The following is a 453397-nucleotide window of genomic DNA, read 5'->3' on the forward strand; positions in this document are numbered from 1 at the left end:
GTGATGCTGATAATCTTTCTGACTATCAGTCTGACTCCACAAGCACCCACACGAATTGCTTGATTCAGTTGTTAAAGAGCGGTTGGTTAAGATCTTTCGTCTCAACCGAGGCGCGCATTCTACAGCAGCCTCATTTGCTGTCAAGTGATTATTTTCAGAAGCTTTCGAAGATTTCTTCAACAACTTCAACCACTTGCGCTTCCGATCTCTCGTTAGCGGGAGGCGAATTCTACAGCGTTACACGCTGCTGTCAACACCTCTTTTTCTCCGCTTTCGACCGAGAAGATCGAACCGTTGAAAGCACCAGAAACCGGCATTTCCAACTCTTTCCAGGCCTCGATAAACTGAAGCGACCCGCTCTCGAAACCTACTTAACTCATTGAATCTCAAGGAGTTTTCCGTTTCGACTGCGCCGGAAGTGGGGCGAATTATAGACCTCTGGAATTCGCCGTCAACCCCTTATTTCAACTTTACTCAGATTTAAGCGTAATCCGTGCAAAAGCCTTCTTGCCCGCCTGGCAAACGTGGGTTGCGCCCAGTACATATATAAAGGAACGATCAACCACCTCACCATCTACACGCACACCACCGGAAGCCAACAGATCACGAGCAGCCGCAGAGTTCTTCACCAGTCCTGCCTTATTAAGGACAGCAGCAATCGGCATATCCTCGGCAGCAGTCAGTTCGACCTCTGGGAGATCATCCGGCAACTCACCATCCTTCATACGGTTACCCGCACCACGGTGAGCATTGGCCGCAGCCTCTTCACCATGGAAGCGCGCAACAATCTCTTCGGCCAGCTTGATCTTGATATCACGCGGGTTGGCACCCGTTTCAACATCAGCACGGAAAGCATTGATCTCATCCATCGAACGGAAGCTGAGCAACTCGAAGTAGCGCCACATCAACGCATCAGGAATCGAGACCAGCTTACTGTACATGACACCCGGCGCTTCCTGGATACCAACGTAGTTGCCCAGCGACTTGGACATCTTCTTCACGCCATCCAGACCTTCAAGCAACGGCATCGTCAGGATGCACTGCGCTTCCTGGCCATAACCTCGCTGCAGCTCACGCCCCATCAGCAGGTTGAACTTCTGATCGGTGCCACCCAGCTCAACGTCAGCGCGCAAAGCAACCGAGTCATAACCCTGCACCAGCGGATAGAGGAATTCGTGAATGGCAATCGGCTGATTGGTGGTGTAGCGCTTGTCGAAGTCATCACGCTCGAGCATACGAGCAACGGTGTACTGCGAAGTCAGACGAATAAAGTCCGCCGGCCCCATCTGATCCATCCAGGTAGAGTTGAACGCGACTTCGGTTTTCGCCGGATCAAGAATCTTGAACACCTGAGTCTTGTAGGTCTCGGCGTTTTCCAGAACCTGCTCACGGGTCAATGGAGGACGAGTGGCGCTCTTGCCGCTCGGATCACCGATCATTCCGGTGAAATCACCAATAAGGAAGATCACCTGATGCCCCAACTCCTGGAACTGGCGCAGCTTATTAATAAGCACAGTGTGACCAAGGTGCAGGTCCGGCGCAGTTGGATCGAAGCCGGCCTTGATTCGCAGCGGCTGGCCACGCTTGAGCTTTTCGATCAGCTCGGACTCGACCAACAGTTCTTCCGCACCACGTTTAATCAGCGCTAGCTGCTCTTCAACCGACTTCATAACAGACCCGCAAGGCTCAGATTCAAAGGGAACCAACCATACAAGATCGCGCACCAAATACAAGTTTTGCCCGGCACACGGACACCAATCCACGGACAGGGCGTCCGCAGACTTGCTTCAGAGATGATTTGGTTATATTTTATACAGTTATTTCATCTTCATCATGTCATTCATCTTTTCCAATTCATCTTTTTCAAAGTCAAATTACTTATGACCACTGAACCGTCTAAAGCGCCACCGCTTTACCCGAAGACCCACCTGCTCGCCGCAAGTGGTATCGCCGCCCTTCTCAGCCTGGCGCTCCTGGTGTTTCCATCCAGTGATGTTGAAGCCAAAAAGACAACGCTGAGCCTTGAACTGGAAAGTCCTGCTGAACAACTGACACAAGATCAAGACGCTGCCGACGCAGCTCAAGCCACAAATGAGTCCGTAGCCTCCCCTTTCGCGCAGATCGAAAACAGCGCCGAAGAGACGCAGGAAACCGCTCAGTCTGCACCAGCGCCGACACCGGTAGCTGAAGAAAAGAAGGCCCCAAATCACAGGGAAGTGATCGTCTCCAAGGGCGATACGCTTTCTACACTGTTCGAGAAAGTCGGCCTCCCGGCCGCGGCCGTCCATGAAGTGCTGGCCAGTGATAAACAAGCCAAGCAGTTCAGTCAGCTCAAACACGGCCAGAAACTCGAATTCGAATTGAATCCACAAGGTCAGCTGACCAACCTGCACAGCAAGATCAGCGACGTTGAAACCATCACCCTGACCAAGAATGACAAGGGTTATGTGTTCAACCGCGTTACCGCCAAACCGACTGTTCGCACCGCTTATGTACACGGTGTGATCAACAGCTCGCTGTCGCAGTCCGCCGCCCGCGCAGGCCTGTCCCACAGCCTGACCATGGACATGGCCAGTGTCTTTGGCTACGACGTCGACTTCGCCCAGGATATCCGCCAGGGTGACGAGTTCGATGTGATCTATGAACAGAAAGTGGTCAACGGCAAAGCCGTTGGCAACGGTCCGATCCTGTCCGCCCGCTTCACCAACCGCGGCAAGACTTACACTGCCGTGCGTTACACCAACAAGCAGGGCAACAGCAGCTACTACACCGCAGATGGCAACAGCATGCGCAAGGCGTTCATCCGTACACCGGTGGACTTCGCCCGCATCAGCTCTAAATTTTCCATGGGCCGCAAACACCCGATCCTCAACAAGATCCGCGCCCACAAAGGCGTCGATTACGCCGCCCCACGCGGTACGCCGATCAAGGCTGCCGGCGACGGCAAAGTGCTGTTGGCCGGCCGTCGGGGCGGTTACGGCAACACCGTGATCATCCAGCACGGCAACACTTACCGCACGCTGTACGGCCATATGCAGGGCTTCGCCAAGGGCGTGAAGACCGGCGGCACCGTCAAACAGGGCCAGGTGATCGGTTACATCGGCACCACCGGCCTGTCCACCGGACCGCACCTGCACTATGAGTTCCAGGTCAACGGCGTTCACGTCGATCCATTGGGCCAGAAACTGCCGATGGCCGACCCGATCGCCAAATCCGAACGCGCTCGCTTCCTGGCGCAGAGCCAGCCACTGATGGCTCGTATGGATCAGGAAAAAGCCACCATGCTGGCTTCGAGCAAACGTTAAGCCATGGCTCTGTATATCGGCGTGATGTCCGGCACCAGTCTCGACGGGCTGGACATCGCCCTGATCGAGCAGTCCTCGGCGATCAATCTGGTCGCCACGCACTACATCCCTATGCCTGACACCCTGCGCGCCGAGCTGCTTGGCTTGTGCGCCAGCGGCCCTGACGAAATCGCCCGCTCGGCGATTGCCCAGCAGAATTGGGTGAAGCTCGCCGCGCAAGGGATCCATACCCTCCTCGAACAGCAACAGCTCAAGCCTGAAGCCATTCGCGCGATCGGCAGCCACGGCCAGACCATTCGCCATGAACCGGCGCGCGGTTTCACCGTACAGATCGGTAACCCCGCCCTGCTCACTGAACTGACCGGCATCACCGTCGTCAGCGACTTCCGTAGCCGCGATGTAGCCGCCGGTGGCCAGGGGGCCCCGCTGGTTCCGGCCTTTCATGAAGCGTTGTTCGAAGAGCGTACCGGCAACCGTGCGGTCCTGAATGTCGGCGGTTTCAGCAATCTCAGTCTGATCGAGCCGAACAAGCCTGTAGCCGGTTTCGACTGTGGGCCGGGGAATGTGCTGATGGATGCCTGGATTCATCAGCGCCGGGGCGAGAACTACGACCGCAACGGGCAATGGGCAGCCAGCGGCAAAGCTGAGCCCACCCTGCTGAAAGCCCTGCTCAGCGATCCGTTTTTCGTGACGCAAGGCCCGAAGAGCACCGGCCGCGAAGTCTTCAACCTGCCCTGGCTGGAGCAACACCTTTCGCGCCTGCCAGTGTTCCCGGCGGAGAACGTGCAAGCGACGCTGCTGGAGCTCACCGCACTGACTATTGTCGACTCACTGCAAAGCGCTCAGTCCGACACTCGGGAACTGCTGGTCTGCGGCGGTGGCGCTCACAACGCCACACTGATGAATCGACTGGCCGGGTTGCTGCCGAACGCCAAGGTCGCCAGCACGTCGACTCATGGCGTTGATCCGGACTGGGTCGAGGCCATGGCCTTCGCCTGGCTGGCTCACTGCTGTCTGGAAGGCATCGCCGCCAATCGCCCGAGCGTCACCGGCGCCAAAGGCCTGCGTGTACTCGGCGCCATCTACCCCAACTGACAAATTGCAGATAACAAAACGCCGCAGAACCGTGAGGCTCTGCGGCGTTTTATTGTGTTCGGTGAAACGCGATCAGATCGAGAACGAGGAGCCGCAACCACAAGTGGTGGTGGCATTCGGGTTCTTGATCACGAAACGCGAACCTTCCAGACCTTCCTGATAATCCACCTCGGCACCTGCCAGGTACTGGAAGCTCATCGGATCAACCACCAGACTGACGCCTTCGCGCTCGACGATGGTGTCGTCCTCGGCCACATCCTCATCGAAGGTGAAGCCGTACTGAAACCCTGAACAACCGCCGCCCGTAACGAATACGCGCAGCTTCAAGCGATCATTCCCCTCTTCATCGACCAGGCTCTTCACCTTGTGCGCGGCACCTTGAGTGAATTGCAAAGCCGTGGGGGTGAAGGATTCGACGCTCATGCTGACTATCTCCCGGCGTTACGCCGCCATAATGCGTGATGACGCGCATTATCCGCTTGTCCTAGAAAATCGGTCAACTATTGTTACGGTATATCAATAAAGCTGATCCACTCACCAGAATGCAAAAAGGCCCGTCAGACGGGCCTTTTTACCAAGCAAAATCGGTCGTTACGGCAGCATGCCAGCGTGGGACAGGCCCAGACGCTCATCCAGACCGAACAGGATGTTCATGTTCTGCACCGCCTGACCCGACGCGCCCTTGACCAGATTGTCGATCACAGAAAGCACCACCACCAGATCACCATCCTGTGGACGGTGAACCGCGATTCGGCAGACGTTGGCGCCACGCACGCTGCGGGTTTCCGGATGGCTGCCAGCCGGCATCACGTCGACGAACGGCTCATTGGCATAACGTTTCTCGAACAGCGCCTGCAGATCCACCGAGCGGTCCACCACAGTCGCGTAGAGCGTGGAGTGAATGCCACGGATCATCGGCGTCAGGTGCGGCACAAAAGTCAGACCGACATCCTTGCCCGCCGCACGACGCAGCCCCTGACGAATTTCCGGCAGATGACGGTGACCTTTCACCGCATAGGCCTTCATGCTTTCCGACGTCTCGGAGTACAGCGAGCCTACGGCAGCGCCACGACCGGCACCGCTGACACCGGATTTGCAGTCGGCGATCAGGTGCGAAGCATCGGCAATGCCCGCCTCAAGCAACGGCAGGAAACCCAGCTGCGTCGCGGTCGGATAGCAACCCGGCACCGCGATCAGGCGTGCTTTCTTGATTTGCTCACGATTGACTTCCGGCAAGCCGTAAACCGCCTCGTCCAGCAGCTCCGGCGCGCCGTGCGGCTGGCCGTACCACTTGGCCCATTCATCGGCGTCCTGCAGACGGAAATCAGCCGACAGGTCGATGACCTTGGTGCCGGCCGCCAGCAGTTCGCCAGCCAGTGCGTGGGCAACGCCGTGGGGAGTGGCGAAGAACACCACGTCGCAAGCGCCCAGGGTCTTGATGTCCGGCACGCTGAATGCCAGACCGTCGTAGTGACCGCGCAGGTTCGGGTACATGTCAGCCACGGCCAGACCGGCCTCGGATCGGGAAGTGATGACCACCACTTCTGCCTGTGGATGCTGTGCCAACAGACGCAGCAGTTCGACACCGGTGTAACCCGTGCCGCCGACGATACCGACCTTGACCATAAACCTGCCCTCAACGAACCCACTGGAAAGCCGTCGATAATAGGGGCCGCGCGCCCCTGCGACAACCGCCAAGGTGACGTGCGGACGCTCAAGCCTCTACTATCCGGCCTACCGTGAATCAGGGAATAACCAAAAATGCTCTATCTGTGGATCAAAGCGCTACATATCGTCAGCATCGTGTGCTGGTTTGCCGGGCTGTTCTATCTTCCGCGACTGTTCGTTTATCACGCGCAAAGTGAAGACACGATCAGCAAGGAACGCTTCAGCATCATGGAGCGCAAACTCTATCGCGGCATCATGGGCCCGGCGATGATCGCCGCGCTGATCTTCGGCGGCTGGCTGATCTACCTGAACCCGAGCATCTTCAGCAGCGGTGGCTGGATCCACGCCAAATTGACCCTGGTCGTGCTGTTGATCGGTTACCACCACATGTGCGGCGCGCAGGTAAAACGTTTCGCCCGTGGCGAGAACACCCGCAGCCATGTCTTTTATCGCTGGTTCAATGAAGTGCCGGTTCTGATATTGCTGGCTATCGTAATTCTGGTCGTGGTCAAGCCGTTCTAACTTCAACAAATACAACTTTCCGGGGTACTTCCGATGTCGCTGCCCGCTCTGCTCGAACAACGTCTGCGCCTGCCCGTAGTGGCGGCGCCGATGTTCCTTATCTCCAATCCTGAACTGGTGCTGGCGTGCTGTCGCAACGGCGTGGTTGGCAGCTTCCCGGCACTGAACCAACGCGAAAGCAGCGGGTTCAAGGCCTGGCTGGAGCAGATCGAAGCGGGGCTGGCGACATTGGAGAACCCGGCGCCGTACGCGGTGAACCTGATCGTCCACCACAGCAACCCGCGCCTGCAGGCTGACCTGGACATCTGCGTCGAGCACAAAGTCCCCATCGTCATCACCAGTCTCGGTGCCGTGAAGGAACTGGTAGACGCCGTGCACAGTTACGGCGGCCTGGTCTTCCATGACGTAACGACCCGTCGCCATGCCGAGAAAGCCGCCGAGGCTGGTGTCGATGGCTTGATCGCCGTCGCAGCCGGTGCCGGTGGACACGCCGGCACCTGGAGTCCGTTTTCGCTGATCGCCGAAATCCGCGAGTTCTTCGACAAGACCCTGTTGCTTGCAGGATGTTTGAACCATGGGCATGAGATTCTCGCCGCACAACTGCTCGGCGCGGATCTGGCCTACTTCGGCACGCGATTTATCGGCACCACTGAAAGTCATGCGCCTGACGCTTACAAGGAGATGCTGCTGACTGCCAAAGCCGCCGACATCATTCATACTCCTGCCGTGTCCGGTGTACCGGCCAGTTTCATGCGCCAAAGCCTGGAGGCCGCCGGTTTCGACATGGCCGCCCTGCAAGGCAAGGGCGAAGTGAATTTCGGCGACAAGCTCAAGCCGATCAACGACGAAGCCAAGGCCTGGAAAACCGTGTGGTCGGCGGGTCAGGGCGTAGGCCAGATCGACGATCTGCCAAGCGTGGATCAACTGGTGGCGCGTCTCGATGCCGAATACCGCCAGGCCCTGGAGCACGCAGCACAATTGCCGAAACGCTGGCCACGTTGAATGAAACCCGTCCAGTCGCTGTCTGACTGGCCTTAGACTCAATTTATCTCGCGACAAGGATGCCTCGGCCATGAGCGAACCCCGTTACAAGATCGTTTTCGACGGCGCGCTCCAGCCCGGCGTCGATGTCACCACGGCCAAGCTCAACCTGGCCGATCTGTTCAAAAGCGATGTTGCCGCCATCGAGCGTCTGTTCAATGGCCGCACCGTCGCGCTCAAGCGTGATCTGTCCCACAGCGATGCGCAGACTTATCTGCAAGCGCTGGGCAAGACCGGAATCGATGCCCGGATCGAAACGGAAACGCCCATCGAGCTGAATCTGTCGGATGTCCACGAGCAAAGCGCCACCGTCGCGGAGCCTGACTCGCCTTATGCTCCCCCTCGCGCCGCCGTCGGTGAAAGCCTGCCGGCATTCGCGCCTCTCAAGCCGCTCAGCGTTGAAGGCCGGATCGGCCGTTTGCGTTATCTGGCATGGTCGATGGTGTTGAGCCTGGTCGCCCTGCCAATCGTCAGCGTATTCGCGCTGATCGGCCTGGGCCTGGTGAGCGCCGACTCGACCACCGGCCTGATCATAGGCGGCCTCCTCGCCTTCTTCCTGTTTCTGGCCTTCGCGATCGTCGGCATCCTGTTCAGCATTCAGCGCTTGCACGATATCGGCTGGTCGGGATGGCTCTGGCTGCTGACCCTTGTTCCGTTCGTGGGCAGCTTCTTCCCGCTGGTGATCATGGTCGTGCCGGGCAATACCGGCGCCAATCGCTACGGTCCACCCCCTCCGCCGAACAGTACGGCAGTCAAAGTGCTGTGCTCTTTGTGGATCGTGTTTATCGGGCTGTTTTTCATGGGCGGCATGCTGGGCGGGATTACCGCCATCCAGGAAGAGTACGAAAGCAGTCTTGAAAGCAGCTATGAGAGCGGTTCGGTGACCACCGATGAAATCGAGGTCGAAGTCGAACCCGCCGCGAATTCGGCAGACGATGCAGCCGAAGCCGCCCTCGCCCCTGTAGACTCTGCGAAAGAATGAACAACGCTCCCCGCCGTGACACCTGAGTCCACGGCGCGGCGCTGTTGCGATGGAGATTTGCATGACCCGTTACGCTCTGATCACCGGCGCCTCCAGTGGCATCGGCCTGGCGATGGCCGAAGCCCTGGCGCGCCGTGGCCGCAGCCTGATTCTGGTGGCCCGCCAGCGTGATCAGCTGGAAAGCATTGCGATTGAACTGACCCAACGCTTCGGCGTGGAGGTGCTGTTCCGCGCCTGCGACCTCGGTGAGCCGCTCCGCCTGTCCGGTTTCCTGCTGGAGCTGGAAGAAGGCGATCGGCAGATCGATCTGCTGGTCAATTGCGCCGGCATCGGTACTTGCGGCCCGTTTCTGGCCCAGGACTGGATGACCGAACAGGACCTGATCGAAGTGAACATCCTCGCCCTCACCCGCCTCTGCCATGCCATCGGCAACAGCATGGCGTTGCAGGGCGGCGGGCAGATTCTCAATGTCGCGTCGGTGGCGGCCTTCAACCCCGGGCCCTGGATGAGCACCTACTACGCCAGCAAGGCGTATGTTCTGCACTTCTCGGAAGCACTGCGGGTGGAATTGAAGAAGTGTGCGGTCAAAGTGTCGGTGCTCTGCCCCGGCCCGACCCGCACCGCGTTCTTTCGCACCGCGCAACTGAACAACGACAAACTCAACGCCAGCAAATTGCTGATGAGCCCCGAGGAGGTCGCGCTGTATACCGTGCGCGCCCTGGAGAAAAACCGCGCAATCATCATTCCCGGACGCCGAAACCGCTGGTTCGCCTTTCTGCCACGGCTCGGTTCGCGCTGGCTCAATCGCACGATTATCGGCATGGTCAACAAGGCTTACTGCCCGCGCTGAAAAGTCCTACGGCAAAACACTGGGCGGCCTTATCACCCTATGAGTACACTCAGGCCAGCCCAAACAACGGAGAAAACAGCTGTGGATACTCTGTTCACCAAAATCATCAACCGGGAAATCCCGGCGAAGATCATTTACGAGGACGACCAGGTTCTGGCGTTCCACGATATCGCCCCACAGGCACCGGTGCATTTTCTGGTGATCCCGAAGAAACCGGTGCGCACCCTCAATGACCTGACCGAAGACGACAAGGCACTGGCCGGGCATATCCTGTTCACCGCCCAGCGTCTGGCGCTGGAGCTGGGCTGCGAGGAAGGCTTCCGGGTGGTGATGAACTGCAATGAAATGGGCGGGCAGACGGTCTACCACATTCACATGCACGTTCTCGGTCAACGCCAGATGAACTGGCCGCCGGGCTGATTGAACCCAGAGATCGGTGGGAGCGCCCCGCTCCCACATGACCCAGCGCAAACCTTCCCCGGCCGATTCGGTTAAACTGGCCGCCGAGATTCTTCCCGGAGGTCAGCATGACTACCCAACGTCACTACTCGCCCATTGATCGTCTTCTGCTGCAAGCCGATGCCGCGATGCGTACCTTGCTGCCCTTCAGCGGCCAGCCGTACCGTCCGTCGCCAGCGATCGTGCAGCCCGATGTGCAGATGAGCGATGAAGACACCCGCCACGTCGCCGGTCTGATGCGCATCAACCACACCGGCGAAGTCTGTGCCCAGGCGCTGTATCAGGGCCAGGCGCTGACCGCCAAGCTGCCGCAGGTGCGCGAGGCCATGGAGCATGCGGCTGAAGAAGAGATCGATCATCTGGTCTGGTGCGAACAGCGCATTCACCAGTTGGGCAGTCACACCAGCGTGCTCAACCCACTGTTCTACGGCATGTCGTTCGGGATCGGTGCAGTCGCCGGGCTGATCAGCGACAAGGTCAGCCTCGGGTTTGTCGCCGCCACCGAGCATCAAGTCTGCAAGCATCTGAACGAGCATCTGGAGCAACTGCCGGCCGAGGACGAAAAATCCCGGGCGATTCTGGAACAGATGCGCATAGATGAAGAACATCACGCGGAAAGCGCACTGGAGGCCGGCGGCTTCCGCTTCCCGGCGCCGGTGAAGTTCGGCATGAGCCTGTTGGCCAAAGTGATGACCAAGAGCACTTACCGGATCTGAAATACGCCCGTAAAAAAGGCGACTGCCGCAAAGCAGTCGCCTTTTTTTGTGCCCGGATTTCTTAGCTCGGCATATTGCGCGCGTAGAAGATTTCCAGCATTTCGTGTTTCACACGCTCGGTCACCTGAGCGCGTTGCTCGGAAGACAGATTGCTGGTTGCATCGCCGAACAGGTAGTTGTCCAGTTCGAAGTTCTTCAGCAGCATTTTGGTGTGGAACAGGTTTTCCTGGTACACGTTCACGTCGGTCATCTGGTACGCGTCGCGAGTGTCATCGGAAAGGTAGTTCTGGATCGAGTTGATCTCGTGGTCGATGAAGTGCTTGTTGCCTTCAACGTCACGGGTGAAGCCGCGCACACGGTAATCCACGGTCACGATGTCCGAATCGAACTGGTGAATGAGGAAGTTGAGCGCTTTGAGCGGTGAAATGACACCACAGGTCGACACATCGATGTCCACACGAAAGGTCGCGATACCGGCGTCCGGATGGATTTCCGGGTAGGTGTGCACCGTGATGTGGCTCTTGTCGAGGTGGGCCAGGATAATTTCAGGCAACGGACCCGGGGACTCTTCGATCTGGCTTTCGGTGGGGGTCACCGGCTCTTCCGAGATCAGAATCGTGACGCTGGCACCCTGAGGCTCATAGTTCTGACTCGCAATGTTCAGAATGTTGGCACCAATGATTTCGACAACTTCCGTGAGGATCTGCGTCAGGCGTTCGGCGTTGTACTCTTGATTGATGTACTCGACGTAAGCCTGCTGGTCTTGCGGGGTTTCCGCGTAGCAGATGTCATAGATGTTGAAGCTCAAGGTCTTTGTCAGGTTATTGAACCCGTGGAGCTTGAGTTTGCTTTTCACCGTTAAAAACTCTCTATGTATGCGGCACGGCCGCGTGATCAAGCATGCCCGTCAAGTGCGAACAACGCACCTGCGTAGGACGGTTAACACCTCTTCGCGATGGCGATTTTGGTTATCTGTTCAGGCGGATGACCCGTCGATTGACTGATCACGGCCCTGAAAAAAGTGGCGCATTATGCAGACGTCAGCGGGGGATCGCCAGAGTCTGCACTGCTTTTATGATAGTTGAATGTCGGCTCAGCCGAGTTCAACGATTTCGTAGTCGTGGGTGATCGCTACGCCAGCCGCGCCGAGCATGATCGAGGCCGAGCAATACTTCTCCGCAGACAGTTCGATGGCGCGTTTGACTTGGGCTTCTTTCAAACCCCGCCCCTTGACCACGAAGTGCATGTGGATCTTGGTGAACACTTTCGGATCTTCGGTCGCGCGTTCGGCATCCAGAAAGGCTTCGCAGCTTTCAACGGCCTGACGGGACTTCTTCAAAATGCTGACCACGTCGAAATTGCTGCAACCACCGACACCCAGCAGGAGCATTTCCATCGGGCGGACACCCAGGTTACGACCACCGGCGTCCGGCGGACCGTCCATGACCACGACATGACCGCTGCCGGATTCGCCGAGGAACATGGCTTCGCCAGCCCATTGGATGCGTGCCTTCATCGCCAAGACTCCACTGTAGAAAAAAGGGTCGCCAGCTTAGCACAGGGCCCTGCCCGGACAGCGAGCAGGTTCCTAGGACGAATGCACCTTTAACGTAGGTGATTTCTCGAAATTTCGACGAAGTGTCTGGTAAGCTGGCGCCAATTCACTGGCGCCTTCGCCAGACTGTGTAGCGACCGCCTCAGCGCCTCATATAAAAACCAAATATAACCGTGCAGTCTTTTCGGGATACAACCATGGTTGGTATTACCCCCACACCCAAAATCAAGAACCTCGACAAGCTGCTGATGCATTGCCAGCGCCGCCGTCACCCGGCCAAGAGCAACATCATCTGCGCCGGAGATCGCTCCGACACTCTGTATTTCATCATCCGCGGTTCGGTCACGATCCTGATCGAGGACGACGACGGCCGCGAAATGATCATCGCGTACCTGAATGCCGGGGACTTCTTCGGCGAGCTGGGTCTTTTCGAAGAGGCCGGCCAGGAACAGCAGCGCAGCGCCTGGGTGCGGGCCAAGGTTGAATGCGAAGTCGCGGAAATCAGCTACGCCAAGTTCCGCGAATTGTCGCAACAGGATCCGGACATTCTCTACGTACTCAGCGGACAAATCGCACAACGTCTGCGCAACACCACACGCAAGGTCGGCGACCTGGCGTTCTTCGACGTTACCGGCCGTGTCGCTCGCTGCCTGCTGGAGCTGTGCAAGCAACCGGACGCCATGACTCACCCGGACGGCATGCAGATCAAGGTGACCCGTCAGGAAATCGGCCGGATCGTCGGGTGTTCGCGAGAGATGGTCGGTCGCGTGCTCAAGGATCTTGAAGAACGCAACCTGGTCGATGTGAAAGGCAAGACCATGGTGGTCTTCGGCACTCGCTGAGTTCTCAATCTCAGCCGGCGTAGATCTGCGCCAGCATCAAACGAAAGAGTTCATCGAGACGCGCCAGTGCATGGGGCGCCGGGAATTTTTCGTGCAGAGCGATGTGGCTGGCGGCACGCACCCGCTGCTCCAGGCCACACGCCTCGTTGAATCGGTTGACCGCCGCGACCATCGACTCACGTTCGTCATCCACCAGCATCGCCCCGTGCACCAACCCCACCGGACGCTGACCACCCTGACTCTGGCGCCAGCGCTGAGCGGTGCCGACCATCTTGCGACCGTCGAGATTGACGTTGAAGCGACCGTCGCAAAACGCACCGTCGATTTCACCCAACGACGAAGTGCCGCCCAACTCATCCAGCAACTCACAAATCGGATCACACAGACGCCGGTAACCGGTTTCGATACGGTTCAGATCGCCTTCGCTGCGAGGCGGTGCATAGACCAGTGCAATATTGATGGTCGACGCCGATTGCGGAACCGGTTCGCCACCGGTTTCACGCAGCAACACCGGCCAGCCGGCAGCAGCGGAGACTTCGCAGGCGTGATCGAATCCGGGCAATCGATTCAAACGGCGCGGCATGACCAAAGCGCGGTCGCTGGGCTGCCAGAACAGCAGACCGAATTCAGCGTCGCCGGAGCAGACCGAGGCCAGCAGATCCTGTTCGGCTTGCAGGCCGGCTTCGATGGTCAGGGAAGTTGGAGTCATCAAGGTATCCACCAGACAGTTAAATCTGTAGAACTTTCAATGCCGTCATCGCGAGCAGGCTCGCTCCCACATTGGAATGAGTTTCCCTGTGGGAGCGAGCCTGCTCGCGATTGGATTCGACTCGGTATACCGAAACTCAGTCGAGGGTCGAACCGCTCACCGGAACGCCGCGTTCAGGGAAGAACAGACGCTGCAGTTCAATGCCCGGGCTTTCGGCGCGCATGAACGCTTCGCCGACCAGGAACGCATAGACATCGCTGATTTCCATCAACTCGACATCGGCACGATTGAGGATGCCGCTCTCAGTGATGACCAGGCGATCACGCGGAATGCGCGGCAGCAAGTCGAGGGTGGTTTCCAGACTCACGTCAAAGGTGTGCAGATTGCGGTTGTTGACTCCGACCAGCGGCGTGTCGAGGGTTTTCAACGCGCGTTCCAGCTCATCGCCGTCGTGCACTTCCACCAGCACATCGAGGCCGACGTCCTTGGCCACCGAAGCCAGTTCGGCCATTTTCACGTCATCCAGCGCGGAGACGATCAACAGCACACAATCGGCACCCAGGGCACGGGCTTCGACGATCTGGTACGGATCGATCATGAAATCCTTGCGGATCACCGGCAGCGAGCACGCCGCGCGGGCCTGTTGCAGGTAGGCATCGGCGCCCTGGAAATAGTCGATATCGGTCAGCACCGACAGGCAGGTCGCCCCGCCCTTCTCGTAGCTTTTGGCGATCTCGGCGGGAACGAAGTTCTCGCGGATCACGCCTTTGCTCGGCGACGCCTTCTTGATTTCGGCGATGACCGCCGGTTGTTTCTTCTTGGCCTGCGCCAGCAATGCCTGGGCAAAACCACGGGGTGCATCGGCCGCCTTGGCCAGACTTTCCAGCTCGCTCAGGCTCACACGAGCGCTACGCTCGGCGACTTCCTGAACCTTGCGGGCCAGAATGTTTTCCAGAACCGTCGGTACACTCATCCCTCATTCTCCACTTTGAATACCGCGGTAAAGGCACCCAACTCCTCGAGTTTTTCCCGAGCAAGACCGGTGTGCAGAGCGTCGTGGGCCAGTGCCACGCCCTCTTTCAGACTTGTCGCCAGGTCGGCGGCGTACAGCGCCGCACCGGCATTGAGCACGATCATTTCGGCAGCCTTCTGGCCGTTCTCGGTCTTGCGCTTGCCCAGTGCATCGCGGATCAGCGCCAGCGACGCTTCCGGGCCTTCGACCGACAGGCCATGCAGGCTCTGGCTCTTCATGCCCAGATCTTCCGGCTCGACCCAATACTCGGAGATCTGATCGTCTTTCAGCTCGGCGACAAAGGTCGGCGCCGCCAGGCTGAATTCGTCCAGACCGTCCTTCGAATGCACCACCAGCACGTGCTTGCTGCCCAGACGCTGCAAGACTTCAGCCAACGGCCGGCACAGCGCCGGGGTGAACACGCCCACCACCTGATGTTTCACACCGGCCGGATTCGTAAGCGGGCCGAGCATGTTGAACAGGGTGCGCAGACCGAGATCGCGACGCGGGCCGGCGGCGTACTTCATGGCTTTGTGGTGAGTCTGGGCAAACATAAAACCGATGCCGACGTTATCGATGCAGCGCGCCACCTGAACCGGGGTCAGGTTGAGGTAGATGCCGGCGGCTTCCAGCAGGTCGGCACTGCCGCTCTTGCCCGACACTGCACGGTTACCGTGCTTGGCCACGGTGCAGCCAGCAGCAGCGACCACAAAGGAAGACGCGGTCGACACGTTGAAAATATTCGCCCCGTCACCGCCGGTGCCGACCACATCGACCACGCCGTCGAGGGTCTTGAGTTCGACCTTGTCCGCCAGTTCGCGCATCACCGACACGGCGCCGACGATCTCGTCGATGCTCTCGCTCTTCATGCGCATGGCCATCATGAACGCGCCGATCTGCGCATCCGTGCATTGGCCGGTCATGATTTCGCGCATCACGTCGCGCATTTCATCGGTGCTGAGGTCGAGATGATCGACGATACGGCTCAGGGCTGTCTTGATATTCATGGAAAGTCCTTAGCGCGTGCCGCCGGTTTGTTTGAGGAAGTTGGCGAACAGTTCATGGCCCTGCTCGGTGAGGATCGATTCCGGGTGGAACTGTACGCCCTCGATGTTCAGGGTCTTGTGACGCAGGCCCATGATTTCGTCGACCGAACCGTCATCGTGCTGGGTCCACGCCGTCAGCTCCAGGCAATCGGGCAACGTTTCGTGTTTAACGATCAGGGAATGATAGCGGGTGACGGTCAGCGGGCGATTCAGCCCGGCAAACACACCCTTGTCCTCGTGGAATACCGGGCTAGTCTTACCGTGCATCACCTGCCGGGCGCGGACGACATCGCCGCCAAAAGCCTGGCCGATGGACTGGTGACCGAGGCAGACGCCGAGGATCGGCAGTTTGCCGGCGAAGTGCTTGATGGCTTCGATGGAGATGCCGGCTTCGGTCGGTGTGCACGGGCCCGGGGAAACCACGATCCGCTCAGGGTTGAGCGCTTCGATTTCGGCGATGGTCAGTTCGTCGTTGCGCACCACCTTGACCTCGGCACCCAGCTCGCCGAGGTATTGCACAACGTTGTAAGTAAAGGAGTCGTAGTTGTCGATCATCAGCAACATGGCGTTTCGAACCTCTTGAATTCTGACTTGAAGACAGCCTTCGGATGACTTGCCAGGCGCTGCACACGGTCGGACGCGCAGGTCGCGTCGGCACAGCGGCATTTCAAACGGGCAAGGAAGGCAAAGCGATACAGATCCGGCGGGGCCGGCAGAATAGATTCAGGCGCGCCAACGCCAGCGGGCGTGTGCCTTGATGACTTGATCCAGAAGTTTGCTGGTGATCAACACGGGGAAGGTCTCGTTCATACGTTTCGGCACAGTAACTTAGCTGGGCGGAGCGTGCAATATGGCCGGGGCCGTGGGGGATAAAACAATGGGAGGGTTGACGACCGATGGCAAATCGCCGGAAGTTTTTGGTACTGTCGTTTCGTTCACTACAACAATAAATAAACGGACTTGCTCATGATCAAACAGACGTTGTTTGTACCGCTCGCCGGATGCCTGCTCGCGATGGCCTGCACCCAGGCGAACGCCGCACCCAATCCTTATTCGAATTTCGTGGTCTTCGGCGACAGCCTTAGTGATGCGGGGACTTTCACCGACAGCGGCGGCCCGGCCGGCGCCACCGAACGCTACACCAACCGCACGGGCCCGAACTATCAGGACGGCAGCGGTGAGTTCTACTCGCTCAACGCCACCCAATTGCTCGGTGGCCGTCTCGGCTTCACCCCCGATCAAACCGCCTCCTCGTCCTCAGCGGTACGTGCCGGCCAAGGCCAGCCGGACGGTAACAACTGGGCCGTGGGCGGCTATCGTACCGACCAGATTCTCGACTCGATCACCAGCCAGTCCGCCACTGGTGAACGTACCCGCGCCGGTTATCTGCCGTCGAACGGTTTCCGCGCCGACCCGAATGCCCTGTATTACCTGACCGGGGGTGGCAACGATTTCCTCCAGGGCCGCGTCACCAGTCTTCCTCAGGCGAATGCCGCTGCCGATCGACTGGTCGACAGCGTACGCACACTGCAAGGCGCCGGCGCCCGTTACATCATGGTCTGGCTGTTGCCGGACATCGGCCTGACGCCAGCCATCAACGGTTCGCCGCTGCAAGCGTTCACTTCGCAACTCAGCGCCCAGTTCAACACCGAACTGGTCAGCCAGTTGCAGAGCGTCAATGCCAACGTCATCCCGCTGAACGTCCCGGTATTGCTCAAAGAGGCATTCGCCAATCCGGCGCAATTCGGTCTGGCCACTGACCAGAATCTGGTCGGCACCTGCTTCAGCGGCAATAGCTGCACGGAAAACGCCCGGTACGGGATCAACAGCGCCACCCCGGACCCGACCAAGCTGATCTACAACGATGCCGTTCACCCGACCGAAGCCGGGCAGCGCCTGATCGCCGATTACGCTTACTCACTGCTGGCCGCGCCATGGGAAGCGACCCTGTTGCCGCAAATGGCCCAAGGCACCTTGCGCTCGCATCAGGATGAGCTGCGCAACCAGTGGCTGGCAGATTGGGAAAACTGGCAGGCCGTTGGCCAATGGCGGGCGATTGTCGCCGGCGGCGGCCAGCATCAGGACTTCGACAGCCAGCGCAGCGGCGCCAGCGCCGACGGCAACGGTTACAACCTGAACATCGGCGGCAGCTACCGTCTCAACGACGCCTGGCGCGTGGGTGTGGCGGCCGGTTTCTACAATCAGAAACTGGAAGCTGGCGACAACGACTCGGACTACAAGCTGAACACCTACCTCGGCACCGCGTTCGCCCAGTACCAGCAGAACCGCTGGTGGGGTGACGCCGCCGTGACCGCAGGGCATCTGGATTACGACAGCCTCAAACGCAAATTCCAGCTGGGGGTCAACGAACGCGGCGAGAAAGGCGATACCGACGGCTATGTGCTGGCCTTCAGCGGACGCGTGGGTTACGACATTGCGCCAGAAGCGAGCAGCCCATGGCACCTGTCGCCATTCGTCAGTGCCGACTTTGCCAAGGTTGAAGTCGATGGCTATTCGGAAAACGGCGCCGACTCCACCGCGCTGACGTTCGATGACCAGTCGCGCATTTCCCGGCGTCTCGGCCTCGGGATCCAGGGCAAGTACCAGATCACCTCGCAGACCCAGGTGTTCGGCGAACTGGCCCATGAGCGCGAGTACAACGACGACACCCAGCATGTGACGATGAACCTCAATAGCCTGCCGAACAACCGCTACACCCTGGCCGGCTATTCCCCTCAAACCAACCTGAACCGCCTGAACCTCGGCGTGAGCCACAACCTCACCAAGGATCTGGCATTGCGCGCCAGCTACGACATCCGCAAGGATGACGACTTTACCCAGCAAGGGATCAACGTCGGGGTAGCGCTCGACTTCTGATTCGCAGGCCATAAAAAAACGCGGCGCCCTCACAGGCGCCGCGTTTTTTTTGGCTGAATCAGCAATCACTCAGTCCGGGGTTTGCTCGGCCAGTGCAACAGCGCGGAACATCGCCCGGCGCTTGTTGATGGTTTCTTCCCATTCCAGCGCCGGCACCGAGTCGGCGACGATGCCGCCACCGGCCTGCACGTGCAGTTCGCCGTTCTTGATCACTGCGGTACGGATCGCAATCGCGGTGTCCATGTTGCCGTTCCAGGCGAAGTACCCGACCGCGCCGCCATACACGCCACGCTTGACCGGTTCCAGCTCGTCGATGATTTCCATCGCCCGGATCTTCGGCGCACCGGACAAGGTGCCCGCCGGCAGAATCGCTCGCAGCGCATCCATCGCCGTCAGCCCGGCTTTCAACTGGCCGGTGACGTTGGACACGATGTGCATCACGTTGGAATAACGCTCGATGACCATCTTCTCGGTGAGCTTCACCGAGCCGATCTCCGATACGCGCCCGGTGTCGTTGCGACCGAGGTCGATCAGCATCAGGTGCTCGGCGATCTCCTTGTCGTCGGACAGCAGGTCTTCTTCCAGCGCCACGTCCGCCTCTTCGGTGGCCCCGCGAGGACGGGTGCCGGCAATCGGGCGCACGGTGATCAGGTTGTCTTCGACCCGCACCAGCACTTCGGGCGAACTGCCGACGACGTGGAAATCGCCGAAGTTGAAGAAGTACATGTACGGCGTCGGGTTGAAGCAACGCAGTGCGCGGTACAGATCGATCGGCGCTGCCTTGAAGTCGATCGACATGCGCTGGGACGGCACCACCTGCATGCAGTCACCGGCGAGGATGTATTCCTTGATGGTGTCGACGGCTTTTTCGTAGTCGTCCTGGGTGAAACTGGAGCGGAACACCGGCTCGGCCGCCTGTTGCTTGCTGAAATCCAGGCCACGGCGCGGGGTGATCGGCTGACGCAGTTTTTCCAGCAGTTGCTGCAATTGCGCCTGGCCCTGTTCGTAGGCATCGGCCTGCGCCGGGTCGGCCAGCACGATCGCGTGCATCTTGCCGGCGAGGTTGTCGAACACCACCACCGCATCGGAGACCATCAGCAGAATGTCCGGCACGCCCAGCGGATCCGGATTCGGGCATTTGCCGAGGCGCTTCTCTACATAACGCACGCAGTCGTAACCGAAGTACCCCACCAGACCGCCGTTGAAGCGCGGCAGACCGGCAATGGTCGGCACGTTGTAGCGGGCCTTGAAGGTTTCGACGAAGGCCAGCGGGTCTTCGACGTCGTGGCTTTCGGTCTCGACGCCATCGACGGTGATACTCACGTGATGATCGTGAACCCGCAGCACGGTGCGGCAAGGCAGGCCGATGATCGAGTAACGGCCCCATTTCTCACCGCCCTGCACCGATTCGAGCAGGTAGGAGTTGGGCTGGTCGGCCAGTTTCAGGTAGATCGACAGCGGGGTGTCGAAGTCGGCCAGGGTTTCGCAGGCCAGCGGAATGCGGTTGTAGCCGTCAGCGGCCAGACGCAGGAATTCTTCGCGGATCATAGGGTGCCTCGTGGTGTGAGGGGCAAATCAGTCAGGTGTGCAAACGCGCCGGCAGGCCGGCCAGGAACAAGTCAGGCGCGCCAACGCCAGCGGGCCAGGGCCTTGATGACTTTCATCCAGAGTTTGCGGGTGACCACCACGATGGCGTTTCCAGAAGGGGATTGAGAAGCGTCGGGCAACGTTATCTCAGCGGCCGTATCCAGGCAACCGGGAATTAGCTTGCGCAGATCGTCGATCACCAGCGCCGGGGATTCCTCGGCAATCGGCCGGCCATGGTTGTAGCCATAACTGAGCCCGACGCACTTGACCCCCGCCGCTTTCGCCGCCAGCACGTCGCTGCGCGAATCACCGACGAACAGCGATTGCGAGGCCGGAATCCCGGACATCTTCATGACGAAGAACAGCGCCGCCGGATCGGGCTTCTTCTGCGGCAGGGTATCGCCGCCGATGATCCACTTGAAGTAGCGGCCGATTTTCATCTGATCCAGCAGCGGCGCGACGAAGCGCTCCGGCTTGTTGGTGATCAGCGCCATGGCCACGCCCTGCTTGTGCAGCCATTTCAGGGTGTCGCGCACGCCGGGATAGACCACGGTCAGCTCATGGCTGGCGCCGTAGGCCTCCATGAAAACCTCCAGCGCATGCTCGGCTTCGACGTCATCCACGGAGGAATGATCGATACCGCCGGCCAATGCGCGGCGCACCAGCACCGGCGCACCGTTGCCGACCCACTCGCGTACCGACTCGATACCGGCAGGCTTGCGCCCGAGCGAGAGCAGCATGTTATCCACAGCCGCCGCCAGGTCGGGTACCGAATCGATCAGCGTGCCATCCAGATCGAACATCACCAACCGCGGCAGTTGCCCCGGGAACAGCTGCTCAAAACCGCTCATGGGCGAGCCAGCGCCAGTTCGGAACGCATCTTGTCGATGACTTCCTGATAGTTCGGCGCATTGAAGATCGCCGAGCCGGCCACGAAGGTGTCGGCGCCAGCGGCAGCGATTTCGCGGATGTTGTTGACGTTGACGCCGCCGTCGATTTCCAGGCGGATGTCACGGCCCGAGGCATCGATGATCGCCCGCGCTTCGCGCAGCTTGTCGAGGGTGCCGGGGATGAATTTCTGCCCGCCGAAGCCCGGGTTGACGCTCATCAGCAAGACCATGTCGACCTTGTCGATCACGTACTTGAGCACGTCCAGCGGGGTCGCCGGGTTGAACACCAGGCCGGATTTGCAGCCGCCTTCACGGATCAGTTGCAGCGAACGATCGACGTGCAGCGTGGCTTCCGGGTGGAAGGTGATGTAGGTGGCGCCGGCTTCGATGAAGTCGCCGACGATGCGATCCACCGGGCTGACCATCAGGTGGGCGTCGATCGGCGCGGTCACGCCGTACTTGCGCAGCGCGGCGCAGACCATCGGGCCGATGGTCAGGTTCGGTACGTAGTGGTTGTCCATGACATCGAAGTGGACGAAGTCGGCACCGGCGGCCAGAACGTTGTCCACTTCCTCGCCCAGGCGGGCGAAATCGGCGGAAAGAATCGACGGAGCAATAACGAAGGGCTGCATGACGCACCTTTTCTGAGCTAAATCACGATGGCGCGCATTGTATACCTCAAGTTTCCGCGCGCGCACCGTGACCGCGATGATTGGGTTGTGCCATGACCGATGACCGGCGGGTTCTCAGTACGCCGCCCGGTAGATCTTCTCGATGTCGGCGGCGCTGAGCTTGCGCGGGTTGTTGCGCATCAGGCGCTCGATTCCCGCGGCCTCTACCGCCATGGCCGGGATCGCTTCTTCGGGCACGCCGAAACTGCGCAGACCCAGCGGGATTTCCACCGCCGCACAGAGCTCGGTCATCGCGGCGACGGCGCTGTCGGCCGCTTCATTGAGACTCAAATGAGCGGTCTTCACCCCCATGGCTTCGGCAATATCCTGCATCCGTTCGACACAGGCCATCTTGTTCCAAGTCATGACATACGGCAGCAGCAACGCATTGCTGACGCCGTGGGCAATGTTGAAACGCCCGCCCAGCGGATACGCCAGTGCATGCACCGCGCCGACCCCGGCATTGCCGAACGCCATGCCGGCCATCAGGCTGGCGGTGGCCATGTCCTCTCGGGCTTGCAGGTTGGAGGGATTGGCGTAGGCCTTGGGCAAGGACCGGGCGATCAACTTGATTGCGCCGATGGCCAGCGAATCGGTGATCGGCGAGGCATTCAGCGACAGGTAGGATTCGATGGCATGCACCAGCGCATCGACACCACTGGCGGCGGTGACGCTGCGCGGACAGGTCAGGGTCATCTGCGGACTGACCAGCGCCACATCCGGCAACAGGTAGTCGCTGACGATGCCTTTCTTCAGTTGGGCGACCTTGTCCGAAAGGATGGCGACGTTGGTCACTTCAGAACCGGTGCCGGCCGTAGTCGGGATGGCGATCAGCGGCGGGCCTTTGCGCGGCACCTGATCGACGCCGAACAGATCCTCCAGTGCGCCGTGATAACCAGCATAGGCGGCAACACTCTTGGCGATGTCGATGGCACTGCCGCCACCGAGGCCGATCAGACCGTCATGCCCGCCTTCGCGGTAGACACGCATACAGTCCTCGACGATGGCGATTTCAGGATCGGGCAACACGCGGTCGAAGATTTCATATTCACGCTGGCCGATCTGCGCCAGCGCCAGCTCTACCGTCCCGGACTTGACCAGCGCGGCATCGGTGACGATCAGCGGGTTGTCGATGTCCAGCCGCGTTAGCTCGGCCGCCAGTTGCTCGATGGCCCCGGCGCCGGTGATCAGTTTGTGAGCAATCTTGAACGAGGAAAGACTCATCGTGCGCAGCCTCTTATAGATGTGGGAGCTGAGCACAAGCGTAGCTGGGGAATTCGGGTTGTCTGGTATTCAGGGTGTGAATGACGGAGGCAAGATCAAGAGCGCCCTCACCCTAACCCTCCCGAAACGTCGGACCGCCCGTAGGGAGAGGGGACTGACCGTGGTGAGTTTTCGCTATACACCGACCTGAATTACCGAGTCGAACTCAGGTTTTGAAAAGCGTGTAGATCAGCTCCCTTCCTCAAGTCGAACACAGATTCTGAACTGCACGAATATCTGCTCCCTTTCCCCTCGCCCCCTTGGGGGAGAGGGTTGGGGTGAGGGGGTAACGATCTCAAGCCGAACACTAAACCTGAGCAGTACGCAGTTTTTCACTCCGCCCACGCAACCACTCCAGCGTCAGCAACAGAATCACCGAGAAGGCAATCAGCAGAGTCGCAGCCGCCGCAATCGTCGGGCTCAGGTTCTCGCGTATCCCGCTGAACATCTGTCGTGGCAGCGTCGCCTGCTCGGGACCTGCAAGAAACAGCGTCACCACCACTTCATCGAACGAGGTTGCGAAGGCAAACAGCGCCCCGGAAATTACCCCCGGCGCAATCAGCGGCAAAGTCACCCGGCGGAACGTGGTCAATGGCGAAGCACCAAGACTGGCCGCCGCCCGCACCAGGTTATGGTTGAAACCCTGCAGCGTCGCCGACACCGTGATGATCACGAACGGTACACCGAGCACCGCGTGTACCACAATCAGCGAGAAGAAACTGTTGCCCAGGCCCAGCGGCGCGAAGAACAGGTAACTGGCCACACCGATGATCACCACCGGCACCACCATCGGCGAAATCACCAGCGCCATCACCAGCGGCTTGCCGGGAAAGTCGCCACGGGTCAGGCCGATGGCCGCCAGCGTGCCGAACACCATCGCCAGCACGGTCGCGGCCGGGGCGACGATGATGCTGTTCTTCAACGCGCGCATCCATTCCGCCGAGGCGAAGAAGTCGTGGTACCACTGCAGCGAAAAGCCCTGCAGCGGGTACACCAGGAAACTGCCCGAGTTGAACGACAGCGGCACGATCACCAGCACCGGCAGGATCAGGAACAACAGGATCAAGCCGCAGAGGATCCGCAAGCTGTAGAACCACACCCGCTCGACAGGCGACATATAAGGACTCAGCATTTCAAATTCCCCTTAGCTCAGGCGCAGGCGACTGGCGCCTACCAGCCAGCTGTAGATCAGATAAAGCACCACGGTCGCCAGCAGCAACAGCCCGCCCAGTGCGGTGGCCATGCCCCAGTTGATGCTGGTGTTGGTGTAGAACGCGACGAAGTAGCTGACCATCTGATCGTTCGGGCTGCCCAGCAGCGCCGGGGTGATGTAGTAGCCGATGGCGAGGATAAACACCAACAGGCAACCGGCGCCGACACCGGCGTAGGTCTGCGGGAAGTACACCCGCCAGAAACTGGCGAACGGATGGCAGCCGAGGGAAATCGCGGCACGCATGTAAGTCGGCGAGATGCCTTTCATCACGCTGTAGATCGGCAGGATCATGAACGGCAGCAGGATGTGCACCATCGAGATGTAAACCCCGGTGCGGTTAAACACCAGCTCCAGCGGTTTATCGATGATCCCCATCGCCATCAGCGCGCTGTTGATCAATCCGCCGGATTGCAGCAACACGATCCACGCGGCGACTCGCACCAGGATCGAGGTCCAGAACGGCAGCAACACCAGAATCATCAGCAGGTTGCTTTGACGCGACGGCAGGTTGGCCAGCAGGTACGCCAGCGGATAAGCGAGCACCAGGCAGATCACGGTGATGATCAGGCCCATCCAGAAAGTCCGGGCGAAGATGTCGAGGTAGATCGCCTGATCCGGGGTCGCCGGAGCAATTTCGCCGAGGTCGTCGATGCGATGATCCACCGCCGCCAGCAGATAGAACGGGGTGATGCTGCTGGTGTTGCGCTTCACCGCTTGCCAGTAGGCCGGATCGCCCCAACGCTCGTCGAGGCCTTCCAGTGCTTCTTTATAAGAGGCCGGTTCGCTGGCGAAGGGCAGCGAGCGGGCGGTTTTGGTCAGCAGGCTGCGATAACCGGCCAACTCCATGTTCAGGCGCTTGGACAGATCGCCCAGGGTCTGGTTTTTCCGCGCTTCGGCGAGGTCTTCGCTGGCAGCTTTATAGACCGGTTCGGCGGGCAGGCCTCGGCCGTCCCACGCAGCAATCGCGGTTACGGTGCGCGGCATGCCGCCAACCACTTCCGGGTTGCCGACACTTTTATAGAGCAGCGCCACGATCGGCACCAGGAACACCAGCAACAGAAACAGCACCAGCGGCGCGATCAGCGCCTGGGCCTTCCAGCGGTTGACCCGCTCGGCGTGCTTGAGCCGCTGCTTCAAGGTGGGGCTGTTGCCCTCGTTCAGGGGAACGGCGATGGCCATGACGTACTCCGCAAATCTTTGATCGTTACAAAAGCGGCGAATACCGCCTCGAACTTGGGGTACTGATCGTTCCCACGCTCTGCGTGGGAACGCATTCAGTGACGCTCTGCGTCACAGGGACGCGGAGCGTCCCGGGCGGCATTCCCACGCGGACGGTTCGACGCCTCGACGTGGGAACGATCATCCGGTAGCCGTCGGCCCGTGTGACGTGGTTACTTCGCAGCCCAGGAATTGAAGCGCTGCTCCAGTTGCTCGCCGTTGTCAGCCCAGAAGCTGACGTCGATCTGCACCTGGTTGGCGATGTTTTCCGGGGTGGTCGGCATGTCTTTCAGGATTGCCTTGTCCAGCAATGGCACTGCTTGAGAGTTGGCCGGGCCGTAGGCGATGTTTTCCGAGTAGGTCTTCTGCTGTTGCGGCTGCACCGAAAACGCGATGAATTTCTTCGCCGCTTCGGCACGCTTGGCGTCCAGACCTTTCGGGATGGCCCACGCATCGAAGTCGTAGATACCGCCGTTCCACACCACTTTCAGATTGGATTCTTTCTGCACCGCAGCGATACGACCGTTGTAGGCCGAGCTCATGACCACGTCACCGGAAGCGAGGTATTGCGGCGGCTGGGCGCCGGCTTCCCACCACTGGATGTTCGGTTTAAGCTCATCCAGTTTCTTGAATGCGCGATCCTGACCGCCCTTGCTGGCCAGTTCCTTGTACACGTCTTTCGGCGCAACGCCGTCGGCCATCAGTGCGAATTCGAGGGTGTACTTGGCGCCTTTGCGCAGGCCGCGCTTGCCCGGGAATTTTTTCGTATCCCAGAAATCCGCCCAGCTGGTCGGTGCGGTTTTCAGCTTGTCGGCGTTGTAGGCCAGCACGGTCGACCACACAAAGAAGCCCACGCCGCACGGCTGGATCGCGCCTTTGACGTAGTCTTCGGACTTGCCGAACAGCGCAGGATCGAGTTGCTCGAACATGTCTTCGTCGCAGCCACGGGACAGCTCCGGCGATTCAACCTCGACCAGATCCCAGGACACGCTCTTGGTGTCGACCATGGCTTTGACCTTGGCCATTTCACCGTTGTACTCGCCGGCGACGATCTTGCCGTTGCCCGCCGCTTCCCACGGTGCGTAGAAGGCTTTGACTTGCGCCGCCTTGTTCGCCCCGCCAAACGACACCACGGTCAGATCCGGCCCAGCGGCCATTGCGCTTGCCGCACCCATCAGGCCCAGGGTCAGGGCTGTGAACTTCAGGGATCTCAACATTTATTGTTCTCTCCACGTGCAGGGTTGGTGTTGGTATTGCGGGGCGTTTCAGTGCGCCTCTAGAAGTGGATCGAGCGCGCGAACGTGCTCGACCTGCCAGCCAAGCGGAACCACGTCGCCGACCGCGAGCGCTGGATCGAGCTCGGCAATCGGTTGTTTCACGAAGAAGTCGGTCTTGCCGCAGACTTCCAGGCGCACCCGGACGTGGTCGCCCAGATAGATGAATTCGGCCACCCGCCCGGAGAAGCGGTTGACGCATTGGTCGCTCGAACCGTTGAGGCTGACGCGCTCGGGGCGGATCGACAGGGTGACCGGTTCGCCGGTCTGGCCGATGTTGACCGCCAGCGCCTCGACCTTTTCCCCGCGCCCCAGCTCGACCACGCAGCGCTCGCCGTTCTGACTGAGCAGGCGACCGTTGAGGCGGTTGTTCTCGCCGATGAAGTTGGCGACGAAGGTGTTTTTCGGTTCTTCGTAGAGGGTGCGCGGCGGGGCGATCTGCTGGATTTCGCCCTGATGGAAGACGGCAACACGGTCGGACATGGTCAGGGCTTCGCCCTGGTCGTGGGTCACGTAGACCACGGTCACGCCGAGGCGCTGGTGCAGGTGTTTGATTTCCATCTGCATGTGTTCACGCAGCTGTTTGTCGAGGGCGCCGAGGGGTTCGTCCATCAACACCAGTTGCGGCTCGAACACCAGCGCACGGGCCAAAGCCACACGTTGTTGCTGGCCGCCGGACAGTTGCGCCGGATAACGCGATGCGAACGCGTCGAGCTGGACCATACTCAGGACTTTCTTGACCTTGTCGCTGACGTCGCTTTTGTTCAGGCCACGCACGGTCAGCGGAAACGCCAGGTTTTCAGCGACGGTCATGTGCGGGAACAGCGCGTAGTTCTGGAACACCATGCCGATGTCGCGTTTGTGCGGCGGCACGTTATTGATCGCCCGCCCGGCGAGGAGGATTTCACCGGCGGTCGGCGTTTCGAAACCGGCGAGCATCATCAGGCTGGTGGTCTTGCCCGAGCCGGACGGCCCGAGCAAGGTGAGGAATTCGCCCTTGCGAATGTCCAGGTTGAGGTCTTTGACGATCAGGTTCTCGCCGTCGTAGCTCTTCTGCACTCCACGAAAGCTGACCAGCACATCGCTGGCCCCTGCGTTTGATTCGACCTGGCTCATACCCACACCTTTGTTATTGATGACTGCTGTGGGATTAAGCCTAGTGGCTGCTTGCAGTCACGCAAATCGGGGCGCAGGAGAGAATCGCCTCAGCCGGATGGAAGGCCGGGGGTAGGGATTGCCCTACAAGGATGGCGCGTTTTGGCAAACCCGACGCATGGGTCGGGGCTCAAGCCGTCAGAACCGGCAAAAGTGCCTGTCGCTATTGGATATGCCGCTCAGAGGAGCTTGTGTTCCATCGCGTACTTCACCAGCTCGGCGAGCGAAGTGATGTTGAGTTTCTGCATCAGCCGCGCCTTGTGGGTGCTGATGGTCTTGCTGCTCAGGGCCAGTTGCTGGGCGATGTCGTTGACGTTAGCGCCTTGCGCCAGGCGTTCGAACACCGAGAATTCGCGCTCCGACAGCAACGAGTGCAGTGGTCGCGCATCGGTCAGGCCGACTTCGAAGACCATGCGGTCGGCCAGCTCCGGGTCGATGTAGCGCCCGCCCGCCGCGACCTTGCGAATGGCCGTCAGCAGCAGTGCCGGATCGCTGTCCTTGGTGGCATAACCGGCGGCGCCGACCTTCAGCGCCCGGGCGGCCATCTGTGCTTCGTCGTGCATCGACAGCACCAGAATCGCCGGCGGATGGTTCAGCGCGCGGATTCGTGGAATCGCTTCGAGCCCGTTGACGCCGGGCATCGAGATGTCCAGCAACACCACTTCGCAGGGCACATTGCGCAGGGTTTCCAGCAATTGCTCGCCGTTGCTCGCCTCCCCCACCACCTGCAGATCCTTGGCCAGGCCGATCAATTGCTTGATGCCTTCGCGAACGATGGTGTGGTCTTCGGCTACCAGTACACGGATCACTTACTTCTCCTCATCCAGTGGCACCCGCACGCTCAGCGTGGTGCCCTCGCCCGGCTCGCTGTCGAGTGACAGCTGCCCGCCCATGATCAACACCCGCTCGCGCATGCCCACCAGTCCAAAGGATGTCGGCCTGCCGGCAGCGGCGACAAATCCTACGCCATCATCGCTGACCGTCAGACACAATTCGTTGCCTTCCTGCGTCAGCGTCAGTTCCACAGTATGCGCCTGAGCATGGCGCATGACGTTGGTCAACGCCTCCTGAAGAATACGGAACAGGCCGATGGCCTTGGCGTCGCTGAGGGGCGCAAGGTTGTCCGGCACCTGCACCAGACACGGAATCTGCGTGCGCGCCTCGAACCGCCGCGCCTGCCACTCGATGGCCGAGGCGATCCCGGCATCGAGGATCGGAGGGCGCAGCGCCGTCGCCACATCCCGCACCAGCTGGAACAACTGGGCAATCAGGCGCTTCATGCTGTTCAAGCGCTCGTTCAGACCCGGGTCGAGTTGCGCGTAGGCCAGTTCGCACATCGACGTTTCCAGTTTCAGCACCGTCAGCATCTGCCCCAGTTCATCGTGAACCTCGCGGGCGATGCGCGCCTTTTCCTCTTCCCGCACGCTTTCCAGGTGCGCCGACAGTTCGCGTAGTTGTTCGCGGGAGGCTGCCAGCTCCAGTTCGATGCGTTTGCTTTCAGTGATGTCCCAGACAATGCCGTCCCAGACATATGACCCGCCTTCCAGCTGACGGGTGATGGCCTTGATTTCGGCCCAGCGCTGCTCGCCCTGGCGCGTCAGGATCCGGCCCTGCCACGACCAGTCGCTGTCGGTGTCCAGCGCTTGATCCTGGGTCTGGTGATAGCCGGCCCGATCATCCGGATGCACCAGGCTGCGCAGGCCCATGTCGCGGTGGGCGATGGCGGCCGGCGCGTAGCCGACCAGGCTTTCGCTGCCCTCACTGATGTAGGCGAAGTCGATCTGCCCGGTTACCGGTGCACGCTCGAGACGGAACACCAGCCCCGGCACATTGGCCGCGATGCCTTGCAGCCGCGCCTCGCTTTCCTGCAACGCAGCCAGGGCACGACGACGCTCGGTGACATCGGTGAGATAAACCACCAGGTATTCGCCATCGCGAAAACGCAGGAAGCTCAGCGACACGTCCGCCGGCAGCACACTGCCATCGGCCCGCACACAATTGGTTTCAAAGCTCAGCGGCCCTTCTTCGCTGGCTCGGGCGCGTTTCCACAGGTTGAGCCAGCGATCCATGTGCAGGCCCGGTTCGAAGTCGATCAACGGGCGGTCGATGATCGCGCCCTGTGGATAACCGAGCATGTTTTCTGCCGCACGGTTGGCGTAGCGCACATGGCTGTCCCAGTTGACCCAGAGAATGCCGACGGTGCTCTGATCGATGGAAAACTGAGTCAGACGCAGGGCTTCTTCGCTGGCGGCGCGCAGGGCGATGTCTTCACGCGCGTCGAGCAGGCGCTGTTCAAGACTGCGCTGCTGGCGGCGCTGCCAGAAGACGATGGCTACGCAACTGAGCAGCAACACCGCGAACAACAGGCTCAGGTTCTGCCAGAAGCCCGGCGATTCGGAGAGTCGCGGATATTTGGGTTGCAGCCATTGGGCATGCAGGCGCTCCAGATCCTTGGCCGGGATTGCGCGCAAGGCACTCTCGACGATCCCGGCCAGCTCCGGCCAGTCACGACGGGTGCCGATGCGCAGCAGTTGCGGCAGACCGATGTCACCGACCACCACCAGCCCGGCAAACTCCGGTTCCGCCGATAGCCGCCCGAGCTGCGCCTCATCGACCACCGCGTAGGACGCCTGCTGACTCAGCAACAGTTGCAGCGCCTGACGCTCCATCGGTACGCCTTGCAGATTCAGGTGCGGATAGTTGCCGCGCAGATAATCGGCGGTGACGCCGGGCATGCGCACGGCGACGCGGGTCTGGCTGTCGAGTTTTTCCAGCTCCACGGTCGCGCTGCTTTTCTGGTCGCTGACCACCAGTTGCGGCACGCGCATGTACGGATCGGAAAACTGCCAAAGACGCAGGCCGCCCGGGGTCTGGGTCAGGCCTGGGGCGATGTCGATTTCGCCGTCCCGGGCAGCGGCCTCGAGTTGTGCCAGATCCTGAAAGTTGCGCCAGCTCAGCTCGACATTCAGCGCTCTGGCCAATGCCTTCATCACTTCGACATTGGCCCCCGACAGCCGCTGCAAGCGCCGGTCGTATTGCGCGTACGGCGCCTGCAACACCAGGCCCACGCGCAATTCATTGTGCTGTGCGAGCCACTGTTGTTCGCTGGCCGACAACCGCGCGAGGTGGCTCGGTGGCGCAGGCGCCGCCCAGCCCATCAAGGGAAACGCCAGACAGCCGATAACCCACAGGCAGCAAAAACGCATCATTGAAGTCTCATACACTGACAAATTCTGACCAACCCATTAGGCTGCCGGGATAACTTCTGGCCTGGAATAACCGATGCCCCCTGTCTATCGCCTGGCAATGCCAGCATTGTGCCTGTCGCTGATCCTGCCTTGTGCGTTTTCCGTCGAAGCCGCGGATCCGGCACCCGCCCCCGCCGCAGAAAAAGCCGCCGAAGAAAAACCGGTCGAACGCCAGCCACTGCTTGAGCGTAGTCAGGAAGAAGCCGCGGCACTCGAACGCAAGGTTCCGGCCCAGGAACAACAGCAACTGCAAGCGGGCAGCGACACCTTCCTTGCCCTGTGGAAACCGGCCAACACCGCCGAACCCAAAGGCGCGGTGATCCTCATTCCCGGTGCCGGAGAAACCGCTGACTGGCCCCAGGCGATCGGCCCGTTGCGCCGCAAGTTGCCGGACGTCGAGTGGAGCAGCCTGAGTATCACCCTGCCCGATCTGCAAAGCGATGCCATCGCGCCGCGCGTGGTCGAAGCCCCCGCCGCAGCGAAAACCGCTGACCCCGGCAGCAAGGATTCGACCACCGCCGAGCCGATCGAACAAGCCGCCGGTGGCGAAGCCGATGTGGCCGACAAGGTCGTTGCCGAGACCACCGAGGAACAGTCCAAGGCCGACGCCGAGCGAATTTTCGCCCGCATCGACGCCGCGCTGGCCTACGCCGAACAACAGAGCGCGCGCAGCATCGTCGTCCTCGGCCATGGCACCGGCGCCTACTGGGCGGCGCGCTACATGAGCGAGCGACAAAGCTCGCAGGTCGAGAAGCTGGTCCTGGTAGCCGCGCAGATCCCTGCCAAGGCCCAACCGCAACTGGTGGAACTGACGCCGACCCTGAAGCTGCCGACCGCGGACATTTTCTACATGGATAAAGCGCTGGACCGCAACGCGGCACTGGAGCGCATGCAGGCGAGCAAGCGACTGAAGACCTCCGCATTCAGTCAGGTTGCACTCAAGGCTTTGCCGGACAACAAGGCCGAGCAGGAGCAGTTGTTCCGCCGGGTGCGTGGCTGGTTGAATCCGCAGAGCCCGGACTGACAAAGCGCAGAAAAAAAATCGCAGCCCAACGCTGCGATTTTTTTATGCCTAGCGAAAGTCCCGCCGTTCGCGAATCAACGTGTAGGCATTGTGCAATTCGCGGGTCCTCTCGGTGGCCTCGCGCACCTGCGCCGGCGTGGCCCCCGTCCCGGCCACCTTGTCCGGGTGATGCCGGCTGAGCAGACGCCGATAGGCGCGTTTGATCTGTGCCGGTTCGCTGGTGGCTGAGACGCCGAGCAGGCGCATCGCTTCCTGATAGCTCACCGCCGCGCTGACGATCGGACGCTTGTGTGGCTCGTAGTCCGCCGCCAGCGCCTGGATCTGCTGGGTCGTCCAGCCCAGCCACTTGCCCCACTGCGCCAGCAATTCCCGCTCGCTGACGCCGGCCCGACCATCGGCGAAGACCATTCGCCAGCAGGCGCGCAATACACCTTCAGCCGCGTGAGGTTGAGTGCTCAATCGACGCAGATAACCGCGCAGATTGTCGTTGCCGGACTTGCCACGATTGAACGCGGCAATCGCCCGGCGCTGCGCCGGCTCGCTCATTTCCAGCGCGCGCATCTCATGCCGCGCCTGCTGGATGTGACCATCCGTGACCCGCCCGTCGCTCTTGGCCAGACGCCCGAGCAACACGAATAACAGTTCGTCGTTGCGCAGCATCGGCCGGCCGCCGAGTTTTTCCCGCAAATGCCCCCAGCTCTGCAAATGCAGGCGCCGATCCAGCGCCTGCCCCAACAAAGCCCCAAGCATGGCCCCCGGAATGCTCGCGATAGCAAAACCCGCTCCGGCTCCAATCAGAGTCCCTGGCCACAACATATCAGCGACTCGCTTCTATCAAGGCTTCGGCTTCGGCCAGACGCTCGTGGGTACCGACATCGACCCAGTGACCTTTCAGTCGCTCACCGGTCACCTGCCCCTCCGCCATGGCTTTACGCAGCAGCGGCGCCAGTTTGAAGGCACCGTTGCTGCAGCCATCGAACAACTGCGGGTGCAGCACGGCGATGCCGCTGTAGGTCAGGGTCGCCGCGTCGGCCTGGCCATCACGCACCTGGCCGTCGGTCAGAGTGAAGTCGCCTGACGGGTGATGGGCCGGGTTGTCCGCCAGCACCAGATGCGCTAGCCCGGTGATCGGCTGATGCAGCACGCTGAAGTCGTAATCCGTCCAGATGTCACCGTTGACCACCAGAAACGCGTCGTCGCCCAACAGCGGCAAGGCGCGGAGAATGCCGCCGCCGGTTTCCAGTGGCTCGCCCTCCGGCGAGTACTGGATCGACACGCCGAACTGCGAACCATCGCCCAGATGATCTTCGATCTGCTGGCCGAGCCAGGCATGGTTGATCACGATCTCATTGAAACCGGCTGCGGCCAGGGCACGCAGGTGATATTCAATCAGCGGCACCCCACCGGCTCGCACCAGCGGTTTGGGGGTGGTCAGGGTCAGCGGGCGCATGCGCTCGCCTTTGCCGGCCGCCAGAATCATTGCCTTCATGCCGTCACTCCACCACGCAGGCTGGCGAGCAGTGCCTGCAGATCCGCCAGCTCGGGACGGCGGGCGACGACCGCTTCTATATAAGAGAAGAAACGCGGCACATCACCGAGGTAACGCGGCTTGCCGTCGCGATGGCAGATACGGGCGAAGATGCCGATGACTTTCAGATGACGCTGCACGCCCATCAGATCGCTGGCGCGCAGAAACTCTTCGAAGTCCGGCTGCACCGGGATGTTCAGTGCTGACGCCTGCTGCCAGTAGCTTTCCAGCCAGCCGCGCACACGCTCTTCTGGCCAGCTGAGGAAGGCGTCCTTGAACAGGCAGGTCACGTCGTAGGTCACCGGGCCATACACCGCGTCCTGGAAATCCAGCACGCCGGGATTCGGCTCGCTGAGCATCAGGTTGCGCGGCATGTAGTCGCGGTGCACCAGCACTTTCGGCTGGGCCAGGGCGCTGTCGATCAGCAGCTCGCTGACCTTTTGCCACTGCTGCTGTTGGGTTGCATCGAACTCGACGCCCAACTCGCGTTTCACGTACCACTCGGGAAACAGTTCCAGCTCGCGGCGCAACAACGCGACGTCATAGCTCGGCAGCGGTGCCACCATCGGCAACTGCTGAAAAGCCAGCAGCGCTTGCAGGGCATCACTGAATAACGCGTCGGCATTTTCGCTGTCGATCACGTCCAGATAGGTCTGGTTGCCCAGGTCATTGAGCAAAAGAAAGCCACGTTCGAGGTCTTCGGCATAAATTTTCGGCACGTTGATACCGGATTTCGCCAGCAAAAAGGCGATATCCACGAACGGTTTGCAGTTTTCCTGAGGCGGCGGCGCATCCATCACGACGAAGCTGCGACCCGCGCCTTCCCAACGGAAATACCGGCGGAAACTCGCGTCGCTGCTGGCCGCGGTCAACGTGGCCGGGGGTACGGCTCCCCAGCCCTGATCTGCAAAAAGGGTTGCCAACTGTTCATCGAGCCAAACTTTCAGGTGTTGCAAGCGTACATCTTGATCAGGCATTGCAAGGGTCTCCGACGGCGCTAGCCGTCAAGCGGGTCATGCTTTATTATCCAGCATCTTTTTCAGACCATCGAGAGGCGTGCGGCCCACACCGCGGGCAGATGGCACGCAGGAAGCCCGGACTAATAAGATGGCATTGAAATCCCCCGCGTTTCGTAAAAAATTTCCGTTGTTGGTAACCGGCAGTCTGCTGGCTATGCAACCTCTGGCCAGTTCATTCGTTGTTGCCGCCGAGCAGTATGACTGCGCCGTCTCGGCAACGGGTGGCTGGGCCTGCTCGCCGAAGACGCCGGCCGCTGCCTTGCCGCCGCGTCCCGTGCATGACGGCAGTGCCGTCAGCGCCGCTGGCGAAGCCCCGGCCGAGAGCGGCTCCACTGCGGAGTCCGGGCCCAAGCCGGTACTGGTTACCGAGTCCAAGGGCCGTGGCCTGAAATCCCGTAGCGAAGACTACAGTCACCTCGACTGGGTTCCGCGCGAGAAGCTCACTGCCGCCCAACTGGCCGAGACCGGTCCTTACTGCTCTGGTTCCTATATCGAACCGATTCGTCCTGGCATGAATGACAAGACGAATAAAAGTGACGCCCCGACCTTCATCGGCGCCAAGGCATCGCGTTATCAGCAGGATTCGCAAGTCGCGAGTCTGGCCGGTGACGTGGTCATGCGTCAGGGCAGCATGCAGGTCGAAGCCGACGAGGCCAACCTGTATCAGGCCGAAAGCCGTGGCGAACTGGCGGGCAACGTGCGCATTCGCGACAACGGCGCGCTGATCGTCGGCGACCACGCCGACGTGCAGCTCGACACCGGTGAAGCCAAGGTCGACAACGCCGAATACGTGATGCACAAGTCGCGCATCCGCGGTAACGCGCTGTACGCCAAGCGTGCCGAAAACGCGATCATCCGTTTGAAGGACGGCACGTACACCACGTGCGAACCGAACAGCAACGCCTGGCAGCTCAAGGGCAACAACATCACCCTGAACCCTGCCACCGGCTTCGGTACCGCGACCAACGTGACGCTGCGGGTCAAGGACATTCCGGTCCTGTACACGCCGTACATCTACTTCCCGATCGACGATCGTCGTCAGTCGGGTTTCCTGCCGCCGACCATCGGCACCGGCAGCGACACCGGCTTCATGCTGGTCACCCCGTACTACTTCAACTTGGCGCCGAACTACGATGCCACGTTGTATCCACGTTACATGGCTAAACGCGGCCTGTTGATGGAAGGCGAATTCCGCTACCTCACCAAGTCCAGCGAAGGTCAGTTCGGTGCGGCGTACCTCAACGACGAGGAAACCGAGCGCAGCAAACAGACCGACTACCAAAAGAATCGCTACATGTACAACTGGCAACACAAGGGCGGTCTCGACTCCCGCGTGTTCACCCAGGTTGACTACACCAAGATCAGCGACCCCTACTACTTCCAGGATCTGCAGACCGATCAGATCGGCGTGAAAAGTGCCGACTTCGTGAACCAGCAGGGCTCGGTCACCTATCGTGGTGACAGCTACACCGCCCGCTTGAACGCCCAGGCGTACCAACTGGCAACCGTATCGAACATCACGCCATATGACCGTCTGCCGCAGATCACCTTCAATGGTCAGCTGCCGTATCATCCGGAGGGTCTGAACTTCGATTACGAGACCGAGATCGTTCGGTTTGACCGCGATCTGAAGGACGGCAATTTCGTCAACGAAGACGGCACGATCGAGCGCCGCCTCGATAACAACGTGTTCGGCCTGGCTCGCGCCAACGGTGACCGTCTGAATCTGAAACCAGGCGTCAGCCTGCCGATGAACTGGACCTATGGCTTCCTCAAGCCGTCGCTGAAGTACCAGTACACCCAGTATCAACTGGATCTGGACGGCACCGGCAAGTCGCAAATTGCCGGTCAGACCGCAGAGCAGAACAAACTCAACGGCACCTTCGACAGCAACCAGAGTCGCGGCGTCCCTATCGCCAGCGTTGACGGTGGCCTGTACTTCGACCGCAATACGTCCTTCTTTGGCAAGAACTACCGCCAGACGCTTGAACCGCGCATGTTCTACCTCTATGTGCCGAAGGTGGATCAGGAAGACATTCCGGTATTCGATACCAGCGAATACACCTTCAACTATGCGTCGCTGTTCCGCGACAACCGCTTCTCCGGCGCCGACCGTGTCGGCGACGAGAACAAGCTGTCGCTGGGCGTGACCAGTCGCTGGATCGAAGACGACGGGTTCGAGCGTCAACGCATCAGCGTCGGCCAGGCTCTCTACTTCAAGGATCGCGAAGTCCAACTGCCAGGCATCGCGTTCAACGACCGCGACGACGCCAAGGCCAATGTTTCGCCTTACGCGCTGGAATACGAATACCGCTGGAACCGCGACTGGCGCACCACGGCCGACTACAACTGGGATCCGGACAGCCGCAGCCCGCGTTCCGGTAGCGCGATGTTCCACTACCAGCCTGAAGACAACCCGAACAAGGTGGTCAACGTCGGCTATCGCTATCGCAACGACCAGGTCCGCTACGACCAGAACACCGGTAAATGGGCCGTTGGCGGTGGTGACTACGGCACGCCTGGCCAGCCTGGCTACGTGAAGGACTACTACAAGATCCAGCAGCATGATTTCTCGGTCATCTGGCCGATCGTTCCGCAGTGGAGCGCGATCAGCCGCTGGCAGTACGACTACAACCGCAATCGCACGCTGGAAGCCTTCGGTGGTTTCGAATATGACAACTGCTGCTGGAAACTGCGCCTGATCAACCGTTACTGGGTCAGCTATGACGAATTCAGTCAGAACGCCCCGGAAAACGAAAAAGGCGACCACGGCGTCTTCCTCCAAATTGTTCTGAAGGGACTCGGCGGCCTCACCGGCGCCAAGGTAGAGAGCTTCCTCGACAAAGGCATCCAAGGTTATCGTCAACGTGAAGACCAAGCTTTCTGATTGTCTGCGCCCGCTGATGCTGGGCGCGCTGTTCCTGGGTACCGCGGCCAACGCCGCGGTGCAGTCCATCGATAAGGTTGTGGCCATCGTCGACAACGACGTGGTCATGCAGAGCCAGCTGGATCAACGCGTCCACGAAGTTCAGCAAACCATCGCCAAGCGTGGCGGCGGCTTGCCGCCTCCGGGTGTGCTGGACCAACAGGTGCTCGAGCGCCTGATCGTCGAAAACCTGCAATTGCAGATCGGCGAACGTTCCGGCATCCGCATCACCGATGAAGAACTGAACCAGGCGGTTGGCACCATTGCCCAGCGCAACAACATGACCCCGGAGCAGTTCCGCATCGCCCTGTCCCGCGATGGCCTGTCCTATGAGGACGCTCGCGAGCAGATCCGTCGTGAAATGATCATCAGCCGTGTACGCCAGCGTCGTGTGGCCGAACGCATTCAGGTCTCGGAACAGGAAGTGAAGAACTTCCTCGCCTCCGATCTGGGCAAGATGCAACTGTCCGAAGAGCTGCATCTGGCCAACATCCTGATTCCGACCCCGGAAAGCGCCAACTCCGAAGCGATTCAGAGTGCTGCTCGCAAGGCAATGGACGTTTACCAGCAGCTCAAACAAGGTGCCGACTTCGGCCAGATGGCCGTGGCCAACTCCGCCAGTGACAACGCCCTGGAAGGCGGCGATATGGGCTGGCGTAAAGCCGCTCAACTGCCACCACCGTTCGACCGTGAACTGAGCAGCATGACACCGGGTGACATCACTCAACCGGCACGCACTCCAGGTGGTTTCATCATTCTGAAGCTGCTGGAAAAGCGTGGTGGCGAGAGCCAGATGCGCGACGAAGTGCATGTGCGCCACATCCTGGTCAAGCCGAGTCCGGTTCGCGACGAAGCCAAGACCAAGGAACTGGCTCAGTCGCTCTACAACCGCATCGAAGCCGGTGAAGATTTCGCCGAACTGGCCAAGAAGTATTCGGAAGACCCGGGTTCTGCCCTCAACGGCGGCGACCTGAACTGGATCGACCCGAACGCACTGGTACCGGAATTCCGCGCCGTGATGGCCAAGTCCCCGCAGGGTCAACTGTCCAAGCCGTTCCAGACCCAGTACGGCTGGCACGTTCTGGAAGTCCTTGGCCGTCGCGCCACCGACAGCACCGAACAGGCCCGTGAGCAGCAAGCAATGACCGTACTGCGTAACCGTAAATACGACGAAGAGCTGCAAACCTGGCTGCGTCAGATCCGTGACGAAGCGTACGTAGAGATCAAACTCCCTGGTGCAGACCAGGCAGCGCAGTGAAACCCAAGCGTTTCGCGCTGACACCCGGCGAACCGGCCGGCATCGGTCCCGACCTGTGCCTGCTGCTCGCCTCGCAAGCCCAGCCACACCCCCTGATTGCCATCACCAGCCGCGACCTGCTCCAAGAGCGGGCCGCGCAGCTGGGGCTGGCTGTCAGCTTGCTGGAAGTGACGCCTGACCACTGGCCGGACGCTCCGGCGCCTGCCAACAGCCTGTACGTCTGGGACACCCCGCTCAGCGCCCCGGTGGTCGCCGGGCAACTGGACAAGGCCAACGCCGCATTCGTCCTCGAAACCCTGACCCGCGCCGGCAATGGCTGCATGAGCGGCGACTTCGCCGGGATGATCACCGCCCCGGTTCACAAGGGCGTGATCAACGAATCGGGCATCGCGTTTTCCGGTCACACCGAATTTCTCGCCGACCTGACCCACACCGCCCAAGTGGTAATGATGCTCGCCACCCGCGGTTTGCGCGTGGCGCTGGTCACCACTCACCTGCCCTTGCGCGACATCGCCGATGCGATCACACCGGCGCGGCTGGAACGGGTCACGCGGATTCTGCACGCCGACCTGCAACAAAAATTCGGCATCGCCCAACCGCGCATCCTGGTCTGCGGGCTCAATCCGCACGCCGGTGAAGGCGGACACCTGGGCCATGAAGAAATCGACATCATCGAACCCACATTGGAGCGCCTGCGCGGCGAGGGCATGGACCTTCGTGGCCCGCTGCCTGCCGACACTCTGTTTACCCCCAAATATCTGGAGCACTGCGACGCGGTGCTGGCGATGTACCACGACCAGGGCCTGCCCGTGCTGAAATACAAAGGCTTCGGCGCTGCGGTCAACGTGACCCTGGGCCTGCCGATCATCCGCACATCGGTCGACCACGGCACCGCCCTGGATCTGGCCGGCAGCGGCAGGATCGACACCGGCAGCCTGCAAGTCGCCCTGGAAACCGCCTACCAGATGGCCGAGACCCGTATATGACCGAGCAATACCAACACAAGGCGCGCAAACGCTTTGGCCAGAACTTCCTGCACGATGCCGGCGTCATCGACCGCATCCTGCGCTCCATCAGTGCCAAGGCCGGCGACCGCATGCTGGAGATCGGGCCGGGCCAGGGCGCATTGACCGCCGGCATCCTCAACTCCGGCGCACAGCTGGACGTGGTGGAGCTGGACAAGGACCTGATCCCGATCCTCAACCAGCAGTTCGCCGGCAAGAGCAATTTCAACCTGCATCAGGGCGATGCGCTGAAGTTCGACTTCAACAGCCTGAACGCTGCGCCGAACAGCCTGCGCGTGGTCGGCAACCTGCCGTACAACATCTCCACGCCGCTGATTTTCCACCTGCTGAACAACGCCGGCATCATTCGCGACATGCACTTCATGCTGCAGAAAGAAGTGGTCGAGCGTCTGGCCGCAGGTCCGGGTGGTGGTGACTGGGGTCGGTTGTCGATCATGGTTCAGTACCATTGCCGCGTAGAACATCTGTTCAACGTGGGGCCGGGCGCATTCAACCCGCCACCGAAAGTCGACTCGGCCATCGTTCGCCTGGTGCCACACGCGGTTCTGCCACACCCGGCCAAGGACCATCGCCTGCTCGAACGCGTGGTTCGCGAAGCTTTCAACCAGCGCCGCAAAACCCTGCGCAACACCCTCAAACAACTGCTCAGCAACGCTGAAATCGAAGCCGCCGGCGTTGATGGCAGTCTGCGTCCCGAGCAACTGGATCTGGCGGCATTCGTACGTCTGGCCGACCAGCTCGCGGTACAGGTCCCGGCAACCCCCGCCGCCGACTGACAGCCGATGAACGCTATCGGGCAGGACGCCACTCTGGTTTACTGCCCGATACTTGCCTAGACTGATTCCCCATCAGCTACGCCTCGCGTTCCGCTTCGTTTAAGGCCCTTTTGCATGTCCGATCCTCGTTATCAGGTCGATGTCAGCGTCGTTACCCACTATCTGGCAGACCAATCGCAACCCGAGCACGACCGCTTCGCCTTCGCCTACACCATCACCGTACAGAATAATGGCGAGCAGCCCGCACGCCTGATGTCGCGTCACTGGGTGATCACTGACGGCGACGGCCATGTCGAAGAAGTCCGCGGCGCCGGTGTCGTCGGCCAGCAACCACTGATCGACTCAGGCAAAAGCCACACCTACAGCAGCGGCACGGTCATGACTACCAAGGTCGGCACCATGCAAGGCACTTACGAAATGGTTGCCAGCGACGGCAAACATTTCGACGCAATCATCAAGCCCTTCCGCCTCGCCGTCCCCGGAGCCCTGCACTGATGGCGACGTATGCCGTGGGGGACCTGCAAGGCTGCCTCGAACCGCTGAAATGCCTGCTCAAGCAGGTTGCGTTCGATCCGGCGATCGATCGGCTGTGGCTGGTCGGCGACCTGGTCAACCGTGGCCCGCAATCGCTGGAAACCCTGCGTTTTCTATATGGCATGCGTGAATCGCTGGTTTGCGTGCTGGGCAATCACGACCTGCACCTGCTGGCGGCCGCTAAAAAGATCGAGCGCCTGAAAAAGTCCGACACCCTGCGCGAGATTATCGAAGCCCCCGACGGCCCGGTGCTGATGGAATGGTTGCGTCAGCAAAAGCTGATGCACTTCGACGAAGGGCGTGATGTCGCCATGGCCCACGCCGGCATCCCGCCGCAATGGTCGCTGCGGCGCGCTCTGAAGTGCGCCGCCGAAGTCGAAACCGCCCTGCGCGACGACAATCTGTTTCCCGCCTACCTCGACGGCATGTACGGCAACGAACCGGCGAAGTGGGACAACGATCTCAAAGGCGTCACCCGCCTGCGAGTCATCACCAACTATTTCACGCGCATGCGCTTCTGCACCGCCGAAGGCAAGCTTGACCTCAAGAGCAAGGAAGGCCTCGACACCGCGCCACCGGGGTATAAGCCCTGGTTCCAGCACAAGGAGCGCAAGACCAAAGGTCTGCGGATCATCTTCGGTCACTGGGCGGCGCTGGAAGGCAATGTCCATGAGCCAGGCATCTGCGCACTGGACACCGGTTGTGTCTGGGGCGGCAGTTTGACCCTGATGAACGTCGACAGCGGCGAACGCCTGTCATGCAAATGCGATGAGCATGGTGGCCTTGCCCCAACCGTCGCACCACTTATCCCCGAAACTTCGCCAGTCAGCGTCCCGCGTTAGACTGCGCTATCAGCCGAGCAACAGGAACCCGCCATGAGCGAATTCAAACGTATTCCCCCGGAGCAGGCCCAGGCCCTGCGCGAGCAAGGTGCAGTCGTGGTCGACGTTCGCGACCCGGCGACCTTCGCCGCCCTGCACATCAGCGGCTCGAAGCATCTGGATAATCATTCCCTGCATGCTTTCATCCAGGGCGCCGACCTCGATGCTCCGACCGTCGTGGTCTGCTATCACGGCAACTCGAGCCAGGGTGCTGCGGCGTACCTCGTGAGCCAGGGCTTCTCCGACGTCTACAGCATGGACGGCGGCTTCGAACTGTGGCGTACGACTTTTCCTTCGGAAACCGCGCAAGGCACCTCCGAATAATTTTTTTGTAACGCGCAGGCCCCGGCTCCCGTGGGCCTGCGCCGGCAGACGAACGGTCTTGCCACAACTAATTACGTATCTCGCCTTTACCTCCCGAATTCCCAACTATCCTTAAGCCCAGGCCATCCAAAACAGGGGAGAGCCGGTACACCGGCGCACGGGTCATCGGGAGTGACTTTCAAGGTTGTCGACCGCGAAAGTGTTCTGGGGGGTAAACAATCAGCTGCCACAGCGGCTGCTTGCCAGCATCGACTGAGTGATCCGGCGTCGGCTCCACGTATCGAGCGAGGTGACGTCATGAGTATCTTTAGCCACTTCCAACAACGCTTCGAGTCCACACGCCAGGAAGAATTCTCCCTGCAGGAGTACCTGGAACTGTGCAAAAAGGATCGCAGTGCCTACGTTTCCGCCGCCGAGCGTCTGTTAATGGCCATCGGCGAACCGGAACTGCTCGACACCTCGACCAACTCGAGGCTGTCACGAATCTTTTCCAACAAGGTGATCCGCCGCTATCCGGCCTTTGAAGACTTCCACGGGATGGAAGAATGCATCGACCAGATCGTGTCGTATTTCCGGCATGCGGCCCAGGGCCTGGAAGAGAAGAAACAGATCCTTTACCTGCTCGGCCCCGTCGGCGGTGGTAAATCGTCCCTGGCCGAGAAGCTGAAACAACTGATGGAAAAAGTGCCCTTCTATGCCATCAAGGGTTCGCCGGTATTCGAATCGCCTCTGGGCCTGTTCAACGCCACCGAAGATGGCGCGATCCTCGAGGAAGACTTCGGCATTCCACGGCGCTACCTGAACACCATCATGTCGCCATGGGCCACCAAGCGCCTGGCCGAATTCGGCGGCGACATCAGCCAGTTCCGCGTGGTCAAGCTGTACCCGTCGATCCTCAACCAGATCGCCGTGGCCAAGACCGAACCGGGTGACGAAAACAACCAGGACATCTCCGCACTGGTGGGCAAGGTCGATATCCGCAAACTCGAAGAGTTTCCGCAGAACGACGCCGACGCCTACAGCTACTCAGGTGCGCTGTGCCGGGCCAACCAGGGCCTGATGGAATTCGTCGAGATGTTCAAGGCACCGATCAAGGTGCTGCACCCGTTGCTGACCGCTACCCAGGAAGGCAACTACAACAGTACCGAAGGCCTGGGAGCGATTCCTTTCACCGGGATTTTGCTGGCTCACTCCAACGAGTCGGAATGGCACACCTTCCGCAACAACAAGAACAACGAAGCCTTCATCGACCGGATCTACATCGTCAAGGTGCCGTACTGCCTGCGGGTCAGCGACGAAGTGAAGATCTACGACAAGCTGCTGTTCAACAGCTCCCTGTCCAAGGCCCATTGCGCGCCGGACACCCTGAAGATGCTGGCGCAGTTCACTGTGCTGTCACGCCTGAAAGAGCCGGAAAACTCCAACATCTACTCCAAGATGCGCGTGTATGACGGCGAAAACCTCAAGGACACCGATCCGAAGGCCAAGTCGATCCAGGAGTACCGCGATGCAGCGGGCGTCGACGAGGGCATGAACGGTCTGTCGACCCGGTTCGCGTTCAAGATCCTGTCCAAGGTCTTCAACTTCGACCCGCACGAAATCGCCGCCAACCCGGTACACCTGCTCTATGTGCTGGAACAGCAGATCGAACAGGAACAGTTCCAGGCAGAAACCCGCGAACGCTATCTGCGCTACCTGAAAGAGTACCTGGCACCGCGTTATATCGAATTCATCGGCAAGGAGATCCAGACCGCCTACCTCGAGTCTTACAGCGAGTACGGCCAGAACATCTTCGACCGCTACGTGCTGTATGCGGACTTCTGGATTCAGGATCAGGAATACCGCGATCCGGAAACCGGCGAGATCCTCAACCGCGTCGCCCTCAACGAGGAGCTGGAAAAGATCGAAAAACCGGCCGGCATCAGCAATCCGAAGGATTTCCGCAACGAGATCGTCAACTTCGTGTTGCGCGCCAGGGCCAACAACAACGGCAAGAACCCGACCTGGCTCAGCTACGAAAAACTGCGGGTGGTCATCGAGAAGAAAATGTTCTCGAACACCGAGGACCTGCTGCCAGTCATCAGCTTCAATGCCAAGGCCAGCAAAGAGGATCAACAGAAACATAACGACTTCGTTACACGAATGGTCGAACGCGGCTACACCGACAAACAGGTACGACTGCTCTCCGAGTGGTATCTGCGGGTCCGGAAATCGCAGTAAAGCAGCTGCAAGCTACAAGCTTCGAGCTGCAAGCAAAAAGCGCATGAGCCTGATGCCAGGGCATATGCCTGCACTTGCGGCTCGCAGCTCACTACTTGAAGCTGCCCGGAGGGCCTCCTATGAGCTATGTGATCGACCGACGTCTCAATGGCAAGAACAAGAGCACGGTGAACCGTCAGCGCTTCCTGCGGCGTTACCGTGACCACATCAAGAAGGCTGTCGAAGAGGCGGTCAGCCGGCGTTCCATTACCGATATGGAACACGGTGAGCAGATCAGCATTCCCGGTCGCGATATCGACGAGCCGGTGCTTCACCATGGTCGCGGCGGCAAGCAGACCGTGGTCCATCCCGGCAACAAGGAATTCACCGCCGGCGAACATATTGCCCGTCCGCCGGGAGGCGGAGGTGGCCGTGGGCCAGGCAAGGCCGGCAACTCCGGCGAAGGCATGGACGAGTTCGTCTTCCAGATCACCCAGGAAGAATTCCTCGAATTCATGTTCGAGGACCTCGAACTGCCCAACCTCGTCAAGCGCAACCTGACCGGCACCGATACCTTCAAGACGGTACGTGCGGGGATCAGCAACGAGGGCAACCCGTCGCGGATCAACATCATCCGTACCCTGCGTTCGGCTCATGCACGGCGCATTGCGTTGTCGGGCAGCAGCCGCGCCAAATTGCGGGAAGCCAAAGAGGAGTTGGCTCGGCTGAAACGGGAAGAGCCGGACAACTTCGGCGATATCCAGGATCTTGAAGCAGAAATCGAGCGACTCAGTGCGCGTATCCATCGCGTGCCGTTTCTCGATACCTTCGATTTGAAATACAACCTGCTGGTCAAGCAACCCAATCCCAGCTCCAAAGCCGTGATGTTCTGCCTGATGGACGTTTCCGGCTCCATGACCCAGGCGACCAAGGACATCGCCAAGCGCTTCTTCATCCTGTTGTACCTGTTCCTCAAGCGGAACTACGACAAGATCGACGTGGTGTTCATCCGCCACCACACCAGCGCCCGGGAAGTGGACGAAGAAGAGTTTTTCTATTCCCGCGAGACCGGCGGCACCATCGTTTCCAGTGCACTCAAGCTGATGCAGGAGATCATGGCCGAGCGCTACCCGAGCAACGAGTGGAACATTTACGCCGCCCAGGCTTCCGACGGCGACAACTGGAACGACGACTCGCCGATCTGCCGCGACATCCTGATCAACCAGATCATGCCATTCGTGCAGTACTACACTTACGTGGAGATCACCCCGCGCGAACATCAGGCCTTGTGGTACGAGTACGAGCGCATCGCCGAAGCCTTTTCCGACACTTTTGCCCAGCAACAACTGGTCTCGGCCGGGGATATCTATCCGGTCTTCCGTGAACTCTTCCAGCGCAGGTTAGTGACATGACCGCCAAAGAGCAGAAGCGCCAACCCATTTCCACCGGCTCGGAATGGACATTCGAGCTGATCCAGACGTACGACCGTGAAATCGCCCGTATCGCGGCCCGCTATGCCCTGGATACCTATCCCAACCAGATCGAAGTGATCACCGCCGAACAGATGATGGACGCCTATGCGTCGGTCGGCATGCCGCTGGGCTATCACCATTGGTCCTACGGCAAGCACTTTCTCAGTACCGAAAAATCCTACAGTCGCGGGCAGATGGGGCTGGCGTACGAGATCGTGATCAACTCGGACCCGTGCATCGCGTACCTGATGGAAGAAAACACCATCTGCATGCAGGCGCTGGTGGTTGCGCATGCCTGCTACGGCCACAACAGCTTCTTCAAGGGCAACTATCTGTTCCGCACCTGGACCGACGCCAGTTCGATCATCGATTACCTGGTGTTCGCCAAGCAGTACATCATGCAGTGCGAAGAGCGCCACGGCATCGATGCCGTGGAGGATCTGCTCGACTCCTGCCATGCCCTGATGAACTACGGCGTCGACCGCTACAAGCGTCCGTATCCGATTTCCGCCGAGGAAGAGCGGCGCCGGCAGAAGGATCGCGAGGAGCACTTGCAGAAACAGATCAACGACCTGTGGCGCACCATCCCCAAAGGCGCGGACAAATACAGCGACAAGGACAACGCACGCTTCCCGGCCGAACCGCAGGAAAACATTCTGTATTTCATCGAGAAACACGCCCCGCTGCTGGAACCCTGGCAGCGCGAGATCGTGCGGATCGTGCGCAAGATCGCCCAGTATTTCTATCCACAGCGCCAGACCCAGGTGATGAACGAAGGCTGGGCGACGTTCTGGCACTACACGCTGATGAACGACCTGTACGACGAAGGCCTGGTGACCGACGGCTTCATGATGGAGTTCCTGACGTCCCACACCAGCGTGGTGTTCCAGCCGGGGTTCGACAGCCCGTATTACAACGGCATCAACCCCTATGCCCTGGGCTTTGCGATGTATCGAGACATCCGGCGCATGTGCGAAGAACCTACGGAAGAAGACCGTCGCTGGTTCCCGGACATCGCCGGCAGCGATTGGTTATCGACCATCAAGTTCGCCATGAGCAGCTTCAAGGATGAGAGTTTCATCCTGCAGTACCTGTCCCCGAAGGTGATCCGCGACCTGAAGCTGTTCAGCATCCTCGATGACGACCAGAAGGACGATCTGCTGGTACCGGCGATCCATGACGAGGGTGGTTACCGGATCATTCGCGAAACGCTCGCCGCGCAATACAACCTGGGTAACCGCGAGCCGAACGTGCAGATCTACAGCATCGATCGCCGCGGCGACCGCTCGCTGACCCTGCGCCACCAACAACACGACCGCAAACCGCTGGGCGATTCCACCGAAGAGGTCCTCAAACATCTGCACCGACTGTGGGGCTTCGACATTCACCTGGAGACCCTGCAGGGCGACCAGATCATGAAGACCCATCATGTTCCGCCCCGCAGCGAGCACAGCGAGGGGGACTACGGTCGACTCGACCTGGCCGTCATTCATCTTTGATCCCGTTCAGGCCTCCGAAAGTCCGGCGCAAGGGTTATCCTGTCGGGCCAACGGAGGTTTTTTATGCAGATTTACAAGGTCGGCGGTGCGGTACGTGATCGCCTGCTGGGCAAACCGGTCACCGATATCGATTGGGTGGTGGTCGGCGCGACCACGGAAGAAATGCTTGCCAAGGGATTTCGCCCGGTCGGCGCGGATTTCCCAGTGTTTCTTCACCCCAAAAGCGGCGAGGAGTACGCCCTTGCCCGCACCGAGCGCAAGAGCGGTCGCGGTTATGGTGGCTTCACCTTTCACGCCAGCCCGGAGGTCACGCTTGAAGAAGACCTGATCCGCCGTGACCTGACAATCAACGCCATGGCCGAAGACGATCAGCAAAACCTGACGGATCCCTATCATGGCCAGCGCGATCTCGAAGAACGGATTCTGCGTCACGTTTCCCCGGCGTTTGCCGAAGATCCACTCAGGGTTCTGCGTGTTGCGCGCTTTGCTGCCCGCTACGCGGAGCTCGGTTTCAAGGTGGCGCCCGAGACCCTGGAGCTGATGCGTCAGCTCAGCGAATCGGGCGAACTGGAAGCCCTTACCGCCGAACGCAGCTGGAAAGAGATTTCCCGCGCACTGATGGAAGATCAGCCCCAGGTATTCATTCAGGTACTGCGCGATTGCGGCGCCTTGAAGGTGCTGATGCCAGAAGTCGACGCCTTGTTCGGCGTACCACAGCCGGAAGCCCATCACCCGGAGATCGACAGCGGCATTCACACCCTGAGCGTGCTCGAGCAATCGGCCCTGCACAAGCAACCGCTGACCGTGCGCTGGGCCTGCCTGCTGCACGACCTCGGCAAAGGCCTGACGCCAGAGGCGGAATGGCCACGACATATCGCCCATGAGCATAAAGGCCTGACATTGATCAAAGCGGTCAACGAACGCTTCAAGGCACCGAAGGACTGTCAGGAGTTGGCCTTGCTGGTCGGCCAATATCACACCCACGGGCATCGCGCCCTGGAGTTGAAAGCGTCGACTTTGCTTGAGTTGCTGCAAAGCTTTGACATTTACCGTCGACCACAGCGTTTCGAAGAATTTATCGCCGCGTGCGAGATGGACGCCCGAGGCCGCAAAGGGCTTGAGCAGCGCAGTTATCCACAGGCCGATTATCTGCGCGGTGCGGCCAATGTGGCGCGCAGCGTGGCGGTACAGCCGTTGCTGGAGAAGGGATTCAAGGGCCCGGAACTGGGCGAGGCACTCAAGCGCGAACGGCTAAAGGCGCTAAAGGCTTACAAGGAGTCGGCCGCGTTCTGAAATCAGGTGATCCGCCCTTGCGAGGACGGATCAGGCAGTTCAACGCATGCCCGAAGGCGTGAGCTGAGTACCGCGCCACTCAAATCCGACCGGTGCCAGCACCTGATCGATCTGCGCCTCGGCCCACAATGTCGCAAAGCTTTTTCCCACACCAGGATGCACCCGATCCGGCGCAATCAAAGACAGCGGCCACAGCACAAAGGCATTTTTCAGGATTTCCGCCCGAGGCAGGACCAGTCCATCGAAGTTGCCCGCCAGATCGCCGTACAGCAGCACGTCGATATCCAGCGGCAAGCCCTTGCGATCCGGCGCATAACGGCCATTGTCCGCTTCAATGAATTTCAAGCGGCGATCCAGTTCGATCAACGGCAGATCCGTAAAAGCCGACACCACGAAGTTGAAGAACGGCCCGCTCTTGATCCCCACCGGCTGGCTTTCGAACACAGGCGAACAGCGGATATCCACCAGAAACGTGGACAAGGCATCCAGACCGGCCTGCAAATGGGTTTCGCGCTCGATATTGCTACCGAGCCCGAGATAGACCTGGGTCAGCGACATCCGCGCTCGATCTCCACACCCACGCCACCCTTGGCGGCCGGTACGGCACCTGGCTTGGTCAGCTTCAGGCGCACCCAGGTGATCTTGAATTCACTCATCAGCACTTCAACCAGACGTTCGGCGAAAGTCTCGACCAGTTGATACTGGGATTGCTCGGCAAAGGCCTGGATCCGCGTGGACACACTGGCGTAATCGAGCGCCAGGGTCAGGTCGTCACCGGCGGCGGCCGGCCGATTATCCCAGGCGAAGCTCAGATCAAGACGCAGGCACTGTCGGATGCCGCGCTCCCAGTCGTAGGCACCGATCACGGTGTCGACTTCCAGGCCCTCGATAAACACTCTGTCCAAGCACTTCTCTCCGCTGCACGACAAGGGCGCAATGCGCCGTTAGAATCAGGGCTTCCTCGCCCGGAATAGTTAGCATGTTTTGGTTACTGGCGATCCTCGCCTACCTGCTCGGCTCTCTGTCCTTCGCCATTTTGCTCAGCCGCCTGACCGGAAATCCGGATCCGCGAATGAGTGGCTCGGGTAATGCCGGCGCCACCAACATGCTGCGCCTGGCCGGACGCAAACTCGCGATCCTGACCCTGCTGGGTGATCTGTGCAAAGGCCTGCTGCCGGTGCTGATCGCTTCGGCTGTAGGCCTTTCGCTGCAGGATCAGGCGTGGATCGGCGTCTGCGCCGTGATCGGTCACCTGTTCCCGTTGTACTTCCGTTTTCGCGGCGGCAAGGGCGTCGCTACAGCGGCCGGCATGTTGCTGGGCCTTTATCCACCCGCCGCGCTGTTGGCCGTGTGCGCCTGGCTGCTGACGTTCTATCTGACCCGCACCAGTTCGCTGGCGGCGCTGATCGCCACACCCCTGACTCTGCCACTGCTGGCGTGGCAGGAACCGGCAGCGTTGTTGCCGATGAGCACGCTGACACTGCTGATCGTCTGGCGCCACCGGGGCAATCTACGCGACCTGTTCGCCGGGCGCGAACGGCATTTTTAAATACCGCACGTGAGCGCCGCTCATTACAGCGCCGACAGTTGCTCCATTGGCCAGCGCGCCTGCACGCTGATCGCCAGGCTTTCCTGCTGACCGGCCTGCAAACGCTGGCAGCCGGCAAACGCGATCATCGCGCCGTTATCGGTGCAAAACTCGGGACGGGCATAAAACACATCGCCCTTCATGTCGCCGAGCATTTTCTCCAGCGACACACGCAGGGCCTTGTTGGCACTGACGCCGCCGGCGATCACCAGACGCTTCATGCCGGCCTGCTTCAAGGCCCGTTTGCACTTGATGGTCAAAGTCTCCACCACGGCCTGCTGGAACGCCAGCGCGATGTCGCAACGGGCTTGCTCGCTGTCGTCCCCGGCGCTGACGCATTGCTGCCAGGTGTTGAGAGCGAAGGTCTTCAGGCCGCTGAAGCTGAAATCCAGGCCCGGGCGATCACACATCGGACGCGGGAAGGTGAAACGTCCTGCGACGCCCTTCTCTGCGAGCTTGGCGATTTCCGGTCCGCCCGGATAATTGAGACCCATCATTTTGGCAGTCTTGTCGAAAGCTTCGCCCGCCGCATCGTCCAGCGTCTCGCCGAGAAGGCTGTATTGGCCGATGCCATCGACCTGAACCAGCTGCGTATGACCACCGGACACCAACAAAGCGACGAACGGGAACTCCGGCGGTTTTGGCTCCAGCATCGGCGCCAGCAGGTGGCCTTCCATATGGTGCACGCCGAGCGCCGGAATGCCCCAGGCAAACGCCAGCGCCTGGGCGCAGGAAGCCCCCACCAGCAGCGCCCCGACCAGGCCGGGACCCGCGGTGTAGGCGATGGCGTCGATCTCGGTCGGTACGCAGTCAGCCTCGGCCAGCACCTGACGAATCAGGGGCAGCATGCGCTTGACGTGATCGCGCGAGGCGAGCTCCGGCACCACGCCGCCATAGACGCGGTGCAGGTCGATCTGGCTGAACAGCGCGTCGGCTAGCAGACCGCGCTCACTGTCGTACAAAGCGACGCCGGTTTCGTCGCAGGAAGTTTCTAATCCCAGTACTAGCATGGGTTTGCGCCTTGTTTAGGCTGAATTCGAAGGCGCGCATAATAGTCGCCGCGTGATGCCCCGACCAGCGGTTTTCGATCAGAGGCTTTGCATTCCGAGCGATGAGGGGTTAACATCCGCAACCCTTAAAAACCGACGTCTTCAAGTGCTCTTTTGCCGCGAGGATGTTGACCCCGGTAATGAATGAAGGTAGCTCTGGATGCCAGCCGTCAAAGTTAAAGAGAACGAACCCTTCGACGTAGCTCTGCGTCGTTTCAAGCGCTCCTGCGAAAAAGCCGGTGTACTGGCTGAAGTTCGTAGCCGCGAATTTTACGAGAAGCCAACTTCTGAGCGTAAGCGCAAGGCAGCTGCTGCTGTTAAGCGTCACGCCAAGAAAGTTCAGCGCGAACAGCGCCGCGCCGTTCGTCTGTACTAATACACAGACGATCGTAGCAAGCTTCTGCCAAGCCCGGCCCTCAGCCGGGCTAATGGCATTTGCGTAAAACGCTTGATGCTTCACCGTCGAAGCCGCAGATGCGACCGAGACAAACCCGCTTCACCGCGTCAGGCCTGGCTCTTTTGCCAGCGGTGCACGTCTTTTCTGACGAGCCTTTCAAGGCTACTGACGAGCACACCCACTGATTCCTCTTTCGACGATCAGCCCAAGGCACCTGCTTGCGTGCCCGCTTCATGAGCTATCCGAGGCCGATTACCAGCCGTCAGCGGATTCAGCGCAACATTTTCGAATAGTCGAAGACTGATGATTACTAACGTCAGTGGATTTTCGGCAGATACACTTCCCGACAGCGATTACGCAAACGACACCGGTCGAGCCGCCCCACGTGCGCGCATCACTCATTGACCCGCGTCTGGCCGCCTTTCGCATCGGATCCATTACAGCGCAGACGAGAACGCCATGGCCGGGCTGATTCCCCAGAGCTTCATTGACGACCTTCTGAACCGCACCGACATCGTCGACGTGGTCAGCTCGCGCGTGCAATTGAAGAAGGCCGGCAAAAACTACACCGCCTGCTGCCCGTTCCATAAAGAGAAAACCCCGTCGTTCAGCGTCAGCCCCGACAAACAGTTCTATTACTGTTTCGGCTGCGGCGCCGGCGGCAACGCCCTCGGTTTTCTGATGGATCACGATAACCTGGACTTCCCCCAGGCCGTCGAAGACCTCGCCAAAGCCGCCGGCATGGAAGTCCCACGGGAAGAAGGCGGTCGCACGAACAAACCGCGCCAGCCGACCGACTCGCCACTTTATCCACTGCTCACCGCCGCCGCCGACTTTTATCGACAGGCGCTCAAGAGCCATCCGGCACGCAAGGCGGCAGTGGATTACCTCAAGGGGCGCGGCCTGACCGGCGAAATCGCCCGGGACTTCGGCCTCGGATTCGCCCCACCGGGTTGGGACAACCTGTTCAAACACTTGAGCAGCGACACCTTGCAGCAGAAAGCCATGATCGACGCCGGCCTGCTGATCGAAAACGCCGAAACCGGCAAACGCTACGACCGCTTTCGCGATCGCGTGATGTTCCCGATCCGCGACACCCGTGGACGGATCATCGCTTTCGGTGGACGAGTGCTCGGTGACGACAAGCCGAAATACCTGAACTCGCCGGAAACCCCCGTGTTCCATAAAGGCCAGGAACTCTACGGCCTCTACGAAGCACGCAAGAACAATCGCAACCTCGACGAAATCATCGTCGTCGAGGGCTATATGGACGTCATCGCCCTTGCCCAGCAAGGCCTGCGCAATGCCGTCGCGACATTGGGCACCGCCACCAGCGAAGAACACCTCAAGCGCCTGTTTCGCGTCGTGCCGAACGTACTGTTTTGCTTTGACGGCGACCAGGCTGGCCGCAATGCCGCCTGGCGCGCACTGGAAGCCACACTGCCCTGCCTGCAGGACGGGCGCCGTGCACGCTTTCTGTTTCTGCCTGAAGGCGAAGACCCGGATACGTTGATTCGCGCCGAGGGCACTGACGCCTTCCGCGCCCGGATCAATCAGCACGCACAGCCGCTGGCGGACTACTTCTTCCAGCAACTGACCGAAGAAGCCGACCCGCGCTCGCTGGAGGGCAAGGCCCACATGGCCACGCTCGCAGCACCGCTGATCGACAAGGTCCCTGGCGCCAACCTGCGCATCCTGATGCGTCAGCGCCTGAGCGAGATCACCGGCCTGAGCAGTGAAAGCGTCAGCCAACTGGCCCAGAGCGCGCCGCAGGAAGCACCGCCGGCCTACGACCCGGGCATCGACTATGACGCCATGCCGGACTACAGCGACTACCATCAGCCGCAGGCACAGGACATGTATGTGCCGCAGCAGGAGTGGACGCCGAAGAAACCCGGTGCCGGCGGCAAGAAATGGGACAAGAAACCGTGGGACAAGAATGGCAAGCGTGGCGGCGATCGCGACCAGCCTCGTGCCCCACGCGTGCCGGCCGCCGTCGAACCACCGACCCTGGCCGCCCTGAGAACCTTGCTGCATCACCCGCAACTGGCGGAGAAAGTCGAGGACGCCGGGCACTTCGCGGACGAGACCCAGACCAACGCACAACTGCTGGTGGCACTGCTCGAAGCCGTACAGAAGAATCCCAAGCTAAACTCATTTCAGTTGATCGCGCGATGGCACGGAACCGAACAGGGCCGCTTGCTAAAGGCGCTGGCGGAAAAGGAATGGCTGATTGACGGAGACAACCTTGAACAACAGTTTTTCGACACCATTACTAGCTTGTCAGCCCGCCAACGCGAGCGAAATCTGGAACAACTGCTCAGGAAAGCGCGTCAAAGCGAACTGAGCGCCGAAGAGAAAAATCAACTGCGCGACCTTTTAAGTCGCAATGTTTCCGCATCAAACCCGACCTCAACTGGCGCGTGAGGTCATAGCTCAGGTATAATCCTCGGCTTGTTTTTTGCCCGCCAAGACCTTCAGTGGATAGGGTGTTATGTCCGGAAAAGCGCAACAGCAGTCTCGTATTATTGAGTTGATCAAACTGGGTCGTGAGCAGAAGTATCTGACTTACGCCGAGGTCAACGACCACCTGCCCGAGGATATTTCAGATCCGGAGCAGGTGGAAGACATCATCCGCATGATTAACGACATGGGGATCCCCGTACACGAGAGTGCTCCGGATGCGGACGCCCTTATGCTGGCCGACGCCGATACCGACGAGGCCGCTGCGGAAGAAGCAGCCGCTGCGTTGGCGGCGGTGGAGACCGATATCGGTCGTACCACTGACCCGGTGCGCATGTACATGCGTGAAATGGGTACGGTCGAGCTTCTGACTCGTGAAGGCGAAATCGAAATCGCCAAACGCATCGAAGAAGGCATCCGTGAAGTGATGAGCGCCATCGCGCACTTCCCTGGCACGGTTGACCATATTCTCTCCGAGTACACTCGCGTCACTACCGAGGGCGGTCGCCTGTCCGACGTTCTGAGCGGTTACATCGACCCGGACGACGGCATTGCGCCGCCTGCCGCCGAAGTGCCGCCGCCGATCGACGCGAAAGCGGCGAAAGCCGAAGAATCCGACGACGATGACGACGCCGAAGCTTCCGATGACGAAGAAGAAGCCGAAAGCGGTCCGGATCCGGTCATTGCCGCACAGCGCTTCGGTGCTGTCGCCGACCAGATGGAAATCACCCGCAAGGCCCTGAAAAAGCACGGTCGTCACAACAAGGCGGCAATTGCCGAACTGTTGGCCCTGGCCGAGCTGTTCATGCCGATCAAACTGGTGCCGAAGCAATTCGAAGCCCTGGTCGAGCGCGTTCGCAGTGCCCTGGATCGCCTGCGTCAGCAAGAGCGCGCGATCATGCAACTCTGCGTACGTGATGCACGTATGCCTCGCGCCGACTTCCTGCGCCAGTTCCCGGGCAACGAAGTCGACGAAAGCTGGTCCGACGCCCTGGCCAAAGGCAAGAGCAAGTACGCCGAAGCCATTGCTCGCGTGCAACCGGACATCATCCGTTGCCAGCAAAAGCTGACCGCGCTGGAAACCGAGACCGGTTTGACCATCGCCGAGATCAAGGACATCAACCGTCGCATGTCGATCGGTGAGGCAAAAGCCCGCCGCGCGAAGAAAGAAATGGTTGAAGCAAACTTGCGTCTGGTGATCTCCATCGCCAAGAAGTACACCAACCGTGGCCTGCAATTCCTCGATCTGATCCAGGAAGGCAACATCGGTCTGATGAAAGCGGTGGACAAGTTCGAATACCGTCGTGGTTACAAGTTCTCGACTTATGCCACCTGGTGGATCCGTCAGGCGATCACTCGCTCGATCGCCGACCAGGCCCGCACCATCCGTATTCCGGTGCACATGATCGAGACGATCAACAAGCTCAACCGCATTTCCCGCCAGATGCTGCAGGAAATGGGTCGCGAACCGACCCCGGAAGAGCTGGGTGAACGCATGGAAATGCCTGAGGACAAGATCCGCAAGGTATTGAAGATCGCCAAAGAGCCGATCTCCATGGAAACCCCGATCGGTGATGACGAAGACTCCCATCTGGGTGACTTCATCGAAGACTCGACCATGCAGTCGCCAATCGATGTCGCCACTGTTGAGAGCCTGAAAGAAGCGACCCGCGAAGTGCTGTCCGGCCTTACTGCCCGTGAAGCCAAGGTACTGCGCATGCGTTTCGGTATCGACATGAACACCGACCATACGCTCGAAGAAGTCGGCAAACAGTTTGACGTGACCCGCGAGCGGATCCGTCAGATCGAAGCCAAGGCGCTGCGCAAGCTTCGCCACCCGACGCGAAGCGAGCATCTGCGCTCCTTCCTCGACGAGTGATACCAGAACCCCCGGCCCAGGCCGGGGGTTTTGTTTATATGGCAGATTAAATACTCAGCTCCGCCCTCCCCCGCGCACAGCCCGTCTACACTCGAAACATTCCCCCCGAGCCATAACGAGACCGTTATGCCCAGACTGGCGTCCGTGCTTTTTTTGCTGCCACTGATGATCTGGACCGCAACGGCTGACGCGCTGACTCTGAACGATGAAGAACGTAGCTGGCTGGCGGCTCACCCGGACCTGCGCCTGGGTGTCGATGCATCGTGGCCGCCCTTCGAGTTCCGCGACGACCAGAATCGCTATCAGGGCCTGGCGGCGGACTATATCGATGTGATTCGCCAACGCCTGGCGATCAAACTCACGCCCATTGAGCCGGTGAGCTGGACCGTAGTGCTCGAACAAGCGAAAAACAGCAAGATCGACCTGTTGCCGGGCATCATGTCCACCCCGGAACGCCAGAGCTACCTGTCGTTCACCCGCCCTTATCTTGACTTTCCGATCGTCATCCTCGCCCACGTCGGCGGCCCGCAACCGCGCAAGCTCGAGGAGCTTTACGGCTTGAAAATCGCCGTAGTGGAAAACTACGCGCCCCACGAACTGCTGCGCACCCATCATCCCGACCTGAACCTGGTGGCGATGCCCAATGTCAGCTCTGCGCTGCAGGCCCTGGCCACCGATGAAGTGGACGCCGTGGTCGGCGACCTGGCCTCCAGCGTCTGGAGCCTGCGCCAGCTCAAACTGGATGGTTTGTATGTCAGCGGCGAAACCCCTTATCGCTACCAACTGGCGATGGGCGTCCCTCGGGACAACAAAATGCTGGTGGGGATTCTGGACAAGGTGCTTGCCGATATGTCCCCGGAGGAAATCAGCAGCATTCAGGAACATTGGGTGGGCAACGTCCTCGATCACCGGACATTCTGGTCCGATCTGCTGGTTTACGGTGTACCGGGGCTCTCGCTTCTGGTCATCGTGCTGGCGGTGGTGATCCGCATCAACCGCCGCCTCAGTTCGGAAATCGCCCGGCGTATCGACCTCGAACAGGAACTGCGCAGTAGCGAATACCACTATCGCGGACTGGTGGAGAGTCTTTCGGCCATCGCCTGGGAAGCGCGGATCAGTGACTTCACCTACAGCTATGTTTCGCCCCACGCCGAAGATCTGCTCGGTTATCCGCTGTCTCACTGGCTGATTCCGGGCTTCTGGCGCAACATCATTCACCCGGCGGATCTGACCCGCGCCCAGAGCTTCTGCGATCACGAAGTATTGGCTGGACGGGACCACAGCCTCGATTACCGGGTGATCACCGCTGACGGCCGCTGCCTGTGGGTACGCGACATCGTCAGCCTGATCGAACATGGCCACGAACCGGTGATGCGCGGCCTGATGATCGACATCAGCGAAACCAAACGCACTGAAGAGGCGTTGCGCCTGTCGGAACAGAAGTTCGCGTCGGTCTTCCAGCAATGCCCGGACATCCTGGTCATTGCACGGCTCTCCGACGGCTGCCTGCTGGAGGTCAACGAAGCCTTTGAGGAGCAGATCGGGCTCAAGGCCGAAGAAGTCATCGGCCAGACCGCCACCGAACTCAACATCTGGGGCATTCCCGGTGTTGGTCCCGGCCTGCTTCAGCGGCTGCAGGCCGGCAGCATTCGCAACCTGGAGATGCCCTTTCGCCGCAACAATGGCCAGGTGTTCACCGGGCTGATTTCCGCTGAACCCTTCGAGCTCGACACCACACCGGCACTGGTCGTGGTGGTGCGCGACATCACCCAGCTCAAGGAAACCCAGCAGCAACTGCAAACCTCCGAAGAAAAGTTCGCCAAGGCCTTCCACGCCTCGCCGGACGGTCTGCTGCTGTCGCGCCAGAGCGATGGCCTGCTGCTGGAGGTCAACGAAGGTTTCAGTCGCATCACCGGTTTCAACAGCGCCATGTCGGTGGATCGCTCGGCGCTGGACCTGGGCATCTGGGTCAACCTCAACGAGCGCAAGCAAATGCTCGATCTACTGCACCGCGACGGGTTCGTTCGCGACTTCAGCTGCCATATCCGCCGCAGCGACGGGCAGATCCGCCTCTGCGAAGTCTCCAGCCGTCCGCTGCCGATCGGCGACGAAGACTGCATGCTGACCATCGCCCGGGACATCACCGAACGCCACCTCATGCAGGAAAAACTGCAGCAGGCCGCGACCGTGTTCGAAAGTACCGCCGAAGGTGTGTTGATCACCGACACCCAGCAACATATCAGTGCCGTGAACCGCGCCTTCACCGAAATCACCGGCTACAGCGAAAGCGAAGCACTGGGTCACACTCCGCGCCTGCTGGCCTCCGGCCTGCACGACAGCGCGTTTTACGCGGCGATGTGGCATCAATTGACCGACGAAGGTCACTGGCAGGGCGAGATCTCCAACCGGCGTAAAAATGGTGAGCTGTATCCGAGCTGGCTGACCATCAGCGCCGTGCGCAACCGCGACAAGTTCATCACCCACTTCGTTGCGGTGTTTGCCGATATCTCCAGCCTCAAGCACGCCCAGGCCAAACTCGACTACCAGGCCCATCACGACCCGCTCACAGGGCTGCCAAACCGTACGCTGTTCGAAAGCCGTCTGTTGACGGCACTCAACAGCCAGCAGGAAAACGGCGGCCAGGGCGCGGTGTTGTTCCTCGATCTCGACCGTTTCAAACACATCAACGACAGCCTCGGCCACCCGGTCGGCGATCTGCTGCTCAAGGGCATCGCCGTGCGACTCAAGGAGCAACTGCGAGACATCGACACCGTCGCGCGGCTGGGGGGCGACGAATTCATCATTCTGTTGCCCGGCCTGCAACAACCCGGCGATGCCGACAACATCGCCACCAAACTGCTGAATTGCTTCGGCGCGCCGTTCCAGGCCGGCGAGCATGAGTTCTTCATCAGCGCCAGCATCGGCACCAGCCTTTACCCGCGCGACGGCTGCGATGTTGCGACCCTGATCAAGAACGCGGACGCGGCGATGTACCGCTCCAAGGCCAAGGGCCGCAACCGGGTCGAAAGCTACACCCGGGACCTCACCGCCCAGGCCAGCGAACGCGTAGCACTGGAACACGAACTTCGCCGGGCCATCGAGCGCGAGGAGTTGTACCTCTATTACCAGCCGAAAATCAGCCTCGACGATCACAATCTGGTCGGCGCCGAAGCCCTGATCCGCTGGCGCCATCCGAACTTCGGCGAAGTGCCGCCAGAGCATTTCATTCCGCTGGCAGAAGAGAACGGCATGATTCTGCAAATCGGCGACTGGGTGCTGGAAACCGCCTGTCGGCAGATGTTCGAGTGGAGCCAGATCTATGAATCCCTCGGCCCGCTGTCGGTGAACCTCGCCGGCGCACAATTGCGCCAACCGAACCTGCTGGGACGCATCGAGCAACTGCTCAAGGACAACCGCCTGCAACCGGAATTACTGCAACTGGAAATTACCGAAAACTTCATCATGAGCCAGGCTGAAGAGGCGCTGGCAGTGCTGCACCAGCTCAAACACCTCGGAGTGCAACTGGCCATCGATGACTTCGGCACCGGTTATTCCTCGTTGAGTTACCTCAAACGCCTGCCGCTGGACATCCTCAAGATCGACCAGTCGTTCGTCCGCGGCCTGCCCGATGACCCGCACGACGCGGCGATTGTCCGCGCCATCATTGCCCTGGGCCGCAGCATGCAATTCACCGTGATCGCCGAAGGCGTGGAAACCCAGGCCCAACAACAGTTCCTCGCCGCCGAAGGCTGCGAACAGATCCAGGGCTACATCGTCAGCCTGCCGCTGCCACCAGAAGAGTTCGCCGCGACGTTTCTTCGTATAGCCGTATCAGATTTTTCGGATAGCACAGCCGAGAAACCGTCGCTATAATCCGCGGCCTACTGAGGGCCTATAGCTCAGTTGGTTAGAGCAGAGGACTCATAATCCTTTGGTCCACGGTTCAAGTCCGTGTGGGCCCACCAAACATGAAAAAGCCGCGCATTCGCGCGGCTTTTTCGTTTCTGCCATTCCGGCCCGGGGGCAGTCGTTCCATCTCCCTCAAAACATGCGACTTCCGAAAGCGTGAACAGGGCTTGCCTCGTGCCTGTTTAAATCGACAACTAACCATTTCGTTACACTTTTGTGCTGGCCCCCAAAGCCGAGGCACATCTGATGATTCGAAAAAGGAATTTTTATGGTTGATGTCACTCGCCGCTCGCTCATGGGAATCGCCGCAGCACTCCCCCTGCTCGCGCAGTCATCCTGGGGACAGGCGCAACGTCAGGATGTACCGGCACCGGTACCCGGCGATGAGGTATTGATCAATTTCAACGAGAGCCCCTGGGGACCGGCGCTCGCCGCCCGACAGGCGATGCAGGAAGGCATTGCACTGTGCGGGCGTTATCCCTACAAGATCCAGTACCGACTCAACGCTCTGTTTGCCCGCCAACAAGGCATACCGGAGGAGTATGTTCAGACTTTCTGCGGCTCCAAACTGGCCTTGCAGCATGCGGTTCACGCTTTCACTCGACGGGGCAGTCTGGTCGTTGCGTCGCCCTCTTACGAAGACCCTGTCGAGGCGGCACGTGGCAGCCAGGTCGCGGTCCACGAAATAGCGCTGACTCCTGATCATGCCCATGATCTTCCACGCATGCTGGCGGCCGATCCGCAGGCGGGACTGATCTACGTCTGCAATCCGAATAATCCGACCGGTACGGTGACGCCCAACGCAGATATCCTGCTCGCGCTGGCGAACAAGCCAAAGGGAACGATTCTGTTGGTGGACGAGGCCTATATCGACTTCTCGAATGCGCCAACCTGCATCCCGCTGGTCAAGGACCATCCCGAACTGATGGTGCTGCGAACCTTCTCGAAAATCTATGGCATGGCGGGCGCTCGCCTGGGTATCGCGATAGCCAACCCGGTCCTGCTGGAGCAACTGGAGGTGTTCGGCAACTACAACGTGCCGGCGGCTCCGTCGCTTTTGGGCGGCATAGCCAGTCTCGAGGACACGCAGTTGCTGCCACAACGCAAGCACACCAACACGAAGCTGCGTGACGAGACGATCACCTGGCTGGCCGCTCGTGGTTTTCGCTGCACGGTGTCGCAGGCCAACTGCTTCATGGTCGACGTGAAACGTCCTGCCACGGAAGTGGTGCAGGCATTGGCCGATCGTCGGGTAAAGGTCGGCCGCGTATGGAAAGAGTGGCCGACCTGGATTCGGGTCAGCGTTGGCACGGAAGACGACATGCGTCGGTTTCGCGAGGCATTCGCCAGCATCTGATATCAAGACGGTCCCTATGGAAAACCGCGCGAGTGTCGCCCACAAGCTTACCGCCGGCCGAGCCTGTAACATGCGCAGCCAAAGATCCGCGCCCATGGAGACGCCCCTTGTCCGACATCCGCCCACCCGTGCTCGATGAAATCGACCGCCAGCTGATCGCTGCCCTGCAAATCAACGCCCGCGAAAGCGTGGCGATGCTGGCGCGGCAATTGGGGATCGCCCGCACCACCGTGACTTCACGATTGGCGCGACTGGAAAAGGCCAAGGTCATCACCGGGTATGGTGTGCGTCTGGGACAGCGCGTGGTGGACGGTGGCTTGCAGGCCTACGTCGGGATCAAGGTGCAGCCACGCTCCGGCAAAGAGGTGCTGCGCCGGTTGAGCGCGATGGCCCAGGTGCAGCAATTGTGCGCGGTGAGTGGTGAATTTGATTACGTAGCCTGGCTGCGGACCGATTCACCGGAGCAGCTCGATCAGCTTCTGGATCAGATCGGCAGCGTAGACGGCGTGGAGAAGACCACAACTTCGATCATCCTAAGCAGCAAGATCGATCGCGGGCATCCAGTTTGATCATCATCATCGTCACATTGCAGCTCAAACACTCAAAACGACGACACATTGCGTCTTATTAACGTGTTCTACGCTCCCTAGAATGGCTGGCATCTTTTCCTATACTCAGACGCGCATCCAGCATCGGGTCGCCAGCAAGGTCAGCCATGAACAAGAACAATCGCCATCCTGCAGACGGTAAGAAACCCGTCACCATTTTCGGCCCGGACTTTCCTTTCGCCTTCGACGACTGGATCGAACACCCGGCCGGCCTGGGCAGCATTCCCGAGCACAACCACGGCGCCGAAGTGGCCATCGTCGGGGCCGGCATCGCCGGTCTGGTGGCGGCTTATGAGCTGATGAAACTCGGCTTGAAACCGGTCGTGTATGAGGCCTCGAAGCTCGGCGGCCGTCTGCGTTCGCAAGCGTTCAACGGTACCGACGGCATCGTCGCCGAGCTAGGCGGCATGCGCTTCCCGGTGTCCTCCACCGCGTTCTATCACTACGTCGACAAACTCGGACTCGAGACCAAGCCCTTCCCCAACCCGCTGACGCCGGCCTCCGGCAGCACCGTGATCGACCTGGAAGGCAAAACCCATTACGCACAGAGCCTGAAGGATCTTCCTGCGCTGTTCCAGGAAGTGGCTGACGCTTGGGCCGATGCTCTGGAGGCCGGCTCACAGTTCGCCGATATCCAGCAGGCGATCCGCGACCGTGACGTGCCACGCCTCAAGGAACTGTGGAACACCCTCGTACCGCTGTGGGACGACCGTACGTTCTACGATTTCGTTGCCACATCGAAAGCCTTCGCCAAACTGTCGTTCCATCACCGTGAAGTGTTCGGTCAGGTCGGTTTCGGTACCGGCGGCTGGGACTCGGACTTCCCCAACTCGATGCTGGAAATCTTCCGTGTGGTGATGACCAACTGCGACGATCACCAGCATCTGGTGGTCGGCGGTGTGGAACAAGTGCCGCAAGGCATCTGGCGTCATGCGCCGGAACGCTGCGTACACTGGCCGCAAGGCACCAGCCTGAAATCGCTGCACCACGGCGCCCCGCGCTCCGGGGTGAAGAAAATCGCCCACGCGCCTGACGGACGTTTCGCAGTCACCGACAACAACGGCGACACCCGCGAATACGCGGCCGTACTGACCACCTGCCAGAGCTGGCTGCTGACCACCCAGATCGAATGCGACGAAAGCCTGTTCTCGCAAAAGATGTGGATGGCACTGGACCGCACTCGCTACATGCAATCGTCGAAGACCTTCGTGATGGTCGACCGCCCGTTCTGGAAGGACAAGGACCCGGAAACCGGCCGCGACCTGATGAGCATGACCCTCACCGATCGCCTGACCCGTGGCACCTACCTGTTCGATAACGGCGACGACAAGCCGGGCGTGATCTGCCTGTCGTACTCGTGGATGAGCGATGCGCTCAAGATGCTCCCGCACCCGGTGGAAAAACGCGTGAAACTGGCGCTGGATGCGCTGAAGAAGATCTACCCGAAGGTCGACATCGCCGCGCGGATCATCGGCGATCCGATCACCGTGTCCTGGGAAGCCGACCCGCACTTCCTCGGCGCGTTCAAGGGCGCCCTGCCCGGTCACTATCGCTACAACCAGCGCATGTACGCGCACTTCATGCAGGACGACATGCCGCCGGAGCAGCGCGGGATTTTCATCGCCGGTGACGACGTGTCGTGGACGCCGGCCTGGGTTGAAGGCGCGGTGCAAACGTCGCTCAACGCGGTGTGGGGAATCATGAAGCACTTCGGCGGGTCCACACATAAAGAGAACCCCGGCCCGGGCGATGTGTTCAAAGACATCGGCCCGATCGCCCTGCCCGAGTAAGAGGAATCCCCGATGCGTGTAGCCCTTTACCAATGTCCACCGCTGCCCCTGGAACCCGCCGCCAACCTTCAGCGCCTGCATCAACTGGCGATGGAGGCCAAAGGCGCCGATCTGCTGGTGGTGCCGGAGATGTTTCTCACCGGCTACAACATCGGCAAGGAGGCGGTCGCGACATTGGCCGAGGTCTACAACGGTGAGTGGGCGCAGCAAGTAGGACGGATCGCCAAGGCTGCCGGTCTGGCGATTCTTTACGGTTACCCTGAGCGCACCGCCGAAGGACAGATCTACAACGCCGTGCAGTTGATCGACTCAAACGGCGAGCGCCTGTGCAATTACCGCAAGACGCATCTGTTCGGCGATCTGGATCGTTCGATGTTCAGCGCCGGCGATGGCGAGTTTCCCATCGTCGAGCTCAACGGCTGGAAGCTCGGGTTCCTGATCTGCTACGACCTGGAGTTCCCGGAAAACGCCCGGCGCCTGGCCCTTGAAGGTGCCGAACTGATTCTGGTGCCGACAGCGAACATGATTCCTTTCGATTTCATTGCCGACGTCTCCGTGCGCTCCCGGGCTTTCGAAAACCAGTGCTACGTGGCGTACGCCAACTACTGCGGCCACGAGGGCGACATCCATTATTGCGGGCAAAGCAGCATCGCCGCGCCGGATGGCAGCCGCATCGCCCAGGCAGGATTGGATGAAGCACTGATCGTCGGTGAGCTGGATCGCCAGTTGATGGTCGACTCCCGTAGCGCCAACCGTTACTTCAACGACCGCCGTCCCGAACTTTACGACGCGCTCAACAAGCGCTAATCCGCTAGCATTGGCACTTCACTGTTCTGGAAGTGCCCATGCCTGCGCCGACTCACCCCCGCCCCCACACCGAAACCCTGGCCAACGGCTTGCGCGTGACCCTGCGTCACGTGCCCGGCCTGAAACGCAGCGCCGCTGCGTTGCGAGTGGCGGCCGGCAGTCATGACGTGCCGTTGGCATGGCCGGGGCTGGCGCACTTCCTTGAGCATCTGCTGTTTCTCGGCACCGAGCGATTTCCTGCACAGCAAGGGCTGATGGCCTACGTGCAAGGTCACGGCGGCCAGGTGAATGCCAGCACCCGCGAGCGCACCACCGATTTCTTCTTTGAATTGCCGCCAGCGTCGTTCAGCGCCGGGCTGGAGCGTCTGTCAGACATGCTCGCCCATCCGCGTATGAATCCGGACGATCAGTTGCGGGAGCGGGAAGTGTTGCAGGCGGAGTTTGTCGCGTGGACGCAGGATGCTGCGGCTCAGCAGAAAGAAGCGCTGTTCGAAAGGTTGTCAGCGGAACATCCGTTGCGCGGTTTCCACGCCGGAAACCGCGACAGCCTGCCGGTGGAGCAAGCGGACTTTCAACAGGCATTGAAAGACTTCCACCAGCAGTTCTACCGCACCGGGCAGATGACCCTGAGCCTGGTCGGGCCGCAGAGTGTTGAAGAGCTGCGCACGCTGGCCGAACAGTTTGCCGCCACGCTGACGCCTGGGGATAAAACTGCACAGGCAGCCCCCGTTCGCTTGATGGGCAACGCTGAGGAGAGTTATCAACAGGCCGGCGAGCATCGCGGCAATCTGCTGTTTGCGTTGGAGGAGTTACCGGAGTCGTCAGCCGAAGCGCTGGCGTTTCTCTGCCACTGGTTGAACAGCGCCAAACCCGGTGGCTTGCTCGCCCATTTGCAGCAGCAGGGTCTGGCGGAAGGTTTGCAGGCCTGTGTCCTGTATCAGTTTGCCGAGCAAGCTTTGCTGTACCTTCAATTCACGACGCCATCCGGTCCACTCGACGCCATCCGCGCACAGTTTCTCGACTGGTTGAGCTTCTTCGCAGCCCAGCAGGACTGGCCAACTTTGCGGGAGGAATATTCGGCACAGTTTCAGCGTCAGCAGCAGGTCAGCGGCGCGCTGCAACGGGCGCGACTCGACAGCGAACAACTCGAGAGCGGCCTGTCCGACGCGGCCGTTACGGCGCTCAAAGTAATTCTCGGCAAAATCGGCACTGTGGATAACTTCAGCAGTCACTGGCATCTGTCCGCTGCCAACCCGTTTCTGCGCGCAGCCGAGCCGCTGGCCAACGCCGGTCTGATCCGCGGCCAGACCAGCGCCCACCGAGGCCTGCGCACATTCGCTCAGGATCGCTCGCGCAGCCGCCGCGAACGCTCGCCGATGCAATTCAGCCAGGCGCTGCCGGATAACGGCGACGAAGGCGCGGTGTATGTGCGCTGGCAGACGGAAGCGGCGGCCACGGCCGAGCTGCAAGCGAAACTGCAACGCAGCCTGCGGGAGGTGTCTGACGACGCGCGTCAGGCCGGGGTGGAGTTGTCCTTCAGCACTACGGGTAATCAGTGGCTGCTGAAATTGACCGGCCTGCAGGACACGCTGCCCGTAGTGCTGGAACATGCGCTGAAATATCTGACGCAGGTCGATGCCGACTCGCCAAGCGGTGAGCCGCCAGTGCCGTCGATGCTGATCCGTCAATTGCTCAAGGCATGGCCCGAGCGTTGCCTGCCCGTGGTTGCGCAATCCGATGATGCCAAGCAGCTGTGGACAACTTCCCGTTGGGATGGTCTGGCGCTGGGTCTCGATGCCCACACCCAATCGGCCATGGGACTGGCCCTGAGCCGCATTCCCGGCAAGCCATCCAATGAATTACCAACCCTGCCGGCATTCCACGCACAACTTCGCTGGGATCAGTTCGACACCGCCTCCAGCGAACACGCATTACTGCTGTTCTGCCCGACCGCCAGACCGGACATTCCCAGCGAAGCCGCGTGGCGCTTCCTTGCGCACCTGTGCCACACGCCGTTCTATCAGCGGCTACGAGGTGAATTGCAACTGGGATACGCGGTGTTCAGTGCTTTCAGACAGGTACACGGTCAAGGTGGATGGCAGTTCGGCGTGCAATCGCCGACCGCCACTCCCGCGCAACTGCTCGATCACGTTCAACAGTTCATCGAAGGCATCCCCGCGCTGGTCGAAAACATTGATGATGCCTTCCTCGTCGAGCAGCGCCAGATCCTCGCCGTACACCTGGATGCCGGCATCCTGTCCGGCAAGGAGGCTGCCGAACTTCTGTGGCAGGCAAAACTCGCCGGCCACTCGTCGGATTACCTGATTCAACTGAGCAATGCCATAAGTCAGCTTGACCGCGAGGCATTGCTGGCCGCCGCACACGGTTTAATCCGCGCCGAAGGCGGCTGGCACGTCCTGGCCAACAGCCCTTCGCCGGGCGCACCGTGGCAAGCGGCAAATTGATCATTACCGGGGCTGCAAGGAGCTTTCTCAAAGATTCACGGGCAAACCCCCTGAAATTTTGAGTAACATAGCCACCTAACTATTTGGAACATCCCTGCGCTGCCGTGGACTATACCTATGGATAGCGCTATCCCACCCACCTGAAAAAGGAGTCACCCGATGGCCTGGACCAAACCTGCTTACACCGACCTGCGCATCGGCTTCGAAGTCACCATGTACTTCGCCAGCCGCTGAGTCCTGCCTTAAGCAGAACATTGCAGTGCAACGCCTCGGCTCGCCGGGGCGTTTTATTTTCAGCGTTGAAATGATGGAGCGTTCATGTTCGTCCAGATTCTGGGTTCGGCCGCCGGTGGCGGTTTTCCGCAGTGGAACTGCAACTGCGTCAACTGCGCAGGCTTTCGCGACGGCAGCCTGAATGCCAAGGCCCGCACCCAATCGTCCATCGCCATTTCCGATGACGGCGTGAACTGGGTGCTGTGCAACGCCTCGCCGGACATCCGCGCGCAGCTTCAGAGCTTCGCCCCGATGCAGCCGGGCCGTGCCCTGCGTGATACCGGCATCAGCGCGATCATTCTGATGGACAGCCAGATCGACCACACCACCGGCCTGCTCAGCCTGCGCGAAGGCTGCCCGCATCAGGTCTGGTGCACGGACATGGTCCACGAAGACCTGAGCACCGGTTTCCCGCTGTTTACCATGCTCAAGCACTGGAACGGCGGGCTGGACTGGAACCGCATCGAACTCGACCAGAGCTTCACCGTCGCCGCGTGCCCGAACCTGCGCTTCACCCCGCTGCCTCTGCGCAGCGCCGCACCGCCTTACTCGCCGCACCGCTTCGACCCGCACCCGGGCGACAACATCGGCCTGATCGTCGAAGACCTCAGCACCGGCGGCAAACTGTTCTATGCGCCAGGCCTGGGCAAGGTCGATGCGCCGTTGCTGGAAATCATGGCCGGCAGCGACTGCGTGCTGGTGGACGGGACGATGTGGGATGACGATGAAATGCAGCGTCGTGGCGTCGGCACACGCACCGGCCGCGAAATGGGCCACCTGGCGCAGAACGGCCCCGGCGGCATGCTCGAAGTGCTGGAACAGCTTCCCGAGCAGCGCAAAGTGCTTATCCACATCAACAACACCAACCCGATTCTCGATGAGGACTCGCCGGAGCGCGCGGAGCTGGTGCGGCGCAATGTTGAAGTGGCGTATGACGGCATGAGCATCGTCCTGTAACGAATGGCCCGGAGAACCGCAATGACCGACACCCCGCTGTCCCCCGCCGAATTCGAAGCAGCCCTGCGCGCCAAGGGCGCCTATTACCACATTCATCACCCGTATCACGTGGCGATGTATGAAGGCCGGGCCACCCGCGAGCAGATTCAGGGCTGGGTCGCCAACCGTTTCTACTATCAGGTGAACATTCCCCTGAAAGACGCGGCGATCCTCGCCAACTGCCCGGATCGCGAGATCCGCCGCGAATGGATTCAGCGCCTGCTCGACCACGACGGCGCGCCCGGTGAGGACGGCGGCATCGAAGCCTGGCTGCGTCTGGGCCAGGCCGTCGGTCTCGATCCGGATCAATTGCGTTCCCAGGAACTGGTGCTGCCCGGCGTGCGTTTCGCCGTCGATGCCTACGTCAACTTCGCCCGCCGCGCCAGTTGGCAGGAAGCTGCCAGCAGCTCTTTGACCGAACTGTTCGCGCCGCAGATCCACCAGTCGCGTCTCGACAGCTGGCCGCAGCATTACCCGTGGATCGACCCGGCCGGCTACGAATATTTCCGCACCCGTCTCGGTCAGGCCCGCCGCGATGTCGAGCATGGTCTGGCGATTACGCTGGAGCACTACAGGACCCGCGAAGGTCAGGAGCGCATGCTGGAAATTCTCCAGTTCAAACTGGACATTCTTTGGAGCATGCTCGATGCCATGAGCATGGCTTACGAACTGAACCGCCCGCCGTATCACAGCGTCACCGATCAACGGGTCTGGCATAAAGGAATCGCCTTATGAGTTTCGACCGCAGCAAGACCCCGACCTGGCGTCCCGGCTACCGTTTCCAGTACGAACCGGCCCAGAAAGGCCACGTGCTGCTGTACCCGGAAGGCATGATCAAGCTCAATGAAAGTGCCGCGCTGATCGGCGGCCTGATCGACGGTGAGCGGGACGTCGCGGCAATCATTGCCGAACTCGACAGACAGTTTCCCGGCGTGCCCGAGCTCGGTGACGACATCGAGCAATTCATGGAGGTTGCCCGTGCGCAACACTGGATCGAACTTGCCTGAATCATCGGTGCAAGTCCCGGCCAAACCGGAAATCGGCCTGCCGCTGTGGCTGCTCGCCGAGCTGACCTACCGTTGCCCGCTGCAATGCCCGTATTGCTCCAATCCGCTGGATTTCGCCGAGCAGGGCAAAGAACTGAGCACCGAGCAGTGGATCAAGGTGTTCCGCGAAGCGCGGGAAATGGGTGCAGCGCAACTGGGCTTCTCAGGTGGCGAACCGCTGGTACGCCAGGACCTTGCCGAGCTGATCCACGAAGCGCGCCAGTTGGGTTTCTACACCAACCTGATCACCTCCGGCATCGGCCTGACCGAACAGAAGATCAGCGACTTCAAGAAGGCCGGGCTCGATCACATCCAGATCAGTTTCCAGGCCAGCGACGAGCAAGTGAACAACCTGCTCGCCGGCTCGAAAAAAGCCTTCGCGCAGAAACTGGAAATGGCCCGCGCCGTGAAGGCCCACGGCTATCCGATGGTGCTGAACTTCGTCACCCATCGGCACAACATCGACAAGATCGACCGCATCATCGAGCTGTGCATCGCGCTGGAGGCCGACTTCGTCGAACTCGCCACCTGCCAGTTCTACGGTTGGGCGCAGCTCAATCGTGTCGGCCTGTTGCCGACCAAGGAACAACTGGTTCGCGCCGAACGCATCACCAACGAATACCGCGCCAAGCTGGAAGCCGAAGGGCATCCGTGCAAGCTGATTTTCGTCACCCCGGACTATTACGAAGAACGCCCGAAAGCCTGCATGAATGGCTGGGGCAGTCTGTTTCTGACAGTCACACCGGACGGCACCGCCCTGCCCTGTCATGGCGCCCGACAGCTGCCGGTACAATTTCCCAATGTGCGCGACCACAGCATGCAGCACATCTGGTACGACTCGTTCGGCTTCAACCGCTTTCGCGGTTATGACTGGATGCCCGAGCCGTGCCGCTCCTGCGACGAAAAAGAACAGGATTTTGGCGGCTGCCGTTGCCAGGCCTTCATGCTCACGGGCGACGCGAGCAATGCCGACCCGGTGTGCAGCAAGTCCGAACATCACGGCGTGATTCTCAAGGCCCGCGAAGAAGCCGAGCACGCCACCCAGACCATCGAACAACTGGCCTTTCGCAATGAACGAAACTCGCGCCTCATCGCCAAAGGCTGAGCCTTTCAGCGCCACCGCCGCGGTTGCCGCCGGCGTGGACTTCGCCGAATTGCAGCTCGGCGCCCAGGGTTTGTTCTGGAATGAATATCGCCCGACAGACGCCGCCTGCCGGATCTGGCACTGGCGCGATGGTACGGCGAAATGTCTGACACCTGCGGGTTTCAGCGTGCGCAGTCGGGTGTACGAATATGGCGGTGGGGCGTTTTGCCTGACGCCTGACGGGGTGGTTTTTGTCAACGAGGCGGATCAGCAGCTGTATCGCCAGACGCTGGATGGCGAGCCCGTGGCATTGACGTCTGGCGAGTGTCGTTATGGCGATCTGAACTACGCCGACGGGCAGGTGCTGGCCGTTGAAGAGAACGGTGATCGCCATCGTCTGGTGGCTATCGATCTGGCGAATGGCGACCGCCAAATGCTGGTTGAAGGCGCGGATTTTTACGCGTCGCCGATCATCAGTCCGGACGGCCAGCGCCTGGCGTGGATCGAGTGGAGCCGTCCGCATCAGCCGTGGACATCCACACGACTGATGCTCGCCGAGCGCTCGTCCAATGGATTTTCCGCCCAGCGTTGCGTGGCTGCTGAAACCCTTGAAGAGTCGATCCAGCAACCGCGTTTCGATGCCGATGGCCGACTGGGCTGTCTGACCGATCGTGCTGGTTATTGGCAACCGTGGGTCGAATCGGCAAACGGCTTGCAACCGTTAGCCAGCGCCGAAGCCGATCACGCTCCAGCCCCATGGCAACTTGGCGGCTGCACCTGGCTGCCCACCGACGAAGGTTTCTTGGCGAGCTGGAGCGAAGGCGGTTTCGGTCGTCTGGCGCTCAACGGCGAAGACTTCACCGGCGACTACAGCCGCTTCCGTCATCTGGCTGTCGATGATCAATTTATTTACTGCATTGCCGCCTCACCGATCAGCCCTTCAGCGGTGATCGCCATTGATCGCGAATCGCGTGAAGTGAATGTCCTGGCCGGCGGTGTCGCACCGCTGCCCGCCGAGCGCATCAGCCGCCCGCAAACCCTGCGCTACCCCAGCGGTTCGGGTGAAGCGCACGGTTTCTTTTACCCGGCCACGAATGGCGATGCGAAACCGCCGCTGGTGGTGTTCATCCACGGTGGCCCAACGTCGGCCTGCTACCCGATGCTCGACCCGCGCATTCAGTACTGGACACAACGCGGGTTCGCCGTCGCCGATCTCAACTACCGAGGCAGCAGCGGTTATGGCCGAGAGTATCGACAGGCCCTGCATCTGAGTTGGGGAGTGGTGGATGTAGAGGATGCTTGCGCAGTGGTGGCCTATCTGGCCGAACGCGGCATGATCGATGGCGACCGTGCGTTTGTCCGTGGCGGCAGCGCCGGCGGTTACACGACGCTGTGCGCACTGGCGTTCCATCAGGTATTCCGCGCTGGCGCCAGTCTGTACGGTGTCAGCGACCCGGTGGCCCTGGCCCGTGCTACGCACAAATTCGAAGGCGATTACCTGGACTGGCTGATCGGCGATCCAGAGAAGGATGCCGAACGCTACGCCGCCCGCACGCCGTTGCTGCACGCAGGCAACATCCGCGTACCGGTGATTTTCTTTCAGGGTGAACTGGACGCCGTCGTCGTGCCGCAACAGACCCGCGACATGGTCGCGGCTCTGGAGCAAAACGGCATTGAGGTCGCAGCGCATTACTACGCCGACGAACGCCACGGCTTCCGCCGGGCCGCCAATCAGGCCCATGCGCTGGAGCAGGAATGGCGGTTCTACCGGCGAGTGATGGGCTTGACGGACTGAGACTCAGCGCTTGGCGATGATGTACACCGCGTGCACGATCCCCGGGATGTAACCGCACAACGTCAGCAGAATGTTCAGCCAGAACGCGCCGCCGAACCCGACCTGCAGAAACACACCCAGTGGCGGCAACAGAATGGCGATGATGATGCGGATAAAGTCCATGGGGCAGCTCCTGATTGGGGGTTGGCTCACCTGAGCCATACAAGCTAATCGACCTGTGCCGTTTGTCAGGGTTCAGTGCAAACCGCAATCTCGCCATCCGATTGCCATTACCCGGCCACAAAAAAACGCCCCACGCCAAAAGAATCAGGCGTGGGGCGTGCGTTATACCGCGAGACGGTTCTTGAATTCGGGTGGGAAACTTCAGCTCAGACGGCAATCCCTTTGCGGCATTGCAGCTGCGCGGTGCGTACCCGGGAGAAGGCGCGGGCCAGACGCAGGAGCATTTCGTCGATGTTGGCCTTGCTGACGTTGAGCGCCGGGGTGAAACGCAGGCAGTTGGCTTGCGGGGCGTTGAGCAGCAAACCTTCGTGAAGTGCGGCTTTGACGACGGCCTCGGCGGAGTCTTCCGACAGGGTCAGTCCCCAGAACAGCCCTTGCCCGCGCAACTCGCCATGTTCATAACGATGGGCCAGACGGGCGAGCCCTTCGCGCAGATGCTGGCCGTTGTCCCGGATCTGTTCGAGGAAGGCGCGGTCCTGCACGCTGTCGAGCACCACCAGGCCAGCGGCGGTCATCAGTGCGTTGCCATGATGCGTACCGCCCAATTCCCCAGGTTCGAAACAGCAGGCCTTGCCTCGTGCCAGCAGCGCCGCCAGTGGAACACCGCCGCCGAGGCCTTTGCCGAGCACGACGATATCGGCGCGCACTCCGTAGGACTGTTCGGCGAGCAAGGTGCCGCAGCGGCCGATGCCGGTCTGCACCTCATCGAGAATCAGCAGAATCCCCAGCTCACGGCACAGACGTTCGACACCCTTGAGGTAATGCTCGGTCGCAGGGATTACTCCGGCATCGCTCTGGATCGGTTCGAGCATGATCGCCACGGTTTGTGCGTCGACCGCTGCATGCAACGCCGGCAGGTCGTTAAACGGCACCAGATCGAACCCCGGCAGCAATGGCGCGAAGCGGTTGTGCAGGTTGCAACTGTCCGACGCCGAAATCGTCGCCAGACTACGTCCGTGGCAGCCTTGTCTGGCGACAATGATCCGCAAAGCGCCACCGCGATGCAGTTGACCCCATTTGCGCGCCAGTTTGATCGCCGCTTCACAGGCCTCACTGCCGCTGTTGAGCAGGTACGCCTGATCGCTGGCAGTGCTGGCACACAGGCGCTCGGCAAGGCTGAGCATGCCACGGTTGTGCAGATTGAAGCCGGGATTGATCAGGGCCTGGGCCTGGCTGGCGATGGCCTTGACCAGCGCCGAAGGGCTGTGGCCAAGGCTGTTGGCGCCGCCGGCCTGGGAAAAGTCCAGGTAGGCGCGGTCATTGCTGTCCCATAGCCAGGAGCCCTGGCCGCGAACGAATACCTGCCGCGGGCGCTCGACGCTGGGCATCAGACGCTCGGCATTCAGGCCATCAGTGGCGTCCGATTCTTGGGTTTCAAAAGCCAGGTCATCGAGGCTCGGCGTCTGGCGCCGCAAACTGAACAGATTCATTGAAAAAAACCTCGATCGAGGTTTTTTGAACTGCCTATGTAAAGACTTTCGAAACAAACGCTGGTCATGGCGCTTTCCGGCCCTTTAAGCCTTGTGAATGCGGTTAGACTAGGCCGGTTCACGGCGTCGAGCCATTTCGATTTCTCAGCATTTTCGATAAGTGTTACTTATGGATTTCAAACAACTGCGTTATTTCGTCGCGGTCTACGAAGAAGGGCATGTCGGACGCGCCGCCGAGCGCCTGTCGATCTCTCAGCCCGCGCTGTCCCAGCAGATTCGCCACCTGGAACAAAACCTCGACGTCACCCTGTTCGAACGCAGCAGCAAACGCCTGTTGCCGACCCTCGCCGCCCATACCTTGTACAACCACGCCCTGCCGCTGCTCGACGGCATGCAGCGGGCGCGTGAGGCGCTGGGCAACTTCAAGGGTCAGGCACTGCGCACATTGGCGATAGGCGTGCTACAGACCGTGCACACCAGCCTGGTGCCGCAAATGCTCGAGCGGGTGCGCAAGGCCCAGCCGCATCTGGTGGTGCAGATTTATGAACTGACGGGGCTTGAGATCGAGCGGCGACTGCTCAACGGGTCGCTGGATATCGGCATCAGCTATTTGCCGCCACGTCAGCCGGGGCTGCACGGCGTGATGCTGTACGAAGATGAACTGACGCTGGTCATCCCGGCGGATCATCCGCTGCGGGAATTCAAGAAAGTCTCGATGAGTCAGGCGGCCGAATTGCCGATGTTGCTATTGGGCGAAGAATTTCAGATCCGTCAGATCTGGCAGGCGCAATTGGCCAGCCTCGGACGACGCCCGCAAGTGCAGGCCGAATTGAACAATATGGTCGGGATTCTAGACAGCCTGCCGCATACGCGTCTGGCGACGGTGCTACCCGGTCGTTCACAAAAGGAGTACGACGATCAGGATCTGTTGTGGAAACCGTTGAGTGAGCCGCGTGTACCGTTGAAGGTCGGGCTGGTGTGTCGCGATGTGCAGCGCCAGCAGGCGCCATTGGCCTTGCTGCGAACGTTGCTGGAAGAGGTGATGCAGCGTGAGGACAAACCGCTGAAAGGTGCACCACCGCTGGACGCGCTGAGCTGAAAACTTTTCTGCGGGCATAAGAAAACCCCGCCGAAGCGGGGCTTTGCAGACTGTTTCCCTGACATCCATTTCACTCCGCCACCCTGGCAGAATCCTACGTGTCCGTGTTGTTGCTTTGCGCTTCCTGCGCGACGTCCATGGAAAGTAGATTAGCTCTGGATCCAATCTACGCCTATGGGAGAACAGCAGCACGTCATGTAAGAGATCGCTTACATGACGTTACATCATCAGAACTGCGCAGCGTCCAGCAGGAACAGCGACTCGCTGCCGGCCTGGACCGACGCGCTCAACGAGTGAATCCGCGGCAGCAGACGGGCGAAATAGAACCGCGCCGTGCCGAGTTTGCTCGCGTAGAAATCGTCCTGCGCTTCTTTGCCCAGCGATGCCTTGGCCATCAGCGCCCACATGTACGCGTAAGCGGTGTAGCCGAACGCTTGCAGATACTCGACCGATGCCGCACCGATTTCGTTCGGGTTGGTTTTCGCCCGGTCCAGCAGCCACGAGGTCAGCTCGTCGAGGGTGTCGACAGCATCATTCAGCGGCTTGGTGAACTCGCCCAGATCGGCACTGGCGGTCGCGGTGAAATGGCGGATCTCGTCGGCGAACAGCTTGTAGAACGCGCCGCCGCTGCCGACGATCTTGCGACCCACCAGGTCCAGCGCCTGAATGCCGTTGGTGCCTTCGTAGATCTGGGTGATGCGCACATCCCGCACCAGTTGCTCCTGGCCCCACTCGCGGATGTAGCCGTGGCCGCCGAAGATCTGCTGGCCGTGGACAGTGGTTTCCAGACCCAGATCGGTCAGGAACGCCTTGGCCACTGGTGTCAGCAAGGCAACCAGATCTTCCGCACGCTTGCGGGTCGCGGCGTCTTCGCTGAACTTGGCGGTGTCGAGTTGCATCGCCACGTAGGTGGAGAACGCACGGCCGCCTTCGTTCGAGGCTTTCATGGTCAGCAGCATGCGACGTACGTCCGGGTGGACGATGATCGGGTCGGCCACCTTGTCTTTGTTCTGCGCGCCGGTCGGCGAACGGCTCTGCAGGCGGTCGCGGGCGTATTCGATGGCGTTCTGGTACGAGCGCTCGCCGGTGGCCAGGCCCTGGATGCCGACGCCCAGACGCTCGTAGTTCATCATGGTGAACATCGCGGCCAGGCCCTTGTTCGGCTCGCCGACCAGATAACCCACCGCTTCGTCGAAGTTCATCACACAGGTGGCCGAGGCCTGGATGCCCATCTTGTGTTCGATCGAACCGCAATTCGCAGGGTTGCGTGCGCCCAGGCTGCCATCGGCATTGACCATGAACTTCGGCACCAGGAACAGCGAAATGCCCTTCGGCCCAGCCGGTGCGTCAGGCAGCTTGGCCAGCACCAGGTGAATGATGTTTTCGGTCAGGTCGTGCTCACCACCGGTGATGAAGATCTTGGTGCCGCTGACCTTGTAGGAGCCGTCGGCCTGAGGCTCGGCCTTGGTGCGGATGATGCCCAGGTCGGTGCCGGCATGCGGCTCGGTCAGGCACATGGAACCAGCCCAGACACCGGCGTACATGTTTGGCAGGTAAGCGGCTTTCAGTTCTTCGCTGGCGTGGGCGTTGATCGACAGGCAGGCGCCGGCGGTCAGCATCGGATAAAGACCGAAGGCCAGGCTGGCGGAGTTGACCATCTCTTCGACCTGGGCCGATACGGCTTTCGGCATGCCCATGCCGCCGTAAGCCGGATCACCACCAACACCGACCCAGCCGCCTTCGGCATAAGTCTGATAGGCCTGTGGGAAACCGGCCGGCGTGGTGACGGCACCGTCGGCCCAGTGGCAGCCTTCTTCATCGGCGGCACGGCTCAGGGGCGCGATGCTTTTGCTGGTGACCTTGCCGGCTTCTTCGAGAATGGCTTCGACGGTTTCCGCGTCCACGGTCTCAGCCAGCGCCGGCAGTTCGGCCCAGAGTTTGGCGACTTCGAACACTTCATTGAGGACGAAGCGCATATCGCGCAGCGGCGCTTTGTAGTCAGCCATGGCAAACCTCGCAAAGATCTAAACAGGTGATTCGTGGAAGGGTGTTTTCGTTGAGCTGGAGTGTAACCCAACAACTTTTGCGACACATAGGGTCAGGCAGTGACTGTTTTGTTATTTTTAGTCACCAGCCATCCAGCATAAAGAAGCCCGCAATCAGCGGGCTCTTTTGTTTAACAGGCGCGCGTTACAGCGCAAACAACTGGGCCGGCAGCTTCATCAGGCAATCGCTGCCCGCCTCGATCGCCGCACGATGCGCCGCGGTGCGCGGCAACAGACGTTTGAAGTAAAACTCGCACGTCGCCAGTTTGCCCTGGCAGAAATCGCCATCACCCTCGCCCGACTCCAGCTGCGCCTGGGCAACCAGCGCCATGCGCAGCCACAGATAGCCGAGAACGATGTAACCGCTGTACATCAGGTAATCCACCGACGCGGCGCCGACTTCATCCGGGTTCTTCATCGCGGCCATACCGACCTTCATGGTCAGCTCGCCCCACTGCTGGTTGAGGCCATCAAGCTGCGCGAAAAACTCGCCAAGTTGCGCATGCCCGGCGTTGGCCGCGCAGAATTTGTGGACGATCTTGGTGAAGTTGCGCAGCAGCTTGCCCTGACTGCCCAGCACTTTGCGCCCGAGCAGATCCAGCGCCTGAATGCCGTTGGTGCCCTCGTAGATCGGCGCGATCCGGCAATCGCGAACCAGTTGCTCCATGCCCCACTCGCGGATAAATCCGTGGCCGCCGAACACCTGCATGCCGTGGTTGGTCACCTCAAGGCCGGTGTCGGTCATGAACGCTTTGCAGATCGGGGTCAGGAACGCCAACAGGTCTTCGGCCTGCTGACGCGCCTCGGCGTCCGCGCTCAGGTGCGCGACATCGAGCATCTGAGCGGTGAAATAGGTCAGCGCGCGGTTGCCTTCGTTGAAGGCTTTCATGGTCAGCAGCATGCGTCGCACGTCCGGGTGGACGATGATCGGGTCGGCGGGTTTTTCCGGTGCTTTGGCGCCGGTCAGGGCGCGCATCTGCAGGCGGTCGTTGGCGTATTTGATCGCGCCCTGGAAGCTTGCCTCGCCCAGACACAGGCCCTGCATTCCCGTGCCGAGGCGCGCATGGTTCATCATGGTGAACATGCAGTTCAGGCCCTTGTTCGGCTCGCCGATCAGGAAGCCTTTGGCGTCGTCGAAGTTCAGCACGCAGGTGGCCGAGGCCTTGATGCCCATCTTGTGCTCGATCGAGCCGCAGGAAACGCCGTTGCGCTCACCCGCCTCACCGGCTGCGTCCGGAAGGAATTTCGGCACGATGAACAGCGAAATGCCTTTGGTCCCGGCCGGTGCGTCCGGCAGCTTGGCCAGCACCAGATGAATGATGTTGTCACTCATGTCGTGCTCGCCGGCGGAGATGAAAATCTTGCTGCCGGTCACTGCATAACTGCCGTCGGCCTGAGGCACCGCGCGGGTCTTGATGATGCCCAGATCGGTGCCGCAATGGGCTTCGGTCAGGCACATGGTGCCGGTCCACTGGCCGGCGGTGAGTTTGCGCAGATAGGTGTTTTTCTGTTCTTCGGTGCCGTGGGCGTGGATCGCCGACATGGCGCCGTGGGTCAGGCCCGGGTACATGCCCCACGAAGTGTTGCTGGAGGCGACCATTTCGCTGATCACCAGCCCCAACGAACTCGGCAGGCCCTGGCCGCCGTAGGTCGGATCTGCCGCCAGACCGTGCCAGCCGCCTTCCACGTATTGTGCGAAGGCTTGCTTGAAGCCTGTAGGCGTTGTTACCACGCCGTTGTCGAAATGGCAGCCCTCTTCGTCGCCGCTGCGATTGAGCGGTGCCAGCACGTTCTCACAGAACTTCGCGCCCTCGTCGAGGATCGCGTTGATCATGTCCGGGCTGGCGTCGTGGGCGCCGAGGGCCGCGTACTGAGTGTGGAAGTCAAAGACGTGGTCGATCAGAAAGCGCATGTCGCGCAGGGGAGCTTTGTATTCGGGCATGGTGGCTTCTCCTTCAGCAGATTGCTTCAACCTACTGCCGGCCACCCTGCCCCACAATCACTGTCCAGACGCTGAATGCGCCGTCATCACTCAACCTGCGGCGCTGTCCATGCGCACCGCGCCACGGCGGTTCTGCCCGAACGCCATCACGCAGTTACGGCCTGCGCCCTTGGCGCTGTAGAGCGCCTGGTCGGCGGATTTCAGTACCTCTTCCGGGGTGCGCTGTTCCAGGCGTTCGGCCACGCCGATGCTGACCGTGACCGACACACTGGACGCGCCCGAACCCGAGCGACGCTGACGGCCCTGCTGATCATCCTGCGGGCGGCTTTCCTGATTACGCAGCTGAATGTTGTAGGACGCAATCGACTCGCGAATGACTTCCAGGTGCGGCATGCACTCTTCAAGAGTCTTACCCGCAAACACCAGGGCGAATTCCTCACCGCCATAGCGATATGCCCTACCGCCGCCGCTGATTTTGGACAGCTTGCTGGCGACCAGACGCAAGACCTGGTCACCCACGTCATGGCCGTGGGTGTCGTTGAATTTCTTGAAGTGATCGACGTCGCTCATCGCCAGCACATAGTTGCGACCCAGACGCTGCATGCGCTCGTTGAGTGCGCGGCGGCCGGGCAGGCCGGTGAGCTCGTCGCGGAATGCCATTTGATAAGCCTCGTGCGCCACCGCCGCCGCAATCATCAGCATCACCTGGCTGCACATGATGTTCAGGGTGAACGGCAGGATGAAGGTTTTCGGCAGCATCCAGAACACCCCGAGCAACCCCACCAGTTGCGCCGCGTGCAGCGGACGCGGGTTGCGCCAGTATTGCCAGGCCAGCAGCAGGAACGCCGAGATGAACACCGGATACGACAACTGGATCAGGCTCATCCAAGCGCCGTGCAGCGCCGGCCAGCGGATCTCGGAAAGCCACATCAGCAAGGCCTGCGGATAACTTTGCTCAAGTCCCAGCGCCACGCTGCCAAACGCCAGCAGTACGGCGAAGCGCGCGACCATGTCCTGAAACAGGTGCGTGCGTTCCTGCCACGCGGCGAACAGACCGAACAGCAAGGGCAACAGCAGACAGACCAGATGGAACACCACAGCCGCGTCTTCGCGCACCTTGCCGTTGTCGCGGTAATAGTCGGTCTGGGTATCGAGCAGGAAGTAGGCGATGTACACCGTGACCATCAGAAACAGCTCGCGCTGGCGTCGGTAAACCGCACAGTACGAACCGCCCAACAGCAGCACCAAGGTTGGCAATACGTTAAACAGCGAGGTGAAGAACACGTTGAGGTCTTTGACGTACGCAGCCGCCAACCCCGCGAGCAACAACAGCAGTGAAGGCAGGAAATGACTGAAACGTACAGCGGAAGAACGCGGCAAGTGTAAAAGCTCCGACCCGTCATGGCAAAGAGATGGCATTGTGCCTGCAATGTGGCCAGTTAAGCACACATAATGTGATCCAGATCACAGGCTGTCTCTTTAACGGCCGAAATCGGCGGTTGCTGAGGGATTCAGTAAGGTTTTTTCCGCAACGGCCGCTAGACGGCCACCATGGCCATCATTCTTGATGGCCATGGTGTGTTTTTCTGCTCAGAGATCGTTGTAGAACGGCTGCAATGGCCCCTCTGCTGCCGGCCGGCCTTCAGCACCGTAAGGCTTGAGATAGAGCGATGCATCCATCGCCTGACGGGTCGTGACTTTCGGACTGGCCGGGCGCTGAGTGACGGCATTCTCGTCGCCGATATGGCCCTGCGGGATCACCAGCGACGGATGATCGAACGGTGCGCGCTCCCACGCCACGCGCGGATCGGTCAGGCCGACCTCCATGAATTTCACCAGCGCGTCGATTTCATCGGGCGTCAGGTTCAGCGCCGTCATGTCCGGGTCGAGATTGGAGGTGTTGTGCTGATTCACCGCCGGATGCTCGAAACCGCTGGTGTTGTTGGCGTCTTCGCCGCGCCGGTCACCGCCACGGTTGTAGAACTCCATCACCTGTTTGAGCGTCGAGCGGCTGCCGTTGTGGAAGTACGGGCCGGTCAGGGCGATGTTGCGCAGGGTCGGGGTCTTGAACGCGCCGTCGACCGAATCGCGGAAACCGACGTTCGGTTTGAGCGTGGCATCACAGGGAATCGCTGCACTCAACGGTGCCTCGAACGTGCAGACATCGACGTCCAGCGGATCCACCGAGCGGCCGCCCTGCAACACACTGTTGTACTGCCGGGTGAACGACCATGGATTGCCCCAGGCATCCGCGCCGCCGAGGGCGAGGTCTTCCGAGGTCGGGCGCACACCGGTGTTGTAGAAGCCGTTGTCGTAAAGAGTGGTCAGGTTGTCGGCCATTACCATCCGCTCGATGCGTTCGCGCGGGTGCATCAGCAGGCGGCTGGCGGCGTTGGTCAGCTCCGGACCGCCGTGGCAATTGACGCATTTGCCCTTGCCGAGAAACAGGTTCATGCCCTCCACCTGTTGCGCGTTCATCGCCGTGTGATCGCCTTGCAAATAGGCATCGATCGGCGCCTGATCGGACACCAGCGTGGCCTCATACATCTGGATCGCCAGGCCGAAGAACAGCGGGAAGTTGGCCTCCATCTGGGTATACGGCGCGCCGCCCACCAGAACGTTTTGCGTGGCGTTCCACAGCCGGGGCTGGAAGGCGTTCTTGATCAGTTCGCGATAGGTCGGCCGCCGCGCGCCGGATACTGGAGCCAGCACCGAATCGGTAGACGAAATCCGCTGCTGCTTGAGCATCAACGTGTCGAGCATCCTGCGGCCAATGTCGGCAAACGTACGGCCACCGCAGGACATTTCCACCGGACTGCCGGGCGGGCCGACGGCTTGCGAGGCGGCAGACGCATCGTTGAGCGCCAGCCGCACTTTGGTCGCGACCGTGCTGCGTTCGCTGGTCACGTAGATCCCGGCATCCGGATCGCGATTACCGAACGGCGAGAAGCCGTTGAACACGTTGTTGGCCCGACCGTCCCAGAAGTTGCGCACGTTGAACGCGGCGTTGATTACCGACGGCGCGTTGCGTCCGGTGCTGCGGCGAACGTTGATGCCGCCGACCTGAAACAGGCCGTCCGGCTGCTGGGTACATTTATCGAAACGCGGCTGATTGGGCTTGACGAAGTTGGCGTCAAACACGCCTTGCGAGCCGACCACATCGTCCGTCGAGTACACGATGGGCGAGTTGCGCTCCAGCGGATTGCTCAGCACGTGGGTGGGGAAGTCGGTTTTCTTCAGCGTGTAGTTCGGGCCGCCCTTGCCACCGGACAATGTCGCGTAGGACGCCACGTCACCGGGAATGTCCGACGCCACAAACGGTTTGTTGAAGATCGACGCGACGTTGACGTTGGTGTGCGCCTGGCCGGGGTTGAGTTGGTTGGTGATGCGGTGATCCACGCCAGCGTGGTAGTGGCAGGACGCGCAGGCCGTGGAGCCATCGCTGCCGATCTCCATGTCCCAGAAGAGCGCCTTGCCCAGCAGGATCGCAGCCTGGCGATTGAGCACGTAGTCGGTCATCAGGTCGACCTTGCGCCCACCTTCGGTCCCGGACGGATCGGGGGGCACCATCCCGCGCAACGATTGCAGCGAAGGGACTTCCGGCACCGGGGGATCGACTTCTGCTGGGTCGGCGGCCCATGCGCTGTGGACTGACAGCGCGATGGGTAACCAGAAGGTCAAACGAGCGAGTCGACTGATGTTCATAGGCTTCACCCTGACTGTTGTTGTTAAGTGCCGGGCGTCTTGCTTCTTTGAGCAGGCAGTTCTGGTTAGCACCGGTAAATCGGGCAGTGCAATTAATTGGCCATTCTTCTGGAAACATTTTGAATCAATAAGCGCAGGGATTCGGCCGAGCAGTGGCTTCATCAATGCTGGGGAATCAGCCCCGGGATTGGGGAAATCCGGGCACAAAAAAACCGCTGCCCCCGAGGGAGCAGCGGTTTTTTGAAAGACCGCGTTAAGGCTTAGTAGCCCAGTGCGAAGTCTTCTTCTTTCATGTCCATCAGGTTGTTGGCGCCCGACAGCATGGTGGCCACGTGCGTACGGGTACGCGGCAGGATGCGCTGGAAGTAGAAGCGCGCGGTTTGCAGCTTGGCGGTGTAGAACGCCTCGTCGCTGGTGCCGGCAGCCAGTTTTTCAGCAGCCAGACGCGCCATGTCCGCCCAGAAGTAGGCCAGGCAGGCGTAACCGGAGTACATCAGGTAGTCCACGGAGGCCGCGCCGACTTCTTCGCGATCTTTCATGGCGGCCATACCGACCTTCATGGTCAGTTCGCCCCACTCTTTGTTCAGTGCAGCCAACGGTGCGACGAATTCTTTAACAGCTTCGTTGCCTTCGTTGTTCTGGCAGAACTTGTGGACGATCTTGGTGAAGCCTTTGAGCGCCTCGCCTTGAGTCATCAGCACTTTACGGCCCAGCAGGTCGAGTGCCTGGATGCCGGTGGTGCCTTCGTACAGCATCGAGATGCGGCTGTCGCGAACGTTCTGCTCCATGCCCCACTCGGCGATGAAGCCGTGGCCGCCGTAGATCTGTACGCCGTGGTTGGCGGATTCGAAACCGACTTCGGTCATGAACGCTTTGGCGATCGGAGTCATGAAGGCCAGCAATGCGTCGGCTTTCTTCTTCTCTTCTTCGTCCACGCCGTATTTGACGATGTCGACCTGTTTGGCGGTGAAGTACACCATCGCACGGTTGCCTTCGGCGAATGCCTTCATGGTCAACAGCATGCGGCGTACGTCTGGGTGAACGATGATCGGGTCAGCGGCCTTGTCCGGCGCTTTCGGGCCAGTCAGGGAACGCATCTGCAGGCGATCGCGAGCGTATTTCAGGCCGCCTTGGAAGCCGATTTCGGCGTGAGCCAGACCTTGCAGTGCGGTACCCAGACGTGCGGTGTTCATGAAGGTGAACATGCAGTTCAGGCCTTTGTTCGCCGGGCCAATCAGGAAGCCGGTGGCGCCGTCGAAGTTCATCACGCAGGTCGCGTTGCCGTGGATGCCCATCTTGTGTTCGATCGAACCGCAGGTCACGGCGTTGCGTGCACCGACGGTGCCGTCGGCGTTCGGCAGGAACTTGGGAACGATGAACAGCGAGATGCCCTTGGTGCCGGCCGGTGCGTCCGGCAGGCGGGCCAGTACGATGTGGACGATGTTGTCGGCCATGTCGTGTTCACCGGCCGAGATGAAGATCTTGGTGCCGGAAACCTTGTAGGAACCGTCGGCCTGAGGTTCGGCCTTGGTGCGCAGCATGCCCAGGTCGGTGCCGCAGTGCGGTTCGGTCAGGCACATGGTGCCGGTCCATTCGCCGGAGACCAGTTTGGTCAGATAGGCTTCTTGCTGCTCTGGGGTGCCGTGCTCGGAGATGGTGTTCATCGCGCCGTGCGACAGGCCCGGGTACATGCCCCACGACCAGTTGGCTTCGCCGACCATCTCGCTGACTGCCAGACCCAGCGACTCAGGCAGGCCTTGACCGCCGTGCTCGACGTCATGGGCCAGGCTTGGCCAGCCGCCTTCGACGAATTGCTTGTAGGCTTCTTTGAAGCCAGTCGGGGTTTTCACGCCTGACTCGCTCCAGGTGCAGCCTTCGGTGTCACCCACGCGGTTCAGCGGTGCCAGCACCTGCTCACAAAACTTGGCGCCCTCTTCGAGAATGGCGTCAACCATGTCCGGCGTTGCTTCTGCACACGCTGGAAGGCTCTGATAGTGCGCTTCATAGCCGAGCAGTTCGTCACGAACGAAGCGAATATCACGCAAGGGGGCCTTGTAGTCAGGCATAGCGATAAACCTCTGCTGATGTAACCGGGAATGAACGACCGCGTTGATTTGTTATGACGGTCAAACAGTTGTTTGAAACATACGTTTACGCCGAAATCTTGTCAAGCGTCGTTCTTTTGCCGTTCGTCATCACATTTTCCGAACGCCGGACACAGCAGCGCGACATGTGCCCGACCGAGCCATGTGCACTGAAAAAAGATTAGTTGAGGGAGAAGGACTTACAACGAAAAACGCCGCGAACAGTCGCGGCGTCTGGCAAAGCGCAAATCAGAAAATCAGGCGAACGTATCGATGATCGTACCGAGCATTTCATCGGAAGCCTTGGCGACTTTCACGCCCAGTTCCGCCTGAAACTTGCCTTGGGCCATCTCGACCATGTTGCTCGCCAGGTCCGATTGTTGGGCGCGATCCACGGAACGCAGACGATCGACCTGTACTTCCGAAGACTGGCTGGTAACCGAACGCTCGATGGTGCTGCTGGCGATCTGACTGGCGGCCTGATCGACGCGGTTCTGCCCGGTCTGGATGGTGCTCAGACCTGCATAAAAAGCTGTATTTCCGGAGATTTCCATGGGAGCTCTCATCCTTGGGAAGGATCAATGGGTGCCATTGAACCAGAGGCGTCAGAAAAACACCCGTCAAAAACACTAATGGCACAGTGCCTTGCCATAGCCAAAATCAGTCGAGCAGATCCAGTTGCAAGTGATCGGCAACCGCTTCGGCGCTAACCGCCTTGAGTTTCGGCACCCGCCCCAGGCAGGGTGCCGGAATCCGCTCAGCCAGTGTCGCCAGGTTTTCCTCCAGCCGCGAAGTCTTCGGATCAATGATGTTCGCCACCCATCCCGCCAGTTGCAGCCCGTCCCGGGCAATCGCCTCGGCAGTCAACAGCGCGTGACTGATGCAACCCAGGCGCACACCGACCACCAGAATCACCGGCAGCTTCAGCGCAATCGCCAGATCCGACAGATTGTCCTGATCCGCCAACGGCACCCGCCAGCCGCCCGCGCCTTCGATCAGCGTGAAGTCGGCGTTCATGGCCAGAATCTCGCGCATCGGCGCCAGCAACGATTGCACGGTCAGCGCCACACCCGCCTCACGCGCTGCCAGATGCGGCGCGATGGCCGGCTCAAACGCCACCGGGTTGACCTGTTGATAGGTCAGCGGCAACGAGCATTCGGCCTGCAACGCCAGCGCGTCGGAATTGCGCAAACCTCTGGGCGTCACCACACAACCGGACGCCACCGGTTTGCCCGCTGCCGTGCTCAATCCTGCCGACCGTGCAGCGTGCAGCAACCCGGCGGCGACGGTGGTCTTGCCGACGTCAGTGTCGGTTCCGGTGATGAAATAGGCTGCGCTCATAAGGGTTTCTCCAACACGGCGTAGACCACCTGATAGGTCGCTGGCAGCCCTTGAGGCTGACGGAACTGCTCGTAAGCCTCGACCAGCCCCAGAATCCGCGCCCGTCCGGTCAATCCGCCCGGCCGGCCAGGGTTCAGGTTATGCGCGCCCAGTGCCTTGAGTTCGTGGGTCAGGCTGCGCACATCCGGGTAATGCAGCACATGCGGCCGATTCTCCAGACTGGCCGTACGCAAACCACTGGCCGCGCACAATTGCTCATAGCGGGCGAACTCGCGGAAGCGGTTGACGTGCACCAGGCCATCGACCTGACGCCAGCTGTCGCGCAATTCGTACAGCGTCCCTGCACAAAGACTAGCAAACGCGAAAATCCCCCCCGGTTTCAGCACCCGAAACGCTTCACCGAGCACCGCTTCGAAGTCCGCGCACCACTGCACGGCGAGGCTGGAGAAGATCAGATCGCAGGTCGAATCCTGCAACGGCAATCGTTCGGCATCGCCAGCAATAAAGTGCGTGGCCCCGCCCAGCGGCCGCGCGTGATGGAGCATGCCTTCAGCGATATCCAGCGCCAACCCCTCACCAAATCGCTCGGCCAGCGCCCGGGTGAAATACCCGGTGCCGCAGCCCAGATCCAACCAGCGTGCCGGCCGAAAATCCCCCGGCAAGCGATTCATCAACTGCGTACCGACATCGCGCTGCAATTCGGCGACGCTGTCGTAGCTGGCCGCTGCGCGAGAAAAAGAAGCTGCGACCTGGCGCTTGTCAGGCAAGCCGCCGGGCAACGCCGCAACAGACAAATCAGTCATCACCGCACTCACTCAAAAACGCCTGGATCGCACCCGCCACACCGTGGGGGTCTTCCAGAAGAAACGCATGGCTGGCCTGCTCGATCAGACCAACTTCGACATCTGCCAGCAAGGCGAACAACTCACCCGCGGCTTCCGCAGGCACCAACCCGTCCAGCCCGCCAAACAGATGCAATTGCGGGCCGCGAAACGCCTGCAAGGCTTCACGCGTATCGATCTGCGCCAACAATTCAAGACCGGCAATCAAAGCGGCCGGCGAGGTATTCGGCGCGCCGCCGAGCAAGAGCCGCGACAAGCCGCGCGCGTCTTGCGCGCCCTGGGCGCACAGCAGCGAGAATCGCTTGAGGGTCGTGCGCGGGTCGGCGCTGCAGCCGGCCAGAAACGCATCGAAGGTTTCGCCGGGCATCGCGCTCGGCCATTGTTCATGGGCGACAAACGAAGGGTTGCTCGCCAGGGTCAGCAAGCCGCAGCAATGTTCGCCACGCCGGGCCGCCAGCTCGGACGCGAGCATGCCGCCCAGCGACCAGCCGCCAAGCCAGGCATCTTCGGGGACGCGCTCATCGAGCTCGTCGAGCCAGTCGTTCAGATCGCTGGAGTCCAGCTCCGGTAACGGCTCGATGTCGACCTGCAGGTGCTCGTCGAGTCCGCGCAGTGCAGCGGCCAGCGGCTCCAGCGGCGAAACGCCGAGCCCCCAACCCGGTAACAGAATCAGGCGATCACGCATGGCTTGGCTCCGACGTCAGTTGAGCAAAGCAATCGGCCAGTCCTTCTAACAATAGCTGCACCTGTGCCTCGCTGTGGGCGGCGGTCAGCGTGACCCGCAACCGCGCACTGCCGGCAGGCACGGTCGGCGGCCGGATTGCGGTGACCATCAACCCACGCTCGCGCAGCATCTGCGATAGACGCACGGCGCGACCGGCATCGCCGATCAGGATCGGCTGGATCGGCGTGAAGCTGTCCATCAGCTCCAGACCGATCTGCTCAGCGCCGTGGCGGAACTGGCGGATCAGCGTCTGCAAATGCTCGCGACGCCAGTGCTCGCTGCGCAGCAGTTCCAGACTTTTCAAGGTTGCGCAGGCCAGCGCCGGCGGTTGGCTGGTGGTGTAGATGTACGGGCGGGCGAACTGGATCAGGCTTTCGATCAGCTCTTCACTCCCGGCCACAAAGGCGCCAGCCGTACCGAACGCTTTCCCGAGGGTGCCGACCAGCACCGGCACGTCCTCCTGGCTCAAACCGAAATGCTCGACGATCCCGCCACCGTTTGCCCCCAGCGGACCGAAACCGTGAGCGTCATCGACCATCAGCCACGCGCCTTTGGCCTTGGCTTCCCGGGCCAGCGCCGGCAGATCGGCAAGGTCGCCGTCCATGCTGAATACGCCGTCAGTGACTACCAGTGTATTGCCGGTGGCTTTCTCCAGGCGCTTGGCGAGGCTGTCGGCGTCGTTGTGCAGATAACGATTGAAGCGCGCGCCGGACAACAATCCGGCATCCAGTAACGAGGCATGGTTGAGCCGGTCTTCCAGCACCGTGTCGCCCTGCCCGACCAGCGCCGTGACCGCGCCGAGGTTGGCCATGTAACCGGTGGTGAACAACAGCGCACGCGGCCGTCCGGTGAGGTCAGCCAGGGCTTCTTCCAATTCGTGATGCGGGCCGCTGTGGCCGATCACCAGATGCGAAGCACCGCCACCGACGCCCCACTTCGACGCACCGGCGCGCCAGGCTTCGATCACTTGCGGATGATTGGCCAGGCCCAGGTAATCGTTGTTGCAGAACGCCAGCAACGGCTGACCGTCGACCACCACTTGCGGCCCTTGTGGGCTTTCAAGCAGCGGTCGCTGGCGGTAGAGATTTTCGGCACGACGGGCAGCAAGGCGTGCGGCGAGATCGAAAGACATGCAAGCCTCACGGGTGGCAAATGAATCAGCAGGCGCCGTCCGAGGCAGCGCCTGAGAAAAACGGGCGATCAGACCGCCGCGTTATAGAACTGCTCGCTGCTCTTCTGCTCCACCAGCGCCTGCTCGATAGCGGCCTGATGAACCTCGTCGGCATGCTCTTCGCGGGCTTCCGGCTGAATGCCCAGGCGTGCGAACAGCTGCATGTCCTTGTCGGCCTGCGGGTTGGCCGTGGTCAGCAGTTTGTCGCCGTAGAAGATCGAGTTGGCGCCGGCGAAGAATGCCAGGGCCTGCATCTGCTCGTTCATCGCTTCGCGGCCGGCGGACAGGCGTACGTGGGATTGCGGCATGAGGATGCGCGCCACGGCGAGCATGCGGATGAAATCGAACGGATCGACGTCGTCGGCGTTTTCCAGCGGCGTGCCGGCAACTTTCACCAGCATGTTGATCGGCACCGATTCCGGGTGCTCCGGCAGGTTGGCCAGCTGGATCAGCAGGTTGGCGCGGTCATCGAGGGACTCGCCCATGCCGAGAATGCCGCCGGAGCAGATTTTCATCCCCGCATCGCGCACATAGGCCAGTGTCTGCAGACGCTCGGCATAGGTGCGGGTGGTGATGATGCTGCCGTAGAACTCCGGCGAGGTATCGAGGTTATGGTTGTAGTAGTCGAGCCCGGCCTTGGCCAGGGCTTCGGTCTGGTCCTGATCGAGACGGCCGAGGGTCATGCAGGTTTCCAGGCCCATGGCCTTCACGCCTTCGACCATCTTCAGCACGTAAGGCATGTCCTTGGCCGACGGGTGCTTCCACGCCGCGCCCATGCAGAATCGGGTCGAACCGATGGCCTTGGCGCGGGCAGCCTCTTCGAGGACTTTCTGCACTTCCATGAGCTTTTCTTTTTCCAGCCCGGTGTTGTAGTGACCGGACTGCGGACAATATTTGCAATCTTCCGGACAGGCCCCGGTCTTGATCGACAACAGGGTGGAAACCTGAACGCGGTTGGCGTCGAAATGCGCGCGGTGCACCGTCTGCGCCTGGAACAGCAAGTCGTTGAATGGCTGAACGAAGAGTGCTTTGACTTCGGCCAAAGTCCAGTCGTGACGCAGGGTGGCAGTGGTGCTGGCGCTCATGGGCGTTTCCTTGGTTATGCTTGGCTGGCGCCTGGGGAAACGGAATACCCACAGGCACGACACGGATGTTCGGCATATTTAAGGAAGAGTCATGCGCTGTCAACCACACTACGAAAGGCCGGTTTACATCTGGTTAAAAAAAAAACAGAACTGCTTGTTGTGCGACGAACCGGCAGACGCGCAAATCCCGATCTGCACCGCTTGCGAAACCGATTTGCCGTGGCTGGGCGATCAATGCCTGACCTGCGCCCTGCCCCTCGCCGCCGGCCTGACCTGTGGTGGCTGCCTGCAGGATCCACCGGCCTTCGAACAGGTGGCCGTGCCCTGGATTTACGGTTTTCCGGTGGACACCCTGATCACCCGTTTCAAGCACAACGCCAAATGGCCGCTTGGCCACTTGCTCGCCGACGTTCTCGGCGAGTTTCTGCAACATCGCTTCGAAGAAGACCTGCCTCGCCCGGACGCCCTGCTACCGGTGCCGCTTGCGCCGAAACGCTTGCGCCAGCGCGGCTTCAACCAAGCGGCGATGCTCGCGCAGTGGCTGGGCAAGTCACTCGACCTGCCTTGCGAGGAACACTGTCTTTTGCGGGTGCAGGATACTGACGCCCAGCAGGCGCTGAACGCCAAGGCGCGGAAACACAATCTGCGTCACGCCTTCGCCTTGAGCCCCGATGCCCAGGTGAAAGGCCGGCACCTTGCCCTGGTCGACGACGTGCTGACCACCGGCGCCACCGCCCAGGCGCTGGCCCGTTTGCTGATGGACGCCGGTGCCGCGCGGGTGGATGTGTACTGCCTGGCCCGTACGCCAAAACCCGGCGACGCGGCTTGACGGATACGCCATGAGCCGCCAACGTCCTCCCTCAACCCTTCAGTACAAAGCGTCCGCCATGTCCCTGCCCAGTCTGTTGTCCCAGCACATCGTCCGCCGTCCGCAGCGCATCGCCTTGCTGCAACACATCGCCGAACAGGGTTCGATCACCCGTGCCGCGAAGAGCGCCGGCCTGAGTTACAAGGCGGCGTGGGATGCCATCGATGAGCTGAACAACCTCGCGCAAAAGCCTCTGGTCGAGCGCGCGGTAGGCGGCAAGGGCGGTGGCGGAGCCAAACTGTCGAGCGAGGGCGAGCGAGTGCTGCGCCTCTATCAAAAGCTGCAAGCCTTGCAGGCCCAGGTACTGGAGGCGGCCGAGGATGCCAGCGATCTGGACCTGCTCGGTCGGCTGATGCTCAGGACCAGCGCACGCAACCAGCTGCACGGCAAAGTCGCGCTGATCGAAGGTCAGGGCCGCAACGACCTGATCCGCCTCGAACTGGCTGAAGGCCTGTCGATCGACGCGCAGATCACCCACGACAGCACCGTCCATCTGGAGCTGCAACCGGGCACCGAAGTGGTGGCGCTGATCAAGGCTGGCTGGCTCGAACTGCTCGCGCCAGAGGCCACGCCTGCCGTCGGCCACAACCTGTTGAACGGTCGGATCGAGGCGATTCTCGACGCCGCAGACGGCCCGAGCGAAGTGCGCATCGCGCTGCCCAACGGCCAGACCCTGTGCGCACTGGCCGAACCGCTGGACTTGCGCAGCCGTGGTCTGAAGGTTGAGCTACCGGTGCAGGTGCAGTTTTCCCCGTCGAATGTGCTGCTGGGCACACCGCTCTGAGCGCACTGCAACGAAAGCGTCATCGACCCGCATTAAGGTGGCTGCCAAAACCATGCAGGGAGCCTGATGTGAGCCTATTAGAAGAAAACCAATCCACAGACCTGGAAAAAATGGTCGGCCTGAGCCGTCGCGGTTTCATCAGCGCCGGCGCGCTGTGCGGCGCGGCGATGTTCCTCGGCGGCAACCTGCTGAGTCGCAGCGTGCTGGCCGCCAGTGTCAGCGCCGGCAACAGCCGTCTGCTCGGCTTCGACAGCATTCCAGCCGCCACCACTGACACCATCAGCCTGCCCAAAGGCTACAAGTCGTCGGTGCTGATCAGCTGGGGTCAACCGCTGCACAAGAACGGCCCGGCCTTCGACCCGAGCGGCAACGGCACCGCGGCGGCACAGGAAGTGCAGTTCGGCGACAACAACGACGGCATGAGCCTGTTCGAATTCCCGGGCGAGAAAAACCGCGCGTTGATGGCGATCAACAACGAATACACCAACTACCGCTACCTCTATCCGCACGGCGGCATGCCGCAATCGGCCGAAGACGTGCGCAAGGCTCTGGCCTGCGAAGGCGTGTCGGTGATCGAAGTGCAGCGCAAAAACGGCCAGTGGCAGTTCGTCCAGGGCTCGCGCTACAACCGACGCATCCACGGCAACACGCCGATCCGCCTCAGCGGCCCGGCCGCCGGTCATGAGCTGATGAAAACCAGCGCCGACAAGCACGGCAAAAAAGTCCTCGGCACTTTCCAGAACTGCGCCAACGGCAAGACACCGTGGGGCACTTATCTGACCTGCGAAGAGAACTTCACCGACTGCTTCGGCAGCAGCAACGCCCAGCAACAGTTCGACCCGGCGCAAAAGCGCTACGGCGTATCGGCCGCCAGCCGCGAGATCAACTGGCATCCGTTCGATCCACGCTTCGACATGGCCAAGAACCCCAACGAACTCAACCGTCACGGCTGGGTCGTGGAGATCGACCCGTTCGATCCGCAATCGACCCCGGTCAAACGCACTGCGCTGGGCCGCTTCAAACATGAAAACGCCGCGCTGGCCGAGACCGACGACGGTCGCGCCGTGGTGTACATGGGCGACGATGAACGCGGCGAGTTCATCTACAAATTCGTCAGCCGCGACAAGATCAATCACCGCAACGCCAAGGCCAACCGCGACATCCTCGATCACGGCACGCTGTACGTCGCCAGGTTCGATGCCGGCGACGGCAATCCGGATCACCCGAAAGGCCAGGGCCAGTGGATCGAACTGACCCACGGCAAGAACGGCATTGACGCCAGCAGCGGTTTCGCCGATCAGGCCGAAGTGCTGATTCACGCGCGTCTCGCCGCCAGCGTGGTCGGCGCCACGCGCATGGACCGTCCGGAGTGGATCGTGGTCAGCCCGAAAGACGGCCAGGTCTATTGCACCCTGACCAACAACGCCAAGCGCGGCGAAGACGGCCAACCGGTGGGCGGACCGAACCCGCGCGAGAAGAACGTCTACGGGCAGATCCTGCGCTGGCGCACCGACCGCGACGATCACGCGGCGAAAACTTTCGCCTGGGATCTGTTCGTGGTCGCCGGCAACCCGGGCGTCCACGCCGGTACGCCGAAGGGCGGCTCGTCGAATATCACCCCGCAAAACATGTTCAACAGCCCCGATGGCCTCGGCTTCGACAAGGCCGGACGGTTGTGGATTCTCACCGACGGCGACTCGAGCAACGCCGGTGATTTCGCCGGGATGGGCAACAACCAGATGCTCTGCGCCGATCCTGCCACCGGGGAAATTCGCCGGTTCATGGTCGGGCCGATCGGCTGTGAAGTCACCGGGATCAGCTTCTCGCCGGATCAGAAAACCCTGTTCGTCGGGATTCAGCACCCGGGCGAGAACGGCGGTTCGACCTTCCCCGAGCACCTGCCGAACGGCAAGCCGCGCTCATCGGTGATGGCGATTACCCGTGAGGATGGCGGGATCGTTGGCGCCTGATCGGGCGAAGCTCTGATCGTTCCCGTGCACTGCACGGGAACGATCCCACTCAAGACAGCCCGTCTGCGCTACCATGCTGAGCCGGACGCGGCAGCCTGCTGCGCGCAGGAGTCAGCATGGCCCACCCGTTTGAAACCCTTACCCCAGACCTCGTGCTCGATGCCGTCGAAAGCATCGGCTTCCTGAGCGACGCGCGCATTCTGGCGCTCAACAGTTATGAAAACCGCGTCTATCAGGTCGGCATCGAAGACTCGGAACCGCTGATCGCCAAGTTCTATCGCCCGCAGCGCTGGACCAACGAAGCGATCCTGGAAGAACACCAGTTCACCTTCGAACTGGCCGACGTCGAGATCCCGGTGGTGGCGCCACTGATCCACAACGGCGAAACCCTGCACGAACACGCCGGATTTCGTTTCACCCTGTTTCCCCGTCGCGGTGGCCGGGCGCCGGAGCCGGGCAATCTCGATCAGCTGTATCGCCTCGGCCAGTTGCTCGGGCGCATGCACGCGGTCGGCGGCACCAAACCGTTCGAGCACCGCGAAGCGCTGGCGGTGAAGAACTTCGGCCATGACTCGCTGGCCACCCTGCTGGAAGGCAACTTCATCCCCAAAAGCCTGCTGCCGGCCTACGAGTCCGTCGCCCGCGACCTGCTCAAGCGCGTGGAAGACGTCTACGCCAGCACGCCGCACCAGAACATCCGCATGCACGGCGACTGCCACCCCGGCAACATGATGTGCCGCGACGAGATGTTCCACATCGTCGACCTCGACGACTGCCGCATGGGCCCGGCGGTGCAGGACATCTGGATGATGCTCGCCGGCGATCGTCAGGATTGTCTGGGACAACTGTCGGAATTGATGGACGGCTACAACGAATTCCATGACTTCAACCCGCGCGAGCTGGCGCTGATCGAACCGCTGCGCGCCCTGCGCCTGATGCATTACAGCGCCTGGCTGGCCCGGCGCTGGGACGATCCGGCGTTCCCACGCAGCTTTCCATGGTTCGGCAGCGAGCGGTATTGGGGCGATCAGGTGCTGGCGTTGCGCGAGCAACTGGCGGCGTTGAACGAAGAGCCGTTGAAGCTTTTCTGACACGACACGTCTATACAACTGCCCGTACAATCGCTGCTTTGTTAGCTGCCTAAGCAAGGATTCTGCATGCAAGCCGCCAACCCGCGCCGCGGGTACATTCTGGGCCTGAGCGCCTACATCATCTGGGGACTGTTCCCGCTCTACTTCAAAGCCATCGCCGAAGTGCCGGCGGTGGAAATCATCATTCACCGGGTGCTGTGGTCAGCGCTGTTCGGCGCGCTGCTGTTGATGGTGTGGAAGCATCCCGGCTGGTGGCAGGAACTGCGCGACAACCCGAAACGCCTAGCGATTCTTGCGCTCAGCGGCACCTTGATCGCGGCCAACTGGCTGACCTACGTCTGGTCGGTGAACAACGGCCGGATGCTGGAGGCGAGCCTCGGTTACTACATCAACCCACTGGTGAACGTGCTGCTGGGCATGCTGATCCTCGGCGAACGCTTGCGGCGCATGCAGTGGCTGGCGGTTGGTCTGGCGGCGGTCGGTGTTGCGCAGCAGGTGTGGCAGGTCGGCAGTCTGCCGTGGGTATCGCTGGTGCTGGCGCTGACCTTCGGTTTCTACGGGCTGATCCGCAAGCAGGCGCCGGTCAAGGCACTCCCTGGACTGGTAGTGGAAACCTGGATGCTGGTGCCGATCGCCCTCGCGTGGCTGCTGTTCAATCCGACCGCCACCAGCGCCCAGGCCGAGTTCTGGACCACCTCCGAAGCCTGGTGGCTGGTGGCGGCCGGCCCGGTGACGCTGGTGCCGCTGGTGTGCTTCAACGCGGCCGCGCGGCATCTGCCCTACACCACCCTCGGTTTCCTGCAATACCTGGCGCCGACGTTGGTACTGCTGCAAGCCGTGCTGCTGTTCGGCGAGCACTTGTCGTCCAGCACGCTGATCGCCTTCATGTTTATCTGGGCCGGTCTGGCGGTGTACAGCGTCGATGCATGGATGAGCTTGCGCCGGCGCAGCTGATCAAAAAACGCACAAACCTCCACAGGCCACGGTTCTCGTGGCCTGTATCGTTCCTTCCCAAGGTTATCCACAGCGTGATCCCCGCCGTTTGTGCGCAAGTCACTGAATGCTGGCGGTTTTTTGGTCAATCTTCGCCAAGCCACAGCGGACGTGGCCTGGCGCTCAGTCTCTACAGGTTATCCACAGGCAGGTGCACGCTAAAACTGGATAACCCATTCCGCTCTCATGGATCAGTGCGCAGCACCAGTTCCACCATCAAGTCATCGGCCAGGGTTTCCAGGCGCGATTGCAGCACGTCCAGCGACAGGGTCAGCGGCACTGCCAGGATCGCCTCGGCGTGGAACAGCGGTTCACTGCTCATCGGCGCCGGGCGCACTTCGGTCACCAGCCGTTCGAGGTTGACGCCCTGCTCGCTCAGCAACCGGGTAATGTCGCGCACGATGCCGGGACGATCATTGCCCACCAGTTCCATGGCGATCGGTTTCCAGGTGCAGGCCTGTTCGATACCGCTTTCCGCCACCAACACGCGAATGCCCTGAGCCGACAGTGCTTGTAAGGCATCGACTAATTCGTCGTAAGCCTCCGCCGGCACGCCCACCCGCAGGATCCCGGCGAACTGCCCGGCCATCCGTGACAGGCGGCTTTCCAGCCAGTTGCCGCCGTGTTCGGCGATGCATTGGGCGATGCGCTCGACCTGCCCGGGCTTGTCCGGTGCGAAGACGGTGAGTACGAGGTGATCCATGGCGCAGCCCTCTTGTCATGACTTTTGTTATAGAAAAGCAAGTATAGGCAAGCGTTCCACAGACGCCTCAGACGCTCGAAGTCACAAATCGTGTACAACTTTTTATATTTAACTGGAACAATCCATTGGTTTTTTGAGAACATCCCGTTCCGCGCCGTGACCGCAATGCGTCATGGGGTCGCAGAACGACGTAATTAGTCCGATTTTCACAACCGCAACTCATCATGTAGTATGCCGCAGCGCGCACTACATAACGCTGGATCGATGTCTGCCCAAGGCACGTTCGCAACCCTGAAAGCCCCGTCAGCAAGGCCCCCAAGCCGTTGATTGGTCCCAGCCCAGCCGCCAGCGATGGCATGTACTGGTCGAGGGGTTTGTGGTTTAAATGGCCAGAGGCTTCATTGTTAAATTGACGAGCTGAAAAGCGAAATAGCTGAGCAGAGTGAGGCAAGCAATGACTGAACACGTTCAAGTCGGTGGCCTGCAGGTCGCCAAAGTCCTGTTCGACTTCGTGAACAACGAAGCCATTCCCGGTACCGGCCTCACCGCCGACAAATTCTGGGAAGGTGCCGACAAGGTCATTCACGACCTGGCGCCGAAGAACAAAGCCCTACTCGCCAAACGCGATGACTTCCAGGCTCGTATCGATGGCTGGCACCAGAGCCGTGCCGGTCAGCCCCACGACGCCGTGGCCTATAAAGCCTTCCTGCAAGAGATCGGTTATCTGCTGCCAGAAGCGGCTGATTTCCAGGCAACGACGCAAAACGTCGATGACGAAATCGCCCGTACCGCCGGCCCGCAACTCGTGGTGCCGGTGATGAACGCCCGCTTCGCCCTCAACGCCTCGAACGCCCGCTGGGGTTCGCTGTACGACGCCCTGTATGGCACCGATGCCATCAGCGAAGCCGGCGGCGCGGAAAAAGGCAAAGGCTACAACAAGGTGCGTGGCGACAAAGTCATCGCCTTCGCCCGTGCATTTCTCGACGAAGCCGCGCCACTGGCGACCGGCTCTCACGTCGATTCCACCGGCTACAAGATCGCTGGCGGCAAACTGGTCGTCACCCTCAAGGGCGGCAGCACCAGCGGCCTGCGCAACGACGCACAGCTGATCGGTTTCCAGGGCGACGCCAATGCGCCGATCGCGATCCTGCTGAAGAACAACGGCCTGCACTTCGAAATCCAGATCGACGCCAGCACCCCGGTCGGCCAGACCGATGCCGCCGGCGTCAAAGACATCCTGATGGAAGCGGCCCTGACCACCATCATGGACTGCGAAGACTCCGTGGCTGCTGTCGATGCCGACGACAAAGTGGTGATTTACCGCAACTGGCTGGGCCTGATGAAAGGCGACCTGGCGGAATCCGTGTCCAAGGGCGGCCAGACCTTCACCCGCACCATGAACCCGGATCGTACCTACACCAAGGTCGACGGCAGCGAACTGACCCTGCACGGCCGCTCGCTGCTGTTCGTGCGCAACGTCGGTCACCTGATGACCATCGACGCGATCCTCGACAAGCACGGCAACGAAGTGCCGGAAGGCATCCTCGACGGTCTGGTGACTTGCCTTGCGGCGATGCACAACCTGAACGGCAACACTTCGCGCAAGAACACCCGCACCGGTTCCGTCTACATCGTCAAGCCGAAGATGCACGGCCCGGAAGAAGCGGCGTTCACCAACGAGCTGTTCGGTCGCATCGAAGACGTGCTGGGCCTCAAACGCAACACCCTGAAAGTCGGGATCATGGACGAGGAACGCCGTACCACGGTCAACCTCAAGGCCTGCATCCAGGCTGCCAGCGAGCGCGTGGTGTTCATCAACACCGGTTTCCTCGACCGCACCGGCGACGAAATCCACACCTCCATGGAAGCCGGCCCGGTGGTTCGCAAGGCTGACATGAAGGCCGAGAAGTGGATCGGCGCCTACGAAAACTGGAACGTCGATATCGGTCTGAGCACCGGCCTGCAAGGTCGTGCGCAAATCGGTAAAGGCATGTGGGCGATGCCCGACCTGATGGCGGCGATGCTCGAACAGAAAATCGCTCACCCGCTGGCCGGCGCCAACACTGCGTGGGTTCCGTCGCCGACCGCCGCTGCGCTGCACGCGCTGCACTACCACAAGGTCGACGTGTTCGCCCGTCAGGCCGAGCTGGCCAAACGCGCCCGCGCTTCGGTCGATGACATCCTGACCATCCCGCTGGCGGTCAACCCGAACTGGACCCCGGAGCAGATCAAGAACGAACTGGACAACAACGCCCAGGGCATTCTCGGTTACGTGGTGCGCTGGATCGATCAGGGCGTGGGCTGCTCGAAAGTGCCGGACATCAACGACGTCGGCCTGATGGAAGACCGTGCGACGCTGCGTATCTCCAGCCAGCACATCGCCAACTGGCTGCGTCACGGTGTCGTGACCGAAGCGCAAGTGATGGAAAGCCTCAAGCGCATGGCGCCGGTGGTAGACCGTCAGAACGCCAACGACCCGCTGTACCGCCCGCTGGCCCCGAACTTCGACAGCAACATCGCCTTCCAGGCGGCGGTCGAACTGGTGATCGAGGGCACCAAACAGCCGAACGGCTACACCGAGCCGGTCCTGCACCGTCGCCGTCGCGAGTTCAAGGCTGCCAACGGCCTGTAACCTGCGCGGATGCCGGACATGAAAAAGCCCTGATCTTTCGATCAGGGCTTTTTTGTTTGTGATGTCTGCCTGAGTTTTGAGTAGGGCTTGAGATCCATCCCCCTCACCCCAGCCCTCCCGAAACGTCGGACCGCCCCCAAGGGGGGCGAGGGGAAAGGGAGCAGATAGGGGCTTTTCAGAACCTGAGCTCGACTCAATATTTCAGGTCGGTGTATCTCGAACATTCACCTCGGTCAGTCCCCTCTCCCTCCGGGAGAGGGTTAGGGTGAGGGGGCTTCGGCGTTAAGGTTCAATCCCCAACTCATGTCTGACGAGACCGAGCAACTTGGCGGTATCGATCGGTTTGAGCAGGAAATCCACCACGCTCAAATGCATCGCCGCAATCGCGTCCTTCACGTCGGCATCGCCCGAAACAATGATGATCGGCATCGCCGCCCGTACCGATTCACGCACCTGACGAATCAGGTCCAGGCCATCGACATTGCCCATCCGCAGATCGGTGATCACCAGGCCGATGGAGGGCCTTTCCTCGAGCATCTTCAGCGCGGACTCACCGCTGGCCGCGGTCATGCAACGAATACCGTCCAACCCGAGAATCTCCGACAACAGCTCCCGGGCGTCCTTGTCGTCATCGACGATCAATACGCGCTGCGGTGGCAGATCGGGTTCGAGCATTACAGCGCTGAGCGCTTCGCGCTCGGCGTCGCTCAAAATATCGTGGTCGGACATGGCGTTCTCTACGTTTTCAATTCGATCCCCTGGCACAGTGGTCAGACATCGCTGGGCAGAGCTTCAATGTGCACTTCGTCGGATTTTTTTCCAAGGGGCGAACCGAAGAATTTCCGACTGATTTTGTAGGGCATATCCGAAAATTCCCCAACGGCATGCCCAACCTAGACTTACGTCCAATGGGCACCCCGCGCGATGGGGTCGACCATGGCTGCAACGATCCGACAACAACAATTCGAAAAAGACTGCGGTAATGGTTATGAGTAAAGCGGACGCCTTCACCCAGGCAGGGAAAACCGCGGTGTTGCAGAACATTCAGGGCACTTTGCAATTCCTCCAGCGCTTCCCCCCTTTCAATCAAATGGAACACGCCCACCTCGCCTACCTGGTGGAGCAATGCCAGCTGCGCTTCTACGGTCAGGGCGAAAGCATCATCAAACCCGCCGACGGGCCGGTCGAACACTTCTATATCGTCAAGCAGGGCCGAGTGGTCGGCGAGCGTCCGCACACGGCCAAGGGCGGCACCGAAACCACGTTTGAAATCACCACCGGCGAGTGTTTTCCCCTCGCTGCGCTGCTCGGCGAACGGGCGACCCGCACCGAACACCTGGCCGGCGAAGACACCTTCTGCCTGCAACTGAACAAACTGGCGTTCATCAAGCTGTTCGCCCTTTCCAGCACCTTCCGCGACTTCGCCCTGCGCGGAGTCAGCAGCCTGCTCGATCAGGTCAATCAGCAAGTCCAGCAGAAAGCCGTGGAAACCCTCGGCACCCAATACTCGCTGAACACCCGTCTCGGCGAATTGGCCATGCGCCATCCGGTGACCTGCAGCCCGTCTACGCCTCTGCGTGAAGCGGTGAAATTGATGCACGAACAACAGGTCGGCAGCATCGTCGCGGTGGACGAACACAAGGCGCCTCTGGGGATTTTCACCCTGCGCGACCTGCGCCATGTCGTGGCGGAAGGAGTTGGCGACTTCAGCGAGCCGATCGAACGGCACATGACTCGCTCGCCGTTCCATCTGTCGCCGGATCACAGCGCCTTCGACGCGGCGATTGCCATGACCGAGCGGCATATCGCCCACGTGTGTCTGGTCAAGGATCGACGCCTGTGCGGCGTGGTTTCCGAACGGGATCTGTTCTCGCTGCAACGGGTCGATCTGGTGCACCTGGCGCGGACCATCCGCAGTGCCCAGCGGGTCGAACAACTGGTGACCCTGCGCGGCGAGATCGGCCAACTGGTGGAGCGCATGCTGGCTCACGGTGCCTCGTCGACCCAGATCACCCACATCATCACCCTGCTCAACGATCACACCGTGTGCCGCGTGATCGAACTGACCCTCGCCGAAAAAGGCGACCCCGGCGTGCCGTTCAGCTGGCTGTGCTTCGGCAGCGAAGGCCGACGCGAGCAGACCCTGCACACCGATCAGGACAACGGCATTCTGTTCGACGCGCGGGATGCGGCCCATGCGGCGGAGATTCGCGGCAAACTGCTGCCCATCGCCCAGCAGATCAATACCAGCCTGGCGCAATGCGGTTTCACCCTGTGCAAGGGCAACGTCATGGCCGGCAATCCGCAGCTGTGCCTGTCCCGCGCCGAATGGGCCCGACGCTTTGCCGCGTTCATTCGCGAGGCGACCCCGGAGAACCTGTTGGGCTCCAGCATCTATTTCGACCTGCGCGTGGTCTGGGGTGATGAACAGGGCTGCGAGCAATTGCGCCGCGGGATTCTCGACCAGGTCGGCGACAATCGTCTGTTCCAGCGAATGATGGCCGAGAACGCCTTGCGCAACCGTCCGCCGGTTGGGCGATTCCGTGAGTTCGTGCTGACCCGCAAGAACGGCGAGAAAGCCACGCTGGACCTGAAAATCCAGGGCCTGACACCCTTTGTCGACGGCGCACGTTTGCTCGCACTGGCCCATGGCATCGACGCCAACAACACCCTCGAACGCTTTCGCCAACTGGTGGATAAAGAAGTCATCGACCGGCTGGATGGCGCCGCGTACGAAGAGGCCTACCACTTCATCCAGCAGACGCGCATGCAGCAGCATCAACTGCAGACCCGGGAAAACCAGCCGTACTCGAACCGGGTCGATCCCGACAGCCTCAATCATCTGGATCGGCGCATCCTGCGTGAATCCCTGCGCCAGGCCCAGCGCCTGCAAAGCAGCCTGACCTTGCGGTATCAGCTATGAGCCTGTTTTCGTGGCTGCGCCCGGCCAGCCCCGTTGTGCCGGACGACCTGCAACAGCGCCTGACGAAACTGCCGGCCATCGGCGAGCTGCGCGAGTGCAGCCTGCGCGAACAGCGTTGGGTGGTGCTGGACCTGGAAACCACCGGGCTGAACCTGAACAAGGACCGGGTGCTGTCGATCGGCGCGGTGGTGATCGAGGATGGAGCGATCGACTTCAGTCAGCAGTTCGAACGCACCCTGCAATGCCGCGAGCTGAAACTCGGCCCGAGCGTGTTGATTCACGGTCTGGCACCGAGCGCGATTGCCGCCGGCAGCGAGCCCACCGAAGCCTTGGTCGAGCTGCTGGAGTTTATCGGCGACAGTCCGGTGCTGGCGTTTCACGCCTCGTTCGACCAGCACATGCTCGGCCGCGCGCTGAAAGAACATCTGGGGCACAAGTTGCAGACGGTGTTCCTCGATGTGGCGCAGATCGCCCCGCTGGTTTGCCCCCAGGCGCACATTCGCGAGGCGGGGCTGGACGAGTGGATCGACTGGTTCAAGCTCGAAGTGTTCGAACGTCACCATGCGAGCGCCGATGCTCTGGCCACGGCGGAACTGGCGCTGATCCTGTTCAGCCGGGCACGCCAGCAGCAGATCCACAGTCCGCTGAATCTGCAGCAACGCTTGAGTCAGTGGAAACGCCGCCAGCAGACGCATTCGTTCTGAATCCGGGTTGTCGCCCGACAACCCGACCGGTGGCCAATTGCTAACCATTCCCACCTCTGCCACAATCGCGAACAATTCTCGTTAGTTAACACTTCCCAGTCGGTGTCGTCGTGTCTTCAGCCCAAAGTCCTCACAGTGAGCTCGTCGGTGCGTTGTATCGCGACCACCGCGGCTGGCTGCTGGCCTGGCTGCGGCGCAACGTGGCTTGCCCGCAACGCGCCGAAGACCTGAGCCAGGACACCTTCGTCCGCCTGCTCGGCCGCGACGAGTTGCTGACACCCCGCGAACCCCGGGCGTTTCTGGTGGCGATCGCCAAAGGGTTGCTGTTCGACTACTTCCGCAGGGCCGCGCTGGAACAGGCGTATCTGACCGAACTGATGCTGATCCCCGAGGGCGAACAGCCCTCGGTCGAAGAACAGCAACTGATCCTCGAAGACCTCAAGGCCATCGACCGCATGCTCGGCAAGCTGTCGACCAAGGCCCGCGCCGCTTTCCTCTATAACCGCCTCGATGGCCTGACCCACGCCGAGATCGCCGACAAACTCGGCGTGTCGGTCCCGCGCGTACGCCAATATCTAGCCCAGGGTATCCGCCAGTGCTACATCGCGCTGTACGGTGAGCCAACATGAGCCCGGCCAGTTCTAGACCGGTCCCGGCCCATGTGCTGGACGCGGCGATTGCCTGGCAATTGACCCTCGATTCCAGCACGCCACTGGAGCGCGAAGAGTTCGCCAAATGGCACGCGGCCAACGAAGAACACGCCCGCGCCTGGCGCCAGTTGGGCATGCTCGACCAGCGTTTCAGCGTGGCCAAGGGCCCGGCACGCAGCGCGTTGCTGCAATCGCGCGAAGGTATCCGCCGCCGGGTGCGCAAGCTGGGCAGCGGGCTGGCCAGTGTCGTGGCGGTGGTCGGACTGGCCTTGTTTTCCGGCGAACGTTATCTGCCGCTGGATTACTGGCTCGCCGATCAACGCACCGCCACCGGCGAACAGCGCACCGTGCGCCTGGCCGACGGCACCGTACTCAACCTCAACACCCACAGCGCCGTGGATGTCCGCTTCGATGAAAAACAACGCCTGATCGTGTTGCAGGAAGGCGAAATCCTTGTCGAAACCGGTCACGGCGATGCGCGGCCGTTCATCGTCGAAACCGCCGAGGGCAGCATGCGCGCCCTGGGCACGCGGTTCCTGGTGAAGCGCGAAGACGCCGGCACGCGCCTGAGCGTGTTGCAGTCGGCGGTGGCGGCGCATCCGCAATCCGATCCGCAGGAACAGATCCTGCGCGAAGGCCAGCAAGTACTGATTCGCCAAAACGGTCTGGATTCGGTGGTGGCGCTCAACCCCGGCGCCGATGCCTGGACCCGCGGCATGCTGGTGGTGGACAACGCGCGCCTGGAAGACCTGGTGCATGAACTTGGTCGCTATCGTCGCGGCCATCTGGGCATTGCGCCGGAAGTCGCCGACCTGCGCATCACCGGCAGCTTCCCGCTGCACGACACCGACAAGGCGCTGAACGCCCTGCTGCCGACCCTGCCGGTGCAGATCGAGCAGCACACGCCATGGTGGGTGACCGTGGCCAAGGCTGATCCGAAGCCCTGACATTCAGCACTGCCTGCCCACGACAGGCCGCCTGCCACACCCCTGAAAACGGACTTTCTGCTGACTTGCGCAGCCATGTCGTTCGTTAATCGAAATTATTTTCATCCAGCCCTATCACTTTTCGAATCTCGTCCGGCACACAGGCAATTGAGAAATATTTCCATTCAGGAGCCGCCGTATGTCCCGTTCGCTAGACACCTTGTTGCGCCCCAGTTTGCTGGCGGTCGCCATTGCCCTCTGCACCCCGCTGGCCAGCAGCCAACTGATCGCCGCTGAACAGGCATCGAGCGTGCGCGCCTACAACCTGCCGGCGGCCCCGTTGTCGACCACCCTGAACCAGATCGCCAGCCAGGGCGGCCTGACGCTGTCGCTGAACCCGTCGCTGGCGGCGGGCAAAACCTCGGCGCCGGTCAACGGCCAATATGACGCGGCCGGCGCCCTGCGCGCGGCGCTGCGTGGCACCGGTCTGCAACTGGAACAGAGCGGCGCCGGCACCTACACCCTGGTCGCCGTGCCGGAAGGCGCGATGGCCCTGCCGGAAACCTCGGTGATCGGCGTGGAAAACTTCGAAAGCGCCTGGGGCCCGGTCGAAGGCTACACCGCCACCCGCACCGCCGCCGGCACCAAGACCGACACCGCACTGGTCGAAGCGCCGCGTTCGATTTCGGTCGCCACGCGCCAACAAATGGAAGACCGTGGCGTGCACAGCCTCGATGACGCCGTGCGCTACATGCCGGGCATCACCGCCAGCAGCTACGGCAGCGACACCCGCGCCGACTGGCTGCGCGTACGCGGCTTCGAACCGACCCAGTTCCTCGACGGCCTGCCCCTGCCAAAAGGCGTGTACGCCAACCCGAAACAGGAAACCTGGAACCTCGACCGCCTCGCCCTGCTGCGCGGCCCGGCCTCGTCGGTGTACGGCCAGACCCCGCCGGGCGGTTTGCTGGACATGGTCAGCCGTCGTCCGAGCGATGTGCAGAGCAGCGAAATCCAGCTGCAGTACGGCAGCGACAACCACCGCCAGATCAACTTCGCCAGCACCGGCAAGATCGATGAAGCCGGCCAGTTTCTCTACGGCCTCAGCGGTGTGGTACGTGACAGCGGCACGCAGATCGACCACGTCGACAACAAGCGCTACAACATCGCGCCGAGCCTGACCTGGAACATCGACGACGACACCAAATTCACCCTGCTGACCCAGTTCACCCGCGACGATACCGGCATCACCAGCCAGTTCCTGCCGGTGCAGGGCACCAAGATCGACATGCCGTTCGGCAAGGTTTCCCACCACAAGAACCTCGGCGATCCGGACTGGGAATACTACGACCGCACCTACTACGCGCTGGGCTATGCCTTCGAACATCGCCTGAACGATACCTGGCAGTTCAAGCAGAACCTGCGTTACACCAAGTCGGATCTGTCGTTCCAGGGCATCACCGTCGGCTCGTATCCGTTCACTCAAGTGGACAATGACGGCAACGTCGGCCGTACCACGACCATCGTCGACGAGGACATCAGCCAGTTCGCCGTGGACAACAACTTCCAGGCCGACTTCGCCACCGGCGACATCCGCCACACCCTGTTGATGGGCCTGGATCACCAGCGCAGCAACACCAACTACACCTCGATTTTCGGCAGCGCACCGGAGATCAACGTGAACAATCCGATCCATGGTCAGCCGATCGTGCGCCCGGCGCGTTCCACCGCCTTCTATGACTACAACCAGAAGACCTACCAGACCGGCCTCTACGTCCAGGACCAAATGGCCCTGGACCAATGGCGCCTGACCCTGGGCGGTCGTGAAGACTGGGTGCACACCGGCACTCAATTCATCAACAAGGGCGACGCCACCAACACCCAGCGCGACAAGGCGTTCAGCGGTAACGCGGCGATCAGCTATGTCTTCGACTCCGGTTTCGTACCGTACCTGTCCTACGCCGAATCGTTCCAGCCGACCACTGGCGCCGACGCCTCGTCGACCGAATCACTCAAACCCACCGAAGGCAAGCAGTGGGAACTGGGCATCAAGTACCAGCCACCGGGCAGCAAGACCCTGCTGACTGCGGCCGTGTATGACCTGACCCAGAAAAACGTCTCGGTCAGCTCGTTCGTCAACGGCGTATCGATCACCAGCCAGACCGGTGAAGTCAAAGTCAAAGGCCTGGAGCTGGAAGCCGTCTCCGACGTTACCGACAACCTGAAGGTCATCGCCGCGTACACCCTGGCCAAGTCCGAAGTGCAGAACGGCGCCGACAAGGGCAACCGCCTGCAACTGATGCCGAATCAGCAAGCCTCACTGTGGGCCGATTACACCTGGCACAGCGGCGTGCTCGACGGCTTCGGCATCGGTGCCGGCGCGCGCTACACCGGCAACACTTACGGCGACAAAGCCAACACCTGGCTGGGCAAGGCGGACGCCTACACCGTGTTCGACGCCGCCGTGCATTACGACCTCGGTCGTCTGGACAACAGCCTCAAAGGCGCGTCGCTGGCACTCAACGCCACCAACCTGCTGGACAAGGATTACATTTCCACTTGCGACAGCTTCTACTGCTACTACGGCGACCAGCGCAGCGTCGTCGCCAGCGCCACTTACAAGTGGTAAGCGCCTGAGCTGAACAGGCCCTGCAACCAGGCCGTCCCTCGTGGACGGCTTGGGTGTTTTTGAAGGTCATGAAATGAAAAGTAAAACAATTCGCCGCTGGTCCTTCGTCCACACCTGGACCAGCCTGATCTGCACCGTGTTTTTGCTGCTGCTGGCCCTGACCGGCCTGCCGCTGATTTTCCATCACGAGATCGACCACCTGCTGGGCGATGCGCCCGAGTTGCGGGTGATGCCGGCGGACACGCCGCATCTGAACCTGGCGCAACTGGTCGAAGCGGCGGAGAAGCATCGGCCCGGCGAAGTCGTGCAGTACTTCGGCTTCGAAGACGACGAGCCGAATGCCGTGCTGACGATCATGGCCAGGACCGCCGGTACCGAGCCCAACTCCTCGCACACCTTCATGCTCGACGCGCGTACCGGCGAAGCCCTGGAAATGCCGTCGGCCAACGGCGGGCTGATGCTGTTTATCCTGCGCCTGCACGTCGACATGTTCGCCGGTCTGCCGGGCAAGCTGCTGCTGGCGTTCATGGGTTTGCTGTTCGTGGTCGCGATCGTGTCCGGCACGGTGTTGTACCTGCCGTTCATGCGCCGCTTGAAGTTCGGCACGGTGCGCCAGGACAAATCCACCCGCCTGCGCTGGCTCGACCTGCATAACCTGATCGGCGTGGTGACCCTGACCTGGGCGCTGGTGGTCGGCGTGACCGGTGTCATCAGCGCCTGCGCCGATCTGCTGATCGCCGCGTGGCGGGCCGAAGCCCTGACGACCCTGATCGCGCCCTACCGCGATGCCCCGCCGCTGACGCAACTGGCCCCGGCCACCCGTGTGCTGGAGATTGCCAGTGACGTCACACCGGGGATGAAACCGGACTTCATCGCCTTCCCCGGCACGCGCTTCTCCAGCGAGCACCATTACTCGGTGTTCATGAAGGGCGGCACCCACCTGACCTCGCACCTGCTGACCCCGGTGCTGATCGACGCCAGCACCCTGCAAGTCACGGCGGTGGCGGAGCGACCGTGGTACATGGACGCCATGGGCATGTCGCAGCCGCTGCACTTTGGTGACTACGGCGGCATGCCGATGAAAATCCTCTGGGCCACATTGGACGTGCTGACCATCATCGTCCTCGCCAGCGGCGTGTACTTGTGGGTGGTACGACGCAAGGCCGCGAAACCGGTGTTGGAAACGGCGGAGGCCGCTGCATGAAGCCGCGTCAGTCGAATTTCTGGAAAGTCTTCAGCACGCCGCTGGTGATCGCGCTTCTGAGTGCGGCGGGCCTGTTCGCGGCGCTGCTGGGCGACGGGATCTGGGATGGATTGAGCTGGGTGGGGCTCGGAGTGCCGGCAATTCTGGGATTGAAGGGATTACTGCAGCGAAGCTGAAAACCTGTGGGAGCGAGCCTGCTCGCGATAGCGTCTGTTCATTCACAATCCAGTTGACTGACAGTCCGCTATCGCGAGCAGGCTCGCTCCCACAAAAGGCTTGAGCCAAGGCGCTGACAGGCTATGCTGCCCGTCATTGCCCCTGACCGAGACCCTGCCAATGTCCGCTCCCAGCATGACCCTGTTCCACAACACCCTGTCCCCGTTCGTGCGCAAAGTCATGGTGCTGTTGCACGAGACCGGCCAGCAGGATCGCGTCGCGCTGCAGGATTGCGTGCTCAGCCCTGTCAGCCCGGACGCCGCCCTCAACGAAGACAACGCGCTGGGCAAGATCCCGGCCCTGCGCCTGGCCGACGGCAATGTCATCCATGACAGCCGGGTGATCCTCGATTACCTCGACCACCAGCACGTCGGCAACCCGCTGATTCCCCGCGACGGCTCGGCCCGCTGGCGGCGCCTGACCCTGGCCTCGATGGCCGACGGGATCATGGACGCCTCGGTCATGGTGCGTTACGAGCAAGTGTTGCGCGCCCCGGAAAAACACTGGGACGAATGGCTCGAGGCCCAGCGCGAGAAGATCCGCCGCGCCCTCGCCCTGCTGGAACGCGACGCGATTGCCGAACTGACCTGCCACTTCGACGTCGCCGCGATCAGCGTGGCCTGTGCACTGGGTTATCTCGACCTGCGCTTCCCGGATCTGGGCTGGCGTGACGCCAATCCGCAACTGGCCAACTGGTTCTTTGAAGTGAGCCAGCGGCCGTCGATGATTGCGACGATGCCGAAGGTTTGATGTGCCGGGCGGGAGGCAGCGAGGCAAAGATCAGCGTCATCAACAACTCGGCCTCCCGCTGCTCCTCACGCAGCCCCACGAACCGGCTCATTGCACCGCTCCGATATCGAATTCCAGCGGTTTGGCCGGTTTCTGGCCGATCCCGTACCAGTCCAGATTGCGGGTCAGCACCATGAACACACCGAGCAGACCGAACAGCAGCAGCGAACCCATCAGCAGCGCGTAATCCTCGGCGCTCAGCAGGCCGTAGAGCAAGCCATACAACGCCGCCAGCCCCGCCGAAAAACTCAAGCCATGACGCACGCTGCGCAGCACGTGGCAGACGTAGAACCCGATCAACAGCACACAACCGCTGGCCGACAACAGATACGCCAGGGCAAACCCGATGTGCTCCGACAACGACAGCAGCAACAGATAAAAGAACGCCAGCGCCACACCCACCAGCGCGTATTGCACAGGGTGCACCGCCAGGCTTTTCAGCACTTCGAACAGGAAGAAACCGGCGAACGTCAGAACGATGAACAGCAGCGCATATTTGATCGCCCGGTCGCTCTTCAGATACTGATCCACCGGATCGATGAAGCTCACGCCGAAACTGCGCCCGTTGAACGCCTCGCAATCATTGCCCGACACACAACGGCTCATCGCTTCTTGCAAATTGGTGGAGAAAAACGAGGTCTGCCAGTCAGCGGTAAAACCCTGATCGTTGATCTCGCGCCTGGCCGGCAGGAAGTTACCGATGAAGCTTGGATGCGGCCAGTTGGCGGCGAGATTCACGCGGCTGGTTTTGCCCACCGGCAGCACCTGCAGCGAACCGGTGCCTTGCAGGCGCAGGTCGAAGCCGAAGGCCAGTTCCGTGGTTTTGCCGGTGTCCAGCGCCGGCAGCGTCACTCGCACACCCTCGCCCAGCCAGCCGACCTGAGTACCGGGCACGAAGTCCAGGCGTTGCGCGCCCAGTTCCAGCTTCAGCGCGTTTTCAATCCCGCGAATGTCACTGATACCGACCGCCAGGAACGGCGCATCGAATGTGTAATCGGCAAAATCCTCCTTGATCCCCAACTGCGCCGGCAGCGAGAAATGCCCACTGATGCGGTTGTCGGCATGGAACAGCCGCGCCTCGTAAATGCCCCGGGCACGCAGCTCGGTCTGCACCTGGCCGTCGAGTTCAAAACGCTCCGGCAGGAAATACAAACGTCCGCGCTCCTCGCCGATTTCCTGGTAACGCTCGTCGCTCTTCTCTTTGGTTTTCCAGGTGCGCACCACCTTGCGATACGGCACAACCATCACCGGCCCGCTGAGTTGCTGGCTGTAGCTTGAGCTTCTGGCAATGTCTTCCAGCACACCGTCACGCAGTTGCTGGCGATCATCGATGATGCCGTCGATCATCAACAGCGGCACCAGCAACACCAGGATCAGCAGGGCAATGGCCCCGAGTTTTATCGTCAGACTTTTGTTCATGGGACTCTCCCTGTTTCGATGGGCAGAGTCTGCGAAGGGGATGTGGGGGTTTTGTGGGAGGAATGTGGAGTTTGTGTGGAGACTACAACTGCAGGACGACTTCCACCCCACGTTCGACGTTGCCGATGCGCATCGAACCACCGTGCAACTTGACCACCTCTTCGACGAAGTTGAGCCCGAGACCGGTGCTTTTACGCCCGCTGTCCGGGCGTGGCAAAGAGTAGAAACGCTCGCTCAAACGGGGCAAGGCATAGTCGGGAATCGGCGTGGTTTCGTTGAACAGGCGAAGCTCGACCTTCTCGCCGATCCGCTCGGCACTGAAGCGCAGCAAACCGTTTTGCGACGTGAAATCCAGCGCATTTTCCAGCAGATTGCCCAATGCCTGACGCAGCAGAAACGGCTCGCCGATCAACGCCAGATCCGGCGCGATGGTTTGCTCGATCCGCAGTTGCCGGCCTTCGATGCGTGCCATCTGAGCCTGTAGCAGCTCACTCAGCAGCGCCGCCAACGGCACGGCGACACGCTCCTCAAGGCCCTGCCGCTGTTCAACTTGTGCAAGGTTCAGCAGGCGTTCGATCAACTGCTGCATCCGGGCACTTTCACTGTCGATGTTGCCGACGAATCGCAGGCGTTGATCCGCCGGCATCTCGCCCTGCAACAACTCGGCCGCACCGCGAATCGCCGCCAGCGGGCTTTTCAGTTCGTGGGTCAGGGTGTGCACATAGCGCTCGACGTAGGCTTTGCCTTCGAGCTGGGTGCGCATCTGTTCTACGGCGGTCGCCAACTGCTCCAGCTCGCCGCCGCGATAGTGCGGCACCGCCACCCGACGGCCCTCGCTCACCGCCTGGGCGTACACGGTCAAGCGGTGCAACGCGCGGCTCAGCCACCACGACAGCACGGCGCCGAGCAGCAGGCCGAGGCCGATCAATCCGGCGCCGTAACCGAGCAAGCGGCGCTCGGTGCGATCGACATAGGGCTGCAGTGAACTGTTGGGTTTGGCCACGGTGACCACGCCGATGATCGCGCCGTTGTCGCGGATCGGCGCGCCGACGTGCATCACCGAGGAGTTCGGGTCATTCGGGTCACTGCGGCTGGAGCGTGCGCCGTATTCGCCGCGCAGGGTCAGGTAGACGTCGTTCCAGCGCGAGTAGTCCTGACCGACGGCCAGACCGCTGGAGTCCAGCACCACGATGCCCTTGGCGTCGGTGACGTAGATGCGGTGGTTGACCTGGTTTTTTGCCAGGCCCCAGATCGTTGCCTTCGGCTGGCGTTCGCCATAGGCGCGGAGCAGCTCCGGCCAGCGATTCTGGTTGAGGGTGCCGGCCTTGAAATCGTCCCGCAGGATTTCCGCCATCAGGTTGGCGGTATCGACCAGGGTTTCTTCGGTGGACTGGCGCACGCCGGGGCGGATTTCTTCCATCACGGTGTTGAGCACGAAATACCCGGTGAGGCCGATAAACAGCACGTACACCAGGAAAATCCGCAGCCCCAGCGACATCAGCTGTGCCCCGGACTGTAGCTGTAGCCGAGGCCGCGATGGGTCTGGATCGGCTCGGCCTCGGCGCGCACCAGACGCAATTTGGCGCGTACGCTTTTGATATGGCTGTCGATGCTGCGCTCGTAACCGGCATCCGCCGCCACGCCCAGCGCATCGAGCAATTGCTCGCGGCTGAACACCCGCTCGGGTTGTTCGAGCAGGCATTGCAGCAGACGGAATTCGTGGCGGGTCAGGCTCAGGGGCTGGCCGCGATAGCTGATCTGTACGCGCTCGGGATCGATGCGAAACAGCGCCGAGGACGCCTCGATGACCGGACGTGGCGCCATGCGCTTGAGAATCGCCCGGACCCGCGCCGCCACTTCCCGTGGGCTGAACGGTTTGACCACATAATCATCGGCACCGATTTCCAGGCCCACTACCCGGTCGATCTCGGCGTTGCGCGCGCTGAGAAACAGCACCGGCACCTCACTGAAGCGACGCAGCTGCTTGCAGGTTTCGAAGCCGCTGATGTCCGGCAGACCGATGTCGAGGATGATCAGATCCGCCGGGGTCTGGCGCTGATGCTCCAGCGCCGCCGCGCCCAGGCTTAGCCAGGTCGTGGTGAAGCCCTCGCCCTGCAAGGCAAAAATCAGCGTGTCGGCAATCGCCGCTTCGTCTTCGACAATCAGGATATGAGGCATGGCGTCCGAGCCTGTGGGTTAAGTGCGCGAACGGTGCCCCAAGCCCGGCGTTACGTCAATGAGACCACTTGTTTCAGCAATCAGGTTTGTCAGCGGTGAAGCGTCGTGCCGGGTTCACCGCCGCGCCGAACTCGCGCAGGGCCTTGGCACCGATCAGCAACGGGTAGTTGAAGTTGCTGCGGTCGGTCAGGTTGACCTCCACGGTACGCTTGACGTCGCCCAGGCACAGCTCCAGATCGACCACCGGGCGCTTGGCCACTTCGGTGCTTTCGCCCTCGTCTTCTTCATCCGAGCGACTCTTGATCTTGCTGATCCGCGCGACCTTGTGCTCGTACACCTTGTTGCTGGCGTCCTTGGTCGCCAGACGGAAACGCACCCAGTCTTCGCCGTCGCGGGTGAAGGTCTCGATGTCCTTGGCCGACAGCGAGGCGGTCAGCGCGCCGGTGTCCATCTTGGCCTTGAGCACTTCTCCGCCGATTTCCGGCAGCGCGATGTATTCGTAACGACCGTACAGGGTCGGTTCGGCGGCGAGCACCGGCAGGGCGACGAGGGAAAGCAGTGCAAGGAGGGATTTCACGTAAGGGGCTTCCTTGGGAAATGGGGGCGTCAGACGCGAGATTTTAGACCGTTGTTCGCATGAACGTTCCCGGCAGGTTATCGCGCCACAGGTGAAACATTCGTCACCGGTAGATTTGGCCTGCCGGCCGAAGCCACTTATCATGGCGCGCCCATCCGTTTTCCAAGAGTTGCTTATGCGCCGCCTGCTCACCGGCTGTTTCGTCACCCTGCTGCTGTTGTCCAACACCCTGGTACTGTTCGGCCCGCTGATGGTGTTCGCCGTGCTCAAGCTGATCCTGCCGGGGCGCTTTCGCGACTATGCCTCGTGGGCGGTGATGTGGATCGCCGAAACCTGGGCGGAAATCGACAAGCTGATCTTTCGCCTGTGCATTCCCACGCAATGGGACATTCGCGGCGGCGAAGACCTGCGCAGCGACACTTCCTACCTCGTGATCAGCAACCATCAGTCCTGGGTCGATATCCCGGCGCTGATTCAGACCCTCAACCGGCGCACCCCGTTCTTCAAGTTCTTCCTCAAGAAAGAGCTGATCTGGGTGCCGTTCCTGGGCCTGGCCTGGTGGGCGCTGGATTACCCGTTCATGAAGCGCTACACCAAGGCGTTCCTGGCGAAGAACCCCGAGCTGGCCGGCAAGGATCTGGAAATCACCAAAGCCGCGTGCGAGCTGTTCAAGCGTCAGCCGGTGACCGTGGTGAATTATCTAGAAGGCACGCGTTACACCGCCGCCAAAAGCACTCAGCAGCAGTCACCGTTCAGCCATCTGCTCAAGCCCAAGGCCGGCGGCGTGGCGTTCGTACTGGCGGCGATGGGCGAACAGCTGGACGCGATTCTCGATGTGACCGTGGTTTATCCACAGCAGAAGATTCCGGGCTTCTGGGACCTGATCAGCGGCAACGTGCCACGCGTGATCGTCGACATCCAGACCCGCGAACTGGACCCGGCCCTGTGGCAGGGCGATTACGAAAATGATCCGGTGTTTCGCGAGAAGGTCCAGGACTGGGTCAACCAGCTCTGGACCCTCAAGGATCAGCGCATCGCCGAACTCAAGGGCGAGCGCCGCTGAGTCAACCGTTGGTGCCGGTGCCCCAGATGCTGCCCAGGCTTTGCAGCAGCGAACCACCGACACCCTGCTGACCGAGGTATTGCAATAGGATCGGGGCAAACTGGCCGACCATCCCGCTGTCCATGCCCAACGCACCGAAGGCGTTGTTCAGGTCATTGGTGTCCTTGACGTTGCCCAGCGCATTTTCCAGCCCGGCGGACTTGCCCGACGAGCCGAGCAAGCCGCTCAACGCCGCCAGACTGCCAGCACCACCCGACAACTGGTCGATACCCGGTACTTCCTTGGCCAGTTCGGAATAATCGGTGCTGCTCAATTGGTTCTTCGCCAGGCCCAACATGGCACTGGTGCCACCCACCGCCTGTTGTGGCGTCAGGTCCAGTGCGCTCAGCGCACTCAACAAGCCAGCGGTTTCCGAGGTCGGCGCGGCCGTCGCAGCCTTGTCACCGCCCTGCATGTCCGATACCACGCCGGCCACGTCATTCAAACTGAAACCGGCAAACACCGGCCCTGCCGCCAGGGTCAGGAGTGATGCCAGGGCAAAACCGCGTGAAATCTTCATTCAGACATCCTCTTGTGGCGTGAAGACCGCCCGGATACAGGCGATCAAACTGCCGGTTTGACCGGGTAGGCGGCAGCATGTTCCGGCGTGTACCGGGATATTCACATCCTGTTTGTGAAGGAATCGTGACGCGCCTCCAGCCAAAGGACCGGTCCGTTATTTCTCACCTTCATAAAAAGGTGGGCGTTGATGCCGAAAGGATTTCTTTACCTGTCAGATATGACAGTTACCGAGTCAACGTAACTGGAATACGGTGGAGTGGCATCAATGATTCGGAAAAAGCGAGGGGCAGGCGCCAGCCATTTGAATGGGAGATACGGCGATGGAAAAGCAATGCGTACAACGCAATGAACTGCTTGACCCGGATATCCCGCCGATCATCTTCTGCATCAGCCCGGACGATCCGATCATCAAGCACATCAAAGAGGGGCAGAAGGTGACCTATGACCTTGTGCGTGGTGATAACGGCCAGTTTTATGCAGTTGACATCAGACTGGCTCAAGACGAGGACATAGCCAGACCGGCTCGGTTCTCTACGCTTTTGTAATGCGTCAATCAATCAATCGAAGCGGGAAGCACGAACATGGCAGGTAGAGAAAGCGGTACGGTCAAATGGTTTAACGATGAAAAAGGGTTTGGATTCATCACGCCGAAAAATGGTGGCGATGACCTTTTCGTTCATTTCAAGGCAATCAAAGCAGATGGCTTCAAGAGCTTGAAGGAAGGGCAGTCCGTCAGCTACATAGCCGCAAAAGGACAGAAAGGGATGCAAGCGGAAGAAGTTGAAATCGAGTAAATGCGGGAAGCAATTTTCGAAGCCAATTAAAAACGGCGCCTGATCGGCGCCGTTTTTTATTACGTGAGACTTTACGCCGCACTGAACAACTTATGCGGATCAATCACAAACTTCTTCGGCACGCCTGCATCGAACTCGCCGTAACCTTCCGGCGCCTGGTCGAGGCTGATGACCTGCACGCCCACCACTTCGGCGATGTTGATGCGGTCCCACATGATCGCCTGCATCAGCTGGCGGTTGTACTTCATCACCGGGGTTTGCCCTGTGTGGAAGCTGTGGGATTTGGCCCAGCCGAGGCCAAAACGGATGCTCAGGCTGCCCATTTTCGCGGCAGCGTCCACGGCACCCGGATCTTCGGTCACGTACAGGCCCGGAATACCGATCTTGCCGGCGACGCGCACCACGCCCATCAGCGAGTTGAGCACAGTGGCCGGGGCTTCGGATTTGACGCCGTCGTGACCATGACCACGGGCTTCGAAGCCGACGCAGTCCACCGCGCAAGTCTGGAACTGTGGGCGATTCCGGCCGATGGCAAGCCGATCTCGCTGGGCGTGATTCCGGCGGGCGGCAAAGGCAAGGTTGAATTGAGTGAGGCGCAGAAGGCGCTGATCGGCAAGCCGATGGCGCTGGCGGTGAGTCTTGAACCCAAGGGTGGATCGCCGACCGGGCAGCCGACGGGGCCGGTGTTGTATCAAGGGGCGTTGGCGGCGTTGTAACAAATCGCAATCAAACATCAAACCCAAATAGCCATCCTGTATAAAAAACTGTCATTTCTGACAGTTACCGCTTCCCCGCGCTTTACATAAATTGAACTGGCAACACGGGAAGGCGCAGCAGCACCTTCCAGGTGTTGCGCGTGCGGTTTCAAGTCAGCAAGCGGGAGTAGAGATCATGCAAGAAAGACAATCGGGTACGTGCAAGTGGTTCAACGACGAGAAGGGATTCGGGTTCATCACTCCGGAAAAAAGCGGACCGGATCTTTTCGTTCACTTCAGGGCCATACAGGGTAACGGCTTCAAGTCCCTGAAAGAGGGCCAGAAAGTAACTTTCGTTGCGATCCAAGGGCAGGAAGGCCTCCAGGCAGATGAGGTGATTATCGAGACTTGAGAGATCTTGACCGATAGTCGGTCAATGCTGAAGCCATACATGTCTGCCAACAGGCTCGGACGGGAGGTACGGTGATGGAAAAGCAATGCGTACAGCATGAAGAACTGCTCGATCCAGACGTTCCGCCGATCATCTTCTGCATCGACCCGGACGATCCGATCATCAAACACATCAAGGCGGGGCTGAAGGTCACTTATGACCTTGTATGTGGTGATAACGGCAAGTATTACGCTGTCGACATCAGACTTGCCCAAGACGAGGACATAGCCAGACCGGCCCGGTTCTCTAAGCGTTTGTAATGCGTCAATCAATCGAAACGGGAAGCACGAACATGTCAGATAAATTGTACGGGACCGTCAAATGGTTCAATGATGAAAAAGGGTACGGATTCATCACCCCAGACGGTGAAGGTGATGACCTTTTTGTTCATTTCAAAGCCATTGAGTTGGATGGATTCAAAAGCTTAAAAGAAGGACAAAGAGTTTCTTTTATAGCTGAAAAAGGGCAGAAGGGATTGCAGGCGGCACAGGTACGCCCCGAATAAGGTCTTTGCCGCACCGAACAACTGCTCGTTCATCAAAAAAAACGGCGCTCAAGAGCGCCGTTTTTCATTTGGATCTATTTACGCCGCACTGAACAACTTGTGCGGATCAATCACAAACTTCTTCGGCACGCCTGCATCGAACTCGCCGTAACCTTCCGGCGCCTGGTCGAGGCTGATGACCTGCACGCCCACCACTTCGGCGATGTTGATGCGGTCCCACATGATCGCCTGCATCAGCTGGCGGTTGTACTTCATCACCGGGGTCTGGCCGGTGTGGAAGCTGTGGGATTTGGCCCAGCCGAGGCCGAAGCGGATGCTCAGGCTGCCCATTTTCGCGGCAGCGTCCACGGCGCCCGGATCTTCGGTCACGTACAGGCCCGGGATACCGATCTTGCCGGCGACGCGCACTACGCCCATCAGCGAGTTGAGCACGGTGGCCGGGGCTTCGGATTTGACGCCATCATGACCATGACCACGGGCTTCGAATCCGACGCAGTCCACTGCGCAATCCACTTCAGGCTCGCCCAGCAGCGCGGCGATCTGTTCGTGCAGCGGGGTGTCTTTCGACAGGTCGACGATTTCAAAACCCTGAGCCTTGGCATGGGCCAGGCGGACAGTGTTGACGTCGCCGACAATCACCACCGCAGCGCCGAGCAAACGGGCGGAGGCGGCAGCGGCCAGACCGACCGGGCCTGCGCCCGCGATGTAAACGGTGCTGCCCGGACCAACGCCGGCAGTAACGGCGCCGTGGTAACCGGTCGGCAGAATGTCGGAGAGGCAGGTCAGGTCACGAATTTTCTCCATGGCCTTGTCGCGGTCCGGCAGTTTCAGCAGGTTGAAGTCGGCGTACGGCACCAGCACGTACTCGGCCTGGCCGCCAGTCCAGTCGCCCATGTCGACGTAACCGTAGGCTCCCCCGGCGCGGGCCGGGTTGACGGTCAGACAGACGCCGGTGTGTTGCTCCTTGCAGGAACGGCAGCGCCCGCAAGCCACGTTGAACGGAACGGAGACCAGATCGCCGATTTTCAGGCTTTCGACGTCGCTGCCCTTCTCGATCACTTCACCGGTGATCTCGTGTCCCAGCACCAGACCGACCTGAGCGGTGGTACGGCCGCGCACCATGTGCTGGTCGGAGCCGCAAATGTTGGTTGAAACCACACGCAGGATGACACCGTGCTCGATCTTCCTGCCGCGCGGATCCTGCATTTTCGGATAGTCGATTTTCTGTACTTCGACCTTGCCAGCGCCGAGATACACCACACCACGATTGCCAGACATGCTTTCACCTCGCTGTTGTTTTTATGGAACCGCGTTGCCCAGGCAGGCAGCGCGTAAATGCTCGGGTTATTGCTTGTTGGTTTTGCGTTGTCAGTTATGACTCTTTCGCGGGCAAGCCCGCTCCCACATTGGCTCTCTTGGGTGCATGCCATCTTGCTCAAACCACAAATCCCCTGTGGGAGCGGGCTTGCTCGCGAAAGCGATCTAAAGAACGACGGTTCTGTTGGCGTTCAAAAAAACCCTTCTTTCAATGTGATACCCGACAGCCCGGGCCAGGGTCAGGCCTTCGATGTCGCGGCCTTTGGCGATCAGGTCCTCGGGGTAATGACTGTGATCCACCGCCTCGACGCCCTGGGCGATGATCGGCCCTTCGTCGAGGTCGTTGTTGATGTAGTGCGCGGTGGCGCCCACCAGCTTCACGCCCTTGTTGTAGGCCTGGTGATACGGTTTTGCGCCCTTGAAGCCCGGCAGCAGCGAGTGGTGAATGTTGATCGCCTTGCCATCGAGCTTGCGGCACAGCTCCGGCGACAGCACCTGCATGTAGCGGGCGAGGATCACCAGTTCGGCGCCAGCCTCCTCGATCACCTGCCACACCTGCCGCTCCTGGGCCGGTTTGTCGTTGGGGTCGAGGGGAAAATGGTAGTAGGGAATCTGGTGCCAGTCGGCCAGCGGCTTGAGGTCCGGATGGTTCGACACCACTGCCGCCACGTCCATCGACAACTGGCCGATGCGCTGGCGGTAGAGCAAGTCGTTGAGGCAGTGATCGGCCTTGGAGACCATGATCACCACTTTTGGCCGGTAGTTCGGCGCGGTCAGCTCGAAGATCATGCCGAACGCCTGTCCGCGTTCGGCAAGGCCGGCGCGGAAGGACTGCTCGTCAAAACCGTCGGGCTGACGGAATTCCACACGAATGAAGAACCGGCCCGAGAGCCGATCATCAAACGAATGGTGTTCGGTGACGTAACAGCCCTGCTCGAACAGAAAACGCGTCACCGCGTCCACGGTGCCGAGAACGCTGGGGCAGTCGGCGGTCAGAATCCATGTATCCGGGGCGCGGCTCATCGTTTTCTCCTGTCAAGCCTGAACGCTCAGGCCGTATTCGGCGGACGCATCCTGCAACCACAACCACCAGTAATCCGAGAAGCTGCGACGAATAAGCAGCTCCCAGGTGTCTTCGGCGGTGTGGCGGATCATCAGCTGCGACTTGGCGAACACCGTGCCAACAGCCTTGCCGACCGGGAAGTTGTTCGGGTGCACGTCGTAGCTGGTGGACTTCATCAGCACCTGACGCACGTTCGGGCCGCTCAATTCGAGCACTTGCTGGCCGCCGCTGACGTTGACGATTGCGATGTGCAGATCGCCCAGCGCTTCGCGCAGTTTCTGCTCGGCGGCGAACTCTTCACCGCTCGGCACGATCAGCAGCCACTCGTCCGGGCCCATCCATTGCAGGCTGGTTTCGCCTTTGACGATCACACTCAGGGCGCCCGGCAATTCAATGCCCAGCGCCTTGTGCACACCGGCGGCGAACGCGGCATCGTGGCCATCGCCACGGATGGTCAGATGGCCGAGGAGTTTCTTCTCGCGCACGGTGACACCGGCGGTCTTGCGGCCCTTGCCGACCAGGCTGGCGAGGTCGGCGTGATGCAGCGACGACTCGGCCTTGGCCCCGGTGGTCGGGCGTTGTTGGTAAACGTTGGCTGCGGTCATAAAGCACCCTTCCTGAATTCGGTGTCGCTCCCGCGCCAGGCGCGGGAGCGATCAGTTAGATGTTCTGGCGATCACCTTTCGGGTCGAAGAACACCGAAGAAACGATTTCCGCCTCGATCACGCTGCCGTCTGCCAGCGGTGCGAACACCCGCTCGCCCATGCGCTTGAGACCGCCCTTCACCACGCCCATGGCAAACGAATAGCCGAGGGAGTTGTGCGCGTAACTGGAGGTCACGTGGCCGACCATGGTCATCGGGATCGACTGCTTGGTGTTGAACACCAGTTGTGCACCTTCCGGCAGCCAGACGTTCGGATCGATCGGCTTCAGGCCCACCAGCTGTTTACGCTGGTCACGCACGCAGTCTTCACGGTTCATGCCGCGCTGGCCGATCCACGAGAACGGTTTGGTGCGACCGACACACCAGCCCATGTTCAGGTCGTCCGGGGTCATCGAGCCGTCGGTGTCCTGGCCGACGATGATGAAGCCCTTTTCGGCCCGCAGAACGTGCATGGTTTCGGTGCCGTACGGGGTCAGGTTGTACTGCTTGCCCGCCTCGACGATTTTTTCCAGCACGCCCATCGCGTAATCGGCCTGGACGTTGACTTCGTACGACAGCTCACCGGTGAACGAGATGCGGAACACCCGCGCCGGCACACCGCCGACCAGACCTTCTTTCCAGGTCATGAACGGAAACGCTTCGTTGGCCAGGTCGATGTCGGTCACGGCGCTGAGCAGCTTGCGGCTGTTCGGGCCGGACAGGGTCATGGTCGCCCAGTGGTCGGTGACGGAGGTGAAGTACACCTTCAGTTCCGGCCATTCGGTCTGGTGGTACAGCTCCAGCCACTGCAGGACGCGAGCCGCGCCGCCGGTGGTGGTGGTCATGACGAAATGGTTGTCGGCCAGACACGCCGTCACCCCGTCGTCGAAGACCATGCCGTCTTCCTTGCACATCAGGCCGTAACGGGCCTTGCCCACGTCGAGCTTGGTCCAGGCGTTGGTGTACACGCGGTTGAGGAACTCGCGGGCGTCCGGGCCCTGGATGTCGATCTTGCCCAGGGTCGAAGCGTCCAGCAGACCGACGCTATCGCGCACAGCCTTGCATTCGCGTTTGACGGCGGCATGCATGTCTTCGCCGTTTTTCGGGAAGTACCACGGACGTTTCCACTGGCCGACGTCTTCGAACTCGGCGCCGTTTTTCAGGTGCCATTGATGCAGTGCGGTGTAACGCACCGGTTCAAAGATGTGCCCGCAGTGACGACCGGCTACCGCGCCGAAAGTGACCGGCGTGTAGTTCGGACGGAACATCGTGGTGCCCATCTGCGGGATGGTCACGTTCAGCGAGCGGGCGGCAATCGCCAGGCCGTTGACGTTGCCGAGCTTGCCCTGATCGGTGCCGAAGCCCAGCGCCGTGTAGCGTTTGACGTGCTCGACCGACTCGAAACCTTCGCGGGTCGCCAGTTCGATGGCGGCGGCGGTCACGTCGTTCTGCAGGTCGACGAATTGCTTCGGCGCCCGCGAAGTGCCCTTCTCGTGGGGCACCTGGAACAGCGCCAGGGTTGGTTCTTCGAGACGGCTCAGGGCTTTCGGCAACACGGCTTCAACGGCCTGGAAACCGGCTTCGGACGCAGCGCGCACGCCGCCTTCAAAACCGTCAGCCAGAGAATCGCCGAGACCGTAGACGCCGTTGATGCCACCGACGCACACGCGTTTCTGCGGTGCTTCGCCCGGTACGAAACCGAGGATGTCTTCGCGCCAGATCGGCTTGCCGCCCAGGTGCGACGCCAGGTGAACCACCGGGCTGTAACCGCCGGAGCTGGCGATCAGGTCGCAGTCGAGCCATTCGCCCGGGCTGGTGACCTTGTGGCCTTTGACATCGATCGCCGCCACGCGGGCAGCGGTCACGTGCTTGCTGCCACGGGCCTCGATCACGGCGCTGCCAGTGAGGATGCGAATGCCTTTGGCGCGCGCCTCTTCAACCAGTGCGCCACGCGGATTGCTGCGGGCGTCGGCGATGGCGACCACTTGCAGGCTAGCATCGAGCCAATCCAGCGCCACGCGGTAGGCGTGATCGTTGTTGGTCGACAGCACCAACTTTTTGCCCGGTGCCACGCCGTAACGGCGCACGTAAGTCGAGACCGCGCCGGCGAGCATGTTGCCCGGTACGTCGTTGTTGCCGTAGACCAGCGGACGCTCGTGAGCGCCGGTCGCCAGCACCACACGCTTGGCGCGGACGCGGTGGATGCGCTGACGCACCTGACCGATCGGCGCGCGGTCACCGAGGTGATCGGTGAGGCGTTCATGAATGGTCAGGAAGTTGTGGTCGTGGTAGCCGTTGACCGTGGCGCGCGGCAACAGCAGCACGTCCGGAGTGCTCTTCAATTCCGCGATGACGCCGGCCACCCATTCCATCGCCGGTTTGCCGTCGAGACTTTCGCGGGAATCGAGCAGGCTGCCGCCGAACTCTTCCTGTTCATCGGCGATGATCACCCGCGCACCACTGCGGGCAGCTGCCAGTGCTGCGGCCAGACCGGCCGGGCCGGCGCCGACGATCAGCACGTCGCAGTGCTGGTTCATGTAGTCGTAGGTGTCCGGATCGACTTCGGTCGGCGAACGACCAAGACCTGCGGCCTTACGAATGTATTTCTCGTAAGTCATCCAGAACGATTGCGGGTACATGAAGGTTTTGTAGTAGAAACCCGGCGGCATCAGCTTGCCGCCGACCTTGCCGAGAATCCCCATCATGTCGTTGTTGACGCTCGGCCAGCCGTTGGTGCTGGTGGCGACCAGGCCCTGGTACAACGCCTGTTGCGTGGCGCGCACGTTAGGAATCTGAGTGGCTTCGGTAGCACCGATCTGCAGCACCGCGTTCGGCTCTTCGGCACCGGCGGCGAAGATGCCGCGCGGACGTGAGTACTTGAAGCTGCGGCCAATGATGTCGACGCCGTTGGCCAGCAGGGCGGCGGCCAGCGAGTCGCCTTCAAACCCCTTGTAGGTCTGGCCGTTGAAGGTGAAGCTCAGCACTTTGTTGCGGTCGATCCGTCCACCGTTGGACAGGCGATTGGTCTGGCTCATACCTTCTCTCCCAGCGCCGTCGTGGCTGTTTTCGCAGTGTCAGCCTTGTCGGTGAATTGCGGCTTGGTGCCGATCTTGTAGGTTTCGAGAATCTCGTAGGTCACGGTGTCGCGGGTGACGTTGAAGTACTGACGGCAACCGGCGACGTGATCCCACAACTCGTGGTGCAGACCGCGCGGGTTGTCGCGGAAGAACATGTAGTCGCCCCACTCCTCGTCGGTGCAGCTTGCAGGGTCCAGAGGGCGCGGGATGTGCGCCTGGCCGGATGCGTGGAATTCCTCTTCGGAGCGCAGTTCGCCGCAGTGAGGACAGAAGATGTGCAACATGGGATTTCTCCTGTTAGTGGGCGACAGCCGCAGCGCCGTGTTCGTCGATCAACGCACCGTTGTGGAAACGGTCGATGGAGAAAGGTGCGGCCAGCGGGTGCATTTCACCCTTGGCCAGGCTTGCGGCAAACACGTTGCCCGAGCCAGGTGTGGCCTTGAAGCCACCGGTGCCCCAACCGCAGTTGAAGAACATGTTCGGGACCGGGGTTTTCGAAATGATCGGGCACGCATCCGGCGTGGTGTCGACGATGCCGCCCCACTGACGGTTCATGCGCACCCGCGACAGCACCGGAAACATCTCGACGATGGCCTGGATGGTGTGCTCGATCACCGGATACGAACCGCGCTGGCCGTAGCCGTTGTAGCCGTCGATACCGGCGCCGATCACCAGGTCGCCCTTGTCGGACTGGCTGATGTAACCGTGCACGGCGTTGGACATGATCACGCTGTCGATGATCGGTTTGATCGGCTCGGACACCAGCGCCTGCAGCGGGTGGGATTCGATCGGCAGACGGAAACCGGCGAGCTTGGCCATGTGCCCGGAGTTACCGGCGGTGACCACGCCGACGCGCTTGGCGCCGATGAAGCCCTTGTTGGTTTCAACGCCGATGCACACGCCGTTTTCCTTGCGGAAACCGATCACTTCGGTCTGCTGGATCAAGTCCACGCCGAGGGCGTCGGCGGCACGGGCAAAGCCCCAGGCCACGGCATCGTGACGGGCCACGCCGCCGCGACGCTGAACGGTTGCGCCCATCACCGGGTAGCGAGTGTTTTTCGAGCAGTCGAGGTACGGAATTTCGTCCGCGACCTGCTTGGCGTTGAGCAGTTCGCCGTCGACGCCGTTGAGGCGGTTGGCGCTGACCCGACGCTCGGAATCACGGATGTCCTGCAGGGTGTGGCACAGGTTGTAGACGCCGCGCTGGGAGAACATCACGTTGTAGTTCAGGTCCTGAGACAGGCCTTCCCACAGTTTCATCGCGTGTTCGTACAGGTGCGCCGACTCGTCCCACAGGTAGTTGGAGCGAACGATGGTGGTGTTGCGCGCGGTGTTACCGCCGCCCAGCCAGCCCTTCTCGACCACGGCCACGTTGGTGATGCCGTGCTCTTTGGCCAGATAGTAGGCCGTCGCCAGACCGTGCCCGCCGCCGCCGACGATGACCACGTCGTAGACCTTTTTCGGGGTCGGCGTGCGCCACATGCGCTGCCAGTTTTCGTGGTGGCTGAGGGAGTGTTTGAAGAGGCCGAAGCCCGAATAGCGTTGCATAGTCATGTACTCCAGAACGCTCAGCGATAAACCGGGAAGTCAGCGCACAGGGCCGAAACCTGCTGGGCGACGTTGGCCTCGACATCGGCATCGCCGAGGTTGTCGAGGATGTCGCAGATCCAGCCGGCCAGCGTCACGCACTGGGTCACCTTGAAGCCGCGAGTGGTCACCGCCGGGGTGCCGATGCGCAGGCCGGAGGTCACGAACGGCGACTGCGGGTCGTTCGGTACGGCGTTCTTGTTGACGGTGATGTGCGCGCGACCAAGTGCGGCGTCGGCGTCCTTACCGGTGAGGCCCTGACGGATCAGGCTGACCAGGAACAGGTGGTTGTCGGTGCCGCCGGACACTACATCGTAGCCACGTTTGATAAAGACGCTCGCCATCGCCTGGGCGTTGTCGATCACTTGTTGCTGATAGGCCTTGAAGCCCGGCTCCAGCGCTTCCTTGAAGCACACGGCCTTGCCGGCGATGACATGCATCAGCGGGCCGCCCTGGGCGCCGGGGAATACCGCCGCGTTGAGCTTCTTCTCGATTTCTTCGTTGGCCTTGGCCAGGATCAGCCCGCCACGCGGACCGCGCAGGGTCTTGTGGGTGGTGGTGGTGACCACGTCGGCATACGGCAGCGGGTTCGGGTACAGACCGGCAGCCACCAGACCGGCAACGTGGGCCATGTCGACGAACAGCAGCGCACCGACCTTGTCGGCGATCTGACGGAAGCGCGGGAAGTCGAGGGTTTTCGAGTAGGCCGAGAAACCGGCGACGATCATTTTCGGTTTGCACTCGACGGCCAGACGCTCGACTTCATCGTAATCGATCAGACCGGTCTTCGTGTCGATGCCGTACTGCACGGCGTTGTACAGCTTGCCCGAGGACGAAACCTTGGCGCCGTGGGTCAGGTGACCGCCGTGGGCCAGGCTCATGCCGAGAATGGTGTCGCCCGCTTGCAGCAGGGCCAGGTACACGGCACTGTTGGCCGACGAACCGGAGTGCGGCTGGACGTTGGCGTAATCGGCGCCGAACAGTTGCTTGGCGCGTTCGATGGCCAGCGCTTCGACCTTGTCGACGTGCTCGCAGCCACCGTAGTAGCGCTTGCCCGGATAGCCTTCGGCGTATTTGTTGGTCAGGCCGCTGCCTTGCGCTTGCATCACGCGTTTGCTGGTGTAGTTCTCCGACGCGATCAGCTCGATGTGATCTTCCTGACGTTGCTCCTCGGCATTCATCGCCGCCAGCAGTGCATCGTCGTAACCCTGGATCTGGTCTTGCTTGCTGAACATCGCGTCTCTCCCAGCGGCATCTGTGCGCCATTCGTCTCGGTAAGGCACGGCGTTCAGCCAGTGCCCTTTGATGCGATGGTATGGCCGGCGCAGGGAGGTCAAATGCCTACGGACGCCACGCAAAGGTGCGTTTACGACATGGCGGCGGCGACGGACTCAAACAAGCAGCTGGCGCAAGGCCAGAAGAACCATGAAATGCGCGGGATAGAGCGCATACGCCCAGCGCCGCATGGGTGGCGCGTGGAGGCAAGTGGCGTGTCGCAACAGGAACATTCCGAGCAATGGCGCCATCAGGCAGGTCGCAATACCGAGGATGGCGACGATGTTGCCGAACTGCGCAGATTCGTAGAGCACCCGCCATTGATTAGCGGCCAGACACAGCAGGCCCGGCAACAGGCTGAAAAACCAGGGTTTGCGAAACACCAGCAACATCGCCAGCGGCAGCAGGACACCGAACAAACCGAACATCAGTCGCTCCGGGAACAGCGCGGCCACCAGCAAAGCACTGACGCCCAGCAGTCGCGAAATCAGCGCTCGATCCTGCCAGCCCCGCGCCACCAGCAGGCCCAGCGCCAGCGTCGGCATCACGTTCAACGTGTCGGGCTCTGGAATGTACAAACGGTAGGGAATCTCGCTGAGCAGACTGAACAGCAACAACCAGCCCAGATAACGCCATTCGGTCTTGCGCGCGCCGTCCCGTGCCAGATTCGCCGCCATCGCCAGGCAGAACCACGGGAACGCCAGCCGTCCCGGCACATACAGCCAATCGGCGCTGATCCCGACATATCGCAGGTGATCGACCAGCATGCTCAGCAGCGCCAGCCACTTGAGCAGATCGAGTGCTCCGTCACGCTGGCTCAGGTGCATAATCGGCTCGCATCCTTGTAAAGTTCTGACAGCGACATCCCGTGTGCTCCCCGGATGATCTTCGGTACAGTGCGCACCATCATTGACCCCACGAAGCGCCACAAGCGCCTCGATCACGGAAGCCGGCCATGACCGACAAGAGCCAACAATTCGCCAGCGACAACTACTCCGGTATCTGCCCCGAAGCCTGGGCTGCCATGGAACAGGCCAACCACGGCCACCAGCGCGCCTATGGCGACGATGAGTGGACAGCCCGCGCCTCCGATTATTTCCGCAAGCTGTTCGAGACCGACTGCGAAGTGTTCTTCGCCTTCAACGGCACCGCCGCCAACTCCCTCGCGCTGTCGTCGCTGTGCCAGAGTTACCACAGCGTGATCTGCTCGGAAACCGCCCACGTCGAAACCGACGAATGCGGTGCGCCGGAATTCTTCTCCAACGGCTCGAAACTGCTGATCGCCGGCACCGAAAACGGCAAGATCACCCCGGCCTCGATCCGCGAAGTCGCCCTCAAGCGCCAGGACATCCACTACCCGAAACCGCGCGTCGTGACCCTGACCCAGGCCACCGAAGTCGGCAGCGTCTACACCCCGGAAGAAGTCCGCGCCATCAGCGACACCTGCAAGGAGCTGGGCCTGAACCTGCACATGGACGGCGCGCGTTTCTCCAACGCCTGCGCCTTCCTCGGCTGCTCGCCGGCAGACCTGACCTGGAAGGCCGGCGTCGACGTGCTGTGCTTCGGCGGCACGAAAAACGGCATGGCGGTGGGTGAGGCGATCCTGTTCTTCAACCACAAACTGGCCGAAGACTTCGACTACCGCTGCAAACAGGCCGGGCAACTGGCCTCGAAAATGCGCTTCCTGTCGGCGCCGTGGGTCGGCATCCTGGAAAACGACGCCTGGCTCAAATACGCCCGCCACGCCAACCACTGCGCGCAGCTGCTGGCCGAACTGGTCAGCGACATCCCGGGCGTGGAACTGATGTTCCCTGTCCAGGCCAACGGCGTGTTCCTGCAGCTCTCGGAACCGGCGATTGCCGCCCTGACCGCCAGGAACTGGCGCTTCTACACCTTCATCGGCAAGGGCGGCGCCCGCTTCATGTGCTCGTGGGACACCGAAGAAGAACGCGTTCGTGAACTGGCGCGCGACATCCGCGAAGTCATGTCTCACTAAAGTCCCGGCTTATACAGCCCCCCTGTGGGAGCGAGCCTGCTCGCGATGAGGCCAGCACATCCAACATGGATGCAAGCTGATATTCCGCCATCGCGAGCAGGCTCGCTCCCACCAAAGCCCACCTGATCGCCCCTCACCTTCTGCGCCTGAAGACTTGGTCTACATTGTCTGTCGAGCCATCGCTCACATAACAATAAGCAGGAGCTTGCGTATGTCGCTAAAAGGCAAAACCTTGTTCATCACCGGTGCCAGTCGTGGCATCGGGCGCGAGATTGCGCTGCGGGCTGCAAAGGACGGGGCCAATATCGTGATCGCCGCCAAGAGCGCCGAGCCGCACGCCAAGTTGCCCGGCACCATCCACAGCGTCGCCGCGGAAGTCGAAGCGGCCGGCGGCAAGGCTTTGGCGCTGCAACTGGATGTGCGTGATGAAGACGCGGTGCGTCAGGCGCTGGCCCAGGCCAACGAACACTTCGGCGGAATCGACGCACTGGTGAACAACGCCGGGGCGATCAAGTTGACCGGTGTGCAGCACATCGAGCTCAAGCGTTTCGACCTGATGCATCAGATCAACACCCGCGCGGTGTTGCTGTGCAGCCAGGCCGCCCTGCCCTACCTGAAGAAATCCTCCGGGCACATCCTTAACCTGTCACCGCCGCTGAATCTGGCCAGCAAATGGTTCGCGCAATACAGCCCCTACACCGTGACCAAGTACGGCATGAGCATGCTGACGGTCGGGATGAGCGAGGAATTCGCCAACTACGGGATCAGCGTCAATTCGCTGTGGCCGCAAACCATGATCGCCACGGCGGCCATCGAATTTCAGCTGGGCAATCGCGAGTCGTTCAAGCATGCGCGCACGCCAGCGATCATGGCGGATGCGGCGCATGTGATTTTGAGCAGCAGCGGGCGGCGGATTACCGGGCGGTTGTTGATCGATGAGCAGGTCTTGCGGGAAAGCGGCGTGACCGAGTTCGATCATTACCGCTTTGAACCGGGGAGTGATGCGAGGTTGATGACGGATTTGTTTGTGGATTGATCAGTGTGTCTGTGAGCCCCCCCTCACCCTAGCCCTCTCCCGGAGGGAGAGGGGACTGATTGGGGGATGCTCAAGAAACACGCCGACCTGAATCTGCTTTGCCGAATCCATAATCGCCACGTTTCATCAGGTCGATGTATAGCGCAAGACACCTCGGTCAGCTCCCTCTCCCTCCGGGAGAGGGCTGGGGTGAGGGGCAAGCCTGGCGCAGGGGGCTGCCCCACCTCCGATCAGTAGTCGATCCGAACATCCCCCTTCGGCACACTGCAGCAAGAAAGAATGTACCCCTCCGCCTCGTCGTCCTCGGTGATCCCGCCGTTGTGATCCATCTCCACTTCGCCACCCAGTTTGAGCACCTTGCACGTCCCGCAAATCCCCATGCCGCAGGCTTTCGGGATCATCAGGCCGACCTTCGCAGCCGCCGCATGCACGGTCTCGCCCGGCGCAACACGGATGCTCTTGTCCGAAGAGGTGAATTCCACCAAGTGCAGATCCGCCGCCGGGACTTCCGGTGCTTCCGCTGCTTGTTCGGCCTGTTCCACCGCGTCGGCACGGGCTTCCGGTGGCGTGGCGCCGAAGGATTCCTCGTGATAGCGCTTCATGTCGTAGCCGGCGTTTTCCAGCAGGCGCTTGACCGCCGTCATGTACGGCGTCGGGCCGCAGCAGAAGACTTCGCGCTCGAGGAAGTCCGGCACCATCAGTTCCAGCATCTTGTGGTTGAGGTAGCCGCGATAGCCGGCCCACGGCTCGCCCAGCCCGTGCTTCTCGCAGATCAGGTGCAGGCTGAAGTTGTCGATCCGCGACGCCATGTGTTCCAGCTCGCGGTGGTAAATGATGTCTTTCGGCGAGCGGGCGCTATGGATGAACGTCATGTCGACGTTGCCGTTGGTGTCGTAGAACCAGCGCGCCATGGACATCACCGGGGTGATACCGACGCCACCGCTCAGGTACAGCACTTTCGGGCTCGGGAAGTCGATGGCGTTGAACAGCCCGACCGGCCCGTGTACCGCCAGCTCCTGGCCTTCATGCAGGGTGTCGTGCAGCCAGTTGGACACCTTGCCCCCCGGCACGCGCTTGATGGTTACCGAAAAGCTGTACGGCACCGACGGCGAGCTGGAGATGGTGTACGAACGCATGATCGGCTGGCCTTCGATTTCCAGCTCCAGGGTCACGAACTGCCCGGGCTTGAAGAAGAACAGGATCGGCTGGTCGGCCATGAAGCAGAAGGTGCGCACATCCCAGGTTTCCTGGATGACTTTGACGCAACGGACGATGTGTCGGCCATTGGCCCAGGTCTGGGTGGTGACCGGATTCAGGAAGCTGTTCGACATGCTGTTCTCCACGGCCGACTGTCGGCCTTCATGTGGCGATTCTGCGTATAGCGCGAACGCCCCGTTTACCTATCCGCGACATTCACATACTTATCGCGACCAGCCCCCAACCACCGGGGGTTGCGCGTCGGGAACAGATTGCACCATGTCGCCCATGGATAAGGTTCTCGCCTGCGCCGGCCCCACACTCGCCCTCAACACAAACAGATTCTTTACACCTTGCGCTGCAACCCTGATCAGCCACTTTCGCGGCCACGCAGATGGCCTTGAGGAATTCATCGATGGACACCGCAAAAATCAGCCTGGGCGACCCGCTGGAACCCGCACGCAAGGCCACCGCACAAATGCTGCAGGAACGCGAGCGCACCTATTCGCTGCCGCAGCCGTTCTACAGTGACGAGCGGCTGTTCGATATCGACATGCAGGAGATCTTCCAGAAGGAGTGGCTGATCGCCGGCATGACCTGCGAAATCCCGGCCAAGGGCAACTACATCACCCTGCAGATTGGCAAGAACCCGATCATCGTCATTCGTGGCGCCGAAGGCGTGGTGCATGCGTTCCACAACGTCTGCCGCCACCGTGGCTCGCGCCTGTGCACCAGCGACAAGGGCAAGGTCGCCAAACTGGTCTGCCATTACCACCAGTGGACGTATGAGCTGGACGGCCGCCTGCTGTTCGCCGGCACCGAGATGGGCGCCGACTTCGACATGAAGCAGTACGGCCTCAAACCGGTGAACGTGAAGACTGCCGGCGGCTACATCTTCATCAGCCTGGCGGAGAACCCGCCGGCCATCGATGACTTCCTGTCGACGCTGAACCACTACATGGAACCGTACGACATGGAAAACACCAAGGTGGCGGTGCAAACCACCTTGATGGAAAAGGCCAACTGGAAACTGGTGCTGGAAAACAACCGCGAGTGCTACCACTGCAACGGCTCCCACCCTGAACTGCTGAAAACCCTGCTGGAATGGGACGACGTCACCGACCCGCGCGCCGATCAGGCGTTCAAGGATCACGTCGCCGCCTCCGCCGCTGCCTGGGAAGCCGAGAAAATCCCTTACGCCCACGCCAGTTTCGGCCTGCGCAACCGCATCGTGCGCATGCCGCTGCTCAAGGGCACCGTATCGATGACCATGGACGGCAAACAGGGCTGCGCCAAGCTGATGGGCCGGATCAAGAACCCCGATCTGGGCTCGATGCGCATCCTGCACCTGCCGCACTCGTGGAACCACTGCATGGGCGACCACATTATCGTGTTCACCGTGTGGCCGATCAGCGCCCAGGAAACCATGGTCACCACCAAGTGGCTGGTGCACAAGGATGCCGTCGAAGGCGTGGACTACGACGTCGAACGCATGCGCCAGGTGTGGGATGCGACCAACGATCAGGACCGTCGTCTGGCCGAAGAGAACCAGCGCGGGATCAACTCCACGGCGTACCAGCCGGGCCCGTACTCCAAGACCTATGAGTTCGGCGTGGTCAACTTCGTGGATTGGTACAGCGAGCGGATGCTGAGCAACCTCGGCGCCGAGCCTGCGCCGTACCTCAAAGGCGTGCCGGTCCAAGGCTAAAAGCAAAAGCATCGCCAGCAGGCTGGCTCCCACAGGGGATTTCTGTGCACCGGAGATCCAGTGTGGGAGCTAGCCTGCTAGCGATGGCGTCATCACTCTCATCACATCACTGGGATGACCACCTGACCGAGCCATCCTCACCAATAAACTCCTCGAAAATCTCCTCCCCCACCAACCTGATCTTCGCGTAGCCGTTCAACACCCGCAGCGGATAGTCCGGATCGTTGGCATCCTGCGTCTCCGAAAAAAGCACCCGCGAATGCCCGTTCAGCTCGCTGGTGGTGCCGTAGGGAATCGCTCCATGCCCGGCACAGCGCGCGTGCAGCCCACCCTGCGGCGCATAGACGATGCCATTGTGCAGATGCCCCCAGTACCAGTAATCCGGCTCGCGCCCCAGTGCATCGCACACCGGTTGATACAGCGCGGTCTTGTTGTGTCCGGTGATGTCCAAGCCCTGATGGTGGCTGAGCACCATGAGTTTCTTGCGTTTCGGCAGGCCCTTCATCCACTCGATCTGCGGCTTGTTCAACGTGCCGTCCATGTACAGGTTCATGACGTCCGAGGCGTACGCCGTGTCCAGCCCGACAATCAGCCAGTCGTCATTGATCAGGGCAAAGTAGCTGGTGCCCTGCTGCCCTGGAAAACGCGCGGCCAGTTCCTTGAAATAACCATGGGCGCCGCTGTACATCTCGTGATTGGAGTTGAGGGTGAACGAACCGTGGGTGCCCATCGGCCAGCCGGCCATGTCGGTGTCTTCCTGGGAGTGGGTGCCGGCGTAATAGACATCCCCCAGGTGAATGGTGAAATCGGCATTGGCCAGTTGCATCTGGTTGGCCACCGACACCGCCGGCGCATGGCTGTTGAACGGCCCGGTGCCCCAGTCGCCGGCAATCGCCAGCGTCACCTCGCGCTCCATGGTCACCAGCGCCGGATCGGTGCCGAAGGTCGCGTGATGGCGCAGGTTCTCGATCCACTTCAGCAGCGCCTCGCTCCACAGCAGATCCAGCAGCTCCCATTTGCGGCAGCCCAGCAGCGTGCCGTCCTTGAGCACCTTGGTCTGCAGTTGATCGGGCGATTGCGGCAGCGGCGTTGCGTTGCCGATACGCAGGATCGACAAACCGTGGGCCAACTCCCACGGCACGGCCGGCTCGTCGGTCGGCAACTCGCCGTGCTTGAGCACGTATTGCGCCTGATCGTGACCGCGCTGGAGCAATTTGATGATGGCTTGAAACTCCTGCGGCTCCAGCTCGCTGATGAGCTTCATCCAGGCCATTTCGATGCGCGTGAACAAGCCGTGCAGGCGCAGCTTGACCTTGTCGTATTCGTGTTTCAGATGACCGACCGCTGACATGGCGTAATCCTCTATCCGTAGGGGTTCACAGGGTTTTCATGAATTCGATCAGCGCACGCTTGTCGTCGTCCGACAGCGTCGTGCCGTACAGGTGACCGCTGTTGTGGTTGCCCTCCAGGCGCGTGTCGTAGGTGAAATCCGCCGAGGCTTTGGCCTGGGCGCCACTGGTCACGAAGCCAACGTTGACCGGGTCGTAGACATCGGAGCCGGTGATGAACACCTGTGGACGTTTTTCCGGCGGTTGCAGCAAGTCCCACAGGGTCGGCACCGAACCGTTGTGCAGATACGGCGCGCGCAGCCAGATGCCGTCGGTGGGCGTGTTGCTGTAGCTCTGGGTCTTGCGGTAGGCGCCGAAATCGAACGGCGGTTTCTTGAAGGTGTGGAACGCGGCCACCAGCCCGGTGGTGAACGAGTTCAGCCGGTGCGGATCGGTGCCGAGCTGGTCGATATTGGTGGTCACCTGCCCGGTGTCGACGCGACCGAAATCGTGACAACCCGCGCAGTTAGCCTCCCACACCGGTTTGCCCTGAGCGACCTTGGCCTGATCCAGTGCCCACGGCCACGCCGGCGCCTTGTGCCCGAGCAGCCAGTTGGTCACCCGATTGAAGCTCGGCGGCAGCACTGACTCCGGCGTCGCGCCCACGGCCATCGCGGCGGCGTAGTTGCGCTCGTGGATCTTGTTGTTATTGCCGTCCCAGTGCAGGTACATCGATTCCCGGGGTTTCTGGTTCCACACTTGCGGCAGGTCGACGGTGCCGATGGTCGAGTCATCCGGGAAACCGAACACCACCATTTTCGTCGGGTTGAAGGTGTCGGTTCGCCCCGGTCCCTGTTGCGGGCGCAGCTTCTGCCAGGCGTAGGCCTGCTTCTGTTTGAGCAGCGCGGTCTTCGCCATCGGGATGATCAGGTAACGGTTGTAGAGCTTCTCGAAAAAGCCGAGCTGGAACTTGCTGTTGATCGCCGCCATCACCGCGTCGGTGGTGAATTTCGGATCGCTGGCGCAATCGTAGGCGAACCACTGGAAGGCCTGCAGTTGCAGAGTGTTGGCCGGCGCGCTCGGCACATTCACCGCGACGTCGCTGGCATTCGCCCGGTAGGAACCGGTGTGGCACAGCGCGCAGTTCGGCTCGACGGTCGGGTAGCCGATCTGCCGCTTGGCCATGCCGATCGGCAGGTCCTTGCCGTTCTCGAACAGGAAACCGAAGACTTCCCAGCCACCGGGTTTCGGCAGCTTTTCCGGGCACATCTGCGGCAGCACCGAGAACAGGTAATACGGGATTCGCGCTTCGATGCCCAAGCCAATCGCGGCGTATTTGTAGTGGTCTTCGTCAGAGGCGTAATCCTGCTCTGGCACCACGCGCAGCATCTGATACCAGGTCTGGTAACCGATGAACGCCAGCAGCGCCACCACGACCAGCGTGCCGACCTTGAACGCATGACTTTGCCAGTGCCGCGCCCACGCCGCCCGCCATTCGCGCCAGCCGTCACAGAGCAGCGCCAAGGGTCGGTTTTCAGGAGGGGTGCCGAGGTACAGCAGGATGCCGAGGATCAGGAAAAAGCTCAGGTCGCCCATCAGCATCGGCACGAACACCGAGCCCTGGCTGCTGGTGTTGATCAGGTAGATCCAGAACGCCACGGCGATCAACCGCGTCAGCACGCACAGCCAGGAATGCACCACATAGCGCGGCGCGTTGAAGCCCGACGGCATGTAGAACACGCTGATGCCCACCAGCAGCATCCCGGCGTTTTCCAGCCACGGGTCGGAGAGTTGCGGCGGCAGGCCGACCACCGATGTCAGCAACCCCGGCGCGAACAGCGCCGGGATCGCGAACACCATGTTCATCGCAATGCCGAGCCAGATGAAGCGTTGAAACCAGCGGATGTAGCTGTCCATGTCATCCTTTTCCTTGTGCAGACCGGAGAGATATAGCGCCCGATACGCCGCCATCGCTGGCAGGCCAGCTCCCACCAATGCGCATCGCATTCCAATGTGGGAGCGAGCCTGCTCGCGATTGCAGTCGACTCGGTTCAAGTCAACCGAGGGCTGTTTTCTCCAGGTGTTCAAGGATGATCGGATACACATCGACCACCGCGTTCTTGCCGAACATGCAGTCGATGTGGCCGTAACCCGGCACCACATGCCGGCTGTAGCGCTCCGGCCCGTGCTTCTCGCAAACCCGCTGATAGGTCTTGAGCGTGCTTTCCGGCAGATAACACTGGTTATCGGCGCCGCTGATGAAGCAGATCGGCATGGTCAGCCGATCAAAGTGCGGCATGTACACGTCGTGCCCTTTGAAATCCACCAGATGCCCTTTGCGCACGATCAGCGCCAGGTGCTCGAAGGTCTCGATGTTCGACTCGCCGAACAGCTCGTGCAGGTTGTCGTGCAGCGTTTCATTGAGGGTGTCGTGGCGATACAGCGAGGCGTACATGAAGGTGATGCGGTGGCACACCGGATTGGTGCAATAGCCCTGGGCTTCGATTCGCGCGTAGCCGTTGAGCGCCTTGTCGTAGAGCCGGTTGAACCAGTTCTCCTTGCTGTCGGCGTAGGCGGTCATGGATTTGATGCCGATCGCGTCGAGCATTCCCGGCAAGTGCAGACCGGCCTTCAACCCCGTTGCGGTCGCGACCACCGTGTCGGCGGCAATCTGCGAGCAGACCACCGAACGCACGCCCTGCAAGCCGGCGAGCAATGACATGAAGAACGTGGTCGCGCCATAGCAATGCACCACGCACTGCACGTCCTTGGCTTTGGTTTCCTGCTGGATCTGCGCGATGGCGGCCTTGAAGTCGTACTGGGCGATCTGGTCGCCGTTCCATTCTTTCTTGCTTGCCGGCAGCAGGATGCTCACCCGGAAATCCAGCAGCCACACGTCGTAGTCGTGCTTGCACAGAAACTCGAGCAGGTTGGTCTGGATCGTATCGGTCGAGAAGATATTCGAGCCCACCCCCAGACCATGTACCAGCATCACCGGGCCTTTGCTGCCGGCCTGATAGCGGGTCAGGCGCAACTGCACGCCGTCTTCGGTGGAGAAGAAATGCACGGCCGGCGTCGGCGCATCCAGTGGTCGTTTCAGCCGTGGCGGCGCGTCGGGGTTGAAGTATTTGTCACCGGCGAACACCCCACCGTAACTCTCCCAGAGAATCCCGGCGAAGAACTTGCCGAACCGCGCCAGCCCTTCGATGCGCTCACGCTCGTTGCGCGCATTGAGGACTTTCATGGTGGTCATCTGCTTGGCGAAGTCGGTCGGATTGATGTGCATCACCCCGGAGCCGATCACCTCGCCGGTCTTGTCCGGCCCGCGATACAGCGTGACGTAGAGGGTGCTGGTGTCGTGCCAGATATTCAGCACGCCGTTGTCTTCCGGCACGGTCTTGAAGGCGCTGAAGAAGTAGTCGTTGCCGTCCTCGGCGGTCAGTTTCATGTCGTACTTCATGTGGCGCGTATCGACCTGCTGCTCGAACTGCTCGAACAGGTTGAACACGCCGTTGCTGGCGGTCAGCGGTTGCGGCGACAGCGCCGGGGCGATCACCGTGCCGACGATGGTCGCGGCGTGTTCCGGCTCCTTGATCATCCGGTTGAGGTCGTTGGCGGTGATGGTCAGGGTGAAGTCGATCGGCGAGTTGTCCGCCTCGCCGCGTTTGGCGGCCGCCTCGTAAACCTTCAGGTCGGTGCTTTGCGCGGCGGTGAAGGCGCGGGAGAAGTAGCCTTTCATGGTTTCAGTGAACTGCACGCCAAGGGTCGGCGGCGCGGTCTGTTTGCGCGGCGCCGACGGCAGCGTGTAGTCGATCGTCCAGCCTCGGTCTGCCGCCAGCAGGCCCATGTTGCGCTCGCTCACGGCGGAGATGGTCAGCAGCGGATTGACCGCCAGTGACGTCGGGATCACCGCGCCGTCGGTCACGTACAGGTTGGCGTAGACATCGGTGCCACTGGCACCGCTGAACACCTGGCCCTTGTGGTTGACCACGCCTTGCGCAGCGTCTTCACCCATCACGCAACCACCGAGCGGATGCACCGAGACGATGCTGTGCTTGAGCAGCTTGGTCCAGATCGGATTCTCGACCCAGATCCCGCCCAGGGCCTTGGTGCTCTGGTACAGGCGTTGGTTGCCGATCTTGAAGTTTTCCTGCTCGCCGACGCCCGGCCAGTCGATGCGCAGTTGATCCTTGCTGTCGAGAACCATGCGTCCCTGGCCGCTGTCGTGGCTCATGATCAGGTAGGTCTGCATGTTATGCAGCGCGCCGTGATACGGGCCGCGCAGGAAGCTTTCGGCTTCGCGCTCCTTGTACTTCACCTTGCCACTGAAGCTGTCGTCGGTGGGCTTGCCGATCATCTCGGCGAACCCGGCCATCGCCGGCACCATCGGCCGGCCAAGGGCGCCGGGGATCGAGCCTTCCTCGATGACCATGCGACTGCTGCGGTCACCCTCGGTGCGCATGTCGATGATCGAGGTGATGCATGGGCCGACCGGTTGCAGTTCCTTGGCCGAATGCGCGCCGAAACCGATGCCGTTGATGGTCTGCTCACAGTTGTGGCCGAAGCCGAGGATGTCGCCGTTGCCGCTCATGTTCTCGCCGAGCTGGCCGGACATCGCCAGGCCTTTGTCCCGCGAACGCAGCAGAATTTCAGTGGAGCCGAGGGTGCCGGCGGACACCACTACGATGTCAGCCTTCACGAACAAGGTCGGGGCGTCGAACTTCTCGCGGCCGCTGTCGAGATACTGGAAGTGCACGATCCAGCCATTGCCGTCCCGCTCCAGATGCCGCACCTGGGCCTGACAGAAAATCTCCGCGCCGTGATTGGTGGCGTCCGGCAGGTAGTTCATCAGCGTGGTGTTCTTGGCCTTGTTGTTACAGCCCGAAACGCAGTCGCCACAGTGGTTGCACGGCAGTTGCTCGACGCCGACGTGGTTGAGGTTGTTCGGCAGTTTGTCGAAGGTCACGTTGATCGGCGGCTTGTAAAAGTGCGCGCCTTGCTTGAGGAAGTCTGCCGATTTTTTGTTGGCATCGAGTTTCGGCAGGTTCGGCGCGGTGCTCGGGTAGGGATTGGGTTTGAGCATCTCCCGGGCTTTTTCGTAACCCGCCTTGAGCAAGCCGTCGTGGTCCTCGCGCACAGCCAATGGCCAACGCGGATCCTGGAATACCTCATCGGTCGGCTCCAGGGAAACGTTGGCATTGATCAATGACGTGCCGCCGAGGCCGCAACCGACCACCACGTTCTGCTGCGCGTTGACGTGCAGGTCGAACAACCCGGTACGCGAGCCGATGTGGCCGTCCGGGTCGTGCACCTGCAATTCTTCGGTCGCGGCGATCATGGTGTTGGGGTATTCGCCGGGCTGGATCTCCCGACCGCGTTCCAGCAGACAGACCCTTTTACCGGCTCGGGACAGGCGCGACGCGGCAATGCCGCCGCCGTACCCGGAGCCGATGACGATCACGTCGTAGTGTTCCTTGATTTCGCTGATGGGCGTTGCGATCCGTGTCATGAGGTGGTTCCTCTCTCAGGCAGATGGGGCAACTCTGCGGTTGCCTGCAATCGATGGGCGAACGGGCACCTGGCCTTCGGGTAATCCCGACGGCAGTACAGCGGTTTGGGCAGGAATCAGGCGCTACAGACGGGCGTGCTGATTGGCGGCACGACGCAACGTGCGCTTGCGCGGCGAAGGTGCCGGCAGAGCACGGAGCATGCAGGGATTGAGGGGTAAGCGGTGGGGCCGGGTATCCATCACGCGTTCTCCCTGAACCAGATGTGGATAAGTGACAGCTGTCCTTGTGCCATTGCAGTGAAGACAGGCGCCGGATCGAAGTCAAGGCAGCCTTTTAGAACTGTATGAAATCTGATCAATTGCCTTTTGGACTAAGCCCGCCGGGGGTTGCAGGGTTTGGCGAACAAGTTATCCACATAGCCACCCACAGCTACTGGGGACAACTGTGGATGATCTGGAAAAATAATCGCGGTTTTGTGAAGAAAAACCGTGACTTATCCAGAAGCAGGGTTTCCCTAAGCGATTGACTGTTTTTTGATCAAGTCGCTACATGGCACGGATTACGTGGCTTACAGAGGATGGCGAACACCTTATCCACAGAAGCGCCAACAGAGTTCGGGGGTAACTTGGCGGATGCTGTGGAAAAGCGCTGGGGGCGTTGATAAATCGGGGTTTGCGTGAGGATCGGTGGTTTAAAAAGCTGAATTGAACGTTTTTTGATCAGATCCTTGTAAGCCACGGTTTATCTGGCTCTTAGCGGATAGCGAACATCTTATCCACAGAAGCGCCAACAGAGATTGGGGGCAAGTCCGGGAGTTGTTCTGGAGAAAAACTCAGAAAAAACCGCTAGTTAGACTGGTTATTTTTTGATCTGAGGGCTGGAGAGCTTGATTGGCGTGGGGTGCAGGGAGGGGCGAACACGTTATCCACAGATCCGCCAACAGAGATTGGGGGTAATTAACAGATTATGGAGGGCCGCTGCCCTCACCCCAGCCCTCTCCCGAAGGGAGAGGGAGCCTACGGTGGTGATCTCGCGGGATACATCGACCTGAGCGTTTACCGCGACCTCAGGTTTAATCAAGCTAACGCCATATCAAGTGGTTAATGCTTGGCGAACCAAGGTCACCGCCGGGTCGCAGGTCGATGTAAATGGCCAATACTTCTCGGTCAGTCCCCTCTCCCCCCGGGAGAGGGCTAGGGTGAGGGGGCTTCTAGCGGACAACACCCTCTTCAATCAGCAACTTCAAAATCGCTTCCGCACCAGCCTGCGCCGTCACGCCCTTAAGCACTTGCCCACCACCGCCACTGGCCTTGGCCGTCGCCGCCTTCATCCGGTCCGCCCCGCTCTTGGCCTTGATCACCTTCAACCGTTTCGGCCGGGGCTTGGCCGGTTGCAGGGTCGCCACCGCGAGCAGTTCGTCATCCACCACTTCCACGTCTTTCGCCTGAAGAACACCACGCCGCGCCGGACCGTAAGCACTCTGCCGAGGCTTGGGCGCAGCGTTATCCACAGTCGCCAGAAACGGCAGGCGCACCTTCAACCGGCGCCGCTGCCCGCGAGGCAACGCTTGCAGCACCAGCGCCGAGCCGTCGTTGATCGACTCGACCTGCGCCAGACCCACCACCAGCGGCCAGCCCAGTCCTTCGGCCAGCAGAAACGGCAGCATCCCCGAACCTTCTCCGGTTTCCGCCTGACTGCCGGTCAATACGACCTGGGCGCCAGCATCACGCAGATAGTCGGTCAACGCCGGCAGCGCATCGGCGCCCGCCGGTTGTTCCAGCACATGCATCTGCGCAAGCCCCATGCCCAGATAGGCGCGCAGCGCCGGTTCCGCGATGTCGCCGGCGTGCAGCACTTGCAGGTTATCCCCCGCCAGTTGCAGGCCGAGTTCTACCGCGCGAGCGTCCTGATCGGCGCGGCGAGGGCGGCCGGAGGTCGGGTGGGCGCCGATTGAAACCAGACTGATGATCTTTGTGCTCATAACCGTTCCTTAAGCCGCATCGCGCTTGGCTTCGTTGCGATAGGCCTCTACCGCCGCGATCAAGGCCTGAAGAATTTCCGCGCTTTCGCCGATCACCGACAGGTCGGCACGCTTGATCATGTCGCAACCCGGATCGAGGTTGATCGCCACCACTTTGTCGCAGGCACCGATGCCCTGCAGGTGCTGGATCGCCCCGGAAATCCCCACGGCCACGTAAACCCGCGCCGTAACCCAGGTGCCGGACGCACCGACCTGGCGGTCGCGGGCCATGAAGCCGTCGTCCACTGCCACCCGCGAGGCGCCTTCGGTGGCGCCGAGAGCGGCGGCGGTCCTGTGGAAAAGCTCCCAGTCCTTGACCCCGTTACCACCTGAGAAGATGAACTCGGCTTCGGCCATCGGAATCGCTGCCGGATCCACCGCCACCGCGCCCAGATCCTCGATCCGCGACAGGCTGCGCGCGACGGGTGTGGATAACTCCACCGGCAGCGCTTCGTGACGGGTTTCGCTGACCGGTTCGGCACATTCGGCGGACGCCAGAATCAACCGCGCCACCGGGCGGGCCAGATCCTGCAGACCGGCACCGGCGCGGCCGATGCACTCCTGATCCTTGACCTGCCACACCCGTGTCGCCGGGCGTTCACCCAGTGCGGCAGCAAAGCGCCGCCCGAGTTCGCCGCCACCGCTGCGGCTGTCCGGCAGCAGCCAGTGACGCGGGTTGAACTGGTTATCCACAGCCCGCAGGCCCTGGATCCGTTGCTCCGGTGCATAACCGCTGAATTCTTCGCCTTCCAGCACCAGCAAGCGGTCAACGCCTGCGGTGGCGAAAGCGTTTTCCTTGTGCTCACCGAACACCACGGCCAGCACCGCGCCGTCGCTGCCGGCCAGCTGATGAGCCAAACCAAGCAGGTCACGGTCGTGACTGCTCAAGCGGCCGCCGACCATGTCCGGCACCACGCTGATATAGAACGCCGGGGCCGGCACCTGATGCAGCGGCAATTGCACTTCGACCGCGGCCGAACGTTTGACCGCCCCGCCCTGCTGGGCGCCGCTGCGGTCGATGCGCTTGATGCCGTTCGGTCCGATGAAGCCGATGCCGTGCAGGTTCTTGCGGATGATCCCGTTGGGGCCCATCCAGCTGTGTTGCGCCGGTTGCATGGCCGCGTGCAGCGGGTGCAGGCGGTTGCGTGCGATCCATTCGGCGCGGGGGTCGCGGCGGATAATGTCGCTCATCAGTGGGCCTCCGCAGGTTCACGTTTGGCCGGGGTGGCGGGCTTGTTCGGCGCGGCGTCTTCGAGCAGCGCGTCGGCCACCAGTTCGGCGATGTCCTTGATCAGCGGGCGCGGTTCGACCACGCCTTCGAGCATCGCCGTGCACTGTGGACAACCCACGGCCACCAGTTCGGCACCGGTCTCGCGAATGTCTTCCATGCGCATGTCGGGGATCCGCTGCTTGCCCGGAATGTCAGTGATCGGCGCCCCGCCACCGCCGCCGCAGCAGCGTGAACGGAAGCCGGAACGTTGCATTTCCTTGATCTCGATGCCGAGGGCGCGCAGCACTTCGCGCGGCGCTTCGTACTCGCCGTTGTAGCGGCCGAGGTAGCACGGATCGTGATAGGTCACGCTGTTGCCTTTGTGCTGACCGAGGTTCAGCGCGCCGGCCTGAATGATTTCCGCCAGATAAGTGCTGTGGTGCTGCACGAGGTAGTTGCCATCGAACGCGCCGTACTCGTTTTTCAACACGTGGAAGCTGTGCGGATCGCAGGTGACGATGCGGTTGAAGCTGTATTTGGCCAGGGTCTGGATATTGCGTTTGGCGAGCAACTGGAAAGTCGCTTCATCACCCAGACGTCGAGCCACGTCGCCGCTGTCGCGTTCCTCCAGACCGAGCACCGCGAAGTCGACCTTGGCCGCTTTCAGCACTTTGACGAACGCACGCAGAGTGCGCTGGTTGCGCATGTCGAAGGCACCGTCGCCGACCCAGAACAGCACGTCGATGGACTTCTTCTCGCTGAGCAGGTTGAGGTTCAGGTCGGCCGCCCAGTTCATCCGTCCGCCCGGGGCAAAACCGCCAGGGTTGTCGGTGGCAATCAGGTTTTCCAGGACTTCGGCGCCCTTGTTCGGGGTCGCGCCTTTTTCCAGGGTCAGGTGGCGGCGCATGTCGACGATGGCATCGACGTGCTCGATCATCATCGGGCATTCCTCGACGCAGGCGCGGCAGGTGGTGCACGACCACAGGGTTTCGGCGTCGACCAGACCGTTGACGATCGGTTGATGCGGATTGCCGCTGTGTTCGCCCACCGGTTTGCCCGGATACGGGCTGCCGGCAAACTTGGCATCGGTGCCGCCAGCAAGGCCGACGACCATGTCCTGAATCAGTTTTTTCGGGTTCAACGGCTGGCCGGCGGCGAACGCCGGGCACGCCGCTTCGCACTTGCCGCACTGCACGCAGGCGTCGAAACCGAGCAATTGGTTCCAGGTGAAATCCTTGGGTTTCTCCACGCCCAGCGGCGCGGTCGGATCATTCAGGTCCAGCGGTTTCAAACCGGTCGAACGACCGCCGCCAAAACGTTCGGCGCGACGGTGCCAGGCCAGGTGCAACGCACCGGCGAAGGCGTGTTTCATCGGGCCGCCCCAGGTCATGCCGAAGAACAGTTCCGACACGCCCCACAACACACCGATGCCGAGAATCGCTGCGAGCACCCAGCCACCGAAGTTCTCCGGCAGGATCCCGGCCACCGGCAAGGTCACCAGGAAGAACGAGGCCGAGAACGCCAGCAGGCTTTTCGGCAGGCGCATCCACGGGCCTTTCGACAGCCGCGCCGGCGGGTTGAGCCGGCGCCGATAAACGAAGACCGCCCCGACGAACATCACCGCCGTCATCAGCAGCAACGCGTAGCCGAGAATGCGGTTATGCAGGCCGAAACCGTGCACCAGAATCGCCAGCACGATCGACGCCACCGCACCGCCCGCCGTGGCGACGTGGGTGTTGGCGATGTATTTGTCCCGCGCCACCACGTGGTGCAGATCGACCATGTAACGCTTGGGCATGGCGAACAGGCCGCCGATCAGATCGACCTTCGAGGCCCGGCCCCGGCGCCACATGGCCACCCGCCGCAACGCCCCCAGCACCGCAAGGGCCAGGGCTGCGAACAACAGGATTGGAAGAAGGGTGTTCAACATGGTGAAGCTCCCAAAGACCGCAGGGTCTTGCAGGCCAAACTACCTGGAGGCCTTGCCCGATACCTGTGGGAGCGAGCCTGCTCGCGATTCAGGCGCCGCGGTGCCTCAGGCAACCGCGTTATCGTTCATCGCGAGCAGGCTCGCTCCCACAGGGTTATCCACAAGCCGTTAGAAATCCTTGCAGAGGCGCAGGGCGTCGTAGATGGCGGCGTGGGTATTACGCTGCGCCACGCAGTCACCGATGCGGAACAGCAAGTAACCGTCGCCGGTGCTGCTCAACGAAGGTTGCGGCTGGATCGCGAACAGCGCCTCGACGTCGATCTGGCCCTTGTTGCGCGAGCCGTCCTTGAGGGCGTAGTAGATTTCCTCGTCCGGGCGCACGCCGTTCTCGACGACCACCTGATCCACCACCCGCTCCTCTTTGGCGCCGGTGTATTCGTTCTCCAGCACCGCGACGAGCTTGTCGCCTTCGCGGTAGACCTTCTCCAGCATCATGTCGCCGGTCATGATCACTTCTTTCGGGTACATGCTGCGGTAGTAGGTCGGGAACGACGTACCGCCGATGGCCACGCCCGGCTTGATGTCGTCGGTGACGATCTCGACCTGGCTGCCCTTGTCGGCGAGGAAGTCGGCCACCGACATCCCGGTGAACTCGCAAATGGTGTCGTAGACCAGCACGTTCTTGCCCGGCGCAACCTTGCCGTCGAGCACGTCCCAACTGCTGACCACCAGCCCTTCGGCGGCGCCCCAGTGTTCGTTCTGTTCCAGGTACGGATGCCCACCAACGGCCAGCACCACGATGTCCGGACGCAAGTCCATGATGGTGTCGGCATCCGCAGCAGTGCCCAGGCGCAGATCAACTTTCAGGCGCGCCAATTCCAGCTGGAACCAGCGGGTGATACCGGCGATCTGGTCACGCTGCGGCGCTTTCGAGGCGGTAGTGATCTGCCCGCCGATGAATTCCTTCTTCTCGAACAGGGTCACATCGTGGCCACGCTCGGCCGCCACACGGGCAGCTTCCATCCCCGCCGGGCCGGCACCGACGATCACCACCTTGCGTTTCGGCCCGGTGGATTTCTCGATGATGTGCGGCACGCCCATGTATTCACGGGAGGTCGCGGCGTTCTGGATGCACAGCACGTCCAGACCCTGGTACTGACGGTCGATGCAATAGTTGGCGCCGACGCACTGTTTGATCTGGTCGACCTGGCCCATCTTGATCTTGGCGATCAGGTGCGGGTCGGCGATGTGGGCGCGGGTCATGCCGACCATGTCGACGTAACCGCCCTCCAGAATCCGCGTGGCCTGGTTCGGGTCCTTGATGTTCTGCGCGTGGAGCACCGGAACCTTGACCACTTCCTTGATCCCGGCCGCCAGGTGCAGGAACGGCTCCGGCGGATAACTCATGTTCGGAATCACGTTGGCCAGGGTGTTGTGGGTATCGCAACCCGAGCCGACGACGCCGATGAAATCGAGCATGCCGGTGTCGTCGTAATACTTGGCGATCTGCTTCATGTCTTCGTGGGACAGACCGTCCGGGTGGAACTCGTCACCGCAGATGCGCATGCCGACGCAGAAGTCGTCACCGACTTCGGCACGCACGGCTTTCAAGACTTCCAGACCGAACTTCATCCGGCCCTCGAAAGTGCCGCCCCATTCGTCGGTCCGCTTGTTGACGCGCGGGCTCCAGAACTGATCGATCATGTGCTGGTGCACGGCCGACAGTTCGACCCCGTCCAGGCCACCGGCCTTGGCGCGGCGCGCGGCTTGCGCGTAGTTGCCGATCACCCGCCAGATTTCTTCCGGCTCGATGGTCTTGCAGGTGGCGCGGTGCACCGGTTCGCGGATGCCCGACGGCGACATCAGGGTCGGCCAGTGGAAGCCGTCCCAACGGGAGCGACGGCCCATGTGGGTAATCTGGATCATGATCTTGGCGCCATGCTTGTGCATGGCGTCGGCGAGATTCTGGAAGTGCGGGATGATCCGGTCGGTGGACAGGTTCACCGAACTCCACCATTGCTGCGGGCTGTCGATCGCCACCACGGACGAACCGCCACAGATCGCCAGGCCGATGCCGCCCTTGGCTTTCTCTTCGTAATACTTGACGTACCGCTCGGTGGTCATGCCGCCGTCGGTCGCGTAGACCTCGGCGTGCGCGGTGCTGAGCACGCGGTTGCGGATGGTCAGTTTGCCGATCTGGATCGGCTGGAACATTGCTTCGAAAGCCATGGCGGGTTCCTCGACTTACAACGGCTTGACGGTGAACAGGCCGTCGTCGTGGCCTTCTTCGGAGCCACCGTAAACCTGCTCGGCCACGGTGCGGATCTGGCTGCCGCGCGCGGCGAGGATCTGGTCCATGGCACCGGCAAACCAGCCGGTGAACATGTAGTCGACCTTGCGCCCGACCTTGCCGTAGACGTAGACGAACGCCGAGTGTTCGAGCTTGACGCTGGCGGTGCCGTTGTCGAGGTCGATGTCCTGGATCTTGAACAGGCCCCAGCCGCGCTGCGACAGGCGCTTCATGTAGTGTTCGAACACCGCGACGCCTTCCAGGCCGTGGCACTCGGCTTCTTTTTCACACCAATGCCAGGCGGACTTGTAGCCAGCCTTGTAGAGGATTTCGGCATAGGCGTCAGCGCCCAGCACTTCCTCGATGCCCATGTGGTTGTTGACGAAGAAATGGCGCGGCACGTACAGCATTGGCAGGGCGTCGGAGGTCCAGACACCGGTCTCGCTGTCGACTTCGATTGGCAATTGCGGGGCGATCTTGGCCATGGAAACTTAACTCCAGAAAAATTTTGGTGTTGCCCCCGGCGCGGACGGCCGGGGGAAAGTATTCGGGAAGCGGCGGCTTATTCGCCCCAGACGTCTTTCAGGACGTTCACCCAGTTTTCGCCCATGATCTTGCGTACCACGCGCTCGGAGTGGCCGCGCTTGAGCAGGGTTTCGGTCAGGTTCGGGAACTCGCCGACGGTGCGGATGCCCAGCGGGTTGATGATCTTGCCGAAGTTGGTCAGACGGCGGGCGTAGCCCTTGTCGTGGGTCAGGTATTCGAAGAAGTCCTGGCCGTGACCCTGGGTGAAGTCGGTGCCGATGCCGATGGCGTCTTCGCCGACCAGGTTCATGGTGTATTCGATGGCTTCGGCGTAGTCGTCGATGGTCGAATCGATGCCCTTGGCCAGGAACGGCGCGAACATGGTCACGCCGACGAAACCGCCGTGGTCAGCAATAAACTTAAGCTCTTCATCGGATTTGTTGCGCGGGTGCTCTTTCAGCCCCGACGGCAGGCAGTGGGAATAGCAGACCGGTTTTTTCGATTCGAGGATGACTTCCTCGGAGGTCTTGGAGCCGACGTGGGACAGGTCGCACATGACGCCGACACGGTTCATCTCGGCGACGATTTCGCGACCGAAACCCGACAGGCCGCCGTCACGTTCGTAGCAACCGGTGCCCACCAGGTTCTGGGTGTTGTAGCACATCTGCACGATGCCGACGCCGAGCTGCTTGAACACCTCGACATAGCCGATCTGGTCTTCGAACGCGTGGGCGTTCTGGAAGCCGAAGAGGATGCCGGTCTTGCCCTGCTCCTTGGCCTTGCGGATGTCGGCGGTGGTGCGGACGGGGATCACCAGGTCGCTGTTTTCGCGAATCAGTTTCTGGCTGGCGGCGATGTTGTTGACCGTGGCCTGAAAGCCCTCCCACACCGACACGGTGCAGTTGGCCGCCGTCAGACCGCCCTTGCGCATGTCTTCGAACAGCTCGCGGTTCCATTTGGCAATGATCAGACCGTCGATAACGATGCTGTCGGCGTGTAATTCGGCTGGGCTCATCAGGCGTCCCCTTATTGGCGATTCATGCGCCGAATCGTCTGCCGGCGCTTTGGGGCCAGCATATGCCTCGGTGCGCGACCAGCCGGGTGCAAAAACGACAGGGGAATTGCCGAAAGCGTCAATCCGCGACAAAGGGTCGCCAACCGGTCCGACCGGCCACCTGTTCAAGCCCGCGAGCTTGAGCCAGAATCTGCCGCATCCCGGAAACACCACTGGATTAGAGCGGCGACATCAATGAAATCGATCTTCCTGGCCCTGGCCCTGATTGCGACCGGCGTACACGCCGCCGAAGAGTCCGACAACAACCCGTGCGACGCGGTGGAAAACGACATCCAGACCCTGGAATGCTCGGCCTACAGCCGCACCACCGCCGAAGACCTGCTCAAGGACAACTACGCCAGCCTCAACGAACGCATGCAGACAGCCTACGGCAAGAACCCGGCGCAACTGGCGGACATCACCGCCAAACTCAAGACCGCCCAGCAACAATGGCTCAAGACCCGCGACGCCGACTGCGCCGTCGAAGCCTTCCCGGCGACGGACGGCAGCAAGGCGTTCAAGATTGCGCAGAATGATTGCGTGGCGCGGATGAGTGACGAGCGGTCGGAGTTTTTGGAGTCGATCGGACAGGAGTGAGTCGAAGATGGAAAGCATGATTCCGCACGAAGTCGTTAGCCGCATCGTTGACGGCGCCCTCCCGGTTCGCGCTTGGCGCGAACATCTCAACCTGACCCAGGAAGAAGTGGCTCGGCGAATGGGCATTTCGCAGCCGGCTTTTGCCCAGCAGGAAACCGTTGCGAAGCCGCGCAAGGCCACTCGCGAGAAGATTGCAGCGGCGTTTGGTATCACTGCCAACCAGCTTGAGCTGTAAGCTGCACCTCTTCAGCCAATCAAGGGATTCACATGAATATCTGCGGTATCGAAATCAAAGGCAGTGAAGCGATCATCGCCGTGGCGTCCCTCGATGGTTCGGGGCTGAGCCATGTGGCTCTGAGCACCAAGAAAATCGCCCTGGACGATGACGACGAGGCGGCCAACGTCAAACTGTTCGCCGCGCAGGTGGCGTCGTTCGTACGCGAGAATTCCATCGATCGCATCGCGATAAAGAAGCGCAGCAAGAAGGGCGAGTTTGCCGGTGGGCCGACCACGTTCAAGATCGAGGCCGTGTTTCAGTTGCTGGACGGTTGCGAGGTGACGCTGCTGTCGCCGCAGACGATCAATGCCCAGGCCAAGAAGCACAATTTCGAGCTGCCGGGCACGCTGAACAAGTATCAGCATGAAGCCTACAAGGCAGCGTGCTCGGCATTGGTGAAGAAGTAACTAGCGCGCTTTACGCGCGCTCAGCCAGTCGCCGAATGACTTGTCTTCCAGCGCATAGCCACCACGGCTCGACTTCCACACCAGCTCCTTGTCGCGCAGGGCATCGATGCAGGCCTGAATGGTCTGGGTGCCCGGCACCACGTCGCTGCCCATGTTTTCCAGTGCCTTGCCGACTGCCATGAGTGTGCTGTCAGTGAACGGTGCAAAAGGCTCGTTGTTCTGTGAGCGCTCCACCATCACCTCCAGCACGGCGCGCTGAGGGATGGTCAGAGCGTTCCAGGCGCTTTCGAACTCGGTCCACACGCCTGCGCGCAACAATTCGGCACGGCTCTGCAGCAACTGCCCCAGATTGCTGGCCTCGCCCAACTCCAATGCCACTTCACCAATGATGGTGCGCAACATCTCCGGGCGCCGCCCCACCAACTCGAAGGCGTCGTCGATATCGGCAGCACTGAACTGGTTGGTCTCGGCCAGATGGGCGTTGAGGTGCGAGGTGTACGCCTGGGTGAACTCTTTCCCCAACAATGGAAAGGGCGTGATGCTCGAGCCGAAAAACGGTTGGCTCTTGCCCAGTATCAGGTGGGCGAGTTTGTCGCGATTGGAACCGGTGAACACCAGATGCAAACCGCTACCCTCGCCATCACGTCCCTGATTGAGCTGATCCCGTGCAGCCTTCAGGGCAAACATCGCGTTGATGCCCGCTGCTGTGGTGAGTGCGTGCTGGGCCTCGTCGATCACCAGCACTACGGTTTTTTCGGCGGCGCTGTGGAGCAGTTCCAGCGCTTGCGTCAGGGTCGCGCCGGCCGGCAGTTGCGGCTTGGTGAAATCCCAGGACAAGGTACGCAGAAAGCTGAGCTTTTCGATGCCGATATTCTTTGCCAGTTTGCGGATGCCCTTTTCAAAGGGGACCAACGCGCCTGCAATGGCGCTGGCGATCAAGTCAGCAGGGTCTTTTTCCTTGTCGGCCCACAGGTCGACGTAAACCGTCAGCCAGCCTCGGGCCTGACATTCCGGGATCAGGTCCTCTCTCAGAAAAGTACTTTTGCCGGTGCGGCGCGGCGCTGCCAGAAAAAGACCGGAGGTGAAATCCTGCAGACCTGCACCCACCAGACCATCGGCAACGCTGCGGGCCAGAGCGGGGCGGCGGAAAACGAAGCCGTTGTTTCGGGACATGGTTTTACACTCAATTATTCAAACGACTGTAATTTATACCTAAAAGTATAATTAACTATAATCGTCCGTCAAACGGCCTCCCGTCGCCGATCCTCCCGTGGACACCGTGCAAACTTCGCCCGGTAGCTGCGGGTGAAATACGACGGGGATTCAAACCCGCAGGCGATGCTGACTTCCAGCACGCTCATGTCGGTCTGGCGCAACAGCTGCCGGGCCTTTTCCAGCCTTAGGCGCAGATAGAAATTGCTCGGTGTGTCGTTCAGGTGCAGACGGAACAACCGCTCCAGTTGCCGCCGGGTCACCTTGATCGATTCCGCCAGTTCCAAAGTTGTCAGCGGCGGCTCGCTGTGCTGCTCCATCTCGCCGATGACATGCACCAGCTTCTTGTTGCTGATGCCGTAGCGCGTGGCGACCTCCATGCGCTGGTGGTCCTTGCGCGGACGAATCCGCCCCAATACAAACTGCTCGCTGACCTGGATCGCCAGTTGCGGGCCGTGGGCCTGGGCGATCAGGTCGAGCATCAGGTCGATGGACGCGGTGCCGCCGGCCGACGTGATGCGCCGACGGTCGATCTCGAACAGCTCCTGGGTGACGCTGAGCTGTGGATAAGATTCCTTGAAGGCGTCGATGGCCTCCCAGTGCAGGGTCAGGCGATGGCCATCGAGCAGGCCGGCCTCGGCGAGGACGAAGCTGCCAGTGTCGATGGCGCCGAGGGTCACGCCTTCGTTGTCCAGCCGTCGCAGCCAGTGCTCCAGCGCCGGGGTGGCGAACTTCAGCGGTTCAAAACCGGCGACCACCAGCAGCGTCGCCCCTTTCTTCAGTGACTCCAGCGCCGCATCGGCGTTGACCGACATCCCGTTACTCGCCAGCACCGCCCCGCCATCGGCGCTCAAGACGTGCCAGCGGTACAGCTCGCCGCGAAAGCGGTTGGCCACCCGCAGCGGTTCGATCGCAGAGATGAAACCGATGGCGGAAAAACCCGGCATCAACAGAAAGTAGAAATCCTGGGACATGGCGCGCACTCGGTCAGCGGGTAGCGTGCAACGTTGATACGCCAGTTGTCGGCGGCATTCAAGAGCACAGGTCGCTGCAGTGCAAGAGCTGGTCGCCGCAGTGCGCTTTTACGGGGGCATTGCTGCGTAATTTGAGCATCACCGGCGCATCAGACACCGGAACCCACAATAACGACCTGCCGAGGAACCCGACATGAAACGACTGATCAGCAGCTGTGTTCTCGCACTCAGCGGTACCGCGTTTTTAAGCGCCAGTGTCATGGCGGCCGATTCCGCATCGTGTCAGAACGTGCGCATGGGCGTGGTGAACTGGACCGACGTGATCGCCACCAGCGCCATGGCCCAGGTTCTACTCGACGGCCTCGGCTACAGCACCAAACAGACCAGCGCCTCCCAGCAGATCGTCTTCGCCGGCATCCGCGACCAGCGTCTGGATCTGTTCCTCGGCTACTGGAACCCGTTGATGACCCAGACCATCACCCCGTTCGTCGAGGCCAACCAGGTCAAGGTGCTTGAAGCGCCAAGTCTCAAGGACGCCCGCGCCACCCTCGCCGTGCCGACTTATCTGGCAGACAAGGGCCTGAAAACCTTTGCCGACATCGCCAAGTTCGAGAAAGAGCTGGGCGGCAAGATCTACGGCATCGAGCCAGGCTCGGGCGCCAACACCCAGATCAAGGCGATGATCGCCAAGAACCAGTTTGGCCTCGGCAAGTTCCAGCTCGTGGAGTCGAGCGAGGCCGGCATGCTCGCCGCCGTCGATCGCGCCGTGCGCCGCAAGGAAGCCGTGGTGTTCTTCGGCTGGGCGCCGCACCCGATGAACGTCAACGTGCAGATGACCTATCTGACCGGCAGCGACGACGCCCTCGGCCCGAACGAAGGCATGGCCACCGTGTGGACCGTCACCGCACCGAAATACGCCGAACAATGCCCGAACGTCAGCCGCCTGCTGAGCAACCTGACGTTCACCACCGAAGACGAGAGCCGGATGATGCAGCCGCTGCTCGATCACAAGGACGCTTTCGAATCGGCCAAACAATGGCTCAAGGATCACCCGCAGGACAAACAGCGCTGGCTCGAAGGCGTTACCACTTTCGATGGCAAACCGGCGGCTGAAAACCTCCAGCTCACCAGCAAATAAACCGCAACGAATGAACCACTTCGCAGCCCGCCACGGGCTGCGAACAGACCCATCACGCCTGAAGGAAAACGCACCATGAATCACGACGTCATCATCACCTGCGCACTCACCGGTGCTGGCGACACGACCGCCAAAAGCCCACACGTGCCGGTCACCCCGAAACAGATCGCCGCTGCCGCAGTAGAAGCGGCCAAGGCCGGCGCCACGGTCGTGCACTGCCACGTTCGTGACCCGCAGACCGGCAAGTTCAGCCGTGACGTGGCGCTGTACCGCGAAGTCATGGAGCGCATCCGCGAAGCCGACGTCGACATCATCGTCAACCTCACCGCCGGCATGGGCGGTGACCTGGAAATCGGCCCGGGCGAGAACCCGATGGAGTTCGGCCCGAACACCGATCTGGTCGGCCCGCTGACCCGTCTGGCCCACGTCGAAGAACTGCTGCCGGAAATCTGCACCCTGGATTGCGGCACCCTGAACTTCGGCGACGGCGACACCATTTACGTCTCCACTCCGGCCCAACTGCGGGCTGGCGCCAAGCGCATCACCGAACTGGGCGTTAAGGCGGAGCTGGAGATTTTCGACACCGGTCACCTGTGGTTCGCCAAACAGATGATCAAGGAAGGCCTGCTCGACAACCCGCTGTTCCAGCTGTGCCTGGGCATCCCGTGGGGCGCGCCGGCCGACACCACCACCATGAAAGCCATGGTCGACAACCTGCCCGCCGACGCGGTGTGGGCCGGGTTCGGCATCGGCCGGATGCAGATGCCGATGGCCGCGCAAGCGGTGCTGCTCGGCGGCAACGTGCGGGTCGGTCTGGAAGACAACCTGTGGCTGGACAAAGGCGTGCTGGCGACCAACGGCCAACTGGTCGAACGCGCCAGCGAAATCCTCAGCCGCCTCGGCGCCCGCGTGCTGACCCCGGCTGAAGGTCGCAAGAAGATGGGCCTGACCCAGCGCGGCTGAAATCACCCTTTCCCCCGGTGGGCGGGCCATTGACGCCCACCGTTTTTTTGCCTCATTCCAGGAAGTGACCATGAGCTTTATCACCGATATCAAAACCTTCGCAGCACTGGGCAGCGGCGTCATCGGCAGCGGCTGGGTCGCCCGCGCCCTCGCCCACGGCCTCGACGTGGTGGCCTGGGATCCGGCGCCGGGTGCCGAAGCGGCGCTGCGCAAACGCGTGGCCAATGCCTGGGGCGCGCTGGAGAAAAACGGTCTGGCGCCAGGCGCTTCGCAGGATCGCCTGCGCTTTGTGGCGACCATTGAAGAGTGCGTGCGCGATGCGGATTTCATCCAGGAAAGCGCCCCGGAACGCCTCGAACTGAAACTGGATCTGCACAGCAAAATCAGCGCGGCGGCCAAGCCGAATGCGTTGATCGGTTCCAGCACTTCCGGCCTGTTGCCAAGTGAGTTCTACGAGAGCTCGACCCACCCGGAACGCTGCGTGGTCGGTCACCCGTTCAACCCGGTCTACCTGCTGCCGCTGGTGGAAGTGGTCGGTGGCAAGAACACCGCGCCGCAAGCGATTCAGGCGGCGATGAAAGTCTACGAATCCCTCGGCATGCGCCCGCTGCATGTGCGCAAGGAAGTCCCGGGGTTCATCGCCGACCGCCTGCTCGAAGCGCTGTGGCGCGAGGCGCTGCACCTGGTCAACGACGGGGTGGCGACCACCGGTGAAATCGACGATGCGATCCGCTTTGGCGCCGGTCTGCGCTGGTCGTTCATGGGCACGTTCTTGACCTACACCCTGGCCGGTGGCGATGCCGGCATGCGCCACTTCATGTCGCAGTTCGGCCCGGCGCTGCAGTTGCCATGGACATACCTGCCGGCACCGGAACTGACCGACAAGTTGATCGACGATGTGGTGGACGGCACCAGCGATCAACTGGGCCGGCACAGTATTTCGGCGCTGGAGCGCTATCGTGATGATTGCTTGCTGGCGGTGCTTGAGGCGGTGAAGACCACCAAAGAGAAGCATGGGATGAGTTTCAGCGAGTAACCGGCCAGCAGGACTGGCCCCATCGCGAGCAGGCTCGCTCCCACATTTGGAATGCAGTCACCCGTGGGAGCGAGCCTGCTCGGGATGACGATAGCCCAATCACCCATTGCTCTGGATCAGCCACCATGCCCACCCTCACCACCTACCAAACCCGCATCATCCCCGACTGGGTCGACTACAACGGCCACCTGCGCGACGCCTTTTATCTGCTGATTTTCAGCTACGCCACTGACGCTCTGATGGATCGCCTCGGTATGGACAGCAACAACCGCGAAGCCAGCGGCCACTCGCTGTTCACCCTAGAACTGCACCTCAACTACCTGCACGAAGTGAAGCTCGATGCCGAAGTCGAAGTGCGCACGCAGATCATCGGTCACGACCAGAAACGCCTGCACCTCTATCACAGCCTGCATCTGGCCGGCGGTGACAAGGAGCTTGCCGGCAACGAACAGATGCTGCTGCACGTCGACCTGGCCGGGCCGCGTTCCGCGCCGTTTACCCCGGACACCCTGGGCAGCCTGCAAGCCATCGTCGCCGAGCAGGCCGACCTGCCCGCCCCGGCTTACATCGGCCGGGTCATCGCCCTGCCCCCAGCCCGGTAACCCCATCCATCACAAGGAGCCGCCATGCAAACCGCCGTTGCCGTTGCCGATTTCCGTACTTATCCGTTGATCAGCGCGCTGAACGGCGTGCAGAACCTGGCGGATCGCGTCCTGATTGAATGGGCCGACGGGCGCGTCAGCCCGTTTCACCACGTGTGGCTGCGTGACAACTGTCCGTGTCCGCACTGCGTCTACAGCGTCACCCGTGAGCAGGTGTTCGAGATCATCGATGCGGCTCCCGACCTGACGCCATCCGCGGTGCACATCGACACCGATGGCTGCCTGCGTATCGACTGGCAGGACGGCCACCTCAGCCGCTTCGATGCCGGCTGGTTGCGCGCCCACGCCTACGATGATGAATCGCGCACCGAACGCCTCGCCTCCAGGCCGAAACCCTTCCTGTGGCGCAGCGATTTGCAGTTGCCGGTGTTCGACTATGCGGCGCTGATGAACGACAACGCCGCACTGCTGCAATGGTTGCTGGCGGTACGCGACATCGGCCTGACCCAAGTGCGCGGCGTACCCACCGAACCCGGTTCGCTGAAGCTGGTCGCCCAGCGCATTTCGTTCATCCGCGAGAGCAACTTCGGCGTGCTGTTCAACGTGCAATCCAAGGCCGACGCCGACAGCAATGCCTACACCGCTTTCAACCTGCCATTGCACACCGACCTGCCGACCCGCGAGCTGCAACCGGGCCTGCAATTTCTGCATTGCCTGGTGAACGACGCCGAGGGTGGCGAGAGCATTTTCGTCGACGGTTTTGCGATTGCCGAAGCGTTGCGCCAGGAAGATCCCGCGTCGTTTCAGGCGCTGTGCGAAATCCCGGTGGAGTTTCGCAACAAGGACCGCCACAGCGACTATCGCTGCCTCGCACCGATCATCGCCCTGGATGCCTTGGGCCGGGTCGCGGAAATCCGCATGGCCAACTTCCTGCGCGGCGCGTTCGACACGTCCGTGGAGCAGATGCCCCTGCTGTATCGCGCTTATCGGCGCTTCATCGCCATGACCCGCGAGCCACGCTTTCGGGTGGTGCAGCGGCTCAATCCGGGCGAGTTGTGGTGCTTCGACAACCGCCGCACTTTGCACGCGCGCAATGCGTTCGACCCGGCCACCGGGACCCGGCATTTTCAGGGCTGCTACATCGACCGGGATGAATTGCTGTCGCGGATTCTGGTGTTGCAGCGCTAGACCGCGTCATCGTTCATCGCCAGCAGGCTGGCTCCCACAAAGAGCGCATTTCAATGTGGGAGCCAGCCTGCTGGCGATGAATGCACCTCGATTTACCTGACACACAGGCAAAAAAAGCCCCGATACAAGCCGTGACAGGATCGGGGCGAGGGTACTGTTGAGGAGCTGCCGTGGCGAGGGTGACCAAACCTTCGTGAAGCGAGCTGAGGCCAGTGTGCCGACTCCCCTTGACGGCGAGTTAGCCGAAAACGACCTGTTCATAGCCGTCGCGGCCACTGCGACAAATCGCCCTTGCCGTGCCTGGGCAGGCCTACCAGAATCGAGCCACGACCTCCGTTGCCGAAGAAGGATTCGCGTCATGATGTATGCCGATTTGATCGATCAGGAAGACCTGTTGGGCCAACTCAAGTCGTTGGGTTTTCAAGTGCCGAGCGGTTCAACTGCCGAGCAGGCCTGTGAGTATGCGGTGCGTGGTCTGGATAACGTTCGCGCCTTTGAACTGCGCAAGATGGTCAAGGACATGTACACCAGCGGCGCCAGCATCCAGCCTGCAGTGCGTCAGGCCATCGACAAACAATTGTTGCCGGCATTGGCGCAATACCAACAAACCCATAGCGCCTGAAAAATTCATTCGCGAGCAGGCTCGCTCCCACATTGGAATGCATTCCTGTGTGGGAGCGAGCCTGCTCGCGAAAAACGATGACCCGGTCTACAGCCTTACACTGGCGAATGTGGATTCGTTGCGTGCCTGGCTCAGCGCCGACATTGGCCCGGACAGCGGCGACATCACAATGGCCTGCGGCAGCGGCATCATCGCCACCTGCTGGGTGGTGTTGGAGCCGACGCGCTCGTCACGCGGCGGAATGCCGAAGTACTCGCGATAGCACTTGGAGAAGTGCGGCGTCGACACAAACCCGCAGACCGACGCCACTTCGATGATCGACATCGGCGTCTGCTTGAGCAGTTGCCGCGCGCGGATCAGGCGCAGCTTGAGGTAGTAGCGCGACGGCGAGCAGTGCAGGTATTTCTGGAACAGGCGCTCGAGCTGGCGACGGGACACGGCGACGTACACCGCCAGTTCGTCGAGGTCGATCGGCTCCTCCAGGTTGGCTTCCATCAACGCAACGATTTCCTGCAGTTTCGGCTGGTTGGTGCCGAGCATGTGCTTGAGCGGCACACGCTGGTGATCCTGCTCGTTGCGGATGCGCTCGTAGACGAACATCTCGGAGATCGCGGCGGACAGTTCACGACCGTGATCGCGGCTGATCAGGTGCAGCATCATGTCCAGCGGCGCGGTGCCGCCGGAGCTGGTGAAACGGTTGCGGTCGAGGGTGAACAGACGGGTGCTCATCGCAACGCGCGGGAAAGCTTCCTGCATCGCCGCCAGACATTCCCAGTGCACGCTGCAATCGAAACCGTCGAGCAGGCCGGCGCAAGCCAGGGCCCAACTGCCGGTGCACACGGCACCGAGGCGGCGCGACTGGCGCGCCTGGCTTTGCAGCCACGACACGTGTTCACGGGTAACGGTGCGTTGAATGCCAATCCCGCCGCACACGATGACGGTGTCGAGGGCCGGGGCTTTGTGCATGGAAGCGTCGGGGGTGATCTGCAGACCGTCACTGGCCCAGACCTGGCCGCCGTCGACGGTGAGGGTGGTCCAGCGATACAGCTCGCGACCGGACAACTGGTTGGCCATGCGCAGCGGTTCGACTGCGGATGCCAGGGAAATCAGCGTGAAATTGTCCAGCAGCAGAAAGCCGATGGATTGAGGCGCACGGTTCTGGGGTTGAGCCCCGGAGTTGAACGACGTCATCGCGGTATCTCCTCACACAAAGCGGGTGATGGCCTCAGGCGGAGGCTCTTGTTATTGCCATCGTTCTCTTGCGTGAGACGGGCTTTGTTATGACAGAGCAATTGCCATGCCTAAAATTGAATGGCTGTTCAATAACTCCTGAAAACGACGTCGCGACGCGTCTATACAAGCGCTCCGCCGGAGGGTAATTCGAAGTGCCATCAGCGGCCGCGAAAGCCCTGCCCCGGAGCGTGTGAGCAAATCGGTAGCACTTGTGGGAACTGGCCTGCGCGCGATTGTCCTACAGTGTCACCGCAGGCACGGGTGACGGACGGTAGCGCCTGCGAATCAGGCGCTGGAGGCAGGAAAGACTCTTATCCGATAGCGACGCGCCAAAAGGTGGCGCGTTTTGATTCCGGTGTGCACTTAACGCGCAGTTTTGACTGGTCCGGCTTCATCGCTGGCAAGCCAGCTCCCACAATTGAGCGGGTTCCTCTGCCGGAATGCGATCGAATGTGGGAGCGGGCTTGCTCGCGAAGGCCATACCTCGGATTTACTGACTCAACATTCAACCGCGCTGACCGCCAACCCGCCCCGCGAAGTCTCTTTATATTTGTCATGCATATCCGCGCCGGTATCGCGCATGGTGCGGATCACCCGGTCCAGCGAGATGAAGTGCTGACCGTCCCCACGCAAGGCCATCTGCGCGGCATTGATCGCCTTCACCGCCGCAATCGCATTGCGTTCGATGCACGGCACTTGCACCAGGCCGCCCACCGGATCGCAGGTCAGACCCAGGTTGTGTTCCAGGCCGATTTCCGCCGCGTTGCACAACTGCTCGGGGCTTGCGCCAAGGATTTCAGCCAGTCCTGCCGCCGCCATCGCACAAGCCGAACCGACTTCACCCTGACAGCCGACTTCAGCGCCGGAGATCGAGGCGTTCTTCTTGCACAGAATCCCCACCGCTGCCGCCCCGAGGAAGTAGTCGACCACGTTGGCGTCGGTCACCGCCTCGCTGAATTTCATGAAGTAGTGCAGCACCGCCGGAATGATCCCCGCCGCGCCGTTGGTGGGTGCCGTGACCATGCGCCCGCCGGCGGCGTTTTCCTCGTTCACCGCCAGGGCGAACAGGTTGACCCACTCCATCGCGCTGAGGGTCGAGCCGATCACGTTGGGCTTGTTCAATTCCTGAAGACTGCGGTGCAACTTCGCAGCACGGCGGCGCACGTTGAGGCCGCCCGGCAGGATGCCTTCGTGCTTGAGGCCCTGCTCGACGCAATCCTGCATCGCCCGCCAGAGCTTCATCAGGCCGGCGCGGATTTCCTCTTCGCTGCGCCAGACCTTCTCGTTGGCCATCATCAATTCGGCCACGCGCAGGTTGTGGGTCTTGCACAGCTCCAGCAGCTCCACCGCGCTGGAAAAATCGTAAGGCAACTCGGTGCGATCCAGATCCACCACGCCGCTGGAGGCCTGCGCCTCGTCCACCACAAAACCGCCGCCGACCGAATAGTAGGTGTCGCGATGCAACTCGCCGTGATCGCCTTCGGCAACCAGGGTCATGGCGTTGGGGTGGAACGGCAGGTTCTCGTCGATCAGGCGCATGTCGCGGCCCCATATAAAGGGCACCGACAAACGACCGTCGAGCAACAGCGTGTGGGTTTCACGCAAGGCCTGGATCCGCGGGCCGATCTGCGACGGGTCGATCGCGTCCGGCCACTCGCCCATCAGGCCCATGATCACCGCGTTGTCGCTGCCGTGACCGACACCGGTGGCCGACAGCGAACCGAACAGCTGCACCTCGATGCGGCGCACCTGCTCCAGTAGATGTTTGTCGCGCAATGACTCGACGAACAGGGCGGCGGCGCGCATGGGCCCGACGGTGTGGGAACTGGAAGGGCCAATGCCGATTTTGAACAGGTCGAAAACGCTGATAGCCATTGCTGCAGAGCTCCTGAGAGTGCCGGTCCGGGGCGTGAAGCGCCCGCTGGCGGAGCTGCTACGCTCAAGCTGCGATCCGCCGGAATGCCCGCATCATCGGGCTTTTCCCCGGTCGCTCGGCGTCTGACACCGACGCACTCATGCCCACTAACGCCGTGCCGGTTTCAGCCCGTGTTTTCGCCGTTTTTATGCGGTTCAGATGGCCAGAAAGGGCAGAAAAAAGCTGTAAACGACGTCACTGACACTGGATGCGACCATCCCTGTACTGGATACGACGCACCCTGTAGGCGTCAGATTTTCACTGGTACATGATCGTATCGACTCGATTGCAAGGCGCTGCGGTAGAGCTGTCTCCAGAACGCCATCCAACCGCAACCCATAAGTGCGGTGGTCCAATCGGAACACTGCCAAAAAAAACACCAAGGAGTCCATTCATGAAAGGTTCCCCGTCGTTGTTGTTGGCCGCCATGCTGAGTCTGCCGTTACTGGCTCAAGCCGCAGAACCGGCGCAGTGCAGTACCGTGAACTTCTCCGATGTCGGCTGGACCGACATCACCGCAACCACCGCCACCACCTCCGTCGTGCTCAACGCCCTCGGCTACAAGACCAAGACCACCATGATTTCCGTCCCCGTGACCTACAAGTCGCTGGCCGACGGCAAGAACATGGACGTGTTCCTCGGCAACTGGATGCCGACCATGGAAAACGACATCAAGGCCTACCGCGACGCCGGCACCGTGGAAACCGTGCGCACCAACCTCAAGGGCGCCAAGTACACCCTCGCCGTTCCGCAAGCCTTGTATGACAAGGGTCTGCACGACTTCGCCGACATCGCCAAATTCAAGAAAGAACTCGACGGCAAGATCTACGGGATCGAGCCCGGCAACGACGGCAACCGCCTGATCCAGAGCATGATCGACAAGGACGCCTTCGGCCTCAAGACCGCCGGCTTCAAGGTCGTCGAGTCCAGCGAAGCGGGCATGCTGTCGCAGGTCGACCGCGCGCAGAAACGCGACACCGCCGTGGTGTTCCTCGGCTGGGCGCCGCACCCGATGAACAAGCGCTTCAAGATTCAGTACCTGACCGGCGGCGATGACTTCTTCGGCCCGGATTTCGGTGCCGCCACCGTGGCGACCAACACCCGCAAGGGCTACGCCGAGGAATGCAGCAATGTTGGCCAACTGCTGAAAAACCTGGAGTTCACCGTCGACATGGAAAGCGAACTGATGGGCAACATCCTGGACGACAAGATGAAGCCTGACGCGGCCGCCAAGGCCTGGCTGAAAAAGAATCCACAGGTGCTCGATACCTGGCTCGCTGGCGTGACCACCATTGACGGTAAACCTGGCCTGGAGGCCGTGAAAGCCAAACTCAACCAGCCTTGAATTAGAGAGCATCGCTTATGCCGGACGGCCTAAGCCGTCCGGGCTGTTTATTTCCTTGCATGCGGACGTTCACTACCATGCTGATTGATCAGAAAATCCCTTTAGGCCAGTACATCGCGGGCTTCGTTGAATGGTTGACGCAACACGGCGCCAACACCTTCGACGCAATCGCCGTGACCCTGGAAACGATGATCCACGGCGTGACGTTTGCGCTGACCTGGTTCAACCCGCTGGTGCTGATCGGCCTCATCGCCCTGCTGGCCCACTTCATTCAACGCAAATGGGGCCTGACCGCGTTCGTGGTCGCCTCCTTCCTGCTGATCCTCAACCTGGGGTACTGGCAGGAAACCATGGAAACCCTCGCCCAGGTCATGTTCGCGACCCTGGTCTGCGTGGTCATCGGCGTGCCGCTGGGCATCGTCGCCGCGCACAAACCGATGTTCTACACTTTGATGAGACCGGTACTCGATCTGATGCAGACCGTACCGACCTTCGTTTACCTCATTCCTACCCTGACCCTCTTCGGGCTGGGTGTGGTACCGGGCCTGATCTCGACGGTGGTGTTTGCCATCGCCGCACCGATCCGCCTGACCTACCTGGGCATCCGCGATGTCCCGCAAGAACTGATGGACGCCGGCAAGGCCTTCGGCTGCTCGCGTCGCCAACTGCTTTCACGGATCGAACTGCCTCACGCCATGCCGAGCATCGCGGCCGGCATCACCCAGTGCATCATGCTGTCGCTGTCGATGGTGGTGATCGCGGCACTGGTGGGCGCCGACGGACTCGGCAAACCGGTGGTCAACGCACTGAACACTGCTGATATCGCCCTGGGCTTCGAAGCGGGCCTGGCGATCGTACTGCTGGCGATCATGCTCGACCGTATCTGCAAACAACCCGACGCCAAAGCAGGGGGTGACGCATGAGCATAATTCGCTTCGATAACGTTGACGTGATCTTCACCAAGGATCCGCGCGAAGCACTGAAACTTCTCGATCAAGGCCTGACTCGCAGTGAGATCCTGAAAAAGACCGGGCAGATCGTCGGCGTTGAAAAGGCCAGCCTGGACATCAACAAAGGCGAGATCTGTGTGCTGATGGGCCTGTCCGGCTCCGGCAAGTCGAGCCTGCTGCGCTGCATCAACGGCCTCAACACCGTGAGCCGCGGCAAGCTGTTCGTCGAACACGAAGGCAAGCAGATCGACATCGCCTCCTGCTCCCCGGCCGAGCTGAAAATGATGCGCACCAAACGCATCGCGATGGTGTTCCAGAAGTTCGCCCTGATGCCCTGGCTGACGGTGCGCGAGAACATCAGTTTCGGTCTGGAAATGCAGGGCCGTCCGGAGAAGGAACGGCGCAAACTGGTCGATGACAAACTCGAACTGGTGGGCCTGACCCAATGGCGCAACAAGAAGCCCGACGAGCTGTCCGGCGGTATGCAGCAGCGTGTCGGCCTGGCCCGCGCGCTGGCGATGGACGCCGACATTCTGCTGATGGACGAACCCTTCTCCGCGCTCGACCCGCTGATCCGTCAGGGCCTGCAGGATGAACTGCTGGAACTGCAACGCAAGCTGAGCAAGACCATCGTATTCGTGAGCCACGACCTCGACGAAGCGCTGAAACTCGGTAGCCGCATCGCGATCATGAAGGACGGCCGGATCATCCAGTACAGCGTGCCGGAAGAGATCGTGCTCAACCCTGCGGACGATTACGTGCGCACCTTCGTCGCCCACACCAACCCGCTGAACGTGCTGTGCGGTCGCAGCCTGATGCGCACCCTCGACAACTGCAAACGCATCAACGGTTCGGTGTGCCTGGATCCGGGCGGCGATTCGTGGCTGGACCTGGCCGAGGGCAACACCATCAAGGGTGCGCGGCAGAACGGTTCGGTGCTGAACCTGCAGAACTGGGCACCGGGGCAAGCCGTGGAAGGGTTGGAGCGCAAACCAACGCTGGTGGACTCGAACATCGGCATGCGCGACGCCTTGCAGATCCGTTACCAGACCGGCAACAAACTGGTGCTGCACGACAACAACCATGTGGTGGGGATTCTCGGCGACAGCGAGCTGTATCACGCGCTGCTCGGGAAGAATCTGGGGTAAGGCGGAATAAAAAAAAGGGATCGCGGTGAGCGATCCCTTTTTTATTGGGTCAGGGAAAGCCCCCTCATCGGAACGCCGCCCGCCTAGCCCTCTCCCGGAGGGAGAGGGAACCGACCGAGTTGTCTTCCGCTATACATCGACCTGAAAGATCAGCGTCGATTATGGATACAGTGAAATTCGTTCAGGTCGGCGTAGTTCTCAAGCATCCCCCAATCAGTCCCCTCTCCCTCCGGGAGAGGGTTAGGGTGAGGGGGAGCTTTTGACTTTAGCTATAGACCCGGCCAAGGAGCTGCCGATGGCTTTCAAACTGATCGAGCACATCACGCGTGATCTGATCCTGTGTGAAGCCCATCAGGTCGTAGTCCTGGCTGCCGTTGTGCAGGTACACCTCGGCGCGGTAGAAACGCTGACGCGCTTCATCGGACTGGACCGACTCGCTCGGGGTGGCCAGGTAGCCGTCCAGGCTCACTTCGTAAACAAAAGGGTTGCCCTCTTCCATCTCGACCCGCACGCCCATGCAGCGCTTGGATTTGCCCAGCAGCGTCTGCACTTCCAGACCCTGTGCACGCATCTGCGCCGCGGCATCTTCCAGCGCCGGGCTGACGTGTTTGTCCATGAAGCGCTGCACCACCGACTGGCTCGGTTGCAGGTCCAGCTGGGTCAGGCGCTCGCTGAAACCACGACGACCGCGTTCAGCCAGTTGCGCCTGCTCCTGTTCGATCTGCATGTCCTGGCGCATCGCCTTGTGCAGGCCGAACATGAAGCACACCAGCACCACCGAGAACGGCAGGCCGGCCAGCACCACCATGGTCTGCATGGCTTCGAAGTTACCGGCAAACAGCAGGCCGATGGTCACCAGCGTGATCACGACCGACCAGAAGATTCGCAGCCAGTGCGGAGCGTCTTCGTCGACGTTGCCGCCCTTGCAGGACAGGTTCGCCATCATCACCGCGCCGGAGTCCGCCGGGGTCAGGAACAGCACGAAACCAACGAAGATCGACACGCCGATCACGACTTTCGACGCCGGGTAGTGTTCCAGCAACTGATAGATCGCCATCGACGGCTGTTCCAGCGCCGTCTTGCCGAGCTCCACCGCGCCCTGGTTCATCACCAGATCCAGCGCCGAGTTACCGAAGATCGACAGCCACGCCAGGGTGAAACCCAGCGGAATCAACAGCACGCCAGCCACCAGTTCACGCACGGTACGACCACGGGAAATACGCGCGATGAACATGCCGACGAATGGGGCCCAGGAAATCCACCAGGCCCAGTAGAACAGCGTCCACAGACCCAGCCAGCGGTCGGACTTCTCGCTGTCGCCTTCATAGACGTACAGGTCGAACGTCTTCAGCACCACGCCGTTGAGATAGTCGCCGATGTTCTGCACGAAGCCGTTGAGCAAGTGCAGAGTCGGGCCGAACAACAGGACGAAAATCAGCAGGCCGCTGAACAGGATGATGTTGAGGTTGGACAGACGACGGATGCCGTTTTCCACACCGGACACGGCGGCGATGGTGGCCACGGTGCTCATCACGATGATCACGATCAGCAGGTTGGTGTTGCTGTGTTCCATGCCGAACAGGTTTTCCAGACCCGAAGACACTTGCAGCGAGCCGATCCCCAGGTTGGTCACCAGACCCAGCAGGGTCACGAACATGCCGAAACCGTCCACCGCATGACCGGCAGCGCCCTTGACCCAACGCTCGCCCACCAGCGGGTACAGCGCCGAACGCAGGGCCAGCGGCTGGTTATGACGGTAAGCGAAATAGGCCACGGCCAGACCGACCAGTGCGTAGATCGCCCAGCCGTGCAGGCCCCAGTGCAGGAAAGTCAGCTGAACAGCCTGACGTGCCGCCATGTTGGTAGCGGACGCGCCTTCCGGCGGATTGAAGTAGTGATCCAGCGGCTCGGAGGCGCCAAAGTACAGCAGCGAAATACCGATACCCGACGAGAACAGCATCCCCGCCCAGGCGCCGTAACTGAAATCCGGGGTGTCGTCCTTGCTGCCCAGTTTGAGTTTGCCGTACGAGGAAAACGCCAGGCCCACCACAAATACCAGGTAAGCGGCGATCACCACCATGTAGTACCAGCCGAAGCTGCGGGACAACCAGGCCTGAGCCACTCCCAGCATTCTGCCGGCCTCTTGCGGGGCGATGATCAGAATGGCGGTCAACAACAGAATCAGCGCGGTAGAGGTGTAGAACACCCAACCGTTGACCGTCACCTTCTCGGGCGGGGTCTTTATAAGCGAGGCAGAACTCATGGCACAAATGCTCCAGGCAGTGCGAGAGAAGAACACAAGGCAACACGGAACCCGACCAATCGGTTAGTTGGCAGCCGACCGGCGGGTGATATAAAGACACCCCGAAAAAAGCCCGAACCTGCAGAGATGGCACCGCGAATCGCCGTCGTGGCCGAGGCATGGACGTTCATCCGAAACCTGGCCTTGAGCGTCTTGCCCATTCAACACGTCCATCGAACATCGAACCGCGCCTTGCCCCGCGCAGGTTTCGAGCATTTTCGGATGTCGGTTTTATCGCCACTTACACGTAGGAAAAATCTGTAGGCAGCGACGATTTGTCGCAGATCTTATTCTTTGTTGATTGAACGTTCAATCAAAACAAAATAGACTGGCCCTCAATCCGATAGGCGTCATTCGCCCGTCGGAAGGCCTAAGGAGATGTGCAAGATGCCCAAGGTCGGTATGCAACCCATCCGCCGCCAACAACTGATCGAAGCCACTTTGCAGGCGGTTGATCAGGTCGGAATGGGGGACGCCAGCATTGCGCTGATCGCCCGTTTGGCCGGTGTCTCGAATGGCATCATCAGTCATTACTTTCAGGACAAGAACGGCCTGATCGCCGCCACGATGCGGTATCTGATGAGCGTCCTCAGCGAGAACGTGACCGCGCGCCGTCAGGCGCTGGCAGACAGCAGCCCCCGGGCGCATCTGCAGGTGATCATCGAAGGCAACTTCGACGCCAGCCAGGTCAATGGCCCGGCAATGAAAACCTGGCTGGCCTTCTGGGCCACCAGCATGCACCAGCCGTCTTTGCACAGGTTGCAGCGGATCAACGATCACCGTCTGTATTCCAACCTGTGCTGCGAGTTCCGCCGTGTGTTGCCGCTCGAAGATGCGCGCACCGCCGCCCGTGGACTGGCAGCTCTGATCGACGGCTTGTGGTTGCGCGGCGCGCTGTCGGGAGACGCTTTCGACACTGCGCAGGCGCAACAGATCGCTTACGAATACATGGATTTCCAATTGGCCAAGCAGGTGAGCTAGAGCACAGAGAAAACGCTCGGCCCCTGAACTGTCACCGACCAGCGATGCCACAGCTACATGGCTCACCCGGTGATCAACGCCAACCACTAATGCACTTGCGAGGACACTATGGCCCGTTTCGAACTGCAAAAACTCTACATCGATGGCGCGTACTCCGACGCCGGCAGCGATGCCACCTTCGAAGCCATCAACCCGGCTAACGGTGAAGTCCTCGCACTGGTGCAACGTGCGACCAAGGAAGACGTCGAGCGCGCTGTGGTCAGCGCCGAAAAGGGCCAGAAAATCTGGGCCGCGATGACCGCCATGGAGCGTTCGCGCATCCTGCGTCGCGCCGTCGACATCCTGCGCGAGCGCAACGATGAACTGGCGGCCCTGGAAACCCTGGACACCGGTAAAGCCTTCTCCGAAACCAAGTACGTCGACATCGTCACCGGCGCCGACGTGCTGGAATACTACGCAGGCCTGGTGCCCGCCATCGAAGGCGAGCAGATCCCGCTGCGTGACACTTCCTTCGTCTACACCCGTCGCGAGCCGCTGGGCGTTGTCGCCGGTATCGGCGCGTGGAACTACCCGATCCAGATCGCCCTGTGGAAATCCGCGCCAGCCCTGGCAGCCGGTAACGCGATGATCTTCAAGCCAAGCGAAGTCACCTCGCTGACCACCCTGAAACTGGCCGAGATCTACACCGAAGCCGGCGTTCCGAACGGCGTGTTCAACGTGCTGACCGGCAGCGGCCGTGAAGTCGGCACCTGGCTGACCGAGCACCCGCGCATCGAGAAGATCTCCTTCACCGGCGGCACCGACACTGGCAAGAAAGTCATGGCCAGCGCTTCGGCTTCGTCGCTCAAAGACGTGACCATGGAACTGGGCGGCAAGTCCCCGCTGATCATCTGCGACGACGCCGACCTGGATCGCGCCGCCGACACCGCCATGATGGCCAACTTCTACAGCTCCGGTCAGGTCTGCACCAACGGCACCCGCGTGTTCGTGCCGAGCCACCTGAAAGCCGCTTTCGAAGCCAAGATCGTCGAGCGCGTTGCGCGCATCCGCATCGGCAACCCGGAAGACGAAAACACCAACTTCGGCCCGCTGGTCAGCTTCCCGCACATGGAAAGCGTGCTGGGCTACATCGCCAAGGGTAAAGAAGAAGGCGCTCGCGTCCTGTGCGGCGGCGAACGTCTGACCGACGGCGAGTTCGCCAAAGGCGCGTTCGTGGCCCCGACCGTGTTCACCGACTGCACCGACGACATGACCATCGTCCGTGAAGAAATCTTCGGCCCGGTGATGGCGATCCTGAGCTACGAAACCGAAGAAGAAGTGATCCGCCGCGCCAACGACACCGACTTCGGCCTGGCCGCCGGCATCGTCACCCGCGACCTGAATCGCGCCCACCGCGTGATTCATCAACTGGAAGCCGGTATCTGCTGGATCAACGCCTGGGGCGAGTCCGACGCAAAAATGCCGGTTGGCGGTTACAAGCAGTCGGGCGTCGGCCGTGAGAACGGCATCAGCTCGCTGAACAACTTCACTCGCATCAAATCGGTACAGGTCGAGCTGGGCGATTACGTCTCGGTGTTCTAAGGCATCAATCGCTTCGCCTGCGAGGCCGTCATCGCCAGCAGGCTGGCTCCCACAGGTTTCGTGTCATCCACCAAGCCTGTGTCACCCCCGATTCACTGTGGGAGCGAGCCTGCTCGCGATTGAGTGCGCAGCACTCACCCAGGCCTGACCTGACCAACTTCAAAGAGGGTGCATTCAATGTCCCAAGAATTCGATTACATCATCGTCGGTGCCGGCTCTGCCGGTAACACCCTGGCGACCCGTCTGACTGAAGACGAAGGCGTCACCGTCCTGCTGCTCGAAGCCGGCGGCCCGGACTACCGTCTCGACTTCCGCACGCAGATGCCGGCAGCCCTGGCATTCCCGCTGCAAGGCCGTCGCTACAACTGGGCGTACGAAACCGATCCAGAGCCACACATGGACGGTCGCCGGATGGAATGCGGTCGCGGCAAGGGCCTCGGCGGTTCCTCGCTGATCAACGGCATGTGCTACATCCGTGGCAACGCGATGGACTACGACGGCTGGGCCAAACTGCCAGGCCTGGAAGACTGGTCGTACCTCGATTGCCTGCCGTATTTCCGCAAAGCGGAAACCCGCGACATCGGCCCGAACGACTACCACGGTGGCGACGGCCCGGTCAGCGTGACCACGCCGAAAGCGGGCAACAACCCGCTGTTCCACGCCATGGTTGAAGCCGGCGTGCAGGCCGGTTACCCGCGCACCGAAGACCTGAACGGCTACCAGCAGGAAGGCTTCGGCCCGATGGACCGCACCGTGACGCCGAACGGCCGTCGTGCTTCCACCGCCCGCGGTTACCTGGACGTGGCCAAGAAGCGTTCGACCCTGACCATCGTCACTCACGCCCTGACCGACAAGGTTCTGTTCGAAGGCAAGCGTGCGGTCGGCGTGCGTTACCTGGTCGGCGCGGCTGAAGAGCGCGTTGAAGCCCGCGCCCGCAAGGAAGTCATCGTCTGCTCCGGCGCGATCGCCTCGCCGCAACTGCTGCAACGCTCCGGCGTCGGCCCGGCGAAACTGCTGGAAAGCCTCGACATCCCGGTGGTTCACGATCTGCCGGGCGTTGGCGAAAACCTGCAGGATCACCTCGAGCTGTACCTGCAATACGCTTGCACCCAACCGGTCTCGCTGTACCCGTCGCTGCTCTGGTACAACCAGCCGGCCATCGGTGCCGAGTGGCTGTTCAACGGCACCGGCATCGGCGCCAGCAACCAGTTCGAAGCCGGCGGTTTCATCCGTACCCGTCCGGAATTCGAGTGGCCGAACATCCAGTACCACTTCCTGCCAGTGGCGATTAACTACAACGGCAGCAACGGTGTGAAAGAGCACGGCTTCCAGGCGCACATGGGTTCCATGCGTTCGCCGAGCCGCGGTCGCATCCAGGTCAAATCCAAGGATCCGCGCCAGCACCCGAGCATCCTGTTCAACTACATGGCCACCGAGCAGGACTGGCAGGAATTCCGCGACGGCATCCGCCTGACCCGTGAAATCATGCAACAGCCTGCACTGGACGCGTTCCGTGGCCGTGAAATCAGCCCGGGCATCGAAGTGCAAACCGATGAGCAGCTGGACAAGTTCATCCGCGAGCACGCCGAAACCGCGTTCCACCCGTCCTGCTCGTGCAAGATGGGCACCGACGACATGGCCGTAGTGGATGGCGAAGGCCGCGTGCATGGCATGCAGGGTCTGCGTGTGGTCGATGCGTCGATCATGCCGATCATCACCACCGGCAACCTGAACGCGCCGACGATCATGATCGCCGAGAAAATCGCCGACAAGATCCGTGGCCGCCAGCCGCTGCCGCGCAGCACCGCTGCTTACTATGTGGCGGGCGATGCACCGGTGAAGGGCAAGCCGATGCGTGATGTGAGTGCTGTTGCTCAGTAATTCAGCTACTGAGCATCAAGGCTAATCGCGAGCAGGCTCGCTCCCACATTTGGAATGTATTTCAACTGTGGGAGCGAGCCTGCTCGCGATGAGGCCCTACCGATCACCACCTATCTCCCTGCTTCCTACAGTAAATCCCCCTACACCCCCTCTTCACTTGATCCTACACCCCACGCAGGCCTACTCTAGTCCTCGCCTGATCGCTTCATCCCTCCCCGCCGAATCCGCTTCGCCGCTGCTCCCATGACAAGGAGGTTCCCTGATGTTCGATTTCCACCCCCAGCTCAAGCAGCGCTTCGCTGCCTTGCGCACGGGCGCCGAATTTTTTTCCCTGCGGTATGTGCGCGAATCCGGGCAGTACCTGTCGGTGCGCAAGAACGTCGCCGAACCGCCGAGCCTGAGCCGCGACGAAGGCGCGATGCTGACTGTCCGGGTCAATGGCGTCGAGGCCTACGCAGCGACCAATGACCTGTCGCAACAAGGCCTGCAAGCCGCCCTCGAGCGCGCCGAGCAGCAGGCCCGGCGGCTCAAGCCCCATGCCCTGCTCGACCTGAGCCAGCAGCCGGTTTCCAGCGACCGCGCCGATTACTTTTCACCCAATCTCGAACAACCCTTCCCGTCGCTGAGCGAATGCTTCGAGCTGCTCGGCGCGGAATCCGCCTCGGTGCCAAGGGATGAGCGCCTGGTGAATTGGCAAGTGAGCATCGGCATCACCCACGTCGAACAGATCTACCTGAGCAGCGCCGGCGCCGAATTGCGCCAGGCCCAGCGCTTCGTCTACCCGAGCCTGGACGTCACCGCCTACGACGGCAACGACAGCCAGACCCGCAGCCTCGGCCGCGAGAACTTCGGCCAGCAGGGCGGCGCCGACGTAATCAACCGTTGCGGCCTGATCGGTGCCGGCCCGCAAGTCGCCGATCAGGCGCTGCAATTGCTGCTCGCGCCGAACACCCCGCAAGGCCAGCGCGACCTGCTGCTGATGCCCGACCAGATGATGCTGCAGATCCACGAATCCATCGGCCACCCGCTGGAGCTCGACCGGATTCTCGGCGACGAGCGCAATTACGCCGGCACCAGTTTCGTCAAAGCCTCGGATTTCGGCAGCCTGCAATACGGCTCGAAACTGCTCAACGTGACGTTCGATCCGGGCATTCCCGAAGAACTGGCGAGTTACGGTCACGATGACGACGGCTCCAAAGCCAGCAAACAATTCCTGATTCGCGAAGGCCTGCTGGTCCGTCCGTTGGGCGGTGCCTTGTCGCAATTTCGCGCAGGTCTCGACGGCGTCGCCAACAGCCGCGCCTGCAGCTGGAACCGACCGCCGATCGACCGCATGGCCAACCTCAACATCGAGCCGGGCGACCAGTCGCTGGAGCAACTGATCGGCGGCATCGAAAACGGCATTCTGATGAGCACCAACCGCTCATGGTCGATCGACGATGCACGCAACAAATTCCAGTTCGGCTGCGAATGGGGCCAGTTGATTGAAAACGGCGAACTCAAGGGTGTGGTGAAAAACCCGAACTACCGGGGCATTTCCGCGCACTTCTGGAAGAGTCTGCGCGCCGTCGGCAACGCCGCCACCACCCAGGTGCTGGGCACGCCGAACTGCGGCAAGGGCGAACCGAACCAGGTGATCCGCGTCGGCCACGCTTCACCGGCCTGCGTGTTCAGCAATGTTGATGTGTTTGGGGGAGACGCCTGATGAGTATTTCCAAGAGCCAGTCCGAGGCGTTCAAGCTGCTGGTCAACTGGCTGCGCGATGCCGTGCGCGAGCCGGAACAGTTCACCCTGAGTTACGACGCCGAATCGTCGGCCTTCGTCCGTTTCAACCACGCCAAGGTGCGTCAGGCCGGGCAAGTTCAGCAAGCCGGTATCGGTCTGAAACTGATCGACGACGGTCGCCATGCCGATCTGCAGATCACCTTGTCCGGCGATCAGGAAGCCGACCTGCAACGCCTTGCCGAAGGCCTGCAACAGCTGCGTGAAACCCTGCCGCTGCTGCCGCAGGATCCGTACCTGTTGCTCAACCACAACGGCTGGCAGAGCCAGAGTGTGCAGGAGCATCCGCTGCCGGACACCGAGCAGGTCGTGGCGCAAATCGCCCAAGCGGCCGAAGGTCTGGATCTGGTCGGCTTCTATGCCGCCGGCCCGATCAGCCGTGGTTTTGCCAGTTCTTCCGGGGCGTTCGGCTGGCATCAGGCCAACAGCTTCAACTTCGACTTCAGCCTGTTCCACGAGAACGGCGAAGCGGTGAAGGCCAGCTACGCCGGACATGACTGGAACAGCGAAGACTTCGCCCGCCGCTTCCAGCAGGCCCGCGAGCAACTCGAGTTTCTCGGTCGACCGCTGCGCACCTTGCCGCCCGGCCAGTACCGCGCCTATCTGGCACCGGCGGCGCTGGAAGAAATCATGGGCATGTTGTGCTGGGGCGGTTTCTCGGCGCAGTCGATTGCCAGCAAGAGCAGCCCGTTGCAGAAGCTGTATGCCGGCGATCAGGCGTTCAGCCCGCTGGTGTCCCTCGACGAAAAAGTCAGTGGTTCGCTGAGTCCGGCGTTTTCCGGCGAGGGTTACCCGCGCAGCGATCTGCGGCTGATCATCGAAGGTCAGGCCGGCGAGCAACTGGTCGGTTCGCGCAGCGCCGCCGAATACGGCCTCACTGCCAACGGCGCCGGCGGCGGTGAATCGCCCAGCGCGCTGAACATGGCCGCCGGCGACTTGTCCCAGGCCGAGATCCTCAAGCAGTTGGGTACCGGGTTGTATATCAGCAACCTTTGGTACCTGAACTTCTCGGACCAACCGGCGGCGCGCCTGACCGGCATGACCCGATTTGCCACGTTCTGGGTGGAAAACGGCGAGATTCAGGCGCCGGTCAGCACCATGCGTTTCGACGACAGCGCCTACAGCCTGCTGGGTTCGCAGCTGGAAGCGTTGACCGCCGAGCGTGAGTTGCTGCTGTCGGCGAGCACCTATAGCCAGCGCAGTACCTCGTCGGCGCTGTTGCCGGGGGCGCTGGTGAGCCGTTTGACCCTGACCTTGTAAAAGCATCGCGAGCAGGCTCGCTCCCACAGGTTCGCGCAGTCCATGTGGGAGCGAGCCTGCTCGCGATGAAGTCACCTCGGATTTACTGCGCTCATCACCAGAGGTTCCATGCCCAACCGCCCGCCTCTCGACGCCATCACCGCCCGCTGGTTGCCATGGGTCGTCGCCATCGCTTTCTTCATGCAGTCCCTCGACGGGACCATCCTCAACACCGCCCTGCCGGCCATGGCCAGGGACCTGGCCGAAGACCCGCTGCGCATGCAGGGCGTGATCATCGCCTACATGCTCACCGTGGCCCTGCTGATCCCGGCGTCGGGCTGGATCGCCGACCGCTTCGGCACCAAGAAAATCTTCTTCGGCGCGATCCTGCTGTTCAGCCTGGGCTCGCTGCTCTGCGCCTTGTCGAGCAGCCTGAGCATGCTGATCGGCGCGCGCGTGATCCAGGGCCTCGGCGGTGCCCTGATGCTGCCGGTCGGACGATTGGTGGTGCTGCGCGCCTACCCGCGCTCGGAACTGGTGCGGATCATGGGCTTCATCACCATTCCCGGCCTGCTCGGCCCGCTGATCGGCCCGACCATGGGCGGCTGGATGGTGGAATACCTGACGTGGCACTGGATCTTCCTGATCAACCTGCCGGTCGGCGTCATCGGTTGCTATGCGGTGTGGAAGTTCATCCCCGACCTGCGCGGCACCGAGCGCACGCGTTTCGATAGCCTCGGTTTCCTGCTGTTCGGCGCAGCGATGGTGCTGATCACCATCGCCATGGAAGGCCTCGGCGAACTGCACCTGCCGCACCTGCGAGTGATGCTGTTGCTGTTCGGCGGCATGGCGTGTCTGGCGGCGTACTGGCTGCGCGCCGGGCACATTGAAAACCCGCTGTTCGCGCCGTCGCTGTTCAAGACCCGCACCTTCGCGGTCGGCATCCTCGGCAACCTGTTCGCCCGCCTGGGCAGCGGCGCCCTGCCGTTTCTGGTGCCGTTGCTGCTGCAAGTGGCGCTGGGTTATTCGCCGTCCCAGGCCGGGATGAGCATGCTGCCGCTGGCGGCTGCGGCGATGGTCGCCAAATGGGGCGCGCGGCCGCTGATCGAGCGCCTGGGCTATCGCATCGTGCTGACCGGCAACACCCTGTTTCTGGGGATCATGCTGGCGAGCATGGGCCTGGTCAGCGAGCAGACGCCGTACTGGCTGCTGCTGTGCCTGCTGGCGGTTCTCGGGGCGATCAACTCGCTGCAATTCACCGCGATGAACACCGTGACCCTGATCGACCTCGACGACGCCAGCGCCAGCAGCGGCAACAGCCTGCTGTCGGTGGTGGCGCAGTTGTCGCTGAGCCTGGGCGTGGCGTGTGCCGGTGCGCTGCTCGGCGGCTTTACGGCGGAGATCGGCAACGATGGCGTCGAGACCGTGTTGGGCGCTTTCCAGCTCACGTTCGTGACCGTCGGGATCATGGCGATGCTGGCGGCGACGATTTTCTCGCAGCTCTCGAAAGAGGACGGACGGCGCGCCAAGCGCCGGGAAGAACACATCGAGCATTGACCGGGGTCTGCGTGGCGAGGGAACCGGCCCTCGTCACAGGCTTTGCGTTCGTCCAGAACTTTCGAGGAAAGTGGCCAGAGGCTGCTACACTGCGCGACATTTTGTTTTGCAGGCCAGTCCCGTGACCACCATCGCCACCGCTTTTAATACTTTGCCGCTGTCCGCCGCCATGCTGGCTAACCTCGACTCCCTCGGTTATGCCCAGATGACGCCGATCCAGGCGCAAAGCTTGCCGGTGATCCTCAAGGGGATGGACCTGATCGCCCAGGCCAAGACCGGCAGCGGCAAGACCGCCGCGTTCGGCATCGGCCTGCTGAACCCGATCAATCCGCGCTACTTCGGTTGCCAGGCGCTGGTGATTTGCCCGACCCGTGAGCTGGCCGACCAGGTCGCCAAGGAAATCCGTCGTCTGGCCCGTGCCGAAGACAACATCAAGGTCCTGACCCTGTGCGGCGGCGTATCCTTCGGCCCGCAGATCGGCTCGCTGGAGCACGGCGCGCACATCATCGTCGGCACCCCGGGCCGCATCCAGCAGCACCTGCGCAAGGGTTCGCTGGTCCTCGACGGCCTCAACACGCTGATCCTCGACGAAGCCGACCGCATGCTCGACATGGGTTTCTACGACGCCATCGAAGACATCATCGAGCAGACCCCGGCCCGCCGTCAGACCCTGCTGTTCTCGGCGACCTACCCGGTGGGCATCAAGCAGCTGGCGTCGAAGTTCATGCGCGACCCGCAAACGGTCAAGGCCGAAGCGTTCCACGACGACACCCAGATCGAACAGCGCTTCTACGAAATCTCCCCGGAAGAGCGCATGAGTGCGGTGACCAAGGTCCTGCACCACTTCCGCCCGGCCTCCACCGTGGCGTTCTGCTTCACCAAGCAGCAAGTGCAGGAAACCGTCGATCACCTGACGTCCAAAGGCATTTCCGCTGTCGGCCTGCACGGCGACCTGGAACAGCGCGACCGCGATCAAGTACTGGCGATGTTCGCCAACCGCAGCACTTCGGTACTGGTCGCCACTGACGTTGCCGCTCGTGGTCTGGACATCGATGCACTGGACATGGTGATCAACGTCGAACTGGCCCGCGACTCGGAAATCCACATTCACCGCGTCGGCCGTACCGGTCGTGCCGGCGAGAAAGGCATCGCGGTCAGCCTGGTGGCGCCGTCCGAAGCGCACCGCGCGCAAGCCATCGAACAACTGCAGAAAACCCCGCTGAACTGGGATCAGGTGGATAACCTCAAGTCCCAGGGCGGTGCCCCGCTGCAACCGCCGATGAGCACGCTGTGCATCGCTGGCGGCCGGAAAGACAAGGTACGTCCGGGCGACATTCTTGGCGCACTGACCGGTGAGGCCGGGATTCCGGGCGCTCAGGTCGGCAAGATCGCGATCTTCGACTTCCAGTCCTATGTAGCCGTTGAACGCACCGTGGTCATGCAGGCGCTGCAGCGTTTGAACAACGGCAAGATCAAGGGTCGTTCGCTGCGCGTTCGGGTTTTGTAAGCGATCTACCATCCAAAGTAGATCCCCTGTGGGAGCGAGCCTGCTCGCGATGGCGGACTGTCAGCCAACAACTATGTTGCATGTGCCGACCTCATCGCGAGCAGGCTCGCTCCCACATTGGTTTCCGGTGAATTTGAATTTTGTGTGAGGACACCGTTTTGCGCTCTACCGAAGTCGTGATCATTGGCGCTGGCGCCGCAGGGTTGATGTGTGCACTGACCGCCGCCGGGCGTGGGCGTCAGGTGATGCTGCTCGACCACGCGAACAAGGCCGGCAAGAAAATCCTGATGTCCGGCGGTGGGCGCTGCAACTTCACCAACATGTACACCGAACCGAGCAATTTCCTCTCGCAGAATGCGCACTTCTGCAAATCCGCGCTGGCCCGCTACACCCAGTGGGATTTCATCGGCATGGTCGCCAAGCACGGCGTGCCGTACCACGAGAAAAAACTCGGCCAACTGTTCTGCGATAACAAATCCAGCGACATCCTCGGCATGCTGCTGGACGAGTGCGATCAGGTCGGCGTCAACCTGCACCTCGACACCTCGATCCAGACCATCGAGAAAATCGAGGGCGGTTACCTGCTCGACACCACCCTCGGCCAGATCCAGTGCCAGTCGCTGGTGATCGCCACCGGCGGGCTGTCGATCCCGACGCTGGGCGCGACCGGTTTCGGTTATCAAGTCGCCAAGCAATTCGGCCACGACCTGCTGCCGACCCGCGCCGGTCTGGTGCCGTTCACCATCACCGATCAGCTCAAGGACTTGTGCACCGAACTGTCCGGCACCTCGGTGGATTGCCTGGTCAGCTGCAACGACCAGAGTTTTCGCGAGAACATCCTGTTCACTCACCGCGGCCTCAGCGGCCCGGCGATTCTGCAGATTTCCTCGTTCTGGGAGCCGGGCGACACGGTCGAAATCAACCTGCTGCCCGATCATGACGCCGCAAGCTGGCTGCAACAGCAGACCGCCGAGCGCCCGAACAGCGAACTGAAAACCCTGCTCGGCGAGATCTTCACCAAGAAGATGGCCAACCTGCTGGCGGACAATTGGTTTGTCTCCAAACCGATGAAGCAGTACACCCACGCCGAACTGGCGGACATCGCCGAGAAACTCGGCAGCTGGAAAGTCGTCCCGGCCGGCACCGAAGGCTACCGCACCGCCGAAGTGACGCTGGGCGGCGTCGACACCCGAGAAGTCTCGTCCAAGACCATGGAATCGCTGAAAAGCCCGGGCCTCTACTTCGTCGGCGAAGTGCTGGATGTCACCGGGCATCTGGGCGGGTTCAACTTCCAGTGGGCGTGGGCCTCTGGCTACGCAGCTGCCCAGTACGTCTGATCCAAAATCAAACGCAAAACCTGTGGGAGCGAGCCTGCTCGCGAATGCGGTGTATCAGTCGACATCAATGTTGAATGACACTCCGCTTTCGTCGGATCGCCGCCCGGAGCAAGCTCGCTCCCACAGTGGTTTGTGGTGTAAGTAAAAGGAACACTTTTTGCTGTCAGATGTGATCGGCGCCATTGCGTCGGCGTCATTACTGGCTCAATTTAGCGGCATCGCCTCGGAAGGCCTTCGCACTTCATGTCCTCGACCTCGTTTCGTCAGTCTTTGCGGCGCCTGTGGGCGCTGGATAAATTCAGCTACAGCGTGCGGGTGTTCATCGCCCTGACCGGCAGCATGGCGCTGTGCTGGTATCAGGATGAAATGGGGCTGCTGATCCCGTTGTTCCTCGGGATCATCGCCAGCGCCCTGGCCGAGACCGACGACAGTTGGCAGGGCCGCCTCAACGCACTGGCGGTAACGCTGGTGTGTTTCAGCGTCGCGGCGCTGTCAGTGGAATTGCTGTTCCCCTACCCCATCGTGTTCGTGATTGCGTTGGCACTGGCCAGTTTCAGCCTGACCATGCTCGGCGCACTCGGCGAACGTTACGGGGCGATTGCTTCGGCGACCCTGATTCTTTCCGTCTACACCATGATCGGCGTGGATCAGCGCGGTGGCGCGGTCACGGATTTCTGGCACGAGCCGATGCTGCTGGTGGCCGGCGCCGCGTGGTACGGCCTGCTGTCGGTGCTGTGGCAGGCGATGTTTTCCAATCAGCCGGTGCAGCAGAGTCTGGCGCGGCTGTTCCGCGAACTCGGCTATTACCTGAAGTTGAAATCCTCGCTGTTCGAGCCGATCCGTCAGATGGACGTCGAAGCACGGCGACTGGAGCTGGCCCAGCAAAACGGCCGGGTCGTCGCAGCCCTGAACAGCGCCAAGGAAATCATCCTGCACCGGGTCGGCAACGGTCGCCCCGGCTCGAAAGTCAGCCGTTACTTGAAGCTGTACTTCCTCGCCCAGGACATTCACGAACGCGCCAGTTCTTCGCACTACCCGTACAACGCCCTGGCCGATGCGTTCTTCCACAGCGACGTGCTGTTCCGCTGCCAGCGCCTGCTGCGCCAGCAAGGCAAGGCCTGTCGGGCGCTGGCCGAATCGATCCAGATGCGCCAACCGTTCATCTACGACGCGAGCTTCGCCGAAGCCCTGAGCGACCTGCACGCGTCCCTCGAACACCTGCGCATCCAGAGCAACCCGGCCTGGCGCGGACTGCTCCGTTCGTTGCGCGCACTGGCGGCCAACCTCGGCACCCTCGACCGTTTGCTCAGCGACGCCAGCAACCCCGATGCCCTGGCAGATGCCACCGACAGCAGTCTGCTTGACCGCTCGCCGCGCAACTTCAAGGACGTGTGGATTCGTCTGCGCACGCAGCTGACGCCGACCTCGCTGCTGTTCCGCCATGCCCTGCGCTTGCCGCTGGCGTTGAGCATCGGCTACGGCATGGTGCACCTGATACACCCGTCGCAGGGCTACTGGATCATCCTCACCACGCTGTTCGTCTGCCAGCCGAACTACGGCGCCACCCGGCGCAAACTCGGCCAGCGGATTTTCGGCACGGCGATCGGCCTGACCATTGCCTGGGCGCTGTTCGATCTGTTCCCAAGCCCGCTGGTGCAGTCGTGCTTCGCCATCGCCGCCGGCGTGGTGTTCTTTACCAACCGCACCACCCGCTACACCGTGGCCACCGCCGCGATCACGATCATGGTGCTGTTCTGCTTCAACCAGGTTGGTGACGGCTACGGGCTGTTCGTGCCGAGACTGTTCGATACCTTGCTCGGCAGCCTGATTGCGGGGCTTGCGGTATTCCTGTTCCTGCCGGACTGGCAAGGTCGGCGCCTGAACAAAGTGCTGGCCAACACCCTCACCTGCAACAGCATCTACCTGCGCCAGATCATGCAGCAATACGCCGCCGGCAAGAGCGACGACCTCGCCTATCGCCTGGCCCGGCGCAACGCGCACAACGCCGACGCCGCACTATCAACAACACTGGCGAACATGCTGATGGAGCCGGGGCATTTCCGGAAGGAAGCCGATGTCGGCTTCCGCTTCCTGGTGCTGTCGCACACCTTGCTCAGCTATCTGTCAGGCCTCGGCGCGCACCGTGAAACCCAGTTGCCGGCCGAGGTGCGCGAACATTTGATCGACGGCGCCGGGGTGAGTCTGGCGTCGAGCATCGATGAGATCGCCCAGGGTCTGGCGAGCAAACAGCCGATTGCCATTCAAAGCGATGAGGAAGAAGCGCTGGCCAATGAGCTGGAGCAGATGCCGGACGAAATCGACGAAGGCCAGCGGCTGGTGCAGACACAACTGGCGCTGATCTGCCGCCAGCTCGGCCCGTTGCGCACGCTGGCGGCGCACCTGATCAAGGACACAGCCGAGGATTGAGCCGCCTCACATGCCGTGCTGCCTGAGCAACTTGTCATAGCTGCCATCGGCCTTCATCGACGCAATCGCCTTGTCGAACCCGGCCACGATCTGTTCGTGCTGCGGGTTCTTCAGGCTGACCAGAATATGCAGGCTGTTCTCGCTCAGCGGCTTGGGCAGAAACTCCACCGCGTTACGTACCTTCTGTGATTCCCGGGCCAGGTAATAGCGGGCCACGTATTCGTCTTCCAGGGTCAGCTTGACCCGGTCCGCCGCGAGCATGCGCACGGCCATGGCGAAGTTATGCACAGGGACTTTCTGCAACGCGGTGTCGGCATCGAACGGCGCCGAATAGGCATAGCCGCGCACTACCGCAACCGGATAGGTATGCAGCTCCTGCAGGTTGTTGTATTCGATGGGCGCGTCTTTGCGCTTGAGGAAGCGCACGCGATTGAGCAGGTACTCGGCGGAAAACTGCCCGATCTTCGTGCGCTCGTCGTTGTACCAGGCGTTGACCAGCACGTCGTAACGTCCTTCGCCAACACCCAGCAACGCCCGCGCCCACGGCACCTGCTCATAACCGCTGGCATAACCGGCACGGGCCAGGGCCGTGCTGACGATGTCGGTCGCCAGCCCACCGTTGACCAGCGTGTCATCGGTAAAGGGCGGCCAGACGTCGAACACCAGACGCAATTTCTCCGCTGCCGCGCTTTGACCCAGCAACAGCAATCCGATCAAAGCAAAGGCTCGATGCAATCGCGGCATGCTTGAAAATCCTTAGCGGGCGGGCCGCCCGGCGTGTTTTCAGTCAAAACCCCAAGGCCCCTTACTGGCGAATCCCAGGCCCTAACCTTAGCTCATTGAAGCCATTGCACAGTGCTTCCCAGCAGATTACACAAAGTACGGCGAGCCGCGATATTGGAATGATGGCATTTTGGCCTTTGTCACAGATTTCTCAGCCATACAGACATATTTCGGCGGGGCGCTTAGTATCGGGCGACGTTGTTCAAGGAATCGGAAGATGACAATCGAGTGGGTCTGCAAACATCACAGCGATCTGGGACTGGAGCAGCTGTACGCCATTTTGAAATTGCGCTCGGAAGTGTTCGTGGTCGAACAGCGCTGCGCGTACCTGGATCCGGACGGTCAGGATCTGGACGGTGACACCTGCCATCTGATGGGCTGGGACGATGATCAACTGGTGGCGTACCTGCGCCTGCTGGACCCGGAATCCCAGGGTGGCGACGTGGTGATCGGCCGCGTGCTGACCGCGCCGGCCGGGCGTGGCAAAGGGTTGGGGCATGAAATGATGGAACAGGCGCTGAAACAGGCCGAGAAGCGTTGGCCTGAAGTGCCGATCTATCTGTCGGCCCAGGCGCATTTGCAGGGGTATTACGGGCGGTATGGGTTTGTGGTGGCGGGTGAGGAATATCTGGAGGATGACATTCCGCACATAGGTATGCGGCGGTCCTGAAAAAGCCCCCTCACCCTAACCCTCTCCCGGAGGGAGAGGGGACTGATTGGGGAATATTCGGGAGATACAACGACCTGAACGAGCGTTGTTGAATCCATAATCGCCACACTTGATCAGGTCGATGTATGACGCAAGACACCTCGGTCAGCCCCCTCTCCCTCCGGGCGGTCCGACGTTTCGGGAGGGCTGGGGTGAGGGCAGCGACCTAAAGGCAAACACCCAACTCAGGGATACTCGAGAACAGCCTTGATCTGCCGCAAATTCCGCTCGATCCACCCCCGATCAATCGCCCCCCAGTCGCGAATCCGGTAGCGCCCCGCATGATTGCGCGCGCCCTCTTCCTGTTCGAACTCACAGACGATATCCAGATCCGCCAGCGCCGCAATCGTGTCCTGCGCCGTACGCCGGGGCATGCCGGTGACCTCGGTCAACGCCGGCACGCTGCTGGCCAGGCCGCTGTCGATCAGGTACGCCACGTACAAGCGCCGGTAGAAACTGCTCTTGGTCTTGCTTACGTCCATGCATGCGCTCCGTTGTTTGATGTCTTATTGCATGTCCCGCCAGGTCAGATACACCCGCAGGTCGAACTCGACCTGGTGGTAGCCCGGCAGCATGTGCTCACATAATTTATAGAACGCCTTGTTGTGATCCGACTCCTTGAAGTGCGCCAACTCGTGGACGACGATCATCTTCAGAAACTCCGGCGCGGCGTCCTTGAACAGCGAGGCGATGCGGATCTCTTTCTTGGCCTTGAGCTTGCTGCCCTGCACCCGCGACACCGTGGTGTGCAGGCCGAGAGCGCGATGAGTCAGATCAAGGCGGTTGTCGAACAGCACCTTGTCGATGGCCGGGGCGTTGCGCAGGTATTCCTGCTTCAGGTCCAGCGCGTAGCCGTACAACGCCTTGTCGCTCTGCACATCGTGGCGGCCCGGGTAGCGTTGGCTCAGGTAATCACCGAGGCGGTTGTCGGCGATCAATTGGCGCACCTGATCCTGCAGATTCGCGGGATAGGCCTGGAGGTATTTCAACGCAGTCATGGGGCGGCACGGGTCATGAAAAGGCCGCCAGTGTAGCGAATTCAACCGGCCAACGCGCTCCAGTCGAACGGCTCGGTAAAGCGTACGGTGTCCTCGGCGACCAACGGCCGCGCCACCAGAAAGCCTTGCACGTACTGACAACCATGGGCTTGCAGCCACTGGTATTGCTCGACGGTTTCCACGCCTTCGGCAATCACCAGCAAGCCGTATTCCTTGCATAAGTCGATGACCGTGCGCACCAGCGAAGCGTCGCGGGACGAGTCCGGCAATCGGGCGATCAGGTGGCGATCGAGCTTGAGAGTGTCCAGTTCCAGATCGCGCAGATGCGCCAGCGAGCAGGCTCCGGAACCGAAATCATCCAGCGCCACCCGCACCCCGAGATTGCGCAGCAGCTTCAGCTGCTTGCGGGTCTCGTCCGGGTTGATCGTCAGCGCCTCTTCGGTGACTTCCACTTCCATCTGGTGCGGCTGCAAACCATGGCGCTCCAGCACCTGGCGCAATTCGGTCACCAGATTCGGCAGGCCGAACTGAGTGTTGCTCAGGCTCACGCCGATCACCAGATCCTTGGAGAACTCGGCCTCCCACGCCTTACGCTGCCCGGCGCTGCGATGATAGATCCAGCTGCCGAGGCGGCTGATCAACGTCGCCTCTTCCAGCAACGGCAGGAACAGCCCCGGCGGCACGTCGCCGACACTCGGATGCTGCCAGCGCAGCAACGCCTCGAAACCACGAACGCGACCATCGCCAATGGCCACCTGCGGCTGATACACCAGATTGAAATCGCGGTTCTCGATGGCATTACGCACGCTTTCTTCCAGCATCAGCCGCGACCGCGCGCGGCCGTTCATTTCATGATCGTAGAAGCGATATTGCTGACGCCCGGCACGCTTGGCCTCGTACATGGCGATGTCCGAAGCACGCAGCAAACCGTCGAGGTTGTTGCCGCAATCCGGGTAAGTGGCGATGCCGATACTCGCACCCAGCGCAATATCCAGCCCTTCAATCTGCTGACAGATCGACACCCGCTCGATGAGCTTCTCGGCGATCTTCGCCGCTTGCTCGGGGAATTCCAGATCCAGCAGCGCGGTGAACTCGTCACCGCCCATCCGCGCCAGAATGTCGAACGGCCGCAGGCAGGCTTTCAATTGTTCGGAGACCCAGCGCAACACCCGGTCCCCGGCATCATGGCCGAGGGAATCGTTGACCCTTTTGAAGCCGTCGAGATCGAGGTACATCAACACCCAACTGCTGTCCGTGCGCTCGCCGCGCAACAGCAGGTTTTCCACAGTCTGGTAAAAACCCCGGCGATTGAGCAGCCCGGTCAGCGGGTCGGTGACCGCCTGAAATTCCAGCTGTTGATGCAGATGACGCACCACCGACATGTCCAGCACCGTCACCACCATCGCGTGCTGTTCACTCGGCAGCGGCGCACAGGACAAGGCCACCGGCACCTGCTGCCCCGGCGCGGTGCGCAGCGACGCGTCGTGTAGACGCAGGGTCTCGCCACGTTTGTAACCGGCGTAAAACTCGGAATCGGCCCACAGCGGAATATGCGGTTTCTGCAGGTAATCGAGAAATTCCTGCCCTTCCAGTTCCTTGACCGGCGCATTGAGCAGCCGGGAAATCGCCGGGTTGGCGAAGCGGATCAAGCCATCCTCGCCCAACACCAGAATCCCTTCGGCGGCGTTATCCAGCACCGAGGCATTGAAGGCCCGCGCCGATTCCAGATCCTGACTCAAGCGCTGCAAGGCCCGGCGATTGCGCTGGTGTTCCAGCAGCGCCTGGACTTTGGGTTTGAGAATCTGCGGATCGAAGGGTTTGAACAGGTAATCCACCGCCCCGCTGGCGTAACCCTTGATCACGGCGTCCTGGGACTGCTCGTTGGCGGTGAGGAAAATGATCGGGGTCAGGCGCGTGCGCTGACTGCCGCGCATCAGCCGCGCGACTTCGAAACCGTCCATGCCCGGCATCTGCACATCCAGCAGCACCAGGTCGATGTCGTGTTCGAGCAACAGGTTGAGCGCTTCGTAACCGGAAGCGGCGGTCAATACCTGCCAGTCCTGGCGCTGCAGCAACGCGCGCATGCTGATCAGGTTTTCAGGGTAATCATCGACGATCAAAAGGACTGAGCTGCCTTCACCTGGCTGGGGTTGCGCGCATTCCATGCTGCTTCTCTTGTCGGGACAACTCGTGTCGGGGCATCTCGGGTCAGTGTTCCGGGCGGCTTCTCGTGAAAACCGTACAGTCACCGAGTCTTCACTCTAGTCCGGGATCTGTAAAAGCAATAGCTGTCATCCAGCCATCATTTAAACAAACCAGCAGGCAGCCGACTAACGGTCACCGCTGAAGCCCCCGAAAACCGGGAAAGGTGGCATTTCGACAGGATGTTGACGCCAATCATCTGCCGGACGGCCATTAACAAAAAATCCCTCTACGCTTATAAAGGCCGCCCCCAAGAGGCGCGGGCTAGAGCTTCTGGCACGCGCGTGCAAGAGAAATAGAGTGGAAGAACCGACATGATCGACCTCGCAACCTGGAACCTCAGCGTTCCCGTTGGCAGCCCGCCCTACACCGTCGAAACCTCCAAACTGGTGAACGGCTTCAAGGATCAGTACTTCCATTCCGACACCGGCACCTTGTTCTTCTGGTCCCCGGTGACCGGCTCGAAAACCGAAAACGCCATCTACCCGCGCACCGAACTGCGCGAAACCTACAGCAACGGAACATTGCGCAACTGGTATTACCCCGACGCCGACAACCTGCTGCGCGCGACCCTGTCGGTCAACAAGGTGCCCAGCTCGGGCAAGATCGTCATCGGCCAGATCCACGCCTACGAAAGCCAGAAGCCGATGCTCAAGCTTGAGTACCAATACAAAGAAAAAACCGAGACCGGCAACCTGGTGATCAAACTGCGCACCCATCCGGATCAGGACGAAAGCCGCGTTATCACCCTCGCCACCGGGATCAAACTCAATCGCGAGTTCAACTACCTCATTCACCTGAGCCCCGGCGGTGCACTGGGCGTGAGTGCGGCCGGGTATCAGTGGGATTCGCAGATCAGCGCGACGTGGCGCAACAAACCGCTGTACTTCAAGGCGGGCGTGTATGTGCAGGACAACACCGGGTACACCAGCGAGGGTGGGCAGGTGACGTTCAGCAAGTTGGATATTGATCACGATAAATAGCGATGCCGCGCACGTTTAAGGCCGCTGTTTAAAGGCTGTGCACGTAACGTCCCGAAGCCTACAACGGCTTGCGTCACTGCCTACCACTACGCCAGAATCCGCCGGCTTGTGCGCCTGGAGGGCCGTCGGTAACTTGATTCGGGTCACTGATTCGCAGTGATCGGGTTTAGTAGCCCGTGGCTTCGAGCTTGTGCACAAGCATCTGTCAGTCAGGAATTTCGATTCCTGCGCCTGATGGCGACTGTGCGCAGGGCACCTTCGGGTGCGCCGGCTTGCTCGAAACCCCGGTCTACTAACCTGCGTACAGTTGCCTCCACTTTGATTAGTAGCCAGAGCGGGGGCACTCCAATCAGGTTTTGAGCAAATGACTATATCGACGCCTCATCCGCCGGTCACAGACCCGGCCTCCCCCTACGATTCCATCGACCCCAAAAAACTCAACGAAGCCGCCGAACGCGCCCTCGACCACTACCTCTGCCCCGGCGCCCGCATCATGGCCACGGTGAACGAACCCGACCGCATGTACTTCGCCAACCCCGCCTACAACACCGAGTCCCTGCTGGCCAACGCCAGCGAAACCCTCGGCTCCGCCAGCGAAATGCTCAACAACTTCGCCGCCTCCCTAACCCCCGCCGACCGCAAAACCGCGATAGGCATCGCACAACTGGTGATGCTGGGAGAACTGGCAGTGAATCAGGCGCTGGATCACGTTGAGCCGAAGTAATCCGCTCTATCTAAATAAACCCGCTTCACGGCGGGTTTCTCGAAGTGAAATGTGATGTTTGCACAACATGAATCTTTAAATGTTGCGGAAGCGGAACATGGACTACGTCCTATTGATCAGCCGTCTAGGTAATCAACTACGCGAAAAACGTATAGCTCTTGGCCTGACGCAAGTACAACTTGCCGAGCTCGCGGGGCTGACGCGATACAAAATCATCGCAGTGGAGAAAGGCGCTCCATCTGTCAGCATGATCGCCTACGCACGCACCCTGGCAGCTCTGGATAGTGAGCTTGTTGTCATTCCAGCTGTAATGCCGACTCTTGAAGAGCTTGCGGAGGTATTCAAATGATCTCTGATTTTTGGATAGTTCTTAATCCACGCAAAAATCACCACCCATAAAAAATCCGCCTCTCGGCGGATTTTTTATTCAGTCAGCTCAACACCCAGTCTCAATTGACCTTGGCGTTCAACTCACCCTTCAGATAACGCTGGTACATGGCTTCCAGCGAGATCGGCTTGATCTTCGAAGCGTTGCCAGCGGTACCGAAAGCTTCGTAACGAGCGATACATACATCGCGCATGGCCTTCACGGTTTCGCCGAAGAATTTACGTGGGTCGAACTCGCTCGGGTTGGTGGCCATCAGGCGACGCATGGCGCCGGTGGATGCCAGACGCAGATCGGTGTCGATGTTGACCTTGCGCACGCCGTGCTTGATGCCTTCGACGATTTCTTCAACCGGTACGCCGTAGGTTTCTTTGATGTCGCCGCCGTACTGGTTGATGATCGCCAGCCATTCTTGTGGAACCGACGAGGAACCGTGCATCACCAGGTGGGTGTTGGGGATGCGTTTGTGGATTTCCTTGATGCGGTCGATGGCCAGCACGTCACCGGTAGGTGGCTTGGTGAACTTGTAGGCGCCGTGGCTGGTGCCGATGGCGATGGCCAGGGCATCAACTTGAGTCTTCTTGACGAAGTCAGCAGCTTCTTCCGGGTCGGTCAGCATCTGGCTGTGATCCAGAACGCCTTCGGCGCCGATGCCGTCCTCTTCACCGGCCATGCCGGTTTCCAGCGAACCCAGGCAGCCCAGCTCGCCTTCAACCGAAACGCCGCAGGCGTGAGCCATGGCCACGGTTTGTTGGGTAACGCGGACGTTGTATTCGTAGTCGGTCGGGGTCTTGCCGTCTTCGCCGAGGGAACCGTCCATCATGACCGAGCTGAAGCCCAGTTGGATCGAGCGCTGGCAGACGTCAGGGCTGGTGCCGTGGTCCTGGTGCATGCACACCGGGATGTGCGGGAATTCTTCGATTGCCGCCAGGATCAGGTGACGCAGGAACGGGGCGCCGGCGTATTTGCGGGCACCGGCCGAAGCCTGGACGATCACCGGGGAGTCAGTCTTGTCAGCGGCTTCCATGATGGCGCGCATCTGCTCAAGGTTGTTGACGTTGAAGGCTGGAACGCCGTAGCCGAACTCGGCTGCGTGGTCCAGCATCTGGCGCATGCTGATAAGTGCCATTGTGTGTGTCTCTCCCGGTTTGGGTCGTTAATCGTGCCAGCCTGCCGGAGCGGCGGCGGCTATTCAAGTGATTGCAGATCGGGGGTTGAGGCCCGGCCTGGTGATTCGATAAAGCAAATTCTGTTTTATTCGGCTTTGCAGCCCCGACCGATCAAATCATTGGTGGCGACCCAGTAAACCAGGCCTTCCTCACCTTTGATGTGAAACGCCAGCATGTCGTCGCTGTACAGCGCGCCCGAGGCGCCCGGCTCTTCTTTCAGGTGATAGACCTGATCACCGCCGCCCAGACGCACATCGACTTCCTTGCGGGCGGCATCGGTGTAGCGCCACAGCACCCTGGCCTGGCTGTCGCAGGTCCAGGTGGTCCAGTTATCCACAGGGGCGGATGACTGGAACGGGTTCCACTGCGCGCAACCACCCAACAATCCCAGTGCCGCAACGGCGATCAAGCCTTTCATCCGTGTTCCTCGACCGGCAGCGCACGCCGCCGGCCCTGAGTTAAAGAGTCAGACCGGTCAAGGACAACCATGTTCCTTGGCCGGGGTTTGCGTCTCGTATTTGTCCAGACCGTCCGGGCCCGAGCGCTTGTTCAGCACCGGGTTGGTTTCGGCCTGCCAGTCGGCCTGGTAGCAGCCTTTCTGGGCCTCGCCCGGTGCCGGTGTCGGCTCGGCCTTCGGGTTACTCCCGCAGGCCGCCAGCGTACCGGTCAGCAGCAACAGCGCTAACGACTTGACCATCTGAACACTCCTTTGCCTGGCCAATCGGGCGGCCTCAGGCCTTGGCCCGGCTTTCCAGGACTTCAACGGCCGGCAGCACCTTGCCTTCGACGAATTCGAGGAACGCGCCACCGCCGGTGGAAATGTAGGAGATCTTTTCAGCCACGCCATATTTATCGATGGCCGCCAGGGTGTCGCCACCGCCGGCAATCGAGAACGCCGCGCTTTCGGCGATGGCTTCGGCCAGCACTTTGGTGCCGTTGCCGAACTGGTCGAATTCGAACACGCCGACCGGGCCGTTCCACAGGATGGTTTTCGACGACTTCAGCAGTTCGGCGAAGTTGGCCGCGGTTTGCGGGCCGATGTCGAGGATCATGTCGTCGGCAGCCACGTCAGCGATCAGCTTGACGGTCGCTTCGGCGCTTTCAGCGAATTCCTTGGCAACCACCACGTCCACCGGCAGCGGCACGCTGACTTTAGCGGCAATGGCGCGAGCGGTATCCAACAGGTCCGGCTCGTACAGCGACTTGCCGACCGGGTGACCGGCCGCAGCGAGGAAGGTGTTGGCGATGCCGCCGCCGACGATCAGTTGATCGCAGATTTGGCTCAGGCTGTTCAGCACGTCGAGTTTGGTCGACACCTTGGAGCCGGCAACGATGGCAGCCATTGGCTTGGCCGGGGCGCCCAGGGCTTTGCCCAGTGCATCAAGCTCAGCAGCCAGCAGCGGGCCGGCAGCGGCGACCTTGGCGAACTTGGCTACACCGTGCGTTGAACCTTCAGCGCGGTGAGCGGTGCCGAAAGCGTCCATCACGAACACGTCGCACAGGGCGGCATATTGCTGGGCCAATTCGTCGGCGTTCTTTTTCTCGCCCTTGTTGAAGCGCACGTTTTCGAACAGCACGATGTCGCCGGCCTTGACGTCAACGCCGCCCAGGTAATCAGCCACCAGCGGCACTTCGCGGCCCAGGGCCTTGCTCAGGTAGTCGGCGACAGGCTTGAGGCTGTTCTCGGCGGAGAATTCGCCTTCGGTCGGACGACCCAGGTGCGAGCAGACCATCACGGCCGCGCCTTTTTCCAGGGCCAGCTTGATGGTCGGCAGCGAAGCCAGGATACGCGCATCGCTGGTGACAACACCGTCCTTGACTGGGACGTTGAGGTCTTCGCGGATCAATACGCGCTTACCTTGCAGATCGAGGTCGGACATCTTCAACACGGTCATGGGTCGCACTTCCTACGGTTTTTTTGAAGTCGCTGTTTGCAGATAGTGTTCTGCAACATCCAGCATTCGGTTGGCAAAACCCCATTCGTTGTCGAACCAGGCCAGGATGTTCACCAGCCGAGGGCCGGAAACGCGGGTCTGACTGGCATCGACGATGGCCGAATGTGGGTCATGGTTGAAATCACAACTGGCGTGAGGCAATTCGGTGTAGGCCAGCAGACCTTTGAGCGGGCCGCTGGTGGCGGCGTCGCGCAGGATCCGGTTGACCTCGCCGGCGTCGGTGTCGCTCGCGGTCTGCATCGTGATGTCGAGGCAGGACACGTTGACCGTCGGCACGCGTACGGCTTTGGCCTGAATTCGCCCGGCAAGTTCCGGCAGCAGGCGCTCGATGCCACGCGCCAGACCGGTGGACACCGGGATCACCGACTGGAACGCCGAACGGGTGCGGCGCAGGTCTTCGTGGTGATAGGCGTCGATCACCGGCTGATCGTTCATCGCCGAGTGAATCGTGGTGATCGACACGTAATCCAGGCCGACCGCCTGATCCAGCAGACGCAACAGCGGCACGCCGCAGTTGGTGGTGCAGGAGGCGTTGGACACCAGCAGTTCGTCGCCGGTCAGGCAATCCTGATTGACGCCGTAGACGATGGTGGCGTCGACATCCGCCTCACTGGCCATCGGCTGCGAAAACAGCACACGCGGCGCGCCGGCGTCGAGGAAACGCTGGCCATCTGCGCGGGTGTGCCAGGCGCCGGAGCATTCGAGCACCAGATCGACGCCCAGCGACGCCCAATCGATGCCTTCGGGGGTGGCACTGCGCAGGACCTTCACGCAGTCGCCATTAATATGCAGACAATCGCCGTCGACCTTCACTTCGCCGGGGAACCGGCCGTGGGTGGAGTCGAAGCGTGTCAGGTATTCGATGCTGGCCATGTCGGCCAGATCGTTGATCGCGACAATTTCAAACCCTGCCGCCGGGCCTCGCTCGAACAACGCACGCAAGACGCAACGACCAATCCGGCCGTAGCCGTTGAGTGCAACTTTGTAGGGACGCGGTTGAGGCATGGGGTTCTCGATTACCGTGGTGAATCAGGCAGTGCGATGTTGCCCGAACCACCGCTTTCGCGGGCAAGCCCGCTCCCACAGTGTTCTAGGCTGGTCACACATTTTGTGTACACCAAAGAACCTGTGGGAGCGGGCTTGCCCGCGAAGGCGTCAGTTCAGGCGACACCTTTTCTGGATCAGTCTTCCAGCAGCTCTTCAGCCTGACCCAGGATGTTTTCCAGGGTGAAGCCGAACTCTTCGAACAGTGCCGAAGCCGGAGCCGATTCGCCGTAGGTGGTCATGCCGATCACGCGACCTTCCAGACCCACGTACTTGAACCAGAAGTCGGCGTGGGCCGCTTCGATCGCGATACGCGCGCTGACCTGCAACGGCAGGACCGCTTGCTTGTAGCTGGCGTCCTGAGCGTCGAACGCGCTGGTGCATGGCATGGAAACCACGCGCACCTTGCGGCCCTGCTCGGTGAGTTTGTCGTAGGCCTGAACGGCCAGACCGACTTCCGAACCGGTCGCGATCAGGATCAGCTCAGGCTCGCCTGCGCAATCCTTCAGCACGTAACCACCACGGCAGATGTCGGCGATCTGGCCGGCATCACGGGTTTGGTGCTGCAGGTTCTGACGCGAGAAGATCAGCGCCGACGGGCCGTCCTTGCGCTCCAGAGCGTTTTTCCAGGCCACGGCCGATTCAACGGCATCGGCTGGACGCCAGGTGTCGAGGTTCGGCGTGCTGCGCAGGCTGGTCAGTTGCTCGATCGGCTGGTGCGTCGGGCCGTCTTCGCCCAGACCGATGGAGTCGTGGGTGTAGACGTGGATCACGCGCTGCTTCATCAGAGCGGACATGCGCACTGCGTTGCGGGCGTATTCCATGAACATCAGGAAGGTCGCGCCGTAAGGCACCAGACCGCCGTGCAGGGCAACGCCGTTCATGATCGCGGTCATGCCGAATTCGCGCACGCCGTAGTACATGTAGTTGCCGCTGGCGTCTTCGGCGCTGACGCCTTTGCAGCCTTTCCACAGGGTCAGGTTGGAACCGGCCAGGTCAGCCGAACCGCCCAGCACTTCCGGCAGCAGCGGGCCGAACGCGTTCAGGGCGTTCTGGCTGGCTTTACGGCTGGCGATGGTTTCGCCTTTGGCCGCAACGTCGGCGATGTAGGCGTCAGCTTTCTCGGAGAAGTCGGCCGGCAGTTCGCCGCTCAGGCGACGGATCAGTTCGTTGGCTTCGGTCGGGAACGCGGCGGAGTAGGCAGCGAAACGCTGATCCCACTCGGCTTCGGCGGCGCGGCCTTTTTCCTTGGCATCCCACTCGGCATAGATGTCGGCCGGGATTTCGAACGGGCCGTGGTTCCAGTTCAACGCCTGACGGGTCAGTGCGATTTCCGCGTCACCCAGCGGGGCGCCGTGGCAATCTTCCTTGCCTTGCTTGTTCGGCGAACCGAAACCGATGGTGGTCTTGCAGCAGATCAGGGTCGGCAGCGGGCTCTTGCGAGCGGTCTCGATGGCGGTCTTGATCTCTTCCGGGTCGTGACCGTCGACGTTGCGGATCACTTGCCAGTTGTACGATTCGAAACGCTTCGGCGTGTCGTCGGTGAACCAGCCTTCGACTTCGCCGTCGATGGAGATGCCGTTGTCATCGTAGAAGGCGATCAGTTTGCCCAGGCCCAGAGTGCCGGCCAGGGAAGCGACTTCGTGGGAAATGCCTTCCATCATGCAGCCATCGCCCAGGAACACGTAGGTGTGGTGGTCGACGATGTTGTGGCCGGGACGGTTGAACTGCGCGCCCAGTACTTTTTCTGCCAGGGCGAAGCCCACGGCGTTGGCCAGACCCTGACCCAGCGGGCCGGTGGTGGTTTCAACGCCCGGGGTGTAACCGAATTCCGGGTGGCCCGGCGTACGGCTGTGCAATTGACGGAATTGCTTCAGGTCGTCGATCGACAGGTCGTAGCCGGTCAGGTGCAGCAGCGAGTAGATCAACATCGAGCCGTGGCCGTTGGACAGCACGAAGCGGTCACGGTCGGCGAACGATGGATTGCTCGGGTTGTGCTTGAGGTAGTCGCGCCAAAGCACTTCGGCGATATCTGCCATACCCATAGGGGCACCGGGATGGCCGCTGTTGGCTTTTTGCACGGCATCCATGCTGAGGGCACGAATGGCGTTGGCACGCTCACGACGGCTAGGCATCGCTGATCTCCTGGGTGTGAATAGATTGAAACGGAAAAAAGGAGGGCATTTTCCCTCACCCGAGCGCCTCGGGGCAATGATAGATAGTCATCCGGAGGCGTTTTTCCCATGGATAACATCGGTTTCGGTTGGTGAAACCTTTCCGCTGTTGGTTTGTAGAGTTAGCCGGGCGGTGAGAAGTGCAATCGAATGCGCCATCCATCGAGCAATATCAAAACTTTTTGATATAGACCTTGCGATGCTTCCGGGCCGTCACTAGACTGCCAGCCCTATGAACCTACGCGTGCCTTCCATTCGCCATGACGATTGCGACGAGCTGGCGGCCCTGTGCAAGGCCGGCGGCGATCCGCTGCGGCTGAATGTATTGCGCGCACTGGCCAACGACTCGTTCGGCGTACTGGAACTGGCGCAGATTTTCGATATCGGCCAATCCGGCATGAGCCATCACCTTAAAGTGCTGGCGCAGGCGGATCTGGTGGCGACTCGCCGCGAAGGCAATGCGGTGTTCTATCGCCGCGCCCTGCCCCACACTGAGTTGCTGGGCGGCAAGTTGCACGCTGCATTGTTAGAAGAAGTCGACAATCTGCCGCTGCCGGCCGACGTGGAAGCCCGGATCGCACAGGTTCACGGGCAACGCGCGGCCAACAGCCAGGACTTTTTCGCCCGGGTCGCGGAGAAATTCCGCGCCCAGCAGGATTTGATTGCCGGTCTGCCGCAGTACCGTGAAAGCGTGCTGGCCCTGCTCGACAAACTGAATTTCAATGGCGCTGCCACGGCCATTGAAGTCGGCCCCGGCGATGGAGCTTTCCTGCCGGAACTGGCGCGTCGCTTCGGCACCGTAACCGCACTGGACAACAGCGCGGCGATGCTCGAACTGGCCCGCCAGGTATGTGAACGTGAACAGCTGGCTAACGTCAGCCTGCAATTGGCCGATGCATTGAATGGCACAAGCCTTCAGGCCGATTGCGTGGTGTTGAACATGGTGTTGCACCATTTCGCCGCGCCGGCCGAAGCGCTCAAGCACATGGCCAGCCTGCTGCAACCGGGCGGTAGCCTGCTCGTGACAGAGTTATGTAGCCACAACCAGAGTTGGGCCAGGGAGGCCTGCGGTGATCTGTGGTTGGGGTTTGAACAGGACGATCTGGCCCGTTGGGCCACCGCTGCGGGACTCGTTCCCGGGGAAAGCCTCTATGTAGGCTTACGTAATGGTTTCCAGATCCAGGTCCGCCATTTTCAGCGACCGGCTGGCGACACTCACCATCGGTAAATTCAGGAAAACATCGAGATGAGCGAATACTCCCTCTTCACCTCCGAGTCCGTGTCTGAAGGACATCCGGACAAAATCGCCGACCAGATTTCCGATGCAGTGCTGGACGCCATCATTGCCCAGGACAAGCACGCACGCGTTGCGGTGGAAACCCTGGTCAAGACTGGCGTGGCCATCGTTGCCGGTGAAGTGACCACCAGCGCCTGGGTCGACCTGGAGCAGATCGTTCGTGACGTGATCTGCGACATCGGCTACACCAGCTCCGACGTCGGCTTCGACGGTGCGACCTGCGGCGTGATGAACATCATCGGCAAGCAGTCCCCTGACATCAACCAGGGTGTTGACCGTGCCAAGCCTGAAGATCAGGGCGCCGGCGACCAGGGCCTGATGTTCGGCTACGCCAGCAACGAAACCGACGTGCTGATGCCGGCACCGATCACCTTCTCGCACCAGCTGGTGCAGCGTCAGGCCGAAGCCCGCAAGTCGGGTCTGCTGCCCTGGCTGCGTCCGGACGCCAAGTCGCAAGTGACCTGCCGTTACGAAGGCGGCAAGGTTGTCGGTATCGACGCTGTGGTTCTGTCGACCCAGCACAACCCTGAAGTGTCGTACAACGACCTGCGCGAAGGCGTGATGGAGCTGATCGTCAAGCACGTGCTGCCTGCCGAACTGCTGAGCAAGGACACCCAGTTCCACATCAACCCGACCGGCCAGTTCATCATTGGCGGCCCGGTAGGTGACTGCGGTCTGACCGGTCGCAAGATCATCGTCGACAGCTACGGCGGCATGGCCCGTCACGGCGGCGGCGCGTTCTCCGGTAAAGATCCATCCAAGGTTGACCGTTCGGCGGCCTACGCTGGCCGTTACGTTGCCAAGAACATCGTGGCGGCCGGCCTGGCCGAGCGTTGCGAGATCCAGGTTTCCTACGCGATCGGTGTGGCCCAGCCTACCTCGATCTCGCTGAACACCTTCGGCACCGGCAAGATCAGCGATGACAAGATCATCAAACTGGTCCGCGAAGTGTTCGACCTGCGTCCATACGCGATCACCACCATGCTGGACCTGCTGCACCCGATGTACCAGGAAACCGCAGCCTACGGCCACTTCGGCCGCGCTCCGCAGACCAAGACCGTTGGCGAAGACACCTTCTCCACGTTCACCTGGGAAAAAACCGACCGCGCCGACGCTCTGCGTTCCGCTGCCGGCCTGTAATTTTCCTGGCGGTACAAGAAGCCCCGCACGGTTCGCCGTGCGGGGCTTTTTCATGGCCGCGAAACAACCGGCAAAACAGCCGCCCGGCCCGCTTCAAAATCCCGGCTAGCCTTCAGGTATCTCTCTGAGCAAGGACGCTCACGATGCTTGCCACACTGCGCCTGTTTTTGTTTTTCCTGCCGTTTTTCCACCTCAACACCTTCGCTGCCGACTGCCCCGACTGGGCCGCCGCCCGGGCTTCGAGCGAAGTCGCCGCCCTGCAACAACAGATCGACCGCTGGGACGACGCCTATCATCGCGAAGGTCGTTCGGTGATCGCCGATGAGCTCTACGATCAGTCCCGCCTGCGCCTGAACCAATGGCGCCGGTGCTTCAAACTTCCCTCACCGCCCGAGCCGTTGCGCACCACGTCAGGCCCGGTTGCGCACCCGGTCGCTCACACTGGTCTGGACAAACTTCATGACGCGGCGGACATCGCGACCTGGCTGCGCGACCGCCAAAACGTATGGGTGCAACCCAAGGTCGATGGCGTGGCGGTCACCCTGATCTATCGCGACGGCCGATTGCATCAGGCGATCAGTCGCGGTGATGGTGTTCGCGGGCAGGACTGGACGGAGTCGGCAAAAAGAATCGGAGCCATTCCGCAACAGCTGACGCAACCGCAGGACATGCTGGTGCAAGGCGAACTCTACTGGCGTTTGAACGGACATACACAGGCTCGTGCCGGCAGCGCCAACGCCCGCGCCACCGTGGCCGGGCTACTGGGGCGCAAGGATCTCGACGCGGAACACGCTGCCGGCATCGGGCTGTTTGTCTGGGACTGGCCGCAAGGGCCGAAGGACTTGCCGGAGCGAATCGCGGCCCTTACGCAGTTCGGTTTTCCTACCACGGAGCCCTACACCCAGGCCGTCGCCAGCCTGAACGAAGCGCAACACTGGCGCGATCACTGGTATCGCTCGCCACTGCCATTTGCCACGGACGGAGTGGTTCTGCGCCAAAGCCTGCGGCCACCGGCAGAGCGCTGGCAGGCTCGTCCGCCCTACTGGGCTGTCGCCTGGAAATACCCTTTTGCCCAGGCACTGGCCGATGTGCGCAAGGTGAACTTCAAGATCGGCCGCACCGGGCGCATTACGCCGGTGCTTGAACTGTCGCCGGTGATGCTCGATGACCGGCAGATCAAACGGGTCAGCGTCAGTTCGCTCAGGCGCTGGCAGGAACTGGACATTCGGCCCGGCGATCAGGTGGCAATCAGCCTGGCCGGGCTGACGATTCCGCGCCTCGACAGCGTGGTGCTGCGCAGCACTGAACGCGTGGATCTGAACGTTCCGCTCGCCCGCGACTTTCACGCCCTGAGCTGCTGGCAACCGACGCCGGGCTGCGAAAGCCAGTTCCTCGCCCGCCTGACCTGGCTCAGCGGCAAGCAGGGACTGGCCCTGCCCCATGTCGGTCGCGGCACCTGGGAGAAACTTCTGGAAACAGGCCGCCTGAACAGCCTGCTGGATTGGTTGACCCTCGACGGGCCGGAGCTTGCTAACATTGCCGGTCTCGGCGAGCGCAGCAGTGCCCGCCTGCTGCACAGTTTTCACAGCGCCCGCCAACGGCCGTTCCTGCAGTGGCTCAAAGCCCTGGGGCTGCCACCGACCGGTCAGGCAACACTCGCCGATTCATGGCAGACGCTGGCACAACGCAACACCGAACAATGGCAGGCAGAAGCCGGAATCGGCCCGGGTCGCGCGGCGCAATTGAGCGCCTTTTTTCGTGACCCGCAGGTACTGGCCCTGAGTAAAACCTTGCAAGCCGCCGGTGTCGACGGCTTCTGAACACGCAATCCCCGGCCCACCGGGAACCCAAGTCCGCCGGAGCGCTCCAACAGCGCAGTGCTTCACCGATACGATTGCCTTTGCACATGGAGCTTTTATGAAATTTCTCGCACCGCTCGCCCTGCTGTCTTTCTGCGCAGTCCTCGCCGCCCCCGTGATGGCCGACGAAGACGCGCCGGGCCTGACCGGTTGTGCTGCCAAGAAGCAGGGCATCATCAATCAGATCGAACAGGCCAAGTCCCGCGGCAATGCCGACCAGCAGGCCGGCCTCGAAACCGCCCTGCGCGAAGTCACCGAACACTGCACCGACGCCGGCCTGAAGAAAGAGCGGGAAAACAAGGTACTCGACGCCAAGCACGAAGTGAGCAGGCGTCAGGCTGATCTGGACAAGGCCATGAAGAAGGGCGATCCGGAGAAGATCGACAAGCGCAAGAACAAGCTCGCCGAATCGCGCAAGGAATTGCAGGACGCGCTGGACGAACTCGACAAGTAAGAAAGCCGGGGATCACGGCCAAAGGCTGTGATCCCTTGAACATCAGTGGTCGCGAAACTCTTTATGGCAGGCACTGCAGGCATCTTCGACTTTCTGCACCGCCGGCCCCAGGTTACTGGCCTTGTAGGGTTGAACCTTGCTGGCGATCACCAGTTCACCGGTGGCCGCCTCAAGGGTGCGGGCCATTTCCTGGAAACGGGCCTGTTTCTGCCAGACATCGTCCTTGGCGCTGGTGTGATCTTCTTCGCGCACCTGCGGAAAATGTTTCCACGGCTCATGAGACAACGCATCGAGCTTGACCGCGCCTTCGGCGAATTTCGCTCCGTCGAACGGGATGCGCCCACGCAACATGCCACCCAGGTCTTCGCCGGTCTTGAGCATCTGCTTGAAGATCGCCTTGCGCTGACCCAGCGGGGAATTCGGGTCGACACCGCCACAGGCGGACAAGGTCAGACAGGCCAGCAATACAACAGAAATTCTTTTAAGAGTCATGGTGGCTTCAGGTCACGGAAATCGGCGGCCAGTATCCTCGCGTCACCGCCAAACACCAATAGCCCTATTAACAATAAGGGTTGCTTGAGCGCATGGAGCACTTCAGCAACCGGCACAGGAAATTCTCCATGAACAGCCGCTTCAAGGCCTGGCGTCATCCGCTCATCGTCACCCTGCCGCTGCTGGCGATCCTCGCCGGCTGCACCGGTGGCGACAGCGCCAAGCCGAAAACCCACGCCCTGGCCACCTACTCCAGCGCCACTTGGGAAGCGTTGCCTGCGGTGTCCGACAGCGATCTGGTGGCCGGATTCAGCTCGTGGCGCAGCGCGTGCACCCGGCTCAAGGCTGACCCGGTCTGGGGCCCGACCTGTGCGGCAGCCGCCAACGTGCCGCAAAGCGCCGGCGACATTCGCGCCTTCCTCAAGCAGAACCTCGACGTCTTCGGCCTGCGCGCCGAAAACGACAATCCCAACGGCCTGATCACCGGCTACTACGAACCGGTCTATCCCGGCAGCCTGACGCAAACCGCCACCGCCAACGTGCCGGTGTATGGCGTGCCCGAAGACATGATCATTGTCTCGCTGGAAAGTATTTACCCGGAACTCAAAGGCAAGCGCCTGCGCGGCCGCCTCGAAGGTCGCGTGCTCAAGCCTTACGACGACGCAGCGACCATCGAGACCAAAGGCGTCAAGGCGCCGGTCGTGGCGTGGCTGACCGACCCGATGAACCTGCAATTCCTGCAGATTCAGGGGTCGGGGCGAATTCAGACTGATGACGGCCGACAACTGCGCATCGCCTACGCCGACCAGAATGGTCACCCGTACCGACCGATCGGCCGCTGGCTGGTGGAACAGGGCGAGCTGAAAAAAGAAGAGGTGACCATGGGTGCGATCAGCAACTGGGCCAAGGCCAACCCATCGCGCATTCCGGAACTGCTGGCGAGCAATCCGAGCTACGTGTTTTTCACCCGCAACCCGGACAGCAATGAAGGGCCGCGCGGCTCGCTGAATGTGCCGCTGACCGCCGGTTACAGCGCGGCAGTGGACCGCAAGGTGATTCCGCTGGGCAGCCTGTTGTGGCTGTCGACCACTCGCCCCGACGGCACGCCGCTGGTACGCCCGGTGGCTGCGCAGGACACTGGCGGCGCGATTGCCGGTGAGGTTCGCGCGGATCTGTTCTGGGGCACCGGCGATGCCGCCGGGCAACTGGCGGGCGACATGAAACAGCAAGGACAGATCTGGATGCTCTGGCCAAAAGGCGCGGCGTTGCCGCAAGTGCCGCAGGTAGCCGACAAGCCGTAAGCACAATGCAAAAGATCGCAGGCCTCGTCAGCCTGCGATCTTTTCAGGTTCAGATCGAAACGAAGAAGAAACTGGCAATCAGCACCATCCCGACAAACCAGACCAACGAGCGCAGAGCCGCCCAGTCCGCCAGATAGCAAATGATGTAGAGCAGGCGACTGGTGATGAACAGCACCGCCAGCACATTGACCGTCACCAGCTCTGCCGTGCCCACCAGGTGCGCGACGATCACCGCCGCCGCAAACGCCGGAGTCACTTCAAAACTGTTCAGCTGCGCCGCATGGGCACGGCGCGCCACGCCATCCACGCTGTCCAGAAAGTCCCGGGGATCATGATTGTCCCGCAGTCTGAAACCGCCCGAGGCCTTGGCCACGACGGTGCACAGATAGGGCAGAAAAATCGCGATCAACACACACCACAAAGCCACCGTCATAACACCGTCCTTCTTTCGAGTTTTAGAGTTGCCGGGCGGTCAGAACTTCATCACCAACATACCGATCAGCACCAGCCCACAGGCTAAGAGCCGCGGCCGGCCGAAAGGTTCTTTCAGGTAACGCATGCCGAACAGCACCACCAGGATCACGCTGATTTCACGCAACGCCGCCGCTTCGGCAATTGAGCCCAACTGCATCGCCCACAGCACCAGAGCGTAGCTGAACAACACGCAGAACCCGACCGCCAGTCCCAGCTTCCATTGCTCGCGCCAGAACAGCTTGAACGCCGGCCGCTTGGCCACCCACGCCAGCAACGGGAAAGGCCAGGCACTGAGCAGCGTGACCCAGACCAGGTAATCCAGCGGATGCGACCAGCGCCGCAACGCCTGACCGTCGATGTAGGTGTAGCAACCGATGCACAAGCCGATCAGCGCTACTACCGGCAGCATCGCCCACGGCAAATGTTTCCCGCCGCCGCCCTGCCAGAGCAGGCAAGCCATGCCCAGCGGGATCAGCAGAATCCCGAAGATCTGCTGGGTGGTCAGCATTTCGCCGGCGAAGATCAGGGTCAGCGCCAGCACCACCAGCGGTGACAATCCGCGCATCAACGGATAGACCAGCCCCAGGTCGCCGACCCGATAGGCCTGAATCAACAGGTAGCGATAAAGCAGCTCGAACGCCGCCGACGCCAGAATCCACGGCCAGATTTCCGCCGGCGGCAGGCTGATGAAAGGCATCGCCAGCGCGACGAACAACAGCGCCACGGTGTCCATGCAGGCCACCACCAGCAGCCGTTCGGCGCTGAACTTGATCAACGTGTTCCACGCTGCGTGCAACAGCGCCGCCACCAACACCAGAGCTGTCGCCAGCACGTGCCACTCCTTTGTTCTTGTTGTTGAACCTGAGCCAATTAGTCAGATTATTGATTCGCGATGTGTCAGCAGCTGTTTATACTGCAAGCGACCACGCCGCACTCAGTTGCGCACAGATAAATTCCAATAATTCCTGCCTGCCCCGTTCTCGCCCGAGACCGGTCGCCGGCCTGCGTATGCCTGATCAAAGCGTCAAGACTACCGACAGAGACCTTGCGCATGCCACTCGCTTTGCTTGCACTCGCTGTTGCCGCTTTCGGCATCGGCACCACTGAATTCGTCATCATGGGCCTGCTGCCCGATGTCGCCCGCGACCTCGCGGTGAGCATTCCCCACGCTGGCCTGTTGATCACCGGCTACGCCCTGGGCGTAGTGTTCGGTGCGCCGATCCTGGCGATCGGCACCGCCAACATGCCACGCAAGGCCACGTTGCTGGGCATGACGCTGATGTTCATCCTCGGCAACGTGCTGTGCGCACTGGCGCCGAACTACGCAACGCTGATGGCGGCGCGAGTGGTCACCGCGCTGTGCCACGGCGCGTTCTTCGGCATCGGTTCGGTGGTGGCCGCCGGGCTGGTCGCACCGAACAAGCGGGCGCAGGCGATTGCCATGATGTTCACCGGCCTGACCCTGGCCAACGTCCTCGGCGTACCGCTGGGCACCGCGCTCGGCCAGTACGCCGGCTGGCGCTCGACCTTCTGGGCGGTCTCGGTGATCGGTGTGATCGCCGCCCTCGCCCAATGGCTGTGGTTGCCGAAACACATCCCGATGGACAAGGCCAACCTCGCCAGCGAGTTCAAGGTGCTGGGCAAGGTCAACGTGTTGCTGGCGCTGGGCATGAGCGTGCTGGCATCCACCAGCCTGTTCAGCGTGTTCACCTACATCGCGCCGATTCTGCAGGACATCACCGGCGTCAGCCCCCACGGCGTGACGGTGATGCTGCTGTTGTTCGGTGTCGGCCTGACCGGCGGCAGCATGCTCGGCGGACGCCTGGCCGACAGCCGTCTGTTGCCGTCGCTGGTGGGTGTTGCGCTGGCGGTGGTGGTGATTCTGGCGGCGTTCAGCCAGACCAGTCGCTCGGTGGTTCCGGCGGCGATCACGCTGGTGCTGTGGGGGATTTTTGCCTTCGCCCTGTGCCCGATCCTGCAACTGCTGATCATCGATCAGGCTCACGAAGCACCGAACCTCGGCTCGACCCTGAACCAGAGCGCCTTCAACCTCGGCAATGCCGCCGGCGCATGGATCGGCGGGCTGGTGGTGGCCAGTGGCGCGGACCTGGCGGACCTGCCGTGGACCGGCGCGCTGGTAGGCGTGCTGACCGTGCTGACGGCGCTGTTTTTCATCTACCTGCAACGTCGGGGTGTCGCTGCGGTCAATGTGTCCGGCTGATTTTCCCGGGGGACACAATTGTGTCCCCACCCGGCGTCAGCCCATCCAACCCTTGCGTCCATGAATGGGCGCGCTGTCTTTTCACCCCCCATCCAAAGGACCCCGGATGCTTGAACTCGTCGCCGCTTTCATCTGCCTCACCACCCTCCTCACCTTTGTGAATTTCCGCTTCATCGGCCTGCCTCCGACCATCGGCGTGATGGTTACCGCACTGATGTTTTCCCTGTTGCTGCAAGGCCTGAGCCTGCTCGGTTACCCCGGTCTGGAAGAGCGCGTGCAGCAACTGATCGGCCAGATCGACTTCGGCGATCTGCTGATGAACTGGATGCTGTCGTTCCTGCTGTTCGCCGGCGCCTTGCACGTGAACCTGAACGACCTGCGCAGCTATCGCTGGCCGATCGGCCTGCTGGCGACCTTCGGCGTACTGATCGCCACCGCCGTGATCGGCAGCCTCGCCTATTACATTTTTGCCCTGTTCGGCTGGCACGTGAGCTTCCTCTACTGCCTGTTGTTCGGCGCGCTGATTTCCCCGACCGACCCGATTGCGGTCCTCGGCGTGCTGCGTACGGCCAATGCCTCGAAGCCGCTGAAGACCACCATCGTCGGCGAATCGCTGTTCAACGACGGCACCGCCGTGGTGGTGTTCACCGTGCTGCTGGGCATCGCGCAACTGGGCGAAACCCCGACTATCGGCGCCACGGCCATGCTGTTTGCTCATGAAGCCATCGGTGGCGTGCTGTTCGGCGGGCTGATCGGTTATCTGGTGTACCTGATGATCAAGAGCATCGAGCAGCACCAGATCGAAGTCATGCTGACCCTGGCGCTGGTGATTGGCGGTTCGGCGATGGCCACCGAGCTGCATGTCTCGGCGCCGATTGCGATGGTGGTCGCCGGGCTGATCATCGGTAACCTCGGTCGCAACCTGGCGATGAACGACATGACGCGCAAATACCTCGACGGTTTTTGGGAATTGCTCGACGACATGCTCAACGCGTTGCTGTTCGCGCTGATCGGGATGGAGCTGTTGCTGCTGCCGTTCAACTGGCTGCACGTGGCGGCGGCGAGTTTGCTGGCGCTGGCGATTCTGCTGTCGCGCCTGCTCACCGTGGCCCCGGCCATCGTCTTGCTGCGGCGCTGGCGCACGGTGCCGCGCGGCACGATCCGGATCCTGACCTGGGGCGGATTGCGCGGCGGTGTTTCGGTGGCACTGGCCCTGGCCCTGCCGTTGGGCCCGGAGCGCGATCTGCTGCTGAGCATCACTTACATCGTGGTGCTGTCGTCGATCCTGTTGCAGGGCCTGACCATCGGCAAACTGGTCAAGCACGCAACCCGCGATGAGCCGGCGACCGCTGCCGAGCCCGCGCACCATTGATCATTTCTTGATCCGCTGCGGATCGGGCTTTTCGGCCTGATCCGCAGATTCCTTCGGCGCATCCGTTTCTTTCGGCGCACCGCTTTCACTGCGGATCTGCGCATGACTGATCAGGGCAAAGATGAAACTGCCGCCGATGATGTTTCCCGCCAGCGTCGGCCCGGCAAACACCGCCCAGAAGTCACTCCACGGCAACTCGCCGGCAAACACCAGATACGACACCTCCGCCGACCCCACCACGATGTGAGTGAAATCGCCCAGTGCCATCAGATAGGTGATGAGGATGATGATCCACATCTTCGCGCTTTCCATGGACGGGATCATCCAGACCATGGTGGCGATCATCCAGCCCGAGACGATGCCCTTGGCGAACATCTGACTCGCATGGTTCTCCATGACCTTGCGGCCGATTTCGAGGAAGGCCTCGTCGGTCTTGCTGTCGAAGATCGGCAGTTCGAGCATCACGTACGCCACCAGAATCGTCCCGCACAGGTTGCCGAACAGCACCACGGTCCAGAGCCGGATCAACCGGCCGAAATTGGCCAGGGTCGGCTTGGTCATCACCGGCAGCACGGCGGTCAGGGTGTTTTCGGTGAACAGTTGCTGGCGGGCGAGAATCACCGCGAGAAAGCCTGCGCAGTAGCCGAAGCTGGCGATCACCTTGAATTCGTCGCCGTCGGGCAGACGCGAGTTGAGCAGGCCCATGCCCATCAGCGACAGGCCCATGGTCAGCCCGGCTGCCAGCGCCGACCACCACAGCGCGGCGATGCTGCGCTCCAGTTCCTGGTCGCCTTGTTTGCGGATGATTTCATGCAGGACCGCCGCCCGGGGCGGCTGGTTTTTCTCGACTTCGTGTTGTTCCTTGGCCGAGAGGTCGGGGGTCTTGCCGTCTGTTGGTGTGGTCATGGCGGGAAACCGGTGGCGGGGTCATAAGGCTACGACACGCGCCGCTCGGCTTCCGTTCGCCGGTGTGACGCGATTACTCGGTAACGGGCACGTCATCCTTGAACTGGTCTTTGACGTACCTGATTTCGGTTCGCCCGTGCGGCGCCGGCAGGCCGTCTTCGCCGAGGTTGACGAAGACCATCTTCTCGACGGTCAGGATGCTCTTGCGGGTGATCTTGTTGCGCACTTCGCAGGTCAGGGTGATCGAGGTGCGGCCGAACTCGGTGGCGGTGATGCCCAGTTCGATGATGTCGCCCTGGCGCGAGGCGCTGACGAAGTTGATTTCGGAAATGTACTTGGTCACCACACGCTGGTTGCCCAGTTGAACGATGGCGTAGATCGCGGCTTCTTCGTCGATCCAGCGCAGCAGGCTGCCGCCGAACAGGGTGCCGTTGGGGTTGAGGTCTTCGGGTTTTACCCACTTGCGGGTGTGGAAATTCATCTTCACTCCTGAGCGTCTTGCCGAATGATGGCGCCATCTTGGCAGACTGAGCGGTCATGCTCCATGAGGCTTCTACTATGGTCGCGATTGGCGATCTTCATCTGGCCGACAGAAACCCTTTGGAAGATCAGTCTAGACGGCTATAATCGCCCCCGTTTCAAAACGGTAACGTTCACTTGCTACCGTTTTCCCGCCACCTGTCCGAGGGGCGCTGCAGCAGGTTCAACCTGTCAGGCTCGGATGGGGCGTTGACCGGCTCAGGCCGGACACTAAACGCACAACGGCGCCCATTCGCATACATTACGAATGGAGGCTCTTCATGAGCGCTGTTATCACGCCTGCCGATTTTAACGATTACAAAGTTGCCGACATGTCCCTGGCTGCCTGGGGCCGTCGCGAAACCATTATCGCCGAATCGGAAATGCCGGCCCTGATGGGTCTGCGCCGCAAGTACGCTTCCGAGCAGCCTTTGAAAGGCGCAAAAATCCTCGGCTGCATCCACATGACCATTCAGACCGCCGTGCTGATCGAAACCCTGGTTGCCCTGGGTGCCGAAGTGCGCTGGTCGTCCTGCAACATTTTCTCGACTCAGGACCAGGCCGCCGCTTCCATCGCCGCTGCCGGCATCCCGGTTTTCGCCTGGAAAGGCGAGACTGAAGAAGAGTACGAGTGGTGCCTGGAGCAGACCATCCTGAAGGATGGCCAGCCATGGGACGCCAACATGATCCTCGACGACGGCGGCGACCTGACCGAGCTGTTGCACAAGAAATACCCACAGGTTCTGGACCGCGTTCACGGCGTGACCGAAGAAACCACCACCGGCGTGCACCGTCTGCTGGACATGCTGGCCAAGGGCGAGCTGAAAATCCCGGCCATCAACGTCAACGACTCGGTGACCAAGTCCAAGAACGACAACAAGTACGGCTGCCGTCACAGCCTGAACGATGCCATCAAGCGCGGTACCGACCACCTGCTGTCCGGCAAGCAAGCGCTGGTCATCGGCTACGGTGACGTGGGCAAGGGTTCGGCCCAGTCCCTGCGTCAGGAAGGCATGATCGTCAAAGTCTCCGAAGTCGACCCGATCTGCGCCATGCAAGCCTGCATGGACGGTTTCGAACTGGTTTCGCCGTTCATCGACGGTATCAACGACGGCACTGAAGCGAGCATCGACAAAGCGCTGCTGGGCAAGATCGACCTGATCGTGACCACCACCGGTAACGTCAACGTTTGCGACGCAAACATGCTCAAAGCCCTGAAGAAGCGCGCCGTTGTCTGCAACATCGGTCACTTCGACAACGAAATCGACACCGCTTTCATGCGCAAGAACTGGGCATGGGAAGAAGTGAAGCCACAGGTACACAAGATCCACCGTACCGGTGCTGGCTCGTTCGACCCACAGAACGACGACTACCTGATCCTGCTGGCCGAAGGCCGTCTGGTGAACCTGGGCAACGCCACCGGTCACCCGAGCCGCATCATGGACGGTTCGTTCGCCAACCAGGTGCTGGCGCAGATCTTCCTGTTCGGCCAGAAGTACGCCGACCTGTCGCCAGCCCAGAAAGCCGAGCGCCTGACCGTTGAAGTACTGCCGAAGAAACTCGACGAAGAAGTGGCCCTGGAAATGGTTCGCGGCTTCGGCGGCGTGGTCACTCAACTGACCAAGCAACAGGCTGACTACATCGGCGTGACCGTCGAAGGCCCGTTCAAGCCGCACGCTTACCGCTACTAAGAGCAGCTGCGAGCTTCAAGCTTCAAGCGGCAAGCAAGGCCACAAGCCGGGCTTGCCGCGCGAAGCCCGAAAGCTCTGCCCCTATTTGTCAAAACAGTGTCAGGCCGCAAGCTTCAGGCACAAGAGACCAGCGCACCTCCGCTGCTCTTGCAGCTTGAAGCTTGCAGCTTGTAGCTGGAGGTCCCCTCCATGTCCCAAGACCGTCGCTACAGCTTCGAGTTCTTCCCGACCAAGACCGATGCTGGGCATGAAAAACTGCTCGCCACTGCCCGTCAGCTGGCCACCTACAACCCCGACTTCTTTTCCTGCACCTACGGCGCTGGCGGTTCGACCCGTGACCGCACGCTGAACACCGTGTTGCAGCTGGAAAGCGAAGTCAAAATCCCCGCCGCCCCGCACCTGTCGTGCGTCGGCGACAGCAAGGGCGACCTGCGCGGCCTGCTGAACGAGTACAAGGCCGCCGGCATCAAGCGCATCGTCGCCCTGCGCGGTGACCTGCCGTCCGGCATGGGCATGACCAGCGGCGAGCTGCGTCACGCCAATGAACTGGTTGAATTCATTCGTGAAGAAACCGGCAATCATTTCCACATCGAAGTCGCCGCCTACCCGGAAATGCATCCGCAAGCGCGCAACTACGAGGACGATCTCGCCAACTTCGTGCGCAAAGCCCGTGCCGGCGCCGACAGCGCGATCACCCAGTACTTCTTCAACGCCGACAGCTACTTCTACTTTGTCGACCGTTTGCAGGCGCTGGGCGTGGACATTCCGGTCGTGCCGGGGATCATGCCGATCACCAACTACAGCAAACTCGCGCGCTTCTCAGACGCCTGCGGTGCGGAAATCCCGCGCTGGATTCGCAAGCAGCTGGAAGCCTACGGCGATGACAGCCAAAGCATTCAGCGTTTTGGCGAACAAGTGGTCACGGAAATGTGCGAACGCCTGCTGCAAGGCGGCGCGCCCGGCCTGCACTTCTATTCCATGAACCAGGCCGAACCGAGCCTGGCGATCTGGAACAACCTGAAGCTGCCGCGCTAAAAAGACGTAACCGCAGAACCAGAAGATCGCAGCCACGACAGTGCCTACAGCGCTTTCGCCGCTGCGATCTTTTGCTTTTAAACGCCCGAAACAGAGCTTCTGCGGCCAGTTTCTGGCTCTTTGCCGTTTCTCGTCGTAATCTCAAGCCATGCCTTTGATCACGCAGTTATTCGCCGTGCTGGTTTTTGCTTGCCTGAGCTTTGCCGCTCGGGGCGAGAAGCTGCGTATCGTCACCGAACCGTGGGCGCCGTACGTCTATGAACAAGACGGCAAGAACCTCGGACTGGACTACGAAACCACCGCCATCGTGTTCAAGCGCCTGGGCATCGAAGTCGAATGGCAGTTCCTGCCGTGGAAACGCTGCCTGTCGATGCTCGAAACCGGCCAGGCCGACGGCGCGCTGGACATCTTCCACAGCGACGAACGCGACGCCACCCTGCTCTATCCGAGCGAACCGCTGTCGGACGTCGAGTTCGTGATGTTTTACGCCAACGACCGCCCGCACCCTTTTCGCAGCCTCGAAGACCTCAAGGGCCTGACCATCGGTACGTCGCCGGGCTACCTGTACAGCCCCGATTTTCGCGAATCAACGTTATTCACCCGCGAGCCGGCCCCAACCCACGAAGCCAACTTCGGCAAACTGGTGCGCGGGCGCATCGACCTGCTGATCACCGACCGCCGCGTGGGCCAGCATTTGCTCGATGAATTGGATATCCGCAACCAGATCACTGAAAACCCCACGGTCATCAGCCGTCAGAGCCAGTTTCTGGCCGTGCGACGCAATGCGGGGATGGATTTGCTGGTGCAGCGCTTCGGCGCCGAACTCAAGCGTTTCAAGCGCGAACCGGCCTATGCCGAGCTCAGCGCTCGCTACGGCGCAGCCCCCGCTCTGGCGGCACCGCTGGGCAACGCCACCGCCAGCGGCAAAACCGTTGAGCAGCAGGAAAGCGGCGCGCAGTGATTGCTCTGTTATACTCCGGCGTTCCCGCCAGGCTCACGCCCGGACGCCCGGAACCGTAACAGGCCTCCCGACCCGCTACAGCGCAGCTTTTCAGCCCGCGCGAGCGCTCCGGACGTGCCTTCGGAACCGCAGCAGGACCGGACGGGATTGCGTCCTCTTAAACGCCATTCGCGCCAGGCAAGACTCCCATTGGGCCAAGCCCTAACTAAAACAGGATTACTCATGTCCTTTGCTTCCCTCGGTCTCTCCGAGGCTTTGGTCCGCGCTATCGAAGATGCGGGCTATACCGAGCCTACTCCGGTGCAACAGCGGGCCATTCCCGCCGTGTTGCAAGGTCGCGACCTGATGGTTGCGGCTCAGACAGGTACTGGTAAAACCGGCGGTTTCGCCCTTCCGATCCTGGAGCGGCTGTTTCCCAACGGTCACCCGGACAAATCCCAGCGTCACGGCCCGCGCCAACCGCGCGTGCTCGTGCTGACCCCTACCCGCGAACTCGCGGCGCAGGTTCACGACAGTTTCAAGATCTACGCCCGCGACCTGAAATTCGTCAGCGCGTGCATCTTCGGCGGCGTCGGCATGAACCCGCAGGTTCAGGCCATGTCCCGTGGCGTTGACGTGCTGGTGGCGTGCCCCGGTCGACTGCTCGACCTGTGCGGCCAGGGCAGCGTCGATCTGTCCCACGTCGAAATTCTCGTGCTCGACGAAGCCGATCGCATGCTCGACATGGGCTTCGTCCACGATGTGAAGAAAGTCCTCGCGCGCCTGCCGGCCAAACGCCAGAACCTGCTGTTCTCTGCGACCTTCTCCAAAGACATCACGGATCTTGCCGGCAAGCTGCTGCACAACCCGGAACGCATCGAAGTGACGCCGCCGAACACCACGGTCGAGCGCATCGAACAACGCGTCTTCCGTCTGCCGGCCAGCCACAAGCGTGCGCTGCTGGCCCACCTGATTACCGCCGGCGCGTGGGAACAGGTGCTGGTGTTCACCCGTACCAAGCACGGCGCCAACCGTCTGGCCGAGTACCTGGACAAACACGGCCTGCCGGCTGTGGCGATCCACGGCAACAAGAGCCAGAACGCCCGCACCAAAGCCCTGGCCGACTTCAAGGCCGGTGAAGTGCGCATCCTGGTTGCCACCGACATCGCCGCCCGTGGCCTGGATATCGACCAGTTGCCACACGTGGTCAACTTCGAACTGCCGAACGTCGATGAGGACTACGTGCACCGTATCGGCCGTACCGGCCGGGCCGGTCGTTCGGGCGAGGCGATCTCGCTGGTCGCGCCGGACGAAGAAAAACTGCTGAAAAGCATCGAACGCATGACCAAGCAGAAAATCGCCGACGGCGACCTGATGGGCTTCGATGCCAGCACCATCGAAGCCGAGAAGCCGGAAGCCCGTGAACGTCCGGACATGCGCAACCCGCGCAATGCCCGTGGCCCACGCGGCGACGGCCCGAATGGCGGCGGTGGCGGCGGTCGTAAAGACAAAGGCAAAGACAAGGGCAAGGAAAAACCGGCCGGCGAACGTGGCGAGCGTCCAACCCGTCAACAGAAGCCGCGTGAAGGCACCCCGGCCCGCGAACAACGCCAGCCAAGCCAGCCGCCACGCGCCGCTGCTGACCGTGCTCCGGACGAATTCCTCGACGACGATATCGATAACTTCGGTAACCGCGTTGATTACGTGCCGAAGCAGGCTCCGGCCGGTGGTCGCAACCGTCGTCCAGGCGCTCCGGCGCAAGGCGCAGGTTCGGGCGCACCACGCGGCGGTCAGTCGCAAGGTCGCCAGAACGGCCCGCGCAACAGCAACGGCTCGAGCACCGGCACCCCGCCAGGCAAACGCAGTGGCCCACGCAACGGTGCTCCGCGTGACGGCCAGGGTCGTCGCGATGAAAATCCGCGCAACCGCCGCCCGGCCCGTGACGATCAGCAGCGCGCTGAACCGGCCGTGCAGAACCCGCGCAGCAGTGGCCCGAAGATCATGCACAAGGAGTCGAAAGCCGACCGCTTCCCGACGCCTGAGCAGCTGGATCAACTGCCAAGCCGCCCACGCGGTGAAAAACCGGCCTTGCTGACCCGCAATCGCTGAGTTTTCGACTGCAATGAAAAATGCCCCGGCCTGAAAACCGGGGCATTTTTTGTGCGCCGCTGAAACGAAAGTGGCGGCAGGCAATAAAAAACGCCCCCGATCGCAAGACCGGGGGCGTTTTTGTATGGCCGGCGAAAATTACTTCGCTTTGACACCTTCGAACGAGATGTACAGGTCGACTTTGTCAGACTGTGGACCCAGGTCCATCATCTTGCCGAAATCAGAACGCTTGATGCTGGTAGTGCCTTCGAAGCCGGCACGGTAGCCGCCCCATGGATCCTTGCCTTCACCCAGGAAAGTGGCCTTGACCACGATCGGCTTGGTCACGCCGTGCAGGGTCAGGTCACCCGTCACGTCGGCAGTGTCTTTGCCATCGGCGTTCTTGCCGGTGGACTTGACGCTGGTGGAGACGAACTTGGCATCAGCGTATTTGCCCACGTCCAGGAAGTCTTTGCTGGAGATGTGCTTGTCACGCTCGGCGTGGTTGGTGAACACGCTGGCGGTCTTCACGTCGAACTCGATCTTGCTGTCTTCAGGCTTGGCAGCATCGAAGCTGAACTTGCCGCTGATGTCCTTGAAGGTACCGGTGATGTAGCTGTAGCCCAGGTGGCTGATCTTGAAGTCGACGAAGGCGTGCTGGCCTTCTTTGTCGACTACGTAGTCAGCGGCCATCACATTGGCGGACAGGACGGCAGAGCCGATTGCCAGAGCGGCCAGAGTCTTTTTCAACATGCTTTGTTTTCCTTTGGAGTCGAGGTTGAACATCAGGCTTTGCGTCCCAGCATTCGTGTCAGGGTCGCATCACGATCGATAAAGTGGTGCTTCAATGCTGCCAACGCATGAAGGCCGGAAAAAATTACCAGCGCCCATGCCAGGTACAGATGAATCACACCGGCGGTATCTGCCTGATCCGGTAGTCCGGAAACCAGTGCAGGAACTTCAAACAGGCCAAACACCGGAATCCCGACACCGTCTGCGGTGGAAATCAGGTAACCGGCAATCATCACGGCGAACAGCGCAAGGTAGAGAAACCCATGGCCGAACTTGGCGCCGATGCGGGTCATGCGGCTGTAGCTCTGGAGCGTTGGCGGCGGTGGGCTGACAAAGCGCCACAACACCCGCAACACCATCACACCCAGCAGCACCAGACCGATGCTCTTGTGCAGATCCGGCGCGTCTTTGCGCCAGGTGCTGTAGTAATCCAGCCCCACCATCCACAGACCGAGCGCGAACAGCCCGAAGACCGCCAGCGCCACACCCCAGTGCATGAAGATGCTGACCCAACCGTAGCGCGAAGAAGAGTTACGTAGCTGCATTGCCCAAATCCTGTGAGAACTGCGAACCAAGACTAGCGAGTTATCTATCGAATTAAAGCGGAAAATTTTGCTTTGAAATATCGAGAAATACGATCAAGAGTCTTGAACAGGGGAGTTAAGGAAAGATTAAAGACAAAAGTGTGGCGGGATGTTGTGAATCCCACGCAAAAAAAAGCGCGGCTTGAAAGCCGCGCTTTTTCATTCACCGCAAAGCCTTACTGCGCTTTGGTCTCGGTGGTTGCCGCCGGTTTGGCCGCTGGCTTCTTCGCCGGCTCAGCCTTTTTCGCTGCAGGTTTGGCCGGGGCTTTTTTCGCCTCGGTCTTGGCCGCCGGTTTCTTCGCTGCTGGTTTGGCTGCCGCTTTCTTCGCCGGCTCGGCTTTCACCGGGGCCGCTGGCTTCGGTGCTTCCACCGGGGCTGGCGCAGGGGCCGGAGCCGGTGCAGGCGCTGGAGCGGCTGGAGCAGGTGCCGGCTCTGGTGCTTTCACTGGCTCTGGCTTCTTGTCGTCGTCCGAACCGCCGAACAGGTTGGTGAAGAAGTTGCCTTTCTTCGCCGCTACTGCCGCGCCCGCACCCGCCGCTGCGGCGGTGGCCGCTGCCGGGCCGACCTTGACCGGTTCGAAGGATTTGCCCGCCGCCAGGTCTTCAACCTGACTGGCTGCACGCTGACCGGTGCGCAGTGCGCCTTCCAGCGTGCCCGGGTACAAGGTGTCGGTGTGTTCGCCGGCAAACGCTACGCGCTGCAGCGGACGCTCCCACAGGCGCCAGTATTTGCTGATCTGGCCAGGGCCGAAGGCCAGGTAGGAACCACCGGTCGATGGATCGGTGCTGTAGCGACGGATTTCATAACCGGTGAACGAGCCACGGGCCTGTGGATAAAACGTGTGCAGGCGAATCAGCACCTGATCGACCATCTGCTTGTCGCCGAAGGCCTGCATGACGCGGGCGTTGTCGCCGGACAGGTTGATCACCACGTTCGCGCCGCCCTTCAGGGCCGGCTCGATCCACAACATGCCAAGGCCAGTGTTGCTATAGATCTCGCCGGACATCCGCGCCTTGCTTTCCCATACCGGCGTCTTGAACTTCAGCATGATCTGGTCACGCCAGCCGTAGTTGGTGCCTTTGATCGCGGCCAGGTGCTGGGCATCCAGCGCCGGGGTCAGCTGGATCTTGTTGAGGGCGCGCAACGGCACCGCCAGCACCACGTAATCCGCCTGGTAGCCGACGCTGCCGACCTTGACGGTCACGCCGTCCTTGTCCTGGGTGATGGCAGATACTGGCGAGTTGGTCTTGATGGTTTTCAGCTGTTTGACGAAGGCCTGGGCCAGCACCGGGCTGCCACCGACCAGACGCGAAGCGCGCAGGTCACGGTCGGACACACCGCGATACACCCGGCTCTGCTGCGCGAAGTACAGCAGCGACAGGCGCGAAGGCTCGTCGTAGTGGGTGCGGATATCCTGGTTGATCAGCTGACGTGCGGTGGCCGGCAGGTTCTGCTTGTCGAGCCAGCTCGATACGTTGATCTGATCCAGGGCGTGCAGGGTGTTGGTCGCCGCCGGGTTCTGCGGATCGTCGATCGAGCGCGCCAGATCGTCACGGGTTTTCTCGTAACGCTTCAGCGCTTCAGCCGTGGCAGGCTGTTTGGCGGTCAGGTCGGCGGCGGAGAAATACTCGCCGTCGATCAGGTACCCCGGGGTCCGTACGAATTCAGGGGCCGGCGTGGTGCTCAACTTGAACGTCGAAACGTACTTGTTCAGCACCGGTTGAGTCTTGTCGTTGCCGATCCACTCGCTGGTGGCCATGCCCGAGCGACCGCCCAGGCTCGGCTTGGCTTCGAGCAGCGTGACCTGCCAGCCCTTGTTCTGCAGTTCGTAAGCCGCCGTCAGGCCCGACAGGCCGCCGCCGATCACGATTGCGGTTTTATCCTTGGCCAGCGCCGTAACGCTGAACAGCCCCAACACCACCAGCGCACAGGCGCGCAGCCAACCGACAGACATTCAGCGAACTCCGGAAATACACGTAGGAAAAAGCAGTTTTGCGGGTCAGACGACCCAAAGAACCGCGAAGAATACGTCAGCCATCAAAACGCCGCCAGCGACGTCTATCGGCCCATACAAAGTAGCTCAATCGACACAATGGGTTGTTCCGGCGCGATGCATTGCATAGGCTTGCGCGATTGTTTGCCCGCGCCTGACGCGAGCCGCCTCGAGGAGACTGAACATGGGCCTGAACAACCAGTGGATGCAACGCGATCTCGCGGTGCTGTGGCATCCCTGCACCCAGATGAAAGACCACGAACAGCTGCCGCTGATCCCGATCAAGCGCGGTGAAGGCGTCTGGCTCGAAGACTTCGAAGGCAAGCGTTATCTGGATGCGGTCAGCTCCTGGTGGGTCAACGTGTTCGGCCACGCCAACCCGCGCATCAACCAGCGCATCAAGGATCAGGTCGATCAACTGGAACACGTGATTCTGGCCGGTTTCAGCCATCAGCCAGTGATCGAGCTGTCCGAGCGTCTGGTGAAGATGACGCCCGAGGGCCTGAACCGGGTGTTCTACGCCGATAACGGCTCGTCCTGCATCGAAGTCGCGCTGAAAATGAGCTTTCACTACTGGCTCAACCGCAGCCAGCCGAACAAGAAACGCTTCGTCACCCTGACCAACAGCTACCACGGCGAGACCATGGCGGCGATGTCAGTCGGTGACGTGCCGTTGTTCACCGAAACCTATAAAGCACTGCTGATGGACACCATCAAGGTGCCGAGCCCGGATTGCTACCTGCGCCCGCAGGGCATGAGCTGGGAAGAACACTCGCGCAACATGTTCGCGGCGATGGAGCAGACGCTGGCGGAAAACCATGACAGCGTCGCTGCGGTGATCGTCGAGCCGCTGATCCAGGGCGCCGGCGGCATGCGCATGTACCACCCGGTGTATCTCAAGCTGTTGCGCGAGGCCTGCGACCGTTACGGCGTGCACCTGATCCACGACGAAATCGCCGTCGGCTTCGGCCGCACCGGAACGATGTTCGCCTGCGAACAGGCCGGCATCCGCCCGGACTTCCTGTGCCTGTCGAAAGCCCTGACCGGTGGCTATCTGCCGTTGGCCGCGTGCCTGACCACCGACGAGGTGTACAGCGCGTTCTACGACGACTACCCGACCCTGCGCGCCTTCCTGCATTCCCACAGCTACACCGGCAACCCGCTGGCCTGTGCGGCGGCGCTGGCGACTCTGGATATCTTCGAACAGGACAACGTGATCGAGAACAACCGGGCGCTGGCTCAACGCATGGCGTCGGCGACGGCGCATCTGGTGGATCATCCGAATGTTTCGGAAGTGCGGCAGACCGGCATGGTCCTGGCGATCGAGATGGTCAAGGACAAAGCCACAAAAGAGGCTTATCCGTGGCAGGAACGTCGCGGCCTGAAGGTGTTCCAGCATGCGCTGGAGCGTGGCGCGTTGCTGCGCCCGCTGGGCAGCGTGGTGTATTTCCTGCCGCCGTACGTGATCACCCCGGAGCAGATCGACTTCCTCGCCGAAGTCGCCAGCGAAGGCATCGACATCGCCACTCGTGACAGCGTCAGCGTGGCGGTGCCGAAGGATTTTCATCCCGGGTTTCGTGATCCGGGCTAAGCATGACTCGTACTCGTTCCCACGCTCCGCGTGGGAATGCAGCCAAGGACGCTCCGCGTCCCAAAAGCGGACGCAGAGCGTCCAATGAGGCATTCTCACGCAGAGCGTGGGAACGATCTACTTAAAGAGACCCACCATGAGACTGTCCCGCTTTTTTATCGACGCCCCGCTGAGCACTGGCGAACACGAACTGCCGGAAGCCCAGGCGCACTACATCAGCCGCGTGCTGCGCATGGCCGAAGGCGATGCGGTGCAGTTGTTCGACGGCTCCGGCCATGAGTTTCGCGGATCGCTGGTGGAAGTCGGCAAGAAGCGCGTGGTGGTGCAGATCGACGAGCAGTTCGCCGGCCAGGTCGAATCACCGCTGCACATCCACCTCGGCCAGGGCCTGTCCCGGGGCGAGCGGATGGACTGGGCGATCCAGAAAGCCACCGAACTGGGCGTGACTGAAATCACCCCGATCTTCAGCGAGCGCTGCGAAGTCCGCCTCAAGGACGAACGCGCCGACAAACGCCTGCTGCACTGGCGTCAGGTGGCGATCAGCGCCTGCGAGCAATGCGGTCGTTCGCGGGTGCCGGTGATTCATCCACCGCTGTTGCTGGCCGACTGGCTGAAACAGACGCAAGCCGAACTGAAACTGGTGCTGCACCCGGTGGCCGAGCCGCTGGTCAGCCATGCCAAGCCATCAACGCTGGCGTTCCTGATCGGCCCTGAAGGCGGTTTGTCCGACGCCGAAGTCGAGCAGGCCAAGAACAACGGCTTCCACGCCGCCCGCCTCGGCCCGCGCGTGCTGCGCACCGAGACCGCGCCGGTTGTGGCACTGGCGGTAGCGCAGCAACTGTGGGGTGATTTCTAACCCGTCACTGCACCGGATCACTGGTTGGTCTGGCGATGATTGCCTTGAGTTCGCCGGTCATCGGGAATTCAAGGTTCAAGCCCTTCGGCGGGATCGGCTGCTCGAACCACTTGCGGTAAATCCCGTTGATCTCCCCCGAGCTGTACAGGTCGGCCAACACGCCGTTCACCAGCGCAAGAAACTGCGGATCATCCTTGCGCACCATGCAGCTGTAGATTTCCCGCGACTGCTCCTCCCCCACCACGACCCAGTTGTGCGGATCGCGTGCCTTGGCCCGCTCGCCGTAGAGCAACGCATCGTCCATGTAGAATGCCGCCGCGCGCCCCGATTGCAGCATCTGGAATGCCTCGCCGTGATCCTTGGCGCTGATGACGAACATGTTCAGTTTGTGGTCGAGGTTGTAGCTCTTCAGATAACGCTCGTTGGTGGTGCCGGCGGTGGTCACCACGTTCTTGCCGCGCAGATCGTCGAAGCTGTGGATGCCGCTGTCCCTGGCAGTCAGGAGCTGACCTTTGACGTAGATGAAACCGTAGGAGAACGCGACCTGCTTCTGCCGTTCGGCGGTTACCCCGGTGGAGCCGCATTCAAGGTCGACCGTGCCGTTCTGCACCAGCGGAATCCGCGTCTGCGACGTCACCAGGTTGTACTTCACCTTCAGTTCCGGCAGCGCCAGTTGCTGCTGGATGCGCTCGACGATCTTGCCTGCCAGTTCCACCGAATACCCCATCGGCTGCCCGGTGTGATCGCCCACATACGAAAACGGCACCGACGCATCGCGATAACCCAGGGTGATGCTATTGGTGCTGGCAATCTTGCCGAGCGTACCGGTCAGCGGCACTTCATTGGCCTGCGCCTGAGCGCCGAAAACCAGCGCCAGAGTGCAGCCGAGCAACGTGATTTTTTGCATTGTTATTCTCCGTTGTGGGTGGGGTGTTTTAGCAGAAACCGTCACGCCGCACGGGGATTGAACCCGTGCAGATCAATGGATGTGCGCTGCTCGCCGATCAGTTCGCTGAGCAACTGCCCGCTGCCGCAGGCCAGGGTGAAACCCAGCGCACCGTGGCCGAGGTTGAGCCACAGATTGCGATACGCCGTGGCGCCCAACAGCGGAACGCCGGTGGGGGTGGCCGGGCGCATGCCGGCCCATTCCACGGCCGCATCGTAGTTGCCGGCGTCGGGAAAGGTGTCGCGGGCCTGGCGCTTGATCAGCGCCAGCCGCTCGGGGTCCACCGCCGGGTCGAAACCGACGATGTCGACCATTGCCGCCACGCGCAGTTGTTCGCCGATACGCGCGTAGACGATCTTGCGGTCGTAGTCGGTGATGCTCACGTCCGGTGCTCGATGCACTTTGCCAATCGGCACGGTCAGGCTGTAGCCCTTCAGCGGATACAGCGGCAGGCGCAGGCCGGGCAGCGCGAGCAACGGGCTGCGATGGCCGGCGGCGATTACCAGTTGTTCGACCGGCAGGGTCTCTTCGCCAAGTTCAATGGCCGTGACGGCGCCGTGACTATGGCGAATGCCGGTGACTGCCTGACCGAGACGAAACTCGCAGCGACCCGACGCCTTCAAGCGCGCCGCCAACTGCTGGCAAAAGCCATGACAGTCGCCGACTTCCTCATCCGGCGTGTAGATCGCGCCTACAAACGGCGCATCGGCCAGTGCCAGTTCAAGTTGCGCACATTCGGTGGCGGACAACACCTGCTGTTGCTGCGGATCGGCGAGGCCTTTGCGTGCATGCTCGAAGCTGGCGGCGTTGCGGAAGGTCACCAGTTTGCCGTTGCGCCGCCAATTGAAACCGGTGAGCCCGTCGTCCTCACGCCAGCGTTTCAGGGTGCTCTGGCTGAACAACGCCAGACGCAACAGATGCGCGGCGTTTTCGCGGTTGACCGAGGTGCGGCACGCGGCGAGAAACGAGGCCATCCAGCGCCACTGCGCCGGGTCCAGGCGCGGGCGCAATTTCAGCGGTGAATCGCCGCGCAGCATCCAGCCGATTGCCTGCAACGGTACGCCGGCATCGGCCAGCGGCGCGACGTAGCGATAGGACAACTGGCCGCCGTTGGCAAAACTGGTTTCGCTGCCCAGCGACTGCCGCGCCTCGACCACCGTCACCTCGAAGCCGTCGCGCACCAGCGCCCAGGCCGTTGCCAACCCGATCACGCCGCCGCCGATGATGCACACACGCTGAGCCATGTCTGTCCTTAACCGTTCTTGAAGACGAGGCCAAGGTTAGGGTGAGGTGACAGGCGCCGAACAATGAATAAAGATGCCAGGCCTATAAACAAAGGTTATGGGATCGCCATGCGCCTTCGTCACATCGAGATTTTCCAGGCCATCCGCCAGACCGGCTCGATCAGCGCCGCTGCGCAATTGCTGCATGTCTCACAACCGGCGGTGACCAAGGTCTTGCAGCACGCCGAGCAGCAACTGGGCTTTCCGTTGTTTCTGCGGGTGCGCGGCAAGTTGCAGGCAACCCCGGAAGCGCTGGAGCTGGAGCGTGAAGTCGATAAGGTCACCGAAAGCCTGCAAGGCGTGCGGCGTCTGGCCCAGAGCCTGCGCCGCGAACCCGGCCACAGCCTGCGGATCGGCGCGACCCCGGCGCTGGCGCTGTCGTTGCTGCCTCCAGCGATCCAGCAGTGGACCGCGCAGTTCCCGGACATCGCCTGCGAACTGTCGAGCGCCCACAGCCGCGAGCTGATGCAGAACCTGCTGATGCGCGAAGTGGACGTGGCGCTGACGTTGCAGCTGCCGGACCATCCGGGGCTGAAGGCCCAGGCATTGGCATCGGGGGTGCTGGTGGCGCTGGCGCCCAAAGGTTACTGGCCGGAGAAAGACTCCGGTCAGCCGTTGCCGCTGATGGCATTGGCCGGGGCGCCGCTGATCGGACTGTCCAGCGCCGACCCGCTGGCCGCCCGCCTCGATAGTTATCTCGAAGCGGTTGAACCGCCGCCGCGTGTGCGGATCGCCGTGCAGACGTATTCGCTGGCGCGAGCGATGGTGGAGTCCGGCGCCGGGGTCGCGGTGATCGATCCGTTCACCGCGCTGGGTGCCTCATCGGCCACCACCACTATCCGCCCTCTCGCCCCGCCGCTGCCGATCACGCTGTACGCGGTGACTCGCGCCACCGAACCACCGCCACATACGCTGAATGATTTGCTGCAGATCTTCAGTCAGCGCGCCAGCGAACAACTCGGCCGACTGATAGGCGCTTAAAGGACGTAAAACAGAATCGCCACAAAGTGCAGCAAACTCCCGGCGATCACGAACAGATGCCAGATCCCGTGGGCATGCCGCAACCGATGGTCGAGGGCAAAGAAGATGATCCCCACGGTGTACAGCACGCCGCCCGACGCCAGCCAGGCAAACCCCGCCGTCCCGAGCGCTGCGATCAGCGGCTTGACCGCCACCAGCACGATCCAGCCCATCACCGCGTAGATCACGATCGACAGGATCCGCGCCTCCGAGCGTGGCTTGATCTCCTGCAGGATGCCGATCAGCGCCAGCCCCCAGACAATCCCGAACAGCGTCCAGCCCCACGGCCCGCGCAGGGTCACCAGGCAGAACGGCGTGTAACTGCCGGCGATCAGCAGGTAGATCGAAAAGTGATCGACCTTCTTCATGATCGCTTTCTTGCGCCCGCGCACGCTGTGGTACACGGTGGACGCGCTGTAGAGCACCAGCAACGTAAAGGCATAAATCGCCACGCTGACGATCTTCCACGGGCTGCCGTCGAGGCTGGCGATCACCAGCATCCAGACGCCCCCGACAAACGCCGCTACCGCACCGACCAGATGCGTCCAGGCGTTCAGTTTTTCTCCGTGATACATGTGTCGCACACCTCGATTTCATTTACCGCAACGCGCAAGGCTCGGGCCTTGAGCGTAAAAGCGCAATGTTTCCGTTCAACGCAGGCAGGCACCTGTCCTGATATTTGGGCACAATCGAGCGATACCAAGAAGAGTCCGCGCCATGCTGATCGACGAAGAATTGACCCTGAAGAAACTCGAGGTGTTCCTCGCCTTCATGCGCACCGGCAACCTCGCCCGCGCCGCCGCCGAGTTGCAGACCAGCAACGTCAGCGTGCACCGCGCGATCCATTCGCTGGAAAGCGCCCTGCGCTGTCCGCTGTTCAAACACGAAGGGCGCAACCTGACACCGCTGGAAAGCGCCTACGTGCTCGAGGAGCGGGCGCAGAAGCTGATTCAGGACGTGGTCGAAAGCGTGCGCCTGACCCGCGAAGCCGCCGGGTTCTCGGCCGAGCGATTCAAGCTCGGCTCGCTGTATTCGCTGACGGTGAAGACCGTGCCGCAATTGATCATGGGTTTGAAGATCCGCCGCAGCGAACTCAACATCGACCTGATCCTCGGCTCGAACATCGACCTGCTCTACAAGCTGAAAAACATGGAAGTCGACGCGATCCTGGTGTCGCTGGACGACACCGTCAACGACCCGGACTGCGAGCAGATTCCACTGTTTTCCGACGACATTTTCCTCGCCACCCCGGCCGATTCGCGATTCGCCCAGCGCAGCGAAGTGGACCTGGCGGAGGTGCGCGACGAAACCTTCATCACCCTGACCCAAGGCTTCGCCACCCATCAGGACGGTATTCGGGTGTTCAGGCAGGCGGGGTTCGAGCCGAAGGTGGCGATGCAGGTCAACGACATCTTCACCCTGCTGAGCATGGTCAGTTCCGGGGTCGGTTACGCGTTGCTGCCGGGGAGGATTGCGGCGGTGTACGAGAACCGGGTGAAGCTGATTCCGCTGCAGGAGAAGTACCGGTTGCAGCAGCACATCGGGGTGGTGTTTCTGAAGGCTAAAGAGCGGGACCCGAATTTGCTGGCGTTGTTGGCGGAGTGTCGGATGTATGCGAATCGCCAGACTGGGGTTTGATCAAGAGCAGATCAAGATCAAGAGCTTACCCCCTCACCCCAGCCCTCTCCCCCAAGGGGGCGAGGGGGAAAGGGAGCAGATCTCCATCGGTTTCGAGTCCTGAGTTCGACACGGAAATTTCAGGTCGATAAAGCTGACCCATCCAACTCGGTCAGTCCCCTCTCCCTCCGGGAGAGGGTTAGGGTGAGGGGCTTTTGACGTTCAGCCAACAATCCCGCGAACGATGAAGAACAGCAGCGATGGCCCAAGCAGGCACCCAAGTCCGGTGTGGAAGGTCGCGGTCAACGCCCCATAAGGCACCAACCGCCGATCCGTCGCCGCCAGCCCCGCCGTCACGCCACTCACCGTCCCGGCCAGCCCGCCAAACACCATCGCCGAGCGCGGGTTATCCAGGCCCATCCAGCGCGCCGCCACGGGCGTGCCGACCATCACCAGAATCGCCTTGATCAACCCGGTGGCAATCGACAGCGCCATCACATCCGACGTCGCGCCAATCGCCGCACCGGTCACCGGGCCGACAATGTAAGTCACCGCACCCGCGCCGATGGTGGTCATGCTCACCGCATCGCGATAACCGAACGCGTAAGCCATGCACGCACCGACAATGAACGGCAGGATCGTGCCCAGCAGCAGCGCAATCACGCCGATCATCCCGGCCTTCTTCGCCTCGGTGGCCTGCACCTCAAATGCGGTGGCAACGATGGCGAAATCCCGCAGCATCGCGCCACCCATCAGGCCGATGCCGGAGAACAGCGTCAGGTCCGCCAGGCCTTTCTGCCCGCCGGTCATGGTGCCGCCGACCCAGGCCAGCACCAGGCCGATGACGATGGCAATCGCCGAGCCGTGAATCCGTCCGAAGGTCAGGCGTTTGGAGAGAATCACCGAGACCCACATGATCACGCCGACGAAGGCAAAGGCAGTGATCAGACCGTTGTGTTCCAGACCTTTTTCAATGAGATCCCACATATCAGCGACCTCCTACCGGCGTGCCGACCGGGGAGATTTCCGCCGGTTCGTCGGGCAAGGGCTCGCCCTTGTGGGTGCGGCTGATCAGGGCAATGGTGCAGCCACAGACCAGCACCGAACCGATCGCCGCCAGCACCGCCACCGGGCCGCCGTGCAGGGCGGTGACGACGTTCTGTTGCGCGGCCATCGCCACCACCACGGGAATGTACATGGCGCCCCAGAAGCCGACGCCCATCTCGCAATCCTTGGTCATGCCGCCGCGTTTCTGCATCCACAACCGCGCGCAGATCAACAGGATCATGGCGATGCCGACCCCGCCGACGTTGGATTTGACGCCCAGAAGAACACCGAGCAGGTCACCCATGATCACCCCTGCCAGCGTACAGATCGCCAGCAGCGCCACACCGTAAATAATCATTGTTGTAGTCCTCAAAGTGCATCGTCGAATTGTTTTTGTTGTTCGAAGCCTGAGTCGCAGCGGTCTAGAGTCGGCGGCCCTCCTCTTCACGCAACAGCGCCTGCAAGGTGTCGAGCCGGGCACTGTCGAAGGCAGTGACAGTCCCCTGTTCGAACACCCGGCGCGCCAGCCCGGTCAGCACCGCACCGGGCGGCAGTTCGATCTGTAGACGTACGCCGCGCTCGTAGGCGCTTTGTACGGTGCCGCGCCAGTCCACCACGCGGCACATGTTGAAGGCGAGGTCGTCGCGCAGCGCTTCTACCTTGGTCACAGGCCTGGCGCGACTGCCGCTCAGGTAAGCGATGTTCGGTGTTTTCAGTTCTACCCTGGTGAACGCTTCGGCGAGGGTTTGCGCAGGCTCATCCAGCAACGGGCAGTGCGACGGCACGCTGACCGCCAGCCGTTTTGCCAGACCGGCGCCACGACTGCGCGCCAGCTCGGCGACCGCTTGCATCGCCTTGTCGCTGCCGGCAATCACCACCTGGTTATCGGCGTTGATATTGGCCAGGTACACCGGTGTTTCTGCGCCGTGCACCTGCGCCAGCAGCGTTTCGACTGTGGATAATTGCAGACCGATGATCGCGGTCATGCCGAAGCCCTGTGGATAAGCCTGCTGCATCAACTCGCCGCGCAGGCTGACCAGATGCAGCGCATCGCTGAAGCTCAATGCTCCGGCGACCACCGCTGCCGGGTAGGCACCAATGGACAGGCCGGCGACGTAATCTGCGGTGAGTCCGCCCTGCAACAACTGCCGCGAGGCTGCGACCCCGGCGATCAGCAGGCAAAGCTGAACCGCTCGGGTGTTGCGCAACGCTTCGCTGGAATCCAGTTGCAAGACATCTTCACCGAGCTCGTCGCTGGCCTCGATCAGCGTTTCCCGAGGCAAACGCTGGAGCATGCCGGGCTGTTGCGCGCCCTGGCCGGGAAACACCAGCAGGCTGCTCACGCTGCCTGCTCCTGCGGGTTCCACGGATCAGACACCAGACAGGCTTCATGGGCGTTTTTCAGCAGCACCCGTGAAGCATTCCCGGCCCATTCGCGCAGGGCGACGGCACCGAACGGCGTCTGCAATTGCAGGTCGACCCGGCAGATCGCCTGATCGAAATGCGCCACCAGTTTGCGCGCCTGGTTACGGGTAATGAGTTGCGGTGTACGCAGAATCAAGTCGAGATCGCTGCGCTCGTGCATTGCCGTAAATCCACTGGCCAGCTCAAACCCGACACTGCCACTGACACCCCAGATCCAACCACAATCATCGAGCACCGGCCGCAGTTGCCGCAGCGCCTGCATGACCGGCAGATCACGCGCGCTCTCTACATGACAAAGCGCTTCCGGGCTGACCCGACAGGCAATCGAATCGACAGACATAAACGCCGCCAATCGCTGCTCGCGCAACCGACCGCGCACGCCCACTGCCACAAGTCCTTCCTCACTCAAGGCCCGCCGCACCACCACCGGTTGCCCGCCAGCCAGCGAATCAATCGCCCACTGCGGCGCTTCCGCCGGCAACTGCGCCGGCGTCATGCCCCACAGCAGGTCGTGGGCGAGAACGCTGTTCACCACTGCGCCCTCAGCAATTCACGTACACGGCTGGAGGCTTCGCGGTTTTTCGCGCCGAGACGATTGCTCAAATCAGTCGCGCCAATATCTTCGATGGCTTGCTTCAGGCATTCGCCGACCCGCGCCAGATCCTCCGCCGTCGGCTGTTCGATCTGCTGCACCGACAAGGTTTCCCAGAGCAATCCGAGGCTGGCATAGCTGTCGATGTCATAGGCCATCGGCGGCACGCTGGACGCCAGAGCTTCCAGTTCTTCGACGCTGCGCAACGTCACCCGCGCCGCCGAAGCCTTGCCCATCGCATGCACCATCACCCCCGGATCACGCAGGGCGATCAATCGATTGGCCTGATAACCGTGAGCGAGAAACGCCCCGGACATGGCCTTGCCCACCAGCAGCGCAATCACCGGATGCCCGACCAGCCGCGCGCGGGCATAAGCGTCTGCCGCACCGGCCAAAGCCTGATGAATGCCGAGGGCTTCTTCGCGGCGACCGTAGGCCTGGCTCGGCACATCGACGATGGCGATCAAGGGCCGTTTTTGCGATTTGTCCTGGTCGGCGGTGATCGCGTCATCCACCGCCTTGGCCAGACCCCAACCTTCGAGCAAACCAACTTCGCCGTTGCGAGCGCGAGGGAAACGGTTTTGCGGATCGGCGACCACGGCGATAAAACGCCCGAGTGCCACGTCGGCGACCTTCAGCGATGGCGGCAAGCCTTCGATAGCATTCGCGCCAGCGCTCAAGGCGTTGAACCAGTTCAGGCCGCGCACGGAATAACCACTCATGAGCGCTCTCCTTGATACAGATCGCGAACCACCGAAGGCTCGATTTGCTTGTCAGTGTCCAGGCTCGTCAGGCGTTGCAGGAACCACTCGGCCCGTTGACTGCGCGGTTGCGCTGGCAGGCCCTGTTGCAGCAACTCGCCGACCTGCCCGCGAATCTGCGCCACGTCATCGGCGACATAACGGTCCACCAGATCACTGGCGAAACGTTGCTCGCCACCGGTCAGGCTCCAGATGAAGGGCCGGTCGCGGGAGTCGTATTCCTCGATCCCGGCTTCCTGCTCGATCACCTGCGGGCCGTTCAGGCCGAGGCGTGCTTCCTGGGTCACCAGCAAATAGCTGCACAGCGCGGCGGCAATCGACATCCCGCCAAAGCAACCGACGCTGCCGGCCACCACGCCAACCACCGGTTGGTATTGCTGCAGATCGACAATCGCCGCGTGGATGTCGGCAATCGCCGCCAAGCCAAGGTTGGCTTCCTGCAGGCGCACGCCGCCGGTTTCCAGCAGCAGGATGGCGCGGGTCGGGATGTCTTTGCGGTTGTCTTCGGCGGCCAGTTCCAGCGCGCCGGCGATCTTTGCGCCGCCGACTTCACCGAGGCTGCCGCCCTGAAACGCGCCTTCGATGGCGGCAATCACCACCGGCAAACCGTCGAGGCTGCCCTTGGCGATCACCACACCGTCATCGGCCTGGGGCACCACGCCCTGGCGTTCCAGCCATGGCGACATGACGCGTTGAAACGGGTCGAGCAATTCGCGGAAAGTGCCGGTGTCGAGCAAGGCTTTCGCCCGCTGCCGTGCGCCGAGTTCGACGAAGCTGTGTTTGTGTAGAAGTGCCGAGGTGTCAGTCATGGCCGATCTCCTCGAAGCCTTGTTCCAGACGCAGGCGCACCACGCCCGGGGTCGCACCGAAGTCGTGGATATCGATGGCCATCGCCGGTGGCGTGGTGCCGTCGAACATCCGTGCGAACAGATGCTGCCAGCGCTGCTCGGCACCGTTGACTGAAGTCTGCACGTTGATCGTCAGCTTGCCGGCCAGGCCCGGTTCGATCAGCACTTCCAGATCGCCCGAGCCGACACAACCGACCAGCGCCCGACCGCGTGGCGGCTGCCCGGCGGGGAATTCAAAGGATAAGGTTTCCATCAAAACGCTCCCTGAAGGATGCCGTCGCGCTCGATTCGATCGAGCAGCAGGCTGGCGGCGAGCAAGTCGGCGGCGCCACCGGGCGAGGCATTCAATGCGATGAGTTGTTGATCCAGTTCGTGCAGGCGACGGCGACCGGTGAGGCTGGAGCTGCCACCGGCGTCGAGCACTGCCTGGGCGCCGTGTTGCATGGCGTGCAGGCCCTGTTCGCCGGCGCGGTACAGCACGCAGGTGTCGGCCAGCTCAGTCATGATTGCGAGCAAGGCATCGAGCCGGGCGTTCTGTTCGCCATGGCCGGCGGCGCGGCTGCGTTTGAGCTGCGGCAGGCCACGCTGCACTACGGACGGGAAGCCGAGTTGCGCTTCTTCCCGGGCGCCGCGAGCGCCATAGCGTTGGGCGACTTGGGCGCCATGGCTCAGCGGACGCGGCGCATAACAATCATCGAGCAACGCCAGACGCGCAGCGCGCAGCGTGACAGCGCCAGCGCTGGTGGACTTCATATCCAGCGCAGCCGCCGTGACCAGCAGACCCAGCGCCCAGATCGCCCCGCGATGGGTGTTCACGCCGTGGGTGGTGGCGAGCATCGCTTGTTCGCCTTCCCGTCCGATGCGGCCAATGGTTTCGCGCAGTGGCAAGCCGATTTCGCCGAACTCAAGCGCGGCCTCGGCCATTTCCTTGAACGCCGGCCACAGCGCCAGCGCCGAGGCATGCATCAATCCCAGGTGCAGATCGGTGTGAGCACCGTTGCCACGGCGGTCGACCAACGCCGGTTTCGGCGACAGGTCGGCTTCGTCGATCAGCGCGTCCACGGCCAGATCCGCCAGCCGTTCCGCGAGGGTGATGGTTTTGGGTTGCAGGTTGAGTGCGTGCATTACCAACTCCTGAACTTGGCGGGCGGGTTGTAGAGGCCGCCGGACCACTCGACCAGATCGGCCACGCTTTTCGCCGCCAGCAATTCGCGGGTGGCGTCGGTGCGACGGATGCCGAGGTCTTCGGGCAAGGCGATCAGGCCTTCGCGGCGCATGCGTTCGGTGTCTTTCGGGTTGTGGCGCAGGCCGATGGCGGTGACGCCGGCCACCGCTGCAATCATCGCCTGACGCTCTTCCAGCGAACGCGCCTTGTACAGGTAGGCGATGCCTTCTTCGGTGAGCAGGTGGGTGACGTCGTCGCCGTAGATCATGATCGGCGCGAGCGGCATGCCGCTTTTCTTCGCCACCTCCACCGCGTCGAGGGTCTCGACAAAGGTCGGTTTGCCGCCCTCCTGGAAGGTCTCGACCATTTGCACCACGAGTTTCTTGCCGCGCTCGAGCATCGGCTGCTGCGAATCGTCATGGCGCATATCGAGCCAGGCCGGAGTGCCGTGACGACGGCCGCGCGGGTCGTGGCCCATGTTCGGCGCGCCACCGAAACCGGCGAGACGGCCACGGGTCACAGTGGAGGAATGGCCGTCGCCATCGACTTGCAGGGTCGCGCCGATGAACAGGTCCACCGCGTACTGCCCGGCCAGTTGGCAGAACATCCGGTTGGAACGCAGCGAGCCGTCGCGACCGGTGAAGAACACATCGGGGCGAGCGGCGATGTAGTTTTCCATGCCCAGTTCGGTGCCGAAGCAATGCACACTTTCGACCCAGCCACTCTCGATAGCCGGGATCAGGGTCGGGTGCGGGTTGAGCGTCCAGTTGCGACAGATCTTGCCCTTGAGGCCGAGGGATTCGCCGTAGGTCGGCAGGATCAGTTCGATGGCGGCGGTATTGAAACCGATGCCGTGATTCAGCGACTGCACATTGTGTTTTTCGTAGATCCCGCGGATCGCCATCATCGCCATCAGCACGTGCACCGGTTTGATGTGCCGAGGGTCGCGAGTGAACAGCGGCTCGATGTAGAACGGCTTGTCCGCCACCACCACGAAATCGACCCACGACGCCGGAATATCCACCCGGGGCAGTTCGCTGACATCGTCCACCAGTTGATTGACCTGGACGATGACGATGCCGTCGCTGAACGCCGCCGGTTCGATCAGCGCCGGTGTGTCTTCGGTGCTCGGGCCGGTGTAGATGTTGCCGGCCCGGTCAGCCATGAACCCGGCCGAGAGCACGACGTTGGGGATCAGGTCCACCACCAGCCGGGCGTAGAGTTCGATGTAGGTGTGGATCGCGCCGATTTCCAGCAGACCGTCTTCGAGCAACTGGCTGATGCGCAGGCTCTGGGTGCCGGCGAAGGAGAAATCGAGCTTGCGGGCGATGCCGCGTTCGAACAGGTCCAGATGCTCGGAACGGCCGACGCTGGGCATGATCATGTGCAGGTCGTGGAGCTTTTCAGGATCGGCCTTGGCCAGCGCACGCGAAAGGAAATCCGCCTGCTTCTGGTTGTTGCCCTCCAGCACCACACGGTCGCCCGGATGGATCAGCGCTTCGAGTGCCGCGACGATTTTGTCGGTGGGCAACACCGCACCGTCGGCCAGCCCGCGCACCTTGTCGAGGCGCCGCTGCTTCTCGTCACGCCGCCGCGTCCAGCGCGAGTCGGGGGAAAGGGTTGTTGTCATGCTCACTCCACGGGGTTCGCTGTCGTGGAGCTACCTTAGGAGTGTCGGGTGGGGGCATCAATCAAGCGCGGTGGTGAATCATTACGCTTAGCGTAATGGTTGCGATCGCTATCGCGAGCAAGCTCGCTCCCACAGGGAAACGCATTTCAAATGTGGGAGCGAGCCTGCTCGCGATGGGGCCAACCCGAACACTGCAGACTCTTGATCAGTGAACGAGCCCCGCATCCACCAACAATGTCTCCAGCGCCAACAAATCCGGCACCTTCGCCACCTGCTCCCCCACCTGCACCGCCGCCTGCTCCAGCGCACACAGCGGAACATCGACATAACTCAACTGGCTGTCGAGCTTGTACGAACGCGGAATCCCCTGCACCAGCAGCGCGATGAACTTCAACTCCGGCCGCCCGCCGAGGGCATTGAGGATGACGATCCGTGCCCGCTCGCCGATGACGATCCTGTTGCCGCACGCCGACTCGAAACTCAGCAGCGGAATCTGCCGCTCGCGCCAGGTCACCCGTCCCAGATACCACGGCGGTGTGTCGAGATCGAAGGCGCTGGACTGGTAGTCGATCAGCTCGGCGACGGCGACGTTGGGCAGGATCAGGTTGCGATCCGCCAGCGGCAGCAGCAGCCCGGTGAGCTGACTGGCGCGTTGATTGTGCTGGCGCTCATGCATGTTTTTTGCTCCACAGGGCGATGCTTTCGAGCAGCACCGATTCCTGGTAAGGCTTGCCGAGGTAGTCGTTGACGCCGATGGCCATCGCGCGGTCGCGGTGTTTCTGTCCGGTGCGCGAGGTGATCATGATGATCGGCAGATGCTGCAGGCGTTCATCTTGGCGTACCTGGGTCGCCACTTCGAAGCCATCCATGCGCGGCATTTCGATGTCGAGCAGCATCAGGTCCGGCATGTGTTCTTCCAGCAGCAGCATGGCATCGACCCCGTCCTTGGCGGTCAGCACGTTCATACCGTGGCGTTCGAGCAGACGGCTGGTGACCTTGCGCACCGTCACCGAGTCGTCGACCACCATCACCAGCAACGGCTTGTGCGGTTCGCTCTCGATTTCGTGACTGGTCGGACGCTGCGGCAACCGCGCCTGCATCGCGCGGATCGGCGCCAGCAGGTCGAGAATCAGCACCACCCGGCCATCGCCGAGAATCGTCGCCCCGGAAACGCCCTGCACCGAGGCGAACTGCGGGCCGAGGCTCTTGACCACAATCTCGCGGGTGCCGGCCATCGTGTCGACCTGCACCGCGATGTACCGGTCGTTGCACTGCACCAGCAAGACCGGCACCGGCAGGCTCTGGCCGGACAGTTTCGGCCGTGGCGCGGTTTTCAGCAGCTCGCCCAGATAGCACAGTTCATAACGCTGGCCGCCATACTGATAAGTCGGCGGGTCGAGACGGAAATGCCCGTCCAGTTCATTCGGCAGTACGCGGACGATGCCGTCGATGGTGTCCAGCGGAATCGCGTATTGATCCTCGCCACACTGCACCATCAGTGCACGGTTGACCGACACGGTGAACGGCAGGCGAATGCGAAAATGCACGCCCTGCCCCGGCACCGAATCGATGCTCATGGTGCCGCCCAGTTGCCGCACTTCTTCATGCACCACATCCATGCCCACGCCGCGCCCGGAAATCTGGGTGATTTTCTCGGCCGTGGAAAAACCTGGCTGGAGGATGAACTGCAACACCTCGCGGTCGCTGATCTCGGCGTCCGGCGCCAGCAGGCCGCGCTTGATCGCCTTGCGCCGCACGGCATCCAGCGGCACGCCGGCGCCATCGTCGCGGATGTCGAACACGATGTCGCCGCCCTCGCGGGACAGGTCGAGGCTGATCTGCCCCTGCGCCGGTTTGCCCGCCGCCAGCCGGACTTCGGCGGACTCCAGGCCATGGTCGACGGCATTGCGCAGCATGTGTTCCAGCGGTGCCGCCATGCGCTCGAGGACGTTGCGGTCCATCTCGCCTTCGGCGTTGCCGACGCTGAACGCCACGTCCTTCCCCAGCTCTTCGGCGACCTGACGCACGATGCGTTTCAGACGCGGCAACATGCGCTCGAACGGCACCATGCGCGTGCGCATCAGGCCTTCCTGCAACTCGGTGTTGATCCGCCCCTGCTGCTGCAACAGGTTCTCCGCGTCGTGGGTGCGCCGGTCGAGGGTTTCCTTCAAGTCCAGCAAGTCGGAAGCAGACTCGAACAGCGCCCGTGACAACTGCTGCAACTGCGAATGGCGGTCCATTTCCAGCGGGTCGAAATCTTCGTAACCGAGGCGTTCGGCATCCACTTGCTGACGGCTGAGGATCCGCCCCTGGGTTTCTGTGTCGAGCCGGCGCAACTGGTCGCGCATGCGCTCGATGGTGGTTTCCATCTCGTGCAGGGCGGTCTGCGCATCGTTGACTTGCTGCTCGATGCGCCCACGGAAAATCGAGGTTTCGCCAGCGAGGTTGACCAGCTCGTCGAGCAGTTCGGCGGAGACCTTGACCATGTCCGCCCCGGTCTCGGGCGCCGGGGCCGCAGGCTCGGCCTTGACCGCAACCGGCGGCACGGGCGCCGGGGTTTGCACCGGCACGGGATGGCTGAAATTCTGGATCGCGCTGATCAGGCGGTCCGCCGGCGGACACGGTTGACCGGCGCGCACCCCGTCGAGCATCTGCGCTAGGCGGTCATGGCCGCGCTGCAACAGCGCGAACAGTTCGGCGCTGCCCTGCAGGGTGCCGGCAGACAGGCTTTCGTAGAGGTTTTCCAGCTCATGAGCGAGGTCGCCGATCGGGCCGATTTCCACCATCCGCGCGCCGCCCTTGAGGGTGTGCAGATCGCGCAGCAGGGTTTCCACTTCCTGGCGATTGCCGGGTTCGGCCTGCCAGCGCAGCAACGCGGCGCCGGAGTTTTCGATGATGTCGAAACCTTCCTCAAGGAAGATCTCCAGCAGCTCCGGATCGTGTCCGGGGCCATCCTGCGTGGCGGAAGCGGTCGGCGTCTCAGGACTGGCGCTCGGGCCCTGGCGAAAGCGGCGGATCGCCTCGATCAGGTCCTGCGCCGGATCCAGCGGCTGGTGCCGGTGCAACTGTTCGAGGAACAGCGCCAGGCGCTCGTGGCTCTGGCGCAGCAATCGATCCAGAGCTTCGCTGTGGCTGTACCGACGATCCACCAGCCCTTGGTAAAGGCCTTCCAGCTCATGGGCCAGATCACCCACGGCCGCCACCTCGGCCATACGCGCGCCGCCCTTGAGCGTGTGCAAATCCCGTTGCAGCGACGACAGCGGTGCGCCGTTTTCCGGATCCTTCAGCCAGCGCTGCAAGGCTTGGCCGGCGCTGTCGAGAATGTCCACCGCCTCTTCGAGGAAGATCTCGACGATCTCGTCGTCCGGCCCGCTGTCGGCGCTGTGTTGTTGCAGTTCGGCGGTGGCGCTGCCCAGTTCGCGGATGCTCGTGGTGCGGCTGCCATCGCTGCGGATCAGGCCCATGGCCGACGGGTCGAGGCTCTCGTCGAGCAGTTCGTGCAAGGCGCGGATGCGTTGCGGTTGCGGGGTGATTTCCTGGCCGGCGGCCAGTTCGTCGAGCATGTTGATCAGCGCTTCATGAGCCTGCTGCGCCTCATGGAAAAACCGCTCGCTGACCGCCAGGCTGCTTTCTTCGACCGCACCGTATAGATCGAGCAAGGCTTCGCACAGCACATCCACCGGCAGCAGATCCGCCAGGTGTGCGCCCTCGCCCAGGGTGGTCAGCTCATCCAGCAGCGCGCTGAGTTCCTGACGTTCGCCGGGGTGCTGCTGCCAGCGCTGCAAGAGGCTTTCGGCGTCGAGCAGGATATCCATGCCCTGGGCCAGGAAGTTGTTGATCAGTTGCGGATCGCGCTTGACCCGCACCGCACTGCTCGGGGCATTGAGGATCGATTCCAGACGCTCGCCGAGCAGGTTTTCGGTGCGCTTGATCAGCGACTGCGCGCCGACAATCGGCGCCAGCGGATCGTGTTTGAGCTGACGCAGACCGACGCGAAACAGGCCCTCGGCTTCGAGCAGCAGTTCCACTTCGTCGAGGTCCAGCGCCAACTGATGGGCCTTGAATTCCCGGGCCAGTTTATCCAGCGGCGCCGCCAGTTCGGCAATCGGCGAAACCCCCGCCATCGAGGCGCTGCCCTTGAGGGTGTGCAGCGCGCGCTGCAACTCGTCGCTGGCCTGCAACGGCACATGTTCGGCGGCCTGATCGAGGAAGCGATTGAGGCTGGCGAGGTGAGTCTCGGCTTCGTTGCGGAAGATCTCCAGCAACAGCGGATCGAGGGCCGTGACATCTTCCACATCTTCGGCGGGCAGCGGCGTGTCGCCCTTGGCCAGCGCATGGGCGCGGGCCGCCAGTTGATCGACATCGTGGCGCTGGCGCTGGCCGTTGGTGGCGAATTCGGCGATCAGGTCCGGCAACAGCAGCAGCGTGTCGGCCAGCAACTGGCGCACCGCCGGGCCGGGTTCGACGCTGTGTTCCAGCACCCGGTTGAGCAGGTTTTCCACCGCCCATGCCAGCTCGCCGAGGACCAGCGCGCGCACCATCCGGCCACTGCCCTTGAGGGTGTGGAAGGCGCGGCGCAGCTCACTGAGGGCGGCGCGGTCATCGGGCTCGGCAGACCAGCGCGGCAGGTAGTCGCTCAGCACCTCGAGCACTTCCCCGGTTTCTTCGAGGAACACTTCGCGCAGCTCGTCATCCACCGGTTCTTCATCGGCCGGTGGTGGCAGCAGGCTGCCCGGCGTGGTCAGCGCCGGCGGGTTGACCGCCGAGACCGGGCTGGCCAGCACTTCGGCCAACGACTGCACGATCTGCGGGTCGTCCAGCTCCTGCAAATCCTGCATCACCAGCGCTTCGCTGGGGCTGAGCACATCGTCGAGCACCGGCACATGCGGCTCGCCAGGCTGTTCGTCAGGGAAGAAGCCGAGACTGGCGAGGCTTTTCTGCGCAATATCCAGCAAATGTTCGCTGGGTGCCTGCGGGTCGTCGGTCAGGCGCTCGAGGTAATACTCGAGGCTAGTGATGGCGTCGGCGAGGCTGTCGAGTTGCTGCCAGCCCGGCTCGTGCGGGTCGAGCAACAGGTGCTCGCGGATAAATCCGTTACAGGCTTCGAGCAGGCTGGCCGCCCGCGCCAGCGGAATCATCGCCAGCGCGCCGCGCACCTGGGTCAGCAGCGCCGGCAGGCTTTGCAGTTGCTGGCGGTCCCAGTCGGCGTCGATGTAGTCGACGATCATGTCCTTGGCCTGTTGCAGACAGATGCGCGCTTCCTTGATCACGATCTGATGAATCTGCGTCAGGTCGGTGGTCGGCAGCCGCGAGTCATCCGGGCTCTCCGGCTCCACCGTACCGACCATCCCGGCCAGCGTCGCCTCGACGTAGAGCAAGGCGCCGGCGACGTCCATCAGCGTGGCGTCGTTCGGTTCGCGCTGACCCTGGGCGAGACTGAGCACCACCGCCAGTTGATCGATGATCACCTTGCGCGGCTGACCGAAACCAAGCACCGCGAGGGTGTCGGCGATCTGGCGCAGCGGTGCCAGCAGGCTGTCCAGGTCCGAGGCGTGCTGGCGGTCGCTGCGCACGAACAGGTCGAGGCGTTCCTTGACCCGCACCAGTTCTTCGCACAGCGCCGCGAGCACCGAGCGCATGGCATCGCGGTCAGGACCGGCCAGGCGCGCGCGTTCTTCGTCGACCATCGCGCTGTCGGGCAGCGCGTCGTCCAGGGAGTAGCGATCTTTCATGGTCAGCATCTGCCCGGTGGGGTGTTCGGCTTTGGCGATATAAAACAGCAGGCTTTTCAGCAGTTCAGGCGGTGGCGGCTGGTTGAGGCCGGGCATGCCCTGTTCGAGCAGGCGCTTGAGTTCCTTGTCGGCGTCCTTGAACAGGCTGCGCAGCGCCGGGCTGTTGGCGATCCGCCCTTCACGCATGCCTTCGACCAGCGCCGAGGCGACTTGCCACAACGGGCTCAGCGGCGAGTTACCGCTCAACGCTTCGAGGCGGGTGAAGACCTTGGCCAGATAACCGAGGTGCGTCTGGTCATCCTGTTCGCGGAGCAATCCGACCAGCGCCATTTGCAGCATCTGGCGCAATTTGCGCAGCACATTCGGCAGCTCTGCCGGCTCCAGCAGCGCCAGGGTTTCCTCGCCCAAAGACGCAAGTTCAGGCAACTGCGGGCTGAACAGGCTGGTTTCCGACAACAGGCTTTCGCCCCGGGCGCTGCGCAAGTCGTTGATCAGCGGCAGCACCACCAGTGGCAGGTCGCGGCGGGCGCCCTGCACGCGGTCGAGGTAGATCGGCAATTGACCCAGCGCCTGCAACAGCAAGTGCAGCGCTTCGTCACGGTGGCTGACGCGGTCGTTCTGCAACGCTTCGACCAGGTGTTCCATCTCTTCGGCGAGCAATGCCGCGCCGTAGAACTCGACCATCTGCAGGCTGCCGTGCACCTGATGGATGCAGGCCAGGCATTCGTCCAGCCCGGGCACGGACTGCGGATCGTCGAGCACGGCTTCGATGGCCTGATGCGCCTGCCTCAGCGTCTCGGCGATTTCACCCTTGACCCATTCAAGGGCCACGTAATCGTGCCGGTCACCCATAACCACTCCGCTCGACATTGCCTCGCCCGCAGGCCTCACGCCTTGTCCGAGACGGGCGCAGACGCCGCCGGCAAGGTGAACCCGGACACCGAGCGACGCAACTGGCTGGCCATTTTCGCCAGGTTGCCGATGCTCTCGGCGGTGGCCGTGGAGCCGGACGAGGTCTGCGAAGTGATCTGCTGGATCACGTTCATCGTCAGGGAAATCTGCCCGGCCGAAGACGTCTGCTGCTGCGCCGCGTTGGAAATGCTCTGGATCAGCGCCGCGAGGGTCTTGGACACGCCTTCGATTTCTTCCAGGGCCACCCCGGCATCCTGCGCCAGCCGCGCGCCGCGCACCACTTCGGTGGTGGTCTGCTCCATGGAAATCACGGCTTCGTTGGTGTCGGTCTGGATCGCCCGCACCAGCGTCTCGATCTGCCGGGTCGCAGCGGACGAGCGCTCGGCCAGCCGCTGCACTTCGTCGGCCACCACGGCAAAACCGCGCCCGGCATCACCGGCCATCGACGCCTGAATCGCCGCGTTGAGGGCGAGGATGTTGGTCTGGTCAGCAATGTCATCGATCAGGCTGACGATGTCGCCGATTTCCTGGGACGACTCGCCCAGGCGCTTGATGCGCTTGGCGGTGTCCTGGATCTGTTCGCGGATGTTGTCCATGCCGTGGATGGTGTTGTGCACCACTTCGTTGCCCTTGTTGGCGATCTCCACCGAACGCTCGGCCACCGCCGAAGATTCGGCGGCGTTGGCCGATACCTGATCGATGGACTGGGCCATGTCGCTGATCGCGGTCGAGGCTTCGGAAATCTGCTGGGCCTGATGCTCCGAGGCCTGGGCCAGATGCATGGCGGTGGCCTGGGTTTCCTGCACCGCAGCGGCGACTTGGCCGGCGGTGAGGTTGATGGTGGCGACCAGATCGCGCAACTGGTCGACCGAATAGTTGATCGAGTCGGCGATGGTCCCGGTGAAGTCTTCGGTCACCGAGGCGGTCACGGTCAGGTCGCCGTCGGCGAGGTCTTCGATCTCGTCGAGCAGGCGCATGATCGCGTTCTGGTTGCGTTCGTTCTTTTCTGCGGTCTCGCGCAACTGACGGTTGGTTTCCCGGACCATGACCAGGCCGATCAGGATGATCGAGGCCAGCGCCAGCAGGCCCAGTACGTAGCCGCCGATGGTGTCGGTGCTACGCCCGCCGGCAAGGTTTTCGAAACGGCTGGCCAGGTGCGAGGCTTCGTCGAGCAAGGTCTGCGACAGGCTGAAAATATTGGTGGCCGACTCACGGACCTTGAACAGCTCCGGCGAGGTTTCGAGGATTTCATCCACGGAACCTGAGACGAACTGGAACAGCTCGGAAATCTCGCTCAAGCGAGCGCGGGCATCGCGGTCTTCGACCTGGCTGACTTTCAGCGCCGGGTTGCCTTGCAACATGCCGTTGAGCACCTGACCGAAGCGTGCGGCATCGCGACCGAAGGCGTCGGCGGCCTGCTGGGAGTTTTCATCACCCGAGAGCACGGTGTTCACCGCGCCGAGAATCCGTTCGGCCAGCAGCGACTGACGCTGGGCCATCGCCACCTGCGCCGCCGGAGCGCCGCGTTGCAGGAGGATTTCCACGACCTTTTCGTATTCGATCTGCAACTGCGGCACGGTTTCGGCCAGGGTCGCGGCCACTTGATGCAGGGACAGCACGGTCTGTTCGCTGGAAAGAATCGCGTCGGTGTTTTTCAGCAGGCGTTCCCAGTCCAGCTGCACGGCGCGCATTTCCGGGCGCACGACGGACGGCGCCGGCGGCAGGCCGGTGCTCGGGTCGCCCTTCTTGAGGTAACCCCAGCGTTGGGCAAAATCGTTGCGCGCATCGCTGAGCAGCTTGAACGCGGCGGCTTTGCCGGCGGCGGCTTCGGTGGCGTTCTTGGCGATCCGCTGCGACAGCACCCGCAGCTCGCCGGCGTGGCCGATGTACTGCTTGTCGTAGTTGGCCTGGGTGTTGAGGTAAGCGAAGTTGGCGAACAGCAGCATGATGAACACGATCAGTGCGATGAACAGCACGATGATCTGCGAGCGGCTGCGCGAGCCTTCTGCGGGCTTGCCTGTTTTTGCTTTGATCATCGGTCCTCGCCTGTTAAACCGCGACGTGCATGAAACTCGGTGACTGCGCCAGCGCAAACAGGCTGAACACCCGCCAGTTCTGCTCGCGCCGGAAATAGCCCTTGATGAACTCGCCTTTGGAGCCTTGCCGTTTACTGATCGAGACGGATTCGAAACTGTCCTGCTCGAAGTGCTGCAGGCCGAAGACTTCATCGACCAGCAACCCGGCAAACACGTCCTGATGCTCTACCACCAATACCCGCCGCTGTTTGCGCATCGGTGACAGCTCATGGCCGAAAAAGCCGCACAGGTCCATGACCGGCAGCAGGCGTCCGCGCAGGTTGGCCACGCCCTTGACCCACGGTTTGACGCCCGGCAACTGGGTGACGCGCAGTTCGGGCAGCACTTCGCTGACTTCGCCCATGGGCGTGACGTACCAGTGCTCGCCCAGACGAAAGCCGATGCCGCTCCAGCGATCCTGGCGCGCCGGTTGCGACGGCAGGTCCGCCGCCAGCAGGCGACAGCGCTGGTCGATCTGCCACAACAGTTCGAACGCGGTCAGCGACTCGCTCATGGCGGCGCGATCAACCGGCCAGCACGTTGTTCAGGGTCTTGATCAGCGTGTCTTCGTCGACCGGTTTGGTCAGGTAGTCCCTGGCGCCCTGGCGGGTGCCCCAGACCTTGTCGGTCTCCTGATCCTTGGTGGTGATGATGATCACCGGGATGTGGCTGGTTTCCGCATCCTTGGTCAACTGGCGGGTAGCCTGAAAGCCGTTGAGGCCGGGCATGACGATGTCCATCAGCACCGCGTCGGGTTTTTCCTGGCGGGCCAGGGCCACGCCGTCGGCGCCGTTTTCGGCTTTCAGCACTTCGTGCCCGTGCTTTTCCAGCATGCCGGTGAGTTTGTACATTTCGGTCGGCGAGTCATCGACGATCAGGATACGTGCCATGGTCTTCCCCATTTTTCTTGTCGACACCGGGCCCGCTGGCCGAGCGTCTCTGTGCGTGTCTTACTGCGGCAAAGCGGCAGCGAAGCCCGGAACATGGGCCGAGATCGCGTCGAGCAGTTCTTCCTTGCTGAAAGGCTTGGTCAAAAATTGATCGGAACCGACAATCCGCCCCTTGGCCTTGTCGAACAGCCCGTCCCGGGACGACAGCATGATCACCGGCGTGCCCTTGAACGCGTTGTTGTTCTTGATTAAAGCGCAGGTCTGATAACCATCCAGACGCGGCATCATGATGTCGACAAAGATGATCCCGGGATGGTGGTCGGCGATCTTCGCCAGGGCGTCAAAACCGTCGATCGCGGTGATGACTTCGCACCCTGCATTTTTCAACAGGGTCTCGGCGGTGCGACGAATCGTTTTCGAGTCGTCGATCACCATGACCTTCAAGGCGCTGGACTGCTGTTCCATAAGGGGGCTCTACCGTCGCCTTTGCGAATCAATTTGTCCGTTTTGCGATGACTGATGGCTGGAAACCCTTGATGTTCAAGGGCCAGCACGACATGGCAGCCTTTTTAGCACAGTCTCCTGATCCAATCTATCGACGGGTTTTTCCTTGACCGAAAACCCGCCCGGCGCCACTCTGGCGGCACTTTTTTCATACCGATCCGGTAGCCAATTTTCGAGGAAAACCCAATGAGCGTTCGCGTCGGGATTGTCATGGACCCTATCGCCAGCATTTCCTATAAGAAGGATAGCTCGCTGGCCATGCTGCTGGCGGCGCAGAAGCGCGGCTGGGAACTGTTCTATATGGAACAGAAAGACCTTTATCAGGGTGAAGGCCAGGCACGGGCGCGGATGAAGCCGCTGAAAGTCTTCGCCAACCCGGAAAAATGGTTCGAACTGGGCACCGAGCAGGATTCGCTGCTCAGCGATCTGAACGTGATCCTGATGCGCAAGGATCCACCGTTTGACATGGAGTTCGTCTACTCCACCTACCTGCTCGAACAGGCCGAGGCCGCTGGCGTTCTGGTGGTCAACAAGCCGCAGAGCCTGCGCGACTGCAACGAAAAACTGTTCGCCACGCTGTTCCCGCAGTGCACGCCGCCGACCGTGGTCAGCCGCCGCGCCGACGTGCTGCGTGAATTTGCCGCCAAACATGGCGACGTGATCCTCAAGCCGCTGGACGGCATGGGCGGTACTTCGATCTTCCGTCACCGCGCCGGCGACCCGAACCTGTCGGTGATTCTGGAAACCCTGACCGCCCTCGGCGCCCAGCAGATCATGGGCCAGGCCTACCTGCCGGCGATCAAGGACGGCGACAAGCGCATCCTGATGATCGACGGCGAGCCGGTGGATTACTGCCTGGCGCGGATTCCGGCCCAGGGCGAAACCCGTGGCAACCTCGCGGCCGGCGGTCGTGGCGAAGCCCGTCCGCTGACCGATAAGGATCGCTGGATCGCCGCCCAGGTCGGCCCGACCTTGCGCGAAAAAGGCCTGCTGTTCGTCGGCCTGGACGTGATCGGCGAGCACCTGACCGAAATCAACGTCACCAGCCCGACCTGCATCCGCGAAATCGACAATGCCTTCGGCACCGACATCGGCAGCCTGCTGATGGATGCCATCGAGAAAAAGCTGCAAGCTTGATGTGCATCACATGCAGCCTGTCGCTTGATGCTTGAAGCCCAAGGCGTGAAACCAACATTGCGTTATCATGCGCGGCCTGTGAAAAACGCGATGTTGGTTTTCTTGTCATGACACTTCCGTCCGATCTGCCCGCTGAACTCGCCCATAAAGGCGTGCGCCCGGTCGATCGCCTCGGATTTACCCTGTTTCTCGCGGCGCTGATCCACCTGGCGCTGCTGCTCGGCGTGGGTTTCACCATGGTCGAGCCCAAGCAGATCAGCAAAACCCTGGAAATCACCCTCGCCACCTTCAAGAGCGAAAAGAAGCCGGCGAAGGCCGACTTTCTCGCCCAGGAAAACCAGGAAGGCAGCGGCACCCTCGACAAGAAGGCGATCCCCAAGACCACCGAGGTCGCGCCGTTCCAGGCAAACGAAGTCAAGAAAGTCACCCCGCCACCGGCCGCCAAGCCGGAAGTGCAGGAAGCCGCGCCCAAGGCGGCCGTGACCACCGTCGCGCCGAAACCGAAAAAGGCGCCGACCAAGAAAGAAGAAGCCAGGACCGAGACCAAACCGACGGTCGATGCGCCGACTTTCGACAGCTCGCAGCTCTCCAGCGACATCGCCAGCCTCGAAGCCGAACTGGCCAACGAACAACAGCTGTACGCCAAGCGTCCGCGTATCCACCGCCTCAGCGCCGCGTCGACCATGCGCGACAAGGGCGCCTGGTACAAGGACGAATGGCGCAAGAAGGTCGAGCGCATCGGCAACCTCAATTACCCCGACGAAGCCCGGCGCAAGCAGATCTACGGCAATCTGCGCCTGATGGTGTCGATCAACCGCGACGGCTCGCTGTATGAAGTGCTGGTGCTGGAGTCTTCCGGCCAGCCGCTGCTGGATCAGGCGGCGCAACGTATCGTGCGACTGGCGGCACCGTTTGCACCGTTTACCGGGGACCTGTCGGACATCGACCGGCTGGAAATCATCCGCACCTGGAAATTCGCCCGGGGTGACCGGCTGTCCAGTAACTGAGCCGATCTTTTACCCGCTCCAGCTTGTCAGTTCGCCCCCCGAACGCCACACTAGCGCACATGAAAAACGTCAGCCCCAGCTACCTCAAGCATCACTTCCTGATCGCCATGCCACACATGGCCGACCCGAACTTTGCCCACACCTTGACCTACATCGTCGAGCACACGGCCAATGGCGCCATGGGGCTGGTGGTCAACCGACCGCAAGAGCTGAATCTGGCCGACATCCTCGAACAACTGCGCCCGGACATCGATCCGCCAGCGCTGTGCCAGCACGTGCCGATCTTCATCGGCGGCCCGGTGCAGACCGATCGCGGTTTTGTCCTTCACCCGGCAGGCAAGACTTTCCAGGCGACCGTCGAGCTGGAGGGCGATCTGGCCCTGTCCACCTCGCAGGACGTGCTGTTCGCCATCGCCGACGGCGTGGGTCCGGCCAAAAGCGTCATCACCCTCGGTTATGCCGGTTGGGAAGCCGGGCAGCTGGAGGCCGAACTGGCCGACAACGCCTGGCTGACCTGCCCGTACGACGCCGACATCCTGTTCAATACCAGCAGTGAACTGCGCCTGGAAGCGGCGGCCAGGCACCTGGGGATCAACCTCAGCCTGCTGACCAGCCAGGCAGGGCACGCCTGATGGCCCTGCGCCTGATCCTCGGCTTCGACTACGGCACCAAACAGATCGGCGTGGCGGTCGGCCAGGTGATTACCGGCCAGGCCCGCGAGCTGTGCACCTTGAAGGCACAGAACGGTGTGCCGGACTGGAATCAGGTCGAAGCCCTGATAAAGGAATGGAAACCCGACGCCGTGGTGGTCGGCCTGCCGCTGAACATGGACGGTACGCCCAGCGAGATGTGCGCCCGCGCCGAGAAATTCGCCCGGCGCCTCAATGGCCGCTTCAACCTGCCTTTCTATACCCACGACGAACGCCTGACGACCTTCGAAGCCAAGGGCGAACGACTGGTGCGCGGCGGACAGAAAGGCAGCTACCGCGATAACCCGGTGGACGCCATCGCCGCCGCCCTGCTGCTGCAAGGCTGGCTCGACGAAAACACCGCACTATTTGAATCCTGACAAGCGCTACGGCGCTTTTCTTTTGGTTACAACCCGAGCCCCGGTTCGCGAGAACCGGCTCGACCCCAAGAAGGAGCAACCATGAGCCTGCCCAATCCCGCCGATCTGATCAGCCAGATGGCGACCCGCCTCAAGGCGCACCTTGCCCAGCGTGAAATCAGCGAACCGCGTTACATCGGCATCCGCACCGGCGGCGTCTGGGTCGCCCAGGCCCTGCTCGCAGAGCTGGGGAGCGACGCGCCATTGGGCACGCTGGATGTTTCCTTCTACCGCGACGACTTCAGCCAGAACGGCCTGCACCCGCAAGTGCGCCCTTCCGCCCTGCCCTTCGAAATCGAAGGCCAGCATCTGGTGCTGATCGACGACGTACTGATGAGCGGCCGGACCATCCGCGCCGCCATGAACGAACTGTTCGACTACGGCCGCCCGGCCAGCGTGACGCTGGTCTGCCTGCTGGACCTGGACGCCGGCGAACTGCCGATCCGCCCGAACGTGGTCGGCGCGACCCTGTCGCTGGCCGCCCACGAGCGGGTCAAGCTGTCCGGGCCGGAGCTGGCCCTCGAACTGCAAGACCTTGCCCTTTAATCCGCCCTATTGAGAGTCCCCCTCGCGATGACGCCTCTAGATACCAAGCGCCCGCTGCAGCTCAATGATCAGGGCCAGCTGCGCCACTTCCTCTCGCTCGACGGCCTGCGCCGCGAGTTGCTGACGGAAATCCTCGACACCGCCGACTCGTTCCTCGAAGTCGGTGCCCGGGCCGTGAAGAAGGTCCCGTTGCTGCGCGGCAAGACCGTGTGCAACGTGTTCTTCGAAAACTCGACCCGCACTCGCACCACCTTCGAACTGGCGGCCCAGCGGCTGTCGGCGGACGTGATCACCCTGAACGTGTCGACCTCGTCGGCCAGCAAGGGCGAAACCCTGCTCGACACCCTGCGCAATCTGGAAGCCATGGCCGCCGACATGTTCGTCGTGCGCCACGGTGACTCGGGCGCCGCGCACTTCATCGCCGAACATGTCTGCCCGCAAGTGGCGATCATCAACGGTGGCGACGGCCGGCACGCGCACCCGACCCAGGGCATGCTCGACATGCTGACCATCCGCCGTCACAAGGGCGGTTTCGAGAACCTCTCGGTGGCCATCGTCGGCGACATCCTGCACTCGCGGGTGGCGCGCTCGAACATGCTCGCCCTGAAGACGCTCGGTTGCCCGGACATCCGCGTGATCGCGCCGAAGACCCTGCTGCCGATCGGCATCGAGCAATACGGCGTGAAGGTCTACACCGACATGACCGAAGGCCTGAAAGACGTCGACGTGGTGATCATGCTGCGCCTGCAGCGTGAGCGCATGACCGGCGGCCTGCTGCCGAGCGAAGGCGAGTTCTACCGCCTGTTCGGCCTGACCACCGCGCGCCTGGCCGGCGCCAAGCCCGATTGCATTGTCATGCACCCGGGGCCGATCAACCGTGGAGTGGAGATCGAGTCGGCGGTGGCCGACGGCCCGCATTCGGTGATCCTCAATCAAGTCACCTACGGCATCGCGATCCGTATGGCCGTGCTGTCGATGGCCATGAGCGGGCAAACGGCGCAACGTCAATTCGAGCAGGAGAACGCCCAGTGAAGCTCAGCATTCTCGGCGCCCGCGTCATCGATCCAAGCAGCGGCCTGGATCAAATCACCGATATTCACGTTGAAGCCTGCAAGATCGTCGCCCTCGGCGCTGCACCGGCCGGTTTCACTGCCGTCGAAACCATCGATGCCCGAGGCCTTGTTGCCGCTCCAGGTCTCGTAGACCTCAACGTCGCCCTGCGCGAGCCGGGCTACAGTCGCAAAGGCACCATCGCCAGCGAAACCCGCGCCGCTGCGGCCGGTGGTGTGACCAGTCTGTGCTGCCCACCGAAAACCAAACCGGTGCTCGACACCTCCGCCGTGGCCGAGCTGATCCTCGACCGCGCCCGCGAGGCCGGCAACACCAAGGTGTTCCCGATCGGCGCGCTAAGCAAAGGTCTGGATGGCGAACAGTTGGCCGAGCTGGTGGCCCTGCGCGACGCCGGTTGCGTAGCGTTCGGCAACGGCCTGGAAAGCTTCCGCAACACCCGCACCCTGTGCCGGGCGCTGGACTACGCGGCAACGTTCGACCTGACGGTGATTTTCAACTCGCAGGATCACGACCTCGCCGACGGCGGCCTGGCCCACGAAGGTGCCACCGCCAGCTTCCTCGGCCTGCCAGGCATCCCGGAAACCGCTGAAACCGTGGCCCTGGCCCGTGATCTGCTGCTGGTCGAGCAAACCGGCGTGCGTGCGCACTTCAGCCAGCTGACCAGTGCTCGCGGCGTGGCCTTGATCGCTCAGGCCCAGGCTCGTGGCTTGAAAGTCACGGCGGATGTCGCCCTGTATCAGCTGATCCTGACGGACGAAGCACTGATCGACTTCAGCAGCCTGTATCACGTGCAACCGCCGCTGCGCACCCGCGCCGACCGCGACGGCCTGCGTGAAGCGGTGAAGTCCGGCGTGGTTTCGGCGATTTCCAGCCATCACCAGCCCCATGAGCGCGATGCCAAACTGGCACCGTTCGGCGCGACCGAACCGGGCATCAGCAGCGTCGAACTGCTACTGCCGCTGGCGATGACGCTGGTCGAGGATGGCCTGCTGGACCTGCCGACCCTGCTGGCCCGCCTGAGCGCCGGCCCGGCCGAGGCCCTGCGCCTGCCGGCGGGCAAACTGGCGGTGGGGGGGGCGGCGGATATCGTGCTGTTCGATCCGAAGGCCTCGACCGTTGCCGGCGAAACCTGGCTGTCGAAAGGCGAGAACTGCCCGTTCCTCGGCCATAGCCTGCCGGGTGTGGTGCGTTACACCTTGGTGGATGGCCGGATCAGTCACCAGGCGTAAAAAAAATGGCGAGGGAGCCAGCTCCCTCGCCATCACTTACTGAAATGCGCCCCGCCCTTCGGCATTACGCACCGACACTTGATCGTTCAGCGTCCAGAAGTCATACAGCACCCCAAGAAAGAACAACCCGCCGGTCAGCAGATACACCAACCCGCTGATCCACTTGCCCTGATACATCCGGTGCACGCCGAGCGCGCCGAGGAAGGTCAGCAGAATCCACGCCACGTTGTACTCGATCGGGCCCGCGGCGAAACGCAGGTCGGCTTCGCGATCCATCGCCGGGATCAGGAACACGTCGATCAGCCAGCCGATCCCCAGCAACCCGAAAGTGAAAAACCAGATCGTGCCGGTCACCGGCTTGCCGTAATAGAAGCGGTGAGAGCCTGTGAAACCGAAAATCCACAACAGGTAACCGATCACCTTGCTGTGGGTGTCTTTTTCCTTCACACGGGGCAGCTGATAGCCGTTCATTAAGACCTCGATACACGCGATAGATAAATATTCTTTAATTCTTTGTGACTTTTTTACAGGTAGCCGACGTATGGCAAATGCTACCGTGTGTCCCGTCAAAGCCTTATAGCACCGGACTTCTGTCCGACAATTGCGTCTTTTTGCCGCTTATTTGGTTCCGTTGGCATCGGATTGAATCGACCAACGGCCTCGGAAGTGACAAAAAAGCTGTTATAAAGTTGCGCGCTAACACATCAAGAGCCCTGCCTAATGCGTCCATTTTTCAAGACATGGCTAACTATTTGCCTATTAATGCCACTGGCCGCCCACGCCACCAATCGTGAGCAACGTCTTCCCAACGTTAACGGTTTCACCCCTAAATCCCATGCCTCTGCTCCTTCGAACAAAGGCAAACAGGTCAAGCACACCACGCTGAGCAGCACCGGCCGCAGCAAGCTGGTGCCACCGATGGCGACCAAGGAAAGCAGCAACGTCCTCAGTCGCGCGGTAAACGTCCTCGGTACGCCATACCGTTGGGGCGGCAGCAGCCCGAGTAAAGGCTTCGACTGCAGCGGTCTGGTGAAATACGCGTTCAACGACGCCACGTTCGACCTGCCACGCACCTCGAACGCCATGGCCAGCGGTCACGGCGAGAAAGTCGAACGCAAGGACCTGAAGCCGGGCGACCTGATTTTCTTCAACATCAAGAGCCGTCGGGTCAATCACGTTGCCATCTACCTGGGCAACGACCGATTCATCCATGCGCCACGGCGCGGCAAAGCGGTGAGCATCGACACTCTGAACAAGCCGTACTGGGAAAAGCATTACGTGGTGGCCAAACGCGTATTGCCGAAAGAACAGGGGCAGATGCGCGTCGTTCAGCGCTGATTGTTCAGGTACAAAAAAACGCAGCCCACGGGCTGCGTTTTTTTTGCCTAAAAGTTATCCGGCGTGCGCGCTTTCTCCCGCGCATGTTCGCGGCTGATCAAGCCCTTGGTCACCAGATCTTTCAGGCACATGTCGAGTGTCTGCATTCCCAGCGAGCCACCGGTCTGTATCGCCGAATACATCTGCGCCACCTTGTCCTCGCGGATCAGGTTACGGATCGCCGACGTGCCCAGCATGATCTCGTGCGCCGCCACCCGACCGCCGCCGATCTTCTTGATCAGCGTCTGCGACACCACCGCCAGCAACGACTCCGAGAGCATCGAGCGCACCATGGATTTTTCGTCCCCGGGGAACACATCCACCACCCGGTCGATGGTCTTGGCTGCCGACGTGGTGTGCAAGGTACCGAACACCAGGTGCCCGGTCTCGGCGGCGGTCAGCGCCAGGCGGATGGTTTCCAGATCGCGCATCTCGCCCACCAGGATCACATCCGGGTCTTCGCGCAGCGCTGAGCGCAACGCGGTGGCGAAACTGCGGGTATCGCGATGGACTTCGCGCTGATTGATCAGGCATTTGCGCGATTCATGAACGAATTCGATCGGATCTTCGATGGTCAGGATGTGGTGATGGCGATGGGTGTTGAGGTAATCGATCATCGCCGCCAGTGTCGTGGACTTGCCGGAGCCGGTCGGTCCGGTCACCAGCACCAGCCCGCGCGGCGCATCGGTGATCTTGCGAAAGACGTCGCCCATGGCCAGGTCTTCCATGCTCAGCACTTTTGACGGGATGGTCCGGAACACCGCCCCGGCGCCCCGGTTCTGGTTGAAGGCATTGACCCGAAAGCGCGCCACACCGGGGACTTCGAAGGAAAAGTCGGTTTCCAGATGTTTCTCGAAGTCCACCCGCTGGGTGTCGTTCATGATGTCGTAGATCAGCTCGTGCACCTGCTTGTGATCCAGCGCCGGCAGATTGATCCGCCGCACATCGCCATCCACGCGGATCATCGGCGGCAGACCGGCCGACAGGTGCAGGTCGGAAGCGCCCTGTTTGGCGCTGAAGGCCAGCAGTTCAGTGATATCCATAGCGTCCCTCAATTCCAGTAGAATGCCGCGAACCTTCAGACCGCTGGCGCCTCTTGATGTCCACGATAGCAGACAACATCCAACTGGTTAGTTCGCGTATTCAGGCAGCCGTCAAAGCGGCCGGACGCGATGAAAACAGCGTCCAGCTGCTGGCCGTGAGCAAGACCAAACCGGCCGAAGCCCTGCGCGAAGCGTACGCCGCCGGCCTGCGCGACTTCGGCGAGAACTACCTGCAAGAGGCCTTGGGCAAGCAGCTCGAACTGGCCGACCTGCCCTTGATCTGGCACTTCATCGGCCCCATTCAGTCGAACAAGACCCGCTCGATTGCCGAGCATTTCGCCTGGGTGCACTCCGTGGATCGTCTGAAAATCGCCCAACGCCTGTCCGAACAACGCCCGGCGGATCTGCCGCCACTGAACATCTGCATTCAGGTCAACGTCAGCGGTGAAGCCAGCAAGTCCGGCTGCACCCCGCAAGACCTGCCGGCCCTGGCTCACGCCATCAGCGCCCTGCCGCGCCTGAAACTGCGCGGGTTGATGGCGATTCCCGAGCCGACCGAAGATCGCGCCGAGCAAGACGCTGCATTCGCTGCCGTTCAGAAATTGCAGGCCGGCCTCGATCTGCCGCTCGACACACTTTCCATGGGCATGAGCCACGACCTCGAGTCGGCCATTGCCCAAGGCGCGACCTGGGTCCGTATCGGTACGGCCCTGTTCGGCGCCCGCGACTATTCCCAATCTTGACCATTTCCAGATAAGGACCTGACATGAGCAACACACGTATTGCCTTTATCGGTGCCGGCAACATGGCCGCCAGCCTGATCGGCGGCCTGCGGGCCAAGGGTCTGGAAGCTGCACACATTCGCGCCAGCGATCCGGGCGAAGAAACCCGCGCCAAAGTCAGCGCCGAACACGGCATCGAAACCTTCGCCGACAACGCCCAGGCCATCGACGGCGCTGACGTTGTCGTGCTGGCGGTCAAGCCACAGGCCATGAAAGCCGTGTGCGAAGCGATTCGCCCGAGCCTGAAACCGAATCAACTGGTGGTCTCCATCGCCGCCGGCATCACCTGCGCCAGCATGACGGCCTGGCTGGGCGAGCAGCCGATCGTGCGTTGTATGCCCAACACCCCGGCGCTGCTGCGTCAGGGCGTGAGCGGTTTGTACGCCACCGGCGCAGTGAGTGCCGAGCAGCGTCAACAGGCTGAAGAACTGCTGTCCGCCGTGGGCATCGCCCTGTGGCTGAACGAAGAGCAGCAACTGGACGCCGTTACCGCCGTTTCCGGTTCCGGCCCGGCGTACTTCTTCCTGCTGATCGAAGCCATGACCGCCGCCGGCGTCAAACTCGGCCTGCCGAAGGAAACCGCCGAGCAACTGACCCTGCAGACCGCTCTCGGCGCCGCGCATATGGCGGTGTCCAGTGACGTCGACGCTGCCGAACTGCGCCGCCGCGTGACCTCGCCGGCCGGCACCACGGAAGCTGCAATCAAATCGTTCCAGGCCGGCGGCTTCGAAGCCCTGGTGGAAAAAGCACTCGGCGCCGCCGCGCACCGCTCGGCCGAAATGGCCGAACAACTGGGCAAATAAGGAGCCTCACATGATTGGATTGAACACCGCAGCGGTCTACGTGCTGCAAACCCTCGGCAGCCTGTACCTGCTGATCGTGCTGCTGCGCTTCGTCCTGCAACTGGTGCGGGCGAACTTCTACAACCCGCTGTGCCAGTTCGTGGTCAAGGCCACCCAGCCGCTGCTCAAGCCACTGCGCCGGATCATTCCGAGCCTGTTCGGCCTCGACATGTCGTCGCTGGTACTGGCGATTCTCGTGCAACTGGCGCTGATGGCGCTGACCCTGCTGCTGACCTACGGCACCACCGGTAACCCGCTGCAACTGCTGATCTGGTCGCTGATCGGCGTGACGGCGCTGTTCCTGAAGATTTTCTTCTGGGCCATGATCATCAGCATCATCCTGTCCTGGGTCGCACCGGGCAGCCACAATCCGGGCGCCGAGCTGGTGAACCAGATCTGTGAGCCGGCCCTGGCGCCGTTCCGTCGCATCGTGCCGAACCTCGGCGGTCTGGACCTGTCGCCGATCTTCGCCTTCCTCGTGCTGAAGCTGATCGACATGCTGGTGATCAACAACCTCGCGGCGATGACGATGATGCCGGAAATCCTGCGCCTGCTGATGTGAGCTGGTTTCGCTGGGACGGTGACGACCTGATTCTGGAGTGTCACCTGCAACCGGCCGCCCGCAGCGATGATTTCTGCGGGCTGCACGGCGATCGCCTGAAGATCCGCCTGACGGCGCCGCCGGTCGAGGGCAAGGCCAATGCGTATCTGATGGGGTTTCTGGCCAAGGCTTTTGGGGTTTCCAAGAGTCAGGTCAGTTTGCTCAGCGGCGAGCTGAACCGGCAGAAGCGAGTGCGCGTCAGCGCACCGAAAAAGCTGCCGGATCTGCCGGGGCTCTGCCGCCCCTGATCGTTGCTTGCCGCTAACCCCACCGGTCTTTAGACTTACGCCTCATTTCAACGAGAGCAGGGTCGATGCCAGCTGCCTTTCCCCCCGATTCTGTTGGTCTGGTGACGCCGCAAACGGCGCACTTCAGCGAACCCCTGGCCCTGGCCTGCGGCCGTTCGCTGGCCGATTATGACCTGATCTACGAAACCTACGGCACGCTGAACGCGCAAGCGAGCAACGCCGTGCTGATCTGCCATGCCTTGTCCGGCCACCACCACGCTGCGGGTTATCACAGCGTCGACGACCGCAAGCCCGGTTGGTGGGACAGCTGCATCGGCCCCGGCAAGCCGATCGACACCAACAAGTTCTTCGTGGTCAGCCTGAACAACCTCGGCGGTTGCAACGGCTCCACCGGCCCGAGCAGCCTCAACCCGGAAACCGGCAAGCCGTTCGGCGCCGACTTCCCGGTGCTGACCGTGGAAGACTGGGTGCACAGCCAGGCACGCCTGGCCGACCTGCTCGGCATCGGCCAGTGGGCCGCGGTGATCGGTGGCAGCCTCGGCGGCATGCAGGCGCTGCAATGGACCATCACGTATCCGGATCGCGTGCGCCACTGCCTGGCCATCGCCTCGGCCCCGAAGCTGTCGGCGCAGAACATCGCCTTCAACGAAGTGGCGCGCCAGGCGATCCTCACCGACCCGGAATTCCACGGCGGCTCGTTCCAGGAACACGGCGTGATCCCCAAGCGCGGCCTGATGCTGGCGCGGATGGTCGGGCACATTACCTACCTGTCAGACGACTCCATGGGCGAGAAATTCGGCCGTGGCCTGAAGAGCGAAAAGCTCAACTACGACTTCCACAGCGTCGAGTTCCAGGTCGAAAGCTACCTGCGCTATCAGGGCGAAGAGTTCTCCGGGCGCTTCGATGCCAACACCTATCTGTTGATGACCAAGGCGCTGGACTACTTCGATCCGGCAGCGAACTTCAACGATAACCTGGCGAAAACCTTCGAAGGTGCAAAAGCCAGGTTCTGCGTGATGTCGTTCACCACCGACTGGCGCTTCTCCCCGGCCCGTTCGCGGGAACTGGTGGACGCGCTGATGGCCGCGCGCAAGGACGTCAGTTACTTGGAAATCGACGCACCCCAGGGCCACGACGCCTTCCTGATTCCGATCCCGCGTTATTTGCAGGCGTTCGGCAATTACATGAACCGCATTACGTTGTGAGAAAGCCATGAGAGCTGATCTGGAAATCATCCAGGAATGGATCCCCGCCGGCAGCCGCGTGCTCGACCTCGGCTGCGGTGACGGCGAGTTGCTGACCTGGCTGCGCGACCACAAGCAGGTCACCGGCTATGGCCTGGAAAACGACCCGGACAACATCGCCGAGTGCGTGGCCAAGGGCATCAACGTCATCGAGCAAGACCTGGACAAAGGCCTGGGCAACTTCGCCAGCAACAGCTTCGATATCGTGGTGATGACCCAGGCCCTGCAAGCCGTGCACTACCCGGACAAGATCCTCGACGAAATGCTGCGGGTCGGTCGCCAGTGCATCATCACCTTCCCCAACTTCGGTCACTGGCGCTGCCGCTGGTACCTGGCAAGCAAGGGTCGGATGCCGGTGTCGGAATTCCTGCCGTACACCTGGTACAACACGCCGAACATCCACTTCTGCACCTTCGAAGACTTTGAAGAACTTTGTCGCGAACGTGAGGCGAAGGTCATTGATCGGCTTGCCGTGGATCAACAGCACCGCCACGGGTGGGCCAGTAAGCTATGGCCTAATCTGTTAGGTGAGATCGGTATCTACCGCGTCAGCAGCCCGGGGCTTGCGGATCACAGAATCGCGGTCTGAACCACGACATTGCGAGGAGTACGAACATGGGACGCTTGATTACCGCGCTATTGGCCGCCTGCCTGAGCCTGTCGGCCGTGGCTGCCGATGCCATCAAGGGCGAACGCAAGGAAGTGTTCGGTGATGTCACCGTGCATTACAACACCTTCAACTCGACCTTCCTGACGCCGGACATCGCCAAGGCTGCCGAGCTGATCCGCAGCAAGAATCAGGGCGTGATCAATGTCTCGGTGATCAAGGACGGCAAGCCGCTGATCGCCCAGGTCTCCGGCACCGTCAAGGACCTGACCAGCCAGAGCGTGCCGCTGACTTTCCGCCAGATCACCGAACAGGGCGCGATCTACTACATCGCCCAGTACCCGGTGGAACAGCAGGAAACCCGCACTTTTGAAATCAAGGTGCAGACCGGCGACAAGATCAACACCCTCAATTTCAACCAAGAGCTTTTCCCTGGCCAATGATCAATCTCAAGCAACTCGTACTGGCCAGCCATAACGCCGGCAAACTCAAGGAGCTCCAGGCCATGCTCGGCGACTCGGTGCAACTGCGCTCGATCGGCGAATTCAGCAGCGTGGAGCCGGAAGAAACCGGTCTGTCGTTCGTCGAGAACGCGATCCTCAAGGCCCGCAATGCTGCGCGCATTTCCGGGCTGCCGGCGCTGGCCGACGATTCGGGCCTGGCGGTGGATTTCCTCGGCGGCGCGCCGGGCATCTATTCGGCGCGCTACGCCGACGGCAAGGGCGATGCGGCGAACAACGCCAAACTGCTCGACGCCTTGAAGGACGTGCCTGAAGCCGAGCGCGGTGCGCAGTTCGTTTGCGTGCTGGCGCTGGTGCGTCACGCCGATGATCCACTGCCGATCCTCTGCGAAGGTCTGTGGCACGGGCGCATTCTGACCGCCGCCAGTGGCGAGCACGGTTTCGGCTATGACCCGCTGTTCTGGGTGCCGGAGCGTAACGTGTCCAGCGCCGAGCTGAGCCCGAGCGACAAGAACCAGATCAGCCACCGCGCCCGTGCAATGGATCTGCTGCGCCAGCGTCTGGGCTTGAAATGACCGATAGTTCCTCCGCGTCGTCGCTGATTATCGGCGGCGCCGCCTCCTCGCCTCGGGCGCCGTTGCCGACGCTGCCGCCCCTGGCGCTGTACATCCACATCCCGTGGTGTGTGCGCAAATGCCCGTATTGCGACTTCAACTCCCACACCGCCAGCCCGGTGCTGCCGGAGCAGGAGTACGTCGACGCGCTGCTCGCCGACCTCGATCAGGATCTGCACGCGGTGTACGGCCGTGAGTTGAGTTCGATCTTTTTTGGCGGCGGCACGCCGAGCCTGTTCAGTGCCGAAGCCCTAGGCCGCCTGCTGGAAGGCGTGAAACAACGCATTGCGTTTGCCGACGACATCGAAATCACCCTGGAAGCCAATCCCGGGACCTTCGAACAAGAGAAGTTCGTCGCCTACCGCAAACTGGGGATCAATCGCCTGTCGATCGGCATCCAGAGCTTCCAGCAGGAAAAACTCAAGGCCCTCGGCCGTATCCACAACGGCGACGAAGCGGTACGCGCCGCCGGCATGGCGCGCCAGGCCGGGTTCGATAACTTCAATCTCGACTTGATGCACGGCTTGCCGGACCAGTCGCTGGACGATGCTCTGAGCGATCTGCGCCAGGCGATCGAGCTGAAACCGACGCACATTTCCTGGTATCAGTTGACGCTGGAGCCGAACACCGTGTTCTGGAACCAGCCGCCAGTGCTGCCGGAAGACGACACGCTGTGGGACATTCAAGAGGCCGGACAGGCACTGCTGGCCGAGCACGGTTACGCGCAGTACGAAGTTTCGGCGTATGCCCAACCGGGTCGCCCGGCGCGGCATAACCTCAATTACTGGAGTTTCGGCGACTTCATCGGCATCGGCGCCGGCGCTCACGGCAAGCTCAGCCATCCGGACGGGCGCATCGTGCGCACCTGGAAGACGCGCCTGCCGAAGGACTACCTCAACCCGGCCAAAAGTTTCCAGGCCGGCGAGAAAGCCCTGACCAACGACGAGATGCCGTTCGAATTCCTGATGAACGCCCTGCGCCTGACCGCCGGCGTCGAATCACGCCTGTACCCGGAGCGCACCGGCCTGCCGCTGGAGAGCCTCGACGAACAGCGGCGCGAGGCCGAACAAAGCGGTCTGTTGCAGGTCGAACCGTCACGTCTGGCGGCCACCGAGCGCGGACAACTGTTCCTCAACGACTTGCTGCAGAAATTTCTGAGCTGACCGCTCTCAAGGAAACCGCATGGATTTGATACTCGACCTGCTCGCCACCGTGTCCCGCTGGAGCCGCAGCAACCTCTCGGAAATCGCTCTGGCCCTGGTGGGCTGTCTGCTGGTGCTGTTCGGCGCCGACTTCAAGGGCTGGGTCGAACAACGCCTGGGTAGCATTGCCGGCGCCCTGCGCGTGCCGCTGATGGCCCTGCTGTGCATGATCGGCAGCGGCGCGGCGCTGATCTACGCGACGCCGTGGGTGGTGAAGGGGCTGAGCCAGTTCAACAACTACAGCCTGGCGCCGGTGTTGTTGGTGGTGCTGGTGTTGATTGGCGTAGTGGCCGACCGCCGCTGATTTTCAGCACACACAAAACAAATGTGGGAGCGAGCCTGCTCGCGATAGCGATTTAACATTCAACATCATCGTTGACTGTCAGACCGTTATCGCGAGCAGGCTCGCTCCCACATTGGGTTCTGCGTAAGGCTTAAGCGAGCTTTTCGAACTTCAAATCCCACACGCCATGCCCAAGACGTTCGCCGCGGCGTTCGAACTTGGTGATCGGCCGCTCGGCCGGGCGCGGTACGCACTTGCCGTCTTCGGCGAGGTTGCGATAGCCCGGGGCGACGTTCATCACTTCCAGCATGTATTCGGCGTACGGTTCCCAGTCGGTGGCCATGTGCAGAATGCCGCCAACCTTCAGCTTGCTGCGCACCAGTTCAGCGAAGGACGCCTGAACGATGCGGCGCTTGTGGTGACGGCTCTTGTGCCACGGATCCGGGAAAAACAGCATCAGGCGATCGAGGCTGTTGTCGGCGATGCAGCGATTGAGCACTTCGATCGCGTCGCAATCGTAGACCCGCAGGTTGGTCAGGCCCTGAGTCAGCACGCCATTGAGCAGCGCGCCGACACCCGGACGGTGAACCTCGACACCGATGAAATCCTGCTCCGGCGCAGCGGCGGCCATCTCCAGCAGCGAGTGGCCCATGCCGAAACCGATCTCCAGCGAACGCGGCGCGGAGCGGCCGAACACCTGGTCGTAATCCACCGGCGCATCGGCCAGCGGCAGGACGAACTTCGGCGCGCCCTGATCCAGGCCGCGCTGCTGGCCTTCGGTCATGCGCCCGGCGCGCATCACAAAACTCTTGATGCGGCGGTGTTGGCGCTCGTCGCCTTCTTCCGTCTGGATTGGCGTGTCGTTCGATTCAGTCATCAATAGCTCTTACTTGATCAGACCATCCAGCGGCGAAGAGGCGCTGGCATAGAGTTTTTTCGGCATGCGGCCGGCGAGGTAGGCCAGGCGGCCCGCGACGATCGCGTGTTTCATGGCTTCGGCCATCATGATCGGCTGCTGGGCGTGGGCGATGGCCGAGTTCATCAGCACGGCGTCACAGCCCAGTTCCATGGAGATGGTGGCGTCGGAAGCGGTGCCGACACCGGCATCCACCAGCACCGGGATTTTGGCTTCTTCGAGGATGATCTGCAGGTTGTAGGGGTTGCAGATCCCCAGGCCCGAACCGATCAGACCGGCCAGCGGCATCACCGCGATGCAACCGATTTCCGCCAGTTGCCGGGCGATGATCGGGTCATCACTGGTGTAGACCATCACGTCGAAGCCTTCCTTGACCAGCACTTCGGCGGCCTTGAGGGTTTCGATCACGTTGGGAAACAGGGTTTTCTGGTCGGCCAGCACTTCCAGCTTCACCAGATTGTGGCCATCGAGCAGCTCACGGGCCAGGCGACAGGTGCGCACGGCTTCGACTGCGTCGTAGCAGCCGGCGGTGTTCGGCAGGAAGGTGTAGCGATCCGGCGACAGCACTTCGAGCAGGTTCGGCTCGCCTTCGATCTGGCCCAGGTTGGTGCGGCGCACCGCGAAGGTGACGATCTCGGCACCCGAGGCTTCGATGGCCAAGCGGGTTTCTTCCATGTCACGGTACTTGCCGGTACCGACCAGCAAACGCGACTGGTAAGTACGACCGGCCAGAACGAAAGGCTTGTCGCTACGAACGATGCTCATGGGGAATCCTCTGTTGGGGTGAGGGTCTTGCAGAATTCTCGGCCCATGCAGGCCTGGCGATCAGCCGCCGCCGATGGCGTGCACGACTTCGACGTTGTCGCCGTCGTTCAAAGTGGTGTCGGCATGCTGGCTGCGCGGGACGATATCCAGATTGAGTTCGACCGCGACGCGGCGCCCGGTCAGATCCAGACGGGTCAGCAGGGCCGCAACGGTTTCACCGTCGGGCAGTTCAAAGGATTCACCGTTCAACTGAATGCGCATGCGCAACGCCGCCATCACTTTTTAGGGGGTGGCATTCTAGCCCGATCATGACCTAAAGGTCAGCACCAAGCGTCAAGCGGTTGGATACAGGCGCCAAGCGGCCAGCCCCAGGCACAGCCAGCCAATCAGGAATGCCAGACCGCCGAACGGGGTGATGATGCCGAGCTTGCCGATGCTGAGGGTGGTCAGCAGGTACAGGCTGCCGGAGAACAACAGGATGCCGACGCTGAACGAGATGCCGGCCCAGGCGACCAGCCGCCCCTGAAGCTGCGTGGCCAGCAGCGCCACGCCAAACAGCGCCAGTGCATGCACCAGTTGATAGGTGACGCCGGTGTGGAAGATCGCCAGGTATTCGGGTGTCAGGCGGTTTTTCAAGCCATGGGCGGCGAATGCGCCGAGGCCGACACCGGTGAAACCAAAGAAGGCAGCCAGCATCAGAAAGCTACGCAGCATGTAGAACTCCAGTCAGACTCGATCGGCAGGGTCTGTATAATGGCCCGCTCAACCGGTTCGGCCAAGCCATCTCTATGCTGCGTTTATTTCTCCGTCGTTTCACGAAGGCCCTGCTCTGGTTCGCGGGCGGCAGCGTATTGCTGGTGTTGGTGTTTCGCTTCGTGCCGCCACCGTTCACGGCGCTGATGGTCGAGCGCAAGATCGAATCCTGGGTCGACGGCGAGCCGATCGATCTGCAACGCACCTGGAAGCCGTGGGACGAGATTTCCGATGACCTGAAGGTCGCGGTGATTGCCGGCGAAGACCAGAAATTCCCCGAGCACTGGGGGTTTGACCTGAGTGCGATCAAGGCCGCACTGGCCCACAACGAGCTCGGCGGTTCGATCCGTGGTGCCAGCACCTTGAGCCAGCAAGTGTCGAAGAACCTGTTCTTGTGGTCCGGCCGCAGTTATCTGCGCAAGGGCCTGGAGGCGTGGTTCACCGCGCTGATCGAAGTGTTCTGGCCCAAGCAGCGGATTCTCGAGGTGTACCTGAACAGCGTCGAGTGGGATGACGGCGTGTTTGGTGCCGAAGCGGCGGCAAGGCATCACTTTGGCGTAGGCGCCAGGTCGCTGTCCCGGCAGCAGGCGAGTTATCTGGCGGCTGTGCTGCCGAATCCCCGGGTCTGGAGCGCCAGTCATCCGACTGCTTATGTGTCGCGCCGAGCCGGCTGGATTCGCCAACAAATGAGCCAGCTGGGCGGCGACAGCTACCTGCTGACACTCAATGATTCGCGCCGCGCGCCCTGGGCCCAATAACTTGCTGACAGGCAAACAAAAACGCCCCGATCATCACTGATCGGGGCGTTTTTTATTGCCGGACTGCCAGTTACGCGGCAATCGACAACTTGAGCTTGTTCATCGCGCTCTTCTCGAGCTGACGGATCCGCTCCGCCGACACGTTGTACTTCTGCGCCAGGTCGTGCAGCGTGGCTTTCTCTTCTGCCAGCCAGCGCTGGTAGAGGATGTCGCGGCTGCGTTCGTCCAGCACTTCCAGCGCTTCGTGCAGGTTGTGATTGGAGTTGTCGCTCCAGTCGGCATCTTCCAGTTGACGCGCCGGGTCGTACCGGTGGTCTTCCAGATAATTGGCCGGCGACTGGAAAGCGCTGTCGTCGTCTGCTTCCGCAGCCGGGTCGAAGGCCATGTCATGGCCGGTCAGGCGACTTTCCATCTCACGCACTTCACGCGGCTCGACGCCGAGGCTTTCCGCCACACGGTGGACTTCCTCGTTGTTCAGCCAGGCCAGACGTTTCTTCTGGCTGCGCAGGTTGAAGAACAGCTTGCGCTGGGCCTTGGTGGTCGCAACTTTCACGATCCGCCAGTTGCGCAGGATGAACTCGTGAATCTCGGCCTTGATCCAGTGCACCGCGAAGGACACCAGACGCACGCCCATTTCCGGGTTGAAACGCTTCACGGCCTTCATCAGGCCGACGTTACCTTCCTGGATCAGGTCAGCCTGAGCCAGACCGTAGCCGGAATAGCTACGGGCGATGTGTACGACAAACCGCAGGTGGGCGAGCACCATCTGCCGAGCCGCCCCCAGATCCTGCTCATAGTAGAGACTCTCGGCCAGTTCACGCTCCTGCTCCGGCGTCAGCAATGGAATGCTGTTGACGGTGTGCACGTAGGCTTCCAGGTTTGCGCCTGGAACCAATGCATACGCAGGTTGCAAAGAATTGGACATACGGAAAAACCTCCGACTTACATACTCATGCTTTTCAGCATTGCGAAAAATTGACCGGAAACTCAAATGAAAGTTTCCTTAACCACTGAAAGGTCAATCACGCGCAAAAAAGATTCTACTTCGGCGCCAGCTCCCTGAGATGACGTGCGACTGCAATCCATGCACCGATATAACCCAACAGCACCGCGCCAAGCAAGAGCGACAGACCGTCGGCAACTGGCACGCCGGCCAGTGCGAAATCGCTGCCGTACAAGCCGGCCAGCCCGACCACCGCATCGTTCAGCCAGTTCAGGCCGAACGCCAATACACCCCAGGACAGCAGCCCCGCACCGAAGCCATACAACGCGCCCATATAAAGGAAGGGACGACGCACATAGCTGTCGGTGCCGCCGACGAGTTTAATCACTTCTATCTCGGTGCGGCGGTTTTCAATATGAAGACGAATGGTATTGCCTATCACCAAAAGTAATGCGGAAACCAGCAACACCGTCAGACCGAACACGAAACGGTCACCGAGCTTGAGGATGGCGGCCAGACGCTCGACCCAGACTAGATCAAGTTGCGCCTGTTGTACCTTGGGCAGCTCGGAAAGTTTTTGTCTTAATGCTTCCAGGGTCGACTTGTCGACCTCGTTCGGCGTCACCAGCACCACGCCCGGCAACGGGTTTTCCGGCAGCTCGCGCAGGGCTTCGCCCAGGCCCGACTGCTGCTGGAACTCTTCCAGCGCCTGGTCGCGACCGACATATTCGGCATCAGCTACGCCCGGCATGACTTTGATCTGATCACGCAACGCTTCGCCCTGAGCGGGACTGGCCTCGAGCTCCAGGTACAGCGAGATCTGCGCCGCGCGCTGCCACGAACCGCCGAGGCGCTCAACGTTGCTCAGCAACAGCGAAAGGCCCATCGGCAGGCTCAGCGCAACCGCCATCACCATGCAGGTGAAGAAGCTGCCGATCGGCTGCTTGCCGAGACGCCGCAGGCTGTCGATCCAGCTGGCGCGATGGCTTTCGATCCAGGCACGGAACAACGTGGCAAAGTCCGGGCCGTCGTCATCGTCGTGCTTTTTCTTCTTTGGCGGTTGCGGATCGGCGGCCTTCGGGGCCACGCGCTCGGAAACCTTCGGACTGCGTGTCGCACTCATACACCGGCCTCCCCGTCGCCGATCAATCGGCCGCGTTGCAGGGTCAGCATGCGATGGCGCATGCGCGCGATCAGCGCCAGGTCGTGACTGGCGATCAGCACGCTGGTGCCCAGACGGTTGATGTCTTCGAACACGCCCATGATCTCGGCCGCCAGACGCGGGTCGAGGTTACCGGTCGGTTCGTCCGCCAGCAGCAGGGCCGGACGGTGAACGATGGCGCGGGCAATGCCGACGCGCTGTTGCTGACCGGTGGACAGGTCGCCCGGATACAGCTCGGCCTTGTCCGACAGCGCCACGCGCTCCAGCGCCGAATCGACGCGCTTGGCGATCTCGACCTTGGACAGCCCGAGAATCTGCAACGGCAGCGCGACGTTATTGAACACCGTGCGATCGAACAACAGTTGATGGTTCTGAAACACCACGCCGATCTGCCGACGCAGGAACGGAATCTGCGCATTGCTGATGGTGCTCAGGTCCTGCCCGGCCAACAGCAGCTTGCCACTGGTCGGACGCTCCATCGCCAGCAGCAGACGCAACAACGTGGATTTACCGGCACCGGAGTGGCCGGTGACAAACAGGAACTCGCCGCGACGGACTCGAAAGCTCAGCTCATGCAAGCCGACGTGACCGTTCGGGTAGCGCTTACCGACCTGTTCGAAACGAATCATGAACGCTCCCGCTCGGCAAACAGTGCCTGGACAAAGGGTTCGGCTTCAAAGGTACGCAGATCGTCGATGCCTTCACCGACGCCGATGTAGCGGATCGGCAGGCCGAATTGCTTGGCCAGGGCAAAAATCACCCCGCCCTTGGCGGTGCCGTCGAGCTTGGTCAGCGCCAGGCCGGTCAGTTCGACGGTCTGGTTGAATTGCTTGGCCTGGTTGATGGCGTTCTGGCCGGTGCCGGCGTCGAGCACCAGCAGCACTTCGTGCGGCGCATCGGCGTCGAGCTTGCCGATCACTCGGCGAACCTTTTTCAGTTCTTCCATCAGGTTGTCTTTGGTGTGCAGACGACCGGCGGTGTCGGCGATCAGCACGTCGATGCCACGGGCCTTGGCGGCCTGCACGGCGTCGAAGATCACCGAAGCCGAGTCCGCGCCCGTGTGCTGGGCGATCACCGGGATCTTGTTGCGCTCGCCCCAGACTTGCAATTGCTCGACAGCGGCGGCGCGGAAGGTGTCACCGGCGGCCAGCATGACTTTCTTGCCTTCCAGCTGCAGTTTCTTCGCCAGTTTGCCGATGGTGGTGGTCTTGCCGGCGCCGTTGACGCCGACCACCAGAATCACGAACGGCTTGTTCTGGGAAACGATCTTCAGTGGTTGCTCGACCGGTTTGAGCATTGCCGCCAGCTCGGCCTGCAGGGATTTGTACAGGGCGTCGGAATCCGCCAGCTCTTTACGCGCGACCTTCTGGGTCAGCCGCTGGATGATCACCGAAGTCGCCTCGACGCCAACGTCGGCCGTCAGCAGGCGGGTTTCGAGATCGTCGAGCAGATCGTCATCGATGGCTTTCTTGCCGAGGAACAGGCTGGCCATGCCTTCGCCGATACTGGCGCTGGTCTTGGACAGGCCCTGCTTGAGACGGGCGAAGAAGCCGGCTTTGGTTTCTTCGGTGCGCGGGGCTTCGACCTGGGTTTCCACAGGAACGACTGGCACTGCTGCTACCGGTGCAGGTGCAGGTGCAGGTGCAGGTGCAGGTGCAGGCTCGGGCGCTTCGACAATCGGGGCAACCGGGGGAGCAACCATGGGCTCTGGAATGACAGGAGCGGCTTCCACCACCGGCGCCTGAACAGGCTCTGGCGTGAACGCAGCCGGCGCGGGAATCGTTGGCGTAACGTGCGGCGCGGCCTCTTCGACCAGCGCCACCGGCTCTTCCGCCACCGGCAGGGTCAGCCACGGTTCGCTGGCCGGGGTCAGCGGCAACTCGGCGGCAGCCGGCGCTTCTGGCTCGGCCTCGGCCACCGGTTGCAGCACCGGCTCGGCGATCGGCAGTACAACCGGTGCCGGCGCTTCTTCTGTTACGGGAGCGGGCGCAGGGGCTGGCTCAGGAATGGCAGTCGGCTGTTCGACGACGGGTTCCTGCGGTTTCTTGCGCAGCCATCCGAACAGGCCTTTCTTCTCGCCAGCCGCAGCTGGGGTCTTCTTGTCGTCGTTGGAACCAAACATGGAGGACGGCTATCTCACGGTAGCGACGCGCCACAGGGGCGCCCCGGCAAATAATATTCGATGCAGAACAGACTGTGTTTCACCCAGCTTGTTCACGCGCAACATTTTGTCGAGGTGCCAAAAGCACCTCAAAGGTCATTAAATACGAAGGACTGGAACGGCATCGTCGGCGAAAACGCAGAGTTTAGCTGAGAAACTCAAAGCTTCTGCCGGTAACCCGTACAACCTATAGACCGATCAGTGGCCTGATAGGCGTGGCCGCCAGTAAAACGGATCAGTATCCTAGCACCCTCTCGCCCGCCGACGCTAAGACCAAGCGGGCAGCCCAACAGGTTTAAAAACGAATGAATGCTCTAGCCCGCCGCGCCGCAGGCCTGCTGCTCAGCACAGTCTGCCTGCCCCTTTCGGCCCTGGCGGCCGATCCGCAACCGACCCATGAATTCACTCTCGACAACGGCTTGAAGGTCGTCGTGCGCGAAGACCATCGCGCGCCGGTGGTGGTGTCGCAGGTCTGGTACAAGGTCGGTTCCAGCTACGAAACCCCGGGCCAGACCGGTCTGTCCCACGCCCTCGAGCACATGATGTTCAAGGGCAGCGAGAAAGTCGGTCCCGGCGAAGCCTCGCTGATCCTGCGCGACCTCGGTGCCGAAGAAAACGCCTTCACCAGCGACGACTTCACCGCTTATTACCAGGTCCTGGCCCGCGACCGTCTGGGCGTAGCCTTCGAACTGGAAGCCGACCGCATGGCCAACCTGCGCCTGCCGGCCGACGAATTCGCCAAGGAAATCGAAGTCATCAAGGAAGAACGCCGCCTGCGCACCGACGACAAGCCGATGGCCAAGGCCTTCGAGCGCTACAAGGCCATGGCCTACCCGGCCAGCGGTTATCACACGCCGACCATCGGCTGGATGGCTGACCTTGAGCGGATGAAGGTCGAAGAGCTGCGCCACTGGTATCAGTCCTGGTACGTGCCGAACAACGCCACGCTGGTGGTGGTCGGCGACGTGACCCCGGACGAGGTGAAGACTCTCGCCCAGCGCTACTTCGGGCCGATCCCGAAACGCGACGTGCCGCCGGCGAAAAAACCGCTGGAACTGGCCGAACCGGGTGAACGCCAGATCACCCTGCACGTGCAGACCCAACTGCCGAGCCTGATGCTCGGTTTCAACGTCCCGAGTATCGCCACCGCCGAAGACAAACGTTCGGTCAACGCCTTGCGCCTGATTTCGGCATTGCTGGACGGCGGCTACAGCGGTCGCATCCCGACCCAACTCGAGCGCGGTGAAGAGTTGGTGTCCGGCGGTTCGTCGAGCTACGACGCCTACACCCGCGGCGACAGCCTGTTCACCCTGTCGGCCACGCCGAACACCCAGAAGAAAAAGACCATGGCCCAGGCTGAAGCCGGTCTGTGGAAACTGCTGGAGCAGCTGAAAACCACCGCACCGTCCGCCGAAGAACTGGAGCGCGTACGTGCGCAGGTCATCGCCGGCCTGGTCTTCGAGCGCGATTCGATCACCAGCCAGGCCACCGCCATCGGCCAGCTGGAGACCGTCGGTCTGTCGTGGAAGCTGATGGACACCGAACTGGCCGATCTGGAGAGCGTCACCCCGCAAGACATCCAGAACGCCGCCAAGCTGTATTTCACCCGCGAACGTCTCAGCGTCGCCCACGTCCTGCCCCTGGAGACGACTCATGAGTGAGCGCAAAACCCCACGCCTGCTGCTCGGCCTGATCGCCGTGGCCATCATCGGCTCCGCTGCGTTCTACCTGGTGCCAAGCGACAACACCAACGCCAGCGAAGCGCTGGATAACGCCAAGTCCAGCCAGAAACTGCAATCGCTGGCCGAACTCGACGGCAAGGCCCCGGCCAGCCGCAAGCTCGACGTGCAGACCTGGAACACCGCCGAAGGCGCCAAGGTGCTGTTCGTCGAGGCTCGCGAACTGCCGATGTTCGACATGCGCCTGATCTTCTCCGCCGGCAGCAGCCAGGACGGCAACGCGCCGGGCCTGGCCCTGCTGACCAACGCCATGCTCAACGAAGGCGTGGCGGGCAAGGATGTCGGCGCCATCGCTCAGGGTTTCGAAGGCCTGGGCGCGGATTTCGGCAACGGCGCCTACAAGGACATGGCCATCGCGTCGCTGCGCAGTCTGAGTGCCGCCGACAAGCGCGAGCCGGCGCTGAAGCTGTTTTCGGAAGTGGTGGGCAAACCGACCTTCCCGGCTGACTCCTTCGCGCGCATCAAGAACCAGATGCTCGCCGGTTTCGAATACCAGAAACAGAACCCCGGCAAACTCGCCAGCCTGGAGCTGATGAAGCGCCTCTACGGCGATCACCCGTACGCCCACGCCAGCGACGGCAATGCGCAAAGCGTGCCGAAGATCACGCTGGCGCAACTGCGTGAGTTCCACGCCAAGGCCTATGCAGCCGGCAACGTGGTGATCGCGCTGGTGGGCGATCTGTCCCGCAGCGAAGCCGAGGCGATTGCCAATCAGGTGTCCGCTGCACTGCCAAAAGGCCCGGCGCTGGCGAAGGTCGAGCAACCGACCGAGCCGAAAGCCGGCATCGGCCACATCGAGTTTCCGTCGAAGCAGACCAACCTGATGATCGCGCAACTGGGCATCGACCGTGACGACCCGGATTACGCCGCGCTGTCGATGGGCAACCAGATCCTCGGTGGCGGTGGCTTCGGCACTCGCTTGATGAGCGAAGTGCGCGAGAAGCGCGGCCTGACCTACGGCGTGTATTCGGCCTTCAGCCCGATGCAGGCGCGCGGCCCGTTCATGATCAACCTGCAGACCCGCGCGGAAATGAGCGAAGGCACCCTGAAACTGGTGCAGGACGTGCTCGCCGACTACCTCAAGACCGGCCCGACCCAGAAAGAACTCGACGACGCCAAGCGCGAACTGGCCGGCAGCTTCCCGCTGTCCACCGCGAGCAACGCCGATATCGTCGGTCAGCTCGGTGCCATGGGTTTCTACAACCTGCCGCTGAATTATCTGGACGACTTCATGCGTCAGTCCCAGAGCCTGACGGTCGAGCAGGTTCGCGACGTCCTCAACAAACACTTGAGCACGGATAAACTGGTCATCGTCAGCGCTGGCCCGACCGTGCCGCAAAAGCCGTTACCGGCCCCATCTGATAAACCTGCCGAGCAGCCGCTCGGGGTTCCGGAGCATTAATGGCCAGTCCAAAGAAACCTGTACAAAAACTGCACAACGGTGTGAACCAGTTGCGCATCATCGGCGGCGAATGGCGCAGCCGAAAACTGAGCTTCCCTGATGCGCCGGGCCTGCGTCCGACGCCGGACCGGGTGCGCGAAACCCTGTTCAACTGGCTCGCGCCCTACGTTGCCGGGGCCAAGGTGCTAGACCCGTTCGCCGGCAGCGGCGCGCTATTTCTCGAAGCACTGTCCCGTGGCGCGGCCCTGGGTCAGGCGCTGGATGCCAGCCATGTCGCGGTGTCCAGCCTGAAAGAACACCTCGGCACGCTGCGCTGCACCAACGGCCACGTGCAGACCGCCGATGCGCTGCGCTACCTGGAAACCCAGACCGCCACCGCGTTCGACCTGGTGTTCCTCGACCCGCCGTTCAATCAGAACCTGCTGCCCGCCGTGTGCACGCTGCTCGAAGAGCGCCAATGGCTGGCCGACGATGCGTGGATCTACACTGAAAGCGAAACCGCGCCATCGACCCTCGGCCTGCCAGGCAACTGGCGCCTGCACCGCGAGCAAAAATCCGGGCGGGTGTACTACGCGTTATGGCAACGTATGGCAGTGATCGCCGGTTAACCGACCGGCTTGAAAAAGCGGCGAGTCTCAGCCGAGACTCGCTGCGCTGCATCGAGAGCAATCGTGTCCCCTTCGTCAAAACCGTTCATCCCCGCCTTCGGCCTCGGCAATCCGCACCTGCAAACCTTGTGGGGGCCGCTGTGGCGTAAAACCGTGCACCTTGATCGCCAGCGCGAACGGCTGTGGCTGGACGACGGCGATTTCCTCGACCTCGACTGGTATGGCCCGCACAGCGCTGAAGCGCCACTGGTACTGGTGCTGCACGGGCTGACCGGTTCTTCCAACTCCCCCTACGTCGCCGGAATCCAGGCAGCGCTCGCCGCGCAAGGCTGGGCCAGTGTCGCGCTGAACTGGCGCGGCTGCTCCGGCGAGCCGAACCTGCTGCCGCGCAGCTACCACTCCGGGGCCAGCGAAGACCTCGCCGAAACCCTCCGCCATCTGAAAGCCAAGCGGCCACTGGCGCCGCTGTATGCGGTCGGCTACTCCCTTGGCGGTAACGTGCTGCTCAAGCACCTGGGGGAAACCGGCAGCGCCAGCGGCGTGCTCGGTGCGGTGGCGGTGTCGGTGCCGTTTCGCCTCGATCAGTGTGCCGACCGCATTGGTCAGGGCTTCTCGAAGGTCTATCAGGCGCACTTCATGCGCGAGATGGTGGCCTACATCAAGAACAAGCAGCGTCAGTTCCAGCATGACGGGCGCGAGGATGGTCTCGCCGCACTGGCCGCCCTCGGCTCGCTGGAAAACATGCGCACCTTCTGGGATTTCGATGGCCGGGTGACCGCGCCACTGCACGGTTTTGCCGATGCCGAGGATTACTATCGCCGAGCGTCGAGCCGCTATTTTCTCGGCGAGATCCGCACGCCGACCCTGATCATTCAGGCAGCGGACGACCCGTTCGTGTTTCCCCACAGCCTGCCGCAGGCCACTGAGCTGTCGGCCACGACGCAGTTCGAATTGCAGAACAAGGGCGGGCATGTCGGCTTCGTCGACGGCACGCTCCGTCAGCCGGGTTATTACCTGGAACGACGGATTCCGCAGTGGCTGGCCGACGCGGGGCGATGAGGTCATGAGCGATCAGGGCGAGTCGATCCGTTTCTGGCAAGCCGCGCCCCTGGCCGGGGTCGAGCTGTTGACCGCGCGCTACATCGAGCATCGTTTCGCCCCGCACGTCCACGACGGTTATGTGATCGGCATGATCATGGCCGGCGCCCAGCGCTACCGTTATCGAGGCGCCGAACACCTGGCGGGCAGCGGCACGCTGGTGCTGATCAATCCGGACGAAGTGCATAACGGCCACAAGGGCACCGAGGACGGCTGGCTGTACCGGGCGTTTTATCCCGACACCGGGCAGATCGTCGCGCTCTTGAATGAACTGGAACTGCCGACCGCACCGATGCCGGCCTTCGGTGCGACGCTGTATCGCGATCCGGACCTGGTCAACGGGTTCTGTCAGTTGCACCGCTTGCTCGAAAGCCCCGCCACCGCACTGCAACAGCAAACGGTGTGGCGCGAGATGATGATGTTGCTGTTGCAGCGTCACGCGGCGGTGCAGATCAGCGGCAACCCCGGCAAGGAGCACCGCGCAGTGGCGATGGCCAAGGAGTTGCTGCACGCGCAACTGGCGGCGCCACCCTCGCTGGAAGAACTGGCGGCGGCCGTGAACCTCTCGCCCTTCCACTTCGCCCGGGTGTTCCGCCGCGCCACCGGCATGCCGCCGCACAGCTGGCTGATGCAGCAGCGAATTGCCTGCGCGCGCGGCTTGTTGCAGAGCGGCTGCCTGCCGGTGGAAGTCGCCACGCAGCTGGGATTTGCCGACCAGAGCCATCTGAGCCGCCAGTTCAAACAGGTATACGGCGTGGGGCCGGCGGCCTATCGCAGTGCGCGGCTGGATCGCTGAGCGTTTACTCGCCGGTGGCGATACCGCGCGAAGGCTCGTTGATCCACTCGCTCCACGATCCGGCATACAGCGAACCCAATGGATAACCCGCCAGACACAGGGCAAACAGGTTGTGACACGCCGTCACCCCGGAGCCGCAGTAAGCCACCAGATCGTTCGGCGAGCGCCCGCCGAGTTTCGCGGCGAAACGCTGCTTGAGCTGATCGGCCGGCAGGAAACGCCCGTCGCTGCCCAGGTTGTCGGTAAACGCCGCGCATTGCGCGCCGGGAATGTGCCCGGCGATCGGGTCGATCGGCTCCACTTCGCCCTTGAAGCGCGGCAAGGCGCGGGCATCGAGCAGGGTCAGGGCCGGCTGGCCGAGGCGTTGCTGCAATTGCTCGGCGCTGAGCAGCAGGCGCATGTCCGGCTTGCCGCTGAAGTGGCCCCGTGCCGCTGACGGTGGATCGAGACTCAACGGCAGCCCCGCCGCATGCCAGGCCTTGAGCCCGCCATCGAGAATGAACACGCCGTCACGCTTGCCCAGCCACGCCAGCAACCACCAGGCCCGCGCCGCATAGGCGCCCGGGCCGTCGTCATACAGAACCACGTCGCTGTCGTTATTGATGCCGAACGCTTGCAGGCGTTCGATCAGCGCCGCCGGCTCCGGCAGGGGATGGCGACCGGTCACGCCCTTGATCACCGGGCCGCTGAGGTCGCGTTCAAGATCGGCGAAATGTGCCCCGGCAATGTGCCCCTCGGCGTAGCTGCGCTGGCCGTAATCCGGGTCTTCGAGGGCAAAGCGGCAATCGAGAATCACCAGCCCCGGTTGCGCCTTGCGGGCATCCAGTGCGGTCGGGCTGATCAGTTGCGCAATCGGCATAGCGAACGACTCCAGTGAGGAAATGGGCTTACGGTCTCTCTTCGAGGGCCTGGGCCAGCGGCACGTAGAACTCTTCGAACAAGGCGTTGACCTCATCGCGGGCCTGCTCGGTGACGAACCCTGCTTCCAGCACCAGCACCTGATACACGCCACGTTTGATGGCCTGTTCGCTGAGGTAGTTGGAATTCTCCCGGGTCGTGCACAGGAAGCGCACCCATGAGGTGAGGATGATCCACGCGTTGAGAGTCAAGGATTCGATCTGCACCCGATCCATTTTCAGGATGCCGGCGGCAACGAACCCTTCATAGATCGCCGCGCCCTGGATCACGCAGCGCTGGGAGAAGCGCCGGTAGCGCCCGGCCAGCTCAGGATCGCTGTCGAGCAGATGCTCGAGATCGCGGTGCAGGAAACGGTAGCGCCACATCGCCGACAGCAGCTCCTTGAGATAGAAGCGCTTGTCTTCGACCGTCGCGGCACGGCCCTGAGGCGGACGCAGGAAGCTGTCCACCAGGCTTTCGTACTCACTGAACAGCACGGCGATGATCGCCTGCTTGTTGGGGAAGTGGTAGTACAGATTGCCCGGAGATATCTCCATGTGGGCGGCGATGTGATTGGTGCTGATGCTGCGCTCGCCCTGCTGATTGAACAGCTCGAGGCTGTTCTGCACGATGCGCTCGCTGGTTTTGATCCGTGGGGCCATGGCTTGAGCTTTAATTCAGAGTGCGTTGGGGGGCATCTTACGGCCTAACCGGAACGGGATAAAACCAGGATGCGCAAGGAAGCCATTTGACTTTCTAGAGTATGGACTCTAAAAAGCTCCTCACAACAACAACTCCGGAGCCGCCGATGACTGCCGATATTGCCTACCTGCAAACGCTGCAACAGCCGCTGGAAGAGCTCAACCGGCTGTTTGACGCGCAGCGTGCCGCCTACGCCGCCAACCCGATGCCGCCTGCGGCCCAGCGCCAGCAATGGCTCAAGGCCCTGCGCGATTTGCTGAGCAGCGAGCGGCAGGCCTTGATCGACGCCATCAGCTCCGACTTCAGCCACCGCAGCGCCGATGAAACCCTGCTCGCCGAGCTGATGCCGAGCCTGCACGGCATTCACTACGCCAGTCGGCACATCAGCCAGTGGATGAAACCTTCAAAACGCAAAGTCGGCGTTGCTTTCCAGCCCGCGTCGGCGAAAGTCGTGTACCAGCCGCTGGGCGTGGTGGGCGTCATCGTGCCGTGGAACTACCCGCTGTTCCTGGCCATCGGCCCGCTGACCGGCGCCCTTGCGGCCGGCAATCGGGTGATGCTCAAGCTCAGCGAATCGACCCCTGCCACCGGCCTGCTGCTCAAGGAACTGCTGGCGCGGATCTTCCCCGAGGATCTGGTGTGCGTGGTGCTCGGCGAGGCCGATGTCGGCGTGGCGTTTTCGAAAATGCGCTTCGACCACCTGCTGTTCACCGGCTCCACCAGCGTCGGCAGGCACGTGATGCGCGCAGCGGCAGAGAACCTGACGCCGGTGACCCTGGAGCTGGGCGGCAAGTCCCCGGCCATCGTCTCCCGCGACGTGCCGCTCAAGGACGCCGCCGAGCGCATCGCTTTCGGCAAGACCCTCAACGCCGGCCAGACCTGCGTGGCCCCGGACTACGTGCTGGTGCCGGAAGAGCGCATCGGCGGTTTCGTCGAAGCCTATCGCCAGGCCGTGCGCGGGTTTTATCCGACACTCGCCGACAACCCGGACTACACCGCCATCATCAACGAGCGCCAACTGGCGCGGCTCAACAGCTACCTCAGCGACGCCACCAGCAAGGGCGCGCTGCTGATTCCGCTGTTCGACCAAGGCCAGGGCCGACGCATGCCGCACAGCCTGCTGCTGAATGTCAGCGACGAGATGACGGTCATGCAGGACGAGATCTTCGGCCCGTTGCTGCCGATCGTGCCCTATCAGGATCTGGATCAGGCATTTGCTTACATCAATCAGCGGCCACGTCCTCTGGCTCTTTACTACTTCGGCTACGACAAACACGAACAGAAGCGCGTGCTCAGCGAAACCCATTCCGGTGGCGTCTGCCTCAATGACACGCTGCTGCACGTGGCGCAGGACGACATGCCGTTCGGCGGCATCGGCCCGTCAGGCATGGGGCATTACCACGGTCACGAAGGTTTTCTGACGTTCAGCAAGGCCAAGGGTGTGCTGGTCAAACAACGCTTCAACGCGGCGAAGCTGATCTACCCGCCCTACGGCAAATCCATTCAGAAACTGATCCAGAAACTGTTCATTCGCTAACGTCACCGCCGGGTAATAACAACAATGCACCCAAGCCTGACCGAAACACCTGCCCTGTCGCGCCGTGGCCTGCTGAAATTCAGCCTCGGCGCCACGGCTTTCCTCGCAACCGCCGGCCTTGGCGCCAGCCTCAGCGGCTGTTCGTCGAGCGTTTCAGCCAACGGGTTCGCCACGCTGCGCAGCGCTGATCTGCTGTTTCTGCGTGCGTTGATTCCAGTGATGCTGGATGGCGCCGTTGCTGTGGAAAAGATGCCCGCCGCGGTCGATGGAACGCTGAAGTCGCTGGACTACAGCCTCGATCACCTGTCGCCGGAAATGCTCAAGCTCACCCGGCAACTGTTCGACGTGCTGGGCATGGCGGTGACGCGCGGACCATTGACCGGGATCTGGGGCAGTTGGGAAAACGCCAGCCCCGAGGCGATCCGCCACTTCCTCGAACGCTGGGAAAACAGCTCGCTGAGCCTGCTGCGCATGGGCCACAGCTCATTGCTGCAAATGGTGATGATGGCCTGGTACACCCGCGCCGAATCCTGGGCCCATTGCGGTTACCCCGGCCCGCCCGCCGTTTGAGCCTGGCGACCCACGCAAAACAATAATAAGAGAACCTGATCGATGCCCGTACCCGACCCGTTTCGCGAAGGCCTCGCCCGTGGCTGGAAAACCTACAACGGCGCGCAACTCAGCGATGACCTGACCCTGGAAGCTGATGTCGCCATCATCGGCAGCGGCGCCGGCGGCGGCACCACGGCGGAAATCCTCAGCGCCGCCGGCTATAAAGTGCTGCTGATCGAAGAAGGCCCGCTCAAGACCAGCAGCGATTTCAAACTGCTGGAAGACCAGGCCTACAGCAGCCTCTACCAGGAAGGCATCGGCCGCATGAGCAAGGACGGCGCGATCACCATCCTTCAGGGCCGCGCGGTCGGCGGCACCACGCTGATCAACTGGACATCGAGTTTTCGCACGCCCGAGCCGACCCTCGAACACTGGGCCAAAGAGCACAACGTCAAAGGCCACAGCCCCGCCGACATGGCGCCGTGGTTCGAAAAAATGGAGCAGCGACTCGGGGTCGCCCCGTGGATGGTGCCGCCCAACGCCAACAACGACGTGATCCGCAAAGGCTGCGAACAACTCGGCTACAGCTGGCACGTGATCCCGCGCAACGTACGCGGCTGCTGGAATCTGGGCTACTGCGGCATGGGCTGCCCGACCAACGCCAAGCAATCGATGATGGTCACGACCATTCCGGCGACCCTGGAAAAGGGTGGCGAACTGCTCTATCTGGCCCGGGCCGAAAAGCTTTTGATCAGTGGCGACAAGGTCATCGGCCTGCAATGCGTGGCGATGGACGAACGTTGCGTCGAGCCGACTGGGCACGCCATTACCGTCAAGGCACGCCACTACGTGCTGGCCGGCGGCGGGATCAACAGCCCGGCGCTGCTGATGCGTTCGGATGCACCGGATCCGCACAAACGGCTGGGCAAGCGCACCTTCCTGCATTTGGTGAACATGTCCGCCGGGCGTTTCGACGAGGTGATCAACCCGTTCTACGGCGCGCCGCAATCGATCTACTCGGATCATTTCCAGTGGAAGGACGGCACCACCGGCCCGATGGCCTACAAACTCGAAGTGCCGCCGCTGCACCCGGCGCTGGCCGCCACGTTGCTCGGCGGGTTCGGTCAGGAAAGCGCGCAACACATGGCGGACCTGCCGCACACCCACGCGATGCTGGCCTTGCTGCGTGACGGTTTTCACCCGGACAGCCCGGGCGGCAGCGTCGAGCTGCGCGGTGACGGCTCGCCAGTGCTCGACTATCAGGTGTCGCCTTACACCTGGGAAGGCTTGCGCCGATCCTTCCACAGCATGGCCGAGATCCAGTTCGCCGGCGGCGCCAAAGCGGTGATGCCGATGCACGCCGATGCGCGCTACGTGAACAGCCTGGCCGAGGCCCGCTCGTTGATCGACAGCCTGAGTCTGGAGTTGTATCGCACCCGCCTGGGCAGCGCCCACGTCATGGGCGGATGCGCAATGGGCGAAGACCCGAAAAGCACGGTCACCGACAGCCTCGGCCGCCATCATCAACTGCGCAATCTGTCGATTCACGACGGCTCGCTGTTCCCCACCAGCATCGGCGCCAACCCGCAGTTGTCGGTGTACGGTCTGACGGCGCAACTGGCGACATCCCTCGGCGAACGGCTGAGAAACCCGTGAAAAAGACGAAAATTCCGCTCGTCTATAGTGCTTTCTTATCCAACAGGCGACTTTCCCGACCGGGACGGCTGCGATACCATCCGACTCCCCAACGGATTCCCGCCAGGACGACGCGATGAACCGAGTGTTGTACCCAGGTACCTTCGACCCTATTACCAAGGGCCATGGCGATCTGGTCGAACGCGCCTCGCGCCTGTTCGACCATGTGATCATCGCCGTCGCCGCCAGCCCCAAGAAGAATCCGCTGTTCCCGCTGGAACAACGGGTCGAGCTGGCCCGCGAGGTCACCAAACACCTGCCGAACGTGGAAGTGGTCGGCTTCTCGACGCTGCTGGCGCATTTCGCCAAAGAGCAGAACGCCAACGTGTTCCTGCGTGGCCTGCGCGCGGTATCGGACTTCGAATACGAATTCCAGCTGGCCAACATGAACCGTCAGTTGGCCCCGGATGTGGAGAGCCTGTTTCTCACCCCGTCCGAACGTTATTCGTTCATTTCCTCGACCCTGGTGCGGGAAATCGCGGCCCTGGGCGGCGATATCAGCAAGTTCGTCCACCCGGCGGTGGCCGAGGCCCTGACCCTGCGCTTCAAGAAGTAACGACCGTTCAAACGGCGCCCGCGTGCACTACGGGCGCCAATGCGGCACAATTGCGCGCATTGATTCATAGCGCCCGGGCTCCCCGCCCCGGCTGGAGTTAGCATGTCCCTGATCATCACCGACGATTGCATCAACTGCGACGTCTGCGAACCCGAGTGCCCGAACGCCGCCATCTCCCAGGGCGAAGAGATCTACGTGATCGACCCGAACCTGTGCACCCAGTGCGTCGGCCACTACGACGAGCCGCAGTGCCAGCAGGTCTGCCCGGTGGATTGCATTCCACTGGACGAAGCCCATCCGGAGACTGAAGAACAGTTGATGGAGAAGTACCGCAAGATCACCGGCAAGGCCTGAGTCCTTCAGCGCTCTCCTTCGCGAGCAGGCTCGCTCCCACATTTGAAATGCATTCCACTGTGGTAGCGACGGTGCGACGACTCGACCTGCTCGCGAAAGGGCCATCGGCAACACCGCAAAAAGCGGATCAGCTCACTCGCGCTGCTCGAATCCTTCCCCTGTGCAACCCAGGCATCGCACGAACGCCGCTTTCGCCGGCGCCACCACCAGCGCCTCTCCCGCATCGCCAATTCCGCCACCCAGCGCGGTGAACGGCAACGACACGACAAACGCCCCGGCGCCGATCACCGTCGCCACCACCAGCAATGGTCGGGCAATCAGCAGGTCGCCGAGCATGGCGTAAGCCGGTGGATTCTGGATGGCGTAACGCGGATCACCGCTGCCGCCTTCCGTGGCCTGAACGGTCAGACTGAAGCACAGCAGCAGTGCGACGATGAGGGTTTGCAAGGACTTCATGGCACGATCCTTCGGGCTGAACAGTGAGACATCTCACTATAGACCGTAGGACTTTTTCGGATGCCCTGCTCAGCTCTGGCAGCGCGGACACCAGACGCTGGCGCGCTGGCCGAGCTTGATTTCCCGCAGGCCCGTGCCACAGACCTTGCAGTGCTCGCCACCGCGACCGTAGACAAACAGCTCCTGCTGGAAATACCCCGGCTGCCCGTCGCCACCGATGAAGTCGCGCAACGTGGTGCCGCCACGCTCGATGGCGGCAGCGAGGATGCGTTTGATCTCGATCGCCAGCTTCAGGTAGCGCGCCCGGGAAATGCCCTTGGCTTCGCGGCGCGGATCGATGCCGGCGGCGAACAGCGCTTCGGTCGCGTAGATATTGCCGACCCCCACCACCACCGCGTTGTCCATGATGAACGGCTTGACCGCCATCGACCGCCCGCGCGACAGCTGATACAGCCGCTCGCCATCGAACAGATCAGTCAACGGCTCCGGACCCAGACGGATCAGCAATTCGTGATTGAGCGGATCGTTGCTCCAGAGCATCGCCCCGAAGCGCCGTGGATCGGTGTAGCGCAGGGCCAGGCCCGACTCCAGTTCGATATCGACATGCTCATGCTTGGCCGCCGGCATCCCGACCTCAACCAGCCGCAAATTGCCCGACATGCCCAGATGGCTGATCAAGGTGCCGACTTCGGCGTTGATCAACAGATACTTGGCGCGCCGCTCGACCAGCACGATGCGCTGCCCGGACAGGCGCACATCGAGGTCGTCGGGAATCGGCCAGCGCAGCCGCCGGTCACGCACGATCACCCGGCTGACACGCTGGCCTTCCAGGTGCGGGGCAATACCGCGGCGGGTGGTTTCGACTTCCGGCAATTCAGGCATGAGTGTCTCGAATCAAGGGTCTTTTTAAATCAGTGCGCGCCAAGTTCGCGGATGGTCTGCTTCAACGTTTCAAAGTCGTAATCCGAGAGGCCGATGTATTCGAGCACCAGCGGCCCGACCGCCTGCCATTCGAAGTCTTCGGTCTGGTTACCCAAAACCCGGTACGACGCGCAGATGTGCTCGGCCATTTTGAGGATCGCCAGCAGGTTTTTCATCTGACTGTTGCGCGAGGTCTCGTCGCTGAAGATCGCCAGCGCGTTGTGGTGATTGGCGATGGCCGCGCTGACATGCTCCGGCAGGCGCCAGGACTTGGCGGTGTAGTAGCCGACCACCGAGTGATTGGTGTTGTAGACGTCGTTCTCGGTGTCCACAATCCGGCGCTCGGCACCCGCGTTGGCGTAAGCCGTTTCGAGCGTCGCCATGTAATCCGGGAAACGCTGAAGCATCAGCGGAACGCCGCAGTCATGGAACAGGCCCAAGGCGTAAGCCTCGTCGCTCGCCTCGGTGCCGACACGCTTGGCCAGGGTCAGGCAGGTCATGGCCACGTCCTGGGCGGTGTCCCAGAAACGGTTGAGGGTGACGATAGTGTCGTCGTTCATTTCACCCTTGATCGACATCGCGTTGATCAGATTGATGATCGAACGGCTGCCCAACAGGTTCACCGCGCGCTTGATCGAAGTGATCTTGTTGCTCAGGCCGTAATAGGGCGAATTGACGATTTTCAGCAGCGAGCCGGACAGGCCGGGATCCTGGGAGATCAGCTTGGCGATCGTCTCCAGATCCGGGTCGGGCATGTACTGCTCCATTTGCAGATCCACCATGATCTGCGGCTGCGCGGGCACACTGATGCCTTGCAGGGACTGTTGAATCTGTTCGGTGGTCAGCTCTTGGGACATAAGTACACACTCTGGGACAGGCGGCGATTCTAACCTCTAAAAACCGACGCACGACACACCAGTGGGCAATTCGCAGGAACTTTCACTTTCCACCAGCCTTCGGAATCTGTAGTGCCCGGAGCAGTTCTCCATCTGTATAGGGCAGTAATTCCAACAGACTCAGGAGCTTAACGATGGCTACTTCTCTCAGCGGCAAGCGCGTCGCTTTTCTCGTAACCGACGGTTTCGAGCAGGTTGAACTGACTGGCCCCAAACAGGCACTGGAGCAGGCGGGAGCGCAGGTTGACATCCTCTCCGCCGAAGCCGGCAGCGTCAAAGGCTGGAACCACGATAAACCTGCAGACGACTTCAAGGTCGACCAGACCTTCCAGGGCGCAAGCATCGAACAATACGACGCCGTGGTGCTTCCCGGCGGTGTGCAGAACTCTGACACCATCCGCATCGACCAGGACGCCCAGCACCTGGTCAAGACCGGCACCTCCGCCGGCAAACCGATCGCGGTGATCTGCCATGGCAGCTGGCTGCTGATTTCGGCAGGACTGGTCAATGGCAAGACCATGACCAGCTACAAGACGGTCAAGGACGATCTGGTCAACGCGGGGGCAAACTGGGTCGATCAGGAGGTGGTCAAGGACGGCAACCTGATCAGCAGTCGCCAACCGGACGATATTCCGGCGTTCAGCGACGCACTGATCGACGCGCTGTCGGCGTAGGGCTCCGGCGCGTTTCATCGCACGCCAAACCCGGCATAAGGCGCAACACGGTATACTCCCGCTCTTTTTTCCGGAGCGACGTCATGTCCCTGCCTAGCTTGCGCCTCAAAGCCAACGCCGACCGTCGCCTGCGCGCCGGTCACCTGTGGATCTACAGCAATGAAATCGACGTGGCCGCAACCCCGTTGCACGGCTTCAAGGCCGGCGACCAGGCGATCCTCGAAGCCGCCGGCGGCAAGCCGCTGGGCATTGTCGCCATGAGCCCGAACAACCTGATCTGCGCCCGCCTGCTGTCACGCGACATCAAGCTGCCGCTGGACAAGTCGCTGCTGGTGCATCGCCTGAACGTGGCCCTGTCGCTGCGCGAGCGCCTGTTCGACAAGCCGTTCTATCGTCTGGTCTACGGCGATTCAGACCTGCTGCCGGGTCTGGTGGTCGACCGTTTCGGCGACATCCTCGTGGTGCAACTCGCCTCCGCGACCATGGAAGCCCATAAAGATGACGTGATCGCGGCGCTGACCCAAGTACTCAAGCCAAGCGGCATCCTGTTCAAGAACGACTCCGCCGCCCGCGATGCCGAAGGCCTCGAGCGTTACACCGAAACCGTCTTCGGCGTGGTACCGGAGTGGGTGGCGCTGGAAGAGAACGGCGTGAAATTCGAAGCGCCGGTGGTTCAGGGTCAGAAAACCGGCTGGTTCTACGATCACCGCATGAACCGCGCACGCCTGGCCCCTTACGCCAAGGGCAAGCGCGTGCTGGACCTGTACAGCTACATCGGTGGCTGGGGTGTGCAGGCGGCCGCGTTCGGCGCCAGCGAAGTGTTCTGCGTCGACGCTTCGGGCTTCGCCCTCGATGGCGTTGAGCGCAACGCTGCACTGAACGGCTTTGCCGACAAGATGACCTGCATCGAAGGCGACGTCTTCGAAGCCCTCAAGGAACTCAAGGCCAGCGAAGAGCGCTTCGACGTGATCGTTGCCGACCCGCCTGCGTTCATCAAGCGCAAGAAAGACCTGAAAAACGGTGAAGGCGCCTACCGTCGCCTGAACGAGCAAGCCATGCGCCTGCTCAACAAGGACGGCATCCTGTTCAGTGCTTCGTGCTCGATGCACCTGCCGGAAGACGACTTGCAGAACATCCTGCTGACCAGCGCCCGTCACCTGGACCGCAACATCCAGCTGCTGGAGCGTGGCGGCCAGGGCCCGGATCACCCGGTACACCCGGCCATTCCGGAAACCCGCTACATCAAGAGCATCACCTGCCGCCTGCTGCCTAACAGCTGACAGACACACGGCACTGACGCTGTCGAAAGGGGAGCCCAGAGGCTCCCCTTCTTTTTGTCTTTAACTTTCCTTTCCTACATTTATCGTCCTGGCGACGTGCAGGATATTTCCGCGAATACTTTATTTACTGAAATTTAACTTACAAACTCACTCCCATCCAAAGATCACTCCGACAGAATTACTGGAATATTCCTACTTAATATTTGCTTGCGATTAACCCATTACAAACTATTATTAAGTCGTCACCAAGGAGGTGACACAAACTAACCACGAAGCACCAATGAACAAGGAGTTCAATCATGAAAGCAATTACTCTGGAATCCCGCACCCTCGCAAACCTGGCTTTTCTGGTCGCACCTAAAGTCCGTTAAGTAAGGTTGGCGCTGGGTATAGCCGGCTACCCAGCGCCTCTGACAAAGCATCCATCCAGAGCAACGTGCCCCGACATGCATATAAACCCTTACTTATTCATACTGCCACGAACACCCGGCCAGATAGTCTGGAATTACAAAGACCATACTCAACATGAACTTGATCTTGAATATGCATCCCGACTGGCGCAACTTGTCCACGACCCTGACCTATATGACAACAGCAACATAATAGACACACAGCTATTAAATGCCGGAATACTGACTTCTTCAAAAACTCCGACACCTGTATGGGGCTGGGATGAACTGTCCAGGATCTACCATATCGGGACTCGGAATATTCCGTGCGAACACACGCCCCGAAACATTCAGGAATGGTCCAGGCAATACCTCGAACACTGCAACACAGTGCTTGCCACTTCACCTCCGCCCGACATCCCTGCGGATACCGGTCCGAACGCGCTCATCACCCTGCCCGCACCGCTCGTACTGAATGACGACAGCCTGTTGAGCTCACTGACCCGACGAAAGACCTGCCGCTCCTTCACCGGTGCCGCCGTTTCGCTGGACGATGTCGGCACCTTGCTTTACCTGTCACTCGGTTACCTGCGAGAACGCGAAGCCGACCGCGACGACAGCATCGCCGACGGCCTTGGGGCGCGACGCAGCAGCCCTTCCGGAGGCGGCCTCAATGCCTGCGCCGGGTTCGTGCTGGTGCAGAACGTCGACGCACTGGCGCCTGGCGTCTATGTCTACCACCCTGCCGAACACGCCCTGAGCTTCATCAGTCCCTTGCCCGACAGCGAATTTGGCAATCTGCTGGGGGGCCAGCACTTCATCAACAACCTGCCATTGGGCCTGTTCATCACCGCCCGCTTCGACCGGCTCTGGTGGAAATACCCGCATTCGCGCGCCTATCGAATGGCGTTCGTCGAAGCCGGGCACCTTTCGCAGACGTTTCAACTGGTGGCCACCGCGCTGGGCATGAACACCTGGCTCACGGGCGCGTTTTCCGATGAGCAGGTCGAAACGTTGCTGAAGCTCGAGAACAGTGCGGAACAACCCTTGTTCTTCGTCGGTTGCGGGGAAAGCGATGGCCAAGCGATGTGTCAGGAAATGCGCGACCTGCTGCGTGAGGCACAGTCATGAGCGCCCTCGCCCCGAAGCCGGTCTTTCAGTTCACCCTGAGCGACTGGAACACCCGCGCCTCGGTGCGCACCAGCCCCCACGATTACCACTTGCCGGACAACGTGCAGGAACAACTGGAGACCCGGCACTGGTTTCCGCCGGCGTTCCTGCCCTATCTGGCCCACCCGTCTATTGAAGCAGCGGGCCGTTCGATGCTGCATCGGCTCACGGCCCGACATCTGGTGCATTTTCTCGACTACACCACGTTGCTCGAACACCGGATCGTCAATCGCGCCGTCGAAACCATCGTGCATGGCGAGCTTCCGGTCGCGGTGCCGGCGCCGATGAAAACCGCCGCGCTCCAGCTCTACACCGACGAGGGCTATCACGCCCTGTTTTCCAGTCAGGTGGCGGAGCAGATCGCCAGCCTCTACGCCATCACCGGGCGCCCGGTCATGCCCAGACGAATCACCCGGATGAACCTGCTGATTGCTCGCACCAGTCAGGAGCAGCGGCCGCTGGCGTGCTTTCTTCTGGGTTTCGTCTCGGAAACCATCATTGCCCGTGAACTGCTGGATGTCTGCCGCGACAGTCTGGTGTCCGGCGTCAACGACATGTTGCGCGATCACCTCACCGATGAAGCGCGTCACAGCCGCTATTTCACCGAAGTGTTCCACTACCTCTGGCTGCACTTGAATCCGCGACAGCGAACGTTTGCCGCGACGACCTTGCTCGACATTCTGCAAATCTTCTTCGAAGTGGATGAGCACTGGCTGCAGAAAAGCCTCGTTGGCGCGGGCATTGCAAACACCACGGTGAGGGACATTCTCGGCACGATGACAACGTCGCAAGCCAGTCGGCAACGAGCGCGAGCTGGCAGCCTCGCCACATTGAGCGCATTGAAAAAAGCCGGTTTTTTCGCCGAACCTCAAAACCGGACACTATTTGCCAGGGCAGGACTGATCGATGGATGAAGGACAATCTATGGTGACCCGACGACAGCGGCGCGGGGCTGTCAGTCTTTTGCTGGCAATGGTGTTGCTCGGCGTCTTTCCACTGGATGTCCTGCTGCCTTCGTTTCCGGCATTGGCGGAGCACTTTCGCCGCACCCCGGCGGACATCGCCCTGTCGATCAGCCTGTTCGCTGTCGGGATTGCCTTCGCCCAGCTGTTGATCGGTCCATTGTCGGATGTGATCGGACGCAAAGGCCTGCTGCTCGCCGGCATGAGCGCTTCAATGATCGGCGCCTTGGGGTGCGTGATGACCTCGGACTATTCGCTGTTCCTGATGTTTCGGGTGGTGCAGGCGCTGGGTTGCGGTTGCTTCGTGCTATCACAAGCGCTGGTGCAGGACCTGTTCGAAGGCGAGGAGCGTAATCGCTTGCGGATCCTGATGGTCACCGCCACCGGAATTTTCATCTCGGTATCGCCTCTTGCCGGTACCTTTCTTCAGGCAACGCTGGGCTGGCGCGGCAGCTTCTGGGTGTTTACCGCGCTGTCCGCCATCGTGCTGCTAAAGGCCTGGTGGTTTCTGGACAACAGCCGGCCGGCAGCCCGGGGCACACCCACCCACTTTCTGAAGGCTTACCGACGGGTACTGGGAGATTTCGACTTCGTCGGTTACTGGCTGATTTCGGCCTTTGCCTTCGCCTGTCACTTTTCCTTCATCGTGATTTCGCCGCTGATTTTCATGGACCGCCTGCAACTGTCCGCTTATGACTTCTCGCTGTTCCTGCTGATCTACGGCGCGGCGTATATAGTCGGGGGCATCCTGGCCAGCGTGCTGAGCAGGCGGATCAACGGTGGCCAGCAGATTATCGTCGGGTTGAGCCTGATCCTGTTCGCCGGCCTGAGCATGCTCTATCTGTCATCGAACTTCGCGCTGACCCCGGCCACGGTATTGATCCCGATGCTGATCTGCACCGCCGGCACCACCATCACCCGGCCCGCAGCTACCTCGCGGGCGATGAGTCTGTTTCCCGAAAATGCCGGCACGTCGGCATCCGCCGGCAGCACGCTGATCTTCATTTGCGGCGGGCTGATCAGTGCGCTGATCAGTCTGAGCCCTGCCAACCTGCAATCCACGCTGGGCTACAGCTTCGTGATGCTCAGTGGGGTGGCACTGGCATTGAACGCGCGGATCAGTCGGCGCAGCGATCTTGTGGGGCAACCGGACAGCGATTAACCCTGCCGGTCGTCATCCCGCACGCTTCGTCAGCACTGGAACAACGTTTTGCGCCATTCCCTCCTGACGCCAGCGGTGTAGAATCGCGAGATTCATCGCCATTCATCCCCGGCGGGTTTATGAGCTCAGGCTGAGACCAGCGGCGATCCCGCAACGTCATCGGCAACATCAGGACACACGGCCATTTCTGAGTGTTCCAGACGTCAATAGAAGCTCACTCCCCTTTGATACCTGATTAGCCGCCCGGAGTGCTCCATGCCAGATTACCGCTCGAAAACATCCACCCACGGCCGCAACATGGCCGGCGCCCGCGCATTGTGGCGCGCCACCGGGATGAAAGATGACGACTTCAAGAAGCCGATCATCGCCATTGCCAACTCCTTCACCCAGTTCGTACCGGGCCACGTTCACCTGAAGGACCTGGGCCAGCTGGTTGCCCGTGAGATCGAACGCGCTGGCGGCGTTGCAAAGGAATTCAACACCATCGCCGTGGACGACGGCATCGCCATGGGCCACGACGGCATGCTCTATTCGCTGCCGAGCCGCGAGATCATCGCCGACTCCGTCGAGTACATGGTCAACGCCCACTGCGCCGACGCCATCGTCTGCATCTCGAACTGCGACAAGATCACCCCGGGCATGCTGATGGCCGCTCTGCGCCTGAACATCCCTGTGATCTTCGTCTCCGGCGGCCCGATGGAAGCCGGCAAGACCAAACTGGCCAGCCACGGTCTCGACCTCGTCGACGCCATGGTAATCGCCGCCGACTCCAGCGCTTCTGACGAGAAGGTTGCCGAGTACGAGCGCAGCGCCTGCCCGACCTGCGGTTCGTGCTCCGGCATGTTCACCGCCAACTCGATGAACTGCCTGACCGAAGCCCTGGGCCTCGCACTCCCGGGCAACGGTTCGACCCTGGCCACCCACAGCGATCGCGAACAGCTGTTCCTGCAGGCCGGCCGCACCATCGTCGAGCTGTGCAAACGCTACTACGGCGAGAACGACGAGTCGGTACTGCCGCGCAACATCGCCAACTTCAAGGCGTTCGAGAACGCGATGATGCTCGACATCGCCATGGGCGGTTCGACCAACACCATCCTGCATTTGCTGGCCGCTGCCCAGGAAGCCGAGATCGACTTCGACCTGCGTGACATCGATCGTCTGTCGCGCAAGGTGCCGCAACTGTGCAAAGTTGCGCCGAACATCCAGAAGTACCACATGGAAGACGTGCACCGCGCCGGCGGCATCTTCAGCATCCTCGGTTCGCTGGCCCGTGGCGGCCTGCTGCACACCGACCTGCCGACCGTGCACAGCCGCAGCATGGAAGAAGCCATCGCCAAGTGGGACATCACCCAGACCGACGATGAAGCCGTGCACCATTTCTTCAAGGCAGGCCCGGCGGGCATTCCGACGCAAACCGCGTTCAGCCAGTCAACCCGCTGGGAAACCCTGGACGACGACCGTGAGAACGGCTGCATCCGCAGCTTCGAACACGCCTATTCGAAAGAAGGTGGCCTGGCCGTGCTGTACGGCAACATCGCCCTGGACGGCTGCGTGGTGAAAACCGCCGGCGTCGACGAGTCGATCCATGTGTTCGAGGGCAACGCGAAGATCTTCGAAAGCCAGGACAGCGCGGTACGCGGCATCCTCGCCGACGAAGTGAAGGAAGGCGACATCGTCATCATTCGCTACGAAGGCCCGAAAGGCGGCCCGGGCATGCAGGAAATGCTTTACCCGACCTCGTACCTGAAATCCAAAGGCCTGGGCAAAGCCTGCGCCCTGCTGACCGATGGCCGTTTCTCCGGCGGCACCTCCGGTCTGTCCATCGGCCACGCTTCGCCAGAGGCTGCAGCCGGCGGCGCGATCGGTCTGGTGCAGGACGGCGACAAGGTGTTGATCGACATTCCAAACCGCTCGATCAACCTGTTGATCAGCGACGAAGAACTGGCGGCACGCCGTGTCGAGCAGGACAAGAAAGGCTGGAAACCGGTCGAACAGCGTCCACGCAAAGTGACCACTGCCCTCAAGGCCTACGCCCTGCTGGCGACCAGCGCCGACAAGGGTGCGGTGCGCAACAAGGCGATGCTCGACGGGCTGTAAGCGTCAAATCGCAGAAACAAAAATGCCCCGCCAAGTGCGGGGCATTTTTTTGCCTGACCGAAATCCCAATGTCACTGCAGATCAAAACTGTGGGAGCGAGCCTGCTCGCGATTGCGGTATGTCAGCAAAAAGAGGGTGACTGACACTACGCATTCGCGAGCAGGCTCGCTCCCACATTGGATCTTTGTGAGTTACTGGATTTCTTCAGGTTTGACGATCACCCAGTTCTTGTCCGCCGTCACCGGCAAGCCTTCTTTCGCCTGGGCCGCCGCGTGCTTGGACATCATGCCCTGAATCTGGGTCATGTATTTGTCCTTGCGGTTGACCCACAAGTGAATGCCGCCCTTCGCCACGTCCACATCGTGGAACAGCATGTAGCCGTCGCTGGTCGGCGTGTCGCCACCCACCAGTACCGGTTTTTTCCATTCGTCGATGTAGGTCAGGATCGCCGCGTGCTTGCCGGCCATCCAGGTCGCCGGGGTCCACAGGTACGGAGTCAGTTCGAGGCCGAGGTTGGCTTTCTCGTCATATTTGCCGGCAGTGATCTGCTTGCGCGCGGTGGTCAGCTCGCCGGTGTCGCGGTTCTTCAGCAAGGTGGTCACGCCGATCACGTTCTGCGGTTTGACGTTGTAGCCATACTTCGGATCGGCCGCGACCATGCGCACCAGTTCTTCGGAGGCGGCGGTCATCACGTAGACCTCGATGCCGTTCTCCATCAGTTTGTTGTACAGCTCTTTCTGGCCAGTGAAGATCTTCGGCGGATTCACATCCAGATTCTTGACCACGTCACCTTCGTAATAGGTCGCCGGCACCGGTTTGCCCGAGGCCATCAGCTCATCGACGTAGCCCTTGAGTTCCTTGAGGGTGAAGCCAGAAAACACCTGAGCCACCCATGGATAGCAGACCATGTCGTCGACTTCGCAGAGGCGGTAGTAGTAGCTGAACAGGCTTTCCTTGTGGTCGGCGGTATCCTTGAACGGCATCAGTTTCAGGGAGGGGTCGAGCTTGTCGCGGGTGATCAGGCCCTTGTTTTCCATGAACGGCAGCAACGCCTCTTCGAGGTCGTAGCGGTAACTGGTGTTGTCCATGTCGAACACCGCGTAGTTACCCTTGTTGGCGTTGGCGGCGATCATCGCGTCCAATGCCTTGGCCTGATCCGCCGGCCAGTGCTTCAGGTCGGTGGCGAATGCCTGAGTGGCCAGGCCCATCCCCACAGTCAGTGCGACAGCCAGAAATTTCGGTGTGAACTTCATTGGCGCTTTCTCCCTGGGTCAAAGAAATCGACGCTAACAAATATGTGTGACAGTCCTCGTCTGTCAGCGACCGTCCACGTCCGTTTCGCGCCAGCTGCATCCCCGAGAGCGACACCCGCTTATTCCAAAAACGACGGTTAACCTTTGATTTCGGTATTAAATCATTGGAAATCAAGCTGTTAGGCTTGCCGGTTCGCAGCAGCCCCGGAAGGCTGTTGGCACAGTCTTTTCTGGAGTCCTCATGAATCTGCCCCTGATTCTCAACCTGCTGGTGTTCCTCGCCCTGCTTTTTGGTCTGGCGCAAACCCGTCACACCACGTGGAGCCTGGCAAAAAAAGTCCTGCTCGCGCTGGTGCTGGGCGTGGCATTCGGCGTCGCGCTGCACACGATTTACGGCGCCGGCAACCCAGTGCTGAAAGCCTCGATCGGCTGGTTCGATCTGGTCGGCAACGGTTATGTGCAACTGCTGCAAATGATCGTGATCCCGCTGGTATTCGCCTCGATCCTCAGCGCCGTGGCCCGTCTGCACAACGCTTCTTCGCTGGGCAAGATCAGCTTCCTGACCATCGGCACGCTGCTGTTCACCACCGCGATTGCGGCGCTGATCGGCATCGGCCTGACCAACCTGTTCGGCCTGACCGCCGAAGGCCTGGTCGCCGGCACCCAGGAAATGGCCCGTCTGCAAACCATTCAGACCGACTACGCCGGCAAGGTCGCCGACCTGAATGTGCCGCAACTGCTGCTGTCGTTCATCCCGCAGAACCCGTTCGCCGACCTGGCGCGGGCCAAGCCGACGTCGATCATCAGCGTGGTGATCTTCGCCGCGTTCCTGGGGGTTGCCGCGCTGCAACTGCTCAAGGATGACGTCGAGAAAGGTCAGAAAGTGATCAACGCCATCGACACCCTGCAAGCCTGGGTGATGCGTCTGGTGCGTCTGGTGATGAAGCTGACCCCTTACGGCGTGCTGGCGTTGATGACCAAAGTGGTCGCCGGTTCCAACCTGCAGGACATCATCAAGCTCGGCAGCTTCGTCGTGGTGTCGTACCTCGGCCTGGGCCTGATGTTTGTGGTGCATGGCTTGCTGGTGTCGGCGGCCGGGATCAACCCGCTGCGTTTCTTCCGCAAGATCTGGCCGGTGCTGACCTTCGCGTTCACCAGCCGCTCCAGCGCCGCGAGCATCCCGCTGAGCATCGAAGCGCAGACCCGTCGTCTGGGCATTCCGCAATCGGTGGCAAGCTTCGCCGCATCGTTCGGCGCGACCATCGGCCAGAACGGCTGCGCCGGTCTGTACCCGGCGATGCTGGCGGTGATGGTTGCGCCAACCGTCGGCATCAACCCGCTGGATCCGCTGTGGATTGCGACGCTGGTGGCGATCGTGACCTTGAGTTCGGCCGGTGTGGCGGGCGTGGGTGGCGGTGCGACCTTCGCCGCGCTGATCGTGCTGCCGGCCATGGGCTTGCCGGTTTCGCTGGTGGCGTTGCTGATTTCGGTCGAGCCGCTGATCGACATGGGTCGCACGGCGCTGAACGTGAGTGGTTCGATCACGGCCGGTGCGATTACCAGCCAGGTGATGCAGCAGACCGACAAGGCCCTGCTGGATGCCGATGAGCATGCGGAACTGGCTCAGGCTTGAGTAGCGTCTGACAGACCGCTATCGCGAGCAGGCCCGCTCCCACAGGGATATGCATTCCAATGTGGGAGCTGGCCTGCCAGCGAGGCTCTTAGGCTTTTTCCCAGACTTCGAAGTTGTAAGCCGGTTTGTCGCCTTCAGCCGGATTCGGCACGTTCGACACCAGTTTCCACTGGTTCAGATCGAACTCCGGAAACCACGCATCGCCTTCCGGGCTCAGTGCCACGCGAGTCAGATACAGACGATCTGCCTGCGCCAGCCCCTGCGCATACAATTGCGCCCCGCCAATCAGCATCAATTCGTCGACGCCCTGCTCTTTCGCCCACGCTTCGGCGCGAACCACGGCCGCTTCCAGCGACGGATAGACTTCCGCACCTTCCAGCACAAGATCCTGCTGACGGCTGACCACGATGTTCAAACGCCCCGGCAACGGGCGACCCAGCGAGTCCCAGGTCTTGCGGCCCATGATGATCGGCTTGCCGAGCGTCGTGGCCTTGAAGTATTTGAAGTCCCCCGGCAGGTGCCAGGGCATGCTGTTGTCGACGCCGATCACACGGTTTTCACCGAGGGCTGCGATCAGGCTGAGGGGGAGTGATTTAGTCATGCCGGCGAGGATACCAGAGCCGCCCTTACCCCGATAAGCGCCACAGCGGTTATGCTCACGGCTCAATCAAGCAACGGGATGCCGCGTGACTGAACAGACTTCACTGCAAAACCTCTGGCTCACCGAAACCGTGCGCCTGCGCGAAGAACACGCAGGCCCGCTGGACGATCTGGAAGCCAATCGCCTGGCCCGCGCGGCCGGTGGCGATCTGCCGGGACGCATTCAGCGCCGCGCCCTGTGGCTGGCCGAGCGCGACGGCCTGACCGCCGCGCTCAAGCACTGGTTGCAAGGCGCACGCCTCGCGCTGGTGTTGCTGGCGATCTTCGCGGTACTGAGCGGTGCCGGTCTGGCCTTCGCCGCACTGGGCCAGACGCCGGTCAATGTGTTCTGGGCCCTGGGCAGTCTGCTCGGGCTGAACCTGATTCTGCTGCTGAGCTGGGCGCTGGGGCTGATCTTCGCTGGCGAACATGGCGCCACCCTCGGCCGCTTGTGGCTGTGGCTCAGTGAAAAACTCGCCCGCGACGCCAAGGCTGCGCAACTCGCACCGGCCCTGCTGCTGATGCTGCAACGCAAGAAGCTCAATCGCTGGGCACTCGGTACGCTGGTCAATGGCCTGTGGTTGCTGGCGATGTTCAGCGCGCTGGTTTTGTTGCTGACCCTGATGGCGACCCGGCGCTACGGTTTCGTCTGGGAAACCACGATTCTCAGCGCCGACACGTTCATCAACATGACCCAGGCCCTCGGCGCCTTGCCGGCGCTGCTGGGCTTCAACGTGCCGACCGTGGACATGATCCGCGCCAGCGGTGACGCCGCGCTGAACATCGAAAGCGCCCGTCAGGCCTGGGCGACCTGGCTGGTCGGCGTGCTGGTGGTGTACGGCGTGCTGCCGCGTCTGCTGTTGGCGCTGTTTTGCTTCTGGCGCTGGAACAGCGGCAAAGCGGCGTTGCGTCTGGACCTGAACCTGCCCGGCTACGCCCAACTGCGCGAACGCCTGATGCCGACCAGCGAACGCCTCGGCATCACCGACCCGGAGCCTGCGCAATTGCACCGCGTCGAAAGCACCGTGGGCGAACACGCCAGCGACGGCGCGCTGCTCGTGGCAATCGAACTCGATGACCAACACTCATGGCCGCCGACGCTGCCGAAAAACGTCAGCAACGCCGGCATCCTCGACAGTCGGGAATCGCGCAACAAACTGCTCGAACAGCTCAGCCGCTTCCCGCCGGCGCGCCTGGCGATTGCCTGCGACCCACGGCGTTCGCCGGATCGCGGCAGCCTGGCGCTGATTGCCGAGCTGGCGCGCAACGCCGCCGCAACCCGTGTCTGGCTGTTGCAGGCGCCACAAGGACAGGCGCTGGACGCCGAACGCCTCGGTGACTGGCACGTGGCATTGCAACAGCTGGAACTGCCGTTCGCCGATTGCGCCCCGTTGAACTGGCTGGAGCACGGACATGACTGATGCCTGGAAAGCGCCGCTGAAACTGGCGGTGGTCGGCCACACCAACGTCGGCAAGACTTCGCTGCTGCGCACCCTGACCCGCGACGTCGGCTTCGGCGAAGTCTCTCATCGCCCGAGCACCACGCGGCATGTCGAAGGCGCGCGGTTGTCGGTGGATGGCGAGCCGTCGCTCGACCTCTACGACACACCCGGTCTGGAAGATGCCATCGCCCTGCTGGATTTTCTCGAGCGTCTGGAACGCCCCGGCGAACGCCTCGACGGCCCGGCACGGCTGGCGCGGTTTCTCGACGGCAGCGAGGCGCGCCAGCGTTTCGAACAGGAAGCCAAGGTACTGCGGCAACTGCTTGATTCCGACGCCGGCCTGTATGTGATCGATGCACGCGAACCGGTGCTGGCCAAGTACCGCGACGAACTGGAAGTGCTGGCCAGTTGCGGCAAACCGTTGCTGCCGGTGCTGAATTTCGTCAGCAGCGCCAACCACCGCGAGCCGGACTGGCGTGAAGCACTGGCGCGTCTTGGCCTGCATGCGCTGGTGCGTTTCGACAGCGTCGCCCCGCCCGAAGATGGCGAGCGGCGGCTGTATGAAAGCCTCGCACTGTTGCTGGAAAACGCCCGCCCACAACTTGAACGGCTGATCGCCGATCAACAGGCCCAGCGCCTCGCCCGCGAGCAAAGCGCCGCGCGCTTGATCGCCGAACTGTTGATCGACTGCGCTGCGTGCCGACGCAGTGTGGCGAGCAACGCCGAACAGGAACAACAGGCCATCAGTGAACTGCGCAAAGCCGTGCGCCAGCGCGAACAACGCTGCGTCGAAGCGCTGCTCAAGCTCTACGCCTTCCGCCCGCAGGACGCCGCCGCCAGCGATCTGCCGCTGCTCGACGGGCGCTGGGGCGATGACCTGTTCAACCCGGAAACCCTCAAGCAGCTTGGCGTGCGGGTCGGCGGCGGGATTGCCGCCGGTGCCGCAGCCGGTGCGGGTGTGGACTTGCTGGTCGGCGGCATCACCCTCGGCGCCGCCGCTCTGGCCGGTGCCATTGCCGGCGGCGCCCTGCAAACCGCCCGCAGCTATGGCAATCGCCTGCTGGGCAAGATCAAAGGGCAGCGGGAACTGACGGTCGACGACAACGTGTTGCGCCTGCTGGCCCTGCGTCAACGGCAACTGCTGCAAGCGCTGAACGCCCGAGGCCATGCGGCGCTGGACAGCATTCAGGTGGCGACGCCGCAAGACAAGACCTGGCGCGAGGGCAAGCTGCCGGAGGCGCTGAACATCGCCCGGGCCCACCCGCAGTGGTCGTCGCTCAATCCGCATTCGAAGCTGAATCAGGCCCAGCGTCAGGAACAGATCGATGAGCTGGTGAGCAAAGTGCTCGAACTCTAGAACCAGCCGAGCTTGAGGAACGGTTTGACCAGCGCCGTCACCCGGCTGCGATCGGTGCGATTGGCCCGCCCGTCGTTGTCGACGTCCGAGCACAGCACAACCTCGAAACCGCCATCGTTATCCAGGTCGTGGACGGCGGCCTTGTAAGCGATGGTTTCGCCTTGGTGAAAGTGCAGCCTCACTGATTCCGGCGTTCCATCGCGGCCGGGGTTCAAAGCAAAGATCCGCAGATGTCGCGTGTCCTCATCGGCCGCGTTGAACCAGGCACATTTCAGATAAGTTCGGGAGAAGCTGCGCAGTTGCGCCACTTCACGAGCCGACGCTTCACGCCAATCCTGTTCGCTGTCATGAAAGCGCAGCTGGACAGTGTCCCCTGCGCCGCTGCCGGATCGATCCCGGGCAATCACTTTCAAAAAACGCATCCGTGCGCTCCTTCGGCAAAAAAACCAGTCTGGGCCGAAGGGGCAATACCTGCCATGCACCGTTTCCCGGTTTGGCGTAAGAAGGTTCAGCGCGTCTCGCCGGACAGCACGGTGAAGGCCTTGTGCTTCAGCTCCGCAAGATCCATCACCGGCACGGCCATTTCCTTCGCCAGCTCATCCCACTGGCGCATCCGCAGACTGACGGCGCACAACGGATCCTGCTCGAACGCCTCGGCCTCGGCCTCGGTCATCACTCCGCCCTGATAGTCCAGGGTGCGGCGGCTGGCTTCGCTCAACCGTGCGAAATAGCCTGGCTCCCGGAGCGTCAGATAACGCTTGGCCTGGACGTGATACTCCACCAGCCGCGCCATGCGTTCACTGAATCCGGCCTCACGCAAATAGTCCGCGCCGAGGCGTTCGTGGCTGACCACGCCGTAACCGCCCATGTTTTCCGCGCCTTCGGCACACAAGTGGCCGATGTCGTGGAAGAACGCGGCGAGCACCACTTCGTCGTCAAAGCCTTCGGCGATGGCCAGTTGTGCTGCCTGGGACATGTGCTCGATCTGCGACACCGGTTCGCCAATGTAGTCGCTGGCGCCGAAGCGCTCATAGAGGCCGAACACCCGGTCGATGACTTGCTCATGACTCAACATCAGTGCTCTCCAAAAAGCTGTGCAACATTGCGCTCGGCCATGGCCGGGCCGACGCTCATGCCGACGCCGCTGTGCATCAACGCCACACTCAGCCCCGGCGCCGGACGCAGAAACGAAAACGGCCCCGGCCCCCGGGAACCATAGACACCCTGCCAGCGCTCGACCACTTGCACCTTGCAACCGAGGGTGTGCTCGGCCAGTTCGAGCATCCAGTCATCGACCTGCTCGGCGTTGAACGGCGATGGATCGCTGCCGTAATGGTGCGAGTCGCCAATGATCAGTTCGCCATACGGCGTCGGGCTGATCAGCAGGTGAATGCCGTTTTCCTGCAAGTGCGGTTGCTCGCGCAGGATTTGCGCCTGCACTGCGGCCGCTTCCGGCAAGTCAGCGAAGGCGCCGTAGTGCACGCAGCTGAGACCGGTGAGCAAGGCGTGTTGCAAGTTCAGGTCGATCTGCGGCCGGGCGCGGAGCATTTGCAGGCGGCAGATTTGCGGGTCGAGGGCAGCAATCGGCTCGGCCAGCAGGGTCTGATAATCGTGACCGGAACAGACGATGATCTGCTTGGCGGAGAATGTGCCGGCAGTACTTTGCAGGCGCCCAGGCTCGACGTCGCGCACCAGCGTCGAGAAGTGAAACTCGACGTCGAGTTCGCGACGCAGGTATTCAATCAGCGCCGGAATCGCTTCCCGGGAATACAGCTGTTGATCGTCCATCCCGTGCAGCGCGGCGCGGTGATGGCTGAACTGGCCGCCGTACAGATCGCGCAGCGCGGCACCGCGCAGCAGTTCGACGCGGTAGTCGTGCTCCACGGCGCGCCCTGCGCAGAAGGCTTCGAGCAAGTGCTCTTCGGCCTCGGTGCGGGCGAACAGGTACGAGCCGTTGCGCTTGAGTTGCAGGCCGGCGAGCTGCGCCCACTGGCCCCAGATGTCGCGGCTGGCCTTGGCCAGTTCAAGCATCGGACCCGGTGGCTGACCGGTGACCAGTGCCTGGCCGAAGTTGCGTACCGACGCGCCGAGTGGCGTGGCGGTGCGTTCGAAAACCGTGACCTTGAGACCGCGCCGGGCGGCGGCATAGGCGTGGGACAGGCCCAGGATGCCGGCGCCGACGATCAGCAAGTCTTTGTGTTGTGTCATGGAGATTTTCCCTTAATGGGAGACCGCCTTCGCGAGCAAGCCCGCTCCCACAGGGATTTACGTTGTGAATGCGATCCAGTGTGGGAGCGGGCTTGCTCGCGAAGAGGCCCTGTCAGTCGATGAAGACCTTACTTGGCAGCGACTTTCTCGGACTTGCCGTCATAGCGCTTGCGCCATTCGGTCAGGATCTCGTCGCGGTTCTTCGAGGCCCAAGCGAAGTCGTTCTTGATCAGGCGTTGCTCGTAGTCGGCCGGCAGCTCGGTCTGCGGCTTGGCGATGCCCGGCTGGGCGAGGACGGCGAAGTTTTCCTTGTACAGATCCATCGCCGGGGCGCTGGCGGAGAAGTCGGCCAGTTTCTTCGCGGCTTCTTCATGCGGCGTGCCTTTGATCACGGCAGTCGCTTCGATTTCCCAGCCCAAGCCTTCCTTCGGCAGGATGATGTCCAGCGGTGCACCCTGGCGCTTGAGCTGAACGGCCGGGTATTCGAAGGAAATGCCGATCGGGAATTCGCCCGCCGCCGCCAGTTTGCAAGGCTTGGAACCGGAGTGAACGTACTGGCCGATGTTCTGGTGCAGGCCGTCCATGTAGGCCCAGCCCTGTTTCTCGCCGAAGGTTTGCAGCCAGGCGCTGACGTCGAGGAAACCGGTGCCGGACGAAGCCGGGTTCGGCATCACGATCTTGCCTTTGTACTCAGGCTTGGTCAGGTCCTGCCAGCTCACCGGTTTGGTCAGGCCCTGCTTTTCGGCTTCGACGGTGTTGAAGCAAATCGTCGCGGCCCAGACGTCCATGCCGACCCAGGCTGGCGGGTTGGCGGCGTCGCGGTAGTTCGCGCCGATCTTGCCCAGATCCTTCGGTGCATAGCTTTGCAGCATGCCCTGTTGATCGAGAATCGCCAGGCTCGACGCCGCTAGGCCCCAGACCGCGTCAGCCTGCGGGCGATCCTTTTCGGCCAGCAGTTTGGCGGTGATGATCCCGGTGGAATCGCGCACCCACTTGATCTCGACGTCCGGGTTGGCCTTTTCGAAGGCCTCTTTGTAGGACTTCAACTGCTCGGCTTCGAGGGCGGTGTACACCGTCAACTCGGTTTTTGCCGCGAAGGCATTCAGGCTGAAAGTCGCGAGCACAGCAGCGGCCAGGGCCATAGGCTTGAACATGATCGTTTTCCTGTCTTTTGAGTTGAGGGGGAGTTGAACGGGATGGAATCAGTGGCCCGGCGCCGTTTGCCGCCAGGCCTGGGAACGGCGCAGCAAGCCGCGCGAAGCCCACGCCAGCAGCAAGGACACGCCCGCCGAGGTGAACAGAATCAGGGTCGACATCGCCGCCGCGCCGCCGACGTTGCCGGCGTCATCCATGTTCAACACCGCCACCGCCGCAAGGATGGTGTCGGGGCTGTAGAGGAAAATAGCGGCGGACACGGTGGTCATGGCCGAGACGAACAGATAGCGCACGATGTCCAGCAGCGCCGGCAGGCAGATCGGCACGGTGACCCGCAGGTAATGCCGGTACAGCGGCGCCTTGAGCGACAGCGCGGCGGCTTCGAATTCGGCGTCGAGCTGACGCAGCGCGGTGGTGGCAGTCATCTGCGCAGTGGTCAAATAGTGAGCAATGGTGCAGACGATCAGCAGGGTCATGGTTCCGTACAACACGTGCAGCGGGTTGCCGGTCAGGTTGAAAAAGAAGACGTAACCCAGACCGAGCACCAGCCCCGGCACCGCCATCGGTACGAAACTGAGCATGCGCAGTGTCAGATTGAGTCCGCGCTGGTTGCGGGTCTTTTCCATCAGATAGGCGCCGGTGAAGATCAGCATGCTGCCGATCAACGCCGTGCCCAGCGCCATCTTCAAACTGTTGCCGTAGGCCAGCCAGCCACCGCCAGCGGTCTCGTTGAACTGATAGTGGTTGAGCGACAGCGACAGGTTGTACGGCCAGAACTTCACCAGCGACGAGAACACCGCCATGCCGAACACCAGCAGCAACGCGGCGCTGATCAGCAGGACCACGCTGAGATAAAAGGCATCGCGCTTCTTCGACGGTGCCGGTTTGAACACCTGGGCGCGGCCGCTCATGGAATCACCGTGACGCCGACGCAGCCAGGCATCGACGCCGAAGCTGAACAGTGCCGGCAGCAACAGAACCATGCCAATCAGCGCGCCGCGCCCGAATTGCTGCTGGCCGACCACCGCTTTGTAGGCTTCCAGCGCCAGCACCTGATAGTCGCCACCGACCACCACCGGCACACCGAAGTCGGTGATGGTCAGGGTGAACACCAGACAGAACGCGGCGAACACAGCCTGACGGGTCGCGGGCCAGGTGATGCTGCGGAAGGCTTTCGCCGGACTGGCGCCCATGCTCGACGCAGCGTCGAACAATCGCGCATCCGCCAGCGACAGGGCTGACAGCAAAATCATCAAGGCGTGTGGGAAGGTGTAGATCACCTCGCCCAGAACAATCCCCCAGAAACCGTAGATGTTGTCCGACAGCAGCCCGCGCAACAGGCCCTGATTGCCGAACAGGTAAACCAGCGCAATCCCCGGCAGCATCGACGGCGCCATCAGCGGCAGCAGGGAGATCCCGCGCCAGATGCCTTTTGCCGGAATCAACGTGCGTTGCAACGCGTAGGCAAACAGGTAAGCCAGCGGTACGACGATGGCCGCGACGCTGAGGGAAACTTTCAGGCTGTTACCGAGCAACCAGTGGAAATTGTCGCTGCTCACCAGCTCCTTGGCGGCGAGCCAGCCACCGCCCTGCCCGGCTTCGCTGCTGAAGCCGCGCCAGAAGATCGCCAGCAATGGCAACAGCACCGCCACACCGAGCAGCACCAGCAGCAGGAGTTTGCCGCCGAGGACGAAGATCCGGTCGCCGACCTCGGCCCCGGACATCTGCCGCGCCTGCTTTTGCGATAGCGGCAGTGCGAGGTTGCTGTTCATCAGGCAAACACCTGCAGGCTGCGTGGCGGCAAGGCAACCATGATCTGCTGGGCGCCGAGGCGCGGCATGGCTTCCGGTGCCAGTTCGGCGAGCAAGGCGTGACCGGGTAACTGATCGAGCTCGAAGCTCATGCGGCAGCGGTTGCCGAGGAAGGTGATCTCACGGACTTTGGCCGGGAACAGGTTTTCCTCGTGCACCAGCGGATTGACGTTGATCGCTTCCGGACGGCAGAACAGCCGGCCCGATGGGCTGTGGACGCTGCCGTCGGCCAGGCGCAGGTTCATCCCGCCGACCTTGGCGTGGCTGTCGCTGCTGCGCTGGAACGGCAGCCAGTTGCCCTGGCCGACAAACTCGGCCACGAACGGCGTGGCCGGGCGGTTGTAGATTTCCTGCGGGGTGGCGTACTGCTCGACCTTGCCGTTGTTCATCACGGCGATGCGGTCGGCCATCAGCATCGCTTCGTCCTGATTGTGGGTGACCATCAGAGTGGTGATGCCAAGGTTGCGTTGCAGTTGGCGCAGCTCGGTGCACAGATGCTCGCGCACCCGGGCGTCGAGGGCCGACATCGGTTCGTCGAGCAACAACAGCGACGGTGCGGGGGCCAGGGCGCGGGCCAACGCCACCCGTTGCTGCTGGCCGCCGGACAACTGGCCGGGGTACTTTTTCTCACTGCCGGTGAGGCCGACCAGTTCCAGCATCTGACCGACGCGACGGCGCACTTCATCGCGACCGCTGCCGGCGAGGCCGTAGGCAATGTTCGCTTCGACGGTCAGATTGGGGAACAACGCGTAGGACTGGAACAGGATGCCGTAATCCCGAGCCTGGGGCGCGAGGTGGGAAACGTCGCGCTCGCCGAGGTACAACTCGCCGCTGTCCTGTTTCTCCAGACCGGCGATACAACGCAACAACGTGGTCTTGCCACAGCCCGACGGGCCGAGCAGGCACACCAGCTCACCGGCCGCGACATCGAGGGAGACGTTATCCAGCGCCGTGAAAGCGCCGAAACGCTTCTGCACGCCGCGCACTTTCATCGGTGCGCCGGGATTGGTCAGGGCAGTTGCGATTGCAGGGTTCATGGACAGGCCTCATCAAGCAGATGAGACGAATCCTAGAGTTGTAATGCGTCGGTCATATGGCAACAAGGCAAAATCGACCGATAGTGGTATTCAGGGATTTTGGTTCACCGCGGATCGCGGATCGTTCCCACGCTCTGCGTGGGAATGCAGCCCGGGACGCTCCGCGTCCCAAGAGCGGACGCAGAGCGTCCAATGAGGCATTCCCACGCAGAGCGTGGGAACGATCATTACGATCAAGCCGGGGACATTTCCTGCGCCAGGCCGAGAAACGCGGCCGGCAAGCGAGCGTTCTTGCGTTCCTTGAGGCAGTAAAGGTATTCGGGAATCTGCGGCGCATTTTCGAGGGTCAGCACCCTTAACTGCGGATCGTGCGGCACTTCCTGGCGGGCGATGATGCTGATGCCGATGTTGCGCAGCACCGCTTCGCGGATCGATTCGCGGCTGCCGATCTCCAGCAACGGGCCAAAACTGACGCCGGCGCTGGCCAGCAACTCTTCGGTCAGGCGACGGGTGGTCGAGCCGGATTCGCGCATCAGCAAGGTATGCCCGGCCAGCGCGCTCAGCGTCACATGCTCGTGCGCCGCCAGCGGATGATTGCGATGCACCGCCAGCACCAGCGGGTCGCTGCCGAGCACCCGGCGTATCAGCCGTGCATCGTCGAGCAACTGCGACGACGCCGCGACATCCACCCGGTAATCCTCCAGCGCTTCGAGCACCTGCTGCGAGTTGCCGATTTCCACCGACACCTCCACCTGCGGCAGGCGCTCGCGGAAAGTCTTCACCAGGTCGAGGATGTAATACGGCGCGGTGGCGGCAATGCGCAGCGTGCCCTGGACCTGGCCGCTGTTGCGCAGGAAGAATTCGATATCGGCTTCCTGCTGCAACAGCGCCTTGACCATCGGCAACAGCCGCGCGCCTTCGTCGCTGACGCTCAGACGCCGGCCGCCACGGTAGAACAGCTCAACCGAGTACTGGCTTTCCAGATTGCGGATCTGGGTGGTCACGGTCGGTTGACTGAGGCCGAGCTTTTTCGCCGCCAGCGTGATGCTGCCCAAACGGGCCACCATGTAAAACGCTTTCAGCTCGGCACTCAGCACAACCGTCCCTCTTCCTCTATTTGCGCAGCAGGCGCAAACCGTTGAACACCACCAGCAGGCTCACGCCCATGTCGGCAAACACCGCCATCCACATGGTGGCGAGCCCGGCGAAGGTTACCCCAAGAAAGATCGCTTTGATCACCAGCGCCAGCGCGATGTTCTGTTTGAGGATAGCGGCGGTATGGCGCGACAGGCTGATGAACGCCGGAATCTTGCGCAGATCATCGTCCATCAGGGCGACATCGGCGGTTTCGATCGCCGTGTCGGTGCCTGCCGCCGCCATCGCAAAACCGATCTCCGCCCGCGCCAGTGCAGGCGCGTCGTTGATACCGTCGCCGACCATGCCGACCCGATGGCCCTGCGCGTACAGGTCTTCGATGGCTTGCAGTTTATCGGTGGGCAGCAAGTCGCCCTTGGCCTGATCGATCCCGACCTGCGCCGCGATCGCCTGGGCGGTGTGGACGTTGTCGCCGGTGAGCATCAGGGTTTTCACGCCCAGTTCGTGCAGTTGGCGAATCGCTTCGCGGCTGGTTTCCTTGACCGTGTCGGCCACGGCGAACAATGCCAGCGGGCCGGAGCGGTCGAGCAGCAGCACCACGGACTTGCCCTGTTTCTCCAGCGCGAACAGTTTTTCTTCCAGTTGCGGCGAGCACAGCCCCAGTTCTTCAACCAATCGGTGGTTGCCCAAGTGGTAGACCTGACCATTGACCTCGCCTTTTACCCCACGGCCAGCCAGCGCTTCGAAGTTATCCACAAGCAGAGTCGCGAGACCTTTATCCACAGCCGCGTTGGCGATGGCCAGCGATACCGGGTGATCGGAGCGCCCGGCCAGCGCGGCGGCAATCGCCGGGGCCGTGGCGTCGGCAGTCGGGTCGAGGGACAGGAAATCGGTCTGCACCGGTTTGCCGTGGGTGAGGGTGCCGGTCTTGTCGAGGGCCAGATAGTCGAGTTTGAAACCGCCCTCCAGGTACACGCCGCCCTTGACCAGAATGCCTTTGCGCGCCGCTGCGGCGAGGCCACTGACGATGGTCACCGGGGTGGAAATCACCAATGCGCACGGGCACGCGACGACCAGCAGCACCAGCGCGCGGTAGATCCAGTCGAACCACGCGGCGCCCATGAACAGCGGCGGGATGATCGCCACGGCCAGCGCCAGGACAAAGACCACCGGTGTGTAGATTTTCGAGAATTGATCGACGAAGCGCTGGGTCGGCGCCCGCGCGCCTTGCGCCTGTTCCACGGCGTGGATGATCCGCGCCAGAGTGGAATTGTTGGCTGCGGCTGTCACTGCGTATTCCAGCGAACCGGCCTGGTTGATGGTGCCCGCAAAGACTTTGTCGCCGACGGTTTTCTCCACCGGCAGGCTTTCACCGGTGATCGGCGCCTGATCGATGGTCGAACTGCCACTCACGACTTCGCCGTCCAGCGCGATGCGCTCGCCGGGTTTCACCCGCACGCGGGCGCCGAGATCAATGCTTTTGACGTCCAGTTCGACCCAGTTGCCGTCCGCCTGCAACACAGTGGCTTGCTCCGGCGTCATCTGCATCAGGCCGCTGATGGCGTTGCGCGCACGATCCAGCGAGCGCGCTTCGATCAGCTCGGCCACGGTGAACAGGAACATCACCATCGCCGCTTCCGGCCATTGGCCGATCAACACGGCGCCGGTCACGGCGATGCTCATCAGGGCGTTGATGTTGAGGTTGCGGTTCTTCAGGGCGATCCAGCCCTTCTTGTAGGTGGTGAGGCCGCCGCTGAGGATCGAGATCAGCGCGATGATCGCTACGACCCAAGTCGGGGCGGCGTTGGTGAAGTGGATCACTTCAGCGGCCAGTGCGCCGACGCCGGACAGCGCCAGTGGCCACCAGTGTTTCTTCACCGGCGCTGGCGTTGGCGCTTCGACGCCCGCCTCCAGCGGCTCGGCCTGCATGCCGAGGGATTTGATCGCATCGATGATCGGCGCGGTGTCCGGCAGATTGTGGGTCACGCCGAGCACGCGGTTGATCAGGTTGAATTCCAGTTGCTGGATCCCGGCCAGTTTGCCGAGCTTGTTCTGGATCAGGGTCTGTTCGGTCGGGCAGTCCATCGCCTCGATGCGGAAGCTGCTCAGCCGGGCGTCGGCGCTTTTTGCCTCGCTCAGTTGAACAAGCGAAGGTGCGGCGACTTTCGACGAACAGCACGAGTCTTCACTCGAATGAGCCGGCGCAGGCGTAACGGTTTTCGACCCGCAGCAGGAATCGCCGCCGTGGGCATGTTTATGCACAGGCTGCAGTTTGTGACTGTGATCGTGCCCGTCGCCGGGCTTGTGGGTGTGCAGGGAATCGCTCATTGGTCGCGTCCATGAAGGTGCCTGTTGCCAAGTAAAGACCCTGTAGCCACTATAGGGTCAAGCACCCTTTTGGAGATTACCGTCATGAAGATCGGAGAACTGGCGAAACAGACCGATTGCGCCGTGGAAACCATCCGCTACTACGAGCGTGAAAACCTGCTGCCGGAACCGGCCCGCAGCGACGGCAACTACCGCGTCTACACCCAGGCCCACGCCGAGCGCCTGACCTTCATCCGCAACTGCCGCACCCTCGACATGACCCTCGAAGAAATCCGCAGCCTGCTCGCCTTGCGCGACAGCCCGCAGGATCAGTGCGAAAGCGTGAATGCGCTGATCGACGAGCACATCCAGCACGTCAAGGCGCGGATCGACGGGTTACTGGCATTGCAGACGCAACTGCTCGACCTGCGCCAGCGCTGTGGCGAAGGGCCGGAGGCGGATCAGTGCGGGATCCTGCAGCGGCTGGAGGTGAGTGGCGGGGTTGTGGCGGCGGAGGTTGAGCATTCACATGTGGGCCGCAGCCACGGCCACTGACAAAACCACAAAACATTGTGGGAGCTGGCTTGCCAGCGATAGCGGTTTTACAGACACATCAATGTTGGATGTGCTGCCGTCATCGCTGGCAAGCCAGCTCCCACAGGTTTAATGGCAGGCTGTCAGACCGCCATCGGCGCGGTCATCGGCGCATGGTGCTCGTAGCCTTCCAGCGAGAAGTCGCTCGGCTCTACCAGCTCCAGCCACTCCGGCTGATAAACACCGGTCTTGGCAAACTCAGGCACGCGGTCCGAAATCTTCAGTTTCGGCATGGCGAACGGCTCGCGCTTGAGCTGTTCGTTGAGCATGTCCAGGTGGTTTTCGTAGACGTGGGCGTCACCGATGAAATAGGTGAACCAGCGCGGCGTGTAGCCGGTCAGGCGACCGATCAGGCTCAGCAGCGCGGCGCCTTCGGTGAGGTTGAACGGTGTGCCCAGGCCCAGGTCGTTGGAGCGGATGTAGAGGGTCAGAGAAATTTCCTTGGTCTCGACATTCGGGTGGAACTGGTACAGCAGATGGCACGGCGGCAAGGCCATTTCATCGAGCTGGGCGCAGTTCCAGCCGTGGAACAGGATGCGCCGGCTGCCCGGGTCCTTGATGATCGTGTCGACGCACTGGCGCACCTGATCGATGGCTTTGTAAAGCACCACATAGGCCTGGCCGTCTTCTTCGCCCTGGGCAATCTGCTTGTAGCCGTTGCTCAGGGTTTGCTCGATGGCCGCCGTGTTGCTCAGCGGGATCTGCTTGTACGCCGGCCATTTGCGCCATTGCACGCCGTAGATTTCGCCGAGGTCGTCTTCGCCCTGGCGGAACGGGTTGGCCAGCCACTGAGCGTTTTCGTTGGCGTTCTGATCCCAGACCTTGCAGCCCAGCGCACGGAATTCGGCGGCGTTGTTCACGCCACGCAGAAAGCCGCACATCTCGCCGATGGCCGATTTGAAGGCCATCTTGCGGGTGGTGATCGCCGGGAAACCTTCCTGCAGATCGAAGCGCAGCATGGCGCCCGGAAAGCTGATGGTGTTCACGCCGGTACGGTTGGCCTGTTTGGTGCCGTTGTTGATGACGTGCGACACCAGATCGAGATATTGCTTCATGAGTTACCTGTGTCCTTGAGCCCCGGCAAACGTCGCCGGGGTTCGAATATTTAAGCTGTCGGTGCAACCGGCGCCGCCGGGGCGCGGTGGTAGGCCAGCCAGATCAGGAACAGCCCGCCGATGATCATCGGTACGCAGAGCACCTGACCCATGGTCAGCCAGTTCCAGGCCAGATAGCCCAGTTGCGCGTCCGGCACGCGGACGAATTCGACGATGAAACGGAAGATGCCATAGAACAGTGCGAACATGCCCGAGACCGCCATGGTTGGTCGCGGTTTACGCGAGAACAACCAGAGGATCAGGAACAGCGCCACGCCTTCCAGTGCGAACTGATACAGCTGCGACGGGTGACGCGGCAGTTGCGCCGGGTCGCTGAACGGCGGGAACACCATGGCCCACGGCACGTCGGTGGCCTTGCCCCACAGCTCGGCGTTGATGAAGTTGCCGATACGCCCGGCGCCCAGGCCGATCGGCACCATCGGCGCGACGAAGTCCATCAGCTGGAAGAACGACTTGCCGTTACGCTTGCCGAACCACAGTGCGGCCAGCATCACGCCGATGAAACCGCCGTGGAACGACATGCCGCCCTTCCACACTTCGAAAATCAGTGTCGGGTTGGCCAGGTAAGCGCTCAGGTCATAGAACAGCACATAACCCAGACGCCCGCCGACAATCACCCCCATCGACAGCCAGAACACCAGGTCGGACAGTTTTTCCTTGGTCCAGGTCGGGTCGAAACGGTTGAGCCGGCGCGATGCCAGCAGCCACGCGCCGCCGATGCCGACCAGGTACATCAGGCCGTACCAGTGGATTTTCAGCGGACCGATGGCCAAAGCCACCGGATCGATCTGCGGGTAAGGCAGCATTGCGATTCCTCGTTAGCGTTCAAATCTTCAAAAATTCCCGGGCGACGCTGTCACCTCAGGATTAAGCCAGGATTGCGACCTGCCAAAACAGACGGCTCAGAACAGAAAGCTCAGGCCCACGCAAAACAGCAAAGCCGCGAACAGCCGTTTCAGCAACTTCGGCGACAACCTGTGCGCCAGCCGCGCGCCGAGACGGGCGAACACCATGCTGGTCAGGGCAATGCCCAAAAGCGCCGGCAAATACACAAAACCGAGACTATGGGCCGGCAGCAACGGATCATGCCAGCCCAGAATCATGAAACTTATGGCACTGGCGACGGCGATCGGCAGGCCACAGGCCGACGAGGTCGCCACCGCCTGCTGCATCGGCACGCTGCGCCATGTCAGGAACGGCACGGTCAGCGAGCCGCCGCCAATCCCGAAAATCGCCGATGCCCAGCCGATCACACTGCCGGCCACGGTCAGACCGAGTTTGCCCGGCACCGTTCGGCTGGCCTTGGGTTTGACGTCCAGCGCCAGCTGCGCGGCGATTATCAGGGCGAACACACCGATGATCTTTTGCAGGTTCGGGCCGGAGATCGCTTCGGCGGTCAGCGCTCCGAAACCCGCGCCGAGCAGAATGCCAACGGTCATCCACTTGAAGATCGGCCAGCGCACCGCACCGCGCCGGTGATGCTCACGCACGGCGTTGACCGAGGTGAAGATGATCGTCGCCAGGGACGTGCCGACCGCCAGATGGGTCAGGATCGACGGATCGAAGCCCTGCAAGGTGAAACTGAACACCAGCACCGGGACGATGATGATCCCGCCGCCCACCCCGAACAGCCCGGCCAGTACGCCCGCACAGGCGCCCAGCGCCAGATAGAGCAGAAATTCCATGGCTGCCTCCCAAGGCGCGTCCCCAAAACCGGAGCGGCATGGTAACGGATGGATACCCTTCGGCTCCACTGGCGATGGATGCACGGACGATGTCTGCGTAGAGTGGGCAAAAAACACACAAGGACCACCTTATGTGCCTGATCGTTTTCGCCTGGCGGCCGGGGCATGCCCAGCCGCTGATCGTCGCGGCCAACCGTGACGAGTTCTACGCCCGGCCCAGCCTGCCGCTGGCCCAGTGGCCCGAATCGCCGCAGGTTCACGCCGGTCGCGATCTCGAGGCTGGGGGAACCTGGCTCGGCCTGGGCGCCAACGGTCGCTTCGCGGCGCTGACCAACATACGCGATCCACATCAGCCGCCGGCGCGACGTTCTCGGGGCGAGCTGGTGGCGGGATTTCTGACCGGAAACCTGTCGATCGATGACTATTTGTCCGACGTTGTCGCCCGTTCCCCGGACTATGCCGGCTTCAACCTGCTGCTGGGCAATGCCAACGAGCTGTGGCACTTCAATGCGCGGTCTTCGGAACCGGTGATGTTGCAGCCCGGCGTCTATGGCCTGTCCAACGCCGGGCTGGATACGCCGTGGCCGAAACTGCTCAAGGCCAAGGCGGCATTGAGTGCGGTGCTGGATGATCCGCAGCCCGAGCGGTTGTTGGCTTTATTGAGTGATGCGCAAACGGCACCGTTTGCTGATCTACCGGATACCGGTGTGGGATTGGCGACCGAGTCGTTGTTGTCGAGTGTGTTTATTGCCAGCCAGAGCTATGGGACGCGGGCGAGTACGGCGTTGATTGTGCAGGCGGACGGGACGCGGCGGATGGTGGAGCGCAGTTTCGGGCCGTATGGCGGGCATTTGGGGGAAGTTGAGATTTACCTTTAGAAGCAAGCCCTCATCGGAACGCCGCCCGCCCAGCCCTCTCCCGGAGGGAGAGGGAGCCGACCGAGTTGTTCTTTCGAGGTACATCGACCTGATCTATTGAGTCGAACTCAGGTTTTGAACAGCGTGGAGATCTGCTCCCTTTCCCCCTCTCCCCTTTGGGGAGAGGGTTGGGGTGAGGGGTGGCTTTTGAATACGCCAATGATTCAGAGGGGTTTTACAGCCGCCGGGTTGACCATCTTCGCCAACCCGAGGTTCTTCAGCGCCAGTTGCAGCGAGCTGTGGATCACCTGCGGGTTGTCGATGGTCATCAGTTCCGCCAGCAGATCCTTGGCCTTGCTCAGGTTGATCTGACGCAGCATCCACTTCACCTTCGGCAGGTTAGTGGCGTTCATCGACAGGCTGTCGAAACCCATCGCCATCAACAGCACCGCGGCCGCCGGGTCACCGGCCATCTCGCCGCAGATGCTCACCGGCTTGCCTTCGGCATGGGCGTCGCGCACCACGGTTTGCAGGGCTTGCAGCACCGCCGGGTGCAGGTAGTCGTAGAGATCGGCCACCCGCGGGTTGTTGCGGTCCACCGCCAGCAGGTACTGGGTCAGGTCGTTGGAGCCGACCGACAGGAAGTCCACCATCCGCGCCAGCTCTTTGGTCTGGTAAACCGCCGCAGGAATTTCGATCATCACGCCCACCGGCGGCATCGGCACGTCGGTGCCTTCGTCGCGCACTTCGCCCCAGGCCCGGTGGATCAGGTGCAGCGCCTCTTCGAGCTCGTGGATGCCGGAGATCATCGGCAGCAGGATCCGCAGGTTGTTCAGGCCTTCACTGGCTTTGAGCATCGCGCGGGTCTGCACCAGGAAGATTTCCGGGTGGTCGAGGGTGACGCGGATCCCGCGCCAGCCGAGGAACGGGTTGTCTTCCTTGATCGGGAAGTACGACAGCGACTTGTCGCCGCCGATGTCCAGACTGCGCATGGTCACCGGTTGCGGATGGAACGCGGCAAGCTGCTCGCGGTAGATCGCCAGTTGTTCCTTCTCGCTCGGGAAGCGCTGGTTGATCATGAACGGCACTTCGGTGCGGTACAGACCGACGCCTTCGGCGCCGCGCTTCTGCGCCCGCGCCACGTCCGCCAGCAGGCCGGTGTTGACCCACAGCGGCATGCGGTGACCGTCGAGGGTCACGCACGGCAGGTCGCGCAGGGTATCGAGCCCCAGCGCCAGTTGCTTCTCTTCCTCCACCACCTCGGTGAACTGCTTGCGCAGCACTTCGCTGGGGTTGGTGTAAACCTCGCCCCGTGTGCCGTCGACGATCATTTCGATGCCGTCGACCTTGGCGTACGGCAGATCGACCAGACCCATTACTGTCGGGATGCCCATGGCCCGGGCAAGGATCGCGACGTGGGAGTTGCCCGAACCGAGTACCGACACCAGACCGACCAGCGTGCCTTCCGGCACCTCGCCGAGCATCGCCGGCGTCAGTTCTTCGCTGACCAGAATGGTTTTTTCCGGGTAGACCAGATTCTGCTGACGCTCCTCCTGCAAATAGGCGAGCAGCCGGCGGCCGAGGTCCTTGACGTCCGACGCCCGCTCCCGCAGGTACTCGTCGTCCATCAGATCGAAACGGTTGACGTGGTCGGTCACGACCTGGCGCAGTGCGCCCTGGGCCCACTGCCCGGTCTTGATCACGTTGGTGATTTCGCTGCCCAGCGAGGCATCGTCGAGCATCATTAGGTAGACGTCGAACAGCGCGCGCTCCTCCGGCCGCAACTGGGTCGCCAGTTTGGCCGACAACGCACGCATGTCGGCGCGCACGCCTTCGATGGCGGTCTTGAACAGCGCCAGTTCCGCGTCGATGTCGGTGATGGTCTTGTCCGGCACCACGTCCAGATCCGCCGGTGGCAGCATGACCACCGCGGTACCGACCGCCGCACCCGGCGAACCCGGCACGCCGACGAACTTGGCTTCCTGGATGCCCTTGCCCTGACGGCCCAGACCACGGATCGAGCCGGTGGCCTCGGCGTGGGCGATTACGCCCGCGAGCTGCGCGCTCATGGTCACGAGGAAGGCTTCTTCACCCTCATCGAACTGGCGGCGTTCTTTCTGCTGGATGACCAACACGCCGACGACGCGGCGGTGGTGAATGATCGGCGCCCCGAGGAACGAGGCGTAGCGCTCCTCGCCGGTCTCGGCGAAGTAGCGGTAGCGCGGGTGATCCGCGGCGTTTTCGAGGTTCAGGGGTTCTTCACGCGTGCCGACCAGGCCGACCAGACCTTCGTTGGGTGCCATGCTGACCTTGCCGATCGAGCGCTTGTTCAAGCCCTCGGTGGCCATCAGCACGAAGCGGTTGGTCTCTGGATCAAGCAGGTAGACCGAGCAGACCTGGCTGCCCATGGCCTCTTTGACGCGCAACACAATAATCCCCAACGCCGCCTTGAGATCCTTGGCGGAGTTAACTTCCTGGACGATCTTGCGCAGCGTATTGAGCATGGCTCGGGGTCGAACTCCGTCGTCAGTCGCGCGCTAAAAGGCGCGGGGCAAGCTCTTTGAGAGCGCGGCGATACACTTCGCGCTTGAATGTCACCACCTGGCCCAACGGATACCAATAACTGACCCAGCGCCAGCCATCGAACTCCGGTTTACCGGTCAAATCCATCCGCACCCGCTGCTCGTTGGAGATCAGGCGCAGGAGAAACCATTTCTGTTTCTGGCCGATGCACAGCGGTTGGCTGTGGGTTCGCACCAGACGTTGCGGCAAACGATAGCGCAACCAGCCCCGGGTACAGGCGAGAATTTCAACATCTTCGCGTTCCAGGCCAACTTCTTCGTTCAGCTCGCGGTACAAGGCGTCTTCGGGCGTCTCCTCGGGGTTGATTCCCCCTTGCGGAAACTGCCAGGCATCCTGATTGATACGGCGAGCCCATAGCACCTGGCCGGCGTCATTCGTCAGAATGATCCCGACATTAGGGCGGAAACCATCGGGGTCGATCACGGCAACAACCTCGCAAACGCATGTCGCCGCATTGTTCCACAAAGGTTGTGAAGGCGGCAACGAAGGTTCCGAGCTTATGTGCACTCTTGTGAAAAGACCGTATTCTTGTGGCCTTTTTACTGACTTTTCAGCGGGTAACTGCAATGCGCCTGGCTTTATTCGATTTGGACAACACCCTTCTGGGCGGCGACAGCGATCACGCCTGGGGCGATTATCTGTGCGAGCGCGGCTTCCTCGACCCGATCGCCTACAAGGCGCGCAACGACGAGTTCTATCAGGATTACCTGGCCGGCAAACTGGATAACGCCGCTTACCTGAACTTCTGCCTGGAAATCCTCGGCCGCACCGAGATGGCTGTGCTTGAGCAGTGGCACAGCGATTACATGCGCGACTGCATCGAGCCGATCATCCTGCCCAAGGCGCTCGATCTGCTGAAAAAGCACCGCGATGCCGGCGACAAACTGGTGATCATCACCGCCACCAACCGCTTCGTCACCGCGCCGATCGCCGTGCGCCTGGGCGTCGAAACCCTGATCGCCACCGAGTGCGAGATGCAGGACGGTCGCTACACCGGACGCAGCACCGACGTGCCGTGCTTCCGCGAAGGCAAGGTGACGCGCCTGAACCGCTGGCTGGAAGAAACCGGATATTCGCTGGAAGGCAGCTACTTCTACAGCGACTCGATGAACGACTTGCCGCTGCTGGAGCAGGTGGCGAATCCGGTGGCAGTCGACCCGGATCCGAACCTGCTGGCCGAAGCCGAGAAACGTGGCTGGCCCGTCATCAGTCTGCGCGGCTGATATCGCCATCGCTGGCAAGGCCAGCTCCCACAAGGAATTTGTGAACGCATCAGATCAATGTGGGAGCGAGCCTGCTCGCGAACGGGTCGACACGGTGCCAAGCCTCAAACCGGCTTGGCCCCCATCAACGCCGCAATGGCCAGAAATCCGACGCCGCTGACAATCGCCAGCGCCAGATTGAATTTCCGGTTGCCGACCCCGCTTGTCCACAGCCGATTAAGCCGAACAAGCAGCCAGACCGCACTAAAGGTGGCCACGGCATAGATCACGCTGGACCCCAGAATCCAGAACTGCCCCAGTGGCCAGCCAACCAGGTGCACCAGCCACCAGCCGGTGAAAGGCATGCTGAGCACGCCGATCAGCATCAGACACCAGACGAACAGCCAGGGTCGCTGCATCGTGCTGGCCGGCCCTTCGCTGCGATTACGCCAGGAAGCAGCGGCGAGCCCGAGCCCGCTCGCCAGGATTACCACGGTCGCCGCGACATGAAGGACTTTCAGGGTGGTCAGGGTTTCCATGTATTTCTCTTTCCTTGGGCCATACCCATCAGCGTAGCCGTTCAGCCAAGAAACAGCTGATAGGCCGGGTTGTCGCTTTCGTCCCAGTACGGGTAGCCGATTTCCTCAAGGGCTGCGGGCACCAGATGACGTTCGTCGTGGGGCACTTGCAGGCCCGCCACTACTCGTCCGTCTGCTGCGCCGTGGTTGCGGTAGTGGAACATCGAGATGTTCCAGCGACCGCCGAGCTTGTTGAGGAAGTTGAACAGCGCGCCCGGACGCTCCGGGAACTCGAAGCGCAGCACCACTTCATCGACCACGTGCGCGGCGCGACCGCCGACCATGTGGCGGATGTGCAGTTTGGCCAGTTCGTTGTCGGTCAGGTCGAGCACCGGGAAACCCTGCTCGGTCAGGCTCGCCAGCAAAGCACTGCGCGGGTCGTTGTCCGGGTGGGTCTGCACGCCGACGAAGATGTGCGCTTCGCTGCCATTGTTATAGCGGTAGTTGAATTCGGTGATCTGGCGCTTGCCGATGGCCTCGCAGAAGGCCTTGAAGCTGCCGGCCTTCTCGGGGATGGTCACGGCGATGATCGCTTCGCGGCCTTCACCCAGTTCGGCGCGCTCGGCGACGTGGCGCAAGCGGTCGAAGTTGACGTTGGCCCCGGAGTCGATGGCCACGAAGGTCTGGCCGCTGACGCCGCGCTGCTCGACATACTTCTTGATCCCGGCCACGCCCAGGGCGCCGGCCGGTTCGGTGATCGAACGGGTGTCGTCGTAGATGTCCTTGATCGCCGCGCAGATCTCGTCGGTGCTGACGGTGATCACCTCGTCGACGTAATCCTTGCAGATATCGAAGGTGTGCTGGCCGATCTGCGCCACCGCCACGCCGTCGGCGAAGATGCCTACAGTCGGCAGCACCACGCGTTCGCCTGCCGCCATCGCCGCTTGCAGGCAGTTGGAGTCGTCGGGCTCGACGCCGATGACCTTGATGTCCGGACGCAGGTATTTCACGTAGGCCGCGATGCCGGCGATCAGACCGCCGCCGCCCACCGGAACGAAAATCGCATCCAGCGGCTGCGGGTGCTGGCGCAGAATTTCCATCGCCACGGTGCCCTGCCCGGCAATGGTGTGCGGATCGTCGTACGGGTGGATGTAGACGTAGCCTTTTTCGTCGACCAGCTTCAGCGAGTAGGCCAGCGCTTCCGGGAAGGAATCGCCGTGCAGCACCACTTTGCCACCGCGCGAGCGCACGCCTTCGACCTTGATCTCCGGGGTGGTCTTGGGCATCACGATGGTCGCTTTCACGCCCAACACTTTCGCCGCCAGGGCCAGGCCCTGTGCATGGTTGCCCGCCGACGCGGTGACCACGCCGCGAGCGCGCTCTTCGTCGCTCAACTGGGTCAGCTTGTTGTAGGCACCGCGAATCTTGAACGAGAACACCGGCTGCAAGTCTTCGCGCTTGAGCCAGATGTCGTTGCCCAGCCGCTCGGAGAGCTGGCGGGCGTTCTGCAGCGGGGTTTCTACGGCAACGTCATAAACGCGCGAGGTGAGGATCTTCTTGACGTACTGTTCGAGCATCGGAAAGCATCACTGAGCGGGTTGGGCAGGGCCAACGAGTCTAACCCGGCTTTCGGGCGCACGACCACACGAATCCCGAGGTTTTAGCCCGGCTTGAGGCTATAATGCCGGCCTTTCCGTTCTTACCTTGCCCGCTTCCGGAGCCCGCATGACCCAGGATCAACTCAAACAGGCCGTGGCCCAGGCTGCCGTCGACTTCATCCTTCCGAAACTCGACGACAAGAGCATCGTCGGCGTCGGCACCGGCTCCACCGCCAACTGCTTCATCGACGCCCTGGCCCAGCACAAGGGCGCGTTCGATGGCGCGGTCGCAAGCTCCGAAGCCACCGCCGCGCGCCTCAAGGGCCACGGGATTCCGGTGTACGAGCTGAACACCGTGAGCAACCTGGAGTTCTACGTCGACGGCGCCGATGAAAGCGACGAACACCTGAACCTGATCAAGGGCGGCGGCGCAGCCCTGACCCGCGAGAAGATCGTCGCGGCCGTGGCCCAGACCTTCATCTGCATCGCCGACGCCAGCAAACTGGTGCCGGTGCTGGGCGCGTTCCCGCTGCCGGTGGAAGTGATCCCGATGGCCCGCAGCCACGTGGCCCGCCAACTGGTGAAACTGGGCGGCGACCCGGTCTACCGCGAAGGCGTGCTGACCGACAACGGCAACATCATCCTCGACGTGCACAATCTGCAGATCACCAATCCGGTGGAGCTGGAAGCGCAGATCAATGCGATCGTCGGCGTGGTCACCAACGGCCTGTTCGCGGCGCGTCCGGCGGATCTGCTGTTGCTGGGTACTTCCGAAGGTGTGAAAACACTGAAGGCTGAGTAAGCCGAAACTGCCCGTATTTTGGTGGGCAGATGAAAAAACTGTGGGAGCCAGTTTGCTAGCTCCCACATTGTTAGATGGTGCTGGTTAGTTCTGCGCAGGCTTCCTGAAGACATAAAACAGATTCGGCTCGCTCACCAGATACAACGTCCCATCGTCATCCATCGCGATACCTTCCGCCTGCGGCACGGTTTTCTTCAGACCCTGCCGGCCACCGCTCAACGACATGGTGCTCAACGGGCGCCCGTCCACATCCAGTTCCAGAATCAGCCGCGACTCGTCGGACAGCGCCAGTAAATGACCGCTGCGCTCGTCGTATTGCAGGCTCGACAGATCGCGCACGAACATCCCGGCATCGCGCTTGGGATTGTTGATCACGTGTACTGCGTAGGATTTTTCCGGATTGAAGTGCGGGAAACCGTGCACTTCATAGATCAGCATCGGGTCCCGCTCCTTGGCCACGAACAGGCGCTTGCCCACCGAGTCGTACGCCAGGCCTTCAAACCCCTTGTTGCCGCTCATGTGCACACCGAGGGTCATTTGCTCGGCGTCCGCCGCATCAAGGAACGTGGTGTCGTGCTCCAGATGGATCTTGATCAGGCGCTGCTGGCGCTCGTCGGTGATCACATAGGTGTCGGCGCTGATGAACTCCACCGCCTCCGGATCGCCGAAGCCGATCAAGGCGACACGGCGCAGGATCGTGCCATCCAGCGACAGCTCGATCAGTTCGGCATTCTTGTTGGTCACGGTGAACAGGCTCTTGCGCACCGGATCGTAGGTCAGCGCGGACACGTCGTCGTTCAGCCCATCGATGACTTTCGCTTCAATCTCTGCCCGATATTGATCCAGCCCGATGGACTGGCTGCTCATCGGCTGCCAGAGCGTATGCAGGTTGAACCAGGCACGCTCGAACAGGCGCATGTATTGGCCGATCGCAATCAATGCGATCAGGGCAATCATCGACAGGATGATGAACAGAGGCTTGGGGCGGGCAAGTCGACGCATTCAGGCAGGCTCGGAGTCAAAACAGGCGGATGAAATATCACGCCTGTCTGAACTGAAGCTTAATGGCCACTTGCCTCAGGCCACAACTGCACAGATCTGCAATCCCTGTAGGAGTAATTACTTCTGTTTTTCGAAGCGGTAGAACAGGTTCGGCTCGCTGACCATGTACAGCGAGCCCGCCTCGTCCATGGTCACGCCCTCGGCGCGGGGAATGGTTTTCTTCAAACCGTTGAAACCGCCGAGCAGGGTCATGAAGCTGACCTGTTCGCCCTTCTCGTCCAGCTCCAGCAACAGGTGCGAATCAGCGGACAGAACGAGGGTATGACCGGTGCGCGGGTCGATCGCCAGGGCCGACAGGTTACGAATATCGAGTTCGTCGCTGTCGAGTTTCTGCTTGTCACCCTTGAGCGTCTGGCTGCCGTCGCTTTTCCAGGTGAACAGCGCAGGCGGACGCTCTTCGCCCAGCAGCAGTTGCTGGTTGCGGGCGTCCCAGGTGATGGCTTCGAAGGCCTTGTTCTGGTCTTTCGAGGGGCCGAGATCGTATTTCGGGAAATCGTCGCGCTTCAGTTCGCGGGTGTCGGCATCGACCTTGACGATGGAGAGCAGGTGCTCGCGCTCATCGACAATCGCCATCAAGCCGTTTTCCATCACCGTCAGGCCTTCCGGATTGCTCCAGCCCACCAGCGGCATCTTGCGCAGCACGTCACCCTGCAGGGTCAGCTCGACCAGAAACGGATTCTTGCCCATCACCGAAAACAGGGTTTTGGTCTGGGGGTTATAGGACAGATCCGAAGCTTCGTCCTTTTCCATCCCCGGCAGCAGCTTGGCGTCGATGACCACCCGGTAGTCCGGGAGCCAGACGCTTTCCTGCTTCTCGGACGGGCTTTCGAAACGCTCCAGCAGCCACAGCACACCCCGGTCATCCCAATGCATGGCAAACGCCAGCCCGTACACAGCGGTGGCTGCCAGCAACAACCAGGAATACCAGCGCAGGGCGAAGCGTGAACGGCGGGCGGGTTTGAGCTGAGTTTGAGATGACATCAAAGGACGCGTTCCGAAAATTCAGGCTACGGGTAATAGCACAAAGAGGCCGGCTCAGACGCCAGAATGACCGGAATTATCCGGACAGAATGTGAAAAAAACGGCAAATGGCCGGAATGCCTTATGTGTTTGCGGGCTACAACACAAAAACAAACGTGGGAGCCAGCCTGCTGGCGATGGCGGTGTATCAGTCGAATGAGACATCAACTGACAGTCCGTCATCGCCAGCAGGCTGGCTCCCACAAAGGTATTTCAGAGTTGCAGTCAGCGAACGCTGCTGGTGAAGCGGCTGGCGCCGGGCAGTTCCAGCACGATCTCATCGCCAACGTTCAGCGGGCCGACACCCACCGGCGTACCGGTCAGGATCACGTCACCGGCCTGCAGCGAGAAGCAGCCGGCCATGTGCTGGATCATCGGCACGATCGGGTTGAGCATCGCGCTGCTGTTACCGTCCTGGCGCACTTCGCCGTTGATGGTCAGGCGAATGCCGATGTCGGTCAGATCGGCGAAAGTGCTGCCGACCACGAACGGTGCAATCACCGCCGCGCCGTCGAACGACTTGGCGATTTCCCACGGCAGGCCCTTGGACTTGAGCTCGGCCTGCTTGTCGCGCAGGGTCAGGTCCAGCGCCGGGGCGAAACCGGAGATCGCGTCCAGCACTTCTTCGCGGCTCGGTTTGGTCGACAGCGGCTTGCCAATCAACACGGCGATTTCCGCCTCGTAATGCACCGAGCCACGCTCGGTCGGAATGCTGAAACCGCCTTCCAGCGGCACTACGCAACTGCCCGGCTTGATGAACAGCAACGGCTCGGTAGGCACCGGGTTGTCCAGTTCCTTGGCGTGTTCGGCGTAGTTACGGCCGATGCACACCACTTTCCCCAGCGGAAAATGAATCCGCGTACCGTCGACATACTGGTGCTGATAGCTCATTACCGACTCCTGCCTTTATTGATTCATCAGGGATTGCCAATCAAACCGCGAAAATCTTGCCCGGGTTCATGATGCCGTTCGGGTCGAACACCGCCTTGACCGCTTTCATGTATTCGATTTCCACCGGCGAGCGGCTGTAGGTCAAGTAGTCGCGCTTGGTCATGCCCACCCCGTGTTCGGCGGAAATCGAACCGTTGTACTTCTCGACGGTTTCGAACACCCATTTGTTGACGGTGGCGCATTTGGCGAAAAACTCGTCCTTGCTCAGGTTGTCCGGCTTGAGGATGTTCAGGTGCAGGTTGCCATCGCCGATGTGGCCGAACCAGACGATTTCGAAGTCCGGATAGTGTTCGCCGACGATCGCGTCGATTTCCTGCAGGAACGCCGGGACTTTCGAGACGGTGACCGAGATGTCGTTCTTGTACGGGGTCCAGTGGGAGATGGTTTCGGAGATGTACTCGCGCAGCTTCCACAGGTTCTGCAACTGGGTTTCGCTCTGGCTCATCACGCCGTCCAGCACCCAGCCCTGCTCCACGCAATGCTCGAAGGTTTCCAGGGCGGTGTTGGCCACTTCTTCGGTGGTCGCCTCGAATTCCAGCAAAGCATAGAACGGGCAGTCGGTTTCGAATGGCGCCGGGACATCGCCCCGGCCCATGACCTTGGCCAGCGCCTTGTCGGAGAAAAATTCGAACGCGGTCAGGTCGAGCCGGCCCTGAAAGGCGTGCAGCACCGGCATGATCGAATCGAAATCGGCGGTGCCGAGGACCATTGCGGTCAGGTTTTTCGGCGCACGATCCAGGCGCATGGTGGCCTCGACCACAAAACCGAGGGTGCCTTCGGCGCCGATGAACAGCTGCCGCAGGTCGTAACCGGTGGCGTTCTTGATCAGGTCCTTGTTCAGCTCCAGCACATCGCCCTTGCCGGTCACGACTTTCATGCCCGCGACCCAGTTGCGGGTCATGCCGTAGCGAATGACCTTGATCCCGCCAGCATTGGTGCCGATATTGCCGCCAATCTGGCTGGAACCTGCCGAAGCGAAGTCCACCGGGTAGTACAAGTCATGTTCTTCGGCCGCGTTCTGCAATTGCTCGGTGACCACGCCCGGCTGACAGACGGCGGTGCGATCGGTCAGGTTGATGTCGAGAATCTGATTCATGTAGTCGAACGACACGACCACTTCGCCATTGGCCGCCACGGCTGCGGCGGAGAGCCCCGTGCGCCCGCCCGACGGCACCAGCGCCACTTTGTGTTCGTTGGCCCAGCGGACGACGGCCTGCACCTGCTCGATGGTCTTGGGAAACACGATGGCGCTGGGCGCCGGGGCGAAGTGTTTGGTCCAGTCCTTGCCGTAAGCGTTCAAGGAGTCGGCATCGGTCAGGACTTTGCCAGGCTCGACCAGGGTCTTCAGTTCATCAATCAGGGCAGGATTGGTCATCGACGGAACTCTCGAACAATTCATGGTCATCCTGAGAACGCTTCACGTCGCAGGAATGAGTGTTTAGCGGGGTGGCTATGCTAGCATACCGACCCCGCAGGCCAGTGCCCAAGGCCGGTTCTGCGGTGACGGCTTTCTTGTCGTCCAGGTCAATGTCTGTTGACCATTTCCTGCCATTTTTCTCCGGGATACAGGTTTACGCAGATGAGCAAGACTTCTCTCGATAAGAGCAAGATCAAGTTCCTTCTTCTCGAAGGCGTCCACCAATCGGCTGTCGACGTCCTCAAGGCGGCGGGCTACACCAGCATCGAATACCTGACAGGCTCCCTGCCGGAAGCCCAGCTCAAGGAAAAGATCGCTGACGCTCACTTCATCGGCATTCGTTCGCGCACCCAGCTGACCGAAGAGATCTTCGATCACGCGAAGAAGCTGGTCGCGGTCGGCTGTTTCTGCATCGGCACCAACCAGGTTGACCTGGAAGCGGCCCGCGAGCGCGGCATCGCCGTGTTCAACGCGCCGTACTCCAACACCCGCTCCGTTGCCGAGCTGGTGCTGGCCGAAGCGATCCTGCTGCTGCGCGGCATCCCTGAGAAAAACGCTTCCTGCCACCGTGGCGGCTGGATCAAGTCCGCAGCCAACTCCTTCGAGATCCGTGGCAAGAAACTGGGCATCGTCGGCTACGGCTCGATCGGTACTCAGCTGTCGGTCCTGGCTGAAGGTCTGGGCATGCAGGTGTTCTTCTACGACACCGTGACCAAGCTGCCACTGGGCAACGCGACCCAGGTCGGCAACCTGCACGAGCTGCTGGGCATGTCCGACATCGTCACCCTGCACGTTCCGGAAACCGCTGCGACCCAGTGGATGATCGGCGAGAAGGAAATCCGCGCCATCAAGAAGGGCGGCATCCTGATCAACGCTGCACGCGGCACCGTGGTCGAGCTGGATCACCTGGCCGCTGCGATCAAGGACAAGCACCTGATCGGCGCCGCCATCGACGTGTTCCCGGTCGAGCCGCGTTCCAACGACGAAGAGTTCGAAAGCCCGCTGCGTGGCCTGGACAACGTGATCCTGACCCCGCACATCGGCGGTTCCACCGCTGAAGCGCAGGCCAACATCGGTCTGGAAGTGGCAGAAAAACTGGTCAAGTACAGCGACAACGGTACTTCGGTATCGTCCGTGAACTTCCCGGAAGTGGCCCTGCCGGCTCACCCTGGCAAGCACCGCCTGCTGCACATCCACGAGAACATCCCGGGTGTGATGAGCGAGATCAACAAGGTCTTCGCCGAAAACGGCATCAACATCTCCGGTCAGTTCCTGCAGACCAACGAGAAGGTCGGCTACGTGGTGATCGACGTCGACGCCGAGTACTCGGAGCTGGCGCAAGAGAAGCTGCAACACGTCAACGGTACCATCCGTAGCCGTGTGTTGTTCTGATCAAGCGTTGAGCGACAAAAAAGGGAGCCCTCGGGGCTCCCTTTTTCATGCTCGCGACAACGTCATTCGACGTTGACGGTGATCTTCTTCGACACGATCGGCGGATCGAACGCCATGTGGCCGCTGTCACCCAGCTCCAGTTGCAGGGTGTGCTTGCCCGGCGCGAGTTTGATGTCGGCCTGGGTCTGCGCCTTGCCGAAGTGCATGTGGTTGGCGTCGGTCGGCACGACGGAACCGGCCGGGACGATTTCCTTGGCATCGATCAGCAGGTGGTGATGACCGGTGTTCTTGGTGACGTCACCGGCCGGTGCCAGCGCGATGTCCTTTACACCGAACTTGACCGTGAAGGTCTGCGAAACCGTGGCTCCGTCCTCGGGAGAAACGATGAACACTTCGGCGCCCTTCGGTGCCGGTGTGGCCGCACTGGCCAGTACCGAAACACCCATCAGCACACCGGCCAACGCTGCACGTGACATAAAGCTTTTCATTTTCTTCTCCAGTTTTTCCGTAAAATCCGCACGGTCATGACAACTTCATGACCATTCGTTGTCGAAGGCACTCGACAACCATAGCAAAGCGAGCCTGGAAAACAGGCCGATATCGATTTCAAAGGAGTGACCATGCGTTTTCTGCCTGGCCTGATCTGCCTGCTTCCCCTTCTGAGCCCTCTGGCTCACGCCGAACTGATTGATGACGTCTACGACCGTGGCGAGTTACGCATAGCCCTTGAGGCTAATACACCGCCCTTCAATTTCAAGGACGGCGACACGCTCACGGGGTTCGAGGTCGAGCTTGGGCAACTGCTGGCCAACGAACTGGATGTACGCGCCGACTTCATCGTCACTGACGAAGCCGATCTGCTCCAGGGCGTTGAAAGCGGCAAGTACGACGTCGCGCTCAACCACATAGCACTGACCCCGGAACTCAAGGATCGTTTCGACGTGAGCGAGCCTTACACGCAGGTCAATGCGCAGTTGTTGGCGAAAAAGGACGAGCAACCTCGGCCGATGGTGCTGGTGCAGACGTTGACTGAGGAAAAGCCGAAGGTCGGGCCGCCGGTGGATCTGGCGATTCCGTTTCAGAAGGGTAACCCGGCGTTTCACGCGAGTCTGGAGAATGCCTTGCAGCGGATCAGGGCGGATGGGCGGCTGGAGGCGTTGTCGAAAAAATGGTTGAGCGTGCAGGCTACGGAAAACTGAAGTGAGCGTGGCTAGTCGAGCAAGCTGAGGGCCTGTGCGGCTTGCGGCAGTTCGAGTTCGCTGAAGACCTGCACCCCATGGCGCTTCAGCAACGCAGCGGTCACCCCCTCGCCACTCACCTTCACCCCACTGAACGTCCCGTCATAGGTCAACAGATTCCCGCACGAAGGGCTGTTGGCCTTGAGCACCGCCACCCGAATCCCGTGCTGTTGCACCAGCGCCAACGCCTGGTGCGCACCGTCGAGAAACTGTGCGCTGACATCTTCGCCCTCGGTGGTGATCACCGAGGCGAGCCCGTCCAGCACTTCGCGGCCCTGCCCGCCCGGAATCTCCGCTGCCGCGCGTGGCGTCGGCAAACCACCGGCGACTTCCGGGCACAGCGGCACTACACGTCCTTCGGCAATCCACTGCTCGAGCAGATCGAACGGCCCGCTGGCCCCTCCGTCATAACGCACGCGATGGCCCAGCAGGCAGCGACTGACCAGAATCCTGTGCATCTCAGAACGGCTCGTTGCCACGGCGGCGGAACCAGCCTGTCAGCGACAGCCGCTCGCGGCTGGCTGGCAATACTTCGTGAGGGACTTCGCCGGAGAGAAACACCACCAGACAACCGCCCGTTGGCTGCACGTCATGAACGCGATCATTCTCCAGGTACATGCGCAATTGCCCGCCATCTTCCGGCAGCCAGCCGTCATTGAGGTAGATCACCGCCGAGACCATGCGCCGGTCATCGTCGCGAAAACGGTCGACATGCTTGCGGTAGAACGCACCCGGCGGGTACAGGGCAAAGTGGCACTCGAAGTCTTCAAGCCCCAGGAACAGGCCCCGGTTGAGCGCTTCACGCAAGCTGTCCATCAGGTTCAGGTAACGGTCACTGGCCTCGGCCTGACCGGGGTCGATCCATTGGATATGGTCGCCACGAATCCCCTCGCGGATCTCCGAAAACGGGCCACGTCCGACCCCCGCCGGCGCCAGTTCACCTTCAGCGTCACGTTTGCGGCACTCGGCCGCCAGTGCGCGGGTCAAATCCGCAGGCAGGAAAATGTTCTGCTGCGACCAGCCGCGCTCGGCCAGGTCGTCGACGATACGTAACAGCAGCGGGTGATCAGAGGATATTTGCATGGCGCGCATAGTATGCCTGCGGCAAGAAATCCGACAGAGCCACGCGGCGGCTTGATACGAATTCTCGACAAGTACTGGCACCGCACGGAGAATAGTCGGCTGCCGACAGGAGTCCTTATGCGCCGTTTGCTTTTTTCACTGTTGATGTTCTGCGTTTTGCCCGCCTGGGCGGACGGCCACGACCAGTTGTACAAGGTCGCCGGCTGGCCAGAACAACGCGCGCATTTCAACGACGCCCTGAGTGCCGCGCAGCAGCGTTACCAGAACAGCCTGCCGCCGGCGGTGTTTCAGGCGCTGGTGAACAACAGCAACCAGCGCTTCGCCCCCCAGGCCGTGGATCAACGCGCCGAAGCGCAACTGCGCAAGAACCTCGCCGATCCGCAACCGGCCCTGTCGTTCTTTCAGTCTCCGTTGGGCAAGAAGATCGTCGCCGCCGAACTGCTGGCGACCCGTCGCGATCAATTGGCAAAGAACGCCAAGGGCCTGCCGAAGATGCCGGCCAGCGACAGCCGCCTGCTGATCATTGGCCACCTCGCCCAGGCCCTGCCCGCCCGTGAAGCCGGCGCCGAAGTCAGCCTGGCGATTGCCGGCGTGGCAGCGGACAGCCTGAGCTCGATGATCCCCGGCCTGCTCGGCGGCGGTCAGGCCCAGGGCATGTTGAACGGTCAACGCCAGCGCCTGATGGATCAGATCGGCGCCGACCTGAACAACACGCTGCTGTACGTCTATCGCGACCTGTCGGATGAAGAGCTGGAAGAGTTCGCGACCTTTGCCGAATCCACCGAAGGCAAGGCCTACTATCAGGCCGCGCTGGCCGCGATCCGCGCCGGGCTGGCCGTCGGTCAGAGCACCTCGAATCTCAACCAGTGATCTAGGGATTGCGGCCCTTGATCCGCTTGCTCAAGAACTCGAAATACTCCTCGCGCATTTCCGCCGTCTCATTGGCCAGGTGATGCCGTGCCTCGGCCAGCAACAGAATCTGTGGCCGGTCGAACTTCCACTTCAACACCTGCAGGTTGTGCTGCCAGTCCACGGTCATGTCCGCCTGGCCTTGAACAATCAGCGGCCGGCGCGGACTTTTCTTCGCGTATTCAACCCGGTTGATCCAGCGTGACAACGCCCCGACCCATGCGGTCGGCAAGCGTTTTGGCTGCAACGGATCGGCCTGCAGAAACGGCAGGAAATCCGGGTCATTGGAGTTCTCGCTGAAACGCCGGGCGATACCCCTGACAAAAGGCCTGAGCAGGTAATAACTGAACTGCGACCAGCCCCAGGCACGCGGACGCACCAGCGGCGCCAACAAAATCAGCTGCCCCTGCGCCGGGCTGTTTTCACCATGATTGAGCACGTGATCGACAATGATCGCCCCGCCGGTGCTTTGCCCGCACAGGTGCCAAGGCTGCGGCAGGGCCATCGAGCGCGCCTCGGCGAACAGGCCTTGCAGCGCATCCTGATATTCGGAGAAGTCGCGGATGCTCGCCCGCTCGCCGCTGGACAGACCATGCCCCGGCAGATCGCAGGCAATCACGGCGAAGCCCTGATCCAGTGCCCACTCGATCACATGCCGGTAAAGACCAGTGTGATCATAAAAACCGTGCACCAGAAACAGCGTGGCCCTGGCCGTTTCCGCCGGCCACCAGCAATGGCTGACCAGTTGATAGCCATCGATGTCGAACCGGCCCATGCCACGCCAGACATCACGCTCGGGGAAGTCTGTCTTGTAGAACCGCTGATACGCCTTCGCCTCCTCGGACAACGGCTGCCACTCGGCCAGAGGCTTGAGGCTCGCACGCAGATGATCGGGATCGAAAGCAACAGACATGGGCAATTCCAGAACGGTAAACGGACTTTATCGGCCTGCGATATTCATCTGTCGCGGCAAGCATGGCAAGCTAGCCGGCCTTCGAGGAATCAAAACCATGCGTTCGCCCTACCGCACCGCACTGTTTGCCAGCCTGCTCGCCATCGTGTGTGCCGGCGTGCTGTGGGCCGCATACGACTGGTTTCAGGGCCGCTACCTGCGGGCGTTCAGCGAACACACTGCGGTATTTTCCGGTGACCCGCTGCGCTTGCCCGACGACCTCGCCGGCCCTGGCAATATCCGTCTGGTGCACTTCTGGGATCCCGCCTGCCCATGCAACGTCGGCAACCAACAGCACCTGACCGAGATGGTCGAACAGTTCGGCCCCAGGGGCGTGGAATTCTTTGCCGTGCAGAAGGCCGGCAGCCACGGCCAGTTGCCCGCCACCCTGAGCAATCTTAAAACCATCGCGGTGCTGCCCGGCTCCGAACAGATCCCCGCGAGCCCGGCCGTGGCGATCTGGGACCGCAGCGGCAGACTGGCGTACTTCGGCCCGTACAGCGAAGGCCTGACGTGCAACTCCAGCAACAGTTTTATCGAACCGATCCTGCAAGCGTTGAGTGATGATCGCCCGGTCAATGCGACTCATACGTTGGCGGTTGGTTGCTACTGCCCGTGGCCGGCGGAGACGAAGTAAGGCATTCCGGACATTTCAAGGACGGCGATGCGCAGCACACGAGGCGTGTGCTAATTGTTTGCAGCCCGCACGGGCGGCAATCCCGAATGCACAAGGAGTCACCATGAAACGCGTCTTCACCGTTCTTGCCTTGCTCATCGTTGTCCTGCTCGCCGCCGGCGGCTGGTATGTCTACAGCAAGCAACCGACGCGTCAGGGCCAGGTGGAATTGCGCAACCTGCAAGGTTCGGTGACCGTGCGTTACGACGAGCGCGGTGTGCCGCACATCCGCGCTGAAAACGAAACCGACCTCTATCGCGCCCTCGGCTATGTCCACGCCCAGGATCGCCTGTTTCAGATGGAGGCCATGCGCCGTCTCGCCCGGGGCGAACTGGCCGAAGTGCTCGGGCCGAAACTGCTCGACACCGACAAACTGTTCCGCAGCCTGCGCATCCGCGAGCGCGCCGCCAGTTACGTGGCCGGCCTCGACAAGCAGTCCCCGGCGTGGAAGGCCCTGCAAGCCTATCTGGACGGCATCAATCAATATCAGGACTCGCATGCCGCGCCGATCGAGTTCGACGTGCTGGGCATCCCCAAGCGGCCGTTCACCGCCGAGGACAGCATCAGCGTCGCCGGCTACATGGCCTACAGCTTTGCCGCCGCGTTTCGCACCGAACCTCTGCTGACCTACGTGCGCGATCAACTGGGCGCCGATTACCTCAACGTCTTCGACCTCGACTGGCAGCCCAAGGGCGTGCTCGCCAAGGGCCACGCCAGCAGCGTACCGACCCTCGCCGCCGAAGACTGGAAAGACCTGAACACCCTCGCCCGCGTCAGCCAACAGGCGCTGATCGACAATGGCCTGCCGCAGTTCGAAGGCAGCAACGCCTGGGTGATCGCCGGCAGCCACAGCAAGAGCGCCAAGCCCTTGCTGGCCGGCGATCCGCACATTCGCTTTTCGGTGCCGTCGGTGTGGTACGAGGCGCAGCTGTCGGCGCCGGGCTTCGAACTCTACGGTCATCATCAGGCGCTGGTGCCGTTTGCCTTTCTCGGCCACAACCTGGATTTCGGCTGGAGCCTGACCATGTTCCAGAACGATGACCTGGATCTGATCGCCGAGAAGGTCAATCCGGACAACCCGGATCAGGTCTGGTATCGCGGCCAGTGGACCGACATGGTCAAGACCGAGCAGCAGATCGCGGTGAAAGGCCAGGCCCCGGTGTCCATCACGTTGCGCCAGTCGCCCCACGGGCCGATCGTCAACGACGCCCTCGGCAGCGCCGCCGGAAAAACCCCGATTGCGATGTGGTGGGCGTTTCTCGAAACACCTAACCCGATCCTCGAAGGCTTCTATCAGCTCAACCGCGCCGACACTCTGGCCAAGGCCCGCGCCGCAGCGGCCAAGGTGCAGGCACCGGGACTGAACATCGTCTACGCCAACGCCAAGGGCGATATCGCCTGGTGGGCCTCGGCGCTGCTGCCCAAGCGTCCGGCCGGGGTGAAGCCTGGCTTCATTCTCGACGGCAGCAGCAATCAGGCGGACAAGGACGGTTACTTCCCGTTCAGCGCCAACCCACAGGAAGAGAACCCGGCGCGGGGCTATATCGTCTCGGCCAACTTCCAGCCGGTGTCACCGACCGGCATGGAGATTCCCGGTTACTACAACCTCGCCGACCGAGGCCAGCAGCTCAACCGCCAGCTCGCCGACAAGAACGTGAAGTGGGACAACGAGGCCAACCAGAAGCTGCAACTGGGCACTACCACCGGTTACGGCCCGCGTCTGCTGGCGCCGTTGCTGCCGGTGCTGCGCGAGGTGGCGGGCAATCCTGCCGAGCAGAAGCTGATCGAACAACTGGCCATATGGCAAGGCGACTACCCGCTGGATTCGGTCAGTGCGACGGTGTTCAACCAGTTCCTGTTCAACCTCGCCGATGCGGCAATGCGCGATGAGCTGGGCAATGATTTCTTCGAAACCCTGCTGTCGACCCGAGTGATCGATGCCGCCCTGCCCCGGCTGGCGGCGAATGCCGATTCGCCGTGGTGGGACAACCGCGGCACGCCGAACAAGAAGACCCGCGTCGACACCGTGCGCAGCGCGTGGCAGGCCAGCATGGCGCACCTGAAGTCGACCCTCGGCGACGACGCTTCCGGCTGGCAATGGGGCAAGGCCCATACGCTGACCCATGGTCATCCGTTGGGCCAGCAGAAGCCGCTGGATCGCATTTTCAACGTCGGCCCGTTCGCCGCACCGGGCTCCCATGAAGTGCCGAACAACCTCTCGGCGAAGATCGGTCCGGCACCGTGGCCGGTGACCTACGGCCCGTCGACCCGCCGGCTGGTGGACTTCGCCGACCCGGCTCACAGCCTGACGATCAACCCGGTCGGCCAGAGTGGCGTGCCGTTCGACAGCCACTATGACGATCAGGCGGAGGCCTATGTGGACGGGCTGTATGTGCAGGCGCACTTCAGTGATGAAGAGGTGACGGCGAATACGCGCAGTACTCTGAAGTTGCTGCCTAAGCGGGCTGCGCCTTAAAAGCCGCCCTCACCCTAACCCTCCCGAAACGTCGGACCGCCCGGAGGGAGAGGGAACCGATTGGGGGATATTGGAGAGATACGCCGACCTGAACGAATTCGGCTGAATCCAATATCGCAGCAAAGCATTCGGCGCCAAATGCATCATCGACACCACTCGTTCAGGTCGATGTAGGGCGCAAGACAACTCGGTCGGCCCCCTCTCCCTCGGGGCGGTCCAACGTTTCGGGAGGGCTGGGGTGAGGGGTTGCGATCCAAAGTCGATCACCACTCAAACCATCGCCGCAAAATTCAACCGAAACTGCTGCGGCGTCACCCCCAGCCGCCGGTTGAACACGCTGCGCATATGTTGCGCATCACGAAACCCGCACTGATACGCCACCGTCTTCAGCGGCGCCGTGGTGCTTTCGAGCATCACCCGCGCCGCATCCACCCGCGCCCGTTCGACGAATTCCGCCGGGGTGACTTTCGCCTCCCTGGCAAACACCCGAGAGAAATTCCGCGCACTCATGTTCGCGGCATTCGCCAGGTCGGCGATGGTCAGGTCGCCGGTGAGATTGGCCAGCACATACAGCTGCACCATCGCCACCGCCGACGTCGGCTCGGCATGGGGCGTGAGGAACGGACTGAATTGCGACTGCCCGCCGGAGCGCTGGGTGAACACCACCAGCCGCTTGGCCACGCTCAGCGCCACCTCGGCCCCGTGATCACGCGCCAGCAGGTACAGCGACAGATCGATCCCCGCCGTCACCCCCGCCGAGGTGTAGAGCTGACCGTCCTCGACGTACAACCGATCAGCCTCGACTCGGCTCGACGGGCACAACTGCGCCAGAGCTTCGGCGTCGTTCCAGTGGGTGGTGACCGTACGCCCGTCCAGCAACCCGGCACGGGCGAGCATGAACGCGCCGTTGCAGATCGAGCCAAAACGCCGCGCCCGCCCACAGGCCTCGCGCAGCCAGGCATCGAACGTCTCGCCGAAATCCAGGAACGGCAACTGCGGCCCACCGGCCACCAGCAGCAGGTCGTAAGCGTCCTGCACGTCGCTGAAGTGCCAATGCGCACTCAGGGTCAGCCCGTTGGAACACGCCATCGGCCCGCGCTCGACGCCGATCACCTCGAGCCGGTAATGATCCTCCGGCACCAGGAAGCGGTTGGCCTCGGCAAACACGTCCATCGGCCCGCTGACATCCAGCGCCTGCACGCCGGGAAACACCACGATGGCGACGGTTCTGTTCATGACGATGTCAGCTCCCGGGGAATGGCGGATCAGCGCCAACCCTAGCCAATCCTCGCCGCAGAAGCGAGCTGGCACGATTTGCAGGTGGATTGGCAAGGATCGCAGCCATGGATCGATTGTCCGGTCTGGCCACCGGGAACAGACTTTCTCCATCAGCGCCGTGACGGCGTTTTCGACGAGGAAGCTCAACATGACCACGACCATTGCCGGTATCCGGATCCCCGACAGCACCCTCGCCCGGGCCACCACCGAATACATTCGCGACATCGAATCCGATCTGCTTTACCACCACTCGCGCCGGGTGTTTCTGTTCGGTGCCTTGAGCGGCGAACGCAAGCAACTGGCCTACGATCCGGAGTTGCTGTACATCGGCGCGATGTTCCACGACCTGGGTCTGGTCGAAGGTCACCGCAGCGACGACGAGCGCTTCGAAGTCGATGGCGCCAACGCAGCCGCAGCGTTTCTCAAACCGTACGGGTTGAGCGATGACGACATCGAGCAGGTGTGGCTGTCGATCGCCCTGCACACCACGCCGGGAGTGCCGAAGCATCTGCGTCCGACCGTGGCGCTGGTGACCGCAGGCGTCGAGATGGACGTGCTGGGCATGGACTACGCGGCGTTCACCACGGTGCAGCGTGAGGCGGTGGTGCATGCGCATCCACGGGGCGAGGGCTTCAAGGAATGCATCATCTGCGCGTTCGCCGATGGTCTGCGTCATCGTCCGCAGACCACGTTCGGCAATGTGAAGACCGATGTGCTGAAGGATCAGGTGCCGGGGTTCACGCCGATGAATTTCGTCGAGGTGATTCGCCAGTCGCCCTGGGTTTCCTGACCGGCATAAAAAAACCTCGCGACCGTTTCCGGTCGCGAGGTTTTTTGTGTCCGCAGACTTAAGCCGCTTCCGGCGTCGGCGCCCGGCGCACGTCCGGTTGCTTCCACGAATCCGCAGCGCCTTCTTCGATGGCCTGCTGAATCGCTTTCTTGCGGGCTTCTTCGGCACGGCGGCTGAAGAACCAGACCAGGAAGGTCACCAGCGACACCGCCAGCAGAATCAGGCTGGCCACGGCGTTGATCTCGGGCTTCACGCCCAGGCGCACCGCCGAGAACACTTCCATCGGCAGGGTCGTCGAACCCGGGCCGGAGACGAAGCTCGCCAATACCAGGTCATCCAGCGACAGGGCGAACGACATCATGCCGCCCGCCGCCAGCGACGGCGCGATCATAGGAATGGTGATCAGGAAGAACACCTTCCACGGCCGCGCACCGAGGTCCATCGCCGCTTCTTCGATCGACAGATCCAGCTCACGTAGACGGGCCGACACCACCACCGCCACATACGCCGCACAGAATGTGGTGTGAGCGATCCAGATGGTGACGATGCCGCGCTCCTGCGGCCAGCCGATCATCTGCGCCATCGCCACGAACAGCAGCAACAGCGACAGACCGGTAATCACCTCAGGCATGACCAGCGGCGCGGTGACCAGGCCGCCGAACAGCGTGCGACCCTTGAAGCGGGTGATACGGGTCAGCACGAAGGCTGCCAGCGTCCCCAGCGCCACGGCGGCAATCGCGGTGTAGCAGGCGATTTCCAGCGAGCGCACCACCGAGCCCATCAGTTGCGAGTTGTCGAGCAGGCCGACGTACCACTTCACCGACCAGCCGCCCCAAACCGTTACCAGTTTGGAGGCGTTGAACGAGTAGATCACCAGGATCAGCATCGGCAGGTAGATGAACAACAGGCCGAGCACCAGCATCAGGCTGGAGAAACGGAAGCGCTTCATTCTTTACCCTCCATTTCCTTGGCCTGACTGCGGTTGAACAGGATGATCGGCACGATCAGGATCGCCAGCATCACCACCGCCAGGGCGGAAGCCACCGGCCAGTCACGGTTGTTGAAGAACTCTTGCCAGAGCACTTTACCGATCATCAGGGTTTCCGGACCGCCCAGCAGTTCCGGGATCACGAACTCGCCCACCACCGGGATGAACACCAGCATGCAGCCGGCGATGATGCCGTTCTTGGACAGCGGTACGGTGATTTTCCAGAAGCTGTTGAAGGTACTAGAACCCAAGTCGGAAGCGGCCTCCAGCAGGCTGGTGTCGTGCTTCACCAGGTTGGCGTACAGCGGCAGGATCATGAACGGCAGGTACGAGTAGACGACGCCGATGTACACCGCCAGGTTGGTGTTGAGGATCTGCAGCGGCTCGTCGATCAAACCCATGCTCATCAGGAAACCATTGAGCAGGCCGTTGTTGCTGAGGATGCCCATCCACGCATAGACACGGATCAGGATCGCGGTCCAGGTCGGCATCATGATCAGCAGCACCAGCACCGTTTGCAGCTCTTTGCGGGCGCTGGCGATGGCGTAGGCCATGGGGTAGCCGATCAACAGGCACAACAACGTGCTGAAAAACGCCATCTTCAGCGAGCCGAGGTAGGCGGCGATGTACAGCTCGTCGTCGCCGAGCATCGCGTAGTTGCCCAGGTTCAGCAGCAGTTGCAGCTTCTGCTCGGCGTAGGTGTAGATCTCGGTGTACGGCGGGATGGCCACGTCCGCTTCGGCGAAGCTGATCTTCAGGACGATGAAGAACGGCAGCATGAAGAACAGGAACAGCCAGATGAACGGGACCCCGATAACCAGTTGGCGGCCACCGGGAATTATTCGATTGAGCCGGCGTTTGAATTTGCGCATGTTCATGAACGAAGTACCACGCCGCTGTCGTCTTCCCACCACACGTAGACCTGATCGCCCCAGGTCGGACGTGCGCCACGGCGTTCGGCATTGGCCACGAACGACTGCACCAGCTTGCCGCTCGGCAATTCGACGTAGAACACCGAGTGGCCGCCGAGGTAGGCGATGTCATGCACCTTGCCGCTCGACCAGTTGTACTCGCAGGTCGGCTGATCGGCGGTGACCAGCAGTTTTTCCGGACGGATCGCGTAGGTCACGGACTTGTCCTGCACCGAGGTGCTGATGCCGTGGCCGACGTAGATCTGCCGGTCGAGGTCCTTGCAGGTGATGGTCGCGTGGCCTTCGGCGTCGTCGATGACTTCGCCTTCGAAGATGTTCACGTTACCGATGAATTCGCAGACCAGACGGCTGGTCGGGGTTTCGTAGATATCGATCGGGCTGCCGATCTGGGCGATCCAGCCCAGGTGCATGATCGCGATGCGCTCGGCCATGGTCATGGCCTCTTCCTGGTCGTGGGTCACCATCACGCAGGTCACGCCGACGCGCTCGATGATCTCCACCAGCTCCAGCTGCATCTGCGAACGCAGTTTTTTATCCAGTGCGCCCATCGGCTCGTCGAGCAGCAGCAGCTTCGGCCGCTTGGCCAGCGAACGGGCCAGCGCCACACGCTGACGCTGGCCGCCGGACAACTGGTGCGGCTTGCGCTTGGCGTACTGGCTCATCTGCACCAGCTTGAGCATCTCGGCCACGCGGGCGTCGATCTCGGCCTTGGGAATCTTGTCCTGTTGCAGGCCGAAGGCGATGTTCTGCGCCACGGTCATGTGCGGGAACAGGGCGTAGGACTGGAACATCATGTTGATCGGTCGCTCGTACGGCGGCATGTCGGTGATGTCGACGCCGTCGAGGAAAATGCGCCCCTCCGTGGGCCGTTCGAACCCTGCCAGCATCCGCAGCAGAGTGGATTTGCCCGATCCCGAACCGCCGAGCAGGGCAAAGATTTCGCCCTTCTTGATTTCCAGGGACACATCGTCCACGGCAACCGTCTCGTCGAACTTCTTCGTGACCCGGTCGATTTTGACCAGCACCTGTTTCGGTGTCTGGTCGCCCTCGAGGGCTTTCTTATAGGCGCCGGAGGCAACTGCCATTTACGAAACTCCCAGAAAAAAAGAGTGCAGTCCGCCCACGCAAGACGAACCCAGGATAGTTGGTACGTTGACGCTATTTACCCGACTTGACCTTGGTCCAGCTGCGGGTCATCAAACGCTGAATGTTCGGTGGCAGCTCGATCGACACGTAGGTCTTGTCGAGCACCGCCTGCGGTGGATAAACCGACTCGTCGGTGCGGATGGACTGCTCCATCAGCTTGTCCGAACCCGGGTTGGGGTTGGCGTAACCGACGTAATCACTGACCTGGGCGATCACCTCAGGTTTCAGCAAATAGTTGATGAAGGCGTGGGCCTCTTTGACGTTGGCCGAATCCTTCGGAATCGCCAGCATGTCGAACCACAGCGCGCCACCCTCTTTCGGGATCGAGTAGGCGATGTTCACGCCTTTCTTGGCTTCTTCGGCGCGATTCTTCGCCTGGAAGATGTCGCCGGAGAAACCGATGGCCACGCAGATGTCGCCGTTGGCCAGGTCACCGATGTATTTCGAGGAATGGAAGTAGGTCACGTAAGGACGCACCGCCAGCAACTTGGCCGTGGCCTTCTCGTAATCCTTGGGATTGGTGCTGTTGGCATTCAGGCCCATGTAGTTGAGCACGGTCGGCATCATTTCATCGGCCGAATCGAGGAACGCCACGCCGCAGCTGTGCAGCTTCTTGATGTTCTCCGGCTCGAACAGCACGCTCCAGGAGTCGATCTTGTCGACGCCGAGCACGGCTTTCACTTTATCGACGTTGTAGCCGATGCCGTTGGTGCCCCACAGGTACGGCACGGCGTACAGGTTGCCCGGATCGTTCTGTTCCAGGCGCTTGAGCAGCACCGGATCGAGGTTGGAATAGTTCGGCAGTTGCGCCTTGTCGAGCTTCTGGAAAGCGCCCGCCTTGATCTGCTTGCCGAGGAAGTGGTTCGACGGCACAACCACGTCGTAACCGGTACGCCCGGCGAGCAGCTTGCCTTCCAGGGTTTCGTTGGAGTCGAACACGTCGTAGACCGGTTTGATCCCGGTTTCTTTCTGGAAATCGGCCAGGGTGGTCTCGCCGATGTAATCCGACCAGTTATAAATATGCACAGTACCGGCGGCGTGGGCACCGACAGCGAACGTCAGGCCGGCAGCGGCCAGCAGGGCATTGCGCAAAGAAGAAAAAATAGGCAAGTGGAGGTCCTCTGATTTAGTTGGGCCCAAGTTGCCCCGTGCTGCATGACAGTCACGGTTGCCCGGCAACAAAACCGGCGCGCAACTTACCTTCGAAAAACCGTTCCAGCAAAACTTTCTGTCATTTAATTGCACCGCTGACCGCCCGGGTGAAGGCGGCGGCCAGCGATAGCTACTTCAAACCGGCTTATTTACCGGATTTGATCTTGGTCCAGCTGCGAGTGATCAGGCGCAGGGTGGCCGCGTCCAGATCGCTGATCGCATAGAGCTGCTTCTTCACTTCAGCCGAAGGGTAGATGCTCGGATCGCTGGTGATTTCCTTGTCCACCAGGGCGGTGGCCGCCTTGTTGCCGTTCGGGAAACGCACGGCGTTGGTGATTTCGGCCATCACTTTCGGCTCGAGCAGGTAGTTCATGAACTTGTAGGCGGCTTCGACGTTTTCGGCATCCTTGGGAATGGCGACCATGTCGTAGAAAGTACCGGCACCTTCTTTCGGAATGGTGTAGGCCAGTTTGACCTTGTCACCGGCTTCCTTGGCGCGGGTCTTGGATTGTTCCAGGTCACCCGAATAGCCGACCGCTACGCAGATGTTGCCGTTGGCCAGGTCCGAGATGTACTTCGAGGAGTGGAAGTAAGCCACCGAAGGACGAATCTTGAGGAACAGGTCTTCGGCGGCTTTCAGGTCAGCCTTGTCCTTGCTGTTGGTCGGTTTGCCCAGGTAGTGCAAAGCCGCCGGAATCATTTCGGTCGGCGCGTCGAGGAAGCTCACGCCGCAGCTTTTCAGCTTCTCGATGTTTTCAGGCTTGAACACGATGTCCCAGGAATCGATCTTGTCGATGCCCAGCGCAGCCTTGACCTTGGCCGGGTTGTAGCCGATGCCGATCGAACCCCACATGTACGGGAACGCGTGTTTGTTGCCCGGGTCGCTGGCGTCGCCAACGGCCTTGAGCAGGTCTTCGTCGAGGTTCTTCCAGTTCGTCAGCTTGGACTTGTCCAGTTCCTGATAAACACCGGCCTTGATCTGCTTGGCCAGGAAGTTGTTGGAAGGCACCACGATGTCGTAACCGGATTTGCCGGCCAGCAGCTTGGCTTCCAGGGTTTCGTTGCTGTCGAAAACGTCATAGACGACCTTGATGCCCGTCTCTTTCTCGAAATTGGCAACCGTGTCCGGCGCGATGTAGTCGGACCAGTTGTAAACGTGCAACACCTTGTCGTCCGCCTGGACCGCACCCGCCATCACGCCCATCAGGGACATGGCGAGCAGAGTCTTGCCAGCGAGCTTTTTGCCTAATGCCTTCATGCGTTAATGCTCCAAATTTTTCTTTTTTGAACCACTTTGTTCAGCGGCCGAACCCGGACAACTGGAACCGCGGCTAGTCTGGCAAGATCCGAGGCGGTCTTTCAAGAAAAGACCAGCCTTTCTGACAGCTCCGAGCGACAGCGCAACAGCTCCATCGCTCAGAGCCTAGCACTTAGCCCTGCAACGCACTCAGGGTCAGGTCCAGGCACTTGCGTGCCTTTGTCACCAGCTCGTCGATCTCCGCCTTGCTGATCACCAGCGGCGGCGCGATGATCATGGTGTCGCCCACGGCACGCATGATCAGCCCGTTGTCGAAGCAGAACTGGCGGCAGATCATGCCCACACCCTTGCCTTCGTAACGCTTGCGAGTGGCCTTGTCCTGCACCAGCTCGATGGCCCCCAGCAGACCGACTCCGCGCACTTCACCCACCAACGGGTGATCGTTCAGTTCGCGCAGACGTTTCTGCAAATACGGTGCCGTTTCTTCATGGGCGCGTTCGATGATTTTCTCTTCGCGCAGAATCCGGATGTTCTCCAGACCCACCGCCGCCGCCACCGGGTGACCGGAGTAGGTGAAGCCGTGGTTGAAATCGCCACCCTCGTTGAGCACCGCCACCACTTCGTCACGCACGATCAGGCCACCCATCGGGATGTAGCCGGACGTCAGGCCTTTGGCGATGGTCATCATGTGTGGCTTGAGGTCGTAGAAATCGCTGCCGAACCATTGGCCGGTACGGCCGAAACCGCAGATCACTTCGTCGGCCACGAACAGGATGTCGTACTTGGCGAGGATTTCCTTGATGCGCGGCCAGTAGGTGTCGGGCGGAATGATCACGCCGCCGGCGCCCTGGATCGGCTCGGCAATAAAGGCACCGACGTTGTCCACGCCGACTTCCAGAATCTTCTCTTCCAGCTGATTGGCCGCCCAGATCCCGAACTCTTCCGGGGTCATGTCGCCGCCTTCGGCGAACCAGTACGGCTGAGCGATGTGGACGATGCCCGGAATCGGCAGGTCGCCCTGTTCGTGCATATACGTCATGCCGCCCAGGCTCGCGCCGGCTACGGTGGAACCGTGATAACCATTCTTGCGGCTGATGATGACTTTCTTGTTCGGCTGGCCCTTGATCGCCCAATAGTGGCGAACCATGCGCAGCATGGTGTCGTTGCCTTCGGAGCCGGAGCCGGTGAAGAACACGTGGTTCATGCCTTCTGGCGCCACGTCGGCGATGGCCTTGGCCAGTTCCAGCGCCGGCGGGTGGGCGGTCTGGAAGAACAGGTTGTAGTAAGGCAGTTCGCGCATCTGCTTGGCGGCGGCGTCGGCCAGTTCATCGCGACCGTAGCCGATCGCCACGCACCAAAGGCCGGCCATGCCGTCGAGAATCTTGTTGCCTTCGCTGTCCCAGAGGTACACGCCCTTGGCATTGGTGATGATCCGCGGGCCTTTCTCTTTCAGCTGCTTGAAGTCGCTGAACGGGGCCAGGTGGTGATCGCTGCTGAGGGCTTGCCACTCACGGGTTTGCGGGTTGTTGCTGGTCATGCCAATTCTCCTTGTTATCGGTGAAGGCGTGGCGGCTGGCCACCGCGCCCGGCGTATCAGACGGCGAAGAGCAGGTACTCACGCTCCCAGGAACTGATCACGCGCTTGAAGTTTTCATGCTCGGCCCGCTTGACCGCGACGTAGCCGGTGATAAAGGTCTTGCCCAGGTATTTCTCGATGGTCGCGCTGTTTTCCATGCGCTCCAGGGCATCCTCGATGGTCAGCGGCAGCCGCAGGTTGCGGCGCTCGTAACCACGGCCCACCACTGGCGCGCTCGGGTTGATGCCTTCGACCATGCCGATGTAGCCGCAGAGCAGGCTCGCGGCAATCGCCAGGTACGGGTTGGCGTCGGCGCCCGGCAGACGGTTTTCCACCCGGCGGTTCTGCGGGCCGGCATCCGGAACGCGCAGGCCCACGGTGCGGTTTTCTTCGCCCCACTCCACGTTCACCGGCGCCGAGGTGTCCGGCAGGAAGCGGCGGAACGAGTTGACGTTCGGGGCGAACAGCGGCAACAGCTCAGGGATCAGTTTCTGCAGGCCACCGATGTGGTGCAGGAACAGCTGGCTCATGGTCCCGTCTTCGTTGGAGAACACGTTCTTGCCGGTCTCGATGTCGATGATGCTCTGGTGCAGGTGCATCGCACTGCCCGGCTCACCGGTCATCGGCTTGGCCATGAAGGTCGCGGCCACGTTGTGCTTGAGCGCGGCCTCACGCATGGTGCGTTTGAACACCAGGATCTGGTCGGCCAGCGACAGGGCATCGCCGTGACGGAAGTTGATTTCCATCTGCGCCGTGCCGTCCTCGTGGATCAGCGTGTCGAGGTCCAGCTCCTGCAATTCGCACCAGTCGTAGACGTCTTCGAACAGCGGATCGAATTCGTTCGCCGCTTCGATGGAGAACGACTGACGCCCGATCTCCGGACGCCCGGAGCGGCCGACCGGCGGCTGCAACGGATAGTCGGGGTCGTCGCTGCGCTTGGTCAGGTAGAACTCCATTTCCGGCGCCACGATCGGCTGCCAGCCCTTGTCGGCATAGAGTTTCAGGACTTTCTTGAGCACGTTGCGCGGCGACAGCTCGATCGGGTTGCCTTGCTTGTCGTAGGTATCGTGGATCACCTGGGCGGTCGGCTCGATGGCCCACGGCACCAGGTACACGGCGTTCTGGTCGGGACGGCAGATCATGTCGATGTCGGCCGGGTCGAGCAGTTCGTAATAGATGTCGTCTTCGACGTAGTCGCCGGTCACGGTCTGCAACAGAACGCTCTCTGGCAGGCGCATGCCTTTTTCGGCGATGAACTTGTTGGTCGGCGAGATCTTGCCCCGGGTAATGCCGGTCAAGTCGCCGATCATGCATTCGACTTCTGTGATCTTGTGGTCTTTCAACCAATCGGTGAGCTGGTCGAGGTTGTTACTCATAAATGCCTCTGGGCTGAGTCTCCTGACAGATGTCAGGCAATGTTTGACGCACCAGGCGTCGCGTTAAAGGGCCTTGCTTGCGCGCAGTGCCGGCTTACGCCCGGCACCGCGCATAGACAATGAAGGAGGAGCTTACCTGCCCTTTACGCTGGCGTTGCATTTCCTGTGCACATCCCGGGCGTGCAGAATCACGGGCACGACGACGGACGCGGTGCAGGCCGGGAGAGGGAAAGAGATCTATATTGAAAGGAGAACCGCTAAAGAGGATGCCCTCGCACACGTCCAGAATATCGGACGCTGCCGCTCGATCTGCCACGGGCTGGGAGATCGCTGACACGTTGCAGGCCTTGCTGGCCGCGCTGCGGACGGACGTGTCGCCACTGATGTGATAAGCATGCAGACCGGACTGCAAAGAGCAGTCGGTGACGCCGATTAACGGCAGGCGAGACATGAAGCACCCCGGTATTATTGCTGTTATGGGTTTGATCGGAGCTTAGCCTTGTTCATTTTTTTACACAACACCCCCGTAAAAAATACAACACGGCCTGCTCAAGCCTGCGGGTGGCGCGTCCTTCACGGATAAAAAAATGCCCCAAAGTGCCCCACAAACGCCCTCGCGGCGCTTTTTCAGGGCACAAAAGGCCTCGCTTGACTTCGGCAGGCCGTTCGGGTTGACTGAAACCAGAAAAGATCAATGATTGATATTTTTAACAACAAAGGTGTTGCATCATGTCGGTACCCCCGCGTGCCGTTCAGCTTAACGAAGCGAACGCGTTCCTTAAGGAACATCCTGAGGTTCTGTACGTTGACCTTCTGATTGCGGATATGAATGGTGTGGTGCGCGGCAAGCGCATCGAACGCACCAGCCTCCACAAGGTTTACGAGAAAGGCATCAACCTGCCGGCCTCTCTATTTGCTCTGGATATCAATGGCTCCACGGTGGAAAGCACCGGCCTGGGCCTGGACATCGGCGACGCCGACCGTATCTGCTATCCAATCCCCGATACCCTGTGCAACGAGCCATGGCAGAAGCGCCCGACCGCGCAACTGTTGATGACCATGCATGAACTCGAAGGTGACCCTTTCTTCGCCGACCCGCGCGAAGTGCTCCGTCAAGTTGTCGCAAAGTTTGACGAGCTCGGCCTGACCATCTGCGCCGCGTTCGAACTCGAGTTCTACCTGATCGACCAGGAAAACGTGAACGGCCGCCCTCAGCCGCCACGCTCGCCGATCTCCGGCAAACGCCCGCATTCGACCCAGGTCTACCTGATCGACGACCTCGACGAATACGTCGACTGCCTCCAGGACATTCTGGAAGGCGCCAAAGAGCAAGGCATCCCGGCCGACGCCATCGTCAAGGAAAGTGCCCCGGCGCAGTTCGAAGTGAACCTGCACCACGTCGCCGACCCGATCAAGGCATGCGACTACGCGGTCCTGCTCAAGCGTCTGATCAAGAACATCGCCTACGACCATGAAATGGACACCACCTTCATGGCCAAGCCGTATCCGGGCCAGGCAGGCAACGGTCTGCACGTCCACATTTCGGTTCTCGACAAAGAAGGCAAAAACATTTTTGCCAGCGAGGATCCCGAGCAGAACGCCGCGCTGCGTCACGCGATCGGCGGTGTGCTCGAGACCCTGCCCGCGCAGATGGCTTTCCTCTGCCCGAACGTCAACTCCTACCGTCGTTTCGGCGCACAGTTCTACGTGCCGAACTCGCCGAGCTGGGGCCTGGACAACCGCACCGTGGCTCTGCGCGTACCGACCGGCTCCGCCGACGCGGTCCGTCTGGAACACCGCGTGGCCGGCGCCGACGCCAACCCGTACCTGCTGATGGCTTCGGTGCTGGCGGGCGTACATCACGGCCTGACCAACAAGATCGAGCCGCCGCCTCCCACCGAAGGCAACAGCTACGAGCAGAACGAGCAGAGCCTGCCGAACAACTTGCGCGATGCCCTGCGCGAGCTGGACGACAGCGAGGTGATGGCCAAGTACATCGATCCGAAATACATCGATATCTTCGTCGCCTGTAAAGAGAGCGAGCTGGAGGAGTTCGAACACTCCATCTCCGACCTCGAGTACAACTGGTACCTGCATACCGTTTAAGCGGATTGCAGCGCCAAAAAGAACGCCGTCGGCTATCGCAGCCAGCGGCGTTTTTTTATGGCCGCCTGCGGCGGTTCGCGAGCAAGCCCGCTCCCACAATGAATCTCCTGCGAACAGAAAATTTCATCTCACAGGAGATACCCCGTGGGAGGGGGCTTGCTCCCGAAAGCGGCCGACAAGACAACACAAGAGCCGGCTCGTACAATGCCCGCTGCCCCGCAGGAGACTTTCATGACGCGTCCCGCCCCCGTTCGCAAACCCCGAGCCCGCAGTCAGGCGCGGATCGATTCGATACTCGACGCCGCGCGCACGCTGCTGGCCGCCGAGGGCGTGGCGAGCCTGTCGATCTATAGCGTGGCCGAGCGCGCGCAGATTCCGCCCTCCTCGGTCTACCACTTCTTCGCCAGCGTCCCGGCGCTGCTCGAAGCGCTGACGGCGGATGTGCACGCAGCCTTCCGCGCGTGCCTGCAGGCGCCAATCGATCACGATGCCCTGCGCGACTGGCGGGACCTGTCGCGGCTGGTCGAAGAGCGGATGCTGGAGATCTATGGCGAGGATGCCGCCGCCCGCCAACTGATCCTCGCGCAGCACGGCCTCACCGAAGTCACCCAGGCCGACCGCCAGCACGACCTCGAACTGGGCGACCTGATGCACAAGCTGTTCGACCATCACTTCGAACTGCCGCGCCTGCCGGATGACGTCGATGTGTTCGCGCTGGCCATGGAGCTGGGCGACCGCGTCTACGCCCGCTCGGTGCAGCAGCACGGCCAGATCACCCCGCGCATGGCCGAGGAAGGCATGCGGGTTTTCGATGCCTATATCGGGCTGTATCTGCCGCCGTATCTGCCCAAGAGAATTCTCTAGCGTCCTGCTCGCGAAGGCCGCACCGCCGATTTCCAGTCAGACACAAAAAACCCCGAAGGGCTCACACCCTTCGGGGTTGTTTTTTACTCACAGGCTTACAACTTGGCGATGGACACCTCGGTGGATTTCACGAAGGCGATCACTTCGCTGCCGACCTCCAGTTCCAGCTCCTTGACCGAACGGGTGGTGATCACCGACGTGACGATGCCGGAAGCGGTCTGCACGTCGATTTCCGACAGCACGTCGCCGAGAACGATCTCCTTGATCGCGCCTTTGAACTGGTTGCGTACGTTGATGGCTTTGATAGTCATGGCATTGATTCCTGTCGTTTGCTTGAGTTATTGAGCCCAACGCAGTTGCGTAGGCAAGGGTGAAACGGGTTCCGGCGCCGGCGGCTCGCCGGGCAGGGACAACACACGGTTGAGCACTTCGGTTTCCAGCGCGGCCAGGCGATGGGAGCCACGCACCCGAGGGCGCGGCAACTCCACTTGCAGGTCGAGGCCGACTTCGCCGTCCTCGATCAGAATCACCCGGTCGGCAATCGCCACCGCTTCGCTGACGTCGTGGGTCACCAGCAACACGGTGAACCCGTGCTGTTGCCAGAGACGTTCGATCAGTTGCTGCATCTCGATCCGGGTCAGCGCATCCAGTGCGCCCAGCGGCTCGTCGAGCAACAGCAGACGCGGCTGATGGATCAAGGCTCGGGCCAGCGCCACGCGCTGCTTCTGCCCACCGGACAGTGCCGCCGGCCATTCATTGGCGCGATCGGCGAGGCCGACTGCATCCAGCGCCTGCAAGGCTTGCGGGCGCCAATCGCCCTTGAGGCCGAGACCGACGTTGTCGATGATCTTTTTCCACGGCAGCAGCCGCGCTTCCTGGAACATCAACCGGGTGTCATCCCGCGCATCGCTGAGCGGTGCGGCACCGGCGAGCAGATCGCCGCCAGTGGGTTGATCGAGGCCGGCAAGCAAGCGCAGAAATGTGCTCTTGCCGCATCCGCTGCGCCCGACCACGGCGACAAACTGCCCTGCCGGAATGTGCAGATCGATGTCACGCAGTACCTGCCGCGAGCCGAAAGTCTTTTGCAGGTTGCGCACCGCCAGCGGAATCCCGCGCAGCAGGCGTGGAGGTTGTTGAGCGGTCATGCCGCACCTCCTTTCGCCACTTGATACGCCGGATGCCAACGCAGCCACACACGTTCAAGTCCACGGGCCGCGAGGTCGGCCAGTTTGCCGAGCACCGCGTACAGCAGAATCGCCAGCACCACCACGTCGGTCTGCAGGAACTCGCGGGCGTTCATCGCCAGGTAACCGATGCCGGAGCTCGCGGAGATGGTTTCCGCCACGATCAGCGTCAGCCACATGAAGCCCAGAGCGAAACGCACGCCGACCAGAATCGAAGGCAGCGCGCCCGGCAGAATCACCTGCCAGAACAGGCTGAAGCCGGACAGGCCATAACTGCGTGCCATTTCCACCAGCGCCGGATCGACGTTGCGGATGCCGTGATAGGTGTTGAGGTAGATCGGGAACAAGGTGCCCAATGCCACCAGGAAAATCTTCGCCGACTCGTCGATGCCGAACCACAGGATCACCAGCGGAATCAGCGCCAGGTGCGGCACGTTGCGGATCATCTGCACCGAGCTGTCGAGCAGGCGTTCACCCCACTTCGACAGGCCGGTGATGAAGCCCAGCACCAGGCCGATGCTGCCACCGATGGTGAAGCCCAGCGCCGCGCGCCAGCCGCTGATCGCCAGGTGCGTCCAGATTTCGCCGCTGCGCACCAGGCTCACGCCGGCTTCGATCACCGCCACCGGCGCCGGCAGAATCCGCGTCGACAGCCAACCGGCCGACACCGACAACTGCCACACCGCCAGCAACAACACCGGCAACGCCCAGGGCGCGAGGCTGTGGATAAATTTCTTCATGGCGGCGCCTCAGCTCTGGGACGCGGCTTTGGGAAGAATGTCGTTGGCCACCATCTCGCCGAACGGGCTGACGTAACCGGCGCTTTTCGGCAGTTCCGGGCGCTCGACGTCGAGGTGCGGGAACAGCAGTTCAGCCACCCGATACGATTCTTCGAGGTGTGGATAACCGGAGAAGATGAAAGTATCGATGCCCAGATCCGCGTATTCCTTCACCCGTGCAGCCACGGTCGGACCGTCGCCAACCAGCGCCGTACCGGCACCGCCGCGCACCAGACCGACGCCGGCCCACAGGTTCGGGCTGACTTCGAGGTTGTCACGGCTGCCACCGTGCAGTGCGGCCATGCGCTGCTGGCCGACCGAATCGAACCGCGCCAGCGAAGCCTGGGCACGTTTGATGGTGTCGTCGTCCAGGTGCGAGATCAGGCGATCTGCCGCTTGCCAGGCCTCGGCGTTGGTTTCCCGCACGATCACATGCAGACGAATGCCGAAGCGCACGGTGCGGCCGAGCTTGGCGGCCTTGGCGCGAACCTGCTCGATTTTCTCGGCCACGGCGGCGGGCGGCTCGCCCCAGGTCAGAACCATTTCCACTTGTTCGGCGGCCAGATCCTGCGCGGCTTCCGACGAACCGCCGAAGTACAGCGGCGGACGCGGTTGCTGGATCGGCGGATAGAGCAATTTGGCGCCCTTCACGCTGATGTGCTCGCCGTCGTAATCCACGGTTTCGCCTTCCAGCACGCGGCGCCAGATCCGGGTGAATTCCACCGAGGCCTGGTAGCGCGCTTCGTGATCGAGGAACAGACCGTCGCCGGCCAACTCTTCCGGATCGCCACCGGTCACCAGGTTGAACAGCGCACGACCGCCGGACAACCGATCCAGCGTTGCTGCCTGACGCGCTGCCACCGTCGGGGAAATGATCCCGGGGCGCAGGGCGACGAGGAACTTCAGACGCTGGGTCACCGGGATCAGCGAGGCCGCCACCAGCCACGAGTCTTCGCAGGAACGGCCGGTGGGAATCAGCACGCCGCCGAAACCCAGGCGATCCGCCGCTTGCGCGACCTGTTGCAGATAGCCGTGATCGACGGCGCGGGCGCCTTCGGCGGTGCCAAGGTAATGGCCGTCGCCGTGGGTAGGCAGGAACCAGAAGATGTTGAGGCTCATGGAGTGGTCTCCTTGGGGATTCGATTTACTGGGCTTGGGTGACCGAGCTTTGGGCCACTGCGGCCGGTGGGGTCCAGATCACGTCCTTGATGCTCAACGGCTTGGGAATCAGCTTGAGCTGGTAGAAGGTGTCGGCGATTTTCTGTTGCGCGGCGACCACTTCCGGGGTCAGGAACAGCGCGCCGTAGCCCTGGCGTTTCACCGAGGTCAGGGTGATGTCTGCCGGCAGGCCAAGCAGCGGCGATACCTGTTGAGTCACGTCTTCCGGGTTGGCCTTGGACCACTCACCGACGGCGCGCACTTCTTCCACGAGGGTCTTGATCACCTCGGGATTTTTCTGTGCGTAGGGTTTGGTCGCCAGGTAGAACTGGTGGTTGTCGACGATGCCTTTACCGTCACGCAGGGTGTGCGCTTGCAGTTGCTTCTCGGCGGCGGCCTGGTACGGGTCCCAGATGACCCAGGCGTCGACGCTGCCACGCTCGAACGCGGCGCGGGCATCCGCCGGCGGCAGGAACACGGTTTGAATGTCGGTGTACTTGAGGCCGGCATCCTCCAGCGCACGCACCAGCAGGTAGTGAACGTTGGAGCCTTTGTTCAGCGCGACTTTCTTGCCCTTGAGATCCGCCACCGATTTGATCGGCGAATCTTTCGGCACGAGGATCGCTTCGCTGTTCGGCGCTGGTGGCTCGTAGGCGACGTAGAGCAGATCGGCACCGGCCGCCTGGGCAAAGACCGGCGGGGTTTCGCCAGTGACGCCGAAGTCGATCGAACCGACGTTCAGGCCTTCGAGCAGTTGCGGGCCGCCGGGGAATTCAGTCCATTGCACGTCGACGCCTTGGGCGGCGAGACGTTTTTCCAGGGTGCCCTTGGCTTTGAGCAGCACCAAAGTGCCGTACTTCTGGTAACCGATTCGTAGCGTTTCAGCTTGAGCTTGGGTGATGGCGCCGAAGGACACAGCCGCAGCAAACAGAGCGACCAGACCACGACGCAAAAATACAGTGCGCATAGCGCTCTCCTTTTTGCTGTTGGGTTTTGGCTGCACCTGCTTGGCCGTTGGCGGCTGAGTAAGGTGAGTACTTCAAGTTTCGGTGTGGCTCAAATGCTCCAGCGAGCACTCAACAAACGTTCGTTCAGCAGCCCCGGCTCCAGCGGCTTCGGCCGGCGGGCCATGGCGCTGACAAACTGGTCCAGCGCTTCATGCAACCGCTGCTCCAGCGCCGGAGCCAACTGGGCCTGGGCACTGCCTTCGCCGTAGGCGATCTGGCTGTCCTCGGCAAAAATCCCTTGCAGCATTTCCTGGGCCTTCAACGCCGACAGCACCGGTTTGAGGGCGTAATCGACCACCAGCATGTGAGCGATGCTGCCGCCGGTAGCCATCGGTAAAACAATCTTGTGGTTCAGCGCACGCTCGGGCAGCAGATCCAGTACGGTCTTCAGGGCACCGGAAAACGACGCCTTGTACACCGGCGTAGCGATCAGCAGGCCATCGGCGTTTTCAATCTGTTGCAGCAAGTCGAGCACCTTCGGGCTGTCGAAGCGGGCGTGAAGCAGGTCTTCGGCCGGGAAGTCCCGCACCTGATAACTCACCACTTCCACCCCTTGCTGCTGCAACCAGCGTTGCGAGCGTTCCAGCAACACCCCTGAGCGGGAACGTTGACTGGGACTGCCACCGAGTGAGACGACCAGCATTCAGAAAATTCCTTGCGCGTTACAGGCGATTCGCGGGTTGCGATCTCGCTTCGATGTGAGTGACCTTACCAGCTGATTTATATATCCATAAATCATATTTATTCATTTGGTTATTCTTTATGGAGATATGCATTTCCCTTTCCAGCGGGCAAAAAAACAGGCCGTGAAAACGGCCTGAAACCCTGCATCGTGGTTCCTAGTGACTGATCGTTCCCACGCTCCGCGTGGGAATGCCGCCCGTGACGCTCTGCGTCACAGTGGACGCGGAGCGTCCATATATTCATTCCCACGCAGAGCGTGGGAACGATCTGCCCAGTAAGGTTATTTGTTCGGCTGTGGGGTCAGGCGCAGGTACGGTTTCACCGCGCGGTAGCCTTTCGGAAAGCGCTTTTTGATTTCGTCTTCGTCCTTGAGCGACGGCACGATCACCACTTCTTCACCGTCCTGCCAGTTGGCCGGGGTGGCCACCTTGTAGTTATCGGTGAGCTGCAGCGAATCAATCACCCGCAAGATCTCGTGGAAGTTGCGCCCGGTGCTCGCCGGGTAGGTGATGGTCAGGCGGATCTTCTTGTTCGGATCGATCACGAACAACGAACGCACGGTCAATGTGTCGTTGGCGTTCGGGTGGATCAGATCGTACAGATCGGACACCTTGCGATCGGCATCGGCCAGGATCGGGAAGTTGACGATGGTGTTCTGGGTTTCGTTGATGTCCTCGATCCACTTGTGGTGCGAGTCCACCGGGTCGACCGACAGTGCAATGGCCTTCACGCCGCGTTTGGTGAACTCGTCCTTGAGTTTGGCGGTGAAGCCCAGCTCGGTGGTGCAGACCGGGGTGAAGTCTGCCGGGTGGGAAAACAGCACGCCCCAGCTATCGCCCAGCCATTCGTGGAAACGAATCCTGCCGGCGCTGGAATCCTGTTCGAAATCGGGGGCGATATCGCCAAGTCTGAGGCTCATGGTGCGGCTCCTGATGAGTGGTTGGAGACCTCAACTGTAGCTTGTGATTCGTTCTTCTGAAAAAGAATAAATAACTAGATATCTATATCTTTATTGAATATTAAACATCTGTTCACTGGACGCCCCGCTGCATCGCGACGAACATCGCCCTCAAGGTTCGAGAAGGCCTTGAGTTGCTGTAAAGAGGGGACATCGGGGAAGGCTTACGGGGGTGAGCCGGACCCGAAAACGCAAAAGCCCCGTCCGGCGCGATGCCGGACGGGGCTTTTTTACATCAGTGCAGGAGCGCGCTATTACAGCAGCGGGATCGAGTAGCTGACGATCAGGCGGTTTTCGTCCTGCGAACGGGTGTTCGGCAGGTCGGTGCGCCATACAGCGTTTTTCCACATCAGGCCGACGTTCTTGAACGGACCTTCCGGTACGACGTAACCGATGGTGAAGTCGCGTTCCCACTCGGAACGGTTCGAAGCGTTTTCGCGGCCGTTGGTGCCAACGGTGTCGATCGAATCGCCTTTCAGGTAAACCACACCAGCGGTCAGGCCAGGTACGCCGACTTTAGCGAAGTCATACGAGTAGCGAGCCTGCCAGGTTTTCTCGCCGGCACGACCGAACTTCTGGATCTGCATGTCGGTGATGGTGTAGTTCGACGAACCGTCGCCCTGGTTCAGCCAAGGGAAGTCGGAGCTGCCGTTGGAAACCTGGTAACCGCCACCGAAGGTGTGACCTTCAACGGTGTACAGGAACAGGCCGCTGTACAGGTTGTTGTCGACTTCGCCACGACCGGAACGGAAACCGGTGTAGTTGCCGCTGCTGTAGTAGGCCGGATCAGTGCCGTTCTTGCCGTCGTCGGAGCTGTTGAAGTAACGGAAGTCAGACTTCAATACGCCCGGGCCGATGGCCCAGTTGTGTACCAGACCCAGGAAGTGCTGCTTGTAGAAGTCTTCCAGGTTGCCGTAGTAGTACTGGGCAGTCAGGTCTTTGGTGATCTTGTAGTCGCCACCGGCGTAGATGAACTTGTTGCTGTCACGGAAGCCAGCGCCACGGGTGTTTGCACCGCCGATGGACAGGTTTTCGTTGTTGCTGGAGTTACGGCCTTTCACGGCTTCGATCTGACCACCGACCAGGGTCAGGTCCTTGATTTCGCCGGAAGTGATCTGACCGCCCTGCCAGGTTTGTGGCAGCAGACGACCGTCGTTGGTCACGATCACCGGGTTTTTCGGCTGCAGGGTGCCCAGCTTCAGTTCGGTCTGGGAGATCTTGGCTTTGGCAGTCAGACCCAGGCTGGAGAAGTTGTCCACTGCTTTGCCGTTGGACTCGCTCGGGAACACAGTGCCGCCGTAAGCGGTGCCGCTGTTGCCGTTGGTGCCGCCGCCCGAATCCAGACGCACGCCCAGCAGGCCGATGGCATCAATACCGAAGCCTACGGTGCCTTGGGTGTAGCCGGAGATGAAACGCAGATCGAAGCCTTGGCCCCACTCTTCGTTCTTGTTGGCACCAGCGCCATCGCGGTTGTCAGTGTTGATGTAGAAGTTACGCAGACCCAGAGTGGCCTTGCTGTCTTCGATGAAACCGGCGGCGCCTGCCTGCTGCGCCAAAACCCCTACGGCCACGGCCAGGGCCAAGGTGGACTTGTTCATGTTTCGCTCCTCTCGTTTCTAATTCTTGTGTTCCTGGTCCGGGGTCTGATGCCCCTGGATCCTAAGATGCGCGATTAGCGCCAGACCGTGACTGACAAGTCAATCGTAACCTTGTATGTCTACGACCAAGGTCTAATCGCAGTGATTTGGTCCCTGCAGGGTAAAGACTTCCTGATAAACCCAAAAAGAATTTATTCATTCTTTTTCATACCATTCGGCTATATGGCCAGCCATTTGCCATCTTCACCGGGATACAGCGTATCGGCGACTAAGCTCATTACTAAATGGTATTTGTTAGCCTTTTTTTAGATCGATTAGCTTTGACGCAACCCCGATTCGTCAAACCCTATCGAAAAGGCGACGCCATGATGGCCAAACGCGCACTATCTAGTCAATTTGTTACAGTTTGTGTGTCGGCGCTGATTTCTTTTTCAGCCCATGCCGCCAACCTCACCGTGGGCTACCAGACCGGTATCGACCCAAGCAAAGTCCCCCAGGCCGACGGCGTGTACGAGAAGGCCATCGGCGAGAAAATCGACTGGCGTCGGTTCAACAGCGGCCCGGAAGTTGTGACAGCCATCGCCTCCGGCGATGTGCAGATCGGCAACCTTGGCTCGAGCCCGCTGGCGGCCGCCGCTTCGCGCAATCTGCCGATCGTGGCCTTTATCGTCTCGGCGCAGATCAATGCCGCCGAAGCGCTGGTGGTGCGCAACGGCAGCGGTATCAACAAGCCCGAAGACCTGATCGGCAAGACCATCGCCACCCCATTCGTCTCCACCTCCCACTACAGCCTGCTCGGCGCGCTCAAGCACTGGGGCCTGGACACTTCGAAAGTCAAAGTGGTGAACCTGCAACCCGCAGAAATCGCGGCGGCCTGGAAACGTGGCGACATCGACGGCGCCTTTGTCTGGTCGCCGGCGCTAGGTGAAATCCGCAAAACCGGCAAGACCCTGACCGATGCCGCGCAGGTCGGCCAATGGGGCGCGCCGACCTTCGAAGTCTGGGTCGCGCGCAAGGACTTTGCCGAGAAGCATCCTGAAGTCGTGGCCAGGTTCGCCAAGGTGACCCTGGACTCGTTCGCTGATTACGCGGCCCATAAAGACAGCTGGACGGCCGACTCGGTGCCTGTGCAGAAAATCGCCAAACTGACCGGTGCCAATCCTGCCGACGTTCCGGAATTGCTCGCGGGCTCGGCGTTCCCGGACGCCAAGGCGCAACAGACCACGGCGCTGCTGGACGGCGGCACGGCGAAGGCGATTGGTGAGACGGCGAAATTCTTGAAGGAACAGGGCAAGGTCGAAAGTGTTTTGCCTGACTACTCGCCGTACGTCAGTGCGAAGTTTGTAACCGAATAAACGCTATCGCGAGCAGGCTCGCTCCCACACAGGCTCGGTGAACCTTTGTGGGAGCGAGCCTGCTCGCGATGAGGGCGTCACATCACAGAGACTTTTCGAAGATCTTCGAATTGCGCTGATAGTTATAAAGAGAAGCCCGAGCAGCCGGCAGACGTTCGACGCTGCTTGGTTCGAAGCCACGCTCGCGGAACCAGTGGGCGGTGCGGGTGGTGAGAACGAACAGGGTTTTCAGGCCTTGCGCCCGGGCACGGGTCTCGATGCGCTCGAGCAATTCGTCGCCTCGACCGCCATGGCGATACTCGGGATTCACCGCCAGGCACGCCAGCTCGCCGGCATCCGAATCGGCAATCTGATACAGCGCCGCACAGGCGATGATCATCCCTTCACGTTCGACCACGCTGAACTGTTCGATCTCGCGCTCCAGCACTTCGCGCGAGCGACGCACCAGAATGCCCTGCTCTTCCAGCGGGCTGATCAGGTCGAGCAAGCCGCCGACGTCTTCAATCGCCGCCTCGCGCACCAGTTCGAATTGCTCCTGGGCCACAAGCGTACCGCCACCGTCACGGGTGAACAGTTCGGTCAGCAGCGCACCGTCCTCGGCATAACTGACGATATGACTGCGCGCCACGCCGCCACGACAGGCTTCGGCAGCGGCATCGAGCAATTCCGCCTGATAGTTGCTGCCCAGACGCTGCAAATGCGCCGGCACCTGTTGCGGGCGCAGCTCGCGCACCAGTTTGCCGTTTTCGTCGATCAGACCGAGGTCGGCACCGAACAGCAGCAGCTTGTCGGCGCCCAGATCGATGGCGGCGCGGGTCGCCACGTCTTCGCAGGCCAGGTTGAAGATCTCACCGGTCGGCGAATACCCCAGCGGCGACAGCAATACGATGGAGCGCTCGTCGAGCAGGCGGTTGATGCCTTTGCGGTCGACCCGGCGCACTTCGCCGGTGTGGTGATAGTCGACGCCTTCCAGCACGCCGATCGGCCGCGCCGTCACGAGGTTGCCGCTGGCCACCCGCAGGCGCGAGCCCTGCATCGGCGAAGAGGCCATGTCCATCGACAGCCGCGCTTCGATGGCGATGCGCAGTTGGCCGACCGCGTCGATCACGCATTCCAGCGTCGCGGCATCGGTGATGCGCATGCCGTGGTGGTAATGCGGGGTCAGGCCGCGTGCGGCAAGGCGGGTTTCGATTTGCGGACGCGAACCATGAACCAGTACCAGCCGCACGCCGAGGCTGTGCAGCAGCACGATGTCATGGACGATGTTGCCGAAATTCGGATGCTCCACGCCGTCGCCCGGAAGCATGACAACGAAGGTGCAATCGCGGTGAGCATTGATATAAGGAGACGCGTGGCGAAGCCAATTGACGTATTCGGGCATGAACCTGGGCCTGTAATAAATAGCAGCCGGAAAAAGGGCAGAACGGAAAACGCACAGCGGGCTGATGGTTATCGTCGGAACAGGCTTGGCGACACGCGCGCTCTCCTCATGAATACGGGTGGGTGTGTGGGCAATTTATACAGCTTTGAGACAGTAATGTTCGATCAACTGCCGCAATAGATGCACGGTAGGCTGCAAACGTGACATTTCGAGGTACTCGCCCGGTTGGTGCGCACAGGCGATGTCGCCGGGGCCAAGCACGATGGTTTCGCAGCCAAGGCGCTGAAGATAAGGCGCTTCGGTGCCGAACGCTACCGCTTCGGCCTTGTGGCCGGTGAGTTTTTCGGCAATTCGCACTAACTCCGCGTCTTCGGCCTGTTCGAACGGCGGCACTTCGGGAAACAGCGGCGCGTAATCGATCTTCACTTTATGCCGCTCGGCGACCGGGTTGAGCTTGCGCAGAATCTCGCTGCGCAAGAGCTTGGGGTCCATCCCCGGCAACGGCCGCAGGTCGAACTCCAGCGAACACTGACCGCAGATGCGGTTGGGGTTGTCGCCACCGTGGATACAGCCGAAGTTCATGGTCGGCTGCGGCACACTGAACTGCGGGTTGTTGAATTCGCGCTGCCACAACAGGCGCAGGCCGCGCAGTTCGCCGATGGCGTCGTGCATCGCTTCGAGGGCGCTGTGCCCCAGGCGCGGATCCGACGAATGGCCGCTCTGCCCGAGGATATCGATGCGCTCCATCATGATGCCCTTGTGCATGCGGATCGGCTTGAGCCCGGTCGGCTCGCCGATCACCGCCGCCCGGCCAAGCGGTCGCCCCGCTTCGGCCAGCGCACGGGCACCGGACATCGAGCTTTCTTCATCGCAGGTGGCGAGGATCAGCAGCGGCTGCTTGAACGATTGATCGAGCAGCGGTTGCACGGCTTCGATGATCAGGGCGAAGAAGCCCTTCATGTCGCAACTGCCGAGGCCGACCCAGCGGCCGTCGACTTCGGTGAGTTTCAGCGGGTCGGTTTTCCACAGCGCATCGTCGTACGGCACCGTGTCGCTGTGTCCGGCCAGCACCAGCCCGCCGGGGCCGCTGCCGAAACTGGCGAGCAGATTGAATTTGCCGGGGTTGACCTGCTGGATGTCGCAACTGAAACCCAGGTCGCCAAGCCAACCCGCGAGCAGATCGATCACCGCCCGGTTGGACTGGTCGAGGCCCGGCTGGGTGCAACTGACCGACGGCGCGGCGATCAGTGCAGCGAACTGGTCTTGCATGGACGGCAAAGGCATCGCTGACTCCAACTCCCGGATTGAGGTTCATCATAGAACCATCCGGCGCCGAGAATAAACCGCCGCAAAGCGTAGGAAGGTTCAGTCCTGTACACTGCACGGCCTTGGCAGCCACACATTCCCCCGGCTGCGCTCCCGATCCTGGATTTTCCGGCCATGCAGAAAGAAACCGAAATCAAACTCCGCGTCAGCCGCGAAACCCTCGCCGCCCTGCGCGAGCACCCTCTCCTGAAAAAACGCAACAAAAGTGGCTGGGAACGCCGTGAGTTGATGAATCAGTATTTCGACACGCCTGAGCGTGACCTGGCCCGGGCCAAGGTTGCCCTGCGTCTGCGCAAGGACGGCGAAGAAGTCATTCAGACCCTCAAGACCCGTGGCCAGAGCGTCGCCGGCCTGTCCGAGCGTAACGAGTACGACTGGAACCTGCCCAAAGCCAAGCTCGACGTGAAAAAACTCGACGGTGAATGCTGGCCCGAGTCCCTCGCCGAGCTGGACAAGAAAACCCTGAAGCCGATCTTCACCACCGATTTCGTCCGCGAGCGTGCCGAAATCGCCTGGGGCCGTGGCAAGACCAAAGTGGTCATCGAAGCCGCGCTGGACCTGGGCCACGTGGTAGTCGGCAAACAGAAAGAAGAAATCTGCGAGCTGGAACTGGAGCTGCGCGAAGGCGAGCCTGCCGCGCTGCTGGAACTGGCCGCCGAACTGGCCGAAACCCTGGCCCTGATGCCGTGCGACATCAGCAAGGCCGAGCGCGGCTATCGCCTGTACGACGCCAACAGCTACTCGCTGAGCCTGCCGGCGCCGGCCATCACCGCCGAAACCCCGCTGGACGACGCTTTCGCCGCCCTGGCCTGGCACCTGCTCGGCAGCAGCCAGCGTCTGGCCGAACAGTATCGCTTCAACGGCCACTGGCGCCTGTTGCAGGACTGGGTCGAGAACCTCGCGGAAATGCGCGCCCTGCTCAGCAGCCTCGGCCAGGCCGCACCGCGTCCGTCGACCCACGACCTGCGCGTTGCCCTCGATGCCCTGCTGGAAGACTGGCGCCCGCTGGTACAGGTCGGCATCGAAGACGAAGACGTGCGCAAAGCCGCGCCGGAGCAGTTCCTCGAAGAACTGGAAGATCCGCGCTGGGGCCTGTTTTCGCTGAACGCTTCGCGCTGGTTGCTGGCCCGTACCTGGACGGCGGACCGTAACACCCGTGGCAATCGCCAGGGTGCCGCGCAGTTGCAAAGCTGGCTGCCGCGCCTGCTGGGCGAAGAAGCCACTTCGCTGCAATTGCAGCGTTATCAGCAGCAACCGGAAGATCTGGCCGAGCAATTGCCGCGCATCGAGCGCATCCAGGTCTGGCTGCACCACGCGCGCAACGTGCTGGAGATCCCGGAAATGGATCGTCTGTACGGCGAGCTGAACAAACTGGCGCAACTGGCCAACGAGCCGACCATCACCGAAGAACTGCTCGATGCGCGCAAGCATCAGGCGATTGCGGTGTATCAGAACCGCGCCTGGAAAATGCTGTTGCGTATGTAACATTCCTTTCGCGAGCAGGCTCGCTCCCACAGGGAAATGCTTTCCAACTGTGGGAGCGAGCCTGCTAGCGATGAGGCCAGCACATTCAGCGCAGTACCGGCAAACTCGTCGTGGACTTGATCTCCGACAACGCCACAATCGAGTTCACTTCCTGAATCCCCGGCACCAGCGACAGCTTCTCGAAAAAGAACCGCTCATACGCCTCGATGTCAGCCGCGACGATTCGCAGCAGGAAATCCACCGCTCCCATCAGCACGTAACACTCCAGCACTTCGGGAAAGCCGCGAATCGCCTCGGTGAACTCAGTGAAGTTCGAACGGCCGTGGGCGTTGAGTTTGATCTCGGCGAAGATCTGCGTGTTCAGGCCGATCTTCTTGCGATCAAGCAAAGTCACCTGGCCACGAATGATCCCCTCCTCCTTCATCCGCTGAATCCGCCGCCAGCACGGCGATTGCGACAGACCCACCTGTTCGGCGATCTGTGCGCTGGACAAGGAAGCGTCCTCTTGCAGCAGGGCGAGAATGCGCCGGTCGTAGCTGTCCAGCTCGCTGTGCATAAATAATCCCCAAAATAAGCTAATGGCGAATTGATCAACCTTACCAATCGCCTGATCAGCTCATCTTAGACAAGAAATGCCCGGCATCGAATGTAAAAATTCCTCCACTGATTCCGGAGACCTGCCATGCCACACCTCGAAGCCGTGAACACCCCCGCGCCCCGTGCCGATGTGTGGAACGCCAGCAACGCCCATTGCCTTGCGCAATACCAGATCCTGGCCGAGGCCGAGCCGGATTTGCTGGTGCGGGTGCTGAACCTGTTCGCCTTGCAGTGCCTCACCCCGGAACAGGTGGATGTCCAGCGGCTGGACGACTTGCTGTCGATCGACATCGTCATGGGTGGCCTGAGCTGGCACCGCGCCCAGGTGATCGCGGAAAAACTTCGTAACCTGATCAGCGTCTGCTCGGTGAACCTGCAAAATCCCGACGCGGCATGGGATGCACCGGCGCAGGCGGCCGGCTGACAAGAACCGAAACGTCTTCGTCGGGTAGTGGCCCAACGGTCGGCGGGGCCACGACTATCCTTTGCGCACTGTCGTTCAAAAGGAGCCCGCATGTCCGTTCAACTCGCCACTCAGGACCGCTGGCTGGATCTCAATGAGGTACTGCGGGAGCTGGTCGCCCAAGGCTTCATCTGCCAGGACTCGGCGGAGCAAGCGCTCAACGCCCGGCGTCGGCATGCCGCCCACGGCCAGAAGCATCCGCTGGAATTCATCGCCAGCCAGCAACTGGACGATCTCAGCCGTCCGGGCAAACACCTCGACCTGGAAAGCCTGACCCTGTGGCTGGCGCAGCAGGCCGGCCAGCCGTACCTGCGAATCGATCCGCTGAAGATCAACGTCGCCGCCATCACGCCGCTGATGTCCTATGCCTTTGCGCAGCGCCACAAGATCCTCGCGGTGTCGGTCGACCGCGACGCGGTCACCGTGGCCAGCGCCCAGCCCTACGTCAGCGGCTGGGAGGCCGATCTGACTCACGTGCTGAAACTGCCGATCAAACGGGTGGTGGCCAACCCGGCGGACATTCAGCGTTTCAGCGTCGAATTCTTCCGCCTCGCCAAATCGGTCAGCGGCGCCAGCAATGCCGATGCGCAGGGCGGCAACCTCGGCAACTTCGAACAACTGCTCAACCTCGGCGCCAGCGATCAGGAACCGGACGCCAACGACGCGCACATCGTCAACATCGTCGACTGGCTGTTCCAGTACGCCTTCCAGCAACGGGCCAGCGATATCCACATCGAACCCCGGCGCGAGCAAGGCACGGTGCGTTTTCGCATCGACGGCGTGCTGCACAACGTCTATCAATTCCCGCCGCAGGTGACGATGGCCATCGTCAGCCGCCTGAAAAGCCTTGGCCGGATGAACGTCGCCGAGAAGCGCAAACCTCAGGACGGCCGGGTCAAGACCAAGACTCCGGACGGCGGTGAAGTCGAGTTGCGGCTGTCGACCCTGCCCACCGCGTTCGGCGAAAAAATGGTCATGCGAATCTTCGACCCGGAGGTGCTGCTCAAGGATTTCGATCAACTTGGCTTTTCCGCCGACGACCTGCGGCGCTGGCAGGACATGACCCGCCAGCCCAACGGCATCATCCTGGTCACCGGCCCGACCGGTTCCGGCAAGACCACTACGCTGTACACCACGCTGAAAAAACTGGCGACCCCGGAGGTCAACCTCTGCACCATCGAGGACCCGATCGAGATGGTCGAGCCGGCCTTCAACCAGATGCAGGTCCAGCACAACATCGACCTGACGTTCGCCGCCGGCGTGCGGGCGCTGATGCGGCAAGACCCGGACATCATCATGATCGGCGAGATCCGCGACCTGGAAACCGCCGAAATGGCGATCCAGGCGGCGCTGACCGGGCACCTGGTGCTCTCGACCCTGCACACCAACGACGCGCCGAGCGCCATCAGCCGTCTGCTGGAACTCGGCGTGCCGCATTACCTGATCAAGGCCACCGTGCTTGGCGTGATGGCGCAACGCCTGGTGCGCACCCTGTGTCCGCACTGCAAGGCGCCGCTGACGCTGGACGAAGAAGACTGGCAAACCCTGACCCGGCCGTGGCAGGCGCCGCTGCCGGGCAATGCGCAACGGGCCATCGGTTGCCTGGAGTGTCGCGACACCGGTTATCACGGGCGCGCCGGGGTCTACGAAATCATGCAACTGAGCGACAGCCTCAAGGCCTTGATCAGCCCCGACACCGATCTCACCGCGATCCGTCGGCAAGCGTTCAAGGAAGGCATGCGCAGCCTGCGATTGTCCGGCGCGCAGAAAGTCGCGGCGGGGCTGACAACTCTTGAAGAAGTATTGCGGGTGACACCACAGAGCGAGCAGAAATAGCCTCTCACGGAACCGGATCGGCGTTACGACGATCCAACCCGTTATTCAACACCAGTGGAGTCACCCAACATGCGTCTCAAACTTGCTGTCGCCACCCTCGCCTTGCTGTCCCTCCCTGTTGGTTCAGCGATGGCCGACAGCTTTTGGCGTAACGTCATTTCGTCCGGTGCCACTACCGGCTCGACCTACCTGACCTTCAAGGATCACAAACTGATCGTTGCCGCCCAGGACGACGCCGGCAGCTTCGTCGCCAGCGACGGCGGGATCCGTGGCCCGTACCTGGAAGCGGCGATGCAGAAAGTCCGCGCCGATAACCCGGGCCTGCAGGCAACGGACATGGAACTGGCGAACGCGATTCTGGCGAAGAACGCCGTGGCGTCGGAATAACCTTCCGGACAGACAAAAATGCCGCTCACACGAGCGGCGTTTTTTTGCCCGCTGTTCAGCGGTAATCGTCCACCGGCACGCAGGCGCAGAACAGGTTGCGGTCGCCGTAGACGTTATCCACGCGGTTCACCGCCGGCCAATATTTGTGCGCCTTGGTGTGTGCATCCGGCGTGATGCCCTGCTCGATGCTGTACGGCCGCTCCCACACGCCGGTGATATCGGCCAGGGTATGCGGCGCCCGTTTGAGCGGGTTGTCCTCGGCCGGCCAGTTGCCGTTCTGCACCTCGGTGATTTCTGCACGGATGCTCAGCATCGCACCGATGAAGCGATCCAGTTCGGCCTTGGACTCGCTTTCGGTCGGCTCGACCATCAAGGTGCCCGGCACCGGGAACGACATGGTCGGCGCGTGGAAGCCGTAATCCATCAGGCGCTTGGCGACGTCTTCCTCGCTGATGCCGGTCTGCGCTTTCAGCGGCCGCAGATCCAGAATGCATTCATGGGCGACCCGCTCGTTGCGCCCGGTGTAGAGCACCGGAAAGGCACCGGACAGATGCTGCGCCAGGTAATTCGCCGCGAGGATCGCCACCTCGCTGGCATCCGCCAGTTGTGGCCCCATCATCGCGATGTACATCCAACTGATTGGCAGAATGCTCGCACTGCCCCACGGCGCGGCACTGACCGCACCGTTCTGCGGTTGCGGTCCGTCAATCGGAATCACCGGATGGTTGGCAACGAATGGCGCCAGATGCGCACGCACACCAATCGGCCCCATGCCCGGCCCGCCTCCGCCGTGGGGTATGCAGAAGGTCTTGTGCAGGTTCATGTGTGACACGTCGGCGCCAATGTCCGCCGGCCGCGCCAACCCGACTTGGGCATTGAGGTTGGCGCCGTCCATGTACACCTGGCCGCCGTGCTGGTGGATAACTTCGCAGATTTCGCTGATGCCTTCCTCGTACACGCCGTGGGTCGACGGGTAGGTCGCCATCAGGCACGACAGCTTGGCCCCAGCTTCGGACGCCTTGGCTTTCAAATCCTCCAGATCAACGTTGCCCGCCTCATCGCACTCAACGATCACCACGCGCATCCCGGCCATCTGCGCCGAGGCCGGGTTGGTGCCGTGGGCCGAAGAAGGAATCAGGCAGATATCCCGCCCGCCCTGCTGGCGGCTCTCGTGGTATTTGCGGATTGCCAGCAACCCGGCGTACTCGCCCTGGGCGCCGGAGTTGGGCTGCATGCAGATTGCATCGAACCCGGTGATCGCACACAGCCAGCGCTCCAGTTCCTCGATCATCAGCGTGTACCCGACTGCCTGCTCGCGGGGCACGAACGGGTGCAGGTTGGCGAATTGCGGCCAGGTGATCGGGATCATTTCGCTGGTGGCGTTGAGTTTCATGGTGCAGGAGCCCAGCGGAATCATCGACTGGTTAAGCGCCAGATCCTTGTTCTCCAGTTGCTTGAGGTAGCGCAGCATCTCGGTTTCGCTGTGGTGGGCGTTGAACACCGGATGACGCAGGTACGGCGTGCTGCGTTGCAGCGTGTCGGGAATGCCGGAGGCCAGCGTTTCAGCGTCGAGATCAGCGACGTTCAACCCGTGATCGGCGCCCAGCAGCACATCGAACAGTCTGGCCACGGTGCTTTCATCACAAGTCTCGTCAAGGCTCAGACCCAGTCGACCACGACCGAGGATGCGCAGGTTGATCTGCGCGGCCCGAGCGCTTTCGATGATCGCGGTTTGCGCCCCGCCCACGTCCAGCGTGAGGGTGTCGAAGAAGTGTTGGTTGAGGCGCTGGATGCCATGGCGGTCGAGCCCGGCGGCGAGAATGCAGGTCAGCCGGTGCACGCGCTGGGCGATTCGTTTCAGTCCTTCCGGGCCGTGATAGACCGCATAGAAACTGGCGATGTTGGCCAACAGGACCTGGGCAGTGCAGATGTTCGAATTGGCCTTCTCCCGACGAATATGCTGCTCGCGGGTTTGCAGGGCCATGCGCAGCGCGACGTTGCCACGGGCATCTTTCGATACGCCGATGATCCGCCCCGGTATCGCTCGTTTGTATTCCTCGCGGCTGGCGAAAAACGCCGCGTGCGGCCCGCCGTAACCCATCGGCACGCCAAAGCGCTGGGATGAACCGAACACCACATCGGCACCCAGTTCGCCCGGCGGGGTCAGCAGCAACAGACTCAACAGGTCGGTCGCCACGCAGGCCAGCGCCTGCTGCGCGTGCAGGTGATCGATCAAGGGTCGCAGGTCACGGATCTCGCCGTGGGTGTCGGGGTATTGCAGCAATGCGCCGAATACCTGGTGCTGCTTCAAGTTATCCACAGCGTCGACGATCAGCTCGAAGCCGAAGCCTTCGGCGCGGGTCTGCACCACGGAAATGGTCTGGGGATGACAGTTTTCGTCGACGAAGAACAGATTGCTCTTCGACTTCGCCACGCGCTTGGCCAGGGCCATGGCTTCCGCCGCAGCGGTGGCTTCATCGAGCAGGGAGGCGTTGGCCAGTTCCAGACCGGTGAGGTCGATGGTGAGTTGCTGAAAGTTGAGCAACGCTTCGAGCCGGCCCTGAGCGATTTCCGGTTGATAAGGCGTGTAAGCCGTGTACCAACCGGGATTTTCCAGCACGTTGCGCAGGATGACGGTCGGGGTCAGGGTGCCGTGGTAGCCCATGCCGATCAGGCTGGTCCAGACCTGGTTCTGTTCGGCATAACCACGCAGTTTGGCCAGCGCTGCCTGCTCGTCCAGCGCCGGCGGCAGGTCCAGCTCGCGGTTGAGGCGAATGCCCGGCGGCACGGTCTGTTCGATTAGTTCGACCCGGCTGCCGAGGCCGAGGCTGTCGAGCATCGCCTGTTGCTCGGCGGCATCGGGGCCGAGGTGGCGGCGCAGAAAGGCATGGGGATCGCGTAACTGGCTCAGGGATGGCAACTGGGACATGACGGGCTCTCTCTTGGCTGGCGGCTCAGCGTCAATGCAACACGGTCAAACCAGCATAGCAGCCACCCCGAAGGCCAAAGTCCCGGGCAGAAAAAAGCCCCGACGGGTCGGGGCTTTGGAGTCTCGCCTGCAGCTTACTCGCCGATGGCAGCCTTGTAGGCGGCAGCGTCGAGCAGCTTGTCCAGCTCGGCCTTGTCGCTTGGCTTGAGCTTGAAGATCCACGCGGCGTACGGATCGTTGTTCAGTTCTTCCGGCGAACCGGCCAAGTCTTCGTTGACGGCAATCACTTCGCCACCGACCGGAGAGTAGATGTCGGAAGCGGCCTTGACCGACTCGACGACACCGGCGGTATCACCGGCGGCGAACACCTTGCCCACTTCTGCCTGCTCGACAAACACCACATCACCCAACGCTTCCTGGGCGTGATCGCTGATGCCCACAGTGACGGTGCCGTCGGCTTCAAGGCGCGCCCATTCATGACTTTCGGCAAAACGCAGTTCAGCTGGGATGTTGCTCATGCTCGGTGTCCTCAAGAAATTGTCAGCGGTCGTGCCCGCCGGAAAAGGTTTAGATCAGGGTTTTGCCATGGCGTACGAAGGTCGGTTTGACCACGCGTACCGGATACCACTTGCCACGGATTTCCACTTCGGCGCGGTCGGCAGTCGCCATCGGTACACGCGCCAGGGCAATCGACTTGCTAAGCGTAGGAGAGAAACTACCACTGGTGATCTCCCCTTCGCCAACATCAGCGATACGAACGACCTGATGGGCCCGCAAAACCCCGCGCTCCTCAAGCACCAGACCGACCAGTTTGTGCTGCACACCAACGGCTTTTTCCGCCTCCAGCGCATCGCGACCGATGAAGCGGCGCGTGGCCGGCTCCCAGGCGATGCTCCAGGCCATGTTCGAGGCCAGTGGCGAAATGTCCTGATGGATGTCCTGACCGTAGAGGTTCATGCCGGCTTCGACCCGCAGCGTGTCGCGAGCGCCGAGACCAATGGGGGAAATGCCGGCGCCCACCAGATCGTTGAAGAATCCGGGGGCCTGATCGGCTGGCAGGGCGATTTCCAGACCGTCCTCACCGGTGTAGCCGGTGCGCGCGATGAACCAGTCGCCGTCGACGTGGCCTTCGAAAGGCTTGAGCATCTGGATCAGGTTGGCGCGGGACTGGGTCACCAGTTCGGCAATCTTGTGCCGGGCATGGGGGCCTTGAATGGCGAGCATCGCCAGCTCGGAGCGTTCGTGCATTTGCACATCGAAGCTGCCCAGCTGTGCCTGCATCCAGGCCAGGTCCTGATCGCGAGTGGAGGCGTTGACCACCAGACGATAACCGTCTTCGAGGCGGTAGACGATCATGTCGTCGACGATGCCGCCGCGCTCGTTGAGCATGGTGCTGTACAACGCACGGCCGGGGCTGTGCAGGCGTTCGACGTCATTGGCCAGCAAATGCTGAAGCCAGGCCTTGGCCTGGGGGCCGGTGACATCGATCACGGTCATGTGGGAAACATCGAACACCCCGCAATCGCGACGCACCTCGTGGTGCTCCTCGACCTGCGAGCCGTAATGCAGGGGCATGTCCCAACCGCCAAAATCGACCATCTTCGCGCCGAGGGCGAGATGCAGGTCATACAGAGGCGTGCGCTGTCCCATGGGTTTCTCCTTCCGGGCGTGGCGAAGGTGCGGAGCGCTGCTGCACGGTTCGGAAAGCCCTGTAAAAAAGGGCCTTCAGCCGATTTCAGCGACAGGGTCTGTCAGACGGACCGCACCGAATGCCGCGCATTGTAGCCGCATGATTCAGGACTGACGACTAAGTGTTTCTGTGCGCCGAGCGCCGGATCAAACCGATAACCGGCAGCAGACCGACCAATACCAGGGTCAGCGCCGGCAATGACGCCCTTGCCCATTCGCCTTCGCTAGTCATTTCGAAGATCCGCACCGCCAGTGTGTCCCAGCCAAACGGGCGCATCAGCAGGGTCGCGGGCATTTCCTTGAGCACATCGACGAACACCAGCAACGCCGCGCTGAGCGTGCCGGGCAGTAACAGCGGCAGATACACTTTGAAAAACAGTCGCGGCCCACTGACACCCAGGCTACGTGCCGCTTCAGGCAAAGAGGGCCGTATACGCGCCAGACTGCTTTCCAGAGGCCCATAGGCCACCGCCACGAAACGCACCAGATACGCCAGCAGCAGCGCCGCCAGACTGCCCAGCAGCAACGGTTTGCCCGCCCCGCCGAGCCAGCCGGACAGCGGAATCACCAGCTCCCGGTCCAGATAACTGAACGCCAGCATGATCGACACCGCCAGCACCGAGCCCGGCAAGGCATAACCGAGATTGGCCAGACCGACTGCGGAGTTGATCGTCCGGGTCGGCGCCAGACGCCGGGCGAAGGCCAGCAACATCGCCACGCTGACCGTGATCAGCGCCGCCATGCCGCCCAAATACAACGTATGGAGAATCAGCCCGGCGTAGCGCTCATCCAGGTCGAAGCGCCCGCGCTGCCAGAACCACACCACCAGTTGCAGCACCGGAATGACAAATGCGCAGGCGAACACCAGACCGCACCAACCGGTCGCCGCCCAGGCCTTGGGCCCGCGCAGGTGATACAGCGCCTTGACCCGTGGCCGCTCGTTACTCGCCCGATTGGCGCCGCGCGCGCGACGTTCGCCGTACAACACCAGCATCACCACCAGCAGCAACAGGCTGGCCAGTTGCGCAGCGCTGGGCAGACTGAAAAAGCCGTACCAGGTCTTGTAGATGGCAGTGGTGAAGGTGTCGAAGTTGAACACCGACACCGCACCGAAATCCGCCAGCGTTTCCATCAGTGCCAGCGCCACACCAGCACCGATGGCCGGCCGCGCCATCGGCAATGCGACACGCCAGAACGCTTGCCACGGTGACTGACCGAGCACTCGCGCCGCTTCCATCAGGCCCTTGCCCTGAGCCAGGAACGCAGTACGCGCCAATAGATAAACGTAGGGATAAAACACCAGCACCAGCACCAGAATCACGCCACCGGTGGAGCGCACTCGCGGCAGGCGCAGGCCGCTGCCGAACCATTCGCGCAGCAGGGTTTGCACGGGGCCTGCGAAGTCCAGCAGTCCGACGAAGACGAATGCCAGCACGTAGGCCGGGATGGCGAACGGCAGCATCAGCGCCCAGTCGAGCCAGCGCCGCCCGGGGAACTCGCAGAGGCTGGTGAGCCAGGCGAGGCTTACGCCGATCAGCGTTACGCCGACGCCAACGCCGAGGACCAGCGTCAGGGTGTTGCCCAGCAGGCGCGGCATCTGGGTTTCCCACAGGTGGGACCAGATCTGGTGATCGATGGTCTGCCACGAGAGCAGGAGCACGCTGAGGGGGAGCAGCACCAACGCGGCGATGGCGAAGACGATGGGGTACCAGCGGCGTTGGGCGGGGTGGGCCACTTTTGGGTCTCTAAGGGATTTTTTGGTGTTGTTCAGCTGAGTGTTTCAAGTGGGGATTGCTGCCCTCACCCTAACCCTCTCCCGGAGGGAGAGGGGACTGACCGTGTTGTTCATTCGCTATACATCGACCTGAGATATCGCGTCGAACTCAGGATTCGAATTCGGCGCAAATCGGCTCCCTCTCCCTCCGGGCGGTCCGACGTTTCGGGAGGGCTGGGGTGAGGGCAGCGATCTTAAGCGAACACAGCAACCGGCAACATACTCAGTTCCAACCCGCCCGATCCATCATCCGGATCGCTTCAGCCTGACGCTTGCCCGCCACTTCAACCGGCAGCGTATCTGCCACGAACTGGCCCCACGCCGCCACTTCTTCCGAAGGCTTCACCGCCGGATTCGCCGGGAACTCCTGGTTCACATCGGCAAAGATCTTCTGCGCCTCAGGCGTGGTCATCCACTCGACCAAAGCCTTGGCCGCTTCCGGGTGCGGCGCATGTTTGGTCAGGCCGATGCCCGACAGGTTGACGTGTACGCCACGATCCGCCTGATTCGGCCAGAACAGTTTCACCGGCAGTTCCGGCTTCTGCTTGTGCAGGCGACCGTAGTAGTAGGTGTTGACGATGCCGACGTCGCACTGGCCGGCATTGATCGCTTCCAGCACCGCGACGTCGTCGGAGAACACGTCGGTGGACAGGTTGTTGACCCAGCCCTTGAGGATCTGCTCGGTCTTCTCGGCGCCGTGGACTTCGATCATGGTGGCGGTCAGCGACTGGTTGTAGACCTTCTTCGCCGTGCGCAGGCACAGGCGACCTTCCCAGTTCTTGTCGGCCAATGCTTCGTAGGTGGTCAGTTCGCCCGGTTTCACCCGTTCGGTGGAGTAGGCGATGGTCCGCGCGCGCAGGCTCAGGCCCGTCCAGGCGTGGGTGGACGAGCGATATTGCAGGGGAATGTTGGTGTCGATGGTTTTCGAGGTGAACGGCTGGAGAATGCCCATCTGCTCGGCCTGCCAGAGGTTGCCGGCATCGACAGTCAAAAGCAGGTCGGCGGTGGCGTTCTCGCCTTCGGCCTTGATCCGCTGCATCAGCGGCGCTTCCTTGTCGGTGATGAACTTGATCTTCACCCCGGTCTTGGCGGTGTAGGCATCGAACACCGGCTTGATCAGCTCATCGATACGCGAGGAGTAGACCACCACCTCGTCGGCGGCCTGGGCGGCGGTGCTGCCGATCAGGGTCAGGGCCAGTGCGGTCAGAACACGCTTGGATGCCAACATGGGAGCGGTCTCTCGGTCGGGAAAAGTGGCCCAAATGATAAGGACTCACATTTACCAGCTCAATCGAACACTTTCCCAAGGAGTTACCAGATGTTGCACAACATTTGTCAGGCCTTGGCCAAGGCCGGCAAGTCGCCGGTCAGCCCCAATGCTTCACGCACGAACAACGCCTTGGCCTCAGGCATCTGCTCGACGATTTTCAGTCCGGTGTTGCGCAGCCAGCGCAGCGGCAGCGGATCGGCCTGGAACAGCCGCTCGAAGCCTTCCATCGCCGCCATCAGCGCCAGATTGTGCGGCATGCGCCGGCGTTCGTAGCGGCTCAGGACTTTCACGTCCGCCAGGCGTTCGCCGCGTTCGTTGGCCTGCAACAAGACTTCGGCCAGCACCGCGGCGTCAAGGAAGCCGAGATTCACGCCCTGCCCCGCCAACGGGTGAATGGTGTGCGCGGCATCGCCGATCAGCGCCAGGCCTTCGGCCACGTAGCGTTTGGCGTGGCGTTGACGTAACGGCACACACAGGCGCGGGTCGGCGCTGATGACCTCGCCGAGGCAACCTTCGAACGCGCGCTCCAGCTCGCGGCAGAAATCCGCCTCATCCAGCGCCATCAGCCGTTCGGCTTCGCTCGGCGTGGTCGACCAGACGATCGAGCACCAGTCCTGCTGCCCACCACGCCCCAGCGGCAGAAACGCCAGCGGCCCGTGATCGGTGAAACGCTGCCACGCGGTCATGCGGTGCGGCTTGCTGCTGCGCACGCTGGAGACGATGGCGTGGTGCAAGTAATCCCATTCGCGGGTGGCGACGCCGGTCAGACGGCGCACCGCGGAGTTGGCGCCGTCCGCCGCGATCACCAGCGGCGCGCGCAAGGTGCGGCCATCGGCCAGGGTCAGCAGCCAGTCGTCACCGGAACGGCGCATCTGCTCCAGCCGCGCGTTGGCCAGCAGGCCCATATCGCAATCATGCAAACGGTCGAGCAAGGCATCCTGCACTACGCGATTTTCGACGATATGGCCGAGCACATCGGCGTGCACGCTGCTGGCCGAGAAGTGGATCTGGCCGGTGCCGCTGCCGTCCCAGACGTGCATGTCGGTGTAGGGGCTGCTGCGTCGATTGACGATGCCGTCCCACACGCCGAGGCGATCGAGGATCCGCTGGCTGGCGGCCGACAGTGCGCTCACCCGTAGCTCGAACGGCGCATCGCCGTCGAAGGGTTTGACGCTCAACGGGCTGCCGTCGAGCAGCAGGACTTCCAGCCCGCTGCCCTGCAACGCCAGCGCCAGGGCACTGCCGACCATTCCGGCTCCGACAATCAGCACATCCGCGCGCATTTCCATGCTTTAAGCCTGTCTCGCTGGCGGCTTGAGCCGCACGTAAAGGGTTTTACCGACCCGCGCCACCAGGTTGCCGGCGCCGTCATGAATGTCGACCTGCAACTGCGGCAGGTATTTCTCGCCACTGGCGGTCTGCCGACGGATCTCGTCGAGCAGGGTGTCGTCGATGTTGAACCGGGCGAACACCGGGCCTTTGCCCGGCGATATGAAATCAATGTCGGCGGCCTTGTCCCAGACGATGTACCGCGAGCCGAGGTTTTCCATGAGCATCAACATGAAGAACGGGTCGACCATCGAATACAGACTGCCGCCAAACTGGGTGCCGACGTAATTGCGGTTGTACCAGCCCAGGCCCATCGAGACCCGGATGTCACGAAAGTCATCGCTGATGTGCTGCACCCGGACACCGGCGCCGAAGTACGGCGGGTAGAGCGTCATGATCCAGCGCATCAGCCGCGCCTTGCCAAACCGTCTGATCAGCCACTCACGCATCCGGCCGCGTCCCCAGCCCCATGGCCTGACGGGCGAACCAGCGTTTGGCCGGCGGCAGCAGATCGAGGCCGAGCAGGCCGATGTTGCGCCCCAGCGACACCAGCGGCTGAGTACTGCCGAACAGGCGCGTGACCTGATCGGAGAAGCCGACGGTGAGGTCCTGATCGAGACGCTGACGCTCGCGATAGGCCTGCAACGTGGCGAAATCCCCCAGCGGTTTGTCGCTGGCCAGCAGCGCGGCGGCCAAGGCATCGGCATCGCGCAGGGACAGGTTGAAACCCTGCCCGGCAATTGGGTGCAGGCTGTGGGCGGCGTTGCCGAGAACGGCCAGATGCGAACGCACCTGCTCTTCGGCTTCCACCAGCGACAGCGGATACAGATGCCGCGCGCCAACCTGTTTCAGAGTGCCGAGACGGTAGCCGAACACACCTTGCAGCTCGCTGAGGAAATCACGCTCGCTCAGGTCGGCCAGACGTTGCGCGTCCATGCCCAGACGGGTCCAGACCAGCGCGCAGCGGTTTTCCGGCAGCGGCAACAGGGCCATCGGGCCTTCGTCGGTGAAGCGCTCGAAGGCCATGCCGTTGTGCGCTTCGCTCGGGGTGATGTTGGCGATCAGCGCGCTCTGGTTGTACGGGCGCTTGCGCACGTTGATGCCCAGTTGCTCGCGCAGACCGGAACGGCCGCCATCGGCGAGCACCGCCAGATCGCATTCGACCGTGGTTTCATCGTTGAGGGTCAGCCGATAGCCGTCGGGCAGCGGCTCCATGCGGGAAACTTCCGCCGGGCAGCGCCAACTGATCACGTCTTTGTCGAGGTGCTGCCACAGGCACTGGCCGAGCCAGGCGTTTTCCACCACATAGCCGAGCGCCGGGACGCCCTCTTCCATCGCCGACAGACGAGCAGTGGAGAAACGACCACGGTCGGACACATGAATCTGCTTGATCGGCTCGGCGCGGCGGGAGATTTCCTGCCACACGCCCAGCCGCTGATAAATCTGCCGCGAGCCGAAGGACAGCGCCGAAGAGCGCGCGTCGTAGCTTGGCTGCCAGGTGTCACCGGGGGCGAACGGTTCGATCAGCACGATCTTCCAGCCACGGGCCTTGGCCCCGGCCTGCAAGGCCAACGCCAGACTGGCGCCAACCAGACCGCCACCGATGATTGCCAGATTGACCCGACTCATGCCGCGCAGGTCCGTGCTTGCGCCATCAGGGCTTCGATCTCGGCGACGGTTTTCGGCACGCCGCCGGTCAGGATTTCACAACCGCTCTTGGTCACTACCACGTCATCCTCGATGCGCACGCCAATGCCGCGCCATTTCTTCGCTACGTTCTGATTGTCCGGGGCGATGTAGATGCCCGGCTCCACCGTCAGCGCCATGCCGACTTCCAGCACCCGCCATTCGCCGCCGACCTTGTATTCGCCGACGTCATGCACATCCATCCCCAGCCAGTGGCCGGCGCGGTGCATGTAAAACGCCTTGTAGGCCTCGGAGGCGATCAATTCGTCGACTTCGCCCTGCAACAGCCCCAGCTTCACCAGCCCGGTGGTGATGACCCGAACCGTGGCTTCGTGCGCCTGGTTCCAGTGTTTGTTCGGAGCGATTTCGGCGAATGCCGCTTCCTGCGAGGCCAGGACCAATTCGTAGATCGCTTTCTGCTCGGCGGAAAACTTGCCGTTGACCGGCCAGGTGCGTGTGATGTCGCTGGCGTAGCAGTCGATCTCGCAACCGGCGTCGATCAGCACCAGATCGCCGTCCTTGAGCAACGCGTCATTCTGCTGGTAATGCAGGATGCAGCTGTTGCGCCCGGCAGCGACGATCGAACCATAAGCTGGCATCTTCGCCCCGCCCTTGCGGAACTCGTAATCCAGTTCGGCTTCGAGGCTGTACTCGTACAGCCCGGCACGACTGGCCTGCATCGCCCGGATGTGAGCCTGGGCGGAAATCCGCGCGGCCTCGCGCATCACCTTCACTTCTGCCGCCGATTTATACAGGCGCATGTCGTGCAGCAGGTGATCCAGGGCAACGAATTCGTTCGGCGGCTGGGCGCCGAGGTGCGCCTTGGAGCGGATCACGTTGATCCAGTCCATCAGGTGGCGGTCGAATTCCGGGTTGCTGCCCATGGCCGAATACACCCGGTCGCGGCCTTCGATCAGGCCCGGCAGAATGTCGTCGATGTCAGTGATGGGGAAGGCGTCGTCGGCGCCGAAATCGCGGATCGCGCCTTCCTGGCCGGCGCGCAGGCCGTCCCAGAGTTCCCGTTCGGCGTTGCGTTCACGGCAGAACAGCACGTACTCGCCGTGTTCGCGACCGGGCATCAGGACGATGACCGCCTGTGGCTCGGGGAAACCGCTGAGGTACTGGAAGTCGCTGTCCTGGCGATAGACGTGCTCGACGTCGCGGTTGCGGATGGCGACCGCCGCGGCCGGCAGGATCGCGATGCTGTTGGGTTCCATCTGCGCCATCAGCGCCTTGCGGCGCCGGGCGTATTCCGCTTTCGGGATATGGATCATGGGCAGATGGCTTTCCCTGGCACGCGATCAGTGCAGCGACGGCTTGGCCGCTGGCGGCACGTCGGCCTTTTTGGTTTCGGAGAACAGCAGCAGCGGAGCGACACGCAGGTACTCCATGACTTCCATATAGTCGCTTTCGCCGTCTTCGGATTCTTCCAGTGCGTCTTGCACCTGGGAGATCGCTGCAAGATCCTGCAACACTTCGGTGGCCTCGGTGCTCAGCATGCTGCTGTCGCGGCAGTTCAGGCCGAACCCGGTGAGGAAGCCCTGGCACCATTCGCCCAGCGCGGCGGCACGCTCGGCCAGAGGCGTGTCATCGTTCGGCAACAGCAGAACCACGGTGACGTCGTCGCCGGTGAGTTCGCTCTTGACCATCTCCTGCAGACCGATCAGCGCGTTGCGGACGTTGTCCTGCGGCTCGCTTTCGAGCAGCTCGGCGGCATCGATCAGCCACTCTTCGGCATTGAAGCCGGCGCCGGCGCAACTGCGCCCCAGCAACAGGCCGTGCAGTTCGGCAGGCGAAACGGAATGACCGCTGGATTTCAGCAGGGTGGCAAAGCCTTGGTACGGGGAATTCTGAATGGGCATGGGCAGCTAGGCGCCAGACGGCGCTATGTCTAGAATGAAGGCCTTGTATCCTACATCGACAGACTCGCCAAGACCATTAAAGGCTGTCCGCCAGCCAAACCCATCAGACCGAACCAGTGGACACAATGGAAGACACCGACCTGCAAGCGCTGATGGCCAGACTCGAACTGCTGATTACCCGAGTCGAGCAACTAAAGAGTCAAAATGCACTCTTACTTGCTCAGGAAAAGACCTGGCGCGAGGAACGCGCGCACCTCATTGAAAAAAACGAAATCGCCCGGCGTAAGGTCGAATCGATGATTTCGCGCCTCAAGGCCCTGGAGCAAGACTCATGAGTTCAAGCAATAGCGTTACCGTGCAGATCCTCGACAAAGAGTATTCGATCATCTGCCCCCAGGAAGAGCGCAGCAATCTGATCAGCGCCGCCCGCTACCTGGACGGCAAGATGCGCGAGATCCGCAGCAGCGGCAAAGTCATCGGCGCCGACCGCATCGCCGTGATGGCCGCGCTGAACATCACCCACGACCTCTTGCACAAAGAAGAGCGCCCGGACATCCAGGCCAGCGGTTCGACCCGTGAACAGGTGCGTGACTTGCTCGATCGTGTCGATCTGGTGCTGGCGACCGATCCGGACGTCACCAAGGGCTGATTCGCCAAGCCGCTTGAGTTATACTCGCCGCACTCCCTGGGGTGCTTGCCAGTTGACGATGTCCCTGAGCCGATTTGCACTACCCTGGGGGTTGCACGTTGGGCTGGTGTGCATGTCCGCCAGACGGAAAGCCTTAAAGCCTACTGCATCCTCCACCTTGAACTCTCGGGTTCAAGGGCTAAGTCGACAGCGGCTCATCCGGGGAGCCTGATTCGAATCCGATGCCGGTGCATGCCGGCATCGGATTTTTTATGCGTACGTTTTCGTCCCCACCCTGCCGAAGCCGAACCATGACCGAACCCGCGTTGCTGCCCCGCCCCCAACTGCGCCGCCTGCTGCGCAAGGCCCGTCGCTCGTTGACGCGAAGCGAGCAGCGCCAGGCCGCCGAAGGTCTGTACAGGCAACTGGCACAAGACCCGCACTTTCGCCGGGCGAGACACATTTCCCTGTACCTGCCCACCGACGGTGAAATCGACCCGCGCCTGTTGCTGCGCGCTGCCCAGCGTCGCGGCAAGAAAACCTACCTGCCGGTGCTCAGTGCCTGGCCACGAACCAAAATGGTCTTTCAGCAGATCCGCCCCGGCGAAAAGCTCAAACCCAACCGTTTCCGCATTCTTGAGCCGCGCGCCAATCTGGCCCGTCAGCGCAAGGTCTGGGCACTGGATCTGGTGTTGTTGCCACTGGTGGGATTCGACGATGTCGGCGGGCGCTTGGGCATGGGCGGCGGATTCTACGACCGTAGCCTGGCCTATCTGGCCCGACGCCAGAACTGGCGCAAGCCGACGCTATTGGGCCTGGCCCATGAATGTCAGAAAGTCGAACGTCTCGCGCAAGCGAGCTGGGATGTACCGTTGCAGGGAACGGTGACAGACAAGGCGTGGTATTTCGCAGGATAGACGCCGCGCGGATCAGCGGCGTCGAAAAGGCAGTTTCAGCGCTTGAAAGCTGTCGACTGTTGTACTTGTTGCGCCACTTCAATCGGTGCATCGGCCTTGTTGGCCCACAGACTTTGCGCATAACCGGTGGTCACGACGCCCAGACCGAACAAAATTACCAAAGTCCACAGCAAATCCGGTTTGCGTTTCATCGATTGCCCCCCTCAAGGCACATCATCACGATGACAGCAGCGGTTTCCATTCGTAGGCCGTGCAGCAGCGTCAAGCTTTAAAGGCCGGCATTTTGCGACAACGTGAACCGTCGCGCAAATGCTGACGTCAACCGACCGTCGGTTTGTCATAAAATTGCCGGACAACCTGCCCAATGACCGCTTGAGGAGCACACACCATGGCCTACTGGCTGATGAAATCCGAGCCCGACGAGCTCTCGATCAAGGGCCTGGAAAAGCTCGGCAAAGCGCGCTGGGACGGGGTTCGCAACTATCAGGCACGCAATTTCCTGCGCGCCATGGCGGTGGGGGACGAGTTCTTTTTCTACCATTCCAGCTGCCCGGAGCCGGGCATTGCCGGAATCGGCAAAATAATCGAAGCGGCGTACCCGGATCCCACCGCACTGGAACCGGAAAGCCATTACTTCGACCCGAAAGCCACGCCGGAGAAAAACGCCTGGAGCGCGATCGATGTCGCCCACGTGGAGACTTTCAACCGGGTCTTGAAGCTGGATTATCTGAAGCAGCAGACCGCGCTGGCCGAGATGCCGCTGGTGCAAAAGGGTTCGCGACTGTCGGTGATGCCGGTGACCGCCGAGCAGTGGGCGGCGGTGATGGCGCTCAAACCCTGAATCATCCTTCGCCTGACAAAATGCTTTCGCGGGCAAGCCCGCTCCCACAGGTATTTCTGGTGGTCACAAATAATGTGTTCACTAAAAATCCCTGTGGGAGCTGCGGTGCGACGATTCGACTTGCTAGCGATGGGGACCGCCCGGACAACGAATGCCTTACTGAATGATCAGGTTATTGAACAACAGATCTTCAACCACCGGCTTGCCGGTCTCGTCATTCATCACTTGCTGGGTCTGTTTCAAAGCTTCCTGACGCAGTTTTTCCTTGCCTTCGATGCTGCCCATCGCATCGGTGGTCTGCTGAGTGAACAGCGCCACCAGTTGATTGCGGATCAGCGGCTCGTTGGCCTTGACCAGTTTGGTCGCCTCTTCGCCAGTCACCCGCAGTGCCACGTCGGCCTTGTAGACCTTGAGCTTCGGAGTGCCATCGAGCCCGTAGTTGCCCACGAACGGCGGGCTCAGGGTGATGTAGTTGACCTTCGGCGCCTCGCCCTCTTTGGCTTCTTCGGCCAGCGCTGCCACAGGCAGAGACAGGGCCAGCAACAACATGATCCACGCTTTCACAATTCGCTCCTTATCCGGTTTGCGGCCTAGCATAACGACCCGCCGCGCAAGCACAAGCTTATGGCGGACTATCAGGGCCGGGCATGCTCGTTGACCCGTTGACTGCCACACCTACACTTATCGGCCATCACTCCCAAAGGAATAGCCCTGATGAAAGCCGTGCTGTGCAAAGCCTTCGGCCCTGCCGAATCGCTGGTGCTGGAAGACGTCGCCAGTCCTGTCGCCAAGAAGAATGAAATCCTGCTGGACGTGCACGCCGCCGGGGTCAACTTCCCGGACACGCTGATCATCGAGGGCAAGTACCAGTTCAAACCGCCCTTCCCGTTCTCGCCGGGTGGCGAAGCCTCCGGCGTGGTCAGCGCGGTGGGGGAAAAGGTCAGTCACCTGAAAGTCGGTGACCGGGTCATGGCCCTGACCGGCTGGGGCAGCTTCGCCGAGCAGGTCGCGGTGCCGGGCTACAACGTGCTGCCGATCCCGCCATCGATGGATTTCAACACCGCCGCCGCCTTCAGCATGACCTACGGCACGTCGATGCACGCCCTCAAGCAGCGCGGCAATCTGCAACCGGGCGAAACCCTGCTGGTACTCGGCGCCTCCGGCGGCGTTGGCCTGGCCGCCGTGGAAATCGGCAAAGCCATGGGCGCCCGGGTGATCGCCGCCGCCAGCAGCGCGGAAAAACTCTCGGTGGCCAAGGCTGCCGGTGCCGACGAACTGATCAACTACAGCGAAACCAGCCTAAAGGACGAAATCAAGCGCCTGACCGACGGCCAGGGCGCGGATGTGATCTACGACCCTGTCGGCGGCGACCTGTTCGACCAGGCCATCCGCGCCATCGCCTGGAACGGCCGCCTGCTGGTGGTCGGCTTCGCCAGCGGACGCATTCCCGAACTGCCGGTCAACCTCGCCCTGCTCAAGGGGGCGGCGGTGCTCGGCGTTTTCTGGGGCTCCTTCGCCCAGCGCCAGCCGCAGGACAACGCGGCGAATTTCCAGCAATTGTTCGGCTGGTTTGCCGAGGGCAAGCTCAAGCCGCTGGTGTCGCAGGTCTATCCGCTGGGCAATGCCGCGCAGGCGATCAATGATCTCGGGCAGCGCAAGGCCGTGGGCAAGGTGGTGGTCAGCGTGCGCTAAACAGAAAAAGCTGTCTGGTCATACACCTGACCAGACAGGCATGCGCTGTTCTCATAAAACCTTACGAATGTCTTCCGGCAGAAGGGTTACGTACTTAAGGCCTGGACTCTTTTGGCAACGCATCACAATGCCGGGAACACGCTTGTTCATTTTGGCTATCATCGCCAAACGTTGCTCCATTGGGATCTGCCTCTGGAAAAACGTACTTGCCAGATAGCCGCGCACGTAATGAAACGGTGCAGCATCCATCCAGGAATGTTTTGGGTAATGCGCCAGCAAACTGTTGAACTCACGACATTTGAGATCTTTTAGCCACAGGTTCACGCCTTCAGGAGAATCGAATCCGAACGTCATCGGCGCGATGATTTCCTGTTCTGGCGGGCGCTCTCCTTCAACAGTCCACGGTTTAAAGCGCCATTGCGCCAGAGCGTTTTTCACCGCATCGGACAGTTCGGCATGATCGCTTTTCAAAATTCCGACCTTACTCACTGCGCCGTCCGCACTGACGATGAAGCTTACTTTGACTCCTCCGGTAAACCCGGCCCGTTGCAGTCCCGGCGGGTAGATGGGTTTCGGATTATGTTCCGGAATCAAGAACACTTCAGCCGCCCTGGAACTGGCGGCCACCAACAGCAAAATCAACAACACACACCACGGCATAACCCCTCCCCTTGCGACCCGAATGCCCGATCAGGCATCTGCGAAAAGGTTAAGGTGCCGCCAGCCAAAACAGAACGTCGTCGCTTCTGCGTTGGAAGCAGGACATTTCCTCGAGTTCTGCCCTACAACGCACTGGAACCCCGCAGGAAGACGCCGAGGTAACCTTTCCCACAACGCCCTGCACTTATATCTGAGCGACATGTTCATAAAGGAACGCGCGACATCCAACATTTCCACTGTTTTGCCGATGGGAAGCGGTGCTATTTTCGGTAACGAAACTGTAACATTCGCATCCGCAGTCAAAACAAGAAATCTGGAGCTCTTGAATGTTTGCTTTCTTTCGTCCTGCCGCACATCAGGCTCCATTGCCTGAAGAAAAAATCGACAGCACCTACCGACGCCTGCGTTGGCAGATCTTCGCCGGCATCTTCTTTGGCTATGCGGGTTATTACCTGTTGCGCAAGAACTTCTCGCTGGCAATGCCGTACCTGATCGACGAAGGCTACAGCCGTGGCGACCTGGGCCTGGCGATGTCAGCCATCGCCATCGCCTACGGTCTGTCCAAGTTCCTCATGGGCCTGGTGTCCGACCGCTCCAACCCGCGTTACTTCCTGCCGTTCGGCCTGCTGGTCTCGGCCGGGGTGATGTTCATTTTCGGTTTCGCGCCCTGGGCAACCTCCAGCGTGACCATGATGTTCATCCTGCTGTTCATCAACGGCTGGGCCCAGGGCATGGGCTGGCCGCCGAGCGGACGCACGATGGTGCACTGGTGGTCGCAGAAGGAACGTGGCGGCGTGGTGTCGGTGTGGAACGTGGCGCATAACGTCGGTGGCGGCCTGATCGGCCCGCTGTTCCTGATCGGCATGGGCCTGTTCAACGACTGGCACGCAGCGTTCTACGTCCCGGCTGCCGTCGCCCTGGCGGTAGCAGTGTTCGCTTTCGTGACCATGCGCGACACCCCGCAATCGGTCGGCCTGCCGCCGATCGAGAAGTACAAGAACGACTACCCGGAAGGCTACGACGCCAGCCACGAAGACGAATTCAGCGCCAAGGAAATCTTCGTCAAATACGTGCTGCGCAACAAAATGCTCTGGTATATCGCCATGGCCAACGTCTTCGTCTACCTGCTGCGCTACGGCGTGCTGGACTGGGCGCCGACCTACCTGAAAGAAGCCAAGGGTTTCACCGTGGATAAAACCTCGTGGGCCTATTTCTTCTACGAGTGGGCGGGGATTCCGGGCACGCTGCTGTGCGGCTGGATGTCGGACAAGATCTTCCGTGGCAACCGTGGCCTGACGGGCATGGTGTTCATGGCATTGGTGACCGTCGCGACCCTGGTGTACTGGCTGAACCCGGCCGGCCACCCGACCATCGACATGATCGCGCTGTTCTCCATCGGCTTCCTGATCTACGGCCCGGTGATGCTGATCGGTCTGCAGGCGCTGGAACTGGCGCCGAAGAAAGCCGCCGGCACCGCTGCGGGCTTCACCGGTCTGTTCGGTTATCTGGGTGGTTCGGTCGCGGCCAGTGCAGCAATGGGCTACACCGTGGACCATTTCGGCTGGGATGGCGGTTTCGTGCTGCTGGTGGGCGCTTGCCTGCTGTCGATGGCCTTCCTGGCCCCGACCCTGTGGCACAAGCAAGTCGCCAGTCAGAGCCGCGAAGCAGTCGCCTGATCGGCTTTTGACTTACAGCGCTTGAGCCGCGCCTCCAGATTCCGGTCTGGCATGGCGTGGCTGCGCAGGGCGTGAGCGGTCTGCTCGACATAATCGCGAGTCGTGCCGTACCGCCCGCAAGCGCTTTCGAACACCTGGCTCAGCACATGATCCGGCAAGTTGCCGGCATAGCTGGGCAGGTGTCGCTCCAACACGAATCCCAGCGCCTGAACCTGGCTGCCATCTTCGAGTCGGCAGTTGAGCCAGTGTGGCCGATAGGACGGGAACGGCATTTCGCGCTTCCACAACGCATACAGCGCGCTGTCCAGATTGTCTTCCGGCAACCGGTAGGCGAAGCCGCTGCACGAGCCGCCACGATCCAGACCAAAGACCAGACCGGGCATTTCCGGCGTGCCGCGATGCTCGTGGGACCACAAGTACAAGCCACGGTGATAGCCATGCACGCGCCCACGCACTCGCTCGACGGCTGTGCATTCCGGCCGCCAGATCAGCGATCCGTAGGCGAACAGCCACACCGGCCCGCCCTTGTGGCGCGCCATGGTCGATTGCATGGAAGCGAGAAGTTGTTCGTGCGTCAGCTGCGGCCCAAGATCGAGCCGCGGAGGGTAAGCCAGGTTCAGAAAAGCGTTTTCAATGGCGCTCATGGCGAATAGCGTTCAGCTCCCCGCGGGTGAAGAATTACTTAATAGAACGCACCGCTGTAACAATAAGGCACATATGTTTTAAGGCAATTTGAGTGCCATGGCACAGTTCTTAATTGATTGCCCAATGGATATATAACCTACCGGCATTTATGCAATTACATAAATACCGATCGGCTATATGGAGAGTTATAACGAACTTATGAGCGGGGCGCGTAAGCGAATACATCCGCGCGCATCTGATGAGCGTCCATCCCCGCTTCCACCAGCGCATCCAGCGTGCCGTAGACCATGGCCGGCGAGCCGCTGGCATAGACGTGCAGCGGCTTCAAATCGGGGAAATCCTCGCAGACGGCTTCGTGCAACATCCCGCAACGCCCTTCCCAGCCGCACTGGTCACTGACGACTTTGTGCAGGAACAGATTGGGCAATTTCAGCCATTCGTCCCAATGCTCGATTTCATAAAAATCTTCCGGACGACGCACGCCCCAATACAAGTGCACCGGATGTTTGAAGCCCGAAGCTCGGCAATGTTCGATCAGGCTGTGGATCTGACCCATGCCGGTGCCAGCGGCGATCAGCACCAGCGGCCCGTCCGGCAGTTCCGCCAGGTGGGTATCGCCGAACGGCAGTTCGACCCGCACCATCGGGTTGCGCTTGAGCTGATCGATCAGGCTCAGCGCACTGGATTCGCGCGCCAGCACATGGATTTCCAGATCGCGACCGCCGTGGGGCGCCGAAGCCATGGAGAACGCCGACTTCTCGCCGTTTTCGCGCTCGATCATCAAATACTGGCCAGCGTGGTAGCGCGGCGGCTTGCCGGCCGGCGCCCGCAGCCGCACACGAAAGGTATCGCCACCGACGTCCCGGCATTCGATGACCTGACACGACACGCTGCGCACCGGCAGTTCTCCCAGCGCGAGCACGCCATCCCACAGCACGATGCAGTCTTCCAGCGGCTCCGCTATGCAAGTGTAGAACTCGCCGTGGTCGTGCACCTTGCCGGCCTGCGCGACCCGGCCTTCCACCAGCAGCGCCGCGCACACGTGACAATTGCCGTTGCGACAGCTTTGCGGGCATTCGTAGCCCAGGCGCCGCGCACCATCGAGAATCCGCTCTCCGGGCCGTATCTCGAGCACCGCTCCGGAGGGCTGCAGGGTTACACGCATCAATCTATTCCTAACTGATTCCAGATGGCATCGATCCGTTGGGTGACGGCGTCATCCTTGACGATGACGCGGCCCCACTCGCGAGTGGTTTCGCCCGGCCACTTGTGGGTGGCGTCCAGGCCCATCTTCGAGCCGAGTCCCGACACCGGCGAGGCGAAGTCGAGGTAGTCGATCGGCGTGTTGTCGATCATCACTGTGTCACGCTTGGGGTCCATGCGCGTGGTGATGGCCCAGATCACGTCGTTCCAGTCCCGCGCGTTGATATCGTCGTCGGTGACGATAACGAACTTGGTGTACATGAACTGTCGCAAAAACGACCAGACACCCAGCATCACGCGCTTGGCGTGGCCCGGATACGACTTCTTCATCGTCACCACGGCCATGCGGTACGAGCAGCCTTCCGGCGGCAGGTAGAAATCGGTGATCTCCGGGAACTGCTTCTGCAGGATCGGCACGAACACTTCGTTCAATGCCACGCCGAGAATCGCCGGCTCATCCGGCGGACGGCCGGTGTAGGTGCTGTGGTAAATCGGTTTGATCCGGTGGGTGATGCGCTCGACGGTGAATACCGGGAAGCTGTCGACTTCGTTGTAATAACCGGTGTGGTCGCCGTATGGGCCTTCGTCGGCCATCTCGCCCGGATGGATCACGCCTTCGAGGATGATTTCGGCAGTGGCCGGCACTTGCAGGTCGTTGCCGCGGCACTTCACCAGCTCCGTGCGGCTGTCACGCAGCAGGCCGGCGAAGGCGTATTCGGAGAGGCTGTCCGGAACCGGGGTGACCGCGCCGAGAATGGTCGCCGGATCCGCACCCAGGGCCACGGACACCGGGAACGGCTGGCCCGGGTGCTTCTCGCACCACTCACGGAAATCCAGCGCACCGCCACGATGGCTGAGCCAGCGCATGATGACCTTGTTGCGGCCAATCACTTGCTGACGGTAGATGCCAAGGTTCTGCCGATCCTTGTTCGGACCTTTGGTGACGGTCAGGCCCCAGGTGATCAGCGGTGCCACGTCGCCCGGCCAGCAGGTCTGCACCGGCAGCATCGCCAGATCGACGTCATCGCCTTCGATGACCACTTCCTGGCACGGCGCGTCTTTGATGACTTTCGGCGCCATCGCAATGATCTTGCGGAAGATCGGCAGCTTCGACCACGCGTCCTTCAAGCCCTTCGGCGGCTCCGGCTCCTTGAGGAACGCCAGCAGCTTGCCGATTTCGCGCAGCTCGCTGACCGACTCGGCGCCCATGCCCATCGCCACCCGCTCGGGCGTGCCGAACAGGTTGCCGAGCACCGGGATGTCGTAACCGGTCGGCTTCTCGAACAACAGCGCCGGGCCCTTGGCCCGCAGCGTGCGGTCGCACACCTCGGTCATTTCCAGCACCGGCGAAACGGGAATCTGGATGCGTTTCAACTCTCCGCGCTGCTCAAGCTGCTGCACGAAATCCCGAAGATCCTTGAATTTCATTGACGATGGCACCCTCAAAATAGGCGTACATCCTACCTGCTCTGACGGGCAAACAGCAGCCCGTCAGCATCAGGCCTCGCTCAATTGTGGCTCGTCCCCAGCAGCAGAGGTGCAAACAGCGGGCTCAGCCGGGAGCTCCCCGCGTCCGAAAGATGATCCTCATCCTTGTACTGCGAATGGCCGTTGACCTCGATGCCGCAGACGCCATTGCCGCACATCAGCGGGGTTGGATCGATCACGTGCACACCCGGATCAGCGGCGCTCATGGAGTCGAACAGGCTGCTGAGGAAATGCTGGCGCGCCAGATGTTCCTCAAGCGGACGACCCAGCCCTTCGGCGGACCTTCCGATCCGCGCCAGGCTGGTCAAGCGGTTGATGGTGCCTTTGCGTTGCAGCGGCACCTCCTTGAACAGCCAGACTTGCGCCCCCGCTGCCCTCAATGCGGCAACTCGCGCCTTCAGCGCTGCGGCCATGCGTTGCTCGGCCTGGACGGTATCGTCTTGCGAATTGAGCAGCACCTTCTTATCGCCGTCTTCGCGGCCATAAACGTAAAGGCTCCAGTTGGACGCCAGCACCACATCCTTGATGCCGAGGCTGCGCACACGTTCCATGGTCTGTTCGTTGAAATCCTTGCAGCGCTGACGCGGATCGTCGCTGAGAATCGGCGGGCACGCGCTCATGCTGTACAGCCAAACCGGACGCCCCTCGCGACGGGCATTATTCTCGATGGCCGGCAGCAAGGCGGCGGCGTGGCTGTCGCCCCAGAACAATTGAGTGGCCGGAACATCCTCGTTGCCACCCACCAGACAGGCCTTGTCCAGCTCTTTATCCTGAGTCACCAGCATGCATTTCATCTGCCCTGCATGCCACTCACGGGACTGTGCATACTCCAGCGCTTTACCGGTCAGACGCTGAGGGACACCGTCGGCGGAACGGATCGCCGACCCCGTCGCCACGAGTGCAACGATGGCGGCCAGACCGCCTGCCAGCACTGCATTTCGCGAGGCGAGCAAGCGTTTTTCGCGAAACGGCAGCTCGATATAGCGCAGACTCAGCCAGGCCAGGCCCAGCGCCAAGGCTATCCAGCCGATTGCTTCAACAGGCTGAATGCCATCGATGGAAATCGCGTTGGCGTAGACAAACACCGGCCAATGCCAAAGATAGAGCGAATACGAAAGCAAGCCGACCCAGACCAACGGCCGCAGACTCAAGAGCCGCCCGGTGAGGCTCGCACCTTGCGCGCCCGACCAGATCAGCGCCGTCGTCCCCAACACCGGCAACAAGGCTGCCCAGCCCGGAAACACGGTGGATTTGTCAAAAGTGAACACCGCGACCAGCACTGCCGCCAGACCGGCCAGCCCCACGGCCTGATACAACCACGGACGCACCGCCTGCTTCGGCGCCGGAATTACCGCGAGCATCGCGCCGCAGAGCAACTCCCAGGCCCGGGTAGGCAGCGAGAAGAAGGTGAATTCCGGCTTGTGTTCGATGTTGGCGATGTTCAAGCCGAACGATACCAGCAAAACGGCGAACAGCATCCAGCGCCAATGGCGGAAATAGCGGATCAGCACCGCCATCAACAGCGGAAAGAAGATGTAGTACTGCTCTTCCACCGCCAGCGACCAGGTATGCAGCAGCGGCTTCAGATCCGAGGCTGGCTGGAAGTAGCCGTCCTCGCGCATGAACAGAATGTTGGAGATGAACAGCGACTGATAGCGCACTGTTCGCCCGAGTTCGGCGAAGTCCTTGGCCGTCAGCAGCAACCAGCCCAATGCCAGCGTCACCAGCATGACCACGCTCAGGGCAGGAATGATGCGGCGGGCACGGCGTGCCCAGAAATCAATGAAGCTGAAGCGCTGAGCGCTGATTTCGCGGAACAGGATCGTTGTGATCAGGAAGCCGGAAATGACGAAAAAAACGTCAACCCCGACAAAGCCGCCACTGAATGTACTGAATCCGAAATGAAACAGTACGACGGGAATAACCGCCAGAGCTCGTAATCCGTCGATATCACGGCGATTGCCAAACGTGTGCATGACCTTTCTCGTTTCTGGATACAGAGTCCTTGGAAAGCGCGAAAGTTATCAGCCACTTGCATTTCAATCCAGATACAAATAATCCGTCGCGAAAAAAAGCGCCCTTATGGGGCGCTTTTTTCAAACAACAGCGTATTACTTGCGCTTCATCGACAGGAAGAACTCGTCGTTGGTCTTGGTCGTTTTCAGCTTGTCGACCAGGAACTCGATGGCCGCCACTTCGTCCATCGGGTGCAGCAGTTTGCGCAGGATCCACATACGCTGCAGCTCATCGTCGGCAGTCAGCAGCTCTTCGCGACGAGTACCGGACTTGTTGATGTTGATGGCCGGGAACACACGCTTCTCGGCGATACGACGGTCCAGTGGCAGCTCCATGTTGCCGGTGCCCTTGAACTCTTCGTAGATCACTTCGTCCATCTTCGAGCCGGTTTCAACCAGCGCGGTGGCGATGATGGTCAGCGAGCCGCCTTCTTCGATGTTGCGCGCGGCGCCGAAGAAACGCTTCGGTTTCTCCAGGGCGTGGGCATCGACACCACCGGTCAGCACCTTGCCGGAGCTCGGAATCACGGTGTTGTAGGCACGGGCCAGACGGGTGATGGAGTCGAGCAGGATCACCACGTCCTTCTTGTGTTCGACCAGGCGCTTGGCCTTCTCGATCACCATTTCAGCCACTTGCACGTGACGGGTCGGTGGCTCGTCGAAAGTCGAGGCAACCACTTCGCCGCGCACGGTGCGCTGCATTTCGGTCACTTCTTCCGGACGCTCATCGATCAACAGCACGATCAGGTGAACTTCAGGATTGTTACGGGCGATGTTCGCTGCAATGTTCTGCAGCATGATCGTTTTACCGGCTTTCGGCGGTGCAACGATCAGACCACGCTGGCCTTTGCCGATCGGAGCGCACAGGTCGATCACACGACCGGTCAGGTCTTCGGTGGAACCGTTGCCGGCTTCCATCTTCATGCGCACGGTCGGGAACAGCGGGGTCAGGTTCTCGAAGAGAATCTTGTTCTTCGCGTTCTCAGGACGATCGAAGTTGATCGTGTCGACCTTGAGCAGGGCGAAATAACGCTCGCCTTCCTTCGGAGGGCGGATCTTGCCAACGATGGTGTCACCGGTGCGCAAGTTGAAACGGCGGATCTGGCTCGGCGAGACGTAGATGTCGTCAGGACCGGCGAGGTAAGAAGCGTCAGCGGAGCGCAGGAAGCCGAAGCCGTCCTGGAGAATCTCCAGCACGCCATCACCGGAGATTTCCTCACCGCTTTTAGCGTGCTTTTTCAGCAGGGAGAAAATCACGTCCTGCTTGCGCGAACGGGCCATATTTTCTATGCCCATCTGTTCGGCCAATTCGAGCAGTTCGGTAATCGGCTTTTGCTTGAGTTCAGTCAGATTCATATAGGAATGACGTAATCATTTATGGAGGGGGGGGAAATTAAGCTTTTGGCTTAATGAGGCCGCGCCGCGGAGAGGCGACAGGATCGCGTACTTATTCGAAAAGGAGTGCGTCGGCGACGGCTAGCAGGGGGCAGTGGAGAAACCAGTGCGGGGCCGAATGTACCACCTGAGTTTCGGAGCGTCTAGCCCTGAATACGCAAAAAGCCCCGCAATTTGCGGGGCTTTTTCAGGACAGTCTTTACCGCGACGCTTAGATGTTGGCGTCGAGGAAAGCAGCCAGTTGCGACTTCGACAGAGCGCCGACCTTGGTCGCTTCCACGTTGCCGTTCTTGAACAGCATCAGGGTCGGAATACCACGTACGCCGTGCTTGGCAGGGGTTTCCTGGTTTTCGTCGATGTTCAGTTTGGCAACGGTCAGCTTGCCTTTGTAAGTCTCTGCAATCTCGTCCAGAACCGGAGCGATCATTTTGCAAGGGCCGCACCATTCAGCCCAGTAGTCGACCAGGACAGCGCCTTCGGCCTTGAGTACGTCGGCTTCGAAGCTAGCGTCGCTAACGTGTTTGATCAGATCGCTGCTCATGGAATTCTCCAGGTTGTAAGCAAAAAAACGTGGCCCATCATAGCCGCCCTTCCCTTGTTCAGGAAGCCGCAGATGATTGAGTCTTGCTATGGCACTCGATGAGTTTGGGTATAGCTCAAGTCACGCGCTGGCGGGGGCGATGAAGGAAATTCCGGTACGCAGGGCCGCGTTGCGCACGTGCTCCTGCATGGCTTTCTGCGCGGCGGCGGACGCCCGGCGGGCCAGGGCGCGGAGGATCTTGCGGTGTTCCTGCCAGGTTTCCATGGCCCGCTCGGCGCGGATGAACGGTAGCTTCTGGCTCTCCAGAAAGATGTCGGCGCTGGCGGTGAGGATGCTCAGCATCGCCTGATTGCCGCTGGCCAGGAGGATCCGCCGGTGGAATTCGAAATCCAGTTTCGCCGCCGCCTCGAAGTCGCCGGCGCGCAGTTGCTCGCGCATGGCGGCGACGTTGTCTTCCAGTTCGTCCAGATCAAACGTGCTCAACGTCACCGCCGCCAGACCGGCCGCAAACCCTTCCAGCGCATAGCGCAACTGAAAGATTTCCAGCGGCGAAGCCTGGGCGGCGAACGGCCAGGCCGGTGCGCCCTCGCCACGAGGCAACTCGACCGGCGCCTGCACGAACACGCCTTTGCCCGGTTGAATGCTGACCACACCCAGCGCACTCAAGGACGACAACGCCTCACGCAACGAGGCGCGGCTGACGCCCAGCTGAACCGCCAGATCCCGCTGCGAGGGCAACGCATCGCCGGGGCCGAAGCCCTGCTCGGTAATCAGTTTGCGGATCGCTTGCAGCGCCACTTCGGGTACGGCGCGGGAGATCGAGTTCATGGTTTTCCAGACGGACCAGGCCAAGGTGCGGCCAGTTGTAAAGCTATTCGAGGCATCAGGCAAGTCGTGCCCCAGCGGGGTTCGACGGTGCGCGTCGATGCGCTATCGCAGTGCGAAATCCGACCTGACTGTTCAGACCAGTAAGACCGAACAAACCCGCCAAACCCGTGGCTTTGCGACGCCAAACCCCTGTCTTGGCACGGCCCGTGCTCTGTCCGATCGCAGAATTCACTTCCCGCCGATCCGGAGATTGTCCATGACGAAGCGTTACAGCGCCCTCCTCGCCGCCCTGTTTGCCGGTCTGATGCTGAGCCAGGCCCCCGCCCATGCCGACGGTCTGGATGACGTGGTCAAGCGCGGCACCTTGAAAGTCGCCGTGCCCCAGGACTTCCCGCCGTTCGGTTCGGTCGGCCCGGACATGAAGCCGCGCGGCCTCGATATCGACACCGCGAAACTGCTGGCCGAGCAGCTCAAGGTCAAACTCGAACTGACCCCGGTCAACAGCACCAACCGCATCCCGTTCCTCACCACCGGCAAGGTCGACCTGGTGATTTCCAGCCTCGGCAAGAACCCCGAGCGCGAGAAGGTCATCGATTTTTCCCGCGCCTATGCGCCGTTCTACCTCGCCGTGTTCGGCCCGCCGGACGCGGCCGTCAGCACCCTCGACGATCTCAAGGGCAAAACCATCAGCGTCACCCGTGGCGCCATCGAAGATATCGAGCTGACCAAGGTCGCCCCTGAAGGCGTGACCATCAAGCGCTTCGAAGACAACAACTCGACCATCGCCGCCTACCTCGCAGGCCAGGTCGACCTGATCGCCAGCGGCAACGTGGTAATGGTCGCGATCAGTGAAAAGAACCCCAAACGCGTCCCCGCGCTGAAAGTGAAGCTCAAGGATTCGCCGGTCTACGTCGGCGTGAACAAGAACGAGCCGGCGCTGCTGGGCAAGGTCAACGAGATCCTGACCACCGCCAAGGCTGACGGCGCGCTGGAAAAGAACGCGCAGACCTGGCTCAAAGAGCCGCTACCAGCCGACCTCTGACCGGCGACGCGGGAGACCTTCATGGCCTATCAGTTCGATTTCTTGCCGGTGGTGGAAAACACCGACCTGCTCTTGCGCGGGGCGCTGTTCACCCTTGAGCTGACGGCCATCGGCGCACTCTTCGGGGTTGGCGTGGGCATCGTCGGGGCGCTGGTGCGGGCGTGGAACATCCGCCCGTTCTCGGCGATCTTCGGCGTGTATGTGGAGTTGATCCGCAACACGCCGTTTCTGGTGCAGTTGTTCTTCATCTTCTTCGGCCTGCCGTCCCTCGGCGTGCAGATTTCCGAGTGGCAGGCGGCGGTGCTGGCGATGGTGATCAACCTCGGTGCGTACTCGACCGAGATCATCCGCGCCGGTATCCAGGCGATTCCGCGCGGGCAGCTGGAAGCCGCAGCGGCATTGGCGATGAGCCGCTTCGAGGCGTTTCGTCACGTGGTGCTGCTGCCGGCGCTGGGCAAGGTCTGGCCGGCGCTGAGCAGCCAGATCATCATCGTCATGCTCGGTTCGGCGGTGTGTTCGCAGATTGCCACCGAAGAATTGAGCTTCGCCGCCAACTTCATTCAGTCGCGCAACTTCCGCGCCTTTGAAACCTATGCGCTGACCACCCTCATTTATCTGTGCATGGCGCTGCTGATCCGTCAGCTGTTGAACTGGCTCGGTCGGCGTTATCTGTCTAAAAGCAGCGCAAGGAGCAGCCAATGAGCGACTTCACGTTCTGGGACATCCTGCGCAATCTGCTGACCGGCCTGCAATGGACGCTGGCGCTGTCGCTGGTGGCGTTCATCGGCGGCGGTATCGTCGGGTTGCTGATCCTGATCATGCGCATCTCGAAAAACCCGCTGCCCAGCAGCATCGCCCGCACCTGGATCGAACTGTTCCAGGGCACACCGCTGTTGATGCAGCTGTTTCTGGTGTTCTTCGGCGTGGCCCTGGCCGGGGTGGAAATTTCGCCGTGGATGGCGGCGGCGATTGCCCTGACCCTGTTCACCAGTGCTTATCTGGCGGAGATCTGGCGCGGCTGCGTCGAGGCGATTCCCAATGGTCAGTGGGAAGCTTCGTCGAGCCTGGCGCTGAATCCGCTGGAGCAATTGCGCTACGTGATCCTGCCGCAGGCGCTGCGAATTGCCGTGGCGCCGACGGTGGGTTTCTCGGTGCAAGTGGTCAAGGGCACCGCAGTGACTTCGATCATCGGCTTCACCGAGCTGACCAAGACCGGCGGCATGCTCGCCAACGCCACCTTCGAACCGTTCATGGTCTACGGCCTCGTTGCCCTGGGCTACTTCCTGCTCTGCTACCCCCTGTCCCTCAGTGCGCGCTACCTGGAAAGGAGACTGCATGCCTCTGCTTAGAATTTCTGCCCTGCATAAATATTACGGCGATCACCACGTGCTCAAAGGCATCGACCTGAGCGTCGAGGAAGGTCAGGTGGTGGCGATCATCGGCCGCAGCGGCTCAGGCAAGTCCACCCTGCTGCGCACCCTCAACGGTCTGGAGTCCATCAACGACGGTGTGATCGAAGTTGACGGCGAATACCTCGACGCCGCCCGCGCCGACCTGCGCAGCCTGCGGCAGAAAGTCGGCATGGTGTTTCAGCAGTTCAACCTGTTTCCGCACCTGACGGTGGGTGAAAACGTGATGCTCGCGCCGCAGGTGGTGCAGAAAGTGCCCAAGGCCAAGGCACAAGAACTGGCGCGACAGATGCTGGAACGTGTGGGTCTGGGTGAGAAGTTCGATGCCTTCCCGGAGCGTCTCTCCGGTGGTCAGCAACAGCGCGTGGCGATTGCCCGGGCGCTGGCGATGTCGCCCAAGGTGCTGCTGTGCGACGAGATCACCTCGGCGCTGGACCCGGAGCTGGTCAACGAAGTGCTCAGCGTGGTCCGCCAGCTCGCGAAGGAAGGCATGACGCTGATCATGGTCACCCACGAAATGCGCTTCGCCCGGGAGGTCGGGGACAAACTGGTGTTCATGCATCAGGGCAAGGTGCACGAGGTAGGGGACCCGAAAGTGCTGTTTGCCGATCCGCAGACGCCGGAACTGGCGAACTTCATTGGCACCGTCGAGGCGACTGCCTGAAGGATTTTCAGGGACTTTTCTGACCTCATCGTCGGATCGCCACCCGGACCAAGCCCGCTCCCACAGGGTTCTCTAGCGGGATACGGTTTTGTGTTCGACACAAAACCTGTGGGAGCGGGCTTGCCCGCGAACGGCCGCGCCGCGGTCTTGAGACTTTATGCGCTGAATCAAGGGTTTGAACCATGCGCGTTGGCGGCAGCGTTTGATCGTGGCACGATGTCGGGGTTATCGACCGAGACCCCCAGACCATGCCGCAATCCCAAGCCAAGAATCTGTCCCTGATCGCCGCGATCGACTTGGGCTCCAACAGCTTCCATATGGTCGTGGCCAAGGCCCAGAACGGCGAAATCCGTATTCTCGAACGGCTCGGAGAAAAGGTTCAGCTGGCCGCCGGCATCGACGATGAGCGTCAGCTCAACGAAGAATCCATGCAGCGCGGGCTCGACTGCCTCAAGCGCTTTGCCCAACTGATCAACGGCATGCCACTGGGCGCCGTGCGGATCGTCGGCACCAACGCCCTGCGTGAGGCGCGCAACCGTGGCGAATTCATCCGCCGCGCCGAAGAAATCCTCGGCCATCCGGTGGAAGTCATCTCCGGCCGTGAAGAGGCCCGCCTGATCTACCTCGGCGTGTCCCACACCCTCGCCGACACCCCGGGCAAACGTCTGGTCGCCGACATCGGCGGCGGCAGTACCGAATTCATCATCGGCCAGCGTTTCGAACCGCTGCTGCGCGAAAGCCTGCAAATGGGCTGCGTGAGTTTCACCCAGCGCTATTTCAAGGACGGCAAGATCACCCCGGCCCGCTACGCCCAGGCCTACACGGCGGCGCGCCTGGAAATCATGAGCATCGAACACGCCCTGCATCGCCTGACCTGGGATGAAGCCATCGGCTCCTCGGGCACCATCCGCGCCATCGGCCTGGCGCTCAAGGCCGGCGGGCACGGCACCGGCGAAGTGAATGCCGAAGGCTTGGCGTGGCTCAAGCGCCGTCTGTTCAAGCTCGGCGATGTCGACAAGATCGATTTCGAAGGCATCAAGCCGGATCGCCGGGCGATCTTCCCGGCTGGCCTGGCGATTCTCGAAGCGATCTTCGACGCCCTCGAACTGCAACGCATGGATCACTGCGAAGGCGCGCTGCGTGAAGGCGTGCTCTACGACCTGCTCGGCCGCCATCACCACGAAGACGTGCGCGAACGCACCCTGACCTCGCTGATGGAGCGCTACCACGTCGATCAGGAACAGGCCGCACGGGTCGAGCGCAAAGCCTTGCACGCCTTCGATCAAGTGGCCGTGGATTGGGAGCTGGACGACGGCATCTGGCGCGAACTGCTGGGCTGGGCGGCGAAAGTGCACGAAGTCGGGCTCGACATCGCGCACTATCACTACCACAAGCACGGCGCCTACCTGATCGAACACTCGGACCTCGCCGGGTTCTCCCGCGAAGACCAGCAAATGCTCGCCCTGCTGGTGCGCGGCCACCGTCGCAACATCCCCAAGGACAAGTTCGCCGAGTTCGGCGACGACGGCGACAAGCTGATCCGCCTGTGCGTGCTGCTGCGTTTCGCCATCCTGTTCCACCACATCCGTGGCACCCAGGCGATGCCGCAAGTGACGCTGCATGCAAATGGCAACCACCTCGACGTGGAATTCCCGGAGAACTGGCTGGATGAAAATCAGCTGACCCAGGCGGATTTCGGGCTTGAGGCCGAATGGCTGACGCGGGTGGGGATTGTCCTGACCGTACATTGAGTAACGGGCGGGCACAAAAAAGGCGATCCTTCGGGATCGCCTTTTTATTGGGTGCTCGGCTGGATTCAGGTGGTGTGCTTACGATCGATCCCCCTCACCCCAACCCTCTCCCCCAAGGGGGCGAGGGGGGGAAAGGGAGCCGATCTTCATGCTTTTCAAGACCTGAGTTCGACTCGATATTTCAGGTCGATGTACCTCGAGCATCCAACTCGATCAGTCCCCTCTCCCTCTGGGAGAGGGTTAGGGTGAGGGGGTGCTTTTAAGCTCTCAGCTGCTCACCGGCAGAATCGGACTGCCCAATCGCTCCAGCAACGTCGCCTGCGCACTACGCGGGTTCTGGTTGCCGGTCGGCGTGTTGCGGATGTAGCGACCGTCCGATTGCAGGCTCCAGCTGTGGGTGTTGTCGGTCAGGTACAGCTCCAGTTCTTTCTTGACCCGGGTCAGCAGCTTCTTGCCTTCCACCGGGAAGCAGGTCTCGACGCGCTTGTCGAGGTTGCGCTCCATCCAGTCGGCGCTGGACAGGAACATCTGTTCCTCGCCACCGTTGAGGAAGTAGAACACTCGGGTGTGCTCAAGGAAGCGACCGATGATCGAGCGCACGTGGATGTTGTGCGAAACCCCGGCGATGCCCGGACGCAGGCAGCACATGCCGCGCACCACCAGATCGATGCGCACGCCGGACTGGCTGGCCTTGTACAGCGCGCGAATGATCTTCGGATCGGTCAGCGAGTTGAACTTGGCGATGATGTGCGCCGGTTTACCGTCGAGCGCGAATTGCGTCTCGCGGGTGATCATGTCGAGCATGCCCTTCTTCAGAGTGAACGGCGCATGCAGCAGCTTCTTCATGCGCAGCGTCTTGCCCATGCCGATCAACTGACTGAACAGTTTGCCGACGTCTTCGCACAAGGCGTCGTCGGAGGTCAGCAGGCTGTAGTCGGTGTACAGACGGGCGTTGCCGGCGTGGTAGTTACCGGTGCCGAGGTGCGCGTAACGCACGATCTCACCGGCCTCGCGGCGCAGGATCAGCATCATCTTGGCGTGGGTCTTGAAGCCGACCACACCGTAGATCACCACCGCACCCGCCGCTTGCAGACGGCTGGCCAGTTGCAGGTTGGACTCTTCGTCGAAGCGCGCTCGCAGCTCGATGACCGCCGTCACTTCCTTGCCGTTACGCGCGGCGTCCACCAGCGCATCGACGATTTCCGAGTTGGCGCCGGAGCGGTACAGAGTCTGGCGCACGGCCAGAACGTGCGGGTCCTTGGCGGCCTGGCGCAGCAGGTCGACCACCGGGGTGAACGACTCGAACGGGTGCAACAGCAGGATGTCCTGCTTGCTGATCACGCTGAAAATGTTCTCGCTGTTTTGCAGCAGTTTCGGGATCTGCGGCGTGAACGGCGTGTATTGCAGCTCCGGATGGCTGTCCAGGCCGGTGATGCTGAACAGACGCGTCAGGTTCACCGGACCGTTGACCTGATACAGCTCGGTCTCGCTCAGGTTGAACTGCTTGAGCAGGTAGTCCGACAGGTGTTTCGGGCAGGTGTCGGCGACTTCCAGGCGCACGGCGTCACCGTATCGACGCGAAAACAGCTCGCCACGCAGCGCGCGGGCCAGGTCTTCGACGTCTTCGGAGTCAAGCGCCAGGTCAGCGTTTCGGGTCAGGCGGAACTGGTAGCAGCCTTTTACCTTCATGCCCTGGAACAGGTCATCGGCGTGGGCGTGGATCATCGACGACAGGAACACATAGTTGTCGCCAGGGCCGCCGACTTCTTCCGGCACCTTGATGATTCGCGGCAACAGGCGCGGTGCCGGGATGATCGCCAGACCGGAATCGCGACCGAAGGCGTCGATACCTTCGAGCTCGACGATGAAGTTCAGGCTCTTGTTCACCAGCAACGGGAACGGGTGCGTCGGGTCGAGGCCGATCGGAGTGATGATCGGCGCGATCTCGTCGCGGAAATAGCGGCGGACCCAGGTTTTGATCTTGGTCGTCCAGTGGCGACGACGGATGAAACGCACCTGATGCTTTTCCAGCTCTGGGAGCAGGATGTCGTTGAGGATCGCGTACTGGCGATCTACGTGACCGTGCACCAGCTCGCTGATCCGGGCCAGGGCCTGGTGCGGTTGCAGGCCATCGGCGCCGGCCTGTTCACGGGCGAAGGTGATCTGTTTCTTGAGGCCGGCGACGCGGATTTCGAAGAATTCGTCGAGGTTGCTGGAGAAGATCAGCAGGAACTTCAGCCGCTCCAGCAACGGGTAGGACTCGTCCAGCGCCTGTTCCAGCACGCGGATGTTGAACTGCAGTTGCGACAATTCACGGTGGATGTACAGGCTGCTGTCATCCAGGCCGGGAATCGCGATCGCCGGAACCGCCGCGGCAGGCTCGGTTGCCGGCGCGGGTGGCGCAGGCTCCAGTTCCGGCGGGGTTTCGGTAATCTGCTCGACCACGGGTTGAGCTTCTTTTACGGCAACTTCAGTGAGTCCTTCGGTATTCATCGAATGTTCCTGGGAGGGCTATTTCTGCTCTCGTAACAATTGAGCGGCACGGACAGCAAAGTAAGTCAGGATGCCATCAGCGCCGGCACGTTTAAAGGCGGTCAGGGATTCGAGGATCACGCCTTCGCTCAACCAGCCATTCTGGATCGCCGCCATGTGCATGGCGTATTCGCCGCTGACCTGATAGACGAAGGTCGGCACTTTGAAGGCATCTTTTACCCGGAACAAAATGTCCAGGTACGGCATGCCGGGTTTGACCATGACCATGTCCGCGCCTTCAGACAAGTCCGCGCCCACTTCGTGCAGCGCTTCATCGCTGTTGGCCGGGTCCATCTGATAGGAGGCCTTGTTCGCCTTGCCCAGGTTCGCGGCCGAACCCACCGCATCGCGGAACGGGCCGTAATAGGCACTGGCGTACTTGGCCGAGTAGGCCATGATCCGCACGTTGACGTGACCGGCCAGCTCCAGCGCTTCGCGGATGGCCTGGATGCGGCCGTCCATCATGTCCGACGGGGCAACCACCTGGGCGCCCGCAGCAGCATGGGACAAGGCTTGCTTGACCAGTGCATCGACGGTGATGTCGTTCTGCACGTAGCCTTCTTCATCGAGAATGCCGTCCTGACCGTGAGTGGTGAACGGGTCGAGGGCGACGTCAGTGATAACGCCCAGTTCCGGGAACCGGTCACGCAGGGCGCGAGTAGCGCGCTGCGCGATACCTTCGGGATTCCAGGCTTCGGCGGCATCGAGGGATTTGAGTTCAGGCGGGGTGACCGGGAACAGCGCCAGCGCCGGAATCCCCAGCTTGACCCATGCGGCGGCTTCTTCAAGCAGCAGGTCGATGGTCAGGCGCTCGACACCCGGCATCGAGGCCACGGCTTCGCGGCGGTTTTCACCGTCGAGGACGAACACCGGCAGGATCAGGTCATCGACCGTCAGCACATTCTCACGCACCAGCCGCCGGGAAAAATCATCACGGCGATTGCGACGCAGGCGGGTGGCAGGGAACAGACGGTTGGCTGGGGTAAAGCTCACGGCAGACTCCTGAGCCCGCGCAAACGGGCGAGCGTGACAGTTATAGATGGCCATTATGACGGTCGTATGACAGTTATGTGCACCCCTGCGACAGGTAGTCGCTTTCCATTGTCCGTGTAGGAAATGTTCACGTCGAGACACATTTCGACACTTTCCTGAATGTGTCCGAAGGGTTAGGCTGCGCGTTCATTTCGCCAGCACCCAGACAATGCTCCAACAATTTCTGCATGACTTCGGCTACTTTGCCCTGTTTCTCGGCACGTTCTTCGAAGGCGAAACCATCCTGGTGCTCGCGGGCTTCCTCGCGTTCCGTGAATACATGGACATCAAACTGGTGGTGGTCGTGGCGTTCTTCGGCAGCTATGCCGGCGATCAGCTGTGGTACTTCCTGGGCCGCAAGCACGGGCGCAAGCTGCTGGCGCGCAAACCGCGCTGGCAGATGATGGGCGACCGCGCGCTGGAACACATCCGCAAGCACCCGGACATCTGGGTCCTGAGCTTTCGCTTCGTGTACGGACTGCGCACGGTGATGCCGGTGGCAATCGGCCTCTCGGGCTATCCGCCGGGACGTTATCTGCTGCTCAACGGTATCGGCGCCGCGATCTGGGCCACCGCCCTGGCCGCCGCTGCTTACCACTTCGGTGCCGTGCTCGAAGGCATGCTCGGCAGCATCAAGAAGTATGAGTTGTGGGTGCTAGGCGCTCTGCTGGTGCTCGGCCTGGGCCTATGGCTGCGCCGCCGGTTCAAGAATGCCCGGCTGGCGAAAAAGGTTTACGAGCAAGAACAGGCCGAGCTGCTGGCCAAGGCCGAACGGCACAAAGCCGAAATGGCCAAGGCTGCCGACCCTAAGACGCCAGCCGAGTAAGTCGCTGGCGACAGCAATACAGCCCGATGCCGCTGAGCAGGCTGTAACTGAGCAGGCCGACCCATATCCCCGGGCTGGCCGGCCAGAGTCCGACCAGCGGCGCCAGCCACACCAGCGGCAGGTTCGAAGCCAGCCGCAACACTTCCAGCTTGCCCGCCCACGGGCGATTCTCCAGGGCTACGCCCAACACGAACAAACCGAACGCCACCGCGCCCCAGCCGAGCAGCAATGCTCCGGTGGGCAGACTGTGTTCCAGATTCATCAGATAACTGCCCAGCGCCACATAGGCGCCAAACTGCAACCCCACGTACCACTGCTGACGACTGTCCAGCGGCACTTCGAATTTGCGGAACTGACTCAGGTCCGGCTTGTTCATCGGGTACTTCGCCGCGACGTCCGCCGGACGCCAGCCGGTGCGCATGAACCAGATCCTGATCTTGTCCCACACGCGTTCCGCCCGGCGCGCGTCATCCCATAGCTGCGCGTAAAACTGCAGGTTGGCCCACAACGGATTCCAGCTCGCCAGCGGCGTGGTCACGCCGAAAATCACCGGCTCGTTGTCGTCCTCCTCCTGGAAGGAGCCGAACAGTCGGTCCCAAATAATGAACACCCCGCCGTAGTTGCGATCCATGTAGAGAGCGTTCTGTGCATGGTGGGCCCGATGGTTGGACGGCGTGACGAAGCACCACTCGAACCAGCCGAGCTTGGGAATGTGCCGGGTATGGACCCAGAACTGATACAGCAGATTCAGCGCCGCAACGCTGACGAACACCAGCAGCGGCACCCCGAGCACGGCCATCGGCAGGTAAAAGATCCAACTCAGCAGAAACCCGGTGCTGGTCTGGCGCAAGGCCGTGGAAAGGTTGTAGTCCTCGCTCTGGTGATGCACCGAATGCGCCGCCCAGAGAATGTTCCGTTCATGGCCCATGCGATGCAGCCAGTAATAGCAGAAGTCATAAAAGACAAAAGCAAACACCCAGACCCAGACGCTGTCCGCAGACAACCTGACCAGCGCCAGATGCTCCAGGGCAAACGCATAGGTCACCAGGCCCACGCCCTTGGTCAACAGGCCGGTGGTGGTCGACAACACACCGGTGCTGATGCTGTTCACCGCATCGGCCAGGCGATAGTTGCTCACCCCGCGCCAGCGGTCGGCGATGAGCTCCGCCGCAATCAACACGAAGAAAAACGGTACCGCATACAGGATGAAGTTCATGACGCGCCCTGGTCGGAATCTGTAGCTCAGATCCTAGGTGTAGCCGCGGCTTGATCCTATGGCAACGAACGACAAATTAGAGGACATTTAGCGCCATGAATCTGGAGAGAAACCCATGAGCAAAAAAGTTGCAGTGATCCTGTCCGGTTGCGGCGTTTACGACGGCGCCGAGATCTACGAAAGCGTCATCACCCTGTTGCGCCTCGACCAGCGCGGCGCCCAGGTGCAGTGTTTCGCCCCCAACATCGCGCAATTGCATGTGATCAATCACCTGACCGGCGAAGAAATGCCCGAGTCGCGCAACGTGCTGGTGGAATCGGCTCGCATCGCCCGGGGCAACGTCAAGGATCTGCGTGAGGCCGATGTCGAGGACTTCGATGCGCTGATCGTGCCAGGCGGTTTCGGTGCGGCGAAGAACCTGTCGAACTTCGCCATCGAAGGTGCCGGCTGCACCGTGCAGCCGCAAGTACTGGCGCTGGCCGAAGCCTTTGCCGAAGCGGGCAAACCGGTGGGCCTGATCTGCATTTCGCCGGCGCTGGCCGCGAAGATCTACGGCCCGGGCGTGACCTGCACCATCGGCAACGACGCCGACACGGCCGCCGCCATGAACAAGATGGGCGCCACCCACGAAGACTGCGCGGTAACCGACATCATCGAAGACAAGGCGCGCAAACTGGTAACCACTCCGGCTTACATGCTGGCGCAGTCGATCAGTGAGGCGGCTTCGGGGATCAACAAGCTGGTGGATCGGGTGCTAGAGCTGACCCACGAAAACGACGCCTGATCTCTTGGTCGAATACACACCCAATGTGGGAGCGGGCTTGCTCGCGAAGACGTCAGGTCAGACAACTATTCGTTGAATGACACACCGCCTTCGCGAGCAAGCCCGCTCCCACAGAGGATTTGTGTAATGTTCAGGTTTTGCGGGCGAGCTTGGTGAGGATCCGGTCCAGCGCATTGGCAAACGCCTGCTTCTCGCGGTCACCGAACGGCGCCGGGCCGCCAGTGACCTGGCCTTGCTCACGCAGGTCGGTGAACAGGTTGCGTGTCGCCAGCCGCTCACCCATGTTCTGCGCGTCGAACTCCTTGCCGCGCGGGTCCAGCGCTGCAACGCCCTTCTTCACCAGCCGGTCGGCCAGTGGAATGTCGCTGCAGATCACCAGTTCACCCGGCACCGCATGCTCCACCAGATAATCATCCGCCGCATCCGGGCCGCTCGGCACCACGATCAGCTTGACGATCGCCAGCGCCGGCTTGCTCTGCGGCTGCCCCGCCACCAGCACCACTTCGAAGCGGCGTTTGAGGGCGAACTTCACCACCAACTCCTTGGCCATCTTCGGGCAGGCGTCGGCATCGATCCATACGCGCATCATCTCAAGCCGCCATGCGGCGCTTTTCAGCCACCCAACTGCGGCCATACAGCACGATGATCGCCGCGATCGCCACGGCCTGCGCCGTCAGCGAATAGGCGTCGGCATGAATCCCCAGCCAGTCGAAATCGAAGAACGCCACCGGCCGGGTGCCAAAGATCCCGGCTTCCTGCAGCGCCTTCACGCCATGACCGGCGAACACCACCGACAACGCGCAGAGCAGCGCGGCGTTGATGCTGAAGAACAGCGCCAGCGGCAGTTTCGCCGAACCGCGCAGGATCACCCACGCCAGACCGAACAGCAGCACCAGCGCCGTCGCACCGCCCGCCAACACCGCGTTGTGCCCGGCAGGACCGGCCTGCAGCCACAGGGTTTCGTAGAACAGGATCACTTCGAACAGCTCGCGGTACACCGAGAAGAACGCCAGGATCGCGAAACCGAAACGCCCGCCTCCGCCAACCAGACTCTGCTTGATGTAGTCCTGCCAGGCTGCCGCGTGCCGGCGGTCGTGCATCCACACCCCGAGCCACAACACCATGACGCTGGCGAACAGCGCCGTGGCGCCCTCGAGCAGTTCACGCTGGGAGCCGCTGACATCGATCACGTACGCCGCCAGCGCCCAGGTCCCGAGACCGGCCAGCAATGCCAGCCCCCAGCCGACGTTGACGCTGCGCACCGCCGATTGCTGGCCGGTGTTGCGCAGGAACGCGAGGATCGCCGCCAGCACCAGAATCGCTTCCAGACCTTCGCGCAGCAGAATCAGCAGACCGGAGATGTAGCTCAGCGACCAGCTCAATCCATCGCTGCCCAACAGGCCGGCAGACTCCTTGAGTTTGGCCTTGGCCGCATCGAGACGCTGTTCGGCCTGCTCCACCGGCAAGCCGTCCTGCAGCGATTGCCGATAGGCCATCAGGGACTTTTCGGTGTCCTTGCGCACGTTGGCGTCGACGTTGTCCAGCGAGCTTTCGACCAGTTCGAAGCCTTCCAGATACGCCGCCACCGACAGGTCGTAAGCCTGATCGTGTTCACCGGCACGGTACGCCGCCAGGCTCTTGTCCAGGGTCGCGGCGGTGTAGTCGAGCAACTGCGCCGGGCCGCGCTTGACCTGCGGCGGCTGCGCCCGTTGCGCACGGAAGATCGCGGCGGCTTCAGCGCCCTCGGCAGCCTGCACCTCGGCCGGGGTCTGGCGGGCCAGATCGGCAATGTTGTAGGTCTTGTCGGCTTTGGCCGTGGCCGGATCGGCGCTGAACTGCGCGATATAGGTCGCCAGATCCCAGCGCTGACGGTCGTCCAGTTGATCGGCAAAGGCTGGCATGTCAGTGCCTTCGACGCCCTGGCCGAGGGTGCTGTAGATCGCATACAGGCTCAGGTGATCCATCCGCGCAGCATCGCGCAGATTGGCCGGCGCCGGCGTCATACCGAGACCTGCCGGGCCGTCGCCGGCACCCGCGTCGCCGTGGCACACCGAGCAGTTTTGCGCGTAGAGCGGCGCACCACGGGTCGGATCAGGCGTGATGATCGGGGCCTGGCTGACTTCATAAGCCACCGCCAGTTTCGCCCCCAGTTGTCGGGCCTGACGGGCCACGTCCGCACCGTCCTGTTTCGCCGTGATCGCGGCGTGCAAGGCGCTGACGCCCTGTTCCAGCGCCGCTTTCTCCGGTTTGGCCGGCAGGTCGGCGATCAGCCCTTGCAGCACCTGGGTGAATTCCAGTTGCTCACGGTATTCGCCATCGTCAATGACCTTGCCTGCCGCTACCGTCGGCGGGTAATCGGCGCTGATGTAATCAAGCAGGTGCAACGCTTGTGGCGCGCCTTCCACGGTGTCGGCCAGCAGATTGAAGCTGCTCAGGGCGCACAGCGGGAACACCAGCCAGGCCAGAAATCGGGACGCGGCAGTCATGAATGAGTCTCAAGTGGAAATGCGAAGTTACATATTGTTCACTTCGAGCGCGATTCCCTCAAGCTTTCTCTCCAATCCCCGGCACATGGCCACTGCCCACCCCTATAATCCTTCACCTTTCGCCTCTCTGCTCCAGGAAGAGCTGCACTCCATGCGCCAACGCCTGCTACTCCCGGTATTAATCAGCACGATCCTGCAACTGAGCGGCTGCGCGGCTTACCGCAATTACGACCTGGAAATGCAGCAAACCAACGACCGGCTGATGCTCGGCGACTATCAGGGTGCCCTGGATGTGCTGGAGTGGCACAACCCGTGGGACGACAAGGACCTGCTCTACTACTTCGAGAAGGGTTCGATTCTCAGCTTCGCCAACGCCCGCCCGCAGAGCCAGAAAGCCTGGCGCAGCGCAGACCGGATGGTGTTCCAGCGCGAAGAAGCCGTGCCTTCCGCCCCCATGAAGCTGCTCAACCGGTTTGCCTATGAAATGGGCACCCTGCTGGTCAACGACAAGCTCAGCCGCTACGAAGGCTATGACTACGAAAAAGTCATGCTGACCACACAGATGGCCCTCAACCAATTGGGCGAAAGCGATTTCGACGGCGCCCGGGCAGACATCAAGAAGACCCACGAACGTGAAGCACTGATCGCCCGGCAGCGGGAGCGCCAGTATGAAGAGCTCGAGGAACAGGCCAAAGCTCAAGGCATCGTCGTGCAATACAAGGATCTGCGGGGCTATCCCGTCACCACCCTGGACGCGCCAGCGGTTATCGAACTGAAGAACGGCTACCAGAGTGCTTTCAGCCATTACCTGGCCGGGTTCACCTATGAAGCGCTGGATGAACGGGATCTGGCCGCACCGGGTTATCGCCAGGCAATCGAGTTGCGCCCGAACACGCCCTTCCTCGAACAGGCGCTGCGCAATCTCGACCAGCCACCGGCCAAGGATGATGAAAGCGATGTTCTGATCGTCGTCCAGAGCGGTCTGGCGCCGGCCCGCAGCTCGGTAACAGTGCCGATCCCGGTGCGGCTCAATGAAAATCTGGTCATTACTGCGCCGATCTCGTTTCCCATCCTGGTGCCGGACACCGTCACACCAGCGTTCGACCACATCCTGGTGGATGGCCGCAAACGCCCGCTGACCGTGATCAACAGCGTCACCGACATGGCGTTTCGTACGCTGCGCGATGACATGCCAGCGATCATTTCCCGGGCAATGTTCCGCGCCAACATGGCCGCCATCTCGCAGGCTCAGGAAAACGAACGCAATCCGGCCAAGGCCTCGCTGGTCGTCACCGAGCACGACCCCTTTGAGGAGGCCGACACCCGAACGTGGCGCACGCTCCCCGACAAGACATTGGTGGCGCGCATCCGACTGAAGAAAGGCGATCACCAATTCAATGCGCCCAATGCACCCGGAGCGTCATCGGTCACCCTGCGCATCGATCGCGATCACCAATTGGTCAACCTGCGAGTTCTGAGAGATGTCGCCAACGTAATCGGCAATGCCAGACTGCCGGATAAGTAATGGCACCCAACCAATCAGTGCAATTAAAAAGCTATTACATAGCCAGCATCGCCCGCTTATAATGCCGCGCCCGCGCTATCGCGTTGCGGCATTAAAGCTCCTCTTTTTATGAGGAATTGGCAGGAGGCCAGTGCCACTGCCGATCGGTCCCAGCAGCCCGACCCGCACCCGAGGCTGTCGCTACTCATGGAAGAAGTAACCCCATGGCATTCCGCGCTCCCACTCTGATTGCGCTCAGCGCTGTCACCCTGCTGTCCGGCTGTTCGGCGTTTCGCAACTACGATTCCGAACTGGCCCAGACCAACCAGCAACTGGCCACCGGCAACGTCGACGCCGCCCTGACCCTGCTGGAAAAGAACAACACCGGCCCGGACAAAGACCTGCTCTATTACTTCGAGAAAGGTGAACTGCTGCGCGCCAAGGGCGATCTGTCCGGCAGCCAGAATGCCTGGACCAGCGCCGACCAGGTGGTGGGCAAGTGGGAAGACTCGGTCAAACTCGACACCGACAAGTACCTGGCCCAGTTCGGCAGTTTCCTGGTCAACGACAAGGTGCGCCGCTACGAAGGCTACGACTACGAAAAAGTCATGCTGACTACGCAGATGGCCCTGAACCTGCTGGCGGTCAACGACTTCGACGGCGCCCGCACCGCGATCAAGAAGACTCACGAACGTGAAGCGGTGATCGCCGACCTGCGCGACAAGGAATACCTCAAGAGCGAAGAGGAAGCCGAGAAGGAAGGCATCAAGACCGAATACAAGGATTTGCAGGGCTACCCGGTGGCCAGCCTCGACGCGCCGGAAGTGGTCGGCCTGAAAAACAGCTACCAGAGTGCGTTCAGCCATTACCTGGCCGGTTTCGTCTATGAAGCTCTGGGCGAAAAAGACCTCGCTGCGCCGGGCTATCGCAAGGCTGCCGAACTGCGCCCGAATACGCCGCTGCTGGAGCAGGCGTTGGTCAACCTCGACAAACCGGTCAAGAGCGATGACAGCGACATTCTGATCGTGGTGCAAAGCGGTCTGGCGCCGGCCCGCGATTCGATCCGCGTGCCGTTGCCGCTGCCAATCTCCAACAACGTAGTGATTACTCCGCTGTCGTTCCCGATCATCAAGCCCGACACCTCCACCGCAACGTTCGCGCAGATCGGTGTCGATGGCCAACAGGTCGACCTGACCGCGCTGAACAGCACCACCGCGATGTCCCGCCGTGCCCTGCGCGATGACATGCCGGGGATCATCCTGCGCACCACCGTGCGCGCGATCACCAAAGGTGTGGCGCAGAAGAAGATCAACGAAACCAACCCGCTGGCGGGTCTGGCGGTGGGTATTTCTTCAGCTGTGCTCGAAGGTGCCGATACCCGTACGTGGCGCACCCTGCCGGACACCACACAAGTGGTCCGTCTGCGCCTGAAAAAGGGCGAGCACCAGGTCACTCTGCCGAGCGCCGTCGGTGGCTCTCAGGTCAAGGTCACCGTCGACCAGCGTTACCAGGTGATCACCCTGCGCGCCGTCGGCAATCAGGTGTTCGCCGCAGGCCTCGCCGCCCACGTCACCCCGAGCGCTGGCGCTACCGCCGTGGCCAGCCTCAAACAACCTTAAGAACGGAGTCTTTGCATGCGCTTCAAACTCATCGCCGTCGCTGCCCTCGCCCTGCTGGCGAGCGGCTGCGCCACCCCGCCACCACCGGAGCCGGGCAGTGCCGCGAGCAAGGTCGTGGCCATGGGCCCGCAGAAACACATCGTGGTCGGCGCGATGCGCGTGGCCCGCGAAAACGGCTTCATGACCGTCAACGTGCAGTTGAGCAACACCCTCAACAGCAACAAGACGTTCTACTACCGCTTCGCCTGGCTCGGGCCGGAAGGTTTCCCGATCGCCGAAGAAGAAGTATGGAAAAGCCAGATGATGTACGGCGCCCAGACCAGCTTCATCCAGGGCATCGCCCCGACGCCCAAAGCCGTGGACTTCCGTCTGGAACTCAAGACGCCTTAAGCCCGACACCCTATTCCCGATTCAGAGAGCACTCCCATGTTTGCACGCTTTTCCTTCATCGCCGTCCTCGCCCTGCTGGCCAGCGGTTGCGCCAACACTTCGCCGACCCTGGGCAGCAAGAACATCAGCTACGGCGACACCAAGGCCGTTGAAACCGTGACCAACGAGTTCGGTTCGACCGATCTGCAGATGATCGCCGAGTCGATGACCCGTTCTCTGGCCCAGTCCGGCATTCTGCAGGGTCGCCCTGTGGTGCAGGTCTACGACGTGAAGAACAAGACCAGCGAATACATCGACACCCGCGAAATCACCACCAGCATCAAGACCCAGCTGATGAAGTCCGGCACTGCCCGTTTCGCCAGCGACAACACCGCGATGCAGAGCCAGGTCGACCAGCTCAAGCTGCAAAACCAGAGCGGCCTGTACAAGAAAAGCACCGTGGCCAAGACCGGCAACATGATCGCCGCCAAATACCGTCTTGAAGGTTCGATCAGCTCGATCGTCAAGCGCAGTAGCGACTACAAGGACGTCTTCTACAAATTCAGCCTGCAACTGATCGACGTTGAAAGCGGTCTGGCCGAGTGGATGGACGAGAAAGAGATCCGCAAAACCACGGAGCGTTAATCGATGCGCACATGGATTGGCATGATGGCCCTGGCTTGCGCGTTCAGCGTGCAGGCGGCCCCGAAAGTCGCGGTGACGGATCTGGCGTATCAGGAACGTGTGGAGCAATACATCCACATCGTTTCGGCCCAGAACAATTACCGCGAGGGCTACTACAGTTCCAGCGGTTCTTCGAGCTACAACGAGCTCGAAGCCACCACCAGCTACATCGAACAGACCGAGCTGCGCAAGTTCACCGGCGACATCAAGGGTGAAATCCTGCGCACCGGCATGTTCCAGCTGGTGCAGGGCACGCCGTACACGGCGTCGTCCAAGGGTGACGTCTACGACGTGATCAAGCGGATCAAGGCCGGCAACTTCAAGGGTGCCGACTACGTGCTGTTCGGCACGGTGTCGGACATCGACTTCACCCAGGACGTAAACGAGCTGGCGAACACCGACAGCTATTCCGCCGTGCTGGGCCTGACGCTGGTGGCCGATTTCAGCCTGATCAACACCAAGACCTTCGAAATCACCTCGGCCTTCACGGCGATGGGCGAAGCGCAGGACACCAAACTGGTGAACCACCGCGACATCAAGATCTCGCTGAACCGCCCACGGGTGGTGCGTGACGTGTCGAAGGCGCTGGGCGAAGACGTGGCCGGGCAGCTGAGCATGCAACTCGGCGGTGGCGGTTACGAGCAGCCGCGCGAACCGCAGCAGCGCAACAATCTGCCGCGTGATACGGCGCCAGTGATTCTTCACTGACCGACTGCCGGAAACGAAAAAGGCGACCTTCTCAGGTCGCCTTTTTTTGTGGCTGCACGCTTTATGCGGCCGCTTTGCGCAATGTCGCCATGAACGCCGCAGCACCAATGAACAGCCCGGCAAACGTGCGGTTCATGCGTCGCTGCTGGGTCGGTGTACGCAACAGGCGCAACACCTTCGACGCCAGACCGGTGTAGCCGGCCATGACGATCAGGTCGACCGCGATCATGGTCACGCCGATCACCACGTACTGGATCAGCAGCGGCGCATGCGGATTGATGAACTGCGGCAGCACCGCGAGCATGAACACCAGGGCCTTGGGGTTGCTGATGTTCACCAGAAAGCCACGGAACACCAGCGCCAGCGGCTTGCCGATCGGCCGGACCGCCGCGTCGTCACTCATGTCCATCGGCAGTGCGCGCCACTGCTTGATTGCCAGATAAACCAGATACGCGACACCGAACCATTTGATCGCGTGGAACGCAGTGGCCGAAGCGGTGAGGATCGCGCCGACACCGGCGCCGACGATGGCAATCTGCACAGCCAGGCCGATCTGCAGGCCCAGGGCGTTCCAGTAACCGCGCCAGAAACCGTATTGCAGACCGCTGGACATCGACGCAATGGCGCCGGCACCCGGAGAAAGACTGATCACCCAGCAGGCGGCAAAAAACGCCAGCCATGTTTGAAGCTCCATCGCACACCTCGACTCGGACTCGTGACAATCCTCAAAGCTAATGCGGAATTGGCTGGATGACTACCGATTTTTTGCAGGATGTTGCGGGCGCCGACCAATGTAGCCGGCGTCCGATCACTTTTCGAAACCGCTGGAAGGGAACACATCAGTGCCGCGCCAGCGGCGCACCGAACGCTGGAAGAACAGGCTGTTGGGCACCTGCACCATGGCGCTGCCGGTGCCGAGTTCTTCGGCTTCGATCAGCGTGGTGTAGAGCAGATTGATCGCCACCACCCGGCCTTTGACGCCGGGTTTGTCGGTGGTATCGACCAACTCGACCACATCGCCAAGACGGAACGGGCCAACGGTGAAGATAAGAATCGCGCAGAGCAGGTTCGACAGCACGCTCCACATGGCAAAGAACGCCACCGCCGCCACCGCGACGAAGCCCGACAGCGCGGTCCAGAGCACCGTGGCCGACACCCCGAGACGCTCCAGCACAAAGATCAGCGCACTGCCCATGATCAGCCAGCGCAGACCGCCGCGCAGCGGCATCAGCAACTGCGGCGGGAACGGATACTTCTCGCCCAGGCGAGTCAGGAATCGGGCGACGACGCGCTGGGCGAAGTAGCCGGCCAGCAGGATCAGCAGAATCTGCACGCCGAGCCAGATCGGCTCGGCCCACATCGCCGGCAATGGAAGTTTGAAAGCTTCCATCAAGACAACGCCTCCAGCTCCGCCTGCATGCTTTCCAGCGTCTCCAGCGCTTGCATCCATGCTTCTTCAAGCTCGCCTTCGCGGACTTTCAACTTGGCCTGTTCGGCCAGCAGGTCACGCAGTTCGTTCTTGCGCGCCGGCTCGTAGAGGTCGCTGTCGCCGAGGCTGGCATCGACCTTCGCCAGTTTCTCGTGCAGCTTGCCGAGCTCGGCTTCGAGCTTGTCAGCCTCGCGCTTGTGCGGCGCCAGTTGCTGACGCAACGCAGCGGCAGCCTGACGCTGGGCCTTCTTGTCGGTCTTGTCCGGGTTGACCGGTGTGTTGCTGACCGGGGCGTTGCGCTGACGGTACTCGACCAGCCAACGGGCGTAGTCCTCAAGGTCGCCATCGAACTCTTCGACCTTGCCGTCCGCGACCAGGAAGAAGTTGTCGGTGGTGCTCTTGAGCAGATGCCGATCGTGGGAAACCACCAACACCGCGCCGCTGAATTCCTGCAACGCCATGGTCAGCGCCAGGCGCATTTCCAGGTCGAGGTGGTTGGTCGGTTCGTCGAGCAGCAGCAGGTTCGGCCGTTCCCATGCGATCAGCGCCAAAGCCAGACGAGCCTTTTCGCCACCGGAGAAATTCAGCACCGGCTCGTCGATCCGTGCGCCACGGAAGTCGAAACCACCAAGGAAATCGCGCAGGGTCTGCTCGCGCTCGGTCGGCGCCAGACGCTGCAAGTGCAGCAACGGGCTGGCCTTGGAATCCAGCGAGTCGAGTTGATGCTGGGCGAAGTAACCGACCACGGTGTTCTCGCCGCGAGTCAGGCGCCCGGCCAGTGGTTCGAGTTCGCCGGCAAGGTTCTTGATCAGGGTCGACTTGCCCGCGCCGTTGGGGCCGAGCAAGCCGATCCGCGCGCCGGGGGTCAGTTGCAGCTTGACCTTCTCCAGCACGGTTTTCTCGCCGTAACCCAGGCGCGCATCGGACAGGTCGATCAGCGGGCTGGAGATCTTGGTCGACTCGCGGAACACGAAGTCGAACGGCGAATCGACGTGGGCCGCCGACAGCTCTTCCATGCGCTCCAGCGCCTTGATCCGGCTCTGGGCCTGACGGGCCTTGGTGGCCTGGGCCTTGAACCGGGCGATGTAGCTTTCCATGTGCGCACGCTGCGCCTGCTGCTTCTCGTAGGCCTGTTGCTGCTGGGCCAGACGCTCGGCACGGGCGCGTTCGAACGCGGTGTAGCCGCCACGGTAGAGCGTCAGCTTGCGCTGATCGACGTGGGCCACGTGATCGACGACTTCATCGAGGAAATCGCGGTCGTGGGAAATCAGCAGCAAGGTGCCGGGGTAACTTTTCAGCCACTCTTCGAGCCAGATGATGGCGTCGAGGTCCAAGTGGTTGGTCGGCTCGTCGAGCAGCAACAGGTCCGATGGGCACATCAAAGCCTGCGCAAGGTTCAGACGCATCCGCCAGCCACCGGAGAAATCTCCTACCTGACGATCCATCTGCTCGTTGGTGAAACCGAGGCCGGCGAGCAACTTGCGCGCCCGCGCATCGGCGGTGTAGCCGTCGGCGCTGTCGAGCTCGGCGTGCAGGCGGGCCAGCGCGGTGCCGTCGTGGGCCTCTTCGGCTGCCGCGAGCTCGCGCTGCACTTCGCGCAGGCGCAGGTCACCGTCGAGCACATAGTCGACCGCCAGGCGCTCGAGCGTGTCGACCTCCTGGCGCATGTGGGCGATACGCCAGTCGGCCGGCAGCAGGCAGTCGCCCGAGTCCGGGTGCAACTCACCGCGGAGCAAGGCGAACAGACTGGATTTGCCGGCGCCGTTGGCACCGATGAGGCCGGCTTTGTGGCCGGCGTGCAGGGTCAGCTCGGCGTCTTCTAGCAGACGTTGCGGGCCACGCTGTAAAGTCAGGTTCTGAAGTCGGATCATAATGGCGGCGGAGTCTACCAGCTTCCCCCGCAACTGGCGCGAGTAGCACGATGTCCTCTGACCTGTGGAGCTTTTCCCTTGCCGTCTACGCCCGTCCCGGCGTGGAGGATGCCTGCCTGCGCCTGCAATCGGCGGGGGCCAACGTGTGCCTGATGCTGTGCGGTTTATGGCTGGAACAACGCGATGCCACCTGCAACGAGGTGCGAGCCCGGCAACTTCTTGAACTGACAGAGCCTTGGGACCGGGAGGTGGTGCAACCGTTGCGCACATTGCGCATGCAGTGGAAAGCGCTGGCCGAAACCGATCCGGTGCTCAAGGGGATGCGCGAGCAGATCAAGGGACTGGAACTGGAAGCGGAACGTGCTCTGCTGTCGCGACTGGAAGGCGCCGCGCAAGGCTGGAAGCGTCATTCAAAGGAATCGAGTGACTGGCTGCAAGTGCTGGCCGGCCCTGCGGCCAACCTGAACCGCGACGCGCTGCAAGTGCTGCGCGTCGCGGCGACCGGCGCTTAGGAAGCGCTGGACGGGTTGCTGGCGACGCTCGACACCGGCGCCGACGATGGCGTGGTTGCGGTGGTCGAGGTAGTGGCGGCGGGTGCAGGTGCAGCGGTCGCAGCCGGAGTTGCCGGTGCGGCAGGTTTGGCAGCAGGTGCAGTGGCCGGTTTTGCTGCAGCGGGTTTCGCGGCAGCAGGCTTGGCAGCGGCAGGTTTTTTCACCGCAGGTTTTGCAGCAGGTTTCGCTGCTGGCTTGGCGGCCGGTTTAGCAGCGGTCGCTGGCTTGGCGGCGGTCGTTGCAGGCTTGGCGGCGACAGCCGGTTTGGCCGCTGGTTTTGCAGCGGGTTTTGCAGCGGGTTTGGCCGCAGCTTTTACCGCAGGCTTGGCCGCTGGTTTCGCTGCCGCTTTGGCCGCAGGTTTGGCAGCAACCGGTTTGGCAGCGGTTTTCGCCGCAGGCTTGGCAGCAGCTGTTTTGGCAGCTGGTTTAGCGGCGGCTTTAACGGCTGCTTTGGCAGCTGGCTTGGCAGCAGGTTTCGCAGCGGCAGTTCTCGCTGGAGCCGCTTTCGCAGCAGCAGTTCTCGCCGCAGGTTTGGCGGCTGGTTTTGCAGCAGCTGACTTGGCGGCAGCTGGTTTGGCTGCTGTGGTTTTGGCCGCAGGTTTGGCAGCGCTGGCGGCTGCGGGTTTCTTCGCGGCTGGTTTTGCAGTGGCTTTCACTGGCGCTTTTGCAGGGGCTTTTGCAGGAGCCTTGGCCGGTGCTTTTGCAGCAGGTTTGGCGGCTGCTTTTTTCGCAGGTGCCGCTGCAGGTTTAGCCGAACGCAGGGACAGCGCCTTGCCGACGGCTTCTTGAACACGACCGACACCCTGGGCCAGTTTCAGGCTTTCCTGGGCATCGCGCTTGAGTTGCAGAATGTAGCTGCGGGTGTCGGACTGACGTTCCTTCAGCGCATCGAGCAGGTCTTCGAGTTCCTTCACGGCAGCCTTGGCCTTGGTCTGCGCCTTGGCTTTACCGGCTGCTGCTGCGTCCTGCAGCTTGGTGCGGGATTTGTGCAGCTTTTCTTGTGCCTTGCCGCGTTGCTTTTCCAGTTTGGCGAGCAGTTTTTCAGCATCAGCCAAGGCTTGGGAGCAAGCGTTTTCCAGATGCTCGAGCAGGCTGCCCGAGAGTTGTTGGAGTAAATGCAACGGAGTGTTTACAGGCTTCTTGGTGGCCGACATGGTTTACCTCCTGGCTGACGTGAGTGCGGCTCATACTAGACCTCTGCTGCTACCGCCGCTAGGGCATGTTGACAGTATCGAAAGCACTCGGTTGCAGGCTTGCAAAAAACTTCTGCGCATTGGCAAAAGCAGTTCACCGTTGCAGACGTTCGCGCTGGCATAATCCACCGCAATTCAGGATGGAGAGTGCCCATGTCGCGCTACTTTTTTTTATCCCTCTGCATGATTTTTTCCGTGGCTCAGGCCGACGAAAAAACGACGGCGAATGACGCCCACGATCTGGCTTACAGCCTCGGCGCCAGCCTCGGCGAACGACTGCGTCAGGAAGTGCCGCAGCTGCAGATCCAGGCGTTGATCGAAGGTCTGCAGCAGGCCTATCAAGGCAAGCCGTTGGCACTGAGCGAGGCACGCATCGAGCAGATCCTCGCCGATCACGAATCGCAGACGGCCGAGCAGGCGGCGATGCCTTCGACTGAAGCCGCGATGGAAAACGAGCGACGTTTTCTCACCGCCGAAAAAGCCAAACCGGGTGTGAAGGAGCTGGCCGACGGCATCCTGCTGACCGAGCTTGCCCCGGGGAATGGCACGAAGGCCGGCCCGGATGGAAAAGTGCAGGTGCTGTACATCGGCCGACTGCCGGATGGCACCGTGTTCGATCAGAACAGCCAGCCGCAGTGGTTCAATCTCGACAGCGTGATCGCCGGCTGGCGCACCGCGCTGCAGAACATGCCGGTCGGCGCGAAGTGGCGTCTGGTGATTCCATCGGATCAAGCGTACGGCGCCGACGGTGCCGGCGACTTGATCGCGCCATTCACACCACTGGTGTTCGAAGTGGAATTACGCGGCGCGACCAGTTGATCGCCCAATAAAAAACGGTGCGCTATGGGCGCACCGTTTCTGGTTCTTGCGAGGTTCGATTCAGGCCTGAACCGAATCCTCTTCCTTGTGTGCGGTATGCAGCACTTCGATCAGGCAGTCTTCCAGTTCGAAGCGCTCGTGAAGCAGGCCGCCCAGCTCCTTGAATTTTTCCGCAACGCATTTGCCTTCATCACAAAGGTCGTTGAACGCGAGCAGCTTTTCGGTGATGACATCGATCCGCGGATAGATCGTCTCGGCCAGTTCCAGGCCGCGTTTGTCGTTGAAGGCCTTGGCCTCGCCCGTCAGCTGTTCGTAGATCTCGAAGTGCCCGGCCGAGACGTAATCGACCAGCACACCGCAGAATTCCTGCAAAGGCTTTCGATCCTCGGACAGCGCCTGAGGTTTGGCGCCCAGCTTGTCATAGGCAGCGATCAATTCCTCACGCTCCTGCAGCCAGCGGTCGATCAGCAGATGAACTCCACCCCAACGTTCCTGAGCATTCTGACAACTTTCGAGCATGGTGATCTCTCTTCCCTTGTGGGTCATGCTGCCCTACACCCGCGCCCCTTCTTGTGGCTATTGCTTTGAGAGGCGGCCAGGCAGAGCGTCATCGAGCAACACAATTCCAATGACACGTGCGGGCCAGATTATGCCCGCACGCCTATGGCTTCAAGGTACGCAGGAGAGAAAGTTCATACAAGTGTTTAATCCCTGACCAGCGCCGGGTGCGACGGTTGGCCGCTAAGTGGTCGCTGTAAAGCCATCCAGACCTGTCGCAGCAACTGGTAAGCGGCAAGGATCGACATCCCCACGAAGAACAGCAGGCTCCACTCCGGAATGCTCAAATCGAACAGTGTCCAGGACAACTCCGTGCAATCGGCAGTGTCGTTGAACATACGCATCAGTGCGCATAACCACGGCAGGCTGCTGAACATTTCCTCCGGCCCTGGCCCGCAATGCGCCAGCCTTTGCAGGGAATCACTTTGCAACAGCACCTGTCGCCAGGCCGCCGTCATCCCGCCAAGACTGGTCAGCAACGCCATCATCCAGTACAGCGACAGACCGACACGCTGCGGCCCATGGACCGCCGCCACACCACAAAAAATGGTGAGCACACACATGAACAGACGCTGGACCAGACACAGGCTGCAGGGCACCAGACCGACCGCGTATTCGAGGTAATAAGAAGCTCCCAGGGCCAGAATCCCCGCAGTGAAAGCCATAAAGAACAGGGAGCGTGAGCAGGCCAACGACATGGCTTATCCGTAACAATAAAGACAGGCAGTTACGGTAGAGGAAAGCGCCTCGGGCTTTCAAGGCAGGTCACTGGCGACACTTCATCAGAAGTGTAGGGAAATCCCGACAGGCACCGAAGGATTCGGTGTAGCCCACTGTAGGATTTTGCTCGGGAGGGGATTTACCGGTAACAATTCAGTCACCGGGAAAGAAATGGAGGAGCAACGCTCCCCCTTTCTGATCATGCTCGAGCGGCTACCGGCAATGGTGCAGCCAGCAGGCGCTCATCCAGCATACCGAGCCCTTCCTGGAACAGCAGATTGCTGCGTTCGGTGTCACCGAGCCGGGCCAGCAGCCGCGCCAACTCGGCGCACGCTTCCGGATTGCGCTGCACTCGCAGACTGCTTTCCAGGTAGTCCCGCGCCTTGCCCCACAGACTGGCTTGCAGGCACAGGCGTCCCAGCGTCAGCAGCAGGCTGGCATCGCCCGGATGATCCTTGAGCCAGCCCTCGGCCGTCTGCAACTGACGCGCTGGATCACTGCCGCGCACCAGACCGTAAAGGCGCGCCAGATGACTGTCGTACTTGCGCTTGAGCGCCGTGCGCAGCACTTCTTCCGCTTCGACCTGAGCACCCAGCTGGCGCAGCTGCTCGGCGTAGGCCAGCACCAGCGCCGGCTCCTGGCGCTGGGCAGAAGTCAGCTGCTGCCAGGCGCGGTTGAGCGACTGTAAACCGACTGCGCCGTCCTCTTCACGCTGGGCCGCGAGGGACAGGTTTTCCCCCCAGGCGCGACGTTCGAGTTCGGTCAGTTCGGACGGTGGCAGGACTTTGTCCTTGCGCAGCTCCGGCAACAGCCTAATCACGGACGACCAGTCACCGCGCTGCTGATGCAGGCGCTGCAACTGGCGCAGGGTCTGGACATTGTGCGGATGGCGTTCATGCATCGCCTGCAAGGTGACCAGCGCCCCATCGGTATCGCCACGATCGGTCTGCAACTGCGCATGGCTGAGGGCGATCGCCAGCTCGGCCTGCGGCTGACGCTCAAGGGCACGCTCCAGCAGGCGATCGCTTTCCTCGTAATGACCTTGTTCGTTGGCGGCGCGGGCGGCGCCCAGGTAATACAGCAACGGTTGACGCTCGGCTTCGGCGGCCCGGTAAAGATGACGCTGGGCGCTGGCCCAGCGTCCTTCGGCCAGGTCGAGCTGACCATGCTCGATCGCCACCTGCACACGACGGCTGCGGTTACGACGCGACCACGGATTGACCACTCCGCCTGAGGTCAGTACCAGCTCGACCAGCGCCTTGATGCCCCAGACCAGCAGCCACAGCACCGCCACCACCGCCAGGGTCGCCCACAGGCTCGATTCATAACGAAAGCTTTTGTAGGCGACCAGCACGTAACCGGAATGCTCGGCAATCGCCAGGCCCAGCGCCGCCGTCGCCGCGATCACCAGAAACACGATCACATACAGGCGCTTCATGGTGTCGCCTCCTGCGCGGTGCTGGCAGCCGGTTTGGCGAAGGGTTTCACCGAGTCTTCGGCGTTGACGTTGCGGCGCTCCAGATAGGCCTGCACCGCACTTAAGGTTCCAGCGAGATCCGGCGTGTTGACGGTAACCGGTTGCTTGCTCAATTCCGCGACCTGCTCGAGCATGATTTTGCTCTGCGGGTTGTCCGGATTGAAGTTGCCCGTGAGGACGTCACGCGCTTCGGCCAGCGCCTGGGTGTACACCGGCGCCTGACCGTTGAGCGCGGCCCATTGCGCCTGTTCGAGCGCAAGGCTCAGGGCCAGACGCACCTGGCTCAGGCTCTGGCCGGCGAGCAGCGGCCGGACGTTTTTGTCGGCGTTGAAATCGATGCGGATGTAGCGCGAGATCTGATCCCACCACTGCGCCCAGCGACTGGCGCCGTCGCCATCGGAAGTCAGGCCAAGCAGTGAATCACCGCGATCCTTGTATTCCGGCGCCAGCTCGGTGAGGCCGACGACCTGATCGCGCAAGGCGCCCAGGCGCAGGAACAGCCCGGTGCGATCCGGCTGCTCGGTACTGCGCAGCGCCACCAAGGTTTTCGCCACTTGCTCGCGGGCGGCGAACGAACCGGGATCATTCTGCTCGCGCAGGATTTCATCGGCACCCTGCACCAGCGCCTGAGCGCTGCTGATGTCTTGCAGGGCGGAGAGACGCAGGCTGGCCAGACGCAGCAAGTGCTCGGCCTCGGCCAGACGCCAGTCCTTGCGGCTGGCGCCGAGGACCGTTTCCAGACGCTGGTTGAGGCGTTGCTGATCGCCCTGAAGTTGCGATACCAGACGCTGGCGATCGGCAAGTTCATCGGCACCGGGCAGTTGCCCGAGGCGCTCGGTCAGTCGTTGCTCGTTGAGCTTCAGGGTCTGTGCCTGATCGCTCAATGCCTGAACCTGATTCAACTGATTCTGAGTGCTGGTTTGCAGGTGTCGCACCTGCCACACACCCCAGCCACCCACCGCAACACCGGCAGCGCCGAGCAGCAGCGCGAGAATGGCCAATCCGTTGCCTCGGCGCGGTTCCGCGGCCGGTGGCGGTGCATCAACCGGTGCATCGATCACAGGTTGAACGTCATCTTTAGGCAAGGCTGTTTCGCTCACGTATCCATCCTTTGCATTAGAGAACGGGCACGGGATGCTCCCGTAACGCCGTCAGCAAGGCCGCGGCACTGGCGCCGCGACAATCCACAACTGTTCGGGCCCCGGCGGCACTGGCCTGCTCGGCAACCCTTGGGCTTGGAACAAACAACGGCAGCCGCTCAAGTGCAGGCCAGCTGTCGCCGGCCAGTTGGCGCAGGTGCTCGAAACCCTGTCCACTGCTGACCACCAGCCCGTTCAGGCGTTCCGCTGCAATCCTGCGGGGCAGCTCCTGCGGCGGATAGTCCGGCAGGTCGCGACGGTACAACTCCAAGTATTCGACACTAGCACCAAGCGCGCGCAGGCGCTCGGCCAGCAGCTCGCGTCCGCCCTCCCCGCGCAGGATCAACACCTGCGAACCGGGCACGGCCACCGCCTCAAGCAGACGCGGCAATTGCAGCAAGGCCTCGCTGTCGTCACCCGCGTCCGGGAAGCTCACATCCAGCCCCCGATCCCGAAGGATAGCGGCGGTCGCTGCACCCACACTGAACCACGGCATCGTAGGAGTCGCCAGGCCCAAAGAGTCGAGCAGATCCACCGCGATCCGCGCCGCTGGCTTGCTGACCACGATCACTGCGCTGTAACGCGGCAGTTGCGTGATCGTGCGACGCATTGTGTCAGAGACCGGCAGTGGGGCGATTTCCAAAAGCGGCAGACAGCTGCTGAAAAACCCTTGTTCGGCCAGCACGGCGGCGAGCGCCGAGCAGTCCTCCGCCGGGCGTGTCAGCAGCAGGCGCCAGGCGGTCACTCGTGTCCTGCCTCGCCGTAGACTGCCTTGAGAATATCGTCGGCGCCCTGGCCGAGCAGGTCTTCGGCAACCTGTACGCCCAGGGTCTCGGCTGCCGCACGCGGCGCACGGGCTTGCGCGCTGAGCAGCTTGCCGCCACTCGGATCGCCCACCAGACCGCGCAGCCACAACTGATCGCCTTCGAGCACGGCGTAGCAGGCAATCGGCACCTGGCAGCCGCCATTCAGATGTTTGTTGAGGGCACGCTCGGCGGTGACACGGTCAGCGGTGTCGGCGTGATGCAGGGGCGCGAGCAAGGCATGGATTTCGGTGTCGGCGCTGCGGCATTCGATACCGACGGCGCCCTGGCCACCGGCCGGCAGGCTGTCATCGACGCTGATGGCCGAGGTCATGCGATCTTCGAAACCGAGGCGGATCAGGCCCGCTGCCGCGAGGATGATCGCGTCATACTCGCCGGCGTCGAGCTTGGCCAGACGGGTGTTGACGTTGCCACGCAGGAAACGGATCTCGAGATCCGGACGGCGTGTCAGCAACTGCGCCTGACGCCGCAGGCTGGAGGTACCGACGATGCTGCCGGCAGGCAACGCATCGAGGCTGGAATACGTATTGGAGACAAACGCGTCACGGGGATCTTCGCGCTCGCAGATGCAGAACAGACCGAGTCCTTCGGGGAAATCCATCGGCACGTCTTTCATCGAATGCACGGCGATGTCGGCTTCGTTTTCCAGCAGCGCGGTTTCCAGTTCCTTGACGAACAGGCCCTTGCCACCGATTTTCGACAGGGGCGAATCAAGCAGCTTGTCGCCGCGACTGACCATGGGCACCAGCGTCACCAGCAGGCCCGGGTGGGATGCTTCAAGACGGGCTTTGACGTATTCGGCCTGCCAGAGGGCCAGAGCACTTTTGCGGGTGGCGATGCGGATTTCGCGAGAGGACATGGATCAATCCGTACTGAATAGATACGGCGGATAATAACAGCTCAGCCAAATCCACTTTGACCTGAATCAGATACGGCGTGGCCTCCCTGGCCTGCAATGCCTGGTGAAATGAACAAAGAACCGCCCGGAGCCTGCGGACTAAAGCCCCTGCATCATTTTGCGCACACCCGCCACATGCCGACGGCTGACAATCAGCGCGTCACCGTTGAGGCCCTTGAGGAACAACTGGAAGTGGCCCAGCGGTGTGCGTTGCAGTCGCTCGATGCGGTCGCGGGCGACCAGCGCATTGCGGTGAATCCGCACGAAGCGCTCGCCGAATTCGTCTTCCAGCGCCTTGAGCGGCTCATCCAGAAGGACTTCGCCAGCTTCGTGGCGCAAGGTCACGTATTTGTGGTCGGCAATGAAGTACACCACCTGATCCAGCGGGATCAGTTCGATGCCTTTGCGGGTCCGGGCGCTGATGTGGCTGCGCGGGCCGTTACCGCTTTCGGCGGCAGGACGGGTCAGGGCCGAGAGTTGGGCCCGGTTGGGACGTTCAGCCCGTTTCAGGGCGTCATGCAGATGTTCGGTTCGCACGGGTTTCACCACATAGCCCACGGCGCTGGCCTGCAGGGCTTCCACGGCAAATTCATCGGGACCTGCGCAAAACACCACGGCCGGCGGGGTTTCGCGTTCGCACAGACGGGCAGCCACCTGCAGGCCATCGAGGCCCGGCATGCGGATATCGAGCAGTACGATATCCGGCTTGTGGCTGTCGATCAGTGCCAACGCCTCTTCGCCATTGGTGGCGCTGGGCTCCAGGATTGTGTAGCCCTCGAGCTCGCTCACCATTCGGCTGAGTCGCTCGCGGGCCAGTGGTTCGTCATCAACGATCAGGACATTCATATTGCGCTGGATTCCTGCGTGAGTCTCGCACAAGGATAGCGTAGACAAGTGGAGTGACGTCCGTCACCGCGATCCACGCTAAGACTAGCGCGAGCGCCAAAAAGTGCCGTACGTCGGCCGGCAATATTTGCCGACACCTGCAACGTACCGCCCGACGCCCGTCGCCGACTGCGTTTTACGCAGGGTATGCCAATGGCCAATACACCCACCCCTCTCTCTTCTTATAGTCGGTGGCCGGATCTTTGCCCGATCCGTGGTCACCCGACCCCTATGTCCTACTGTAGACGCTCGTCGGGCCGATATTGCTCAATCGAAAAATATCCTTGCGCAAATCCCCCGGGGACGCCGACAACTATGGCGGAGCGAATGAGAAAAAAACGTATCGACCAGTGTCAGCGACAGGATTGGCAACCCTGTTATTATCCGCGCCAGCGTTTCACGCCTTCTTTCTTCAAGCCGATACGAGCGAATTCATGAGCACTGACAAGACCAATCAGTCCTGGGGCGGCCGCTTCAGTGAACCCGTCGACGCCTTCGTCGCCCGCTTCACCGCCTCCGTCACTTTCGACCAGCGCCTGTATCGCCACGACATCATGGGCTCGATCGCCCACGCCACCATGCTGGCCAAGGTCGGTGTGCTGACGGATGCCGAGCGCGACAGCATCATCGATGGCCTGAAGACCATCCAGGGCGAAATCGAGGCCGGCCAGTTCGACTGGCGCGTCGACCTCGAAGACGTGCACATGAACATCGAAGCACGCCTGACCGACCGCATCGGCGTCACCGGCAAGAAGCTGCACACCGGCCGCAGCCGTAACGACCAGGTCGCCACCGACATCCGCCTGTGGCTGCGTGACGAGATCGACCTGATCCTGAGCGAAATCACCCGCCTGCAAAAAGGCCTGCTGGAGCAGGCCGAGCGTGAAGCCGCCAGCATCATGCCGGGCTTCACCCACCTGCAGACCGCTCAGCCGGTGACCTTCGGGCACCACATGCTGGCCTGGTTCGAAATGCTCAGCCGCGACTACGAGCGCCTGGTCGACTGCCGCAAGCGCACCAACCGCATGCCGCTGGGCAGCGCCGCACTGGCCGGCACCACTTACCCGATCGACCGCGAATACACCGCGCAACTGCTGGGCTTCGACGCCGTCGGCGGCAACTCGCTGGACAACGTGTCCGACCGAGACTTCGCCATCGAATTCTGCTCGGCCGCGAGCATCGCGATGATGCACCTGTCGCGCTTCTCCGAAGAGCTGGTGCTGTGGACCAGCGCGCAGTTCCAGTTCATCGATCTGCCGGACCGGTTCTGCACCGGCAGCTCGATCATGCCGCAAAAGAAAAACCCGGATGTTCCGGAGCTGGTACGCGGCAAGACTGGCCGTGTGTTCGGCGCCCTGATGGGCCTGTTGACCCTGATGAAAGGCCAGCCGCTGGCCTACAACAAGGACAACCAGGAAGACAAGGAACCGCTGTTCGACGCCGCCGACACCCTGCGCGACTCGCTGCGTGCCTTTGCCGACATGATCCCGGCGATCAAACCGAAACACGCGATCATGCGCGAAGCGGCGCTGCGCGGTTTCTCCACCGCCACCGACCTGGCCGACTACCTGGTTCGCCGTGGCCTGCCGTTCCGTGATTGCCACGAGATCGTCGGCCATGCCGTGAAGTACGGCGTCGACACCGGCAAGGATCTGGCGGAAATGAGCCTGGAAGAACTGCGCCAGTTCAGCGACCAGATCGAGCAGGACGTGTTTGCCGTGCTGACCCTGGAAGGTTCGGTAAATGCCCGTGACCACATCGGCGGCACTGCGCCGGCGCAGGTCAAGGCTGCCGTGGTTCGCGGTCAGGCGCTGATCGCCAGCCGCTAAAAGTCAAAGCTTCGCGAGCAAGCCCGCTCCCACATTTGATCTGCTGCGAACACCGAACAGGTGTCCAATCGAGATCAAGTGTGGGAGCGGGCTTGCTCGCGAAAGCCATCTCGAAAACTCCAAAAAATTACTTCTTCGCTGCGATCATCGCCAAAAACGCCGGCATCGCCGCATCCTTGTCCGCCGCAATCTTCTGCACGTGCGGATTCTGCTCAAGCCGCTCCAGCAGTGCCTTGGCCTTCGGCATCTGCGCCAGCAAATCTAGACCGAACAGCTTGTGCCCCACCGCAACTGCCAACGGCACGCTGTAGAGGAAGTACAAATCCGCAATAGTCAGGCTGTCGCCCGCCACATACGGAGCGAACTTGCCGTGACGTGCCAGCGCCGCAAAACCCAGCAGCAATTCAGCCTTGGTTTTCTCCTTGATCGCCTCCGGGAGTGCCATGCCAAAAAACGCCTCGCCATAGCAGGCACGGGCCGGCAGTTCGATATACAGCTCGATCTCCTTGGCCACTGCCAGCACCTGAGCACGGGCAAACGGCTCGGCCGGCAGCAGTGGAGCACCCTTCTGGGTGCTTTCGAGGTATTCGAGCATCACCATCGTTTCATTGATGTAGCCACCTTCGGCCCCCAGCACCGGCACCTTGCCGCGCGGGCTGATGGCCAGGGACTCCGGCGTTGGTGTCGGGTAGAACGTGACCTCTTCGAACGGCAGGTCTTTTTCCAGCAGCGCCAGCTTGACCATGTTGTAGTAGTTGCTGACGGAGAATCCATAGAGCTTGAACATCACATAGCCTCCAGGCCGTGCGGGGTGGGCAGTGCCTGTTTATAGATCGCCCCGGGCATTCGTGCCAGCAGCATCACGCCGCTGAATGCGGGTAAACTGGCGCCTTTCCTTGAGGAGCCTGCCATGAGCGAGCCGACTGACATCGACAATGATGAAGAAGAGTTCACCGAATCGACGCTGATCGAAGCGATCGAGAACCAGATCGAAAGCGACAACCCGCCAGCGGCCAAGGCAACCTTCAACAAGCTGACGCTGGTCGGTTACGAACGCGATGACATCCTGAATCTGATGGCCCACGTGCTGGCCTACGAAATCGACGCGATGCTCGACGAAGACCGCGCGTTCGATACCGAGTGGTACGAAACCGCGCTGCGCGCACTGCCCGAGCTGCCACCGGAAAAGCAGTAAACGGCCCCGCCCTGTGGGAGCCCGCCTGCTCCCACACAATTTGTCACCCATCTGCGCGGTCTTCTGCCGCTCCCTGACTACACTGGAATCCACCCCGGGACAAAAACCCTGACACGCGCACTGGACAGGCCACGCCGGCAGGTTCACCTTAGGGGCGCTGTCGTCCAATTCCTAGAAAGTCTGGAGTCCTTATGTCGCTTACCCCTGAGTTGGTTGCCGAACTGGAAGTCCTCGCACTCTTCAACCTGGACAGTTCCCAGGAAGGTCTGAAAATTCATCAGACCGCTGCCCCGAAGCACATTGCCGCCGCACAACGCCTGTTCGAAAAAGAACTGACAGACCAGCCTGATGGCGGTTACCTGACCAGCCTCGGTCGCGATGCCGCACAAAACGTGCAAACCGTACTGACGATTCTCAAAGAGCAGCAAACCGCCTGATCCTCCCGACTTTGCCCACGGAAACCCCTGTCACGGGATTTCCGCGGGCCAGCCATGAACGTCGTCCATCACCGCGCGATAGAAATCTGACGTCAAAAAACAAATTCAGCTTAAAACTCCTGCCGCTCAGGCGCTAAACTCCCGGACACCCGAGACCCCTTGCCTCCGAGCCCTGCGCGCCGGTTTGAGCCGACATGACCCGCACCCATGAAATCCGCCCCGACCTCGACGAAGGCATCGACCGCAAGGTACTCAGCCAGCTACGTGCACGCTTTCTGAAACTCAATGAAGGCCGCTTGAACCGGGCGCGGGAAGGCCTGTCGACGCGCCAGCAAAGTGTGCTGACGCTGCTGCCGCTGTTTTTTCACGTTAATCATCCGCTGCTTCCGGGTTATGTCTCGGGCAGCACGCCAACCGGGCTGTCAAATTACGAGCCTGACGCCGAGGCGCTCGCCGAAGCCCAGCGCCTGACCCGCTCGTTCTCCTACAAACCGCGTCACGGCAGCAACCCGCCACGGCCGATTCACGGCCTGTTCCTGATGGGCAGCCTCGGCACCCTGGCCCAGGCCGACCAGAGCGACATGGACGTGTGGGTCTGCCACGCCCCCGACCTGAACGACGGTGAACTCGCCGAGCTGCGCAAGAAATGCCAGTTGCTCGAAACCTGGGCTGCCAGCCAGGGGGCCGAAGCGCACTTCTTCCTGATCGACCCGGCGCGTTTCGTCAAAGGCGAACGCGATACTCAGCTCAGCTCCGAAGATTGCGGCACCACCCAGCACTATCTGCTGCTGGACGAGTTCTACCGCACCGCGATCTGGCTCGCCGGCCGCACGCCGATCTGGTGGCTGGTGCCGGTCTATGAAGAACATGCCTACGACGCGTACACCCACACCCTGATTTCCAAGCGCTTCATCCGCAACGATGAAACCCTCGACCTGGGGCCGATGGCGCACATTCCGCCGGGCGAGTTCGTCGGCGCCGGACTGTGGCAACTGTTCAAGGGTATCGAGTCACCTTACAAATCGGTGCTCAAGCTGCTGCTGACCGAGGTCTACGCCAGCGAACATCCACATGTGCAGTGCCTGAGCCTGCGCTTCAAGCAGGCGGTGTTCGCCAACCGGCTGGATCTCGACGAGCTGGATCCGTACATGGTGGTCTACCGCCGGATCGAGGAATACCTCACTGCGCGCAATGAGCCGGAACGCCTTGAGCTGGTTCGACGGGCGCTGTACCTCAAGGTCAACCGCAAGCTCACCGGCAACAGCCGCACCCAGAGCTGGCAGCGTTCACTGCTGGAAAGACTGGCCAGCGAATGGCACTGGGATCAGCGGCAACTGGCGCTGCTCGACAGCCGCAGCCAGTGGAAAGTCCGCCAGGTCAGCGCCGAACGCCGGGCGCTGGTCAACGAACTCAATTACAGCTATCGCTTCCTGACCCAGTTCGCCCGCGCAGAGCAGACCGTCAGCCTGATCAACAAGCGCGACCTCAACGTTCTCGGACGGCGCCTGTATGCGGCGTTCGAGCGCAAGGCGGACAAGGTCGAGTTCATCAATCCCGGCATCGCCCCGGACCTGGCCGAAGACACGCTGACCCTGGTGCAATCGCCGAACAAAAAGGAACCGGGCCAGACCCAGTGGGGCCTGTACAACGGCAGCCTGACAGCGCTGGAGTGGGAACACTTCGCACCGATCAAGCGCAGCCGCGAGTTGCTGGAATTGTTGACCTGGTGCCACCGCAACGGCGTGATCGACAGCAGCACCCGACTGGCCCTGCACCCCGGCACCAGCGACATGAGCGAGTTCGAGCTGTTCAACCTGCTCGGCAGCCTGCAACAGAGCATCCCCCTACCTTTGCCGACCGTTGCCGAAGAACCGCTGCTGCGCGCCGCCGTACCGAACGAAGTCTTGATGCTGGTGAATGTCGGGGTCGATCCGCTCAAGCATCACCGCGACCTGAACATCCTGATGACCACCGAGCGTACCGATTCGCTGAGCTACGCCGGTGTGCGCGAGAACCTGGTGTTGACCTTGGATCAGGTCACGCTCAACAGCTGGAACGAAGTGCTGGTCAACCGCTTCGATGGCCCGCATGCCCTGATGGACTGCCTGCGCGATTACCTCAACAATCTGCCGCGCGGAGCGCAACAACCCTCGCTGCGAGTGCGCTGCTTCTGTCACAACCGCGCGCAATTCATCGCGCGCCGGGTGGAAGAAATCATCGACACCGCGCAGACCCTGTTGCTCAGCGACCTGAATCACCGCTACCTGATCCAGGTGCAGCAGCATTACCACGTGCTGGAACTGGTGCCGGGCCAGGTCAGCCATGTCGCCCTCGCCACCCTGCCGGCGCTGCTCGATTACCTGGGTGAGGAACAGCCGCGCTACAGCCCGCTGCACCTGGACCCGATGGCGCTGGAAGACCACGACCTGGCGTTGATCCTGCCGATGGGCCAGCCCGAATGCATTCAGGTGTTCTACCGGATCACCGAGCGAACCGCCGAGCTGTACGTACTCGACGAGTTCAATGCGCTGTGGCAACAGCACTTGCCCTATCACGACGAGCAAAGCCTGTTGGTGCCGCTGCAGCGGTTCCTGCAATCGATCCAGTTCCGCCGCGAAGCGCTGCTGCCAATGGATTCGAACCATGCCGCCAGTCTTGAAATCTTGTATTACCAGTTATTGCCATCAGGACCGGGACGCGCGCGACGGGTCGAAATGCGCCCGGCGCCGCAGACGCCGGTCAACAAACCGTTCTACGACGTGCAGGCGATCGTCGGCAAAGCCGCGCCCGGCGAAGTGCAGGTCACGCTGTATTGCAATCAACGGGAATTCAGCGAGCTGGAACATGGCGATCAGCTGTTCAGCGTGGTCGCCCGGGAGATCGTCGGGCAGCGCCGGGAAACCGAGCGCTACCGCTGCTACATCACCGACCTGGACCTGTCGGGCGTGATCGGTGACGGGCAGAGTTCGAGCAATCTGTATCTGCGTTACAAGGCCGACCTTGAACGCTCTCTGAACGAGGCGCTCGAGCAGGTCTGAGGCGGGTTACTCCGGGAAATCACCGCCGTTGGCCGGCTGCGATTCGACTTCGAGCAAAGTCAGTTTCAGGGTCTTGCCACCCGGAGCCGGCCAGTCGATGTGCTGACCAACCTTCAGGCCCAGCAGCGCACTGCCGACCGGGGCCAGGATCGAGATTTTGCCTTCGTCGGCGTTGGCGTGCTTCGGATAGACCAGGGTCAGGTGGTAGTCCTTGCCGCTGCTTTCTTCGCGGCAGTGCACACGGGAATTCATCGTCACGACATCGGCAGGCACTTCATCGTGAGCGACCAGGGTATCGGCGCGGTCCAGTTCGGTTTGCAGCGCGATCACGCCCGGCAGCGTGTCATCCAGGCTGTCGATCAGGCGCTCCAGACGTTGCACGTCCAGACGGGTAAGGGTGATGGAAGGTGCGGTCATGATCCGGGCAGACTCCTTTCTTCTGCACACAAAAAAAGCAAAACCCCGCCAAAAAAGACGGGGTTTTCACCAGGCCTCGATGGGTTGAGGCGTTTCCGGACACTACCACAGCTCAAAAAATATACAAGCTACGCTCCGGCGAGCTGCCGGCGCTGAGCGGCCTGCGCACAAATCACCCGACGGCGCTCGTCATCGGCCGAACGCCACTCGCGGATGTCTTCGACATGGCGCATGCAACCGAGGCAGACCTTCTGCTCATCCAGCCGGCACACGCCGGTGCACGGCGAAGGCACGGCCGGGCTGACGTTGCTGTAGAGCGGCTTCGGCGGACGGACGGGCGCAGTATCAGTCACGAAATCACAGGCCTTCGAAATCGAATTCGGTGCCGGCCTGCTGCTTGACGATACGCTCGAGCATTTCGCCCAGCTGTTCTTCGCTCTTGTCGCACATCCAGCGTTCGCTTTCTTCGTCGTAGTCGAAGTGGAAACCGCCAGACACGGCGGCCAGCCACAGCTGACGCAACGGTTCCTGACGACTGAAGATCAGCTGGGTGCCGTTCTCGAACTTGACGGTCAGCACACCGGCCGAGTTCTCCATGTCGATGTCCAGGTCGCTGTCGTCGAAGATGTCTTCCAGTTTTTCCTGGGTTTCATCGACCAGATCGTGGAAACGGGCTTCGGACAAACTCATTGCGGCAACCTCAAAAAATGTCTGATCAGGCTCAAGCGCCGCAAGATACGGACGCTGTCAGCCGATTGCAAAGGATAACGACCAACAACCCTGCCTGCATTGTCTCCTGTGGGAGCGAGCCTGCTCGCGATTGCGGTGGATCAGACACGCGGATGTTAAAGGTGCCGACGCTATCGCGAGCAGGCTCGCTCCCACAAGGATTGCACTTGATCGACCCGCCTGCGGGCAAGCCCCGCCGGACGGGAGTTCCGTCGCATAGGCAAGCTGCCGGGTGGCCGGTATACTCCGGCGCAATTAACGCATTTTCAAGGATTTCGCCATGAAGCGCCTGATCTCTTCCCTTGCTGCGCTCGTCGCGGTTGCCTGCCTTGTTTCGGCTTGTGGTCAAAAAGGCCCGCTGTACCTGCCCGATGAAGATCAGGACCCGGCCGAGCAAGCCCAGTCTTCGCAAAAGCAGCCTGCCTCCAAGGCACACAAGCACGACGTTTACTAAGGGATCGCCATGGACGCTTTTAACTACCGTGGCGGGGAGCTGTTCGCGGAAGGTGTGGCGCTGTCCGCCATCGCCGATCGCTTCGGCACACCGACCTACGTCTACTCCCGCGCCCACATCGAGGCCCAGTACCTGGCCTACGCCGATGCGCTGGCCGGCATGCCGCACCTGGTGTGCTTCGCGGTCAAGGCCAACTCCAACCTCGGCGTCCTGAATGTCCTGGCCCGTATCGGCGCCGGTTTCGACATTGTCTCCCGTGGCGAGCTGGAACGTGTTCTGGCCGCCGGCGGCAGCCCGGACAAGATCGTGTTCTCCGGCGTCGGCAAGACCCGTGACGACATGCGCCGTGCGCTGGAAGTCGGCGTGCACTGCTTCAACGTCGAATCCACCGACGAGCTCGAGCGCCTGCAAGTGGTCGCCGCCGAGCTGGGCGTTCGCGCGCCGATCTCGCTGCGCGTGAACCCGGACGTCGATGCCGGCACCCACCCGTACATTTCCACCGGTCTCAAAGAGAACAAGTTCGGCATCGCCATCGCCGACGCCGAAGACGTGTACGTGCGTGCCGCGCACTTGCCGAACCTGGAAGTGGTCGGCGTCGACTGCCACATCGGTTCGCAACTGACCACTCTGCCGCCGTTCCTCGATGCCCTTGATCGCCTGCTGGATCTGGTCGATCGCCTTGGCGATTGCGGCATCCACCTGCGCCACATCGATCTCGGTGGCGGCCTGGGTGTGCGTTATCGCGACGAAGAGCCGCCATTGGCTGCCGATTACATCAAGGCTGTGCGCGAGCGCCTGGTCGGCCGTGATCTGGCGCTGGTGTTCGAACCGGGCCGCTTCATCGTCGCCAACGCCGGCGTGCTGCTAACTCAAGTCGAATACCTCAAGCACACCGAGCACAAAGACTTCGCCATCGTCGACGCGGCCATGAACGACCTGATCCGCCCGGCGCTGTACCAGGCCTGGATGGACGTGACCGCGGTCAAACCGCGCGACACCGCTGCACGCAAGTACGACGTGGTCGGCCCGATCTGCGAAACCGGCGACTTCCTCGCCAAGGAACGCGAACTGGCGCTGGAAGAAGGCGATCTGCTGGCCGTGCATTCGGCCGGTGCCTACGGTTTCGTGATGAGCTCCAACTACAACACTCGCGGCCGTGCCGCCGAAGTGCTGGTGGATGGTGATCAGGCCTTTGAAGTGCGTCGCCGCGAAACCGTGGCCGAGCTGTTTGCCGGCGAAAGCCTGCTGCCGGAGTAACCCCATGCTGCTGCGTTTTACCAAGATGCACGGCCTGGGCAACGACTTCATGGTCCTCGACCTGGTCAGCCAGCACGCGCATATTCAGCCCAAGCACGCAAAAATGTGGGGCGACCGGCACACCGGCATCGGTTTCGACCAGTTGCTGATCGTCGAAGCGCCGAGCAATCCGGATGTGGACTTCCGTTACCGGATCTTCAACTCCGACGGTTCCGAAGTGGAGCAGTGCGGCAATGGTGCGCGCTGCTTCGCCCGCTTCGTGCTCGACAAACGCCTGACCGCCAAACGGCAGATCCGCGTCGAGACCAAGGGCGGCATCATCGAACTGGACGTGCGTAACGACGGTCAGATCGGCGTGAACATGGGCGCCCCGCGCCTGGTGCCAGCGGACATTCCGTTCCAGGCGCCGGAGCAGGCCCTGAGTTATCAGGTCGATGTCGACGGTACGCCGGTCGATCTGGCGGCGGTGTCCATGGGCAACCCCCATGCGGTGCTGCGAGTCAGCGATATCAACACTGCACCGGTGCATGAACTGGGGCCGAAAATCGAACACCATCCGCGCTTTCCGGCGCGAGTCAACGTCGGTTTTCTCCAGGTCATCGACCGCCACCGCGCACAACTGCGCGTCTGGGAACGCGGCGCCGGGGAAACCCAGGCCTGCGGCACCGGTGCCTGCGCTGCTGCTGTAGCTGCGATCAGTCAGGGGTGGATGGATTCGCCACTGTTGATCGACCTGCCGGGCGGGCGCCTGTCCATTGAGTGGGCAGGACCCGGCCAACCGGTGTTGATGACCGGCCCGGCAGTGCGCGTATACGAAGGACAAGTGCGTCTTTGAGTGAGCAGAAGCCATGACCGATAAGCCTCAGGTACCCGCCCGACAGTCCGGTGAATCAGCGTCCGAGAGCCTGGAGGCGGCAGCGGTTGCCGCGTACCTGGAGGCCCATCCGGACTTTTTCGTCGAGCATGAAGAACTGCTGCCGTCCCTGCGCATCCCCCATCAGCGCGGCGATACCGTCTCGCTGGTCGAGCGCCAGATGGCCATCCTGCGCGACCGCAACATCGAGATGCGTCACCGCCTCTCGCACTTGATGGACGTCGCTCGGGACAACGATCGCCTGTTCGACAAGACCCGTCGCCTGATCCTCGCCCTGATGGACGCTGCCACTCTGGAAGATGTGGTGATCAGCGTCGAAGACAGCCTGCGCCAGGATTTTCAGGTGCCCTTTGTCAGCCTGATTCTGCTCGGCGACAACCCGGCCCCGGTCGGCCGCTGGGTGACCCACGCCGACGCGCAGACCGCCATCGGCGGGTTGCTCACCGAAGGCAAGAGCGTCAGCGGCAGCCTGCGTGAGCACGAGCTGGACTTCCTGTTCGGCGAAGAGCAACGCAAGCAGATCGGCTCCACCGCCGTGGTCGCCGTCAGCCACCAGGGCATCCACGGAATCCTGGCCATCGCCAGCCGTGATCCGCAGCACTACAAGAGCTCGGTCGGCACGCTGTTCCTCAGCTACATCGCCGAAGTCATGGGTCGCGTGCTGCCACGGGTCAACAGCTCCCTGCGCTCGGTACGCTGAGCATGGAACGACAACTGGACGCTTACTGCGAACACCTGCGCAGTGAGCGGCAGGTGTCGCCGCACACGCTGTCGGCCTACCGCCGCGACCTCGATAAAGTGCTCGGCTGGTGCAACAAACAAAACATCGGCAGCTGGCAGGCCCTGGACATCCAGCGCCTGCGCAGCCTGATCGCCCGCCTGCATGCCCAGGGCCAATCCTCGCGCAGTCTGGCGCGCCTGCTCTCGGCGGTGCGCGGGCTCTATCACTATCTGAATCGCGAAGGCCTCTGCGACCACGATCCGGCCACCGGCCTGGCACCGCCCAAAGGCGAGCGCCGGCTGCCGAAAACCCTCGACACCGATCGCGCCCTGCAACTGCTTGAAGGTGCCGTGGAGGACGATTTTCTCGCTCGACGTGATCAGGCGATTCTGGAGCTGTTCTACTCCTCCGGGCTGCGTCTGTCGGAGCTGACCGGGCTCAATCTCGACCAGCTCGATCTGGCCGACGGCATGGTTCAGGTACTCGGCAAGGGCAGCAAGACGCGCCTGTTGCCGGTCGGCAAGAAGGCCCGGGAAGCGCTGGAACAATGGCTGCCACTGCGGGCTCTGACCAATCCGGCGGACGATGCGGTGTTCGTCAGCCAGCAAGGCAGACGCCTTGGCCCGCGAGCGATTCAGGTGCGGGTCAAACTGGCCGGCGAGCGCGAACTGGGGCAGAACCTGCACCCGCACATGCTGCGGCACTCCTTCGCCAGCCATTTGCTCGAGTCCTCTCAGGATCTGCGCGCGGTGCAGGAATTGCTCGGCCACTCGGACATCAAGACCACCCAGATCTATACCCACCTGGACTTCCAGCACCTGGCGGCGGTCTACGACAGCGCCCATCCACGGGCCAAACGCATGAAAGGCGACGATTCATGAGCATCCAGTTGATCACCTTCGATCTCGACGACACCCTGTGGAACACCGCCCCTGTGATCGTCAGCGCCGAAGCGGTTTTGCGCGAATGGCTGAGCGAACATGCGCCGAATCTGGGCGCGGTGCCGGTGGAGCATCTTTGGTCGATCCGCGAACGGGTGCTGGCCAACGAGCCGGGACTCAAGCACCGCATCAGCGCGCTGCGCCGGCGGGTGCTGTTCCACGCGCTGGAGGAAGCCGGATACGCCCACAGCGAAGCGTCGGATCTGGCGGACAAGAGTTTTGAAGTGTTTCTGCATGCGCGGCATCAGATCGAGGTGTTCCCGGAGGTCGAGCCGATCCTGGAAACCCTCGCCAAACACTACGCTCTCGGGGTGGTCACCAACGGCAACGCCGATATCCGTCGTCTCGGACTGGCGGACTACTTCAAGTTTGCGCTGTGCGCCGAAGACATCGGCATCGCCAAGCCGGATGCGCGCCTGTTCCATGAGGCTTTGCAACGTGGTGGTGTCAGCGCCGAAGCGGCGGTGCATATCGGCGATCACCCGGGGGACGACATCGCCGGGGCGCAGCAGGCCGGTCTGCGAGCGATCTGGTTCAACCCCGCTGGCAAGGTCTGGGAAGCGGAGCGCCTGCCGGATGCCGAGATTCGCAGTCTTAGCGATCTGCCCGCGGTACTCGCCCGCTGGAACAGCCGCGGCTGATTTTCTTTCGCCCATGAAAAAGCCCGCAGCGACGGCGGGCTTTTTCAGCAAGCAAGCGCCACGCCTCAGATAGGGCGGCTGCCGTACTTGTTGTCCGGCTTCTTGGGCGGATCGGCGACCACGTTGGCCTCCACTTCCTGAACCTTGCCACCGCGCGCAAGGAACTCTTCCATGGCCTTGGCCAGGGCATCGCGCTCCTTGTTCTTGGCTTCGATGCTCGGCAACTCGTCGACCGACACCGCAGCCTTGGCCTTGCCTTTGGCAGCCGGGGCCGGCGTATCGTCACCGCCATCGTCGTCAGCAACATCTTCCGCTGCTGCTTCCAGACCTTCCTCGGCCTCGTCTTCGTCGCCTACTTCGAGGTCGTCGTTTTCCAGATCATCGTCGCTCATGTTCTACCTCATGACTTGCGAAAAGCAGATTAGTTATAGACCAGCTTTGGCGACTGTCGAAAGTCGCCGGAAAAAAATCGGTAACCATTGGTGACCAACGGTTTATGCCCCTTCACCGTGCAAGGTGGCGAGGACTTTACGGGCACCGCCATGATCACGGTGCTCGCCCAGGTAAACGCCTTGCCAGGTGCCCAGTGCCAGTCGGCCCGCCGTTACCGGCAAACTGATCTGACAGCCCAGCACGCTGGCCTTGAAGTGCGCCGGGAGGTCGTCCAGGCCTTCGTCGTTATGCTCATAGCCGTCTGTTCCTTGTGGGATCAGACGATTGAAAAATCGTTCGAAGTCGCGACGTACCGCCGGATCGGCGTTCTCGTTGATGGTCAACGACGCCGAGGTATGCTGCAGCCACAAATGCAACAGACCGACCCGGCATGCCTTGAGTTCAGGCAGACCGGCGAGCAACTCGTCCGTCACCAGATGAAAGCCCCGGGGCCGTGCCCGCAGGGTTATCAGAGTCTGTTGCCACATACAGTTCTCCGCACGTTCGGGGCGCATTCTAGCGCGCTCTGGAAAAAAACAAAGGCCCTAATATTCCTTCAATGATGTAAGCCTTTGGCCGCAGAAAAACACTCGTCGTAAACACGACCAAAGCAGTACGAAAAATCCTTTCAGCTGTATCAGGGAAGACAAATTCCAGATAAAAAAATGCCCGGCAAGCCGGGCAAGTTTTTTGCGGCGCGTGCTTACAGGTTGTAGCCGCGCTCGTTGTGTTGTGCCAGATCCAGGCCGACCGATTCTTCTTCCTCGGTCACACGCAGACCCATCACGGCATCCAGCACCTTGAGGATGATGAAAGTGACGATGGCGGTGTAGATCACGGTGAAGCCGACGCCTTTGCACTGAATCCAGACTTGTGCGGCGATGTCGGTGACGGTGCCGAAGCCACCCAGCGACGGTGCAGCGAACACACCGGTCAGGATCGCGCCGAGGATACCGCCGATACCGTGCACGCCGAAGGCGTCCAGGGAGTCGTCATAACCGAGTTTGCGTTTCAGGGTGGTGGCGCAGAAGAAGCACACCACGCCTGCCGCCAGACCGATCACCAGGGCGCCCATCGGGCCCACAGTGCCAGCGGCCGGAGTGATCGCGACCAGACCTGCAACGACGCCGGATGCGATACCCAGTGCGCTTGGTTTGCCGTGGGTGATCCACTCGGCGAACATCCAGCCCAATGCAGCAGCAGCGGTAGCGATCTGAGTGACCAGCATCGCCATGCCGGCGGTGCCGTTGGCGGCCGCAGCGGAACCGGCGTTGAAGCCGAACCAGCCGACCCACAGCATCGCCGCGCCCATCAGGGTGTAACCCAGATTGTGTGGCGCCATCGGGGTGGTCGGGAAGCCTTTGCGTTTACCCAATACCAGGCAAGCGATCAGACCGGCCACACCGGCGTTGATGTGCACCACGGTGCCGCCCGCGAAGTCGAGTACACCCCAGTCCCACATCAGGCCGCCGTTGCCGGACCAGACCATGTGCGCGATCGGTGCATAAACCAGGGTGAACCAGATGCCCATGAAGATCAGCATCGCGGAGAACTTCATCCGCTCGGCGAACGCACCGACGATCAGCGCCGGAGTGATGATCGCGAAGGTCATCTGGAAGGTGATGAAGACCGCCTCGGGGAACAGCGCCGCCGGGCCGGTCAGGCTCGCTGGCGTGACACCGGCCAGGAACGCCTTGCCGAAACCACCCACGAACGAGTTGAAGTTGACGACGCCCTGCTCCATGCCGGTGGTGTCGAACGCGATGCTGTAGCCATAAATGACCCACAGGACGCTGATCAGACCGGTAATGGCGAAGCACTGCATCATCACGGAAAGAATGTTTTTCGACCGAACCATGCCGCCGTAGAACAGCGCGAGGCCGGGAATGGTCATGAACAGCACGAGGGCTGTGGAGGTGAGCATCCAGGCAGTGTCGCCGGAATTCAGGACTGGGGCTGCCACTTCGTCTGCCGCCATGGCCAGGCCGGGCATTACGATAGACAACAGGGCTCCTAGCCCTGCGAATTTACGCAGAGTCATATTGTTTTCTCCTGGGGCGTTGGGTTTGTGGCGGCGTTTAGATCGCGTCGGTATCGGTTTCGCCGGTACGGATGCGGATCGCCTGTTCCAGATTGACCACGAAGATCTTGCCGTCACCGATCTTGCCGGTGTTGGCAGCCTTGGTTATCGCCTCGATAACCCGATCCAGATCCTTGTCGTCGATGGCAACGTCGATTTTCACCTTGGGCAGAAAATCGACCACATACTCCGCGCCGCGATACAGCTCGGTGTGACCCTTCTGCCGACCGAAGCCTTTGACTTCAGTAACGGTAATGCCCTGCACGCCGATTTCGGACAGCGACTCGCGCACGTCGTCCAACTTGAACGGCTTGATGATGGCAGTGACTAGCTTCATGAAACTCTCTCCCGAATTGGTGGACTTGCCCCAGGAAAACAAACCCGACTCAAGTCTAAGCGCAGTGCCTGGCTTTGTAACGCTTCGTTGTCGACGCCAGCTAACCGCTCCAGACGAAACTCCCCGCTCCGTCTGCCGCACTGCATTCGTCACAGCGACTGCATCAGTGCATGGGTCGAAGGTGACTAAGCAGAAAGCTTGCCATCTCGCCAAAAACCACTGATTTCAATCCCTTGGCCGCTGCCACAGATGCCATCACCCAAATGGCACTCCGGATACGCACAACAACGGTGCGTGGCCGTGCATCCCGTTGCGCGAAAAGCGTGCATCCGTGCCTGCGCCAATGACTATAGACACTGCGTGATACACTGCCGGCCATTGTTTCCAGGACATATCCCATGCTCGCGCCCAAAGACTTCCTCGACGCCCTGAGCGGCACCGCCTCCCGCCTGTTCAGCGGCGACACGCCCTTGCCAAAAGCCGAAATCGAAAGCCAGTTCAAGATGCTGCTGCAAAGTGCGTTCAGCAAACTCGACCTGGTGAGCCGTGAAGAGTTTGACAGTCAGATGGTGGTGCTGGCGCGCACTCGCGCCCGGCTCGAGAGCCTTGAGGCGAAGGTGGCTGAGATGGAAGCGAAGCTGACGCCGCCGGCTGAGTGAGTCTTCATCCCAGCCTGCCACTGGCTGGCGGAATTTCGTTGATGCTTGCGCCAGCGATCAAACATGCACAACCTCGGGATACGCGAGTGTGTCCACTAAGGATGCGCAGGCCTTGGCCTCACCGAAGCCTGCAACTGAAAACCGTCTCCTCAAGGCGGTTTTTTTTCGCCTCGAGATAGCTGCAACAATCGGTTTTCTGAGGAGTAGTCACAGCAACTGTTCAGCTCCCCGCCGTACGACCTTGAATTCAGATCAAGCGCAATGCGCCAGCCACTCCACTTGATCACGGACGGAAGCTCCTCTCTAAACTTCAGCTTTTCGCAAATCGTAAGCCGACTGAAGATTCATCCAGAACTCAGGTGTGGTGTTGAGGTGAATGGCCAGCCTGATTGCCAGATCGGCGCAGATCCTGAGCTGGCATTTCACAAGCTTCTCGATCTCGGTTTCAGGCCAGTTTGTGGGCATGGCCAAGTCCATGACAGTCATGCCCAACGGCTCCCAGTTGCCGTTACGTACGGACCTGAGCTTGAGCCAAGTGGTCTGTTAGCAGGCAGAAGATGAATGCATAGGCCCGCACAACCGCTTTCTGATACGTCTTGTAAACCTCTACTCAAACGCTAGAGCCCCGCTCAACTACCCTTCAAAAACCCGCAGGAAGCGGCCCTCGATTCAACTCAAGGAACGACCATGTCCCTCGCCATCGTCCATAGCCGCGCCCAGATTGGCGTGGATGCTCCCGCCGTCACCGTCGAAGTTCACCTGGCCAACGGCTTGCCCTCGCTGACCATGGTCGGCCTGCCCGAAGCGGCGGTGAAGGAAAGCAAGGATCGGGTGCGTAGCGCGATCATCAATTCCGGGCTGCAGTTTCCGGCGCGGCGGATCACTCTGAATCTGGCACCGGCGGATCTGCCCAAGGATGGCGGTCGGTTCGATCTGGCGATTGCGCTGGGGATTCTGTCGGCGAGCGTGCAGGTGCCGACCTTGACGCTGGATGACGTGGAGTGCCTCGGCGAACTGGCGTTGTCCGGCGCCGTGCGGGCGGTGCGCGGGGTGTTGCCGGCGGCACTGGCAGCGCGCAAGGCCGGGCGGACGCTGGTGGTGCCGCGGGCGAATGCCGAGGAGGCTTGTCTGGCGTCGGGACTGAGGGTGATTGCGGTGGATCATCTGCTGGAGGCTGTGGCGCATTTCAACGGGCATACGCCAGTCGAGCCTTATGTCTCGGACGGGCTGATCCATGCTGCCAAACCTTATCCCGACCTGAATGAAGTCCAGGGCCAACTGGCGGCCAAACGGGCGCTGCTGATTGCCGCTGCCGGCGCCCACAACCTGCTGTTCAGCGGGCCACCGGGGACGGGCAAGACATTGCTGGCCAGTCGTTTGCCAGGGCTGCTGCCACCGCTGACCGAGAGTGAAGCGCTGGAAGTGGCGGCGATTCAATCCGTCGCCAGTGGCGCGCCGCTGATTCACTGGCCGCAACGCCCGTTCCGCCAACCGCATCACTCGGCTTCCGGGCCGGCATTGGTCGGTGGCAGTTCAAAACCTCAGCCCGGCGAAATCACCCTCGCCCACCATGGCGTGCTGTTTCTCGATGAGCTGCCCGAGTTTGATCGCAAGGTGCTGGAGGTGCTGCGCGAACCGCTGGAATCCGGCTGCATCGTGATCGCAAGGGCCAAGGAACGGGTGCGGTTTCCCGCGAGATTCCAGCTGGTCGCGGCGATGAATCCCTGCCCCTGTGGATATCTCGGCGAACCGAGCGGCAAATGCTCATGCACACCGGACATGGTGCAGCGCTATCGCAACAAACTGTCGGGGCCGTTGCTGGACCGGATCGATTTGCACCTGACAGTAGCGCGGGAGGCGACAGCGTTGAACCCTGCCGTGAAACCGGGAGAAGACAGCGCCAGCGCGGCCACATTGGTCGCCGAGGCCCGCGAGCGTCAGCAAAAACGCCAGGGCTGTGCCAATGCGTTTCTCGATTTGCCGGGGCTGAAGAAGCACTGCAAGTTATCCACAGCCGATGAAACCTGGCTGGAGTCAGCCTGTGAGCGACTGACCCTGTCGCTGCGTTCAGCACATCGGCTGCTCAAGGTTGCACGGACACTGGCCGATATAGAGAAGGTTGATGCCATATCACGTGAGCATCTGGCCGAAGCGCTGCAGTATCGCCCAGCGACGCAATGACGGGATGGACAGGCAGCTTAGAGGCGGCCTGTGCCAGCTGAAAATAAAGTCCGCACGCGCTGATAGCCATTAGCCAAGATGTGATATAACGACGGCGCTGTTCATCAGGCGCCAGAGCTTTTAGTTAAAAACTTCAAACTTTAAAGCAATATAAAATGGAGGCGACACATCATGGAAAAGAACTCTTCAGCCCAGCGGGCGCAATACACTTAATCAATAAAATCATCATGAGACGGCAGACTTAAAACAACTGTCGATGACAGATTTTCAATGGCGAACGCGTCAAGACAATATCAATCAGTTGTCTACGCGCAATCCAGCTGATCCAACTTTTTTGCCACGGCAAATTTTAAAAGTACAAGTCATTAATGAAAAACGTCTATTTGATCAGCAATGTCACCCGTGGCGGAAAAACCTACCTCGAATACCTGATCCCGGCGCTCAATGCCCTGCGCCACGCCTACAACTGCATCGTGCTGCAGACCGACAAGACCGGCCTGAGCAGGCAGGAGGCAGAAGAGATCCTTGACTATCCGGTTGAGCAGGTTGAAGTCGAAGTCATCGCGAACCTGGCCTCGCAAGTCGTCATTTCGAACGATGCCTGGATTGGCCGACTGCTCGACGATTCGAACTTCGGTATTTTCCTGACCCACGGCAATGTGGGAATGCCGACCAAAGACAAGTATTACTACGCCGAACTGACGTCCTATTGGGATGTGGTCATTTCTTCGTCCCGATCGGGTTTTGATCTGATCAGATCGGGCCTGCAACGCTACAGACCCGACAGAAAGGCCCTGAAATCGCTGATTGCCGATGGCATAGCCTTGCGCTCCGACCTGCGCAAGACCAGTCCGGTCGCGACTCTGCCCATCAAGGTTCCGAAATTCTTTGAATCCGCTCCCGGGTCAAACAAGGCGTCGGATGATTTCGTTGTCGGACTGCTGCCGACCCAACTGGGAATCTGCCCAAGCGGCGCCTCCCTGTACGAGAACCTGCAAACCGTGATCAACGCGGTCAAATCACAGATCCCTCACGCCCGGTTCATCCTGCGTCCGTACATGGCCGACCTTCAGCATCCAACCCTGAAGGACCTGTGCAACCAGCTCTCGGCGTATGAATGGATCACCATCGACACGACAGGCACCAGCAGCACGGTTTTCTATCAACAGTGCGACACCATCATCACCGATGCCTCGACCGGCGGTGTCTCGTTCATGCTCAACACGTGCAAGCTGCCGATCTATTACGTTCCGACGACCGACGAGTCCAACCCGACCGTCGACGTCTGGCTGCAGCAAATGAACAACTTGCTGCCCATCGCCAAAAACGGCGAAGAACTCAAAGAGCTGGCACTCGGTTTCAGCCTGATGTCCCCTGAAGACTGCTACTTCATTTACAAAAAGTTCTATGAGCGTCAATACAGCAACTTGCCATTACCGCAGGATGTGTTTCACGACTTGATTGAAAACAGGCACGACTCGATGTTCTGCCAACTAACCATCGACTCTTTTGGCAATATTAAAGAGCGTGATTGAACTTGCATTGCGTGTTGAACCGGCCACGGCTTCATCACGCCAGGTATCCAAACCGGACACTGGTCAGAACGCTATGAAATGTAACCCTCACGCACAGGTAATCTGGATTACGGGCCTTTCAGGCGCCGGAAAGTCAACGCTGGCCGGTGATCTCGTTACCCGTCTGCGCAACCGCGGGGAATCGGTCGTGATGCTCGACGGCGACGAGCTGCGCGAGGTGTTCGGCGCCACCGCAGCCAGCTCGCAGAACCATGGCCGCGAAGGGCGACTCGCGTTGGCCATGCAATACGCCCACCTCTGCAGAATGATCGCCGCACAAGGCCACACCGTGGTGATCGCAACGATTTCGCTGTTTCGTGAAGTTCATGCGTGGAACCGTGCCCACCTGCCTGGCTATTTCGAGGTTTACCTCAAAGTACCAGTAGAGGAACTCGGTCGCCGGGATCCCAAGGGCATCTACCGCCGGTTTCATGCCGGTGAACTGCACAACGTTGCCGGTCTCGACTTGCCTGTGGATGAACCGCAGGCAGCGGACTGGCTGGTCGAATTCGACCCGCTGCGCTCCAGGCAAGACCTGGCAGACGATCTACTCAATAAAATTCACACAAGGAATCCGGCATGAAAACCGAATGGGATTACACCACCCTGGCCGACGCTTACCTGAAGCGCCCTGACTACGCCGATGCTGCCATCGATGCCATGCTCTCGATCGCAGGGGCCGAACAGGGCGACAAATTCTGTGACGTCGGCGCCGGTGTTGCACACCTGACGCTGATGCTCGCCGCTCGCGGTCTGGACGTCACCGCCGTGGAGCCGAACGACGCGATGCGCGCCAACGGCGTCAAGCGCACTGCCGAGCTGTCCAATGTCAAATGGCACGAAGGCACTGGCGAAGCGACCGGGCAAACGACCCAGGCGTTCGACATGGTCACCTTCGGCAGCTCGTTCAACGTCTGCGACCGCCAGCAGGCCCTCAAGGAAACCGCGCGCATTCTCAAGCCTCGGGGCTGGTTCGCCTGCATGTGGAACCACCGCAACCTCGAAGACCCGATCCAGGCCCGGATCGAAGCCATCATCAAGGATCGCGTACCCGGTTATGGCTACGGCACCCGCCGCGAAGACCAGACGGCCGTGATCGACGCCAGCGAACTGTTCGGCCCGGTCGTGCACCTGGATGCCCGCGTCATTCACGAGCAGAGCATCGAAGAATGCCTGGAAGCCTGGCGCTCCCACGCGACGCTGGAGCGTCAGGCCGGTGCGAATTTCCATGAAGTGATCAGCGCCATCGACGACTACCTCAAAGGCCTGAAGACGCCTTCGATCCAGATTCCGTACTCGACGAACATTTGGGTTGCCCAGCTGAGATAACGCCTGATGGCCCTGCATTTCTCTACCAAGGCCGGGACGCTGTCCAGCCTGCAAGAACGGCTGACCTCGGCCCGTATTGCTCCGCTGCTGGCATTCACCGTGGCGGACTGGCGGCGGAACCGGCAAGCCTGTGTCCAGGCGGTCGGTGAGCGGCTGCCGGCCGCCCCATGGATCGTGCGTTCCAGTTGCGGGCGTGAAGACAGTGCCCAGGCGTCCTTCGCGGGCGCCTTCCTGTCGATCCCGAATGTCGACGATGCAGGGCTGAGCCCGGCGGTGGAACAGGTCATCGCCAGTTATGGCGAGGCGTTTCCGGCGGACGAAATACTGATTCAGCCCATGCTGGGGAACGTACTGCGCTCCGGCGTGGCCTTTTCCCACGACCCCAACACCTGCGCGCCCTATCGCGTGGTGAACTGGTCGGAAGGCAGCGACACGGCCTCGGTGACCGGTGGCATGGGCGGGCGGCTCTGGCAACAGGCTGCCCAGAGCAAGATTGCAGCGCCCGCCGCCCTCGCGCCCGTGGTTGGCCTGCTCGAAGAGCTGCTGGCACTGTTCGGTGGCGAGCCCGTCGACTGCGAGTTTGCAGTCACCCGTGAAACCGAAGGCGAAGTGCTCTGGCTGTTACAGGCCCGGCCACTGATCCTGCCTTCCCGTCCGGAGACCGATGCCGAGCAATCGGCCCGCCTGGACAGCATTCAGCGCAAAGTCGCACGCGGCATGCGACCGCATCCGTTCCTGATCGGCCAGCGCACGGTCTATGGCGTGATGCCTGACTGGAACCCGGCGGAGATCATCGGAATCCGGCCCAAACCTTTGGCGCTCTCGCTGTACCGCGATCTGGTGACCGATTCCATCTGGGCTTACCAGCGGCACAACTACGGCTACCGCAACCTGCGCAGCTTTCCGCTGATGCCGCACTTTTTCGGCCTGCCCTATATCGATGTGCGCCTGTCGTTCAACTCGTTCATTCCGGCGGACCTCGATGAGGATCTGGCGGGAAGACTGGTCGACTATTACATCGACAGATTGCTGGCCGAACCGACACTCCACGACAAGGTGGAGTTCGAAATCGTGTTCTCGTGCTACACCCTCGATCTCTCGCAACAACTGGAGCGCCTCGCCGATGCAGGCTTTCAGCCCCACGAGCTGGAGGCAATCAGCACCAGCCTGCGCAAGCTGACCAATCGCATCGTCCATCCCAAGGACGGTCTGTGGCGCAGCGATGCCAACAAGCTGGATGTGCTCAATGCCCGTCGTGAAGAGCTGATGGCCTCCGACGCCGACCCGCTGGAGCGCATTTACTGGCTGCTGGAAGACGCGAAACGCTATGGCACCCTGCCGTTCGCCGGTTTGGCGCGCGCCGGTTTCGTCGCCGTGCAGATGCTCAGGTCGCTGGTGTCCGTGGGCGTGTTCTCGCAAGCCGACTACGATGCGTTCATGGCCGGTGTTTCAACCGTCAGCGGGCAGCTGGCGCGCGACCGGGCAACGCTCGACAAGACGACCTTCCTCGCGCGTTACGGCCATTTGCGACCTGGCACCTACGACATCCTGTCTCCCCGTTACGATGAAGCCCCGGAACTCTATTTCGACTGGACCCAGCGCCCCGCCGCTCCGGAACCGCTTCAACCGTTTTCGCTGACGCTGCCACAGATGCGCGAGATCGTGAAACTGCTCGAAGCCCATGGCTTGCAGCCGGATCCGGTGGGTTTGCTGGACTTCCTGCAGAACGGTATCGAACTTCGCGAACTCGCCAAGTTTCACTTCACCCGCAACCTGTCCGACGCACTGGCGTTGATTGCCCAAGTCGGTGCCGAGCACGGTATCGGGCGCGAAGATCTTGCTTATTGCGACATCCGTGCCTTCACCGAACTGCACGTGGCGGCAGCGGAGCCCAAGGAAGTGCTGCTGCGCAGCATTGAACAGGGCAAGGCGCGTTACGCCGAGACGCTCAAGGTATCCCTGCCGCCGGTGATTACCCGGCCGGAAGATGTCTGGGGCTTCGAGTGGCCCGAAACGGCGCCCAACTTCATCACCCAGAAACGCGTGACCGCACCGGTTGTGCTGTGCGACGACCGGGACAAACTCGCCGGGGCGATCGTCTGCATTCCCAACGCGGATCCGGGGTTTGACTGGCTGTTCGCCTACCCGATCGCCGGATTGATCACGGCGTGGGGCGGCGCCAATTCGCACATGGCAATCCGTGCCGGCGAGCTTGGCCTGCCGGCTGTCATTGGGGCGGGTGAAGTGCTTTACCGTCGCTGGTCGACCGCGGACTTCCTGCACCTGGATTGCCCGGGCCGGCGAGTGGAGATGATGACATGAAGGTGGTCGCAGTCAGTCAACGGGTGGACAGCTATCCAGAGCGAGGAGAAACCCGGGATGCGCTGGATCAGCGACTGATCGGGTTCCTTCTGGCAGCCGGTTTCATTCCGGTACCCGTGCCCAACGGCTTGCCGCTCGATCACTGGCTGGCGGCCGTCGCGCCACACGCCATTGTGCTGTCGGGTGGCAATGACATCGGTCAGTGCCCGACCCGCGACCGTACCGAGAGCGAGTTGCTGGATCACGCTCGCGAACGTCAGTTGCCAGTACTGGGCATTTGTCGCGGCATGCAGATGCTGGCGCACGAGGCTGGCAGCGAGTTGAAACCGGTGACCGGTCATGTGCGAACCCGGCATCAGCTGTCCGGCCGGATCGTCGCCGAGGTGAACAGCTATCACGGCCTCGCTCTTGCCGGTTGCCCGCAGGGTTTCGACGTCATGGCGCGCAGCGAAGACGGTGAAATCGAAGCCATCCGCCACCTTCAACTGCCTTGGGAAGGCTGGATGTGGCACCCGGAGCGCGAAGCGGATTTTGCCACCCACGACCTTGAACGTATCCGGCAGCTGTTCGGCGAACCTGACTCCATTCAATAACCCACGGGATAGACGTGTTGTGAAAGCCATTATTCTGGCTGCCGGACGTGGCAGTCGCATGAAAAGCCTCACGGATGAGCGCCCCAAGTGCCTGGTCGAACTGCGAGGCAAAGCCCTGCTCGAATGGCAGCTGGAATCCTTGCGCGCGGCGGGCATCAGCGAAATCGCCATAGTGACCGGCTATAAAAGAGAGTGGCTGGCCGAGCGTGGCCTGATCGAATTCCATAACCCACGCTGGGCGGACACCAACATGGTGTCGTCGCTGGCGTACGCCGAATCCTGGCTGCAGGGCCAGCCGTGCATCGTGAGTTATTCCGATATTTTCTACAGCCCGGACGCCGTTCAGTCGTTGATGACCAACGAAGCATCGCTGGCCGTCACCTACGACCCCCATTGGCTGAAATTGTGGACGCAGCGTTTCGGCGATCCGTTGCTGGATGCCGAAACGTTCCGCCTGACCGACGCCGGTACGCTGGCCGAAATCGGCAACAAGCCGCAATCGGTGGACGAAGTTCAGGGTCAGTACATGGGGCTGCTGCGCTTCACCCCTGAGGGTTGGGCAGAAGTCGTTCGGCTACGAGCCGAACTGACCCCGGAACAACGCGACAAGATGCACATGACCAACACCCTGCAACGTGTCATCGATGCGGGTCGGGTTCCGGTCTCGGCCGTGGCCTACAGCGGAGAATGGGGAGAGGTCGACTCCAGCGAAGACCTCTCCGCTTACCAGTAAGCGGGCACGGCGCCTCAACGGAAGCGGTCGACCTCTTGGCGCAGGTCGGCTGCCAGGCCTTCCAGTTCCTTGGCGGTGATGGCCAGGTTCGACACCACTTCGCGCTGCTCGCTGTTGGCCATCGCGATGCTCTGCAAGTTGCTGCTGAGCAAAGTCGCGGTGCTGCTCTGCTCCTGAGTCGCGGTGGTGATCGCGGCAAACTGCTCACCCGCCGAGCGACTTTGCTCGTCAATGCGCGCCAGCGCCGACGCCACGTTGGCATTTCGCGACAGGCCTTCCTGCATCAGCAGGTTGCCCTGCTCCATGGTGCTGATGGCGTTGCCGGTTTCCTGCTGAATGCTGTGAATCATGCTGGAAATTTCATCCGTCGCCTGACGGGTACGCGAGGCCAGGCTGCGTACCTCGTCGGCCACCACGGCAAAGCCGCGACCTTGTTCACCGGCACGGGCGGCTTCGATCGCAGCGTTGAGTGCCAGCAGGTTGGTCTGTTCGGCAATCGAGGTGATCACGCTGACAATGCCGCCGATTTCCTGGGAACGCTGACCGAGCGTGTTGATCACGGTCGCGGTGGTGTTCAGTGCGCCGGCAATCTGCTCCAGCGAGGAAGACGCTTCCTCCATCGACGTGCGACCGATCTGGGTCTGCTGCGCGTTTTCCTGAGCCAGACGTTGAGTGTTGCCCATGTTGTCGGCAATGTTCAGCGACGTGGCGGAAAACTCCTCTACCGCGCCGGCCATGCTGGTGATCTCGCCGGACTGTTGCTCCATGCCTTCATAGGCGCCGCCGGACAGACCGGACAGCGCCTGAGCCCGACGGTTGACCTCTTCGGAGGCGCGGCGGATGTGCTCGACCATGGTCGACAGCGCCTGGCTCATCTGGTTGAAGGCGCGAGCCAACTGACCAATCTCGTCGTTGCTCGACACACTCAGGCGCACGCTCAAATCACCGGCACCCAAGGCTTCGGCCTGACGCACCAGATCACCCAGTGGCGCCAGTTTGCTACGCAGCAACCAGACCACGGAACCGACCGCCAGCAGCATCGCCAGCAGACTGCCGATGGCCAGTTGGGTGCCGACGCTCCAGGTCACCGCACGGATCTCGGCTTTCGGCATGCTCGCCACCACCGACCACGGGCCGCCTTCGAAGGGCACGGCAATGCTGTAGAAATCTTCGGACTTGTCGCTCCAGAACCGGCCTTTACCCGGCGCTTTCGCCAGATCGTTGATTACCGGAATCGCTTGATCCAGCGCCTGCACGCCCGCCGGGGCCACCAGCCATTGGTTTTTCTCGTCCAGCAATGCCAGCGAACCGGTCTGGCCGATGCGGAAGCGCTTGAGATTGGCGAACTGGGCGTTCTGCGCGTCGGTGTAATCGAAACCGACGAACAACACCGCAATCACCTTGCCGCTGCTGTCACGCACCGGGGTGTATTGGGTCATGTAGGAACGGTCGAACAGCAAGGCGCGGCCGACGTACCCTTGCCCCGCCATCAACTTCGCATAGGCTGGATGGGCGTGGTCGAGCAAGGTGCCAATGGCGCGGGTGCCATCCTGTTTGGTCAGGGAGGTGCTGACCCGCACAAAGTCTTCGCCGCTGCGCACGAACAGCGTGGCGACACCGGCCGTCATCTGTTTGAACTCGTCGACTTCCTTGAAGTTGTTGTTCAACACTTCGCTGCCCAGGTGCAGGCCCGGCGTCTGGGTGCCGGCCACGGTCACCGGCTCGCTCGGATGAATGCTCAGGCCGGCGCTGAAGCGCTTCTCGAACAACCCGCTCAGGCGCTGGGTGCTTTCGCGCAGCGTGCCGTGGAAGGTGCTCAATTGGTCGGCGAGCAGACGCGCTTCACTGGCGAGGTGCTCCTCACGAGTGGCGAGGTTGGCGGTATCCAGCGAACGCAAAGCAAAGACTGTACTGCCGCTGATGACAATCGCCAGTATCACGGCGAGCGCGAGGCCCAGCTGCGAGGCGATCCGAGCGCGAGGTTGAGACATGGACAGCTCCTGGCCGAACTTCCGATCCTCCTTGATCGCAGCTCGGATAATTTTCTAATGGGGGTGAATCGTGGAGACCGGCACGACGGTTCCACATGCACGTATTCGGCGGTAAAACCGAATACTTGAGCGAACAGCAGGGTTATGGCGAAAGGCCGGCATTGTGCAGGCTCGAACGATTCAGCTCAAGCGCGTGACCGCCGGCAGCGCCATGGCGCGGACTTCGCCTTGCAGGAAGTCGCTGAGGCGGCGCAAACGTTCACCTCCCGGACGGGTCTTTGGCCACACCAGGTAATAATTCAGTCCGCTGGCGACCGCCGTCGGCCAGGGCAGGCTCAAGCGCCCTTGCGCGACATCCTCGGCCACCATCAGCAGATCGCCCATGGACACCCCATAGCCCCGGGCTGCCGCGATCATGCCCAATTCCAGGGTGTCGAACACCTGCCCGCCCTTGAGCGACACCTGATCCGACAACCCCATGTGTTCCAGCCAGCTGCGCCAGTCCCGGCGATCCGGCGTCGGGTGCAGCAGCTCGGCGCTGGCCAGCCGCGCCACGTCCCACGGCTTATCGTTGAGCAGATTCGGCGCGCCGACTGGAATCAGCTCCTCCGGAAACAGCAGGCTGGCTTCCCAGTCCGGGGGGAAATGCCCGTCACTGAGCAACACCGCGCAATCGAAGGGCTCGTTGTTGAAGTCCACCGAGTCCACGTCCATCCACGCGCTGGTCAACTGCACCTCGTTGCCCGGCTGCAAGTGCCGAAAGCGACTGAGCCGCGCCAGCAACCAGCGCATGGTCAGGGTCGACGGGGCTTTCATGCGCAGGATGTCATCTTCGGCGCGCAAGGTATTGCAGGCCCGTTCCAACGCAGCAAAGCCATCACGGATGCCCGGCAGCAGTAGGCGTGCCGACTCGGTCAGTTGCAGGTTGCGCCCGCTGCGGTGGAACAAGCGGCAGGCGAAATGCTCTTCGAGCGTGCGGATGTGCCGGCTCACTGCACTCTGAGTGATCGACAGCTCTTCGGCAGCCCGGGTGAACGAACTGTGGCGAGCCGCCGCTTCGAATGCGCGCAGGGCATACAAGGGCGGAAGACGACGGGACATGCACAGCGCTCCTATGGCGGGATTGCGCCAACTTAGCAGAATCGCGGCAGGATGAGTTTTAATCATGCCACCCATCCTTTTTATCCCTTTGTGCAACCTGCGCCAAACCCTGAGAATCGACGGTCTCTTGCTCCCTCTTTAATAAGGATGTGAACGCCATGCAGCGTCCTGTGCGTACCGAACTCTGGGCCATCCTGCGGCTGGCGGGGCCGTTGATCGCCTCGCAGTTGGCGCACATGCTGATGGTGCTGACCGACACCCTGATGATGGCGCGCCTCAGTCCCGAAGCGCTGGCCGGTGGCGGTCTGGGCGCGGCGAGCTATTCGTTCGTGTCGATTTTCTGCATCGGCGTGATTGCGGCGGTTGGCACCCTGGTGGCGATTCGTCAGGGCGCCGGCGACATCATCGGCGCCGCCCGCCTGACCCAGGCCGGGCTGTGGCTGGCGTGGCTGATGGCGCTCGGTGCCGGGCTGCTGCTGTGGAATCTGAAACCGGTGCTCTTGCTATTCGGCCAGACCGAGACCAACGTCAATGCCGCCGGGCAATTCCTGATCGCCTTGCCGTTCGCCCTGCCCGGCTACCTGAGCTTCATGGCCCTGCGCGGTTTCACCAGCGCCATCGGCCGGGCAACGCCGGTGATGGTCATCAGCCTCGCCGGCACGGTGGCCAACTTCCTGCTCAACTACGCGCTGATCACCGGCCTGTTCGGCCTGCCGAAACTCGGGCTGACAGGCATCGGCCTGGTCACGGCAATTGTCGCCAACTGCATGGCGCTGGCACTGGCCTGGCACATTCGTCGGCATCCGGCCTATGACGCCTACCCTCTTCGCGAAGGTCTGTCGCGGCCGAACCGGCAGTACCTGAAAGAACTCTGGCGCCTGGGCCTGCCGATCGGCGGAACCTACGCGGTGGAAGTCGGGCTGTTCGCCTTCGCGGCGCTGTGCATGGGCACCATGGGCAGCACGCAACTGGCGGCGCACCAGATCGCCCTGCAAATCGTCTCGGTGGCGTTTATGGTCCCGGCGGGGATGTCGTATGCGATCACCATGCGCGTCGGCCAGCATTACGGCGCCGGGCAATTGAACGATGCGCGGATGTCGGGAAGGGTCGGCATCGTCTTTGGTGCGGTGGTAATGCTGGGGTTTGCGATGGTGTTCTGGTTGCTGCCGAATCAGTTGGTCGGTTTGTTCCTCGACCATAACGACCCGGCGTTTGCCGAAGTGATTCGTCTGGCCGTCAGCCTGCTGGCCGTGGCGGCGTGGTTCGAGCTGTTCGACGGCACGCAGACGATTGCCATGGGCTGCATCCGCGGGCTCAAGGATGCCAAGACCACATTCCTGGTCGGGCTTGTTTGCTACTGGCTGATCGGCGCGCCGGCGGCGTGGCTGATGGCGTTTCATCTGCACTGGGGGCCGACCGGCGTCTGGTGGGGTCTGGCGCTGGGGCTGGCCTGTGCGGCGGTGAGCCTGACGCTGGCGTTCGAATGGAAGATGAAGCGAATGATTCGGCTTGAGCCGCAATCTCAAGGCTTCAAAATCGCTCAGGCCGAATGAGTCTCCCTGTGGGAGCGAGTTCGCTCCCACAGGGATTTGAGGCTAAACCACGATACCCAGCGGCGGCTGGCTGGCGTCAACCACCAGATATTCAACCAGTTCCGCCAACGGCAGCGGCTTGCTGATCAGGTAACCCTGCACCTGATCACAGCCGAACCCGCGCAACAGATCCAGTTGCTCCCGGGTTTCCACCCCTTCGGCCACCACTTCCAGGTGCAGGTTGTGCGCGAGGTTGATCATGGCGTGCACCAGTTTGCGGTTCTCTTCGCGCTGCTCCATGCCGCCGACAAAGCTCTTGTCGATCTTCAGCAAGGTGATCGGCAGGCTGTTGAGGTGCACGAACGACGAGAACCCGGTACCGAAATCATCCAGCGAAAATCGCACGCCGAGGCGACCGAGGGCGTCCATGGTCTGCTTGACCAGATCGCTGCGGCGCATCACGGCGGTTTCGGTGAGTTCGAATTCCAGCCACTGCGCCTCGACGCCGCGCTCGGCGATCAGACGACTGAGCGTCGGCAGCAACTGGCTGTCCTGAAACTGGCGGAACGACAGGTTGATCGCCATATGCAGCGCCGGCAGTCCGCGTTCGCGCAACGCCTGCATGTCGCGCAGGGCCCGGGAAATCACCCAGTAACCCAACGGCACGATCAGACCGCTCTGCTCGGCCAGCGGCACGAATTCGCTCGGCGGCAGCAGGCCGCGCTCACTGTGACGCCAGCGCACCAGCGCTTCGAGGCCGACGATCTGGCCGTCCTGCAGATTCAGGCGCGGCTGGTAATGCAGCTCCAATTCATCGCGACGCAAGGCCCGGCGCAGCTCGCTTTCGAGGTCGGCCATGCTTCGCGCGTTGCGGTTGATCCGCTCGTTGAAGATGTGAAAGGTGCAGCCCTGAGTGCTCTTGGCCTGCTGCATGGCGATGTGCGCATGCCACATCAGCGGATCCGCACCACCCTGGGCGCGGGCATGGGCGATGCCCAGGCTGGAGCCGATCAACAGGCTTTCGCCGTCGACCCAGTAAGGTTCGGCCAGGGCTTCGGTAATGCGCTCGGCCATCCATTCGGCCCGTTGCGGGGCGCGGCGGGTATCGATCAGCAAGGCGAATTCATCGCTGCCGAGGCGCGCCAGTTGATCGCCGACTTCCAGCTGACTTTTCAGCCGTGCGACGACTTGCAGGATCAGGCGGTCGCCGGCCTGGTGGCCGAGGGCGTCGTTGGCGTGGCGGAAGTTGTCGAGATCAAGATGCCCAAGGGCCAGGCCGCGACCGTCGTTTTCGGCGAGGCGCGCCGTCAGCAGGGTCTGGAAGCCCTGACGGTTGGCGATGCCGGTCAGCGGATCCTGCTCGGCCAGGCGTTGCAGGGTGTTTTCCAGCACGCCACGCTCGCGCACATGCCGCAGGCAACGTCGAAGCATGCCGGGATCGAGGGCATCGAACACCAGCCAGTCGCTGACACCATCGGGCGCGGTCGCCGGCTCGTGTTCCAACAGCAACACCGTCGGCAGGCTGCAACGGCCGGGCGCCGGCTGCAACGCGGGAACGGTCAACAACACCGCGTGGCGGTTGTCTTCGAACAGGCTGCTGACCGACTCCCAGCTCGGCGCGCTGATCAGCACCGCCGCACTCCCCAACGGAGCCAGACACTCGCGCAATAACGCTGTCCACGCTGGCTCTTCGGCCAGTAGCAGCAAACGCAAGGGTTCGACAGGCGTAGTCAAGCTGACTCCCTAGACTCTGCAATGATGTGGGCGGCGGGCATTATGCCGTTGCGGCAACCAATGACCAAACGACAACGGTTATCAAAACGTTATTTTGTGTCACGAATGAGAACATTAGCCGCAAAATCACCGCGCATCCTGCGTGAAAGTAACAAAACCGGCAAATTTGAATCGCGTGCTGCGTCACAAGTCGGAGAGAGCAGCACAAATCGCTGAGCCTGTTAAAATGCCGGCCCATTTCGTCAACGACTCCCGAATTTTCGTATGTCCCGACTCAATCCCCGGCAGCAAGAAGCCGTGAACTACGTCGGCGGCCCTCTATTGGTGCTCGCCGGTGCTGGCTCCGGCAAGACCAGTGTGATCACGCGCAAGATCGCGCACTTGATCCAGAACTGCGGCATCCGCGCCCAGTACATCGTCGCCATGACCTTCACCAACAAGGCCGCGCGCGAGATGAAAGAGCGGGTCGGCACCCTGCTGCGTCCAGGTGAAGGACGCGGGCTGACGGTCTGCACCTTCCACAACCTGGGCCTGAACATCATCCGCAAGGAACATGAACGGCTGGGCTACAAACCCGGTTTCTCGATCTTCGACGAAACCGACGTCAAGTCGCTGATGACCGACATCATGCAGAAGGAATATGCAGGCGACGACGGCGTCGACGAGATCAAGAATATGATCGGCGCCTGGAAAAACGACCTGATCCTGCCGGCCCAGGCCCTGGAAAACGCCCGCAACCCCAAGGAACAGACCGCCGCCATCGTCTACACCCACTACCAGCGCACGCTCAAGGCGTTCAACGCGGTGGACTTCGACGACCTGATCCTGCTGCCGGTGAAACTCTTCGAAGAGCACGCCGACATCCTCGAAAAGTGGCAGAACAAGGTGCGTTACCTGCTGGTCGACGAATACCAGGACACCAACGCCAGCCAGTACCTGCTGGTGAAAATGCTCATCGGCAAACGCAACCAGTTCACCGTGGTGGGCGACGACGACCAGTCGATCTACGCCTGGCGCGGCGCGCGGCCGGAAAACCTGATGCTGCTCAAGGACGACTACCCGTCCCTGAAAGTGGTGATGCTCGAGCAGAACTACCGCTCCACCAGCCGCATCCTGCGCTGCGCCAACGTGCTGATCTCGAACAACCCGCACGAATTCGAGAAGCAGCTGTGGAGTGAGATGGGCCATGGCGACGAGATCCGCGTGATCCGCTGCCGCAACGAGGACGCCGAAGCCGAACGCGTGGCCATGGAAATCCTCAGCCTGCACTTGCGCACCGACCGCCCGTACAGCGATTTCGCGATCCTCTATCGCGGCAACTACCAGGCCAAGCTGATCGAGCTGAAACTGCAGCACCATCAGGTGCCGTACCGTCTGAGCGGCGGCAACAGCTTCTTCGGCCGTCAGGAAGTGAAAGACCTGATGGCCTACTTCCGCCTGATCGTGAACCCGGACGACGACAACGCCTTCCTGCGGGTGATCAACGTGCCGCGCCGGGAAATCGGCTCCACGACCCTGGAAAAACTCGGCAACTACGCCACCGAACGCAAGATCTCGATGTACGCCGCCACCGACGAACTCGGCCTGGGCGAACATCTGGACAGCCGCTTCACCGACCGCCTGTCGCGCTTCAAGCGTTTCATGGACAAGGTGCGCGAGCAGTGCGCCGGCGAAGACCCGATCTCCGCCCTGCGCAGCATGGTCATGGACATCGACTACGAGAACTGGCTGCGCACCAACAGTTCCAGCGACAAGGCCGCGGACTACCGGATGAGCAACGTCTGGTTCCTGATCGAAGCCTTGAAGAACACCCTGGAAAAAGACGAAGACGGCGAAATGACCGTCGAGGACGCCATCGGCAAACTCGTCCTGCGTGACATGCTGGAACGTCAGCAGGAAGAGGAAGACGGCGCCGAAGGCGTGCAGATGATGACCCTGCATGCGTCCAAGGGCCTGGAATTCCCCTACGTGTTCATCATGGGCATGGAAGAGGAAATCCTCCCGCACCGTTCCAGCATCGAAGCCGACACCATCGAAGAAGAACGCCGCCTGGCCTACGTGGGCATCACCCGCGCGCGCCAGACCCTGGCGTTTACCTTCGCCGCCAAGCGCAAACAGTACGGCGAGATCATCGACTGCGCGCCAAGCCGCTTCCTTGATGAACTGCCGCCGGACGACCTGGCCTGGGAAGGCAACGACGACACACCGACCGAAGTCAAAGCCGTGCGGGGCAATAGCGCACTGGCTGATATACGCGCGATGTTAAAGCGCTAGAATTGACCACTTTTTACTAGACCTTCGGCGCACAAAGCGCCAAATGAGGACAGCTTCATGGAAGCATTGCACCAGAAAATCCGCGAACAAGGCATTGTGCTTTCCGACCAGGTCCTGAAGGTCGACGCCTTCCTGAACCACCAGATCGACCCGGCCCTGATGAAGCTGATCGGCGACGAATTCGCCACGCTGTTCAAGGATTCGGGCATCACCAAGATTGTCACCATCGAAGCCTCGGGCATCGCGCCGGCGATCATGACCGGCCTGAACCTCGGCGTGCCGGTGATCTTCGCCCGCAAGCAACAGTCCCTGACCCTGACTGAAAACCTGCTGTCGGCGACCGTTTACTCGTTCACCAAGAAAACCGAAAGCACCGTGGCCATCTCCCCGCGCCACCTGACCAGCAGCGACCGTGTGCTGATCATCGACGACTTCCTGGCCAACGGTAAGGCGTCCCAGGCGCTGATCTCGATCATCAAGCAGGCCGGCGCCACCGTCGCTGGCCTGGGCATCGTGATCGAGAAGTCGTTCCAGGGCGGCCGTGCGGAGCTGGATTCGCAGGGTTACCGCGTCGAGTCGCTGGCTCGCGTGAAGTCGCTGAAGGATGGCGTCGTTACTTTCATCGAGTAAGCAACACCGCATTACCTCTGTGGGAGCCAGCCTGCTGGCGATGGCGTCGTGTCAGTCAACATCTTCAGGACTGGCGGATAGCAATCGCCAGCAGGCTGGCTCCCACAGTTGCTTCGGGTGTTGGAGTTATTGCGCGGTAGCTTTGAGGCCGGTGAGGAGCAACCGCTGAAACAGGTCTTCCTTAAGACCTTCCGGGTTTGTGAGTTGCATCCGCTCAAGATGCTCCGGATACAGCGAAGCCTGCGGCGCATCCAGCGCGGCCTTGCCCAACTCCAGAATCTCCGTCAGCTTGAACTTGCTCTTGAGCCAGTTCAGCGCCCGCAACAGATCCTTTTCGACCTCCGTGAAATCGCAGCCCAGCGGATACTCCGGAAACAGGTTCGGATGTCGTGCGGCAATCGCCTGCAAGCGTTGCGGGGTGTTGTCGGTAAAGCGCGGGTCGAGACGGAAATCCTTCGGTAGCTTGCCGACCTTCTGTGCCTGTTCGATCAGGCCCTGCTGGAAGCGTGAATCGCTGATATTGAGCAGCGCTTCGATCACCACCGCATCCGACTTGCCGCGCAGATCGGCGATACCGTACTCGGTGATTACGATGTCACGCAGGTGTCGCGGAATCGTGCAGTGGCCGTACTCCCAGACAATGTTCGAACTGACATCGCCGCCGGACTCACGCCAGCTGCGCAGCAGCAGGATCGAGCGCGCATCGTGCAGCGCATGGCCCTGAGCGACGAAGTTGTACTGCCCGCCGACGCCGCTGAGCACCCGCCCGTCTTCCAGCTGATCCGCCACCCCGGCGCCCAGCAGGGTCATGGTGAACACGGTGTTGATGAACCGCGCGTCCAGACGCTGCAGACGCTTGAGCTCTTCCTGACCGTACAGCTCGTTGATGTAGCTGATGCGGGTCATGTTGAATTCAAGGCGTTTGCTCAGCGGCAACTCACGCAAGCGTTCATAGAAACTGCGCGGTCCGAGGAAGAATCCGCCATGGATCGAGATGCCATCGGTTTGCGCCGCCTCGTCGAGGGTCCCGGCGTTGGCCTGCTCCTGAGTCTGTACATCCGGGTAAACCTTGCGCCGGATGATCCCGGCTTCGGCCAGCACCAGCAGGCCGTTGACGAACATTTCGCTGCAACCGTACAGGCCTTTGGCGAAGGGCTCGATGCCGCCCTCGCGTTCGATCAACTGCGCCCACTGGCTGAGGTTCACATCGGTCAGCAAGTCCTGATATCCGGCGTTGTCGGCCTGACGCGCCAGCAACGCGGCGGTCAGCGCATCGCCCATCGAGCCGATACCGATCTGCAAGGTGCCGCCATCGCGCACCAAGGTGCTGGCGTGCAAACCGATGAAATGATCCTGAAAGCCGACAGGCATGTTCGGTGTGGAAAACAGCGTGCTGCTGTCCTTCTCGTCGATCAGCAGGTCGAAGGTATCGATGTCGACTTCGGCGTCGCCCGGCATGTACGGCAACTCGGTGTGCACCTGGCCGACCAGCAGAATGGTCTCCCCCGCCGCCCGGCGTTTGGCGATCATCGGGAACAGGTCGAGGGTGATGTCCGGGTTGCAACTGAGGCTCAGGCGATCCGGGTGTTCGCTGCTGCTGGCGAGCAACTGCGCCACCAGGTTCAGGCCGGCGGCGTTGATGTCGCGGGCGGCGTGGCTGTAGTTGCTGCTGACGTAATCCTGCTGGGCCGGCGCGCTGTTGAGCAGGCTGCCGGGCTGCATGAAGAATTGCTCGATGCGGATGTTGGACGGCAGGCTGTCGCGGTGCAGGTCGGCGAGGAATTCCAGCTCCGGGTAATCGCCGAACACCCGCTCGACGAAGGGTTCGATGAAGCGCTTCTGCAAACCATCGCCCAGGGTCGGACGGCCAAGACACAAGGCGGTGTAGATCGTCAGCTGACGTTCGGGCAATCCGGCAATCCGCCGGTACAGCGCGTTGACGAAAGGATTGGGTTTGCCCAGCCCCAGCGGCAGGCCCATGTGGATGTGCGCCGGCAACCGCGCCAGCACGTCGTCCACCGCCTGTTCGATCGAACACAACTGCACCATCTGAAGCCTCCTGCCCGTTCCGTGAATAGAGGTACGACCGAGATTGCCGGTTGTTTGCTGCAAAGAACAGCCTCAGATCTGAATCGCGGGCACAAAAAAACCGTCCGGAGACGGTTTTTTTCGTCAGAAGCGCGGCTTATTTCAGGCCGGACATCTTCTGGATCGCGCCCTTGAGCTCTTCATCGGAGCAGTCGGCGCAGGTGCCTTTTGGCGGCATCGAGTTGATGCCAGTGATGGCCTTGGCCAGGATGCCGTCGAGGCCGCCCTGGTGATCGGCGCGCTCTTTCCAGGCCGCGGTGTCACCGATTTTCGGTGCGCCCAACAGGCCGGAGCCGTGGCAAGCGTTGCAATGTTTGGCAATCACTTCGTCCGGCGTCTTGGCACCGCCACCGCCGCCTGCCGAAGCAGCGACTTCCATCCCCTTGCACTCTTGCCCCTGAACACACACCTGGCCCACCGGCTCGAGGCGTTTGGCAATGTCGTCATTCGTCGCAGCTTGAGCGCTGACAGCCCAGAGGGCCAATACGGTTGCTGGTGCAGCCAGCATTTTCATAATTAGGTTCACGCGTTCACCCTCAATGGTGGCTATTCACGCCTGCGGCCACGGTTCGCAGGCGGGCGCAAGTATAGCGGTTAGCCCGCTTCACTGAAACAACCCCAAATTCAAAGGGGTTATATCGCGCTGTGGAAAAACGTTTCGGGTGCCTTCGCCGGTATGGCCTGGCGCCTCTTGGTTTAAAAATTCGCCGGCGTGGCTGCGCTGATTAGTCGCGCCGGTGCATCGAACGGATTACGGAAACGATGCGGCTTGGTACTTTCAAAGTAGTAGCTGTCGCCGGCTTCGAGGATAAAAGTTTCAAGGCCTACCACCAGTTCCAGGCGCCCTTCCACCAGAATCCCGGTTTCCTCGCCTTCGTGGGTCAGCATTTCTTCGCCGGTGTCGGCGCCCGGCGGGTAGATTTCATTGAGGAACGCGATGGCCCGACTCGGGTGCGCGCGGCCGACCAGTTTCATGGTCACGGCGCCGTCGGAAATGTCGATCAGCTCGTTGGCCTTGTAGACGATCTGGGTCGGTTTTTCCTGCAGGATCTCTTCGGAAAAGAACTCGACCATGGACATGGGAATCCCGCCCAGAACCTTCCTCAGCGAACTGATCGAAGGGCTGACGCTGTTCTTTTCGATCATCGAAATGGTGCTGTTGGTGACGCCCGCGCGCTTGGCGAGTTCACGCTGGGAAAGCCCTTTGAGCTTGCGGATCGATTGCAGTCGTTCACCGACGTCCAAGGCTGGAGCCTCCTGATGTTGTAGAAATATTGAGCGTTATCATGGCGACAGCGTTCAGTATTTACAACACTTGGGCCCCGCTAGCGCTTCAACCCTCGGAATAGAGCCTTGGCACCCGGCGCAGGTTGCAGAAGATCTGGTACGGAATGGTGTCCGCCCACTTCGCCACATCGCTGGCGAGGATGTTTTTACCCCACAACTCGACGGTCGAACCGAGGCCGGCTTGCGGCACGTCAGTCAGGTCGATGCACAGCATGTCCATCGACACCCGGCCAAGAATGCGGCTGCGCTGGCCGGCCACCAGTACCGGAGTGCCGGTCGGTGCCTGACGCGGGTAACCGTCGGCGTAACCCATGGCGACCACTCCGATGCGCATCGGTTTGTCGGTGATGAACTTCGCGCCGTAACCCACCGGTTCGCCGGCCGGCAGTTCGCGCACGCTGATAACTTTCGATTCCAGGGTCATCACCGGCTGCAGGCGCTCGGCCACGGCGTTGGCTTCTTCGAACGGGGTGGCGCCGTAGAGCATGATGCCCGGACGCACCCAGTCGCTGTGAATCTGCGGCCAGCCCAGCACCGCCGGCGAGTTGCGCAGGCTGACTTCGGCCGCCAGGCCCTGACGCGCGGCTTCGAACACTGCGACCTGATCGGCGCTGCTCTGCTCGTGCAGTTCATCGGCCCGGGCGAAATGGCTCATCAGCACGACTTTCGCTACTTTGCCGCTGGCCAGCAGACGCTGGTAAGCCGCCGGGTAATCCTTCGGATGCAGGCCCACGCGATGCATGCCCGAATCGAGCTTCAGCCACACGGTGATCGGCTTGCTCAACGCCGCCTGCTCGATCGCTTCGAGCTGCCACAGCGAATGCACCACGCACCAGAAATCGTGCTCGATGATCAGCGCCAGCTCGTCCGCCTCGAAAAAGCCTTCGAGCAACAGCACCGGCGCGCGAATCCCGGCAGCACGCAGCTCCAGGGCTTCTTCGATGCACGCCACCGCGAAGCCGTCCGCTTCAGCCTCCAGCGCCTGGGCGCAACGCACCGCGCCATGGCCGTAGGCATCGGCCTTGATCACCGCCAGTGCCTTGGCACCGGTGACTTCACGGGCAATACGGTAGTTGTGACGCAGGGCTTGAAGGTCGATCAGGGCACGGGCAGGACGCATGGCAGCAGACTTCTTGGCGGTCATGGGAATAAAAACCGGCGCTGGCTGACGGCGTGAACCGCCAACAGCACCGGGAGAGGGATCTTTACAACGGGTTACGGCAACGCGGCGACGATGGAGATCTCGACCAGGATGCTCGGCTTGGCCATCTTCGCTTCGACGGTGGCGCGGGCCGGGGCGGCGCCTTTGGGCAGCCACTGATCCCACACCGAATTCATGCCGGCAAAATGCGCCTCGATGTCGTTCAGGTAGATCGTCGCCGACAGCAAATGCTGTTTGTCGGTGCCGGCCAGATCGAGCAGGCGCTCGATGTTGGCGAGGACGTCGCGGGTCTGCTGTTCGACACCGGCGTTGAAGTCATCGCCGACCTGCCCGGACAGATACACCGTACCGTTGTGGCTGACGATCTGACTCATGCGCTCATTGGTGAGCTGGCGCTGGATTGCCATGCTTTGCGGACTCCTGGGTGGTGTTGCCATAACGGGAAATATCGAGACCTTCGGCGCTGATCTGCGGCTTTTTCTTCGCCATCAGGTCGGCCAGCAAGCGACCGGAGCCGCACGCCATGGTCCAGCCGAGAGTGCCGTGACCGGTGTTCAGGAACAGGTTCTTGAACGGGGTGGCGCCAACGATCGGCGTGCCATCCGGGGTGGTTGGACGCAGGCCGGTCCAGAAACTCGCTTCGGCCAGATTGCCGCCCTGAGGATAAAGGTCGTTGACGATCATCTCCAGGGTTTCGCGCCGACGCGGGTTGAGCGACAGGTCAAAACCGGCGATCTCCGCCATGCCGCCGACGCGGATGCGGTTATCGAAACGGGTGATCGCGACCTTGTAGGTCTCGTCGAGAATGGTCGAGGTCGGAGCCATGTCCGGGTTGGTGATCGGCACGGTCAGCGAGTAGCCCTTCAATGGATACACCGGGGCCTTGATGCCCAGCGGCTTGAGCAGTTGCGGGGAGTAGCTGCCGAGGGCCAGCACGTAGCGGTCAGCGGTTTCCAGCTTGCCGTCGATCCACACGCCGTTGATGCGGTCACCGGCGAAGTCGAGGCGCTGGATGTCCTGGCCAAAGCGGAATTCCACACCCAGTTTGGTGGCCATTTCGGCGAGGCGGGTGGTGAAGATCTGGCAGTCGCCGGTCTGGTCGTTCGGCAGGCGCAGAGCACCGGCGAGGATGTCGGTGACACCCGCCAGCGCCGGTTCAACGCGGGCAATGCCGTCGCGGTCGAGCACTTCGAACGGTACGCCGGATTCTTTCAGTACGGCGATGTCTTTGGCGGCGTTATCCAGTTGTGCCTGGGTGCGGAACAACTGGGTGGTGCCGAGGCTGCGGCCTTCGTAGGCGATGCCGGTCTCGGCGCGCAGTTCGTCGAGGCAGTCGCGGCTGTACTCGGACAGACGCACCATGCGCTCCTTGTTCACCGCGTAACGGTTGGCGGTGCAATTGCGCAGCATCTGCGCCATCCACAGGTACTGGTCGATGTCGGCGGTGGCCTTGATCGCCAGCGGCGCGTGGCGTTGCAGCAGCCATTTGATGGCTTTGAGGGGTACGCCCGGCGCAGCCCACGGCGAGGCGTAGCCTGGCGAGACCTGGCCGGCGTTGGCGAAACTGGTCTCCATGGCCGCAGCGGGCTGCCGGTCGACCACCACCACTTCAAACCCGGCACGGGCCAGATAGTAAGCACTGGCGGTACCGATGACGCCGCTACCCAAGACCATAACGCGCATTTTGTATCCCTCATCGCGGCGTGCCGCGTACGTCTGTTGTTAGAGCAATGATGCGCGCAGTGTAAAAAAGATTTGCCAGTGCTTTTCACTGTATAAGCGCCTATATTTGGCGACAATTCTCGGCAAAAACCCTTTTCACGGAGGCGCATCCCCTATGCGTACCAACACTCAGACCAAACGTGAGCTGGACAAGATCGACCGCAACATCTTGCGGATCCTGCAGGCGGACGGGCGGATTTCATTCACCGAACTGGGCGAAAAGGTCGGGCTCTCCACCACGCCGTGTACCGAGCGGGTACGGCGCCTGGAGCGCGAGGGGATCATCATGGGCTACAACGCCCGCCTGAATCCGCAGCACTTGAAGGGTAGTCTGCTGGTGTTCGTCGAGATCAGCCTCGACTACAAATCCGGCGATACTTTCGAAGAGTTCCGACGCGCGGTGCTGAAATTGCCCCACGTACTGGAGTGCCACTTGGTGTCAGGGGATTTCGACTATCTGGTGAAGGCGCGGATTTCCGAGATGGCCTCGTACCGCAAGCTGCTGGGCGACATCCTGCTCAAGCTGCCGCATGTGCGCGAGTCCAAGAGCTACATCGTGATGGAAGAAGTGAAAGAGAGCCTGAGCCTGCCGATTCCGGACTGATCGCTCAAACCAGCACTTGCCGATTTTCGGCCATGTACTCGAACACTTGCTTCTCGACCCGCGGGTGAATCAGCTCCACCGGTCGTCGGCCGTTGGGGCACGGCAAGGTCTGCGTCGTACCGAACAACCGGCAAATCAGTGGCCGTTCGTCATACACCGTGCAGCCGTTCGGCCCCAGGTGTACACAGTTGAGCTCTTCCATGGCCGCGTCTTGCTCGGCGCGGGTCTTGCGCGGCAGGCGGGACATTTCCTCGGGCGAAGTGGTCACTGGCCCGCAGCAGTCATGA

416 protein-coding genes, 1 tRNA gene, 1 other RNA gene, 4 pseudogenes and 1 riboswitch (1 of these 423 cut by a window edge) are annotated in these 453397 nt (G+C 61.6%); of the genes and pseudogenes, 203 read left to right on the top strand and 219 right to left on the bottom strand.

Annotated features, from left to right (window positions below; genetic code table 11):
* Positions 1-383 (top strand): hypothetical protein (locus CAF76_RS28785; RefSeq protein WP_256579591.1); only part of this gene is annotated, 383 nt, incomplete at its 5' end.
* Positions 384-470: 87 nt separating this feature from the next.
* On the opposite strand, the gene tyrS is transcribed toward CAF76_RS28785, so the two are convergent.
* On the bottom strand, positions 471-1670 hold the full coding sequence (gene tyrS / locus CAF76_RS03620) for a tyrosine--tRNA ligase (RefSeq protein WP_064599794.1): 1200 nt from the start codon (positions 1668-1670) through the stop codon (positions 471-473).
* A gap of 210 nt (positions 1671-1880) precedes the next feature.
* On the opposite strand from tyrS, the gene CAF76_RS03625 reads away from it, so the two are divergent.
* Complete coding sequence (locus CAF76_RS03625) at positions 1881-3305, top strand: peptidoglycan DD-metalloendopeptidase family protein (protein WP_085646871.1); 1425 nt, start codon at positions 1881-1883, stop codon at positions 3303-3305.
* A 3-nt stretch (positions 3306-3308) separates the two neighbouring features.
* Complete coding sequence (locus CAF76_RS03630) at positions 3309-4400, top strand: anhydro-N-acetylmuramic acid kinase (RefSeq protein WP_064599798.1); 1092 nt, start codon at positions 3309-3311, stop codon at positions 4398-4400.
* A 72-nt stretch (positions 4401-4472) separates the two neighbouring features.
* Here the strand turns inward: CAF76_RS03630 and erpA are convergent, their stop codons facing one another.
* Both erpA and argC read right to left on the bottom strand, forming a co-directional pair.
* On the bottom strand, positions 4473-4823 hold the full coding sequence (gene erpA, locus CAF76_RS03635) for an iron-sulfur cluster insertion protein ErpA (protein WP_003228776.1): 351 nt from the start codon (positions 4821-4823) through the stop codon (positions 4473-4475).
* Between the two features lie 168 nt (positions 4824-4991).
* On the bottom strand, positions 4992-6026 hold the full coding sequence (argC, locus tag CAF76_RS03640) for an N-acetyl-gamma-glutamyl-phosphate reductase (RefSeq protein WP_064599800.1): 1035 nt from the start codon (positions 6024-6026) through the stop codon (positions 4992-4994).
* Between the two features lie 135 nt (positions 6027-6161).
* Here argC and hemJ point away from each other — a divergent pair, with 135 nt between their 5' ends.
* From hemJ to coq7, 6 genes are all read left to right on the top strand, one after another.
* A complete protein-coding gene (gene hemJ / locus CAF76_RS03645; RefSeq protein WP_007956328.1) occupies positions 6162-6590 on the top strand; it encodes a protoporphyrinogen oxidase HemJ in 429 nt (142 codons plus the stop codon).
* 33 nt (positions 6591-6623) lie between these two features.
* On the top strand, positions 6624-7592 hold the full coding sequence (locus tag CAF76_RS03650) for a nitronate monooxygenase family protein (RefSeq protein ID WP_085646872.1): 969 nt from the start codon (positions 6624-6626) through the stop codon (positions 7590-7592).
* A 70-nt stretch (positions 7593-7662) separates the two neighbouring features.
* Positions 7663-8613 carry a DUF805 domain-containing protein gene (locus CAF76_RS03655; RefSeq protein ID WP_085646873.1) on the top strand — a complete coding sequence of 317 codons (951 nt, stop codon included), beginning with the start codon at positions 7663-7665 and terminating at the stop codon, positions 8611-8613.
* A 61-nt stretch (positions 8614-8674) separates the two neighbouring features.
* On the top strand, positions 8675-9463 hold the full coding sequence (locus tag CAF76_RS03660) for an SDR family oxidoreductase (protein ID WP_064599806.1): 789 nt from the start codon (positions 8675-8677) through the stop codon (positions 9461-9463).
* Between the two features lie 81 nt (positions 9464-9544).
* A complete protein-coding gene (locus tag CAF76_RS03665; RefSeq protein ID WP_007956318.1) occupies positions 9545-9883 on the top strand; it encodes a histidine triad nucleotide-binding protein in 339 nt (112 codons plus the stop codon).
* A 107-nt stretch (positions 9884-9990) separates the two neighbouring features.
* Positions 9991-10638: a 2-polyprenyl-3-methyl-6-methoxy-1,4-benzoquinone monooxygenase gene (gene coq7 / locus CAF76_RS03670; protein WP_007956317.1), complete on the top strand. Its 648-nt coding sequence runs from the start codon at positions 9991-9993 to the stop codon at positions 10636-10638.
* 61 nt (positions 10639-10699) lie between these two features.
* Here coq7 and speD read toward each other — a convergent pair whose 3' ends face one another.
* Both speD and CAF76_RS03680 read right to left on the bottom strand, forming a co-directional pair.
* Entirely contained in the window at positions 10700-11494 is a 795-nt protein-coding gene (gene speD / locus CAF76_RS03675) for an adenosylmethionine decarboxylase (protein WP_085609101.1), read from the bottom strand.
* A gap of 237 nt (positions 11495-11731) precedes the next feature.
* Complete coding sequence (locus CAF76_RS03680; protein ID WP_016772921.1) at positions 11732-12154, bottom strand: OsmC family protein; 423 nt, start codon at positions 12152-12154, stop codon at positions 11732-11734.
* Between the two features lie 236 nt (positions 12155-12390).
* On the opposite strand from CAF76_RS03680, the gene crp reads away from it, so the two are divergent.
* A complete protein-coding gene (gene crp / locus CAF76_RS03685; RefSeq protein ID WP_085646874.1) occupies positions 12391-13035 on the top strand; it encodes a cAMP-activated global transcriptional regulator CRP in 645 nt (214 codons plus the stop codon).
* Positions 13036-13045: 10 nt separating this feature from the next.
* Here crp and CAF76_RS03690 read toward each other — a convergent pair whose 3' ends face one another.
* The 4 genes from CAF76_RS03690 to CAF76_RS03705 all read right to left on the bottom strand — a co-directional run bounded on the left by CAF76_RS03690 (position 13046) and on the right by CAF76_RS03705 (position 16366).
* Positions 13046-13744 carry a biotin/lipoate A/B protein ligase family protein gene (locus tag CAF76_RS03690; RefSeq protein ID WP_085646875.1) on the bottom strand — a complete coding sequence of 233 codons (699 nt, stop codon included), beginning with the start codon at positions 13742-13744 and terminating at the stop codon, positions 13046-13048.
* A 136-nt stretch (positions 13745-13880) separates the two neighbouring features.
* A complete protein-coding gene (trpC, locus tag CAF76_RS03695) occupies positions 13881-14717 on the bottom strand; it encodes an indole-3-glycerol phosphate synthase TrpC (protein ID WP_039768100.1) in 837 nt (278 codons plus the stop codon).
* The gene (trpD, locus tag CAF76_RS03700; RefSeq protein ID WP_064599810.1) at positions 14714-15763 is read right to left on the bottom strand and encodes an anthranilate phosphoribosyltransferase; all 1050 of its coding nucleotides are present in this window, start codon (positions 15761-15763) and stop codon (positions 14714-14716) included. Before trpD ends, trpC begins: the two co-directional genes overlap by 4 nt.
* Before the next feature lie 9 nt (positions 15764-15772).
* A complete protein-coding gene (locus tag CAF76_RS03705) occupies positions 15773-16366 on the bottom strand; it encodes an aminodeoxychorismate/anthranilate synthase component II (RefSeq protein ID WP_007956309.1) in 594 nt (197 codons plus the stop codon).
* 402 nt (positions 16367-16768) lie between these two features.
* Here CAF76_RS03705 and estP point away from each other — a divergent pair, with 402 nt between their 5' ends.
* Positions 16769-18679 carry an esterase EstP gene (estP, locus tag CAF76_RS03710; protein WP_085646876.1) on the top strand — a complete coding sequence of 637 codons (1911 nt, stop codon included), beginning with the start codon at positions 16769-16771 and terminating at the stop codon, positions 18677-18679.
* A gap of 69 nt (positions 18680-18748) precedes the next feature.
* Here the strand turns inward: estP and trpE are convergent, their stop codons facing one another.
* The 10 genes from trpE to CAF76_RS03760 all read right to left on the bottom strand — a co-directional run bounded on the left by trpE (position 18749) and on the right by CAF76_RS03760 (position 31159).
* Positions 18749-20227, bottom strand: coding sequence for an anthranilate synthase component I (trpE, locus tag CAF76_RS03715; protein WP_007956307.1), 1479 nt, complete (start codon positions 20225-20227; stop codon positions 18749-18751).
* A gap of 71 nt (positions 20228-20298) precedes the next feature.
* Positions 20299-21117, bottom strand: coding sequence for a phosphoglycolate phosphatase (locus CAF76_RS03720; RefSeq protein WP_007956306.1), 819 nt, complete (start codon positions 21115-21117; stop codon positions 20299-20301).
* On the bottom strand, positions 21114-21788 hold the full coding sequence (gene rpe, locus CAF76_RS03725; RefSeq protein WP_007918813.1) for a ribulose-phosphate 3-epimerase: 675 nt from the start codon (positions 21786-21788) through the stop codon (positions 21114-21116). Before rpe ends, CAF76_RS03720 begins: the two co-directional genes overlap by 4 nt.
* Positions 21789-21902: 114 nt before the next feature.
* Positions 21903-23051, bottom strand: coding sequence for an iron-containing alcohol dehydrogenase (locus CAF76_RS03730; RefSeq protein WP_085646877.1), 1149 nt, complete (start codon positions 23049-23051; stop codon positions 21903-21905).
* A gap of 346 nt (positions 23052-23397) precedes the next feature.
* Entirely contained in the window at positions 23398-24222 is an 825-nt protein-coding gene (locus CAF76_RS03735) for an ABC transporter permease (protein WP_085646878.1), read from the bottom strand.
* Between the two features lie 12 nt (positions 24223-24234).
* Positions 24235-25482 (bottom strand): ABC transporter permease, encoded by a 1248-nt coding sequence (locus CAF76_RS03740; protein WP_007959935.1) that lies wholly within the window; start codon positions 25480-25482, stop codon positions 24235-24237.
* 212 nt (positions 25483-25694) lie between these two features.
* Positions 25695-26738 (bottom strand): ABC transporter substrate-binding protein, encoded by a 1044-nt coding sequence (locus CAF76_RS03745; RefSeq protein ID WP_007959933.1) that lies wholly within the window; start codon positions 26736-26738, stop codon positions 25695-25697.
* 48 nt (positions 26739-26786) lie between these two features.
* Positions 26787-27911 (bottom strand): ABC transporter ATP-binding protein, encoded by a 1125-nt coding sequence (locus tag CAF76_RS03750; protein ID WP_007959931.1) that lies wholly within the window; start codon positions 27909-27911, stop codon positions 26787-26789.
* Between the two features lie 218 nt (positions 27912-28129).
* Positions 28130-28759 (bottom strand): response regulator transcription factor, encoded by a 630-nt coding sequence (locus tag CAF76_RS03755; RefSeq protein WP_007959929.1) that lies wholly within the window; start codon positions 28757-28759, stop codon positions 28130-28132.
* Complete coding sequence (locus tag CAF76_RS03760) at positions 28760-31159, bottom strand: PAS domain S-box protein (protein WP_085646879.1); 2400 nt, start codon at positions 31157-31159, stop codon at positions 28760-28762.
* A gap of 73 nt (positions 31160-31232) precedes the next feature.
* Between CAF76_RS03760 and CAF76_RS03765 the strand changes: the two genes are divergently transcribed.
* Positions 31233-32222 (top strand): alpha/beta hydrolase family protein, encoded by a 990-nt coding sequence (locus tag CAF76_RS03765; protein ID WP_085646880.1) that lies wholly within the window; start codon positions 31233-31235, stop codon positions 32220-32222.
* Positions 32223-32270: 48 nt separating this feature from the next.
* Here CAF76_RS03765 and CAF76_RS03770 read toward each other — a convergent pair whose 3' ends face one another.
* The 3 genes from CAF76_RS03770 to CAF76_RS03780 are packed head-to-tail and all read right to left on the bottom strand — an operon-like array spanning position 32271 to position 34727.
* A complete protein-coding gene (locus CAF76_RS03770) occupies positions 32271-33038 on the bottom strand; it encodes a TerB family tellurite resistance protein (protein WP_064599825.1) in 768 nt (255 codons plus the stop codon).
* 1 nt (position 33039) lies between these two features.
* Complete coding sequence (gene murU / locus CAF76_RS03775; protein WP_085646881.1) at positions 33040-33711, bottom strand: N-acetylmuramate alpha-1-phosphate uridylyltransferase MurU; 672 nt, start codon at positions 33709-33711, stop codon at positions 33040-33042.
* Positions 33708-34727: an aminoglycoside phosphotransferase family protein gene (locus CAF76_RS03780; protein WP_064599829.1), complete on the bottom strand. Its 1020-nt coding sequence runs from the start codon at positions 34725-34727 to the stop codon at positions 33708-33710. Before CAF76_RS03780 ends, murU begins: the two co-directional genes overlap by 4 nt.
* Positions 34728-34857: 130 nt before the next feature.
* Here CAF76_RS03780 and CAF76_RS03785 point away from each other — a divergent pair, with 130 nt between their 5' ends.
* From CAF76_RS03785 to CAF76_RS03835, 11 genes are all read left to right on the top strand, one after another.
* Positions 34858-37656 carry an LPS-assembly protein LptD gene (locus CAF76_RS03785; RefSeq protein WP_085646882.1) on the top strand — a complete coding sequence of 933 codons (2799 nt, stop codon included), beginning with the start codon at positions 34858-34860 and terminating at the stop codon, positions 37654-37656.
* Positions 37637-38953 carry a peptidylprolyl isomerase SurA gene (gene surA, locus CAF76_RS03790; RefSeq protein ID WP_143491785.1) on the top strand — a complete coding sequence of 439 codons (1317 nt, stop codon included), beginning with the start codon at positions 37637-37639 and terminating at the stop codon, positions 38951-38953. The genes CAF76_RS03785 and surA overlap by 20 nt, the downstream gene beginning before the upstream one ends.
* The gene (gene pdxA / locus CAF76_RS03795) at positions 38950-39939 is read left to right on the top strand and encodes a 4-hydroxythreonine-4-phosphate dehydrogenase PdxA (protein WP_085646883.1); all 990 of its coding nucleotides are present in this window, start codon (positions 38950-38952) and stop codon (positions 39937-39939) included. The genes surA and pdxA overlap by 4 nt, the downstream gene beginning before the upstream one ends.
* Complete coding sequence (rsmA, locus tag CAF76_RS03800; RefSeq protein WP_064599835.1) at positions 39936-40754, top strand: 16S rRNA (adenine(1518)-N(6)/adenine(1519)-N(6))-dimethyltransferase RsmA; 819 nt, start codon at positions 39936-39938, stop codon at positions 40752-40754. Before pdxA ends, rsmA begins: the two co-directional genes overlap by 4 nt.
* A 114-nt stretch (positions 40755-40868) precedes the next feature.
* Complete coding sequence (gene apaG / locus CAF76_RS03805) at positions 40869-41249, top strand: Co2+/Mg2+ efflux protein ApaG (RefSeq protein ID WP_039768081.1); 381 nt, start codon at positions 40869-40871, stop codon at positions 41247-41249.
* Positions 41249-42130 (top strand): symmetrical bis(5'-nucleosyl)-tetraphosphatase, encoded by an 882-nt coding sequence (locus CAF76_RS03810; protein WP_085646884.1) that lies wholly within the window; start codon positions 41249-41251, stop codon positions 42128-42130. The genes apaG and CAF76_RS03810 overlap by 1 nt, the downstream gene beginning before the upstream one ends.
* 33 nt (positions 42131-42163) lie before the next feature.
* A complete protein-coding gene (gene glpE / locus CAF76_RS03815; RefSeq protein WP_007959911.1) occupies positions 42164-42493 on the top strand; it encodes a thiosulfate sulfurtransferase GlpE in 330 nt (109 codons plus the stop codon).
* Positions 42494-42790: 297 nt separating this feature from the next.
* Positions 42791-44713: a PrkA family serine protein kinase gene (locus CAF76_RS03820; protein WP_064599839.1), complete on the top strand. Its 1923-nt coding sequence runs from the start codon at positions 42791-42793 to the stop codon at positions 44711-44713.
* 119 nt (positions 44714-44832) lie between these two features.
* Positions 44833-46104 (top strand): YeaH/YhbH family protein, encoded by a 1272-nt coding sequence (locus CAF76_RS03825; protein WP_064599841.1) that lies wholly within the window; start codon positions 44833-44835, stop codon positions 46102-46104.
* The gene (locus CAF76_RS03830) at positions 46101-47663 is read left to right on the top strand and encodes a SpoVR family protein (RefSeq protein WP_064599843.1); all 1563 of its coding nucleotides are present in this window, start codon (positions 46101-46103) and stop codon (positions 47661-47663) included. The genes CAF76_RS03825 and CAF76_RS03830 overlap by 4 nt, the downstream gene beginning before the upstream one ends.
* A 63-nt stretch (positions 47664-47726) precedes the next feature.
* On the top strand, positions 47727-48956 hold the full coding sequence (locus CAF76_RS03835; RefSeq protein ID WP_085612935.1) for a multifunctional CCA addition/repair protein: 1230 nt from the start codon (positions 47727-47729) through the stop codon (positions 48954-48956).
* A gap of 39 nt (positions 48957-48995) precedes the next feature.
* Here CAF76_RS03835 and folK read toward each other — a convergent pair whose 3' ends face one another.
* Complete coding sequence (gene folK / locus CAF76_RS03840; RefSeq protein ID WP_085612936.1) at positions 48996-49514, bottom strand: 2-amino-4-hydroxy-6-hydroxymethyldihydropteridine diphosphokinase; 519 nt, start codon at positions 49512-49514, stop codon at positions 48996-48998.
* Entirely contained in the window at positions 49505-49861 is a 357-nt protein-coding gene (gene folB, locus CAF76_RS03845; protein ID WP_064599849.1) for a dihydroneopterin aldolase, read from the bottom strand. The genes folK and folB overlap by 10 nt, the downstream gene beginning before the upstream one ends.
* Positions 49862-49935: 74 nt before the next feature.
* Between folB and plsY the strand changes: the two genes are divergently transcribed.
* A complete protein-coding gene (gene plsY, locus CAF76_RS03850) occupies positions 49936-50505 on the top strand; it encodes a glycerol-3-phosphate 1-O-acyltransferase PlsY (RefSeq protein WP_064599851.1) in 570 nt (189 codons plus the stop codon).
* A 23-nt stretch (positions 50506-50528) separates the two neighbouring features.
* Here plsY and tsaD read toward each other — a convergent pair whose 3' ends face one another.
* Positions 50529-51554, bottom strand: a complete 1026-nt coding sequence (gene tsaD / locus CAF76_RS03855; RefSeq protein ID WP_039768071.1) for a tRNA (adenosine(37)-N6)-threonylcarbamoyltransferase complex transferase subunit TsaD — start codon at positions 51552-51554, stop codon at positions 50529-50531.
* 199 nt (positions 51555-51753) lie between these two features.
* On the opposite strand from tsaD, the gene rpsU reads away from it, so the two are divergent.
* The 16 genes from rpsU to CAF76_RS03935 all read left to right on the top strand — a co-directional run bounded on the left by rpsU (position 51754) and on the right by CAF76_RS03935 (position 72462).
* Positions 51754-51969: a 30S ribosomal protein S21 gene (rpsU, locus tag CAF76_RS03860; RefSeq protein ID WP_002551877.1), complete on the top strand. Its 216-nt coding sequence runs from the start codon at positions 51754-51756 to the stop codon at positions 51967-51969.
* A gap of 480 nt (positions 51970-52449) precedes the next feature.
* The gene (gene dnaG, locus CAF76_RS03865) at positions 52450-54417 is read left to right on the top strand and encodes a DNA primase (protein WP_085612938.1); all 1968 of its coding nucleotides are present in this window, start codon (positions 52450-52452) and stop codon (positions 54415-54417) included.
* A gap of 67 nt (positions 54418-54484) precedes the next feature.
* Complete coding sequence (gene rpoD, locus CAF76_RS03870) at positions 54485-56332, top strand: RNA polymerase sigma factor RpoD (protein WP_039768067.1); 1848 nt, start codon at positions 54485-54487, stop codon at positions 56330-56332.
* Between the two features lie 126 nt (positions 56333-56458).
* Positions 56459-60205 (top strand): bifunctional diguanylate cyclase/phosphodiesterase, encoded by a 3747-nt coding sequence (locus tag CAF76_RS03875; RefSeq protein WP_085646885.1) that lies wholly within the window; start codon positions 56459-56461, stop codon positions 60203-60205.
* 15 nt (positions 60206-60220) lie between these two features.
* Positions 60221-60297: transfer RNA gene (locus CAF76_RS03880), tRNA-Ile, on the top strand.
* A gap of 212 nt (positions 60298-60509) precedes the next feature.
* Positions 60510-61598: a pyridoxal phosphate-dependent aminotransferase gene (locus CAF76_RS03885; RefSeq protein ID WP_085646886.1), complete on the top strand. Its 1089-nt coding sequence runs from the start codon at positions 60510-60512 to the stop codon at positions 61596-61598.
* A gap of 107 nt (positions 61599-61705) precedes the next feature.
* On the top strand, positions 61706-62167 hold the full coding sequence (locus CAF76_RS03890; RefSeq protein ID WP_064599860.1) for an Lrp/AsnC family transcriptional regulator: 462 nt from the start codon (positions 61706-61708) through the stop codon (positions 62165-62167).
* Positions 62168-62313: 146 nt separating this feature from the next.
* Entirely contained in the window at positions 62314-63996 is a 1683-nt protein-coding gene (locus CAF76_RS03895; protein WP_064599862.1) for an NAD(P)/FAD-dependent oxidoreductase, read from the top strand.
* A gap of 12 nt (positions 63997-64008) precedes the next feature.
* Positions 64009-64803 (top strand): carbon-nitrogen hydrolase family protein, encoded by a 795-nt coding sequence (locus CAF76_RS03900; RefSeq protein ID WP_085646887.1) that lies wholly within the window; start codon positions 64009-64011, stop codon positions 64801-64803.
* Positions 64804-64841: 38 nt separating this feature from the next.
* Positions 64842-67268 carry a pyrroloquinoline quinone biosynthesis protein PqqF gene (pqqF, locus tag CAF76_RS03905; RefSeq protein WP_085646888.1) on the top strand — a complete coding sequence of 809 codons (2427 nt, stop codon included), beginning with the start codon at positions 64842-64844 and terminating at the stop codon, positions 67266-67268.
* 159 nt (positions 67269-67427) lie between these two features.
* Complete coding sequence (gene pqqA / locus CAF76_RS03910) at positions 67428-67502, top strand: pyrroloquinoline quinone precursor peptide PqqA (RefSeq protein WP_003444522.1); 75 nt, start codon at positions 67428-67430, stop codon at positions 67500-67502.
* Between the two features lie 84 nt (positions 67503-67586).
* Positions 67587-68498: a pyrroloquinoline quinone biosynthesis protein PqqB gene (gene pqqB / locus CAF76_RS03915; protein WP_064599867.1), complete on the top strand. Its 912-nt coding sequence runs from the start codon at positions 67587-67589 to the stop codon at positions 68496-68498.
* A gap of 21 nt (positions 68499-68519) precedes the next feature.
* Positions 68520-69272 carry a pyrroloquinoline-quinone synthase PqqC gene (pqqC, locus tag CAF76_RS03920; protein WP_064599869.1) on the top strand — a complete coding sequence of 251 codons (753 nt, stop codon included), beginning with the start codon at positions 68520-68522 and terminating at the stop codon, positions 69270-69272.
* Complete coding sequence (gene pqqD / locus CAF76_RS03925) at positions 69269-69544, top strand: pyrroloquinoline quinone biosynthesis peptide chaperone PqqD (protein WP_007959876.1); 276 nt, start codon at positions 69269-69271, stop codon at positions 69542-69544. The genes pqqC and pqqD overlap by 4 nt, the downstream gene beginning before the upstream one ends.
* Positions 69516-70688 (top strand): pyrroloquinoline quinone biosynthesis protein PqqE, encoded by a 1173-nt coding sequence (gene pqqE, locus CAF76_RS03930; protein WP_085612945.1) that lies wholly within the window; start codon positions 69516-69518, stop codon positions 70686-70688. The genes pqqD and pqqE overlap by 29 nt, the downstream gene beginning before the upstream one ends.
* Positions 70654-72462 (top strand): S9 family peptidase, encoded by a 1809-nt coding sequence (locus tag CAF76_RS03935; protein ID WP_085646889.1) that lies wholly within the window; start codon positions 70654-70656, stop codon positions 72460-72462. Before pqqE ends, CAF76_RS03935 begins: the two co-directional genes overlap by 35 nt.
* A 3-nt stretch (positions 72463-72465) precedes the next feature.
* Here CAF76_RS03935 and CAF76_RS03940 read toward each other — a convergent pair whose 3' ends face one another.
* Together CAF76_RS03940 and CAF76_RS03945 are read right to left on the bottom strand one after the other, a co-directional pair.
* On the bottom strand, positions 72466-72624 hold the full coding sequence (locus tag CAF76_RS03940) for a YqaE/Pmp3 family membrane protein (protein ID WP_003228885.1): 159 nt from the start codon (positions 72622-72624) through the stop codon (positions 72466-72468).
* 206 nt (positions 72625-72830) lie between these two features.
* On the bottom strand, positions 72831-74114 hold the full coding sequence (locus CAF76_RS03945) for an aspartate aminotransferase family protein (protein WP_085646890.1): 1284 nt from the start codon (positions 74112-74114) through the stop codon (positions 72831-72833).
* Between the two features lie 169 nt (positions 74115-74283).
* Between CAF76_RS03945 and CAF76_RS03950 the strand changes: the two genes are divergently transcribed.
* Positions 74284-75213 (top strand): LysR family transcriptional regulator, encoded by a 930-nt coding sequence (locus CAF76_RS03950; protein ID WP_064380308.1) that lies wholly within the window; start codon positions 74284-74286, stop codon positions 75211-75213.
* A 227-nt stretch (positions 75214-75440) separates the two neighbouring features.
* Here CAF76_RS03950 and CAF76_RS03955 read toward each other — a convergent pair whose 3' ends face one another.
* The 11 genes from CAF76_RS03955 to bioB all read right to left on the bottom strand — a co-directional run bounded on the left by CAF76_RS03955 (position 75441) and on the right by bioB (position 90152).
* A complete protein-coding gene (locus CAF76_RS03955; RefSeq protein WP_085646891.1) occupies positions 75441-77219 on the bottom strand; it encodes an acyl-CoA dehydrogenase C-terminal domain-containing protein in 1779 nt (592 codons plus the stop codon).
* Between the two features lie 184 nt (positions 77220-77403).
* The gene (locus CAF76_RS03960; protein WP_085646892.1) at positions 77404-79200 is read right to left on the bottom strand and encodes an acyl-CoA dehydrogenase C-terminal domain-containing protein; all 1797 of its coding nucleotides are present in this window, start codon (positions 79198-79200) and stop codon (positions 77404-77406) included.
* Between the two features lie 90 nt (positions 79201-79290).
* Positions 79291-80580 (bottom strand): GGDEF domain-containing protein, encoded by a 1290-nt coding sequence (locus CAF76_RS03965; protein ID WP_064380305.1) that lies wholly within the window; start codon positions 80578-80580, stop codon positions 79291-79293.
* Positions 80581-80790: 210 nt separating this feature from the next.
* On the bottom strand, positions 80791-82905 hold the full coding sequence (locus CAF76_RS03970; protein WP_085646893.1) for a cytochrome-c peroxidase: 2115 nt from the start codon (positions 82903-82905) through the stop codon (positions 80791-80793).
* A 260-nt stretch (positions 82906-83165) separates the two neighbouring features.
* Positions 83166-84971 (bottom strand): phenylacyl-CoA dehydrogenase, encoded by a 1806-nt coding sequence (locus tag CAF76_RS03975; RefSeq protein WP_039768046.1) that lies wholly within the window; start codon positions 84969-84971, stop codon positions 83166-83168.
* A 275-nt stretch (positions 84972-85246) separates the two neighbouring features.
* Entirely contained in the window at positions 85247-85543 is a 297-nt protein-coding gene (locus tag CAF76_RS03980) for a hypothetical protein (RefSeq protein WP_007959856.1), read from the bottom strand.
* A 106-nt stretch (positions 85544-85649) separates the two neighbouring features.
* A complete protein-coding gene (gene bioD / locus CAF76_RS03985) occupies positions 85650-86330 on the bottom strand; it encodes a dethiobiotin synthase (RefSeq protein ID WP_007959854.1) in 681 nt (226 codons plus the stop codon).
* Complete coding sequence (bioC, locus tag CAF76_RS03990) at positions 86327-87133, bottom strand: malonyl-ACP O-methyltransferase BioC (protein WP_085646894.1); 807 nt, start codon at positions 87131-87133, stop codon at positions 86327-86329. The genes bioD and bioC overlap by 4 nt, the downstream gene beginning before the upstream one ends.
* On the bottom strand, positions 87126-87857 hold the full coding sequence (locus tag CAF76_RS03995) for an alpha/beta fold hydrolase (RefSeq protein WP_085646895.1): 732 nt from the start codon (positions 87855-87857) through the stop codon (positions 87126-87128). Before CAF76_RS03995 ends, bioC begins: the two co-directional genes overlap by 8 nt.
* A complete protein-coding gene (gene bioF, locus CAF76_RS04000) occupies positions 87850-89028 on the bottom strand; it encodes an 8-amino-7-oxononanoate synthase (protein ID WP_085646896.1) in 1179 nt (392 codons plus the stop codon). Before bioF ends, CAF76_RS03995 begins: the two co-directional genes overlap by 8 nt.
* Positions 89029-89096: 68 nt before the next feature.
* Positions 89097-90152, bottom strand: a complete 1056-nt coding sequence (gene bioB / locus CAF76_RS04005; protein ID WP_011336244.1) for a biotin synthase BioB — start codon at positions 90150-90152, stop codon at positions 89097-89099.
* A gap of 91 nt (positions 90153-90243) precedes the next feature.
* Here bioB and CAF76_RS04010 point away from each other — a divergent pair, with 91 nt between their 5' ends.
* From CAF76_RS04010 to rarD, 5 genes are all read left to right on the top strand, one after another.
* Positions 90244-90981 (top strand): ComF family protein, encoded by a 738-nt coding sequence (locus CAF76_RS04010; protein WP_085646897.1) that lies wholly within the window; start codon positions 90244-90246, stop codon positions 90979-90981.
* 58 nt (positions 90982-91039) lie between these two features.
* Complete coding sequence (locus tag CAF76_RS04015; protein WP_085646898.1) at positions 91040-91804, top strand: TOBE domain-containing protein; 765 nt, start codon at positions 91040-91042, stop codon at positions 91802-91804.
* Between the two features lie 68 nt (positions 91805-91872).
* Positions 91873-93774: a PhoX family phosphatase gene (locus tag CAF76_RS04020; RefSeq protein WP_085646899.1), complete on the top strand. Its 1902-nt coding sequence runs from the start codon at positions 91873-91875 to the stop codon at positions 93772-93774.
* Between the two features lie 116 nt (positions 93775-93890).
* Entirely contained in the window at positions 93891-94865 is a 975-nt protein-coding gene (locus CAF76_RS04025; RefSeq protein WP_085646900.1) for a serine/threonine protein kinase, read from the top strand.
* A 66-nt stretch (positions 94866-94931) separates the two neighbouring features.
* Positions 94932-95819: an EamA family transporter RarD gene (rarD, locus tag CAF76_RS04030; protein ID WP_039768038.1), complete on the top strand. Its 888-nt coding sequence runs from the start codon at positions 94932-94934 to the stop codon at positions 95817-95819.
* A gap of 223 nt (positions 95820-96042) precedes the next feature.
* Here rarD and CAF76_RS04035 read toward each other — a convergent pair whose 3' ends face one another.
* Positions 96043-96561, bottom strand: coding sequence for a glycine cleavage system protein R (locus tag CAF76_RS04035; RefSeq protein ID WP_085646901.1), 519 nt, complete (start codon positions 96559-96561; stop codon positions 96043-96045).
* 454 nt (positions 96562-97015) lie between these two features.
* Between CAF76_RS04035 and CAF76_RS04040 the strand changes: the two genes are divergently transcribed.
* Positions 97016-99193 carry a malate synthase G gene (locus tag CAF76_RS04040; protein ID WP_085646902.1) on the top strand — a complete coding sequence of 726 codons (2178 nt, stop codon included), beginning with the start codon at positions 97016-97018 and terminating at the stop codon, positions 99191-99193.
* A gap of 282 nt (positions 99194-99475) precedes the next feature.
* On the opposite strand, the gene CAF76_RS04045 is transcribed toward CAF76_RS04040, so the two are convergent.
* Complete coding sequence (locus CAF76_RS04045; RefSeq protein WP_064599912.1) at positions 99476-99922, bottom strand: response regulator; 447 nt, start codon at positions 99920-99922, stop codon at positions 99476-99478.
* Positions 99923-100175: 253 nt separating this feature from the next.
* On the opposite strand from CAF76_RS04045, the gene CAF76_RS04050 reads away from it, so the two are divergent.
* From CAF76_RS04050 to CAF76_RS04085, 8 genes are all read left to right on the top strand, one after another.
* Complete coding sequence (locus tag CAF76_RS04050; protein ID WP_085646903.1) at positions 100176-102116, top strand: putative nucleotidyltransferase substrate binding domain-containing protein; 1941 nt, start codon at positions 100176-100178, stop codon at positions 102114-102116.
* Complete coding sequence (locus CAF76_RS04055; RefSeq protein WP_064599916.1) at positions 102113-102820, top strand: PolC-type DNA polymerase III; 708 nt, start codon at positions 102113-102115, stop codon at positions 102818-102820. Before CAF76_RS04050 ends, CAF76_RS04055 begins: the two co-directional genes overlap by 4 nt.
* Before the next feature lie 110 nt (positions 102821-102930).
* A complete protein-coding gene (locus CAF76_RS04060) occupies positions 102931-103449 on the top strand; it encodes an RNA polymerase sigma factor (RefSeq protein ID WP_039768032.1) in 519 nt (172 codons plus the stop codon).
* The gene (locus CAF76_RS04065) at positions 103446-104417 is read left to right on the top strand and encodes a FecR domain-containing protein (RefSeq protein ID WP_085646904.1); all 972 of its coding nucleotides are present in this window, start codon (positions 103446-103448) and stop codon (positions 104415-104417) included. The genes CAF76_RS04060 and CAF76_RS04065 overlap by 4 nt, the downstream gene beginning before the upstream one ends.
* 178 nt (positions 104418-104595) lie before the next feature.
* On the top strand, positions 104596-107022 hold the full coding sequence (locus tag CAF76_RS04070; RefSeq protein ID WP_085646905.1) for a TonB-dependent siderophore receptor: 2427 nt from the start codon (positions 104596-104598) through the stop codon (positions 107020-107022).
* Positions 107023-107095: 73 nt separating this feature from the next.
* Positions 107096-108226, top strand: coding sequence for a PepSY domain-containing protein (locus CAF76_RS04075; protein WP_085646906.1), 1131 nt, complete (start codon positions 107096-107098; stop codon positions 108224-108226).
* Positions 108223-108402: a hypothetical protein gene (locus CAF76_RS04080; protein ID WP_064599927.1), complete on the top strand. Its 180-nt coding sequence runs from the start codon at positions 108223-108225 to the stop codon at positions 108400-108402. Before CAF76_RS04075 ends, CAF76_RS04080 begins: the two co-directional genes overlap by 4 nt.
* Positions 108403-108562: 160 nt before the next feature.
* Positions 108563-109192 carry a glutathione S-transferase family protein gene (locus CAF76_RS04085; protein ID WP_085646907.1) on the top strand — a complete coding sequence of 210 codons (630 nt, stop codon included), beginning with the start codon at positions 108563-108565 and terminating at the stop codon, positions 109190-109192.
* Between the two features lie 87 nt (positions 109193-109279).
* Here CAF76_RS04085 and creD read toward each other — a convergent pair whose 3' ends face one another.
* The 4 genes from creD to CAF76_RS04105 all read right to left on the bottom strand — a co-directional run bounded on the left by creD (position 109280) and on the right by CAF76_RS04105 (position 113405).
* A complete protein-coding gene (gene creD / locus CAF76_RS04090; protein ID WP_064599929.1) occupies positions 109280-110650 on the bottom strand; it encodes a cell envelope integrity protein CreD in 1371 nt (456 codons plus the stop codon).
* A gap of 82 nt (positions 110651-110732) precedes the next feature.
* Positions 110733-112148, bottom strand: coding sequence for a two-component system sensor histidine kinase CreC (gene creC / locus CAF76_RS04095; protein ID WP_085646908.1), 1416 nt, complete (start codon positions 112146-112148; stop codon positions 110733-110735).
* Positions 112148-112828, bottom strand: coding sequence for a two-component system response regulator CreB (gene creB / locus CAF76_RS04100; protein WP_007959816.1), 681 nt, complete (start codon positions 112826-112828; stop codon positions 112148-112150). The genes creC and creB overlap by 1 nt, the downstream gene beginning before the upstream one ends.
* Before the next feature lie 73 nt (positions 112829-112901).
* The gene (locus CAF76_RS04105; protein WP_064599935.1) at positions 112902-113405 is read right to left on the bottom strand and encodes an ATP-dependent zinc protease; all 504 of its coding nucleotides are present in this window, start codon (positions 113403-113405) and stop codon (positions 112902-112904) included.
* Positions 113406-113580: 175 nt separating this feature from the next.
* Between CAF76_RS04105 and CAF76_RS04110 the strand changes: the two genes are divergently transcribed.
* Positions 113581-114468, top strand: coding sequence for an acyltransferase (locus CAF76_RS04110; protein ID WP_085646909.1), 888 nt, complete (start codon positions 113581-113583; stop codon positions 114466-114468).
* 1 nt (position 114469) lies between these two features.
* Here CAF76_RS04110 and CAF76_RS04115 read toward each other — a convergent pair whose 3' ends face one another.
* Complete coding sequence (locus CAF76_RS04115) at positions 114470-115027, bottom strand: DUF2780 domain-containing protein (RefSeq protein WP_085646910.1); 558 nt, start codon at positions 115025-115027, stop codon at positions 114470-114472.
* 322 nt (positions 115028-115349) lie between these two features.
* On the opposite strand from CAF76_RS04115, the gene CAF76_RS04120 reads away from it, so the two are divergent.
* Together CAF76_RS04120 and CAF76_RS04125 are read left to right on the top strand one after the other, a co-directional pair.
* The gene (locus CAF76_RS04120; protein ID WP_085646911.1) at positions 115350-115574 is read left to right on the top strand and encodes a hypothetical protein; all 225 of its coding nucleotides are present in this window, start codon (positions 115350-115352) and stop codon (positions 115572-115574) included.
* A gap of 36 nt (positions 115575-115610) precedes the next feature.
* Positions 115611-115823: a cold-shock protein gene (locus CAF76_RS04125; protein WP_085646912.1), complete on the top strand. Its 213-nt coding sequence runs from the start codon at positions 115611-115613 to the stop codon at positions 115821-115823.
* A gap of 71 nt (positions 115824-115894) precedes the next feature.
* Here CAF76_RS04125 and CAF76_RS04130 read toward each other — a convergent pair.
* Positions 115895-116323, bottom strand: a pseudogene (locus tag CAF76_RS04130) (formaldehyde dehydrogenase, glutathione-independent); the annotation flags it as partial.
* Here CAF76_RS04130 and CAF76_RS04135 point away from each other — a divergent pair.
* The 4 genes and pseudogenes from CAF76_RS04135 to CAF76_RS04150 form a co-directional block, all read left to right on the top strand.
* Positions 116324-116539, top strand: a pseudogene (locus CAF76_RS04135) (anti-sigma factor domain-containing protein); the annotation flags it as partial. It abuts the pseudogene before it with no gap.
* A 175-nt stretch (positions 116540-116714) separates the two neighbouring features.
* Positions 116715-116930, top strand: a complete 216-nt coding sequence (locus tag CAF76_RS04140) for a cold-shock protein (RefSeq protein ID WP_085646913.1) — start codon at positions 116715-116717, stop codon at positions 116928-116930.
* A gap of 74 nt (positions 116931-117004) precedes the next feature.
* Complete coding sequence (locus CAF76_RS04145; protein ID WP_085646914.1) at positions 117005-117229, top strand: hypothetical protein; 225 nt, start codon at positions 117005-117007, stop codon at positions 117227-117229.
* 32 nt (positions 117230-117261) lie between these two features.
* Positions 117262-117474, top strand: a complete 213-nt coding sequence (locus tag CAF76_RS04150) for a cold-shock protein (protein WP_085646915.1) — start codon at positions 117262-117264, stop codon at positions 117472-117474.
* 78 nt (positions 117475-117552) lie between these two features.
* Here CAF76_RS04150 and fdhA read toward each other — a convergent pair whose 3' ends face one another.
* The 8 genes from fdhA to CAF76_RS04190 all read right to left on the bottom strand — a co-directional run bounded on the left by fdhA (position 117553) and on the right by CAF76_RS04190 (position 127263).
* Positions 117553-118752, bottom strand: coding sequence for a formaldehyde dehydrogenase, glutathione-independent (fdhA, locus tag CAF76_RS04155; protein ID WP_085612977.1), 1200 nt, complete (start codon positions 118750-118752; stop codon positions 117553-117555).
* A gap of 204 nt (positions 118753-118956) precedes the next feature.
* The gene (purU, locus tag CAF76_RS04160; RefSeq protein WP_007959808.1) at positions 118957-119814 is read right to left on the bottom strand and encodes a formyltetrahydrofolate deformylase; all 858 of its coding nucleotides are present in this window, start codon (positions 119812-119814) and stop codon (positions 118957-118959) included.
* 12 nt (positions 119815-119826) lie between these two features.
* Complete coding sequence (locus tag CAF76_RS04165) at positions 119827-120459, bottom strand: sarcosine oxidase subunit gamma (RefSeq protein ID WP_064599941.1); 633 nt, start codon at positions 120457-120459, stop codon at positions 119827-119829.
* A gap of 55 nt (positions 120460-120514) precedes the next feature.
* Entirely contained in the window at positions 120515-123532 is a 3018-nt protein-coding gene (locus CAF76_RS04170) for a sarcosine oxidase subunit alpha (RefSeq protein ID WP_085646916.1), read from the bottom strand.
* Entirely contained in the window at positions 123529-123858 is a 330-nt protein-coding gene (locus CAF76_RS04175; RefSeq protein ID WP_007959805.1) for a sarcosine oxidase subunit delta, read from the bottom strand. The genes CAF76_RS04170 and CAF76_RS04175 overlap by 4 nt, the downstream gene beginning before the upstream one ends.
* A 13-nt stretch (positions 123859-123871) precedes the next feature.
* Positions 123872-125122: a sarcosine oxidase subunit beta gene (locus CAF76_RS04180; protein WP_003206307.1), complete on the bottom strand. Its 1251-nt coding sequence runs from the start codon at positions 125120-125122 to the stop codon at positions 123872-123874.
* Between the two features lie 20 nt (positions 125123-125142).
* The gene (gene glyA, locus CAF76_RS04185; protein WP_011336274.1) at positions 125143-126396 is read right to left on the bottom strand and encodes a serine hydroxymethyltransferase; all 1254 of its coding nucleotides are present in this window, start codon (positions 126394-126396) and stop codon (positions 125143-125145) included.
* Between the two features lie 156 nt (positions 126397-126552).
* Positions 126553-127263, bottom strand: a complete 711-nt coding sequence (locus tag CAF76_RS04190; protein WP_085646917.1) for a TraX family protein — start codon at positions 127261-127263, stop codon at positions 126553-126555.
* Between the two features lie 128 nt (positions 127264-127391).
* On the opposite strand from CAF76_RS04190, the gene CAF76_RS04195 reads away from it, so the two are divergent.
* Both CAF76_RS04195 and CAF76_RS04200 read left to right on the top strand, forming a co-directional pair.
* Complete coding sequence (locus tag CAF76_RS04195) at positions 127392-128432, top strand: low specificity L-threonine aldolase (RefSeq protein ID WP_064599946.1); 1041 nt, start codon at positions 127392-127394, stop codon at positions 128430-128432.
* A 211-nt stretch (positions 128433-128643) separates the two neighbouring features.
* On the top strand, positions 128644-129468 hold the full coding sequence (locus tag CAF76_RS04200) for an NAD(P)-dependent oxidoreductase (protein WP_085646918.1): 825 nt from the start codon (positions 128644-128646) through the stop codon (positions 129466-129468).
* A 230-nt stretch (positions 129469-129698) separates the two neighbouring features.
* Here CAF76_RS04200 and gbcB read toward each other — a convergent pair whose 3' ends face one another.
* Positions 129699-130799 (bottom strand): glycine-betaine demethylase subunit GbcB, encoded by a 1101-nt coding sequence (gene gbcB, locus CAF76_RS04205; RefSeq protein WP_064599950.1) that lies wholly within the window; start codon positions 130797-130799, stop codon positions 129699-129701.
* A gap of 281 nt (positions 130800-131080) precedes the next feature.
* Here gbcB and gbcA point away from each other — a divergent pair, with 281 nt between their 5' ends.
* Positions 131081-132373 (top strand): glycine-betaine demethylase subunit GbcA, encoded by a 1293-nt coding sequence (gbcA, locus tag CAF76_RS04215; protein WP_039768012.1) that lies wholly within the window; start codon positions 131081-131083, stop codon positions 132371-132373.
* A gap of 106 nt (positions 132374-132479) precedes the next feature.
* Here the strand turns inward: gbcA and CAF76_RS04220 are convergent, their stop codons facing one another.
* The 9 genes from CAF76_RS04220 to CAF76_RS04260 form a co-directional block, all read right to left on the bottom strand.
* On the bottom strand, positions 132480-133724 hold the full coding sequence (locus CAF76_RS04220) for a metallophosphoesterase (RefSeq protein ID WP_085646919.1): 1245 nt from the start codon (positions 133722-133724) through the stop codon (positions 132480-132482).
* Between the two features lie 25 nt (positions 133725-133749).
* Positions 133750-135618: a hypothetical protein gene (locus CAF76_RS04225; protein WP_085646920.1), complete on the bottom strand. Its 1869-nt coding sequence runs from the start codon at positions 135616-135618 to the stop codon at positions 133750-133752.
* Positions 135619-135757: 139 nt separating this feature from the next.
* Positions 135758-139210 (bottom strand): GMC family oxidoreductase N-terminal domain-containing protein, encoded by a 3453-nt coding sequence (locus tag CAF76_RS04230; RefSeq protein ID WP_085646921.1) that lies wholly within the window; start codon positions 139208-139210, stop codon positions 135758-135760.
* Positions 139211-140421: 1211 nt separating this feature from the next.
* Positions 140422-141192 carry an electron transfer flavoprotein subunit beta gene (locus tag CAF76_RS04235; RefSeq protein ID WP_011336286.1) on the bottom strand — a complete coding sequence of 257 codons (771 nt, stop codon included), beginning with the start codon at positions 141190-141192 and terminating at the stop codon, positions 140422-140424.
* Positions 141193-141201: 9 nt separating this feature from the next.
* A complete protein-coding gene (locus CAF76_RS04240) occupies positions 141202-142422 on the bottom strand; it encodes an electron transfer flavoprotein subunit alpha/FixB family protein (RefSeq protein WP_007959785.1) in 1221 nt (406 codons plus the stop codon).
* Positions 142422-144371, bottom strand: coding sequence for a dimethylglycine demethylation protein DgcB (dgcB, locus tag CAF76_RS04245; RefSeq protein ID WP_085646922.1), 1950 nt, complete (start codon positions 144369-144371; stop codon positions 142422-142424). The genes CAF76_RS04240 and dgcB overlap by 1 nt, the downstream gene beginning before the upstream one ends.
* A gap of 168 nt (positions 144372-144539) precedes the next feature.
* Positions 144540-146600 (bottom strand): dimethylglycine demethylation protein DgcA, encoded by a 2061-nt coding sequence (gene dgcA / locus CAF76_RS04250; RefSeq protein WP_064599960.1) that lies wholly within the window; start codon positions 146598-146600, stop codon positions 144540-144542.
* A gap of 15 nt (positions 146601-146615) precedes the next feature.
* Positions 146616-147146 carry a DUF5943 domain-containing protein gene (locus tag CAF76_RS04255; protein ID WP_085646923.1) on the bottom strand — a complete coding sequence of 177 codons (531 nt, stop codon included), beginning with the start codon at positions 147144-147146 and terminating at the stop codon, positions 146616-146618.
* Between the two features lie 77 nt (positions 147147-147223).
* A complete protein-coding gene (locus tag CAF76_RS04260; RefSeq protein WP_039768004.1) occupies positions 147224-148201 on the bottom strand; it encodes a dipeptidase in 978 nt (325 codons plus the stop codon).
* A 234-nt stretch (positions 148202-148435) separates the two neighbouring features.
* Between CAF76_RS04260 and CAF76_RS04265 the strand changes: the two genes are divergently transcribed.
* From CAF76_RS04265 to CAF76_RS04275, 3 genes and pseudogenes are all read left to right on the top strand, one after another.
* Entirely contained in the window at positions 148436-148837 is a 402-nt protein-coding gene (locus tag CAF76_RS04265) for a lysozyme inhibitor LprI family protein (RefSeq protein WP_064599962.1), read from the top strand.
* A gap of 16 nt (positions 148838-148853) precedes the next feature.
* A pseudogene (locus CAF76_RS04270) lies at positions 148854-149072 on the top strand (helix-turn-helix domain-containing protein); the annotation flags it as partial.
* Positions 149073-149104: 32 nt separating this feature from the next.
* Complete coding sequence (locus CAF76_RS04275; protein ID WP_085646925.1) at positions 149105-149521, top strand: DUF3010 family protein; 417 nt, start codon at positions 149105-149107, stop codon at positions 149519-149521.
* On the opposite strand, the gene CAF76_RS04280 is transcribed toward CAF76_RS04275, so the two are convergent.
* Together CAF76_RS04280 and CAF76_RS04285 are read right to left on the bottom strand one after the other, a co-directional pair.
* Complete coding sequence (locus CAF76_RS04280; protein WP_085646926.1) at positions 149522-150694, bottom strand: AAA family ATPase; 1173 nt, start codon at positions 150692-150694, stop codon at positions 149522-149524.
* A 68-nt stretch (positions 150695-150762) separates the two neighbouring features.
* Complete coding sequence (locus CAF76_RS04285) at positions 150763-151707, bottom strand: GlxA family transcriptional regulator (RefSeq protein ID WP_085646927.1); 945 nt, start codon at positions 151705-151707, stop codon at positions 150763-150765.
* 193 nt (positions 151708-151900) lie between these two features.
* On the opposite strand from CAF76_RS04285, the gene CAF76_RS04290 reads away from it, so the two are divergent.
* The 6 genes from CAF76_RS04290 (at position 151901) to CAF76_RS04315 (ending at position 157256) form a co-directional block, all read left to right on the top strand.
* A complete protein-coding gene (locus tag CAF76_RS04290; RefSeq protein WP_085646928.1) occupies positions 151901-152845 on the top strand; it encodes a choline ABC transporter substrate-binding protein in 945 nt (314 codons plus the stop codon).
* Positions 152846-152920: 75 nt separating this feature from the next.
* Positions 152921-153808, top strand: a complete 888-nt coding sequence (locus tag CAF76_RS04295) for a 3-keto-5-aminohexanoate cleavage protein (RefSeq protein WP_011336296.1) — start codon at positions 152921-152923, stop codon at positions 153806-153808.
* 70 nt (positions 153809-153878) lie between these two features.
* On the top strand, positions 153879-154844 hold the full coding sequence (locus tag CAF76_RS04300; protein ID WP_085646929.1) for an L-carnitine dehydrogenase: 966 nt from the start codon (positions 153879-153881) through the stop codon (positions 154842-154844).
* Between the two features lie 125 nt (positions 154845-154969).
* A complete protein-coding gene (locus CAF76_RS04305; protein ID WP_085646930.1) occupies positions 154970-155446 on the top strand; it encodes a thioesterase family protein in 477 nt (158 codons plus the stop codon).
* Between the two features lie 24 nt (positions 155447-155470).
* Positions 155471-156634, top strand: coding sequence for a gamma-butyrobetaine dioxygenase (locus CAF76_RS04310; RefSeq protein ID WP_085646931.1), 1164 nt, complete (start codon positions 155471-155473; stop codon positions 156632-156634).
* A gap of 358 nt (positions 156635-156992) precedes the next feature.
* The gene (locus CAF76_RS04315; protein WP_039767996.1) at positions 156993-157256 is read left to right on the top strand and encodes a hypothetical protein; all 264 of its coding nucleotides are present in this window, start codon (positions 156993-156995) and stop codon (positions 157254-157256) included.
* An 87-nt stretch (positions 157257-157343) separates the two neighbouring features.
* Here the strand turns inward: CAF76_RS04315 and CAF76_RS04320 are convergent, their stop codons facing one another.
* Together CAF76_RS04320 and CAF76_RS04325 are read right to left on the bottom strand one after the other, a co-directional pair.
* The gene (locus CAF76_RS04320) at positions 157344-158447 is read right to left on the bottom strand and encodes a GlxA family transcriptional regulator (protein WP_011336300.1); all 1104 of its coding nucleotides are present in this window, start codon (positions 158445-158447) and stop codon (positions 157344-157346) included.
* 540 nt (positions 158448-158987) lie between these two features.
* Entirely contained in the window at positions 158988-160364 is a 1377-nt protein-coding gene (locus CAF76_RS04325) for an L-serine ammonia-lyase (RefSeq protein WP_007959754.1), read from the bottom strand.
* Positions 160365-160798: 434 nt separating this feature from the next.
* On the opposite strand from CAF76_RS04325, the gene CAF76_RS04330 reads away from it, so the two are divergent.
* The 3 genes from CAF76_RS04330 (at position 160799) to choV (ending at position 163847) form a co-directional block, all read left to right on the top strand.
* On the top strand, positions 160799-161749 hold the full coding sequence (locus tag CAF76_RS04330; protein WP_085646932.1) for a choline ABC transporter substrate-binding protein: 951 nt from the start codon (positions 160799-160801) through the stop codon (positions 161747-161749).
* 77 nt (positions 161750-161826) lie between these two features.
* Positions 161827-162672 (top strand): choline ABC transporter permease subunit, encoded by an 846-nt coding sequence (gene choW, locus CAF76_RS04335; RefSeq protein ID WP_039767993.1) that lies wholly within the window; start codon positions 161827-161829, stop codon positions 162670-162672.
* Positions 162669-163847: a choline ABC transporter ATP-binding protein gene (choV, locus tag CAF76_RS04340; RefSeq protein WP_011336304.1), complete on the top strand. Its 1179-nt coding sequence runs from the start codon at positions 162669-162671 to the stop codon at positions 163845-163847. Before choW ends, choV begins: the two co-directional genes overlap by 4 nt.
* 265 nt (positions 163848-164112) lie before the next feature.
* Here choV and CAF76_RS04345 read toward each other — a convergent pair whose 3' ends face one another.
* Positions 164113-166053 (bottom strand): BCCT family transporter, encoded by a 1941-nt coding sequence (locus CAF76_RS04345; RefSeq protein ID WP_223290698.1) that lies wholly within the window; start codon positions 166051-166053, stop codon positions 164113-164115.
* A 483-nt stretch (positions 166054-166536) separates the two neighbouring features.
* Between CAF76_RS04345 and betI the strand changes: the two genes are divergently transcribed.
* From betI to yccS, 9 genes are all read left to right on the top strand, one after another.
* Positions 166537-167130, top strand: a complete 594-nt coding sequence (gene betI, locus CAF76_RS04350) for a transcriptional regulator BetI (RefSeq protein ID WP_011336305.1) — start codon at positions 166537-166539, stop codon at positions 167128-167130.
* A gap of 108 nt (positions 167131-167238) precedes the next feature.
* Positions 167239-168711 (top strand): betaine-aldehyde dehydrogenase, encoded by a 1473-nt coding sequence (gene betB, locus CAF76_RS04355; protein ID WP_064599979.1) that lies wholly within the window; start codon positions 167239-167241, stop codon positions 168709-168711.
* Between the two features lie 177 nt (positions 168712-168888).
* Positions 168889-170592 (top strand): choline dehydrogenase, encoded by a 1704-nt coding sequence (gene betA, locus CAF76_RS04360; protein WP_085646933.1) that lies wholly within the window; start codon positions 168889-168891, stop codon positions 170590-170592.
* Positions 170593-170854: 262 nt separating this feature from the next.
* Complete coding sequence (locus tag CAF76_RS04365; RefSeq protein WP_085646934.1) at positions 170855-172297, top strand: TldD/PmbA family protein; 1443 nt, start codon at positions 170855-170857, stop codon at positions 172295-172297.
* Positions 172297-173634 carry a TldD/PmbA family protein gene (locus CAF76_RS04370; RefSeq protein WP_085612999.1) on the top strand — a complete coding sequence of 446 codons (1338 nt, stop codon included), beginning with the start codon at positions 172297-172299 and terminating at the stop codon, positions 173632-173634. The genes CAF76_RS04365 and CAF76_RS04370 overlap by 1 nt, the downstream gene beginning before the upstream one ends.
* Before the next feature lie 108 nt (positions 173635-173742).
* The gene (mdtD, locus tag CAF76_RS04375; protein ID WP_039767988.1) at positions 173743-175170 is read left to right on the top strand and encodes a multidrug transporter subunit MdtD; all 1428 of its coding nucleotides are present in this window, start codon (positions 173743-173745) and stop codon (positions 175168-175170) included.
* Positions 175171-175291: 121 nt separating this feature from the next.
* Complete coding sequence (dbpA, locus tag CAF76_RS04380; RefSeq protein WP_007959732.1) at positions 175292-176677, top strand: ATP-dependent RNA helicase DbpA; 1386 nt, start codon at positions 175292-175294, stop codon at positions 176675-176677.
* A 158-nt stretch (positions 176678-176835) separates the two neighbouring features.
* A complete protein-coding gene (locus tag CAF76_RS04385; RefSeq protein ID WP_085646935.1) occupies positions 176836-178014 on the top strand; it encodes an NAD(P)/FAD-dependent oxidoreductase in 1179 nt (392 codons plus the stop codon).
* A 243-nt stretch (positions 178015-178257) separates the two neighbouring features.
* The gene (yccS, locus tag CAF76_RS04390) at positions 178258-180441 is read left to right on the top strand and encodes a YccS family putative transporter (RefSeq protein WP_085646936.1); all 2184 of its coding nucleotides are present in this window, start codon (positions 178258-178260) and stop codon (positions 180439-180441) included.
* 6 nt (positions 180442-180447) lie between these two features.
* On the opposite strand, the gene CAF76_RS04395 is transcribed toward yccS, so the two are convergent.
* Complete coding sequence (locus CAF76_RS04395; protein WP_039767985.1) at positions 180448-181185, bottom strand: ABC transporter substrate-binding protein; 738 nt, start codon at positions 181183-181185, stop codon at positions 180448-180450.
* A 256-nt stretch (positions 181186-181441) separates the two neighbouring features.
* On the opposite strand from CAF76_RS04395, the gene CAF76_RS04400 reads away from it, so the two are divergent.
* Positions 181442-181894 (top strand): GNAT family N-acetyltransferase, encoded by a 453-nt coding sequence (locus CAF76_RS04400; RefSeq protein WP_085646937.1) that lies wholly within the window; start codon positions 181442-181444, stop codon positions 181892-181894.
* A 224-nt stretch (positions 181895-182118) separates the two neighbouring features.
* Here the strand turns inward: CAF76_RS04400 and CAF76_RS04405 are convergent, their stop codons facing one another.
* From CAF76_RS04405 to CAF76_RS04415, 3 genes are read right to left on the bottom strand one after another with little or no spacing between them, the layout of a single operon-like run.
* On the bottom strand, positions 182119-182415 hold the full coding sequence (locus CAF76_RS04405) for a helix-turn-helix domain-containing protein (protein WP_064380184.1): 297 nt from the start codon (positions 182413-182415) through the stop codon (positions 182119-182121).
* A gap of 24 nt (positions 182416-182439) precedes the next feature.
* Positions 182440-182931, bottom strand: a complete 492-nt coding sequence (locus CAF76_RS04410) for a M48 family metallopeptidase (RefSeq protein ID WP_085646938.1) — start codon at positions 182929-182931, stop codon at positions 182440-182442.
* Between the two features lie 41 nt (positions 182932-182972).
* Entirely contained in the window at positions 182973-185096 is a 2124-nt protein-coding gene (locus CAF76_RS04415) for a bifunctional diguanylate cyclase/phosphodiesterase (protein WP_085646939.1), read from the bottom strand.
* Positions 185097-185447: 351 nt separating this feature from the next.
* On the opposite strand from CAF76_RS04415, the gene CAF76_RS04420 reads away from it, so the two are divergent.
* The 3 genes from CAF76_RS04420 to CAF76_RS04430 all read left to right on the top strand — a co-directional run bounded on the left by CAF76_RS04420 (position 185448) and on the right by CAF76_RS04430 (position 187189).
* Entirely contained in the window at positions 185448-186116 is a 669-nt protein-coding gene (locus CAF76_RS04420; protein WP_011336318.1) for a polysaccharide lyase family 7 protein, read from the top strand.
* A 364-nt stretch (positions 186117-186480) separates the two neighbouring features.
* On the top strand, positions 186481-186840 hold the full coding sequence (locus tag CAF76_RS04425; protein WP_085646940.1) for a DUF6124 family protein: 360 nt from the start codon (positions 186481-186483) through the stop codon (positions 186838-186840).
* A gap of 97 nt (positions 186841-186937) precedes the next feature.
* On the top strand, positions 186938-187189 hold the full coding sequence (locus tag CAF76_RS04430; protein ID WP_085647210.1) for a helix-turn-helix domain-containing protein: 252 nt from the start codon (positions 186938-186940) through the stop codon (positions 187187-187189).
* Between the two features lie 100 nt (positions 187190-187289).
* Here CAF76_RS04430 and fba read toward each other — a convergent pair whose 3' ends face one another.
* The 6 genes from fba to tkt all read right to left on the bottom strand — a co-directional run bounded on the left by fba (position 187290) and on the right by tkt (position 193528).
* A complete protein-coding gene (gene fba, locus CAF76_RS04435; RefSeq protein WP_085646941.1) occupies positions 187290-188354 on the bottom strand; it encodes a class II fructose-bisphosphate aldolase in 1065 nt (354 codons plus the stop codon).
* 125 nt (positions 188355-188479) lie between these two features.
* Complete coding sequence (locus CAF76_RS04440) at positions 188480-188812, bottom strand: MliC family protein (RefSeq protein ID WP_085646942.1); 333 nt, start codon at positions 188810-188812, stop codon at positions 188480-188482.
* Between the two features lie 57 nt (positions 188813-188869).
* Positions 188870-189091, bottom strand: a complete 222-nt coding sequence (locus CAF76_RS04445; RefSeq protein WP_007959706.1) for a hypothetical protein — start codon at positions 189089-189091, stop codon at positions 188870-188872.
* Between the two features lie 34 nt (positions 189092-189125).
* Positions 189126-190289, bottom strand: a complete 1164-nt coding sequence (locus CAF76_RS04450; protein WP_011336326.1) for a phosphoglycerate kinase — start codon at positions 190287-190289, stop codon at positions 189126-189128.
* Between the two features lie 12 nt (positions 190290-190301).
* The gene (epd, locus tag CAF76_RS04455; RefSeq protein WP_064600007.1) at positions 190302-191354 is read right to left on the bottom strand and encodes an erythrose-4-phosphate dehydrogenase; all 1053 of its coding nucleotides are present in this window, start codon (positions 191352-191354) and stop codon (positions 190302-190304) included.
* A gap of 176 nt (positions 191355-191530) precedes the next feature.
* Complete coding sequence (gene tkt, locus CAF76_RS04460) at positions 191531-193528, bottom strand: transketolase (RefSeq protein WP_085646943.1); 1998 nt, start codon at positions 193526-193528, stop codon at positions 191531-191533.
* Between the two features lie 271 nt (positions 193529-193799).
* On the opposite strand from tkt, the gene CAF76_RS04465 reads away from it, so the two are divergent.
* The 4 genes from CAF76_RS04465 (at position 193800) to CAF76_RS04480 (ending at position 198317) form a co-directional block, all read left to right on the top strand.
* Positions 193800-194795: a metalloregulator ArsR/SmtB family transcription factor gene (locus tag CAF76_RS04465; RefSeq protein WP_085646944.1), complete on the top strand. Its 996-nt coding sequence runs from the start codon at positions 193800-193802 to the stop codon at positions 194793-194795.
* Positions 194796-194813: 18 nt separating this feature from the next.
* Complete coding sequence (gene metK / locus CAF76_RS04470; RefSeq protein ID WP_011336330.1) at positions 194814-196004, top strand: methionine adenosyltransferase; 1191 nt, start codon at positions 194814-194816, stop codon at positions 196002-196004.
* Between the two features lie 143 nt (positions 196005-196147).
* The gene (gene ligB, locus CAF76_RS04475; RefSeq protein ID WP_085646945.1) at positions 196148-197824 is read left to right on the top strand and encodes an NAD-dependent DNA ligase LigB; all 1677 of its coding nucleotides are present in this window, start codon (positions 196148-196150) and stop codon (positions 197822-197824) included.
* A 97-nt stretch (positions 197825-197921) separates the two neighbouring features.
* Complete coding sequence (locus CAF76_RS04480) at positions 197922-198317, top strand: DUF1090 domain-containing protein (RefSeq protein ID WP_039767970.1); 396 nt, start codon at positions 197922-197924, stop codon at positions 198315-198317.
* Positions 198318-198359: 42 nt separating this feature from the next.
* Here CAF76_RS04480 and CAF76_RS04485 read toward each other — a convergent pair whose 3' ends face one another.
* Positions 198360-198809, bottom strand: coding sequence for a cytochrome c (locus CAF76_RS04485; protein WP_074692066.1), 450 nt, complete (start codon positions 198807-198809; stop codon positions 198360-198362).
* Positions 198810-198937: 128 nt separating this feature from the next.
* Here CAF76_RS04485 and CAF76_RS04490 point away from each other — a divergent pair, with 128 nt between their 5' ends.
* The gene (locus tag CAF76_RS04490) at positions 198938-200110 is read left to right on the top strand and encodes a murein transglycosylase A (RefSeq protein ID WP_085646946.1); all 1173 of its coding nucleotides are present in this window, start codon (positions 198938-198940) and stop codon (positions 200108-200110) included.
* Positions 200111-200159: 49 nt separating this feature from the next.
* Here the strand turns inward: CAF76_RS04490 and CAF76_RS04495 are convergent, their stop codons facing one another.
* Positions 200160-200543 (bottom strand): MAPEG family protein, encoded by a 384-nt coding sequence (locus CAF76_RS04495; RefSeq protein ID WP_039767967.1) that lies wholly within the window; start codon positions 200541-200543, stop codon positions 200160-200162.
* 39 nt (positions 200544-200582) lie between these two features.
* Entirely contained in the window at positions 200583-201416 is an 834-nt protein-coding gene (locus CAF76_RS04500) for an EamA family transporter (protein ID WP_085646947.1), read from the bottom strand.
* A 219-nt stretch (positions 201417-201635) separates the two neighbouring features.
* Between CAF76_RS04500 and CAF76_RS04505 the strand changes: the two genes are divergently transcribed.
* Both CAF76_RS04505 and CAF76_RS04510 read left to right on the top strand, forming a co-directional pair.
* A complete protein-coding gene (locus tag CAF76_RS04505; protein WP_007959692.1) occupies positions 201636-202805 on the top strand; it encodes an MFS transporter in 1170 nt (389 codons plus the stop codon).
* Positions 202806-202911: 106 nt separating this feature from the next.
* Positions 202912-204177, top strand: a complete 1266-nt coding sequence (locus tag CAF76_RS04510) for a sodium:proton antiporter (protein WP_064600020.1) — start codon at positions 202912-202914, stop codon at positions 204175-204177.
* Here the strand turns inward: CAF76_RS04510 and CAF76_RS04515 are convergent, their stop codons facing one another.
* Both CAF76_RS04515 and CAF76_RS04520 read right to left on the bottom strand, forming a co-directional pair.
* Entirely contained in the window at positions 204178-205083 is a 906-nt protein-coding gene (locus tag CAF76_RS04515) for a formate/nitrite transporter family protein (protein ID WP_085646948.1), read from the bottom strand.
* 73 nt (positions 205084-205156) lie between these two features.
* A complete protein-coding gene (locus CAF76_RS04520) occupies positions 205157-205564 on the bottom strand; it encodes an acyl-CoA thioesterase (protein WP_011336338.1) in 408 nt (135 codons plus the stop codon).
* A 197-nt stretch (positions 205565-205761) separates the two neighbouring features.
* A riboswitch (S-adenosyl-L-homocysteine riboswitch) is annotated at positions 205762-205860 on the top strand.
* 23 nt (positions 205861-205883) lie between these two features.
* On the opposite strand from CAF76_RS04520, the gene ahcY reads away from it, so the two are divergent.
* The 4 genes from ahcY (at position 205884) to CAF76_RS04540 (ending at position 211377) form a co-directional block, all read left to right on the top strand.
* A complete protein-coding gene (gene ahcY, locus CAF76_RS04525; RefSeq protein ID WP_039767963.1) occupies positions 205884-207293 on the top strand; it encodes an adenosylhomocysteinase in 1410 nt (469 codons plus the stop codon).
* 189 nt (positions 207294-207482) lie between these two features.
* Positions 207483-208328, top strand: a complete 846-nt coding sequence (gene metF / locus CAF76_RS04530; RefSeq protein WP_085646949.1) for a methylenetetrahydrofolate reductase [NAD(P)H] — start codon at positions 207483-207485, stop codon at positions 208326-208328.
* 148 nt (positions 208329-208476) lie between these two features.
* Positions 208477-209289 carry an ABC transporter substrate-binding protein gene (locus CAF76_RS04535; RefSeq protein WP_039767962.1) on the top strand — a complete coding sequence of 271 codons (813 nt, stop codon included), beginning with the start codon at positions 208477-208479 and terminating at the stop codon, positions 209287-209289.
* Between the two features lie 222 nt (positions 209290-209511).
* Positions 209512-211377: a DEAD/DEAH box helicase gene (locus CAF76_RS04540; protein WP_085646950.1), complete on the top strand. Its 1866-nt coding sequence runs from the start codon at positions 209512-209514 to the stop codon at positions 211375-211377.
* A 138-nt stretch (positions 211378-211515) separates the two neighbouring features.
* Here the strand turns inward: CAF76_RS04540 and CAF76_RS04545 are convergent, their stop codons facing one another.
* The 3 genes from CAF76_RS04545 to CAF76_RS04555 all read right to left on the bottom strand — a co-directional run bounded on the left by CAF76_RS04545 (position 211516) and on the right by CAF76_RS04555 (position 214687).
* Positions 211516-212109: a YceI family protein gene (locus CAF76_RS04545; protein WP_039768113.1), complete on the bottom strand. Its 594-nt coding sequence runs from the start codon at positions 212107-212109 to the stop codon at positions 211516-211518.
* A 32-nt stretch (positions 212110-212141) separates the two neighbouring features.
* Positions 212142-212693: a cytochrome b gene (locus tag CAF76_RS04550; RefSeq protein ID WP_085646951.1), complete on the bottom strand. Its 552-nt coding sequence runs from the start codon at positions 212691-212693 to the stop codon at positions 212142-212144.
* Between the two features lie 215 nt (positions 212694-212908).
* The gene (locus CAF76_RS04555) at positions 212909-214687 is read right to left on the bottom strand and encodes a flavin monoamine oxidase family protein (RefSeq protein ID WP_085646952.1); all 1779 of its coding nucleotides are present in this window, start codon (positions 214685-214687) and stop codon (positions 212909-212911) included.
* Between the two features lie 223 nt (positions 214688-214910).
* Between CAF76_RS04555 and CAF76_RS04560 the strand changes: the two genes are divergently transcribed.
* Both CAF76_RS04560 and CAF76_RS04565 read left to right on the top strand, forming a co-directional pair.
* Positions 214911-216317, top strand: coding sequence for an adenosylmethionine--8-amino-7-oxononanoate transaminase (locus CAF76_RS04560; RefSeq protein ID WP_085646953.1), 1407 nt, complete (start codon positions 214911-214913; stop codon positions 216315-216317).
* 136 nt (positions 216318-216453) lie between these two features.
* On the top strand, positions 216454-217173 hold the full coding sequence (locus tag CAF76_RS04565) for a 16S rRNA (uracil(1498)-N(3))-methyltransferase (RefSeq protein WP_085646954.1): 720 nt from the start codon (positions 216454-216456) through the stop codon (positions 217171-217173).
* Between the two features lie 4 nt (positions 217174-217177).
* On the opposite strand, the gene CAF76_RS04570 is transcribed toward CAF76_RS04565, so the two are convergent.
* Together CAF76_RS04570 and CAF76_RS04575 are read right to left on the bottom strand one after the other, a co-directional pair.
* Entirely contained in the window at positions 217178-218080 is a 903-nt protein-coding gene (locus tag CAF76_RS04570) for a transporter substrate-binding domain-containing protein (protein ID WP_085646955.1), read from the bottom strand.
* A gap of 41 nt (positions 218081-218121) precedes the next feature.
* Positions 218122-219363: a D-amino acid dehydrogenase gene (locus CAF76_RS04575; RefSeq protein ID WP_085646956.1), complete on the bottom strand. Its 1242-nt coding sequence runs from the start codon at positions 219361-219363 to the stop codon at positions 218122-218124.
* Positions 219364-219471: 108 nt separating this feature from the next.
* On the opposite strand from CAF76_RS04575, the gene CAF76_RS04580 reads away from it, so the two are divergent.
* Entirely contained in the window at positions 219472-220383 is a 912-nt protein-coding gene (locus CAF76_RS04580) for a LysR family transcriptional regulator (RefSeq protein WP_085646957.1), read from the top strand.
* Here CAF76_RS04580 and CAF76_RS04585 read toward each other — a convergent pair.
* On the bottom strand, positions 220380-220997 hold the full coding sequence (locus CAF76_RS04585) for a hemolysin III family protein (RefSeq protein WP_011336351.1): 618 nt from the start codon (positions 220995-220997) through the stop codon (positions 220380-220382). The genes CAF76_RS04580 and CAF76_RS04585 overlap by 4 nt on opposite strands.
* 142 nt (positions 220998-221139) lie before the next feature.
* Here CAF76_RS04585 and CAF76_RS04590 point away from each other — a divergent pair, with 142 nt between their 5' ends.
* Positions 221140-222060, top strand: coding sequence for a LysR substrate-binding domain-containing protein (locus CAF76_RS04590; protein WP_085646958.1), 921 nt, complete (start codon positions 221140-221142; stop codon positions 222058-222060).
* A 201-nt stretch (positions 222061-222261) separates the two neighbouring features.
* On the opposite strand, the gene madM is transcribed toward CAF76_RS04590, so the two are convergent.
* The 15 genes from madM to pilG form a co-directional block, all read right to left on the bottom strand.
* On the bottom strand, positions 222262-223026 hold the full coding sequence (gene madM, locus CAF76_RS04595; protein WP_007953314.1) for a malonate transporter subunit MadM: 765 nt from the start codon (positions 223024-223026) through the stop codon (positions 222262-222264).
* A gap of 1 nt (position 223027) precedes the next feature.
* Positions 223028-223444 (bottom strand): malonate transporter subunit MadL, encoded by a 417-nt coding sequence (madL, locus tag CAF76_RS04600; RefSeq protein WP_064600048.1) that lies wholly within the window; start codon positions 223442-223444, stop codon positions 223028-223030.
* Positions 223445-223508: 64 nt separating this feature from the next.
* The gene (mdcH, locus tag CAF76_RS04605) at positions 223509-224429 is read right to left on the bottom strand and encodes a malonate decarboxylase subunit epsilon (protein ID WP_085646959.1); all 921 of its coding nucleotides are present in this window, start codon (positions 224427-224429) and stop codon (positions 223509-223511) included.
* Positions 224426-225046 carry a malonate decarboxylase holo-ACP synthase gene (locus CAF76_RS04610; protein ID WP_085646960.1) on the bottom strand — a complete coding sequence of 207 codons (621 nt, stop codon included), beginning with the start codon at positions 225044-225046 and terminating at the stop codon, positions 224426-224428. The genes mdcH and CAF76_RS04610 overlap by 4 nt, the downstream gene beginning before the upstream one ends.
* A complete protein-coding gene (mdcE, locus tag CAF76_RS04615; protein WP_085646961.1) occupies positions 225040-225825 on the bottom strand; it encodes a biotin-independent malonate decarboxylase subunit gamma in 786 nt (261 codons plus the stop codon). Before mdcE ends, CAF76_RS04610 begins: the two co-directional genes overlap by 7 nt.
* Positions 225822-226673 (bottom strand): biotin-independent malonate decarboxylase subunit beta, encoded by an 852-nt coding sequence (locus CAF76_RS04620; protein WP_085646962.1) that lies wholly within the window; start codon positions 226671-226673, stop codon positions 225822-225824. Before CAF76_RS04620 ends, mdcE begins: the two co-directional genes overlap by 4 nt.
* Complete coding sequence (locus tag CAF76_RS04625; protein WP_039767948.1) at positions 226666-226965, bottom strand: malonate decarboxylase subunit delta; 300 nt, start codon at positions 226963-226965, stop codon at positions 226666-226668. Before CAF76_RS04625 ends, CAF76_RS04620 begins: the two co-directional genes overlap by 8 nt.
* Positions 226965-227837, bottom strand: coding sequence for a triphosphoribosyl-dephospho-CoA synthase (locus CAF76_RS04630; protein ID WP_085646963.1), 873 nt, complete (start codon positions 227835-227837; stop codon positions 226965-226967). Before CAF76_RS04630 ends, CAF76_RS04625 begins: the two co-directional genes overlap by 1 nt.
* Positions 227837-229507 carry a malonate decarboxylase subunit alpha gene (gene mdcA, locus CAF76_RS04635; protein ID WP_085646964.1) on the bottom strand — a complete coding sequence of 557 codons (1671 nt, stop codon included), beginning with the start codon at positions 229505-229507 and terminating at the stop codon, positions 227837-227839. Before mdcA ends, CAF76_RS04630 begins: the two co-directional genes overlap by 1 nt.
* Before the next feature lie 205 nt (positions 229508-229712).
* A complete protein-coding gene (locus CAF76_RS04640; protein WP_085646965.1) occupies positions 229713-230183 on the bottom strand; it encodes a chemotaxis protein CheW in 471 nt (156 codons plus the stop codon).
* Positions 230176-236091, bottom strand: a complete 5916-nt coding sequence (locus tag CAF76_RS04645) for an Hpt domain-containing protein (protein WP_085646966.1) — start codon at positions 236089-236091, stop codon at positions 230176-230178. Before CAF76_RS04645 ends, CAF76_RS04640 begins: the two co-directional genes overlap by 8 nt.
* Before the next feature lie 35 nt (positions 236092-236126).
* Positions 236127-238187, bottom strand: coding sequence for a methyl-accepting chemotaxis protein (locus tag CAF76_RS04650; RefSeq protein WP_085646967.1), 2061 nt, complete (start codon positions 238185-238187; stop codon positions 236127-236129).
* A 13-nt stretch (positions 238188-238200) separates the two neighbouring features.
* Positions 238201-238740, bottom strand: a complete 540-nt coding sequence (locus CAF76_RS04655; protein WP_007953327.1) for a chemotaxis protein CheW — start codon at positions 238738-238740, stop codon at positions 238201-238203.
* Between the two features lie 10 nt (positions 238741-238750).
* A complete protein-coding gene (gene pilH, locus CAF76_RS04660) occupies positions 238751-239116 on the bottom strand; it encodes a twitching motility response regulator PilH (protein ID WP_011336365.1) in 366 nt (121 codons plus the stop codon).
* 60 nt (positions 239117-239176) lie between these two features.
* Positions 239177-239581 (bottom strand): twitching motility response regulator PilG, encoded by a 405-nt coding sequence (pilG, locus tag CAF76_RS04665; RefSeq protein WP_007953330.1) that lies wholly within the window; start codon positions 239579-239581, stop codon positions 239177-239179.
* 225 nt (positions 239582-239806) lie between these two features.
* On the opposite strand from pilG, the gene gshB reads away from it, so the two are divergent.
* The 7 genes from gshB (at position 239807) to CAF76_RS04700 (ending at position 245718) form a co-directional block, all read left to right on the top strand.
* A complete protein-coding gene (gene gshB, locus CAF76_RS04670; RefSeq protein ID WP_085646968.1) occupies positions 239807-240757 on the top strand; it encodes a glutathione synthase in 951 nt (316 codons plus the stop codon).
* Positions 240758-240864: 107 nt separating this feature from the next.
* Positions 240865-241764, top strand: coding sequence for an energy transducer TonB (locus CAF76_RS04675; protein ID WP_039767939.1), 900 nt, complete (start codon positions 240865-240867; stop codon positions 241762-241764).
* A 59-nt stretch (positions 241765-241823) separates the two neighbouring features.
* On the top strand, positions 241824-242396 hold the full coding sequence (locus CAF76_RS04680; protein ID WP_011336368.1) for a YqgE/AlgH family protein: 573 nt from the start codon (positions 241824-241826) through the stop codon (positions 242394-242396).
* Entirely contained in the window at positions 242396-242833 is a 438-nt protein-coding gene (ruvX, locus tag CAF76_RS04685) for a Holliday junction resolvase RuvX (protein WP_007953334.1), read from the top strand. The genes CAF76_RS04680 and ruvX overlap by 1 nt, the downstream gene beginning before the upstream one ends.
* Before the next feature lie 81 nt (positions 242834-242914).
* The gene (pyrR, locus tag CAF76_RS04690) at positions 242915-243418 is read left to right on the top strand and encodes a bifunctional pyr operon transcriptional regulator/uracil phosphoribosyltransferase PyrR (RefSeq protein WP_085646969.1); all 504 of its coding nucleotides are present in this window, start codon (positions 242915-242917) and stop codon (positions 243416-243418) included.
* A 27-nt stretch (positions 243419-243445) separates the two neighbouring features.
* Complete coding sequence (locus CAF76_RS04695) at positions 243446-244450, top strand: aspartate carbamoyltransferase catalytic subunit (protein ID WP_007913665.1); 1005 nt, start codon at positions 243446-243448, stop codon at positions 244448-244450.
* Positions 244447-245718 (top strand): dihydroorotase, encoded by a 1272-nt coding sequence (locus CAF76_RS04700; protein ID WP_085646970.1) that lies wholly within the window; start codon positions 244447-244449, stop codon positions 245716-245718. The genes CAF76_RS04695 and CAF76_RS04700 overlap by 4 nt, the downstream gene beginning before the upstream one ends.
* Positions 245719-245754: 36 nt before the next feature.
* Here the strand turns inward: CAF76_RS04700 and CAF76_RS04705 are convergent, their stop codons facing one another.
* Entirely contained in the window at positions 245755-246189 is a 435-nt protein-coding gene (locus tag CAF76_RS04705) for a TM2 domain-containing protein (RefSeq protein ID WP_064600078.1), read from the bottom strand.
* Between the two features lie 249 nt (positions 246190-246438).
* On the opposite strand from CAF76_RS04705, the gene CAF76_RS04710 reads away from it, so the two are divergent.
* On the top strand, positions 246439-247056 hold the full coding sequence (locus CAF76_RS04710; RefSeq protein WP_039767935.1) for a C40 family peptidase: 618 nt from the start codon (positions 246439-246441) through the stop codon (positions 247054-247056).
* Positions 247057-247103: 47 nt separating this feature from the next.
* On the opposite strand, the gene CAF76_RS04715 is transcribed toward CAF76_RS04710, so the two are convergent.
* A complete protein-coding gene (locus CAF76_RS04715) occupies positions 247104-248138 on the bottom strand; it encodes a type IV pilus twitching motility protein PilT (protein ID WP_007953348.1) in 1035 nt (344 codons plus the stop codon).
* 56 nt (positions 248139-248194) lie between these two features.
* Between CAF76_RS04715 and CAF76_RS04720 the strand changes: the two genes are divergently transcribed.
* The 10 genes from CAF76_RS04720 to CAF76_RS04765 all read left to right on the top strand — a co-directional run bounded on the left by CAF76_RS04720 (position 248195) and on the right by CAF76_RS04765 (position 255043).
* Positions 248195-248881, top strand: a complete 687-nt coding sequence (locus CAF76_RS04720; protein WP_085646971.1) for a YggS family pyridoxal phosphate-dependent enzyme — start codon at positions 248195-248197, stop codon at positions 248879-248881.
* Between the two features lie 23 nt (positions 248882-248904).
* Entirely contained in the window at positions 248905-249723 is an 819-nt protein-coding gene (gene proC, locus CAF76_RS04725; protein WP_064600085.1) for a pyrroline-5-carboxylate reductase, read from the top strand.
* 10 nt (positions 249724-249733) lie between these two features.
* Positions 249734-250324 carry a YggT family protein gene (locus CAF76_RS04730; protein WP_085646972.1) on the top strand — a complete coding sequence of 197 codons (591 nt, stop codon included), beginning with the start codon at positions 249734-249736 and terminating at the stop codon, positions 250322-250324.
* Complete coding sequence (locus CAF76_RS04735; RefSeq protein WP_085646973.1) at positions 250321-250611, top strand: DUF167 domain-containing protein; 291 nt, start codon at positions 250321-250323, stop codon at positions 250609-250611. The genes CAF76_RS04730 and CAF76_RS04735 overlap by 4 nt, the downstream gene beginning before the upstream one ends.
* A 65-nt stretch (positions 250612-250676) precedes the next feature.
* The gene (locus CAF76_RS04740; RefSeq protein WP_039767930.1) at positions 250677-251816 is read left to right on the top strand and encodes a homoserine O-acetyltransferase; all 1140 of its coding nucleotides are present in this window, start codon (positions 250677-250679) and stop codon (positions 251814-251816) included.
* Positions 251817-251823: 7 nt separating this feature from the next.
* Positions 251824-252444 (top strand): methionine biosynthesis protein MetW, encoded by a 621-nt coding sequence (gene metW / locus CAF76_RS04745; protein ID WP_011336377.1) that lies wholly within the window; start codon positions 251824-251826, stop codon positions 252442-252444.
* Positions 252445-252470: 26 nt separating this feature from the next.
* On the top strand, positions 252471-252905 hold the full coding sequence (locus CAF76_RS04750; RefSeq protein ID WP_085646974.1) for a DUF4426 domain-containing protein: 435 nt from the start codon (positions 252471-252473) through the stop codon (positions 252903-252905).
* Entirely contained in the window at positions 252902-253498 is a 597-nt protein-coding gene (gene rdgB / locus CAF76_RS04755) for an RdgB/HAM1 family non-canonical purine NTP pyrophosphatase (protein ID WP_011336379.1), read from the top strand. Before CAF76_RS04750 ends, rdgB begins: the two co-directional genes overlap by 4 nt.
* Entirely contained in the window at positions 253495-254700 is a 1206-nt protein-coding gene (hemW, locus tag CAF76_RS04760) for a radical SAM family heme chaperone HemW (RefSeq protein ID WP_085646975.1), read from the top strand. Before rdgB ends, hemW begins: the two co-directional genes overlap by 4 nt.
* 19 nt (positions 254701-254719) lie before the next feature.
* Positions 254720-255043, top strand: a complete 324-nt coding sequence (locus CAF76_RS04765) for a DUF3392 domain-containing protein (protein WP_011336381.1) — start codon at positions 254720-254722, stop codon at positions 255041-255043.
* A gap of 130 nt (positions 255044-255173) precedes the next feature.
* Here CAF76_RS04765 and trmB read toward each other — a convergent pair whose 3' ends face one another.
* The 4 genes from trmB to CAF76_RS04785 all read right to left on the bottom strand — a co-directional run bounded on the left by trmB (position 255174) and on the right by CAF76_RS04785 (position 257417).
* Entirely contained in the window at positions 255174-255899 is a 726-nt protein-coding gene (gene trmB, locus CAF76_RS04770; RefSeq protein ID WP_085646976.1) for a tRNA (guanosine(46)-N7)-methyltransferase TrmB, read from the bottom strand.
* Between the two features lie 9 nt (positions 255900-255908).
* Positions 255909-256703: a thiazole synthase gene (locus CAF76_RS04775; protein WP_007953385.1), complete on the bottom strand. Its 795-nt coding sequence runs from the start codon at positions 256701-256703 to the stop codon at positions 255909-255911.
* Between the two features lie 60 nt (positions 256704-256763).
* Positions 256764-256964 (bottom strand): sulfur carrier protein ThiS, encoded by a 201-nt coding sequence (gene thiS, locus CAF76_RS04780; protein ID WP_007953386.1) that lies wholly within the window; start codon positions 256962-256964, stop codon positions 256764-256766.
* Between the two features lie 72 nt (positions 256965-257036).
* The gene (locus tag CAF76_RS04785; RefSeq protein ID WP_085646977.1) at positions 257037-257417 is read right to left on the bottom strand and encodes a DUF423 domain-containing protein; all 381 of its coding nucleotides are present in this window, start codon (positions 257415-257417) and stop codon (positions 257037-257039) included.
* A 74-nt stretch (positions 257418-257491) separates the two neighbouring features.
* On the opposite strand from CAF76_RS04785, the gene mtgA reads away from it, so the two are divergent.
* Entirely contained in the window at positions 257492-258214 is a 723-nt protein-coding gene (gene mtgA, locus CAF76_RS04790) for a monofunctional biosynthetic peptidoglycan transglycosylase (RefSeq protein WP_085611980.1), read from the top strand.
* Between the two features lie 70 nt (positions 258215-258284).
* On the opposite strand, the gene rpoH is transcribed toward mtgA, so the two are convergent.
* The 4 genes from rpoH to ftsY all read right to left on the bottom strand — a co-directional run bounded on the left by rpoH (position 258285) and on the right by ftsY (position 262441).
* Positions 258285-259139 carry an RNA polymerase sigma factor RpoH gene (gene rpoH, locus CAF76_RS04795; RefSeq protein ID WP_007953393.1) on the bottom strand — a complete coding sequence of 285 codons (855 nt, stop codon included), beginning with the start codon at positions 259137-259139 and terminating at the stop codon, positions 258285-258287.
* A gap of 115 nt (positions 259140-259254) precedes the next feature.
* Positions 259255-260280, bottom strand: coding sequence for a permease-like cell division protein FtsX (ftsX, locus tag CAF76_RS04800; protein WP_085646978.1), 1026 nt, complete (start codon positions 260278-260280; stop codon positions 259255-259257).
* Entirely contained in the window at positions 260277-260948 is a 672-nt protein-coding gene (ftsE, locus tag CAF76_RS04805; protein ID WP_007953396.1) for a cell division ATP-binding protein FtsE, read from the bottom strand. The genes ftsX and ftsE overlap by 4 nt, the downstream gene beginning before the upstream one ends.
* Positions 260945-262441, bottom strand: coding sequence for a signal recognition particle-docking protein FtsY (gene ftsY, locus CAF76_RS04810; protein WP_085646979.1), 1497 nt, complete (start codon positions 262439-262441; stop codon positions 260945-260947). The genes ftsE and ftsY overlap by 4 nt, the downstream gene beginning before the upstream one ends.
* 344 nt (positions 262442-262785) lie before the next feature.
* Between ftsY and CAF76_RS04820 the strand changes: the two genes are divergently transcribed.
* The 5 genes from CAF76_RS04820 (at position 262786) to CAF76_RS04840 (ending at position 268123) form a co-directional block, all read left to right on the top strand.
* A complete protein-coding gene (locus CAF76_RS04820; RefSeq protein ID WP_064600101.1) occupies positions 262786-264141 on the top strand; it encodes a pitrilysin family protein in 1356 nt (451 codons plus the stop codon).
* Entirely contained in the window at positions 264134-265621 is a 1488-nt protein-coding gene (locus CAF76_RS04825; RefSeq protein WP_085646980.1) for a pitrilysin family protein, read from the top strand. The genes CAF76_RS04820 and CAF76_RS04825 overlap by 8 nt, the downstream gene beginning before the upstream one ends.
* Positions 265621-266229, top strand: coding sequence for a 16S rRNA (guanine(966)-N(2))-methyltransferase RsmD (gene rsmD / locus CAF76_RS04830; protein WP_085646981.1), 609 nt, complete (start codon positions 265621-265623; stop codon positions 266227-266229). Before CAF76_RS04825 ends, rsmD begins: the two co-directional genes overlap by 1 nt.
* 63 nt (positions 266230-266292) lie before the next feature.
* A complete protein-coding gene (locus CAF76_RS04835; protein WP_085646982.1) occupies positions 266293-267288 on the top strand; it encodes a hydrolase in 996 nt (331 codons plus the stop codon).
* Positions 267289-267292: 4 nt separating this feature from the next.
* Positions 267293-268123: an AraC family transcriptional regulator gene (locus tag CAF76_RS04840; protein ID WP_085611989.1), complete on the top strand. Its 831-nt coding sequence runs from the start codon at positions 267293-267295 to the stop codon at positions 268121-268123.
* Between the two features lie 4 nt (positions 268124-268127).
* On the opposite strand, the gene CAF76_RS04845 is transcribed toward CAF76_RS04840, so the two are convergent.
* Positions 268128-268982: a sulfurtransferase gene (locus CAF76_RS04845; protein ID WP_085646983.1), complete on the bottom strand. Its 855-nt coding sequence runs from the start codon at positions 268980-268982 to the stop codon at positions 268128-268130.
* 28 nt (positions 268983-269010) lie between these two features.
* Positions 269011-269682 (bottom strand): TetR/AcrR family transcriptional regulator, encoded by a 672-nt coding sequence (locus CAF76_RS04850; protein ID WP_039767914.1) that lies wholly within the window; start codon positions 269680-269682, stop codon positions 269011-269013.
* Between the two features lie 146 nt (positions 269683-269828).
* On the opposite strand from CAF76_RS04850, the gene CAF76_RS04855 reads away from it, so the two are divergent.
* The 5 genes from CAF76_RS04855 to CAF76_RS04875 all read left to right on the top strand — a co-directional run bounded on the left by CAF76_RS04855 (position 269829) and on the right by CAF76_RS04875 (position 274416).
* Positions 269829-271259 carry a coniferyl aldehyde dehydrogenase gene (locus CAF76_RS04855; protein ID WP_085646984.1) on the top strand — a complete coding sequence of 477 codons (1431 nt, stop codon included), beginning with the start codon at positions 269829-269831 and terminating at the stop codon, positions 271257-271259.
* Between the two features lie 24 nt (positions 271260-271283).
* Positions 271284-271829 carry a twin-arginine translocation pathway signal protein gene (locus CAF76_RS04860; RefSeq protein WP_085646985.1) on the top strand — a complete coding sequence of 182 codons (546 nt, stop codon included), beginning with the start codon at positions 271284-271286 and terminating at the stop codon, positions 271827-271829.
* A 42-nt stretch (positions 271830-271871) separates the two neighbouring features.
* A complete protein-coding gene (locus CAF76_RS04865; protein ID WP_085646986.1) occupies positions 271872-273467 on the top strand; it encodes a GMC family oxidoreductase in 1596 nt (531 codons plus the stop codon).
* A gap of 115 nt (positions 273468-273582) precedes the next feature.
* Complete coding sequence (gene coaD, locus CAF76_RS04870; protein WP_007953414.1) at positions 273583-274062, top strand: pantetheine-phosphate adenylyltransferase; 480 nt, start codon at positions 273583-273585, stop codon at positions 274060-274062.
* 102 nt (positions 274063-274164) lie between these two features.
* Complete coding sequence (locus tag CAF76_RS04875; RefSeq protein ID WP_003195146.1) at positions 274165-274416, top strand: YfhL family 4Fe-4S dicluster ferredoxin; 252 nt, start codon at positions 274165-274167, stop codon at positions 274414-274416.
* A 132-nt stretch (positions 274417-274548) separates the two neighbouring features.
* On the opposite strand, the gene CAF76_RS04880 is transcribed toward CAF76_RS04875, so the two are convergent.
* The 3 genes from CAF76_RS04880 to CAF76_RS04890 form a co-directional block, all read right to left on the bottom strand.
* A complete protein-coding gene (locus CAF76_RS04880; RefSeq protein ID WP_007953415.1) occupies positions 274549-274872 on the bottom strand; it encodes a hypothetical protein in 324 nt (107 codons plus the stop codon).
* 69 nt (positions 274873-274941) lie between these two features.
* Positions 274942-275754 (bottom strand): bifunctional DNA-formamidopyrimidine glycosylase/DNA-(apurinic or apyrimidinic site) lyase, encoded by an 813-nt coding sequence (mutM, locus tag CAF76_RS04885; protein WP_064600123.1) that lies wholly within the window; start codon positions 275752-275754, stop codon positions 274942-274944.
* A 29-nt stretch (positions 275755-275783) separates the two neighbouring features.
* Complete coding sequence (locus CAF76_RS04890; protein ID WP_178076163.1) at positions 275784-276596, bottom strand: HDOD domain-containing protein; 813 nt, start codon at positions 276594-276596, stop codon at positions 275784-275786.
* Between the two features lie 227 nt (positions 276597-276823).
* Between CAF76_RS04890 and CAF76_RS04895 the strand changes: the two genes are divergently transcribed.
* From CAF76_RS04895 to ilvD, 6 genes are all read left to right on the top strand, one after another.
* Entirely contained in the window at positions 276824-277363 is a 540-nt protein-coding gene (locus CAF76_RS04895; protein WP_064600129.1) for a type 1 glutamine amidotransferase domain-containing protein, read from the top strand.
* Positions 277364-277446: 83 nt separating this feature from the next.
* On the top strand, positions 277447-278643 hold the full coding sequence (locus CAF76_RS04900; protein ID WP_039767907.1) for a class I SAM-dependent rRNA methyltransferase: 1197 nt from the start codon (positions 277447-277449) through the stop codon (positions 278641-278643).
* Between the two features lie 446 nt (positions 278644-279089).
* Positions 279090-280163, top strand: coding sequence for a SagB family peptide dehydrogenase (locus CAF76_RS04905; RefSeq protein WP_085646987.1), 1074 nt, complete (start codon positions 279090-279092; stop codon positions 280161-280163).
* Positions 280160-281116, top strand: a complete 957-nt coding sequence (locus CAF76_RS04910; protein ID WP_085646988.1) for a diiron oxygenase — start codon at positions 280160-280162, stop codon at positions 281114-281116. Before CAF76_RS04905 ends, CAF76_RS04910 begins: the two co-directional genes overlap by 4 nt.
* Complete coding sequence (locus tag CAF76_RS04915; protein WP_085646989.1) at positions 281109-282326, top strand: multidrug effflux MFS transporter; 1218 nt, start codon at positions 281109-281111, stop codon at positions 282324-282326. The genes CAF76_RS04910 and CAF76_RS04915 overlap by 8 nt, the downstream gene beginning before the upstream one ends.
* 255 nt (positions 282327-282581) lie before the next feature.
* The gene (gene ilvD / locus CAF76_RS04920; RefSeq protein WP_011336405.1) at positions 282582-284423 is read left to right on the top strand and encodes a dihydroxy-acid dehydratase; all 1842 of its coding nucleotides are present in this window, start codon (positions 282582-282584) and stop codon (positions 284421-284423) included.
* Between the two features lie 191 nt (positions 284424-284614).
* Here the strand turns inward: ilvD and CAF76_RS04925 are convergent, their stop codons facing one another.
* Positions 284615-285676, bottom strand: a complete 1062-nt coding sequence (locus CAF76_RS04925; RefSeq protein WP_085646990.1) for a phosphorylcholine phosphatase — start codon at positions 285674-285676, stop codon at positions 284615-284617.
* Positions 285677-285917: 241 nt separating this feature from the next.
* Here CAF76_RS04925 and CAF76_RS04930 point away from each other — a divergent pair, with 241 nt between their 5' ends.
* Positions 285918-287309, top strand: a complete 1392-nt coding sequence (locus tag CAF76_RS04930; protein ID WP_064600151.1) for an L-cystine transporter — start codon at positions 285918-285920, stop codon at positions 287307-287309.
* Positions 287310-287397: 88 nt separating this feature from the next.
* Here the strand turns inward: CAF76_RS04930 and CAF76_RS04935 are convergent, their stop codons facing one another.
* Complete coding sequence (locus CAF76_RS04935; RefSeq protein ID WP_085612000.1) at positions 287398-287910, bottom strand: dihydrofolate reductase; 513 nt, start codon at positions 287908-287910, stop codon at positions 287398-287400.
* A gap of 85 nt (positions 287911-287995) precedes the next feature.
* On the opposite strand from CAF76_RS04935, the gene CAF76_RS04940 reads away from it, so the two are divergent.
* Positions 287996-289369, top strand: a complete 1374-nt coding sequence (locus CAF76_RS04940; RefSeq protein WP_085646991.1) for a DUF2868 domain-containing protein — start codon at positions 287996-287998, stop codon at positions 289367-289369.
* Positions 289362-290747, top strand: a complete 1386-nt coding sequence (locus CAF76_RS04945) for a GTPase/DUF3482 domain-containing protein (protein WP_085646992.1) — start codon at positions 289362-289364, stop codon at positions 290745-290747. The genes CAF76_RS04940 and CAF76_RS04945 overlap by 8 nt, the downstream gene beginning before the upstream one ends.
* Here CAF76_RS04945 and CAF76_RS04950 read toward each other — a convergent pair.
* From CAF76_RS04950 to CAF76_RS04985, 8 genes are all read right to left on the bottom strand, one after another.
* Positions 290744-291169, bottom strand: coding sequence for a hypothetical protein (locus CAF76_RS04950; protein WP_064600162.1), 426 nt, complete (start codon positions 291167-291169; stop codon positions 290744-290746). The two genes, CAF76_RS04945 and CAF76_RS04950, sit on opposite strands and share 4 nt — an antisense overlap.
* Before the next feature lie 86 nt (positions 291170-291255).
* A complete protein-coding gene (locus CAF76_RS04955) occupies positions 291256-291822 on the bottom strand; it encodes a phosphonate degradation HD-domain oxygenase (protein WP_085646993.1) in 567 nt (188 codons plus the stop codon).
* The gene (locus tag CAF76_RS04960; protein WP_085646994.1) at positions 291822-292955 is read right to left on the bottom strand and encodes a TIGR03364 family FAD-dependent oxidoreductase; all 1134 of its coding nucleotides are present in this window, start codon (positions 292953-292955) and stop codon (positions 291822-291824) included. Before CAF76_RS04960 ends, CAF76_RS04955 begins: the two co-directional genes overlap by 1 nt.
* Before the next feature lie 128 nt (positions 292956-293083).
* Entirely contained in the window at positions 293084-294109 is a 1026-nt protein-coding gene (locus tag CAF76_RS04965; RefSeq protein ID WP_064600170.1) for a putative 2-aminoethylphosphonate ABC transporter substrate-binding protein, read from the bottom strand.
* Between the two features lie 48 nt (positions 294110-294157).
* Positions 294158-295882, bottom strand: a complete 1725-nt coding sequence (locus CAF76_RS04970; protein ID WP_085646995.1) for a putative 2-aminoethylphosphonate ABC transporter permease subunit — start codon at positions 295880-295882, stop codon at positions 294158-294160.
* Positions 295882-296958: a putative 2-aminoethylphosphonate ABC transporter ATP-binding protein gene (locus tag CAF76_RS04975; protein WP_007953451.1), complete on the bottom strand. Its 1077-nt coding sequence runs from the start codon at positions 296956-296958 to the stop codon at positions 295882-295884. The genes CAF76_RS04970 and CAF76_RS04975 overlap by 1 nt, the downstream gene beginning before the upstream one ends.
* Positions 296959-297191: 233 nt before the next feature.
* A complete protein-coding gene (locus CAF76_RS04980) occupies positions 297192-298055 on the bottom strand; it encodes a LysR family transcriptional regulator (RefSeq protein ID WP_085646996.1) in 864 nt (287 codons plus the stop codon).
* A gap of 16 nt (positions 298056-298071) precedes the next feature.
* Positions 298072-300381 carry a heavy metal translocating P-type ATPase gene (locus tag CAF76_RS04985; protein WP_085646997.1) on the bottom strand — a complete coding sequence of 770 codons (2310 nt, stop codon included), beginning with the start codon at positions 300379-300381 and terminating at the stop codon, positions 298072-298074.
* 84 nt (positions 300382-300465) lie between these two features.
* Between CAF76_RS04985 and cadR the strand changes: the two genes are divergently transcribed.
* A complete protein-coding gene (gene cadR, locus CAF76_RS04990; protein WP_007953454.1) occupies positions 300466-300915 on the top strand; it encodes a Cd(II)/Pb(II)-responsive transcriptional regulator in 450 nt (149 codons plus the stop codon).
* A 122-nt stretch (positions 300916-301037) separates the two neighbouring features.
* Here cadR and CAF76_RS04995 read toward each other — a convergent pair whose 3' ends face one another.
* From CAF76_RS04995 to CAF76_RS05005, 3 genes are all read right to left on the bottom strand, one after another.
* Positions 301038-302009: a thymidylate synthase gene (locus CAF76_RS04995; RefSeq protein WP_011336420.1), complete on the bottom strand. Its 972-nt coding sequence runs from the start codon at positions 302007-302009 to the stop codon at positions 301038-301040.
* Positions 302010-302059: 50 nt separating this feature from the next.
* Positions 302060-302875 (bottom strand): prolipoprotein diacylglyceryl transferase, encoded by an 816-nt coding sequence (lgt, locus tag CAF76_RS05000; protein ID WP_039767887.1) that lies wholly within the window; start codon positions 302873-302875, stop codon positions 302060-302062.
* A 96-nt stretch (positions 302876-302971) separates the two neighbouring features.
* Positions 302972-303754, bottom strand: a complete 783-nt coding sequence (locus tag CAF76_RS05005; RefSeq protein ID WP_085646998.1) for a sulfite exporter TauE/SafE family protein — start codon at positions 303752-303754, stop codon at positions 302972-302974.
* 131 nt (positions 303755-303885) lie between these two features.
* Between CAF76_RS05005 and CAF76_RS05010 the strand changes: the two genes are divergently transcribed.
* Positions 303886-304632, top strand: coding sequence for an NRDE family protein (locus CAF76_RS05010; protein ID WP_085646999.1), 747 nt, complete (start codon positions 303886-303888; stop codon positions 304630-304632).
* A gap of 203 nt (positions 304633-304835) precedes the next feature.
* On the opposite strand, the gene ptsP is transcribed toward CAF76_RS05010, so the two are convergent.
* Together ptsP and CAF76_RS05020 are read right to left on the bottom strand one after the other, a co-directional pair.
* On the bottom strand, positions 304836-307115 hold the full coding sequence (gene ptsP / locus CAF76_RS05015; protein WP_064600191.1) for a phosphoenolpyruvate--protein phosphotransferase: 2280 nt from the start codon (positions 307113-307115) through the stop codon (positions 304836-304838).
* Positions 307116-307137: 22 nt separating this feature from the next.
* Positions 307138-307617 (bottom strand): RNA pyrophosphohydrolase, encoded by a 480-nt coding sequence (locus tag CAF76_RS05020; protein WP_003229203.1) that lies wholly within the window; start codon positions 307615-307617, stop codon positions 307138-307140.
* 143 nt (positions 307618-307760) lie between these two features.
* Here CAF76_RS05020 and CAF76_RS05025 point away from each other — a divergent pair, with 143 nt between their 5' ends.
* Complete coding sequence (locus tag CAF76_RS05025; RefSeq protein WP_085647000.1) at positions 307761-308417, top strand: HAD family phosphatase; 657 nt, start codon at positions 307761-307763, stop codon at positions 308415-308417.
* Between the two features lie 104 nt (positions 308418-308521).
* On the opposite strand, the gene CAF76_RS05030 is transcribed toward CAF76_RS05025, so the two are convergent.
* A complete protein-coding gene (locus tag CAF76_RS05030) occupies positions 308522-308935 on the bottom strand; it encodes a DUF2269 family protein (protein WP_039767881.1) in 414 nt (137 codons plus the stop codon).
* Positions 308936-308976: 41 nt separating this feature from the next.
* Entirely contained in the window at positions 308977-310491 is a 1515-nt protein-coding gene (ilvA, locus tag CAF76_RS05035; protein ID WP_011336426.1) for a threonine ammonia-lyase, biosynthetic, read from the bottom strand.
* A 148-nt stretch (positions 310492-310639) separates the two neighbouring features.
* Here ilvA and rpiA point away from each other — a divergent pair, with 148 nt between their 5' ends.
* Entirely contained in the window at positions 310640-311314 is a 675-nt protein-coding gene (gene rpiA / locus CAF76_RS05040; RefSeq protein WP_007953476.1) for a ribose-5-phosphate isomerase RpiA, read from the top strand.
* 84 nt (positions 311315-311398) lie between these two features.
* On the opposite strand, the gene CAF76_RS05045 is transcribed toward rpiA, so the two are convergent.
* From CAF76_RS05045 to CAF76_RS05060, 4 genes are all read right to left on the bottom strand, one after another.
* Positions 311399-312316, bottom strand: coding sequence for an SdiA-regulated domain-containing protein (locus tag CAF76_RS05045; RefSeq protein ID WP_085612010.1), 918 nt, complete (start codon positions 312314-312316; stop codon positions 311399-311401).
* A 117-nt stretch (positions 312317-312433) separates the two neighbouring features.
* Positions 312434-313357, bottom strand: coding sequence for an SdiA-regulated domain-containing protein (locus tag CAF76_RS05050; RefSeq protein WP_085647001.1), 924 nt, complete (start codon positions 313355-313357; stop codon positions 312434-312436).
* Positions 313358-313621: 264 nt separating this feature from the next.
* Entirely contained in the window at positions 313622-314287 is a 666-nt protein-coding gene (locus CAF76_RS05055; protein ID WP_007953483.1) for a fumarylacetoacetate hydrolase family protein, read from the bottom strand.
* Between the two features lie 40 nt (positions 314288-314327).
* A complete protein-coding gene (locus CAF76_RS05060; protein WP_039765411.1) occupies positions 314328-315722 on the bottom strand; it encodes an FAD-binding oxidoreductase in 1395 nt (464 codons plus the stop codon).
* A gap of 204 nt (positions 315723-315926) precedes the next feature.
* On the opposite strand from CAF76_RS05060, the gene serA reads away from it, so the two are divergent.
* Positions 315927-317156 (top strand): phosphoglycerate dehydrogenase, encoded by a 1230-nt coding sequence (gene serA, locus CAF76_RS05065; protein WP_007953487.1) that lies wholly within the window; start codon positions 315927-315929, stop codon positions 317154-317156.
* 62 nt (positions 317157-317218) lie between these two features.
* Here serA and CAF76_RS05070 read toward each other — a convergent pair whose 3' ends face one another.
* The gene (locus tag CAF76_RS05070; protein WP_085647002.1) at positions 317219-317644 is read right to left on the bottom strand and encodes a DUF4399 domain-containing protein; all 426 of its coding nucleotides are present in this window, start codon (positions 317642-317644) and stop codon (positions 317219-317221) included.
* A gap of 132 nt (positions 317645-317776) precedes the next feature.
* Here CAF76_RS05070 and CAF76_RS05075 point away from each other — a divergent pair, with 132 nt between their 5' ends.
* Complete coding sequence (locus CAF76_RS05075; protein ID WP_085647003.1) at positions 317777-318355, top strand: transporter substrate-binding domain-containing protein; 579 nt, start codon at positions 317777-317779, stop codon at positions 318353-318355.
* 11 nt (positions 318356-318366) lie between these two features.
* Here the strand turns inward: CAF76_RS05075 and CAF76_RS05080 are convergent, their stop codons facing one another.
* Both CAF76_RS05080 and CAF76_RS05085 read right to left on the bottom strand, forming a co-directional pair.
* On the bottom strand, positions 318367-318852 hold the full coding sequence (locus CAF76_RS05080) for a DUF523 domain-containing protein (RefSeq protein WP_085647004.1): 486 nt from the start codon (positions 318850-318852) through the stop codon (positions 318367-318369).
* A 1-nt stretch (position 318853) separates the two neighbouring features.
* Positions 318854-319486: a 2OG-Fe(II) oxygenase gene (locus CAF76_RS05085; RefSeq protein WP_007953495.1), complete on the bottom strand. Its 633-nt coding sequence runs from the start codon at positions 319484-319486 to the stop codon at positions 318854-318856.
* 108 nt (positions 319487-319594) lie between these two features.
* Between CAF76_RS05085 and CAF76_RS05090 the strand changes: the two genes are divergently transcribed.
* A complete protein-coding gene (locus tag CAF76_RS05090) occupies positions 319595-320347 on the top strand; it encodes a DUF2059 domain-containing protein (protein WP_085647005.1) in 753 nt (250 codons plus the stop codon).
* 1 nt (position 320348) lies between these two features.
* On the opposite strand, the gene CAF76_RS05095 is transcribed toward CAF76_RS05090, so the two are convergent.
* Positions 320349-321299 carry an alpha/beta hydrolase gene (locus CAF76_RS05095; protein ID WP_039765400.1) on the bottom strand — a complete coding sequence of 317 codons (951 nt, stop codon included), beginning with the start codon at positions 321297-321299 and terminating at the stop codon, positions 320349-320351.
* Between the two features lie 97 nt (positions 321300-321396).
* On the opposite strand from CAF76_RS05095, the gene CAF76_RS05100 reads away from it, so the two are divergent.
* Together CAF76_RS05100 and CAF76_RS05105 are read left to right on the top strand one after the other, a co-directional pair.
* Positions 321397-321975 carry a DUF6436 domain-containing protein gene (locus tag CAF76_RS05100; RefSeq protein ID WP_085647006.1) on the top strand — a complete coding sequence of 193 codons (579 nt, stop codon included), beginning with the start codon at positions 321397-321399 and terminating at the stop codon, positions 321973-321975.
* A gap of 103 nt (positions 321976-322078) precedes the next feature.
* Positions 322079-324490 (top strand): penicillin acylase family protein, encoded by a 2412-nt coding sequence (locus tag CAF76_RS05105; protein WP_085647007.1) that lies wholly within the window; start codon positions 322079-322081, stop codon positions 324488-324490.
* Between the two features lie 270 nt (positions 324491-324760).
* On the opposite strand, the gene CAF76_RS05110 is transcribed toward CAF76_RS05105, so the two are convergent.
* Entirely contained in the window at positions 324761-325726 is a 966-nt protein-coding gene (locus CAF76_RS05110; RefSeq protein WP_085647008.1) for a GlxA family transcriptional regulator, read from the bottom strand.
* Between the two features lie 190 nt (positions 325727-325916).
* Here CAF76_RS05110 and CAF76_RS05115 point away from each other — a divergent pair, with 190 nt between their 5' ends.
* A complete protein-coding gene (locus tag CAF76_RS05115; RefSeq protein ID WP_085647009.1) occupies positions 325917-326558 on the top strand; it encodes an HD domain-containing protein in 642 nt (213 codons plus the stop codon).
* Between the two features lie 58 nt (positions 326559-326616).
* Here the strand turns inward: CAF76_RS05115 and CAF76_RS05120 are convergent, their stop codons facing one another.
* The 7 genes from CAF76_RS05120 to CAF76_RS05150 all read right to left on the bottom strand — a co-directional run bounded on the left by CAF76_RS05120 (position 326617) and on the right by CAF76_RS05150 (position 334986).
* Positions 326617-327507, bottom strand: a complete 891-nt coding sequence (locus tag CAF76_RS05120; RefSeq protein WP_007953503.1) for an ABC transporter permease subunit — start codon at positions 327505-327507, stop codon at positions 326617-326619.
* A complete protein-coding gene (locus tag CAF76_RS05125) occupies positions 327504-328385 on the bottom strand; it encodes an ABC transporter permease subunit (RefSeq protein WP_170844921.1) in 882 nt (293 codons plus the stop codon). The genes CAF76_RS05120 and CAF76_RS05125 overlap by 4 nt, the downstream gene beginning before the upstream one ends.
* A 35-nt stretch (positions 328386-328420) precedes the next feature.
* Positions 328421-329563: an ABC transporter ATP-binding protein gene (locus CAF76_RS05130; protein WP_007953506.1), complete on the bottom strand. Its 1143-nt coding sequence runs from the start codon at positions 329561-329563 to the stop codon at positions 328421-328423.
* A 73-nt stretch (positions 329564-329636) separates the two neighbouring features.
* A complete protein-coding gene (locus tag CAF76_RS05135; RefSeq protein WP_064600232.1) occupies positions 329637-330734 on the bottom strand; it encodes a polyamine ABC transporter substrate-binding protein in 1098 nt (365 codons plus the stop codon).
* Between the two features lie 187 nt (positions 330735-330921).
* On the bottom strand, positions 330922-332034 hold the full coding sequence (locus tag CAF76_RS05140) for a polyamine ABC transporter substrate-binding protein (protein ID WP_011336446.1): 1113 nt from the start codon (positions 332032-332034) through the stop codon (positions 330922-330924).
* 172 nt (positions 332035-332206) lie between these two features.
* Positions 332207-333571 (bottom strand): aspartate aminotransferase family protein, encoded by a 1365-nt coding sequence (locus tag CAF76_RS05145; RefSeq protein WP_011336447.1) that lies wholly within the window; start codon positions 333569-333571, stop codon positions 332207-332209.
* A 56-nt stretch (positions 333572-333627) separates the two neighbouring features.
* Positions 333628-334986 carry a glutamine synthetase family protein gene (locus tag CAF76_RS05150; protein WP_007953514.1) on the bottom strand — a complete coding sequence of 453 codons (1359 nt, stop codon included), beginning with the start codon at positions 334984-334986 and terminating at the stop codon, positions 333628-333630.
* A 729-nt stretch (positions 334987-335715) separates the two neighbouring features.
* Here CAF76_RS05150 and CAF76_RS05155 point away from each other — a divergent pair.
* Together CAF76_RS05155 and CAF76_RS05160 are read left to right on the top strand one after the other, a co-directional pair.
* Positions 335716-337092, top strand: coding sequence for a glutamine synthetase family protein (locus CAF76_RS05155; protein WP_039765386.1), 1377 nt, complete (start codon positions 335716-335718; stop codon positions 337090-337092).
* 231 nt (positions 337093-337323) lie between these two features.
* Positions 337324-337956: a TetR/AcrR family transcriptional regulator gene (locus CAF76_RS05160; RefSeq protein WP_039765384.1), complete on the top strand. Its 633-nt coding sequence runs from the start codon at positions 337324-337326 to the stop codon at positions 337954-337956.
* 95 nt (positions 337957-338051) lie between these two features.
* Here the strand turns inward: CAF76_RS05160 and CAF76_RS05165 are convergent, their stop codons facing one another.
* The 8 genes from CAF76_RS05165 to CAF76_RS05205 all read right to left on the bottom strand — a co-directional run bounded on the left by CAF76_RS05165 (position 338052) and on the right by CAF76_RS05205 (position 345324).
* Positions 338052-338267, bottom strand: a complete 216-nt coding sequence (locus CAF76_RS05165; RefSeq protein ID WP_007953520.1) for a molybdopterin-binding protein — start codon at positions 338265-338267, stop codon at positions 338052-338054.
* A gap of 27 nt (positions 338268-338294) precedes the next feature.
* Entirely contained in the window at positions 338295-339101 is an 807-nt protein-coding gene (gene ssuB, locus CAF76_RS05170) for an aliphatic sulfonates ABC transporter ATP-binding protein (protein ID WP_039765381.1), read from the bottom strand.
* The gene (gene ssuC / locus CAF76_RS05175) at positions 339098-339880 is read right to left on the bottom strand and encodes an aliphatic sulfonate ABC transporter permease SsuC (RefSeq protein WP_011336451.1); all 783 of its coding nucleotides are present in this window, start codon (positions 339878-339880) and stop codon (positions 339098-339100) included. Before ssuC ends, ssuB begins: the two co-directional genes overlap by 4 nt.
* A 9-nt stretch (positions 339881-339889) precedes the next feature.
* Positions 339890-341038, bottom strand: a complete 1149-nt coding sequence (gene ssuD / locus CAF76_RS05180; protein ID WP_011336452.1) for an FMNH2-dependent alkanesulfonate monooxygenase — start codon at positions 341036-341038, stop codon at positions 339890-339892.
* 25 nt (positions 341039-341063) lie between these two features.
* On the bottom strand, positions 341064-342044 hold the full coding sequence (locus tag CAF76_RS05185) for a sulfonate ABC transporter substrate-binding protein (protein ID WP_007953529.1): 981 nt from the start codon (positions 342042-342044) through the stop codon (positions 341064-341066).
* An 89-nt stretch (positions 342045-342133) separates the two neighbouring features.
* On the bottom strand, positions 342134-342727 hold the full coding sequence (gene ssuE / locus CAF76_RS05190; RefSeq protein ID WP_011336454.1) for an NADPH-dependent FMN reductase: 594 nt from the start codon (positions 342725-342727) through the stop codon (positions 342134-342136).
* A gap of 321 nt (positions 342728-343048) precedes the next feature.
* Positions 343049-343687: a peroxiredoxin gene (locus CAF76_RS05200; RefSeq protein ID WP_085647011.1), complete on the bottom strand. Its 639-nt coding sequence runs from the start codon at positions 343685-343687 to the stop codon at positions 343049-343051.
* Between the two features lie 293 nt (positions 343688-343980).
* Entirely contained in the window at positions 343981-345324 is a 1344-nt protein-coding gene (locus CAF76_RS05205; protein ID WP_064600252.1) for an OprD family porin, read from the bottom strand.
* Positions 345325-345689: 365 nt separating this feature from the next.
* Between CAF76_RS05205 and tauA the strand changes: the two genes are divergently transcribed.
* Positions 345690-346679, top strand: a complete 990-nt coding sequence (gene tauA, locus CAF76_RS05210; protein WP_085647012.1) for a taurine ABC transporter substrate-binding protein — start codon at positions 345690-345692, stop codon at positions 346677-346679.
* An 82-nt stretch (positions 346680-346761) separates the two neighbouring features.
* Here the strand turns inward: tauA and argA are convergent, their stop codons facing one another.
* Together argA and argE are read right to left on the bottom strand one after the other, a co-directional pair.
* Entirely contained in the window at positions 346762-348060 is a 1299-nt protein-coding gene (argA, locus tag CAF76_RS05215; protein ID WP_007951778.1) for an amino-acid N-acetyltransferase, read from the bottom strand.
* 135 nt (positions 348061-348195) lie between these two features.
* Positions 348196-349344, bottom strand: coding sequence for an acetylornithine deacetylase (argE, locus tag CAF76_RS05220; protein WP_085647013.1), 1149 nt, complete (start codon positions 349342-349344; stop codon positions 348196-348198).
* Positions 349345-349500: 156 nt separating this feature from the next.
* On the opposite strand from argE, the gene CAF76_RS05225 reads away from it, so the two are divergent.
* Positions 349501-350871: an inorganic triphosphatase gene (locus tag CAF76_RS05225; RefSeq protein WP_085647014.1), complete on the top strand. Its 1371-nt coding sequence runs from the start codon at positions 349501-349503 to the stop codon at positions 350869-350871.
* A gap of 85 nt (positions 350872-350956) precedes the next feature.
* Here CAF76_RS05225 and CAF76_RS05230 read toward each other — a convergent pair whose 3' ends face one another.
* Complete coding sequence (locus tag CAF76_RS05230; RefSeq protein WP_007951785.1) at positions 350957-351427, bottom strand: Lrp/AsnC family transcriptional regulator; 471 nt, start codon at positions 351425-351427, stop codon at positions 350957-350959.
* A 126-nt stretch (positions 351428-351553) separates the two neighbouring features.
* On the opposite strand from CAF76_RS05230, the gene CAF76_RS05235 reads away from it, so the two are divergent.
* The 3 genes from CAF76_RS05235 to CAF76_RS05245 all read left to right on the top strand — a co-directional run bounded on the left by CAF76_RS05235 (position 351554) and on the right by CAF76_RS05245 (position 354154).
* On the top strand, positions 351554-351892 hold the full coding sequence (locus tag CAF76_RS05235; RefSeq protein ID WP_085647015.1) for a hypothetical protein: 339 nt from the start codon (positions 351554-351556) through the stop codon (positions 351890-351892).
* A gap of 90 nt (positions 351893-351982) precedes the next feature.
* The gene (locus CAF76_RS05240) at positions 351983-353767 is read left to right on the top strand and encodes a GspE/PulE family protein (RefSeq protein WP_064379973.1); all 1785 of its coding nucleotides are present in this window, start codon (positions 351983-351985) and stop codon (positions 353765-353767) included.
* Between the two features lie 69 nt (positions 353768-353836).
* Complete coding sequence (locus CAF76_RS05245; RefSeq protein WP_007951791.1) at positions 353837-354154, top strand: DUF2388 domain-containing protein; 318 nt, start codon at positions 353837-353839, stop codon at positions 354152-354154.
* 55 nt (positions 354155-354209) lie between these two features.
* Here CAF76_RS05245 and gcvP read toward each other — a convergent pair whose 3' ends face one another.
* The 10 genes from gcvP to CAF76_RS05295 form a co-directional block, all read right to left on the bottom strand.
* Positions 354210-357083: an aminomethyl-transferring glycine dehydrogenase gene (gene gcvP / locus CAF76_RS05250; RefSeq protein ID WP_085647016.1), complete on the bottom strand. Its 2874-nt coding sequence runs from the start codon at positions 357081-357083 to the stop codon at positions 354210-354212.
* A gap of 134 nt (positions 357084-357217) precedes the next feature.
* Positions 357218-357601 (bottom strand): glycine cleavage system protein GcvH, encoded by a 384-nt coding sequence (gene gcvH, locus CAF76_RS05255; protein WP_085647017.1) that lies wholly within the window; start codon positions 357599-357601, stop codon positions 357218-357220.
* Between the two features lie 49 nt (positions 357602-357650).
* On the bottom strand, positions 357651-358733 hold the full coding sequence (gene gcvT / locus CAF76_RS05260) for a glycine cleavage system aminomethyltransferase GcvT (RefSeq protein WP_085647018.1): 1083 nt from the start codon (positions 358731-358733) through the stop codon (positions 357651-357653).
* Positions 358734-358890: 157 nt separating this feature from the next.
* Positions 358891-360507: an iron ABC transporter permease gene (locus tag CAF76_RS05265; RefSeq protein WP_085647019.1), complete on the bottom strand. Its 1617-nt coding sequence runs from the start codon at positions 360505-360507 to the stop codon at positions 358891-358893.
* A gap of 262 nt (positions 360508-360769) precedes the next feature.
* On the bottom strand, positions 360770-361774 hold the full coding sequence (locus tag CAF76_RS05270; RefSeq protein WP_064600272.1) for an extracellular solute-binding protein: 1005 nt from the start codon (positions 361772-361774) through the stop codon (positions 360770-360772).
* 107 nt (positions 361775-361881) lie between these two features.
* On the bottom strand, positions 361882-363099 hold the full coding sequence (locus tag CAF76_RS05275) for a 2-octaprenyl-3-methyl-6-methoxy-1,4-benzoquinol hydroxylase (protein ID WP_178076165.1): 1218 nt from the start codon (positions 363097-363099) through the stop codon (positions 361882-361884).
* Positions 363100-363108: 9 nt separating this feature from the next.
* Complete coding sequence (locus CAF76_RS05280) at positions 363109-363594, bottom strand: DUF4442 domain-containing protein (RefSeq protein WP_064379962.1); 486 nt, start codon at positions 363592-363594, stop codon at positions 363109-363111.
* Positions 363587-364774, bottom strand: coding sequence for a 2-octaprenyl-6-methoxyphenyl hydroxylase (ubiH, locus tag CAF76_RS05285; RefSeq protein WP_011336470.1), 1188 nt, complete (start codon positions 364772-364774; stop codon positions 363587-363589). Before ubiH ends, CAF76_RS05280 begins: the two co-directional genes overlap by 8 nt.
* Entirely contained in the window at positions 364771-366105 is a 1335-nt protein-coding gene (gene pepP, locus CAF76_RS05290; protein ID WP_039765352.1) for a Xaa-Pro aminopeptidase, read from the bottom strand. The genes ubiH and pepP overlap by 4 nt, the downstream gene beginning before the upstream one ends.
* A gap of 27 nt (positions 366106-366132) precedes the next feature.
* The gene (locus tag CAF76_RS05295; RefSeq protein WP_085647021.1) at positions 366133-366693 is read right to left on the bottom strand and encodes a YecA family protein; all 561 of its coding nucleotides are present in this window, start codon (positions 366691-366693) and stop codon (positions 366133-366135) included.
* Positions 366694-366818: 125 nt separating this feature from the next.
* Between CAF76_RS05295 and CAF76_RS05300 the strand changes: the two genes are divergently transcribed.
* The 4 genes from CAF76_RS05300 (at position 366819) to CAF76_RS05315 (ending at position 368238) form a co-directional block, all read left to right on the top strand.
* On the top strand, positions 366819-367028 hold the full coding sequence (locus CAF76_RS05300) for a TIGR02449 family protein (protein WP_007940359.1): 210 nt from the start codon (positions 366819-366821) through the stop codon (positions 367026-367028).
* The gene (locus tag CAF76_RS05305) at positions 367025-367342 is read left to right on the top strand and encodes a cell division protein ZapA (protein WP_039765346.1); all 318 of its coding nucleotides are present in this window, start codon (positions 367025-367027) and stop codon (positions 367340-367342) included. The genes CAF76_RS05300 and CAF76_RS05305 overlap by 4 nt, the downstream gene beginning before the upstream one ends.
* A 30-nt stretch (positions 367343-367372) precedes the next feature.
* Positions 367373-367551: non-coding RNA, 6S RNA (gene ssrS / locus CAF76_RS05310), on the top strand.
* A gap of 81 nt (positions 367552-367632) precedes the next feature.
* Entirely contained in the window at positions 367633-368238 is a 606-nt protein-coding gene (locus CAF76_RS05315) for a 5-formyltetrahydrofolate cyclo-ligase (RefSeq protein WP_064600281.1), read from the top strand.
* A gap of 35 nt (positions 368239-368273) precedes the next feature.
* Here CAF76_RS05315 and CAF76_RS28710 read toward each other — a convergent pair whose 3' ends face one another.
* Entirely contained in the window at positions 368274-368429 is a 156-nt protein-coding gene (locus CAF76_RS28710) for a hypothetical protein (protein WP_007911192.1), read from the bottom strand.
* 197 nt (positions 368430-368626) lie between these two features.
* On the opposite strand from CAF76_RS28710, the gene CAF76_RS05320 reads away from it, so the two are divergent.
* Entirely contained in the window at positions 368627-369079 is a 453-nt protein-coding gene (locus CAF76_RS05320) for an EVE domain-containing protein (RefSeq protein WP_039765343.1), read from the top strand.
* Between the two features lie 156 nt (positions 369080-369235).
* Here CAF76_RS05320 and CAF76_RS05325 read toward each other — a convergent pair whose 3' ends face one another.
* Positions 369236-369643, bottom strand: a complete 408-nt coding sequence (locus CAF76_RS05325; RefSeq protein ID WP_007951814.1) for a flagellar basal body-associated protein FliL — start codon at positions 369641-369643, stop codon at positions 369236-369238.
* A gap of 150 nt (positions 369644-369793) precedes the next feature.
* Here CAF76_RS05325 and CAF76_RS05330 point away from each other — a divergent pair, with 150 nt between their 5' ends.
* Positions 369794-370771, top strand: coding sequence for an NADPH:quinone oxidoreductase family protein (locus CAF76_RS05330; RefSeq protein WP_085647022.1), 978 nt, complete (start codon positions 369794-369796; stop codon positions 370769-370771).
* Between the two features lie 51 nt (positions 370772-370822).
* Here CAF76_RS05330 and CAF76_RS05335 read toward each other — a convergent pair whose 3' ends face one another.
* Positions 370823-371431 carry an energy transducer TonB gene (locus tag CAF76_RS05335; protein ID WP_064600287.1) on the bottom strand — a complete coding sequence of 203 codons (609 nt, stop codon included), beginning with the start codon at positions 371429-371431 and terminating at the stop codon, positions 370823-370825.
* Between the two features lie 326 nt (positions 371432-371757).
* Here CAF76_RS05335 and glpT point away from each other — a divergent pair, with 326 nt between their 5' ends.
* Positions 371758-373107 carry a glycerol-3-phosphate transporter gene (gene glpT, locus CAF76_RS05340; protein WP_039765339.1) on the top strand — a complete coding sequence of 450 codons (1350 nt, stop codon included), beginning with the start codon at positions 371758-371760 and terminating at the stop codon, positions 373105-373107.
* Here glpT and CAF76_RS05345 read toward each other — a convergent pair.
* From CAF76_RS05345 to CAF76_RS05375, 7 genes are all read right to left on the bottom strand, one after another.
* A complete protein-coding gene (locus tag CAF76_RS05345; RefSeq protein WP_039765337.1) occupies positions 373083-373751 on the bottom strand; it encodes a gamma-glutamylcyclotransferase in 669 nt (222 codons plus the stop codon). The two genes, glpT and CAF76_RS05345, sit on opposite strands and share 25 nt — an antisense overlap.
* A 197-nt stretch (positions 373752-373948) precedes the next feature.
* On the bottom strand, positions 373949-374917 hold the full coding sequence (locus CAF76_RS05350; RefSeq protein ID WP_085647023.1) for a CDP-6-deoxy-delta-3,4-glucoseen reductase: 969 nt from the start codon (positions 374915-374917) through the stop codon (positions 373949-373951).
* Positions 374917-376383 (bottom strand): 4-hydroxy-3-polyprenylbenzoate decarboxylase, encoded by a 1467-nt coding sequence (gene ubiD / locus CAF76_RS05355; protein ID WP_064379935.1) that lies wholly within the window; start codon positions 376381-376383, stop codon positions 374917-374919. Before ubiD ends, CAF76_RS05350 begins: the two co-directional genes overlap by 1 nt.
* 80 nt (positions 376384-376463) lie before the next feature.
* Positions 376464-378419, bottom strand: coding sequence for an acyltransferase family protein (locus CAF76_RS05360; RefSeq protein ID WP_085647024.1), 1956 nt, complete (start codon positions 378417-378419; stop codon positions 376464-376466).
* 135 nt (positions 378420-378554) lie between these two features.
* On the bottom strand, positions 378555-379814 hold the full coding sequence (gene rho, locus CAF76_RS05365) for a transcription termination factor Rho (RefSeq protein WP_011336486.1): 1260 nt from the start codon (positions 379812-379814) through the stop codon (positions 378555-378557).
* Positions 379815-380064: 250 nt separating this feature from the next.
* Positions 380065-380394, bottom strand: coding sequence for a thioredoxin TrxA (gene trxA / locus CAF76_RS05370; protein ID WP_003206727.1), 330 nt, complete (start codon positions 380392-380394; stop codon positions 380065-380067).
* 120 nt (positions 380395-380514) lie between these two features.
* Positions 380515-381222 (bottom strand): FadR/GntR family transcriptional regulator, encoded by a 708-nt coding sequence (locus CAF76_RS05375; RefSeq protein ID WP_007951828.1) that lies wholly within the window; start codon positions 381220-381222, stop codon positions 380515-380517.
* Positions 381223-381478: 256 nt separating this feature from the next.
* Between CAF76_RS05375 and CAF76_RS05380 the strand changes: the two genes are divergently transcribed.
* The 5 genes from CAF76_RS05380 to ppx all read left to right on the top strand — a co-directional run bounded on the left by CAF76_RS05380 (position 381479) and on the right by ppx (position 386088).
* On the top strand, positions 381479-382264 hold the full coding sequence (locus CAF76_RS05380) for a transporter substrate-binding domain-containing protein (protein ID WP_011336488.1): 786 nt from the start codon (positions 381479-381481) through the stop codon (positions 382262-382264).
* 21 nt (positions 382265-382285) lie between these two features.
* Positions 382286-382966 (top strand): amino acid ABC transporter permease, encoded by a 681-nt coding sequence (locus tag CAF76_RS05385; RefSeq protein ID WP_039765327.1) that lies wholly within the window; start codon positions 382286-382288, stop codon positions 382964-382966.
* Entirely contained in the window at positions 382963-383613 is a 651-nt protein-coding gene (locus CAF76_RS05390) for an amino acid ABC transporter permease (protein WP_007951832.1), read from the top strand. The genes CAF76_RS05385 and CAF76_RS05390 overlap by 4 nt, the downstream gene beginning before the upstream one ends.
* Positions 383600-384337: an amino acid ABC transporter ATP-binding protein gene (locus tag CAF76_RS05395; protein ID WP_064600296.1), complete on the top strand. Its 738-nt coding sequence runs from the start codon at positions 383600-383602 to the stop codon at positions 384335-384337. Before CAF76_RS05390 ends, CAF76_RS05395 begins: the two co-directional genes overlap by 14 nt.
* Before the next feature lie 248 nt (positions 384338-384585).
* Positions 384586-386088, top strand: coding sequence for an exopolyphosphatase (gene ppx, locus CAF76_RS05400; protein WP_039765323.1), 1503 nt, complete (start codon positions 384586-384588; stop codon positions 386086-386088).
* Positions 386089-386355: 267 nt separating this feature from the next.
* Here the strand turns inward: ppx and ppk1 are convergent, their stop codons facing one another.
* Both ppk1 and hemB read right to left on the bottom strand, forming a co-directional pair.
* The gene (gene ppk1, locus CAF76_RS05405; protein WP_064600299.1) at positions 386356-388581 is read right to left on the bottom strand and encodes a polyphosphate kinase 1; all 2226 of its coding nucleotides are present in this window, start codon (positions 388579-388581) and stop codon (positions 386356-386358) included.
* 18 nt (positions 388582-388599) lie between these two features.
* A complete protein-coding gene (gene hemB, locus CAF76_RS05410; protein ID WP_085647025.1) occupies positions 388600-389613 on the bottom strand; it encodes a porphobilinogen synthase in 1014 nt (337 codons plus the stop codon).
* Between the two features lie 208 nt (positions 389614-389821).
* Here hemB and CAF76_RS05415 point away from each other — a divergent pair, with 208 nt between their 5' ends.
* A complete protein-coding gene (locus CAF76_RS05415) occupies positions 389822-390478 on the top strand; it encodes a DedA family protein (protein ID WP_064600303.1) in 657 nt (218 codons plus the stop codon).
* On the opposite strand, the gene CAF76_RS05420 is transcribed toward CAF76_RS05415, so the two are convergent.
* On the bottom strand, positions 390459-391694 hold the full coding sequence (locus tag CAF76_RS05420) for a sterol desaturase family protein (protein WP_085647026.1): 1236 nt from the start codon (positions 391692-391694) through the stop codon (positions 390459-390461). The two genes, CAF76_RS05415 and CAF76_RS05420, sit on opposite strands and share 20 nt — an antisense overlap.
* Positions 391695-391809: 115 nt before the next feature.
* Between CAF76_RS05420 and elbB the strand changes: the two genes are divergently transcribed.
* Positions 391810-392478, top strand: a complete 669-nt coding sequence (elbB, locus tag CAF76_RS05425) for an isoprenoid biosynthesis glyoxalase ElbB (protein WP_085647027.1) — start codon at positions 391810-391812, stop codon at positions 392476-392478.
* A 130-nt stretch (positions 392479-392608) separates the two neighbouring features.
* Here elbB and CAF76_RS05430 read toward each other — a convergent pair whose 3' ends face one another.
* Entirely contained in the window at positions 392609-393064 is a 456-nt protein-coding gene (locus tag CAF76_RS05430; protein WP_085647211.1) for a YaiI/YqxD family protein, read from the bottom strand.
* Between the two features lie 4 nt (positions 393065-393068).
* Positions 393069-394964: an FTR1 family protein gene (locus tag CAF76_RS05435; RefSeq protein ID WP_085647028.1), complete on the bottom strand. Its 1896-nt coding sequence runs from the start codon at positions 394962-394964 to the stop codon at positions 393069-393071.
* A 151-nt stretch (positions 394965-395115) separates the two neighbouring features.
* Here CAF76_RS05435 and CAF76_RS05440 point away from each other — a divergent pair, with 151 nt between their 5' ends.
* The 5 genes from CAF76_RS05440 to CAF76_RS05460 all read left to right on the top strand — a co-directional run bounded on the left by CAF76_RS05440 (position 395116) and on the right by CAF76_RS05460 (position 399848).
* Positions 395116-396489, top strand: coding sequence for a COG3014 family protein (locus CAF76_RS05440; RefSeq protein WP_085647029.1), 1374 nt, complete (start codon positions 395116-395118; stop codon positions 396487-396489).
* Positions 396490-396692: 203 nt separating this feature from the next.
* Complete coding sequence (locus CAF76_RS05445; RefSeq protein ID WP_085606055.1) at positions 396693-398087, top strand: COG3014 family protein; 1395 nt, start codon at positions 396693-396695, stop codon at positions 398085-398087.
* 15 nt (positions 398088-398102) lie between these two features.
* Positions 398103-398477 (top strand): YcfL family protein, encoded by a 375-nt coding sequence (locus CAF76_RS05450; protein ID WP_011336502.1) that lies wholly within the window; start codon positions 398103-398105, stop codon positions 398475-398477.
* Between the two features lie 36 nt (positions 398478-398513).
* Positions 398514-399101 carry a penicillin-binding protein activator LpoB gene (lpoB, locus tag CAF76_RS05455; RefSeq protein WP_007951848.1) on the top strand — a complete coding sequence of 196 codons (588 nt, stop codon included), beginning with the start codon at positions 398514-398516 and terminating at the stop codon, positions 399099-399101.
* A gap of 3 nt (positions 399102-399104) precedes the next feature.
* On the top strand, positions 399105-399848 hold the full coding sequence (locus tag CAF76_RS05460; RefSeq protein WP_064600314.1) for a hypothetical protein: 744 nt from the start codon (positions 399105-399107) through the stop codon (positions 399846-399848).
* Positions 399849-399909: 61 nt separating this feature from the next.
* Here the strand turns inward: CAF76_RS05460 and CAF76_RS05465 are convergent, their stop codons facing one another.
* The 3 genes from CAF76_RS05465 to CAF76_RS05475 all read right to left on the bottom strand — a co-directional run bounded on the left by CAF76_RS05465 (position 399910) and on the right by CAF76_RS05475 (position 403148).
* Positions 399910-400542, bottom strand: coding sequence for a LysE family transporter (locus CAF76_RS05465; protein ID WP_064600316.1), 633 nt, complete (start codon positions 400540-400542; stop codon positions 399910-399912).
* 114 nt (positions 400543-400656) lie between these two features.
* On the bottom strand, positions 400657-401238 hold the full coding sequence (locus CAF76_RS05470; RefSeq protein WP_039765304.1) for a mechanosensitive ion channel family protein: 582 nt from the start codon (positions 401236-401238) through the stop codon (positions 400657-400659).
* Positions 401238-403148, bottom strand: a complete 1911-nt coding sequence (locus tag CAF76_RS05475; RefSeq protein ID WP_085612048.1) for an ATP-binding cassette domain-containing protein — start codon at positions 403146-403148, stop codon at positions 401238-401240. The genes CAF76_RS05470 and CAF76_RS05475 overlap by 1 nt, the downstream gene beginning before the upstream one ends.
* 50 nt (positions 403149-403198) lie before the next feature.
* Between CAF76_RS05475 and CAF76_RS05480 the strand changes: the two genes are divergently transcribed.
* Positions 403199-403660 carry a TIGR02444 family protein gene (locus CAF76_RS05480; RefSeq protein WP_085647030.1) on the top strand — a complete coding sequence of 154 codons (462 nt, stop codon included), beginning with the start codon at positions 403199-403201 and terminating at the stop codon, positions 403658-403660.
* Here the strand turns inward: CAF76_RS05480 and CAF76_RS05485 are convergent.
* The gene (locus CAF76_RS05485; protein ID WP_085647031.1) at positions 403657-404853 is read right to left on the bottom strand and encodes an AlgP family protein; all 1197 of its coding nucleotides are present in this window, start codon (positions 404851-404853) and stop codon (positions 403657-403659) included. The two genes, CAF76_RS05480 and CAF76_RS05485, sit on opposite strands and share 4 nt — an antisense overlap.
* 192 nt (positions 404854-405045) lie before the next feature.
* On the opposite strand from CAF76_RS05485, the gene CAF76_RS05495 reads away from it, so the two are divergent.
* Positions 405046-405711 carry an FKBP-type peptidyl-prolyl cis-trans isomerase gene (locus CAF76_RS05495; RefSeq protein WP_039765295.1) on the top strand — a complete coding sequence of 222 codons (666 nt, stop codon included), beginning with the start codon at positions 405046-405048 and terminating at the stop codon, positions 405709-405711.
* 60 nt (positions 405712-405771) lie between these two features.
* Here CAF76_RS05495 and CAF76_RS05500 read toward each other — a convergent pair whose 3' ends face one another.
* The 7 genes from CAF76_RS05500 to CAF76_RS05530 form a co-directional block, all read right to left on the bottom strand.
* A complete protein-coding gene (locus CAF76_RS05500) occupies positions 405772-406230 on the bottom strand; it encodes an Rsd/AlgQ family anti-sigma factor (protein ID WP_007951863.1) in 459 nt (152 codons plus the stop codon).
* A 185-nt stretch (positions 406231-406415) separates the two neighbouring features.
* On the bottom strand, positions 406416-406967 hold the full coding sequence (locus CAF76_RS05505; RefSeq protein ID WP_064600326.1) for a disulfide bond formation protein B: 552 nt from the start codon (positions 406965-406967) through the stop codon (positions 406416-406418).
* Between the two features lie 221 nt (positions 406968-407188).
* A complete protein-coding gene (locus CAF76_RS05510; RefSeq protein WP_064600328.1) occupies positions 407189-408427 on the bottom strand; it encodes a heme biosynthesis protein HemY in 1239 nt (412 codons plus the stop codon).
* Positions 408424-409566: a uroporphyrinogen-III C-methyltransferase gene (locus CAF76_RS05515; protein WP_085647032.1), complete on the bottom strand. Its 1143-nt coding sequence runs from the start codon at positions 409564-409566 to the stop codon at positions 408424-408426. Before CAF76_RS05515 ends, CAF76_RS05510 begins: the two co-directional genes overlap by 4 nt.
* 16 nt (positions 409567-409582) lie before the next feature.
* Entirely contained in the window at positions 409583-410350 is a 768-nt protein-coding gene (locus CAF76_RS05520; RefSeq protein ID WP_085647033.1) for a uroporphyrinogen-III synthase, read from the bottom strand.
* Positions 410347-411288, bottom strand: coding sequence for a hydroxymethylbilane synthase (hemC, locus tag CAF76_RS05525; protein WP_085647034.1), 942 nt, complete (start codon positions 411286-411288; stop codon positions 410347-410349). Before hemC ends, CAF76_RS05520 begins: the two co-directional genes overlap by 4 nt.
* Before the next feature lie 138 nt (positions 411289-411426).
* Positions 411427-412173 carry a LytTR family DNA-binding domain-containing protein gene (locus CAF76_RS05530; RefSeq protein WP_039765284.1) on the bottom strand — a complete coding sequence of 249 codons (747 nt, stop codon included), beginning with the start codon at positions 412171-412173 and terminating at the stop codon, positions 411427-411429.
* Positions 412174-412646: 473 nt separating this feature from the next.
* On the opposite strand from CAF76_RS05530, the gene argH reads away from it, so the two are divergent.
* Positions 412647-414041 carry an argininosuccinate lyase gene (gene argH / locus CAF76_RS05535; protein ID WP_011336517.1) on the top strand — a complete coding sequence of 465 codons (1395 nt, stop codon included), beginning with the start codon at positions 412647-412649 and terminating at the stop codon, positions 414039-414041.
* A gap of 127 nt (positions 414042-414168) precedes the next feature.
* Here the strand turns inward: argH and CAF76_RS05540 are convergent, their stop codons facing one another.
* Complete coding sequence (locus CAF76_RS05540; protein ID WP_064600340.1) at positions 414169-414828, bottom strand: glutathione S-transferase family protein; 660 nt, start codon at positions 414826-414828, stop codon at positions 414169-414171.
* A 123-nt stretch (positions 414829-414951) separates the two neighbouring features.
* Between CAF76_RS05540 and CAF76_RS05545 the strand changes: the two genes are divergently transcribed.
* From CAF76_RS05545 to CAF76_RS05555, 3 genes are all read left to right on the top strand, one after another.
* Positions 414952-415236, top strand: a complete 285-nt coding sequence (locus CAF76_RS05545; protein WP_064379885.1) for a hypothetical protein — start codon at positions 414952-414954, stop codon at positions 415234-415236.
* Between the two features lie 191 nt (positions 415237-415427).
* Positions 415428-415673 (top strand): TIGR02647 family protein, encoded by a 246-nt coding sequence (locus CAF76_RS05550; RefSeq protein ID WP_007951883.1) that lies wholly within the window; start codon positions 415428-415430, stop codon positions 415671-415673.
* A gap of 194 nt (positions 415674-415867) precedes the next feature.
* Complete coding sequence (locus tag CAF76_RS05555; RefSeq protein WP_085647035.1) at positions 415868-418711, top strand: class I adenylate cyclase; 2844 nt, start codon at positions 415868-415870, stop codon at positions 418709-418711.
* A 6-nt stretch (positions 418712-418717) separates the two neighbouring features.
* On the opposite strand, the gene rnk is transcribed toward CAF76_RS05555, so the two are convergent.
* The 3 genes from rnk to cyaY all read right to left on the bottom strand — a co-directional run bounded on the left by rnk (position 418718) and on the right by cyaY (position 419818).
* Positions 418718-419128 carry a nucleoside diphosphate kinase regulator gene (gene rnk / locus CAF76_RS05560; RefSeq protein WP_085647036.1) on the bottom strand — a complete coding sequence of 137 codons (411 nt, stop codon included), beginning with the start codon at positions 419126-419128 and terminating at the stop codon, positions 418718-418720.
* A 128-nt stretch (positions 419129-419256) separates the two neighbouring features.
* The gene (locus CAF76_RS05565) at positions 419257-419481 is read right to left on the bottom strand and encodes a DUF1289 domain-containing protein (protein ID WP_045121669.1); all 225 of its coding nucleotides are present in this window, start codon (positions 419479-419481) and stop codon (positions 419257-419259) included.
* A 4-nt stretch (positions 419482-419485) separates the two neighbouring features.
* Entirely contained in the window at positions 419486-419818 is a 333-nt protein-coding gene (gene cyaY, locus CAF76_RS05570; protein ID WP_007951887.1) for an iron donor protein CyaY, read from the bottom strand.
* 319 nt (positions 419819-420137) lie between these two features.
* Between cyaY and CAF76_RS05580 the strand changes: the two genes are divergently transcribed.
* Genes CAF76_RS05580 through CAF76_RS05605 form a run of 6 tightly spaced genes read left to right on the top strand, consistent with a single transcriptional unit; the run spans position 420138 to position 424745 of the window.
* Complete coding sequence (locus CAF76_RS05580; RefSeq protein ID WP_082934452.1) at positions 420138-420311, top strand: lipoprotein; 174 nt, start codon at positions 420138-420140, stop codon at positions 420309-420311.
* 9 nt (positions 420312-420320) lie between these two features.
* Positions 420321-421568: a diaminopimelate decarboxylase gene (gene lysA, locus CAF76_RS05585; RefSeq protein ID WP_064600345.1), complete on the top strand. Its 1248-nt coding sequence runs from the start codon at positions 420321-420323 to the stop codon at positions 421566-421568.
* A gap of 4 nt (positions 421569-421572) precedes the next feature.
* Positions 421573-422403: a diaminopimelate epimerase gene (gene dapF, locus CAF76_RS05590; protein WP_011336523.1), complete on the top strand. Its 831-nt coding sequence runs from the start codon at positions 421573-421575 to the stop codon at positions 422401-422403.
* A gap of 13 nt (positions 422404-422416) precedes the next feature.
* Complete coding sequence (locus tag CAF76_RS05595; protein ID WP_007951894.1) at positions 422417-423142, top strand: DUF484 family protein; 726 nt, start codon at positions 422417-422419, stop codon at positions 423140-423142.
* Between the two features lie 2 nt (positions 423143-423144).
* On the top strand, positions 423145-424044 hold the full coding sequence (gene xerC / locus CAF76_RS05600) for a tyrosine recombinase XerC (protein ID WP_007951897.1): 900 nt from the start codon (positions 423145-423147) through the stop codon (positions 424042-424044).
* A complete protein-coding gene (locus tag CAF76_RS05605) occupies positions 424041-424745 on the top strand; it encodes an HAD family hydrolase (protein WP_085647038.1) in 705 nt (234 codons plus the stop codon). The genes xerC and CAF76_RS05605 overlap by 4 nt, the downstream gene beginning before the upstream one ends.
* Before the next feature lie 65 nt (positions 424746-424810).
* Here the strand turns inward: CAF76_RS05605 and sutA are convergent, their stop codons facing one another.
* From sutA to glnK, 4 genes are all read right to left on the bottom strand, one after another.
* Positions 424811-425137, bottom strand: a complete 327-nt coding sequence (gene sutA / locus CAF76_RS05610; RefSeq protein WP_007964546.1) for a transcriptional regulator SutA — start codon at positions 425135-425137, stop codon at positions 424811-424813.
* Positions 425138-425239: 102 nt separating this feature from the next.
* Positions 425240-425665, bottom strand: a complete 426-nt coding sequence (locus CAF76_RS05615; protein WP_039765261.1) for a secondary thiamine-phosphate synthase enzyme YjbQ — start codon at positions 425663-425665, stop codon at positions 425240-425242.
* A gap of 215 nt (positions 425666-425880) precedes the next feature.
* Positions 425881-427218: an ammonium transporter gene (locus tag CAF76_RS05620; protein WP_007951904.1), complete on the bottom strand. Its 1338-nt coding sequence runs from the start codon at positions 427216-427218 to the stop codon at positions 425881-425883.
* 37 nt (positions 427219-427255) lie between these two features.
* Positions 427256-427594: a P-II family nitrogen regulator gene (gene glnK, locus CAF76_RS05625; protein ID WP_002555808.1), complete on the bottom strand. Its 339-nt coding sequence runs from the start codon at positions 427592-427594 to the stop codon at positions 427256-427258.
* Between the two features lie 398 nt (positions 427595-427992).
* Here glnK and CAF76_RS05630 point away from each other — a divergent pair, with 398 nt between their 5' ends.
* Entirely contained in the window at positions 427993-428253 is a 261-nt protein-coding gene (locus CAF76_RS05630; protein ID WP_007920416.1) for an accessory factor UbiK family protein, read from the top strand.
* A 303-nt stretch (positions 428254-428556) separates the two neighbouring features.
* Here CAF76_RS05630 and CAF76_RS05635 read toward each other — a convergent pair.
* Positions 428557-428751, bottom strand: a pseudogene (locus CAF76_RS05635) (HigA family addiction module antitoxin); the annotation flags it as partial.
* Positions 428752-428940: 189 nt separating this feature from the next.
* Between CAF76_RS05635 and CAF76_RS05640 the strand changes: the two are divergent.
* From CAF76_RS05640 to CAF76_RS05670, 7 genes are all read left to right on the top strand, one after another.
* On the top strand, positions 428941-430434 hold the full coding sequence (locus CAF76_RS05640) for a YifB family Mg chelatase-like AAA ATPase (protein WP_085647040.1): 1494 nt from the start codon (positions 428941-428943) through the stop codon (positions 430432-430434).
* A 368-nt stretch (positions 430435-430802) separates the two neighbouring features.
* Positions 430803-431969, top strand: coding sequence for a hypothetical protein (locus CAF76_RS05645; protein ID WP_085647041.1), 1167 nt, complete (start codon positions 430803-430805; stop codon positions 431967-431969).
* 73 nt (positions 431970-432042) lie between these two features.
* The gene (locus tag CAF76_RS05650; protein ID WP_064600359.1) at positions 432043-432591 is read left to right on the top strand and encodes an adenylyl-sulfate kinase; all 549 of its coding nucleotides are present in this window, start codon (positions 432043-432045) and stop codon (positions 432589-432591) included.
* Positions 432588-433337, top strand: coding sequence for a class I SAM-dependent methyltransferase (locus CAF76_RS05655; protein ID WP_085647042.1), 750 nt, complete (start codon positions 432588-432590; stop codon positions 433335-433337). The genes CAF76_RS05650 and CAF76_RS05655 overlap by 4 nt, the downstream gene beginning before the upstream one ends.
* A gap of 6 nt (positions 433338-433343) precedes the next feature.
* Positions 433344-435659 (top strand): PEP-utilizing enzyme, encoded by a 2316-nt coding sequence (locus tag CAF76_RS05660; protein WP_064600363.1) that lies wholly within the window; start codon positions 433344-433346, stop codon positions 435657-435659.
* Positions 435656-436252 carry a gamma-glutamyl-gamma-aminobutyrate hydrolase family protein gene (locus CAF76_RS05665; protein WP_085647043.1) on the top strand — a complete coding sequence of 199 codons (597 nt, stop codon included), beginning with the start codon at positions 435656-435658 and terminating at the stop codon, positions 436250-436252. Before CAF76_RS05660 ends, CAF76_RS05665 begins: the two co-directional genes overlap by 4 nt.
* Before the next feature lie 19 nt (positions 436253-436271).
* Positions 436272-436985 carry a phosphocholine cytidylyltransferase family protein gene (locus CAF76_RS05670; RefSeq protein WP_064600367.1) on the top strand — a complete coding sequence of 238 codons (714 nt, stop codon included), beginning with the start codon at positions 436272-436274 and terminating at the stop codon, positions 436983-436985.
* A 14-nt stretch (positions 436986-436999) separates the two neighbouring features.
* On the opposite strand, the gene CAF76_RS05675 is transcribed toward CAF76_RS05670, so the two are convergent.
* Entirely contained in the window at positions 437000-438976 is a 1977-nt protein-coding gene (locus CAF76_RS05675) for a methyl-accepting chemotaxis protein (RefSeq protein ID WP_085647044.1), read from the bottom strand.
* Between the two features lie 180 nt (positions 438977-439156).
* The gene (locus CAF76_RS05680; RefSeq protein WP_064600372.1) at positions 439157-440077 is read right to left on the bottom strand and encodes a LysR substrate-binding domain-containing protein; all 921 of its coding nucleotides are present in this window, start codon (positions 440075-440077) and stop codon (positions 439157-439159) included.
* 158 nt (positions 440078-440235) lie between these two features.
* Between CAF76_RS05680 and CAF76_RS05685 the strand changes: the two genes are divergently transcribed.
* Positions 440236-441630, top strand: coding sequence for a NorM family multidrug efflux MATE transporter (locus CAF76_RS05685; protein WP_064600374.1), 1395 nt, complete (start codon positions 440236-440238; stop codon positions 441628-441630).
* A 42-nt stretch (positions 441631-441672) separates the two neighbouring features.
* Here CAF76_RS05685 and CAF76_RS05690 read toward each other — a convergent pair whose 3' ends face one another.
* On the bottom strand, positions 441673-443343 hold the full coding sequence (locus CAF76_RS05690) for a bifunctional diguanylate cyclase/phosphodiesterase (protein WP_064600376.1): 1671 nt from the start codon (positions 443341-443343) through the stop codon (positions 441673-441675).
* 264 nt (positions 443344-443607) lie between these two features.
* On the opposite strand from CAF76_RS05690, the gene rep reads away from it, so the two are divergent.
* Positions 443608-445617 (top strand): DNA helicase Rep, encoded by a 2010-nt coding sequence (rep, locus tag CAF76_RS05695; protein ID WP_039765244.1) that lies wholly within the window; start codon positions 443608-443610, stop codon positions 445615-445617.
* 57 nt (positions 445618-445674) lie between these two features.
* A complete protein-coding gene (locus tag CAF76_RS05700; RefSeq protein ID WP_003229440.1) occupies positions 445675-446247 on the top strand; it encodes a xanthine phosphoribosyltransferase in 573 nt (190 codons plus the stop codon).
* Between the two features lie 126 nt (positions 446248-446373).
* Here CAF76_RS05700 and CAF76_RS05705 read toward each other — a convergent pair whose 3' ends face one another.
* From CAF76_RS05705 to dadA, 6 genes are all read right to left on the bottom strand, one after another.
* Complete coding sequence (locus CAF76_RS05705; RefSeq protein WP_085647045.1) at positions 446374-448296, bottom strand: acetyl-CoA hydrolase/transferase C-terminal domain-containing protein; 1923 nt, start codon at positions 448294-448296, stop codon at positions 446374-446376.
* Positions 448297-448432: 136 nt separating this feature from the next.
* The gene (locus CAF76_RS05710) at positions 448433-448849 is read right to left on the bottom strand and encodes a cytochrome c5 family protein (protein WP_039765242.1); all 417 of its coding nucleotides are present in this window, start codon (positions 448847-448849) and stop codon (positions 448433-448435) included.
* Positions 448850-449031: 182 nt separating this feature from the next.
* Positions 449032-449580 (bottom strand): cupin domain-containing protein, encoded by a 549-nt coding sequence (locus tag CAF76_RS05715; protein WP_003229444.1) that lies wholly within the window; start codon positions 449578-449580, stop codon positions 449032-449034.
* Positions 449581-449668: 88 nt separating this feature from the next.
* Complete coding sequence (gene alr, locus CAF76_RS05720; protein ID WP_085647046.1) at positions 449669-450742, bottom strand: alanine racemase; 1074 nt, start codon at positions 450740-450742, stop codon at positions 449669-449671.
* A gap of 95 nt (positions 450743-450837) precedes the next feature.
* The gene (locus CAF76_RS05725; protein ID WP_039765240.1) at positions 450838-451191 is read right to left on the bottom strand and encodes a RidA family protein; all 354 of its coding nucleotides are present in this window, start codon (positions 451189-451191) and stop codon (positions 450838-450840) included.
* A complete protein-coding gene (gene dadA, locus CAF76_RS05730; RefSeq protein ID WP_085647047.1) occupies positions 451163-452467 on the bottom strand; it encodes a D-amino acid dehydrogenase in 1305 nt (434 codons plus the stop codon). Before dadA ends, CAF76_RS05725 begins: the two co-directional genes overlap by 29 nt.
* A 154-nt stretch (positions 452468-452621) precedes the next feature.
* Between dadA and CAF76_RS05735 the strand changes: the two genes are divergently transcribed.
* Positions 452622-453110: an Lrp/AsnC ligand binding domain-containing protein gene (locus CAF76_RS05735; RefSeq protein WP_003177284.1), complete on the top strand. Its 489-nt coding sequence runs from the start codon at positions 452622-452624 to the stop codon at positions 453108-453110.
* Positions 453111-453114: 4 nt separating this feature from the next.
* On the opposite strand, the gene CAF76_RS05740 is transcribed toward CAF76_RS05735, so the two are convergent.
* On the bottom strand, positions 453115-453397 hold the 3' portion of the coding sequence (locus tag CAF76_RS05740) for a YkgJ family cysteine cluster protein (protein ID WP_007954485.1). 71 nt of this gene lie beyond the right edge of the window; 283 of the gene's 354 nt are visible here — the last part of the coding sequence; the start codon falls outside the window, past its right edge — the gene reads right to left on this strand; it ends in the stop codon at positions 453115-453117.

This window comes from Pseudomonas sp. B40(2017) (genome assembly GCF_002112855.1).
GTDB classification, from domain to species: Bacteria; Pseudomonadota; Gammaproteobacteria; order Pseudomonadales; family Pseudomonadaceae; genus Aquipseudomonas; species Aquipseudomonas pharyngis.

What these genes read in the sequence shown, in the direction of transcription:
- tyrS (WP_064599794.1), bottom strand. Translation starts at nt 1,670, where the DNA reads ATGAAGTCGGTTGAAGAGCAGCTAGCGCTGATTAAACGTGGTGCGGAA.
- CAF76_RS03625 (WP_085646871.1), top strand. Translation starts at nt 1,881, where the DNA reads ATGACCACTGAACCGTCTAAAGCGCCACCGCTTTACCCGAAGACCCAC.
- CAF76_RS03630 (WP_064599798.1), top strand. Translation starts at nt 3,309, where the DNA reads ATGGCTCTGTATATCGGCGTGATGTCCGGCACCAGTCTCGACGGGCTG.
- erpA (WP_003228776.1), bottom strand. Translation starts at nt 4,823, where the DNA reads ATGAGCGTCGAATCCTTCACCCCCACGGCTTTGCAATTCACTCAAGGT.
- argC (WP_064599800.1), bottom strand. Translation starts at nt 6,026, where the DNA reads ATGGTCAAGGTCGGTATCGTCGGCGGCACGGGTTACACCGGTGTCGAA.
- hemJ (WP_007956328.1), top strand. Translation starts at nt 6,162, where the DNA reads ATGCTCTATCTGTGGATCAAAGCGCTACATATCGTCAGCATCGTGTGC.
- CAF76_RS03650 (WP_085646872.1), top strand. Translation starts at nt 6,624, where the DNA reads ATGTCGCTGCCCGCTCTGCTCGAACAACGTCTGCGCCTGCCCGTAGTG.
- CAF76_RS03655 (WP_085646873.1), top strand. Translation starts at nt 7,663, where the DNA reads ATGAGCGAACCCCGTTACAAGATCGTTTTCGACGGCGCGCTCCAGCCC.
- CAF76_RS03660 (WP_064599806.1), top strand. Translation starts at nt 8,675, where the DNA reads ATGACCCGTTACGCTCTGATCACCGGCGCCTCCAGTGGCATCGGCCTG.
- coq7 (WP_007956317.1), top strand. Translation starts at nt 9,991, where the DNA reads ATGACTACCCAACGTCACTACTCGCCCATTGATCGTCTTCTGCTGCAA.
- CAF76_RS03680 (WP_016772921.1), bottom strand. Translation starts at nt 12,154, where the DNA reads ATGAAGGCACGCATCCAATGGGCTGGCGAAGCCATGTTCCTCGGCGAA.
- crp (WP_085646874.1), top strand. Translation starts at nt 12,391, where the DNA reads ATGGTTGGTATTACCCCCACACCCAAAATCAAGAACCTCGACAAGCTG.
- CAF76_RS03690 (WP_085646875.1), bottom strand. Translation starts at nt 13,744, where the DNA reads ATGACTCCAACTTCCCTGACCATCGAAGCCGGCCTGCAAGCCGAACAG.
- trpC (WP_039768100.1), bottom strand. Translation starts at nt 14,717, where the DNA reads ATGAGTGTACCGACGGTTCTGGAAAACATTCTGGCCCGCAAGGTTCAG.
- trpD (WP_064599810.1), bottom strand. Translation starts at nt 15,763, where the DNA reads ATGAATATCAAGACAGCCCTGAGCCGTATCGTCGATCATCTCGACCTC.
- CAF76_RS03705 (WP_007956309.1), bottom strand. Translation starts at nt 16,366, where the DNA reads ATGTTGCTGATGATCGACAACTACGACTCCTTTACTTACAACGTTGTG.
- estP (WP_085646876.1), top strand. Translation starts at nt 16,769, where the DNA reads ATGATCAAACAGACGTTGTTTGTACCGCTCGCCGGATGCCTGCTCGCG.
- trpE (WP_007956307.1), bottom strand. Translation starts at nt 20,227, where the DNA reads ATGATCCGCGAAGAATTCCTGCGTCTGGCCGCTGACGGCTACAACCGC.
- CAF76_RS03720 (WP_007956306.1), bottom strand. Translation starts at nt 21,117, where the DNA reads ATGAGCGGTTTTGAGCAGCTGTTCCCGGGGCAACTGCCGCGGTTGGTG.
- rpe (WP_007918813.1), bottom strand. Translation starts at nt 21,788, where the DNA reads ATGCAGCCCTTCGTTATTGCTCCGTCGATTCTTTCCGCCGATTTCGCC.
- CAF76_RS03730 (WP_085646877.1), bottom strand. Translation starts at nt 23,051, where the DNA reads ATGAGTCTTTCCTCGTTCAAGATTGCTCACAAACTGATCACCGGCGCC.
- CAF76_RS03735 (WP_085646878.1), bottom strand. Translation starts at nt 24,222, where the DNA reads ATGCTGAGTCCTTATATGTCGCCTGTCGAGCGGGTGTGGTTCTACAGC.
- CAF76_RS03740 (WP_007959935.1), bottom strand. Translation starts at nt 25,482, where the DNA reads ATGGCCATCGCCGTTCCCCTGAACGAGGGCAACAGCCCCACCTTGAAG.
- CAF76_RS03745 (WP_007959933.1), bottom strand. Translation starts at nt 26,738, where the DNA reads ATGTTGAGATCCCTGAAGTTCACAGCCCTGACCCTGGGCCTGATGGGT.
- CAF76_RS03750 (WP_007959931.1), bottom strand. Translation starts at nt 27,911, where the DNA reads ATGAGCCAGGTCGAATCAAACGCAGGGGCCAGCGATGTGCTGGTCAGC.
- CAF76_RS03760 (WP_085646879.1), bottom strand. Translation starts at nt 31,159, where the DNA reads ATGATGCGTTTTTGCTGCCTGTGGGTTATCGGCTGTCTGGCGTTTCCC.
- CAF76_RS03765 (WP_085646880.1), top strand. Translation starts at nt 31,233, where the DNA reads ATGCCCCCTGTCTATCGCCTGGCAATGCCAGCATTGTGCCTGTCGCTG.
- CAF76_RS03770 (WP_064599825.1), bottom strand. Translation starts at nt 33,038, where the DNA reads ATGTTGTGGCCAGGGACTCTGATTGGAGCCGGAGCGGGTTTTGCTATC.
- murU (WP_085646881.1), bottom strand. Translation starts at nt 33,711, where the DNA reads ATGAAGGCAATGATTCTGGCGGCCGGCAAAGGCGAGCGCATGCGCCCG.
- CAF76_RS03780 (WP_064599829.1), bottom strand. Translation starts at nt 34,727, where the DNA reads ATGCCTGATCAAGATGTACGCTTGCAACACCTGAAAGTTTGGCTCGAT.
- CAF76_RS03785 (WP_085646882.1), top strand. Translation starts at nt 34,858, where the DNA reads ATGGCATTGAAATCCCCCGCGTTTCGTAAAAAATTTCCGTTGTTGGTA.
- rsmA (WP_064599835.1), top strand. Translation starts at nt 39,936, where the DNA reads ATGACCGAGCAATACCAACACAAGGCGCGCAAACGCTTTGGCCAGAAC.
- apaG (WP_039768081.1), top strand. Translation starts at nt 40,869, where the DNA reads ATGTCCGATCCTCGTTATCAGGTCGATGTCAGCGTCGTTACCCACTAT.
- CAF76_RS03810 (WP_085646884.1), top strand. Translation starts at nt 41,249, where the DNA reads ATGGCGACGTATGCCGTGGGGGACCTGCAAGGCTGCCTCGAACCGCTG.
- glpE (WP_007959911.1), top strand. Translation starts at nt 42,164, where the DNA reads ATGAGCGAATTCAAACGTATTCCCCCGGAGCAGGCCCAGGCCCTGCGC.
- CAF76_RS03820 (WP_064599839.1), top strand. Translation starts at nt 42,791, where the DNA reads ATGAGTATCTTTAGCCACTTCCAACAACGCTTCGAGTCCACACGCCAG.
- CAF76_RS03825 (WP_064599841.1), top strand. Translation starts at nt 44,833, where the DNA reads ATGAGCTATGTGATCGACCGACGTCTCAATGGCAAGAACAAGAGCACG.
- CAF76_RS03830 (WP_064599843.1), top strand. Translation starts at nt 46,101, where the DNA reads ATGACCGCCAAAGAGCAGAAGCGCCAACCCATTTCCACCGGCTCGGAA.
- CAF76_RS03835 (WP_085612935.1), top strand. Translation starts at nt 47,727, where the DNA reads ATGCAGATTTACAAGGTCGGCGGTGCGGTACGTGATCGCCTGCTGGGC.
- folK (WP_085612936.1), bottom strand. Translation starts at nt 49,514, where the DNA reads ATGTCGCTGACCCAGGTCTATCTCGGGCTCGGTAGCAATATCGAGCGC.
- plsY (WP_064599851.1), top strand. Translation starts at nt 49,936, where the DNA reads ATGTTTTGGTTACTGGCGATCCTCGCCTACCTGCTCGGCTCTCTGTCC.
- tsaD (WP_039768071.1), bottom strand. Translation starts at nt 51,554, where the DNA reads ATGCTAGTACTGGGATTAGAAACTTCCTGCGACGAAACCGGCGTCGCT.
- rpsU (WP_002551877.1), top strand. Translation starts at nt 51,754, where the DNA reads ATGCCAGCCGTCAAAGTTAAAGAGAACGAACCCTTCGACGTAGCTCTG.
- dnaG (WP_085612938.1), top strand. Translation starts at nt 52,450, where the DNA reads ATGGCCGGGCTGATTCCCCAGAGCTTCATTGACGACCTTCTGAACCGC.
- rpoD (WP_039768067.1), top strand. Translation starts at nt 54,485, where the DNA reads ATGTCCGGAAAAGCGCAACAGCAGTCTCGTATTATTGAGTTGATCAAA.
- CAF76_RS03875 (WP_085646885.1), top strand. Translation starts at nt 56,459, where the DNA reads ATGCCCAGACTGGCGTCCGTGCTTTTTTTGCTGCCACTGATGATCTGG.
- CAF76_RS03885 (WP_085646886.1), top strand. Translation starts at nt 60,510, where the DNA reads ATGGTTGATGTCACTCGCCGCTCGCTCATGGGAATCGCCGCAGCACTC.
- CAF76_RS03895 (WP_064599862.1), top strand. Translation starts at nt 62,314, where the DNA reads ATGAACAAGAACAATCGCCATCCTGCAGACGGTAAGAAACCCGTCACC.
- CAF76_RS03900 (WP_085646887.1), top strand. Translation starts at nt 64,009, where the DNA reads ATGCGTGTAGCCCTTTACCAATGTCCACCGCTGCCCCTGGAACCCGCC.
- pqqF (WP_085646888.1), top strand. Translation starts at nt 64,842, where the DNA reads ATGCCTGCGCCGACTCACCCCCGCCCCCACACCGAAACCCTGGCCAAC.
- pqqB (WP_064599867.1), top strand. Translation starts at nt 67,587, where the DNA reads ATGTTCGTCCAGATTCTGGGTTCGGCCGCCGGTGGCGGTTTTCCGCAG.
- pqqC (WP_064599869.1), top strand. Translation starts at nt 68,520, where the DNA reads ATGACCGACACCCCGCTGTCCCCCGCCGAATTCGAAGCAGCCCTGCGC.
- pqqD (WP_007959876.1), top strand. Translation starts at nt 69,269, where the DNA reads ATGAGTTTCGACCGCAGCAAGACCCCGACCTGGCGTCCCGGCTACCGT.
- CAF76_RS03935 (WP_085646889.1), top strand. Translation starts at nt 70,654, where the DNA reads ATGAACGAAACTCGCGCCTCATCGCCAAAGGCTGAGCCTTTCAGCGCC.
- CAF76_RS03940 (WP_003228885.1), bottom strand. Translation starts at nt 72,624, where the DNA reads ATGGACTTTATCCGCATCATCATCGCCATTCTGTTGCCGCCACTGGGT.
- CAF76_RS03945 (WP_085646890.1), bottom strand. Translation starts at nt 74,114, where the DNA reads ATGAATCTGTTCAGTTTGCGGCGCCAGACGCCGAGCCTCGATGACCTG.
- CAF76_RS03950 (WP_064380308.1), top strand. Translation starts at nt 74,284, where the DNA reads ATGGATTTCAAACAACTGCGTTATTTCGTCGCGGTCTACGAAGAAGGG.
- CAF76_RS03955 (WP_085646891.1), bottom strand. Translation starts at nt 77,219, where the DNA reads ATGGCTGACTACAAAGCGCCGCTGCGCGATATGCGCTTCGTCCTCAAT.
- CAF76_RS03960 (WP_085646892.1), bottom strand. Translation starts at nt 79,200, where the DNA reads ATGCCCGAATACAAAGCTCCCCTGCGCGACATGCGCTTTCTGATCGAC.
- CAF76_RS03970 (WP_085646893.1), bottom strand. Translation starts at nt 82,905, where the DNA reads ATGAACATCAGTCGACTCGCTCGTTTGACCTTCTGGTTACCCATCGCG.
- CAF76_RS03975 (WP_039768046.1), bottom strand. Translation starts at nt 84,971, where the DNA reads ATGCCTGACTACAAGGCCCCCTTGCGTGATATTCGCTTCGTTCGTGAC.
- CAF76_RS03980 (WP_007959856.1), bottom strand. Translation starts at nt 85,543, where the DNA reads ATGGAAATCTCCGGAAATACAGCTTTTTATGCAGGTCTGAGCACCATC.
- bioD (WP_007959854.1), bottom strand. Translation starts at nt 86,330, where the DNA reads ATGAGCGCAGCCTATTTCATCACCGGAACCGACACTGACGTCGGCAAG.
- bioC (WP_085646894.1), bottom strand. Translation starts at nt 87,133, where the DNA reads ATGACTGATTTGTCTGTTGCGGCGTTGCCCGGCGGCTTGCCTGACAAG.
- CAF76_RS03995 (WP_085646895.1), bottom strand. Translation starts at nt 87,857, where the DNA reads ATGCGTGATCGCCTGATTCTGTTACCGGGTTGGGGGCTCGGCGTTTCG.
- bioF (WP_085646896.1), bottom strand. Translation starts at nt 89,028, where the DNA reads ATGTCTTTCGATCTCGCCGCACGCCTTGCTGCCCGTCGTGCCGAAAAT.
- bioB (WP_011336244.1), bottom strand. Translation starts at nt 90,152, where the DNA reads ATGAGCGCCAGCACCACTGCCACCCTGCGTCACGACTGGACTTTGGCC.
- CAF76_RS04010 (WP_085646897.1), top strand. Translation starts at nt 90,244, where the DNA reads ATGCGCTGTCAACCACACTACGAAAGGCCGGTTTACATCTGGTTAAAA.
- CAF76_RS04015 (WP_085646898.1), top strand. Translation starts at nt 91,040, where the DNA reads ATGTCCCTGCCCAGTCTGTTGTCCCAGCACATCGTCCGCCGTCCGCAG.
- CAF76_RS04025 (WP_085646900.1), top strand. Translation starts at nt 93,891, where the DNA reads ATGGCCCACCCGTTTGAAACCCTTACCCCAGACCTCGTGCTCGATGCC.
- rarD (WP_039768038.1), top strand. Translation starts at nt 94,932, where the DNA reads ATGCAAGCCGCCAACCCGCGCCGCGGGTACATTCTGGGCCTGAGCGCC.
- CAF76_RS04035 (WP_085646901.1), bottom strand. Translation starts at nt 96,561, where the DNA reads ATGGATCACCTCGTACTCACCGTCTTCGCACCGGACAAGCCCGGGCAG.
- CAF76_RS04040 (WP_085646902.1), top strand. Translation starts at nt 97,016, where the DNA reads ATGACTGAACACGTTCAAGTCGGTGGCCTGCAGGTCGCCAAAGTCCTG.
- CAF76_RS04045 (WP_064599912.1), bottom strand. Translation starts at nt 99,922, where the DNA reads ATGTCCGACCACGATATTTTGAGCGACGCCGAGCGCGAAGCGCTCAGC.
- CAF76_RS04050 (WP_085646903.1), top strand. Translation starts at nt 100,176, where the DNA reads ATGGTTATGAGTAAAGCGGACGCCTTCACCCAGGCAGGGAAAACCGCG.
- CAF76_RS04055 (WP_064599916.1), top strand. Translation starts at nt 102,113, where the DNA reads ATGAGCCTGTTTTCGTGGCTGCGCCCGGCCAGCCCCGTTGTGCCGGAC.
- CAF76_RS04065 (WP_085646904.1), top strand. Translation starts at nt 103,446, where the DNA reads ATGAGCCCGGCCAGTTCTAGACCGGTCCCGGCCCATGTGCTGGACGCG.
- CAF76_RS04070 (WP_085646905.1), top strand. Translation starts at nt 104,596, where the DNA reads ATGTCCCGTTCGCTAGACACCTTGTTGCGCCCCAGTTTGCTGGCGGTC.
- CAF76_RS04075 (WP_085646906.1), top strand. Translation starts at nt 107,096, where the DNA reads ATGAAAAGTAAAACAATTCGCCGCTGGTCCTTCGTCCACACCTGGACC.
- CAF76_RS04080 (WP_064599927.1), top strand. Translation starts at nt 108,223, where the DNA reads ATGAAGCCGCGTCAGTCGAATTTCTGGAAAGTCTTCAGCACGCCGCTG.
- CAF76_RS04085 (WP_085646907.1), top strand. Translation starts at nt 108,563, where the DNA reads ATGTCCGCTCCCAGCATGACCCTGTTCCACAACACCCTGTCCCCGTTC.
- creD (WP_064599929.1), bottom strand. Translation starts at nt 110,650, where the DNA reads ATGAACAAAAGTCTGACGATAAAACTCGGGGCCATTGCCCTGCTGATC.
- creC (WP_085646908.1), bottom strand. Translation starts at nt 112,148, where the DNA reads ATGTCGCTGGGGCTGCGGATTTTCCTGGTGTACGTGCTGTTTATCGGC.
- creB (WP_007959816.1), bottom strand. Translation starts at nt 112,828, where the DNA reads ATGCCTCATATCCTGATTGTCGAAGACGAAGCGGCGATTGCCGACACG.
- CAF76_RS04110 (WP_085646909.1), top strand. Translation starts at nt 113,581, where the DNA reads ATGCGCCGCCTGCTCACCGGCTGTTTCGTCACCCTGCTGCTGTTGTCC.
- CAF76_RS04115 (WP_085646910.1), bottom strand. Translation starts at nt 115,027, where the DNA reads ATGAAGATTTCACGCGGTTTTGCCCTGGCATCACTCCTGACCCTGGCG.
- CAF76_RS04120 (WP_085646911.1), top strand. Translation starts at nt 115,350, where the DNA reads ATGGAAAAGCAATGCGTACAACGCAATGAACTGCTTGACCCGGATATC.
- CAF76_RS04125 (WP_085646912.1), top strand. Translation starts at nt 115,611, where the DNA reads ATGGCAGGTAGAGAAAGCGGTACGGTCAAATGGTTTAACGATGAAAAA.
- CAF76_RS04140 (WP_085646913.1), top strand. Translation starts at nt 116,715, where the DNA reads ATGCAAGAAAGACAATCGGGTACGTGCAAGTGGTTCAACGACGAGAAG.
- CAF76_RS04145 (WP_085646914.1), top strand. Translation starts at nt 117,005, where the DNA reads ATGGAAAAGCAATGCGTACAGCATGAAGAACTGCTCGATCCAGACGTT.
- CAF76_RS04150 (WP_085646915.1), top strand. Translation starts at nt 117,262, where the DNA reads ATGTCAGATAAATTGTACGGGACCGTCAAATGGTTCAATGATGAAAAA.
- fdhA (WP_085612977.1), bottom strand. Translation starts at nt 118,752, where the DNA reads ATGTCTGGCAATCGTGGTGTGGTGTATCTCGGCGCTGGCAAGGTCGAA.
- purU (WP_007959808.1), bottom strand. Translation starts at nt 119,814, where the DNA reads ATGAGCCGCGCCCCGGATACATGGATTCTGACCGCCGACTGCCCCAGC.
- CAF76_RS04165 (WP_064599941.1), bottom strand. Translation starts at nt 120,459, where the DNA reads ATGACCGCAGCCAACGTTTACCAACAACGCCCGACCACCGGGGCCAAG.
- CAF76_RS04170 (WP_085646916.1), bottom strand. Translation starts at nt 123,532, where the DNA reads ATGAGCCAGACCAATCGCCTGTCCAACGGTGGACGGATCGACCGCAAC.
- CAF76_RS04175 (WP_007959805.1), bottom strand. Translation starts at nt 123,858, where the DNA reads ATGTTGCACATCTTCTGTCCTCACTGCGGCGAACTGCGCTCCGAAGAG.
- CAF76_RS04180 (WP_003206307.1), bottom strand. Translation starts at nt 125,122, where the DNA reads ATGCAACGCTATTCGGGCTTCGGCCTCTTCAAACACTCCCTCAGCCAC.
- glyA (WP_011336274.1), bottom strand. Translation starts at nt 126,396, where the DNA reads ATGTTCAGCAAGCAAGACCAGATCCAGGGTTACGACGATGCACTGCTG.
- CAF76_RS04190 (WP_085646917.1), bottom strand. Translation starts at nt 127,263, where the DNA reads ATGCACCTGAGCCAGCGTGACGGAGCACTCGATCTGCTCAAGTGGCTG.
- CAF76_RS04195 (WP_064599946.1), top strand. Translation starts at nt 127,392, where the DNA reads ATGACCGACAAGAGCCAACAATTCGCCAGCGACAACTACTCCGGTATC.
- CAF76_RS04200 (WP_085646918.1), top strand. Translation starts at nt 128,644, where the DNA reads ATGTCGCTAAAAGGCAAAACCTTGTTCATCACCGGTGCCAGTCGTGGC.
- gbcB (WP_064599950.1), bottom strand. Translation starts at nt 130,799, where the DNA reads ATGTCGAACAGCTTCCTGAATCCGGTCACCACCCAGACCTGGGCCAAT.
- gbcA (WP_039768012.1), top strand. Translation starts at nt 131,081, where the DNA reads ATGGACACCGCAAAAATCAGCCTGGGCGACCCGCTGGAACCCGCACGC.
- CAF76_RS04220 (WP_085646919.1), bottom strand. Translation starts at nt 133,724, where the DNA reads ATGTCAGCGGTCGGTCATCTGAAACACGAATACGACAAGGTCAAGCTG.
- CAF76_RS04225 (WP_085646920.1), bottom strand. Translation starts at nt 135,618, where the DNA reads ATGGACAGCTACATCCGCTGGTTTCAACGCTTCATCTGGCTCGGCATT.
- CAF76_RS04230 (WP_085646921.1), bottom strand. Translation starts at nt 139,210, where the DNA reads ATGACACGGATCGCAACGCCCATCAGCGAAATCAAGGAACACTACGAC.
- CAF76_RS04235 (WP_011336286.1), bottom strand. Translation starts at nt 141,192, where the DNA reads ATGAGCACAAAGATCATCAGTCTGGTTTCAATCGGCGCCCACCCGACC.
- CAF76_RS04240 (WP_007959785.1), bottom strand. Translation starts at nt 142,422, where the DNA reads ATGAGCGACATTATCCGCCGCGACCCCCGCGCCGAATGGATCGCACGC.
- dgcB (WP_085646922.1), bottom strand. Translation starts at nt 144,371, where the DNA reads ATGTTGAACACCCTTCTTCCAATCCTGTTGTTCGCAGCCCTGGCCCTT.
- dgcA (WP_064599960.1), bottom strand. Translation starts at nt 146,600, where the DNA reads ATGGCTTTCGAAGCAATGTTCCAGCCGATCCAGATCGGCAAACTGACC.
- CAF76_RS04255 (WP_085646923.1), bottom strand. Translation starts at nt 147,146, where the DNA reads ATGGCCAAGATCGCCCCGCAATTGCCAATCGAAGTCGACAGCGAGACC.
- CAF76_RS04260 (WP_039768004.1), bottom strand. Translation starts at nt 148,201, where the DNA reads ATGAGCCCAGCCGAATTACACGCCGACAGCATCGTTATCGACGGTCTG.
- CAF76_RS04265 (WP_064599962.1), top strand. Translation starts at nt 148,436, where the DNA reads ATGAAATCGATCTTCCTGGCCCTGGCCCTGATTGCGACCGGCGTACAC.
- CAF76_RS04275 (WP_085646925.1), top strand. Translation starts at nt 149,105, where the DNA reads ATGAATATCTGCGGTATCGAAATCAAAGGCAGTGAAGCGATCATCGCC.
- CAF76_RS04280 (WP_085646926.1), bottom strand. Translation starts at nt 150,694, where the DNA reads ATGTCCCGAAACAACGGCTTCGTTTTCCGCCGCCCCGCTCTGGCCCGC.
- CAF76_RS04285 (WP_085646927.1), bottom strand. Translation starts at nt 151,707, where the DNA reads ATGTCCCAGGATTTCTACTTTCTGTTGATGCCGGGTTTTTCCGCCATC.
- CAF76_RS04290 (WP_085646928.1), top strand. Translation starts at nt 151,901, where the DNA reads ATGAAACGACTGATCAGCAGCTGTGTTCTCGCACTCAGCGGTACCGCG.
- CAF76_RS04295 (WP_011336296.1), top strand. Translation starts at nt 152,921, where the DNA reads ATGAATCACGACGTCATCATCACCTGCGCACTCACCGGTGCTGGCGAC.
- CAF76_RS04300 (WP_085646929.1), top strand. Translation starts at nt 153,879, where the DNA reads ATGAGCTTTATCACCGATATCAAAACCTTCGCAGCACTGGGCAGCGGC.
- CAF76_RS04305 (WP_085646930.1), top strand. Translation starts at nt 154,970, where the DNA reads ATGCCCACCCTCACCACCTACCAAACCCGCATCATCCCCGACTGGGTC.
- CAF76_RS04310 (WP_085646931.1), top strand. Translation starts at nt 155,471, where the DNA reads ATGCAAACCGCCGTTGCCGTTGCCGATTTCCGTACTTATCCGTTGATC.
- CAF76_RS04315 (WP_039767996.1), top strand. Translation starts at nt 156,993, where the DNA reads ATGATGTATGCCGATTTGATCGATCAGGAAGACCTGTTGGGCCAACTC.
- CAF76_RS04320 (WP_011336300.1), bottom strand. Translation starts at nt 158,447, where the DNA reads ATGACGTCGTTCAACTCCGGGGCTCAACCCCAGAACCGTGCGCCTCAA.
- CAF76_RS04325 (WP_007959754.1), bottom strand. Translation starts at nt 160,364, where the DNA reads ATGGCTATCAGCGTTTTCGACCTGTTCAAAATCGGCATTGGCCCTTCC.
- CAF76_RS04330 (WP_085646932.1), top strand. Translation starts at nt 160,799, where the DNA reads ATGAAAGGTTCCCCGTCGTTGTTGTTGGCCGCCATGCTGAGTCTGCCG.
- choW (WP_039767993.1), top strand. Translation starts at nt 161,827, where the DNA reads ATGCTGATTGATCAGAAAATCCCTTTAGGCCAGTACATCGCGGGCTTC.
- choV (WP_011336304.1), top strand. Translation starts at nt 162,669, where the DNA reads ATGAGCATAATTCGCTTCGATAACGTTGACGTGATCTTCACCAAGGAT.
- betI (WP_011336305.1), top strand. Translation starts at nt 166,537, where the DNA reads ATGCCCAAGGTCGGTATGCAACCCATCCGCCGCCAACAACTGATCGAA.
- betB (WP_064599979.1), top strand. Translation starts at nt 167,239, where the DNA reads ATGGCCCGTTTCGAACTGCAAAAACTCTACATCGATGGCGCGTACTCC.
- betA (WP_085646933.1), top strand. Translation starts at nt 168,889, where the DNA reads ATGTCCCAAGAATTCGATTACATCATCGTCGGTGCCGGCTCTGCCGGT.
- CAF76_RS04365 (WP_085646934.1), top strand. Translation starts at nt 170,855, where the DNA reads ATGTTCGATTTCCACCCCCAGCTCAAGCAGCGCTTCGCTGCCTTGCGC.
- CAF76_RS04370 (WP_085612999.1), top strand. Translation starts at nt 172,297, where the DNA reads ATGAGTATTTCCAAGAGCCAGTCCGAGGCGTTCAAGCTGCTGGTCAAC.
- mdtD (WP_039767988.1), top strand. Translation starts at nt 173,743, where the DNA reads ATGCCCAACCGCCCGCCTCTCGACGCCATCACCGCCCGCTGGTTGCCA.
- yccS (WP_085646936.1), top strand. Translation starts at nt 178,258, where the DNA reads ATGTCCTCGACCTCGTTTCGTCAGTCTTTGCGGCGCCTGTGGGCGCTG.
- CAF76_RS04395 (WP_039767985.1), bottom strand. Translation starts at nt 181,185, where the DNA reads ATGCCGCGATTGCATCGAGCCTTTGCTTTGATCGGATTGCTGTTGCTG.
- CAF76_RS04400 (WP_085646937.1), top strand. Translation starts at nt 181,442, where the DNA reads ATGACAATCGAGTGGGTCTGCAAACATCACAGCGATCTGGGACTGGAG.
- CAF76_RS04405 (WP_064380184.1), bottom strand. Translation starts at nt 182,415, where the DNA reads ATGGACGTAAGCAAGACCAAGAGCAGTTTCTACCGGCGCTTGTACGTG.
- CAF76_RS04410 (WP_085646938.1), bottom strand. Translation starts at nt 182,931, where the DNA reads ATGACTGCGTTGAAATACCTCCAGGCCTATCCCGCGAATCTGCAGGAT.
- CAF76_RS04415 (WP_085646939.1), bottom strand. Translation starts at nt 185,096, where the DNA reads ATGGAATGCGCGCAACCCCAGCCAGGTGAAGGCAGCTCAGTCCTTTTG.
- CAF76_RS04420 (WP_011336318.1), top strand. Translation starts at nt 185,448, where the DNA reads ATGATCGACCTCGCAACCTGGAACCTCAGCGTTCCCGTTGGCAGCCCG.
- CAF76_RS04425 (WP_085646940.1), top strand. Translation starts at nt 186,481, where the DNA reads ATGACTATATCGACGCCTCATCCGCCGGTCACAGACCCGGCCTCCCCC.
- CAF76_RS04430 (WP_085647210.1), top strand. Translation starts at nt 186,938, where the DNA reads ATGGACTACGTCCTATTGATCAGCCGTCTAGGTAATCAACTACGCGAA.
- fba (WP_085646941.1), bottom strand. Translation starts at nt 188,354, where the DNA reads ATGGCACTTATCAGCATGCGCCAGATGCTGGACCACGCAGCCGAGTTC.
- CAF76_RS04440 (WP_085646942.1), bottom strand. Translation starts at nt 188,812, where the DNA reads ATGAAAGGCTTGATCGCCGTTGCGGCACTGGGATTGTTGGGTGGTTGC.
- CAF76_RS04445 (WP_007959706.1), bottom strand. Translation starts at nt 189,091, where the DNA reads ATGGTCAAGTCGTTAGCGCTGTTGCTGCTGACCGGTACGCTGGCGGCC.
- CAF76_RS04450 (WP_011336326.1), bottom strand. Translation starts at nt 190,289, where the DNA reads ATGACCGTGTTGAAGATGTCCGACCTCGATCTGCAAGGTAAGCGCGTA.
- epd (WP_064600007.1), bottom strand. Translation starts at nt 191,354, where the DNA reads ATGCCTCAACCGCGTCCCTACAAAGTTGCACTCAACGGCTACGGCCGG.
- tkt (WP_085646943.1), bottom strand. Translation starts at nt 193,528, where the DNA reads ATGCCTAGCCGTCGTGAGCGTGCCAACGCCATTCGTGCCCTCAGCATG.
- CAF76_RS04465 (WP_085646944.1), top strand. Translation starts at nt 193,800, where the DNA reads ATGAACCTACGCGTGCCTTCCATTCGCCATGACGATTGCGACGAGCTG.
- metK (WP_011336330.1), top strand. Translation starts at nt 194,814, where the DNA reads ATGAGCGAATACTCCCTCTTCACCTCCGAGTCCGTGTCTGAAGGACAT.
- ligB (WP_085646945.1), top strand. Translation starts at nt 196,148, where the DNA reads ATGCTTGCCACACTGCGCCTGTTTTTGTTTTTCCTGCCGTTTTTCCAC.
- CAF76_RS04480 (WP_039767970.1), top strand. Translation starts at nt 197,922, where the DNA reads ATGAAATTTCTCGCACCGCTCGCCCTGCTGTCTTTCTGCGCAGTCCTC.
- CAF76_RS04485 (WP_074692066.1), bottom strand. Translation starts at nt 198,809, where the DNA reads ATGACTCTTAAAAGAATTTCTGTTGTATTGCTGGCCTGTCTGACCTTG.
- CAF76_RS04490 (WP_085646946.1), top strand. Translation starts at nt 198,938, where the DNA reads ATGAACAGCCGCTTCAAGGCCTGGCGTCATCCGCTCATCGTCACCCTG.
- CAF76_RS04495 (WP_039767967.1), bottom strand. Translation starts at nt 200,543, where the DNA reads ATGACGGTGGCTTTGTGGTGTGTGTTGATCGCGATTTTTCTGCCCTAT.
- CAF76_RS04505 (WP_007959692.1), top strand. Translation starts at nt 201,636, where the DNA reads ATGCCACTCGCTTTGCTTGCACTCGCTGTTGCCGCTTTCGGCATCGGC.
- CAF76_RS04510 (WP_064600020.1), top strand. Translation starts at nt 202,912, where the DNA reads ATGCTTGAACTCGTCGCCGCTTTCATCTGCCTCACCACCCTCCTCACC.
- CAF76_RS04515 (WP_085646948.1), bottom strand. Translation starts at nt 205,083, where the DNA reads ATGACCACACCAACAGACGGCAAGACCCCCGACCTCTCGGCCAAGGAA.
- CAF76_RS04520 (WP_011336338.1), bottom strand. Translation starts at nt 205,564, where the DNA reads ATGAATTTCCACACCCGCAAGTGGGTAAAACCCGAAGACCTCAACCCC.
- ahcY (WP_039767963.1), top strand. Translation starts at nt 205,884, where the DNA reads ATGAGCGCTGTTATCACGCCTGCCGATTTTAACGATTACAAAGTTGCC.
- metF (WP_085646949.1), top strand. Translation starts at nt 207,483, where the DNA reads ATGTCCCAAGACCGTCGCTACAGCTTCGAGTTCTTCCCGACCAAGACC.
- CAF76_RS04535 (WP_039767962.1), top strand. Translation starts at nt 208,477, where the DNA reads ATGCCTTTGATCACGCAGTTATTCGCCGTGCTGGTTTTTGCTTGCCTG.
- CAF76_RS04540 (WP_085646950.1), top strand. Translation starts at nt 209,512, where the DNA reads ATGTCCTTTGCTTCCCTCGGTCTCTCCGAGGCTTTGGTCCGCGCTATC.
- CAF76_RS04545 (WP_039768113.1), bottom strand. Translation starts at nt 212,109, where the DNA reads ATGTTGAAAAAGACTCTGGCCGCTCTGGCAATCGGCTCTGCCGTCCTG.
- CAF76_RS04550 (WP_085646951.1), bottom strand. Translation starts at nt 212,693, where the DNA reads ATGCAGCTACGTAACTCTTCTTCGCGCTACGGTTGGGTCAGCATCTTC.
- CAF76_RS04555 (WP_085646952.1), bottom strand. Translation starts at nt 214,687, where the DNA reads ATGTCTGTCGGTTGGCTGCGCGCCTGTGCGCTGGTGGTGTTGGGGCTG.
- CAF76_RS04560 (WP_085646953.1), top strand. Translation starts at nt 214,911, where the DNA reads ATGGGCCTGAACAACCAGTGGATGCAACGCGATCTCGCGGTGCTGTGG.
- CAF76_RS04565 (WP_085646954.1), top strand. Translation starts at nt 216,454, where the DNA reads ATGAGACTGTCCCGCTTTTTTATCGACGCCCCGCTGAGCACTGGCGAA.
- CAF76_RS04570 (WP_085646955.1), bottom strand. Translation starts at nt 218,080, where the DNA reads ATGCAAAAAATCACGTTGCTCGGCTGCACTCTGGCGCTGGTTTTCGGC.
- CAF76_RS04575 (WP_085646956.1), bottom strand. Translation starts at nt 219,363, where the DNA reads ATGGCTCAGCGTGTGTGCATCATCGGCGGCGGCGTGATCGGGTTGGCA.
- CAF76_RS04580 (WP_085646957.1), top strand. Translation starts at nt 219,472, where the DNA reads ATGCGCCTTCGTCACATCGAGATTTTCCAGGCCATCCGCCAGACCGGC.
- CAF76_RS04585 (WP_011336351.1), bottom strand. Translation starts at nt 220,997, where the DNA reads ATGTATCACGGAGAAAAACTGAACGCCTGGACGCATCTGGTCGGTGCG.
- CAF76_RS04590 (WP_085646958.1), top strand. Translation starts at nt 221,140, where the DNA reads ATGCTGATCGACGAAGAATTGACCCTGAAGAAACTCGAGGTGTTCCTC.
- madM (WP_007953314.1), bottom strand. Translation starts at nt 223,026, where the DNA reads ATGTGGGATCTCATTGAAAAAGGTCTGGAACACAACGGTCTGATCACT.
- madL (WP_064600048.1), bottom strand. Translation starts at nt 223,444, where the DNA reads ATGATTATTTACGGTGTGGCGCTGCTGGCGATCTGTACGCTGGCAGGG.
- mdcE (WP_085646961.1), bottom strand. Translation starts at nt 225,825, where the DNA reads ATGAGTGGTTATTCCGTGCGCGGCCTGAACTGGTTCAACGCCTTGAGC.
- CAF76_RS04620 (WP_085646962.1), bottom strand. Translation starts at nt 226,673, where the DNA reads ATGACTGACACCTCGGCACTTCTACACAAACACAGCTTCGTCGAACTC.
- CAF76_RS04625 (WP_039767948.1), bottom strand. Translation starts at nt 226,965, where the DNA reads ATGGAAACCTTATCCTTTGAATTCCCCGCCGGGCAGCCGCCACGCGGT.
- CAF76_RS04630 (WP_085646963.1), bottom strand. Translation starts at nt 227,837, where the DNA reads ATGCACGCACTCAACCTGCAACCCAAAACCATCACCCTCGCGGAACGG.
- mdcA (WP_085646964.1), bottom strand. Translation starts at nt 229,507, where the DNA reads ATGACAACAACCCTTTCCCCCGACTCGCGCTGGACGCGGCGGCGTGAC.
- CAF76_RS04640 (WP_085646965.1), bottom strand. Translation starts at nt 230,183, where the DNA reads ATGCATGAGCGCCAGCACAATCAACGCGCCAGTCAGCTCACCGGGCTG.
- CAF76_RS04645 (WP_085646966.1), bottom strand. Translation starts at nt 236,091, where the DNA reads ATGGGTGACCGGCACGATTACGTGGCCCTTGAATGGGTCAAGGGTGAA.
- CAF76_RS04650 (WP_085646967.1), bottom strand. Translation starts at nt 238,187, where the DNA reads ATGATCAAAGCAAAAACAGGCAAGCCCGCAGAAGGCTCGCGCAGCCGC.
- CAF76_RS04655 (WP_007953327.1), bottom strand. Translation starts at nt 238,740, where the DNA reads ATGAGCGAGTCGCTGACCGCGTTCGAACTGTTGTGGCAGATCGACCAG.
- pilH (WP_011336365.1), bottom strand. Translation starts at nt 239,116, where the DNA reads ATGGCACGTATCCTGATCGTCGATGACTCGCCGACCGAAATGTACAAA.
- pilG (WP_007953330.1), bottom strand. Translation starts at nt 239,581, where the DNA reads ATGGAACAGCAGTCCAGCGCCTTGAAGGTCATGGTGATCGACGACTCG.
- gshB (WP_085646968.1), top strand. Translation starts at nt 239,807, where the DNA reads ATGAGCGTTCGCGTCGGGATTGTCATGGACCCTATCGCCAGCATTTCC.
- CAF76_RS04675 (WP_039767939.1), top strand. Translation starts at nt 240,865, where the DNA reads ATGACACTTCCGTCCGATCTGCCCGCTGAACTCGCCCATAAAGGCGTG.
- CAF76_RS04680 (WP_011336368.1), top strand. Translation starts at nt 241,824, where the DNA reads ATGAAAAACGTCAGCCCCAGCTACCTCAAGCATCACTTCCTGATCGCC.
- ruvX (WP_007953334.1), top strand. Translation starts at nt 242,396, where the DNA reads ATGGCCCTGCGCCTGATCCTCGGCTTCGACTACGGCACCAAACAGATC.
- pyrR (WP_085646969.1), top strand. Translation starts at nt 242,915, where the DNA reads ATGAGCCTGCCCAATCCCGCCGATCTGATCAGCCAGATGGCGACCCGC.
- CAF76_RS04695 (WP_007913665.1), top strand. Translation starts at nt 243,446, where the DNA reads ATGACGCCTCTAGATACCAAGCGCCCGCTGCAGCTCAATGATCAGGGC.
- CAF76_RS04705 (WP_064600078.1), bottom strand. Translation starts at nt 246,189, where the DNA reads ATGAACGGCTATCAGCTGCCCCGTGTGAAGGAAAAAGACACCCACAGC.
- CAF76_RS04710 (WP_039767935.1), top strand. Translation starts at nt 246,439, where the DNA reads ATGCGTCCATTTTTCAAGACATGGCTAACTATTTGCCTATTAATGCCA.
- CAF76_RS04715 (WP_007953348.1), bottom strand. Translation starts at nt 248,138, where the DNA reads ATGGATATCACTGAACTGCTGGCCTTCAGCGCCAAACAGGGCGCTTCC.
- CAF76_RS04720 (WP_085646971.1), top strand. Translation starts at nt 248,195, where the DNA reads ATGTCCACGATAGCAGACAACATCCAACTGGTTAGTTCGCGTATTCAG.
- proC (WP_064600085.1), top strand. Translation starts at nt 248,905, where the DNA reads ATGAGCAACACACGTATTGCCTTTATCGGTGCCGGCAACATGGCCGCC.
- CAF76_RS04730 (WP_085646972.1), top strand. Translation starts at nt 249,734, where the DNA reads ATGATTGGATTGAACACCGCAGCGGTCTACGTGCTGCAAACCCTCGGC.
- CAF76_RS04740 (WP_039767930.1), top strand. Translation starts at nt 250,677, where the DNA reads ATGCCAGCTGCCTTTCCCCCCGATTCTGTTGGTCTGGTGACGCCGCAA.
- metW (WP_011336377.1), top strand. Translation starts at nt 251,824, where the DNA reads ATGAGAGCTGATCTGGAAATCATCCAGGAATGGATCCCCGCCGGCAGC.
- CAF76_RS04750 (WP_085646974.1), top strand. Translation starts at nt 252,471, where the DNA reads ATGGGACGCTTGATTACCGCGCTATTGGCCGCCTGCCTGAGCCTGTCG.
- rdgB (WP_011336379.1), top strand. Translation starts at nt 252,902, where the DNA reads ATGATCAATCTCAAGCAACTCGTACTGGCCAGCCATAACGCCGGCAAA.
- hemW (WP_085646975.1), top strand. Translation starts at nt 253,495, where the DNA reads ATGACCGATAGTTCCTCCGCGTCGTCGCTGATTATCGGCGGCGCCGCC.
- CAF76_RS04765 (WP_011336381.1), top strand. Translation starts at nt 254,720, where the DNA reads ATGGATTTGATACTCGACCTGCTCGCCACCGTGTCCCGCTGGAGCCGC.
- trmB (WP_085646976.1), bottom strand. Translation starts at nt 255,899, where the DNA reads ATGACTGAATCGAACGACACGCCAATCCAGACGGAAGAAGGCGACGAG.
- CAF76_RS04775 (WP_007953385.1), bottom strand. Translation starts at nt 256,703, where the DNA reads ATGAGCATCGTTCGTAGCGACAAGCCTTTCGTTCTGGCCGGTCGTACT.
- thiS (WP_007953386.1), bottom strand. Translation starts at nt 256,964, where the DNA reads ATGCGCATTCAGTTGAACGGTGAATCCTTTGAACTGCCCGACGGTGAA.
- CAF76_RS04785 (WP_085646977.1), bottom strand. Translation starts at nt 257,417, where the DNA reads ATGCTGCGTAGCTTTCTGATGCTGGCTGCCTTCTTTGGTTTCACCGGT.
- mtgA (WP_085611980.1), top strand. Translation starts at nt 257,492, where the DNA reads ATGCTGCGTTTATTTCTCCGTCGTTTCACGAAGGCCCTGCTCTGGTTC.
- rpoH (WP_007953393.1), bottom strand. Translation starts at nt 259,139, where the DNA reads ATGTCCAATTCTTTGCAACCTGCGTATGCATTGGTTCCAGGCGCAAAC.
- ftsX (WP_085646978.1), bottom strand. Translation starts at nt 260,280, where the DNA reads ATGAGTGCGACACGCAGTCCGAAGGTTTCCGAGCGCGTGGCCCCGAAG.
- ftsE (WP_007953396.1), bottom strand. Translation starts at nt 260,948, where the DNA reads ATGATTCGTTTCGAACAGGTCGGTAAGCGCTACCCGAACGGTCACGTC.
- ftsY (WP_085646979.1), bottom strand. Translation starts at nt 262,441, where the DNA reads ATGTTTGGTTCCAACGACGACAAGAAGACCCCAGCTGCGGCTGGCGAG.
- CAF76_RS04820 (WP_064600101.1), top strand. Translation starts at nt 262,786, where the DNA reads ATGAATGCTCTAGCCCGCCGCGCCGCAGGCCTGCTGCTCAGCACAGTC.
- CAF76_RS04825 (WP_085646980.1), top strand. Translation starts at nt 264,134, where the DNA reads ATGAGTGAGCGCAAAACCCCACGCCTGCTGCTCGGCCTGATCGCCGTG.
- rsmD (WP_085646981.1), top strand. Translation starts at nt 265,621, where the DNA reads ATGGCCAGTCCAAAGAAACCTGTACAAAAACTGCACAACGGTGTGAAC.
- CAF76_RS04840 (WP_085611989.1), top strand. Translation starts at nt 267,293, where the DNA reads ATGAGCGATCAGGGCGAGTCGATCCGTTTCTGGCAAGCCGCGCCCCTG.
- CAF76_RS04845 (WP_085646983.1), bottom strand. Translation starts at nt 268,982, where the DNA reads ATGCCGATTGCGCAACTGATCAGCCCGACCGCACTGGATGCCCGCAAG.
- CAF76_RS04850 (WP_039767914.1), bottom strand. Translation starts at nt 269,682, where the DNA reads ATGGCCCCACGGATCAAAACCAGCGAGCGCATCGTGCAGAACAGCCTC.
- CAF76_RS04855 (WP_085646984.1), top strand. Translation starts at nt 269,829, where the DNA reads ATGACTGCCGATATTGCCTACCTGCAAACGCTGCAACAGCCGCTGGAA.
- CAF76_RS04860 (WP_085646985.1), top strand. Translation starts at nt 271,284, where the DNA reads ATGCACCCAAGCCTGACCGAAACACCTGCCCTGTCGCGCCGTGGCCTG.
- CAF76_RS04865 (WP_085646986.1), top strand. Translation starts at nt 271,872, where the DNA reads ATGCCCGTACCCGACCCGTTTCGCGAAGGCCTCGCCCGTGGCTGGAAA.
- coaD (WP_007953414.1), top strand. Translation starts at nt 273,583, where the DNA reads ATGAACCGAGTGTTGTACCCAGGTACCTTCGACCCTATTACCAAGGGC.
- CAF76_RS04875 (WP_003195146.1), top strand. Translation starts at nt 274,165, where the DNA reads ATGTCCCTGATCATCACCGACGATTGCATCAACTGCGACGTCTGCGAA.
- CAF76_RS04880 (WP_007953415.1), bottom strand. Translation starts at nt 274,872, where the DNA reads ATGAAGTCCTTGCAAACCCTCATCGTCGCACTGCTGCTGTGCTTCAGT.
- mutM (WP_064600123.1), bottom strand. Translation starts at nt 275,754, where the DNA reads ATGCCTGAATTGCCGGAAGTCGAAACCACCCGCCGCGGTATTGCCCCG.
- CAF76_RS04895 (WP_064600129.1), top strand. Translation starts at nt 276,824, where the DNA reads ATGGCTACTTCTCTCAGCGGCAAGCGCGTCGCTTTTCTCGTAACCGAC.
- CAF76_RS04900 (WP_039767907.1), top strand. Translation starts at nt 277,447, where the DNA reads ATGTCCCTGCCTAGCTTGCGCCTCAAAGCCAACGCCGACCGTCGCCTG.
- CAF76_RS04905 (WP_085646987.1), top strand. Translation starts at nt 279,090, where the DNA reads ATGCATATAAACCCTTACTTATTCATACTGCCACGAACACCCGGCCAG.
- CAF76_RS04910 (WP_085646988.1), top strand. Translation starts at nt 280,160, where the DNA reads ATGAGCGCCCTCGCCCCGAAGCCGGTCTTTCAGTTCACCCTGAGCGAC.
- CAF76_RS04915 (WP_085646989.1), top strand. Translation starts at nt 281,109, where the DNA reads ATGGATGAAGGACAATCTATGGTGACCCGACGACAGCGGCGCGGGGCT.
- ilvD (WP_011336405.1), top strand. Translation starts at nt 282,582, where the DNA reads ATGCCAGATTACCGCTCGAAAACATCCACCCACGGCCGCAACATGGCC.
- CAF76_RS04925 (WP_085646990.1), bottom strand. Translation starts at nt 285,676, where the DNA reads ATGAAGTTCACACCGAAATTTCTGGCTGTCGCACTGACTGTGGGGATG.
- CAF76_RS04930 (WP_064600151.1), top strand. Translation starts at nt 285,918, where the DNA reads ATGAATCTGCCCCTGATTCTCAACCTGCTGGTGTTCCTCGCCCTGCTT.
- CAF76_RS04935 (WP_085612000.1), bottom strand. Translation starts at nt 287,910, where the DNA reads ATGACTAAATCACTCCCCCTCAGCCTGATCGCAGCCCTCGGTGAAAAC.
- CAF76_RS04945 (WP_085646992.1), top strand. Translation starts at nt 289,362, where the DNA reads ATGACTGATGCCTGGAAAGCGCCGCTGAAACTGGCGGTGGTCGGCCAC.
- CAF76_RS04950 (WP_064600162.1), bottom strand. Translation starts at nt 291,169, where the DNA reads ATGCGTTTTTTGAAAGTGATTGCCCGGGATCGATCCGGCAGCGGCGCA.
- CAF76_RS04955 (WP_085646993.1), bottom strand. Translation starts at nt 291,822, where the DNA reads ATGTTGAGTCATGAGCAAGTCATCGACCGGGTGTTCGGCCTCTATGAG.
- CAF76_RS04960 (WP_085646994.1), bottom strand. Translation starts at nt 292,955, where the DNA reads ATGACACAACACAAAGACTTGCTGATCGTCGGCGCCGGCATCCTGGGC.
- CAF76_RS04965 (WP_064600170.1), bottom strand. Translation starts at nt 294,109, where the DNA reads ATGTTCAAGCCTATGGCCCTGGCCGCTGCTGTGCTCGCGACTTTCAGC.
- CAF76_RS04970 (WP_085646995.1), bottom strand. Translation starts at nt 295,882, where the DNA reads ATGAACAGCAACCTCGCACTGCCGCTATCGCAAAAGCAGGCGCGGCAG.
- CAF76_RS04975 (WP_007953451.1), bottom strand. Translation starts at nt 296,958, where the DNA reads ATGAACCCTGCAATCGCAACTGCCCTGACCAATCCCGGCGCACCGATG.
- CAF76_RS04985 (WP_085646997.1), bottom strand. Translation starts at nt 300,381, where the DNA reads ATGAGCGATTCCCTGCACACCCACAAGCCCGGCGACGGGCACGATCAC.
- cadR (WP_007953454.1), top strand. Translation starts at nt 300,466, where the DNA reads ATGAAGATCGGAGAACTGGCGAAACAGACCGATTGCGCCGTGGAAACC.
- CAF76_RS04995 (WP_011336420.1), bottom strand. Translation starts at nt 302,009, where the DNA reads ATGAAGCAATATCTCGATCTGGTGTCGCACGTCATCAACAACGGCACC.
- lgt (WP_039767887.1), bottom strand. Translation starts at nt 302,875, where the DNA reads ATGCTGCCTTACCCGCAGATCGATCCGGTGGCTTTGGCCATCGGTCCG.
- CAF76_RS05005 (WP_085646998.1), bottom strand. Translation starts at nt 303,754, where the DNA reads ATGGAATTTCTGCTCTATCTGGCGCTGGGCGCCTGTGCGGGCGTACTG.
- CAF76_RS05010 (WP_085646999.1), top strand. Translation starts at nt 303,886, where the DNA reads ATGTGCCTGATCGTTTTCGCCTGGCGGCCGGGGCATGCCCAGCCGCTG.
- ptsP (WP_064600191.1), bottom strand. Translation starts at nt 307,115, where the DNA reads ATGCTCAATACGCTGCGCAAGATCGTCCAGGAAGTTAACTCCGCCAAG.
- CAF76_RS05025 (WP_085647000.1), top strand. Translation starts at nt 307,761, where the DNA reads ATGCGCCTGGCTTTATTCGATTTGGACAACACCCTTCTGGGCGGCGAC.
- CAF76_RS05030 (WP_039767881.1), bottom strand. Translation starts at nt 308,935, where the DNA reads ATGGAAACCCTGACCACCCTGAAAGTCCTTCATGTCGCGGCGACCGTG.
- ilvA (WP_011336426.1), bottom strand. Translation starts at nt 310,491, where the DNA reads ATGCTCGAACAGTACGTCAAGAAGATCCTCACCTCGCGCGTTTATGAC.
- rpiA (WP_007953476.1), top strand. Translation starts at nt 310,640, where the DNA reads ATGACCCAGGATCAACTCAAACAGGCCGTGGCCCAGGCTGCCGTCGAC.
- CAF76_RS05045 (WP_085612010.1), bottom strand. Translation starts at nt 312,316, where the DNA reads ATGCGTCGACTTGCCCGCCCCAAGCCTCTGTTCATCATCCTGTCGATG.
- CAF76_RS05050 (WP_085647001.1), bottom strand. Translation starts at nt 313,357, where the DNA reads ATGTCATCTCAAACTCAGCTCAAACCCGCCCGCCGTTCACGCTTCGCC.
- CAF76_RS05055 (WP_007953483.1), bottom strand. Translation starts at nt 314,287, where the DNA reads ATGAGCTATCAGCACCAGTATGTCGACGGTACGCGGATTCATTTTCCG.
- CAF76_RS05060 (WP_039765411.1), bottom strand. Translation starts at nt 315,722, where the DNA reads ATGACCAATCCTGCCCTGATTGATGAACTGAAGACCCTGGTCGAGCCT.
- serA (WP_007953487.1), top strand. Translation starts at nt 315,927, where the DNA reads ATGAGCAAGACTTCTCTCGATAAGAGCAAGATCAAGTTCCTTCTTCTC.
- CAF76_RS05070 (WP_085647002.1), bottom strand. Translation starts at nt 317,644, where the DNA reads ATGAAAAGCTTTATGTCACGTGCAGCGTTGGCCGGTGTGCTGATGGGT.
- CAF76_RS05075 (WP_085647003.1), top strand. Translation starts at nt 317,777, where the DNA reads ATGCGTTTTCTGCCTGGCCTGATCTGCCTGCTTCCCCTTCTGAGCCCT.
- CAF76_RS05080 (WP_085647004.1), bottom strand. Translation starts at nt 318,852, where the DNA reads ATGCACAGGATTCTGGTCAGTCGCTGCCTGCTGGGCCATCGCGTGCGT.
- CAF76_RS05085 (WP_007953495.1), bottom strand. Translation starts at nt 319,486, where the DNA reads ATGCGCGCCATGCAAATATCCTCTGATCACCCGCTGCTGTTACGTATC.
- CAF76_RS05090 (WP_085647005.1), top strand. Translation starts at nt 319,595, where the DNA reads ATGCGCCGTTTGCTTTTTTCACTGTTGATGTTCTGCGTTTTGCCCGCC.
- CAF76_RS05095 (WP_039765400.1), bottom strand. Translation starts at nt 321,299, where the DNA reads ATGTCTGTTGCTTTCGATCCCGATCATCTGCGTGCGAGCCTCAAGCCT.
- CAF76_RS05100 (WP_085647006.1), top strand. Translation starts at nt 321,397, where the DNA reads ATGCGTTCGCCCTACCGCACCGCACTGTTTGCCAGCCTGCTCGCCATC.
- CAF76_RS05105 (WP_085647007.1), top strand. Translation starts at nt 322,079, where the DNA reads ATGAAACGCGTCTTCACCGTTCTTGCCTTGCTCATCGTTGTCCTGCTC.
- CAF76_RS05110 (WP_085647008.1), bottom strand. Translation starts at nt 325,726, where the DNA reads ATGAACAGAACCGTCGCCATCGTGGTGTTTCCCGGCGTGCAGGCGCTG.
- CAF76_RS05115 (WP_085647009.1), top strand. Translation starts at nt 325,917, where the DNA reads ATGACCACGACCATTGCCGGTATCCGGATCCCCGACAGCACCCTCGCC.
- CAF76_RS05120 (WP_007953503.1), bottom strand. Translation starts at nt 327,507, where the DNA reads ATGAAGCGCTTCCGTTTCTCCAGCCTGATGCTGGTGCTCGGCCTGTTG.
- CAF76_RS05130 (WP_007953506.1), bottom strand. Translation starts at nt 329,563, where the DNA reads ATGGCAGTTGCCTCCGGCGCCTATAAGAAAGCCCTCGAGGGCGACCAG.
- CAF76_RS05140 (WP_011336446.1), bottom strand. Translation starts at nt 332,034, where the DNA reads ATGAAGGCATTAGGCAAAAAGCTCGCTGGCAAGACTCTGCTCGCCATG.
- CAF76_RS05145 (WP_011336447.1), bottom strand. Translation starts at nt 333,571, where the DNA reads ATGACCAGCAACAACCCGCAAACCCGTGAGTGGCAAGCCCTCAGCAGC.
- CAF76_RS05150 (WP_007953514.1), bottom strand. Translation starts at nt 334,986, where the DNA reads ATGAGTAACAACCTCGACCAGCTCACCGATTGGTTGAAAGACCACAAG.
- CAF76_RS05155 (WP_039765386.1), top strand. Translation starts at nt 335,716, where the DNA reads ATGTCGGTACCCCCGCGTGCCGTTCAGCTTAACGAAGCGAACGCGTTC.
- CAF76_RS05160 (WP_039765384.1), top strand. Translation starts at nt 337,324, where the DNA reads ATGACGCGTCCCGCCCCCGTTCGCAAACCCCGAGCCCGCAGTCAGGCG.
- CAF76_RS05165 (WP_007953520.1), bottom strand. Translation starts at nt 338,267, where the DNA reads ATGACTATCAAAGCCATCAACGTACGCAACCAGTTCAAAGGCGCGATC.
- ssuB (WP_039765381.1), bottom strand. Translation starts at nt 339,101, where the DNA reads ATGACCGCTCAACAACCTCCACGCCTGCTGCGCGGGATTCCGCTGGCG.
- ssuC (WP_011336451.1), bottom strand. Translation starts at nt 339,880, where the DNA reads ATGAAGAAATTTATCCACAGCCTCGCGCCCTGGGCGTTGCCGGTGTTG.
- ssuD (WP_011336452.1), bottom strand. Translation starts at nt 341,038, where the DNA reads ATGAGCCTCAACATCTTCTGGTTCCTGCCTACCCACGGCGACGGCCAT.
- CAF76_RS05185 (WP_007953529.1), bottom strand. Translation starts at nt 342,044, where the DNA reads ATGCGCACTGTATTTTTGCGTCGTGGTCTGGTCGCTCTGTTTGCTGCG.
- ssuE (WP_011336454.1), bottom strand. Translation starts at nt 342,727, where the DNA reads ATGCTGGTCGTCTCACTCGGTGGCAGTCCCAGTCAACGTTCCCGCTCA.
- CAF76_RS05200 (WP_085647011.1), bottom strand. Translation starts at nt 343,687, where the DNA reads ATGAGCCTCAGACTTGGCGATATCGCCCCCGATTTCGAACAGGATTCC.
- CAF76_RS05205 (WP_064600252.1), bottom strand. Translation starts at nt 345,324, where the DNA reads ATGAACAAGTCCACCTTGGCCCTGGCCGTGGCCGTAGGGGTTTTGGCG.
- tauA (WP_085647012.1), top strand. Translation starts at nt 345,690, where the DNA reads ATGATGGCCAAACGCGCACTATCTAGTCAATTTGTTACAGTTTGTGTG.
- argA (WP_007951778.1), bottom strand. Translation starts at nt 348,060, where the DNA reads ATGCCCGAATACGTCAATTGGCTTCGCCACGCGTCTCCTTATATCAAT.
- argE (WP_085647013.1), bottom strand. Translation starts at nt 349,344, where the DNA reads ATGCCTTTGCCGTCCATGCAAGACCAGTTCGCTGCACTGATCGCCGCG.
- CAF76_RS05225 (WP_085647014.1), top strand. Translation starts at nt 349,501, where the DNA reads ATGCAGAAAGAAACCGAAATCAAACTCCGCGTCAGCCGCGAAACCCTC.
- CAF76_RS05230 (WP_007951785.1), bottom strand. Translation starts at nt 351,427, where the DNA reads ATGCACAGCGAGCTGGACAGCTACGACCGGCGCATTCTCGCCCTGCTG.
- CAF76_RS05235 (WP_085647015.1), top strand. Translation starts at nt 351,554, where the DNA reads ATGCCACACCTCGAAGCCGTGAACACCCCCGCGCCCCGTGCCGATGTG.
- CAF76_RS05240 (WP_064379973.1), top strand. Translation starts at nt 351,983, where the DNA reads ATGTCCGTTCAACTCGCCACTCAGGACCGCTGGCTGGATCTCAATGAG.
- CAF76_RS05245 (WP_007951791.1), top strand. Translation starts at nt 353,837, where the DNA reads ATGCGTCTCAAACTTGCTGTCGCCACCCTCGCCTTGCTGTCCCTCCCT.
- gcvP (WP_085647016.1), bottom strand. Translation starts at nt 357,083, where the DNA reads ATGTCCCAGTTGCCATCCCTGAGCCAGTTACGCGATCCCCATGCCTTT.
- gcvH (WP_085647017.1), bottom strand. Translation starts at nt 357,601, where the DNA reads ATGAGCAACATCCCAGCTGAACTGCGTTTTGCCGAAAGTCATGAATGG.
- gcvT (WP_085647018.1), bottom strand. Translation starts at nt 358,733, where the DNA reads ATGGGACAGCGCACGCCTCTGTATGACCTGCATCTCGCCCTCGGCGCG.
- CAF76_RS05270 (WP_064600272.1), bottom strand. Translation starts at nt 361,774, where the DNA reads ATGTTGGCATCCAAGCGTGTTCTGACCGCACTGGCCCTGACCCTGATC.
- CAF76_RS05275 (WP_178076165.1), bottom strand. Translation starts at nt 363,099, where the DNA reads ATGCGCGCGGATGTGCTGATTGTCGGAGCCGGAATGGTCGGCAGTGCC.
- CAF76_RS05280 (WP_064379962.1), bottom strand. Translation starts at nt 363,594, where the DNA reads ATGCGTGAGTGGCTGATCAGACGGTTTGGCAAGGCGCGGCTGATGCGC.
- ubiH (WP_011336470.1), bottom strand. Translation starts at nt 364,774, where the DNA reads ATGAGTCGGGTCAATCTGGCAATCATCGGTGGCGGTCTGGTTGGCGCC.
- pepP (WP_039765352.1), bottom strand. Translation starts at nt 366,105, where the DNA reads ATGATCCATATCCCGAAAGCGGAATACGCCCGGCGCCGCAAGGCGCTG.
- CAF76_RS05295 (WP_085647021.1), bottom strand. Translation starts at nt 366,693, where the DNA reads ATGCCCATTCAGAATTCCCCGTACCAAGGCTTTGCCACCCTGCTGAAA.
- CAF76_RS05300 (WP_007940359.1), top strand. Translation starts at nt 366,819, where the DNA reads ATGGAAGACACCGACCTGCAAGCGCTGATGGCCAGACTCGAACTGCTG.
- CAF76_RS05305 (WP_039765346.1), top strand. Translation starts at nt 367,025, where the DNA reads ATGAGTTCAAGCAATAGCGTTACCGTGCAGATCCTCGACAAAGAGTAT.
- CAF76_RS05315 (WP_064600281.1), top strand. Translation starts at nt 367,633, where the DNA reads ATGACCGAACCCGCGTTGCTGCCCCGCCCCCAACTGCGCCGCCTGCTG.
- CAF76_RS28710 (WP_007911192.1), bottom strand. Translation starts at nt 368,429, where the DNA reads ATGAAACGCAAACCGGATTTGCTGTGGACTTTGGTAATTTTGTTCGGT.
- CAF76_RS05320 (WP_039765343.1), top strand. Translation starts at nt 368,627, where the DNA reads ATGGCCTACTGGCTGATGAAATCCGAGCCCGACGAGCTCTCGATCAAG.
- CAF76_RS05330 (WP_085647022.1), top strand. Translation starts at nt 369,794, where the DNA reads ATGAAAGCCGTGCTGTGCAAAGCCTTCGGCCCTGCCGAATCGCTGGTG.
- CAF76_RS05335 (WP_064600287.1), bottom strand. Translation starts at nt 371,431, where the DNA reads ATGCCGTGGTGTGTGTTGTTGATTTTGCTGTTGGTGGCCGCCAGTTCC.
- glpT (WP_039765339.1), top strand. Translation starts at nt 371,758, where the DNA reads ATGTTTGCTTTCTTTCGTCCTGCCGCACATCAGGCTCCATTGCCTGAA.
- CAF76_RS05345 (WP_039765337.1), bottom strand. Translation starts at nt 373,751, where the DNA reads ATGAGCGCCATTGAAAACGCTTTTCTGAACCTGGCTTACCCTCCGCGG.
- CAF76_RS05350 (WP_085647023.1), bottom strand. Translation starts at nt 374,917, where the DNA reads ATGCGTGTAACCCTGCAGCCCTCCGGAGCGGTGCTCGAGATACGGCCC.
- ubiD (WP_064379935.1), bottom strand. Translation starts at nt 376,383, where the DNA reads ATGAAATTCAAGGATCTTCGGGATTTCGTGCAGCAGCTTGAGCAGCGC.
- CAF76_RS05360 (WP_085647024.1), bottom strand. Translation starts at nt 378,419, where the DNA reads ATGCACACGTTTGGCAATCGCCGTGATATCGACGGATTACGAGCTCTG.
- rho (WP_011336486.1), bottom strand. Translation starts at nt 379,814, where the DNA reads ATGAATCTGACTGAACTCAAGCAAAAGCCGATTACCGAACTGCTCGAA.
- trxA (WP_003206727.1), bottom strand. Translation starts at nt 380,394, where the DNA reads ATGAGCAGCGATCTGATCAAACACGTTAGCGACGCTAGCTTCGAAGCC.
- CAF76_RS05375 (WP_007951828.1), bottom strand. Translation starts at nt 381,222, where the DNA reads ATGAACTCGATCTCCCGCGCCGTACCCGAAGTGGCGCTGCAAGCGATC.
- CAF76_RS05380 (WP_011336488.1), top strand. Translation starts at nt 381,479, where the DNA reads ATGACGAAGCGTTACAGCGCCCTCCTCGCCGCCCTGTTTGCCGGTCTG.
- CAF76_RS05385 (WP_039765327.1), top strand. Translation starts at nt 382,286, where the DNA reads ATGGCCTATCAGTTCGATTTCTTGCCGGTGGTGGAAAACACCGACCTG.
- CAF76_RS05390 (WP_007951832.1), top strand. Translation starts at nt 382,963, where the DNA reads ATGAGCGACTTCACGTTCTGGGACATCCTGCGCAATCTGCTGACCGGC.
- CAF76_RS05395 (WP_064600296.1), top strand. Translation starts at nt 383,600, where the DNA reads ATGCCTCTGCTTAGAATTTCTGCCCTGCATAAATATTACGGCGATCAC.
- ppx (WP_039765323.1), top strand. Translation starts at nt 384,586, where the DNA reads ATGCCGCAATCCCAAGCCAAGAATCTGTCCCTGATCGCCGCGATCGAC.
- ppk1 (WP_064600299.1), bottom strand. Translation starts at nt 388,581, where the DNA reads ATGAATACCGAAGGACTCACTGAAGTTGCCGTAAAAGAAGCTCAACCC.
- CAF76_RS05415 (WP_064600303.1), top strand. Translation starts at nt 389,822, where the DNA reads ATGCTCCAACAATTTCTGCATGACTTCGGCTACTTTGCCCTGTTTCTC.
- CAF76_RS05420 (WP_085647026.1), bottom strand. Translation starts at nt 391,694, where the DNA reads ATGAACTTCATCCTGTATGCGGTACCGTTTTTCTTCGTGTTGATTGCG.
- elbB (WP_085647027.1), top strand. Translation starts at nt 391,810, where the DNA reads ATGAGCAAAAAAGTTGCAGTGATCCTGTCCGGTTGCGGCGTTTACGAC.
- CAF76_RS05430 (WP_085647211.1), bottom strand. Translation starts at nt 393,064, where the DNA reads ATGCGCGTATGGATCGATGCCGACGCCTGCCCGAAGATGGCCAAGGAG.
- CAF76_RS05435 (WP_085647028.1), bottom strand. Translation starts at nt 394,964, where the DNA reads ATGACTGCCGCGTCCCGATTTCTGGCCTGGCTGGTGTTCCCGCTGTGC.
- CAF76_RS05440 (WP_085647029.1), top strand. Translation starts at nt 395,116, where the DNA reads ATGCGCCAACGCCTGCTACTCCCGGTATTAATCAGCACGATCCTGCAA.
- CAF76_RS05445 (WP_085606055.1), top strand. Translation starts at nt 396,693, where the DNA reads ATGGCATTCCGCGCTCCCACTCTGATTGCGCTCAGCGCTGTCACCCTG.
- CAF76_RS05450 (WP_011336502.1), top strand. Translation starts at nt 398,103, where the DNA reads ATGCGCTTCAAACTCATCGCCGTCGCTGCCCTCGCCCTGCTGGCGAGC.
- lpoB (WP_007951848.1), top strand. Translation starts at nt 398,514, where the DNA reads ATGTTTGCACGCTTTTCCTTCATCGCCGTCCTCGCCCTGCTGGCCAGC.
- CAF76_RS05460 (WP_064600314.1), top strand. Translation starts at nt 399,105, where the DNA reads ATGCGCACATGGATTGGCATGATGGCCCTGGCTTGCGCGTTCAGCGTG.
- CAF76_RS05465 (WP_064600316.1), bottom strand. Translation starts at nt 400,542, where the DNA reads ATGGAGCTTCAAACATGGCTGGCGTTTTTTGCCGCCTGCTGGGTGATC.
- CAF76_RS05470 (WP_039765304.1), bottom strand. Translation starts at nt 401,238, where the DNA reads ATGGAAGCTTTCAAACTTCCATTGCCGGCGATGTGGGCCGAGCCGATC.
- CAF76_RS05475 (WP_085612048.1), bottom strand. Translation starts at nt 403,148, where the DNA reads ATGATCCGACTTCAGAACCTGACTTTACAGCGTGGCCCGCAACGTCTG.
- CAF76_RS05480 (WP_085647030.1), top strand. Translation starts at nt 403,199, where the DNA reads ATGTCCTCTGACCTGTGGAGCTTTTCCCTTGCCGTCTACGCCCGTCCC.
- CAF76_RS05485 (WP_085647031.1), bottom strand. Translation starts at nt 404,853, where the DNA reads ATGTCGGCCACCAAGAAGCCTGTAAACACTCCGTTGCATTTACTCCAA.
- CAF76_RS05495 (WP_039765295.1), top strand. Translation starts at nt 405,046, where the DNA reads ATGTCGCGCTACTTTTTTTTATCCCTCTGCATGATTTTTTCCGTGGCT.
- CAF76_RS05500 (WP_007951863.1), bottom strand. Translation starts at nt 406,230, where the DNA reads ATGCTCGAAAGTTGTCAGAATGCTCAGGAACGTTGGGGTGGAGTTCAT.
- CAF76_RS05505 (WP_064600326.1), bottom strand. Translation starts at nt 406,967, where the DNA reads ATGTCGTTGGCCTGCTCACGCTCCCTGTTCTTTATGGCTTTCACTGCG.
- CAF76_RS05510 (WP_064600328.1), bottom strand. Translation starts at nt 408,427, where the DNA reads ATGAAGCGCCTGTATGTGATCGTGTTTCTGGTGATCGCGGCGACGGCG.
- hemC (WP_085647034.1), bottom strand. Translation starts at nt 411,288, where the DNA reads ATGTCCTCTCGCGAAATCCGCATCGCCACCCGCAAAAGTGCTCTGGCC.
- CAF76_RS05530 (WP_039765284.1), bottom strand. Translation starts at nt 412,173, where the DNA reads ATGAATGTCCTGATCGTTGATGACGAACCACTGGCCCGCGAGCGACTC.
- argH (WP_011336517.1), top strand. Translation starts at nt 412,647, where the DNA reads ATGAGCACTGACAAGACCAATCAGTCCTGGGGCGGCCGCTTCAGTGAA.
- CAF76_RS05540 (WP_064600340.1), bottom strand. Translation starts at nt 414,828, where the DNA reads ATGTTCAAGCTCTATGGATTCTCCGTCAGCAACTACTACAACATGGTC.
- CAF76_RS05545 (WP_064379885.1), top strand. Translation starts at nt 414,952, where the DNA reads ATGAGCGAGCCGACTGACATCGACAATGATGAAGAAGAGTTCACCGAA.
- CAF76_RS05550 (WP_007951883.1), top strand. Translation starts at nt 415,428, where the DNA reads ATGTCGCTTACCCCTGAGTTGGTTGCCGAACTGGAAGTCCTCGCACTC.
- CAF76_RS05555 (WP_085647035.1), top strand. Translation starts at nt 415,868, where the DNA reads ATGACCCGCACCCATGAAATCCGCCCCGACCTCGACGAAGGCATCGAC.
- rnk (WP_085647036.1), bottom strand. Translation starts at nt 419,128, where the DNA reads ATGACCGCACCTTCCATCACCCTTACCCGTCTGGACGTGCAACGTCTG.
- cyaY (WP_007951887.1), bottom strand. Translation starts at nt 419,818, where the DNA reads ATGAGTTTGTCCGAAGCCCGTTTCCACGATCTGGTCGATGAAACCCAG.
- CAF76_RS05580 (WP_082934452.1), top strand. Translation starts at nt 420,138, where the DNA reads ATGAAGCGCCTGATCTCTTCCCTTGCTGCGCTCGTCGCGGTTGCCTGC.
- lysA (WP_064600345.1), top strand. Translation starts at nt 420,321, where the DNA reads ATGGACGCTTTTAACTACCGTGGCGGGGAGCTGTTCGCGGAAGGTGTG.
- dapF (WP_011336523.1), top strand. Translation starts at nt 421,573, where the DNA reads ATGCTGCTGCGTTTTACCAAGATGCACGGCCTGGGCAACGACTTCATG.
- CAF76_RS05595 (WP_007951894.1), top strand. Translation starts at nt 422,417, where the DNA reads ATGACCGATAAGCCTCAGGTACCCGCCCGACAGTCCGGTGAATCAGCG.
- xerC (WP_007951897.1), top strand. Translation starts at nt 423,145, where the DNA reads ATGGAACGACAACTGGACGCTTACTGCGAACACCTGCGCAGTGAGCGG.
- CAF76_RS05605 (WP_085647038.1), top strand. Translation starts at nt 424,041, where the DNA reads ATGAGCATCCAGTTGATCACCTTCGATCTCGACGACACCCTGTGGAAC.
- sutA (WP_007964546.1), bottom strand. Translation starts at nt 425,137, where the DNA reads ATGAGCGACGATGATCTGGAAAACGACGACCTCGAAGTAGGCGACGAA.
- CAF76_RS05615 (WP_039765261.1), bottom strand. Translation starts at nt 425,665, where the DNA reads ATGTGGCAACAGACTCTGATAACCCTGCGGGCACGGCCCCGGGGCTTT.
- CAF76_RS05620 (WP_007951904.1), bottom strand. Translation starts at nt 427,218, where the DNA reads ATGACTCTGCGTAAATTCGCAGGGCTAGGAGCCCTGTTGTCTATCGTA.
- glnK (WP_002555808.1), bottom strand. Translation starts at nt 427,594, where the DNA reads ATGAAGCTAGTCACTGCCATCATCAAGCCGTTCAAGTTGGACGACGTG.
- CAF76_RS05630 (WP_007920416.1), top strand. Translation starts at nt 427,993, where the DNA reads ATGCTCGCGCCCAAAGACTTCCTCGACGCCCTGAGCGGCACCGCCTCC.
- CAF76_RS05640 (WP_085647040.1), top strand. Translation starts at nt 428,941, where the DNA reads ATGTCCCTCGCCATCGTCCATAGCCGCGCCCAGATTGGCGTGGATGCT.
- CAF76_RS05645 (WP_085647041.1), top strand. Translation starts at nt 430,803, where the DNA reads ATGAAAAACGTCTATTTGATCAGCAATGTCACCCGTGGCGGAAAAACC.
- CAF76_RS05650 (WP_064600359.1), top strand. Translation starts at nt 432,043, where the DNA reads ATGAAATGTAACCCTCACGCACAGGTAATCTGGATTACGGGCCTTTCA.
- CAF76_RS05655 (WP_085647042.1), top strand. Translation starts at nt 432,588, where the DNA reads ATGAAAACCGAATGGGATTACACCACCCTGGCCGACGCTTACCTGAAG.
- CAF76_RS05660 (WP_064600363.1), top strand. Translation starts at nt 433,344, where the DNA reads ATGGCCCTGCATTTCTCTACCAAGGCCGGGACGCTGTCCAGCCTGCAA.
- CAF76_RS05665 (WP_085647043.1), top strand. Translation starts at nt 435,656, where the DNA reads ATGAAGGTGGTCGCAGTCAGTCAACGGGTGGACAGCTATCCAGAGCGA.
- CAF76_RS05675 (WP_085647044.1), bottom strand. Translation starts at nt 438,976, where the DNA reads ATGTCTCAACCTCGCGCTCGGATCGCCTCGCAGCTGGGCCTCGCGCTC.
- CAF76_RS05680 (WP_064600372.1), bottom strand. Translation starts at nt 440,077, where the DNA reads ATGTCCCGTCGTCTTCCGCCCTTGTATGCCCTGCGCGCATTCGAAGCG.
- CAF76_RS05685 (WP_064600374.1), top strand. Translation starts at nt 440,236, where the DNA reads ATGCAGCGTCCTGTGCGTACCGAACTCTGGGCCATCCTGCGGCTGGCG.
- rep (WP_039765244.1), top strand. Translation starts at nt 443,608, where the DNA reads ATGTCCCGACTCAATCCCCGGCAGCAAGAAGCCGTGAACTACGTCGGC.
- CAF76_RS05700 (WP_003229440.1), top strand. Translation starts at nt 445,675, where the DNA reads ATGGAAGCATTGCACCAGAAAATCCGCGAACAAGGCATTGTGCTTTCC.
- CAF76_RS05705 (WP_085647045.1), bottom strand. Translation starts at nt 448,296, where the DNA reads ATGGTGCAGTTGTGTTCGATCGAACAGGCGGTGGACGACGTGCTGGCG.
- CAF76_RS05710 (WP_039765242.1), bottom strand. Translation starts at nt 448,849, where the DNA reads ATGAAAATGCTGGCTGCACCAGCAACCGTATTGGCCCTCTGGGCTGTC.
- alr (WP_085647046.1), bottom strand. Translation starts at nt 450,742, where the DNA reads ATGCGTCCTGCCCGTGCCCTGATCGACCTTCAAGCCCTGCGTCACAAC.
- CAF76_RS05725 (WP_039765240.1), bottom strand. Translation starts at nt 451,191, where the DNA reads ATGGCAATCCAGCGCCAGCTCACCAATGAGCGCATGAGTCAGATCGTC.
- dadA (WP_085647047.1), bottom strand. Translation starts at nt 452,467, where the DNA reads ATGCGCGTTATGGTCTTGGGTAGCGGCGTCATCGGTACCGCCAGTGCT.
- CAF76_RS05735 (WP_003177284.1), top strand. Translation starts at nt 452,622, where the DNA reads ATGCGTACCAACACTCAGACCAAACGTGAGCTGGACAAGATCGACCGC.